Below are 326,590 nucleotides of genomic sequence, written 5' to 3' on the forward strand. Positions count from 1 at the left end.
CGAAGGCGGCCGCACCGTCGGCGCCGGCGTTGTGTCGAAAATCACTGAATAAGTCGCGCAAGCGAATGATCAGACGGAAAGGGCGTCCCTCGGGACGCCCTTTTTCGTTTGTCGCAGCTATGATCCGGATGTTTCTCAGGGCGTTGGAGATGTTGCCTTTTGGCCGCGACTCACTGCACTCGCTCACGAAAATATTGTTGAAATCAAAACCTTTTCTTACGGTCCTTGAAAACGTATTGCGCCTGATGACCAGCAGGGCGTGAAGAGGGAAGGGGACGGCAATGAAGATTTTCTGGGCACTTGTCTTCCTGTGTGTTCCGCAGTTTCTGCTCGCGCAATCCTTGTCTCCCACGCCCCAACCAACAGAGTCACCAAAGCGAGAGCTGATTGGGTTCGGCTGGATGTTCACGGATGATCTGATAGGTGATGATCATGACCGTTGGCAGACGTCGTCTCTGAACCTGTCCTGGATTCTTGCGCGCGGCTGGAGCGGCGATCTGCCCGAAACCTTTGGGGACGTGATCGAGATTCGGGCGTACACGCAGATGATATCTCCCGAGGACCTGGTTACGCCAAACCCGCAGGACAGACAGTATGCCGGGATCCTGTCGCTTGGTGCGTATACGCATTTTCAAAGACGTAGTGCGCAGTTCACTGTTGGCGCTGAATTGGTGGCCGTAGGGCCGCAAACGGGCGTGGACAGCCTGCAGACCGAATTTCACAAGCTGATCGGAAGCACGCCACCGTCGCGGGCGATCCTGGATGATCAGATTTCCAATGCTTTTTATCCCACCGTAGTCGCGGAAATCGGACGAGAGTGGGATTGGGGCCGAAACACGCGCCTCCGCCCGTTTGTCTCTGTGCGGGCCGGGGACGAAACTCTCGCCCGCGTTGGAATGGACGTGACTTTCGGACAGGTGGGGCGGTCAGAGCTACTGATCCGCGACAAGATCACTGGGCAGCGCTATCGCTCTATGCGGACAGGGCCAAAGGGTGTCAGCGGCGTGTTCGGGTTTGATGCAGCCTATGTAGCCGACAGCGCATATATCCCGAATTCCGGGGAGGTCAGCCTTAAGCACGAACGGTATCGTGCGCGCCTCGGTCTGAACTGGGAGGCCAAATACGGAACTCTGTTCTACGGCGCGACCTATCTAAGTGAAGAATTCAACCAACAACCTGAAGGGCAGGTTGTTGGATCACTGAGTTTCAAGATCTCGTTTTGACCTTTTGCGGCTGAGATACTGCGGCGGCCAGTAGCATTACTTCAATGCAGATTCCGCAGCCGCCCGAACCGAAGCGATATTCGCACCATAGACGTCAGGCTTGTCGACAGACCCGCCCTTGAACACGGCCGATCCGGCGACCAACACATCTGCACCTGCAGCTGCGACCAAAGGAGCGGTGTTCGGGTCAACGCCGCCGTCAATCTCGATATGAACCGGGCGGTCTCCGATCATCTGGCGGAGTTTGCGGACCTTGCCCGTCATGTCGATGAACTTTTGGCCTCCGAAGCCCGGGTTCACTGTCATGACGCAGACCAGATCGGTGAGGTCCAGCAGATGTTCGACCGCCTCGGCAGGGGTGCCAGGGTTCAGGGCAACACCGGCCTTCATGCCCGCGGCGCGGATGGCTTGCAGGGTGCGGTGTGTATGCGGACCGGCCTCGACATGGGCAGTCAGGATGTCCGCGCCGGCATCGGCATAGGCCTGGATATAGGGATCGACCGGCGTGATCATCAGATGCACATCCATCACCGTTTTCACATGGGGGCGGAACGCTTTGACCGCCGGAGGGCCGAAGGTCAGGTTTGGCACGAAATGGCCATCCATCACATCGACATGGACCCAATCGGCACCCTGGGCTTCGATGGCCTGAATTTCGGCTCCGAAATTGGCGAAATCGGCGGACAGGATCGACGGAGCGATCTTGATGGAACGGTCAAAGCTCATGGCGGGCCTCATGCAGGAAACTGGGTTGCGGGCGCGTATAGCCGGGAATGAGCCTGAAGGGTAGGCCCTATGGTACGGGCTGCGGTGTTTACAAAACTTTCACTGAACCGACACATATCCGTTGATTGCAATCCGTAGCTACCCGCCAACACGAATTGGGGGTGGCACGTGCTGCACATCAAAAAATTGACAAAACGCTTCGGCGAGAATGTGGCGGTGGATACCGCAACGCTGGACGTGGACAAGCCCTGCATGATCGGCATCATCGGTCGATCGGGTGCGGGTAAATCGACGCTGTTGCGCATGATCAACCGTCTGACGGATGCCAGCGATGGCGAGATCCTGTTTCAAGGCCGCGACGTGACTCAGTTGAAGGGTCGTGAAAAGCGCGCCTGGCAGGCCGATTGTGCGATGATCTTCCAGCAGTTCAACCTCGTGCCCCGTCTGGACGTGGTGTCGAACGTGTTGCACGGGACGCTGAACCGTCACTCGACACTGGGCACGATGTTCAACCTGTTCCCGATGGAAGAGGTTCACCGCGCTATCGACATCCTCGATCGTCTGGGCATCGCGGAACATGCGCCCAAGAGGGCTGAGGCGCTTTCGGGTGGTCAGCAGCAGCGCGTGGCCATTGCCCGCGCCCTGATGCAGGACCCCAAGATCATTCTTGCCGATGAACCGATTGCCTCGCTGGACCCGATGAACGCGCAGGTGGTGATGCAGACCCTGCGCCGCATCCACGAAGAGGACGGCCGCACCGTCATTGCCAACCTGCACACGCTGGATACTGCGCGCCGCTATTGCGACCGCGTGGTGGGCATGCGCGACGGACGTATCGTCTTTGACGGCCTGCCCGAGCAACTGACCACAGGTGTCGCCCGCGAGATTTACGGCGCCGATGCCAGCTTCTCGGAAGAGGCGACTTCGACCGAGATCGAAACGCTGGACGCCACACAAAAGGCCCTGATGGAAGCCGAAGCGACCGTCTGAGCCACCCCAAACCCTTTCATCGCCCGGCCCGATGAGAGGTCGGGAACATCAAACTGGAGAGAGACAGATGAAAAAACTAGTTGCTGCCCTTGTTGCGACCACTGCCATGGCCGCGCCTGCAATGGCTCAGGAGATTTCCGAGCTGCGTATCGGCATTCTGGGCGGTGAGAACGCTCAGGACCGTCTGAACAACAACGAGTGCCTGCGCGTCTACACCGAAGAGGCTCTGGGTGTTCCGGCCAAGCTGTTTGCCCCTGCCGACTATAACGGTGTGATCCAGGGTCTGCTGGGCGGCACCATTGACGTAGCCTGGCTGGGCGCGTCGGGTTACGCGAAAACCTACCTTTCCGACCCCGAAGCGGTTGAGCCGGTTTTGGTCAAGGTCAACACCGATGGCGGCTACGGCTATCACTCGATCGGGTTTGCCCGCAAAGACAGCGGCATCACCTCGCTGGAAGACATGAAGGGCAAGACCTTTGGCTTCGGCGATCCCAATTCGACCTCGGGCTACCTGATCCCGTCGATTGAAATCCCTGCCGCAACGGGCGCGACCATGGATTCGGGCGACTATTTCGGTGAAGTGAAGTTCACCGGCGGTCACGAGCAGACCATCGTTGCCGTGAACAACGGCGACGTTGATGGCGGTGTGACCTGGGCCGACGGTCTGGGCGAATGGGAAGACGGCTACCAGTCGGGTGCTCTGCGCCGCGCGGTGGACGCCGGTCTGATCGACATGAACGATCTGGTGCAAATCTGGAAATCCGAGCCGATCCCGGAAGGCCCGGTTGTTGTCCGCAAGGCCCTGCCTGCCGATGTCAAAGCCAAAGTGACCGAGCTGTGGGACACGCTGTCGGAGAAAGACCGCGATTGCTTCTACGGTGTGGCTGCGGGCGAAGCCAAGAGCTTTGATCCGATCACCCACGACGCCTACGAAATCATCATCGAAGCACGCAAGCTGAAGTCCAACTAAGCCTGTATCTTCTATGCGCGGGGTCCGGTTAAATGCCGGACCCCGTTTTCCACTCAGGAGCATTCCATGACTGACCTTTCGGCAGGGTCCTATAGCGTCGATCAGATCCGCGACGACTATACCGCGATGACGCGGCGCAAACGGGTCTATGGTGGTATCCTCCTGATCCTGTTCGTTGCCCTTATGGCAGCGGGCTTCCGCACGGCTGATGAGCGCAATGCAGGCAGTTTCATTGACGGTTGGCACCGGATTCTGGACTACCCGTCCGAGGTACTGTCCGAGGCGTGGGAAAAGATCGCCGAGATGCCGGCCAATCTGGTCGAGTTTTTCCCAGCCCTGATCGAAACGATCAACATTGCCGCCGCATCGACCTTGATTGGGACGATCGCGGGTACGTTTCTGGCCCTGATGGCGACACGGGGTATGGCGCTCTGGCCCGCATTGATCCCGCTGTTCCGTCGGATCTCAGACATCTGCCGCGCGATCCCGGAAATCGTGATTGCTCTGGTTTTGATCTTCATTCTCGGTGGAGGGCCAGTGCCCGCGATGATCGCCATTGCCATCCACACGGCTGGCGCTTTGGGCAAGCTGTTCTCTGAGGTGAATGAAAACGCCTCTCTGAAACCGGTTGAGGGGTTGCAGTCCGTCGGGGCCAACTGGTCACAGCGCATGTATCTGGGCGTGATTCCTCAGGTTGGCCCGAACTATGTCAGCTACGCTTTGCTGCGGTTCGAAATCAACATCCGCGCCTCGGCCATCCTTGGTTTTGTCGGTGCCGGTGGCCTGGGCTACGAGCTGCGCAACGCCATGTCCTGGGGGCAAGGCCGCTACGATGAGGCTGCGGCCATCTTCATCCTTCTCTTCGTTACTATTGTGGTCGTTGATCAGATCTCGGGCTATCTGCGCGACCGCCTGACCCACGGGTCGGAAAAAGGAGCCTCGGTATGAGTACCTTTGCCACCGATTTGTCGATTGACGACCTGAAGGCCGAAGCGGACCGCCTGTTCAGCCGCAAGCGCATCGTGAATTTTGGGCTGCCGGGGCTGGTTGCCCTCTACCTGATCTACGTCTTCTTCGCCTTCGACGTGCCGGGCCTGACCGAGCGGGCCAACTGGGAAAACGGCAAGACGTTGGTGGCGGACAGCTACAGCTACAAGACCCATATCGAACGCGATAACCGCACGGGTCAGGTCTCTGCCGCGATCGAGGGCGAGCGAAAAGGGCGCTATCCCGACGGTACCGCGCCCGATTGGGTCGCGCTGGGTGAGACCACTGTGATTGATCTGGAAGACGGCCATGTGGTGCGTTTCGGGCCCGAGACAGTCGAATATGACATCCCCGGCTATGGCACCGTGCGCGCGACCCCCAGCCGGTCAGCCGGTGTGCAGGCCGAACTTCCTGCCGGAGAGGTTCCGGACTGGATCAATGTCTCCAAGAACCGTCTGGCCATCAAAACCGATGCAGGCCGACTGACCGTCACCCGCAACCGGTCCGAGGTGTTCCGTTACTTCACCGGGTGGGAGCTGTTCTGGTTCACGCTCGACAGCCCCTACTACGGCAAGTCCTTCCCCGAGCTTGTGAGCCTTGCGGCATCTGGTGAGGCAGGTGCGATCCTGAATGACTTCTGGACCAACAAGATGTGGCGGCACCAGGACGCGGCTTGGGCGATTTTCGAGACGATCCTGATGGCGTTCCTCGGCACGCTGGGCGCGGGTATGATTGCTCTGCCCTTGGCCTTCCTGGCGACGCGGAACTTCAACCCGCTGCGCTCGGTCCGCTTTGCAACGCGGCGCGTGTTTGACTTTGTACGAGGCGTGGATGCGTTGATCTGGACCGTGGTGCTGGCGCGTGCTTTTGGCCCGGGACCGCTGACTGGGGCCCTGGCCATTCTGGTGACCGATACCGGAACCTTCGGCAAGATTTTCTCGGAGGCGCTGGAGAATGTCGACAGCAAGCAGATCGAAGGTGTCCAGTCGACCGGGGCCAATGCGCCGCAACGCTACCGCTTTGGGGTGATCCCGCAGATCACTCCGGTTCTGCTCAGCCAGCTTCTTTATTTCCTCGAATCCAACACCCGCAGCGCGACAGTGATTGGCGCGATCACCGGTGGCGGGATTGGTCTGTTGCTGACGCAGGCGATCATCACGCAGAAAGACTGGGAAGAAGTCGCCTATTACATCGTTCTCATCATTCTGATGGTGATGCTGATGGATTGGTTCTCGGGCTGGTTGCGCAAGCGTCTGATTCAGGGCGACGCCGATAAAAAGCGCAAGCCGCGCGGTGCGGCCAAGCTGCAGTCCTGAGCGTATGGGGAATACGATGACGCGCCTGCGCTCTGATCAGCCTTTCATTCATCCCGACTGCCAGATATCGGGCAGCAGCTTTGGCGCCTATGTCGAGATCGGCGCCGGGACGCGGGTCGCCAATGCGCGGTTCGGCGACTACTCCTATTGCGACCGAACCTGTGACATTGCCAATGCCGAGATCGGCAAATTCGCCAATATCGCCAGCTTCACCCGGATCGGCGCGACGGATCACCCGATGGAGAAAGCCTCCTTGCATCATTTCCTGTATCGCTCAGCGGATTATTGGGAGGGTGCGGAAGACGATGCAGAATGGTTTGCGCATCGCGCTGGGCGACAGGCGTCAATTGGCCATGACACGTGGATCGGTCACGCGGCGATCATCAAGCCCGAGGTGACGATTGGGCACGGGGCGGTTGTGGCGTCCGGTGCGATCGTCACCAAGGATGTCGCCCCCTACACGATCGTTGCCGGGGTGACCGCGCAACCGATCCGCCGCCGCTTTTCCGAACAGGTGTCGGAGAGACTGCTGGCCCTGGCGTGGTGGGATTGGAGCCACGACAGATTGCGCGACGTGCTGCCGGATTTCCGCGCATTGCACATTGACGCGTTTCTGGAGAAATACGAGTAACCCTCCCGCGCCCGCATGTGCATCGGCTACGCTGATACCCATTGGCGGCCTAGGGCACAGCGCCGCGCTTTGCGCGGCGCGACCCCCAACGGGATGAGGCCTCCGGCAGGAGGCTGAAGACGGGCGGGAGCACCCTGGGTCAGGCCTCATTCAACGTCAGGGTCACGCGCTCACCAGCGAAGACGGTTTTTCCATATTCGACCGGTTGCCCATCTGGGGCCGCATTGATCCCAAGTGAGTGCAGGATCGGCGCACCTTCGTTGAGGTTCAGGTGCAGCGCCTGCGTCGCTGTTGCTGTGCGGGCCGTCAACCGTGTGGACTTCCGTATGAAATCCTCGATCCCGCATAGCTGAAGCGCCTTTGTGACGGATTGGGTTTCGGTAAGGTGGGTGAGAATGTCGGGCAGTCTGAGCGCCGGAAAGACGCTTTGAAACAGCGCGATGGGTTGACCATCCGCCAAAGACAAGCCGTCATAAACATGAACTGGATCACCGGGCTGCAAAGCCAGTGCTTCGGCTTCGGCCTCATCCGCAGCGCGGGTGGTCAGAGACAGGATGCGCTTGCCCGGTATCTTGCCGCTGGCGGAAATGCTCTTGTGATATCGAACTCGTTTGCCAATCGGGTAATCCGTTGGTCGTGCGGTGACAAAGACACCCGCCCCGCGCCGAGGCTGAACCAAACCTTGCTCTGCCAGCTCGGCTAACGCGCGCCTGACTGTATGGCGATTGACTCCGTGGGTTGCCGCCAGCTGCGCCTCGGTCGGCAGCCGGTCTCCGGTGCCAAAGCGCCCCTCGGCGATATCCGAGGTCAGGCTGAGTGCGATGCTTTTCCAGATCGGTGTTTTGCTCATGTCATCAAAACTTCACGGTCTCATGGATTGCCTGGAAGGCGGATGCAGGTTAATATTTGTCTAGTTGTATAGGTCGAGTAGACAACCGCGACAAGGGCTTTCGATGACAGAACAGATGAAAAGCAACGGGATCACGCGTCAGGAGTGGATGGGCCTGCTGGCCCGCGCCCCCGAGGATGCGATGATGCCGCTTTGGGACAGGGTGGCGGATCGTCCATCGTTCAAATGGCTGCGCAGCCCCGAGATTGGCGGCGTGATGGTGCGCGGTCGAGCGGGCGCCATTGGCGCTCCGTTCAATCTGGGAGAAATGACGGTCACGCGCTGTTCACTGGCTTTGGAGGATGGCACCGTGGGCCATGGCTATGTCCAGGGCCGCTCCAAGCCCAAGGCCGAGGCTGCCGCACTGATTGATGCTCTGATGCAGACTGAGGCAGCGGCTCGTATGACCGAACTGGTGATCACTCCGCTCAAGACCCAGATGCAGGATACAAGCAAGTCGCGCGCGGCAAAAGCGGCGGCCACCAAGGTCGAGTTCTTCACGCTAGTCCGGGGAGAGGACTGATGAACGCACAAACGCACTTCTCAGGTGGATTTCAGGACGCCCCGCGCGATGCCGCGCACGCGTTTCGGACCGCGATGACCGTGATGGCGCGCCCCGGTGAGATCAGAACGCTGGTCGGGGCGGAACCTCCGGCACCGCTATCGGTCGCGGCAGGCACCCTACTGCTGACTCTGTGCGATGCAGATACAGGGGTTTATCTGGCGGGCGCGGCAGATACGCCGGACATGCGTCAATGGCTCGGGTTTCATACAGGTGCTCCAATCGTCGAGGCGTCGAAAGCGGATTTCGCCGTGGGCCGCTGGCCTGAACTGATGCCTCTGAGCGACTACAGGATCGGCACGTCCGAATATCCCGACCGCTCGGCCACTTTGATTGTTGAGAGTGATGCGCTCGCGCCGAACGGCGCGGTTCTGAGTGGACCGGGGATCAAGACCACGACACGTCTGTCGCTACCGGATATCGCGGCGCTGCAGGGCAACGCGATGCTCTATCCGTTGGGCTGTGACTTCTTCTTCACCTGCGGGGATCAGGTCGCAGCCTTGCCGCGCAGCACGCAGATTCAGGCCGAGGGATAACCAATGTATGTAGCCGTCAAAGGTGGTGAAAAGGCCATCGAAAACGCCCATGCCTGGCTGGCCGAAGAGCGTCGGGGCGATACCGACATCACCGATCTGAGTATCGCGCAAATCCGCGAACAGCTGAGCCTTGCCGTCAATCGGGTTATGGCCGAGGGTTCCCTGTACGACCCGGACCTCGCGGCGCTGGCGATCAAGCAGGCGCGCGGGGATCTGATTGAGGCGATCTTTTTGATCCGCGCCTATCGCACCACGTTGCCCCGGTTTGGCTATTCCAATCCGGTCAAGACGGGGGATATGGCTTGCGACCGTCGCGTCTCGGCCACGTTTAAGGACGCGCCGGGGGGGCAAGTACTGGGGCCGACATTCGACTACACCCACCGCCTGTTGGATTTCAAACTGGCCGCCGAAGGTGAAATTGCCCCCGCGCCCGAAGGCGACGCCCGACAAGAACCGACACCGCATATCACCAGCTTCCTCAAAGGCGAGGGCGTCATTCAGGACGAGCCGCTCAGCGACGAAACACCGGGCGACCTGACGCGGGAGCCGATGGAGTTTCCCTCGAACCGCCCTTTGCGTTTGCAGGCTCTGACCCGTGGGGATGAGGGGTTCGTTCTGGGCATGGCCTACTCAACCCAGCGCGGCTATGCCCGCAACCACGCTTTTGTGGGTGAATTGCGGATCGGTAAAGTCGCGGTCGAGATGGACATCCCCGAGCTTGGTTTCGCCATTGAGATCGGCGAGGTCGAACTGACGGAATGTGAAACTGTCAACCAGTTCCAGGGTTCCAAGACGGAACCGCCGCAGTTCACCCGCGGCTATGGTCTGGTCTTTGGGCAGTCCGAGCGCAAAGCGATCTCGGTGGCTTTGGTCGACCGGGCGTTGCGGTGGAAAGAGCTGGGCGAAGACAATCTGGGGGCCCCCGCGCAGGATGAGGAATTCGTCCTCAGCCATGCGGATAACATTCAGGCCACCGGGTTCCTCGAACACATCAAACTGCCGCATTACGTGGATTTCCAATCGGAACTGGAACTTGTGCGCAAGCTGCGCCGCGAGGCGGAAGAACGCATAGCACCCAAGGAGGCTGCAGAATGAAAGCGGTGGTTTTTGATATCGGTGGCGTGCTTGTCGATTGGCAACCGCATCTGGCCTGGGTCGAGGCGCTGGGGTCGGAAGACGCCGCACACGCCTTCATCAAAAGGACAGATTTCCTGACGCGCAACGCGCGCGGCGACAACGGAGAGCGCTTCGCCGATATGGCGCAGGAGCTTTCGGACCCGCGCGATCAGGAGCTGTTCGCAGCCTATGTCGACCTCTACGCCCGCACGGTCGAGACGCCGATCCACGGCACATGGGAGGTTCTGGACCGCCTGAAGACGCAAGGCACGCCGGTCCACGCCATCACCAATTGGTCGGCGGAAACCTGGCCAGAGGGGCTGAAGGTCCAGCCGCGTCTGGGTGAGGTCTTTGGCACTCTGGTCGTGTCGGGTCAGGAGGGTGTGATGAAGCCTGATGCCCGGATTTTCGAGATCCTGTGCGAACGTTCCGGCCACGCGCCCGATGACTGCGTGTTCATCGACGACGGCCTGCACAATGTCAAAGGTGCACAGGCAGTGGGCATGGACGCCATTCACTTCACGTCGCCGCAGGCTTTGGATGCCGCTTTGACTGAAAGAGGTTTGCTATGAACGAGTACAACTTCGCCTATCTGGATGAACAGACCAAGCGGATGATCCGCCGGGCCATCCTCAAAGGGTTGGCGGTTCCGGGATATCAGGTACCCTTTGCCAGCCGCGAGATGCCGATGCCCTATGGCTGGGGCACTGGCGGTGTTCAGGTCTCGGCAGCAACGCTGACGCCTGACGATACGTTCAAGGTGATTGATCAGGGGGCGGATGACACGACCAACGCGGTGTCGATCCGCAAGTTCTTTGAAAACACCGCAGGTGTTGCGACCACGGAAGAGACCGAGAAGGCGACCGTCATCCAGACCCGCCACCGCATCCCCGAGGCAAAGCTGACCGAGGATCAGATCCTTGTCTATCAGGTCCCGATCCCTGAGCCTCTGCGTTTTCTCGAACCGCGCGAGACCGAGACGCGAAAGATGCACAGCCTCGAGGAATACGGGCTGATGCATGTGAAGCTTTACGAAGATATCAGCCAACACGGCGCGATCTCGACCTCATATGCTTACCCGGTCAAAGTGTCGGACCGCTACGTGATGGACCCGTCACCGATCCCGAAATTCGACAATCCGAAGCTGGAAATGGACGCGATCCAACTGTTCGGTGCGGGGCGCGAACAGCGGATCTACGCGGTGCCACCACATACCAAGGTCGTCAGCCTCGATTTTGAGGACTACCCGTTTGAGGCCTCCAAAGCCGATCACCCCTGCGACCTTTGCGGGGCTGAGGACAGCTATCTGGACGAGGTGATCATGGATGACGCGGGCAATCGGATGTTTGTCTGCTCGGATACGGATTACTGCCGGTCGCGCCGCGAGGCGGGCCACCAAGGCCCCATGACCAGAGAGGACGCGGCATGACCCCGCTGTTGCAAGTCAAGGATATCGAAAAAAGCTACGGTGCCCGGATCGGATGTACGGATGTCAGTTTTGATCTCCATCCGGGTGAGGTGATGGGGATCGTTGGCGAAAGCGGGTCAGGCAAATCTACGTTGCTGAATTGTCTGGCAGGTCACCTAGAACCCGATGCGGGGCAGGTGATCTTTGACACCCGTGCAGACGGTCCGGTGGATACGGTCACCATGTCCGAGCCCGAGCGGCGGATGCTCGGCCGCACAGATTGGGCCTTTGTCCATCAACATGCTCGCGACGGCTTGCGCATGTCGGTTAGTGCTGGCGGCAATATCGGCGAGCGCCTGATGGCCGTCGGCGATCGTCACTACGGCGATATCCGTGACAAGGCGATCGACTGGTTGGGCCGCGTCGAGATCAGCGAGGCGCGGGTCGATGATCGCCCCACTGCTTTCTCGGGCGGAATGCAGCAGCGCCTGCAGATCGCGCGCAATCTGGTGACGGGGCCTCGACTGGTGTTCATGGATGAACCGACCGGAGGGCTGGATGTTTCGGTTCAGGCGCGGCTTCTGGACCTGTTGCGCAGTTTGGTGCGCGAGATGGGTTTGAGCGCGATCATCGTCACCCACGATCTGGCCGTTGTACGCCTGTTGGCGGATCGGTTGATGGTGATGAAAGACGGCCATGTGGTCGAAACCGGCCTGACCGATCAGGTGCTGGACGATCCGCAACATGCCTATACGCAGCTGCTTGTGTCCAGCGTTCTGCAGGTTTGAGTATTTGGGAAAAGATGAAGCGATGATTGAGCTTACAGACGTCAGCAAGAGCTTTACCCTGCACAATCAGGGCAGTGCGGTCATTCCGGTGATGGAGGGTGCTTCGCTGAAGGTGGCTCCCGGTGAATGCGTTGCCCTGACCGGGGCCTCGGGCGCGGGCAAATCCACCTTGATGCGGGTGATTTACGGAAACTACCTAGCGGCCTCCGGCACGGTGCTGGTCGGCGGGGTGGACGTGGCCAAAGCCCAACCGCGTGAGATTCTGGCGCTGCGGCGTGAGACGCTGGGCTATGTCAGTCAGTTCCTGCGGGTTGTCCCTCGGGTCCCGACGCTTGAGGTCGTGGCCGAGCCTCTATTGGCGTTGAGCTGTGACCGGCAAGTCGCTTTGGACAAGGCGGCGGGGTTGCTGGCGCAGTTGAACATTCCCGAACGGCTTTGGTCGCTCAGCCCGACCACGTTTTCCGGTGGCGAGCAGCAGCGTGTGAACATCGCACGCGGATTTGCGTATGACTACCCGGCGATGCTGTTGGACGAACCGACGGCCAGCCTGGACGCGCAGAACCGTGAAACGGTTCTGTCGCTGATCGAAGAGGCCAAGGTCCGCGGGGCCGCAGTTGTTGGGATTTTCCACGACGTCGAGGCGCGTGAGCGTGTGTGCGACCGTTCGGTGAATGTCTCGGAATTCACGCCCGGACAGGCGGCATGAGCCTTGCACCCGTCATAGCGGTTGTTGGCCCGTCAGGCGTGGGCAAGGACAGCGTCATGGCTGCGTTGGAGGCCCGCGCGTCGGGAATCCAGCGCCTGCGTCGGGTGATCACACGGCCCGAGGGGGAAGAGGGCGAGGATTTCGACCGGGTCTCGGTCGAAGTCTTTGAGCAGATGGTGCTGGATGGTGCCTTCTCGATGCACTGGCAGGCGCATGGGCTGCACTACGGTGTGCCGGTGCAGATCGCGGAGCAGCGCACGCAATGTCAGGCTGTTCTGGTCAATTTTTCTCGTGCGGTTCTGCTGCAAGCGCAGGAGGTGTTTAGGGACCTCATCGTGATTTCGCTGACCGCCGATGCAAAGGTTCTGGAACAACGCCTTGCAGCGCGCGGGCGCGAGACCACCGAAGAACAAGCCAAGCGCCTTGGACGCGCCAAAGCGCCGCTGCCCGAAGGGTTGTGCCGGGTGATCGAGATCGACAACTCGGGCGCACTAGACGATACCGTCAACGCGATCCTTGAGCGACTTCAGCCGGAAAGGGCGTAGCGATGGATCAGGTGAAAACGTCCATCCTCGGCCTCACCCATCAGGGCCAGATCGTCGATCCGGAAGGGCGCGGGCAGTTTTGGGGCCAGATGCGTAACCAAAGCCGCTTCAACCTCTGCCAGTACGGGTTTGGCCAGTTTTCCGCTCAGCGTGATGTGGAAGCGGAAGGCCTCCAACACGTAAGGGTAGCCCCATTGCACCAGATTGACGTCCTGTTCCGGGGTCAGGTTTGCCGCCCGACGGAGGGCCAGTTCGGCCTCGGACGCAGGCGCGCGGAACGCATCAAGCTCTTGCACACAGGCCGCGGCGAGGGCGTTCAGGGCATGGGTCTCTCTGATCGGACGCAAGGCCAGAAACCGGCCCAGTCGCGCGATTTCAAGCCCGTCCAGCGAGACCGGCGAATGGCGCGCGGCCAGCGTGGCACAGGCGTCGTAAAGCGCCCCAACTGTCTGCCCATCCCGCAGCCGGAACGGAGGTTTCATCGTCGCGTGCAACCCGTATTTGCGGGGCACTTCGGTGACGGATGCAACGTCGATGCCATCCACGGCGGGATGCGCCACCGATGCTCCGGTCTCCATGTCCCAGCCCAGCCAGCTGGTTGCAAATTGCGTCCACTCTGCATCGGCAGGGGGGGCATAGTAGATCGCGTATCGCGTGAATGTCACATTGGCCTCCTATTGCGTGGCCCGTTCAATAGCTCAAACTGTGTGAAGTTCAGATGACAGAAGAAATGATCCTTGCCAATGCCACGCTCGTGTTGCCGGACGAAACCGTTACGGGGCGTGTTCGAGTCGTAGGCGACTGCATTGCGGATATCGACACAGGCGCTTCGGTTCCTGCGGGTGCGGTTGATTGTGAAGGCGACTATATCAGCCCGGGTCTGGTCGAGCTGCACACGGACAACCTTGAGCGTCACATTCAGCCACGCCCCAAGGTCGACTGGCCCCACGCCGCCGCGATCCTCGCCCATGATGCCGAGCTGGCAAGCACCGGGATTACTACCGTGTTTGACGCGATGCGGATCGGGTCCATCCCCTCGGGCTCGGCCCGGTATCTGAAATACGCGCGCGGGCTGTCGCAGGAGCTCTGGGATCTGCGTGAACAGGATGCGCTGAAGATCAGCCACTTCCTACATCTCAGAGCCGAGGTGTGTTCTGAAACACTGGTCGAGGAGTTGGACGAGTTTGGCCCCGAGGACCGCGTTGGTCTTGTCTCGATCATGGATCACACGCCGGGTCAGAGGCAGTTTCGCGATCTCTCGAAGCTTGAGGCCTATATGAAAGGCAAATACGCCATGGACGATGATACGTTCATGCAACACGTGGCCCATCTGAAAGGGCTGCGCGACCGTAATGGTGAAAAGCATGAGGTTGAGACTGTTAAGGCTGCCAACCGCTTTGGCGCGGTTTTGGCAAGCCACGATGATACGACGGAAGAGCAGGTACAGGTGTCCGCAGGTCACGGCATTCGTCTGGCCGAGTTCCCGACTACGGTCGAAGCTGCTCGAGCCTGCCACACGCACGAGATCAAAGTCATGATGGGGGCACCGAACATCATCCGGGGCGGGTCGCATTCGGGCAATGTCGCGGCGCAGGAATTGGCCGAGCTGGGCCATCTGGACATTATCTCGTCTGACTACGTGCCCTCGGCGCTGTTGCTGTCGGCCGTGCGGCTGGGACAGATGTGGGACGACATGGCGCGTGGGCTGCGGACCGTGACCCAGACCCCGGCAAAGGCCGTGGGGCTAGACGACCGAGGCGTGTTGCGCACTGGTGCCCGTGCTGACCTGATCCGATTCCGCATGCGGGCAGGTGTTCCCGCCCTGAATGCGGTCTGGTCGCGGGGGCGGCGCGTCGCCTGATCAGGCCATGTAGAACAGGTAGCGGTCCGGAGCGATGGTTTCGGGCCCCTCGATCTGATCGAACCCGACCAGCGGCTGGCCCGAGATCAGCAACCCTCCGGGCTGCATCACCTGCGCGATCAGAGGGCTGAGCCGCGCCGCCTCGGCCACGTCATCCGCCTTGATCCCTCGGCCGAAATCATAGTGCGCCATCGCCATCTTGTGGCCTGCGCTGGCAAGCTTTTGCAGCATCGGTTCGGCCTCACCCTGCAGGAAATCCTGTTCCGGCGGAGTGCTGTCGGGATGGCATTGCAGAACGCGATCCATCACCCAGATGCGGCGCTCGGGCAGGATTTCACGCAGGTGGTCATAGGTGCGCCCATTGCCGAGCCCCATGTCCAGCACATCGCCTTTCTGATCAGCGATCTTCGCAGCGGCCCAGTTCAGCCCGTCGCGTTGCGCGGTCAGGCGGCGCAGCATGGAATCCAGTCGGCTCATTCGGGGTCTCCGTTTCCGTGTCTGGGGGCGGTCCAGAGGGTCGCCGGCCCGTCCAGCAGGTGTTTCAGAAAAGCTTCGGTGAAGGCCCAGATGTCTTGATCATGGACCAGATGATGGGTCAATACGCCAAGCGGTTCGCTGTTGTCGGCGCGCCCCTCCCGGCGATCCCGCAGCAACGCGGTGGTTTTCTGGATCAACGCGTCAGGCGACGCCAAACTCCGGCTGCCGCGCCAGTCGATTGGGTCGATATGGGTGTTCACCTGCTCCAACCCCGGCGCGGGCTGTGACGATGTCCGAGGGGTCGCAGTCGAGAGGATTTCATACCCGAGATCGGGCAGACGCGCGGCAATCTCCGGCGCGATACGGTTCCACGGGGGGACGAACATGGGACGCAAACTATCCGGAAATAGGGATTGCAGGCGCGTCATACCGGCCTCGGCGTCCTGCAAGATCGTCTCCATGGGACGGTGCAGCGGGAATTCGGATTTCTTTTCCTCTGGCGGGGCGTGGTTTTCATGCGCCCAGCCGTGGACAACCGGTATCAGGTTCGGCCGCTGCGCCATGTAAGAGGCCAGTTCGCTTGTCGCATCACGCGGGATGATCGCCAGGTGAACCGAAATCCCAAGCCGTTCAGACAAGGCGGAGAGTTGGTCCAACTGAGGCGTCGGAGCAATCGCATCGTCGTCCCGCCACCACAGCGGAAAAGACAGCCCTTGGTCGCGCCAAATGGCCAGTTCTTCGTCCAATATGTGCCAATCTACCATCATCTGCGCGCGTCCCAGAGCCTCTGAGCGATCTCAACGCTGCGCTGCGCTCCGTCGAAGCCAAAGCCCTGCGTCGAACGGGGTACGTCTGAAATGACCCTCTGCAGCGCCTCGGAAAGACGGGTCGCGTCAAGGTCTTTGCCGGGAAGAACCTCCATCGCCGAAAGCGCAGAGAGGCTTTGCCCGCGCAGGCTTTGTTCCACTTCATTCCCGTCATCAAACGGCACCATCACCGCCGGAGTCCCCGATTGCAGCAGGTCCATCGCGGTGTTGTAGCCGCACATGCTCACCGATGCCGCCGCATGAGGGAGCATTTGCCGAAAATCCGGGCGCACGGGTTCGATGACAACAGGCGCGCCTTCCGCCAATTGGGACAGTTCAGAAATGCGCGCCTTGGCATCACGCCCGCCCACCAACAGGCGCCAGCGCCTGTTGGGCATCTTTCGGGCGGCTTCGATGGCCGCGCGAAAGATCGGCTGCCCTACCGATCCACCGCCCGCGCTGACCAGAATCTCTCCCTCACCAACACCGTCCGGATGGGGCTGCGGCGCAACCGGCGCGACAAAGCCGGTATAGCGCAAATACCCGGCCAGCCGGTCTGAGACGGGCCAGCTGACAGTCAGCGGTGTGATACGCTCATCCGCGTGAACCAGAACACCGTCATAAAACGCGTCAATAATCTCATCGGCTCGTTCGGCCTTGGAGGGTTTGGACGGCGGCGCCAGAATATCGCGGATTGAGCTGAGGATGACGGGGCTGTGTGGCAGTGCCCGCGCGGCGGTCAGTGCAGCCTCGAATTCATCCGCCAATACGCGGCGGCCAAAGGGGAAAAGCTCGGTGATCAACACGTCCGGCTGGAACGCGCGGACGGCCTCAACCAACGCCACGGTCCGCGCGTTGCGATAGTTTTCATCAGCCTCTTCGCCGTCCTCACCCAACAGCCGGGTAAAGTTGGTCCCGTCCGAGCGCAGCGGCGGCAGGCCAAACAGCGTCAGGCCAGAGCTATCGAGTTGCGGCGCAGGCATGCCACCAGACACCACCATCACTTCATGGCCTGCACCCGAAAAGGCACGTCCCAGCGTCAAGGCTCGGCTCAGGTGCCCGGTTCCCAACAGGTGGGTGACGACAAGCATCACTTTCATGTCGTTGCCTCGCGCTTGATAAGGCGGGTCGGTTCTGCTTCGGGCGTCATCGTCTCCATGTCGATGACATAGAGCCTGTTGCGCTTGATTTTGAAAGGGGCGGGGCCTTCAAAATCCCATCCCCAGGCGCGCGCCAGAATGACCCGCATGATGCCGATGTGACATACGGCCAGGGCGTCTTGCCGGAGTTCCGCCAGCCAAGGCGCGAGGCGCTCTGCAACCTCAGCCGGGCTTTCGCCATTTGGCGGGCGGTAGTCCCAACCCCAGTCTTCGATATGCCGGTAGCCGCTGGACGGGTCTGCATTCAGGTCTACACCGCGCAGCCCCTCCCAATCGCCCCAATTCATCTCGATCAGCGCATCGCTGGTCATGGGGACGCGGCCCGAAACGATCTGCGCTGTCTCAAACGCGCGCTGCAACGGGCTGGCCCAGATCTGAGCATGCTCCCAAGACGCGGGCAGGGCGTATCCGGACAGTTCAGCACGCGCCTCAGGGTCGAGCGCAATGTCGCTGCGCCCCTGAATCTGTCCGGCGCGGTTCCACGGCGTATGACCGTGTCGCAGCAAGGCCAGTCTGGTCATGCGGAAACCTCCAGCAGGCGGCGGATTGTCTGCCAGAACCGGCGCGTCGCGCTCGGCATCAGGTGGCGGGCGGCGACGTACTTGCGAGCCTCGCCTCCTAAGCGTTGCCGCTCTTCGCCATTCTGCAACAGGGTCTGTATGCGCTGGGCCAAGCCTTGCGCCCCTTGATCGACAGTTGGATAACTAGAAGGCGCCAGCACGTCACGCACGCCGGGGCGGTCTTGCGCGACCACAGGCAAGCCTGCGGCCTGCGCCTCAAGATAGATCATGCCGTAGGCTTCGTTGACGCCGGGCCAGACCAGAAACCCCGAGCTCTGATAGAGGTGGCCCAGGCTCTCTTGGTCCAGTTGGCCCAGTAACGTGACCTTTTCGCCGAACGGGGCCATGAGTGCTTCAACTGCGCCTCGAGCCGGTCCGTCGCCTGCGATCTGCAACTGCCAATCGCCAGTGAGATATGTCAGAGCTTCTGCCAGCAGCTGATATGAGGCCAGCTTGTCCCCGTGCCGCATCATGCCGACGGCCAGCATCGGTCCTTCGGCCGCGGCCTGAGGGTGCAAATCAGTGATCGGCAGAAATGGTGGCAACTCGACCAGAGCCTGAGTGCCAAAACGGTCGCGCTCCAACGTGATCAGGTCAATTGCGGTATGGTAGAAAATCACCTTGGCCGCATCGCAGGCCTCATGGGCGGATTGCGCGAAACCGGCCCAAGGCCCCTTCAGGCGGCTGCTGGCCCGTGTGCTTTCCATTTGAACATAGGGGATCCGTCGTGCCGCGCAGACCTGCGGGCCAATCAGGTCCGGGGCTTTGTAGTAGTTGTGGTAGGTCACCCAAAGCTGAGTGTCTTGCGGCAACTCTGCGATCAGGCGTTGCGTTTCTGCCTCGGCCGCCGCGCGCAAGGCGTGTTGTTTGGCGGTATCTCCGTGCTTGTCATAGATCCGCAACTCGGAGACAAGGTCGACGTGATCCCCCTCAGCGGCAAGGGCGGTGATCAGGTTCCGCGCCATCTCGCGGTCGCCCGAAGGGGTCGGGCTATGTGGGGACTTCATGGGGGCGTAAAACGCCACGCGAGTCATCAGACCGTTTCCACGCACAAAGCGTTCAGCCGATCCGAAAGCCGCGCGATACCCGGGTCCATCCGAAACTCGGCCAGCAAACGGTCATAGGCGGCCCGGGCCATTTCGGCGGTGGCGGTGGGATCGCTCGCCAGTGCTAGCATCGCGTTGGCCAGCGCCTTTGGGTCGTCATCCGTCAAGATGCCGTGTGTGCCTGAGGTGATGAACTCAGGAATCGCGGACACCGGCGTCGATAGGATCGGCAGGAGTTGCGAGGCGGCCTCCATCAACACATTCGGCAACCCGTCCCGATCGCCATCCTCGGCAATGCGGCTGGGGAGGACGAAGAGATCGGCAGCGCGCATGGCCTCGATCACTTCAGGCTGATCGCAGGCGCCTTTCCAACTGATCCGGTCGGCAATGCCGGCTGCCGTGACGCGGTCGCGCAGTACGTCCCCCAAAGCGCCGCCGCCGATATGGGTCCAATGCCAGTCCAGCGTCTCGGGCAGCAAGGCCAAGGCATTAATCAGCCGATCGAAGCCCTTTTTCTCGACCAGGCGCCCGACCGAGATCATGTGAAACGGCCCGTCTGCTGTTCGTAGTTTCCGGTCGGGCGGGCTTGGGAAACGTGCTAGGTCCAACCCGTGGTAAATCAGGTCAACGCGTGCGGGGTCATCCGCCAGCTCCCGCAAATGGGCGGCCCCTATAGCGGTGCAGGTGGCGCCAAAGGCGGCCCCATGGGTCGCCGCTTGCAGCTTTTCGCGCTTTTCCCACTCGGGCGAAGTCCAGATATCCTTGGCGTGGGCCGAAAAGCTCCACGGTACACCGCGCATGATGGCGGCATAGCGCGCCACCGATGAGGGCGTGTGCATGAAATGGGCATAGAGCGCCTGCGTCGCTTCCGGTAGCTCAGCCGCCAAAACGCAGGCCTGTCCGAAGCGGCGAATGCGGTTGTGGGTCGGGTCGCGGCGTAGGTCTTGCCGCCACACGCGGTAGGCCTCGGCATAGCCGGGCAGGCGTTGGGCGATGGCCCGTGCGGCCCAGACGCGCTGTGGTTCCTGATAGAGGTATTCGGGCAGATAGTGCACCTGCCCCTTGAACCTGTCATGCAGGGGATGGCGCTTGGTGTCGGTCGGATGGCGCAGCGACCAGATGTCAAACTGATGCCCGGCCTCCTGCAAGGCGACCAGTTCCTGAGCGATAAACGTCTCGGACAGGCGCGGCCATCCTTTGACCAGCACCGCGAGTTTCGGGTATTGGGATGTCATCCGGTCGCTCGTTCCTGTTCCCGGTGCAGCAGCGCATCGATGCGGCCTGTTACATAGTCCAGCCCGTCCAGCAAGCCGTCGCTGATCGCCTGCGAGGGTAGTGGCTGGCGCGGTAGCTCGCGGATGGCGCGGATCATCGCGTCGGTCGTCAAGCCGTCGCGCTGTTCGTCCAGCATCCGGACAAGGCCAAGATTTTCAGCGCGCGAGGCGCGTATCCATTGTTCCAATCGAGGCGTGGTGCGCGGTACGATGACGGCGCGTTTGTCGAAGGACAGCACCTCGCAGAACGTGTTGTAGCCGCCCATGCAGACAACGCCCGCCGCCCCGGCAAAAAGCGTTTCGATCTGGGATTCGAACCCGACAGCCGTCACGCGCCCGTTCAGCGCGGCCACGCGGGTTTCGAATTCATCGCGCGACTCACCTGACAGGAAGGGCCCATAGACCAGCACCGCGCGGGGCGACAGGGTCGGGTCCTGTTCGTAGGCCGAGAGGACCAGGTTGACCATCGCCTTGCCGTCGCCGCCGCCGCCGGGCGTGATCAGGATATAGGGCTGTTCCGGGGGCTCTCCGACCGGGCCGAGGTCGCGGCGCAGATAGCCGGTCCAGTGTAGGCGTGATCGGGCCGCTGCGCTGAGGGGCAGACCCTCGGTCGGGTCGTAGATCGAATGCAATCCATAGACCCAGATTTCGTGATAGAACCGCTCGGTCGCAGCGATCGCGTCCTTGCGATCCCATTCGGCGGCCAGAACCTCAGGCTCGTCCAGAACATCGCGCAGGCCCAGAACCAGCTTTGTGTCGCAGGATTGTTCAAGGAATTCCAGCGTTGGCAGCAGCTCGCCGCGAAAGCCCGTGGGTTCCTTGTCGACGATCAGGACGTCGGGGTCGAATTGCTGAACGGCTGTCTTGATCAGGCTCGAGCGCAGCTCGGTCACCTCATCAATGCCCATGCCAATCGTGCGGGCCGCGTAAGATCCGTCCGAGCGTTTGGTTACCCCCGGCAGGCGCACATGGTCGACGCGGCGGGGAAAGGTGAAACGCCCGGCCACAGGCGATCCAGTCAGGATCAGGGCGGATGCGCTTGGGTCGGCTTCTGTCATCGCCGCAGCCAACGCGCGCGAACGGCGCAAGTGGCCCAACCCAAAGGTATCGTGGCTGTAAAATAGCAGGCGCGGCGCGCGGTCCGGATTGTCTTGTTTTTTGCCTAGGCTCATAGGGTCGCCCGTCTTATTGGTCTGGGTACTACATCCGCGCGTATGCAAGCGTTACCGTATATCCTTATGCTGCGCTTGCCAAAGGGGAAATCGCCCGCCTGCAAATGTGCCAAACATGGCGATTTGGCAACAGGATATTGAGGATATGGGTTCAATTTGCACCAGTCGTCGCCGTTTCGTTCAAAGCGCGAAAACAGGCGGCGGGAGGATTTGAACAGGTCCAACAGGTTCTGTACGGTGTGCGCCAGTGAAGAAATTGGATGCAAGACCCTATGAAACCGAACTTTCTGGCCGCGACGCTTTTGGCATTTTGGGCTCTGTTGTTGGCGTTTCCAGCCAGTGTGGCGGCGCAGACCTCGCTGATACCGGGCTATAGTTCAGGCTCCGCGACAGAAGAGACTGCAACCAACGACAGTGATCTCGCCGACGCGATCCGCACCGCCACCGAGGCTGGTGCCAGTGTGATCGTAATAGACAGTTCTGGCAATCTGGTCTCAGCCTCAGGCGAGCAGCCCGAAGCGGAATCGGCTGAGGCTGACCCCATGGCTGAGGCTTCGCAACTGATGCGCACGCAGGCGCGATTCACCAAGTTCCGTGAATCGGTCCAGTCACGCCTTGAGGCACTGCCCTATTCGGTGTTCGAAGTGGAGTATATCCTGCGTCAGACCAGCCCAGATGGCCGTATCCAGACCTATGTCGAGGTTCTGGGCTGGAACATCCTCTTCCTGCTGTTGGGGCGGTGGCTCTCAACCGAGATCTATGGAAAACGGATCGCCAAGCGCTGGGTCGTGGCGCGGATCAAGGAGAACCCGCAGGGCTATCGCGAGAAGATGCCGTTTCTCGTGTACCGCTTCGTGATGGGGATCGGCGGCACGATCTTTGCCATGTTGATGGCATTGATCGTGGGCTATCTGTTCTTTGGCGAGGCCGAAGATATCTCGATCCAGTTTACCGTGACCGCGATCTTCACGGCCTTTTTCCTGTCGCGCACGATCTCGGACCTGTGGCGAATGGTGCTGTCACCTTACCTGAGCCAGTATCGCTTGCCGCCCTTTTCCGACCGCCACGCCAAACGGCTGTATATCTGGGCATCGGCGGTGGCGACCTATGATGTATCGGTCGTTCTGTTTTCGACCTGGGTGGCGGATTTTGGTCTGAACTACAACGTCTACGCCTTGGTCTACGGGTGCTTGACCCTGTTCGGGGCCTTCTTGAATATTCTGATGATCCTGTTCAATGCCGGTGCCATTTCAAATGCGATCCGGGGCGGGCGGGCACCGTCTCAAGTTTCGTGGATTCTGCGCTTCATCTCATTTGCTTGGGCTCCGGTGCTGATCCTGTACATCGTGTTCAGCTGGTCGAAGCTGGCCGTGGATCTGGTGCTTGAGAATGAAAACTCGGTGCCAATTGTTGCCAGCAGCTACGCGATCTTCATGTCGGTTGTCGTAGCCTATGGCGCGATGAACTATCTGCTGGAGCGGTATTTCGATCGCAACCGCAAGATCGAACAGATCAACGCCGAGGCAGAGATCGAGGCAGAGGCACCCTCGCCCGAGGCAGTACAACGCAAACACGCCATTCTGACCTATGAGGATCTGGCCCGCCGGGTAGCTGGCATTCTGGCCTTTGTCGTTGGTAGCTACGCGCTGGTGGTGATCTGGAACCCAGATGCCAGCTGGAGCGAGGATCTGCCGATCGGGCGCGCGTTGGACGTGATGGTGATCCTGTTCATCGGTTACATCCTGTTCAACTTCTTCCGCATCTGGATCGACAGCAAAATCGCCGAGGAATCTGATGATGGCTCCGAGGCCGAGTTGGGCGATGAAGGCGGCGAAGGCGGTCAGAGCCGCTTGGCCACCTTGCTGCCTTTGTTCCGCGGGGCGATCTTGGCGGTCGTTGTCGTGACGATTGTGCTGATCGTACTGATGGAGCTGGGCATCAACGTCAGCCCTCTGTTCGCAGGTGCCGGTGTGGTTGGTCTGGCTGTCGGGTTCGGGTCGCAGACCTTGGTGCGCGACATCTTCTCGGGCGCCTTCTTCCTGTTGGATGATGCGTTCCGCAAAGGGGAATACATCGACATTGGGGATGTGAAGGGAACGGTCGAGAAAATCTCGGTCCGCTCGTTCCAACTGCGCCACCATCTGGGGGCGCTGAACACTATTCCCTTTGGGGAGATCAAGGTTCTGACCAACTATTCGCGTGACTGGGTGATCATGAAGCTGCCTCTGCGCGTGACCTATGACACGGATGTCGAGAAGGTGCGGAAACTGATCAAGAAACTGGGTCAGGAGTTGCTGAGCGATCCGGTGATCGGAGACAACTTCATCCAGCCCTTGAAGTCTCAGGGCGTGATCGAGATGCAGGATTCGGCGATGATCATCCGGGTCAAATTCATGACCAAGCCGGGCGATCAGTGGTTGGTGCGCAAGAAGGTGTATCAAGATATTCGAGAGCTGTTCGCCCGCGAAGGCATCAAGTTTGCCCATCGTGAAGTGACCGTTCGTCTTGCCGATGGCAAAGAGGCCGAAGATCTGACCCCGAAACAGCGCGAGGCAGTGACTGGCGCGGTACAAGCGGCGATTGATGAGGACTATCTGGACGATATCGGACCGGGCGGTGACGACCGCTAAGACGGTTCTCCCGCCCCTTTGGGCTGCGTCTCTGACGAGACGCCTTCCAAAGCGTTGGGCCGGGCCGCGCGTGCCGCGCGGCGGTTGGAGCGTCAGGGCCAGGTTGGCTCGGATGTGCCCAGTTGTGGGGCGGGAAGGTCCCACCTCATCAACGTCTGACCAATGGTCAGTGCGGGTTTTAGCCGGTGGCCAGGGCCCCATCCGGACTGTTCGGATTCTTCGCCATAGTCGGATTGGTTGGCCGTGATCGCGTCTTGCCCTGTATCGGTTTTGCCAAGAATGGCCAGCAACTCGGCGGTGCGCGCCAAAGATAGATGGGCGTGCATGATTGAATTTCCCGAGGCTGCCTCGGCCAGTGCAGAAAGAACTGCGGCTGCCATAAGGTATCCGGTCGCATGGTCCAGAGCCTGAAGTGGCAGCGGGGTGGGTTTGTCGGCGTTGGCCCATTCCATCCCCGCATGGGCAATACCCGCGCTCATCTGAACCAGACTGTCGAAACCTCGGCGTGTGGCCCAAGGGCCTTGCCAGCCATAGGCGTCCAGAGTGACCTCGACCCGGTTGGGGGCCAGTTCGTCACGCTTTGCTTTGCTAAGCCCCAGGGCGTCAAGCGCGCCGGGGCGGTACCCGTGAATAAATACATCTGCCTTTGACAGCAGGTCTTGCAGGTGATGCAGGCTCTCGGTCGACTTCAGGTCCAGATAGGCGCAGCGTTTGCCCAGCGAGATGTCGGGAATAACGCCCGGCTCATCCCAGCCCGGAGGGTCGATGCGCAGCACATCCGCGCCGAATCCGGCCAGTGTGCGGGTTGAGACGGGACCCGCCAGAACGCGGGTCAGGTCTAGGACGCGTAGGCCGGCAAGCGGGCGTTCGGCTGTTGCAGCCGGACGATCTCGTAGAGTGATCCGACGTGGATTCTGCCAACTGATCAAAGGATCACGGCTGACGGCACGGCCTTGGGGATGGTCCAACCATTCGGCGCGGCTGCGCATGGCGGCTGCGACGCCGCCCTCGGCCACAACAGCGCTTTCCAGGTCAACAATAGCCCAGCTGCGCAGGGCCTGTGAGACCGCGTCGCGGTCGGCTTGTGTGCCCAGAACTTTCAGGGCGGCAGCGCGGTGGTGGGGCAGGTTGGTGTGCAACCTGATCCAGCCGTCAGACGCGCGGTAGTCGCCTGCGATCGCGTCCCACAGGCTGGGCATCTCCCAGCCATCGGGCTTGAAGGAATAGCGATACCAGAGCGAAGCGAGGCGGTGATCCACCGTAACCTCTGGTGCAGTCGGTGACAGGTTTGCGGCGGCCATGTATCGGGCCAACTTCTGACCGACCGCTGCGAAGCTGGCGGTTGCCAGTTCGGAGACCGCAAAGGCGCTGGGCAAGGTTCCGTCGCCGGTGGTGCGATAGCTGTCGGCCGCCGGAAGAGAGGACAGCAGGCTCATTGCTGATAGGGGTCCAGACTGTCGCGCAACCCATCGCCGAGGAAGTTGAAGGCCAGAACGACGACGATGATCGGCAGCATGGGAATGGCCGTCCACGGGTATATCTCGATCGAGGCGAGGTTCTGCGCGTCGTTCAGCATCACACCCCAACTCACCGCAGGCGCACGCAGGCCAAGGCCGAGGAAGGACAGTGCGGTTTCACCCAGGATCATCGCCGGGATCGACAGGGTGGCCGACGCGATCAAGTGGGACATGAAGTTCGGCAACAGGTGCTTTCGGATCACTCGGCCTGAGCTTGCGCCCATCATCTCAGCCGCGCGGACGTATTCTTCCTCTCTCAGGGATAGGAATTTGGCGCGGACGGATCGGGCGAGGCCGGGCCAGTCGAGGATACCGAGGATGATCGAGATGATGAAGAAGACCGCGACGGGGCTCCAGTTCGAGGGTACGGCGGCGGACAAGGCAAGCCAGAGCGGCAGTTCGGGTAGGGATCGCAGGACTTCGATCACGCGGTTAATTGTCCAGTCGATGCGCCCTCCGAAATACCCGGCCATTGAACCGAACAGGATACCCAAGAAGAACGAAACTGAAATGCCGATCAGACCCACGGTCAGCGATAGCTGCGCGCCATAGAGGATGCGGCTGAAGATATCGCGGCCCAGCCGGTCCGAGCCCCACAGGAACAGCGTGGCGCCGTCAGGGGCACAGAACAGATGCGTTTCAGAGGGGATGAACCCGGCCAAACGATACTCGGACCCTTCACAGAAGAACTTGATCGGACGAGGATCCTCGGTGTCTGGAATGAACTTCCACTGGAAGGTCTCAAGATCCGCTTCAGCTGTGATGGGGTAGACATAGGGCCCGATGAATTCGCCCTCGTAGAACCAGTTGATCGACTGGGGTGGGGCGTAGAGGTGTTCTCCGTTCCGGTCATTGGGGCCGTAGGGGGCGATGAAGCCTGCAAAGGGCAGCATCAGGTAACACAGCAGCAGAAAGACGCCCGAGATCAGGCCCAGCTTGTGCGTGCGGAACTTTCGCCACACTAGCACCCAATTTGGAGCGTCCAGATCTGCGCGCTCGAGTTGCTGGACCGAGGCCTGCGGGTCGAACGGCGCGTCATCAACATAGCGGTCATCGGGTCGTTGGGTCATGCGTCTCGCCCCTCATACCGAATGCGCGGATCGAGCATGACCAGCAGGATGTCCGAGATCATGGTGCCGATCAGGGTCAGCAGGGCCACGAACATCAGGATGAATGCCGATAGGAACTGGTCCTGCGTTTTCAGTGCCGTCAGCAGGGTTGGCCCGATCGTCTGCAGGCCCAACACGACCGACACCAGAACCGAACCGGACACCATCGAGGGCAGCAGGTTCCCGATGTCGGCGACGAACGGGTTGAAGGCCACTCGCAACGGATACTTGGTAAGCATCCGCGATGGGGCCATGCCCTTGGCAACGGCTGTCTCAACATAGGGTTTGCCCAGCTCGTCCAGCATGTTCGCGCGCAGACGCTGCATCATGGCCGACGCGCCCGAAGTGCCGATGACAAAGGTCGGCACGATCAGGTGGACAAGGATGGATTTCAGCTTGTCCCAGCTCATCGGTTCGCCTTCGAATTTGGGGTCCATCAGGCCGCCGATGGGCAGGTTGAAATACTGATGCCCGTAGTAGAACAGGATCAGCGCCAGCAAAAAGTTCGGCGTGGCCAGACCCAGATAGCCGACAAACGCCGAGGTATAGTCGATCCACGTCCGCGACCGCGCAGCGGCGATCACGCCCAAGGGCAGGGCGACGGCGTAAACGAACAGGATCGCGGCCAGATTGACCACAACGGTGAGCCAAAGCGTATCACCCACGATATCCGAGACGGGACGATCGAACTCAAACGACCAGCCGTAATTGCCTTGCAGCAGACCTTCGAAGCCGTGGGGGCCGGGCCAGAAGCCCATCCAGATCAGGTATTGCTCCCACATGGGACGATCCAAGGCGTATTCTGCCCGCAGAAACTCGGCCTTGGCGACACCGGCGGATTGGCCTGAGGCCTGAAGCTCGGCGATCTGATTGCTCAGATAGTCGCCGGGTGGCAGGTTGATGATGACGAATATCAGAACCGAGACGACCAACAGTGTCAGCAGCATCGTGAAGAAGCGATAGACCGCATAGCGCAGCATGATCATTTAGCTGCTCCTGCTCAGTCGACCAAAAAGAACTCATCCGGGCGATGGACGCCGAAGTGCGCGCCGGGTTCCCACGCCCACATGGCCTGCTCGGGGACATTGCGCAAACGGTTCGAGACGACGATGGGCTGCGGTGCGCCGTTCAGAATGCCGATCGCGTATAGCTGGTCGGCGTGGATTTCCAACATCTCGGTCCAGACGGCAGCGCGCTGTTCATCCGTTGTGGCGGTCTCCCAGTCATGGACCAAAGTCATCAGGCGCTCAGCCTCGGGCATGTCGGGGGCCTCACCCACTTCGCCGCCGGTCTGATAGTACTGTCCCCATTTTGGCCAGGCGAGAAACACCTGATCCGTCGGCGCAAGATAGGCAGGCGAGGTGTGGATTTGGGGCAGCCCGTCATCCCAGCCGAACCAGACGGAAGCCATCGTGTTGCCCGCGAACACCCGGTTACGCAGGATATCGCGATCCAGCGGGCGCATCACAAGATCGACGCCAATCTCGCGCCATGTATCGGTGACGATTTGCAGGGCGTTTTCGACCTCTTGCCGCTCACCGGCGGTTTCGATGATCAACTCCATTGGGCGACCGTCGGGCAGCAGCCGAATGCCGTTCTTGTCGCGCTCAGACAGCCCAGCCTCGTCCAACAGGGCGTTCGCTAGATCGGGATCATACTGGGCCCAGGCTTGGGCGTTTTCCTCACTGTAGAAGGGTGAGGCTGGCAGAACCGCCATCGCGCCCGGTTTTGCCAGTTTGAAATAGAGCGCCTGGTTGATCGTCTTGCGATCAATTCCCAAAGACAGGGCGCGGCGCACGCGCACGTCTCGCATTACGTCCCGCCAAACCTCATCCGCGTAGTTCAGGTTCGGATAGATTGCGATCTGCGAGGCGACACCGGTTTTCCAGAGTAATGTCTTGTAGTTGCCAACCGCCTCGCCCTTTTTCAGGATCGAGGCATCCCGGAACGCCAGACCACGCCCCTGCAGGTCGGTCTCACCCGCATTGGTCTTTGCGGCCACCAGTCCCGGTGCCACAATCTCCATCTCGACCACGTCGATATAGGGCAGTTGCACCCCTTTGGAGTCGATACGGTGGTAGTACGGATTGCGGACGAAGTTGTGGCGGATTTTCTTGCCCGAGCTTGCGTTCAGCCAGGGCTGAAGCGTGGGCAGCTTGTGGTTGTCGAACTTGTAGAGGTTGTCGAGTTTGTTGTGCAGGGCCGCCCAGCTTTTGACGCGCGCATCATCGACCTGCGCGGCCAGATCCTCAGGATCGACGTAGTTTTCGTGATACTGTTTCAGAAAAGCGGATGGGCGGTATATGAAGGGCGGGCGGGCCTGTGCCAGCGTCTGCAGGAAATCCGGGTTCGGATCATCCCATTCGTAGATCACGGTCGTCTCATCCGGAAAAGAGACGGTTGGGGCCTTGCCCTCGACGATCAGAAAATCAGGTGGTCCGGAGGGGCTGAGCAATTCGTTGTTGGCGACATCTTCCCACCAGTACCGGAAATCTTCGGACGTAAACGGTGAGCCATCTGACCACTTATGTCCTTCGCGCAAGTGCAGAGTGAACTTGCGGTTTCCGTCATTTTCGAACGAGGCCAATATGTCGGGCACGATATTGTAATTTCCGTCAAACCCAACCAACCGGGCGTAACCGTAGACGACCATCTGTCGGATATCCTTGGACCGGGTCACCATGGTCCGCATTGTGCCGCCGGGGGTGCCGAATTCACGGCCCTTCGCGGCCAGATCCACTACCAGAGGGTCTTTGGGTAGGCGTTCCGAAACCGGCGGCAGATCGCCGGCATTCACCTCAGCCGACCAAAAGCTGCTCTCTTGCGGGACCGGCACATCGGCCAGCGCGGGCAGCGTCCAGCCAAAGGCCAGAGCGGCGGCCAGGATCAGAGGGGGAGTGGTCTTAAACATGGCAACGTACCTTATGGCCCGGTTCCAATTCCACCAGCGAAGGTATCACGGTGTCCGAGAAACGAAAGGCCTCATCCCAACTGTCCGGCGCGCCGGCACCCAGAGAAACCATTTGCAGGTCAATCGGGCGGTTGATGTCGGGTTCTGGTTGAGCGGCAATCAACGCCTTGGTGTATGGATGGCGCGGATTGTAGAAGAGTGTTTCGGGCGGGGCTTGTTCCACAATCAGCCCCCGACGCATCACGGCGACTTCGTCAGCGATACGGGCGACTACGGCAAGGTCGTGAGAGATGAAGAAATAGGACAGGTTCAGGCTGTCCTGCAGGTATTCCAACAATGTCAGGATTTGTTCCTGAACCGAGACATCCAGCGCCGAGGTCGGCTCGTCGCAGACAATCAACTGCGGGTCCAGCATCATGGCGCGGGCGATGGACAGGCGCTGTCTCTGCCCACCGGAAAACGCATGCGGATAGCGTTTCAGCATGTCCGAGTTCAGCCCCACGCGCTGCAGCATTTCGGCGGCTTTGTCGCGTTGTTCCGAGACGGAACCGATGCGGTGGATTTCCAGCGGCTCAGTCATCGCATCCTGTATGCGCATCCGTGGACTGAGTGAGCTGTAGGGATCCTGAAACACCATCTGCGCCTTCCGTTGAAACGCGGTACGCTGGGCGCGGGTCATCTGGTGGACTGGTATGGGGTCTTCGCCTTGGGCGGTGCAGAACAGGACCTCTCCGCCTGGGTCGGGCAGTTCGGCGCCAAGGGCAATCCGGGCGGCGGTGGTCTTGCCAGAGCCGCTTTCGCCGACAATCGCCAAAGTCTTGCCACGTGCAAGTTTCAGGTCGACGTTGCGACAGGCGTGAATCTGTTTGTTGGCTTGCCAACCCTTGCTTGACCGCATCGTGTAGGTCTTGGAGACCCCTTTCATATGCAGGATCAGGTCCTCATTCGGCATCGGAATGCCGACGGCGTCCTGATCCGGAATGGCCGGGGCCGCGTCGAACAGCTGTTTGGTATAGGGATGCGCTGGCGCGGTGAGGATGGGGGCGGCGGGGCCCGCCTCCATCACGCGACCCTTGTGCATGACAACGACCTGCTCGGCCATGTTTGCCACCACGCCCAGGTCGTGCGTAACAAGGATCAGCGCCATCCCGGTTTCGCGCTGAAGTTCCTTGATCAGCCCCAAAACCTGAGCCTGTGTGGTTACATCCAGCGCAGTAGTAGGCTCGTCTGCAATCAGCAGCTCGGGCTTGGAGACCATCGCCATGGCGATCATGGCGCGCTGGCGCATACCGCCCGACAGTTCAAACGGATAGGAGTCATAGGCCCTCTGGGGATCTGGAAAGCCCACGCGTTCAAACTGGGTCAGGACTTCCTTTCGGGCCTGCGCCTCGGACGCTCCGCGATGCAGCCAGAGGACCTCGCTGACCTGATTGCCGATCTTGTGCAGTGGCGATAAAGATCGCATCGGCTCCTGAAAGATCATCGAGACGCGGTTGCCGCGAATGCTGCGCATGTCCCGCTCGTTGATTCGCGTCAGGTCGGCCTTGCCTTTGGAATCGTTCAGAATAATCGATCCGCTGCGAATCTGGGCCACGCGGGGCAGGATACGCAACACGGCCCGGCAGGAGATTGTTTTGCCCGAGCCCGACTCACCCACCAATGCAAGTGTCTGTCCGGCCTCTACATCGAAATTCACGTCCCGCACGACTGAATCCGCCGCGCCGAAACCGATGCTGAGATCTCTGACAGACAACAACGCAGTCATTCGGGTTTTCCACCCGTTTGGCCGTAGATGAGCATCGGCTTTTATTCTCCCCGTTTTTTGACTTACTGTCGCGCGGTTTCACCCGACTCGTCAAACCCGTTCTTAGGCTGAAATGTCGCGGGAATGTGAAACTTTCGCCTCTACAACTACACAAACAGTTGAGTTTTTGCCATCAAGTTCGTGACCAGCACCATTTAAGCTGGCGTTGAGTATCAAAGAGAGAATCCCCTGTGCCCGAAAACCAAAGCCGACTGGATCTGTTTATTGACCGTATGGTGTCGCAACGCGCCTGCCTTGATTTTGCAATCGAGCAGACAAAAGGCATGTCCGGGCCGGTGTTCGAGCTGGGCCTAGGCAACGGTCGAACCTACCACCACATGATCCAGTACATTCAGAATCGCCCGGTTTTTGTGTTCGAACGCGCGGTGGCTTCACATCCCGATTCCACCCCGCCCGAGGATCGGGTGATTTTGGGCGATGTGCGGGACACTCTGCCAGCCTCGGTGGATAAGCTCGGCGCGACGGCCAGCCTGATTCATGCGGATCTGGGGGGGCACAATCGCGAAAAGAACGACGCGTTCGCGCGGTTTGTTTCGCCTTTGATTGAACCGCTTCTGGCGCGGGGTGGGCTGATGGTCTCCAGTGATCGGATGTATTTCGATGCGCTGACTGAATTGCCCTTGCCGGAGGGCGCGGTCGAAGGGCGCTGTTTTATCTACCGGCGGTGACGCCTTAGGCGCGTCCGGGTCCACCAAAAGGCTAAGCAAACCGGAGGAACGCAATGCAGGCCATCCTGACGCTGAACGCGGGAAGTTCGACCATCAAATTCGGAGTTTACCGCGCCGACGCTGAACCCGAATTGCTGTGGCACGGGCAAGTCGACAATCTGGGACCGGTCGCCCAATTGCAAATCAACGGCGACGGGTTTCGTGAGACACGTGAGATCGGGCCTGCTGACCACGCGGCCGGCGTCACGGCGATCTTGCAGAACATAGAGCCTCTGCTTAAATCGGATCTAATCGTCGGTGTAGGCCACCGTATTGTCCACGGCGGACAGACCTTCGAAGGGCCCACGGTTCTGGATGATCACGTGCTGGCCCAACTTGAAACGCTCTCGTCACTGGCCCCGCTGCATCAGCCCCATAATCTGGCGGCCGTCCGCGCTGCGCGAACGGCTTTCCCGGGTGCGCAACAGATTGGGTGTTTTGACACCTCTTTTCATGTCGGCCATCCGTTTGTAAACGATGCCTTCGCCATCCCGCGCCGCTTTTATGAAAAAGGCGTTCGGCGCTATGGATTCCATGGGCTGTCCTACGACTACATTACCGGCAAGATGGCTGAGGATTTCCCGGATCTGGCCGCAGGCCGGGTGGTTATCGCGCATCTGGGCAACGGGGCGTCTATGTGCGCTGTGGCCAATGGCAAGAGTATCGGCTCAACCATGGGTTTTTCCGCGCTTGATGGGCTGCCGATGGGGACCCGTTGTGGTCAGCTTGATCCCGGCGTGTTGCTTTATCTGATGGAGCAAGGTCACTCTGCGGAGGCGATCACGCATATCCTCTACAAGAAAAGTGGCCTGCTAGGCCTCAGCGGGATCAGCCACGATATGCGCACATTGCTGGAAAGCGATGATCCCCGCGCGCGTGAGGCGATAGACTATTATGTCTTCCGGATCAGGCGGGAGCTGGGTGCGATGGCGGCTGTTTTGGGTGGCGTGGATGCGGTGGTGTTCTGCGGCGGCATTGGTGAGAACGCTGCGCCTATTCGCCAGAGCGTGCTCGATGGGATGGGATTTCTCAACATCCATCTGGACGCCGAGGCCAACGCCCAAAATGCGACGGTGATATCAGATGGCGGTATACCCGTGCTCGTGATCCCGACCGACGAAGAACGGGTGATCGCGCGGGCGGTCGGCAAGGCTTTGAGCTAAACACGACAGAGGGAAAACGGATGATCTTTTACGACTGCGCCACCGCTCCGAACCCGCGCCGCGCGCGTATGTTCATTGCCGAAAAGGGGCTGGAGATCGAAACCCGGCAGATCTCGATTGCAGAGGGAGAGCAGTTGAGCGATGTGTTTCGCGCCGTTAACCCTCGGGCCACGATCCCTGTGCTGGTGACCGATGAAGGCACGGTTCTGACCGAGAACCTTGGGATTGCTGCGTATCTCGAGGCGCAGCGGCCCGAACCCCCATTGATGGGCAAGACGCCGGATGAAAAAGGCCGTGTTTTGATGTGGAACGCAATCGCCGAGCAGCAAGGCGGTATGCCTATCGCCGAAGCCCTACGCAACGGCCATCCTGCTTTCAAAGATCGTCCTATTCCGGGACCTGAGAACTATCCGCAGATCCCTGAACTTGCGCAACGGGGTCGCGACAGGGTGGGGGCGTTCTTCGACTTGCTCGAGGACCATTTGCAGGGCACCCCGTTTTTGGCGGGAGAGGACTTTACCCTCGCCGATATAACCGGGTTCGTCTTTGTCGATTTCGCCCGTGTGATCAAAATGCGTATCCCGGAAGCAAATACCGCGACTCAAGCCTGGTTCGACACAATTAAATCCCGGCCCAGCGCCAGCCTCTAAAACGCGCCTGATTTGGCCGGATTCAGCTTGCGCTCGACACTGTACAGAAATGTCTAGACAGAAGTGAACAGTGCCACTAGCGTTTCATCCGAGTCGTGCAGCGGAGGGCAGGATGAAATCTCAGTATCGCGTTGTGGTCATTGGGGGTGGTGTCGTTGGGGCCTCGGTCCTGTATCATCTGGCCAAGTTCGGCTGGTCGGACGTCGTCATGTTGGAGCGGCGGAGGCTGGCCTCGGGGTCATCCTGGCACGCAGCGGGTGGTATTCACGCGCTGAACGCGGACCCGAATATGGCGTCCTTGCAGGCCTACACCATCGACCTGCTCAGTGAGATCGAAAAGGAATCGGGCCAGAATATTGGATTGCATATGACCGGTGGTCTCACGCTGGCGGGCACCCCGGAACGCTGGGAATGGCTGCAGGCAAACTACCGCATCTTCCAATCCATTGGCATTGACGATTGCGAACTTCTGACCCCGGAAGAGGCGCAGAGACGTTGTCCGATCATGTCCACCGATGGCGTGCTGGGCGCGATGTGGGCGGATCGCGAAGGCTATATCGACACGACCGGCACGGTGCAGGCCTACGCGACGGCAGCAAAGAAGCGTGGCGCGGAATACTATGAGGAAACCAGGGTCGAAAGCCTGACGCAGACCGCCGATGGCTGGCAAGTCGAAACCGACAAGGGCACAATCACCTGCGAACATGTAGTGAACGCGGCAGGCCTTTGGGCCAAGCAGGTGGGCCGGATGGCCGGAGTGGAGCTGCCAGTCTCTCCGCTCAAACACCATTACCTGATCACCGACACGGTCCCCGAGGTTGCCGAAGCCGAGTTCGAGATGCCCATGACTGTCGACCTCGAAGGCTTCACCTATATGCGGCAGGATCAGAAGGGCGTTCTGGTCGGAATCTATGAGGTCGACCATGAACACTGGGCCATGGACGGGGCGCCCTGGAACTATGGTGAGGAACTGTTTCAGGAGCAACTCGACCGCATCGAGAATGAGCTGACGCTGGGTTTTGAGCGCTATCCTTCGATCCAGAATGTCGGCATCAAGACATGGGTCAATGGCGCGTTCACCTTCTCGCCCGACGGGAACCCTCTGGTCGGTCCGGTTCCGGGCAAGCGCGGCTATTGGTCGGCCTGCGCCGTGATGGCCGGGTTCTTGCAGGGCGGCGGCGTTGGCAAAACTCTGGCCGAGTGGATGATCCATGGCGAGCCCGAGGCCGACGCATGGCCAATGGACGTCGCTCGCTATGGCGATTTCGCGCAGAACAAACGTTACATTCGCGAAACGACCGGTCAGTTCTACTCGCGCCGTTTCGTGATGACCTATCCGAATGAGCAACTGCCAGCAGGACGTCCGCTGAAGATGGCCCCGGCGCATGATGCGATGACTGAGGCCGGGTGCAAATGGGGCGTCAGCTGGGATCTGGAGGTGCCGCTCTATTTCGCGCCCAAAGGGTTCGAGGAAACGCCGACCCTCAAGCGGTCGAATGCCCATGACATCGTGGCGGAAGAGTGCAAGACGCTCCGCGAAGGGGTTGGCCTGTTGGACATCTCGGGTTTCTCGCGGTTCGAGGTGACGGGTCCGAATGCGCAGGCCTGGCTGGACAAGGTCATGGCCTCGAAACTGCCAGGGCCGGGGCGCGCCAAACTGGCGCCGATGCTGAGTGAGACGGGGCGTCTCAAAGGCGACCTGACCGTGCTGAACTGGGGTGACGGAACATGGTGGATCATGGGCAGTTACTACCTTCGTGCGTGGCACATGCGCTGGTTCGACGATCACATGATGGACGGCGTGACTGTCCGTGATCTGGGCGAGGAATATTGCGGCTTTGCCGTGGTCGGCCCGAAATCTCAGGCGGTTGTCGAGAAGCTGGCGGAACAGGATATCTCGGGCCTGAAATTCATGGGTTGTGGAGATTTCGATATCGGTCTGGTCCGAGCCCGCGTCGCCCGCATGTCGGTAACCGGTGAGAAGGGCTATGAAATCAACTGCCGGTACGGCGATCACATCAAGCTGCGACGGATGCTGTTGGACGCCGGGGCTGACGAAGGCATCCGCGAATGCGGGTTCAATGCGATGCTCTCAACCCGGTTGGAGAAGAGTTTCGGCATCTGGTCCGCCGAGTTTACCCAAGCCTACACGCCGGGCATGACCGGAATGGATCGCTGGATCGACTGGGACAAGGATTTCGTCGGTAAACAGGCCGCCTTGGCCGAGCGTGACGGCAATGGCCCGGCACAGCTTCAGGTGACGCTTGAGGTCGATGCTGTGGACGCCGACGCCAGCGGGTATGAGCCGATCTGGTCCAATGGCGAACGCGTGGGTTTTGTCACCTCGGGCGGCTACGGCCACTACACGGGCAAGTCTCTGGCGATGGCACTGATCAATCGCGACAAGGCCGAACCGGGGACGGAGCTGACCGTGCATGTGGTTGGTGTGGAACGGCCCGCGCGGGTGGTTGCACCGTCTCCCTACGATCCGCAGGGCAAGGCGATGAGGGGCTGATGGTGATCTCGCAGACATCCGAGCGTGGTCGGCGACGGCGCGGGCGGGGTGCAGATGCCGCCCCACCGCCCTCGCGTGATGTGAACTACCGCCAGCTGCGCAACCCTTTCCCGCGGATGGAGGTGTTCCCCGAAGATCAGATCGCGGACATGCACGAGACGGCGCTACGTGTATTGCTGGAACTTGGGGTGAAAGTCCTGCTGCCCGAAGCCCGCCGCATCTTTGCCAAGGCAGGTGCGCGTGTGGACGAAGATACTCAGATGGTCTTTATCGGGCGCGATCTGGTTGAGGCCGCTGTGGCCTCGGCCCCCAAATCCATCGCGTGTCATGCAGGGGCGCGTGACCGTGATTTTACGCTGGAACTGGGTTCGCTCGTGTTTCAACCGGGTGCAGGTGCGCCGAACGCAACCGATCTGGAACGGGGCAGGCGACCGGCGTCGGGTCAGGATTATATTGAATTCCTGAAGCTGACGCATCACTTCGACGTCTTCCAGATGATTTCGCCTCAGGTCGAGCCGCAGGATGTGCCGACCCATCTTCGCCACTATTTCACAACGCAGGCGCAGATGGAGTTGACGGATAAATTCCCCTTCTTCTTCTCGCGCGGCACCCCACAGGTGTTGGACAGTTTTGAGATGCTGTCTATCGCGCGAGGGCTTTCGGATGATGAATTCCGGGGCAACGCGCATTGCTATACGATCATCAACACCAACAGCCCGCGCACGCTGGATATCCCGATGGCGCAAGGGCTGATCGACTTTGCCCGTCATGGCCAGATGTCGATCGTCACGCCGTTTACCCTGATGGGGGCGATGGCCCCGATAACGGTCGCAGGGGCTATCACGCTTTCCCATGCCGAGGCTCTGGCGGCTGTGACCCTGACGCAATTGACGAACCCTGGCGCGCCGGTCTGCTATGGAACCTTCACCAGCAACGTCGACATGAAATCCGGCGCTCCGGCCTTTGGGACGCCCTCGCATTTTCAAGCGTCTTTGGCGGCAGGCCAACTGGCACGGTTCCTGGGCCTGCCATGGCGGTCGGCGGCCGGGTCGGCTTCGAACACCAACGACGTGCAAGCCGCGAATGAAAACCAGTTTGGGCTCTGGGGCTGTTTGATGGCCGGGGCGACGGTGATCATCCATTCTGCAGGTTGGCTCGAAGGCGGATTGAGCGTGTCGTTTGAGAAGATGATCTGTGACGCCGAAGTGCTGAACATGGTTGCCGAGCTCTGTGCCGGTGCGCATGCCGGACAGGCCGAAATCGGCTTTGATACCGCCCTGAGTGAGGTTGATCCCAGCGGGCATTTCTTTGCCTCGTCCCAGACGATGGAGCGCTACAATACCGAATTCTACCAGCCGCATGTCCATGACTACGCCAATTTCGGCACCTGGACCGAGCGTGGATCTGTCGATGCCAATCAACGTGCAACAGGTGTTTGGAAAGGTATCCTGAACGATTTCAAACCGCCCGCAGGCGATAGCGATCGACTCGGGGCCTTGCACGATTTCATCGCGAAGCGAACTGCCGAAGGCGGCGCTCCGCCGGAGAGTTGAATGAGCACCAAACCGATCCTGCACCGCGATGACCCCAAGGCCGAGCCTTTGGTCGGAAATATCAAAGTCACGCGGGATGACTGGCTGAATGTGGCGATGGACGTGCTGATCTCGGACGGGGTGGATCAGATCAAGGTCATGAACCTGGCCGAGCGCATGGCCGTGTCCCGCTCGTCTTTCTACTGGTACTTCAAATCGCGGCAGGAGCTTCTGGATGCGTTGCTGGCGCGGTGGCAGGCGACCAATACGGCGGCGTTGATCGCGCAGGCTGAGGCCCCGGCCGAGACAATTACCAGCGCGGTCTGCAACGTGCAGCGGTGCGTGGTGAACACGGATTTGTTCGACACGGCACTTGATTTTGCCATTCGGGACTGGGCTCGCAAATCGGGCAAGGTGCGCAATGCCCTGGATCAATCCGATGCACGACGCCTCAAGGCGCTGCACGCGATGTTTGCGCGTTTTGGCTATTCGGACATAGAGGCCGAAACCCGGGCGCGCGTCTTATACTACATGCAGATCGGGTATGATTTGGCGCAGCTGAATGAGCCAATGGAAACGCGCCTATCGCTTGTGCCTCACTACCTGCATGCTTTCACAGGGGTTCAGCCTCGGGCCGAGGAAATTGAAGAATTTCGCGCTTATTCCAAGCGCTTTTGGGAAGGAAAGACAGAATGAGCCAACCAGATGCAATCATAATCGGGACAGGCGTCATTGGCGCGGCCATCGCGTTCGAGATGGCCAAGGCCGGATGGAAAACCCTTTCGCTGGACCGCAATACGCAGGTCGGCCATGGCTCGACCGCGGGGTCCTGCGCGATCATCCGCATGCACTATTCGACGTTTGACGGCACGGCTTTCGCGTGGGAGGGCTACCATTATTGGCGCGATTGGGCCGCGTATCTGGGCCTGCCCGCAGATGCCAATCTGGCGCAGTTCCGCGAGACCGGTTGCCTGGTCATGAAAACGGATGCCAACGGGATGCTGGAAAAGCATATGCAAAACAGTGCGGATCTGGACTGCCCGTTCGAGGAATGGTCGCCCGAGACTGTCACGGAACGCCTGCCGGTCTATTCTCTGGAAAGCTTCGCCCCTGCGCGCCGAATGGACGACCCGGAATTCGGGCAACCGAACGGGCGCAAAATGCAGGGTGGCGTGTTCTGGCCTCAGGCAGGCTATGTCACCGACCCGGCACTTTCGGCGCAGAACCTGATGGATGCGGCAATCCAGAACGGGGCCGAGTTGCGCACTGGGGCCGAGGTTGTTGAGATCCTGATTGAGGACGGGCGCGTGGCGGGTGTCAAACTGGCTACGGGCGAAGAAATTCGAGCCAAGGTCGTGGTAAACGTGGCCGGGCCGGGATCGGCCATTGTCAACGGCATGGCAGGCGTTCTGGACGACATGACCATCGAAACCCGCCCGCTGCGGCAGGAAGTGGTCCATGTTCCGGCGCCCGAGGGGTTCGATTTCGAAAACAACGGGACCATTGTCTCGGATAGTGACATCGCCTGCTACTGCCGCCCGGAGCATGGCAACCACATCCTCGTGGGGTCCGAGGACCCCGAATGCGATCCGCATCAATGGTGTGAGGATGATAAGACATATAACCGCGATTTCACCGACCAGTGGACGACGCAGGCGATGCGCTATGCGCAGCGGGTACCCAGCCTTGGTATTCCGTCCAAAACGCGGGGTGTTGTTGACCTCTACGATGCGTCGACCGATTGGATTCCGATCTACGATAAATCCAGCCTGCCAGGATTCTACATGGCCTGCGGCACCAGCGGGAACCAATACAAGAACGCGCCGATTGCGGGCAAGATGATGACGGCTCTGATCGACTATTGCGAAGGCGGTGCAGACCACGATGCTGAACCGCTGCGGTTCGAACTGCCTTACATCAAACGCGTGATTGATGTCGGTTTCTATTCACGCAATCGCCCGATCAACGAAGAAAGCAGTTTTTCCGTTCTGGGGTAGTCAGCCCGACAATTGGCCCTAACATCACTTAGACGCGAAAAGGAGCGGATACGTGATGCCTCAGACGCCAAACAAAGTCCTGATCCTTGGCAGTGCGCCGTCAGCGGTAGCCGCCCGGGATTGGGACCGGACACCGTTCACGCATATCGTGGCCATCAACAACGCATGGCGCATTCGCCCGGATTGGGACATTCTGATCCACCCCGAAGATTTTCCGCCGGAAAACCGACCAACAGAGCTAACAAAAGACCAAAGGATCGTGACAGCCGAAGACTACGTGCCTCGGCAGAACGCCTATGGCGGTTTTGTCTATGCGGGAGGCACCATGGCGTTTACCGCAGGCTATTGGGCGCTGTCCGCCCTTACGCCGTCGGTGATTGCCTATTTCGGCTGCGATATGGTCTATCCCGGGTCGGGGAAGACGCATTTCTACGGCAACGGAACCGCTGATCCGCTGCGTACCGACATCTCATTGCGGTCGCTTGAGGCAAAGTCGGCCAGATTGGGCGTGTTCGCCGCGGCTCAGGGTTGTCGTATGGTGCGCTTGTCGGAGGGTGAAAGCAGGCTGCTCTATCCATCGCTTCGCGCGTCACGGATGGAAGACGTACCGATGCCGTCGACCGGTGGCGCGCATGACGCTTTGGTGGCCGAAGCGCGCCTTGGCTACTATGTGCCATCCGGGCGGTATTGGGAATCCGAGCAGCAGTTTGATCCTGACGAGTTGGATGCAGTGGACCGCCTTTGGATGTCCGCCTACCAGATTGCTCGAATGGACCGCGTCGCCTAAGACCTCAGACGGCGAAAGTGATCCAGGCCCAAACCATCGCAATATAGGTCAGGCTGTGCATCAGCTGGTCCAGCCCAGTTGCCCGCCAGAACGCGGCCTGATTGGGCTGTAGCTTCTTCTTGTCGGAATAGCTGGCCTTGGCGAAATCAATGTTGAAATGGATGATCCATTCCAGGGCCGAGATGATCAGGATAAAGCTGAGCGGTGCGCCAAACAGCAAAAAAATAAGGGCTGAGCCCACAACATGCACCCCTGCATGTTGCGCGCGTCCCAAATGAAAATACTCGCCACGCCCGGTCAGCATCTTGGGCGTCTGTAGATAGAAGTCCGCGAACATATGTTTGATCTGCAACAAGCAGAGCAACAGCAACACGGCACCATAGCTTTCGGGCAAACGTATCCTCCCGATATCGTCCTAAAGGGAACTCTAGGCGCTAAAATGCGTGTAGGCAAATGAACTAGTTCACACATGCGCAAAGATTGGCACTTTGTCGGAAACTATTTGCCTAGCAAAGCAAGATTACTGTAAATTCAGACTGTTAATTTTCCGTGCATCGTTTCGAAACCGGATCATTGATCAAAAGCAGGGACAGGTTCCATAGAACGCACGATTTTCCGCTTCATCTGGAAATACTCCAAACGCGACCAGTTAATCCTGCTGGCCGTGACCTCGACGTTGTTTCCGCTGCTCTATCTCACGCTTGAGCTGCCCAAGCGCATTATTAATGACGCGATTGGTGCCTCGAGCAGCGTGGTTCAGGTTTGGGGCTACAGCCTGCAGCAGACGAATTTCCTGATCATTCTCTGCTTTGCCTTTCTGGCGGCGGTGCTGGCCCACGGCCTGATGAAAATGCGCATCAACACAATGAAAGGTGTCCTGAGCGAGCGTATGTTGCGCCGCTTTCGCTATCAGTTGATCAGCCGCGCCCTGCGTTTTCCCCAACCCTATTTCGAGCGGGTCAGCCAGGGTGAGATGGTCTCGATGATCACCGCTGAAAGCGAGCCGATGGGCGGGTTGATGGGGGATGCGATCAGCCAGCCGGTTTTACAAGCGGGGCAGATGATCACCATCCTGTCGTTTCTGTTTCTGCAAAGCGTTTGGTTTGGTCTGGCTGCGGTGGCGCTGATCCCCGTGCAGGCCTGGTTGATTCCCAAGCTGCAGCGCCAGATCAACCTTCTCAACAAAAAGCGCATCCAGGAGGTGCGTATCCTTGCCGCCCAGATCGGCGAGAACGCGGCTGGGGCCTCGACACTGCGCGCAAATGGGGGCTGGCGGTATCGCCGGGCGATGATCTCGGATCAACTGGGACGGCTATTCGGGATCCGGTTCGAGATCTACCAGAAGAAGTTCTTTATGAAGTTCATAAACAACTTCATCTCACAGCTGACACCGTTCATGTTTTATCTGGTGGGCGGCCTGCTGGTCCTCCAAGGCTCGGTCTCGCTGGGCGCGCTGGTGGCGGCGTTGGCTGCGTATAAAGATCTCAGCTCTCCGTGGAAGGAACTGCTGACCTACTACAACCAGACGCAGGATATGTCGTTGCGTTGGGATGTGGTGATCGAACGGTTTGCGCCGGCTGGAATGCAGGATGAGGCGCTGTTTGAGGGTGAGCCAAAGACCCGCCCGCATCTTGATGGCGACATCGCTCTGGATCGGGTGTCGGTGCGCGATATGGACGGAAACCAGATCCTGGACGATCTTAACCTGACCTTCCCGCATGGAAAGACAATCGGCATCGCCGCGCCTAGCGAAGAAGACCGCCGCGCCATTGCCGAGCTGCTGACCCGTGAAATCCTGCCGAGCGCTGGGCGTGTCCGCATTGGCGAGCAGAATCTGGCCGAACTGCATCAGGGCGTCGTCGCCGCGCGGATCGGCTATGCGTCATCGCGGCCGGTGATGTTTCAGGGAACGCTGGGCGATAATGTGATGATGCCGATGCGCTACAAGCCCCTGTCGGAGGGGGGCGACGATCCCGGATTTGCCGAAACCTTGCGGGCGGGCAACAGCGCCGACCCTTTCAAGGCTGAGTGGCTGGACCCGTCTCTCGCTGGGCTGGATTCGGCGGATGCCCTGCGAGATTGGTGGCTGCAACTGATTGATGGAATGGGGTCAGGCGCGGCCTTGTTCCAGCGCGGGGCCGAGCAGGTTTTCGACGCTGCACTGCATCCGGAACTGGCGCAGAAACTGGTCAAGCTGCGACCGTTGGTGCAGCAGGCGGTGAAGAAGGCAGGGCTTGAGCAGCAGGCGCTGATCTTCGACAAGTCCACCTATAACCCGGCCTTGCCCGTGGCCGAAAACCTTCTTTTTGCCACGCCCCGTGTACCGGTCACGCAAGCGCTGTTGGCACAGCAGAGAGTCTTTCTGGGTCAGTTGCGCGAACTGGGGTTGGACGAGACTCTGATCGCGCTGACCCGTGATGTGATCGACATGCTGCGCCAGATCTTTGGCCTGGATGGAACAGATCACCCGCTGTTCCGCAAGTTGGGACTTGAGGCACAGACCTATGAAACAGCCGTCGAACTGGTCGAGCGCACCCGCAAGGAAGGCGCTGAGGGGTTGGACGACGAACAACTGGCAACATTGCTGGCGGTGCCTCTGGTCGTCTCGGCTGAACAGATCGGCCCGGCCTTTTCGGATGAGTTAAAGGATCGTATTCTGGAGCTGCGCCACAGCCACTCGGAAAAGCTGATGCGGCCGTTGATGGACGTCTTCGTGCCGCTGGACCCTGAGGCCGTCGCGCCCGGCCTGACCGTGATGGAGAACGCGCTGTTCGGCAAGGTCAGCGAGATCGGCGGCGCGCGCTCGGACGAGGTGCGCAAGCTTATTGTTGATGTTCTGGCCGAACACGGCGCGCGTCCGTTGGTGGTTGAGCTGATCTATGATGTGCCGGTCGCGCTCGGTGGCCAGAACCTGCCCGCAGTCTTTGCCGAACCCCTGGCGTTCACCCGTGCGACGATCAAGAAACCCGACATCCTGATCCTGGAAAACGCGCTGGCCAGCTATGACATGCAGACGCAGGTCGCGGTCTACAAAAACCTGCGCGCGCTGTTGCCCGAGACCACGGTCATCTATCTGAACGACCAATTCCAAAACCCCGATGTCTTCGACATGTATGTCGAGATCCGGCAAGGTCGGGTTGTCACGGATGAAGGACCGGGGGATGTGGAAGAGGATAGTGCCGCCTCGGCCGACTTGGCCCGCAAGCTGCGCGCCCTAGAGCAGACGCCGCTGTTTTCTGGCCTTGATCGGCGACAGTTGCGCCTGCTGGCCTTTGGTGCGCGGTGGTTTGATGCCTCTGCCGGGCAGGTGATCTTCCTCAAAGATGACCAGCCCACGGATGGTGCCTACGTTGTTCTCGAAGGCGAGGCGGGGTTGTATCTGCCCAAATCAGGCACGCCGGATGAGCTTATCCTACGCGTCGGCCCCGGGGCATTGGTTGGGGAGCTGGGCCTGATCCGCAAAGAGCCCCGCGCATTGAGCATGGTGGCCGAAACCGACCTGTCCTGCTTGCGCATCGGGGAAGAGGAATTCCTGGCCGTGGTCGAAAACGACGCGGCGACGGCGTTCAAACTGCTGCAGGTGGTTGCGGGATATGTCTCGAACTAGAGCCGTTTCGGGATAAGCCTGAAACGCTCTACTGTGAGTCTTTCGGCTTGCAGAACAGTTGATAGAGCAACTCGATCACCTGTTTCGTGTTGCCATCCTCAAGCGAATAAAACACCGTTTTCCCCGCGCGCCGGGTCGAGACCAAACCATCCTCGCGCAGGCGGGCCAGCATCTGGCTGACGGCGGCCTGCCGGATTTGTAAAAGCGCCTCCAGCTCTCCCACCGACTTCTCACCGTCTCCGAGGTGGCACAGGATCATCAGGCGGCCCTCATGCGCGAGCGTTTTCAGAAACGCGGCGGCACGGGCTGCGTTGTCTTTCATTTCCGCCAATCCGTCTGATGCCGGGGCTTGAGTGGTGCTGTCTTTCAGTGTCACCGGTCAACCGTTCTTCAACTAAGTCTTCTGACATTATGCCCTAAGAAACGTTATAATGTCACCCCTCAGATGCGGGAGCCCCACCCTGAAAGGCGTTGCCATTGGCATAATCGCACGGTTCTTCCTGCATCTGAAGGTGAAGCCCGTCGCCTTTGTAAGGATGCGCGCGAGCCAGATTTTCGTCCACTTCAATCCCAAGCCCGGCGGTGGTTGGAGGGGTCACGAACCCTTGCTCAACCCGGATTGAGCCCTTGATCAACTGGTCATGGAATGGCGTTTCAATGGTTTCCAGTAGCAACAGGTTCGGGATAGAGGCCGCCAGATGGATATTCGCAGCCCACTCCACCGGCCCGGCATAAAGATGCGGGGCCATTTGCGCGTTGAACACTTCGGCCATCGCAGCGACTTTCTTCATTTCCCAAATGCCGCCTGCACGCCCCAAAGCCGGTTGCAAAATCTCCGCCGCGCCTGCGCGCAGAACCGCGCCAAATTCGGCTTTGGTGGTCATGCGCTCTCCGGTCGCGACAGGTATGCGGACGTTGCGGGCGACGCGGGCCATGTCCTCGATATTGTCGGGCGGAGTGGGTTCTTCGAACCAAAGCGGAGAGTATGGTTCTATCGCCTGACCCAGCCGGATGGCACCGGCGGTGTTGAATTGGCCATGGGTGCCAAACAGCAAATCAGCTTTGTCGCCCACCGCCTCGCGGATTGCTTTGCAAAACGCAACGGACAGAGAGATATCGGACATCGCAGGCATGTGCCCGCCCCGGATCGTATAGGGACCGGCGGGGTCGAACTTAACGGCGGTATAGCCGCGACGGATCGCATCTGCCGCAGCCTCAGCCGCCTGTTCGGGCGAGGTCCAAAAGTCGGTCAGGTTGTGCTGGGGCAGGGGGTAGAGGTAGGTATAGGCGCGAATACGGTCATTCATCTTGCCGCCCAGCAGCGCGTAGACCGGTCGGTCGCGGTCTTTGCCCAGAATGTCCCAGCATGCGATCTCAAGCCCCGAGAACGCGCCCATGACAGTCAGGTCCGGGCGCTGCGTAAAGCCCGAGGAATAGGCACGGCGGAACATCAACTCGATGTTTTCCGGATTCTCGCCCTGCATGTGGCGTTCAAATACATCGCGGATCACGTGGCGCATAGCGTCTGGTCCAACCGAGGAGGCGTAGCACTCGCCCCAGCCGGTGATGCCGGTATCCGTAGTCAGCTTGACCAAAATCCAATAGCGACCGCCCCAACCGGGGGCGGGCGGGGCCGTGACGATAATATCGAGGTCTTGCAGTTTCATCTTAGCCCTCTCGTGCTTGGTCAAAGGCAATAAGTTCGCGATCAATCTCGGCCACCACCTCGGCGCTGCCAAAGAACGCCATATCCGGGGCGTCGACATCGTCCATGAAGGCCTGAATTTCGATCAGCGCTGGTTTGCCGTCGAAACTGCCCTCGATCTGCCAACGGCTGCTTTGGTCCACGGGCAAATCCGACAGGTTCTCCGCGATCTGGGTGACCAGTGCTTCGGGCAGCCCAAACCGGGGATTGTTGGCGAGGCCTATCAGGAAAGGCGGTACCTCTGCCAGATCGAAATTCATCGACGTCTCCGAGGTGGACGGCGCAGGTTTCGCCGCCTCGGGTTTGAAGAGATCGGTCAGGAAACGCAACATCGGCCTACCTGTCGAACAGGATCACATTGCGCTTGGCGGAGCCGGTTTTGGTATCGGCAATCGCCTCATTGATCTGATCCAGAGACCAGCGGCCCGAGATCAGTTCATCCAGCTTCAGCCGCCCCTGCTCATAGAGGTCGATCATCCACGGGATATCGCGCTGGATGACCACGTCGCCCATCTTTGACCCTACCAAACCCTGTCCCAGCGCGGCGAGGATCACCGGCTCATAGCTGGCTTCGTCCCCGGAATGGGGCATGCCGATCATTACGGCTTTGCCGCCCAGACCCAGATACCGTGGGGCCTGATCATAGGCGGGGATCGCGCCGACGGTGATCAATACCGCATCCGCGCCGCGCCCGCCCAGTGCTTTGTAGGCTGCTTTCCAAGGTTCTTTCAGACTGGCGAGGACGCCGTGGGTGGCACCGAACTCCTTGGCGATCTCAAGCTTCTCTTCGGTCATGTCGACCGCAACGATACGGCGCGCGCCTGCGATCCGAGCGCCTTGGATGGCGTTAAGGCCCACGCCGCCCGCGCCGATCACCACTACATCCTGACCGGGGCGCAAGCCTGCGGCGTTCACCGCTGCGCCGACCCCGGTGATCACACCACAGGACAACAGGCTGGCGAGATCTTTGGGTAGCGTTTCCGGAATCCGAACGATCTGCCGGTGGCTGACGACGACTTTCTCGGCGAAGGCGCCGCAGGCCATCGCCTGTTCCAAAGGCCCTCCGTCGCCCGTGCGCAACGGACCTTGGACCGTGTCATAGGGGGTTTCGCAGATCGTAGGTTTGCCACCCGCACAGGACGGGCAAGAGCCGCAGGCCCGGATCAGTGTCACAACCACCGGGTCGCCCAGTTTGAAATCCCCTGCAGCCTCGCCCACTGCGCTGACCACCCCGGCGGCCTCATGCCCATAGACAGCGGGCAGGAATCCGCCCCATGCACCATCGGCATATGAGATGTCCGAATGGCAGATGGCCACCGCGTCCAGTGTAACCTCGACTTCGCCGGTGCCGGGGGCGGCCAGTTGGACCTCTTCTATGGTCAGAGGTTCCCCGAACGCCCGGCATACGGCGGCTTTGATGGTTTGCATGTCGTCCCTCGCTTCGTTTGGTTTACGGTGGCGCGGGAATTGGCATCTCGCAAGACGGAAACCGTCACGGATATGTCGGTATTACGCCACGGCAGGTCGAGCGCGCAGAAACAGCAAGAATCCGGCGGCCATAAGGACCAGTGCCAGGAGGAAAGGCGCTCCGGGAAGGTAGAGCGACGTGTCTGGCCGGATGAACCACGCAAACACGCTGGTCATCAACAGGGGCGAGATCACCATGGACAAGGCATGCAGAGAGGTCAGGACGCCCTGAAGTTCACCCTGTTGCGAGTCTGGCGTCGCGCGCGAGGTCAATGCCTGCAGCGCGGGCGTGATCACCGCGCCCAAGGCGGTGATCGGGATCAGCATCAGGGCGATTGTGCCATTGGTCAGGAAGGCTAGCAGAGCGAAGCTGATGACCTCAAAACCCATGCCGCAGATAATGGTCATGCGTTCCCCAAGATGACGGGTCGCGGGTCTGATCAAACCGCCCTGAACGGCGGCCATGCCAATGCCATAGACGCCGAGAGACAGCCCGATCATCTGTGGCGACCACCCGAAACGCTCGGTCGTGAAATAGGACCAGATCGCGGGGTAGACGTAGATTGACACTGAGTAGAGGAAATAGACCCACAGTAGGGGGCGAACTCCGGGCAGGGCGGCGATGGCCTTTAACGCGTTGACAGGGTTGGCGCGTCGCAAGCTGAAGGCACGGCGGGTTTTGTCTGTGACCGTTTCGGGCATGACCATCAGCCCGAGGCCGAACGAGAGAGCGGACAGTGCTGCGGCCGCCCAGAAAGGCGCACGCGTTCCGTATTCGGCAAGCAGGCCGCCCATTACGGGACCCAGAACAAATCCCATGCCAAAAGCCGCGCCCAGCAGGCCGAAATTGGCGGCTTTGTCTTCTGGTTTCGAGACATCTGCCATGAAGGCAGCCGCCGTCGCGTGGGTTGCGGCTGTAATCCCGCCCACAAGACGACCGATCAAAAGCAACCAGATGCTGCCCGCGATGGCCATGACCACATAATCCAAAGCCATCACAAACAACGAGACCAGCAAGACACGCCGACGGCCATAGGCGTCTGACAGGTTGCCCAGAATAGGCCCGAACACGAATTGCATGGCGGCAAAGGCAGTGCTGAGGACGCCTCCCCAAAGGGCGGCGTCGGCAAGCGTTCCGCCCTGCACCTCGACGATCAGTTGCGGCATGATCGGCATCACTAGACCGATACCCATCGCGTCAATCATGACGGTCAGAAGAACAAAGACAAATGGCAGACGCATGGAACCCGGCTATATGACCCATCGCTCACACTAGAGGGGCCAGCGGGATGAGGGAAGGGCGCTGTGTAGCCACCCAGGATGACGTCTCGTCAGTCAGTTACAGCTTGTCCGACAGCTCATCCAATATCTGCGCCAGATGGCGCGGGTGCGAGAAGAACGGAGAGTGGGAGCTGTCGATATCCCGCCGCAGATGTGCTGGAATTCGCTCGCTCATGTCTTTCTGATAGGCCGGAGGGATAGTGTGGTCTTCGGTGGTGCGGATATAGGCCTTTGGGACCTGGTCAAAGTGATCCCCCAATGAAAGCGGTGTGTCTTGCGGCTTGATGGCCTGCGGGCAGAGCCGGGCGAATGCATAGGGCAGGATCTCGGGCGTGCAATCATGATAGAACAGGTCCTGAACGCGGTCGGGATGCACGGTATAGGATAGCCCATCGGTGGATTTGTCGACCGCATCGCCAATGGTTTGCACCGGACCACGTCTTCGCATGTCGACCAGAGACAATCCGTCCTGCGGGACATAGGCGCAAAGATAGATCAGGGCACGCATGGCGTTCGGGTCGGCCTCGGCTGCGGCGCTGATCGGGTAGCCGCCCCAAGAATGCCCGACGAGAATCGCGTCTGGTGTTGAGGCCGCGAGCACGGCGTCTCGGCAGCTCTCCAGCGTGACATCGCAGATCGGCGTCGGGTCCGAGCCGTGGCTGGGCATGTCGATGGAACGGGCGGAGTGGCCGAACGCTTCAAGCTCGGGTATCAGGTCGCGCCAGCACCAGGCGCCGTGACAGGATCCATGGACCAATAAAAATTCGGCCAAGGGACGCTCCTTCAGATGTGACCGATCTCGGTCAGGAATTGCCGCAAAAGGGCAGCGTATTCAGCGGGTTTTTCGACGCAGGGCAGGTGGCCCACCCGGCGCATCAATTCGAACCGCGAGCCGGGGATTAGGTCCACCGTTTCGCGCACCAAATCCGGCGGGGTCGAGCCGTCTTCATTGCCCGCGATCCCGAGGGTGGGCAGGCGCAGGCCGCTGGTCGGCGTGAAAAAATCGGTGCCTGCAATGGCGGCACAACAGCCCAGATACCCTTCGGTTGGCTGACTGACCATCATCTCGCGCCATGCGAGGTGCTGGTTGGCGGCCCGAAAATCGCGCGAGAACCACCGCTCCATCGTCGCATCGGCCAGCGCTTCGATTCCACCGGTGCGGACGGCCTCCATCCGCTCCTGCCAGATTTTCGGCATCCCGATCTTGGCAGCGGTGTTTGACAGTACCAGCCCGCGGACCTGATCCATCCGTTTCACCGCCAGCCCTTGGCCTATCATACCACCAATCGACAAGCCGACGAAGACGCAATCCCGGATTTCGAGGTAATCCAGCAGCGCCTCGGCATCGCGGATCAGCGCGCCCATGGCGTAAGGCGCAGGCGGGACCGAGGATTGGCCGTGCCCTCGCTTGTCGTAGCGAATGATCCGCAGCCTGTCGGGCAGATGTGGCAGCGCATCGTCCCACAGGTGCAGATTGGTACCCAGCGAGTTTGCAAACACGATGGGCGCACCGTCCGGCGCGCCATCAATCCGGTAGTTTAGCTGAACGCCACCCAGATCAGCGATCGTCATGTTTTGGTTCCTTGCTCGGTCTGTGCGTGCAGATTGCACAAACCCGATATGGGTGTCAGGTCAGGAATTCCAACGCACGCGTAAAGACGCCGGGATCAACATTTCCGCCCGAGGCGACAACGATCACGTCATCCCCTTCGACTTGATCCTTTCGGAACAGGGCCGAGGCCAGCGATACCGCACCGCCCGGCTCTAGCACGATCTTGAGGCGCAAAAAGGCCAGTGCCATGGCGTGCAGCGCCTCGTCCTCGGTCACGGATAGGCCGGGGCCGCAGAGGCGGTTGAGGATCGGAAAGGTAATGTCACCCGGTTGCGGGGTAAGGATTGCGTCACAGATATTGCCTGCAGTTGCAGGATTGCCTTGGATCTGCCCCGCCTGGAGCGAGCGTTTGACGTCGTCGAACCCGTCCGGCTCACATGGGCGGGCACGCAGGCCGGGGGCGTGCGCCTCAAGCGCAAGCGCGATGCCCGAGGTCAGACCGCCGCCGCCGCAACAGACCAAAACGTCAGCATTTTTTACGTCTGCGGCTTTGGCTTGGTGCGCGATCTCAAGCCCGGCGGTGCCTTGCCCTGCGATGACTTGGGGTTCGTCGTAGGGGCGGATCAGGGTCAGTCCGCGCTCGGAGGCGAGCGCATTGCCAATCTCTTCGCGGCTTTCCTTGGCTCGGTCGTACAGAACAACTTCACCGCCCAAGGCACGCGTGTTGTCGATCTTCAGCTGCGGCGCGTCCGAAGGCATGATGATCACCGAAGAGATCCCGTGCTTCGCTGCCGCCAAGGCCACCCCCTGCGCATGATTGCCCGAGGAATAGGCGATCACGCCGCGCTGCCTTTCCGCCTCGCTCAGTGCCGAGATGGCCGACCATGCGCCGCGGAATTTGAAGCTGCCGGTGTACTGGAGGCATTCGGGTTTGACCCATACCCGGCGCCCGGCGATCTCGTCCAGAAAGGGTGAAGTCAGAAGGGGCGTCTCGCGAACATGCCCTTTCAGCCGATGGGCAGCGGCTTCGATCAGCTCTAGTGTACTCATGCTTGGTCCAGAATCTTGCGAATAACGGCGAGGGATTGCGGCTCGTCCAGAAAAGGCACATGTCCGCGATCCGGGACTTCAGCCGTGATCAGGCCCGGGTGGCGGGTCTGCATCTGTTTCAGTGTTTCTTGGCTCAGGATATCAGAGTTTGCGCCGCGCAGAACGCCCGTCGGAATGCCCTTTAGCGCCTCGAAGAAGGGCCATAGGTCCGGCACAGCGCCAACTGCGGCTTGCTCCACCAGGGCCGTGCGAAGGGCCGGATCATAGCGCAAGGCCAGCCCCTTGGTCGTCTCCTGATACTGGTTCTCGGCCTGTGAGCGCCAGATTGCCAATGGGACGCTCGGGAAATGAGGCTCCATCACCGCCTTCAGGACGGCGGCGGCCTCATCATAGGTCTTTGAGGTGGGTGCTGCGCCCACGTAGTCCATGATCCTAGAGATACCTGAGGGTTCAATCACCGGACCTACGTCATTGAGGATCACGCCCGCCAGCCGGTCCGGCTGCAGCGTCGCGAGCGTCATCGCAACCATCCCGCCGCGCGACGTGCCCAAAACCACCACTCGGTCAAGGTCCAGATGGTCCAGCAGCTCGACGACATCCTGAGTTTCGCGCAGGACGTTGTAGTTCGCGTGGTTCGGATCATGATCCGACTGCCCGCGCCCCCGCGCATCCAATGTGATCAGGCGGGTATCGTCCATATGCGGTGCGAGAAGCGAGAAATCGCGCCCGTTGCGCGTCAGTCCGGCCAGACAAAGAAGAGGAACGCCAGCGCCACTATCCTCATAGTGCAGCCGAATCCCGTCAGACGTTTTGAATTCACCCATTACAGCCCGGCCAGTTCGGGGATTGAGGTCAGGTCAGACAGAACATGCGCCGGTTTCCACGGCAGTCGATCCATCGGTTCGCCAGCGCGATTGACCCATGCGGTAACAAAGCCGTATCCGCTTGCCCCGGCAGCGTCCCAACCGTTGGAACTGACGAACAGAACCTCATCGCGGGCACATCCGAACCGGCCCTGCACAAGATCATAGACCTTGGCGTGGGGTTTGAAGATACCGACGCTTTCGACCGACAGCACATCGTCCAAAACATCGCCAATACCGGCCGATTGCACCGCGCCATCCAACATGGGAGGCGACCCGTTCGACAGAATCGCCGTCTGCAACCCGCCCTGTTTCAGGGCCTGCAGCATCTGGGGCACCTCGGGATAGGCGCGCAGCTCCCAATACAAATCCAGCAGCCGTTGGCGCAGTTTGCCGTCCCCTTGCAGCCCCGTCGCCTCGAGCGCCCAGTCCAACCCGTCTTGTGTGACATCCCAGAAATCGCAATGAGCGTCTGCGACGGCGCGCAGCCATGTGTATTGCAATTGCTTCAGCCGCCAGTGATTTGCCAAATCCGGCCATGTATCGCGGAGAGCCTCAAAGCCCGGCTCGGCAGCGGCTTGACGTGCCGCAGCGGCTACATCGAACAATGTGCCATAGGCGTCAAATACACAGGTCGTGATTGCCATCTACTCTCTCCACTTTTTCTGGCGCAAGGTGGCACAAGAGGGCGGTGCAGGAAAGAGCCAAGGTCCAACATCATTTTGTCAGGCGCGGGATAGTCAGGCGCAGTGCCAGTAGCAGTTTGCACTTTTGCCGATGCGAGAGGCCAGGCATTTCTTCCGGCAGTCTCAATGCTAACGAGACGTGCTCATCCCCTGTCGCTCAAGGAAGCAAAACCAATCCGACAATGATCTGAGATTTGGTGGAGCCTAGGGGAGTCGAACCCCTGACCTCTTGCATGCCATGCAAGCGCTCTCCCAACTGAGCTAAGGCCCCTTCCGGGTGCTGCCGAGGCAGTGGGCGGACGTTTATGAGACAGCGCGCACGAGTGCAAGAGCAAAATTCGAATTCTGCGAAAAACTAGGCGCCGCCTCGCAAACGAAAAAGGGCGGCCAGTGGCCGCCCCCGTATCGGATCAGTTTTCGTCTTCCGAGGACATGTCTTTGATGTCGTCCAGCGAAACATCATCATTGCCGTCGTCGTCATCGTCCAGCAGATCATCATCCAGGTCGACGTCGACATTGTCGTCATCATCCAGAACCAGATCATCCTCGGATGCGTTTTCGCGCGCTTTCTTGGTTGCCGCATCTTCGGCATCGGCGGCGATCATCCGGCTCTTGCCGGTTTCAAGTTCCACGATCTCGCCCGTGTAGGGGCTGACGATCGGGTCTTTGTTCAGGTCATAAAACCGCTTACCGGTGGTCGGACAAACGCGCTTTACGCCCCATTCTTCCTTGGGCATGTCAAATCCCCTTGATATCAGGTGAGTCGTCTAAAAGATTCAGTTCACCTGCCACAGGCGGCGGGTGCTGTCAAAGCCTTTGCGCGGAAGAGGACGGGATATGGGGGAACACGCTTTGCCGGGCAGGCCGCCGGTGCCGCTGACGCTGCGCAAATCCGCGCGGGCGCGGCGGATCAGCCTGCGGATTTCCCAATTGGATGGGCGGGTTACTCTGACCTACCCAAACGGCGTGCCCGAGGTTGAGGCGTTGAACTTCGCGCGTAGCAAGGAAGATTGGATCCGCCAGAATCTGGCGGGTCAGCCCGAGAGGGAGGACGTTCGCGTCGGCGGCCTGATTCCGGTCGAGGGCATTGAGCGCCGAATCGTCCCGGCAACCGGTCGGCGCGTGCAGTTGGGCGCGGACACGGTGGCTGTCCCGACAGGGGCTGAGGGGCGTCGTTTGGCCCGCTTCCTCAAGGAACTTGCGCGGGATCGTTTGAGCGAGGCCTGTGATGACTACGCCGCCATTCTGGGCCGGTCCTACACGACCCTGTCAATGCGGGACACGCGGTCGCGCTGGGGGTCGTGCAGTTCCCACGGCGGGTTGATGTTCTCGTGGCGCTTGATTTTGGCTCCGCCCGAAGTTCTGCACTATGTCGCTGCGCATGAGGTGGCGCATCTGGCGGAGATGAACCACTCGCCGGCTTTCTGGGCGCAGGTGGAGCGTATTTTCGGTCCCTATGATACACCGCGTCGCTGGTTGAGGGACAACGGAGCCGTGTTACATCGCTTCCGATTTGACGGGCCAGCGAGTTGACGTCACCGAATTTTGTGATCACATGAGGCCATGATAACGACACGGCCCACGGACTCGAGCATCGCAACGCATGATCGGGTCTATCGCACCCTGAGATCGCGCATCCTGCACGGAGAGATTGCGCCGGGCCAGGCTTTGACCCTCAGGGGCATTGGCAAGGAATTCGGTGTCTCGATGACGCCTGCACGCGAAGCGGTGCGCCGGTTGGCGGCTGAGGGGGCTTTAATTTTGTCGTCATCGGGGCGCGTCTCGACGCCCGAGCTGACAAATGACCGAATTGAAGAGCTGGCAGCCCTGAGGGCGCTGTTGGAGGTTGAACTGGCCAGCCGCGCTTTGCCCCGCGCGCATATGGCGCTGATCGACCGGTTGCAGAGCATCAATATGAACGTCGCCGAGATGGTGACCAAGCGCGATGCGGTGGGCTATATCCGGACGAACCTGGAATTTCACCGGACGCTCTACTTACGCGCGCAGGCGCCTGCGATGCTGGCCATGGCTGAAACTGTTTGGCTACAACTTGGCCCGACCATGCGCGCGCTTTATGGTCGTTTGCGGCGCACCGAGCCGCCGCATTACCACAAGCTGATCATTGCCGCGCTGAAGGCGGGGGACGAGCCGGGCCTGCGCCTCGCGGTCCGGTCAGACGTGACGCAGGGCTTGCGGTTGCTGGTGAGCTGAGCAACCAACCGCCGAGCGTCTCGATCAAATCCAATCTTGGCTTGTCATTCTGGTTTGCGGGCGCGGACTGCGCTATTCTGGGGCAAATCACAAACAAGAGCAGATTTTAGTCATGATCGATAGACGCAAATTCTCCGTCGGCCTTGGGGCGACCTTGCTGGCCGCATGTAGCGATGCCACGGCACCGGCGCGCGCGCCTGCATCCCGAATGCAGCCTGTTTCCAATGCGGGCTATGATGCCTGGGTGGCGGGTTTCAAATCCCGTGCCTCGGCGCAGGGTATCTCACAATCCACGCTGAACCGCGCGTTTCAGGGGGCAGGCTATCTGCCCGGCGTGATCGAACGGGACCGCAATCAGGTCGAGTTCAAACGCTCGCTTGAGGATTATCTGGCCATCGCTGCCTCGGATGAGCGGATCGGCACCGGCAAACAGATGCTGCAGCGCTATAACGGTGTTCTGTCGCAGATTGAGGCGCAATACGGCGTCGACAAAGAGGTCGTCGTGGCCGTTTGGGGGCTGGAGAGCCGCTATGGTGCGCGGCGCGGTGATGTGCCGGTGATCTCGGCAACCTCGACCCTGGCCTATGACGGGCGGCGTGGCGCGTTTTTCGAAAAGCAACTGATCGCGGCCTTACAGATTATTCAGGCGGGGGACACCTCGGCGGACAACATGACCGGCAGCTGGGCGGGCGCGATGGGGCATACGCAGTTCATTCCGACCTCGTATCTGGCCTATGCGGTCGATTTCACCGGTGACGGGCGTCGCGATATCTGGTCCGAGGATCCGTCGGACTCGCTGGCCTCAACCGCTGCCTATCTGTCGCGCGCGGGGTGGGTGCGTGGTCAGCCCTGGGGCGGTGAGGTCGGCACCGTTTCCGGCACCCCCGTCGCCGTTTTGCAGCCGCAGGTGCCGGGGCCAAAGATCGCCGTGTTCCGCAATTTCAACGTGATCAAACGCTACAACAATTCGGACAGCTACGCGATCGGCGTGGGCCATCTTTCCGACAGGATCGCCGGCGGCGCGCCGTTCAAGGCATCGTTCGGACCGGATGAAACAGGGCTCACACTGGAAGATCGCAAAGAGTTGCAACGCCGCCTGACTTCGGCCGGGTTCGATACAGAAGGCGCGGACGGCGTGATCGGCAAGAAATCCGAAGCCGCGATCAGCGGCTATCAGCGCGCAAACGGTCTGCCGGTCACCGGCAAGCCTTCGGTTGAGCTGTTGCGCCGGTTGGGCGGCTGACGGTTTACGCCGCCAGCCCTTTTGAGCCGATATCCAGGAACTTCTGACGGCGGTCCTTGATCAGGGCCGCCGCATCCTTACCGTCCAATTCCTTCAACATGGCGGCGATGGCGGCACGGACCGATTCAATTGCAGCCGGACGATCGCGATGGGCGCCGCCTTTTGGTTCGGTGATGATGCGATCGCAGACACCCAGCTTATAGAGGTCCTGCGCGGTCAGGCGCAGCGCTTCGGCGGCCTCGCGCATCTTCTCGGCGTCTTTCCAAAGGATCGAGGCGCAGCCTTCGGGAGAAATCACCGAATAGACCGAATGCTCCAGCATCGCGACGCGGTTCGCCGTTGCAAAGGCTACAGCCCCGCCAGAGCCACCTTCGCCGATGATGACAGAAACCAGAGGCACGCCGATTTTCAGGCACATCTCGGTCGACCGGGCAATCGCTTCGGATTGACCACGCTCCTCTGCGCCTTTGCCGGGATAGGCCCCGGCGGTGTCGATCAGGGTCACGACCGGCAGACCAAAGCGCCCGGCCATCTCCATCAGGCGGACGGCTTTGCGGTATCCTTCGGGACGGGCCATGCCGAAATTTCGTTCGATCCGCGATTTGGTGTCAGAGCCTTTCTCATGCCCGATCACCATCACCGGCTGATCGTTAAACCGGGCCAACCCGCCGATCACAGCCAGATCGTCGGCGAAGTTGCGATCCCCGGCCAGTGGAGTGAACTCGGTGAAAAGCTCTTTGACATAGTCCTGACAATGGGGGCGCTCGGGGTGACGCGCGACCTGACATTTCCGCCATGGGGTCAGATCGGCATAAAGCTCATCCAGCAGCTTGGCGGCTTTAGCATCCAGAGCTGAGGCTTCTTCGGCCACATCCATCTCTTCATTGGCGCGGGCCAGGGCGCGCAGCTCTTCTGCTTTGCCTTCGATCTCGGCCAGCGGTTTTTCGAAATCCAGATACTGGGTCATGACGCCTCTCAACGCGGAAGTTCCCTGCTATATGACGCGTGGTCGCTTGGGATGCAACTCAGCAAGATTTGTGAGAGCCGATTATGCGACCACGATTGGGCAGAGAGAAGGAAGGGATGCCAAATGGCAACCAGTTACGAGGATCGCATCCTGCGGGTGCTGGCCTATATCCACGATCACCCCGATGGAAATCTGTCGCTGGATGCGCTGGCCGATGTCGCCGCGATGTCGCGGTTTCATTGGCACCGCGTGTTCCGCGCGTTGACAGGCGAAACCTGCGCCCAAGCGGTACGTCGGATACGGCTGCACCGTGCGGCGGTCCAGCTGGTCCGGTCAGACAGCTCGGTTTCGCAGGTTGCGCATTCCGTTGGCTACCCCAACCCGAACTCTTTCATCCGGGCCTTTACCGAGGCCTATGGCAGCAGCCCTGCCGCTTTTCGCAAAGCCGGTCAGTTTCTGCCAGCCCATCCAAACTTCAAAACCGGAGGATATCCGATGCATCCCGTGACCACCCGAACCGAACCCGCCCGCCGTGTGATCGCCCTTCCGCACAAAGGCGCGTATTCCGAAATAGGCAAAAGTTTTGAAGCGTTCGGCGCACTGTGCGAATCTCGTCAGCTTTGGCCGCAGGTTGGCCCTGTGGTTGGTATTTACTTTGACAGCCCAGATGAGGTGCCAGAGGATCAGTTGCGCAGCTATGCCGGGGCCGAATTCCGTGGGAAAGGTACTCCCGATGGGATGGAGGACGTGCAGATCGCCGGGGGAAAGACAGCGGTGCTAACCTACAAAGGGCCCTATTCTGGCTTGGAGGCCGCCTACCACAGTCTTTTTGGAAACTGGTTGCCTGAATCAGGGGAAGAGCCAGCAGATCAACCCTGCTACGAGATCTACCTCAACGATCCGCGCGACACCGTGCCCGAGGATCTGTTGACCGAGATCTGCCTGCCGCTGAAGTGATCAGCTCGGCCACAATACCGGATAGAGCGAGGCCACTAGCAGGGCTGCCATTGTCCAGTTGAATACCACCAACCGGCGCGGATTCGTCAGGAGCCGCGCCATTTGCTGCCCCAGGACCGTCCAGGTGCTGACTGAGGGCAAGTTGACCGCTCCGAACACAAGCGCAACGATGATGATGACATTGAGAGTCTGACCCGGCGCATAAGCCGTTGTCGCGGTCAGCGCCATAGCCCAGGCCTTTGGGTTGACCCATTGAAAGGCGGCGGCCTGTAGAAAGCTCATCGGCGTGCCCACGTCAGCGCCTTTCTCGGCCGGTGCGGCATGCGCGATCTTCCACGCCAAATACAACAGATACGCGACCGAGGCTGCCTTCAGCACCGTGTAGCTGACCGGGTATTGGTTGAACACCTGCACCAGACCCGTGCCAACCAGCAGCACCATGAAGGTGAAGCCAAGCCCGATTCCCAGCATATGAGGAATCGTGCGCCGAAAGCCGAAATTGGCGCCAGATGCCATCAGCATCAGGTTGTTCGGTCCCGGCGTAATGGACGAGACGAAGGCAAAGGCGATCAGGGCCAAAAGGATATCGTAGGTCATGCGGGGGATATTTACCCCATATGGCGCAAATGAAATTGCGTTATTGTGCGTGAGTGATCTAGTTTAACAATTAATGACGAAAATGGATCGAATAAACCGCGAAATATTGCGTGAACTCTCAACGGATGGGCGCATCAGCAATCTTGAGCTTGCGGATCGTGTCGGGCTATCTCCGTCGGCCTGTTTGCGCCGCGTGCAAGAGTTGGAGAAGGCCGGAGTCATCACCGGTTACCGCGCTATTCTGGACCCGACCGCGCTTGGCAAGGGGTTTGTCGCCTATATCGGCGTTGGTCTGGGAGAGCATACAAAAGCCGCTCAGGAAGGGTTTGAACGGGCCTTGCAGCGCGCGCCCGAAGTGGTTGAATGCCACAATATCACCGGCACGATCGAATACCTTTTGCGCGTGGAATGCGCGGACCTTCCGTCGTACAAGGTTTTTCACACCGATGTGCTTGGAACACTGCCCCATGTCACGTCGATCACGTCATATGTGGTCATGGGTTCGCCGAAGGATTTGAGAGCGTAGCTTGCCTTTCGCGCTGGCATCACACCCTTGCGAGGTAAAAGCTCAGGTCTTAGGGTCTTTGGCAAAGACGCCCAAGACAAAATGGGCGCGTATACTGGGAGACCACTATGAACCATCTTCAAATTGGGTTGATCGCGTCCGCGCTAACCATTCTTGCTGGACACGTCGGGGCGGCGCCGCTCAAGCTGGAACCGGCTAACCCGCAACCTGGCAATGTGCAATCCGGCCTCAATGTGAAATATGCATGGAACGGAACGCAGCGCAAAATTCGCGATCTGAGCCACGCCAAGTCCTTACTGCCTAATGCCGAAGTCGGCACACCTCTGCTTGGATTAGACTACCGAGACACTAACAAGGGTGACCCTGTTCTGACTTTCGGGGAATCCGTCAACGTCGTGGCTGATATCAACGGATACATTCGCTTTGATTCCCCTGGCATTTATGAGCTTGAAACATGGTCCAATGATGGGCTCGAGGCATTTGTCGGAGGGCAACAAATCGGGTTTGTTAGGGGCATTCAGGGTTGCGAGGCCAACCAAAGAACCGAAGTCGAAGTTCCAAAAGCCGGATGGTATCCACTTCACATCGTCTACTTCCAGAAGCTCGGCACCTCTTGTTTGATGATGAAATGGGGCAAGCAGGGCGAAGACTTTACTTGGACGCCTGACAGCGCGTTCGGCCGCTGAAAGCAGGACCTGCAGTAGGAAGAGCGCCAAATTGGCGCTCTTTAATTTTTTGCTTTAGCCGTTCGCAGCGATCAGCTCGGATTGCGCTACGATGACTTCCGCCTGTTTGATCGACGCGATGTCGACCAGACGGCCTTTATATACTGTCGCACCTTCGCCGTTGGCCTTGGCCTGTTCCATTGCCGCCAAGATTTCGCGGGCCTCGGATACGGCCTCGTCCGACGGGGTGAAGACCTGATTGGCCAGTGCGATCTGTTTGGGGTGGATCGCCCATTTGCCGACCATACCCAAAGTGGCCGAACGTTTGGCCTGTGCGATATAGCCCTCATCGTCGCTGAAATCACCAAAGGGTCCATCGACCGGCAGAACGCCATGGGTGCGGCACGCGGCGACGATGGCCGCTTGCGCCCAATGCCACGGGTCTGACCAATGCTTCTCGCCTTCGCGCAGCATGTAGTAGTTCTCTTGCGTACCTCCGATTCCGGTGGTTTGCATGCCCATGGAAGCGGCGAAATCCGCAGCACCCAAGCTCATCGCCTGCATCCGGGGCGATGAGGCTGCAATTTCCTCGACATGGGCAATACCCGCAGCGGATTCGATGATCACTTCAAACGAGATCGGCTTGCTCCGACCCTGGGCGCGCTCAATCGCGGTGACCAGAGCGTCCACGGCGTAGACATCCGCCGCGCAGCCGACCTTGGGGATCATGATCTGATCAAGGCGGTCTCCGGCTTGTTCCAGTACGTCCACCACATCGCGGTACCAATAGGGTGTATCCAGCCCGTTGATCCGCACGGACATGTATTTGTTGCCCCAATCGACGGTGTTCAGCGCCTCGATGACATTGGCGCGGGCGACGTCCTTGTCAGAGGGTGCAACCGAATCCTCAAGATCCAGGTTGATCACATCCGCAGCAGAGGCCGCCATCTTCGGGAACAGCTTTGTGTTCGAGCCGGGGCCGAACAACTGGCAACGGTTTGGCCGCGCCGGAGCGGCGGGTTGGATGCGGAAACTCATCGGGACCTCGCAAGAGTAATGAAGTTACGTTTTGGTTCTCGTTCGGGATATTAAATTGCGCAATGCGGCGCAAGGGTCATTGTGCAGATGCGGCAATGCGTGCGCAGCATTTCTTGCGCAAGGCACAGTTTGCGAGTGCTTAAAGATTGTTCAGTTTAAAAACTTCGAAGAATTTTGCGATCAGGCGTCAAAATGCGCGAAAAAATATTGGTGAGGGGATGCATGTGGTGAAAATTCGCGAAACGCTCGTTCACGTGGTTCTTTAGTTTGGCGCGGAATCAAAGGAGTGCGACGCAATGATCGAGACACCGTATCTGTTGTTTTTGGGCGATGCGCCTGACCAGTTGGCTGCCAAAGTTGCCATCGGCATCCGTGACTGGCGTCCGGAAAACGCTGTAGGCCAGTACCGCATGGAGGGCTGCAAGGCCGATCTGGGTATGACGGACATGACTTTGGCCGAGGCGAAAGAGGCCGGCGCGAAGACGTTGGTGATCGGTGTTGCCAACCGTGGCGGCGTGATCAGCGAGGCCTGGAAAACCGTTCTGATCGAGGCGTTGGAAATGGGCTATGACATCGCGTCGGGCCTGCACAACTTGCTGCGGGACGAAGGCGATCTGGTCGCGGCCGCCCAGACCCACGGCTGCACCCTCCACGATGTGCGCGTGCCGACCGTTGGATACCCCATCGCAAACGGAAAAAAACGCAGCGGCAAGCGTTGCCTAGCTGTCGGCACCGATTGCTCGGCGGGGAAGATGTATACGGCGATGTCGATGGATGCCGAGATGCGCAAGCGCGGCATGAAATCCACTTTCCGTGCCACTGGCCAGACCGGTATTTTGATCACCGGTCAAGGTGTTCCACTCGACGCGGTTGTCGCGGATTTCATGGCGGGTGCGGTCGAATACCTGACGCCCGACAATGATGAAGATCATTGGGATCACATTGAGGGGCAGGGCTCTTTATATCACGTGTCCTATTCGGGCGTCACGATGGCGCTGGTCCATGGCGGTCAGCCCGATGCGTTGATCTTGTGCCATGAGCCGACCCGGACCCATATGCGCGGCCTGCCCGAGTATTCGCTGCCGACGCTGCAGCAGCTGCGCGACACCGCCCTGCCTCTGGCGCGGGTTGGCAATCCGGCCTGTCAGGTTGTTGGCGTTTCGGTCAACACCCAGCACCTCAGCGAGGATGAGGCCACGGCTTACCTGGCTAAGGTCGAGGAAGAGATGGGCCTGCCTACCACTGACCCTTACCGCTTTGGTGCTGGAAAACTGGTGGATGCTCTGTCCGCTCTGTGATCAAAGAAACCCGCCGGAGGATCGTCTTCGGCGGGCATATTTTTGAAAAGATGAAGGAACAGGCGCGTGCAGGTTGAGGTCGCTCGTGATGTGTTTCGGCTGGCGCAGGTGTTTACCATCTCGCGCGGGTCGCGGACCGAAGCAAAGGTTCTGACGGTTCGAATTTCGGACGGAACCCATCAGGGCTGGGGCGAATGCGTGCCTTATGCCCGCTATGACGAAACGCTCGAGTCGGTCGAAGCTGAAATCGCGGCGCTGCCTGCCGAGTTCACGCGGCAATCGCTGATGGACCTGCTGCCCGCCGGGGCCGCGCGGAACGCTGTGGACTGCGCTCTTTGGGATCTGGAGTGCAAGCGTGCGGGCAAGCGCGCTTGGGACTTGGCCGGTCTGCCAGCTCCGGGTCCTGAAATCACGGCCTATACCCTGTCTCTGGCGACGCCCGAGGCGATGCAGAAGCAGGCGGCAGAAAACGCGCATCGCCCGCTTTTGAAGATCAAGCTGGGCACCCCGGACGACATGCCCCGGTTGGAGGCCGTGCGCGCAGGTGCGCCAAAATCCAAGATCATCGTTGATGCCAACGAAGGTTGGTCGGCTGAGGTCTATGCGGATCTTGCACCTCATCTGGTGCGGCTGGGTGTAGAACTGGTCGAGCAACCCTTGCCCTCAGGTGAGGATGACGCGCTGATTGGCATGGAGCGTCCGGTGCCTGTCTGTGCAGATGAATCCTGCCATGACCGGACCAGCCTGCCCAAACTGAAGGGCAAATATGATGTCGTGAACATCAAGCTCGATAAGACCGGTGGTCTGACTGAGGCTTTGCTGCTGCGTGAAGCGGCGTTGGCTGAGGGCTACAAAGTCATGGTCGGTTGCATGGTCGGCAGCTCTCTGGCCATGGCCCCTGCGACATTGCTGGCGCAGGGTGCGATGGTGACAGACCTTGACGGCCCGCTTCTGTTGGCCGAAGACCGCACCAACCCGCTGATTTTTGACGACGCCGGAGTGCATCCGCCAAGTGCGGAACTTTGGGGCTGAGGAGAGTGACATGACCCGCACCGTTTACGTGAATGGCGAATACCTGCCCGAAACCGATGCCAAGGTATCCATCTTTGACCGTGGTTTCCTGATGGCAGATGCCGTCTATGAGGTGACAAGTGTTCTGGATGGCAAGCTGATCGACTTTGAAGGCCACGCGGTGCGCCTGAAACGTTCTTTGGACGAGCTGCAGATGGCTGAGCCTTGCACCAAGGATGAACTGCTGGAGATCCACCGCAAGCTGGTCGAGTTGAACCAGATTGACGAAGGTCTGGTCTATCTGCAGGTCTCGCGCGGCAGCGATGGGGACCGGGATTTTGTGTTCCCCTCCGCCGAAACCAAGCCGACGCTGGTTCTGTTCACGCAGAACAAGCCGGGTCTGGCGGATAGCCCTGCGGCGCAAAAGGGCGCCAAGATTATCTCGATCGAGGATATCCGCTGGGGACGTCGTGACATCAAGACCGTACAGCTGCTCTACCCGTCGATGGGCAAGATGATGGCCAAGGCTGCCGGGTGTGATGATGCGTGGATGATCGAAGACGGTCATGTCACCGAGGGCACCAGCAACAACGCCTATTTCGTGAAGAACGGCAAGATTGTCACCCGCCCGCTGTCGAATGAGATCCTACACGGTATCACTCGCAAGGCCGTTCTGCGCATGGCTGCCGAGGCGCAGATGGAGGTCGAGGAACGCCTGTTCACCATCGACGAAGCAAAAGAGGCAGATGAGGCCTTCACCACCTCGGCCAGCGCCTTTGTCATGCCGGTGGTTGAGATCGATGGCGTGGCGCTGGGCGATGGCACCCCTGGCCCAATCGCCAAACGTCTGCGCGAGATCTATCTGGACGAAAGCCGCAAGGCAGCCATTTAAGCGCGCTGGATCAGGGCCTTTTGGGAAAGGCTCTGAATAATGCACATTGGTTGGCCGTAGGTCGAGCCAACCAATCCGTGTAAGAGCTTTAGTTTCTCTGATTTCTGACCCGATCCGCGATTTTCCTGCATTCTGCAGCTATCCTGCGCGTATGAAGTGTCCAGCAGTCATGTAAGCCTTCGCGAATTGCGCGGTCAGCAAGGTCGGCTGGTCATTGCAGGGGTTTTTTCGCCGATCGCCTTCAAATCAGTGTTGGATATGTCCGCCTTGCATAGCGGCTAGACCGAAACTGGCGTTGTTGGCCGCGCGACCTCTTCCTATCTGCTCGCTGTATCCAAAAGGAACACAAAATTTGCCGGGGAATACGCCTCGGTCTGAAAGGAAAGAAAATGGCACATACTGCAACACTCACCCCCTCGACCTTCAATTTCGGCGCACGCGTTTCCGCACTTATTGAACGCATCAAAGTCGCGCGGGCTCGGGCTGCCGAATACCAGCGGACCTACGCCGAACTGCAGCGGCTCAGCAATCGCGAGCTGGACGATATCGGTGTCCGTCGCTGCGATATCGCTGATATTGCGCACAAGCACGCTTACTGCGCCTAAACTAACCCACCACTCACACGCGAAGAGGCGTCCTTCTGGGCGTCTCTTTTGCGTTTGATGGGCTGCACATCCACGCGTCACTTGCAACGAGGGCCACAAAGCTGTAGAGCGCCCCGGTGGCATTGCGTCCACGAGAATCAAAACCAAGAAACGCCGTGTTTGGCCCATCACGCTTCGGGGGTCACATCCGGCTTAGGAGAAGCGATATGAAACTGAACGAATTGCGCGATAACCCAGGCGCCGCACCGAAACGGACCCGCGTTGGCCGTGGTCCGGGCTCCGGCAAAGGTAAAATGGGTGGCCGTGGTATCAAAGGTCAGAAATCCCGTTCGGGTGTGGCCATCAACGGCTACGAAGGCGGCCAGATGCCGCTGTACCAGCGTCTTCCCAAGCGTGGCTTCAACAAGCCGAACCGCAAGGAATTCGCCGTTATCAACCTGGGCCTGATCCAGAAATTCGTCGACGCCGGCAAGCTGGACGCATCGGCTGCGATCACCGAGGACGCTCTGGTTGCCTCGGGTCTGGTTCGTCGCAAGCTGGACGGTATCCGCGTTCTGGCCAAAGGCGAGGTTAGCGCCAAACTGAACCTGGAAGTGACAGGTGCTTCGAAAGCTGCCGTTGAGGCAGTTGAAAAAGCGGGCGGCTCACTGACGGTCACAAAAGCTGCTGCGGCAGAGTAAGCGCTTGTGAGCGGGCGAAGACCCGCTTACATAGAGCACTAAGTTTTCCCAGACGCCGCCCGAGCCGGAAAACGGTTCTGGGCGGTGTTTTCATAAGAGAGACCGATTTATGGTATCAGCAGCAGAACAAATGGCAGCCAACACAAGCTGGTCTGCCCTTGGCAAAGCCACCGATCTGCGCAACCGCATCCTGTTTACACTGGGTTTGTTGATCGTTTATCGCCTGGGCACCTTCATTCCGGTGCCGGGAATCGACGGACAAGCTCTTCGTGAATTCATGGAGCAAGCGGGGCAAGGCATCGGCGGCATGGTTTCGATGTTCACCGGCGGGGCGCTGGGTCGAATGGGTATCTTTGCCCTCGGCATCATGCCCTATATCTCGGCCTCGATCATCGTGCAGCTGCTGACATCCATGGTTCCCGCGCTCGAGCAACTCAAGAAAGAGGGCGAGCAGGGGCGCAAGAAGATCAACCAGTACACTCGTTTCGGTACTGTGGCGTTGGCCACCGTGCAGGCCTATGGTCTGGCCGTTTCGCTGGAATCAGGTGATCTGGCGACCGATCCGGGCCTATTCTTCCGCATGTCGACCATGATCACTCTGGTCGGCGGTACCATGTTCCTGATGTGGCTGGGTGAGCAGATCACTGCGCGCGGCATCGGTAACGGTATCTCTCTGATCATCTTCGTCGGCATCATCGCCGAGGTTCCGGCCGCTCTGGCGCAGTTCTTTGCTTCGGGTCGTTCGGGCGCAATCAGCCCGGCCGTGATCGTCGGTGTGATCCTCATGGTCATCGTCGTGATCACCTTTGTGGTGTTCATGGAGCGGGCCTTGCGCAAGATCCACATTCAATACCCGCGCCGTCAGGCCGGTATGAAGGTTTACGAAGGCGGCTCCAGCCACCTGCCGGTCAAGGTCAACCCGTCGGGCGTTATCCCTGCGATCTTTGCAAGCTCGCTGCTGTTGCTGCCGGTGACGATTTCGACCTTCTCGTCGGGTGCGGCCAACGGTCCGGTCATGTCGTGGCTGCTGGCGAACTTTGGTCCGGGACAGCCGCTCTACCTGCTGTTCTTCGCGTCGATGATCGTGTTCTTCGCGTATTTCTACACGTTCAACGTATCTTTTAAGCCGGATGACGTTGCAGACAACCTGAAAAAGCAGAACGGTTTTGTGCCCGGCATCCGCCCCGGCAAGAAAACTGCCGAGTATCTGGAATACGTGGTCAACCGCGTTCTGGTTCTGGGTTCTGCCTATCTCGCGCTGGTCTGTCTGCTGCCCGAAATCGTTCGGAACCAGTTTGCCATCCCGTTCTACTTCGGCGGCACCTCGGTTCTGATTATCGTCTCTGTAACCATGGACACGATCCAACAGGTTCAGAGCCACCTGCTGGCGCACCAATATGAAGGGCTAATCGAAAAGTCCCAACTGCGCGGCAAAGGCAAGAAACGCGGCAGAAAGGGAGCTGCTCGTCGATGAATATCATTCTGCTTGGCCCCCCGGGTGCCGGTAAAGGTACCCAGGCGCGTCATCTGGTCGAAACACGCGGTATGGTGCAGCTTAGCACTGGTGATATGCTGCGCGAGGCCAAGGATAGCGGCACCGAGATGGGCAACCGTGTGGCCGAGGTTATGGCCAAAGGGCAGCTTGTGACCGATGAGATCGTGATCGGCCTGATCCGTGAAAAGCTGGACGCAGGCGCAGACGGTGGTTTCATCTTTGACGGCTTCCCGCGCACATTGGCACAGGCCGACGCGCTGGGTGACTTGCTGGACAGCACCGGCAATAGCTTGGATGCCGTGATCGAGATGGAAGTCGACGACGCCGCGCTGGTCGAACGGATTACCGCGCGTTCGACATGTGGCGGCTGTGGCGAGGTCTACAACGACATCACCAAGCCAATTCCAGCGGACGGCAAATGCTCCAATTGCGGTAAGGAGAATGACTTCAAGCGCCGCGCGGATGACAATGAGGAAAGCCTCAAGACCCGCTTGATGGAGTACTACAAGAAAACCTCGCCGCTGATCGGTTACTACTATGCCAAGGGTCAACTGACCAAGATCAACGGTCTGGGCGAAATCGAAGAGGTTCAGGGCGCGATCGAAGCTGCCCTTAGGTAACATATCTTGACAATTGAATGCGTGCGTTTGACGAGGTATCACTTCGGCCAACGCGCGCGTTTTTTGTTGGGAGATAGCAATGAGCCTATCGCTTAGAACGCTCGCGATGACATCCGCTCTGACCATGGCAGCAATCGGTGCTTGTGCAGAACCGACGCCGGTGACCATTGATAATTTTGTCCGCGCGGCGACAGATATCGAATTTCGGAAGTACCTAGCGGAGTCAGGCAGCGTCAACATGCTGTTTCATTTGCGCGAGCCTACACCGTTGGATATGCAACCGACGATCCGCATGAACCGGGATACGTTTTACAGCATGGCGGTGGTTGATATTTCGGACGGCGCTGTGCTGACCGTGCCGGACACCGGGGATCGCTATGTCTCCGTACAGGTGGTCAATCAGGATCACTACGTCAATGATGTGTTTCTAGGCGGTGGTACCTATGAGCTGACGATCGATCAGTTCGATACGCCTTATGTTGCGCTGTTGTTTCGGTACCTCGTCGACTCGGAAGACCCCGCAGACATAGCCGAAGTAACCGCGTTGCAGGATGGCGTTACGCTGCAGGCTAATTCGGCGCGTCCTTTCGACGAAGCTCACTATGACAAGGATGCGTTTGATGAGGTGTTGAGCGCCGTGTTGGAGCTGGCGCGTTTCTCGCCAGACAGTACTGGCACATTCGGTTCGAAAGAGGCGGTTGACCCTGTGCGCCACCTGCTGGGAACAGCGTTCGGTTGGGGTGGCTTGCCAGAGGCGCAGGCCTTCTATCTGAACGTCGAACCGGGGCTGGAGCTGGGGGCGTACAAACTAGAAGTTCCCGCCGAAGTTCCAGTTGGCGCGTTCTGGTCGGTCAGCCTGTATAACACGGCGGGGTTCTTTGAAGAGAACGATCTGGGTGTCTACGTGATCAACTCGGTGACGGGCGACAGCAACCCGGATGGCTCGATGACGGTGCATTTCGGTAGATGTGAAGACGGCCGTGTGAATTGCCTGCCGATCATGGAGGGATGGAACTATACTGTGCGTCTCTACCAGCCCGCGCTCGAAGTGTTCGACGGGACCTGGACCTTCCCTGAAATCGAGCTTGCGGAGTGAATTCGGGATCAATATGCGATCTGCGCTTGACGCGCGGGTCGCGCGACACTAATTGACGCTATCTCGGAAGAGAATCGAATTGTGCGCGGGTATTCCGTTCACATGATCATATCATAAAATGCTGAGCCCTCTGGCGACACTGCCACGGTAAGGCGTTGTGAAAAAAGGTTCTGGAGTTACGGAACCGCAACGAAAAGGAAAGTGACACGTGGCACGTATTGCCGGCGTAAACATCCCGACTGCAAAGCGGGTACCAATCGCCCTCACATATATCACCGGAATCGGCAACACCTCGGCCAAAGCGATCTGCGAAGCCGTGGGCATTGAGGCGACCCGTCGCGTCAACGAACTGTCCGACGCCGAAGTTCTGAAAATCCGCGAATTCATCGACGAAAACTTCACCGTCGAAGGCGACCTGCGTCGTGAAGTTCAAATGAACGTCAAGCGCCTGATGGATCTGGGCTGCTACCGCGGTCTGCGTCACCGCCGCAACCTGCCGGTTCGCGGTCAGCGCACCCACACCAACGCTCGTACCCGCAAAGGCCCCGCAAAGGCCATCGCTGGTAAGAAGAAATAAGGGAGGGTCTGACTGATGGCACGTGATAAGACTCGCGTTAAGCGCAAAGAGCGTAAGAACATCGCATCGGGTGTCGCCCATGTGAACTCGACCTTCAACAACACCAAGATCCTGATCTCGGACGTACAAGGCAACGCCATTTCGTGGTCGTCTGCCGGTACCATGGGCTTCAAAGGGTCGCGGAAATCGACACCCTACGCCGCTCAGATGGCTGCAGAAGATGCAGGCAAGAAGGCGCAGGAACATGGCGTCAAAACGCTGGAAGTCGAAGTTCAGGGCCCCGGTTCGGGTCGTGAATCAGCTCTGCGTGCACTGGCTGCCGTGGGCTTCAACATCACGTCGATCCGCGACGTGACTCCGATCGCTCACAACGGCTGCCGCCCGCCGAAGCGCCGCCGCGTCTAAGCGATTTCGAATTCAGCTGGGGCTGCGTTTTTGCGCGGCCCCAGCATGTCATTTTGAACCTCGGGCGTCTGCACCTTGTTGGTCATGGGGCGCGGACAGGAATGGAGGGATTACATGATCCACAAGAATTGGGCAGAATTGATCAAGCCGACCCAGCTGGACGGCAAGCCGGGCAACGACCCTGCGCGTCAGGCAACCCTGGTTGCTGAACCGCTGGAGCGTGGCTTTGGTCTGACACTGGGCAACGCTTTGCGCCGCGTCCTGATGAGCTCGCTGCAAGGCGCGGCCATCACCAGCGTTCAAATCGACAACGTCCTGCACGAGTTCTCGAGCGTGGCGGGCGTACGTGAAGACGTCACCGACATCATCCTGAACCTCAAAGGCGTATCGCTGCGCATGGAAGTCGAAGGCCCCAAGCGCCTGTCGATCAATGCCAAAGGCCCCGCAGTTGTCACCGCTGGTGACATCAGCGAAAGCGCGGGCATCGAGGTTCTGAACCGTGATCACGTCATCTGCCACCTGGATGATGGCGCCGACCTGTTCATGGAACTGACCGTAAACACCGGCAAGGGCTACGTCTCGGCTGAGAAGAACAAGCCTGAAGATGCACCCATCGGCCTGATCCCGATCGACGCGATCTACTCGCCGGTCAAGAAGGTTGCCTATGACGTTCAGCCGACCCGTGAAGGTCAGGTTCTGGACTATGACAAGCTGACCCTGAAGATCGAAACTGATGGCTCGATCACTCCGGAAGATGCACTGGCCTATGCGGCTCGTATCCTGCAGGATCAGCTGTCGATTTTCGTCAACTTCGACGAGCCGGAATCGGCTGGCCGCCAGGACGAAGACGATGGTCTGGAGTTCAACCCGCTGCTGCTGAAGAAAGTCGACGAGCTGGAGCTGTCGGTCCGTTCGGCAAACTGCCTGAAGAACGACAACATCGTTTACATCGGCGACCTGATCCAGAAGACCGAAGCCGAGATGCTCCGCACTCCGAACTTCGGCCGAAAGTCGCTGAACGAGATCAAAGAAGTGCTGTCCGGCATGGGTCTGCACCTCGGCATGGATGTCGAGGATTGGCCGCCCGACAACATCGAAGATCTGGCGAAGAAATTCGAAGACGCGTTTTAAGCGCGTCTTCCCAAATGCCCGGGATTTCCGGGGACAATACGGGCACTTCCGCCCCAAGGAGAGCCGGTGACACGCATCGCCGGCCAGACAAAGCAAAACGCAAGATAGGAACTGAAAAATGCGTCACGCACGTGGTTATCGCCGCCTGAACCGTACTCATGAGCATCGTAAGGCTCTGTTTGCAAACATGGCTGGCTCGCTCATCGAGCATGAGCAGATCAAAACAACTCTGCCCAAGGCAAAAGAACTGCGCCCGATCATCGAAAAGCTGGTCACTCTGGGCAAGCGCGGCGATCTGCACGCCCGTCGTCAGGCCGCAGCACAGCTGAAAGAAGACAAAGACGTCGCCAAGCTGTTCGAAGTTCTGGGCCCCCGCTATGCCGAGCGTCAGGGCGGTTACGTCCGCATCCTGAAAGCTGGCTTCCGTTATGGCGACATGGCCCCGATGGCGATCATCGAATTCGTTGATCGTGACGTCGACGCCAAAGGCGCAGCTGACAAGGCCCGCGTTGCAGCCGAAGAGGCCGCAGAAGAATAAGAAAGCATACGCTTTCAAAAAAGAACCCCGTGTCCTCGACGCGGGGTTTTTAGTATGCGCCGCTACAAACCGTTCCCCTCGGGGCGACCAAGATGGGCTTTCTTATACAGCGACCAGCTTGCCGTCTCGCAATTCCAGCCCGTCTGGGGCAAGCGCATCGCGAAATGCAGGAGAATGGCTGACCAGAAGGATAGCCTGAGGCAGAGATTGCAGGATTTCGAGCAACCGCGCCTCGTTCTTGGAGTCCAGCGCATTGGTCGGCTCATCCAGCAGCAGGGCCTGCGGCTCCATCGCCAGAACCGTCGCCAGCGTGATCAGACGCTTTTCGCCGCCTGACAGTTTATGCGTGGTCCGTTCCTTCAGATGCAGGAGGTCGAGATCGCCGAGAACGCGATCCACGATGGCAAGCGCCTCATCACGTGACTTCCCGAGGTTCAGCGGACCAAAGGCAATGTCTTCGGCCACTGTGGGGCAGAACAGCTGGTCGTCGGGGTCTTGAAAGACAAGGCCTATATGGCGGCGAACTTCGTGGAAATCGGCCTCCGCCCTTCTTGGTTTGCCAAAGACGGTCACCGCACCCGAAGACGGCCGCTGCAGCCCAAGTGTGATACGTAGAAGCGTGGATTTCCCGGCTCCATTCGGGCCGGTCAGTGACAGGCGTTGCCCGGCCTCCAGCCGCAGGTTAGCACCGTTCAGAACCGGTGCTTGTCCGGGATAGGCAAAGCAGATGTTGTCCAGCGCGATGAGGGTCATGCGAAGTCCACTAGGATCAGGGCTAGACAGAGGGCTCCAAGCCCGGCAGCAAAGACAATATCACGTCGGTTGATGCTATAGTCCTGCATCAACAGCATCTTGCCCGAAAACCCCCGGCATTTCATCGCACCGAGGATGCGCTCGGACCGTTCGATTGCCCGGACCAGCATCATGCCGACCAGATAGCCAAAGCTGCGGTAGGTGTGCCAGTTGGTGCCGGGGCGGAAGCCTCGGACTTTCATCGCGGCGCGCAGGCGTTGGTACTCCTCATGTAGGACATCGATGTAGCGGATTGTGAACATCAGAAGATTCACCAGTGTTTCCGGACAGCGCAGCCGGTGCAGGGCATGGCCCAAGGTTACAGGCTCCATTGTGCCGACCAGAACCATCACGGTCAGGATCACGGCATTGGCGGTCAGCGCGATTTCCACGGCTTTCCAGAACCCCTGCCAACTGGCTGGAAACCCCCAGATGGTAAACATCGGGTCGCCGGGCATGGTGAAGGGCAACAGGACAAGCATAAAGATGATGAAACTGTCCATCATCACCATCCGCTTGAGCGTCTTGCGCCAAGGCAGTCGGGACAGCACCAGCAGAGACAGCGCGATCATCAGCGCCGCTGCAAGGGCGGGCAGGGACGATAGGGAGACCACAACCACCGCAAACAAAACGGACATGATGATGCGCACACGTGGATCAAGCGCGGTGATCAACCCTTGTTGACCGATCGTGCCAGCCTCGGCCAGCGTCCGTTCCTGTGGTCCCAATACGTGTGCCATCAGCTTGCCAGTTTCCTCCGCGCCGCGAGGTAGAAACCCAGCCCGAACAGGCCAAAGATGTATCCGATGCCGCCCAGAATGGTCTGGAGGTCGTTGTGTTCGCGATAGGCGGCGATTTCCCGACGCAGAGGGCGTATTTCGTCACGCACGGCGGCCGCGATGGCCTGACGCTCCTCATCGCTGAGAGAGGCGACTGTGAGGCCCTCCGAGGCTGCCGTAAGCGTGGGCGACGCTGCGGGCGTGTTCTGGACGGCGACGCCCATGATCTTGGCGACGTCCTCGGCGGGCATGGTGACCTCGGCCACGTGACCGGCGCCAAGGTCGGCAAAGAAGGTATGGGCAACGGGTGCGGTGGGTGTGTAGATGAAGAACCCGTCGGCGTCGGTCGTGGCTCGACCCAGCTCGACCCCGTTTGGATCGGTCACGACGACCTCGGTATCGGTCGCCATGGTACCGTTGGAGAAGCCGATTTCCCCTTCGATCGCGTCACCGGACGCAAAGACCCCGGCAATCACCTTGTGGGCCAGCGCGGGCAGAGGGGCCGCGCACAGCGCCAGGATGAGGGCAAGCTGTCTCATGTGGCGGGCCTTGTCAGGAACAGTTCAGGTTTGACCTTTCGCGCCAGAAGGATGGCAAATCCTGTCAGGACGGCCTCGATGACCATCACGGGGACATGGGCAAAGAAGACCAGTTTGGCGGCGGGGAGGAATTCGTCCCCTGACAAGGCCAGTGAGATACCCACCATGACAGTGGTGGCTGCAATGGCAAAGGCGCCGCCAATGCCGCCCCAAATTGCGCCATGAACAGGCGAACCGCGTCCGATCAGAGGTCGAAACAGCAGCCCCGCTAGTACGGCCGGAAAAGCGATGTTGAGCGTGTTGATCCCCAGCACCGTCAGCCCGCCGAAGCCGAAAAAGACTGCCTGTAGCAGCAGACCCACAAACAGGGCCGGGAAGGCGGCCCAGCCGAGCAGAAGCCCGGCCAGACCATTGAGGATCAGATGCACCGACGACGGCCCAATCGGCACGTGGATCAGAGAAGCCACGAAGAAACTGGCCGCTAGCACCCCAGCTGTGGGGATGCGGTCCAGATCCAGCGACCTGAGGCCCATGGCAACCCCACCAGCGGCGGCAATAGCGCCGCCGATGACGACCGGGTTGGACAGGGCTCCGTCGACGATGTGCATCTGGGGTTACTCCATGTCCCAGGCGCGGATCCAGATCACCGCGTCCTGGCTCAGCTCTTTGCCTTCATGTTCGGTTTCCGGACCAGCGCCGAGGGCGGCAAAGCCCCAGTAGCCAGCTTTCGGGACACCGAAGGAGAAATAGCCGTTGGCGTCGGAAATAGCGACAACAGCGCCACCGGGCATCGGCGAAACGGTAGGCTCGGACGAGGCTTGGCTGTCGAAGCTGGGCTTGGCGGCCATGTACTCGATCTCAATCTCAGCACCGGCAACCGGTTCGCCATTCGCCAGAACCTGACCGGTGAAGGTCGAACCTGCGATGACGTTGTAGGGCTTGTTCAGCGGCACGATCTCGGTCGCCAGACCTGCGGGGTTCATCCAGTCGGTCGGCAGTTCGTTGCGGTTCAGGAACGCCTTGGTGATCTGCTGGATATAGATATCCTCGGCCTCTTCGTAATAGGGCTCAGGCACGGTGACCACTACGTAGTCGCCCGAACGTTTGACCGGAACAGATCCCTGGAAGGCCGCGCCTTCGTTTTCGGGGCTCGAAAACCGGATGGGCTCCAGCGTGTCCAGCAGGTCGGTCTTTTCGCCATTGTGGATCACATAGAATTCCTGCGGCTTGTCCAGATCCATGACATGGCCGTTTTCAAACGGGTGCCAGAAGATCAGCTTGACCGGCACGTCGCCCGGCGCCTCGATCAGCGTGTCGGTGGTGTATTCCAGCAGAAAATGCGCCTGCGCCATCGCTGGAATCGCCAGCGCAGCCGCAGCTGTGCAAAATAGTTTCTTCACAAGGTCTTTCCTTCGTCCTTCGTGCCAACCCCGGCACGTTTCTTGCTTGATATCGGGACGAACGGAGCCATGTACCCAAAATAAGGGCATCGGCCCAATGCACACCCCAGCATCGGTGACACACCCCTTCCGAGGGTGCATATCCGGCAGGTCTCCTGACTTGCGGGTCAAAGCATGGGGCTGGCCTTCCCGGGTGGAACCCAGTGGCGTGTCAGCCCTGCTCACCGCCTACAGTTGCGGGGGCAGTTGCGGCATTGGGTGGATCAGAATTCCCCGCACCGCATTCCCTTTTCTCCGGGCGAACCCGGAACCGGACATGAGGACGCTGATGGCAGAGATTCCCATCACCGGTCAATCTCTATTTAAGACTGCAGCGATAACATCTTGTCGATAGGATCGGATGTTCCTGTTCTGCACGCTTGGTATTGAAGGCGCGCGTGTAAGCGACGACAAGAGGACGCGCACGCCTTCACCGCAATCTGGACATCAGAATCAGATGCATGCATCCTGCGCTGAGTCAGACTCCGGCGTAGCGCGCTTGTGTTCGGCGCCCTATTCCCCACACGCCCCGGAGGCCCAATGTCTGAGATCAAGCAAGGCGACACAGTTCGCATCCACTATACCGGCACGCTGTTGGACGAGACTGTCTTTGACAGCTCAGACGGGCGCGATCCGTTAGAGTTTGTTGTCGGTTCGGGCCAGATCATACCCGGCCTGGACAGCGCGATGCCAGGATTGGCGGTTGGCGACAAGAAGCGGGTCGAGATTGCCTGTGTCGACGCCTATGGTCCGATCAACCCGGCGATGCGGCAGGACATTCCGCGTGAAGGTATTCCGGACGACATCCCGCTAGAGCCTGGAACCCAGTTGCAGATGCAGACCCCCGATGGTCAGGCGCTGCCGGTAACGGTTGTCGAGGCGAACGAGGCCACGGTGACGCTGGACGCCAATCACCCGCTGGCCGGGCAGGACCTGATCTTCGATATTGAGGTTGTCTCGGTGAACTGAAGGCTTGAGGTCTTAGCCCCAAAGCCCGTCAAGCGCTGCACGGACCTGCGGTTGCGTGAAGAACACGAACAACACCAGCAATGTGGTCAGCGTCAAAAGCAGAACACGGGCGCGGGGGCTTAGGAACCCCGTTTTCCGTCTGGTCTGGGTGCCACGCGTATTGCTGGCAAGGATCTGGTCGGTTTTGCTCATGCCCATATCCCTGACGCCGAAAGATGGTCAAATCTTGGCGGCGTCTGGGAAAGATATGGTCACATGAAATCCGGCTGTGGCATTCCAAGCACGTGGAAACCGCCATCCACCCGGATGATCTCGCCCGAGGTGCAAGCCCCCGCGTCTGAGGTCAGGTAAACCGCCGTGCCGCCAACGGCCTCCAGCGTAGCGTTCGAGCGCATGGGTGCATTTTGGTCGCAGAACTTGTAGGTCTTGCGCGCACCGCCGATTGCCGCCCCGGCCAGGGTCTTCATCGGGCCGGGCGAAATCGCGTTCACACGGATGCCTTCGGGGCCGAGGTCGTTGGCCAGATACCGTGTCGCCGATTCCAGCGCGGCTTTGGCAACGCCCATGACGTTGTAATTCGGAACTACACGATTCGAGCCTTGGTAGGTCAGCGTCAGCAGCGAGCCACCATTGTCCTTCATCAGCGGATAGGCGCGACGGGCGACCTCGATGAAAGAGTAGGCCGACACATCCATCGAGTGCTTGAAATTGGCCCTTGTGGTGTTCAGAAACCGGCCTGTCAGCTCGTTCTTGTCCGAATAGGCAATCGCGTGAACGACAAAGTCGATGGTTGGCCAGCGTTCGCCCAACTCGCCAAAGGCGCGGTCCAGCGAGGCGTCATCGGTGACATCCGCATCCACCATGAAGTCGCTGCCGAGGCTTTCGGCCAATGGCTGCAGACGCTTCCCGAACGCGTCGCCCTGATAGGTGAAAGCCAGCTCAGCCCCTGCTTCATGCATCGCTTTCGAGATACCCCAGGCAATCGACCGGTCATTGGCGACACCCATGATCAGGCCGCGTTTCCCTTTTAGAACTTCCGACATCTCGTTCACCCGTTATACTTTGACAGGATCATGGATCCGTTCGTGCCGCCAAAGCCGAAGCTGTTGGTCATGACCGAATCCAAACCTGCATTTTCAACCACTTGAGTTGCAATTTCACCGGGCTGGATGCCTTCGGCTAGTGTGTCGACATTGATCGACGGCGTTATGAAATCATTGTCCAGCATGAGCAGGCAGAAGATCGCCTCAAGCGCGCCAGCCGCGCCCTGTGCGTGCCCGGTCATCGACTTGGTGGACGAGATCGGAGGCACCTGACCTTCGCCGAAGATACGACGCACGGCTTCAACTTCGCCCACATCTCCGACCGGGGTCGAAGTGCCATGCGCGTTGATGTAACCAACCTTGCGGCCTTCGGGCAGGGTCGACAGAGCCAGACGCATCGCGCGCTCACCGCCTTCGCCGGACGGGGCTACCATGTCATGACCGTCCGAAGTCGCAGCATAGCCGGTCACCTCGGCGTAGATCTTGGCACCGCGCGCCAGCGCATGGTCCAGATCCTCAAGCACCACGATGCCTCCGCCACCCGAAATCACGAAGCCGTCGCGGTCCTGATCGAACGCGCGCGAGGCTTTCTGCGGAGTTTCGTTGTACTTCGACGACATCGCACCCATCGCGTCGAACAGGCAGGACAGGGTCCAGTCCAGCTCCTCGCCGCCGCCTGCGAACATCACGTCCTGCTTGCCCAGCATGATCTGTTCCGCCGCGTTGCCGATGCAATGCAGCGAGGTCGAGCACGCCGACGTGATCGAGTAGTTGATACCCTTGATCTTATAGGCGGTGGCAAGGTTCGCGGAAATCGTGGAACACATGCATTTCGGCACGGCAAAAGGCCCGATCCGCTTGGTGGCGCCGTTCTTCAGCACCGTCTGATGCGCGGTCAGCATCGCGCTGGTGGACGGTCCGCCGGACCCGGCAACCAGTCCGGTGCGCGGATTGACGACCTGTTCCTCGGTCAGCCCGGCATCGGCAATCGCCTGTCCCATCGCGATGTGTGCGTAGGCCGCGCCCGGTCCCATGAAGCGCAGGGTGCGTTTATCAACGTGTTCGGACACGTCGATCTTGAGCGACCCGGCGATTTGACTGCGAAAGCCATGTTCGACCATCTGCTCATTGGCCTCGATGCCGGATTTACCTGCTTTGAGCGAGGCGAGAACCTCTTCGGCATTGTTCCCGATCGAGGAGACGATCCCCAAACCGGTGACGACGACGCGACGCATATGCGTTCTCCTGTGTTCCGTTCCTGTTGGCGTAATGTCCGCTGGCGTCAGCTTTCGGACAGTGCAACCTTCATATCTTTGACTTGGTAAATTACTTCACCATCCGCTTCGACACGGCCATCCGCGACCCCCATGGTCAGACGGCGTGTTTGTACGGCTTTGGTAAAATCAACATAATAGGTCAGCATCTTACGGTCCGGGCGGACCATGCCGGTCAGTTTGACTTCGCCCACGCCCAACGCATAGCCGCGCCCCTGCCAGCCGCGCCAGCCCAGGTTGAAGCCCGTCAGCTGCCACAGGCCATCCAGACCCAAGCAGCCCGGCATGATCGGGTTGCCGGGGAAGTGGCAGTCAAAGAACCAAAGATCAGGCGTGATGTCGAATTCCGCGACAACATGGCCTTTGCCATGTGCGCCTCCGTCACCTGAAACATCGGTGATCCGGTCCATCATCAGCATCGGAGGGGCAGGCAACTGCGCATTGCCAGGGCCAAAAAGTTCGCCTCGCGCGCATTTCAGCAGATCCTCTTTGTCAAAACTGCTTGGGAATTGGGCCATTCTTGCCGCCTCTTCTGCCTTGGGTCTGTTCATTACATTTGGCCTCACCTAGCACCCGTATGCAAGGTCCTGCAAGAGCAGTGGCCGGATGATGTTGCGACCTAGCGGTCTTTGCGAATGAATTTCATTTGAAATTGGCATCCCTGCGCCCCTATATATATAAGCAGCAAAAATGGGTATCGGATTCATGACACCTCAGAGCCGTAAGATAGCTACAGACTGGTTGGAGAGCGCCGGATTGCGCCCGACGCGACAGCGTGTTGCGCTGGCCGAGTTGCTTGTGGGCGATGGTCGTCACCGGCATGTCACAGCGGAAAGCCTGTTTGACTCCGCCAAGACCAAGGGCGATGCCGTTTCGCTTGCGACCGTCTACAATACGCTGCGCGCGTTCTGCGATGCGGGCGTGCTGCAAGAGATCACGGTGGATGGGTCGAAAAGCTATTTTGACACCAACACCCATGATCACCCGCATTTCTATTGGGAAGACGAAAGCCGGCTGAGCGACGCTCCGTCCGAAGAGTTGGTGATCCAGCGCCTCCCGCAGGCGCCGGAAGGGGTCGAGATCGCCTCGGTCGACGTGGTTATCCGTCTTCGCAAGAAACCTCAGGTCTAGTTTCGGACAGCGCATCAAACAGGATACGTTCCGCTGAGGCCAATGTGGCTTCGACGGGGCCGGTTCCGTGGCGGGCCAAGACGACAGGCTCAGCAGCGTCCTTGTCTAGGATCGGCAGGCGTAAAAGCGTTCTATTGTCATAGCTCGTCGAATTGTTTGGGCTGGCGTAGCTGATTGCGATTCCTTCCCCATGGGCTGCGAGGCTGCGCTGAATCTCAAGTGTCGCGGCCCTGTGGGCGACTGTTGGGTTCAGGCCTTTACGTCGAAACAGGTTCAGGACGTGCTGCGCGGACAGCCCTTCTTTTGACAGGATCAGGGGTTCCAGTTCTAGATCGGCCAAAGTTACACTGCGGGCAGAAGCAAGCGGGTGATCAGGTGGGAGCAAGGCGTGCGGGACACTGTCGTACAGCTCTTGCCGGGTAAACCCTGCATCCATGCCAAGGTCATATGTGATCGCGATATCCGTCTGACCGTTGATGAGACCGTCCAGCAAGCCCTCGAAACTGTCCACCTGATAGGTGATGGTCACATCGGGCAGGGCAGTTTGCAGACTGCGCAAGGCTGAGGCCAGATGAAACGGCGCCAGGTCAATGAAACAGCCCAGCCGCAGGTGTAAAGACCCGTGCGGCGCATCTGTCGGATTTTCGATCTGCGCGGCAGAGTGCAACAGCTTTTCCGCCTGTTCGATGAAAAGGCGCCCCTGAGGGGTTGTGGTCATCGCCGCCCCTCGTCGACGCATGAACAGCGGATATCCCAGAAGCGACTCAACCCGCGTCAGGGCCGTGGATAGGGCAGGCTGTGACACGTTCAGCGCATGGGCTGCGGCAGACAAGCTGCCATGGCGGCCTATGGCGCAGACATATTCGTATTGGCGCAGTGAGATATATAACATCACGTTAATTATTACTTCGAAAGATATGATTTGAACAGAAGGCTTTGTTGTCCTTTAAACAGGGTTAAGCACAAGGAGACCGCCATGCCACACCCTCTTGTTTCTCAGGACATGATCGACACCTACCAGGAAGACGGGGTTGTCCTGATCAAAGGGCTTTTTGCCGATCACGTGGACGCGCTGCGCGACGGGGTTGCCGCCAATATGGCCGAACCGGGACCCTATGCCTCGGACAACAAGAAAGAGGGGCAGACCGGGCTGTTCTTTGATGATTACTGCAACTGGACCCGTATCCCGCAGTTCCGCGAAGTGATCGAGACCTCTTCGGCGGCTGAGGTCGCGGCGGATCTAATGCAGTCGAAAACCGTGCAGATGTTTCACGACCATGTTCTGGTGAAAGAGCCGGGCACCTCGATGGCGACGCCCTGGCATCAGGACGGGCCATATTACTTTGTCGAAGGGCAGCAGACGATCAGCTTTTGGTCGCCCTTGGATCCGGTGAAGCAAGCCACGCTGCGCTGTGTTGCGGGGTCACACAGGTGGGAGAAAGAGGTGTTGCCGACCCGCTGGGTCAGCGAAGAGGGGTTCTTTGCTGATGAAGGCCAGTACATTCCGGTCCCCGATCCGGACGCGGAAGGGATGAAAGTGGTCGAGTTCGAAATGGAACCCGGTGACGCGGTTGCGTTCAACTACCGCACCCTGCATGGGGCGCGGGGGAATCACTCGGACAGTCGTCGTCGGGCGTTTTCACTACGGCTGGTCGGGGATGATGCGCGCTATATCGAGCGTCCGGGCCGCACGTCGCCTCCGTTTCCAGGGCATGACATGACACCCGGTCAGCGTTTGCGGGAAGACTGGTTCCCGATGCTGCTGCAGCGATAGGGGGCTTTGCCCCCGCCGCCTGCGGCGCCTCCCCCGGGATATTTTCAGCCAGATGAAGAGCGGATCAGAACCATTGGCCTGGCTCGATCAATCCCAGATCAAGCAGTTGGCGCGATGTCCATTCGAACGAGACGGAATTGTGCCAACGGAAGCTGGATATGTCGAAGGCGGAACCTGCGTTGCTTTTCAGAGCTTTTGCCGCCCGGAATGAGCAGATCGCGGCCGTCAGGTTGTGATGCCACGGGCAGGCATAGGTGTTGTATTCGGCCTCGTTGAACGTGTGATCCGGCTGCAGGATCAGGTCTTTGCGGGTTTTGAACAGGGCGATTCTGTCAATACGGCGGCGTTCATAGGGGATGTGATCTTCGAACCGCCAGCGCAGGCCGCCGGACATGTCCAATTGGCGCTCGACCGGGCGGCCTGTGGGATCGTGGCGGGTGTGGGCATAGTATCCGGTGCCGTCCAACATGGCCTGGTCAGGGGCCACGCCGTTCGGGAACTGGGTCAGGTCGCCTGCGTAGAGGTCGATCACGTTGCACAACATTGCGTTGCGGCGTTCCTCGGCGTGGAAGGCCAGCAATTCCCCTATGCTGCGCGTTTCACAGAAAGGGTAGAACAGGTACTCGGCGTTGTAGCAGTAGTACATCCAGACGCTGGGCGCGACTTTTGTGATGCGGTTGATCGCGTCGAACACCACGGTCCGGGGCGCGCATCTGAGTGTCACGCGATGTATCCGCGCGGTCAGGTCCTCGCTGAGGGTGAACTCGGCGGGCATGAAAGCCACGACGGACTTGAACCCGAGGCTTAGATGGTGGTGCAGTGTGCTTTCGACCTCGGTCTCGTCTTCAGCGAAAATCAGGGCCACGGGGCCTTTGGACAGGGCGGATTGGCCTGAATTCAGAAAGTTGTCGAGGGATTCGTACTGCATCGCCGGTTTTCATTCGCGTCTTGCTGGAAAGTTTCGCCAAATTCGGGTAATTGCGCCGGCATTGCAAGCGGCGTTCGAAGCAGATAGATGACGCCGATCCAGCGACTGCAAAGGCCCGATCCATGTCTGAACCCAAAAAGCTGTTTATCAAGACCTATGGCTGTCAGATGAATGTCTATGACAGCGAGCGTATGGCCGAGGCCTTGGGTGGGCAGGGATATGTCGAGACCAAGTCGCCGGACGATGCGGATATGATCCTGCTAAACACCTGCCATATCCGCGAAAAAGCCGCCGAAAAGGTCTATTCCGAGCTTGGCCGGTTCAAGGGGTTGAAGGCGGAAAAGCCCGATCTCAAGATCGGTGTGGCGGGCTGTGTTGCGCAGGCCGAAGGCGAAGAGATCATGCGCCGTCAGCCTCTGGTCGATCTGGTGGTTGGACCGCAAAGCTATCACCGTTTGCCGGAGATGGAGGCCAAGACCCGTGAAGGGGCCAAAGCGCTGGACACCGATTTCCCCGAAGAAGACAAGTTCGAAAAGCTCAAGAACCGTCCCAAGGCCAAACGCGGCCCGACAGCGTTTTTGACAGTGCAGGAGGGTTGCGACAAGTTCTGCGCCTTCTGCGTTGTGCCCTATACCCGTGGGGCCGAGGTCAGCCGCCCTGCGGACCGTATCATTCGTGAGGCGCAGGATTTGGTTGAACGCGGCGTGCGCGAGATCACTCTGCTGGGCCAGAACGTCAACGCCTATCACGGTGCCGGTCCCAATGGGGACATGACGCTGGCCGGGCTGATCTGGGAATTGAACAAGGTCGACGGGCTGGAGCGTATCCGTTTTACCACCTCGCATCCCAATGATATGGCAGATGATTTGATTGAGGCGCATGGCACCTGTGATAAGTTGATGCCGTACTTGCATTTGCCTGTGCAGGCGGGATCGGATCGGATCCTCAAGCGGATGAACCGCAGCCATACGGCGGACAGCTATTTGCGGCTGATTGAACATATCCGCGCGGCGCGTCCGGATATCGTGATGTCGGGGGATTTCATCGTCGGCTTTCCGGAAGAGACCGAAGAGGATTTCCAGGCGACTTTGGACTTGGTCGGGCAGGTCAAATACGGCTATGCCTACTCGTTCAAGTACTCGACCCGCCCGGGGACTCCGGCGGCGGAACGCGCCCAGGTTGACCCGGCGGTGGCGGATGACCGCTTACAACGCTTGCAAGCTCTGATCACCAAGCATCAGCGCGAAATTCAGGATTCCATGGTCGGTCGCACTGTCGGCGTTCTGTTCGAGAAGCCCGGGCGGCTCGAAGGGCAAATGGTTGGAAAATCAGACTATCTGCACTCGGTTCACGTGGTAGGGCCTGACCTGAACGTGGGAGACTTGCGTAAGGTGCGTATCGTGAAGTCTGGCGCGAACTCTTTGGCCGGGGAACTGTTGCAATAAGGTGGTTCTTTGCGGGCACGTCGTGCCAGTACGAATATATCTAAAATTTACCCTTGATTTATGAATTGGAACTATGTTCCGAGAGGAGCCAAGTTTTCTGATGGGCCTCGACCGCGTGCGGAAGGTTTGTTTTTGCCGATCACGAAAGTGGCGTCGATGGAGGGTATTGAGTGGTGGTTCTGAAGTGCAAAGGTCTCTGGTCTGTGTCGGTCGCAACTTTAGTGGCTTTTGGGGCCAGCGCGACTTGGGCGAGCGATCAAACGGGGGACATATCTGATCCCGAAGTGATCAGCGACAAGCGCTTCAGCGACGATGTCAGTGCCTTCTATCTCGGTGTGACGGCAGGGTATGGCGGTGGGGGCGATGATCGGTTCGGTCTGACCACGCCAACCGATACTTTCGCAATCGGCGATCAGGACATCAGCGGAACCTATGGCGGTGTGCGTGGCGGCTGGCGGGGTGTCCTGCCGGCTCGGGGCGGTCGTGACTATGTTTATGGATTTGAGCTGGGATATGATTTCGGATCGCTGGACGACAGTGTTTCCACCGTAGTCGGCTCTGAGACGGTTCAAGGCGGGTCAGAAGTCTCGGATATTGTCACCTTGCGGTTTCGGAATGGCCTAACCAACCGCAGCGGGCGAATCCTTTATTTCGTCAGTGTCGGTTACCTTTGGGGTGACGTAGAGACCACAAACAGTATTTCGTCCACCACTGGCACACAGTCATTTGAAACTTCGGATCGCCGCAACGGGTTCTCGCTCAGCATTGGTGCGGAACATTATCTGACGGAAGACTGGTCGATCACAGGTGAGTTTGAATATGTCCAGTTCGATTCCAAGGATATTGAATTCTCTTCGGGTTTTTCGACAAAATCCACACCGAACTATCGCGGTCTGAGGTTCGGTTTGAACTACAAGTTCTAAACCGGGGCAAATCGCCCGATCGGCGCTTTTGTCATCGCCGTGCGAATTTTTGAAACTGTGGCTTGCACCCGGTCCGAGTTCTTGTCTACGCTCAAGGTGAAACGCCAAGACAGGAGAACGGATTGGCCATCGGTGCCCTGACCCCACCGCAAGATGAGATGCCCCAGCGCGAGGCATTTGTAGAATTCCCCGACAACCGCTTGTTGATTGATTTATGTGGCGAATATGACCGCAACCTGACCGAGATCGAACAGAAGCTCTCGGTCCAGATTGTGCGCCGCGGCAATCAGTTGGTGGTGATGGGCGAAGAGGATTCGCAGAAAAACGCCATAGAGGTTTTGCAGGCCCTCTACACCCGTCTGGAAGGCGGGCGCGAGGTTGAAGCCGCCGACGTGGACCGAGAGTTGCGCATGGGCGGCTCAGAACAGGGTACAGGCAGTCGGGACGGCGACCAGCTTGAGATGTTCAAGGGCGGTACCGTTGAGATCAAGACCCGCAAAAAGCTGGTCGAACCCCGCACGGATGCGCAAAAAGCCTATGTGCAGTCGCTTTTCCAGAATGAACTGGCCTTCGGAATCGGCCCGGCGGGTACCGGTAAAACCTATCTGGCCGTTGCCGTTGGCGTGTCGATGTTTATCGGCGGCCATGTGGACCGCATCATCCTCAGCCGTCCTGCGGTCGAGGCCGGGGAAAAGCTGGGTTATCTGCCGGGCGACATGAAGGACAAGGTCGATCCGTATATGCAGCCGCTCTATGACGCGCTGAACGACTTTTTGCCCGGAAAACAGCTCGCTAAACTGATCGAGGAAAAGCGAATCGAGATCGCTCCGTTGGCTTTTATGCGAGGGCGGACTTTGGCCAATGCGTTTGTGGTGCTGGACGAGGCGCAGAACGCGACGACCATGCAGATGAAAATGTTCCTGACCCGTCTGGGCGAAGGCAGCCGCATGGTCATCACGGGTGACCGGTCTCAGGTCGATTTGCCGCGTGGGGTTCAATCCGGACTGGCGGATGCTGAACGCCTGCTGAAAACGATCCCGAATATCAGCTTCAACTACTTTACTTCGAAAGATGTGGTGCGGCATCCGCTTGTCGCCGCAATCATCGAAGCGTATGAGGCCGATTCAGGGCGCGAGACAGGATAGCTCAAGGCCCGACATCAGGCTTTGAGGCGACAGCATGAACCTTGAACTCACCGTGGAAGACGACCGCTGGCAGGGGCTGGAGCCTCTGTCCTTCCGCGCGGTCGAGGCGGTTCTGCACCTTTGCGGGCTGGATCCGGATTTGTGTGAGGTCAGCCTGCTGGCCTGCGATGACACCAGAATTGCCGAACTGAACGCAGAGTTCCGGGAAAAGCCGACACCGACGAACGTTCTGAGCTGGCCCGCCGAAGACCTCGCAGCGGAAGTTGCGGGTGAAACGCCCGAACTGCCGGAACCCGATTTCACAGGCGAAATCGCGCTTGGGGATATCGCGATCTCATACGACACCTGCGCGCGCGAGGCTGCTGAGGCGGGCAAATCCATGTCTGATCACGTGACTCATCTGATCGTTCACGGAACGTTGCATTTGCTGGGGTATGATCACATTCGTGACCTCGATGCGACCTTGATGGAAGGGATTGAGGTCAAGATACTTGGCAAACTGGGTATCAATGACCCATATAATAGGTGAAGCGGGTTATTTCACCCGATCAATTGGAAGAGGACAATGGGCGATACAGACGGCAGTTCTAGGGCGGCGCAAAGCGCGCAGTCTGAGAATTTGGACATTGAAGAGAAAAGCGGTTTCTTTTCGCGGATTATGGATGCCATCTCGGGGACTGAAGAGGAGCAAAGCCCTCCGGTCAACGGGCATGAAATAACCGACAATCAACATCGCGGCATGGTAAACCTGCGTCGCAAGCGGGTTGAGGATGTCGCCATTCCGACCGTTGAAATCGTCTCAGTCCCCTCAACGATTTCCAAGGATGAGCTGGCTCAGGTCTTTCGCGAAAGCGGCCTGTCGCGGATACCCGTGTATGAAGGTACGCTGGATACGCCGCTCGGTTTTGTCCACCTCAAGGATTTTGCCTTGACCCATGGGTTCAATGGCGGCGGGGCCGAGTTCGACCTGACCTCGATGCTGCGCACGCTGCTGTTTGTGCCGCCCTCGATGCCGATCGGCGTCTTGCTGACCAAGATGCAGACAGAACGCCGTCACATGGCGTTGGTGATAGACGAATATGGCGGCGTTGACGGATTGTTGACCATCGAAGACCTGATTGAGCAGGTCGTCGGCGAAATCGCCGATGAGCATGACGCGCATGAAGATCAGCTTTGGCTGCAGGAAAAGCCGGGTTGCTACGTCGTGCAAGCCCGCGTTCCGCTTGAGGATTTCGAGGCTGAGATCGGGCGCTCTCTGACCAGCCACGAGGATGTGGACGAGGAAGAGATCGAAACTCTGGGCGGTCTGGTCTTCATGCTGTCGGGTCGTGTGCCGGCGCGGGGTGAGGTTGTACTGCATCCCGAAGGCCCGGAGTTTGAGGTGATCGATGCCGACCCGCGCCGCATCAAGCGTCTGCGCGTCATGTTGCCGGACGTCGCTGCATGATCCCTGTCCGGGGTTGGCCTTTCTGGCTTAGTTTGGGTGCTTCAGGGGCCTTAGGGGCGCTGGGCGCTTATGGCTTGGCGCCGTTCGGCTACTGGCCGCTGACTCTGATTGCGCTGATCCTGATCCCGGCGTTTTTTCTGGCCTGTGAAACCCGCGCCCGTGCCGCGTGGTTGGGCTGGGCCTTTGCCACCGGCTACTTCGCCCATGCGCTGAGTTGGATCATCGAGCCTTTCCAAGTGGACGCCGAGCGCCATGCGTGGATGGCTCCGTTTGCGCTGGTCTTCATGGCTGGCGGCCTGGCTTTGTTCTGGGCGGCGGCATTCTGGGCGGCGCGGCGGGTTGATGCTCCGGCTGTACGACAGGCTGCGTTGCTGGCACTGACATTGTCACTGGCCGAGTTTGGTCGCGGCTATCTTCTGACCGGCTTCCCTTGGGCCGGGGTTGCGCAGGTCTGGGTCGACACACCGTTTGCGCAACTTTTGTCTTTGGTTGGTCCGTATGGGCTGGCTGCGCTGACCTTCGCAGTGACGTTTCCGCTTGGGGCGGCGATGGTGCAACCTGTAGCTCTTCGCTCGCTTTTGGTTCCGTTCGTTGGGTTCGCCGGTGCCGCCGCTCTTGCCATGGTCTACGCCTCCAGCAGGCCGACCATAGAGTATGGTGAAAACACTGTCCGACTGATCCAGCCGAATGCGCCTCAGCATCAGAAATGGGATCCTGCATATGCGCCCCTTTTCTTCGCTCGGCAGATCGAATTCACCGCGGCAGAGCCACGTCCCGACCTGATCGTCTGGCCCGAGACTGCAATTCCGGCGTGGCTCAGCAGCGCCGATCCTTATCTTGAGGCCGCCACGGACGCGGCTCAGGGCGTTCCGGTTATTCTGGGCATTCAGCGAGGGGACGGCCCGCGCATCTACAACTCCATGATCTATCTCGATGAGAACGGGCAGCAGACGGGCCTTTATGACAAGCACCATCTGGCCCCGTTTGGCGAATATGTCCCGTTCGGAAACCTGATGGCCCGTTTTGGTATTCACGGCATGGCTACAACGGCTGGTCATGGGTTCAGCTCGGGGCCGGGGCCTGCAGTGTTGCAGGCGGGCAAGCTGGGTCAAGCCCTGCCGCTGATCTGCTACGAGGCCGTCTTTCCCCAGGACGTAAACGGCGCGCCGGAACGCGCCGATTTCATCTTGCAGATCACCAATGATGCGTGGTTCGGAACCCGTTCTGGCCCTTACCAGCATCTTGCCCAGGCCCAGATGCGGGCGATTGAGCAGGGGCTGCCACTTATGCGGTCCGCCAATACCGGCATTTCGGGGATGATCGACCCTTTGGGGCGGATTACCGCATCGCTTCCTTTGGGGCAGGCCGGGTTTGTGGACGCCGATCTGCCGTTGCCTCTTGCGCCGACGGTTTATTCCCGCACGGGGGACCTGCCCGTGTTCGCGGTCTTGCTCTTGTTGGCCGTGTTGCTGTGGCGCATGCTGCGGCCGCGCAGCGCCTAGTTTCCGATTGACGTCATTTCGCAAGGCGCGTATGCCCTTGTTGCCTGTCACAACGGCTTCCTGGCGTGGCAGAGGAACTTCAATGGAGCACATTTATGTCCCGACAGAACTACACTTTTACTTCGGAATCAGTTTCCGAAGGGCACCCCGATAAGGTCTGTGACCGGATTTCGGACGCCGTACTCGACGCATTTCTGAATGAAGAACCCGAAGCGCGCGTGGCGTGCGAAACCTTTGCTACGACCGATCGGGTTGTCATCGGTGGCGAAGTAGGTCTGTCTGATCAGGAAAAGCTGCACGACTATATGGGGCGCATCGACGAGATCGCGCGCGCCTGTATCAAGGATATCGGTTACGAGCAGGACAAGTTTCACCACGAAACAGTCGAAGTGACGAACCTGCTGCATGAACAGTCCGCTCACATCGCTCAGGGCGTTGACGCGTCTGGTGACAAGGATGAGGGCGCGGGCGATCAGGGCATCATGTTCGGCTACGCCACGACTGAAACCCCTGCGCTGATGCCGGCACCGATCCAGTATTCGCACGCGATCCTGCGTCGTCTGGCCGAAGTACGTAAAAACGGCACCGAGCCTGCTTTGGGCCCGGACGCGAAATCGCAGCTGTCCGTTGTTTACCGCGATGGCAAGCCGGTTGGCGTCAGCTCGATCGTTCTGTCCACGCAGCATCTGGATGAAGCGCTGACCTCGGACGACATCCGTGCGATCGTCGAGCCTTACATCTCTGAGACCCTGCCCGAAGGGTGGCTGAGCGCTGATACCGAATGGCACGTGAACCCGACCGGTAAGTTCGTGATCGGAGGCCCGGACGGAGATGCGGGCCTGACGGGTCGCAAGATCATCGTCGACACCTATGGTGGCGCAGCCCCTCATGGTGGCGGAGCGTTCTCGGGCAAAGACCCAACCAAGGTGGACCGCTCGGCAGCTTATGCCGCGCGCTACCTGGCCAAGAACGTGGTTGCCGCCGGCATGGCAGAACGCTGCACCATCCAGCTGAGCTATGCGATTGGCGTCTCCAAACCGCTGTCGATCTACGCCGACACCCATGGAACCGGCCAGATCGCAGACGCCGTGATCGAAAAAGCTGTTGGTCAGGTCATGGATCTGACGCCACGCGGCATTCGTGAGCATCTGCAACTGAACAAGCCGATCTATCAGCGCACCGCAGCTTACGGTCATTTCGGCCGTGAACCCGCTGCCGATGGCGGCTTCAGCTGGGAACGCACTGATCTCATCGACGCCCTAAAAGCGGCGGTCTGATCCAAGACAAAAGGGGCGCGTCTCGCAGGATGCGCCCTTTCTCTTTTTCGAGATGCTCCGAGGGTCAGCCCCTTGTCACAAGACGCGCGCCACAGTAAGGGCACCGCCATGAGCAACCAGACACCCCAACGCCCCCGCAGAAACTTCTATGGCCGCTTCAAGGGCAAAACCCTGAAGCAAAGCCAGAAGACGTATCTGAACGAAGACCTCGATGCCCTGTCGCCCGGTGCTGTCGATTGGGAAACGAACCCCGAACGCCACCCGCTCGACCTCGATGCGCTGTTTGGCGGCAAGGATGTCTGGCTTGAGGTCGGCTTTGGCGGTGGCGAACATCTGGTGCATCAGGCCGCGAACAACCCCGATATCGGAATCATCGGGGCCGAGCCTTACATCAACGGCGTCGCCATGTTGCTCGGCAAGATCCGTCAGGCTGGGGTCGAAAACCTCGCGGTGCATCCCGGTGACGCGCGCGACCTGTTCGATGTGCTGCCAGAAGCCAGCATTTCACGCGCCTTCCTGCTCTACCCAGATCCGTGGCCCAAAACGCGCCACCACCGCCGCCGCTTCGTGACGCCCGAACATCTGGAGCCTCTGGCGCGTGTCCTGAAGCCCGGCTCGATCTTCCGCGTGGCCACCGACATTCCTGACTACGTGCGCCAGACGCTTGAGGAAGTACCACGCGCTGGTTTCGAGTGGTTGGCTGAACGCCCTGTCGATTGGCGCGAGCCTTGGGACGACTGGATATCGACCCGCTATGAGCAAAAGGCCCTGCGGGAAGGGCGGACACCGCACTATCTGACCTTCCGCCGGACGGACGCCTGATCGGTTTCAAATTTTTGTAATCCTGCACGCTATGCTAGGCTGTGCGCGTTACGCGTTTTCAGCATAGCTTAATTCAAGGATTACCATGTCTGATATTCGGATTACCAACTGCCACACGCATCTGTTTCACTCGCGCCACGTGCCCGAGGACTATCCCTATCCGGCGCTCAAACCGTTCAAGAAGATGCCATGGTTGATCAAGGCTCTGGCTTTCGGTGCCAGACTGATCGGCCAGCCTGGCGTCGCCGAAAAATTGGATCGGCTCTATCGTTTTCAGCAGGAAACGGATGAGGGCAGCCAGCGCGAGATTCTGGACAACCTGCAGCGACACTACCCCAGCGACACCCGTTTTGTCGTTTTACCGATGGATCTGTCGGCCTTTGGCTTCGGCGCGCCCGAGGTGCCGCTGCGCGACCAGCATGACGAACTGGCACAGTTGTCCACTGACCCTGAGGTTGGCCCCTCGGTGATTCCCTTTGCAACGATTGACCCGCGGGCTGATCCCAATGCCACTGAACTGTGGCGTGCCATTGATGATCTGAGGTTTCGCGGGGTCAAACTCTATCCCCGTTTAGGGTTTGCACCGAATGACCCGGTTCTGATGCAGCATGTCTATCCGGGATTGCAGGACAAAAACCTGCCGGTGATGTCGCATTGTTCGCGTGGCGGGGTTCAGGGGCGGTATCTTTCCGACTATTGGGCCGACCGCTATACAGAGCCTGAGGCGTTTATCCCGGTGATGCGCGCTTTTCCCAACCTGCGGATCTGTCTGGCACATTTTGGTGGGCAGCGAGACTGGCATGCCTACGTCAATCCCGATCACAGCGACCCTTTGGACGATGCATTCAACCGGAATTGGCTGAGATCCATTCGCGACTTGATCGGCAGCGGAGACTTCGAAGGCCTGTGGACGGATATCTCCTACACCCTTTTCCAGTTCGAAGACTATGCGCCGTTCCTGCGTTTGTTCCTGATGGGCGAGGATGAGGAAAGCGAACGCCTGCGGTCGCGCGTTTTGTTCGGGTCGGATTACTACATGACCCGGCAAGAGGCGCTGTCGGAAAAGGCGGTCTGTATCCGGTTGCGCAACGTTCTGGGCGAAGAGATCTTTCGCCAAATCGCCGAGGAAAACCCGGCAAAATGGCTGGGAGAGACCTGAGAGGCACCCATACCCTCATTGCCGCTGGACCAACTGGTCCCAATTCGCTAATCGGCATGGACTGATAGCGAAAACAGGAGCCCCCATGTCCGGACACGGCACGCCCATCCCGATGACCTCGCATCCCTGCGGCCCGTTGAACGGAACGGCTGAGGTGCCCGGCGACAAGTCGATCTCGCACCGGTCACTGATCCTTGGCGCGATGGCGGTTGGGGAAACCAAGATCTCGGGCCTGCTTGAGGGCGAGGATGTTCTGGACACCGCCAAGGCCATGCGTGCCTTCGGGGCCGAGGTGACCGACCATGGCGGCGGTGAATGGACCGTGCATGGTGTCGGTGTCGGTGGCTTTGCCGAACCCGATCAGGTGATCGATTGTGGCAACTCGGGCACCGGCGTGCGGCTGATCATGGGTGCAATGGCGACGTCTCCGATCACGGCGACCTTCACGGGTGATGCTAGCTTGAACAAACGCCCGATGGCGCGGGTCACAGATCCGCTTGCGCTGTTCGGCGCGCAGTCGGTTGGCCGCTCGGGTGGACGCCTGCCGATGACCATCGTGGGCGCAGCGGAACCGACCCCGGTCCGCTATGAGGTTCCGGTTCCTTCGGCGCAGGTGAAATCGGCCGTTCTGCTGGCGGGCCTGAACGCCCCCGGCAAGACCGTTGTGGTCGAGAAAGAAGCCACTCGTGACCACTCAGAGCGGATGCTGTCTGGTTTCGGGGCCGAGATCACCGTTGAAGATACAGATGATGGCCGCGTGATCACGCTGACCGGTCGGCCCGAGCTGAAACCTCAGGTCATTGCCGTGCCGCGTGACCCGTCGAGCGCAGCTTTCCCGGTTTGCGCGGCGCTGATCACCCCCGGTTCGGACGTGCTGGTGCCCGGCATCGGTCTGAACCCGACCCGCGCGGGCCTGTTCACCACTCTGCGTGAGATGGGCGCGGACCTGACCTATGAAAACGAACGCGAAGAGGGCGGTGAGCCCGTTGCCGATCTGCGTGCCAAATACTCGCCCAACATGAAGGGGATCGAGGTCCCGGCCGAGCGCGCCGCCTCGATGATCGACGAATATCCGGTTCTGTCCGTGGTGGCGGCCAATGCGACCGGCAACACGATGATGGCTGGCGTGAAAGAGTTGCGCGTCAAGGAAAGCGATCGGATCGATGCGATGGCGCGCGGTCTGCGGGCCAATGGCTTGACCGTGAATGAAGGCGATGATTGGTGGTCGGTCGAAGGGCTGGGTATAGGCAACGTTCCCGGCGGCGGCACCTGCGAGAGCTTTCTGGACCACCGGATCGCGATGTCCTTCATGGTGATGGGCATGGGCGCAAAAACGCCCGTTTCAGTCGATGATGGCGGGCCGATCGCAACCTCGTTCCCGATCTTCGAGCCGCTGATGGCCTCGCTTGGCGCTAAGGTCGAACGGGTATGAGCTTTACCGTCGCTATTGATGGCCCAGCGGCGGCGGGCAAGGGGACGATCTCGAAAGGCGTTGCGGCGCATTTCGGGTTCGCTCATCTGGATACGGGGCTTCTGTATCGCGCGGTTGGGCGGCGCGTGTTGGATGGAGTCGAACCCGTCGCGGCGGCCCAAGCTCTGACCGCAGAAGAATTGGGGCAAGGCGATCTTCGCACAGCTGAAATCGCGCAGGCAGCCTCGAAGGTTGCGGTCATCCCCGAGGTAAGGGCCGCACTGGTTGATTTCCAGCGTACCTTTGCCCGGCGCGCGGGCGGTGCAGTATTGGATGGGCGCGATATCGGGACGGTGATCTGCCCCGAGGCTGAGGTAAAGTTGTTCGTCACTGCCAGCGCGGAGGTGCGGGCTGAACGCCGGTTTTTGGAACTTAGCGCCAAAGGGTCTGATGTAACGCGTGATCAGGTCCTGGCCGATGTGCGCGAACGGGATGCGCGCGATGCGGAGCGTAGCACCGCCCCCATGAAGCCCGCCGAAGACGCAGTTCTGCTGGACACGTCCGAACTGAGCATTGACGACGCTTTGGCAAAGGCCGTCGAAATCATCACACAGAAAAGACCCGCAGCGTAGCTGCGGGCCGTTGTCTGAGCGGATCAGAGTTCGCCGACGGCGATGCTCTTGATGTTTGCCCACTGGTCATCAGCGGTTTTGGCAGTGCCAACCACGTCTTTCAGGAAGGCGTCGCGGGTTTCTGCGTTCAGGAACAGGAACAATTTGCCGTCCGCGATCAGGTACTGATCCGGGTCCCCGTCGAACTTTTTGCCGACCGAAACACCGAACGAGCAGAAGCCGCCGTGCTGGGGCAGGTAGGCCGCTGGGTTGGCCTCGAACGCCTCGCGGTTTTCGGCGGTGGTGAAGTAGTAGGACGCGCCATCATAGGTGGCCGAGTGGGTTGCAAAACCCTCGACCGGGTTGCCGCTGTTGACCAGCGCGACCAGATCCACCCCATGCGCAGCAAGCGGCGCGCCAGCCGCGGAGATGCCTTTTGAGACGTTGATTTCATCCGCAGCAAAGGCCGGGGCTGACAGGGCAAGCGCAGCAACAAAAGCAGTGAAGACGAGCGATTTCATTTGGGTCATCCTTTCATTTTCAGATCCGGGCTGAGGTTTCCCTCCGCCGATGTGACAAAGTTAGGACAGGAGTTCTGTACGTGTAATCGCAGATAGGCCACGAAACTGTGCAGATCGTTCAAATATCCGGATTGCACGCAAAAACACATCACACAGCTTTGTTTGGCCAGTGACCCGGTTGCTTTCTAAGGTAGGGGGGCAACTATGGGAGCGGCCTCATGATCCGACTAGCTGTGATTTTGTTCCTCATCGCCGGCAGCGTGAGCGCGCAGCAGGCCGAACCGCCCGTGCCTGAGGGCGAACCTCCGATGACGTATGAGCGGTTGGGCAGGATTCTTTTTGCGCTTGATCCGGAAACGCAGCGCAGCGGGCCGGGGTTCCAGATCACCGTTGCGGATGTGCCGGTTCTGGTGATCACCGATGTAGTGGCCGATCGAATGCGCGCTATGGTGCCTATCAGCAGCACGGCAGATCTGTCTGTGGAGGATCTGCAACGGATGATGCAGGCCAATTTCGACAGCACGCTGGACGCGCGCTATGCGATTGCCAACGGAACCCTGTGGGCCGTGTTCATCCATCCTCTGTCGCCGCTGAAAAAGGATCAGCTGATCTCGGGTCTGGCGCAGACGGTGAACATCGCCAACACCTATGGCACGCTGTATTCCGGTGGGGCGGCTGAGTTCGGAGGGGGGGACAGTGGCGATATGCAACGTAAGCTGATCGATGAGCTTTTGAAAAAGGGCGAGGAAATCTGAAATCGGTATTTGACCGCGTTTCAATTTGACACAGCTCGGCGTTTCCGGATTTTTGGCGCTATCAATTTGGGGCTAAGAAAAACAGGTGAAACCTAGTAAGCCTCTGCTCAAGAAAGGTAAAACAGCCATATCGATAGGACCCTAGCCAGACGTAACAAAACTGTTATGCTCCCCTCACAAGCAATAAAGGGAAGGCCGCCGGAAACCTCCAAAAAAGGGGGAAGTAGCCACAAAATTCCCTAAGCCAACAGGGACAGACAAACATGACCAAACGTTTGCGCAAAATCACCATCGTGGGTGGTGGGACCGCGGGCTGGATGACCGCGTTGATTTTGGAGATGGTGCTGTCTCGCACCTCCGCGCCCAAGGATCGCCCACGTATCTGCCTGATCGAAAGCCCCAATATCTCGACCGTCGGTGTGGGTGAGGCAACGGTTCCGAGAATGCCGGTCACGCTGAGGCAAGCGGGCATTTCCGAACGGGACTTTTTTCGCGAAACCAATGCCTCATTCAAGCTGGGCGTGAAGTTCTGCAATTGGAACAAGGACGCCAAGGGCAATCGCATCGACTATGTGAACCCGTTTGCCCATGGTCAGATGCTGGAGGGGTTGGAGACGGCCGAGTATTTCCTGCGTTTTGGCAACGGGGATCGGGATTTCACCCAGTCCATTTCGCCGCATGATGATCTGGGTCGGATGTGCAAGGGCGCTCGGCCCTTGGGGGCACCGGAATTCGAGCAGCGCTTTGGTTACGCGTATCACCTGGACGCCGTGAAGTTCGCGGGCATGCTGACCAAGGTCTGCACCAAGCGCGGTGTTGAGCATATTCAGGATGAGGTGCAATCGGTCGAGCTGGATGAGCAGGGCAATGTCAGTCACCTGATGCTCGAGCGCAAAGGCCGTCATGACATTGAAATGGTCATTGACTGCACAGGGTTCCGTGGTCTGATCATCAATCAGGCTCTGGGTGAACCCTTCATGGATTACTCGGACTATCTGCCGAATGACCGGGCCATGGCGTTGCAGATTGAACATCCGGATCCGGAAAAGATTGAAAGCCTGACCCGCTCAACCGCGCTTGGGGCGGGGTGGACATGGCGCGTGCCACTCTTCAACCGAGTCGGCACGGGCTATGTGTTTTCGTCTGCGCACCGGACGGATGATCAGGCAGCAGATGAATATCTTGAGTGGCTGGGCGACAGCGGCAAGGGTCTGACGCCGCGCGTGATCCCGATGCGCGTTGGGCGCGTGCGAAACGCGTGGGTCAAGAACTGCGTGGCGATCGGCCTATCTGGCGGGTTCATCGAGCCGTTGGAAAGCACCGCGATTCACATGATCGACCATTCCGTGCGCTGGTTTGCCGAGCATCTGCCGACGCAGGACATCGAACCGGCCTTGCGGACGCGCTACAACCGGCAGATGGACAAGCTCTACAACGAAGTTTTGGAGTTTATCTGTTTGCACTACCGCCTTGGTAACCGCACCGATGACCAATACTGGATCGACGCGCGGACCGAAATGAAACTGCCTGACAGGTTGGCCGAGAACCTTGAACTCTGGCAGCATCGCTTGCCGATGGAGCATGATATCGAGTTCGTATCCCTATTCGATCACCGCGTCTATCAAACGGTTCTGCTGGGCAAACAGGTCTATGATACGGGCTATGGCGAAGGCATCCGTGATCGACTGCGTCCGTTGAAAAAACCGATCTGGTTCCACTGGTGGAAGGGCGCGCGCATGCATCTCAATGAGATTCTGCAAACAATGCCGGATCACAAAACGCTTCTGCGCGATATTCGGGGTGAGTTGAAGAAGCCAGCTTTTGGCAAGGCGGCTGCAGTGAAGCCTACTGTGGCCATGCCGGGCGCAAAGCCGACTCCTGTTGTGGTGCAGAACATGCCGAACCTGGCCGAAATCCAAAGCGGTGCGAAGGACCTGCAATTGTTCTAGGGCGCATAGGATTGGGCAAAGTAATCTTCGACACCCGTTGCGGTGCCGCGATTTAGGCTTTGCCCTTGCGTATCTGGCTGAAACAGCCTATACGCGCGCTGTCTGAACAAGGGCGGTTAACGTCCGGATGACGTATCTGAGCAGGGCCGGGTTACCTCGGCCCTTTGTGTTTGTGTAGTCAGATGCGCACCGGGTCACGCCCTAAGACATCATGAAACAAGACCGGCGGAAACAACCGCTCGGCCAGCAAAAACGTATGTAAAGGAAAACAACGCCACATGGCTAACGCATCCATGGAGGAATTCGAAGCCCTCCTGAATGAAAGCTTCGAAATGGACACACCCGAAGAGGGTTCTGTTGTCAAAGGTAAGGTTCTGGCGATCGAAGCCGGCCAAGCCATCATCGACGTAGGCTATAAAATGGAAGGCCGCGTTGATCTGAAAGAATTCGCAAATCCCGGCGAAGCCCCTGAAATCGCTGTTGGTGACGAGGTCGAAGTTTACCTGCGCGCCGCAGAAAACGCCCGTGGCGAAGCTGTCATCTCGCGTGAGATGGCCCGCCGTGAAGAGGCGTGGGACCGTCTGGAAAAAGCATATGCCGACGACCAGCGCGTCGAAGGTGCAATCTTCGGTCGCGTCAAAGGTGGCTTCACCGTCGATCTGGGTGGCGCAGTTGCGTTCCTTCCCGGCTCGCAGGTTGACGTTCGCCCCGTGCGCGACGCTGGCCCGCTGATGGGTCTGAAGCAGCCGTTCCAGATCCTGAAAATGGACCGTCGTCGTGGCAACATCGTTGTGTCGCGCCGCGCTATCCTGGAAGAATCGCGTGCCGAACAGCGTGCCGAAGTCATCGGCAACCTGTCCGAAGGTCAGACCGTCGAGGGTGTTGTCAAGAACATCACCGAATACGGTGCATTTGTTGACTTGGGTGGCGTTGACGGCCTGTTGCACGTCACCGACATGGCATGGCGCCGTGTGAACCACCCGTCCGAGATCCTGACGATCGGCGAAACCATCAAGGTTCAGGTCATCAAGATCAACAAAGAGACCCACCGCATCAGCCTGGGCATGAAGCAACTGCAGGAAGATCCGTGGGATCTGGTTGCTGCCAAGTATCCGCTGGGTTCGGTCCATCAGGGTCGCGTCACCAACATCACCGACTACGGCGCGTTCGTCGAGCTGGAAGCTGGTGTCGAAGGTCTGGTGCACGTCTCCGAGATGTCCTGGACCAAGAAAAACGTCCACCCCGGCAAGATCGTTTCGACCAGCCAGGAAGTCGACGTCATGGTCCTGGAAATCGACGGCGCCAAGCGTCGCGTGTCTCTGGGCCTGAAGCAGACTCAGCGCAACCCATGGGAAGTGTTTGCAGAAACTCACCCCGAGGGCACCGAGGTCGAAGGCGAAGTCAAGAACATCACCGAATTTGGTCTGTTCATTGGCCTCGAAGGCGACATCGACGGCATGGTTCACCTGTCGGACCTGTCCTGGGACGAGCGTGGCGAGGATGCGATCCAGAACTACCGCAAAGGCGATATGGTTTCGGCCGTTGTCTCGGAAGTTGACGTTGAGAAAGAGCGTATCTCGCTGTCGATCAAAGCCCTGGGCGGTGACAAGTTCGCCGAAGCCGTAGGCGGCGTGAAGCGTGGCTCGGTCATCACCGTTGAAGTCACCGCGATCGAAGATGGCGGCATCGAGGTCGAATACGAAGGCATGAAGTCGTTCATCCGTCGTTCGGACCTGTCGCGTGATCGTGCTGAGCAGCGCCCTGAGCGCTTCAACACCGGCGACAAGGTCGACGTCCGCGTTACCAACGTCGACAGCAAGACCCGCCGTCTGGGCCTGTCGATCAAGGCACGCGAGATCGCCGAAGAGAAAGAGGCCGTGGAACAGTACGGTTCCTCCGACTCAGGCGCATCGCTGGGCGATATCCTGGGTGCAGCGCTGAAATCCGGCGACTAAACCCGGTCTCTGACCCGATACAAATCAACGGCCCCGTACATGTGTGCGGGGCCGTTTTTGTTGCGAATCAACAAGTTCCCAAATTGGGCGCTAAAATGTACATACTATGTGCATGAACGGGATTTTGGGTGTTCAAGCTAAAAATCATGCGAGTTTGCCCGAAATAGCAGCTACAACACACAGAGTTTACGTTCCCCCGAACCGGGTTTTTTTCTATACTGTCCAGAACACTAGAGATGGTAAACCGGTCGCCTGGGAGGGTAGCGCGCATGATCCGTTCTGAATTGATTCAAAAAATTGCTGATGAAAACCCGCATTTGTATCAACGCGATGTCGAGCGGATTGTGAATACAGTTTTCGAGGAAGTCACAGACGCGATGTCGCGGGGCGACCGGGTTGAGCTGCGCGGATTTGGCGCGTTCTCGGTGAAAAAGCGCGACGCCCGCGTGGGTCGCAATCCGCGCACCGGCGAAACTGTGCAGGTCGAAGAAAAATGTGTGCCGTTTTTCAAGACGGGTAAGTTGCTTAGGGACCGATTGAACGGTAAAGCCTGACCTTATGATGCGCTACATTCGATATGCTTTTCTGGGGGCGCTGGGGATCATCCTGATCTCAGTCTCCCTTGCCAATGTGGAATCCGTTGAACTCAAGCTGATGCCCGACCCTCTGGCCGAGCTTCTAGGTTTCAACCTGTCTACCTCACTACCGCTGTTTCTGGTGGTGCTGGGCGGCGTTGTGGCCGGTCTGGTCATCGGGTTCCTGTGGGAATGGATGCGCGAGCATAAGCATCGTCGCGATGCGACCGTCAAAAAAGGCGAAGTGCGCAAGCTTGAGCGCGAGGTCAAGAAGCTCAAGAAGAAGCAGAATGAAGGCAAGGACGAGGTTCTCGCCATTCTGGATGAGGCAAGCTGAGCCAAAGCAATGCCTGATGTGTCTGTCAAAATCTGCGGTTTGACCGCCCCTGATCACGTGCGCGCTGCTGTTGATGCAGGCGCGCGGTATCTGGGGTTCAACTTCTTCGCCAAGTCCCCCCGCTATGTTTCGCCCCAGCAGGCCGCCGAGTTGGCGACCCATGTACCGGCGGGCGTGGCCAAGGTGGCCTTGGTGGTGAATGCCCCGGATGAGGTATTGGACGACATCACGCAGAACGCTCCGTTCGATATCCTGCAGCTGCATGGGGGCGAGTCGATCGAGCGCGTGCAACAGATCAAGGACCGGTATGGCTTGCCGGTGATGAAGGTGATCGGGGTAGCCGATGAGGCTGATCTGGCCGCCATTGATGCGTTCAGTGATGTGGCGGATCAGCTATTGATTGACGCCAAGCCGCCAAAGAATGCTGTTCTGCCGGGTGGTAATGGGTTGGCTTTTGACTGGCGTCTACTGGCGGGGCGCAAATACTGGCGCAAGCCGTGGATGCTGGCCGGTGGTTTGACCCCCGACAACGTGGCCGAGGCGATCCGCATGACCGGCGCGCGCCAGGTTGATGTCGCATCCGGCGTCGAAAGCGCTCCGGGGGTCAAAGATGCTGCCCTGATGAAGGCATTTATTGACGCGACGCGGTGATCTGATCTCGCTAACGCGCCGTATCTCTCGACGGAGGGGTACAAACATGCTGGCGGCAATAGGTGGCGTTTCCCTGAAACACTGGTACAACGCGCCAGAATTTTTCTGGCGAGCAGGGCAGGCTTTGCGTCAGGCGCGGGGCGATCCGCTATGCTTGTATGCGGCGACTTTCCGTCAAGACGGTCTCTATTTCTCGCTCAGCGTTTGGCACGATATCGAGGCGATGCTGACCTTCGCCCAATCAGGCCCACACCGTCGCCTGATGCTGGAGGCGAACCGCTTGGCGGATGTGAACCAGTTCCACCATTTCCCTTGCATAGGGATCCCAACGGCTGAGCAAGCGCTTGAGCTTTGGCGGCATCATACCTTGGCTGCCGAATGAGGCGTTTTGCCCATGGCAAAACCTGCCGCTACCTCCTATGAACAACGGATACGACGCGGGAGACTTCCATGGCCAACGATCTTTTCAATTCCTTCATGTCCGGCCCTGACGAACAGGGGCGTTTTGGCATTTTCGGCGGGCGTTTTGTCAGTGAGACGCTGATGCCGCTGATCCTGTCGCTGGAAGAGGAATATGACAAAGCCAAGGACGATCCGACGTTTTGGGCCGAGATGGACGACCTGTGGGCGAACTATGTCGGGCGCCCCTCGCCGCTTTATTACGCAGAACGGCTGACCCAGCATCTGGGTGGTGCCAAGATTTATCTGAAACGCGATGAGCTGAACCATACCGGTGCACACAAGATCAACAACGTGTTGGGCCAGATCATTCTGGCACGCCGTATGGGCAAGACCCGGATCATCGCGGAAACCGGGGCAGGGCAGCATGGTGTGGCCACGGCCACCGTCTGCGCCAAGTTCGGCCTGGAATGTATCGTCTATATGGGCGCGCATGACGTGCAGCGTCAGGCGCCGAACGTGTTCCGCATGCGTCTGCTGGGGGCTGAGGTGATTCCGGTGACTTCGGGCCGTGGAACGCTGAAGGACGCGATGAACGACGCGTTGCGCGACTGGGTGACCAATGTGCGCGACACGTTCTACTGCATCGGCACCGTGGCTGGTCCGCACCCGTACCCGGCTATGGTGCGCGACTTCCAGTCGATCATCGGTAAGGAAGCCAAAGAGCAGATGATGAAGGCCGAGGGCCGTCTGCCCGACACGATCATCGCTGCCATTGGCGGTGGCTCAAACGCGATGGGCTTGTTCTACCCGTTCCTCGACGACAAAGAGGTCAACATCGTCGGCGTCGAAGCGGGCGGCAAGGGCGTGAACGAGAAGATGGAGCATTGCGCTTCGCTGACCGGTGGTCGTCCGGGCGTGCTGCATGGCAACCGGACCTATCTGCTGCAGGACGATGACGGCCAGATATTGGAAGGCTATTCGATCTCGGCTGGTCTCGACTATCCGGGCATCGGGCCCGAGCATTCCTGGCTGAACGATATCGGTCGTGCGAACTATGTCGCCATCACTGACAAAGAGGCGCTTGAGGCTTTCCAACTGTGCTGTGCCACCGAAGGCATCATCCCGGCGCTGGAGCCCAGCCACGCGCTGGCCCATGTGATGAAGATCGCGCCTGATCTGCCCAAGGATCACCTGATCTGCATGAATATGTGCGGACGCGGTGACAAGGACGTGCAGACCGTCGCAAAATACCTGAACTTCGACATGTCGGACACCGAAGGCCGCACGGCGGACTAACATTCGGTCAAGCGGATGGAACCGGCCCCCGGAAAGGGCCGGTTTTTCTTTAGCCCTCTTGCAGGACGGTTTCGAATCCTTCGAACTGCGGTGGGCCCATAAGGGCGGTTTGGGTCTTGCTGTTGTCTGCATTCTTATGCGCGTCGCGGAACTGTTCCGACTTGGTCCAGGCTTCGAAATCTGCGCGGCTGTCCCAGATCACATGGCTGGAATACAGGCGATATCCGTCGCCTTCGGGCCCTTTGAGCAGGCGGAACTCCTGAAACCCTTTTACCTCGTTCAGACGGCTCTGACGTTCCTTCCAGACATTCTCAAAATCGGCTTCACTGCCGGGCCGGACCTTGAAACGGTTCATTGCGATAAAGCTCATGGTTTTCCCCATTCTGTCGTGATTCAGGCTGGCGAAACGAAATGTCGGCTGGCTTTTGGTATAGAGAGTATTCCGTGCCCGCCGTCAATTGGCGCGCGCTGCGTGTTGGCGCAGGATGTCCAGCGGCACGATCTCAAGCGCCCGCTGATGCGTGGCCTCAAGATGCACCTTGGGCGCACAGCCTTCGTCATGCGCCTGAAGGAAGCGACCAGCACAGAGACACCAACTGTCCCCGGGGTTGAGGCCCGGAAAGTTAAACTCGGGTCGAGGGGTGCTGAGGTCGTTGCCAACGTATTTCGAATAAGCCAGAAACTCAGCCGTCATGACGGCGCAGACAGTGTGGCTGCCCTGATCCTCGATGCAGGTGTTGCACGCCCCATCCCGGAAGAACCCGGTCAAAGGGTCTTTCGAGCAATCGGCCAGGACGCCGCCGAGAACATTGATGCTGTCTTCTTTCTGCATGAGGCTCACCCTACAGGCTTTGCGCAATACTGCGGAACATTTCGACATTCTGCTCGTTGACGCCCGGATCACGGAATTTGCGATCCGCACCGGTTGTCATGATCAGAACGCCACGAGGCTGGTCGAAATACATATATTGCCCATAGACCCCGCGGGCCAGAAATTCTCCTTCATGCGCACCAATGGGGATCCACCACTGATAGCCGTAGCCGATTTTTCCCGGCTCGGTCGGGGCGCTGGGCCAGGTTGATTCCTTGACCCATTCCGCGGGCACCAGCTGCTCGCCGTCATGCTCTCCGCCCTGCAGGATCACTTGGCCAAAGCGCGCGAAGTCGCGCGTGGTGAAGTTCAGACCACCCAGCACAAAAGCCACGCCAGCGCCGTCGGTGACATAGTAGCCGTCACGTTCCAGCCCTAAGGGCTGCACGATCTTCTCGGTCATCAGCTCCGTGACGCTGCGCCCGGTGGCGCCACGGATCACCATACCGATGACATGGGTGTCGATCGACACATATTGCCAGCTCTCCCCAGGTTCGATGAAGCTGTCCTGTAGCGCGATGGTGAAATCATCCAATTCGCCCCCGAGGGCCAAAACGCGACCCATCCGGTTGATGTCAGAGTTCGGGTCAAAATAGTCCTCGTCAAAGACCACCCCGCTGGCCATGTTCAGCACGTTGCGGATCGAGGCGGTCTCATAGGCGCTGCCGGTCAGGTTGGGCGCATATTTCACCACCGGATCATCAAGCGATGTGATCGCGCCTTCGTCTAGCAGAATCCCCAGAAGCGCCGAAAGATAGCTTTTGGCCACCGACCACGAGATGCGATGGTCGTCGGGACCTGTCCCCAGATAATACTCCTCGAACCTGATCTGACCGTCTTGCATCACCAGAAGCGAGGTCACGGCGCGATCCTCGATCCAGTCATCGGTCCCTTCGGGCAGGTCAAAACCGGGGCCGTAGGGCAGCTCCCATGTCGGACCGTTGCCTCGGGGCAGATTGGCGGTCAGGAAAGCCTCATCCATGTGAGAGAAATTCTGGACGATCTTCTCTTCGGAAAACAGAGAGTTCACGGCCAATAGACGTTGAATCTCTTCGCGTTTCCAGACGCTGACAACCACTGCGGCCAGGACCAATGCCAGACTGATCCGCAACACCCATTTGAACAGAGCTTTCATGAAATGCCTCCCTCTCGGTTGATATAGGAGCGCGAGACTACGCATTCCGCAATCAAGACCCTACGGCACCAAGGGCGCAGGCTATTTGAACTTGTCCAACAGCTTTTGCATGGCCGAGCGGTTGTCGTCTTCGGGGACAGGCTTCGCCTCGGGTTTTGGGGCCGATTTTTCGGGCTTTGACGAGGTGGAAGAGCGGGGCGGGGCGGTGCGCAAAGCCACCGCATTCATGAACTTGCCGCCGTCACCATCCGCAAGATGGCCCGCGCCGTCTGCAACGCCGCGCAGTACGTCCTCCAGCCAGTCCCCATCGGCTTTGGCAAAGTCACCCAGAACATAGGGCGAGACCATCTCTTTCCGTCCGGGATGTCCGATGCCCAAACGCACTCGATCATAGGCCGGGCTGATATGCTCATGAATGGATCGCAACCCATTGTGCCCGGCATGACCACCGCCCGCCTTGACCCGTACTTTGCCGGGCGCAAGGTCCAATTCGTCATGAAAAACGGTCACGTCGGTTGAGTCGAGCTTGTAGAACCGCATCGCCTCGCCCACGGATTGACCCGAGCGATTCATGAAAGTCTGCGGCTTGATCAGAAGCACCTTTTCGTGCCCAAGACGCCCTTCAGCAATCTCGGCCTGAAACTTGGATTTCCAAGGGGAGAAACCGTGATCTTCGGCAATCCGGTCCAGCGCCATGAAGCCGATATTGTGCCGGTTGCGGGCATATTTCGATCCCGGGTTCCCCAAGCCGACAAACAATTTCATGCCTCAATCCTCTTTCGCATGCCTTCAGCGCAGAGCGGTGATGGCATGAAATGGCATCCGTTTTCTAGCCCGGTGCCAAAAGAAAACGGGGCCCGATACTAGGCCCCGTTTCACAATCCGACAATTCGAGTTCGGATTTATTCTTCAGCTTCTTCCTGGCCGACGACTTCAACTTCGTCTGCGGCCACTTCTTCGCCTTCTTCGTCGTCGCTGGTCGACAGACCGGTCGGTGCCGAAACGTTGGCGATCACGAAGTCACGGTCGATGGTCGGCTTGGTGCCTGCGGGCAGGTCAACCGACGAGATAGTGACAACGTCGTTGATCTCCATGCCTGTTAGATCAACGGTGATCTTCTCAGGAATGTCGCCAGCGGTGCACATCAGTTCGACTTCTGGGCGAACAACGGTCAGAACGCCGCCCTTCTTGATGCCGGGGGCTGCTTCTTCGTTGACGAATTCAACCGGGATGAACAGCGCGATCTTGGTGGTCCGACGCAGGCGCATCAGATCCAGGTGGGTCGGCAGGTCTTTGACGACGTCACGCTGTACGTCGCGGCAGATGACGCGTACGTCTTCGTGGCCTTCAACCTTCAGGTTCCACAGGGTCGACTTGAAACGGCCTGCTTTCAGGCGCTTGAACAGTTCGTTGAACGGGATCTTGATTGCCAGCGGATCTTTGTCGCCACCAAAAACAACGCCCGGAACCATGCCTTCGCGGCGGGTCTGACGAGCGGCGCCCTTGCCTGTCCCCGTCCGTTCCAGAGCTACGAGATCAGGAATCTCTCCAGCCATGATATATTCTCCAATGTTAGGGCGGGCATCCTCCAAGGCTGTATGCCCGCGTGAAGCCGCGTCCTTAGCTTGTTTCTTACGGTTTGGAAAGCAGTAATTTGCGAGGCTCTGCCTCGCGCTCCGAGGTATTTTCAAACAGAAGAAGATGCGAAGCGCCCGTTGCTTCTTCTGTTCAACAATACCTCGGGGGAGTCGCCCCTTCAGGCGCGGCGAGGGCAGCGCCCCCTGTGCCGGCTCAGCTTTGCCAGCGCCCGCCGAAATCTTCGGGCACAAGCAGGTTGTGGCGGCCCAGATCTGCGACATTGCGCTCGCCGCACAGGGCCATCGTGGTATCAAGCTCCTTCTGAATGACGTCCAAGGCGGTCGTCACGCCAGATTGACCCATTGCGCCTAGCCCGTAGACGAAAGCGCGGCCAATATATGTGCCCTTTGCCCCCAGTGCCAAAGCCTTTAGGACGTCCTGACCCGAGCGGATGCCGCTGTCCAGATGCACTTCGACATCTCCGCCGACAGCGTCCATGATCTCGGGCAGCATGCGGATCGAACTCAGCGCACCGTCCAGTTGCCGGCCGCCGTGATTCGACACAATGATAGCGTCCGCGCCGAGTTTGGCCGCCATCTTGGCATCTTCGGCGTCGAGTATGCCTTTCAGGATCACTTTGCCGCCCCATTGCTCCATCAGCTTTTCGACCTTTGTCCAGTCGAGGCTGGGATCGAATTGCTCAGCCGTCCACGCGCCTAAGGATGAGGCGTCGGAGATACCTTCGACATGACCGACGATGTTGCCAAACTCGCGCCGCTTGGCTCGCAGCATCTCGATCCCCCACGACCATTTCGTCATCAGGTTGGCGATGGTTTTAGGTGTGAGTTTCGGTGGGGCAGAAAGGCCGTTCTTCAGGTCTTTGTGGCGTTGACCAAGAATCTGCAAATCCAGCGTAATCACCAGTGCGGAGCACTTGGCATCCTTGGCCCGCTGGATCAGGCGGCTGACATAGTCTTCATCCTTCATGGTGTAGAGCTGGAACCAGAACGGCTTGGTGGTGTATTCCGCCACATCTTCGATCGAGTTGATCGACATTGTGGAAAGAGTGAAGGGCACGCCGAATTCCTCGGCAGCTTTGGCTGCCTTCATTTCCCCGTCCGCGTGTTGCATGCCGGTCAGCCCGACAGGGGCAAGTGCGACCGGAAGCGTCACGTCCTCACCAATCATCTGCGATGCGGTCGACCGGCCTGCCATATCCACTGCCACCCTTTGGCGCAGGCGGATTTTCTCGAAATCCGAGCTGTTTTCGCGAAAGGTCTGCTCGGTCCAACTGCCGCTTTCCGCATAGTCGTAGAACATGCGCGGCACACGGCGTTCGTAGATCCGGCGCAGGTCTTCAATCGTCGTAATCACGGGCATGTTCGGGAACCTTCCTTGAGTTGACCCGAACTGTGTAACCGGCCAGAGGGCAGTTTCGCAACGCTATCGCGCAATCAAAAAACGCGGCTGTTCCAGGTCAGCCGCGTCTCAAAAGCAACCTGATCGTCGAGGCTTACGCAGAATGGGCACCATCCGCGAGGGACTTCACGAAATCCAGAACCTCGGCCACTGGCTTGCCCGCGCCGATCTGGCTGACGATGGCCGACCCAACAACCGCCCCATCCGCGACTGAGGCGATGGCCTGCGATTTCTCGGGTGTGTTGATGCCAAAGCCAACAATGACCGGAAGCTCGGTGGCGGATTTGATCCGGGCGACCTCGGGGCCGACATTGGTGGCCTGCGCCTCCGCCGCTCCTGTGATTCCGGTGATCGAGACGTAGTAAACAAAGCCCGAGGTGTTCTGCAGCACGCGGGGCAAGCGTTTGTCGTCGGTGGTTGGCGTCGCGAGGCGGATGAAGTTCAGACCCGCGGCTTGGGCGGGCAGGCAAAGCTCCTCGTCTTCTTCGGGCGGCAGGTCGACGACGATTAAGCCGTCGATGCCCGCAGCTTTGGCCTCTTCCAGAAACGCATCGACGCCACGGTTGTAGATCGGATTGTAGTAGCCCATCAGAACAATCGGGGTCGTGTCATCGGTTTCCCGAAACGCGCGCGCCAGATCCAGCGTGCGTTGCAGGGTCATGCCGCCATCCAAGGCACGCTGACCTGCAAGTTGGATCGTCGGCCCATCCGCCATCGGGTCGGTAAAGGGCAGGCCAAGCTCGATCACATCCACCCCCGCGCCGGGCAGCCCTTTGACGACCTCAAGCGAACTCTCATAGTCTGGGTCGCCTGCCATCACATAGGCGACAAAGGCCTTTTTCCCCTCGGCTTTCAGAGCGGCAAACTTGGCGTCGATACGGGTCATGGCATGTCCTTGCAGTCAGGTTCGGACCTGATGTGCAGAAAGTTTTGCCGAAAATCAATCCCGCCTGAGCTGCAAAGCCTCAGAACGCGAAGTGATAGCGGAAAAGCAGGGCGTTGACGCCCGGATTATCCTCTTGCGTGCTGGCGTTGGATTTGTGGGTGATCGCCAGCGACACCTTGTTGCCATTGTCCAGTGTGTAACCCACCCCAAGAAGACTGCGGATCTGAAAGCTGCCACCCAGATCGTTCAGCTCGTCGGCTTCGGAAAAGTAGCCTGGCAAAACGCTGCCTTCCAGAAACCAGCGGTCGTTTAGAGAATAGAGGCCAACCAGACCCGCGCCGATATGGGTATCGCCCGCTTCGTCGATCGAAAGGGCTGCGCCCCACCCAACGCTGAACCGGGTGGCCTGATGAAACGGACGGTGCTGGTATTCCAGAGCGATAAGCGCATGATCGTCCGAGTCGCTGTCCGAGAAATCTGCGAAACCAGCCCCTAGAATAATGGACTGGGCATGCGCCATGCCGGCGCTGATGGCCAGAACAGCCGAAAAAGCGAGGAGTTTCTTCATAGGAACATTTCCGTTTGGTCTTCGATGTTCCTTTTCACGTGCTTATTCCAATGGCCTCTTTTCAATGCGCCCGCGAACACAACAGGGGAACAAATCCGTGAATCCAGCGTGAGGGTGAAGGGCGCTCTCCGGCCACATTGGCTTGCGCATTCACGCTGACCCGCCTAGAAGCAGCCGCGAAAAGCATCAGGAGACCGTCATGGGCTTTAAAATGGGAATCGTGGGTTTGCCGAATGTGGGCAAGTCGACCCTCTTCAACGCGCTGACCAAAACCGCAGCCGCCCAGGCCGCGAATTTCCCGTTCTGCACCATCGAACCCAATGTGGGCGACGTGGCCGTTCCTGATGACAGGTTGGACAAGTTGGCGGCGATCGCTGCCTCAAAACAAATCATCCCGACGCGGATGACCTTTGTGGATATCGCTGGTCTGGTGAAGGGGGCCTCGAAAGGTGAAGGGCTGGGCAACCAGTTTCTGGCCAATATCCGTGAGACCGACGCTATCGCCCATGTGCTGCGCTGTTTCGAAGACGGGGATGTGACCCATGTGGATGGTCGCGTCGACCCAGTTGCCGATGCCGACACAATCGAGACCGAGCTGATGCTGGCCGATCTGGAAAGCATCGAAAAGCGCCGCGCCAATCTGGTGCGAAAGTTGAAAGGCAATGATAAAGAGGCGCTGCAGCAGGACCGCCTGCTGTCTGAGGCGCAGGAGATGCTTGAAAACGGCAAGCCCGCGCGTCTTTTTGAGGTCTCGGACGAAGACGCCAAAGCGTGGAAGATGCTACAGCTTCTGACAACAAAGCCTGTGCTCTACGTCTGCAACGTGTCCGAGGAAGAAGCGGCCGAGGGCAACGAGTACTCCGCCAAGGTCGCCCAAATGGCCGCCGCGCAGGGGAACGCGCACGTCATCATCAGCGCCAAGATCGAAGAAGAGATCAGCCTGCTGGAAGAGGACGAGGCTGAGATGTTCCTAAGCGAAATGGGTCTGGAAGAACCCGGTCTCGACCGTTTGATCCGCGCCGGTTACGACCTGCTCAAGCTGGAAACCTATTTCACCGTCGGCCCGAAGGAGGCTCGCGCCTGGACCATCCGCACTGGCACCGCCGCGCCTCAGGCCGCAGGCGTCATCCATGGGGACTTCGAGAAAGGCTTTATTCGCGCTGAGACCATCGCCTATGACGACTACATCGCCGCCAATGGCGAGCAAGGTGCTAAAGAAGCAGGTAAGATGCGGGCTGAGGGCAAAGGCTACATAGTCAAGGACGGCGATGTGATGCATTTCTTGTTTAATACTTGAACAGCGACAGCGTAGGCCTGATGCTTCGTACGCTCCATATAAGGCTACTGGATGTCTCGTTTTGGGATTGAGAGCAGGTGCTTGACGTGAGATGCACGGCGCATGGGCGCAAACGATACAATTCAGGCACAAAGAGGCCAACCGTCAAAACGACAACGCTGGCAAGTCGGAGCGCTGGTCGAGATACCCTTAGGTAGTAGCTGTTGGGCGTATGGGCAGTTGGGGGAAGAGTATTTCGTTGCGGTTTTCGAAGGTTGCTTTTCAGAACGACCCAAAATCGAAGAATTGATTGAACGACCGTTGCTGTTCAAGTCTTTTATCTATCGCGACGTGATTAGCCGAGGTTTTTGGCCGAAGATTGGACGGGTTGAACCTCGAAGTGATGTCATCAGGGAGGACCTTCGCTTCAAACAGGATGAAATTTCTGGGGCCCTTTCACTTTGGCATTCTGATTTTGCAGAGCAGGGGTGGGAGCGACCGGCATCTCTAAGCGAGTGTCTTGGATTGGAATGTGTTGCTGTTTGGGAAGCAAGCCACGTTGAAGATCGGATCATCGCCATTCGTGACGGCCTGGAGTGCAAATGGGTCAGGTCATTGGCGATAGACTTGAAAAAAGTTCCTGTGCACCAAAACGACGTTCACTAACGGTCGTTTTAGCATTAACCACGACTTTGATGCTGCGTAACATTCTGTCGCCGATTACTTTCTGCGACAGCATGCAGAGTGTTCGCATGACTTCGTAGTTCCGGTCAGTCAACACATTTCTACGCAGAGAAAACCTCGTTAGTATGGATTTTGATCCGCCAACCGAGAAGTCCCCAAATGATCGAAATCCGAGACCTCCAACTCCTCAGCGCCCTCGCACGGCATCGACATTTTGCCAAAGCGGCTGAGGAATGCGGGATTTCTCAGCCCGCCTTCTCGATGCGCATCCGCAATCTTGAAGACCGGCTGGGTGTCTCGATTGTCCGGCGTGCCAACCGGTTTCAGGGTCTGACCGAAGAGGGTGAGATGATCGTCCTGCGCGCGCGGCGCATTCTGGATGATGCCAAGGCGCTGGAGCAGCAGGTGCAGGCCGCAAAGGGTGAGATCACCGGAACGTTGATGCTGGGTGTGATCCCGACCGCCATCGCCTTTACCGGACGACTGACGAAACATTTGCGTAAAGCGCATCCGCGGATCGTAACCCGGATCGAGACCATGTCGGCCTCGGCCATTCAGCATCGGCTGGACGAAGGCAGCCTGGATGCGGGCGTGACTTACGGCGACAGTATCGGCACCGATTTGCGGCAGGTGCAGCCTCTTTACGAGGAAACCTATGTCCTACTGGCCCCTGAGCGTATGGTCGAGGACACCGGCCCGATCCCTTGGGCCAAGGTCGCTGATTTCCCCCTCAGCCTGCTGGTTCCGCAGATGCAGAACCGGCGTATTCTGGATCGGATCTTTCTGGATCAGGGGCTGCACCCGGATGTGGTGGCCGAAACCAGCGGCTTTACCGCCTCGATGGTGATGGCGCGCGAGGGGCTGGCGGCCACTGTGGTTCCGCGTGTTCTGCTGCGATCTCTGGGGGATTTGAAGGGGACCAAAGTGTTGCCGTTGATCGACCCGGTGGTCAGCAAACCGATCTGTCTGGCAACCCTGACCCGGGATCCGGAATTGCCAACGGTCGAGGCCCTGCGCGCGGTTGTGACGTCTTTGCGGTGATAAGGTGTCGTTATCGTGCGATTGCATAAGACGATTTGACGATATCCTCCTCTGATGAGACACGGAGCCTTAATCGGAGGGCATCATGGCACCATTAGATACCAAGCCATCAGGCGCACCCAAGGGCGTTTGGAAGTCAGGTAAAGGCAAAGGGCGGCACACGCCCAAAGGCCGTCAGTTTACAGATGAGGCACAGGCGGAGATTGCGCGCCTGCTAGGGGATCGCCCCCGTCGCCGCGATCTGCTGATCGAATTTCTACATTTGATTCAGGATGCGCACGGCCATATCAGCGCCGACCACATCGCCGCCTTGGCGGTCGAGATGCGCATCGGTCAGGCCGAGATCTATGAAACTGCGACCTTCTATGCCCATTTCGATGTGGTGAAAGAAGGCGAGACGCCTCCTCCGGTGTTGACGATCCGTGTCTGCGATTCCCTGTCCTGCGAGATGGCCGGTGCCCAGCAGCTGCAGAAGGCGCTGGAAGATGGCTTGGATCCGGCTGAGGTCCGCGTTGTCCGCGCGCCGTGCATGGGACGCTGTGACACCGCTCCGGTGCTTGAGATCGGTCACAACCATATCGACCACGCGACCCCCGAAAAGGTGCAGGCTGCAATTGCAGCGGGTGACACCCATGCGCATCTGCCTGACTACGAAACCTTCGCGGCCTATGAGGCCGAAGGCGGTTATGACAAGCTGAAAGAGCTGCGCGCCGGTGGCGATTGGGAAAAGGTGCAGGAAGACGTCCTATCCTCGGGCCTGCGTGGCCTGGGCGGTGCGGGCTTCCCGTCGGGCAAGAAATGGGGCTTTGTTCGCATGAATGAAGGCCAGCGCTATCTGGCCGTGAACGGCGATGAGGGCGAGCCCGGCACATTCAAAGATCGCTACTATCTTGAGCGCACGCCGCATGTCTTCCTGGAAGGCATGCTGATCGCCGCATGGGCGGTCGAGGCCGAGACCTGCTTTATCTACATGCGTGACGAATACCCAGCCGTGCTGGAAATCCTGCGCCGTGAAATCGTCGCGTTGGAGCAGGCAGGGATTGTCGAAGAAGGTTACATCGACCTGCGCCGGGGTGCTGGTGCCTATATCTGCGGCGAAGAATCCGCGATGATCGAGTCAATCGAAGGCAAGAAGGGCCTGCCGCGCCACCGTCCTCCGTTCGTGGCGCAGGTTGGGGTCTTTAACCGCCCAACCTTGGTTCACAACGTTGAGACGCTGTATTGGGTCTCGAAAATCTGCCGCGAAGGGCCGCAAATCCTGAGCTCGGTTGAAAAGAATGGCCGCAAGGGACTGCGCAGCTACTCGATCTCGGGTCGTGTGGCGAAGCCGGGTGTGTACCTGCTGCCCGCCGGCTCGACCATTCTGGACGTGATCGAAGCTGCTGGTGGTATGGCCGAAGGTCAGACATTCAAGGCGTACCAGCCGGGCGGTCCGTCCTCGGGCCTGCTGCCCGCGTCGATGGATGATATCCCGCTGGATTTCGACACGCTGCAACCGCATGGCACCTTTATCGGCTCGGCCGCCGTGGTGGTTCTGTCCGATCAGGACACCGCCCGCGATGCGGCGTTGAACATGCTGCGCTTCTTCGAAGACGAAAGCTGCGGCCAGTGTACGCCCTGTCGTGCTGGCTGCGAAAAGGCGGTGAAACTGATGCAAGCCGACAAGTGGGACACCGATTTGCTGGAAGATCTATGCCAGGTCATGGGCGACGCCTCGATCTGCGGTCTGGGGCAGGCGGCCCCGAACCCGATCCGCCTTGTCATGAAACATTTCGCTGACGAAATCTGAGGGGAGACAGAGCCATGCTAGACGCAAGCCCAACCAAGACCGTCACCTTCAACCTGAACGGCGAAGATGTCACCGTGCCCGAGGGCTGGACCATCTGGGAAGCCGCCAAGGGCCAGGGGTTCACCATCCCGCACCTGTGCCACAAGCCGCAGCCGGGTTATCGCCCGGACGGCAACTGCCGCGCCTGTATGGTCGAGGTGGAAGGCGAGCGCACGCTCGTCGCCTCGTGCATCCGCCCTGCCGCAGACGGTATGGTCGTCAAGACCGACAGCGACCGGGCTGAGAAATCGCGCGCCATGGTCATGGAACTGCTGGTTGCTGACCAACCCGAAGAGGCGCACGACACTTCAAGCCATTTCTGGGACATGGCAAAGCTGAACGATGTCAGCGACAGCCGTTTCCCGGCGAAAGAGGCTGAAAAGATTCCTCTGCTGGATGACAGCCACGTTGCGATGCGCGTCAATCTGGACGCCTGTATCAACTGTAACCTCTGCGTCCGTGCTTGCCGTGAAGTGCAGGTGAATGATGTGATCGGCATGGCCGGTCGTGGCCACACTGCGCAAGTTGTGTTCGACCAGAACGACCCAATGGGCGACTCGACCTGTGTGGCCTGTGGCGAGTGCGTTCAGGCTTGCCCCACCGGTGCGCTGATGCCCGCCACCGTGCTGGACGACCAGCAGAAGGGTGACAGCAAGGACTACGACTCTGAAACCGAAAGCGTCTGCCCGTTCTGCGGCGTGGGCTGCAAGGTCTCGCTGAAGGTCAAGGACGGTAAGGTCAAATATGTCGAGGGCATCAACGGTCCCGCCAACGAAGGCCGTTTGTGTGTCAAAGGCCGTTTTGGTTTCGACTATATCCACCACCCGCACCGCCTGACCACGCCGTTGATCCGTCGTGAGGACGCGCCCGAAAAGGGTCTGAACGTCGATCCGGGCAACCTGTCGACCCATTTCCGCGAAGCGACCTGGGAAGAGGCGATGGATCTGGCCGCCACCAAGCTGATGGCCCTGCGTGAAGAAGACCCGCGCAGCGTTGCAGGCTTTGGCTCGGCCAAATGCACCAACGAAGAAGCGTACCTGTTCCAGAAGTTCATCCGTCAGGGGTTCCGCCACAACAACGTCGATCACTGTACCCGTCTGTGCCACGCCTCGTCCGTTGCGGCCCTGATCGAGAACGTCGGCTCGGGCGCGGTGACCGCGACCTTCAACGAGATCGAAAACGCGGACGTGGCGATCATCATCGGCTCGAACCCGATCGAGAACCACCCCGTTGCGGCGACCTATTTCAAGCAGTTCGCCAAACGCGGCGGCAAGCTGATCGTGATGGACCCGCGCGGCGTCGGCATGCGCAAGTTTGCTGAAGAAATGCTGCAATTCCGTCCGGGGGCCGATGTCTCGATGCTCAACGCGATCATGAACGTGATCGTCGAGGAAGAGCTCTATGACAGCCAGTACATCCACCGCTGGACAGAGAACTGGGAAGCCGAGAAAGAGCATCTGCGCCAGTTCACGCCCGAGGCGATGTCGCCCATCTGTGGCATCGAACCCGAGCAGCTGCGCCGCGTCGCGCGCACTTTTGCACAGGCCAAGGCCGGTCTGATCTTCTGGGGTATGGGCGTTAGCCAGCACATCCACGGCACCGACAACTCTCGCTGCCTGATCAGCCTTGCGCTGATGACCGGCAATGTCGGCAAACCCGGTGCTGGTCTGCACCCTCTGCGGGGTCAGAACAACGTGCAGGGGGCCTCAGACGCCGGTCTGATCCCGATGTTCCTGCCGGATTACCAGTCGGTCATGGATGATGACATTCGCGCCAAGTTCAACAGTGTATGGAATGACGAGCGTGACTTCTCGAACGAGAAGGGCCTGACCGTCACCGAGATCATTGATCAAGCCTATGCGGGCAACATCAAGGGGATGTATATCCAGGGTGAAAACCCGGCCATGTCCGACCCCGATGTTGGTCACGCGCGCGACGCTCTGGCCAAGCTGGAGTTGATGATCGTGCAGGATATCTTCCTGACCGAAACGGCCAACTATGCCGATATCATCCTGCCTGCCTCGGCGCTCTATGAGAAGAACGGCACTGTGTCAAACACCAACCGTCAGGTGCAGCGTGTGCGTCCGGCTGTGACCCCTCCGGGCGAGGCGCGGGAGGATTGGAAGATCACCGTCGAGCTTGGGCAACGTATCGGGCTGAACTGGGACTACACCGATGTGTCGCAGGTGTTCAACGAGATGAAGTTGACGATGAACTCGCTCAACAACATCACGTGGGAGCGTCTGGAGACCGAGACCATCACCTATCCGTCCCTGTCCGAGACAGACCCGGGTCAGGCGATCGTGTTCGGTGACGGCTTCCCACGTGCGGACGGCAAGGCCCGGTTCACTCCGGCCAGCGTCATCCCGCCGGATGAGGCCCCGGATAACGAATACCCGATGATCGCCACCACCGGTCGTCAGCTGGAGCATTGGCACACTGGGTCGATGACTCGTCGCGCCAAGGTGTTGGACGCGGTTGAGCCTGAGGCAAACTGCTCAATGAACCCGCGGACGCTGAAACTGATGGGGATTGAACCGGGCGAGATGATCCGCTTGACCACGCGTCGTGGCTCCATCGAGATCATGGTTCGTGCCGACCGTGCGATTGCCGAAGATATGGTGTTCATCCCGTTCGCCTATGTCGAGGCAGCGGCGAATATCCTGACCAACTCGGCCATCGACCCCTATGGCAAAATCCCCGAGTTCAAGTTCTCGGCAATCCGGGTCGAAAAGATCGAAGACGCCATCGCGGCAGAGTAAACTCCATTCCAGACGCTCGGAAAAGGCGGCCCATTGGGTCGCCTTTTTCGCGTCTTGACAGCGGCTTACACGCGGCCAACCCTGTCACCGTCATTCATGATGGAGTTGCCGATGCCCCGCCGTTTCGTCGATTTGTCCGTTCCGCTGGAAACCGGGATCGTGTCGGACCCGCCGATCATGCTGCCTGAGATCGAGTACATGACCCATGACCAGACTGCAGAGCAGGTCATGTCGTTCTTTCCCGGCCTGCAAAAGGATGACCTACCTGGCGGAGAGGGTTGGGCTATCGAGCGATTGCAAATCGCGACCCATAACGGGACCCATCTAGACGCGCCCTATCATCATCATTCCACAATGGACAAAGGTGAGCGGGCGATCACCATCGATGAGGTGCCGCTGGAGTGGTGCATGAATCCCGGCGTTAAACTAGATTTTCGCGATTTCGAGGATGGTTACGTGGTCACAGCAGCGGATGTCGAGGCCGAGCTGAAACGGATCGGCCATACGCTGAAACCGTTGGATATCGTGGTCGTCAACACCTCTGCCGGGACGCAATATGGCCAGCCCGACTATCTGATGAAGGGCTGCGGTATGGGGCGCGAAGCAACCCTTTATCTGACAGAACGCGGCGTGCGCGTCACAGGCACGGATGCCTGGAGTTGGGACGCGCCCTTCCCGTTGACCGCACAGGAATATGCTGAAACCAAAGATGCCTCGATCATCTGGGAGGGGCACCGCGCCTCGATGGAGATCGGCTATTGCCACATGGAGAAGCTAACCAATCTCGAAACCCTGCCAGCGACGGGGTTTGAGATTTCTTGTTTTCCCTTCAAGATCAAAGGCGCGTCAGCCGGGTTCATCCGCGCCGTCGCGATCTTTGAGGACCCCGAGGAGTGAAAATCACAAACATGTCGCAAGATACACAACCCCTTGGCGGCCATGATGGCCCGTATGATGCACCGATCGAAATCCACGGCTTTGCCTTGCATCCGGACTGGATCGACTACAACGGGCATATGAATGTGGGCTACTATGGCGTTGCATTCGACATGGCCTTTGAACGTTTGCTGGTCGATCATCTGGGTCTCGGTGAGCCGCAGGTCGCCGCGATGGGGCAGGGGCCTTATGTGCTGCAGTCGCATATGCAGTTCCTGCGTGAGGTCACTTCGGACATGACGATCCACTTTCGGTTTCGGCTGCTGGATGCAGATCAGAAACGAGGGCATTATTTCGGGCAGATGGTCTCTATGCCGGATGAAAAGGTGTGTGCCACGCAAGAGGTGCTGTTCATGAATGTCAGCCACGAGACGGGGCGGTCTGCGCCTTATCCGGATTGGGCGGTCAGGCGGCTGGCGCGGATGGTCTCCGATCACAAGGCGCTTCCCGCGGCACCACAAATCGGCCAACCGATTGGTATTCGCCGAAAGTAGTCTGGTTAGTAGTCGCGCTCGAAAAACAGCCCGATCCCGGTTTCTCCGCGCCCGTCAACGGTGCCCCGGACAGTGAAGCTGTCCGTAACGTCCAGATTCAGGTTTACCTCGGTATCGCCGTCTGTGTTGACGGTGAAATCCGTGTAAAGATTGTCCCCAAGATATGCTCCTGCGCCAAAGCGGCCCGCGCCGCCTTCGGTCGCACCGATATCCACCGTGTCAACACCGGTCGAGTCCCGCAGGCCCTTGGTCGCATCGCCGCCGGCCCCGCTAAGTTGTGCCAGAGAAGCCGCCATCTGTGCGATGACAAAAGGTGAGAGTTCCGAGAACCGGTTGCCAAACAACAGCATGGCCAGCGCCTCTTCGGTCGGGCGTTCGGGGTCTGAGAAAACATTGACTTCGGGTGAATCCAGAGGTCCGGCGATCTCGATCGTGGCGGTTCCGTCTGATGTGCTGCTCGATGATTCGAACTCGATATAGGGCGTCAGGTCCCCTTGCAGCGTGACGATCCCTTTGGTCAGGGTTAGCCTGCGCCCCAGAATGTCCAGGTTGCCGCGCAGCAGTTCGATCTGACCCGAAGGGACAACCGATGTCGTTGTGCCGCCGATTGAGATGTTCCCGCCCAGTTCCGCATTCACGCCGCGCCCCCTTACAAAGACGGCTTTTGGGGCCAACAGGCTAATATCCAGCGCAATGCGCGAGTTGCTTTTGCTTTGCTCTTCCTTGGGGATCAGTTGCGCCCGTTCGCGAGTGACATAGCCCAGGCGGCTTTCGTTGATATGCTGTATTTCGGGGATCGGAGCTGCGCCGACGGCGCCCGATGCAGCGGCGAGGTTGATGTTGGTTTCGCCAAATGTGATCTGCCCCGCGAGGCTGCTATTGCCTGTCAGAGCGCCCGCCAGCACGATTTGACCGTTCAGCGTGGTCTCGTAGAGCAACTGGTCGGTCAGCACGAGGTTGTTCAACGTCGTTGTGATCTGAGCATTGAATGGCGGGGTCAGGTCGACGGGTCCGCTGACAGTGAATCCTCCTCCAGCACGCATGGCCCCGTTCATCGATATCGTGGCACGGCCTTGGGTCAGATCGACCGACCCGCCAATCCCTGTGATAGTTTGACCTGCAGTCGGGATCGCAAAGGACGTGCCCGAGGTTGTGATCGTCCCCGACAGAGCCTCCAGCCCGGGTTGGCCCTTGAGCGCCAGATTGTAACGGGCTGAGCCTTCGATCTTGTTGGGCGTGATGAATGCATTGGCGATACCCAGATTGATCCCACCTTGGGCAGTTACATCTGCCAGACCCGTACCCTCATCGAACGTTCCGGACAGCTCGGTGCTGAGATCCGCGGGGCCTGTCGCGTTTGACGAGATCGTCCAGACACCATTGTCGCGTTTCGCAGTACCTTCGGCCGTCACTGTGCCGGGGAAGTCGGGTACAAAGCGTTCGATCCGGTTGAACTTGGCCTCGTAGTCCAGATCTGCCGAGCCATCCGTCTCAACCGTTCCGACAACGTTTACATACGAGCTGTCAGGCCCTTGCAGGCGCGCGGTGCCTTCGAGCCCCGACTGAGTAGGCGCGACATTGCCATCCAGTTTCAAAGGACCGGACAACGTAGTGGAAAGGCGGCTGAGGTCATCCAGCATCGCCGAAAAGTTCAGCCCGCCTGCTTCGCGATCAAGCTGGCCCGAGGCATTTGCCGTCAGCGCCGTCCCGTTTAGCCGGAACGTGCGGATGTTCATACCGGCGTCAGTGTTTTCGGCATCCACGTTCAGAGTCGTGCGACCCGAAACCAGCGCGTCCAACTGGTCGATCCCAGTGCGGATGTCATTGGCCTCGACCGTGCCCTGCACATCGAACAGCTTGCTGCCCATAGCGCCTTTGCCCTGCATATCGGCCTTCACAGACCCGGCCAGATCACGCCCTGCAAGGCCTGAGAACAGCGATAGGTCGGGCACGTTCGCCTTGGCCTGCCCGTCGACGGCCAGATCGCTAGTGGGGTCGGTGATCGTCGCAGCGACTTCAGCCGTCAGAGCGCGCCCGTTGATCGTGGCCTGACGAATCTCGATCTGCTCTTGCGACAAGGCTCCGTCGAATTCGATTGAGGTCTGCCCGGCCAGAAGCGGATCCAGATCATCCATCCCGGTCTTAATATCCCGCGCGGTCACACTGGCCGTGCCGTCAAACTCCAGCGTTTGGACTGTGCCCTTGCCGTCCAGACTGGCCTGTACCGAACCGCCCAGATCACGCTTGGCGAGGCCTGAGAAAACCGACAAATCTCGGGCGCTGACCGTAGCTTGCCCGTCAATGGACAGGTTCCCATCGGGCGTGGTCACGGTTCCTGCAGCCTGAGCCCGGGCGGCATCTGCGATCAATGTGAAGTCCCGGATTGTCACACCGTCCGAGCCGCGTTTTGCATCCAGCGTGATCGTGGTCTCGCCCGTGATCACCGGATCGATGTCGTCTCGACCCGTGGAAAGATCGCTGCCTTTGACGGTGACTTTCCCGTCAAAACTGCGCTCTAGTGGCGACCCGCTGCCTTCGACGGTGGCCGAGACCTCTCCGCCGAGGTCAAGCTTGGCCAGATCCGAGAACCGCGAAAGGTCGGAGGCGTCAAGCTTCGCCGAACCGTCGATGTTCAGGCCGCTGGTCAGCCCGCTGATCAGCGCGTCGAGATCAAGTGTGTAGTCCGCCCCGATCAACTCAAACCCGGATAGGTTCAGCGTTTGGTCGCTGCCATATTCGAACACGCCGTCCAGCGTGATTCTGTCGCCTATCGCGGTGTTCAGGGCGGGGTCGGACAGATCTAAGCCGTCAAGCGCGGCTTGCAGGTCACCATCCACGCTGAGGGCATCCCCCTGTTCCAAGCTCCCCTGAGCCGCAATTTGCGCGCGCCGCAGGCTGATCTGGTCTGTGGTCAACCCATTGGCTGTCAGGCTCAGGTCCCACAGATTGCCGTTCTTCTGGTCGAACAGGGCCGAGATTTGCGCGGCTTCGATCGACGTCCCTCCGCCCGAGACGGGCAGGACCACCTTGTCGCCCTCAGGTGGGGTGATGCGGCCCTGCAGAGCGGCCAGTTGCAAGGTGCCGCCCGAGGCTAGCTCTAACTGGCCTTCCAGTTTCAGCGCCTGAGACGTAAATTCCAGATCACTGATGTTCAGCGCGCCTTCCGGCTGGGTCTGGCCATCGACAAAGAGGCGCGTGTCGGAGCCAAAGAACACATCCATATCGCTGGCGACAAAGGGCGTCAGGTCACCGCCCAGATCGGCGGTGAACGCGATCCCATCCGCTGCACCGCTTTCGGCGGCACGCAGACGCACCTGACCCGACACACGCGGCTGGTTGTCACTGCTCAGACTGATATCTGCGGTGAAGTCTGTAACTGGGCCAGAGCCTTTGGCCGTCAAACCAATGGGAGGGCTGTCGGGGATTTTCAGCGCGGTTGAGATGAGGCCGCCGGAGGCTTCGACAACGCTCAGGTCCAGGTCAATCTGGCTACTGGCGTTCTGGAAGCCGGCTTTGAGGCTGATTTCGTCTCCGGCGCGGTCAAGGCGGGTGATATCAAGGCTGGTATCCAATGTTCCATCGGCCAGCGACAAGTTGCCGGTGACGTTCAGGTCAGCGGCAACGCCGATCAAAGGCTCGCCCAAGGCCAGCTCATCAATCCGAAGCTCTCCGATTTCAATCGCGACGGGCAGTTCAGGCAGTTGGAACGGTGTGGTCTCAGCCGAAGGGGCCGGAGCCTCCTTGGTTGTGGTGCCAGGGGCACGGGCGATGTCGATTTCCTGTGCGGTCAACGCGTTGACCGAGAAGCGCCCCCGGATCAGTGCCAGGCGGTTCCAGTCAAGCTCGGCATCCTTGATGGTCAGCCAGACACCTTCATCATCGGCCACTGTGATCTCGGCAATGGTGGCGCGGGAACTCAGCGCGCCTTGCAGGCCTTTGACGGTGACGTTCTGATCATCACCTGACAGCGTGTCCTGCAAGAACCGCTCGATCATGCTGCCGCCTTCGTCCTCTTGGGCGTGCAGGGTTGGGGGCACACAGATCAGCGTGCCGATCAGCAGCAGATATGCGAGGTAGCGTTTCAAAATGCCTGTCCAATCCCGATATAGAATTGCAGCCCGTTGCCTGTATCGCCCTGAACCGGGTAGGCCAGATCAAAGCGTAGTGGTCCGAATCCGCCCAGATCATAGCGCACACCCAGACCGGCACCGGCGTGATTTTCGGCATCGCTGCCGATGAACGAAGATGTATCCACGGTACCGTAGTCGTAGAACCCGACCAGCGACAGGCTTTCGGTGATTTTGCCGCGTACCTCGCCGGAAAAGCCCAGAAACGATTTGCCACCTGCGATGCCGGTGCCTACCGGAATACCGAGGCTTTCAAACGGTTGCCCGCGAACAGTTCCCGCACCGCCCGAGAAGAACAGGAAGTCCGGCGTTACCCCATCTGCTGATGGGCCAATGACAGACCCGATTTGAACGCGCCCGGCCAGTACCAGTTTTCCGCCAGTGCCTAGGCTGGTGTATGCCCGTCCGTCTCCGAAGAGGCGAATGCCACTTTCGGTTCCGGAGAACCCGGCGAAGGGAGTGGCCTGCGCGTCCAGATAAAACCCGCGTGTCGCGCTGATCTTGCTATCGCGCTCGTCCCATTCTGACCGAAAGGGGATTATGAAGTATCGGAATTTTCGCCCATCTCCGTAGGCGTCATCGGCATCGGACCACTGAAAACCGACAGACGCTTCGGCATAGAGCCTGTCTGAAAACGTGCGCCGCGCACCATAGGCCAGTGAGGCGACGGTGACGTTGTAGTTTTCCGTGTTGCGTCGTTCCAGCAGAGCGTTCCAGAACGTGTTGTCGTCGGGTCCTAGTCGGTCAGGTTGGTCCAGCCTTAGACCGATCCGCCCGTCCAAGTCCTCGGCCCCGCCGATATTGCGCAGTGCGGCTTCAAATCGTAGCCGCTCGGCCCGGCGAAAAACGTTGCGGTGGGTCCATGTGGCCGTCACATCCAACCCATCGCGTGAGGCCAGTTCCACCCCGAAGGTCAGGCGGCGTTTGGGCAGGTCTTCGAAGGTGGCATCGAAATCCAGCGTTCCATCGGGGTTGGGGGTCTCGCGCTCTGTGATCGAGACAACGCTGAAGGTACCGGTCCGGCGCAGGCGCGTGCCGACTTTCTGGATTTTGGCCGGAGAGTAGACCTCGCCACTTGGGAAGCCCGCGATATCTTCGATTGAACGGTGTTTGACGTCAGTGTCGCCCTTGATGAACATTCTGCCAAAGGTCAGGCGACGCCCCGGATCCAGATCAATCTGTGCGTCCAGTTGGGCCTGTGCATGGCGGGCGATGATGGTTTGGTTCGCAAGTTGGGCCTTTGCGTGACCAGCGTCTCTCCACCCCTGCACCCCGGCAGAGGTTGCTTGTTGGATCGCCCCCGTAGTAGCCAGTTTGCCCGGCGCGAACTCTTCCGGCAGGACGGTGTCCGGGGCGACGGGCTGTACGATGGCTTTGCCGAACCGGAAGCTTGGGCCAGTTTCGACGGCGATCACGGCGCGGTTAATTTGTGCGGGAACGCTAAGGGTGCTGAGGTCTGCCGCCTCCTTGCCGTCGAGTTTGATGCTGACCACAGGGCTGAAATAACCTTCGTCGTACAGAATCTGAACAATGGTGCGGTAGTCGGACAGGGCGGCTGAGAGGATTTCCAGAGGTGTGTCCAGACCACGGGAGTCAGCGGTCGTGACGGACGAGGTTTCCTCGATGCGTTCTCTTAACTCTTTTGAGGCCCCTGGAGCGACGAGACTGGTTTCAAGGGCCATAAGGCCGGTTGGGGCCAAAGCTGTCATTGCGGCCAAAAGCCAACCCGTCAGACGGCGTTGCGGTCTGCTGCCCTGCATTAAATGGCTCCAACTGCCTCAACTCGAATACTATTCGACCGCGCTGTCGGATCGCGGTCGATTAAATTCATGTTAGAGCATTTGAGGCCGTTCAGGAAAAGGCTTTTGATGTGTGGCTAGTGAATAAGGTCCACAGTTGTGTTGCGTCGGGGTCGACGGCTTGGGGCGGCTCCCGCCCGGTTTGGTCGCATCGTAGATGCACCCAACCCGGTTGGGCCAGGCAGCGCGCGGGGCGCGCTGCGGTTGCGATGGGTCAGGCGGCGGTCATCAGGCGGGCGACGTCCAGCATACGCGCGGAGAAGCCCCATTCATTGTCGTACCAGCCAAAGACGCGGACCTGGTTCGCGCCGACCATGCGGGTCTCTGGTCCAGCGATGACCAGCGACTCGGGACGGGCGCGCAGATCAGAGGAGACAAGTGGCATGTCGGTCCATCCTAGAACCGGCGACGCGCTGACCTGATCGCGCAGAGCTTTGTCGAAGGTCTCTGCGTCAAGGTTGCGGTCCAGTGTGACAATCAGATCGATGGCCGAAACACTGGCCGTCGGCACCCGTACCGCCGCGCCTGAGATGCGTCCGGCCAAATGCGGTAGTACGACATCGATCAAGTGGATCGCGCTTGAAGTGGTTGGGACCATCGACAGCGCACCTGCGCGCGAGCGGGCAAGATCGCCGCGTGGGGCATCCACCATCGGTTGGCTGTTTGTGTAGCAATGGATGGTCGTCATGTGACCTGTGGAGATCCCGCCGATGCCATCCAGAACCCGGACCAGAGGCGCCAGCCCGTTGGTGGTGCAGGACGCGTTCGAGACGACATGCGCGCTGCCCAGTTGATCCTCATTGGCGCCAAGGACCACGGTCACCTCGGCGGCTGGAGAGGGGCCGGAGATCAGTACTTTGCCCGCCCCAGCGGCCAATCCACGCTGTGCCACGTCGGATGTCCGCGCGATACCGGTGCAATCCAGCAGGACATCGACGCCCGACAGGTCGATATTTGCAAGATCAGAGCTGTGGGTCATGGGGATGGACTGCCCATCCACGACCAGTGCGCTGTTTCCCTCAGAAACCTCTCCGGCATAGGGGCCGAAGGTGCTGTCGTATTTGAACAGGTAAGCGCAGGTTGCCAGCGGTGCGATGTCGTTGATCAGCACCAGCTCGATATCCGATCCTTGCGGCATGGCCAGAACCTGCCGCAGGATCGTGCGGCCAATTCGGCCGAATCCATTGATCGCGAGTTTCATGCGCAAGCTATGGCAGGCGTCTAAGGCGACCTCAATGAAAGTATTGTACCAATTTCAGTTGCAGCTGACCTGCGAGAAAAACTGACCTGAGATGTTCTGATACATGCTGGCCACGATGGGTCTGCAGCCGGTGGCCTGCTGAATTGCAGCAATGGCCTGCAGGGTGCGCAGGCGCGGTGGCGGGCCGAAAGGGTTGAGGTTGTTGTTGTCCCGCGTGGCGCGATAGATCACCGGCTCTTCAGCGACTTGGGTCACCGCCCATGTGCGGCTGAGGACCACGACGGACTTGGTCTCTTCCTTGGCGATGGCAGGGGCGCTTGGCGCGACGGTCAAAGTGGCAACCGCGGCCAGAGCCAGAAGGGGCAGGCGCAGGGTCATAATGCAAACTCCTACATTCAAATGAGAATTTCCCTGATTTCACCAGATTTAGGTGCTGCTGTGAACCCTTTCGGGTCAAATTCGCAGAACCTTTGCGCGTTTCAGGCGCTCAATTTTGATTTTCTGAAGGTGCAACCGCTCGGGGCTTGGCCCGGCCCGCGCTGGGGTATATCCTTGAGGACAAATTGATTTCAGTCATGTGAGGCACAGATGAAAGCCCGGATTTCTTTGGTTTTGGCAGCTGTAGTTCTGACGGTTGGGGCGGTTCAGGCCAAACCTCTGTCACGAATTATTGCGGAAATGGGCCTCAGCCCGCAGGATTTCGAAGTGCTGAGCGCGGCCTCGACCGCTTTGTTGACCAGCGGCGCTCCGTCCGTTGGGCAAGAGCGTGCATGGACCAATGACGCGACCGGTTCGAAAGGCACCGTGCGTATCGCTGCGGTACAGGGGAACTGTGTCTCGTTGCAGCATTCCGTTGAACCGGGCGGAGATGAGCAGAACCGACAGATTCGAACGCGCCGGTGCAAGGACGCCAGTGGGAACTGGTTGCTGACGCCCTGATTCGCTTCAATAGCCTCTGCCTCGGTCGATCTCGTGTAGCAGCGGCTGGTCCGAGGATAGCCGTTCGAAATTCCTGGCCACATCTGCAAGAGCGTCCCCCAGATGCCAGCCCGATACATGCGGCGTGATCGTCACGCCGGGATGCTGCCAAAGAGGACTGTCCTGCGGTAAAGGCTCCTGAGAGGTGACATCCAGAACGGCATGGCCGGGCGTGCCCGCGTCCAATGCAGCGATCAATGCGGTCTCGTCGATCAGATCGCCGCGCCCAGCGTTTAGCAGATGGCTGGCGGGCTTCATCGCCGCCAATATGTCGGCACCAAACAGTCCAACGGTTTGCGGGGTCGAGGGTAAGATGGCGCAGACGTAGTCACACTGACCTAGTAGCTCGGGAAGCGCGTCCTGACCGTGCAGACAGGTCACGCCGTCAATTTGCTTGGGTGACCGGCTCCATCCCATGACCTGAAAGCCAAGGCCATTTAGCATGAGGGCCGCGCGCGTGCCGATCGTGCCAAGCCCCAGTACACCGACCTTTGTGTCTGACGTGATGCGCGGCGCTTTGGGCGACCATTCGGACCGGCGCTGAGCGGCTTCGTAGTCTCCTAAATGGCGTTGGGCGCGCAGGATATGGGCCAGAAACCACTCGGCGATTTCTTGTGCCGGAGCGTCCGGCCTCAGGCGTGCGACGCGGATATGATCGGGCAATTTGGGGTTGCCTACGATGGTTTCCACGCCAGCGCCCAGTTTCTGCACCAGTTTGAGGTTGGGCAGGCGCTCAATATGCGCATCCTGCAGCGTGCTGACCGCCACCATGGTGATTTCAGTTGGATTCCCGATCGTGTCTGGGGTGCGGACATCAGCGTCGGGCGACTGGTGCAGGACCTCTTTGGCCAAATCCGCATCGCTGATCCAGTTGGACAGGCCGGTTTCGATCAAAAGTGCCATGGGTGCCTCATGTATTGGAAATAGATGGAGGTGACGTTCCGTCACGGAACTGGACAGGGTCCGGGCAGCTAAGCCATTCTTCAAGCGAAGGTAAAGCCCGAACCGATGGGCAACGGAGGAGCGTTCATGAACATGTCATTCGGTCTGCGCGAGGAAAACCGCGCCCTTTTGCAGCGCGTCGCAGATATGATCCGCAACGAGATCATGCCGCTGGAAGAGGAATATCAGGCCGAAATCGGCAAGGGTGACCGTTGGCAGTATACCGACCGTCAGGCGGAAATTCTTGAGGGGTTGAAAGCCAAGGCCAAAGCGGCCGGGCTTTGGAATTTTTGGCTGACCGACAGCGAAAAGGGCTTTGGTCTGACAACGGTTGAATACGCCTATTTCGCTGAAGAGATGGGCAAGACGCCTCTTGGGGCCGAGGTATTCAACTGCTCGGCCCCCGATACCGGAAACATGGAGGTGTTTGAGCGTTACGGCACCGAGAAGATGAAAGAGCAGTGGCTGACGCCTCTGCTCGAAGGTCAGATTCGCTCAGCCTATTTGATGACCGAGCCGGACGTGGCCTCATCCGACGCCACAAATGTGTCGATGTCCTGTGTGCGGGACGGGGATGACTATGTTCTGAACGGTGAGAAATGGTGGTCCTCGGGTGCGGGCGATCCACGCTGTAAGGTTTACATCGTGATGGTCAAAACAGGGGGCGAGGATCAGCCGAAGCATCAGCGCCAGTCCATGGTTGTGGTGCCAGCTGATGCACCGGGGATCGAGATCCTGCGGCCCATGGAGGTCTATGGCCACGACGATGCACCCCACGGACATATGCACATCCGGTTCACCAATGTTCGCGTCCCCGCGGAAAACATCTTGCTGGGTGAAGGTCGTGGGTTCGAAATCGCGCAAGGCCGGTTGGGACCGGGCCGCATTCACCACTGCATGCGCGCCATCGGGCAGGCCGAAAGCGCACTTGAGCAGATGTGCAAACGGTCGCTGCAGCGCGAGGCGTTCGGCAAGAAGCTGGCGCAGCTTGGGGCTAACTACGACATCATCGCGGAATGCCGGATGGAGATCGAAATGGCCCGTCTGCTGTGCCTTAAGGCAGCGTGGTACATGGATCAGGGTGACGCGCGGGCGGCGGCGCCGTGGATCAGCCAGATCAAGGTGATCGCGCCTCGGGTCGCGCTGAAAGTGATTGACGAAGCGGTACAGATGTTCGGGGCGCAGGGGATCAGTCAGGATACCCCGCTGGCCAATGCCTGGACCCATGTCCGCACATTGCGCCTCGCGGATGGGCCGGACGCGGTTCATCGCCGTCAGGTCGCGCGTGCGGAGCTTAGGAAATACACTCAAGAAAAGGTCTGACGCCCAGGATGGCTGCCTATGATTTCGAAGATCTCTCCTATTTTCGTCAGCGAGGGGACGGGGCTTTAGTTGGCAATGACCCGGCGCGCGGTCCTTGGTCGGCGGAGCATTGTCACGCAGGTCCGGTGAGCGGCCTGATCGTGCGCGCGGCTGAAACCGAGGTCGGGCCCGAGAAGATGCTGACTCGCTTGACCGTCGATTTGCTGCGTCCTTTGCCTCTTGCCGGGCTGCGCGTGGCGGCTGAGACCACGCGCCATACCAGAACGCTCGCGACCACACGGGTGACGGTGCATGATCTGGACGACACCCTCTGTGCAACGGCAACCACGATGCATTTGGTGCGTCGGGATTTGGGCGATGTGCCCAATGTCGAAACGCCGCCACTGCGCTTCGAAGATGCGGTCGAAGGCCCTTTCCCGATCGGAGAGCTGCGGCATGAACTGCCCGGATTCGCACATTATAGCGACATCAGATACGGGGCGGGGGACAGGCACGGAGTAGGGTCGAAAACCGTGTGGATGCGGACCCCGAACCTGTTGGAGGGCGAGGTGCAATCCCCCATCCAATCGCTCTGTGCCTTGGGGGATTGCGGCAATGGAATCTCATGGAATGCCCCAACGGCTGAGATGGGGTTCATGAACACCGATCTGACCATCAACATCCACCGGGAGCCCACCTCGGACTGGTTGGCCTCGCAATCAATTTCACATTGGCAGCCCTCAGGAATCGGGATGTCGCAGTCGGTGCTGCATGACAGGCAGGGGCCTGTCGGAACGGCCCTACAAACGATTGTTCTGTTCCCGCCCAAGTGATCGGTCGGCCAGTTTCTGCATCGAGACCGGAAATCGCATTGCCGATGCGTACTTCGACGCCTATCTTGCCCTTATGCGATGGTTGTTCCCATTCCTGACCTGCTGCCTGCCGATCCCGGCCTTGGCCCACCCGCATGTCTTCATTGACACGGGGTTGGAGTTCATCGTGGACGAGGCCGGACAGCTGACTCATGTCCGCGTGACCTGGGCCTATGACGAGCTGTTCTCGCTGCTGCAACTGGAGGACATGAGGTTGGATCAGGATGGTGACGGCGCGCTGACCGATAGTGAGCAGCAGTTCCTGACCGGTTTTGATGCGCAATGGATGGAAGGCTATAACGGTGATCTGGTTGTGACCGCCAGCGGTGCCCCGGTTGCCTTGTCTGGCCCGTTGGAGCCGCATGCCACGACCGAAGATGGTCGCATCGTCACCACCCATCTGCGCGCTGTCGAAGGCGGATCTGTCCCGGCCGAAGCGATTTCGGCAAAAGCCTTCGATGAAACCTATTACACCGCCTACGACGTCACCCGTCCGGTCACCGTGTCCGGCCCGGCGACTTGTCTGCTCGAACGGATTGATCCGGATATCGACGGCCAATTGGCGCAGATGCAGGCCTTTCTCCTGACCCTGGATGCAGAATACGACCTTGAGGAAAACGATATCCCGCTTGTCGGCGAAAGCTTTGCGACCGAGATTTTGATTTCATGTCCAAATACCTGATTGTTCCCGTCGCTATCGCCTGTGGCCTGCTTTTGTGGTTCTGGGGCAGCGGCGGGTTTGACAGCCTAGCTGCTTGGGCGGCTGGCGAACAACGCGAATTCCAGAACCAGATCGCGCGTGCCCTTCGGGCGGCCCGCGCCGAACAACCTCAGGCGGTGGCAACACTGCTAACCGTTTGTTTCGCCTACGGGTTCTTTCATGCCATCGGCCCAGGGCACGGTAAGGTCCTGATCGGAGGCTACGGTCTGGGCCGTCAGGTCGCCTTCTGGCGCTTGTCGGCGATCAGCGTGCTTTCGAGCCTCGGGCAGGCCGTAACAGCAGTTGTTCTGGTCTATGCCGGGGTTCTGATATTCCAGTTGTCACGTGAGACACTGGTGGGCACGACCGAGCAGGTTATGGCGCCAATCAGCTATGCGGCCATCGCGGCCATTGGTTCGTGGCTGGTTTTTCGCGGGATGCGCAGTTTCGCGCGACGGTCCCGCAGCGATGCCGCGCATGGGCATTCTCACGACCATGAGCATCACCACGACCACCACCATGAGGAACACGAGCACCACCATCATCATCACCATGATGAGGTCTGCTCGGATTGCGGCCATCGCCATGGCCCCAGCGCGGAAGAGGTCGCCAATGTCGGGTCACTGCGTGAGGCGCTCGTGCTGATCGCGGGCATCGCTGCGCGCCCCTGTACCGGGGCATTGTTCGTGCTGATCCTGACCTGGCAGATGGGAATCGCCATGGTCGGAATTGCCGGAGCTTTCGCGATGGCGCTGGGCACCGCGACTGTCACAACGCTGGTCGGCTGGACGTCCTTTGGCCTGCGGGGCGGTTTGCTTGCTTCGGCCTCGGCCACGCGATTTGCGTCGATACTGGCCCCGACCATCGAACTGGTGGCAGGGCTAGTGATTGTCGTGATCGCCAGCGGTCTCTTGTTGCGCGCGATTTAAAACGATCTAGAAAACCGGATCAGGGTAACCGACCCGCGCCAGATAGAGCCCTTGCGGCGGGCAAACCGGCCCGCAGGCGGCGCGATCTTCAGCCTCCAGCGCGTCGCGCACATCCTCGGGCGACCACGACCCCGCGCCAACACGCTCCAGCGTTCCCACAAAGCTGCGCACCTGATTGTGCAGGAATGACCGCGCGCGTACGTGAAAATGCACCTCGGGGCCGGAAAAGCCCTGCACCTGTTCTACCCTCAACTCATCCAGAGTTTTCACCGGACTGGCCGCCTGACATATCGAGGATCTGAAGGTGGTGAAATCATGCCGCCCGATCAACATATCCGCACCCGCCTGCATGGCCTCGACATCCAGCTGATGGTTGATCTGCCAAACCTGCCCTTTGTCGTGGGTCGCAGGCGCGCGGCGCATGAGAATGCGGAAAAGGTATTGACGTTCAACCGCCGTAAAGCGCGCGTGCCAGTCATCGTCGACCCGCGCTGCCTGAACGATCGCCACCGGCTGCGGCTTGAGGTGATAGTTCAACGCCTCGGAAAGACGGAAGGGGTCCCAGTCCTTGACCAGATCGCAGTGCGCCACTTGCCCCAGCGCATGCACACCCGCATCGGTGCGCCCGGCGGCAGCAATGGTGTGATCACCGGGCTGGATGCGGGACAGGGCGTGCTCAATGGCCCCTTGCACCGAGGGCAGCTCTTTCTGGCGTTGCCATCCGGCAAACGGCTCCCCTTGGTATTCGACTTTCAAAGCATATCTGGGCATGGGCCGCTGGTAGCGCGCGACGCGCAAACGGGCAAGGGGGCGAAAGCGCTGGCATGTCCGGCAGCGGCTACCTATCTTGGGCAAAACGATTATTGCGGGGCGACAATTTGGTCATCTCATCCCTGGCAGACAGTCTTGTGCGCGGCGTCGAATCCATCGGCGACAGCGTGTCCGAGACGTTTTTCGAGCCTGTCATCCGTCTGGGCGTCACCGGTCTGGCGCGCTCCGGCAAGACGGTTTTCATCACGTCGCTGGTGGCAAACCTGCTGGACCGGGGCCGCATGAGCGGCCTGGTTGCGCAGCAAGAGGGGCGCATCAACGCGGCCTACCTGCAACCGCAGCCAGACGATACGGTCCCGCGGTTCGACTACGAATCTCACCTCTCCGACCTCACAGGCCCACAACCGCACTGGCCCGAAAGCACCCGCGCCGTGTCCGAGCTGCGCCTGTCGTTCAAGGCGCGACCGGCCGGATTGCTGGCAGGGCTTCAGGGATCGCGCACCGTACATCTGGACATCGTGGACTATCCCGGCGAGTGGCTTCTGGACCTCGCGTTGCTGGACAAATCCTACGCGGACTGGTCGCAGGAGACGCTGTCGCGCATCGAAAACCGCCCCGAGGCAGCCGAGTTTCTGGCGCAGGCCCGTGGCACTGATCTGACAGCGACGCATGATGAGCCTACGGTGCAGGCTCTGGCTGCTGCGTTCACGACCTATCTGAACACGGCGCGGGATGCTGGTTTCTACGATTGCACGCCGGGTCGTTTTCTGTTGCCTGGCGATCTGGCAGGTTCTCCGGTTCTGACCTTTGCGCCTTTGCCGGTGACCGACTCTTCGCGCCGTCGCACCCTGCAGCGCGAGATGGAGCGGCGCTACGAGGCTTATAAATCCCAAGTGGTGAAGCCGTTTTTCCGCGATCATTTCTCACGCATCGACCGTCAGGTTGTGCTGGTCGATGCGTTGGGCGCAATCCACAAAGGCCCGCAAGCGGTCGAGGATATGCGCCGCGCCATGGGCGATATCCTCTCGGCCTTCCGTCCGGGGCGCAACGCGTGGCTCAGCCAGTTGTTGCTGGGCAAACGGGTTGAACGCATTCTGTTTGCAGCTACCAAAGCCGACCATCTGCACCACACGCAACACCCGCGCCTGACCGCGATCATGGAGGCCCTGACCCGTGAAGCACGGGATCGGGCGAGCTTCGCTGGTGCTGAAACGGCAGCCCTGTCGCTGGCCTCGCTGCGCGCCACGACCGAAGAAATGCGCAACCACAACGGAACGGAATTGCCCTGCGTTCGGGGAACACTATTGAACAGTGGCAAACAAGCTGCCTTCTACCCCGGAGAGCTGCCGAATGATCCATCCCATCTGCTCGGCCCGGCCCGAAACGGGGCCGAGGCGTGGCTTGGCGATGATTATGGTTTCATGGCTTTCGCCCCGGCCCAGTTGACGCTACGCCCGGGCGACGGCCCGCCGCATATCCGGTTGGACCGCGCCGCGCAGTTCCTGATCGGAGACCGGCTGTGACGGTTACCCTCCGCCCCGCCCGCAGCACCGATGCCGGTGCAACCGGGGAAATCTTGCACGGGTTTTCGCGTGAGAATGACTGGATTCCCGACCTCCACAGTTGCGCTGAGACCATCGCATTTTGCGGCCGTATGATTGATCAAAGCTGGGTTACAGTCGCTGAGGTCTCGGACACAGTGGTTGGATTTTTGGCCCTGAACGGAACGGATGTGCATTCCCTGTACTTGACGCCTGCTGCGCGCGGGCAGGGGATCGGCAAGCGGTTGCTCGATCATGCGAAGGCGCAGCACTCGCGGCTGACGCTGTTTGCATTCCAGGCCAACACCGGCGCTTGCAGGTTCTATGAACGCAACGGCTTTGCCGAGGTCGCCCGAAGCGACGGGGCGGACAACGATGAAAACCTGCCTGACATCAAATATGTCTGGCGTAGTGAAGGGGCAGCGAATGGCTAAAGGCCCGGTTCTGATCGATCTCGAAGCAGACGAACCCGCCGCTGACGTGGCCAAGGCCCCTCCGGTGCCCGATCTGGCGGTACCTCAAGGGCAGGCCATGCAAAGCGCGGCGCGATTTGCTGCCCGCAAACCCTCGATCTTGGCGCGATGGTTCTGGGGATTGGCGCTGGCAGTTGTCGGGGCTGCAATCTCGGTTGCCGCTTGGGATTTCGCGACCTCACTGATTTTGCGCGCACCCATTCTGGGATGGGTTGTCACCGGTTTGATCGCGGCTTTGGTCCTTGTTGCGCTGATCATCGCCGTCCGGGAACTGGCTGCAATTGGCCGCCTGTCCCGCGTTGACGGATTGCGCCGCGCAGCGGATGAGGCCTTGGCGGATGCTGATCTGACCAAGGCGCGCGATGTCACGACCCGCCTGATTGCCTTCTACAAAGGCCGGGATGAGACCAAATGGGGCTGTGATCGGCTGTCCGAACGTATGTCAGAACAATTCGACGCCTCTGGCCTGTTGGCTTTGGCCGAGGATGAGCTGTTGGCCCCCTTGGACGCCGCCGCCAGTCGCGAGGTTGAGGCGGCAGCCCGTCAGGTGGCCACGGTCACGGCCTTGGTGCCTCTGGCCCTTGCTGATGTGGCCACGGCCCTTGCGGCCTCGTTGCGGATGATCCGGCGAGTGGCCGAGATCTATGGCGGGCGGGCCGGGTTTCTGGGCAGCTGGCGCCTGACGCGCGCGGTTTTCGTGCATCTGGTGGCGACCGGTGCGGTGGCCGTCGGTGACGATCTGCTGGAGCCTGTTCTGGGCGGATCGGTCCTCAGTAAACTGTCGCGACGCTTTGGCGAAGGGTTGGTGAACGGTGCCCTTAGCGCCCGCGTGGGGGTGGCCGCGATGGAAGTGTGTCGACCCTTGCCCTTCTCAGATCGTCACAAACCGTCGGTCCGCACAATGATCAAAAGGGCGTTGCAGGGGCTGTTCAGTAAGACTTGATCTGACGCAAAGCGGTATGGCACGCCATTCGTCACAGTGAATGTGACAGAAAGCGAGCCATGACAGATCACGGTCACAGCCAGCAGGAAATCGAACAGAGAATTAGCGACCCGCCCGGGCGGGGCGTTTTGCGTGACATCGTGTATGGGGGCATAGACGGGTCGGTCACCACATTTGCGATCGTTGCGGGCGTTGCAGGTGCAGGGCTGTCGTCGTTCGTAATTGTCGCTCTGGGCTTGGCCAATGTGCTGGCCGACGGGTTTTCGATGGCCGTTGGCAACTATTCAGGCACCAAGGCTGAATTGGACAATATCAAACGCATTCGAGCCATCGAAAAGCGCCACATCGCGCTCTACCCAGATGGCGAACGTGATGAGGTGCGCGAGATCCTTGCGCAGAAAGGTTTGTCCGGGCAGGTGTTGGAGGATGCGACAGAGGCTATCACCGCGGACCGCGAAAACTGGATCAACCTGATGATCGAGGGCGAATACGGGCTTGGCAGCGTAGATCCTCATCCGGTGAAGGCTGCGATGGCCACGTTTCTGGCCTTTCTTGTGGCCGGAATGGTTCCTTTGCTGCCGTTTCTGCTGGCTCTGGACAACGCTTTCACTGTCTCCGTCTGCATGACCATGGGGGTGTTTTTCGCCATCGGAGCGCTGAAAAGCCGGTGGTCGCTGACCCCGTGGTGGCGCTCGGGGCTTGAGACGTTTGCCATCGGCGGTGCAGCGGCCATGATTGCCTATTTCGTGGGGTCGTTGTTTCACCCTTAGCCCGATGATGTAGCGCCATTCGTCGCATAGGGCGGAGCCTCTGGACCATCGGGCATGGGCGGCTTATAAGCGCCCCCATGCATGACCGTTTGGCCATCATTATTCGAATTATATCCCCGGCGCTCTGACCTCCTGAGACGCCGGGCAAAGGTGTTGGAGACTTCGCACCGACCGCTTCGATCCTAGTACGACCAGATCATCCAAAGGACGCCCCCAATGTGCGCCGACACGATCCAGACACCTGATTACAAAGACACGCTGAACCTGCCCAGAACCGAATTCCCCATGCGCGCCGGCCTGCCCAAGCGCGAACCCGCATGGCTGGAGCGGTGGGAAACCATCGGCGTCTATGACCGCCTGCGCGAAAAAGAGGGCCGTGCGCCCTTTACCCTGCACGATGGTCCTCCTTACGCGAACGGCCACCTGCATATCGGCCACGCGCTGAACAAGACCATCAAGGACATGATCGTGCGGTCGCACCAGATGATGGGTCATGACGCGCGCTACGTGCCCGGCTGGGACTGCCACGGTCTGCCGATCGAATGGAAGATCGAGGAACAGTACCGCAAGAAGGGCAAGAACAAGGACGAGGTGAACGTCGTCGATTTCCGTCAGGAATGCCGCAAGTTCGCCGAAGGCTGGATCGACATCCAGCGTGAAGAGTTCAAGCGTCTTGGCATCACCGGCAACTGGGCCGATCCCTACATCACAATGGACTATCACGCCGAGGCTGTGATCGCCGATGAGTTCATGAAGTTCCTGATGAACGGCACGCTCTATCAAGGCTCGAAGCCTGTGATGTGGTCGCCCATCGAAAAGACTGCTCTGGCCGAGGCCGAGGTCGAGTATCACGACAAGGAAAGCTTCACCATCTGGGTGAAGTTCAAGGTCGTGAACGCGGGTGATCTTGATGACGCGTTTGTCGTGATCTGGACAACGACTCCGTGGACCATGCCGTCGAACAAGGCCGTCGTGTACGGCAAGGACATCTCCTACGGCCTGTACGAAGTCACTGGCGCGCCCGAGGAATGCTGGGCCGCCGTGGGCGACAAGTTCCTGCTGGCTGACAATCTGGCCGCTGATGTGCTGGGCCGTGCGCGTCTGAACGACGACCAGTGGACCCGCGTCCGTGACGTGACCACGGATGAGTTGGCAGGTGTGCAACTGACCCACCCGCTGGCCGGGGCCGAGGGCGGCAATGGCGAATGGGACGATATCCGCGACTTCCGCGCCGCTGACTTCGTGACCGACACCGAAGGTACTGGTTTCGTCCACTGTGCGCCCTCGCACGGTATGGAGGAATTCGAACTCTACCGCGATCTGGGCATGCTTGAGCAGGTCATTACCTATAACGTGATGGATGACGGCTCGTTCCGCGCTGATCTGCCGTTCTTTGGCGGCAAATACATCCTGTCGCGCAAGGGCGGCGAGGGTGACGCAAACAAGGCCGTCATCGACAAGCTGGTCGAGGTCGGCGGCCTGTTGGCGCGCGGCAAGATCAAGCACAGCTATCCGCATTCGTGGCGCTCGAAGGCGCCGATCATCTACCGGAACACGCCGCAGTGGTTTGCGTCCGTTGATCGCAAGCTGGACGATGGCATGGGGGAGATGGGCGACACCATCCGCGAACGCGCCCTGCGGTCTATCGACGAACTGGTGAAGTGGACGCCGCAAACCGGTCGCAACCGCCTGTATTCGATGATCGAAGCACGCCCGGACTGGGTTCTGTCCCGCCAGCGCGCCTGGGGCGTGCCGCTGACCTGCTTCACCAAGAAGGGTGCTCTACCCACCGACGCGGACTATCTGCTGCGCAACGAAGACCTGAATGCGCGCATCAAAGCGGCGTTTGAGAAAGACGGCGCGGACATCTGGTACACCGACGGCTTCAAAGAGAAGATTCTCGACGGCATCGCCAACCCCGAGGACTACGATCAGGTGTTCGACGTGCTGGACGTGTGGTTCGACTCGGGCTCGACCCACGCCTTCGTTCTGCGTGACCGTGAGGACGGCACCGAAGACGGCATCGCCGATGTCTACATGGAAGGCACCGACCAGCACCGCGGGTGGTTCCATTCCTCAATGCTGCAAGCTTGCGGCACCAAGGGCCGTGCGCCGTACCGCAACGTGGTGACCCATGGCTTCACGCTGGATGCCAAGGGCAACAAGATGTCCAAATCTCTGGGCAACACCATTGTGCCGGAAGAGGTCGTCAAGCAATACGGTGCCGATATTCTGCGCCTTTGGGTGGCTCAGACCGACTACACGGCTGACCAGCGGATCGGGCCTGAGATCCTGAAAGGCACCGCCGACAGCTATCGCCGCCTGCGCAATACTATGCGGTTCATGTTGGGCTCGCTGGCCGACTTCACCGAAGCGGATCGCGTCGCGCCCGAGGAGATGCCGCGCCTGGAACGCTGGGTCCTCAGCCGTCTGGCCGATCTGGATGAGCAGGTCCGCAAGGGCTATGCGTCTTTCGACTTCCAAGGTGTGTTCAGTGCCGTGTTCACCTTTGCCACGGTCGATCTGTCGTCCTTCTACTTCGACGTCCGCAAGGACGCGCTCTATTGCGATGGCGACAGCCTGCGCCGTCGAGCGGCCCGTACCGTGCTGGACATCCTGTTCCACCGCCTGACCACCTGGCTGGCCCCGGTTCTGGTCTTCACGATGGAAGAGGTCTGGCTGGAGCGGTTCCCCGGCGACGACAGCTCGGTCCATCTGGTGGACTTCCCGGAGACACCGGCCGATTGGCGTGATGCCGCGTTGGAAGAGGCCGTTGCCAAGGTCCGTCGTGTACGCCGCGCGGTGACCGCCGCGCTGGAGGTTCAGCGTCAGGACAAGGTGATCGGATCGAGCCTCGAGGCTGCTCCGATCGTGCATGTCGAAGATCAGGACACTGTTGCGCTGTTGGCGACTTTTGATGTGGACGATCTGTGCATCACCTCGGGACTGACTGTCTCCAAGGACCCGGCCCCGGCCGAAGCCTTCCGCGTGCCCGAGATTGAGGGCGTTGGTGTGGTATTCGAAAAGGCGGAAGGCGACAAATGCCAACGCTGCTGGAAGATTCTGCCCGACGTTGGACGGCATAGTCATGCGGGCGTCTGTGGGCGCTGTGATGAAGCGCTGAGCTAAAGCACTTCTTGAGTGTTGTAAGCGGAGTCTTTTGCGAGGCTCTGCCTCGCGCTCCGAGGTATTTTTGAACAGAAGAAGAGGCGAGCGCGGCGCGTTATGGGTTGCGCTTTGCCTGCAAAGACTGGCAGCCTTCGGTCATGCCGATGATTGCTGTACAGACCCAGTTCGGGTGTCTTGGGGTTGAGGAACAGGACGGGGCGATCACGCGTCTTGTCTGGGATGGCGTGAGCGACGGGCCCGAGACGCCTTTGTTGCGTGAAGCAGCGGCACAGCTGACGGCCTATGACGAAGGGCGGCTTGAGCGGTTTGATCTACCTTATCATGTTTCAGGGTCCGAGTTTCAGCGGCAGGTCTGTGATTTGATGTACGCGATTCCGCTTGGCGAAACTCGCACCTATGGGGATATCGCCAAGGAGCTAGGTCAGCCGCCTCAGCCGGTGGGGCAGGCCTGTGGGGCGAACCCGATCCCTGTCATCATTCCGTGCCATCGTGTTCTGGCGGCCAATGGGTTGGGCGGGTTCTCAGGCGATGGCGGGGTTGAGACCAAAGTGGCCCTGTTGCTGCACGAAAAGGCGGCGGGTCTGTTGATCTGATCGGTGAAAACCTGTTGCATTCCAACGTCTCGAGCCTCACCTTGTTTCAAAAGGAGAGTTCGAAGGATCCCATTGAATGACCGACCAAGCAGAACGCGCCGCAGAAAAGAAAGCCATCATAGACCGACTGATGTCTCTGGAGGCGCAGGAACTGGCTACGGCCCAGGCGCATTACGACGCCTTTCTGAAAGATGCCCAACTGGATGATCGAGAGGGGCATGACAAGGATGATATCGCAGCCTCGCGCGAGAATGCGGACCTTGCAGCGGCGTTCGACGCGCCGGTACATGCGCATCATGCCAAGATCGACGTGATCGAAAACACCAATTTCGGTATCACTGATACGGTTCAGCCCGGCGCGGTCATCAAGTTCAACAATCGCCGTTTTGTTGTTTGCGTCTCGACCACTCGGTTTGATGTGGACGGCAAGACCTATATGGGTATCTCAACCCAGAGCCCGATTTACCTGGCCATGATTGGCCTGCAGGCTGGCGACGTCTTCACCCATAACGGGACTGAGTTTGCGGTTCAGGACGTTTTGTAATCCGCGCTTTTGCGTTGCGGAATGATCTGCTGCGCAATGCCTGCGAAGACCAGGTACAGGCTGGTCACAACCAGCCCCCAATGCGCCCAGCTTTCCGGGTGGAAATCAACCCAGGCCGCCCATCCTGCAAAGAAGGTCCAGGCCAGTGCCATGGGCAGGGTCACGTTGCGCCAACGCTCAGTGCGGACAGGGTGGACGAATTTCAGCGGCAGGAACATGGCTATAGCCAAAAGGGTTACCAGGACAAGGCTGACCCAGAAGTTCGGCTCGAGCGCGAAGATCACAATGACAAACATGTTCCAGCATCCGGGGAAGCCGGAGAACGAGTTGTCCTTGGTCTTCATCCGCGTGTCGGCAAAGTACATGGCGCTGGCGAATGTGATGACGATGATCGCAAACCATCCGGTCCAGCCATCCATCAAGCCGGATTTGAACAGCGCGTAGGCCGGTATGAACACATAGGTCAGGTAGTCGATGATCAGATCCAACAGGACACCATCAAATTCGGGCGCGTTCTTCTTGACGTGATAGTGGCGGGCCAAGGGGCCGTCGATGCCGTCGACGATGAAGGACACCACAAGCCACAGGTACATCAGGCTCCATTTTTCATCCACGGCCGCCAGCATGGCGAGCATGGCGAAAACGGCTCCGGTTGCGGTGAAAAGATGAACGGCAAGCGCTTTGAATCTAAGTGTCATGCCCGTGTCATGAAGGATGTGAGGGGCAGATGCAAAGCAAAAAGACAGTTTGGTTGCAAGGACATTGAGGATGCCGTGCTTTTGAACCTCAGGCCTTTGGGTGGGCGCGGTTGTACACCTCCATCAGGCGGGCAGTATCGACGGCCGTGTAGGTCTGGGTGGTGGATAGAGAGGCGTGGCCCAGAAGCTCTTGAATCGCGCGCAGGTCCCCACCGGCTGAGAGCAGATGCGTAGCAAAACTATGCCGCATGGCATGTGGCGTCGCGGTCGCGGGTAGGCCGAGCTGCATGCGGGCCTTCGACATAACCTCTTGTATCACGCGGGGATTTAGCGCTCCGCCCCGGACACCGCGAAACAGGGCAAGGTTGTCTGATTTCGGGTGCGGGCAGAGTTGGAGATAGTGGTCCACCGCTTCGCGCGCGGCTGGAAGAACCGGGACGATCCTTTCTTTGTCGCCTTTGCCTGTAATGCGCAGGGTTGCAGGCAGGGGGGCATCTGCGCCGGTCAGAGACAGCGCCTCGGAGATGCGCAATCCGCAGCCGTAGAGCAGCGTGACAACAGCCACATCACGGGCTGAGATCCAGTCATTGCTGGATTGCAGCTCGACCGTTTCGATCATGGCGCGAGCTGCGTCCTCGGCCAAAGGGCGGGGCAGCTTTTTGGTGAATTTCGGCGCGCGGGTTGAAAGAACGGCTGTCGGTTCAAAGCCTTCACGCTCGGCCAGCCAGCGGTAGAAGCTTTTGACGGCTGACAGCTTTCGGGCCAGAGAGCGCGCGCCCACACCGCTTTGGCGTTGATCGGCCATCCAAGCGCGCATGTCCGAGACAGAAATGCGTTCGAGCGCGGCGATGCCCTGGCGGTCCCCATGGTGAAGGGTCATGAACGACAGGAAATCAGTCACATCCCCGCGATAGGCGTTTTGGGTGTTCTGAGACCGCCCTGCCAGCGCGCCCAGGCTCTCCAACCAATGTTGGAGCGCATCTCGGCAAGCTGGCGAAATCAGGCTCACGACAGCCAGTGGCGCATCGAGCGTTCGAACACGCCAGCAAAGAACGACAGTAGATCGGTTCCAAGTTGCGGCGTGAAATGCCTAGGGTCCGAGGCCCCCATGACGATGAGACCGGGCAGACGACCGGATCCAAGATCTAGTTTCAGGCAGGCTTCGGACCTGAGTTGAGCGGCAAGAGTACCGAATACCCTTTGGTTGGGCCTATCGATTTCGCGCAAGATGACATCGCGCGCGGGACCGCCGCGATCATAGGTGAGGTATTGGTCGACAAAGCCTGGTTCGACAACGGTCAGAGTGCCGCCCAGCTTGTCGATCGCGGGATCGTCCATAAGGGCGGTGGTTTCCAAAACCAGTGTGATGCGTTGGACCCGCAGGATTTCGGCGACATCCTGGCCAAGCACGCGCAGGAAGTCTTCGAACTCAACCGGTTCTAGAAGACGCAGAATGGCGCGGTGGACCTGATTGGTCCCGGCCAGATTTTCATAGGCTGCAGCGATGACAGACCGGTGCGTGTCTTCCAAGCGGTCCAGTCTGGCTTCGAGCCGTTGCATAGCAATGCCGCGCAGGTCGATGACGTTGTCACCTCGGGCCTGTTCATTGGCATCCACTAATGCCTGCATCAGATCTTTGTCATCCAGCAAAGCATCAGGCTTGGCCAGAATCGCGGCTCGGAGGTTGTCCTCGAGTTTTGGGTTGCTGCTCATGTCCCGTCCGGTCGTTTTTTGTTTTGGCGGCTTATAGCACGGCCAACCGGAATTACCTTGGGAAAAATGCACGTCAGGGTGGATTTCGTTTTGCGCTGTGTCCGGAGTGCTCCTGCCTGTGTGGCGCTGATCTGAGATCAGCCCCGCACAGTTGGGCCGGGCGCGGTGCCTGTCGGCACCGCGCGGTCGTGCTAAGGATCAGAGGATTTTCTGACCGGTTTTGGCCCAGTCTGCCAGGAAGGTTTCCAGGCCTTTGTCAGTCAGCGGGTGGTCGGCCAGTTTCTTGATGACGGCGGGCGGTGCGGTGATCACGTCGGCACCAATGCGCGCGCTGTCGGTCACGTGGTTCACGGTACGGATCGAGGCGGCGAGGATTTCGGTCTCGAACCCGTAGTTGTCATAGACCTGACGGATATCGGCGATTAGATCCATGCCGTCGAGGTTGATGTCGTCGAGACGGCCAATGAAGGGCGAGATGAAGGTTGCGCCTGCCTTGGCTGCCAAAAGAGCCTGGTTCGTCGAGAAGCACAAGGTCACGTTGACCATCTGGCCTTCGTCGCTGAGGGTTTTACAGGTTTTCAGGCCGGCCCATGTTAGCGGTACTTTGACCGCGATGTTCGGGGCGATCTTGGCCAGCTTGCGGCCTTCGGCGATCATGTCGTCGGCCTCGGTGGCGACAACTTCGGCGGATACGGGGCCGTCGACCAGATCACAGATCTCTTTGGTCACTTCCAGAATGTCGCGGCCTGATTTCAGGATCAGCGAAGGGTTGGTGGTGACGCCGTCCACCATGCCCAGGTCGTTCAGTTCGGCAATGGCGTCGATCTCGGCAGTGTCTACGAAGAATTTCATGCGGGCAGTCCTTTGATGGGTTGGCCTTGGTCGCGGATGGCTTTACCTCAAAGAGACCCCTGCTGGAACCCCCTGCATAGGATATGCTGTGAGCGCTAACGGATTTTTCGACGAAGGAGAGCTGGTTGCGGTGTTGACCACGCAGCCTCTGGACCGGACGTTGGACTACAAAGCGCCCGAGGGCGGGTGCTTTCTGGGTGCGTTTGTCGAGGTGCCATTGGGGCCGCGCAAAGTGCTGGGCGTGGTGTGGGGGCCGGGGCAGGGCGGGTTCGATCTGGCCAAGGCGCGGTCCGTGATCCGGGTGTTAGAAGTAGCGCCCATGCGCGAAGAGATGCGGGTGTTTCTAGGGAAAGTGGCGGACTACACGCTGACACCGATGCCTGCGATGCTGCGCCTTGCGACTCGCGCGCCGGGCTTAGGGGATCCGCCCTCGATGCGCAAGGTCTACCGGTCGGGTACGTCTGAACCGGACCGGATGACCGATGCACGCACCCGGGTGATTGAGGTGTTGAAAGAATATGGCGGGCTGGCCTTCACCTTGAAGGAGCTGGCCGAGCAGGCCGGGGTAACGACCTCTGTCGTCAAAGGGTTGGTCAAACTGGGCGCGGTTCGGGAAGAGGACAGTCCACGCGATCTACCCTATCCTCATCTCGATCCCGAGTTGCCCGGTAAAGACCTGACCGAAGACCAGGCGGCAGCCGTGGCGCGTCTGCAGGCGGGCCAGCAGACCGGCAACTACGGTACAACGCTGTTGAAGGGTGTGACAGGTTCGGGCAAGACAGAGGTCTATCTTGAGGCCGTCGCCGAAGCACTGCGCATGGGGCGACAGGCGCTGGTTCTTCTGCCCGAAATTGCACTGACCGCAGAATTCCTGACCCGCGTCGAGGCCCGGTTTGGTGCCCGTCCGGCCGAGTGGCACTCAGGGGCCACGATGACCGAACGCCGCCGGGTCTGGCGGATGGTCGGGCAGGGTGATGCGCAACTGGTGGTGGGCGCGCGCTCGGCCCTGTTCCTGCCATTCCGTGATTTGGGCTTGGTTGTGGTCGATGAGGAACACGACACCTCATATAAACAGGAAGACGGCGTGCACTATAGCGCGCGAGACATGGCGGTTCTGCGCTCGGCCATTTGCGGCGGGCGAGTGATTCTGGCTAGCGCGACGCCCTCGTTGGAAAGCTGGGCCAATGCCGAGGCGGGCAAGTATGAGCGGCTGGATCTGGCCTCACGCTTCGGGGCGGCGGTGCTGCCCGAGATGAAACCGATCGATATGCGGGCCGAGCAAATGCAAACGGGGACGTGGATTTCCCCGTCCTTGCGGCAGGCAGTGCGGCAACGGAAGGAAAAGGGTGAACAATCACTGCTGTTCATCAACCGCCGGGGCTATGCGCCAGTGACCTTGTGCCGGGCTTGTGGGGAACAGATTGCCTGCGATCACTGCGACGCGCGGATGGTAGAGCACCGGTTCCTCAAGCGCCTGATGTGCCATCAATGCGGCGAGACCAAACCGATGCCAGATACTTGCCCGTCTTGCGGGGTCGAAGGGAAACTGGCCCCGGTCGGCCCGGGGATCGAACGGCTGGCGGAAGAGGCCGAGGCGACTTTCCCCGAGGCCAAGATCGCAATGCTCAGTTCCGACCTGTTCGGCTCGGCCCGCGCGTTGAAAGCCAAGATTGAAGAGATCGCCGAGGGCGACGCCGATATCGTCATCGGCACGCAGCTGGTGGCCAAGGGGCATAACTTTCCCAAGCTGACGCTGGTGGGGGTCATTGATGCCGATCTCAGCCTGCATGGAGCGGATTTGCGCGCGGCAGAGCGGACGTTTCAATTGATGCGGCAGGTGGCCGGACGTGCGGGGCGCGCAGACAAGCCGGGGCAGGCGCTGTTGCAAACGTTTCAGCCCGAGCATCCGGTCATCCGCGCCATTCTATCGGGTGATGAAGAAGGCTTCTGGAAAGCCGAGGCCGCTGGTCGACAGGCCGCTGGTGTGCCGCCCTATGGGCGCATGGCGGGGATCGTGCTGTCTGGCCCCGAGGTCGCTCCGGTCTTCGATATCGGCAATGCGATGGCGCGCAATGATGCGCCGCTGCGCGAGATTGGCGCTCAGGTCTTTGGTCCGGCCCCTGCGCCGATTGCCCGCATCCGGGGCAGGCATCGCGTACGCCTTTTGGTCAAGGCCCCCAAGGGCGCGCCCATTCAGGACGCCATCGCCCGCTGGATCGCGCCGCTGCGCCTGAAAGGGGATATCCGCCTGACCGTCGATATCGACCCGCAGAACTTTTACTGACCTCTGCACAGGCGCAGAGCGGATGTGCGCTGGGATCTCTCCTCTCGCCAAAGCGCAAAAATCGGCGTAGAGGGAGTCGCATGTTGAAACCCATGCCACTTTCCGAGGCGCAAAGCCTGCCGTTCTGGCAGCGCCCGATCACGCTGCTGTTCATGATGGCGTTGACCATGCCCATTGCCTTCAATGGGTGGAGCGCGCTGTTGAACAACTTCGTCATCGAAGTGGCGAATTTCGATGGCGCAGATATTGGCTTGTTGCACACTGTGCGGGAAATACCGGGTTTTCTGGCCGTCGGTGTGATCGCTGTGATCATCTTTGTGCGGGAGCAGGTGCTGGCCATGATCTCGCTGATGATGCTGGGCGTGGCGACGGCGGTGACTGCATGGTTCCCAAGCCTTGGTGGGCTGCTATTCGTAACGCTCTTTAGCTCGATCGGATTTCACTACTACGAGACGGTCAACCAGTCGTTGCAGTTGCAATGGCTACCAAAGGACCGTGCGCCACAGATTCTGGGATGGCTTGTGGCGATGGGCTCGGCGGCGACGGCAGTGGTCTATGGGTTGATCGTCCTGACCTGGGACCGGTTCGACCTGTCCTATAACTTCGTCTTCATGATGGCGGGCGGTGCGACGGCTCTGCTGGCTCTGTTTTGCCTGCTTGCCTATCCGCAATTCGACGCACCGACACCGCAGACCAAAAAGCTGATCCTGCGCAAACGCTATTGGCTTTATTACGCGCTGCAATTCATGGCAGGCGCGCGCCGTCAGATCTTTGTGGTTTTCGCGGGCTTCATGATGGTCGAGAAATTCGGGTTCGAGGTCCACGAACTCACCAGCCTCTACCTGATCAACCTCGTGATCAATATGGCGGCGGCTCCGATGTTGGGCAAAGCGGTGTCCAAATTTGGCGAGCGCCGGACATTGATCTTCGAATATGCCGGGCTTGCCATTGTCTTCGCAGCCTATGGTGGCATCTACTGGTTTGGGTGGGGTGTGGTTCTGGCGGCGACCCTCTATGTGATCGACCATGTCCTGTTTGCGCTGGCTTTGGCCTTGAAGACCTATTTCCAGAAAATCGCCGATCCGGCCGATATCGCACCGACGGCCGCTGTGGCGTTTACCATCAACCATATCGCCGCGGTGTTCCTGCCCGCGCTGCTTGGGCTGCTTTGGGTGGCCTCACCCGGTGCGGTGTTTGCGCTGGCGGCGGCAATGGCGATGATCTCGCTTGCTCTGTCTCTGTTGATCCCGCGCCATCCTGAGCCGGGCAATGAGACCATCCTGACCAAATACGCGCCGGCACCCGCCGAATAGGCGCAAGAGCTTGACCTTGGCGGGCCCACGCCCTACGCGCTGTCTTGACCCAGACAGGAGGCCCCCATGCCCACATTCACCGCTCTTACCACGCTGACCGGCAAGAAACCCGCCGAAGGTCTTGGCGAAGCGATGGAGCGTCTGGATCCCGAACCCACTGGCGTTGGCGTTTTTGAAGTCGAAGATGGCTCGGGCCTGTGGGAGGTTGGTGGGTATTTCACCGAAGCCCCCGATGAGACGGCGCTGGCTGTACTGGCCGCGGCCTTTGAGGCCAAGCCCTTTGTGGTATCCGAGCTGCCCGAAACCGATTGGGTTGCCCATGTGCGCCGTGAACTGGCCCCGGTCGAGGCGGGCCGTTTCTTTGTCTATGGCAGCCACGACGCCGACAAGCTGCCCGAAGGTCGGATCCCCCTGTTGATCGAGGCCGCGATGGCCTTTGGTACCGGCCACCACGGAACGACTCTGGGCTGTCTAAAGGCGCTTGATCAGTTGCTGGACGAAGGGTTCTCGGCCAGCAAGGTCGCCGATATCGGGTGTGGGACTGCCGTGCTGGCCATGGCAGCTGCGCGTGTTTGGGAAGGGGACATCATCGCCAGTGACATTGATCAGGTTGCCGTCGATGTGGCCGAAGCGAACCTGAAGGCCAATGGCATGTCCGGTCAGGTTCACTGTGTCGAGGCCGCTGGCTTCGATCACCCGGACCTGAACGCGCACGCGCCCTATGATTTGATTTTCGCCAACATCCTGAAGGGTCCGCTGGTCGCTCTGTCGCCGGAAATCTCGGCGAATCTGCGGGCGGAGGGCTATGCAATCCTGTCGGGAATCCTGAACGAACAGGCCGATGATGTGGTGAATGTTTATTCCCAGAATGGCTTCAATCTGCATCATCGAGATGAGATTGGTGAATGGACGACGCTAATCTTAAGTAAACAGGGCTAAATCAGGGCCATTTACAGGAGTTTTCTAGAGTCGCGCCACGTTTTTGTCGCAATCTATGCTTACCCTTTTTTAATCATTTTGATGGGGGGCGGTTTTGTGGAGGCTGCCATGGCGGGAAAACAACTGGAATTTGATCAGCGCGTTCAGCGCCTGAACAAGAAGCACTCGAAGCTCAGCAAAGGCTATCGCGCAACGATGCGCAAAGATGGCTTGGTGGTGATGAAGCCGCAAAGGGTCCGCTCTGCGGTTCCGGCCAAAGTTCTGCTGTTTACTCTGCTGGCAGTTTTCGCGTTTAAAGCGTTTCTTTTGTCCAACCTTGGCCCCTCAGGATATCAATACCGCATCGACAGCCTGAAAGAGGGCACACAGGTCGAACAGGCAGGCGCTTGGATCATGCAGATCGACCCGGTTTCACAGTTCCTCTCGGTTCAGCTCAACAAAGTTCTCTACTAAGCACCAGCTGAAACAGAAAACACCGCGGCCTTTCGACTCGCGGTGTTTCTTTGCGCCCCACAGGGAGGAGAAAGGGGCGTATAGCGAGGGGGTCGTCTTACCGGCGGCCTTCGGCGATGACGTCGATGTCGCCGCGGCACAGGCCGATATCATCCAGTTCGCGGTCGCTCAGACCTGTCAGCACGTTGCGTGTTACGCGGGCGTCATTCCAATCGACGGCGGCATGTGCAACCGATGTAAAAAATGCGCCGATACGGCCAACGAGGCCGAATGAGCCAGTGGTGGCGATGCGGGTCGAGTCCAGTGCAGCCATATCCTGTTTCCTTCTGGTTTGTGTGAACATTTGATCTTGCGATCTGAGCGGCATCTAGTGTCGAAGATTTGCCCGCGCAATAGCATTTTTTGCATGTGTCCTATGCAGTTTTTGCAACGCTTGCCGAATCTGTAAGCACCTTAAAAACATGATTAAAATGGGTTCATAAAAGTGTCGATTTCAGACTTTTCGAAGTCGCAAACCGTCCTTCGTGTCGCGCGTAGGATGGCGGTGTCGTTTTCAGGCTTAGGGTCAATTCGCTTGGAAAATGTTCACGCTTCGTGCTATCCGTTGAAAAAAGATCACAAAACCCGAGCGGGCTGAGGCGAAGCATGCGAATTCTGGGCATTGATCCGGGGCTTAGGACCCTGGGATGGGGCGTCATCGAATCAAATGGCAGCCGATTGAGTCACGTTTCGAACGGTTTGTGCAAATCTGACGGGGATGATCTGGGCGAGCGACTGCTGTCTCTGCACAATCAGATTGTCGAGGTCATCGCCGAATATAGGCCCGACCAAGCTGCGATCGAGCAAACTTTCGTCAACAAGGACGGTGCCGGGACGCTGAAACTGGGTCAGGCGCGTGGGGTGGCCTTGCTGACGTTGGCACAGGCCGGGCTGCCTGTGGGGGAATACGCTCCGAACCGGGTCAAGAAAACCGTCGTTGGCGTTGGGCATGCCGAGAAAGAGCAGGTCCTGCACATGGTCAAGCTGCAGTTGCCGGGGTGTCTGCCCAAGGGCGCGGATGCGGCGGATGCATTGGCGATCGCGATCTGTCATGCGTATTACGGCAAGACACAACAGCCGCGTGTGAAAGAGGTGAGGGCATGATCGGTAAACTGACAGGGCGTCTGGACTATCGCGCCGCAGATCACATCCTGATCGACGTGCGGGGCGTGGGTTACATCGTCTATTGCTCTGACCGGACCATGGCTGCGTTGCCGGGCGTGGGTGAGGCGGTCTCGATCTATACCGATATGGTCGTGCGTGAAGATCTGATGCAGCTTTACGGGTTTCTTTCCCTGATCGAGAAGGAATGGCATCGACTATTGTGTTCGGTTCAGGGCGTCGGGGCCAAGGTCTCGCTGGCCATTCTCAGCGCGTTGGGGCCGGATGGTGTAAGCCGCGCGATTGCTTTGGGCGATTGGGGTGCGGTGAAGGCTGCCAAGGGGGTCGGTCCGAAGACCGCTCAGCGCATTGTGTTAGACCTTAAGGACAAGGCCCCGGGGGTTATGGCGATGGGCGGCAATGTGACCGAGGCGATGAACGGCCCCGCGTTGGAGGTTGTTGAAACCGTCGAGCCGCAACCAGCACCCAAACGGACTGCGAAACCGACCTCGGGATCGGCGGCGGCCTCTGCGGGGGCGTTGTCGGCCTTGTCGAATTTGGGATATGGCCCATCCGATGCGGCCTCGGCCGTGGCGGAGGCGGCGGCCAATCTGCCCGACGCGGGTGAGGCTGAATTGATCCGCGCGGCGCTCAAGCTGCTGGCTCCGAAAGGGTGATTGAATGGTAGACGCCGATCCCACGCTGCGGCCTGACCCTCTGCCCGAGGACAATGACCGCGCCCTTCGTCCGCAGGGGCTGGATGAGTTCATCGGTCAGGCCGAGGCGCGTGCAAATCTGCGCATCTTCATCCAATCCGCCCGACAGCGCGGCGAGGCGATGGATCATACGCTGTTCCATGGTCCTCCGGGTTTGGGGAAAACCACGTTGGCGCAGATTATGGCGCGTGAGCTAGGGGTGAACTTCCGTATGACCTCTGGTCCGGTTCTGGCCAAGGCGGGCGATCTGGCGGCGATCCTGACCAATCTGGAAGCGCGGGACGTGTTGTTCATCGACGAAATCCATCGCTTGAACCCGGCGGTCGAGGAAGTTCTCTATCCTGCAATGGAAGATTTTGAGCTGGATTTGGTGATTGGCGAAGGCCCGGCTGCTCGTACCGTTCGGATCGAGTTGCAGCCGTTTACGCTGGTTGGAGCCACCACGCGGATGGGTCTGCTGACCACGCCGCTGCGCGACCGTTTTGGTATTCCGACCCGGTTGCAGTTCTACACGGTCGATGAATTGCACGAGATCGTCAGCCGCAACGCACGCAAACTGGGTGCACCAGCAGACGACGACGGCGCGCGTGAAATTGCGCGCAGGTCGCGTGGGACGCCTCGGATCGCAGGCCGTTTGCTGAGGCGCGTGGTGGACTTTGCAATCGTCGAAGGCGACGGGCGGATTACACGCGAATTGGCTGATGGCGCGCTGACACGTTTGGGCGTCGATCATCTCGGGTTGGACGGCGCGGACCGTCGGTATCTGAAACTGGTCGCTGAGAATTATGGCGGTGGTCCGGTTGGGATTGAGACAATGTCGGCGGCCTTATCGGAAAGTCGCGACTCGCTTGAGGAAGTGATCGAGCCCTATTTGCTGCAGCAGGGATTGATACAACGCACGCCACGCGGGCGGATGCTGGCGCAGAAGGCGTGGACGCATTTGGGCATGGCTGCACCAAAGGGTCAGAGCGATCTGTTTGGTTGAGGCTGGCGCTGAGGGATTTTATGCCTTCGGCGAGAGTATTTTTGAAAAGATGAAGGGCTGGGCGTGACACCGGACGAGATCGAGGCGCTGTTTACGCGCGAAAGCGGAGAGTTCCTGTTTGCGCGGTGGGGTCGCCCCATCGTACCGATCGTTTTCGGTGTCGAGGATGAGACGCTGGCAACAGTCAAGGGCGCTTTCGAGGCCGTGGTGACGCTGGCCGGTCACAAGATGGCCGAGACGGATCCAGAGCTGGGCGCCAATTGCATGGTCTTTTTCTTCCGCGACTGGCAGGAACTGCTGGAGGTCCCGGATCTGGACCGCCTTGTCCCCGATCTGGCACCTTTGGTTGAGCGTCTGGTCGCTGCGGATGCCAATCAGTACCGCATCTTCCGGTTCGAAGAAGACGGCGCGATCCGCGCGGCCTTCGTATTCCTGCGCATGGATAAAGAACTATCCAAAGTCCCTGCCGAGACTCTGGCGCTCAGTCAAGTAGTTCAAACCATTCTGCTCTGGTCGGATACGGCGTTTCGAACCCAGTCAGCTCTGGCTGTGGCGGGCGAGGCGACGATTCTGCGCCCGGATATTGCGGGTCTGATCCGGGCCGCTTACGATCCGATCTTGCCGGGGGCGGCGCATGATGCGTCGCACGCGCTGCGCCTGTTTGCCCGGTTGGAGCTGCCGCAATGAAGCACATCTTTCCGGTTCGCGTTTACTATGAAGACACCGACATGGGCGGAGTCGTCTATCACGCGAACTACCTGCGCTACATCGAACGCGCGCGTTCGGACTGGGTGCGTCGTTTGGGCAATGACCAGAACGCCATGCGGGATGAGGGGATCGTTTGGGTCGTACGGCGGGTCGAGGCTGACTACCTGTCGCCTGCCAAGTTTGATGACGAATTGATCGTCGAAACAGAAGTGACCGAGATTTCCGGCGTGCGCCTGACCATGGCGCAGCTTGTGAAACGGGGTGAGACCAATATTTTCCGCGCTTCGGTCACGGCGGTTTGCATCAATAAAGACGGCAAACCGATCCGCCTCCCGGCAGAGATTCGCGCATTGATGTAACATTTTCGCAGCCCGGGGTGGTTCTGTTGGCTTTTCAACCCCAACTGCGTTAGCGTTTGGCAAAACAAGGCCAAACAAACGGCCATCAGGCAAAAAAGAGCAGGTTCATGGAAGCTGAAACGCTGGCGCTGGCGCAGGAGATCGATTTCTCCATGTGGGGGCTGTATGCCCGCGCGACCTTTATCGTAAAACTGGTGATGCTGATGCTGATCGCGGCGTCGATTTGGTCCTGGGGCATCATCATTCAGAAACTCATCAACTATCGCGCGGCCCGGCGCGAAGCGCAGAAATTTGATGAGAGCTTCTGGTCTGGCAACCCGCTGGATGAGTTATTTGAGCAGATCGGCTCGCAGCCCGATGGCAGTTCCGAGAAGATATTTGCGGCCGGCATGATCGAGTGGCGCAGGTCGCATCGCACGGATGGAGGTTTGATCGCCGGGGCGACGGCTCGGATCGACCGGTCGATGGATGTGGCAATCGCAAAAGAGGCTGAGACACTGCAGAAGGGTCTGCCGATCTTGGCGACTGTTGGCTCAACTGCGCCGTTCATTGGTCTGTTCGGCACGGTCTGGGGCATCATGAATGCGTTTATCGAGATTGCCGAGCAGCAGAATACCAACCTCGCCGTTGTGGCGCCCGGCATTGCCGAGGCGTTGCTTGCCACCGGTCTGGGCCTGCTGGCCGCGATCCCGGCGGTGATTTTCTACAACAAGCTCAGCGCGGATAGTGACCGGATCGTTGGAGGCTATGAGGCCTTTGCCGATGAATTCGCCACCATCCTGTCGCGCCAGTTGGATAGCTGACCATGGGGGCAGCGGTTCAGCAAAGCTCGGGCGGGAACGGACGTAGGCGCGGACGCCGGCGCGGTCGCGCCCAGCCGATGGCTGAGATCAACGTCACGCCCTTTGTCGACGTCATGCTGGTGCTGTTGATCATCTTCATGGTCGCAGCGCCTCTGCTGACCGTTGGGGTGCCGGTCGATCTGCCCAAGACTGCCGCAAGCGCCTTGCCTGGCGATAGTGAGGAACCGCTGACCGTCACGCTGACCGCCGATGGTCGTATTCAGATACAGACCACGGATATCGCGCGCGACGAGCTGATTGGACGCTTGCGCGCCATCGCGGCAGAACGCAGCAGTGACCGTGTCTTCCTGCGGGCGGATGGGGCGATCCCCTACGCTCAGGTGATGCAGGTGATGGGCGCACTGAATGCGGGCGGGTTTTCAAATGTGGGTCTGGTGACGGATACCGGCGGGCCGACGCTGGACGATGGGTAAAGGTGGGGTCGCGCGGTGGATACCGGCACCAAGATTTCAGCGATTGCGCATGTCAGCCTGATCGGCTGGGCGTTGTTCGGCGGCACCTTCCGGTCCGAGCCGCTGCCGACACAAGTGCAGGATGTTTCCGTGATTTCGGCTGAGCAATTCGCAGCGCTCACGGCGCAGCGCGATGCGCCTGAGCTGCCGGAGTCTCCGGGTACTCTGGAACAACCCGACGCGCCGGAATCTGAGGTCAGCGCCCCTGAGGTGACACCGGAAGAACAGCCGCGCCCGGAGCCTGTGACGCCCGCAGAGCCGGAGCCTGAGACTGTTCCCGAAACGGTCGAGGTTCAGCCTGAGCCTGAGTTGCCCGAAGAACCTCCGACGTTGACGGAACCGGAAACGGCCGCCTTGCCGGTGCCGCCGGGACCTGAAGCGCAACCCAGCCCAGCCGAGCGTGTTGCCCCCGAGGCTATCGCGCCGCCTCCGCCCGAGGCAGAGCCGGATGAGGTGCAAACGCCCCCGGTTTCACTGGACGAAGGCGCTGAGACGCAACAAGAGCAACAGGATCAGACGGCCCCTGAAGAAGCCGCGCCCGAGATTGTGACCGAGGCCGAAGAGACCGACGAGCCAGCGCCTCTGACCTCTCCGCGCCCGCGTGTGCGGCCCAACCGTCCTGAACCCGCGCCTGAGGTTGCGGAAACTCCGGAACCGGCCCCGGAAACCCCAACGCCAACGCCTGCGCCGGACAATAGTGACGCCATCAATGACGCGTTGTCCGAAGCCTTGGCGGGTGGAACGGAACCCTCCGGCCCGCCGCTCACCAGCGGTGAAAAGGACGCGATGCGCGTTGCAGTGTCGCGGTGCTGGAATGTCGGATCACTGTCGACCGATGCGCTGAACGTGGTGGTGACGGTTGCGTTCTCGCTCAATCGAGATGGCACGATTATCAGCGAGAGCATTCGCTTGCTGAATAGCTCTGGCGGTGCTTCGGGTGCCGAAAATCAAGCCTATCAGGCGGCCCGACGCGCAATTTTGCGCTGTGGCGCGCGTGGATATGATCTGCCTGCTGACAAATACGATCACTGGCAGGATATTGAGATTACATTCAATCCCGAGAGGATGCGGATCAAATGATGAAACTTCTGACCAGCCTCTTTCTTGGGCTGACCTTGGTGTCAGCTCCGGTTTACGCTCAGAACAGCCCCCTGCGGTTGGAAATCGACGAAGGCATCATCGAGCCGATGCCCTTTGCGGTTCCCAACTTCGTACCCGACGGCCCGGCAGCGACGCAGTTCGCCAACGATATCTCGCGTGTCGTTGCGGCGGATCTGACCGGAACGGGGTTGTTCCGCGAAATCTCATCGGACGCGTTCATCAGCCGGGTCAGCAGCTTTGACGCGCCGGTCCAGTTTGCCGATTGGAAAGCGATCAACGCGCAGGCTTTGGTGACAGGGGCGGTGAATGTTTCGGGCAAGCGGCTGACGGTTCGGTTCCGGGTCTGGGATGTGTTTTCGGGGCAGGAGCTTGGGAACGGTCTGCAGTTGGCGGGCACCACGGATGGCTGGCGACGCATGGCGCACAAGGTTGCTGATCAGGTCTACAGCCGGATTACGGGCGAGGGCGCCTATTTCGATAGCCGCGTTGCTTTTGTGTCGGAAAGTGGCCCAAAGAACCAGCGCCTCAAGCGTCTAGCGATCATGGATTATGACGGGGCCAATGTTCAGTACATGACGGATAGCGCGGCCATCGTTCTGGCCCCGCGCTTTTCGCCGACTGGCGAGCAACTGCTCTATACCAGCTACGAAAGCGGCAGTCCGCGCATCTATATTCTGGATGTGGGCCGCGTGCAGCGGCGCGAACTGCAAACGCAGGACGGCACCATGAGCTTTTCTCCGCGTTTTTCACCGGACGGGCGGTCGATTGTGTATTCGCTGATTCAGGGCGGCAATACCGATCTGTGGCGGATGGATCTGGCCTCAGGCCAAAGCACCCGCCTGACCAACACGCCTGCGATCGAAACCGCGCCCAGCTATTCGCCGGATGGCAGCCAGATCGTGTTTGAAAGCGACCGTTCAGGCACGCCGCAGCTTTATGTGATGGCGGCAAACGGCGGCGAAGCGACGCGGATCAGCTTTGGTCAGGGGCGGTATGGTACGCCGGTCTGGTCGCCGCGTGGTGATCTGATTGCCTTCACCAAGCAGAACAAAGGCCGCTTCCATATCGGCGTGATGCGCACCGATGGCAGTGAGGAACGCCTGCTGACTTCGTCCTTTCTCGACGAAGGCCCGACCTGGTCGCCAAACGGCCGCGTCATCATGTTCACCCGCGAGACGCAGGGCGCAAGTGGACGGGCGACGCTCTATTCCGTGGATATCTCGGGTCGAAACCTGCGCCCCGTGCGCACGCCGGATGGCGGCAGCGACCCGTCCTGGGGGCCATTGCAGAATTGATCGCCGCCAATGCGAGGCAAAGTTCACAAGAAACAGTCGCTGTGATAGACAGGCGGCAACAAACAAAACAACGAGGCACTTGAGATGAACGTATTGGGCAAAATCCTGGCCTTGGGCGCGCTAAGCGTGGTCGCGGCCTGTACCAACAATGATCCTTCGGCTTTGGGTGGCAGCGGCGCTGGTGGTAGCGGCTCGATTGTCGCTGGCTCTCCTAGTGATCCGCGCTCGCCCGCCTATTTCCAGCAGACGGTCGGGGATCGTGTTCTGTTCGCGGTTGATCAGTCCACCCTGTCGCCGCAGGCGCAGACCGTTTTACAAGGGCAGGCGGAATGGCTGCTGGCCAACCCTGATTACGTGGCAACCATCGAAGGTCACGCGGATGAGCAGGGCACGCGGGAATACAACCTTGCGCTGGGCGCACGTCGGGCCAATGCGGCGCGTGAATACCTGATTTCGCGTGGGGTCGCAGGCAATCGTCTGACGACGGTCAGCTTCGGCAAAGAACGCCCGATCGAGATTTGCAGCACCGAGGACTGTTATTCCAAAAACCGCCGCGCGGTTACGGTGCTGACCGGTTCAACCTTGGGGTAAGACGATGAGAGTTGCAGGATGGGTTCTGGCCGCAGTTGTGGCAACAGCAGGCGTCGCGCAAGCGCAGGATCAGCAGACCCTGGCGGATATCCGGCAGGAGTTGACAGTGCTGTATGTCGAGATACAGCGCTTGAAACGTGAGTTTTCGACCACTGGCTCTCCTGCGCCCAACCTGTCTGGCAGCTCGATCCTTGAACGTGTGGATGCGATTGAGGCCGAGTTGCAGCGCCTGACCCGTCAGACTGAGCAGTTGAATCAGCGCGTCCAGAATATCGTGACCGACGGCACCAACCGGATCGGTGATCTTGAATTCCGCTTGGTCGAGCTGGAAGGCGGCGATTTGTCGGCACTGGGTGAGACCTCCACTTTGGGCGGCGAAGGGGAATCCACCGCTGCGGTAACACCCGCGCCGACGGAGCCGAACACTTCGGACCAGGGCGAGCTGGCCGTTGGCGAGCGAGCGGATTTCGACGATGCGTCTCAAGCGCTGGCGGATGGTGACTTCCAGACAGCCGCCACGATGTTCGCACAATTCGACACCTCATATCCCGGCAGCCCACTTGCACCCGAGGCGCATTTGAACCGCGGCAAAGCGCTCGAAGGGCTCGGGGATACGCGCGAGGCGGCGCGTGCATTCCTCGCCAGCTTTACTGGGGATTCCGAAGGAGCTGTGGCGCCCGAAGCTCTGTTCGAACTTGGCGCTGCTTTGGGTCGTTTGGGCCAGACCGATCAAGCCTGCATCACCTTGTCAGAGGTTGGCGTGCGTTTCCCTGCCTCGGGGCAAGCCACCAGTGCAGTGCAGGAAATGGCCTCTTTGGGGTGTTCTTGACCCCGCCACTCGACACACTGACATCCGACATGCGCGCCCGGCTGCCTGACCGGTTGCCAGAGCGTATGGGCATCGCGGTCTCGGGCGGAGGGGACTCTGTCGCCCTGATGCACCTTTTGCACCGTATTGCGTCTGACGAAGGTGTGGCGCTGTTCGCCGCCACGGTCGACCACGGTTTGCGCGCCGAGTCTGCGGATGAGGCCCGAATGGTTGCAAAACAGGCCGCCGCGTTGGGTATTCCTCACGAAATTTTGAGCTGGCAGGGTTGGGATGGCGCAGGCAACCTGCAGGATCAGGCCCGGCAGGCGCGATATGCGTTACTGACGGAGTGGGCGAAGCGCAACGATATCAGCGCGATTACGCTGGGCCATACGGCGGATGATCAGGCCGAAACACTTCTTATGCGACTGGCCCGTTCGGCCGGGGTGACGGGACTGTCGGGTATGCCAAGCAGTCGAACCCACGATGGGATCGACCTGTTGCGCCCTATGCTAGGGATCACTCGAGATAGGCTGCGGGCCTATTTGACCGAGATCGGCGCGCAGTGGGTCGAGGACCCCTCGAATCAGGATACACGCTTTGACCGGATCAAGGCGCGGCAAGCCGTGTCTGATCTGGAACCGCTAGGCATATCGGCCGAAACCCTGACGCGTGTCGCCGACAACCTCACACAAGCGCGTGAGGCGCTAGAACGCTATGCGCAGGACTCCGCCCAAGGGGTAGCTACGGTCGATGCTGGGTCCGTTGTGCTGGATCGCGAGGGCTTCGCCGCGCTGCCTGAAGAAATCCGGCGTAGGGTTCTGGTTGGCGCTGTTTCATGGATCGCGGGCCCCGGCTACCCGCCGCGCCAATCGACTGTGGATCAGGCGTTGCAGGCCATTCTGAACGGGGGTCCCGCCGCAATTGGGGGCTGTTTGCTGTTTTCAAAGGCAGAAAAACAGTGGATCTGCAGAGAATTCAACGCGGTTGACGGCCTGACCGCGAAAATCACGGCTACATGGGACGCGCGTTGGGTGCTGTCCGGCCCCGATATTCCAGGGACGGAGATTCGGGCTCTTGGTGAAAACGGCTTACAGATGCTGTCCGACTGGCGTGCCGCGGGGCGTCCACGGCTTGCTTTGCAAGCGTCCCCAGCGGTTTGGAGGGGCGACACTCTTGAGGCCGCGCCCCTGGCCGGATTCGCCAATGGCTGGAGCGCTGATCTGGCTCCTGATTGGCCTGAGTTTCACGCATCTTTTTTATCGCATTGAACCTCAGCCAATCCTCTCTATTTTAAGAAGCAACCCGGCAGGTCCTTGTCTGCCGAAATCTTTTAGGAGAATTTCCTTGGGCAACGCTCGTAATATCGCCTTCTGGGTCGTTCTGTTCCTGCTGATCCTTGCACTGTTCAACCTATTCAGCGGACCGGGCGGAACTCTTCAGGGCAATGAACGCACCTATTCCGACTTTGTCAGCGCCGTTCAAAGCGGTGAGGTCAAGAACGTCACGCTGGATGGTGAGCAAATTCGCTACACCACACAAAGCGGCGCGAATTACACCACGATCAAACCTGGTGACGCCGAGGTCACGAAGCTGCTGATCGACGAACAGATTCCGGTCGAAGCGGTCAAGCAGCAGCAATCGGGCTTCCAGTCGTTCCTGATCACTCTGCTGCCCTTCCTGCTGCTGATCGGCGTTTGGGTCTACTTCATGAACCGGATGCAGGGCGGCGGTAAAGGCGGCGCGATGGGCTTTGGCAAATCCAAAGCCAAGATGCTAACCGAAAAGCACGGCCGCGTGACCTTTGATGACGTTGCTGGCATCGACGAAGCCAAGGAAGAGCTGGAAGAGATCGTTGAGTTCCTGCGCAACCCGCAGAAATTCAGCCGTCTGGGTGGCAAGATCCCAAAAGGTGCGTTGCTGGTTGGTCCTCCGGGTACCGGTAAAACGCTCCTGGCCCGTGCGATTGCGGGTGAGGCGGGTGTGCCGTTCTTCACCATCTCGGGTTCTGACTTCGTTGAAATGTTCGTGGGTGTCGGTGCGAGCCGTGTCCGTGACATGTTCGAGCAGGCCAAGAAGAACGCGCCTTGTATTGTCTTCATCGACGAAATCGACGCCGTGGGTCGCCATCGTGGCGCTGGCTATGGCGGTGGTAACGATGAGCGTGAACAAACGCTTAACCAATTGCTGGTCGAGATGGACGGTTTTGAGGCCAACGAAGGTGTGATCATTCTGGCCGCGACCAACCGTAAAGACGTTCTGGACCCGGCGCTGCTGCGTCCGGGCCGCTTTGACAGGAACGTGACCGTCGGCAACCCCGACATCAAAGGCCGTGAGAAGATCTTGGGCGTGCATGCGCGCAAGACCCCTCTGGGTCCTGATGTTGACCTGCGCATCATTGCGCGCGGTACTCCGGGCTTCTCGGGTGCGGATCTGGCGAACCTTGTGAACGAGGCCGCGCTGATGGCTGCACGTGTAGGCCGTCGCTTTGTCACCATGGAGGATTTTGAGAACGCCAAGGACAAGGTGATGATGGGGGCTGAGCGCCGCTCGATGGTGCTGACCCAGGATCAGAAGGAAAAGACCGCGTATCACGAGGCCGGCCACGCCGTTGTTGGTCTGGAACTGCCGATGTGCGACCCGGTTTACAAGGCAACGATCATTCCGCGCGGTGGCGCGCTGGGTATGGTTGTCTCTCTACCGGAGATGGATCGCCTGAACTATCACCGTGATGAGTGTGAGCAAAAGCTGGCCATGACCATGGCGGGCAAGGCGGCTGAAGTCATCAAATACGGTGAAGACCATGTTTCGAACGGTCCGGCCGGTGACATCATGCAGGCCAGCCAGTTGGCGCGCGCCATGGTGATGCGCTGGGGTATGTCGGACAAGGTCGGCAATATCGACTATGCCGAAGCCCATGAGGGGTATTCGGGCAACACCGCTGGTTTCTCGGTCTCGGCTCATACCAAAGAGCTGATCGAGGAAGAGGTGAAGCGCCTGATCCAGCAGGGCTATGAGCGCGCCCACCAGATTCTAACCGACAAGAGTGAGGAATGGGAGCGTCTGGCGCAGGGGCTGTTGGAATACGAAACCCTCACCGGCGACGAGATCAAGCGGGTCATGAATGGGGATGCGCCGACCGAAGGCGATGACGAGGGCGACAGCCCGGATCAGGGTAGTGCGCCCAGCGTAACGGCCATTCCAAAGACCAAGCCCAAGAAGTCTCCACCCGAAGGTGGAATGGAGCCGGAGCCAACCGCATAAATACGAAAACCCGAGGTCCAGACCTCGGGTTTTTTCTTTTCTTCCGCCACCTGCTGGTCATTATGCGCGCAGATGGATGCAGAAGGAAAACCCCATGCCATTCCTGCGTGAAACCGAATTCTCTGCCGAGGTCGTCTGGTTGGGGCGCGTCCCGGCCGGTCAGTCGCTGCGCGCTCAGCCCGTTGAGGCGTTGGAGTTTGGCTTTGACGGGGTGCAAGGCGAACGGCACGAGGGTCTCAACCGTGCATCATGCGTGCGTGTCAGCAATGTCTATCCGAAAGGCACCGAGATTCGGAATGTCCGACAGGTGTCGATTCTGTCAGCAGAGGAGCTGTCGGAGATTGCCGCCGCGATGGAGCTGGACCATCTTGATCCGTCTTACCTGGGAGCGTCGATCGTGTTGAAGGGCATCCCTGATTTTTCCCATATCCCGCCGTCTTCGCGCCTTCGGTCCGAGGCGAATTTGACGATTACCGTCGATATGGAAAACGCACCTTGTGTCCTACCCGGACGTGAGATTGAGGCGGATCACAGCGGCTACGGTGCCGCCTTCAAACCGGCCGCGCAGGGGCGGCGGGGGATCACGGGATGGGTCGAACGGCCCGGAGCTCTGCATATCGGCGATCGTTTGAAGCTGTTTGTTCCCGATCAGCCGCTCTGGCAGCCATAGCGCTCATTCGTTTCCGATTGGAAACGCTTGAAATTGAGCGACGCCGTTTCGCGGCACGAATATGTCGGAATCCTTAGCCACTGCTTGGGTATGCAACTGTATGGGTTTGTCAGCACCGACGCGACGCGTCGGTTTTGCACGGCATTCAATCAGGGACCCTGTCCAATGAGCTACAAATCTGACATCGAAATCGCTCGCGAAGCGAACAAGAAGCCGATTCAGGAAATCGGCGCAAAAATCGGTATCGAATCTGCCGATCTGCTGCCTTACGGCCACGACAAAGCGAAGGTCAGCCAAGACTTCATCAACTCGGTCCAGGACCGCGAAGATGGCAAGCTGATCCTAGTCACCGCGATCAACCCGACCCCTGCGGGTGAAGGCAAGACCACCACCACCGTGGGTCTGGGCGATGGCCTGAACCGCATCGGCAAAAACGCGATGATCTGTATCCGTGAAGCTTCGCTTGGCCCGAACTTCGGCATGAAGGGCGGCGCTGCGGGTGGCGGTTACGCTCAGGTTGTTCCGATGGAAGAAATGAACCTGCACTTCACAGGTGACTTCCACGCGATCACTTCGGCGCACTCGCTGCTATCGGCGATGATCGACAACCACATCTACTGGGGCAATGAAGCTGAGATCGACGTCCGCCGCGTTGCATGGCGTCGTGTGGTCGACATGAACGACCGTGCTCTGCGTCAGATCACGGCGTCGTTGGGTGGCGTGTCGAACGGCTTCCCGCGTGAAGCAGGCTTTGACATCACCGTTGCGTCCGAGGTTATGGCGATCCTGTGCCTTGCAAACGACCTGAAAGACCTGGAAAAGCGTCTGGGCGACATCATCGTTGCTTACCGCCGTGACAAGACCCCGGTTTACTGCCGCGACATCAAGGCAGAAGGCGCAATGACCGTTCTGCTGAAGGACGCAATGCAGCCGAACCTGGTGCAGACGCTGGAAAACAACCCGGCCTTCGTCCATGGCGGCCCGTTTGCGAATATCGCGCACGGCTGTAACTCGGTCATCGCGACCAAAACCGCTCTGAAGGTTGCTGACTATGTCGTGACCGAAGCCGGTTTCGGTGCTGACCTGGGTGCCGAGAAGTTCATGAACATCAAGTGCCGCAAAGCCGGTATCGCACCGTCGGCCGTTGTTTTGGTCGCCACCGTGCGCGCGATGAAGATGAACGGCGGCGTTGCAAAAGCCGATCTGGGTGCCGAAAACGTCGACGCGGTTCAGTCTGGCTGTGCCAACCTCGGCCGTCACATCGAGAACGTGAAGTCCTTCGGTGTGCCGGTTGTTGTCGCCATCAACCACTTCGTCACCGACACAGATGCTGAAGTTGAAGCGGTCAAGAGCTACTGCGCCGAGCACGGTGTTGAAGCGGTACTGTCGCGTCACTGGGAGCTGGGCTCCGAAGGCTCGGCGCCTCTGGCTGAGAAAGTTGTTGAAATCGTTGAAGGTGGCACCGCGAACTTCGCGCCGATCTACCCCGACGACATGCCTCTGTTCGAGAAAGTCGAAACCATCGCCAAGCGCATCTACCGCGCGGACGAGGTTCTGGCAGACAACAAGATCCGCAACCAGCTGAAGGAATGGGAAGCAGCCGGATATGGCAACCTGCCGGTCTGCATGGCGAAAACCCAATACTCGTTCTCGACCGACCCGACCCTGCGTGGCGCACCCACCGGCCACTCGGTTCCGGTACGTGAAGTTCGTCTGTCCGCAGGTGCCGGCTTCATCGTGGTTGTCTGCGGTGAGATCATGACCATGCCGGGTCTGCCGCGCAAACCTGCCGCTGAGACAATCCGTCTCAACGAAGAAGGCCAGATTGAGGGCTTGTTCTAAGCCGATTTTTGAACCATCTCGTGGTCCGGGGATTACACCCCGGGCCATGAGGAGATCACGATGCCCACTCTGACACCGCCGCAAGACTGTGAGACGATGCAGGACTTGCGCGTTCAGATCGACAAGCTGGACCGCCAACTGATTGAGATGTTGGTGACGCGCGCGGAATACATCGATCGCGCCTCGCAGTTGAAGCCAGGCGAGGGCCTTCCGGCCCGAATCCCGGACCGTGTCGAAGAGGTGGTGCAACGTGTACGCGCAAGCTCGGATCAGTTGGGGATGGACCCGGATCTGGCCGAAAAGCTCTGGCGCATTTTGATTGACTGGTCGATTGCCCGCGAAGAGCGTGTGATTGGACCCGACTGAACACCCGGGCGCTCTGCGCCCGATCCGTTTTTGGAAAGAAGGGATCACAGGATGGTAGCCCAGGTTATCGACGGCAAAGCCTTTGCGGCCAAAGTGCGCGCGCAAGTGGCCGATCAGGTTGCAAAGCTGAAAGAAGAAAACGGCATCACGCCCGGTCTGGCAGTGGTTCTGGTGGGCGAAGACCCGGCAAGCCAGGTATATGTGCGCTCAAAGGGCAAGCAGACCGTTGAGGTCGGCATGAACTCGTACGAGCACAAGCTGGACGCCGACACCTCGGAAGATGACCTTCTGGCGCTGATCGACAAGCTGAACAACGATCCTGCGGTTCACGGTATTCTGGTGCAGCTGCCTCTGCCCAAGCACCTGAACGAAGATCTGGTGATCAACTCTATCGATCCGGCCAAGGATGTCGATGGCTTCCACATCTCGAATGTTGGCCTGCTGGGCACCGGCCAGAAATCGATGGTTCCCTGCACCCCTCTGGGCTGCCTGATGATGCTGCGCGACTACCACGGCTCACTGTCGGGTATGGATGCAGTTGTGATTGGCCGCTCGAATATCGTGGGCAAGCCGATGGCGCAACTGCTTCTGGGTGACAGCTGCACCGTAACCATCGCGCATTCGCGCACTAAGGACTTGCCGGACGTCGTGCGCCGCGCTGACATCGTTGTCGCAGCTGTAGGCCGCCCCGAGATGGTTCCGGGTGACTGGATCAAAGAAGGCGCGACCGTGATCGACGTGGGCATCAACCGCATCGAGCGCGACGGCAAGAACAAGCTGGTCGGAGACGTCGACTACGCCAGCGCCGCTGAGCGTGCGGGCGCGATCACTCCGGTTCCGGGTGGCGTGGGTCCGATGACCATCGCCTGCCTACTGGCCAACACTCTGACTGCGTGCTGCCGCGCCAACGGCCTGCCAGAGCCCGAAGGCCTTTCAGCCTGATCCACGACTTCGTCGGACCGCGCTGTGCGGTCCGACCCTGGCGAGACGCGGGCCGGATCAGCGGCCTGCGCCTTAACCTATGCATGAATTGTGTTTTACAGGACCTCAATTCATGATATCCGTTATTTCCCAGTCAGTTGCCGAGTAAACATCGTGACCGTCCAAGATGTCCTGACTGGGTCTTGGGCCGCTGTTCTGTAAGTATGAAGTTAAACCTCGCGCTATTGCGTTCTCATTGCACCCCACAGCGGGTGGTCGCAGGCGTTGTTTTCTTGCCTTTGCTGGCCTACGTATTTCCCCCTTTTTTGGCTGCGGATTTGCCTTTTTCCCTGCGTTTGCTGTTCTGGGTCGGCGTTATGGTGTTGGCTTTGGCCGCCATTTGGGCCGCGCGGAATGTGATTGAACGACATCAGATATTGGAGCAGCTGCCCGCGCGCGATCTGGCCTATGCGGTTGTGATTCTTGCGATGTTCACTCCGACCCTCTGGCTTTTGGCGTGGTTGCTGTTCACCTGGGGTGGTCATATGGCGCCTGAGATGGCTACTGTTGCCAGTTACGGCATATTGTTTGCCACAGGCCTGTTGCTGGTGCGTCGGGCCGAATGGCACGATGGCAAGGTCGAAGCCGAACCTGAGCTAAAGCCGATGCCACGGCTTGCGCGCCGTTTGCCCGAGAGTTTTCAGGGTGAGTTCTACCGCCTGACCGTGCGCGACCACAATGTGGACGTCGTAACGTCTGAGGGGACCTTTACGATCCGCTCACGCTTTACCGATGCCATAGACGAGATGGAGCCTGTTGCGGGCCATTGCTCGCACCGGTCGCATTGGGTGTGCGATGAGGCTGTAGCGGGTGTTGAACGGTCCGAGGGCAAGATCTTCCTGCGTCTCGTCAATGGCGATCTTGTTCCGGTCAGCCGCAAGTACCGGCCGATGCTGGAAGAGGACGGCCTGATCTGAGGCGCTGCACGACGTCCTTCCGTCTCAGCGAGGCATTGGGATCATCTGCGGTTTAGGGCCCGTTAGGATTGCCAATGCCTTCGGTCCCATCAGACCAGTCAAAACCTGATCCGAGCTGCGCAACCCGCCTGTGTAGGTGCCAAAGGCGGGCAGGATCAGACGATTTGAATCGAACAGAAAAGCCGGGCGTGTAATGCTGCGGCCACGCGCGCGCAGCGTGGCCTTTGGGTGATAGTGACCCGAAATCTCGCCTTTTGCCTCGGACTGCGCGATATGGCGAAAGGTGAGTGTGGCGCAGTTCCACTCGGCCAGATGCGTGCCGCCGAGCTCCACCGGGCCGGGATCGTGATTGCCTTCGATCCAGATCCAGCGACGCCCGGCTTGCAGGGTGGCAATGCGCAGCCTCTCGGCGCTGGGAAGCGACAGGGAGGCATCCAGATCATCAAAGCTGTCTCCCAGGCAGATTACGGTTGCGGCCCGCGTAAACTCCAGATCTTTGGCCAGCCTGTCCAACGTGTCCTGACTCTCATAAGGCGGCAGGATCGCACCACCGCGCCGGGCCATGCGTTCGGACTTGCCGAGATGCAGGTCGGAGACACACAGCAATTGCCGCTCAGGCCACCACAATGCGCCGGAGGGTAGGGCGCTCAGGTTCTGCTCTGCAAAGGAAAACTCAACCTTGTTCATGGAACGTTCTTCGCGCGTTTTACGCGCCCGCGCAAGGTTGATTAGAGCGTATCCAGCCCGGCCGCCTGCAGCAATCGCGCACTTTCTTCTGCCAGCAAGCGTTCTTCGGCGGCCCCTTTGACCGGGACTTTGCCAACTTCAAGGAACAAGGGTGCGGCGAGAGGTGACACACGTTCCAGTCGAACCAGATCAATCCGGTCGCCAATCCGTTCGACCATCGCCTCGATCCGGCCGAAATCGACAAGGCCGCGCATGGCCTCTTCGCGGGTGATCTGCATCAAAAGGTGGTCGGGGTCGTAGTTCAGCAGCGTGTCGTAGAGGATATCTGACGAAAAAGTAGCCTGCCGACCGCTTTTGCGTTGCCCGCCAGTGTTGCGCTCGATCAGGCCTGCGATGGTGGCCGAGGCGCGGAAGGTGCGCTTCATGACGGCATTGCCAGCCAGCCATGTGTCCAACCCGTCGCGCAGCGCATCGATCCGAAACAGAGGCGTCGGATCGGTCACTGCATCCAAGCCCCAGATCAGGGTCGCGTAGTCGGTCGCAACAAATCCGAGAGGGGCAAGGCCTGTTTCCTCCATGCGTTTGGTGAGGAGTAGGCCCAAGGTTTGTTGCGCATTGCGTCCGGCGAAGCCGTAGACACAAATATGCTCGCGCCCGTCGCTGGGAAAGCTCTCGACCAACAGGCGGTTGCGTTGGGGCAGGCGAGAGACATGCCGCTGTAGCTTCAGCCAGTCGGCTGTGTGTTGCGGCAGATGAGGCCAGTCGGTCTGCGCGAACATGCGCAGGATTCGGTCGCTCAGCCGCGTTGAGGTGGCGAACTTTGTCCCCGCAAAAGTGGCGATTTTGGGCTTCTTGTCGGCACGGCGGCTGACTTCGACCACAAGCTCGCGCAAGCCCTCGTAACGCACGATCTGACCGCCGATCAGGAAGGTATCGCCGGGGGTCAAAGTGGCTGCAAAAGCCTCCTCCACCTCGCCCAATGGCTTACCGCCCCGGTTGCGCTTCAGGCGGACTTTCAGGGTATCGCTGTCCTGAATTGTGCCGAGGTTCATCCGAATCCGGGCTGCAGCGCGGGGGTCCCTTAGCTGCCACAAACCGTCGGCGCGTTGCTGCAACCGTTGCCATCGGTCGTAGGCTCGGAGGGCATAGCCGCCGGTCGCGCAGAAATCGAGGCAGTCGTCAAACTCGGGCCGTGTCAATTGCGCGAACGGCCCGGCCGAGGTCATCTCGGTAAACAGTGCATCTGCATTGAATGGCCCCGCAGAGGCTGCGATCAGGATATGTTGGCACAGCACGTCTCGGGGGCCTGCGCCGCGCGGCTCTCCGTCCAGATCATGGGCTTTTGCGGCCTCAAGGGCGGCCACGCATTCGACCACTTCAAACCTGTTGGCAGGTACCAGCAAGGCTTTGGACGGCGCGTTGTAGCGGTGATTTGCCCTTCCGATTCGCTGCACCAGCCGCTTGACGTTCTTGGGCGCGCCGATCTGGATCACCAGATCAACATCGCCCCAGTCGATGCCTAAATCGAGAGAGCCGGTGCAGACGATGGCGCGCAGATCACCTCGGACCATGGCCGCCTCGACCCTTTCGCGCTGCTGGCGATCAAGACTGCCGTGATGGATTCCAATGGGCAGGCTGTCTTCGTTTGCAAGCCACAGATTGTGAAAGAAAATCTCGGCCTGCGCGCGGGTGTTGTGGAAGATCAGAGTCGTCTTGTGTTGGCGAATTTGGTCCAGCACCGCGGGTATCGCATAAGCTGCACCTCCGCCCGACCATGGCGGCATCTCGGCAGTTTCCAGCATCGCGATATCGGGATCGGGGCCGGGATCGGCTTGAATGATGTGACACGGATCGGGGTGACGGGCCAGAAAGCGGGCAATGGCCTGAGGGTCCTCGACCGTGGCCGACAAGCCCACACGGCGCATGTTCGGGCACAGAGTCTGAAGCCGCGCCAGCGCCAGCATAAGTTGATCCCCGCGCTTGCTTTCGGCCAAAGCGTGGATTTCATCGACGATCACGCGCTGCACCCCATCAAACATGCGCGGAGCGTCCTCATATGAGGTCAGCAGAGCCAGACTCTCAGGCGTGGTGAGTAGGATATGCGGCGGGTCGGCGCGTTGGCGTTTTTTCCGCGTGGCCGAGGTATCGCCGGTGCGGTCCTCGATGCGGATGGGCAAGCCAATCTCTTCCACGGGCGTGCGCAGGTTCCGTTTGATGTCTGCTGCAAGGGCCTTGAGGGGCGAGACGTATATAGTATGCAACCCGGCACGTGTACCGTCCGCCAACTCGGCCAATGAGGGCAGAAACCCCGCCATCGTTTTGCCGCCGCCCGTTGGCGCAATCAGTAAAGTGGCCGGGTCTTGCGCCCGATCGAACATGTCCTGCTGATGAGGGTGGATGGTCCAGCCCTTGGTGTTGAACCAAGTGCCGATCCGTGCGGGAATCTGCGTCATGTGCGCAGACTACCCCTGTCACTCCGGAAATGGCACGGCGTTATTTGACGATTTTCTCGTCTTTGACGAACATGTTGGCCCAGGCACGGTCGATCAGGTCGGGGCTCATCTGATAAGGAATGCCCTCGAACTCACAGATCGAGATCATCTGGTCGATCAGGAAGATTGGCTGGTAGTTCGCATAGATGTTGTCGATGGTCGGGTATTTCACCTTCAAAAGATGCACCAACGCGGCCTCATCCAGCGGCATGCCGCGTTTGCGGGCGACCATTGCGAAGATCTTCAGGAAGTTCTCTTGGTTCGGACCATCAATCTTGATCTTGAAGAAGATCCGGCGCAGGGCCGCTTGGTCGAAGATCTCATTCGGGTGGAAGTTGGTCGAGAAGATGACCAGCGTGTCGAAGGGAACCTCGAACTTTTCACCCGATTGCAGGCCGAGGATATCCTTGTTCTCTTCCAGTGGAACAATCCAGCGGTTGACGAGGGCTTGAGGGGGTTCGGCCTGTCGTCCAAGGTCGTCCACGATAAAGATACCGCCGGTCGATTTCAGCTGCAGTGGGGCCTGATAGGTCCGCGCGGTGGGGTTGTAGACCAAGTCCAGCATGCTCAGCGACAATTCACCACCAGTCACCACGGTTGGGCGCTCGCACTGAACATAGCGCGAATCGAACCGCTTGCGGCGGCGCAGGCTGTTGGGGTCGTCAGGCTCCTGCTCAATCGCGGTATGTACGATCGGGTCATAAACGGTGATCACCTGACCGGCATATTCGATAGCGTAGGGGACATAGACATTGTCACCCAATGCATCCCGAATACCGTTCGAGATCGAGGACTTACCATTCCCCGGAGGGCCATACATCAGGATCGAACGGCCTGCGCTGACCGCGGGGCCGAGGTGATCCAGCAGGCTGTCGGGCAAAACCAGATGGCCCATCGCATTGGTCAGTTGGTCTCGCGTGACCTGAATATTGCGGATCGACTGGCGTTTGACCTGCTCGCGATACACATCCAGTGGTACGGGCATCGCACCGAAATACTCCGACTGGCTGAGCGCGTCCAACGCACGGGCCTTGCCGGCGTCGGTCAGCTGATATCCCATCTCATTGCCGCTATTGGCGTTCAGGGTGCCTGTGGCTTCAAGCAATTTTTGGTCACGCGCAATGTCGATCAGTTCCTGCGTGACTGAGCCGGGCAGGCAGATAGCCTCGGCCACTTCGGTCACGGTGCTGGCATTCTTGCGAAAGATCGTCTTCAGCAAAATGTCCCGCATCATCACAAGCGGGAGCTGCATTTCACCCAGGCCCTTCGGGGCAGGGGGCGCCATAACTGCTGAGGTCTGCATATTCATGAGCGGGACTCGTCTGTTCTGATGTCACACCAAAAGCCCCAAAGCGGGCCAGTTGTGTGAAATCTGGCGCAGCTTTGTGGCGGGACCAAGGCAGCGACAAGGCGCGCAGATGATAGTTTACGATCCGAGAACAGTCCCAAGAATCAGATACATGGCAAGCGAACCGGACAGGGCCAGCCCCATCGGGAACTTTTTGCCTTTGTCCCAACTATCCCAATGTGGGGCAATTGTGCGCAGCCTTGTGTGCTTGGCCAAACGGTGGGTCGCTACTGCCCCCAAAGTACAGGCCATCAGAATAGCCATGAGCAGAATCAAATCCGCGAACCAGATGAACGGAGCGGCTGCGGCCAGAAACTTGGCATCGCCCGCGCCCATCGCTCCGGCGGCGTTCAGGATGATACCGGCAAGCAGAACCACGAAGATATGCAGGAATTGCCAGACATAGATAGGCAACGCGATATCAAGAGGGCCGATCTGCCCTCCCATCAGCCCCGTCGACCACGGAGGCAGCACAAACAGCCCAACGACGATATAGACCAGAACCAACGCCGCTACGGCGTGGTTCTTGATCTTCATTTCACGCATATCCGTGAACGCGACGTAAAAGCAGATCGGCAGCACAAAGGGCAGAAACCATGCTGCCGCATAGGCCGGTATCGCCATGTGTCAGCTTTCCTCGAGCGCGCGAAGCGAGCGGACGGCTTCATCGAAATGCTGGGGATGTGTCGCAATCGCTTCGCGGAGGAGGTTCTTGCCGGTCGCCGTATCCCCTTGTTTCACAGCGGAAATTGCCATCGTGTTCAACAGCCGGGCGCGCTCAACCTGTGTCATGGGCACCACTGGCAGGCTGTAATTCCCCTGCGCCGACCGGGCCAGAACCAGATTGTTCTTGGCTGTAAACAAGCTTTTGTCCTGGCGGACGGCTTCGGTGAACAGGCGTTCGGCCTCGGCATATTGCCCGCGCGTCAGCTTGGAATAGCCCCAGTTGTTCATCACCCCACCCGGGCGCGTGGTCAGGCCCACGGCCGTTTCATAGAAGTGATCGGCGCGTTTCCATTCCTTGCGGGAATCCGCGACGACGGCTTCAAGCCGGTAGCGCTTGAACGACTCATGAGTCGGGGGGACCGAGTTCAAAACGGTGTGGGCCGTGTTCCAATCCCCATTGCGCACCAGCGCATCCGCGTATTCGACCCGGTCGGCCGCATTGGCGCCGTTCATGGTCGTCACGCGTTTCCACGCGGCGGCCGCTTCGGTCGAGCGTTTGGCGCGACCCAGCGAAATCGCAAGCCCGCGCTGCAGGTCGATCCGGTCGGGGTTCTTGGCGGCTGCGTTATGGAAATAGGTGACCGCCTCATTGGGATCAGCGGCGGTCAGAAGCACGTCGTTCAGGTTGGTTTCGTCAATGACGTTCACCTCCTGAAATGTACGTTCGACCTTTTCCTCTTCGGTTTCTTTTGCACAGGCGGACAGGATCAACCCAGTGACCACGAGTGACGGAATCAAGAATTGTTGGCGCATTTTTGCGTCCTTTTACTGCTCTTGCCTCGGTTACTGGATTTTGCGTAGCGAAAATTGCCCGTCGCCTAGCTGCTCCAGCGTATATTCTTGTTCTTGGTCAGTATTATTAACAGGATTTTCCATTTTTGCGATAGCTAAGCGAAGATTGTCGCGGATTGCGTCACTTTCGCCATTGTCCAACGCAAAAGCCCGTCGAAACACCTGTTCTGCTTCCGGGTATTGTCGGGTTTCCATCAGCAGGACACCCAAATTGTTCCAAGCGATGGGCCAGTCCGTGTCATCCTCGACCGCGCGGCGTAGAAGGGTCTCGGCCTGCCCCAACCGACGCAGCCCCAGATTTGCGGTCCCCAATGAGGTCAGAACCTGCGGCGTCATCCCTTGTTCCAGCGCGGCGCGGGTAAAGCTGTCGAGGGCCAGCTCATATTCTCCGGCGGCCATCAGGCGGTTTCCTACGGTGATGTTGTCTTCGGCCTGTCCCGTCGGATCTATACCCGGTGCATCGAGGTCATCCGACAGGCTCCCTTCCGTGCAAGAGGCCACCATGGCGAAAACCATGATGGCCTGAAAACTTCGGCGAAGCCTACGCAAGGCACAGCCTTTTTCTGGTTGCATCGAAGCTACTTCACTTTCCGAATTCCGCAATAACACCTGCAGACGGTCCGACCAGAATAACTAGCAGCGGCGGTACCGTCAGCATCATTGTGACCAGAGTCATCTTGGTAGGCAACTTGTTAGCCGCTTCTTCGGCGCGCATCACGCGTTTGTCACGCATTTCACCGGCATAAACCCGCAGGGCTTCGGCGATGGAGGTACCGAATGTGGCGGATTGGATCATTACGGTCACAAACGCTCTGACATCTTGAACCCCGCAGCGGGTTCCGAAATCACGCAGAACTGTGTCTTTGTCTTTACCGGCTTTCATCTCATATGCCACAACCTCGAATTCCTGAGAAATCTCGGGGTAGGAGCTTTTCATTTCCGACGCCACTCGAACGATAGCCTGATCTAGGGATTGGCCAGCTTCGACACAGACCAGCATCAAGTCCAACGTGTCCGGAAAGGCTGCTGTGATGGCCTGTTTCCGCTCCTCCACGCGTCGGGTAATCCAATATTTGGGGATGTAGTAGCCAATCGCGCCGGGGATCAGAACGCGGATCAACAATTGAGTTCCGGTGAATTCCTGCCCGCCCGAGAACACCGTTACCCACAGCACTCCGAACAAAATGCCTAATATGCCAAGCGCGAACTGCGCAAAGTGATAGAAACGAACGGCATCTTTCGACTGGTAGCCAGCCTGCCGCATCGTCAATTGAACAGCGGAAAGTTCCTCTTCACTTTTGGGCTCAAGAAAGGTGGCGAATTTCTCGAGTTGCTCGTTTCGCCCGCCGTTTCGCAGTTGGTCTTTTTTGGGTTTTTTCTCTTTCCGCGGAGCCGTCGTACTGCGTTGCAGCTTTTTCAGGGGATCTTCGGGCTGATTCAGCATCAGAAGAACGGCTACGGCGATAAGAACAAAACCAAGAACACCAACGACGATCAGGGGACCGAACTCACCAAGGTGTTGCGTTAGGACATTGTTGATGGAGGTTAGGAATTCCATTGAACTGACCTCAAACCTTGATGTTGGTAATGATCTTCATGACGATCAGGTTCAGTGTAAGCATGATGCCGACAAAGAAACACAGCGGAATAAACCAAGGGTGATCCAGTACTTCGTCATAATAGCCGGGGTCTTTGACCAGAATGAAGACGAGGCACGCTACTGGGAACCCCGACAGGAACTTTCCGGACCATTGCGCCTCGGCGGTGATTGCTTTGACCCTGCGGAACAAGCGGAAACGGGCGCGGATCACCTGTGCCAAGCCGGCCAAAATTTCAGCCAGGTTACCACCTGACTGTTGCTGAATACCGACTGCGACCGCGAGAAAGCGCAAATCCTGCATGTCCAAACGCTCGGCCATGTCTTTGAGCGCCTCGCCCACATCTCGACCATAGGCGCATTCATCGGCGATGATGCCCAGTTCGGTCCCAAGGGGATCCTGAACCTCGTTCGCCGCGATCTGAACCGAAGATACGAAAGGGTTACCGACCCGCAGCGAGCGGACCATCAGCTCGACCGCATCGGGAAGTTGCTCTTCGATCATACTCATGCGTTTATTGGCTTTTCTGCTGACCCACATGAAAACAGCACCGACGCCGATGGCAATTGAAATCGCCGTACGCAAGACCGTGTCGGTTGCCGTACCAATGCTGAGAGCTACAAAAGCCGCGGCCGAAACAAGACCCATGATCATGATCAGTTGTCTTGGCGTAAACGCGATGGCAGCCTTTTGGGCCTTGTCAGCAAGTAGCGAATACAGAGGGATGCTCTGCGTTTTCATATGCTGCTGCATTTCCTTGCGCAGCTGTTCCAGAACTTGCTCGCGGCCCGCGCCCTTGTCGAGCATGTCCAGACGACGGTTGACCCGGCTGTTCAGGCTGATGGATTTGCCGAACGCCACAAGATAGATGCCTTCTACCAGGGCAAGGACACCCACGAAGATGGCGACATAGATGAGAGCCTCCATAGGCAATTGCATGTCGTAATCTCCTACATTGTGGTTGGGTCGTAGATGGACGAGGGCAGGTCAAAGCCCCACAGGCGGAAGCGCTCGGAATAGTGGCTGCGCACGCCAGTGGCGGTGAAATGACCAATGATTTTGTTATCGGGTGTCAAGCCAACGCGTTGGAAACGAAAGATTTCTTGCATCGAAATCACATCGCCTTCCATCCCGGTAATTTCGGTGATCGAGGTCATGCGACGCGAGCCATCCTGCAAACGACTGGCCTGCACGATCAGGTTCACAGCGCTTGAGATCTGGCTGCGAACCGCCTTGATCGGCATTTCGATCCCCGCCATCGCGATCATGTTCTCGAGACGCGAGATACCATCCCTTGCCGAGTTTGCGTGGATTGTGGTCATCGAGCCGTCGTGGCCGGTGTTCATGGCCTGCAGCATGTCGATCACCTCGGCGCCACGAGTCTCACCCACGATGATGCGGTCGGGACGCATCCGCAGGGCGTTTTTCAGACAGTCGCGGGGGCTGACCTCACCTTTTCCCTCAACGTTTGGCGGACGGCTTTCCATACGGCCAACGTGAGTCTGCTGCAGTTGAAGTTCCGCCGTATCCTCGATGGTCAAGATACGTTCAGCGTCGTCAATAAAGCTCGAAAGCGCGTTCAGAGTGGTGGTTTTACCGGAACCCGTACCGCCCGAGACGATGATATTCAGGCGTGTCGAAACGGCGGCTTGAAGATAGGCGGCCATTTCTTCGGTGAACGCACCGAAATTGACCAGATCATCGATACCTAGCTTGTCTTTTTTGAACTTACGAATCGAGACCAGCGAGCCATCAACAGCGATCGGAGGGACCATCGCGTTGAAACGCGAGCCATCGGCCAGACGGGCGTCAACATAAGGGTTGGATTCATCAACACGACGACCCACAGCGGACACGATTTTGTCGATGATCCGCATCAGGTGTTTTTCGTCTTTGAATGTAATGTCGCTGAGTTCCAGTTTACCCGCACGTTCGACAAAAATCTGTTGCGGGCCGTTCACTAGAATATCGTTGACCGTTTCGTCGCGCAGCAAGGTTTCAAGCGGGCCGAGGCCTGTGACCTCGTCATAAAGCTCTTTGTTCAGCTGAGTGCGATCGTCTCGGTTCAAAACGATGCTTTTGGCTTCCAGAACCTCGCTGGCGATAGCGCTGATCTCGGTGCGAAGCTCGGCCTCACCCGCGTTTTCAAGGGCGGCGAGGTTCAGGTTTTCAAGTAGCTCCCGGTGCAGTTCAATCTTGATCTCACTCAGGCGCTCTTTCCGTTTGCGGTCGCGGTCGGCGCTCGTAACCTCGCCAGCTTTCTTCTGAACGGGCTTGCGTGCAACAGCTGTTGCCGTTGGCGCTGCAGGGGCCGCTTCGGGCGCTTTGGCCGGAGTCTCGACCGGCTGCGCATCAGACGCTTTCTTATATCTGGAAAACATGGCGGCTCTTCCCTTGGGGTTGTGTTATGCGGCCTCGGCGTCGTTGCTGCCGAGGCTGTGGAGCGATTTTGCTAGCTTTGCAATTTCGCGGCGCAGCGGGTTTTTAGCGGCTGAACTGGCCAATGGCAGGCCATGATCGCCGCTTTGCATCACCGGCTTGCCCCCATCGGGCAATTGCAGGTCGATTGAAATTCCGAGGCTTTCGCCCATACGTTTGATGCGCCCCTTGCCGTTTAGATCGGTGAACTTGGGGGCCCGATTTAGGGCGAAGCGCAATTTGTTGAACGGCAGCTCTTCGGCCTGCAAGGCGCGTTTCAGACGCAATGCGTTCTGAGCCGAGCGCATGTCCAACTCGATCATGGCGAAATAGACATGTGCAGCTTGAAGAACGGTTTCTGACCACAAAACCAATGTCTTGGGCATGTCCACGATCACATAGTCGAAATGTTTGCGCGCCGTATCTATCACGCGCTGGATGTCTTCGGGCGTGATCAGATCCAACGGCACCATATCGGATGGAGCAGTCAAAACCTGCATTTTTTCTTCATAGCTTTGAAGGGCTTGCGAGAAGACCTCATCATCCATTGACGCTGTATCGGACAGCATCTCGAAAACGGTTTCACGGCGTGGCAGGTCCAGATAGGTCGAGACCGTGCCGTATTGCAGATCCAGGTCGATCAGACATACAGAAGGCGCGTCCTTGTCCGAGATCGTGGCAAGTTCCCAAGCCAGATTCACAGCCAGTGTCGTGGAACCAACGCCGCCCGCCAAACCTTGTACAACGAACAGAGCGCCTTCTTTTGATTCGCCACTGGTCAGAGAGGCAGCGGCTGCTTGTGCTGCAACGACAGGATCGGGCTTGTTCATACGCTCGATCGCTTCGCTCAGTTCGCCTTCGGGAAGCGGGTAGGGGACGAACTCATCCGCGCCTTTGCGCAGAAGCTGGTGTAGCGAGGCGGGGGTCACGTCCTCGGCAATAAGCACCACTTTGATCTTCTTGTCTTTTGCCTGGGTGATGATTTCGCCCATCAGCGAGAGGTTGTCTTCATCTTCACCATCAATGGCCAGGGCAACGAATTCCAGTGTTTCCGCTTCGGGTTGGCTGAAAAACGCGAGAGCTTCGGCAAAGCCAAGATCGCCCCAACGTTCACCCAGAATGGTTTCCATGTCTTCGATCAATAGATCAAAGTTCTGGACATCCCGGCTGATAGTGCAGGCCAGAATTCCCGAGTCGTTGTCTTGCGGCGTCGCGCTACTCATATACACAATCCTCGTAGAGAGGGCTTGGCATTTCATGCGAACGTGTACGCTCGGGTAGATTTGCTGTCGCCCCAATGCGGTCAATTTTGCCCGCAGGTCACCCTATTGTTCACAATGTTGCTTGGAAGTTGGGCGAGAATTTGGCGCAAAAGAACCAATTGTAGGGAAACGGGCGACGATGTCGCCCGTTCAGATGGGATTATCCACCACTGTCGCCGCCTGTGGCTTCGACCTCTTGGATAGCTGATATCGAAGTCGCGCTTTCGACGTATTCGCGGTAGATGATATCGGCGTACTTGCCATCCAGCGTCTGCGGTACGCGATCCACAAAGCCCGAAACCTCGGTCACCGTCCGGCGATTCCGGCGGTCGCGATTCGTTGTTGCAACCAGCGGACGCGTTTTGCCGAAAGAAACCACCGCCTCTAGTCGAGACCGCGAGATTCCCTGTTGGGCAAAGAAGGACACAACAGCCTGTGCCCGACGCAAGCCAAGGCTCTTGTTGTAGCTGGCGGAGCCAACTGCGTCCGTGTGGCCATAAACACGAAAACGTGCTTCGGGGAATTGTTTGATCCAATCCGCCTGCTGCAACAGAATTCGCTGGGCCGATGCATCCAGTTGTGAGCTGTTGAAGGCAAAGTTCACCTGGCTAGGCACTTCAGAGGCGAACCGACGGCTCAGAATCTGAGCGTATGTCAGTTCGCCGTTCATGACCTGTGAGTTATTCAGCGTCGCATTGCCAAAGGTACCCGCATCAATTTCATACCCGGCTTCGCGTGTACATGCGGTAACTGCGACCGAAAGACCTAAGGTGAGTATCAACGTTTTCATTGGTCCTAACCTCCTCATCAATCCAGAATATAGCCATAGGAGCTGCCAAAATCTTGCTTGGCCACTTCTGATGCGCCACCTGCGCCTGCGCGCTCGGTCCGAGCGACGCGACCGTTGATAAACAGGTCAAACTCGCTGGGGGGTTTTACTCGATCTGTCGGCAAAGCAAGTGTTTCCCCACGGGTTGGCGTGACCAGATGCGCAGTGATGATAATAACCAACTCACTCTGTTCACGCTGGTATTGAGCGCTCCGGAACAAGGTGCCCAGAACAGGAACGTCGCCCAACCATGGCACCTGATTGCTCAGATCTGCGAAGTCATCCTGAATGAGGCCCGCGATTGCAAAGCTTTCACCGTCGCGTAGTTCAATGGTTGTTGAGGTCTGGCGGGTAATGAAGCTTGGGACCGAATCGCCGTTGATCGTAAAGTCCGAAGACTCATCAATGCTCGATACTGCTGTACCAAGTTCCAAGTTGATAAGATCGCCGTCGACCACGCGCGGAATGAAATCGATTTCAACACCGAACGCACGGTATTCGATGGCGACAACACCGTCATCCTGAGGAACTGGAATCGGGACTTCACCGCCGGCGAGGAAGGTCGCCTGCTGACCCGAAAGGGCGGACAAGTTTGGTTCTGCCAGAGTACGTGCCAATCCCTTGGTTTCAAGGGCTTCAATCAGCAGTCGCACTTGCGTTGATCCGGCGCCAAAACCGAACAGAATTGCACCAGTATTGGATTGCGAAATCGGAATGTTGTTTGCCAGAGCATTACTCAACGCACCCTGAGTGTTGAGGGTGTTGAAACCCGCTGTAACGTCACCGCCGCCAAAGCCAAGCGATGTTGACAGGTTTTTCGCAACCGAGCGGTTCATTTCCGCAAAGCGCACCTTCAGCATGACTTGCTGAACGCCGCCAACCGACATCAGGTTTGACACCCGATCCGGGGCATAGCGTTCCGCCAGTTCCAGAGCACGCGCAAGTTTGGCTGAGCCCGAGACTGTCCCGGACAAAACGATTCCATCATTGGCTGTGCGCACTTCGATTTGCTCATTAGGCAGAATCTGCCGCAGGCGTTCTTTGAACTCTGTAATATCTGGGGCTACGCGCACCCTAACATTGGCCAGAAGCATGCCCGCGCCATCGAACAGAGTAAGCGTCGTCAGACCGGGCGCCTTGCCCAAAACATAAATCGTGCGATCTGAAAGCGACGAGATGTCAGCAATGCCGGCATTCGCGATACTCAGTTCGGCAAATGGCTCTTCACTTTCAACAACGATCGCGCGGTTTACAGGTACTTCCAGCGTTTCCACTGTGCCCTTCTTCACCACGCGAAGAGTTTCGGCCCAAGCGGCATCGCCGACTGGGCTTACAACGAGCGACAACCCCAGCAGGGTTGCGCTGATCCAGGAACGTATTTTCATGTGACCTGCCTCTCCGATCACGCCTCGTTTTTATGGGTCTTATGCCCTATAGGCGAAACTCTGCGCGAAAACGGAATTTATTGCAATAATCAAGGGTTTCCGGAAGTTTCCTTATGTGGGCAATTGGCAACATAAGAATGAAAAGAGCCGCGCTTAATGCGCGGCTCAGCAGGTGTAAGGTCCTGAATAGGCGTCAGTTTGTGCAGGCGATTACGTCATCTGCTATGTCACTGCCGCCGCGACGGATTCGAGTTTTACACACCGGTTGTTCTACGCGTTCTGGGACCGGGGCAGCTTCTTCCTCGACAACCCCGAGCAAAGCGCGTTGGTCGATCTCAATAACTTCGGATGACACGGTTTCGTCCTCGATTCCGACAAGGGCAAGCGTAAGGCGACCTGTGTTCTGCGCCTGAGTGAGCACAGCAACCTGTTCACGAGTGACCGCAACGGTGATCGTACGCGCGATGGTCGTTCCGGTTACATCTGTGCCTGCGATCTGGTCAATGGCGATCAGTTCAACTCGGGGCTGAATCAAGCGAGTGATCTCGCCGTTCGCTTCGGCAGTAGTCCCGCGACGCGAACCGGTCCAGTAGACGTCGACAAAGTCCCCAGGGCGCAAGAAGCCGGAAACGCCCGAAGCCACGTCAACCCGAATCGCGAAAGCGCGCATGCCTTTGTCCAATTGAGACGTTAGACCTGCCCCTTCGCCGGGTTGGGTGACTTTAACTTCCATTAGTGCTTCGTCTTTTTCCATCGCGCGAAGAACAAAACGGTCTTTACCAGCAGCCTCAGGGAACAGAACAGCCAGATCGGTGAAGCTGCCTTCTGGGATCGCGTTTTCTGGCCAATCAACGACGCGCACGTCGTCTTCTACAAGACGCTCTCCGTATTTCAGGGTTCGGTTTGATACAACGACACTTACGGTCGGAATCACTTCGATAGCCGCGTTTTCTGCTGCAGCTGCCTCTAACGCTGCTGCCGCAGCTTGTCGCTCACGGGCGAGTTCGTCCTGATAGGCAGCGATATAGTTCCGCGCCATGTAGACAGCGCCGCCAGCCAGAGCTAGCCCAACAATAAGGACAAGTCCGAATACCGCTCGCATACATCCACCTCATATTTCTGTCTGGCTTTTCTTCCAAAAGCCAGAGGATCAAATTTGTTCATTGTATGAGTAAAGGCTAATTGTGTCGAAATGTGGGACAAATCAGACTTTTCGTGCAGATTTTTGAGGTCGGGACGCGCCTGTATCTGTTTGCAAACAACCATCCCAACAAGCCATACAAAACTACGAAAATCGCCATCCATCGATGGCGATTGTCTGGCTTAGACGTCTTGCCGTGCTTGGTGCGGTCAGTTGCCGCCTGCGGTACCAGCAGTAGTAAAACCGCCGCTGCCACCTGCCGATGTGCCGGTGCTGACGACAGAACTACTAAGGGCCGTGTTCGTGTTCCCGCTCAGGCCGACGGTTGCGGTTGAAATTGCAAAATAAAGAAGCGTTGCCAGGCCTATGATTAACGCCGTCAAAACGACCCAGTCGACGGTGACCGCACCTTCTTCTGAGGTCTTAAATGTTCCAAGTATCTTTTTCATCATACACCTATTAAGGCCGTCGAGTCATGGCTTTGCCTTGCGAGAGAACATTCACAGGTGTCCCGATCGGCAACTTTCACTATTGTAGCTGCGCCGCAATGGCGTGAGTTGGGCGGAAAAGTGATTTTTATGCCGCATTTTCTGCTTGTTTTACATTAGCGTCGAAATAGGGAGGGCGCGTTTGTCGTGCGTAAGACACCTGAAGCGTCCTTTAGTGGTTTCCAGTGAAATGGAGTGTTGGAAAAAGAAAACGTCGCGACGAAGGACGTCGCGACGCTCGATTTCGAAGACTAAAAAGTCTTGAATTAGTTGCTTGTGCCTGCTGCGGTGATACCACCTGCGGTACCGCTGTTTGTACCGGTGCTGATGGTTGCGCCCGACAGAGCAGTGTTGACGTCTGTTGCCAGGCCAACTGCGCCACCCGAAATCTGGGTGTAAGCAACGGTGCCCAGGCCGATGACTGCTGCGGTCAGAACAACCCAGTCAACTGTTACTGCGCCGTCTTCGTCTTTGCGGAAGTTCTTGATGAACTTGATCATGTTACGTCCCTCCTAAAGGATCAAAAAAAGTGGTCTAAACCTCGGCGTCTTTCAGAGCTTTCTCTCTCAGTCCGCTCCCGATCGTCTCGGTATGCATCTATGTTTGCCTGTTGTGCGTGGCAGGAATTGGGCCAAACAGGGAAAATTTTGCTCGAGGCTTAACTTTTTAGTCATAAAAATGGTAAGTCATTGAAAGTAAATGTTTAAAAATGTGTTGGGTTTTTTGGTTCACCCCCAGAGCGATGCAATTTTGCGGCAAATGAGGCGAAACTGCCCCAATTTGCTTGGTTTTTCTGGCCTTACGCGAAGATTCGGGGTTCAAATCAATCAAAACGAAAACATGAGGCAGGCAAATGAATCTCCGGGACGCAGTTACATGCGCCGGCGTATTGGCGTTTCTGGTATGCACTCCAGACACCGTACGCGCCGATGTGGTCGAACCGCGTGGTGTCTATAAAAGGATCAAGGCGCCCCAGCCGGGTCAGCGGCCAAAGATCAACATCCAGATTTCTGCTGAAGAACATGCCTCCAGACCCTCGGCTCCCAGCACGGGATCTGAGCTTGTGGTCCCCGATATCATCAAACGTGCCAAAGTGCCGCCGTCGACCACGCCTAAAGTTGCGACTAAGGCGCCGCCGAAAGGTGCGTATAAAGCGTTTTGGGAGAAAATCTCGCCCGAACTGGCACAAGCCGGACCAGGTAGGCTAGATTCAGCGATCAACGCCCTGGCCGCTACAAGCGTCTCGACACCCCGTTTGCAGACCCTGCAGGGTATCGTGAACAACCAAGGGCGCGATATCCTACGCTCGACCATTGGCACCAATGTTTCACCTGCGCTCGTGCTGGCGGTCATCTCGGTGGAATCAGCTGGACGGGCCGACGCGGTCAGCTCAGCCGGGGCACAAGGATTGATGCAGCTGATGCCAGCTACGGCCGAGCGGTTTGGCGTGCAGGACAGCTTCCAGCCCTCTCAGAATATCTCGGGTGGGGTCAAATACCTGGATTGGCTGATGGGTGAGTTCGACAATGACCCGATATTGGCGCTTGCCGGGTACAACGCCGGTGAGGGGGCCGTTCGCAAACACAGCGGTGTGCCGCCCTATGCAGAGACGCGGGACTACGTGCCCAAGGTGCTCGCGGCTTTTCAGGTCGCGCGTGCTCTCTGCGCAACGCCGCCGGTCTATGCCTCGGATGGGTGCGTATTCCAGACGCTGAACTAGGGCCTGCCTGTCGCAGCAGGCCCTGATCTTTGTTTAGTTGACGATGTTCGCCTCAGTTGCGGCGCGGATCTCGTCTTCGGTGACGCCTTCTGCGATCTCGACGATCTTCAGACCGCCTTCGACCACATCCAGAACCCCGAGGTTGGTGATGATGCGATTCACCACCTTTTTTCCAGTCAGCGGGAGGGTGCATTTTTTCAGCAGCTTGGATTTGCCGTGTTTGTTGGTGTGATCCATCACCACGATCACGCGGCCGACACCCGCCACAAGATCCATCGCTCCGCCCATGCCCTTGACCAGAACACCGGGAATCATCCAGTTGGCAAGGTCACCTTCTTCATCCACTTCCATAGCGCCCAGAACCGCCGCAGCAATCTTGCCGCCCCGGATCATCGCGAACGAGGTCGCGCTGTCGAAATATGCGGTGCGCGACAGCTCAGTGATGGTTTGCTTGCCCGCGTTGATCAGGTCGGGGTCTTCTTCACCTTCGAACGGGAAAGGGCCCATGCCGAGCATGCCGTTCTCGGATTGTAGAGTGATGTCCTTGTCGCCCACATAGTTTGCCACCAGCGTCGGGATACCGATGCCGAGGTTCACATACATGCCGTCTTCAAGCTCTTGCGCCGCACGGGCGGCCATCTGGTTCCGATCCCAAGGCATTATGCTTCCTCCTTCTTACGGGTGGTGCGCTGTTCAATGCGCTTTTCGTGCTCGCCGTGAATGATCCGATGCACATAGATGCCCGGCAGGTGGATCGCATCCGGGTCCATTGAGCCTCGGGGCACAATCTCTTCGACTTCGGCGATGCAGATCTTGCCGCAGGTCGCCGCAGGCACGTTGAAGTTTCGGGCGGTCTTGCGGAAGATCAGGTTGCCGGTGTCATCGGCCTTCCAGGCTTTGACAATGGCCAGATCGGCAAAGATGCCTTCTTCCAGAATGTAGGTCTCGCCGTTGAAGTCTTTGTGCTCCTTGCCCTCGGCGATCACGGTGCCCACGCCGGTTTTGGTGTAGAAACCGGGGATGCCCGCGCCACCTGCGCGCATCCGTTCGGCCAGAGTGCCCTGCGGATTGAATTCCAGCTCAAGTTCTCCGGCCAGGTACTGACGCATGAATTCCGCGTTTTCGCCGACGTATGAGCTGATCATTTTCTTGACCTGCTTGGTCTGCAGCAGGATGCCGATGCCGAAATCATCGACGCCTGCGTTGTTCGACGCAAAGGTCAGGTTCTGAGCGCCCGAGTCTTTGATCGCCTCTAGCAGCAGTTCCGGGATGCCGCACAGGCCGAAACCGCCCGCCGCGATCATCATGCCATCCGACAGCACTCCGTCGAGCGCGTCAGAGGCATTGGCATAGATTTTCTTCATGGAAAACTCCCCCAATGACATGGTGATGGGCAGGTTGTGCCGCCGCGTCAGGGGGAAGTCAACGAATCCAAGGGGCTGGTGGTATTTCTACCTATCCAACCCTAGCTTGCCGTTTTCTTCGTTGTTTTCTTGGCAGCAGCCTTCTTCTTCGTGCCTTTCTTGGCGGCGCGTTCATTGACCAGTTCGATTGCCATTTCCTGCGTCACATCTTCGGGCTTGATGTCCTTGGGAATGGTGGCGTTGACCTTTTCCCACTTCACATAAGGCCCATAGCGCCCATCAAGAACCTGCATGGCACCACCATCAGGGTGTTCGCCCAACTCCTTAAGAGGGGCGGCCGCCGCGCGCCGACCACGTCCCGGATTGGCGCGTTTTTCTGCCAGCATCTCGACCGCGCGGTTCATGCCGATCTCGAACACGTCATTGGGGTCTTTGACATTGACGTAGACCGGTTTCGCCTCTTCCGGTAGTTGGTGCATGATATACGGCCCGAACCGCCCGAAGTTCGAGCTGATCATACCGCCTTCGGGGTGTTCACCGATCTGGCGGGGCAGGGACAGCAGGGTCAGGGCCTTCTCGAGGTCCATGTCATCCTTGCTCCACCCACGGGGCAGAGACGCGCGCGGGGGTTTTTTGTTCTCGGGCGTCGGCTCTCCGCGCTGGACATAGGGACCGAACCGGCCGGATTTCAGCCAGATCTCGTCGCCTGCGTCCTCACCGAGAAGACGTTCATCTCCTTCGGCCCCTTCGCCCGCGATGGGTCGGGTATAGGTGCATTCCGGATAGTTGCCGCAGCCCACGAACCCACCGGTACGCGAAGTTTTCAGGTGCAACTGCCCCACACCGCATTTCGGACAGATGCGCGGGTCCGAGCCATCTTCACGCGGCGGATACAGCTGCGGCGCCAGCGCTTCGTCCAGCTTGTCCAGCACTTCCGAGATACGCAGCTCGGACGTTTCACCAATTGCGGCTGAGAAATCGCGCCAGAACTTGCCCAGCAGATCCTTGTAGTCGCGATCGCCGGCGCTGACGTCGTCCAGCTCTTCTTCCAGATTCGCTGTGAACTCATAGCCCACGTATTGGCGGAAGAAGTTCAGCAGAAAGATCGTGACGATCCGGCCCTTTTCTTCGGGGATCAGGCGGTTCTTGTCCTTGCGCACATATTCGCGGTCCTGAATCGTGGTCACGATCGAGGCGTAGGTCGAAGGACGGCCGATCCCCAGTTCTTCCATCCGCTTGACCAATGTGGCCTCGGTATAGCGCGGAGGCGGCTGCGTGTGGTGTTGCAACGCCAGAACGGCTTCGTTTTCGGACAGGATCGCCTGTTTGGCAGTTTTGTCAGTGCTGTCGCTGGTCGCCTTGGTGAATTGATCGCGCAGTGAGGTTTTGGCAAACCGCGCCAGATCGCCCTGCATGATCTGAGGCAGGCGCTTTTCATCGTCATCAGCCACATCGTCGCGGCCTTCTTCGTAGACCCGCATGAAGCCGTCAAACAGCACGACCTGGCCGGTTGCACGCAGTCCGACCTGACCATCATCGCTGCCGATTTCAACGGTTGTACGTTCCAGACGCGCTGCGGCCATCTGGCAAGCAATGGTGCGCTTCCAGATCAGATCGTAGAGCTTGCGCTGATCTTCGTCGGTCACCTTCAGCTCTTTTGCATCGCGCGTCATATCCGTCGGGCGGATACATTCGTGCGCTTCCTGCGCGTTCTTGGCCTTGTTCTTGTAGATGCGCGGGCTGTCCGGCACATATTCGGCGCCAAAACGGTCCGAAATGGCGTCGCGGGTGGCGGCCACCGCTTCGGGGGCCATGTCAATGCCGTCGGTTCGCATATAAGTGATGTAGCCCGCCTCATAGAGGCGTTGCGCCACCTGCATCGCGTGCCGCGCACCCATACCGAACTTGCGGCTGGCCTCCTGTTGCAGGGTCGAGGTCATGAAGGGCGCGCTGGGGTTGCGTGCCGCAGGTTTCGCCTCGACCGAGGTCACGCTTAGCGCGCGGCTGGTGATGGCCTGAACAGCCAGCTCTGCCTGCGTCGCGTCCTTCAGATCGTGCTTGTCCAGCTTTTTGCCGGCATAAGTGACCAGGCGCGCCTCGTAGGTTTGGCCGCGCGGGGTTTCGAACAGCGCCTTGACTGACCAGTATTCCACCGGTTTGAAGGCCTCGATCTCCATCTCGCGTTCGACGATCAGTCGCAGGCAGACAGATTGGACCCGGCCTGCCGATTTCGCGCCGGGCAATTTACGCCACAGAACTGGCGACAGATTGAAGCCCACCAGATAGTCCAGCGCGCGGCGCGCCAAATAGGCCTCGACCAGTGGCATGTCGACCTCGCGCGGATTTTGCATCGCTTGGGTGACGGCCTCTTTGGTGATCGCGTTGAAGGTCACGCGGCTGACTGGGGTATCTTTCTTGATCGAGCGCCGCTTGGTCAGCGCTTCCTGCAAGTGCCAACTGATCGCTTCCCCCTCGCGATCGGGGTCGGTTGCGAGGATCAGGGCGTTGTCTTCTTTCAGCGCATCGGCAATCGCTTTGACGTGCTTTTTGCTGTCATTGCCGACCTCCCACTTCATCTCGAATTCATGGTCGGTATCGACTGATCCGTCCTTTGGCGGCAGGTCCCGCACATGGCCATAGGAGGCCAGCACCGTGTAGTCGGGGCCGAGATATTTATTGATTGTTTTTGCTTTGGCCGGAGATTCTACAACAACTACGGGCATTTAAGGGGAAACCTCGCTCGACGAATAGGGCGCCTGTTATGGTCGTGCAAAATGTGTGGGGCAAGGCCAGAATGTCAATGCGTTCCTTTTACAGTGTGAAAAAACCCAATATTTCAGCGTCCTATACGCCTTTGGGGCAGGCGAAGCCTCATAGGGGTGCAACGTGGCGGCACGCCCATTTCAGCTTGCGAGCGACAAAAGCCCACCGGGTTGGCGCTGGATTCGGCCCTCAAGTTCCAGATCCACCAAAGCGGGCCCAAGATCACCGGCCGAAGCTGCGATATCGCGCAGCAGTTGGTCTTCGGCGATGGGCGATGGGCCGAGTCGTTGCAGGATTTGATCGTGCAGCGCGACAGCGGGTGTCGGTATTGGCGTAACAGGAGGCTCACTGCGCACATGGAAGAGGTCTTCCCCCTTGGGCAGGGCTTCGATCACATCTTCCGCAGACCGGATCAAGGTCGCGCCGTCCCGAATCAACAAATTGCATCCAGAGGCCCGTGCATCGAACGGATGACCGGGCACGGCGAGGACCTCGCGCCCTTGGTCTAGCGCGTCCCTTGCAGTGATCAGGCTGCCTGATTTAGCTGCGGCCTCAACTACCACGACGGCTTGCGCCAGCCCCGATATAATCCGGTTGCGGCGCGGAAAGTGGCGGGCTTGTGGTGTCAGCCCCATAGGTTGCTCTGACAGGCGTAGACCGGCCTCACCGATCTTATACGCCAGTTCGCTGTTCTCGGCCGGGTAGATGACATCAATCCCTCCGGCCATCACGGCGATGGTGCCAGTGTCCAGCGCGGCCAGATGGGCCGAAGTGTCGATCCCTCGGGCAAGGCCAGAGACAATGACGTGACCGAGATCACCGAGTTCTTTCGCCAGACCACGAGCCATACGCGCGCCGAGCGAGGAACAATTCCGCGCGCCCACCATTGCGATTGCGGGTTTCTGCAGCATGGAAAGATCGCCAACGGCCCAAAGAAGCGGCGGCGCGTCAGATACATCCTGCAAAGCTTTTGGAAAATCGGCGGACCCAAGGCACACAAGCCGCGCTTTGGCGGCTTGTGCGGCCTTGAGTTCAGCCTCAATCACGCCGGGGGGGCAGATTTCATACCCGTTTATTCCGGCAGCGCGTGCCATTTCAGGCAGCGCGGCCAGCGCGTTCTGCGCTGAGCCATGTTCGCTTAGCAGCCGACGAAACGTCGCCGGACCAACCTTGCGTGAGCGCAACAGGCGGAGCCACGAAAACCGATCCTCTTCCGTGGTGGGTGGGAGTGGGGGGTGATTGGAAGAATGCTGCTCTTCGGTCATCCGATGCTCCGCCTGATTGCAGAACTGGTTTACGGGTGTCGGGGTTAACAGCCTGTAAATCGTTGAAAATTAGATGCAATTTTTTTAGGCGTGTTCTCCGGGGAATGCTGTTAAGCAATTGTAATATAAAAATAAAAATTCCGACGAGGTGAATGAGCTGTAATTCCAATTGACCTCAACCACTCTGTCGAAAAGGCGCAGGGTTAACCCTGCGCCTTTCTAAAGTCATGTGATTCTGACTCAGGCGGCTGAGCCTCCGACGGTTAGTCCGTCCATCAGAACCGTTGGCTGGCCGACGCCTACCGGCACCCATTGACCATCCTTGCCGCAGGTTCCCATTCCCGGATCCATCGCCATGTCGTTGCCCAAACCACGGATGCGGTTCAGCGCAGAGGGTCCGTCCCCGATCAGCGTCGCGCCCTTGACCGGCGCGCCGATCTTGCCGTTTTCGACCCGGTAGGCCTCGGTACAGGAAAAGACGAATTTGCCGTTGGTGATGTCGACCTGACCACCACCGAAACCCACGGCCCAGATCCCGTCCTTAATGTCAGCAACCAGAGCAGCCTGGTCTGCATCGCCGCCCAGCATCACCGTATTGGTCATGCGCGGCATCGGTTTGTGCGCGTAGCTCTGGCGTCGTCCATTGCCGGTGGGGGCGACGCCCATCAGGCGTGCGTTCTGGCGGTCCTGCATATAGCCGGTCAGGATACCGTCCTCGATCAATACAGTCCGAGAGCTTGGCGTTCCCTCGTCATCCACAGTGATCGAGCCGCGCCGGTCAGCAATCGTGCCGTCATCCACGACGGTCACGCCTTTGGAAGCAATTTGCTGCCCCATCAGACCTGCAAAGGCCGAGCTGCCCTTGCGATTGAAATCCCCTTCCAGCCCGTGCCCAATGGCCTCGTGCAGCAGGATGCCCGGCCAGCCGGGGCCCAAGGCGACCTCCATCACTCCGGCAGGGGCGGGGACGGCTTCGAGATTGACCAGCGCGATCCGCAGGGCCTCACGCGCCTTGTCCTGCCAGTCGGTGGGGTCGATCAGCCCGCTCAGGCCGACACGGCCACCACCGCCCGCCGAGCCGCTTTCACGGCGACCATTCTGCTCGACAATGACCGAGACATTCACCCGAGTCATCGGGCGCACGTCGCGCACCAGCACGCCGTCGGGGCGCAGGATCTCGACCTCTTGCACTGCGGCGGCGATGGTCGCGCTGACTTGCACGACGCGGGGGTCCAGATCGCGAGCGAAGGCGTCGATCTCTCGCAGGGTCTCAACCTTGACCGGGAAGCTGGCGGTTTCGATGGGGTCTTCATCGGTATAAAGGCGTTTGTTGGTCGCATTCGGGGCCTCGGCCAGGGTGCCCCCTCCGTCTCCAACGGCCAGCTGAGCCGTCTCGGACGCGCGCTTCAACGCGGGAATCGAAACGTCTGTCGAATGTGCATAGCCTGCGACCTCACCCTGTACGGCGCGCAGCCCGAATCCCTCGGACGCATCGTAGGAGGCGGTCTTCAACCGACCATCGTCAAAGACCAGAGACTCGGATTTCCGCCGTTCGACAAACAGTTCTCCGTCCTCGGCCCCGGCGGTCGCCGATTGCAAAATGGAGAGCGCTTCATCATGCGGAAGAGCGCTTTCAAAAGGGCGAAACGGGGCCTGAGTCATGGGTTGTAACCTTTCCGGTTTGATCCAGATCAAAAATAGCGTCTGTTTGACGCAAGCATTTTGCTTTATCTACCCGCAGGAATATGGTTTTTAACGCGGCCAAAGACAACGGGTGTGGTTTCACCGATTCATACCTTTTCGCCAGAGACGCAAAGATCAAACGATCAGGACAAGACATGAAGAATGCTTTGATGCTTTCCGGGCTTGCTACGGCCCTCTCCAGCCTTCCCGCCATGGCTCAGGAGCTTGAGATAATTGGCAAGCCGGTTGACGGTGGAATGGGCTTTCAACCCGCAGCGACCAGCCTTGCAGACGGGATTCACAGGCTGGACGCGATGATTCTGGTGATCATCACCGTGATCTGCCTGTTTGTTGCGGCCCTGCTGGTTTACTGCATCGTGCGCTACAATCAGCGCGCCAACCCGACACCGGCGCGGTTCTCGCACTACACCCCGGTTGAGATCGCCTGGACTTTGGGTCCGATCCTGATTCTGGTGTTCATCGGCGCCTTCTCTCTGCCGGTTCTGTTCAAGCAGCAGGAAATTCCCGAAGGTGACGTTGTCATCAAGGTGGTCGGCAACCAGTGGTACTGGACTTACGAATATGTTGATCACGATTTCGCGTTCGACAGCTACCTGCTAGGTCACCCGGCTACGCTGGATGAGGGTGCGCGCCCCGCAGATGCGGACGTAACCCCCTTCGTTCTCGATGACGCTATGCGCGCCAAACTGGCTGATGCGGGTTACAGCGACGATGAATGGCTACTAGCCACCGATACCGCCGTTGTGGTTCCGGTCGGCAAGGTCATCGTGATGCAGGTTACCGCATCTGACGTGATCCACTCGTGGACGATCCCGTCCTTCGGCGTTAAGCAGGACGGCGTTCCCGGTCGTCTGGCCGAGCTGTGGTTTGAAGCTGACAAAGAGGGCGTCTATTTCGGCCAGTGTTCCGAGCTTTGCGGCAAGGACCACGCTTATATGCCTATCACCGTCAAAGTGGTCAGCGAAGAGGCCTACGAACAGTGGCTGAACGGTGCGATCGAAGAATATGCGGGCACGCCGCAGAACTTCCAGATGGCCGCGAACTGAGCGTAGACTGGGCGTTCGCGCCTTAGAATACTCGTTGGCTGCGCGCTGAACCGCGCAGCTTGCGCCCCAAAAGGACCAGAGATGACCGACGCAAGCATCAATGCCAGCACATCGACCGCCAAGGCATACGCGGATGAGGCCAGCTTTGGCGATTATTTCGCCCTGCTGAAGCCGCGTGTGATGTCTCTGGTCGTGTTTACGGCTCTTGTCGGTTTGCTGGCCGCTCCGGTGTCGGTGCATCCGTTCGTGGGTTTCTGCGCCATTCTGTTTATCGCCATCGGTGGTGGCGCGTCTGGTGCGCTGAACATGTGGTGGGATGCGGATATCGACCGGGTGATGAAGCGGACCAAGGGCCGCCCGATTCCCGCTGGTAAGGTACAAGAAGGCGAGGCGCTTTCCTTGGGTCTGGCGCTGTCCGGCCTGTCGGTGATCATGCTGGGCCTTGCGACCAACTGGTTCGCCGGCGCGTTTCTGGGTTTCACCATTTTCTTCTACGTTGTGGTCTACACGATGTGGCTGAAACGCTCGACGCCGCAGAACATCGTGATCGGCGGCGCGGCAGGGGCGTTCCCTCCGGTGATCGGCTGGGTTGCCGCAACCGGGTCGATGACGCTTGAGCCGTGGCTGATGTTTGCTCTGACCTTTATGTGGACGCCTCCACATTTCTGGGCATTGGCGCTGTTCATGCGCTCGGACTATGACGATGCGGGCGTGCCCATGTTGACCGTGACCCATGGTCGTCGCGCGACCCGTAAGCATATTCTCGTTTACACCGGCCTTCTGGCTGTTCTGGCCGTTGGCACCGCGTTCTCAGACATCGGCGGGCCGATCTATCTGGCAGTTGCCATGGTGCTGAACGCCCTGTTCCTGCGTGGCGCATGGCAGATCTCGCGCCGCACCGAAGACGACGCGGAAGCGGACAATTTCAAGGTCGAGCGGAGTTTCTTCAAGCTGTCTCTGCTGTACCTGTTCCTGCATTTTGGCGCGATTCTGGTTGAGGCGCTGCTGAAACCCTACGGCTTGGGAGGGTGGTGATGAGCCTGCGCAAAAGCCATGAAATTCACCAACGTCGTTTCAGCCGAAACTTGGGTGTTGGCCTGACACTTGCGGCCTTCATCGTGATCATCTTCGGCCTCACAATCGTCAAGGTCTCGGGCACCAGCCTGGGGCAACCCGTGCAGGAGGTGCAAAACTGATGGCTCTGTCCGGTCCTCAGAAAACTGTTGTGCAAACCGTGGGTGTGGTTGTCCTGATGGGCAGCCTCGCCTGGGCGGCTGTGCCGTTTTACGACTGGTTCTGCCGTGTTACCGGATTCGGAGGCACCACTGGCGTCGCCGAAGCCGCGCCTGATGATATCCTCGACCGCAAAGTGACGGTCCGTTTCGACGCATCCAAAGCCAAGGACATGGCGTGGGAGTTCAAGCCCGTCGAACGCGAGATGGAGGTGCGCATCGGTGAAACCGGGCTGGCCTTCTATGAGGCCTACAACCCGACCGATCGCCCGATTGCGGGGCAGGCGTCTTACAACGTCGCGCCGTATTCGGCAGGTGGCTATTTCCAGAAAATCGCCTGCTTCTGCTTTGAAGAGCAGGTTTTGCAACCCGGTGAGCGGGTAGAGATGCCGGTCAGCTTCTTTGTTGATCCGGAAATGGTCGAAGACCTCGAAGCGAAATATGTGCATACGATTACTCTGTCGTATACATTCTACGAAATTGACCTGCCCGAGGGCTATGCCGCCCTTGAAACGCAGGAAGACACAAACACGAACTAACGCCTTTAGGTGAGGGACGCTGATGGCACACGCAAAAAACCATGATTATCACATTTTGGCCCCGTCGATCTGGCCGCTGATCGGCGCTGTCGGTGGCTTTGTGATGCTGTTCGGAGCCGTCCTTTGGATGCACGGTGTGACGCCGTGGCTGTTCTGGGCCGGTCTCGTTGCCGTGCTGTACACCATGTTCGCCTGGTGGTCCGAAGTTGTGGTGGAAAGCCGTCAGGGCGACCACACGCCGGTTGTGCGCATCGGACTGCGCTATGGCTTCATCCTGTTCGTGATGTCCGAGGTAATGTTCTTCTTCGCCTGGTTCTGGTCGTTCTTCAAACATCGCATGTACCCGATGTACGACTATGCGGGCACCGAATACATCCAGCCGGATATCCACGCGGTTGATCCGTTCCACCTGCCGCTGATCAACACCCTGGTCCTTCTGCTGTCGGGCTGTGCGATCACCTGGGCGCACCACGCTCTGGTACATGACAATGACCGCAAGGCGCTGATCAATGGTCTGGCGATCGGTATTGTGCTGGGAATCCTGTTTACTGCACTCCAGGCGTTTGAATATTACGAACTGCTGGCTCATGAGGACTGGCAGTTTGGCGGTGACCAGTTCTACTCGAACTTCTTCATGGCAACCGGTTTCCACGGCTTCCATGTGGTCATCGGCACGATCTTCCTGACGGTCTGCCTGATCCGTGCGCTGAAAGGGGACTTCACACCCGAGAAGCACGTCGGTTTCGAGGCCGCAGCCTGGTACTGGCACTTCGTTGACGTGGTCTGGCTGTTCCTGTTCTTCGCAGTCTACATCTGGGGACAGGCGCCGCTGTTCTAAGCGACACTAGTTTTGAACTGCAAAAGCCGCTCTTCGGGGCGGCTTTTTCGCATTTTCGAGGGCAAGATTGCGCCCCATACAATTGCGTGGTTGCATTCTCGTGCCTGCCCCCCTTAACAAGACGCCGGTTCCTGCAACGAGCGATAGTCCTTCCATGCGCCGCACTCTATTTCTGCTGATCTTCAGTCTCGCCGGTTTGGGCGTATTGCTGTGGCTTGGTACGTGGCAGGTCCAGCGTCTGGCGTGGAAACAAGAGATCCTGTCCGAGATTGACAGCCGCATCGCGGCTGAACCGGTTCCTCTGCCGCAACAAGTGTCAGAGGATGAAGACAAATATCTGCCCGTGACGATCTCGGGTGACATGGAGCCAGGCGAGATCCACGTTCTGGTCTCGGTCAAGCAGGTCGGTGCCGGGTATCGCATCATCCAGTCATTCAGCACCGAGGATCGCACCATTCTGGTGGACCGCGGTTTTGTGCCCACCACGGCCAAACAGACCGACCGTTCGACCGGCCCGATGGAGGTGACAGGCAACCTGCATTGGCCCGATGAGATCGACAGCTATACGCCTGAGGCCGATATCGACAGCAACATCTGGTTCGCCCGCGACGTGCCCAATCTGGCTGCCGCTCTGGGGGCTGAGCCGATTCTGCTGATCGCCCGGTCTCAGACCGATCCGGGCGTGACCCCGTTGCCGGTCGATACGGCGGGGATTCCCAATGATCACCTGCAATATGCAATCACATGGTTTGGACTGGCCCTCGTCTGGGCCGCGATGACCGGATACTTCCTGTGGCGCAATCGCGCCCCTTCTGAGAGTGACTCGCAATGAAATACATCTCGACCCGTGGCCAAGCGCCTGAACTGAGCTTTGAAGAGGCGATGCTGACTGGACTGGCCCGTGACGGTGGCTTGTACCTACCCGCCGAAATCCCAACGCTCAGCCATGATGAGATCGCCGCCATGGCCGGGCTTTCCTACGAGAAGATCGCGTTCCGCGTGATGTGGCCCTATGTCAGCAGTTCCTTCGCAGAGGATGAGTTCAAACAGATCATCGCCCGCGCCTATGAAGGCTTCGGCCACGACGCCCGAGCGCCGCTAAAGCAACTGAACGAAAACCACTTCCTTTTGGAGCTGTTCCACGGGCCCACTCTGGCCTTCAAGGATTTTGCCATGCAGCTGATTGGTCAGCTGTTCCAGGTGGCCCTGAAACGCCGCAACGACCGTGTGACCATCGTTGGCGCGACCAGTGGCGATACCGGCTCGGCCGCGATTGAGGCATTCCGGGGGCTGGATGCGGTGGATGTTTTCATCCTCTATCCGCATGGACGGGTGTCCGAGGTGCAGCGCCGCCAGATGACGACGCCATCAGATAGCAATGTCCACGCGCTGGCCGTGGATGGCGATTTTGACGATTGCCAGGCTGCACTGAAGGATATGTTCAACGATTTCGATTTCCGGGATGAGGTCAAACTGGCGGGCGTGAACTCGATCAACTTTGCACGCGTTCTGGCGCAGATCGTCTACTACTTCTCGGCTGCTGTCAGCCTTGGCGCGCCGCATCGCAAGGTCAGCTTCACCGTACCGACCGGCAATTTCGGGGACATCTTCGCAGGCTATCTGGCCAAACGCATGGGCCTGCCCATCGACCAACTGGTCGTGGCGACCAACCAGAATGACATTCTGCACCGCTGCCTGTCGGGTGAGGGCTATTTCAAGGGTGAGACCATCCCCTCGATCAGCCCGTCGATGGACATTCAGGTCAGCTCAAACTTCGAACGCGCCCTGTACTATGCCTATGGCGAGGATGGCAGCGCGGTCGCTCAGTTGATGGATGAGCTGAAATCCGGCGGCTTCAACGTCAGCCAAGGCGCGATGGAAGCCCTCCGCGAGAGCTTTGATTCGGGCCGCGTCTCCGAGGATGAGACGCTTGAGACGATCAAACATACTCTGGCCCATAGTGCCGAGCTGGTCTGCCCGCATTCGGCCATCGGCATCAAAGTGGCTGAGGACCACCGCGCAGCAGATGTGCCGATGATCACTCTGGCCACCGCGCACCCGGCGAAATTCCCGGCTGCGGTCGAGAAGGCGAGCGGGGAACATCCGCCTCTTCCATCCCGCATGTCTGATCTGTATGAACGTCCGGAACGGGTGACGCGGATTGCCAATGATCTGGGTGCCCTCGAGGATCATATCAGAAGGCATATCGCTGAGTGACAGTCAGACAAGACCAGCTGAAGAACGGCTTTCGTATCGTCAGTGAACATATGCCGGGGCTGCAATCGGCAGCCATCGGCATCTGGGTGACCGCCGGCGGGCGGCATGAGCGGATCGAACAGAACGGGATCGCGCATTTCCTTGAACATATGGCGTTCAAGGGAACCGAGCGGCGTTCTTCGCTGCAAATCGCAGAGGCGATTGAGGATGTAGGTGGCTATATCAACGCCTATACCTCGCGCGAAGTGACGGCCTATTACGCGCGCGTCCTGAAAGACGACGTGGCGCTGGCGATGGATGTGATCGGCGACATCGTTCTGAACCCGGTTTTCGATCCGCGTGAGATCGAAGTTGAACGTGGCGTGATCCTCCAGGAAATAGGTCAGGCCTATGACACGCCGGACGACGTGATTTTCGACTGGCTGCAGGAACAAAGCTATCACGACCAGCCGCTGGGTCGCACCATTCTTGGGCCGACCGAGCGGGTCAGCTCTTTCTCGCGAGAGGATCTTTCAGGATTCGTGGCCGAACATTATGGTCCCGAACAAATGATCCTGTCGGCAGCGGGCGCTGTCGATCACGAAGCCCTGATGAAAATGGCCGAAGAGATGTTCGGCCATCTGCAGCCGCGCAAAGGTCTGGTCCCCGAAGCTGCCCGCTTTACCGGCGGGGAGGCGCGGCAAGAAAAGGATCTGGAGCAGGCGCATTTTGCTCTGGCGCTGGAAAGCCCCGGCTATCGCGATGACGGGATCTATACCGCGCAGATCTATTCGACGGCATTGGGCGGTGGCATGTCCTCGCGCCTGTTCCAGGAAGTGCGCGAGTCGCGCGGGCTCTGCTACACGATCTTTGCGCAGACCGGGGCCTATGCGGATACCGGCACGACCACGATTTACGCGGGCACGTCTGCCGATCAGGTCGCCGAGCTTGCAACCATCACGATAGACGAGATGAAGCGCGCTGCCGATGACATGAGCGAAGAAGAGGTCGCTCGTGCCCGTGCGCAGATGAAAGCCGGGATGCTGATGGGTCTGGAAAGCCCCTCGAACCGGGCTGAGCGTCTGGCGCGTCTGGTGCAGATCTGGGGACGGGTGCCTTCGTTGGAAGATACCGTCGCCAAGATTGATGCGGTCAGTACCGAGGATGTCCGGGCCTTCGCCGAACGCATGGCCGTTCAGGCCCCGGCGGCCTTGGCGCTATACGGTCCGGTCTCGGGCGCGCCATCCTTGGCAGAACTGCAGGAGAGGCGTGCGGCGTGATGCTGTTGGGCAGGCGCAAGCTGAAACTTGAAACCGCGCGGCTCAGGCTGCGCCCGCCTGTGCATTCGGACTTCAACGAATGGGCCGCTCTGCGCCGCGCTTCAGAGGAGTACCTGACCCCCTGGGAGCCGATCTGGGCGCAGGACCATTTAAGCCGCAAGTCTTTCACCAACCGGGTCTATTGGGCGCAGCGCTCGGTCGCCAGCGGAACCGCGATACCGTTGTTTCTGTTCCGCCGCTCAGACGACGTGCTGGTGGGGGCGATCACACTGGACAACATCCGCCGCGGTCCTGCGCAGGCTGGAACGCTGGGCTATTGGACTGGGCAGAGTTTTGCGCGCAACGGCTACATGCGCGAGGCTATCGGAGCGGTCGTTCATCACGCCTTCACTCGTCTTGATCTGAGCCGGATTGAGGCGGCCTGCTTGCCGGAAAACAAGCCCTCTCGCGGGCTGCTGGAAAGCTCGGGTTTCAAATACGAGGGTGTCGCGCAGTCCTATCTGCAGATCAACGGGCGGTGGCGGACGCATGTTCTCTACGCCAGTTTGAGGTCGGACCGGCGGGGCAGGACGGACGCAGGCTAGGGGGCTCTGCCCCCGTCGCGGCAAGCCGCGCCTCCCCCGGGATATTTTGGGTCAGATGAACAAGGGGCATGACTTGGCGGAGGGATGCGCTACACTCCTCCTATGCGCTGGATTGTGGCTGTATTGGTATTTCTCTCGGGTGCGGCTGCGGCGCAGGAGCGGCGGCCGAGCCATTGCATAGCCATAGCCGACGCAGCACCTGGGATTGAATATCTGCACAAAGCCGCGTGGCAGGACCCGGTGCCGGAGTTTTCGGTGCGGATCAGCTATGTCGCGCATGCCTCCTTTCTGATCCAGACTGCGGGTGGGCTGAACGCGGTCACGGATTTCACCGGGTTCATCGGCAGTGCCGATCTGATCCCCGATGTCGTGACGATGAACCACGCGCACAGCACCCATTGGACGGCGCATCCCGACCCGGCCATTCCCCATGTGCTGCCGGGGTGGGGTGAGTTCGGGCAGGGGATAGACCATCATCTGGATCTGGGCGAGATGCTGGTGCGCAATGTCTCGACCGATATCCGGTTGTCCTATGGTGGGGTCGAGGAGAAGGGGAACTCGATTTTCGTGTTCGAGGTCGAAGGGCTATGCATCGGTCATTTGGGGCATTTGCATCACGTGCCCTCGGACGAACAGTTTGCTGCTTTGGGGCGTCTGGATGTTGTGATGGCGGCCGTGGATGGCGGGACAACCATGCCTCTGCCCGAGATGATCTCGGTCCTCAAGCGGCTGAAAAGCTCGGTGATTATTCCTATGCATTGGTTTTCCGGTTTCTCGCTGGATCGCTTTCTAGTCGATATTCGCAATGACTTCCCGGTTGTACGCGAAGGTGTGTCAGAGCTGACCGTCTCGCTGCGCAGTTTGCCGGACCGGCCCACAGTTGTCGTGCTAGAGCCGCAATATCTGATCGATCTGGAATAGGGCTTGCTGGTCGCGCGCATGTTGGGCAAGGAAGGCGAATGGATTTGAACCCCGCAGATGCCAAGCTTGCTGACGCCATTCGCGCTGAATTGGGCGATGATGTGTTGCGTCCGGTTTCTGAACGTTACCTGGAAGAGCCGCGCAACCGGTTTGCGGGCGAAATTGGATTGTTGGCCCTGCCGCGCAACGTGCAGGACGTGGCGGCGCTGGTACGGCTTGCCTCGGGTGCGCGCGTGCCGGTTGTGCCCTATGGCGGCGGCACGGGCTTGGTAGGTGGGCAGGTCATGACCTCTGGTCCGGCACCTTTGTTGATCTCACTGGAGCGTATGACCGCCATTCGCGCGGTTTATCCAACTGAAAACGTAATGATTGCCGAGGCTGGGGCCGTTCTTGAGGACGTGCAGGCCGCAGCAGAGGCGGCGGACAGGCTGTTTCCCCTGTCTCTGGCCGCGCAGGGATCGTGTCGGATCGGGGGCAACCTCGCGACCAACGCCGGGGGCGTCAATGTGCTGCGATATGGCAATGCGCGTGATCTGTGCCTTGGGCTTGAGGCGGTGTTGCCCAGCGGTGAAATTTGGCATGGCCTGAGCCGGTTGAGAAAAGACAACACGGGCTATGATCTGCGCAATCTGTTGATCGGGTCCGAGGGGACCCTTGGGATTATCACCGCAGCTTCGCTGAAGCTGTTTCCACGTCCGGCTGAGGTTGGAACGGCGATGTTTCAGGTGACCTCGCCCGAGGCCGCGATCGACCTGCTGGCCCTTACGCGCGATTTGGTGGGCGAGACGGTCAGTTCGTTTGAACTGATCCACCGGCAGGGGTTGGATTTCCTGACCGAGGTGTTGCCCGATGTGCGCCAGCCATTCGATACTCCGCCCGATTGGAGCGTACTGATCGAACTTGGATTGGCAGCCGGGCAGACCGCGTCTGAGCGTTTGGAGGCAATTTTCGCCGCTGCAGAGCCTCGGGGCCTTGTCCAAAATGGCGTGATTGCCCAGAGCGAGGCGCAGCGCCGCGCGCTGTGGGCTGTTCGTGAGCGTATCCCTGAGGCCAACCGCCTGATCGGGTCCGTCTCGAGCCATGATATATCTGTCCCGATCTCGACCATCCCCGAATTCATTCGGCAAGGTGCCGAGGTGATCGGCGCGTTGGGTCCGTTCCGTATCAACTGTTTCGGGCACTTGGGCGATGGCAACCTTCACTACAACGTATTCCCGCCAAAGGGTCAGAGCCGCGATGCCTTTGATGGCCACCGCAAAGCGGTGAAGAGCGCGGTTCACGATCTTGTTCACGCGTTTGACGGCTCGGTCAGCGCGGAACACGGGGTGGGACGGTTTAAGGTCGAGGACTTGGAGCGCTATGGCGATCCTGTCAAACTTCAGGCAATGCGAGGGATCAAGGCTACGTTGGACCCAAAAGGGATCATGAATACCGGAGCCATCCTGAAGGCGTAGACACGGCCCGGACGGTTCGGACCGTGTCTGACTGCTTTACGACGCGGGCAGAATGACCTTGTCGATCACATGGATCACGCCGTTCGATGTCTCGATATCGGCCTGAACGACGTTGGCGTCATTAACCATCACGCCCGAATCCAGGTCGATCGTGATATCGCCGCCTTGCACCGTGGCTGCGGTCATGTCATCGGACAGATCGCCCGACATCACTTTGCCCGGCACCACATGGTAGGTCAAAACTGCAACCAGCTGGTCTTTGTTTTCGGGCTTCAACAGATCGGCCACTGTGCCTTCGGGCAGAGCTGCGAAGGCTTCATCCGTCGGGGCGAACACGGTGAACGGACCTTCGCCTTTCAGCGTGTCAACCAGTTCGGCGGCCTGAACGGCGGCGACGAGAGTTTCAAAGCTACCGGCTGAGACGGCGGTATCGACGATGTCTTTGCCATGACCGTCTGCCATTGCGGATGTGCCCAACAGGATCGTTGCGACGCTAGCGACTGCAAGTTTGCGGAACATTTTGTGGTCTCCCAAATTAGAAATGCTTCAAGCAGCATCAATCGGGATACGGCGATCAGCGCATACGGATCACGCGTTTTGCGCAAAGAATTGCCTTGAACAGTCGCGAAACAGCGCTAAGCCAACTCTGTTTCAAATTTCAATACAATAATATGTGAGTTTTTTCGGCTCACAGACCTTCGAATTCACATAGGACATGAACATCCATGCCCATATCCTCAAGCACTTTGCGCCCGCCCAGTTCCGGGAGGTCCACAATAAACGCGCAAGAGATGATCTCGCCCCCCAACCGTTCGATCAGTTTGATGCCAGCGCCAGCGGTGCCGCCAGTTGCCAGCAGGTCATCGACGACTAAGACCTTTTCGCCGGCTTGGATGGCGTCATCGTGGATCTCGACGATCGCCTCGCCATATTCCAACTTGTAGTCTTGGCTGATCGTGGTGCCGGGCAGCTTGCCCTTTTTGCGGATGGGAACAAAACCGACGCTCAACTGGTGTGCAATAGCGCCGCCCAGAATAAAGCCGCGCGCTTCAAGCCCGACGACCTTATCGATCCGCTCGCCCGCATAGGGGTGCAGCATCTGGTCGATGGCCATGCGAAATCCGCGCGGATCGGCAAACAGGGTGGTGACGTCGCGAAACATGATCCCTTCATGAGGGAAATCGACGATGGTTCGGATGTAATCCTTGACCGAGTTGTTTCTGGACATGAGGCACCCCTTTGGCATCAGAACACGCGGGGTGTTTGGCCCATTGGCGTCAACCTTGCAAGGATAGAATGCCGCCTGCGCCTATCTGCGCCGGTTCGGAACGGCCTTTGCTAACCCGTAGTACCGGTACAGCGTGGCGGGCAGCCAAGACAGGTGAGGTTTGCGCCAATTGCGCTGGTCTCTCAAAAGAAATGCTTGAGCCGCATGAAGGTTCATTGCCAAAATCCTTTTTTTGTTGTTAGGTGCCCGATATCTACATCCTATATGCTATGTATATACATTGCATCTCGGAGAGAATCAAGTAGTTTGCGGGATTAAGGCGCGTGGCGAAGAAAGACGGTAAGGGTTCTACCAAGAAAAACAGTCAGTTGGTGTTGCGTCTGGACAAGGACGAACGTGATGCCTTTGTCGAATTGTGCAAAGAGCTGGACACGTCAGCTGCACGCGAAATCCGCCGCTTTATCCGCGGGTTCATGAAAGAAAACGCAGACGACTAGGCGGGCCGCCGCAGAACAGCCGTCGCAACGCCCATTCCGATCAGAGCCAGACCTCCGAACCGTGTCATCGCGTTGATCACGCCAGCGCGCCCGATCATGAGTCGCAGTCGATCGGCCAGAAGCGCGTAAGCCAGCGCGTTCAGCCAGGCGAGGCCCACGAAGGTCGCAATCAGGATCGCGAATTGAGGGCCCAAGGGTTCGGCTGGGCGCAGGAACTGCGGGACGAAGGCGATGAAAAATGCGATTGACTTTGGGTTTAGGGCGGTAACTGCTGCCGCATGTCCGAAAACCCCGCGCGCGGTAGCATCACGCCCTGTTTCAACCGGGTTCAACCCACCCGATGGCGCGCTGCGCAACAGTTTGATGCCCAACCAGACCAGATAGGCGGCCCCGATCCACTTCAACACAGAAAACAACGTGGCAGAGGCCAGAACTAAAGCGCCCAAACCCAGCAGAGACGCTGTCATCGCGACAAGATCACCAACGGCAACCCCGGTGGCCGAGGCAACCGCCACGCTGCGCCCTTTTGATAGCGCATAGCTGAGAACCAGCAGCACGGTCGGTCCGGGGATCAGCAGCAACGCGGTCGATGCGGCCACAAAGGCCAACCAGAGTTCTAAAGACATGGGTCATCCTGTTCCTGTTCGCCTCGCAGCAAGCCCTCACACGGAGCAGGCGTCAAGCGGTTTCAGCCTCGCCCAGAAATTCTAAAGGTCGGATTAAGCCTGATACATCTCTCTTGAATCCCGCGCATCGATGCCCAGACTGATAAGACGGTTGAACGGAGGCCCTTATGGAGCAGACTCAGAAAATGACGCAGGACCACACAGCGCGGCTGAGAAAAGGCGCGTTTGTCCTGATTGCGGTGATCGCGGCGCTCTATGTGTTGGCCGTGGTTTATATGTATGTGAATCAGCGCGATTTGCTGTTCAAACCATCCGGCGTGTTGCCTGAACCCAGCGCGGTCGGTTTGGCGGATGTCGAGGTCCTGTTGCTGCCCATGCCGGATGGCACCGACCTGGCGGTCTGGTCCGCGCCTGCAGTGGCTGAGGGTGCGCCGACCGTTCTGTTTTTCCATGGGCAAAGCGGCAATCTTGGGGACCGCGCCGACCGGCTGCGCGAAATACTGAACAGCGGCTTCGGTCTGCTCGCGCCAAGTTATCGCGGGTTCCCCGGCAGCGATGGCACCCCATCCGAGGCCGCTTTCGTCGCTGACGGTCTGGCCCTCTATGACCAACTAAGTGCGCAGGGCCAACCCGTTGTGCTCCACGGTCAGAGCCTTGGAACCGGCGTCGCAGCGGCTGTTGCCGCGCAGCGCCCCGACGCGGAGCTACTGGTTTTGGAGGCACCGTTTACCGCAACCGTTGATGTCGCGGCCGAGCGCTATCCTTGGCTGCCCGTCTCACTTCTCATGCACGACAAGTTCGCCACCCGCGACATAGTCGGTCAGATCGAGGTGCCGACACTGATCTTCCACGGCACCGAGGACGTCGTGGTCCCGCCGCATCACGCAACAGCGCTTTCCGCCGGAGGCGTGGCGCAGTTGTTCATGATTGACGGTGGCACCCACAATGATCTCTGGACGCATGGCTTGTGGCAGACGGTGCAAGACAATCTACCCCAACGGTAAGGCTACAGAACCCTGCCCGCCACCGCGTCCAATTTTGCCAGAACGGTCAGGTCACGATTTTCCGGGGCCGTCAGGATCGCGTGGTCCAGAGCCCGGTCACACCCATGCGGGCAGGGCGTGCGGATCGGGCCCAGCAAGCCTGGCAGCCCTTTGACCAAAGCCCGGCCTTTTTCGGCGTTCCCAGTCAGGGTTGCGATAATCGAGGTCACGTCGACCTCGCCATGATCGGGGTGCCAGCTGTCATAGTCGGTGACCATCGCGACCGAGGCATAGCAAAGCTCGGCCTCGCGGGCGAGTTTCGCCTCAGGCATATTGGTCATGCCGATCACATCGCAGCCCCACTGTTCGCGGTACATCTTGGACTCGGCCAGGGTCGAAAACTGCGGCCCCTCCATCGCCAGATATGTGCCGCCGTGATGCACGGTGATGCCAGCGGCTAATCCGGCCTCTTCGCAGGCATTCGACAGGCGCGGGCAGGTCGGATGCGCCACGCTGACATGGGCCACGCAGCCGGTTCCGAAAAAGCTTTTCTCGCGTGCAAATGTCCGGTCGATGAACTGATCTACAATCACGAAATCACCCGGTGCCATGTGCTCTCGGAACGACCCACAGGCCGAGACCGAGATCACGTCCGTCACCCCCAACCGCTTCAGAGCGTCGATATTGGCGCGATAGGGCACTTCGGTCGGTGAATGGATGTGTCCGCGCCCATGGCGGGGTAGGAAAACCATATCGACACCATCCAACGATCCGGTCAGAACCTGATCTGAGGGCGCCCCCCAAGGCGTATCAACCCGGACCCACTCCGCATTTTCCAGCCCGTCGATGTCGTAAATGCCTGATCCGCCGATGACGGCAATTTTTGTTTGGGTCACGTTGGGTCTCCGCTGCTCGATTCATGCGCGCAAACTCTGCGGGTCACAGGCGAAATTGGCAAGTGGTCTCAGCCATTTGCACCGTTTCGTCGCGAGTTGTGCTGTTAAGCTATGCGGTTGACGCATATCAGGGTCCCGCTGGTCGCGGTATCTCTTGGGTGCTTTGACAGGTAAAAGGCCCTCTTTCGCGCGAACATAAAGACCCACAGGACCGTCCCATGCCCCGAGCCATGCTGGCAAGCTTTGCCAACCGTATTGCCAAGCCCGATCTCCGTTGGGTGCCCGATGAGGGCCTGACCGTGTCGCGCCTGCGGATTGAGCTGCTGTCAGGTCTGACCGTCGCTCTGGCTCTGGTGCCCGAGGCCGTGGCCTTTGCCTTTGTCGCGGGCGTACATCCTCTGGTCGGTCTCTACGCGGCCTTCATGGTCGGCCTGATCACTGCGCTGATCGGAGGTCGCCCCGGCATGATTTCGGGCGCAACGGGCGCGTTGGCGGTCGTGATGGTGGCGCTGGTCGCGCAGCACGGGGTCGAGTACTTGTTCGCAACCGTGGTTTTGATGGGAATTTTGCAGGTGATTGCCGGTGCGATGCATTGGGGGCGTTTCATTCGCCTTGTGCCGCATCCGGTGATGCTGGGGTTTGTGAACGGACTGGCGATTGTTATCTTCCTGGCGCAGATGGGCCAGTTCAAAGTCCCCGGAACCATGGAAAACACCGGCCACGGGATGAGCGGGGGCGAGTGGCTCTCGGGCGTACAGCTCTATACCATGTTGGGCCTCGTCGCGCTGACCATGGCGGTTATTTGGGTCATGCCGCGGATCACGCGTATCATTCCGGCCCCTCTGGCGGGTATTCTGGTCGTTGCAGCGCTGGTGATCGGCTTTGGTCTGGATGTGCCGCGTGTCGGTGATCTGGCCTCGATCGAGGGCGGCTTGCCTGCGTTCCACATCCCGATGGTGCCGCTGAACTTCGAAACGCTTGAGATCATCTTGCCCTACGCGGTCATTCTGGCCGCCATTGGCCTGATTGAGTCCCTGCTGACTCTGAACCTCGTGGGTGAGATCACCAACAAACGCGGCGGAGCCTCGCAGGAATGCATCGCGCAGGGTGTCGCGAACGTCGCCACCGGCTTCTTCGGAGGCATGGGTGGCTGCGCCATGATCGGCCAGTCGATGATCAACGTGAAATCTGGCGGTCGTACCCGGATCGCGGGTATCGCGGCTGCCCTGTTCCTGCTGACCTTCATCCTGTTCGCCTCGCCGCTGATCGAGCAAATCCCGCTGGCTGCGCTGGTTGGCGTAATGTTCATGGTAGTGATCGGGACCTTCGCCTGGAACTCATTTAAGATCATGCGCAAGGTGCCTTTGATGGACGCCTTCGTGATTGTTCTGGTGACTGTCGTTACTGTGATGGAAGACCTTGCGGTTGCGGTTGTCGTCGGCGTGATCGTTTCGGCCCTGGCCTACGCCTGGAACAACGCCAAACGTATCCATGCTGTCACCCGCGACTCTGAGACGGAAAAGGGCGCGAAAGTCTATGAAATTCAGGGGCCGTTGTTCTTTGGCTCGTCAGACGGATTTGTCGAACTGTTCGACGTTCCGAACGATCCCGACGTGGTCATTGTGGATTTCGCCGAAAGCCGCGTGGTCGATCAATCCGCCCTGCAGGCCATCGAAAACGTCGCTGCAAAATACGAGGCTGCGGGCAAACGTGTGATGCTGCGCCATCTTAGCCACGACTGCCACAAGCTGCTGAACAAAGCGGGCCACTTGATGGTCGATAGCGACGATGACCCGGATTACGGCTTGGCTGTGGACTACTCGGTCCGTACCGGCATCCTGGGCGGCCACTGAATCATTTGCGAGGCTCTGCCTCGCGCTCCGAGGTATTCTTTGGCCAGATGAATGAAGGATCCCTCTGCTTCATCTGGCTAGAAATATCTCGGGGGAGTCGCCCGCAGGGCGGTGGGGGCAGCGCCCCCTAAGGACAGGCCTCAATCATCAGGCCTATTCAATGAGAACAACTCGGTGACAACTGCATAGTCTCGGTAGCCAAGCCGCGCCAAAGGCTGGAAGGTTGTCACGTCGAATTTGCCATCCTTCAGGCAATCGTCACGCAGATGGACCCCGGTCACTTCGCCAAAGACAACGCGGTTTGCCTCACCGGGTAGGGTCGTGATCTCGGTCAGCTTGCACTCCAGCGCAGCAGGCGCATCTGCAACGCGTGAGCAAGCGATGGTTTCGCACTCGACCGCCGTCAGGCCGGCATGGGCAAATTCGTCGGTTTCCTTTGGCAGTCCGGCTGAACTGGCGTTCATCGCATCCCGGTGGGCAAAGGCTACGATGTTCACGCAGAATACGCCCGTTGCCTCGATGTTTGCGATGCTGTCCTTGCCGCCGTCCTGGTCGTGCTTGGTTCCGGTTGTGGCAAACATCACCTGTGGCGGGGTGTAGGCAACCCCGTTGAAGAATGAGTAGGGGGCCAGGTTGTTGATCCCATTTGCGTCGCGCGACGAAATCCATCCGATGGGGCGCGGGGTGATGATGGCGTTGAACGGATTGTGCGGCAGGCCGTGGCCGTCTTCGGGGCGATAGAACATATGGTCTCCAAGCGTTTGCCCAAGGCGTAACGAAGTGCTAGGGCGATTGCCAGCTAGGAAAAGAGGGCAGGCGTGCAGCAATTCGCGATCAGGCCGGAAGAGCCGCAGGATTGGTGGGAGGTCGAAGCCCTCTATGATCTGTGCTTTGCGCCGGGGCGCGAGGCGCTTTCCTCTTACCGTTTGCGCGATGATGTACCTCCGGTGGCGGGTTTGTCTTTGGTTGCGCGTGACGGGCAAGGAATACTGGCCGGAGCGATCCGGTTCTGGCCTGTTCATGTTGGCGATCATGACGCCTTGCTATTGGGTCCTGTTGCAGTTCACCCCACGCATCAGGGCGAGGGGCTTGGCGGCTACCTCATCCATTCCGGCGTTGAAACGGGGCGGGAAAAGGGGTGGGACCGGGTCATGCTGGTCGGCGACGCGCCCTATTACGCCCGTTTTGGGTTCACGCCGTTGACGGAGGTTGAGATGCCGCCGCCAACCAACCCAGAGCGTGTTTTGGGCATGGCTCTGAGCCCCGGAAAGTGGGACAATATTACCGGAGCCGTAACCCGCTGGACGCGCTGAGCTATTGAAACACCGCGCCGAAATACCGATCTTTCAAGGAACGGAGGGTTCGGATGCAGGATGTTATACTGATCGACAGTGTCGACGCGGATGCGGAATTGGATCGCTTGGCGAAACACTACCGCTCGGCCGGTGGGGCGGGTGTCAAACTGCTCAACGCTTTGGGCGGGTCGGCGGAATCCCTGCTGGACCAACTGCCCGAACCCCTGCGCGACGGCTTGACCGGAGCGACCGAACAAGCCCTTTGGATGGCGACGCAGGCGGCACAAGGTTCGCGGCAGATCGTGCCCGATCAGGCCCCTTGGGTGAACACTGCCGTGACAACGGCGATGGGCGCTGCGGGCGGATTGGGTGGCCTGTCCACCGCCTTGGTTGAGCTGCCAGCGACCACGGCCATGCTGTTGCGCTCAATCCAGGGCGCGGCAGCGCGCGAAGGCTTTGATCCGGCTGAAGAAAACGTGAAATTCGACTGTGTTCGGGTGTTGGCGGCAGCGGGTCCGTTGTCACACGATGACGGAGCGGATTTGGGGTTCTTTTCCGTGCGACTGACGCTGACAGGCCCCGCGATGAAGAAATTGATTGCAGCTGTGGCTCCGAAGCTATCGGTTGTGTTGGGTCAGAAACTGGCGGCGCAATCCGTACCGGTTCTGGGGGCGCTTGCGGGGGGTGGGACGAATTACATCTACACCCGCTACTACCAGCAGATCGCCCATGTTCACTTTGGTTTGCGCCGGTTGGCGATGGACGCTGATATCTCGCACGATGTTCTGGTTCGCAGGCTCAGTGCGCGTATGTAGCGGTTAAATTTGGTCGCTGCCGCATCATGTGGTATACTAAGTTTAACAAGCCGCGATACAAAAGCTTAATAGAAAACGCGGTATACGGGCACTGATCTGATGCGAAAGTGAGTGTGGCGCGATGAAAGTTTCTCGGGCGTCCAGTCTAGACCTCAATGTGGGGCAGGTTCCGGTCCTGCCTCAGGCAGCCGCGTTGTGCTATCGGCTGTTGCGGGGTCGTCCTGAGGTTCTGTTGATAACCTCCCGCAAAGCGCAGCGCTGGATCATCCCGAAGGGTTGGTTGATTGATGGGTTAAGTGCCTCGGAAACCGCGGCTCAGGAGGCGTGGGAAGAGGCGGGCGTGATTGGCACATGTGTGCCGGTCAAGCTTGGCCAGTTCTCGATGGCCAAAACCTGTGCCAAGCGTGGACCGGTTCTTTGCGCGGTGGATGTCTACCCGCTGCATGTGGATCAGGTTCAGAGTCGTTTTCCTGAGACAGGGCAACGGAAACGCAAATGGTGTACGCTTCAAAAGGCCGCATCGAAAGTCAACTCGCCCGATCTTGCCGATATTTTGCGCAAATTTGCGCCCCGAATACACTAAACTTAATATTGAGAGACTTGATATTGGAGTTTCGGTCGGTATCTATTCGCCAACCGACATTTTGGACGGACCATGATTCAATACGCGTTGAAGTGCAGCAAGGGCCATAGTTTCGACAGCTGGTTCCAATCTGCCGAAGCATACGACAAGCTGGCAGCCTCGGGCATGGTGACATGCGCGGTATGTGGATGTGCGCATGTTGAAAAGGCGATCATGACTCCGCGTGTCCGGCCTGCGCGGGATGCCAAGAAGACGGCGCAAATGCCAAAACCGTCATCGGATGATATCAACGTGACCAGCACCCCTACTGAAGTTGAACGTGTCTTGGCCGAACTACGCCGCAAGGTCGAAGAAAACTCGGACTATGTGGGCCATGACTTCGCCTCGGAGGCGCGCAAGATGCATCTGGGCGAAGCACCCGAGCGCTCGATCTATGGCGAAGTGAAACCGGATGAGGCGAAATCCCTGATCGAAGACGGGGTACCGGTTGCGCCACTTCCCTTTATTCCCAGCAGAAAGACAAACTGACCCATGCATGTCGTGATTACCGGAGCCAATCGGGGAATTGGATGGGCTCTGGCAGAGCGGTATCGCGCGCAGGGTCATGGCGTCATGGGAACTGCGCGTGATGGCAGCGCCGAGGTTCAGTTGGACGTAGCCGATCCGGCGCAGCAGGCGGCGATGGCAGACCAGCTTAAAGGGCAGCCGGTCGACCTGTTGATTTGCAATGCGGGCGTTTATTTGGACAAAGGTCACAGCATTGATGACTACCCCGCCGAGATGTGGGCGCAGAGTTTTGCGGCCAATGTCACTGGCGTTTTCCTGACTGTGCAGTCATTGCTGCCCAATCTGCGCGCGGCTGGCGGACGGATTGCGATCATGTCGTCTCAGATGGCCTCGCACACCCGCGCGCCGGGCGGCAGCTATATCTACCGCGCCTCCAAGGCGGCGGCGTTGAATTTGGGGCGTAATCTGGCGGCCGACTTAAAGGCGGATGGGATTGCAGTGGGCATTTATCACCCCGGTTGGGTGAAGACCGACATGGGTGGCTCAGCGGCGGACATCCATGTGGATCAGGCCGTCGCTGGCCTGATGGAGCGTTTCGATGCGCTGTCGCTGGACAACACAGGTTGTTTCGAAACCTACGACGGGAAGCCTCACGCCTACTGAGTGTTCAGCGCGGCCTTGGGCAGTTCATATACTTCGCCGGGTTCGATGAAAATCACCATGATGTCGCCCCGAACTTCATGGTTGATCGGTGAGGGCGAGCTGCTGGAATCCGGAATGCCATCGGTGAAGTAAATTCTGCGAACATCACCACCGGGCAACATCACGGCCAATGTTGCGGTGCCATCATCACGGCGGCGCAGCTCGGCGTTGCAGCTTTGCAGCGGATCACCGGCTCTGCCGGCGCAGGGAACCGTACCCAGCGCGTTCTGTCCATCGGTGCCAGCCACGCTGGCCTGCTGGGACAGGGCTGGGGATGCGATCACGGCAAGGACGGTTGCGAAACGAAGCATGAATAACCTCTTGGAATTGCTTTGGCGCTAGGCTGACATTGCGTTTTCGGAAAGTAAAGCGGCCCCTTGACGCAATATCTGTTATGCAGCGCCCCTTGCTCTTGGTGTCCCCCTCGCATATGAGGCTCGGGACTTTAAATCCAAGGCGCGGAGACACTTGCCCCCATGCCCGTACTCGTGATGAAATTCGGTGGCACATCGGTTGCCAATCTTGACCGCATCCGCCGCGCGGCAAAGCGCATCGGCGTTGAGGTGGCAAAGGGCTATGACGTCATCGTCATCGTTTCGGCCATGTCCGGCAAAACCAACGAATTGGTGGGGTGGGTGAACGAGACCTCGCCACTGTTCGACGCCCGCGAATACGATGCTGTGGTGTCATCGGGCGAAAACGTCACCGCAGGTCTGATGGCGCTGACGTTGCAGGAGATGGAAATTCCGGCGCGCAGCTGGCAGGGCTGGCAAGTGCCTCTACTGACCAATGGTGCACATTCCTCGGCCCGGATCGAGGAAATTCCGACGGACAACCTGAACCAAAAGTTCGGCGAAGGCATGAGAGTGGCCGTGGTTGCCGGTTTCCAGGGCATCAGCCCCGAAGGCCGGATCACGACTCTGGGCCGTGGTGGCTCGGACACGACCGCTGTGGCCTTTGCTGCCGCGTTCGAGGCTGAGCGCTGCGACATCTACACGGATGTCGATGGCGTCTACACGACCGACCCGCGTATCTGCGAAAAGGCGCGCAAGCTGGACCGGATTTCGTTCGAGGAAATGCTCGAACTGGCGTCACTGGGCGCGAAAGTGCTGCAAACCCGCTCGGTTGAGCTGGCGATGCGCTATAAGGTGAAACTGCGCGTTCTTTCAAGTTTCGAAGAACAATCCGACGAGGCCGGTACGCTGGTCTGCGACGAGGAGGATATCATGGAATCCAATGTTGTGGCCGGTGTGGCCTATTCCCGTGACGAAGCCAAGATGACCGTCGTTTCCGTGGCCGACCGCCCCGGCATCGCCTCGATCATCTTCACCGCGCTCAGCGATGAGGGCGTGAATGTGGATATGATCGTCCAGAACATCTCGGATGAGGGGCGCACGGATATGACCTTCTCGTGCCCAACCGATCAGGTTGCGCGCGCCGAAAAAGCGCTGCTGGCGATCAAGGATGCGGGTGAGCTGAACTATGCCGAGCTGGTGGCCGACGAAGACGTCTGCAAGGTTTCGGTTGTGGGCATCGGCATGCGCTCGCAATCGGGTGTTGCGGCCAAGATGTTCAAGGTTCTCTCGGATGAGGGGATCAACATCAAGGTCATTACAACCTCCGAGATCAAAATTTCCGTCCTTGTCGACAGGAAATACATGGAACTTGCTGTTCAGGCACTGCATGATGCCTTTGAACTGGACAAGGCGGCCTAAGCTCATCGGCCAAAGGTTTCGCCTGACGCACTAATTGGGTTGGGCCATGGCGGACGGTACGGAAACAGAATCCCGCAAGCTGCTGGTTCGGCTGCGCGAGGAAATGGCGAGCGAGGCGGCCGGTCAGGAGCGTCTCGACCGCATCACGCAGTTGATTGCCGATAGCATTCGTTGCGAGGTCTGCTCGATCTACCTGTTCCGTGACGAAGAAACCCTTGAGCTTTGCGCGACCGAGGGCCTATCGCCCGAAGCCGTCCACCAGACACGGATGCGTCTGGGCGAAGGTCTCGTGGGCCGGGTGGCCAAATCCGGCAAGGTTGTGAACACGGCGGATGCGCCCGCGGCCAAAGGCTTCCGGTTCATGCCGGAAACGGGCGAGGAGCGCTTTTCCTCATTCCTCGGGGTGCCGGTACAGCGGCTCGGTCAGAAACTGGGCGTTCTGGTGGTGCAGTCCCGTGACGCGCGTGAATTCTCCGCGGATGAGATCTATGCGCTGGAAGTCGTCGCGATGGTTCTGGCTGAGATGGCCGAACTGGGCGCGTTCGTTGGCGAAGGCGCGGCCCTTTCTCCCTTGCACCAGCAATCGGTGCAATTGACTGGCGGTCCGGCGCAGGAAGGGTCTGCCGAAGGGCATGTCTGGCTGCATGAGCCGCGCGTCGTCGTGACCAACCCGATTGCCGAAGACCCGCACCGTGAAAGCGAGCGGTTGAATGAGGCGGTCGAGGAGCTGCGCGTCGGCGTCGACAAGATGCTCGAAATCTCGCAGAACGGCGACAAAGAGCAGCTGAAAGTTCTGGAAGCCTACCGCATGTTCGCCAATTCCAAGGGCTGGATGCGGCGGATGGAGGAAGACATCGCCCTCGGCCTCAGCGCGGAGGCCGCGGTCGAGAAAGAGCAATCGCAGGCCCGTGCCCGTATGGGGCAGGTGACCGATCCCTATTTGCGGGAACGGCTGGCGGATCTGGATGACCTCAGCAATCGCTTGCTGCGCATCCTGACGGGGCAGGGCAAGACTGACAGCGCCGATCTGCCGCCCGATCCGATCCTCATCGCCCGCAACATCGGCCCCGGAGACCTGTTGGAATATGGCCGGTCCCTGAAGGGGATCGTGCTCGAGGAAGGCTCGGTCGGTAGCCACGCCACGATTGTTGCCCGCGCATTGGCGATCCCCTTGGTCGTGCATGTCGGGCGGATCACGACCGAAGCTCTGAACGGCGACCACATTCTGGTCGATGGGGACAATGGCGTTGTCCATCTGCGTCCCGAAGACTCGGTGGTCAGCGCGTTTCGCGACAAGATCGCGATGCAGGCCAAGGCGCAGGAACGCTATGCCTCGATCCGGGAGACGCCGACGGTTACGCAGGATGGCGCGCGGATCAACATGGCGATGAACGCAGGCCTGATGGCCGATCTGCCCTCGCTCGGGAACTCGGGCGCGGAAGGGGTTGGCTTGTTCCGGACCGAGCTGCAATTCCTGATCCGCAACCAGATGCCGAAACGGTCTGAGCTGGTGACCCAATACCAGCGGGTTCTGGACGCGGCCGGAGAAAAGCGCGTTGTGTTCCGGACCCTCGATATCGGGTCTGACAAGGTTCTGCCCTACATGAAGCACGTGGCGGAACCGAACCCGGCGCTGGGCTGGCGTGCGATCCGCGTTGGTCTGGATAAGCGCGGCGTGATGCGGATGCAGTTGCAGGCCCTGTTGCGCGCCGCCAATGGCCGCCCACTGACCATCATGTTCCCCTTCGTTGCGCAGGCCGAGGAGTTCCGCGAGGCCCGATGGGAGGTCAACAAAACCATCGAGCGTGAAAAGCGTCTTGGCCATATCCTGCCGGAAACGCTCGAAGTGGGGGCGATGCTGGAAACGCCGTCGCTGGCGTTCTCACCGCAAAAGTTCTTTGACGAGGTGGATTTCATCTCGATCGGGGGCAACGACCTGAAACAGTTCTTCTTTGCCGCCGACCGTGAAAACGAGCTGGTGCGCCGTCGATATGACACGTTGAACGTCAGTTTCCTCAGCTTCATCGAACGGATCGTAGAGCGTTGCAACATCTCGGATACGCCGCTGAGTTTCTGTGGTGAGGATGCCGGTCGCCCAGTTGAGGCACTGTGTCTGGCTGCGATGGGTATCCGCACTTTGTCCATGCGTCCGGCTTCGATCGGGCCGGTCAAAAGCCTGTTGCTGAGATCGAACCTGCAGGACGTCCGCAAGATCATCGCGGATGCACGTCATCGTGGTGAGCAATCCGTGCGCCCGGCGGTCATGGAGTGGTTGCGGTCGCAATCGTGACCCATCAGTCGGCCTATTGGGGATTCCGGGCTTGATTTTTATTTCAAGGTTCCGTATCCAGCGGTTGAAATGTTAGCGATAACATTCAGGGCCGTGCCAGCGACCCACATCGCGACTGAGGTTCTGCTTCTTGAGGCAGGAAGCATAAAAGGAAGCTGATAATGGTTTCACGCGTCATCCCGGTAGACCCGTTCGACCTCGTGCTGTTTGGCGCGACGGGCGATCTGGCGCAGCGCAAGATCTTGCCAGGGCTGTATCACCGGTTTGAAATGGGCCAGATGCCGGAGGATGCGCGGATCATCGGGACCGCCCGGTCCGACATGGACAGTGATGGGTTTCGTGACCAGTTGCGCGCGTCGATGGATAAATTCGCGCCGAGTTACGACAAGAAAACTCTGGATCGCTTTCTGACCCATATTAACTATGTGCCGGTGGATGCGCTGGGCGATGCGGGTTGGTCCGATCTGGCTAAAGCCTTGCGCCCGGATGTGGTGCGGGCTTTCTATCTGTCTGTTGGGCCCAGCCTGTTCTCAGGCATTGCACAGCGTCTGAATGATCACGGGCTTGCCACGCCTGACAGCCGGATCGTGGTGGAGAAGCCCTTCGGTCATGATCTGGCCTCGGCTAAGGCTTTGAACGAGGGGCTGCGCGCCTGTTTCGAAGAACACCAAATCTACCGGATCGACCACTATCTGGGTAAGGAAACCGTGCAGAACCTGATGGCGCTGCGCTTTGCCAATTCGCTGTTCGAGCCGCTGTGGAACGCGACCCATGTCGATCACGTGCAGATCACTGTGGCCGAGACTGTCGGGGTCGAAGGGCGCGGTGCTTACTACGACCAATCCGGCGCGATGCGGGATATGATCCAGAACCATCTGGTGCAGCTTCTCTGTCTGACCGCGATGGAGCCGCCTTCGAAATTCGCGCCAAACGCGGTGCGCGATGAAAAGGTCAAGGTGATCGAAGCGCTCGAACCTGTCGAGCCGAAGGATATCGCGCGTGGTCAGTATCGCACAGATAAGGGCGGCGACGGTTATCTCGATCATGTCGGCGATCCCGCCAGCCGTACCGAAAGCTTCATTGCGCTCAAGGCTCATATAGGCAACTGGCGCTGGGCGGGGGTGCCGTTCTACCTACGCACCGGCAAACGCCTGAGGGCGCGCGAGTCAGAGATCGCCGTGTTTTTCCGCGACCCGCCGCATACGATTTTCCCCAATGTGGGGCCTCTGCACGGCAATGTTCTGGTGATCCGTCTGCAGCCGGACGAGGGCATCACTCTGCGCACCACGATAAAGGAACCGGGGCAGGGCGGGTTCCGTCTGTCCGACGTGGCGCTCGACATGAGCTTTGCCGATGCGCTGGGCGATGGCGCGCAATCGCCTGACGCCTATGAACGCCTGATCATGGACGTGATCCGCGGCGATCAAACCCTGTTCATGCGCGGGGATGAGGCCGAGGCCGCCTGGGCCTGGGTTGATCCCATCATTCGCGGTTGGGAAGAGCGTGGCGACAAGCCCGCAAAATACGATCAGGGCAGTTCAGGGCCCGAAGAAGCATTGATGCTGATGCATCGCGATGGACGCCGCTGGCGTCAGATCGGAGGGTAATCATGGTCAATACAGTTATTTCGGACGTCACCAAACGGATCATGGACCGCAGCGCCGACTTGCGTGGCCCGCATCTTGAGCGGATGGAACAGGCCAAATCCAAAGGCCCCGCCCGTGCGCATCTGTCCTGCAGCGGTCAGGCGCATGCTTATGCCGGCGCGGGTGAGGACCAAAACTCGATGGCAACCGGTACGGCTGGGAACCTTGGCATCGTCACCGCCTATAACGACATGCTCTCGGCCCACCAACCGTTCGAGCGGTATCCCGAGCTGATCCGTCAGGCGATCCGCGCGGCAGGCGGTACAGCGCAGGTCGCAGGCGGGGTTCCCGCCATGTGCGACGGCGTGACCCAAGGCGAGGCGGGGATGGAGCTGTCTCTGTTTTCGCGAGATGTGATCGCGCTGGCGACGGGCGTGGCGCTCAGCCACAACACCTATGACGCGGCGGTGTTTCTTGGGGTCTGCGACAAGATCGTGCCCGGCCTGATCATCGGCGCGCAGGCCTTTGGCCATCTTCCGGCCGTCTTCCTGCCGGCTGGTCCGATGACCAGCGGTCTGCCGAATGACGAAAAAGCCAAGGTGCGCCAGCAATTCGCTGCCGGAGAGGTTGGTCGCGACGCCCTGATGAAGGCTGAAATGGCAGCTTACCATGGCCCCGGCACCTGCACCTTCTACGGTACCGCCAACACCAACCAGATGCTGATGGAGTTCATGGGCCTGCACCTGCCGGGCTCAAGTTTCGTCAATCCCAACACGCCTCTGCGCGATGCGTTGACCGAGGAGGGTGCGCGCCGCGCCCTGTCTCTCAGCGCGTTGGGCAATCACTACACGCCGGTTTGTCAGATCCTTGATGAACGCGCCTTCGTCAATGGTATCGTTGGCCTGATGGCCACGGGCGGGTCGACCAACCTGCTGATCCACCTTATCGCCATGGCGCGCGCAGGCGGTATCGTTCTGGATTGGGAGGATTTTTCCGACATCTCCGCAGTGGTCCCTCTGGTCGCGCGGGTCTATCCCAACGGTCTGGCCGATGTGAACCACTTCCACGCCGCCGGGGGCTTGGGCTTTACCATAAGCACGCTGTTGGACGATGGGTTGTTGCACCCCGACACACTGACCGTCGCGGGGCAGGGGCTTCACAACTACACCAAAGAACCCAAGCTGAAAGACGACGAGTTGGTCTGGGAAGACGGCGCAGGCCATAGCCTGAATGAAAAGATCGTGCGCCCAGCAAAGGACCCGTTCCAGCCAACCGGTGGCCTGTCGCGCCTGACCGGAAATCTGGGCACCGGCGTCATGAAGGTCTCGGCTGTGGCACCCGAGCACCAAGTGGTCGAAGCACCTGTCCGTGTGTTCCACGACCAGAATGACGTCAAAGCCGCCTTCAAGGCCGGAGAGTTCACCGATGATGTCATCGTCGTTGTTCGGTTCCAGGGTCCAAAGGCCAACGGCATGCCCGAGCTGCACTCGCTGACGCCGATACTGTCGATCCTTCAGGGCAGAGGCCAAAAGGTCGCTCTGGTCACCGATGGCCGCATGTCTGGTGCGTCGGGCAAGGTTCCCGCCGCCATCCATGTCTGCCCCGAAGCGCTGGACGGTGGTGCCATCGGCTATCTGCAAGACGGTGATCTGCTGCGCGTCGATGCGGTCAAGGGTGAGCTGGAAATCCTCACACCCGGCGTCCTCGACCGCAGCCCAGCGACTGCTGATCTGTCTGCCAACCAGCACGGCGTTGGTCGCGACCTCTTCGGCGCGTTCCGCCAGAATGTCGGGTCCGCCGACACAGGTGCCAGCATTTTCGGAGTTTAACCCATGACCAAAACCCAACGCACCCGCGAGATCTGCGCGCTGGCCCCAATCGTTCCGGTGCTGGTTGTCGATGACGCCGCACACGCCCGCCCCTTGGCCGAGGCGCTGGTCGCAGGCGGTCTTCCCGCGCTAGAAGTCACCTTGCGCACCCCCGCCGCGCTGGACGTGATCCGCGCCATGGCCGCTGTGCCCGGAGGTGTCGTGGGCGCAGGCACGCTGGTCACTCCCGAAGACGTCCGCGCCGCCAAAGAGGCCGGCGCGCAGTTCGGCGTCTCGCCCGGCGCGACCGATGCCCTGATCGCGGCATGCGAGGCCGAAGGCCTGCCCCTTTTACCCGGCGCGGCCACTGCGAGTGAGGCGATGGCCCTGCTGGAAAAGGGCTATGACATGCTGAAATTCTTCCCCGCCGAGGCCTCGGGCGGTGCACCGGCGCTGAAAGCCATAGGGGCGCCCCTGCCTCAGATCACCTTCTGCCCCACAGGGGGAGTATCGCCCTCAAATGCCCGCGACTACCTTTCGCTGTCCAACGTAGTCTGCGCCGGTGGCAGCTGGGTCGCGCCAAAGCAGATGGTTGAAGAGGGCGACTGGTCCGGGATCGAAGCGCTTGCGCGTGAGGCGACCCACCTGACGGATTGACGCCGCAAGGCGAAACGCTAGGGTAGGCCACAAGTTAAGCAGGTTACCCTCATGACAAACCAAACCTCCCTCGTGCAAGGGCGCGAGTATCTGGCCATTCCGGGCCCTTCGGTGATGCCCGACGCGGTGTTGCAGGCCATGCACCGCCCGTCTCCCAACATCTACGATGGCGCGTTGATCGAGATGATGCCCGCGCTGACGCAAGACCTCAAGCGCGTGGCTGGTACCCAGCACGACGTCGCCATTTATATCGCCAACGGCCACGGCACGTGGGAGGCCGCGCTGTCGAATGTGATCGCCCCCGGAGAAACCGTTCTGGCCCCAGCCTCGGGTCGTTTCACCCATGGCTGGGCCGAGATGGCCGAGGGGATCGGTGCCAAGGTCGACCTGATAGACTTCGGCCTGACTTCGCACTGGATTCTTGACCGCATCGCTGAGGAGCTGAATGCCGACAAAGAACACAAAATCAAGGCCGTGCTTGCCGTCCATGTGGATACGTCCACCTCAATCCGAAATGACATTCCGGGTTTACGCGCTTTGCTTGATGACTTGAACCACCCCGCACTCCTGATGGCCGACTGTATCGCCTCGATGGGATGCGACCGGTTTGAGATGGACGCATGGGGAGTCGATGTCACCGTGACAGCCTGCCAGAAGGGCCTGATGACCCCGGCGGGCACCGGCTTTGTCTTCTTCAACGAAAAAGCGCAGGCGAAACGTGCTTCAATGCCGCGCGTTTCGCAATATTGGGATTGGCAACCGCGCGCAAACCCAGAGCTTTTCTATCAGTATTTCAATGGCACCGCGCCCACCCATCACCTCTACGGCCTGCGCGCCGCGCTGGACCTGATCCATGGCGAGGGTCTCGAAAACGTCTGGTCCCGCCATGAGCGCCTCGCCAAAGCCATCTGGGCCGCCTGCGATGTCTGGGCGCAAGGCGGAGCGCTTCATTTCAACGTCGCCGACCCAACCCATCGCAGCCATGCGGTCACCGCCCTACGCCTGACCGAGGGGCGCGGCACGCCGCTGCGCAACTACACCGAAAACCAGCTTGGTCTGACGCTGGGCATCGGCTTGGGAATGGAGGATTGGGATGGCTGTTTCCGCCTCGGTCATATGGGGCACGTCAACGCGCAGATGATCATGGCGATGCTGGGTGGCATGGAAACCGCCATGGCGGCACTTGATATCCCCCGCGGCCAAGGCGCGCTGGAAGCCGCCGCCGCGACACTGGCCACATAGCGCCGATCCGCCCCTTCATCTGGCCAAAATATCCTCGGGGGGACTCGCGCCTTGGCGCGATGGGGGCAGACAGCCCCCTAGACCGCCCGAGCTTGCGCCAAGGCCAAAGGCAAGGCCGCTTCAAAAGCCGCCATCTCTGCCTCTCCACCACAACTCACCCGGATACAGCGGTTCTGCGGGGCCGCAAATGGCATTCGCACAAACACTCCCTGTTCGACGAGAGAGTCCAGAACGGCCTTCGCAAACACCCCGTCACGCCCGCAGTCAATCGCAACGAAATTCGTGGCCGAAGGCAACGGGATCAAACCGTTGGCCTGCGCAATGCGTTCGATACGATCCCGAGCCTCAGTGATCCGGGCCTGCACTTCTGACAGCCAGTCGCCATCCTCAAGTGCCGCCAGCGCGCCGGCTTGCGCAGCCCGGTTCATGCCGAAATGGTTGCGTACCTTGTTGAACGCCGCAATCAATTCGGGGGCACTGATGGCATAGCCCACCCGCGCGCCTGCCATCCCGTACACCTTGGAGAACGTCCGCATCCGGATCACACGGGGATCATCGGCGACAACAGGCGCAGCAGTGCCGTCAGGCGCACATTCGACATAGGCCTCGTCCAGAACCAGCAGGCATCCTGAGGGCAGAGCCTCCATCGCGACCACGATATCGGCGCCCGAACGCCAGCTTCCCATCGGATTGTCGGGGTTTGCCAGATAGACCAGCTTGGCATCCACCTCTGCGGCCTTGGCAAACAAAGCGGCAGGGTCTTCGTGATCGTCGCGATAGGGAACCTTGTGCAAAACGCCTCCAAAGCCCGCCACATGGTAGTTGAATGTGGGATAGGCCCCGTCTGAAGTCACCACCGCGTCGCCCGGCCCGATCAATAGTCGCACCAAGTAGCCCAACAGCCCGTCAATGCCTTCGCCCACCACGATATTCTCGGGGGTAACTCTGTGATGCGCAGCCAACGCATGGCGCAGATCGTGATTCTCGGGATCACCATACATCCAGATCTCACTGGCGGCCCGTTGCATCGCTTCAATTGCTCGAGGCGAGGGGCCAAACACGCTTTCATTCGCACCAAGCCGTGCCTTGAAGGGGGCACCGCGTTGGCGCTCCTGCGTTTCCGGCCCCACAAACGGGACGGTTGCGGGCAGGGATTGGGCGAGCGATGTGTAGCGAGGTTTGGTCATAGGCGCAGATAAGCCCACCGTGCGGCTTGCTGCAAGCCCGAGCCTCGACATGCCTCAACGTCGCGGTGGAACTGCACTCACATTCGGGGCAGTCTTATCAAGACTGCAAAACAAGGAGGTCCGGAATGGCGCGCGTATCTGTCGAGTACAAGGATCACATCGCTCATGTCACGCTGACGCGCGGTGACAAGATGAATGCTCTGGACGAGGCGATGATCAAGGCGCTGCTGGCCGCCGGGCAAGAGGTTGCCGCCTCGGACGCCCGCGCTGTTGTCCTGTCGGGTGAAGGCAAAAGCTTCTGCGCCGGTCTCGACATGGCGAGTTTCGCGAAAATGGCCCATATGGACCCGACCGAATGGCTGATGACCCGCAGCCATGAAGACGCCAATGAGATGCAGGAACTGGCGCTGATCTGGCGGCGCATCCCCGTTCCTGTCATCTGCGCGATCCAAGGCGCGGCCTATGGGGGCGGCCTGCAGATCGCCCTGGGCGCGGATATCCGCATCGCTCACCCCGAGGCGAAGCTAGCGGTGATGGAGATGAAATGGGGTATCATTCCCGATATGGGGGGCATGGTTTTGCTTCCGAAATTGGTCCGCTCGGATGTTTTGCGGCTGCTGACCTATACCGCGCGTCCCATTGGGGCTGCACAGGCGGCCGAGTGGGGCCTGGTCACCAAGCTGTCCGATGATCCACAGACCGAAGCACTTGCATTGGCTGAAAACATCGCCTCGCAAAGCCCCTCAGCCATCCGCGCCGCTAAGCGCCTCATAGACTTTGCCGAAACCAATCCGCGCGCCGATGTGTTGCTGGCCGAGTCCTCGGAACAGGTGGATCTGATTGGAAAGCCTGACCAGATGGAGGTTGTGATGGCACAGATGCAGGGCCGAAAGCCCGAGTTCAAGTGATCACCGCATGAAGGCACGCCGCGCGTCTCGGGCCATGTAGTAGCGCATTTCCAGATCGGCGATCTTAGACATCGTGGCTTTGCGGGCCTCGGGATCGGTCAGTCCGGCATATTCCTTTCGGGCCTCGTCCAACTGTTTTTTGATGTCGAACTCCTCGGGCAGTACCCCGGCCTGCGCCATGATCCGATGACCGGCCGCAATGGCGGGATCGCTTTGCGCTTCGCCAGAGCGATCAGGCAGAGGCGCACCTTCGCCCTCAAGACCCTGTAATTGACCCTCGGCCTGAGCCTTCTTTATCTGGCGTTCCACCAGTTTTCCAAGTGATCCGAACATGGGCGCAGGATAACTTTTTCAGGCGTGGGGAGAAAGGGATCATCGCAGTTTGGTGGTCAAGATGTAGGCGACGCCCCCAGCCATCAAGCCCCAGACCGCAGCGCCCAGACCGAACACCGTGATCCCTGAAGCCGTGATAGCGAAGGTCAGGATTGCGGCTTCGCGCTCGGCGGGTATTTCGAGTGCTGCGAAGGTGGCGTTGGCCATCACTCCGATCAGGGCTACGCCGGTCAGCGTGCCCATCAGCAGCGGGTCGGCATGGGCGGCAAATCCGGTGATTGCCACGGCGAAGATACCGAAGACGCAGTAGAACACGCCTGCCATGATTGCTGACCAATAGCGCAAACTACGGTCCGGGTGGCTGTCTTCGTTTGAACACATCGCGGCGGTGATGGCCGCCAGACAGGTGGCGGGGGCTCCAAATGGGGCCGACAAAATGCTTGCCCCGCCGACGGAGGAGAACAGCGTGCCAGGTGCGGGTGTGTAGCCAAAGCTGCGCATCACGGCGATGCCGGGGATGTTTTGGGTTGCCATGGTGACGACGAATAGTGGCAGGCCGATGCCGATGGCTGACGCAAGCGAGAATGAGGGCATCGTCAAGACGGGCGCGGCAAGATAAGCCTCGGGCCGGACGGAAGCACCATCGGCGCTGAACACTACCACGAGAGCTGCGGCTACGACGGCTGCGGGAACGGCAAACAGCCGGTTGAGGCGTCCGGCGATGAACCATGTCAGGATCACGGGCAGTGCCTGCCAAGGTAGCTCAACAGCTGCTTTGAACGGGACAATGCAAAGGGGCAACAGAACACCGCCCAACATCGCCTGTGCCAGAGTGGTCGGGATCGCAGCGGCCAGACGCCCCAAGGGTTTCCAAAGTCCGGCCAGAATCGTTAATGCTCCTGCGCAGAGGAAGGCTCCGATTGCGCCTGAAAAGCCTGCGACAGGGGTGGCTGAAACCGCCAGCAGCGCCGCTCCGGGGGTGGACCAGGCCACGCTGATTGGTTGCTGGTAGCGCAGGCTGAGAACAATCGCGGCCAGCCCCATGGCAATTGCAGCACTCATCAGTCCCGAGGCTGCTTGGGCGGCTGATGCGCCCATTGCAGCCAGCCCTTGCAGCACGATGGGAAATGAGCTGAAGAACCCGACAATGGCGACTACCAGTCCGGTTGAGACGGTCTGCATCGGAGGGAAAGGTCGTGCCATAGGGGCCTCGGAGGGTTGTTGTTCCGAAGTGCTAACAAGCGCAGGCTGGCGCGAACAAGGGGAAAGCTCTGAGGACAAAGAAAAACCTCACCACCGGCTCGGGTGATGAGGTCGGGATTTCCCTATTTGGAACGAAAAGGAGATCAGGCGAGTTCGGCCAGACGAGCGAGAGCTTCGTTCAGCTTGGCCTCTTCTTCTTCGCGCGCAGCGAGGTTTGCTTTGGCTTCCTCAACCACCTCCTCCGGGGCCGAGGCCACGAATTTGGGGTTGTTCAGACGCCCCCGCAGACCGCCGAGTTCCTTGGCCAGTTTGCCTTTGGCTTTTTCTAACCGTTCCTTCTCGGCGCCGATGTCGATGATGTCGGCCAGCGGCAGGCCGAAGCTCGCGCCCGGGGCGGCAATCGAGATGGTGCCTTTGGGCAGCTCGTCGGCCTTGGTCAGATTGTCAATCCGCGCCAGGCGCTTTATCAACGCTTCATTACGGTCCCATGCGGCTTGGCCGTGATCGTCAATCTCGGTCACTAGCATCGGCACATAGAGGCCAGCAGGAACCCGCATTTGCGCACGGGCGGAGCGGGTGTTTTCGATCACCGAGATCACCCAGTTCATTTCGCGATCCGCGTCGGCGTCGATCAGGTCGGCAGCGGCGTAGGTCGGCCAGTCGGCGTGGACAACCATCTTGGGCCGCGTGCCAGTCAGCGCCCAAAGCTCTTCGGTGATGAAGGGCATGATCGGGTGCAGCAGAACCATGCACTGATCCAAAACCCAGCGCATGGTGGCGCGGGTCTCGGCCTGTGCCTTGGTGTCGTCGCCTTGCAGCAGTGGTTTTGACAGCTCCACATACCAATCGCAGACTTTGCCCCAGACAAAGGCATAAAGCCCATTCGCGGCATCGCTGAAACGATAGCTTTCTAGCGCAGCGTCGACCTCTTCCCGCACGCGGGCAGTTTCACCGATGATCCAGCGGTTCACGGCCGCCTTGGGCTTCAGGTCGGCCACGTCCAGTTGTGGGACGGCGTCGGTGAAGACCTCGTTCATCTCGGCAAAGCGGACGGCGTTCCACAGTTTTGTGCCGAAGTTCCGGTAACCGGTGATGCGCTCGCGGGACAGTTTCAGCACACCGCCAATCGCCGCCATCGATGCGTTGGTAAAGCGCAGCGCATCCGCACCGAATTCGTCCACGATCTCCAGTGGGTCGATCACGTTGCCGGTGGTCTTGGACATCTTCTTGCCCTTCTCGTCACGGACGAGCTGGTGCAGGTAGACGGTGTGGAACGGGATTTGATCGACCACGGCCAGTTGCATCATCATCATCCGGGCGACCCAGAAGAACAGAATGTCGAAACCGGTAACCAGAACGTCCGTCGGGAAGTAGCGCTCCAGTTCTTCGGTCTGTTCAGGCCAGCCCAGCGTGCCGATGGGCCAAAGGCCGGAGGAAAACCAAGTGTCGAGTACGTCCGGATCGCGCCAAACCGGGTAGACCAGCTTGGTCGGGTCTTGATCGACCGCGTATTGAGCAAGGCTTTCAGCGAACTGATGGATCGCTTCCTGCTTGTCGGCGACTTCGACAACCGTCGCATGGCTCAGCGGGCTGGGGATGTTTGCGTTGTCATCGAGGAATTTCTCGGTGACAGCTTCAAGGCTCGCAGCGCATTCCATGACATTGCCACGATGCAGCATGCCACCTTCGTTCAGCAAACGGCCCAATTCGACCAGATCAAGGTCACCGTCGTTTTCATCGTCATTGAAGTTCTCAGCCGAGAGATCGAGGCCATACCAAACCGGAATCTGATGCCCCCACCACAGCTGGCGCGAAATGCACCAGGGCTCGATGTTTTCCAACCAGTGGTAATAGGTTTTCTCGCCCGACTCGGGAATGATTTTGACCGTGCCGTCCTTTACCGCATCCAGCGCGGGGCCGACAACTTTTGCAGCGTCGACAAACCACTGGTCGGTGAACATCGGCTCGATGACCACTTTGGAGCGGTCGCCAAACGGCTGCATGATCGGTTTGCTCTCGACCAGCGGGACCAGCTTGTCCGCGCCCTCATGATCGGGCTTCAGAGCGGTTGAACCCAGACGCGGATCGTCCGCGCGGGTCATCACGGCTAGACCGTCGGCGGTGATCTCCTCAACGACCTTCGCGCGCGCCTCGAACCGATCTAGGCCGCGCAGGTGGTCAGGGATCAGGTTGATCGCGTCGATCTCGTTCTCGGTGAAATCCTTACCACGCGCGTATTCCTGCGCCTTGTCCGCTTCTTCCGCGTAAGGCGCACCATCGGCCCGCATCGCGCCTTTGGTGTCCATCAGGCGGTACATCGGAATGCCGCCGCGCTTGGCAACCATGTTGTCGTTGAAGTCATGCGCGCCGGTGATTTTCACCGCGCCCGAGCCGAAATCGGGGTCCGGATACTCATCGGTGATTATCGGAATCTGACGGCGATGCTCTTTCGGACCAACCGGGATTTCGCAGAGCTTGCCCACGATGGGCGCATACCGCTCATCCGAGGGATGAACCGCGACCGCGCCGTCGCCCAGCATGGTCTCAGGTCGGGTCGTGGCGATCGAGATATAGTCGCGCTCTTCCTCAAGCACGATATTCCCGTCCTCGTCTTTCTCGACATAGGTGTAGGTCTCGCCCCCGGCCAGCGGGTATTTGAAGTGCCACATGTGGCCCGCGACTTCGATATTCTCGACTTCGAGGTCCGAGATCGCAGTTTCGAAATGCGGGTCCCAGTTGACCAGACGCTTACCGCGATAGATCAGGCCCTTTTCGTACATGTCGACGAAAACCTTGATCACGGCATCGTGGAAATTGGCCGAGTTCTCATGCCCTGTGCGCGGATCACCTGCCGCTCCGGCCATTGTAAAGGCGTTGCGCGACCAGTCGCAGGAGGAGCCGAGACGCTTCAGCTGCTCGATGATCGTGCCGCCGTATTCGCCCTTCCATTCCCAGACTTTCTCAAGGAACTTTTCGCGGCCCAGCTCGCGCCGACCCGGCTGCTGCGTGGCGGCTAGCATCTTTTCGACCTGCATCTGCGTGGCGATGCCTGCGTGGTCTTGACCGGGCTGCCATAGGGTGTCGAAGCCACGCATCCGGTGCCAGCGGATCAGGATGTCCTGCAGCGTGTTGTTGAACGCGTGGCCCACGTGCAAAGCACCTGTCACGTTGGGCGGCGGGATCATAATGGTAAAGCTCTCGTCACGCGACTTATTCGCGCCTGCCTTGAAGGCTCCGGCCTGTTCCCAGGCCTCGTAGATGCGGGCCTCGGCCTCGGCCGCGTTGAATGTCTTTTCCATCGCCATGGGGTGCGTCCTGCGTCATCAATCTTGGTTAGTGCGTGCAATAGCGAAAGGATGGCAAAAGGGGAAGGCTTTGCGCTCAAATCCACAAGGCATTCGGCCCGCCGGGATAGTGAACGACGCCACATACAGGCACTGGGTCGTTCAGCTACACTTGCAACGTGCTGTCACGAGATGGGGCGACCCGATAAGATGCGGCTTCACTGCTCGTTTCGTGATCTGTCGTCAGACGGTTTCGGGAATTTTGCAATGCGTTTGAGCTTTCGTAATATATTCAGACATATGGTGGCTGTAACGATGAGGTCACGCATGCCGCACGCCTTAGTCATGATGATGCCCAATTGCCCGCTTAGGCTTGCAGCTATGCTTCAACGTCTCACGGTTTCGTTGGATCTCTTGTCCGGCATGCGGATGATACCCATCCTTGAGTGTACCTCGCCTCTACCGGCGCGTGGGCAAGTAATGGGTCGGCGGTTGAACCGAGGCGTGATATGGGCGCATAGGCCTCAGCTGCAGATGCCCCTTGAAGGTCAGGGAGGCGCAATGCTGAGGCGCGCGCGCTCCCTCGAAGAGTACAGGAGTGGCTGAGATATGATTCTGTCACGGTTAAGCAGAAAGGTTCTTGGATGGCTCGGGCGGCCCTTACGCTCTGTGCATTCCGCCGAAGCGCTGCACCGTGAGCCGATCAGCCATGTTGTCATTCTGGACGGAACAATGTCGACGCTGGAACCCGGCCTCGAAACCCATGCCGGGCAGACGTTTCGCCTGTGTCAGGAAATGGGGCCTCAGGTTTCAGTATTTTATGAGGCTGGAGTGCAGTGGGAAAGCTGGAAGTCTTCGCTCGATGTGATGATGGGGCGGGGGATCAATCGGCAGATCCGTCGGGCCTATGGCTATCTGGCCTCGCGCTACAAACCCGGAGACCGGATTTACTTTATAGGGTATTCGCGTGGGGCCTACGGTGTTCGTAGCCTTGCGGGTGTGATCGACATGATCGGCCTGCTGAAGGCGGAACACGCGACCGAGCGGAACATCAAGCAGGCCTACCGCCACTATGAATGCAATCCCAGCGGCACAGCCGCCCGCGATTTCCGCCGCAAATTTTGCCATGAGGATGTGGCGATCGAGATGGTCGGAGTATGGGACACGGTCAAAGCGCTGGGTCTGCGCCTGCCGCTGCTGTGGCGCTGGGCCGAGGAAAAGCACGCCTTCCACAATCATCAACTGGGCCGCGCGATCCGCCACGGATATCACGCGATGGCCCTGAATGAGACCCGCGAGGTCTATGAACCTGTCCTGTGGAGATGCACACCAGAGTTCAAAGGCCATGTTGAACAGGTCTGGTTCCGGGGCACCCATGGCGATGTGGGTGGTCAGTTGAACGGCTATGAAGAAGCACGCGCCCTCAGCAACATCTCTCTCATCTGGATGCTGGACAAGGCCGAGCGGCATGGGCTGCCGCTGCCGGAGGGATGGCGCGCTCGTTTTCCGACCAATGCTCAGGGGGCGTCGGTTGGAACGTGGCGCGGGTGGGGCAAGATTTTTCTTCTGCGCAAAAGACGGATAGTGGGCAAGGACCAGTCCGAACACCTCCACGCCTCGGTCGCGCCCGAGGATGTGCCTGGGTGGCAACCTGAACCAGACCTACCATCCCATCCGGCGCAGTAAAATGCCGATCATGTGCCCGCGGCTCCAAGATCACTGACACTTCAATGTCAGGTTCGAACCCTTTCTAGCTAATGCCACAATGCACGAAGGTTCGGTGTTCGACTCGGAAAGTAGACATGATGAGACTAACCTTGGTTTGCCCAAGGTTTGTAGCACAAGACTTTCCGACCGTTTTGACGATAAACATCACTTCGTCGTTTAGGTTGGACGCGGATGGCAGGGAATAGAGAAGCTGTCGTTACCCTACGCTACAAATATGGTACGAAGGTAGACAGACAAAAGTTATGGAGCAAGCAAGGTGTTTGCAGGATCGGTCTTGGGTTTCGTCTTTTCGATCTGCGCATTTTGTGAAATCGGGTACGGCCATCTTGTGGCGGAAGTTGAAAGAACACAGTCAACGCCGTTTTTAGATGACGTAATAATTTCTCAATTCTCTACTTCGAACGGCTACAAGCCCCAGGTGCCCAATTTATCCGGGAAATGGTATGCGACCCTTCGATGTAGTTTTGGGTCTGGTCGTTATATCTACTATTTTGAGCAAACGCGAAACGGTAGGCTTTCCGGTAAATCACGGGGTGTGAGCTTCGGCGTTAAAAACATAACGGGCTTTTTGGTAACCGGAAGCTTTTCCGCCACAAGTTTCGAGTTTTTTGAGCAAGTCAGCGAAGGTTATTTCTTAGAGGTGTCAGGTTCGACCCGGTTGGCGGGAGGGTACATTTTCGCCACTTACAAGAACACGAGGACTGACAATGAATGTAGTTTGCGAATGAAGAAGATGAGAGATCAAAGACTCATAGAACACTGATGCATGCCTACAATAGCTGTGTAATTCTAGCTGCGATCAGCCGACCTCTGCAGGCTGGGCCTGTTAAATCGACGCAACCATTTGCACCGCCGCAACGAACAGCAACTTCGTCCGCACATCCGACGTCCCGGTCTAAAACACCCTCGCAAAGAGCTGCGAGGGTGTTTTTCTCGTAAGCGCCCGTTACGCCTAGCGTTGTTTTGGCTTCGCAACACTTCCGAAAAGAGGCTCGGAGAAACCGCGCGCCCTTCCCTCATTCCAGAATAGAAATATGGTTCTGGCGTTCCCAATCACCGACGGCGGTCGCGGCGCGAGCTCATAGGTTGGAAGGCCACGCCCACATGCGCCTCGCAATAGGGCTTGCCTGCTTCAACCGGCAGGCCGCAGAACCAAAAATCCTCGGTTGCGGGGTCGCCTACGGGCCATTTGCAGGTCTTTTCGGTCAGCTCCATCAGCGTCAGCTTCTTGGCTTTCTTCTCAACCTCGTTGACCTTGGCCAGCGCCTCGGGGCTGATCTCATTCGCCGAAGGCTGCGGCGGCAGAGGTTGACCCGCGGGGATAATCTGGCGGCGGGCGGGAACCGCAGGTTTCGCCTCGGCTGCCGGGGCAGGGGCGGGACGCGCGGGTTCGGTCTTGGGGGCGGGCTTTGGTTTCGCCTCGGCCTTGGGCGCGGGTGCCGGTTTTTCCTTGGGCTCGGCCTTGGCGGGCGTTGCACCGGTTGCGCGGTTGGACAGGCCCAGACGGTGGACCTTGCCGATCACCGCGTTGCGGGTCACGCCGCCCAGCTCCTTGGCGATCTGGCTGGCCGACTGGCCCTCGCCCCACATTTTCTTCAGCAGTTCTACGCGCTCGTCAGTCCAGGACATCGGTTGCCTTTCAAAAGCGGAAAGCGGCCCCGGATTCGGGCCGCCTTGGGAATTCGTCTCAGCGCCCTATTCTAATCACTGCGGGCCGAGTTACAAGCGGTCTTCGAATCAGTTAAGAGGCACTCATGCAGAATCTTATGGATCAGGACGCGCGCCGGTTTGGCGCGGTCAATTGGATGGGCCTCTACACGCTGGCCAAACGCGAAACCCTGCGCTTTATGGCGGTGTGGACCCAGACCCTGCTGGCCCCGCTGGTGACGGCTGGATTGTTCCTGTTGATCTTCACCATTGCCATCGGTCCAAGCCGGCCTGACGTTATGGGTGTGCCGTTTCTGATCTTTCTGGCGCCCGGTATCATGATGATGACGGTGATCCAGAATGCTTTCGCCAATACCTCGTCCTCGATGGTGATCTCGAAAGTTCAGGGGAACATCGTGGATACCCTTATGCCGCCGCTGTCCCCGCTAGAGATCCTGCTTGGCTATTTGGCAGGCGGCATTGCGCGCGGCGTTCTGATCGCTTGTGTCGTGGCCCTCGCGTTTCTGGTGTTTCTGTCGATTGCGCCGCAGAACCTTTTCATCACCCTGATTTTCGTCATCTTGGGCGGGGCCTTCATGGGCGCGCTGGGCCTGTTTGCCGGGATTTTTGCTAATAAATTCGACCAGATGGCGGCGATCACCAACTTCATCGTCACGCCCTTGGCCTTCCTGTCGGGTACCTTCTACTCGGTCGAGGCGCTGCCTCCGATGCTGAACAAACTTAGCCATCTGAATCCGGTTTTCTATCTGATTGACGGTCTGCGCTATGGGATGATCGGAGTGTCCGACGGCTCTCCGTGGCTGGGAATGGCAGTTTGCACCGGGGCGACGCTGTTCGTCGGTGCGGTGACCTGGCAGATGTTACGAACGGGCTACCGGCTCAAGGCCTGACGGTGAATGGTTTCGCGCCAGACCAGAATCAACGCGCCTGTCAGGATTATGGATGAGCCGATGATACTGATCCGATCCGGGATCACGCTAAAGATCGCAAAGTCGTAGAACGCCGCGAAGATCAATGTGGCATAGCTGATGGGCGCAACGAACGAGGCATCGGCGCGGGCCATTCCGTTGACGAAACAGGCCTGCGCGCAGGCCATCAACCCCCCGATTCCGGCCAAAGCTGCCCATTGTGCAGGGGTCGGCGCCTGCCACACGGCAATCACCGCGACCGAGGCGATGGTCAGGCCCAATCCGTTGTTCACCAAAAGAATCTGGATCGGAATCTCGCGGCCCGAGAGTTTTTTGATGAAAATCAGCTCCATCCCGATCACCACGGCCGCCGTCAGGGCCAACAGGGCGGCCGGTTGGAAACTGGCAGGCGTCGGGCGCAAGAGAATCAGTGCCCCGGTTAAAGCCACCGCTGCGGCCAGCCAACGCCAAGGGCCGACACCTTCTTTCAGCAGCGGGATGGCCAGAACCATCGCAAAAACCGGGTTAAGGAAGGAAATCGCCGTGGCGTCCGCGATCGGGATATAAGCGACGGATGCAAACATTAGCGTGATCCCCAGCCATCCGAAACTTGTACGGCCGATATGCAGCCCCCAATGAGGGCGCCTCAGCGCCGGGCGCAGAACAGCTGTGGCGGTCACGATCACCACAAAAGCAAACAGAAACCGCCCGTGGCTGATCTGCATCGGATGCAACGCAGGGCCAAGCGTGTCTGTCCCCAACGCTTTGGCCAGCAATGTTGTCCCTGCCAGCAAGGCGCTGGCGGCAAAGATCAACAGGGCCGCAAGGGGCGGATTCTGAGGTGTAGGCGTCATGGCCAAGCGGTGCGCCACAGGAGTTGAAATAGCAAGCGTGAAATGGCGGCTTCTCATCTCACTATGAAAATTCTGGGCTTTCCAATTATTGGTCTTCCCAGACAGATCGAACCTCGCTATACGAGCCGCCATGATCAAAACCGCACATATCCTGCGCCTCCGACGCCGACGCCTGACCGCGTAACCGGCCCGTTTGATCTATTTGCGCTGTCCAAATCCGCGCATTCTCCACCAAATCAGTTGACGACCATGGCCCCGGTGTATCACTCACAGGGCTTAAGCTATCTTAAAAGGATGATCCGATGATCCCGTCCGTTCTGCCGACCTATAATCGTGCGCCCCTGACTTTCGTGAAGGGCGAAGGCGCCTGGCTGACCGAGTCGGATGGCCGACGTTTTCTGGACCTCGGAGCAGGTATTGCAGTGAACGCGCTGGGTCACGCGCATCCGGCGCTTGTGAACGCGCTGACCGAGCAGGCACACGCGCTGTGGCATGTCTCGAACCTCTACCACATTCCGCAGCAGCAGGCGCTGGCCGATAAGCTGGTCGAGCATACCTTTGCCGACACGGTGTTTTTCACCAACTCGGGCACCGAGTCATGCGAACTGGCCGTGAAAATGGCCCGCAAGTATTTCTATGACAAAGGCCAGCCCGTGAAGGTCGAGATCATCACCTTCGATGGCTCGTTCCACGGCCGGTCTTCGGCTGGTATCGCCGCCGCCGGGTCCGAGAAGATGACCAAAGGCTTCGGCCCCTTGCTGCCCGGCTTCGTGCATCTCACGTTCGGAGATCTCGATGGCGTCACCAACGCGATTACCGAAAAAACAGCGGCAATCATGATCGAGCCGGTGCAAGGCGAGGGCGGCATTCGCCCCGTTCCCGACGCCGAACTCAAGGCCTTGCGTCAGATATGCGACGAACACGGCTTGTTGTTGATCCTTGACGAGGTCCAGTGTGGCGTGGGCCGCACTGGTAAGCTGTTCGCCTATGAATGGGCGGGTATCACGCCGGATATCATGATGGTCGCCAAAGGCATCGGCGGAGGCTTCCCTCTGGGCGCGGTGCTGGCCACGGAAGAGGCCGCCAGCGGCATGACCGCAGGCACTCATGGCTCGACCTACGGGGGGAACCCGCTGGGCTGCGCCGTTGGCTGCGCCGTGATCGACCAAGTTGCCACGCCTGCCTTCCTCGAAGGTGTCAACCGTAAGGCTGGCTTACTGCGCCAGAAACTCGAAGGCCTAGTCGCCGATCACCCCGAGGTTTTCGAAGAGGTGCGCGGCGCCGGACTAATGCTGGGCCTGAAGTGCAAAGCAACCAATATCGACGTCGTCAACGCGGGCTATGATAACGAGGTCATCACGGTTCCCGCTGCCGACAACGTCATTCGCCTGCTGCCGCCACTGACCCTGACCGAAGACGATATCGCCCAGGCGATGATCCGCCTCGACAAGGCTGCAACGCAAATCGAAGCCAACCTCGCCACTGCCTGATCCTTCTTCTGTTCACAAATACCTCGGGGGCAGCGCCCCCGACCGTTGATAGCCAAGAGCAAAACGATATGAACCATTTCCTTGATATCCACAAAACCGGCGCAGCCGACCTGCGCAACATGATTGATCAAGCGGGCGCGATGAAACAGGCCCGCCTTGGACGGCCAAAAGCCGCGCTGGATGATGAACAGCCGCTCAAAGACCATATGGTTGCGCTGATCTTCGAAAAGCCCTCGACCCGGACGCGCGTGTCCTTTGATGTGGGTGTACGTCAGATGGGTGGTCAGACCATGGTCCTGTCCGGCAAGGACATGCAATTGGGGCATGGTGAAACCATCGCGGACACGGCCCGTGTTCTGTCGCGCTATGTGGACATGATCATGATCCGCACCTTTGACGAGACCGTTTTGACCGAGATGGCAGAATACTCGGACGTGCCAGTGATCAACGGCCTGACCGATCGCACCCATCCCTGTCAGATCATGGCCGATATTCTGACCTATGAAGAACATCGCGGCCCGATAGCGGGCAAAAAAGTGGTCTGGACCGGGGACGGCAACAATGTATGCGCCTCGTTCCTACACGCGGCAGGGCAGTTTGGTTTTGACCTGACCTTCACCGGCCCGGCACAATTCGACCCCGAGGAAGAATTCATGGGGTTTGCCCGTCAGAAGGGCTCGCAAATCGTCGTTGAACGTGATCCCTACAAGGCCGTTGAGGGCGCGGATTTAGTGGTTGCCGACACCTGGGTTTCGATGCATGACAGCCAATCCGCGAAAGAGCGTCGACACAACATGCTGCGCCCCTATCAGGTCAATTCGGAGCTGATGTCCCATGCCAAGCTGGACGCGCTGTTCATGCATTGCCTGCCCGCCCACCGCGAGGAAGAGGCGACATCTGAGGTGATGGACGGCCCGAACTCGGTTATCTTTGATGAGGCAGAAAACCGCCTTCACGCCCAGAAAGCAGTGATGCGGTGGTGTCTGGGCGTCTAAGCCCGCCTCCTCACGTCCCAAACACGCAGTTTGGCGAGCGCCCGCCCGCTCGCCAATAGCACCAAAACGCAGAGGGCGGTCTTGGTCATGATCTCCATCGTGCCCTCAATCAGCATGGCATGCACAACGCTTCCAATGATCGTCACAGAAGCCAGCGTCGTATGCGTTAGCCGCCAGACGCGAAACCGCAAGGTCAGGCGTTGACGGTAGATACCCAGAAAAGCCGCGACAAAAGCCGCCCACATGGCGATCACTCCCCACGCGGAAAACGGGGTCGCCGAGACGAAGAGCAACGCATCCACCACATCCGGAGGGCTGGTAATCCAAAGGCCGCCAACATGGATGATGATCGCCACGAACAACGCAATCCCAACCCACCTATGCGCGCGACGGCTGGTCATCGGGGCAAGCCCTGGCAAAATTCTGGCCGCCAGTAGTGGTTGCAACAATAGTAACCCAAGGCTCAGGACCCCGGCAAACCCTGCCAGGATGTAGATGGGGTCACGCCAAGCGAGATAAGGGCTGGTTGCAGCCGCGATCAACGGAACAAGCAGCGCCGCCCCAATCCCCAGCCAAATCAGAGCGCTGCGGATCACGTGGTTCAGGAAGGTTGCAGCACGAAATGTGCGGCAAGCGTTTTGTCTTTCGCGCTGGACATCACAGGCCGCAAGAACACCGTCTGAAACTCACCGCTGTCATAGGCCAGATGCCCATGCGGTTGCCCGAAGGCAGGCACGATCTGCGGCATCTCCAGTCGAAACTCGCCATTGGCGTCGGTCAAGGTCGCTCCGTGACTGTGAGGATCGCGCTCGTGCCCTTCGGTCGTGTGCGCCCAAATCTGGATGCGTTGACCGGGCAGGGGCGCTCCGTCTCCGGCGCGTCTCACGGTGCCCGTCATCCAGAACCCTCCGCTACCGATCCTGTCGACGATCGGCGCGCCGGGGCGATAGTTGTTGGACCCACCGCGCATCGAAGGGGTCGCAGCGAGCCCGCTGGCATGCGCTCCCCCGGATAAACCCGTCGCGAGGGTGCCAATGCCGGCAACTAGAAGAGACCGGCGGGTTATCTGAAGGCGCGTCATGGAAACTCTCCTGTCATGTGGCCCACATTCTAGCCCGACCTGACTGGCCGGGTTCGCCTATTCCAAAATATAGCACGCTTGTTTGGAAAACCGAGCGCGCGCGGTCCAAGCGTGGACGATTTAATGTTCACGGCTATGTGAGGGTGCATGGCCCACCGAGTTTCAACGAACCAGACGCCGCACCAAATGTGTGCACAGGTGCGCGATACATGTCGTGAACTCTGCGCTACAGTGCATTCAGGAACGTTAGAAAGTTAGCCCGTCCGACCAAAGGAGATCAGGCATGAGCTGGAACCCGACTCACACCCCCGACTGCGTCACGGAAAACCCGGCGCTTGAGACGTTGATCATTCCGCGTGCCCGCGATCTGGGTGGTTTCGAAGTGCGCCGGGCGCTGCCATCGGTCGAACGCCAACTGGTCGGGCCGTTCATCTTCTTCGATCAGATGGGTCCAGCCGAGTTCATCACCGAAGGCGGCATAGATGTCCGCCCGCATCCTCACATCGGGCTTGGGACGGTGACCTATCTGTATCAGGGCGAGTTCGAACATCGAGACAGTCTGGGTACGCACCAAATGATCTACCCCGGCGAGGTCAACTGGATGGTCGCCGGTCGCGGCGTGACCCACTCTGAGCGCACAAGTGCTGAGACACGCGCCCGCGAAAACAGGCTATTTGGGATCCAGACCTGGATCGCCTTGCCCGAAGCGCATGAGGACATGGCGCCGGATTTCGAACATCACAAACAAGGCGCGCTGCCCCATATTCAGGACAAAGGCGTCAGCGCCCGCCTGATCCTCGGCTCGGCTTATGGTGAGACAAGCCCGGTTACTATGCTGTCCGAGACATTCTATCTGGATGTCCAACTGGACCCTGGTGCCTCGTTCCCGCTGCCGGACGACCATGAGGATCGGGGCGTCTATGTCACTGAAGGCTCGGTCGAGATTGCGGGCGATAGGTTTGAGGCCGGTCGCATGATGGTCTTCCGTCCGGGCGACAAGCTCTCGGTCACGGCCGGGCCGATGGGCGCGCGGCTTATGTTGCTCGGCGGCGCGACCCTCAACGAAGAGAGATATATCTGGTGGAATTTTGTGTCCTCGTCGAAGGAAAAGATCGAACACGCAACACGCGAATGGAAGAACGCGGACTGGGCGAACGGAGCTTTCCACCTTCCCCCCGGCGATGATCAGGAGTTCATTCCAATCTCGCCGGAACTGGAGCGCACCAAACCCAGACTGGCCCGCTGAACGCCACGTTACCCCGCTATGGGCTTGCCCCGACACGCCAACCCGGTGATCCTTCCGGCAACGGAGGGAACACCATGAAGATCGTCATTGCAGGTGCGGGTAGTATCGGTTGCTATTGCGGTGCCTTGCTGGCTGATGCCGGGCATACGGTCACTCTGCTTGGCCGCGCTCGAGTCTTGGACCCGATCCGAGAGCAGGGGCTGACGGTCACCGATTTCTCGGGTCTCAACCTTATGGTTCCGGCCACATCGCTTTTGCTAAGTATTGATCCCACCTGTCTGGCCAAAGCCGATCTGATCATCGTCACCGTGAAATCCGGCGCGACCGAAGACATGGCGGCGCTGATCGCTGCGCATGCTTCGCAGTCGGCTCCGGTCCTTTCGTGGCAAAACGGGATGGAGAATGCGCGAACCCTGCGCGCCGCATTGCCCAACCACGATGTCCGCGCAGGGATGGTCCCCTTTAACGTAGTTCCAACCCGCCCAGCCGCCTATCACCGCGCCACATCCGGGGATATCGTCATACAAGCGGGCCCGGGGTCCTTGGCTGAACATCTGACCAGCACCCGACTTCCAATCGCCGAAAGCGGCGAGATAGAGGCCGTTCAGTGGGGCAAGCTCGTCATCAACCTCAACAACGCGCTGAATGCGCTATCTGGCCTTACGCTGGTCGAACAACTGACGGACCACAATTGGCGTCGCCTGATGGCCGATCAGATGGCCGAAGCGCTTGCGGTTCTGAAAGCCGCCGGTCACCCGGTCGCCTCGACCACACCGCTACCCGCGTGGATGACGCCGCATATCCTGCGCCTGCCGACACCTCTGTTCAAGCGCATCGCCTCTAAAATGCTAACCATCGACCCCAGCGCGCGAACCTCGATGGCTTATGACCTGAGCGCCGGCCGCTGTACGGAAATCGACAGCCTGCAAGGCGAAATCATCCGCCTTGGCCAGTCCCTGAACAGACCAACCCCAATCAACAGCCGGGTCGCCGAATTGATCCGTGCAACCCCCACAGAATCCATGCACCCGGCCCAGATCAGACCCTGATCCGCTCTTCATCTGGCTAAAAATATCCCGGAGCGCGAGGCAGAGCCTCGCAAAACCCCAGCTTACCCAAACGCGGTCAGCATCCAGAAAATCACCGCGGACAACACAGCCGCTGCCGGAACGGTCACAACCCAAGCGGCCACAATGGTCATGAAATGCGACCGGCGAACCAGCTTGCGTCGCTGATGCTCTTCCCGCGCCAGTCGCTGCTCGGGAGGGCGTTGGCGGTTGGAGTGTGCCCAGCGTCGGTCGGAATGCCATTCGCGGTAGAAGCCCACGCCAAAAACGGCACCCACAGTGATATGGGTCGAGCTCACCGGCAGGCCCAACCAACTGGCCAGGATAACGGTGATGGCAGCAGACAGCGCGACGCAGAAAGCGCGCATCGGGTTCAGCTTGGTGATCTGACTGCCCACCATTCGGATCAGTTTCGGCCCGAAAAGGAACAGACCGAAAGAAATCCCAAAGGCTCCGATAACCATGACCCATGTGGGAATGGTGACTTTGGCGGCGAAATCTCCGAACTCGGCTGCGTGCACGATAGCGGCCAGAGGGCCGACCGCATTCGCCACGTCATTGGCTCCATGCGCAAAGCTGAGGAAGGTCGCAGAAATCACCAGAGGCAACCCGAACAGGGTTTTCAGCGACCGCGTGCGGTTCTCCAGCCCTTGCGAGCGACGGCGCACCCAAGGCACCGTCACGGCCCATGCCAGCAGACCGGCGGCCAAACCGATCAGAACGGCAGTGTTTAGATCAATCGCAACGATTTTCTTTAGTCCCTTCACCGCCAGATAGGTAGCGAACGCACCGGCCATCAGCCCCACGAGGATGGGCACCCAGCGCTGCGCGGCTGCAATCTTGTCGTCCTGATACTGGATTTTGGCCTTGATCAGCGCCAGAAACACAGCTGCAATCACGCCGCCCAGAACCGGAGAGATCACCCAGCTGGCCGCGATGGCCCCCATGGTGCCCCAGCTGACCGCGCTCAGCCCTGCCGCAGCGACGCCAGCACCCATGACCCCGCCCACGACGGAATGGGTGGTCGAAACAGGCGCGCCCAGCCAAGTCGCAAGATTGACCCACATGGCCGAGGAGATCAGCGCCGCCATCATCGCCCAGATGAACACATTGCTGTTCTGAACTGAGGCCGGATCAATGATCCCCTTGGAGATGGTTGAGACCACATCTCCGCCTGCCAGCAACGCGCCTGCGCTTTCAGCAATGGCAGCAATAGCAATCGCGCCGCCCATGGTCAGGGCATTTGCACCCACGGCTGGGCCCATGTTGTTGGCCACGTCATTGGCGCCGATATTGATTGCCATATAGGCCCCGAACGCAGCCGCTGCGACGACGATCACGCCACCATCCGCCTGCCCGAACAGAACGGCCGCCGTCAGCCCGGCCAGTGCCATGAAGGCCAGAGCGATGCCCGGCGCCAGCAAGGGGCGGGCGACATGCGCATTTGCTGTCTCGACCCGCGAGATGCGATGCAGGTCGCTATCCAGCGCTTTCCAGCGCGGTTTGGAGTTCGTGTTCGACATGGGTGTGATAAGGTCCAAAAAGATTGACGCCGGTCCCTACAGGTTTAGCGACCTGAGGGCAACCATGACGCCACTTGACCTTTAAAGATGCCTTAGCAGGGCCTTGAGTTCGGGCTCATCAACTCGTTCAGCGGCAATCTTCGGCGTCACCCAGCTCCGCTGCCGCTGATCTGCTTCGGGGAAGTCATCCAGCAGTTTCGTCACGCGCAGATGGTAGACGCTGGTCAACACCGCCTCGACCGAGCCGTCTTTGAGGACCTTGTCATAGGTGAAGTGACCCACCGGCTCTTTTTTGGCGTTGGCCTCGCGAACGCCGGCCTCTTCCCAGGCCTCTTGTAGGGCAGTTCCGGCACCGTCCAGTCCGTCGATCGGCCAGCCTTTGGGAATGATCCAGCGCCCGGTATCGCGGCTGGTCACCAAAAGAACCTCGTGGCCTGATTTGGTCTGACGCGTACAGAGGGCGGCCACCTGCACGCGCTTGGGTCGCTGTATCATAGGTCGTCCGACCTCATCCCAGATTCTCTGCAACTGCGCTTTCATTCTTCTGCCGCTCGGAAAACATCTTACCTCAATGTATGTTCAGATAGTCTTCGGAATTGATGAATGCAACGTAACCTCGAAAAAACGGCTTTTCTTAGGGGCTTGGCGGCAATTTTGTCGCAATTTGGGGGGAATTCGGCAAAATTCGGTGCTTGGTGATGCCTCAGCCGAGCCTTCGTTTGGCCCGCAACGTCGGATCGGCCTGCGTTGGATCTTCGGGCCAAGGGTGTTTGGGGTATTGCGCGCGCATGTCCTTGCGGACATCCGCGTAAGAGCCAGCCCAGAACCCCGGCAGGTCGCGGGTGATCTGGATCGGGCGTTGCGCGGGAGACAGCAGGGTGATCTTCAGCGGTGTGCCTCCGACCACCGGATGGCGCGTGATACCGAACAGCTCTTGCAGACGCACCGAGATTTCAGGCGCGTCGCCGCCATAGTCGATGGGAACCTTGCGGCCCAGCGGGGTGACGAAGGATCCCGGAGCACGACGGTCCAGCTCTTGCGTCTGCGCCCAGTCCAAACGGGCCCGCAGCGCGGGCAGCAGGTCAAAGCGCTTCCAGTCCTCTGCACTGCGCACGCCCGAGAGCATCGGCAGCAGCCAATCTTCCACTGTTTCGATCAGCCCTTGGCCCGAGAAGTCGGGCAGGTCGACCCCATCGGCACGCACCAGTTCGACCCGTGCGGCCAGCCGGGCGGCTGCTCCCTCCAACCGCAGCCCCAGATCGCGAGCGCCGTCCAACATGGCACGTGCGATCGCGTCTTCGGGAACGTCTTTCCAGATCCGGTCCTCTAGCGTGATTGCGCCGAGGCGTTCTTGCCGTCGTGCAACGACCCGTCGGTCGCGTTTTGACCAGACGCAGCTGGTCTCCCATCCGATCTGATCTGCAAACAGGGCGCGAATTTCACTTTCGCTGATTTGTACAGCCATGCGCGCCTTTGCCTCGCGCGGATTGCCGTCCGTATCTATAACCACCAAATAGGGCGCGCCAACCAGCGTATCGCCATTGTCCAGAACAACGCCCTTGCCGCCGGACAGCACATAGCGCGGTGCCTCGCCCTTGCGCCTTTGGCCAATGCGGTCTGGGTAGGCCAGTGCCGCCATTGACGCGGGGCTTAGGTTTTCAGCCTCAGATCCGGCCTGTGCCCGCAGCCGTTTGGCCTCGGTCTTGACCCGGTCCAACACGCCCATATTGACCTGCCAGACGCGATTGCGCTGAAACGCACGGGCGTCGCGCAGTGCCTCAAGCCGCAAGGACAGGTCAACCGGAGCGCCATTCAGCGGATCACGTTCCGCCATCAGCGCGGCCAGAGGGGCTGCCTGCGCCCCCGCCGTAACCAGCATATGACCCAAGCGGGGATGTAGGGGCAGGGCAGCCAGCGCTCGCCCATGATCCGTAATCCGCACCTTGCCATCCAGCGCGCCCAGTAGGGTCAACAGCGCCTGCGCCTCAGCCAAAGCGCCCTCGGGCGGTGCTGTCAGAAATGCCAGATCACCGGCGTCGGCCCCCCATAGCGCCAGTTCCAGCGCAAGCCCGGTCAGGTCGGCGGCCTCGATCTCGGCAGGCGGGTATGCGGCCAATGCGCCCTCTTCGCCCTTCGACCACAGCCGATAGCACAGCCCGTCTGAAACCCGGCCCGCCCGGCCTGCGCGCTGGGTCGCTTCAGCCCGTGTCACCCGTTCCGTCACCAGCCGCGACATGCCCGAGCCGGGATCGAACCGCGCCCGCCGTGCCTGTCCCATATCAACTACGACGCGTATATCGGGGATCGTCAGCGAGGTTTCGGCAATAGATGTCGCCAGCACCACCTTCCGTCCGCTCTCAACCGGCGCGATCGCCGCGCGCTGGGCGGCAAAGGGCATGGCCCCAAAGAGAGAGCGCACAACACAATCCTGTGGTAATCGCCCGGACAGGGCGCTTTCTGCGCCGCGAATCTCACCCTCGCCCGGAAGGAACACGAGGATACCGCCGCCCGTGGCGCGGCTGTCCCGCTCGGCCTTCACGACGAGATCAATCAGCGCATCCAGCCTCCGGGCCTGCGCACCCAGTGGTTTCTCCAACCATCGCGTTTCAACCGGATAGCTGCGGCCTTCCGAGGTCACCAGCGGCGCCTCCATCAACCTCCCCAAAGGGTCTGCATCCAGCGTCGCCGACATGGCCAGCAGGATCAGGTCGTCCCGCAGGGCTCCGGTCACCTCAAGACACAGGGCTAGCCCCAGATCGGCGTTCAGCGAGCGTTCGTGGAACTCATCGAAAATAACCGCGCCGACGCCGGGCAGGTCGGGCTCAGATTGCAGCATGCGGGTCAGGATGCCTTCGGTGACCACCTCGATCCGGGTGGATTTCGACACTTTCGCATCGCCCCGGACGCGGTAGCCGACCGTTTGCCCGGCGCGTTCGCCCAGCGTCTCGGCCATCCGTTCGGCTGCGGCGCGGGCGGCCAACCGCCGGGGTTCGAGCATCACGATCCGACCGGCGCACAATCCGGCCTCTAGCATCGCCAGAGGCACCCGCGTCGTCTTGCCCGCCCCCGGCGGGGCCTGCAGCACGGCACGGCCATGGGCTCTCAGGGTCTCCAGGAGTTCCGGAAGGGCGTCATCTATCGGCAAACGGCTCATGCGGCCTTATCGCCAAAGCGAGACCCGACGTCCAGAAGCAGCGCAGTTAATCCCGCAGGGCCTCTGGACAAACCACGCGTCGCACATTCATCTAGGGCGGATTCTAAAGGGACCGGACGGATGGACATAGCTGACTTGGGCGACAGGATATTGCAGGGCGAGCGTCGGGCCTTGGCGCGTGCGATTACCTTGGTTGAAAGCCAGCGCGAAGATCACCGGGCGCAAGCGACCGAGTTGCTGGCCCATCTGGCGCACTCCGGGCGGCAATCCCTTCGGATCGGCCTGTCGGGTACGCCGGGTGTCGGCAAGTCCACCTTCATCGAAAGCTTTGGTATGATGCTGATCGGGCAGGGGCTGCGCGTTGCAGTTCTTGCCGTCGACCCCAGTTCGGCTCGTTCGGGCGGCTCCATTCTGGGCGACAAAACCCGGATGGAGCGTTTGAGCCGCGAGAAAAACGCTTTTATCCGGCCATCTCCCAGCCAGAGCCACCTTGGCGGCGTAGCCCGCCGCACCCGCGAGGCCATCGCCCTGTGCGAGGCAGCGGACTACGACGTCGTCCTGATCGAAACCGTGGGCGTCGGTCAGTCCGAAACCGTGGTTTCGGAGTTGTCGGACCTGTTCCTGCTGCTACTGGCCCCGGCAGGCGGGGATGAGTTGCAAGGCGTGAAGCGCGGTATCATGGAGATGGCCGACATCATCCTGATCAACAAGGCCGACGGAGACCTTAAGGCAACCGCAACCCGCACCTGTGCCGACTACGCCGGTGCCCTGCGCCTGTTGCGCAAGCGGCCTCAGGACCCCGAAGGTTTCCCGAAGGCCATGGCTGTCTCAGCGGTTGAGGAACATGGACTGGACACGGCATGGGCGGAAATCCAGAGCCTGACCGATTGGCGGCGCGAGGCAGGACACTGGCAATCCAACCGCGCCGCACAAGCCCGCTATTGGTTTGATCAAGAGGTGCGGCATTCTCTGCTTGCTCGCCTCGAAACAGCACAGGCCAAGGCGCAGATGGCGCAGCTTGATGCCGAGGTATCCCAAGGTCGCCTCAGCCCTGCTGCAGCCGCCGAGAAAATGCTGGCGAGTCTGGTCTAAAGGTGCTTTCACCTTTTCCAAAATACGCGCGCCGCAGGTGCGGCCCTGCGGGCCGTTCTGTTGCAAGAGGTTTCGGAAAAGAATCCGTCCTCTGTGTCTTGACCCTTCCAGCGATTCCCACTACACGCATCCAACCAGTTTTCGGGCGCGACTTCGGGTTGTGCCCCTTGTGATTTGGCCGCAGGCGTTTTGCCGGGCCTCCAGAAACAAAGGAAGAAACCATGTCGCGCCGTTGCGAACTGACCGGAAAAGGCCCGATGACTGGCAACAATGTCAGCCACGCCAAAAACAGAACTCGTCGTCGTTTTCTGCCGAACCTGAACGACGTTACCCTGCAGTCCGAGACCCTGGGTCGCGGCGTCAAGCTGCGCATCTCGGCAGCTGCCCTGCGCTCGGTCGACCACCGTGGTGGTCTGGACGCGTTCCTAGCGAAAGCCAAGGACGAAGAGCTGTCGGCAAACGCTCTGAAAGTGAAAAAGGAAATCGCCAAGGCACAAGCCGCGGCCTAAGTCCTTACACTTACTAAAATTTCAAAGCCTTGAACCTTAGTGGTTCGGGGCTTTTTTGTTTGGAAACGATTAGTGGGAACTGTGAAGATTTAGGAAACAAAATCCTCTTGAGTGATCTTGTTCACAGACCGGCCCGACCTATTTTTGACATTATTGGTTTATCAACAACGAGTGTTGTCCAATGTCATTTAAGAGTTTTTATTTCTTTCTTTTGCTGAGTAAGCTGGCAAGTAAGACAATTTCCGCATGTTCCCGGATGCAACGCCGGGTGAACCGGTCCCATACCAGCCTCACAAAGGGAACCGTAAAGCGGCGCGGCCTGGAATACTGAAGCGATTTCGGGCGCGACGGTTTGGCGCTTGAAGCCTGTTTGCTCAGCGGCCTATATCGAGGCCGAATGAAACGTTTCGTGCCTCGAATCCTGCCTGTTGTGATGTGCCTGTTGGTTGTTCTGACAGGGCAGGGATTGGCCGTTTCGCGCGGAGTTGACCGCGCCGTAGGCCAGATGGTGCTGTGTACGGGCAGAGGACCCGTTGTCGTCTATATGGATGCGGACGGGCAGCCGACAGCGCCTCCGCACTATTGTCCTGACTATGCTTTGGCTCTGCTGGGAGCGGTTCATCCGTATCCTCCGGTCGTGCCGGATGCTCCGCTGATGGGTGGTGTTCAGCCGCTCAGCCGCGATGAAAGCCTGATCGCGCTGCCGTTGCCGCGGAAACCGGCGCGGGCCCCTCCGGCAACGGTCTGATTTCCCTTCGATACAAATCAGACCAAATGAAATAGGAGAGGCGCGATGTCCCTCAAATCCACTCTGTTCGCAACACTGGCCGGTTGCGTATTGACCGTTCCAGCCCTTGCCGCCGATATCATCGTTGTAGATGACGCATATGCGAGGTCGTCTGGTAAGGCGGCCAAGGCGGGTGCGGCCTTTATGGTGATACAGAACACCAGTGATACCGATGATCGCCTGATCAGCGCGGCTTCGGACGTATCGGCCCGGGTCGAGCTGCACACCCATATGATTGACGATGCGGGCGTGGCCAAGATGGTTCATGTCGAGGAAGGCTTTGTGATTCCAGCGGGTGAGAGCTTTGCACTCAAGCGCGGGGGCGCCCATGTGATGTTCATGGGTCTGAAGGACCCTTTTGAACAAGGCGAGATGCTGCCTGTTACCTTGGTTTTTGAAAATGCAGGTGAGGTCGTGGTTGAGATTCCGGTTGATCTGGAACGCGAGGACAAGCATGGCCATGATAACCACGGGTCGCATTCGAACTAGGTGAACGCCTGTTTTCAGGCCGCGCTGCGGCCGTCATCCATGCGTAAGGCCGGGCAAGTAGCCCGGCCTTTTGCGTCCCTAGGTTAATGTTGGCGTTCTAACGATTGATGGTTTTCATGCCGACCCTGTCGCTGGCGCTGTGCAGGCGGGTAGCGAGCCAGAACATCACGGCTGCAATCGCAAGTGCTGAAAAGGCTATGGCCCATCCCAGTGCGATCAATGCAACGGCTGGCCATATCATCAGGACCAGGCCGATGATCAAAGCTGCGATCCCTGACACACGCATCGAGCCGCGTTGAGGGTCGCGTTCATTCATTTGTTGTGAAGCGGCCAGTGAGCCGATGCCAATGATCAATGCCCAAGCGCCCAGCAAGAAGAAGGCCAGCTTGACGGTGCCTTCCGGCCAAATAAGCAGGACCAGGCCGATAAGAACAGCGCCGATGGCCGCCCCGCCCAATAGCCCGCGACGACCAACCCCGAGCAGGGTCAACCCGCCGTCGATGATCAACAGCGCCCCAACCAGCCGTAGCAACAGCGCGATGCTGCTCGAGGGCCAGAACAGCGCAGCGATACCAACCGCACCCGCCAGCACTCCACGTATCAGGAACGTCCACCACAGGCTTGAGAGTTGCGCGCTCAGCCTGTCTCGCTCTGTCATGCTGTCACCGTCCAATATCTCGCCGGTTTGGGAGTTTTTATCGGTCATTTTTTGGCCTCTTGAAAAAACCTTTTTGAAATATAGCGGGATAGTCCCGCTATGTTGTTCGCTCTAGGTTTGGTTCTCTAGTAAGCGATCAACCCATTTTGGCACAGTTTCGGACGCTTTGCCCAGAAGATGGTCGTCGAAGCCTCCGCCCGTCGGCTCCAGATTGATCTCAATCGTTCGCGCCCCAACTGCTCCAGCTTCGTGGACAAAAGCCGCCGCCGGATAGACTTGGCCTGATGTGCCGATCGCAGCAAAGATCGTGGCGGAGGCAAGGTGATCGAAAATCTCCTCCGTATGATAGGGCATTTCCCCAAACCAGACCACGTCAGGGCGAGCGGTGGGGGCATTGCAGGCCGGGCAGGGCTCGCCCACCTCCATCTCCGGCGGTGCTGTCCAGCGGTGGCCACAGGATGCACAGAGCGCGCCGGATAGTTTCCCGTGCATGTGGATCACATCCTGCGCGCCGCCGGCCTCGTGCAGCCCGTCTACATTCTGCGTGACGATCACAACGTCCCCCGGAAAGTCCCGTTGCAGCTTGGCCAGCGCCTTATGCGCCGCGTTGGGTTCCACCTTGGCGGCCTGCACGCGGCGGGCGTTGTAGAACCCCTGAACCAAGGCGGGGTCGCGGGCGAAACCTTCGGGCGTTGCCACATCCTCGATCCGGTGTTGCGCCCATAGGCCGCCCTCATCGCGAAAGGTGCTGAGGCCGCTTTCGGCGGAAATCCCGGCCCCGGTCAGAATGACGATCTTTTCCATATGCCCCTCACGCGCTACAGATTGGCCCATGACACATCGTATCCTCTTTGTTTGCCTGGGCAATATCTGTCGGTCTCCTGCGGCCGAGGGCACTTTTCGCGCTCGCGCGCCCCACCATGAAATCGACAGCGCCGGGACGGCAGGCTGGCATATCGGCAAGCCGCCTTATGGCCCGATGCAATCCGCAGCGATAGCCCGGGATATCAAGCTGGACGATCTGCGGGCCCGGCAATTCGTGGTTGAGGATTTCGAGCGGTTCGATCTGATTGTTGGGATGGACGCAGAAAACATCGCGAATATCGAGGCCTTGCGCCCATTGGGCAATCAGACCCCGGTGCGTCTATTGACCGATTTCGCGCCACAGACCGGCGCGGATCACGTGCCCGACCCGTACTACACGCGGGATTTTGACGGTGCGCTGGATCTGATCGAGACCGCCGTCGAAGGGCTTGCCGCGCATCTTGAGGGCTAGCTGTCAATCACCTTCAACTGTCCGCTGAGCCAAGGCAGCTTGGCAATGGCCGGGTCGATCATCTGGCTTTGCATCAGCCGTCGCATCATGCCAGAGACTTCTTGCGGGACCTGATCGGACCAGTCGGTGCGGGTGAACAACGAAATCGTGCGTGAAAACGCCCCGAGGGGGCAAGGATGGGCCTGCAGGTCTTCATGGAACCGGGCCGCGCGCATGTATCCCAGCGGTGTGGTGATCGCCCAGCCCAAGCCCCGCGCCACCATCGCCATCAAGGCCAGGTGTGAGCCGATCTCGAACCGCTCTTCGAACTCGATCTGTTGTCGGGCGATATGACCCTCGATCTGGCGGCTGATCAGCTGCTCGCGCGCATATCTCAGGAAAGGGAGTTTCTCGACAGCCTCGGTTCCATTGCTGACGCTGCTCGGCGCGACCAGAATGAAGGGGTCCTGCACCAGAGGGTACTCGACGACCCCCTCCAGCACCTCGCCGCTATGGGCTGAGACGGCCATATGCAGGCGCTGTGCTTCAAGCTCGGAAAACAGATCAAGGCTGGGCAAGGTGATCAGCTTGAATTTCGAGCGCGTCAGGCTGTCGGCCAGAAGGGTCGCAAGCCGCGGTGTCAGGTCGTTGTCGAAATCGTCGATTAAGCCGATGGACAGCGTAGTGAGATGGCCAAGATCCATCACAGTCAGCTCGCTCTGGGCCATTTGCAGCTCGGACAGAACCGCCTGCGCGCGGGTGAGAAAGCTGCGCCCGGCCTGCGTCAGCCGCATCGGCCTGCGCCCGTGGTCCACCAGATCGGTGCCGATGGCCTTTTCCAGATTGCGCAATTGCTGAGAAACCGAGGGCTGGCTGAGCCCCGTGATCTCGGCCGCCTGCGCCACCGATCCTGTCCGGGCCAGCGCCTCAAACACCTCAAGGCCCCGCAGGGTCAGCCCTTTCATCACCATCGCACATACCTTTCGCTGCGCCTTTTGTGGGGCGCAGCGTGCATCAGGTCAAGGAGTGTGACCGGCCTAGCTGCAGATCGCCTGCGCCATCTGGCCAAAGTTCTGATACCGATCCCACAGTGCGTCATCGCGTGCCGTCTGAGACATCTTTAATTGCTGCGCCTGATGGGGGTCTGTGAACCATTTCGAGACGGTCTTCTGATCACTGCGCGTCAACGCTTGATCTGCCACGCGCTGGATACAAGAACACCGCGCCCGCGTCGCTGCCTGACGGTCCGACGCCAAACACGCCCGCTTGATCTGCGATGCGTCCGCAACCGGAGCCACCGCCGTCAGTGACGCCGCACAAAATGCGATTAAGAGGAACTGTTTCATGCTCATGCCTCGTTTTTGCCTGCTTGGAGGGATCTTGCGCCCCTCTCAATCTGCGCGGAAGTATGAATCAAACGGGGCTTGGGATCAATACGTAGGACTTCACAAAGCAAGACCGTGGCTTCACGACGTCTTAGTGGCATTCGCGCGATCTGAATCGGCCCGGTCGTTAGGGGGGTTATATTCTGAAAAAACAAAGCGTCTGGCTCTGTGTCCCGAGGTGCTTTCGCAACAAACATGCTTTCTGACTCAATCCCGTTAGCCTTTAGGATGCTATGTCGATCAAGCAAGATGTGATGATAGCAGACGGCGCGTGCATCGGAGAAGTGGGCAAGGCCAACATCAACAAGGCTGATTGCAGGAACAAATACGTCCGGCGCCCCAAACATTAGCTCAGCCGCAGGGTGCGTGATCAGCAGCCGATGTTGTTGTGAAACGCTGAGCGCAATTGGATTTTGCAATGGGCCGGAGGGGATTTCGACAGCTCTAAAACTCCCGCTCGCGATCACATCTTGTGATCCGACCCAAGTGATTGGCAGGTGCCCGTAATCTTTCGTCCAGACCAAGTCGCCCACCTGAAGCTTCTCAATCGGGGTATCACCCTCTGGGGTCTCTATGAGTGTTCCACGGCAATAGCAGATGGGGCTCACATAATCGGAGGATTCAAAGCTCGGACCCTCTTGCGTGCTAACGACGGTCAGCGGGATACCTGACGGAGGAAACTCGCCCGGGCCGCCGATGAAAGCTATCCCTTCAACTGTACCAAAGGCGGGGGAGGAGTTATTCACATTGAAGGCAACAGCTTGGTAGGTATTGGTTCCATCCGTCAGGGTAATTCCATACTCGGCCTCAACCCGCGTACCACTCGAAAACAGGGTTCCATCAATTGTTTGGTCGCCATCCAAACGCTGATTGCCATCATTGTCTGCAAAGCTCGTGTCTGAACCTGCGTCCGTAATGAAGACTTCTGTAACATCTAGAGAGTCGATCGTGATTGTTCCGCCAATCAGATGGATGCCAGTGCCCTGGGTGAGGCCGTCCAGCCCTTGCGCGACCGAAATCGTTAACTGGCTTTCGTCCAAAACGAAGATAGAATAATCGGCCACCGGACAGCTGCTTTCTGGTTCTTATTCGGATCAGTCGCTTTAAGCATTCTACCCATTGGCTAGAATCCGGTAAATGCTACTGCTCAGAAAGCTGCGAGAATGGCCTTTTTTGCAACGCTTCAGCGCTTGACGAGACCACAAACTCCGGACATATCCCAATCCATGACAGACCTCGCTCATATCCGCAATTTCTCCATCGTCGCGCATATCGACCATGGCAAATCCACCCTTGCTGACCGGCTCATACAAGAGACCGGAACGGTCAAAGATCGCGACATGAAGGAACAGCTGCTTGACAGTATGGATATCGAGCGTGAGCGCGGCATCACCATCAAGGCCAACACGGTCCGCATCGACTATACTGCCGATGATGGCGAGAAATATGTGCTGAACCTGATCGACACCCCCGGCCACGTGGACTTTGCATATGAGGTCAGTCGGTCGATGCGCGCGGTTGAGGGCTCGCTGCTGGTCGTGGACTCGACCCAAGGGGTCGAGGCGCAGACGCTTGCTAACGTGTATCAGGCCATCGACGCCGATCATGAGATCGTGCCGGTGCTGAACAAGATCGACCTGCCCGCGTCGGATTGTGACCGCGTGGCCGAGCAGATCGAGGACGTTATCGGCATCGACGCGACCGACGCCATTCAGGTCTCGGCCAAAACGGGGCAGGGCATCCATGAGACGCTTGAGGCCATCGTGAAGCAACTGCCTGCACCGCAGGGCAATCTGGACGCGCCGCTCAAGGCGATGCTGGTGGATTCGTGGTATGACGCCTATCTTGGCGTTATTGTTCTGGTCCGTATCATGGACGGCACGTTGAAAAAGGGCATGCGGGTCAAGTTCATGTCGAACGGCACCCTGCACCATGTCGACCGCGTCGGTGTCTTCCGGCCTGAGATGGAGATGGTCGACAGCCTCGGCCCCGGTGAAATCGGCTTTCTGACTGCGTCCATCAAACAGGTCCGCGACACCCGCGTCGGTGACACCATCACCAATGACCGCAACGGGACCGAAGTCGCACTGGACGGGTTCAAACCCGCGCAGCCGGTGGTGTTCTGCGGCCTCTTCCCCGTCGACAGTTCCGAATTCGAAGACCTGCGCGATGCGATCGACAAACTGGCCCTGAACGACGCCTCGTTCTCGTTCGAAATGGAAACCTCGGCAGCCCTTGGTTTTGGCTTCCGCTGCGGCTTCCTTGGCCTTCTGCACCTTGAGGTCATCCGCGACCGTATCGAACGCGAATACGATATCGAGCTCATCACCACCGCGCCGTCGGTGATCTATCACGTCTACATGAAAGACGGCGAGATGATCGAGCTGCACAACCCCGCCGACATGCCCGACCCCTCCAAGGTCGACCATATCGAGGAACCGCGCATCAAGGCGACCATTCTGGTGCCCGACGAATATCTCGGCGATGTGCTGAAACTCTGCCAGGACCGCCGCGGTATCCAGCTGGACCTGACCTATGCGGGCACCCGTGCCATGGTTGTCTATGACCTGCCGCTGAACGAGGTCGTCTTTGACTTTTACGACCGCCTAAAATCGGTGACCAAGGGCTATGCCTCGTTCGACTACCAGATGACCGGCTATACCGAGGACAATCTGGTCAAGATGTCGGTGCTGGTGAATGACGAACCGGTCGATGCGCTGTCAACCATGGTTCACCGCGACCGGGCCGAGATGCGGGGCCGGGCGATGTGCGAAAAGCTCAAGGATCTGATCCCGCGCCACATGTTCAAAATCCCGATCCAGGCCGCCATCGGAGGCAAGGTCATCGCCCGCGAGACCCTTTCGGCCCTGCGCAAGGACGTGACCGCGAAGTGCTACGGAGGCGACGCCACGCGGAAACGCAAATTGCTGGACAAGCAGAAGGCGGGGAAGAAGAAGATGCGCCAGTTCGGGAAGGTGGATATCCCGCAGGAGGCGTTTATCTCTGCGTTGAAGATGGATAGCTAACGGCGCGTATTATTGGAAACTCAGTCTTACTAAAATGTTAGAATAAGGATGCCTCTGGAGTTCCTCTTTATTCATTCCGTGGAAAGGCAGCTAAAAAAGTAACGATTTCGGGGTGTTGATTTGCGAGGACGTTGTGATGTATTTGTGTTGCAGCACTTTACTTGCACAGATTTTTTGGCGCGAATTGTGTAGAATGGAAAAATTTTAAGCTGAACAGGCAAGCTTTATGAGACGACCCATTTTTGGACTAACGGCCACCGAGGTGTTCACTCCTAGAAAACACGCGGTTAACAATCAAATGTATGTGCATCGCCCAAATCTAGAAAAACAACTTTTAAATGCTGCGAGAGGCGCGAAGCACTTTTGTGTTTTTGGCGAAAGTGGAAATGGAAAGTCTTGGTTGTACAAACATGTTTTTTCGGCGAACAAAATTGAGTACATAAACTTAAACCTCTCAAAGGCTTTAGTTTTGGGGTCTATTGTTGACGCGATAAAAAGCAAAGTATCCGATCCAGATAGCGGTATTGTTTCCTCAAAGTTGGTTACAAAAGATGCTAGTATTCAGCCGGGCCGTATTGGTGTGAAGGGCACGGTCGCGACGACCAAGCAATACTCAGAAAAAGATCCGATAAAAACTCTGTTTGAGAAAATCAAGGGTACAAGCCGATTTCCTTCAATTGTAGTATTTGACAATTTTGAAATGGTCCTCAAGAAACCAGAACTTATTGAGGAACTCTCAAACTTAATAGTTATGCTTGACGACGATGACTATGGAGATTTCAATGTTCGGTTCTGTTTTGTAGGAGTGCCGTCGGAAATTCGTGATTATCTTGCGCATCAAGATCGGCGTTCAACGATTATGACAAGAATAACCGAAATAGACGAAGTCGCGAGGATGCGACCAGAACAAGCTCGTATGATTTTGGATAACGGCTTCGAAAGACTTTTAAGGTTGAGTTTCTTGGAGCCAGAGCGCCGTGAATTGATTTACGACCGGCTAATACATGTGAGTGATAGAATTGCTACAGAATTACATGCTTTGGGATTGGAAGTTGCTCTAGCCGCTCAAGAAAATGATGGTTACATAGAAGACTTACTAGTTGATGATGCTATCAATAGTTGGCTTTCAAATTCTCATAGTTCTGTGAGGGAGACGATAACTGAAAGGCTCAACTCGGAAGGCAAGGGACGAAGAAGTCAAGTTCTTTTCTGTTTAGGGAAAGTTGACACAGAAGATTTTACGGCAAGTGAAGTCCAAAGCATTTTTTTAAAGGAATTCGGTTACAACGCGAATGGTCGGCCAGTTAGTGTTGGTAGGCTGCTTAATGAGTTAACCAGAGGACCCAACCCTCCGATTTGCAAAACAAAGTCAGGCGAAGCATTTAGATTTACCAACCCTAAATATAGAATGGCTGTAAGGGCCATGTTACGTAAGCAAGGTCAAATAGTTGGATTGCCAAAAAATAAGCTCTGACAAAATTGTCTATAGCGTACTCTCAACAGGTGTCTATTCTGAAACAATTCGATTTTGACCACCTTAACAGCCGCAACCCCACACTCCTGCTTCACTTGACCCTGCGGAACGCTAAGCAGAAGGCGCAGTTTTCAACATCCATGATCCCTATCATCGCCTCGGATCGGCGGGTCTCTATTCCTTGACCATTGTCTCGACGAAGTTCGGTTGGAAGCTCCCCGGTGCGGGTCTTTGCCCTCAATTCTGCAGGCCAACCGTTGCAAACGCTTGAACGCCTTGGGTCTCCGCCTGTTTGCGATTGAGTTCCTCCACCGGACGAAATCCGGGACGCCGCTTATCCACGCGGGTCGACCGTAGTTCTTCCCTTCTCCGTTCAGTTACTTAGCACGTTTCCTCGAACGGATACACACGGACCGATACAAGTGACCTTTGACCCCCAAACCTCTGACCCAGATCAAGGACCGAATTCGATCAACGTGCTAGTGATAGCGCACAGTTGAATACTTGAATGAGGTCGCAATGCTCCCCCTGATGTTGATCGTTCATATCTTCCTCAGCTCTACCCTCGCAGGCACAGCCGTGATTGCTGTTCTGGTGATGGGATACACCGCAGTCCTCCCAATCGTGCTGGCGGCGGTGGTAGGGTTTGTGGCGGCCTTTCCGGCCTCGTATCTGGTGGCGCGCAAGCTGGAGCGGTGACACTCGGCCATCGCCTGTGAGCTACAGGTTCCGTCACGCATATTCCGGAAACAAAAAACCTGCCAAGATCGGATCCTGGCAGGTTTGAATGGTTTCTGCAGTTGGGGAGAGGTTTACTCTCGGTTCCCCAGCAGTTGCAGCAGGAACATGAACATGTTGATGAAGTCCAGGTACAGGCTCAGCGCGCCCATGATGGCGGCTTTGCCCAGCCATTCCTGATCACCGGCATGTGCCATCTGCAGGTAGGTGTTCTTGATCTGCTGCGTGTCATAGGCGGTCAGGCCGGCGAAGATCAGAACGCCGATGACCGAGATCGCGAAGGCCATTGCCGACGAGGCCAGGAAGATGTTGACCACCATCGCGACGATCAGGCCGATAACGCCCATGATCAGGAAGGTGCCCATGCCCGACAGGTCTTTCTTGGTCGTGTAGCCGTAGAGCGACAGACCCGCGAAGGCGATCGAGGTGATCAGGAAGACCTGAATGATCGACTGACCGGTGAAGGCGATGAAGATCCAGCTGATCGACAAGCCCATCACGGCGGCGAACGAGTAGAACACCAGCTGCGCAGCCGCAGCTGACATGCGGTTGATCATGGCGCTGAAGCCGAACACAAAGGCCAGCGGTGCGAACATGATCACCCATTTCAGCGGCGAGACATAGATCGAATGACCCAGCGCGGTCAGGTAGGTGTTCGCGTTCAGCTGCGCCACGGCCGCCGACGGATCGGTGGTGATCGACAGACCCGAGATCGCCCAGGCTGCGAGGAAGGTGATGAACATACCCACGGACATCGTGCCGTAGACTTTGTTCATATGGGCGCGAAGGCCCTCATCAATCTCGGCGGCGCGTGCGCCTGCGGCCGTCCGAATCGTATCGAATTGTGCCATTTACAAAGGTCTCCCTAAACGTATCTGCGTGCGGCCCGTAAGTATTGGCCGCTTTCCTGCTGAATATCGGCAACTGCAGGCTGTGTTTCAAGAGTTTCTGCGGTATTTCCGCCTAAAATACGCAACAAAAACGGCGACCTGCTGCCGCAGATCGCCTATCGCTGAAAAAACATGAGTTTTAAAGGCAGCTTTTCCAGAACTGCGGGGCATCCCAGATGGGACGGCGGGCCTCGGCGTCGGCCTGGGCACGGGTGATGCCGATGTCGTTCAGGGCGCGGGTATCCAGCCGAGCCAGTTGTTGGCGTTGACGTCGTACGGACAGGACGGACCGTATACGCGCAAACAGGGATTGTTTGTGTTGAGGGCAGGGTCGGTTCAGGGCGATCGAGTTCATGGTCTATCCTTTCGTTTTTCAGATGGTTTGAATTGGTCTCATCAACTTCCTTGATTTATATGGCGAGTTAGGGCACATTTTAAAAACGAATATTTTTGATTGGATGCATAAGGATTCGTGAACATGAGAAATCTGGACATCACCACATTGCGATCCTTTGTGGCTGTGGCCGATCAGGGAGGTGTCACGCGGGCGGCAGGGTTTCTGCATCTGACGCAATCAGCCGTCTCCATGCAGCTGAAACGCCTGGAAGAGCTTTTGGACCTAGAGCTTCTGGACAGAAGTGGTCGGACCATCGCGCTGACCGCCTCGGGCGAGCAGTTACTGGCCTATGCCCGTCGCATGATCGCTTTGAATGATGAGGTGATCTCGAAACTCACGGATCAGGCCTTTGAGGGCGAGGTGGTTCTGGGTGTCCCTCATGACATTGTCTACCCGGCGATCCCGCGTGTTCTTCAGCGGTTCAACGCCGATTTCCCGCGTGTGCGGGTGCAGTTGATCTCGTCCTATTCGCTGCAGCTCAAGGATATGTTCAAGCGCGGGGAATGTGACCTGATCCTGACGACCGAGCCTTCCTCATCCGATGGTTCTGAAACCATAGCCGAGCTGCCACTGCGCTGGATCGGGGCGCCCGGTGGCTCGGCCTGGCGCAAGAACCCGGTGCCGATTGCGCTGGGGCGGCGCTGTATGTTCCGCCCGCAGGTTATCGCAGCGCTGGATGCCGCAGGTATCCCGTGGGAGCTTTCCGTCGAAACCGAGAATGACCGCACCATCGAAGCGACCGTCAGCGCTGATCTTGCGATTCACGCAATGCTAGATGGCACCGAGGCTGCACACCTTGAACAGATCGACTCGGGTGGTGTTTTGCCCGAGCTGCCAGCGCATATGATCAACCTCTACGGAGGAGAGCCGGGGCGCGATGCAATCATCGAAGCGTTGGCGCAACTGGTGCGACAGAATTTCCGCATGCTAGGCGGCACGCCCCTTCGGGCGGTGGCGGGCTAGGGCGTAATCACGATTTTGCCGGTGGATTTGCGCTCTTTTAACAGGCGCAGGCCGTGTTCGACCTCGTTCAACGGAAGGGTATGGCTGATATGAGGGGTGATCTTCCCTTCGGCATGCCATTGGAACAACGTCTGAAAACTGTTGCGCACGATGTCAGGGCGGAACCTCAGATAGCCGCCGATATAGAAGCCGATCACCGTCAGGTTCTTGACCAACAGGTGGTTGGCCGGGATTTGTGGAATATCGCCACCAGCAAAGCCGATGGGCAGCAGGCGACCTTCGGGGTTGGTGGCGCGGAAGGCGGCTTTGAATACGTCGCCCCCAATCGCATCATAGACCACATCAGCGCCTCCCAACTCTTTTACGCGGGCGCGAAGGTCTTCTGAGGCGTCGATCAAGTGATCTGCCCCGGCAGCCTGTGCAACTGCCAGCTTTTCAGCGTCGCGCGCCTGGGCGATGACGGTTGCCCCCATCAGTTTGCCGATCTCCACTGCGGTTAGCCCGACGCCACCGGCTGCTCCGGTCACAAGCAGGGTTTCACCCGGCTGCAACTGGGCGCGATAGTCCAGTGCCAGATGGCTGGTCCCGTAGGCGATCTGAATGGCGGCAGCCTCTTCAAAACTGGTATCATCCGGGATGGGGATGGCCCGATCCGCGTCGAACACTCCGTACTCGGCCAACCCGTCCTGGCCCGAGTACACGGCGACACGGTCACCAACCTTCAAGCCAGAGACTGCTGGCCCCAATTCTTCGACAACGCCGGCGATTTCCATGCCTAAAGTAAACGGAGGGTTTGGCGTATCCTGATATGTGCCCTTCTGCATCAGCAAATCGGCGAAATTCAGGCCGCATGCTTTGATGGCGATTCTGACCTGTCCCTCGGCAGGTGTTGGCGTGGGCAATTCGACAATTCGCGCGTCGGCGCCTTTGGATTCAATGCGATATGCAAGCATGATGGTTCATCTCGGTTTTCAGGGAATAGGTCGCAGTATGAGCGAAATTGTCAATGCGTTCAGCTAATTGTGCGCGCTAACGAAGACAGTTTGGTTAGACCGCGCCGCCAAAATCACAGAGATGCACAACCATAAACCAATGTACAGAGATTCCAATTCAACCAACTTGAAAAAAAAGTCAAAAGCGGCAATATTGGACGGCAGTGCTGTATCGGGGGATCGCACATGTCTGGTTGGGGGATGCTTATGGGGACTTCTCTAACTTCTGTTTATGTGAACGGCGCGAAGTCCCGCAACAGATGTGTGTGTAGTAGAGGAGAATACCAATGACTCATCACGTCGATGTCCATGTGGGCAAGCGTGTCCGACATCGCCGCTGGCTGATTGGCATGACCCAACAGCAGTTGGCGCAGCAAGTTGGTATCAAGTTTCAGCAAATTCAGAAATACGAAACCGGCGCGAACCGAATCAGTGCCTCCCGCCTGTGGGACATTGCAGATGCGCTGGACGTACCGGTCAGCTTTTTCTTTGAAGGTCTTGAAGAAGGCCAAAAAGAGAAATCCGACAAGAGCGCGCTTCCTGCTGACCTGATGGGGGACAAGGAAGCCCTGGATCTGGTGCGCTCTTACTACGCGATTCCGGAAAACCAGCGTCGCCGCTTGTTTGAACTGGCACGCGTTCTCAGCGACGTTGCCTGATCACTACGGCTTGACACCGGCCCGTGTTCGCAGCACCTGTGCTGCATGAGCCAGACCGACCTGACCGACCTTGAAGTTGCCGAAGAAATGGCTGACGCCGCGCGCGCAGCCATCCTTCCATATTTCAGGCAGACCAATCTCGAAACTGACAACAAGCTGGCTGGCGGGTATGACCCCGTTACCGTGGCTGATCGAGCGGCGGAGCAAGCCATGCGGGCGGTTCTGGCACAGCGTCGGCCAGATGACGGAATTCTGGGTGAAGAGTTCGGTCAGGTTGAGGGGTCTTCGGGCAGGACCTGGGTGCTTGATCCGATCGACGGCACTCGAGGGTTCGTCAGCGGTACGCCGACCTGGGGCGTTCTGATCGCCCTGTCTACGCAAGATGGTCCGATCATGGGCGTTGTGGATCAGCCCTATATCGGTGAGCGTTTTGTGGGCGGATCAGGCATAGCTCAACTGACTGGGCCTTTGGGCACAACTCCGTTGAAAACGCGTGGCACACAGGTGTTGGAGCAGGCAACCCTGTTCACGACCTTCCCTGAGGTTGGCACGTCAGAGGATCGTGCAGGTTTTCAGGCCGTCGCTGAGTTGGTTCAACTGACCCGCTATGGCATGGACTGCTATGCCTACGCCCTGCTTTCTGCCGGTCAGGCAGATCTGGTGATCGAAGCCGGGTTGAACGCCTATGACATTCAGGCGCCGATTGCAGTGATTGAAGCCGCAGGCGGTATCGTCACCGATTGGCAGGGTGGCTCGGCTCACAATGGCGGAAGGGCATTGGCAGCCGCCAACGCTGAAATTCACGCCGCGGCGTTGGAAATCCTGCGTAGCTATTGAATGTCATTGCCGCATTGGTCGCGCGTGAGTAGACTGTACTGAGCCGGTTCTTGCGCCCGTTTTCCGCTGGCTAATGCACTCCTTGCTTGAGACGGGCAGAAGCAGGAGCGTAAAATGCCCGAAATACTGATCAAAAACGCCGACACCATCCTGACAATGGATGATAATCGCCAAGAGCTGCACGGCGCGGATATCCTGATCCGGGGCGGCCAGATCGTCGAAATTGCCCAGGGTCTGACAACAACCGGAGAGATTCACGATGCCTCGGGCTGCGTCATCACACCTGGGTTGGTGAATACGCATCACCACCTTTACCAAACGCTGACACGGGCGGTTCCGGGCGGGCAGGACGCCTTGCTTTTCGGCTGGCTGCAGACGCTCTACCCGATCTGGGCGCGGTTCGGACCGGATGAGATGTTCACTTCGGCGCAGATCGGGCTGGCCGAATTGGCTCTGTCGGGATGCACGCTCAGTTCCGACCACTTGTACCTCTACCCGAACGGAGCGCGGCTCGAAGACACGATTGCCGCCGCCTCGGAATTGGGGATTCGCTTTCATCCCACGCGCGGGGCGATGAGTATCGGTGAAAGTGACGGAGGCCTGCCGCCCGACAGTCTGGTCGAGCGAGAGAAAGACATTCTCAATGATATGATCCGCGTGGTGGATGCGTTTCACGATCCTTCGGAGGGGTCTATGTGCCGTGTAGGCCTGGCCCCCTGTTCGCCCTTTTCCGTCAGCCGCGACCTGATGCGAGACGCAGCACTGCTGGCGCGCGACAAGGGGGTGATGCTGCATACCCATCTGGCCGAGAATGACGAAGATATCGCCTATTCCGAAGCCCAATTCGGCTGTCGTCCGGGCCAATATGCCGAGGAGCTGGGCTGGACCGGCGCGGATGTCTGGCATGCCCATTGCGTGAAACTGGATGGGGTCGAGATCGATCTGTTCGCAAGGACGGGAACCGGAGTGGCCCATTGCCCCTGCTCGAACTGTCGCCTCGGGTCTGGCATAGCGCCAGTAAGAACCATGAGGGATAAAGGCGTGAAGGTGGGGCTGGGCGCGGACGGGTCGGCCAGCAATGACAACGGCAACCTGATGCTCGAGGCGCGGCAAGCTATGTTGCTGCAACGCGTGGTGAATGGCGCAGACGCCATGTCCGCCCGCGAAGCGCTTGAGATCGCGACACGGGGCGGAGCCGACGTGCTTGGACGGCCCGATTGCGGCCGACTGATGCCGGGTAAACGGGCCGATATTGCCGTCTGGGATACCCGCACAAGCCTCGAAAGCGCGGGCAGTTGGGACCCGGCAGCCTTGCTTCTGGCGGGTCCAATGCAGGTCAAACATCTGTTCGTTGAAGGCCGCCAGATCGTGCGCGACGGTCAGATCACGACGATTGACCTGCCGCGCACCATCGAAACCCAAAAACGTCTGGCCCGCGCACTTGCCCAATAGCGGAATCCGCCCTTCATCTGGCTAAAAATATCCACGCCGGAGGCATGTGCCGAAGGCGCATTCAACGGGCGACCTGCGCCCCTCCGATCCAGACATCAGCAACAGCGCGGTCGTCTCCCATCATGATGGTGGGGAACACGGCCTCCCATAGATCATCCGCGTGGGCCTCGCGCTGGGCGATAGCTGGGGTCGAGGCTAGGTCGATCACCACCAAATCGGCCTCCATCCCCGTGGCAACATTCCCGATGCAGTCGTCCATCCGCAACGTTCGCGCCGACCCGACTGTACCTAGCCAAAGCAATTGCGCCGGGTGCAGGGGGCGACCGCGCAGCTGGCCGATCTCATAAGCGGCGGCCATCGTGCGCAGCATCGAAAAGCTGGACCCGCCACCGGTATCGGTGGCCAGGCCAACGCGGTGACCATCTCGGATCAACCCGTTCATGTCGAATAGGCCCGACCCGATGAAGGTGTTCGAGGTCGGGCAATGCACCAAGCCGGCGTCCACCTCGCGCAGCCGATCCCGCTCACGATCTTCTAGATGGATAACGTGACCATAGAGGCCGTTTTGACCCAGCAGGCCGAATTTTTCGTAGGTATCCAGATAATCGCGCGCATCCGGGAACAGGGACCGGACCCATTCGATCTCATCGGTTTGCTCGCTCAGGTGGGTTTGCATCAAGCAATGTGGGTGTTCCGCCCAGAGCGCGCCCAAAGCCTCAAGCTGTTCGGGCGTCGAGGTGGGCGAGAACCGAGGCGTGATTGCGTAAGACAGACGATCCACGCAGTGCCATTTCTCCAACAGGGCCTGAGACTGGTCATAGGCCGTTTGCGCGGTATCCCGGAGCCCTTCGGGTGCGTTGCGGTCCATGCAGGTTTTGCCTGCAACAACCCGTTGGCCGCGCTGTTGGGCGACCGAGAAAAAGGCATCGACGCTTTCAGGGTGAATCGTGCAGAAACTGCACATGGTCGTTGTTCCATGTGCGGTCGTCAGGTCGAGGTAACGGTTTGCGATCTCGGTGGCGTAGTCGATATCGCCGAACTTCATCTCTTCGGGGAAGGTATAGGTGTTCAGCCAGTCGATCAGCCGCTTGCCCCAGCTCGCGATCATGGCGGTCTGAGGGAAATGCACATGCGGGTCGACAAACCCGGCCATGATCAGATGAGAGCCGTAGTCCGTAATCTCGGCATCCGGATGCGCGGCGCGTAGGCTATCCAGCGCGCCGACTGCCCGCACGCGCCCATCCTCGATCACGACCGCTTCGTCGAGTTTGGAGCAATCTGTTGGCTCTCCCTCAAAAGGGGAGCCGTCAAAACTCAGAACGCGCCCTTTCAAAAGCGTCTTTTGCGCCATTCGCTTTGTTCCTTAGCTGATTGAGCCCGTTCATCAGCATATGCGTGCGAAAGATGAGGGTAAATCGGCGCATTGTCATTGTTTTCCGGTAGCTGCTTCTTCTAATTAGGGGCCAATGGCAGGGCTAAGAACGGGAGCAGCACATGACCACAGGCATTGATGATCCCGTAACCGACTCCGCTGACGAAGACGTCTACGCGCTGGACCGCCGTACCGTTGCGGCGATCCTGTTTGCCGTGGACGTGGATGATCGCGACAAGCTGGTCGAGTTGATGGAGCCGCTTCACGCAGCCGACATCGCCGACCTTCTGGAACAGATCAACCCCTACGACCGTGCGCGCCTGATCCGTCTCTATGACAAAGAGTTCGATGGCGACATCCTGTCGGAACTGGATGAGGCCGTCCGGGAAGAGGTCATTGGTGTCCTGAAACCCGACGTTCTGGCCGAAGCGGTTCGGGACATGGACAGCGATGATGTCGTTGACCTGCTGGAAGATCTGGAAGAGCCGCAACAGGAGACGATCCTGGACGCGCTCGAGGATTCCGAGCGGGTCGCGGCAGAGCAGGCGCTCTCGTATCCCGAAAACTCGGCCGGTCGTTTGATGCAGCGCGAGGTCGTCATGGCGCCCGAGCATTGGACGGTGGGGCAGGCCATTGATTTCATGCGCGCCAATGATGACCTGCCGGAACAGTTCTATCATGTCGTGCTGGTTGATCCGCGCCTGAAGCCCGTGGCGCAGATCACCTTGGGCAAGCTGATGGCGACGCGGCGCGAAGTGCCGCTGCGGGACCTGGCAGAAGAGGAATTCCACATCATCCCCGTCGATCAGGACGAAGAGGATGTGGCCTATGCCTTCAACCAGTATCACCTGATCTCGGCCCCCGTCGTCGATGCGGATGGCCGCCTGGTCGGTGTCATCACCATCGACGACGCCATGGTGGTGCTTGATGAAGAACATGAGGAAGACATTCTGCGCCTGGCGGGGGTTAGCGACGAAAGCTCGATCTCGGACAGTGTCGCCGCGACCAGTCGCCGCCGTTTGCCGTGGCTTGCTGTGAACTTGTGTACTGCGATCTGTGCTTCGTTGGTGATTTCGCAATTCGAGGCCGCGATTGATCAGCTGGTGGCACTTGCGATCCTGATGCCGATTGTCGCCTCGATGGGTGGCAATGCGGGGACGCAGTCGCTGACAGTTGCGGTGCGGGCGTTGGCCACGCGCGACCTGACCCCTTCGAACGTCATGCGCGTGATCCGACGCGAGCTGTTGGTCGGCATGCTGAACGGCCTGTGTTTTGCGATTGTTCTGGGCACGGTGGGGATGCTTTGGTTCGATTCGCCTCTGCTTGGGGTCGTGATCGGGTCTGCTTTGGTCGTGAACATGATCATCGCTGGCTTTGCAGGTACGGTAGTACCGGTCTTGCTGGACCGAATGGGCATTGACCCGGCGCTGGCATCGGGGACGTTTGTGACAACCACAACGGATGTCATGGGCTTCTTCATCTTCTTGGGACTGGCCAGCGTGGTGCTTCTGTGACCGATCTGACTGAAATCAAAGCGATGGCGCGCAAGGCCGCGTTTGTCCGTCGTAAAGCGGCGTTTGACGCGTTTGTGCCGGGTGCTGCGGGTCGTTTGTCCGAGATATTGGCAGGCCACCGGGGCGTGCCCATGTCCGGCTACATGCCAATCCGGACCGAGATCGACCCGCTGCCTGCAATGGCTGAAGCTACAGCCTATGGCCCCGTTGGTGTGCCGGTGATTCAGGCCGCAGGGCAGCCGCTGAAATTTTCGCGTTGGACGCCTGAGGGCGCTTTGAAGGATGGGCCTTTCGGGGCAAAAGTACCCGAGGTCGACGACTACTTCGACCCCGAAATCCTGATTGTTCCGTTGGTGGCTTTTGACGCCAAGGGCGGCCGTCTGGGCTATGGCGGCGGGTTCTACGACCGCACCCTGGAAGGGCTACGCGCCAAACGCCCAACCCTGGCGATCGGCTTTGCCTTCGATGCGCAAGAGGCCGAAGGGCTGCCTTTGGAGCCAACCGATCAGCCGTTGGATATGGTTGTCACGGAAAGCCGTGTTATGACGTTCTAAGGCTCCGTCCTTAGATCGAGTGGTTCTCACGGAAGTATTCCCAAGCGTCTACCTCGCGGCCGCTGGCCAATATGCAAATGCCGGTTTGCCCGTCGGCACCGTCGCGGATTTCATATTTGCCACCGCTTTCCACGCAGAATGTGGCTGCGGGGTTGGCAATCTGCGTGTTGGAATCGCTCGTTCCCGCCTGGTCACAAGCGGCTAGCGCAGTGAGGCCAAGGGCAGACAATAGGATACGCGACATCAAGTTTCTCCGATCTAAAGGGCTTTGACGGTTTATTACGGCAGCATAACCACTTGTGCTTCGCGTTGACCAGACTTACGACCAATGGGATGAGGATACTTTTTCTGGGTGACGTCATGGGCCGCGCGGGACGCACGGCCATCCAACAGCATCTGCCGCGTCTGCGCGACGAATGGCGTTTGGATTTTGTTGTGGTCAATGGCGAAAACGCCTCGAACGGGATGGGGCTGTCCGGGGATCATGCCAAACTGCTGCTTGATGCGGGCGCGGATTGCGTGACGCTGGGCGATCATGCCTTCGACCAGAAAGACATGCTGCAACACATCGAGAAAGAGTCGCGAATCTTGCGCCCGGTGAACTTTGCCAAAGGCGCGCCGGGGCGGGGTCATCGCCTGTTCAACGCACCCGGAGGGCGCAAGGTTCTGGTGGTTCAGGTTCTGGGCCAGGTTTTCATGAAGCGACCCTTTGATGATCCGTTCTCGGCGATCGAGCCGATCCTGAAGTCCCACCCGCGTGGCGGACAGGCCAATGCTATCATCGTGGATATGCATTGCGAGGCGACATCCGAGAAAATGGCGATGGGCCACTATTGTGACAAGCGTGCGAGCCTTGTTGTGGGCACGCATACGCACGTTCCTACGGCGGATTCGCAGATTCTGCCCGGCGGCACGGCCTATCTGACAGATGCGGGGATGTGCGGCGACTATGACTCGGTCATCGGTATGGACAAGGTCGAACCGATGCGCCGGTTCATCACCGGTATGCCTAAGGCGCGCTTTTCCCCGGCCAATGGTGAGGCAACCCTCAGCGGGGTGTTTGTCGAAACCAATGATCAGGATGGCAGCGCAAAATCAGTGCGCATGGTCCGCGTGGGCGGGCGACTAGAGCAGGCCGGGCCGTAAATGCTTGCCCTGATCCTCGCAATGCGGGAAACTGAAAGTCAGGCGCTTGGGCCTAGGGTTCGGACTGAAAACCACGAATGCAATTCCTCTCACTGACAGACACGGGCAGCGCGATACTGGCGCTTTTGGTGGTCGCAGGTATGTTCGTGATGTTCCTTCGCGAGGTCTACCCGACCGAGGTCGTGGCCATTGGTGGCGTCGCATTGATGCTAGTGACCGGCATTCTGCCCTATCAAAGCGCGCTGGCCGTGCTGTCGAACCCCGCGCCTTGGACGATTGCCGCGATGTTCATCATCATGGGAGCCTTGGTGCGGACCGGAGCGCTGGATGCGTTCACCTCAACGGCCCAAAAGCAGGCGCAAGTAAACCCGCGCATAGCGATTGCCTTGCTGATGGGGTTTGTGGTGGTGGCGTCCGCGGTGGTGTCGAACACGCCGGTGGTCGTCGTGATGATCCCGGTTTTTGTTCAGATCGCCCGCACGCTGAACGTACCTGCCTCTAAGCTGCTGATCCCGCTCAGCTATGCGGCCATTCTGGGCGGTACTCTGACCCTGATCGGGACCTCGACCAACTTGCTGGTGGACGGTGTGGCCCGGGCACAGGGCATGCAAGCGTTCACGATTTTCGAAGTCACGCCGCTGGGTATCGTGCTGGTGATCTATGGCATGGTCTACCTGCGCTTCATCGCGCCGCGCCTTTTGCCGGAGCGGGACAGCATGGCCTCGATGCTGAGCGACCGGTCCAAGATGAAGTTCTTTACCGAGGCCGTCATTCCCCCGGAAAGTAACCTGATTGGGCGTGAGGTCACCGGCGTACAGCTATTCAAGCGCCCGGGTGTGCGCCTGATCGACGTTCTGCGCGGAGACGATTCCTTGCGACGTAATCTCAAGGGTGTAACACTAAATGTCGGCGACCGGGTGGTTCTGCGCACGGAAATGACTGAGCTGCTGAGCCTGCAGAGCAACAAGGAGCTCAAGCGGGTTGATCAGCTTTCGGCCGTCGAGACCAAAACGGTCGAAGTTCTGATCACTCCGGGCTGTCGGATGGTGGGGCGAGCGCTGGGCACCATGCGTCTGCGCCGTCGTTATGGTGTCTACGTGCTGGCCGTGCATCGGCGGAACCAGAATATCGGTTTGCAGCTCGATGAGCTTGTCGTGCGGGTGGGGGATACTCTGCTGCTCGAAGGGTCTCCGGCTGACATCCAGAAGCTGGCCGCCGACATGGACATGGTCGATGTCACCCAACCCTCGGCGCGGGCCTTCCGCCGAAGCCATGCGCCAATTGCGATTGGCTCTCTGGTCGGGATCGTGGTTCTGGCGGCGCTGGGCGTTGCGCCGATCCTGCTACTGTCAATCCTTGCGGTTGCTGCCGTTCTTCTGACGCGCTGCATCGACGCGGATGAGGCGTTCTCCTTTGTCGAGGGTCGCCTGCTGGCGCTGATCTTTGCCATGCTGGCCATCGGGGCCGCCTTGGACGCGTCGGGCGCAGTGTCCCTGATTGTCGAAGCGATTGCACCGTCGCTGAGTGTTTTGCCGCCGTTCCTGATCATCTGGGCAGTGTACCTGCTGACCTCGGTTCTGACCGAGCTGGTTTCAAACAACGCGGTCGCCGTGGTTGTCACGCCGATTGCAATTGGTCTGGCGCAAGCCGTTGGGATGGACCCGCGTCCACTTGTGGTTGCTGTCATGGTCGCGGCTTCGGCTTCTTTCGCGACGCCGATCGGGTATCAGACAAACATGATGGTATACGGACCCGGCGGCTATCGGTTCACGGATTTCATGAAGGTGGGTATTCCGCTGAACCTGACCGTTGGGCTGTTGGCATCGCTTCTCATTCCGCTGTTCTGGCCTCTGTAAGATCGGCACTGACCCGCCGTCATTTTGCGGTGCCTCTTGCAAATCTTGGCCGATACACAAAGCTTTATGAATGTGTTTATGACAAGAGGATTGGACCATGCCTGCAAAAGGAACCGCAGTGGCCGCGATCGCCTGCGTAATGATGGCGAGCACTGGCTTTGCCGGAACAGTCGAAGGCTCGGCCAGCTATCGCGAAAGGATCGCCGTTCCGCCCGATGCAACCCTGTTTGTTGAGCTTCAGGATGTCTCGCTTGCCGATGCGCCAGCCGTGACGCTGGCGGCGCAACGCTACGCTCTGTCTGCCGTTCCGGCCTCGTTTCAGCTGAACTATGACGACGCCCTGATCAAGGACGGGCACCGCTATTCTGTAAGGGCGACGATTACTCAAGGGCAAAGGCTGTTGTTCACGACGGACACGGTCTATCCGGTAATCTCTGATGAGGCGGGCAATTCCATCGATCTGATGCTCGTGCAAGTTCAGGCGCAGGGGGCGACGATGCTGGAGAATTCAGAATGGATCGCTGCATCGCTAAACGGTGAGCCCATCGAAACGGAGAGACGGCCCGAGCTGATCTTTGGTCAAGGCGGCGCGTTCTCGGGCACAGGCGGGTGCAACCGTTTCACCGGTCAGGCCGAGATATCAGGCAACCGGATCGAGTTTCCCGACAATATGGCGGCCACCCTCATGGCTTGCCCACCACCCTTGGATGAGATCGAACGCGCCTTCCTGAAAACAATGCAGAGCGTCACCACCTTCGCCGTGCAGGGCGATGCATTGGCCCTTTTGGATGATGCGGGCGAGCCGGTCATCAAACTCGTCCGCAAGCAGTGACGCATCAGGCCACAGCGCGGGATCGCCCAGCGTTGCGGCCTGAGAAGATGCAGCCGCCGAGGAAGGTGCCTTCAAGCGCGTTGTAGCCATGATAGCCTCCGCCGCCGAAACCGGCGACCTCGCCGGCGGCAAAGAGGCCGGGCACCACTTGCCCATCCGCGCCAATCATCTGACTGTCCAGATTGGTCTGCAGCCCGCCAAGTGTCTTGCGGGTGAGCACGTGCAGCTTGACCGCAATCAGCGGGCTGTTTGAGGGATCGAGGAACTTGTGCGGCTTGGCCGTCCGGATCAGCTTGTCACCGCGATAGTTGCGTGCCGCCAGAATCGCCATCATCTGAGCGTCTTTTGAGAACGGATTGTCGACCTGAGAGTCTCGCGCCTCGATCTGCGCCCTCAGATGGGCCTCATCAATCAGACCTCCGCCCAACTGGTTCATGCCGCTGACCAACTCAGTCAGAGTGTTCGCGACGATGAAATCCTCGCCCTTTTCCTTGAAAGCCTCAACAGGGGCTGTGGCTTTGCTGCCCGACAGAATGCGCTGGCGGATCACCTCTTTCCAACTGCCCGAGGTGAAATCGGGGTTCTGTTCTGACCCCGACAGAGCGAATTCCTTTTTGATGATCTTCTGCGTCAGAACGAACCAGCTATACTCGTGTCCTGTTTTCAGAATTTCGCGCAGCGTTCCTAGCGTGTCGAACCCCGGCAGGCAGGGCGGTTGCAGCCGATTACCCTTGGCATCGAACCACATCGAGCTTGGACCGGGCAGAATGCGAATTCCGTGTGCGGGCCAGATCGGATCCCAGTTTCGAACGCCTTCCGTATAGTGCCACATGCGGTCGCCGTTGATCACATGGCCGCCCGCCTTTTCGCTGATCGGGATCATACGTCCGTCCACGTGAAACGGGACGCCTGCAACCATGTCTTGCGGAGGCTCGCCCAGACGGTCGCGGGGCCAGTTCTTTCGAACCATCTCAAAATTCCCGCCGATCCCGCCCGAGGTGACGATGACCGAAGGAGCGTAATATTCGAACTCGCCCAGCTCTTCGCGGTTGGTTTTGGCGCCGCGTTGGGCTGTATCCTCGGCCAGAACTTCGCCCGAGACACCCTTGGCGCAGCCGTTTTGCATGATGATGTGGCTGACCTGATGGCGGAACTTCAGCTGGACCAGCCCGGCGCTGACATGTTCCTTCACGCGGCGGATGAAGTGTTCCAGCACGCCGGGGCCGGTGCCCCAAGTGATGTGAAACCGCGGCACCGAGTTGCCATGCCCGTTCGCATAGGAGCCTCCACGCTCGGCCCAACCGACCACCGGGAACCAGCGCAGACCCATGTCATGCAGCCAAGGACGCATTTCCCCTGCGGCGAACTCGACATAGGTCTCGGCCCATTTCCGGGGCCACAGATCGTCGTCGCGATCAAACTGCGCACTGCCCATCCAGTCGCGTAGCGCAAGATCGTGGCTGTCTTTGATGCCCATCCGGCGCTGCTCGGGCGTGTCGACCATGAACAGGCCGCCGAGGCTCCAGAACGCTTGTCCGCCCAAGAAGCTCTCGGGTTCCTGATCCACAACGATCACCGTCTTGCCCCGGTCACCCAGCTCGGCCGCAGCCGCCAGCCCGGCCAGTCCGCCTCCGACGACGATCGCATCTGCCGTGTTATTGGCCATGTCAGGTCCTTTCAGCGTTTGCGAAACCAAAGGAGGAAGGGGAACACAACGACATACATAGTGACGCCATAAACCGCCGAGGGCAAAGCCAGAGTGCTGAACCCGGTCTCGGTTCCCGTGATCAATGCCGTCAAGGTCAGCCCGAGGGTCGAGTTCTGGATACCGGTGTCAATCGAGATGCTTTTACACTCGGCCCAGGACAGGTTCGCGGCGCGCGAGACACCCAGACCGATCAGAAGCAGCGCGATATTCAGAGACACCAGCCCGGTGCCCATGATGCCAAGGTTCTCAATAAAGAGCTGCCAGTTCCCGGCCACGGCGGCGATGACGATCAGCACGAACAGAGCGCCAGCCAGTTTGGACAACCCGCCCTCGATCCGTTTTGCAAACCCCGTTGCAAACCTGCGAACTGTGATGCCGATGGCGACGGGTAGGGTCGTGATCAGGAACATAGCAATCGCCAGCCCGGTGATCGACACGTCGGGCGCGTCCTCGCCCATGAAATGCGCGATGGTCCAGGCGGCCAGGATCGGCACAGTCAGGATCGACAGGATACTGATCACCGCTGTCAGGCTGACCGAAAGCGCCACATCACCCTTGGCAAATTTCGTCAGGATGTTGCTGGTTACACCACCCGGACAAAAGCTGAGGAGCATGAAACCGACCGCAATCTCTGGCGGCAGACCTAGCAGTTTGACGGTCACAAACGCCGCGATTGGCAGCAGCACAACCTGACATAGCGCACCGATTGCAAACGGGTATTTGCGGGTCAGGACGCGCCGGAAATCGGCGATCTCAAGCCCGATACCCAAAGACAGCATGATGATGGCGAGCGAAACAGGCAGGCCGACATTGATTAGAAAATCCAAGAACAACTCCTCCCAAAGTCGTTTGAATGCAGACTAAGCGAGGGGGAAACCGTCAGGCAACCGCGTCGTTAGGTCATCTATAGCGTTCGACGAACCGGCGCAGGATTTCGCCCGGCTGTGTGACGTCTGCTGCGTTGCAGATATCGATCAGGCGCTGGGCGTCCTCGGGCGGGAAATAGCCGTGGTGTTTGTAGATGTTGATGCGCTGCTCAAAGTCTTTGGCGTCAGCTTCCGGATGGAACTGAGTCGCATAGACGTTCTGCCGCCAGCGGATCATCTGAATCGGGCATGGGTCTGAGGCGACAAGATGCACGCATCCATCCGGCAGGGTCTGGACGGCCTCCTTGTGGCCAACGAAGGCGTCGAACTTGGGCGAAAGGCCCGCAGTCAAGGGATCAGCGGCGCCGTCATCTGTCAGACGGCATGCCGAAGGGCCAACCGGTTCGCCGAACTTGGCCTTGCTGACGTCGCCACCCAAATGCGCGGCCAGAACGCCTAACCCGTAGCAGCAACCCATGAAGGGATGATCCTGCGCGGTGATCTGCGGCATCAACCCCATGACCGCGTTTTCGATCTTTGTGTCCAACTCGGATTTCGTTGCTGGATCGTCGCTGACGCAACCCGGACCTCCGCCGACGATGACACCCGCGTAGTCGGTGACATTCAAGCCTTTGGGCAGGTCTTCGCAATCCAGCCGGATGCGGTGGGTTTGCTCGGGCGTCAGGCCGGTTTTGTCGAGGATCGAGGCATATTCGGCATCCGATGCATCAGCTTCAGGGCGCAATTGTAGGATCAGGAAGCGTTTCATAGTGGGGCTTTACCTGTCAAAGCGGCCAGAAGACAAGGATCGCGGGGATTGAGACCGCGATGATCAGGATTTCAAGCGGCAGACCCATGCGCCAATAGTCACCGAACCGATAGCCTCCGGGCCCCAGAACCAGCGTGTTGTTCTTGTGCCCGATCGGCGTGAGGAACGCGGCCGAGGCGGCAACGGCCACTGTCATCAGGAACGGATCGGGAGAGACCTCGAGCGTGCGGGCCATCTGGATGCCCACGGGGGCGGCGACAATGGCCGTGGCCGTGTTGTTCAGTACGTCCGACAGCGTCATCGTCACAACCATCAGAACGGTGAGGATGGCCCAGGCGGGCAGGCCATTTGTCAGCTGGATCAGGGCATTGGCGATCAATTCGGTGCCGCCTGAGGTCTCCAGCGCGCTGCCCAAAGGGATCATCGAGCCGAGCAGCACCACAACAGGCCATTCGATGTGATTATAGATGTCACTGATCGGCATGATTTTGGTCAGAACGTAGGCCACGACAACAAAACCCAGCGCGATGGGCAGGTAGATCAACCCTATGCTGGCCGCCAAAACCGCAGTGGCGAACAGGCCGATGGCGAGCCAGGCTTTTTCGTTGGCCGTCACGTTCAGGCCCCGCTGCGCCAGTGGCAGACAACCCAGCCATTCCGTCACGTCGGCACCCCGGTCGCGGGGGCAGAGCAGAAGCAGGATATCGCCGGCCTCGACCTCGGTCTTACGGACTTGTTCGGTGATGCGGCGACCCTGGCGCGAGATGCCCATAAGAACCGTGCTTTGCCGCCAAGCCAGACCCAGTCCCTGTGCGGTACGGCCGGTGATACGCGCGCTTTCCGTGGCAACCACTTCGATCACCTCAAGCCCGTCGCCTTCTGCAGTCAGCATCTCTTGCCGGCGAGTGTCCGAGAAATCCAGCTTTAGCGCTGCGCGGAATTCATCCAGCGCTTCGGGCCGCGCTTCCAGTACCAGCGCGTCGCCCTCTTTCAGAGTGGCGTGGGCAGATCGGCCATAGCGCCGTTTGCCGTCGCGGATCAGGCCAATGATTGCCACGTCGGATTTCTCGGCATCTTCGTACAGCTCGCTGACACGCTTGCCGATATGGGGCGACTCGGAGGGCAGGGTGAGTTCGGCGATGTATTCGGCCAGTGCCTCGGAGGCTTCTTCCTGCGCGCCTCGGTTTGGGATCAGCCGCCAGCCAATCAGCGACACGAACGCCAAGCCGGCGATGGCCGCGATCCCTCCGACGGGGGCAAAGTCGAACATCTTGAACGGCTCGCCCAAGGTCTCGGCCCGGATCGAGGCGATGATGATGTTTGGCGGTGTCCCGATCAGGGTCGCCATGCCACCCAGGATCGTCGCAAAGCTGAGCGGCATGAGCGTCAGCCCCACCGCGCGCCCCGCTTTGCGCGCGGTCTGTATGTCGACCGGCATCAGGAGGGCTAGTGCAGCGACGTTGTTCATAAACGCCGACAGAACCGCGCCGATTCCGCCCATCAGTGCGATATGGGCGCCAAGTCCACGCGAGGCATCCACAAGAGTGCGCGTGATCAGGAATACAGCCCCGGATCGGACCAGCCCAGCCGAAACTACCAGCACCAAGGCAACGATGATTGTTGCAGGATGCCCGAACCCGGCAAAGGCGTTGTCGACTGGCACAACACCCAGCGTGACCCCGATCATCAGGGCGTTGAAGGCCACAAGGTCATACCGGAAACGGCCCCAAAGGAGCATTCCAAAGACTGTAATGAAAAGCGCAAACAGAATGATTTGATCGGTCGTCATGCGGCCACCTTACCCTCAGATGGGCGTCTCGCAAGCCGCTCTCTTGATCCTTTGCCCCGCAAACGTCTATATGAGCGCCGAATACGCTAACATGATGACGAGGACGCACCATGGCAGGCCACTCCAAATGGGCCAATATCCAGCACCGCAAGGGACGTCAGGACGCCGCGCGGTCCAAACTGTTTTCCAAACTGTCGAAAGAGATCACCGTGGCCGCCAAGATGGGCGACCCCGATCCCGACAAGAACCCGCGCCTGCGTCTGGCGGTGAAAGAGGCCAAGTCAAACTCGGTCCCGAAGGACGTGATCGACCGCGCGATCAAGAAATCGGTTGCAGGAGAAGGCGACGAGTACGAAGAAATCCGGTACGAGGGTTACGGCCCCAACGGTGTGGCCGTGATCGTCGAGACCATGACGGATAACCGCAACCGGACGGCCTCGACCGTGCGCTCGACCTTTTCCAAGAACGGTGGAAACCTGGGCGAAACCGGCTCGGTCGGGTTCATGTTCGACCGCAAGGGTGAAGTGGTCTATCAGGCGGATGCAGGTGATGCGGATACCATCTTTGAAGCCGCGATCGAGGCGGGTGCCGAGGATGTCGAAAGCTCGGAAGATGGTCATATCATCTGGTGCGCCGATACCGATCTGAACGATGTATCGAATGCGCTGGAAGAGGCGTTGGGCGAGTCCGAATCCACCAAGCTGGTCTGGAAACCCACCACGACCACTGAGCTGGGTCTGGAAGACATGCAGAAGCTGATGAAGCTGGTCGATGCGCTGGAAGATGACGACGACGTTCAGCGCGTGACAACCAATTTCGAAGCGACCGATGAGGTTATGGCGCAGCTCTGATCGCACTCGACAACTGGCACCTGAAAGCCCGGCCGGTTTGGTCGGGCTTTTTTGCGTCGGAAGTGTTGCTTGGCTGATCAGGCTCAAGCGATTACTCTTTGAAATGTGGGCGAGAAAACAAAAAGGCTGGCTTTGACGCCAGAGTGATATATGGCGCGTGACCCGTCAGATCTGGCAAAACGCAATGTCCCGGTCCTGGCCGGGCAGAGCATTCTGTCTCAGGTCGCGTGGACCTTAGGCAGCCCGTCGGTGGTTTTGCCGTTTCTGGCGGTCTCGTTCGAGTTGCCGATGTTCATCGCCGGGGCGTTGGTCTCGGTTCGCATGGTCGGCAGCATGATCGCGGATTTCTTTCTGGCCCGTTCGATTGCCGCGCGGCCCGAGAAGAAACGCGGGATTGCGATGACCGAAATCGCAATTGGAACCTGCCTTTTGGTCGCCATGGGGGTAGCCGCCACAGGCATCGTGCCGCTGATCGCCATTGCCTTCATCGCAGTCTTTTTCCTGATCGGGCTTATCGATGAGGTGCAGAACCTCATGTTAACCGATCTACTGGGCGATCATGTGCATTCGAAATCCCGAATGATGATGCAATATTTGCAACTGGGGGCCGGAGGGCTGGGTGCCATAGGGTTGGCGCTTTTGTTGCATGAGTTGACCAAGGACAATCCGCCATTTTCGCGCCACTCGGTCGTCATCGCGGTGTCCGCCACGTTCTTTCTACTATCTGCCCTGTCGATCCTTGCGATGTTTGAGATCCGCAAGACCAACAGTTCAGAATCCAATGAAGCCAAACACTTGGGCCTGTCTTTGAAAGCCAATATCAAGTCCATCTTCAGCATGTTCGAACATGCTTGGTTTCGCCGCTACCTGGTCATGCGCATGCCGCTTGTCGTGGTGTCCTTGTCCGTGCCGTTTTTCGCTCTGATTGCGGCCGAGGCGCATCATAGCTCGGCCAAGGGACTGACCGCGATGATTGTGTCTTCGGCGTCTGGCTATCTTGTCTCGGCCCCGCTTTGGCAGCTGTTGAACATGAAATCCCATCGTACCGTCATGGTCGCAGGGACTTTGATGGTGGCGATCACTGGGATCGTCCTTTTGGCGTTTCACTATCTGGGTATCGACCACGAAGTGCACCTGCATGCGATTGCCCTGTTCATCGCAACGGTTGCCGTCACGGGGATCAGCAGCGCGCGCAAGCTCTACTTTTTGGACGTCGCCCCGAAAGAGCAGCGGGTTCAGGCCTCTGCCGCGATCAAAAGCATCGCACGCCTGACCGCCGTTGCCATGTCAGCCGCTTTGGCAGCGGTCGCGCATATGCATGAGGTTTCGCTGGCGGTTGCGTTTATCGTCCTGTGCAGTCTGGTCGCAGCCGCCGCCTGTTATCTGGTCGTCTTACCCAAGCCTGCGACACCTGATCTGCAGGGCGGCTAACGTCGTTAGAGTTCCAATCAGAAGAACGACGAAATCTCGTCCAGAGGTTTCTTCATCTTGGCAACGGAGGGGACAGTCGCGGCCTCTGATGGGTGGCCAACAGCGATGATCATCGTCGGCTTTTCCGATGCGGGGCGCCCCAGCGCGTCATTCAGGAATTTCATCGGGTTCGGCGTGTGCGTTAGTGTAGAAAGCCCGGCGTGATGCAGGGCAGCCAACAGAAAGCCCGTTGCGATATTGACGCTTTCCGGGACGTAGTAGTTTTTGTACCGCGTGCCATCCTCGAACTCACCCCAGCGCTGGGCGAATACCACGATCAGCCAGGGGGCAATGGTCAGGTGTTCTTTGACCGCGTTGGTCCCGATGGGCTCTAACGCTTTGATCCATTCATCCCCTGCGCCGCCAGCATAGAAACGACGTTCTTCTTCTTCGGCTTCTTCACGGATGCGCTGTTTCAAAGCCGGTTCAGCGATGGCGGCAAAATGCCATGGCTGGTGGTTGGCCCCGGATGGCGCGGTGCCTGCGGTCCGCAAGCAGGTCTCAATTACTTCGCGATCAACGGGGCGGTCGATGAAATCTCGAACGGTATGGCGCTGTCGCATCTTGTCGTAGAATGCCTGAGCGGCCTGCTGCATCTCGGCATCGTTCATCTCGCTTCGGTCGGGCAAAGGGATCGGATCATAGCTGAGCGCATCGCGTGAGAACATCGTCTTACTCCGGATTTTTGCCCTTTATCTGGTGGTCGGCATCCGGGATCAAGGCCTTTGCAGCGGCCTGCTTTACGGCTTTGGTCAAGGGGGTCAGGGCCGAGGCCAACACGCGACCAACCTGCCAATTGAGGGGCACGTCCAAAGGCGCATCGGGCGCGACTTCGCAAAGCCTGCCGTCCTGCAAAGCGTCGCGCACCAAGGGTTCGGGGTTCATGCCCCAACCCAATCCAGCAATAGCGGCATCGACAAACCCATGGGATGAGGGGACGAAATGCGAAGGCGGCGACAGTCGCTGCCCGGTTTGGGCCGACATCCAGACCCGCTGAAGGCTGTCCTTGCGATTGAATACAAGGCAGGGCGCTTGTGCCAGCGACCGCGCTGTCAATCCCTCACTGAACCAGTGCGTGGTGAACTCCGGGCTTGCCGTCGCGAGATACCGCATCGCGCCAAGGGCATGGGTATCACATCCGGTGACCGGTTGCCCTCCCACGGTGATTGCGGCGCTAACCTCGCCCCGGCGCAGCCAGTCTGCCGAATGCTCCTGATCGTCGATCACCAGATCGAACAACAGGTCCGGCACCTGCGTCATCACATCGATGAACCACGCAGCAAGAACATCTGCCGGAAGGGCGATGCGCACCCGTGCCGGACCGGGGCCGCTCCCCAAGGTCAATTCGCGTGCAAGTTGGGACTCCAGCAGTCCGATATCCTCGGCATGTTTGGCAATCCGCAGCCCGGCAGGCGTGGCGGTGCAGGGGGAGCCGCGATTGATCAGGCTGGTGCCGATGCGATCCTCCAACGCTTTGATCCGCTGGGATATCGCCGAGGGCGTGACGGACAGCTCAGAGGCCGCCGCGTCAAAGCTCCCGTGCCGCAGAATCGCGGCCAGCGCGTTCAGGTGATGTGGATCGATCAGCATTAATCAGACTTAATCTTGTTCAGTATCTTTAATTTGATAGGCCGAGGCGAAGCCGCTAGTCAAACCTTCAAACGACAGGAGGTTTCATGTCCGCTCCCCTCATCGCTGGCTTTGTCCTTAGCTTCAGTCTGATTCTGGCCATTGGTGCGCAGAATGCGTTCATCCTACGGCAGGGTCTGCGGCGCGAGCACGTGTTTGTCTTGTGCCTTACCTGCGCTGTTTCGGACGCGATCCTGATTGCCGCCGGGATCGCCGGGTTTGGCACGTTGGCACAGGCCGCGCCTTGGTTTGAGACGGCGATGCGCTATGGCGGCGCCGCGTTTCTGACATGGTACGGGCTGCGCAGCCTGTGGTCGGCCTGGCAGGGTGGCGCGGCGATGGAACTGGGGGAGAGCCAACGCACAAGTCTGAGATCGGCGATGCTGACTGTGCTGGCCTTCACCTGGCTGAATCCGCACGTTTATCTGGATACTGTGGTGCTGATCGGCTCGATCTCGGCCCAGTATGAGGACCGGTTCAGCTTTGCCATCGGGGCTGTGACCTCAAGCTTTGTTTTCTTCTTCGCGCTGGGCTACGGGGCCAGGATACTATCGCCGTTTTTCGCACGCCCACGCGCATGGCAGGTGCTGGACGCTTTGATCGGGATTGTAATGCTGGGAATTGCGTGGAAGTTACTTGTCATGTGAAGGGTTGTTCTGCGGGTGAATTCGGTGTTCAACCGGGACCATGACAACAGCTTCCGCCCCTTCGCGCCCCGTAGTGGGAATGTTCTGGATGTTCGCTGCGGGTCTGGCCTTTGTGGTGATGACGGCGCTGGTGAAATCACTCGGCTCGACCATGGACCCGATTCAGGCCGCGTTTTTGCGCTACGTTCTTGGGTTGGTGTTTCTGTTGCCTGCCTTGCGGTCGATCCTGGCAACACGGTTGAGCAAGCGCGATCTCTCTCTGTTTGGGCTAAGAGGGGTCATCCACGGGGTGGCGGTCATGCTGTGGTTCTACGCGATGACTCGCATTCCTTTGGCCGAAGTGACGGCCATGAACTACATGACCCCGGTCTATGTCACACTTGGCGCGGCCCTGTTTCTGGGTGAGAAGCTGGCCTTTCGCCGGTTGGCCGCCATTCTGGTCGCCCTAATCGGCGTACTGATCATTCTGCGCCCCGGATTTCGCGAGGTGTCCAGTGGGCATCTCGCCATGCTGGGAACGGCGCTAACGCTAGGTGGGTCCTACCTGCTCGCCAAACTGTTGGTGCGGGATATCCCGCCCTCGGTCGTGGTGGCCCATCTGTCGATCTGGGTGACGCTGGCTTTGATCCCCTTTGCAATTGCAGTCTGGTCGCCGCCTACTCTGCGGGACATCGGGGTACTGTTTCTGGTCGCAAGCTTTGCAACGGCAGGGCACTATTTCATGACGCTAGCGCTGCAGGCCGCGCCGGTTGCGGTGACCCAGCCGGTCACCTTCCTGCAGCTTATCTGGGCGACGACTGTCGGAGCCTTGGTGTTCCACGAAAGCGTTGACATCTGGGTCGTGGCTGGCGGTACGCTGATCCTGACCGCCGTCAGCTTCATTTCCTGGCGCGAAGCGGTGCTGAACAAACGCGATGTGACACCATCGGCTTTTGCACCCAAAGCATGAAAACATGCGTCCGAAAACGAGATTGATTGACGAGTCAATAAAAAGCGCCTAGCGTCGTCGGGAAATCCTGTTGCCCAGGGGGACGCGATGCCAAAAGTCGGAATGGAGCCTATACGCCGTGATGCGATCGTTCGTGCGACGATTGCCGAATTGGGCGTACAGAAATCTCTGGATGTGACCGTCAGCCAGATCGCCAAACGCGCGGGCATGTCCAGCGCGCTGGCGCACCATTATTTTGGCGGTAAGGATCAGATCTTTCTGGCCGCCATGCGGCAAATCCTGACGGATTTCGGCAAGGAAGCCCGGACCGAGCTGGCCGCCGCAGCCCCTGACCAACGGGCGCAAGCCATCATCCGCGCCTGTTTCGCCCATTCATGCTTCACCCCGGACGTGATTGCCGCGTGGATGACATTCTATGTCCTCGCGCAGACAAACGATGATGCTCTGCGGCTGTGGAAGGTCTATCAGGCGCGCATCCGCTCGAACCTGATCCATGCGCTGCGCCCCCAAATTGCCGAACCGATCAACGCGGCCGAGACCATGATTGCCTTGATCGACGGGCTGTATATCCACTCGGCGCTGAGCGCCCCGGAAGAACCTCAGCTGGCTGCCAATCACGCCTTGCGCGTCCTGAATACACTGCTCGAGGGCGAAAAATGACAAAACCAAACATTCTGATCCTGATGGTGGATCAGCTGAACGGCACCTTGTTTCCCGACGGTCCGGCCGACTGGTTGCATGCGCCGAACCTGAAGAAACTGGCCGAACGCTCCACCCGTTTTGCCAATGCCTATACGGCCTCGCCGCTTTGCGCACCGGGACGGGCGAGCTTCATGTCGGGCCAGTTGCCCTCACGCACGGGGGTTTACGACAACGCGGCCGAGTTCCGCAGCGACATCCCGACCTATGCCCACCATCTGCGCCGCGCGGGGTACTACACCTGTCTGTCGGGCAAGATGCATTTTGTTGGTCCCGACCAGTTGCACGGGTTCGAAGACCGCCTGACCACCGATATCTACCCCGCTGACTTTGGCTGGACTCCGGATTACCGCAAACCGGGTGAGCGGATCGACTGGTGGTATCACAACATGGGGTCCGTCACCGGCGCGGGTGTTGCTGAAATCTCGAACCAGATGGAATATGACGACGAGGTTGCCTACCACGCCAAGGCCAAGCTCTATGATCTGGCGCGCGGTAAGGACGACCGTCCGTGGGCTATGACCGTCAGCTTCACGCATCCTCATGACCCCTATGTCGCGCGCCGCAAATACTGGGATCTTTATGAGGATTGCGAACATCTGCTGCCCGAGATCGCTGATCTTGGCTATGACAATCAGGACCCGCATTCCAAGCGTATTTTCGACGCCAACGACTGGCGCAGCTTCGACATCACAGAAGAAGATATCCGCAAGTCCCGCCGCGCGTATTTCGCCAATATCTCGTACCTGGACGACAAGATCGGCGAGATCCTCGAAGTGCTGGAGACGACACGCCAAGAGGCGATCATCATGTTTGTCTCGGACCATGGCGACATGCTGGGCGAACGCGGGTTGTGGTTCAAGATGACGTTCTTCGAGGGCTCCTCGCGCGTGCCACTGATGATCTCCGCCCCGGATTTACCTGCGGGCCTGATCGAAACACCTGTGTCGACCATCGACGTGACCCCGACTCTGGGCTCTTTGGCCGGTGTTGATATGGCCGAGATTGCCCCATGGACGGATGGCGAGGACCTCGTGCCTCTGGCCAAAGGGCAGGAGCGGACAGCCCCCGTGGCGATGGAATACGCGGCCGAGGCCTCCTATGCGCCGCTGGTCTCGTTGCGCTATGGCAAGTGGAAATACAATCGTTGCGCGCTGGACCCCGATCAGCTGTTTGATCTTGAGGTCGACCCGCATGAACAGAACAACCTCGCCGATGACCCCGCGCATGCCGGAACCCTGCAAACCTTAGGCGCCAAGTCCGAGGCGCGCTGGGACCTGGACCGGTTTGATGCGGATGTCCGCGCCAGCCAGGCGCGCCGCTGGGTTGTCTACGAGGCGCTGCGGCAAGGTGGGTATTACCCGTGGGACTACCAGCCCCTGCAAAAGGCATCCGAGCGCTACATGCGCAACCACATGGACCTGAATATCGTCGAGGAAAGCCAGCGGTTCCCGCGCGGCGAGTGACCTCTTCTTCTTTTTGAAAATACGCCCGCCGGAGGCAGAGCAGGTTTCGAAACCTCTCACGGCGGATCTATGGAGACGTGAAATGGAAGCAGATTTTGTCATTGTGGGTGCTGGCTCTGCCGGCTGTGCGATGGCCTATCGCCTGAGTGAGGCCGGGGCCTCGGTTCTGGTGATCGAACATGGGGGCACGGATGCCGGGCCATTTATTCAGATGCCCGCGGCGCTGAGTTACCCGATGAACATGTCGCTTTATGACTGGGGATTCAGCTCGGAACCCGAACCCAACATGAACAACCGCCGGATGGCCTGTCCGCGTGGCAAGGTGATCGGTGGGTCTTCCTCGATCAATGGGATGGTTTATGTGCGCGGCCACGCGCGGGATTTTGACACTTGGGCGGATATGGGGGCGGATGGCTGGTCCTATGCGGATGTGCTGCCTTACTACAAACGCATGGAAAACTGGCATGATGGCGGCCATGGCGGTGACCCGGAATGGCGGGGCAAGGATGGTCCACTGCATGTGTCACGCGGTCCGCGCAAAAACCCGTTGTTCCAAGCCTTCGTCGATGCTGGTCAGCAAGCGGGCTATGAAGTCACGGGCGACTATAACGGCGAAAAGCAGGAAGGCTTCGGCCCGATGGAACAGACCGTCTGGAAAGGACGGCGCTGGTCGGCTGCAAATGCTTATCTGCGACCTGCTCTGAAACGTCCCAACTGCGACCTCGTCAAGGGTTTGGCATCGCGCGTTGTGATGGAAGAGGGTCGCGCAGTTGGTGTCGAACTGGTGCGTGGCGGCAAGAAAGAGGTCATTCGTGCCCGGCGTGAGGTTATTCTGGCTGCCTCGTCGATCAATTCGCCCAAACTGCTGATGCTCTCGGGTATCGGGTCGGCGTCGCATCTGGCAGAGCACGGCATTGACGTGATCGCCGACCGCCCTGGCGTGGGTGCGAACTTGCAGGACCATCTGGAGTTGTATATCCAGCAAGCCTCGTTGCAGCCGATCACGCTGTATAAGCACTGGAACCTGTTCAGCAAAGGTCTGATTGGTGCGCAGTGGCTGTTCACCAAAACTGGTCTTGGAGCGTCGAACCAGTTTGAGAGCGCAGCCTTCATCCGGTCGAACCCAGGTGTTGAATACCCCGACATCCAGTACCACTTCCTGCCGATTGCAGTGCGCTATGACGGTCAGGCCGCGGCAGAAGGGCATGGGTTCCAGGCGCATGTGGGGCCGATGCGGTCTCCGTCGCGTGGGGCTGTGACTTTGCGGTCGAACAAGGCTGAAGACGCGCCGGTGATCCGGTTCAACTACATGAGCCATGAAAAAGACTGGCAAGACTTCCGCAAGTGTATCCGCCTCACCCGTGAGATCTTTGGTCAGGACGCCTTCAAACCCTATGCGGGCAAAGAGATTCAGCCTGGCGCCTCAGTGCAGACGGATGAGGAACTGAATGCCTTCATCGCAGAGCACGCCGAAAGCGCCTATCACCCATGTGGCACCTGCCGGATGGGGCGCGCGGATGACAAGAACGCCGTGGTCGACCCCGAAGGTCGCGTCATCGGCGTAGATGGTTTGCGCGTGGCTGACAGCTCAATCTTCCCGCAGATCACCAATGGCAACCTCAACGCGCCGTCGATCATGGTGGGTGAGAAGATGTCAGATCACATACTGGGCAAGGATGCGCTGCCCAAAGCAAATGACCGCCCGTGGATTCACCCGCAATGGGAGGTCGCACAGCGCTGATTTGATCCGCGTCAAAGTGGGGTGGGGCGACATCCGATAAACCTGAATCGCAACGACATTTATTCAGGAGCGAACAGGAATGTCCCACACCCCGCATGAACTGGCCGAAGAGTTTCCGGACAAAGTTGAGGTGATGAGCCAGCTCAAGCAGACGGACGCTCATTTTGCGCGGCTGGCTGAAGAGTATCACGAAATCAACCGCCGCGTTCACCGCGCCGAAACCAATATCGAGCCGGTGGAAGAACTGGCCGAGGGCGAGATGCGAAAGAAACGCGCCGCGCTTAAAGATGAAATCTGGGCGATCGTGTCCAAGGCTTAACGCCAACAGCGGGGGCTCTGCCCCCGCACCCCCGGTATATTTTGGCCAGATGAAGATCAAGTGACCTCATAGGGCAGTGTGCCTCGGGTATGAGTGTCGATGGCCAAGCGCCGTTCCAGTGGCGGAACCGAGCGTTGGTGGCAATTTGCGCGCTCACAGATGCGGCAGGAAATACCGATCGGTTCATAGGCGCTGGCGTTGTTGATATCCAGATTGTCGGCGTAAACTAGTGCTTCGGCATGGCGGGTTTCGCAGCCCAATGCGATCGCATAGCGGCGCACCGGCGCACCGAATGAGCCGCCGGGCTTTGAAACATCCCTTGCTAGCGAAATATAGCGGACGCCATCGGGTGTTTCCGCCAGTTGCCGTAGGAAATGCCCCGGTGTTTCAAAGGCGCGGTGGACGTTCCACAACGGGCAGGCGCCGCCAAAGCGAGCAAATTGCAGCCGAGTGGCCGAGTGGCGCTTGGTAATCGTTCCGGCCTGATCCACGCGGACGAAGAAGAACGGAATGCCTTTTGCGCCTGGGCGCTGCAACGTGGACAAGCGGTGCGCGACCTGCTCGATTGAAGCGCCAAACCGGTTGCTCAGCATCTCCAGATCATGACGATCCTCTTGCGCGGCGGCCAGAAACGCGCTGTAGGGCATCAGGGACGCGCCGGCGAAGTAGTTGGCAAGGCCGATTTTGGCGATTGCGCGGGCCTCTTCGCTCTGGAATTTGGCGAAATCGAGCGTGGCCTCTAGCAGCTTGTCCTGGCTTATCAGAGCAACCTGAAGCAGTAACTGAAAGACCTGCGTTTGCGGCGCGGCGCGTGAGGACAGGCGCAGGGTTCTGCTTTCTTTGTCGTAGCTACGCAACGGGTTGATGTCTGAGAAGATCACTTGAATCCCGCGTTCTTCCAGGCTTTGCAGCGCGGCCTGACGGATGCCGCCCGGGCCGTCGGCGCGTTTGGCAAACAGTTCGGCGGCGCGGTCAACCGCGTCGATGTAGTTGTCGCAATAGTGGAAGAAGTCGCGAACTTCCTCCCATGGGCTGGCTTGGGTGCGGGAGTCTTCGCGGCCTAGCGCTTCGTCTAGTGAGGCGAGGCGTTCGTGGGTTTGGCGATAGCTTCGGTGCAACTCGATAAAGGCACGGGCAAGAGCTGGGGCGTTTGAGGCGGTTAGGCGCAGATCAGCTAGTGGGGGGATATCGTCGGCAAAGACCGGATCGGCCAGCGCCTCACGCATATCTGAGACCAGTCGCTCACTGTCGCCCGTGCTCAGCTCGGTCACGTCCATGCCGAACTCCTGCGCCAACGCCAGAACAACGGTGGTCGAGATCGGCCGGTTGTTGTTTTCCATCTGGTTCAGGTAGGGCAGGGAAACACCCAGTTTTGTGGCAAATTCCTTCTGGGTCAGCGTCAAGCGCGTGCGCATTTCGCGCAGTTTGGCGCCGGCATAGAGTTTTTGGGTGGCCATGGGCGTGCCTTTGCAACTTTTCTATTCCGGCACGTTAACTTTGCAAATCCTCTTGGGCAAGGCGTCTTAGAGGCCCAATTGCCGTTCGCGCCAAATGACCGAGCAGATCGCTGCGATGGCAAGGATCGCCGTGACCAGCATGAGCCAGAGCAGGGGCATTGCGCCTGTTTCGACGGTCAGTAGCGCCCCTGCCAGTGCGCTCAGGCCTGCTCCTCCGCCCAGCATGATTGCGCCGCTGAGGCCCGAGGCGGTGGCGGCCAGATGTGGTCGAACAGACAGGGCACCGGATGTTGCGTTTGGGATCGTCATCCCATTGCCCAATCCGACGAACGTCATGAAGCCGAAAAAGCTGAGCGCTGTTCCGAAGCCTGTCAGGAACAAAGCGGCAGACAGGGCGACGCCGGCGGCGTTCAGCCAGGTTCCCCAAAGTACCATGCGGTTGATGCCGAACCTTACCGAATACCGCCCGCTGAAGAAGTTGCCCAGAAAATAGCCCAATGCAGGCGCGCCAAAATAAATCCCGACTTCGGCGGCGCTCATCCCGAAGACTTCGGTTCCGATGAAGGGCGCTCCGCCCAGATAGGCAAAGAACGCGCCCGACGAGCAGGCCGAGGACAGCGAATAGCCCCAGAACCGAGGAGACATCAGCAGCTCGGGGTATTCCCGAAATTGCTGTAGCAGGGTTTTGCCGCTTTTGGCTGAAGTTTCCCCGAAATCGACATAGGTCAGGGCAAGGGTTAGGGCGCCCAAAGCGAAGGGCAGCCAGAAATTCGCTTTCCAGCCAAAGCTCTCTTCCAGCAACCCGCCTATGGCTGGGCCGATCATTGGTACAACGGCCATCCCCATGGTGACATAGCCGATCATTGAAGCCGCCTGATCCTGATCATACATGTCCCGAACCGCGGCCCGGCTCAGCACCATCCCGACCACAACGACCGCCTGACACATGCGAAAAAGTAGGAACACCTCGGCCGTCGGTGCGTAGATGCAGCCAAGTGTCGCCAGCAGAAAGAGTGCGAGTCCCCAAAGCAAAACCGGGCGTCGTCCCGCCTTGTCTGCAATTGGTCCGATGATGATCTGCAGGACCGCGTTTACCAGCAGGTAAAGGGCGATCGACAGTTGCATGACCTTGTAATGCGTGTCGAAATGCAGGGCCATGTTCGGCAGGCTTGGCAGGAATAGATTCATGCTCAGCGCCGATAGTCCCGAGAGAAGAACCAAAGTGCCGATTGTGGGTGGTGTGCGATAAGCCGACGACGTTCTGAACTGCATGGTTCGCTTGTATAGCTGTTGAGTAGGCAAAGGCCAGACGCTTGATGCTGTTGGTAAAAATTCGCAAATTTACAGTTTGAGCAAACGAGATTTTCAAAACTTTGCAAATTTGCCGAAAATATCTTTGGCTGAAGGGTTGCTCACTGTAGGGTCCGGTCAGATTTCACAGGGGACTATCGCCATGAAAGACATCCTTTCCGAGCTTGAAGAACGCCGCAACGCGGCCCGTCTGGGTGGTGGGCAAAAACGGATCGACGCGCAGCATGGGCGGGGCAAGCTGACCGCGCGCGAGCGAATCGAGCTGCTGCTGGACGAAGGCAGTTTTGAAGAATTCGACATGTTCGTCAGCCATCGTTGCACCGAATTCGGGATGGAAAAACAAAAGCCTGCCGGGGATGGTGTGGTCACCGGCTGGGGCACGATCAATGGCCGTATGGTCTATGTATTTAGCCAGGATTTCACTGTGTTTGGTGGCTCTCTGTCCGAGACCCATGCGCAGAAGATCTGCAAGATCATGGATATGGCCGTTCAGAACGGCGCGCCGATCATTGGGATCAACGACTCGGGTGGTGCGCGAATCCAGGAAGGCGTTGCCTCGCTTGCCGGATATGCCGAAGTGTTCCAACGCAACATCACCGCGTCCGGCGTGGTACCTCAGATCAGCGTGATCATGGGCCCCTGTGCGGGTGGCGCGGTATACAGCCCGGCGATGACGGACTTTATCTTCATGGTGAAGGACTCGTCCTACATGTTCGTCACCGGCCCAGACGTGGTGAAGACCGTCACGAATGAGGTCGTTACAGCTGAGGAACTGGGTGGGGCTTCAACGCATACCAAAAAGTCGTCGGTCGCGGATGGCGCTTTTGAAAACGATGTCGAAGCTTTGGCCGAGGTGCGCCGGCTGGTCGACTTCCTGCCGCTCAACAACCAGGAAAAACCTCCGGTTCGGCCTTTCTTTGACGATCCCAACCGTGTCGAAACCTCATTGGATACTCTGGTTCCGGACAATCCGAACACACCGTATGACATGAAGGAACTGATCACGAAGATCGCGGATGAAGGCGATTTTTACGAGATTCAGGAAGACTTCGCCAAGAACATCGTCACTGGCTTCATCCGTCTGGAAGGGCAGACTGTCGGTGTCGTGGCCAACCAGCCCATGGTTCTGGCTGGGTGTCTGGATATCGACAGCTCACGCAAAGCGGCGCGTTTCGTGCGCTTCTGCGACTGTTTCGAGATCCCGATTCTGACGCTGGTGGACGTGCCCGGCTTCTTGCCTGGGACGCAGCAAGAATATAGCGGCGTGATCAAGCATGGTGCCAAGCTGCTTTATGCGTACGGTGAGGCGACCGTACCGAAAGTGACCGTGATTACCCGTAAGGCCTATGGTGGTGCTTATGTTGTGATGGCCTCGAAACATCTGCGTGGCGATTTCAACTATGCGTGGCCCACGGCCGAGATCGCGGTGATGGGTGCGAAAGGCGCGACCGAGATCATTCACCGCGCTGACCTCGGCGACGCTGAGAAGACGGCGCAGCATGTTGCCGACTACGAAGACCGTTTCGCCAACCCATTTGTGGCGGCTGAACGCGGCTTTGTGGATGAGGTGATCATGCCGCAATCAACACGCCGTCGTGTATCACGGGCTTTTGCCAGCTTGCGCGGCAAGCAGTTGAAAAACCCGTGGAAAAAGCACGACAACATTCCTCTCTGAGAGTGCGGGGTGGGACGACCCACCCCAATCCGCCGAAAATTGCGGTACTCCTCCGCAATTTGCCCGAAATCAAGGCAGAATTGACAACGAGCGAAAAATCGTCGAATGATCCGGTCCATCAGACATAGAACCGCGCGGGCACATAGCACTGCGCGCGCGATCCCGGAAGGAGGAGCCTGCCATCGGCGGGTCCGGGGTCGCGCCTTGGGTCTGATGTTCAGCATCCTGTCTCTGCCAAACATTTCAGTGGCCGAAACCTCTCTGCCCGTGCCTTCAGGCCAACCCGTGCATCTGAGCGACGTTCTGTTGGACAACAATCCTGGTGAGCTGTGGGTGCGGTTCCGGTTCATCGCCCCGAAGATCGGCGCGACGGTTGGGCGGATCGGCTATGACGTGGCCTCGAACGATATGGAGCATCTGTGCCAGACGCTGGCGGTTGCCTATGTCGCCCAACATGATTTGGACCCGGCCCTGGTGGTGATTTCACTGTCCGACCGTCCGATCCAATTCGGCGATGCCGCCCCAGATGCAACTCAGTTTTTCGAAGCCTACCGGCTGGAGCAGTCCCGGTGTATCTGGGAGGGGCTCTGACCATGATCTGTCGTCATGAATTCAGGGTGCTTCAGACAACGGATGCGGCTTTGGAGGTGCGCGCTATGACTTTTACCCCTTACGGGTGCGAATTGTTGTTCCCGATTACAGCAGTCAACGAGGTGCCAGGATGTTGAAACATCGGGGCTTTCCGGGCCGTCTGCCGGGTACGGATTTTCAATTCACCATCCGCCGTGCCAACCCAAAGGGCGTGACGCCGATCACCCGGCGAGAGCGGTTCCGTGACCGCAAACCAGCGGACCGTCGTGCGGATGTCGCCTTTATGGAGGCGCTTTGGCAGAACTTCGGGGATCAGCCCTTTGAGCGCGGCAATCTGGATGCAGGACGTTTGAGCTGGCTATTTGAGCGTGAGGTCGTGCCAGCCGAAGACCCGTTCGACCCGGCTAGCTACGACGCGTTGTTGGTAATTGATCTGGACGCGGCACGTGCGTCTTTTCCCGAAATCTTCGGAGCGGGCTGAGCAGTGATCCACCCTGTGCCTCATATCCTTGCCCGCATGGGCAAAACCCTGCCCGAAGACGGGCAGGGCGGGTATGTGGCGTCAGAAGTTCAGTTGCGCGGCGACCTGAACGCGGCTACCGTCGAAGGTGTCACCGGTCGTGGCATCGTTGCGCTCCCCATATATGTACTCGGCGCTCAGCGTCAGGCTGTCGGTGGCCTCGTAGAAGGCGTTGACGTGGATAGTTTCCAACTCGGTGAAGTTGAGGGATCCGCTGCCGTCCGAGAAGCTGTTGGTCGCAAGATCATAGTCTTCCCGACCATAGGCGATGCCGACATTCCATTTCTCACCCAGATCCTGACGGAGCTCGATCGTGTAGCCGTCAACGTCATTGGCCTCACCGTTGACGATGGCATTGCCAAGGCCGATCAGGTAGGGGCCGATCGCCTGACCAGTCACGTAGTTGACTTGGAACAGACCACCCTCCCATGGGCGAACCGATCCCGACAAGGTCACGCCCCACTGGTCCACTTCGGTGGCGCCATCGCTGGTTTCGGCTTTACCGTAGAGGCCCGATATGCGCGCGACGTATGTACCGTCGTTGTATTCAGCTGCCGCGGTCAAAACCGGGTCGTTCGAGTTCGAGCCGCTGACGTTTTCCTCGAGCGAAACGCTGAAATCAGTGTTCGTGCCGAAGCTGTTGGTATAGCGGATTTGCGGCTGACGGGCGAAGGCGATGCCAACCGGGCCGTTGAATTCAACCGACGTAGGGTAGGTGTCCAGCGGCTGGAAGTTTGTCCAGTACTGACCGATCAGCCAATTGTCACCAATGGTGATGTTGGCATGACGCAGACGCAGTTCGGCCGTGCCGTTGGAGGCAAACAGGTCCAGCTCCAACTGACCGCCGATGTCACCCAGGGCACTGGGCGTGCTGGTGCGCAGGCCGATGCGCGACTGGCGTACGGTGCTGCCGAAGGTTCCGCTGGTTGCGGTCGAAGGCTCGCCGATGACGTTCACGAACGCGGTGTCGCCCTGGTCGAAGTCGAAATCATAAAAGAAGTCGGCTTTGATGTAGCCGTAAAGGTCCAGGCTGGTGTTCCCAAGGCGGAAATCGCCATTCGCCGGACCGGCGCTGGAAGCCTCGAGCGCTTCGACCCGAGCCCGCAGAGCATCAAGCTCGGCTTGGGTTTGAGCGTCCTGAGCAAAGGCAAGCGTGCTGGTCACACTAAACGCAGTGGCAGCAAGCAGGATTGCCTTTTTTCTCTTTGTAAACATGTGGGTGTTTCCTTGTTTGCGAGTGTGCGTGGCCAAAGTTCCACGCGCCCAGCGATCAGGGAAATCACGAAAGAGGGACGGAAAACGCGTCTTTGCTCAAGTATTTGTGCTGAAAACAAGCTCGTGATTCACAGCAGAGTGAACAGATCGGTTAACCCACGGCATGTGCGCAAAAATAATCTGCGAACAGGTGTGAATGCCCGTGATGTTGCAGGCGCAGAAATCAAGGTAGCGGCAGAGAAATGTAACGAAACTGTGACGGTTTGGGCGGCTTCAACCTGGCAAAACCATACAAGTCTTGTCGGCATGAATTTGCGCGGAGTTTCGCCTGTTGGGCAGATTCTGGCCGGAATCTTAGGCGGAAACAATAACTTGTTTGCAGGCAGGATTGTGCAGTGCATCTTGATCCAGCCGTGCGACACTACTTTGCCTGCGTCGCACATGCACCTACTATTCCGTACCCCTTCCTTGCGCGGGCAGGCTTGTGTTCCCCACATCGTCCTGTCCGCGTTTTTCTTTGCACAAAAAACTGGCCTGAATGGGCATAAACCTGCGCAAAATGCGGATTTTATTCCGTTGTTATTGAATAACGGTGCTGAGTTCCGGCATCTGCCTCTAAGAGCAATACAAAAAACTACGAGGCAGACATTATGCGTATCTCAAAAGTGTTCCTTGCACTGGCAACCTGTGCGGGCCTCTCGGCCTGCGGCGATACTCTCGGCGAACAGGCCATCCTGGGCGGCGGCGCGGGCGCTGTCGGGGCAGCCGTTCTCAGTGCCGATCCGTTGGTTGGTGCGGCCGTCGGGGCCGCAGGTAACGTGCTGTACTGCAAGACGCAGAACACCTGTAACTAACGCGAATTTTCGGGGCGCAAGCCGCCCCGTCCGTCGTCACGCATTGCGCCGACGTGGGGATGCTCTCCCTGCGGCGGCTTTTTGCGTTTCCAGAACACCAAGCCAAAGGACGTTCCATGTTCAATAAGATCCTGATCGCCAACCGGGGCGAGATTGCCTGCCGGGTTATCAAGACCGCCCGCAAAATGGGTATCGGCACCGTTGCCATCTATTCGGACGCGGACAAGAACGCTCTGCACGTGTCGATGGCGGATGAGGCTGTCCATATCGGCCCGCCGCCTGCCAACCAGTCCTATATCGTGATCGACAAGGTCATGGACGCCATCCGCCAGAGCGGCGCACAGGCTGTCCACCCCGGCTATGGCTTCCTGTCGGAGAACGCCAAATTCGCCGAGGCGCTGGACGCCGAAGGCGTGGCCTTTGTCGGCCCCCCGGTCGGTGCGATTGAAAGCATGGGGGACAAGATCACCTCGAAAAAGATCGCGCAGGAGGCCGGTGTTTCCACCGTTCCCGGCTATATGGGCCTGATCGAAGATGCCGATGAGGCGGTCAAGATCTCGAACGACATCGGCTACCCGGTGATGATCAAAGCCAGCGCCGGGGGCGGTGGCAAGGGCATGCGGATCGCCTGGAATGACGAAGAGGCCCGCGAGGGGTTCCAGTCCTCGAAGAACGAGGCTGCGAACTCGTTTGGCGATGACCGGATCTTTATCGAGAAATTTGTGACCCAACCACGCCACATCGAAATCCAGGTTCTGTGTGACAGCCATGGCAACGGAATCTATCTGGGCGAACGCGAATGCTCGATCCAGCGCCGGAACCAGAAAGTGGTGGAAGAGGCCCCGTCGCCCTTCCTGGATCCCGAGACCCGCAAAGCCATGGGCGAACAGGCCGTCGCACTGGCCAAGGCCGTGGGCTATTCCAGCGCGGGTACCGTGGAATTCATCGTCGATGGCGAAAAGAACTTCTACTTCCTTGAGATGAACACCCGTCTTCAGGTGGAACACCCGGTGACCGAACTGATCACCGGTGTTGATCTGGTGGAACAGATGATCCGCGTGGCAAATGGCGAAAAGCTGACCATCACGCAGGATGACGTGACGCTGACGGGCTGGGCGATCGAGAACCGCCTCTATGCCGAAGATCCCTATCGCAACTTCCTGCCCTCGATCGGTCGTCTGACCCGCTATCGCCCGCCGCAGGAAACCGCTGCCGGTCCGATGCTGGTCAATGGTAAATGGCAAGGCGACGCACCCGAGGGTGAGGCTGCCGTGCGCAATGATACTGGCGTCTATGAGGGCGGTGAGATCAGCATGTATTACGACCCGATGATCGCCAAGCTTTGCACATGGGCTCCGACCCGCGAAGCCGCGATTGAGGCGATGCGCGTGGCGCTGGACAGTTTCGAGGTTGAAGGGATTGGCCACAACTTGCCGTTCCTGTCGGCTGTAATGGATCACCCGAAATTCGTCAGCGGTGACATGACCACCGCGTTTATCGCCGAAGAATACCCGGACGGGTTCGAAGGCGTGACCCTGCCCGAAGAAGACCTGCGTCGGATCGCGGCCTCATGTGCGGCAATGCACCGGGTGGCAGAGATTCGCCGTACCCGTGTCTCGGGCCGGATGGACAACCACGAGCGCAAGGTCGGCAAGCGCTGGGTCGTTTCGCTGGAGGGCCACGAGCTGGCCGTTCAGGTAAACGCCGACAAGGAAGGCGCGACCGTCAAATTCGAAGACGGCTCGACCGTTCGCGTTGCATCCGAGTGGACACCGGGCGATCAGCTGGCAGTGCTGGATGTGGATGGAAGCCCTCTGGTTCTGAAGGTAGGTAAGGTTTCGGGCGGGTTCCGCATTCGCAACCGGGGCGCGGACCTGAAGGTCCATGTGCGCCGTCCGCGTCAGGCTGAGTTGGCCAAGCTGATGCCGGAGAAACTCCCGCCGGACACGTCGAAAATGCTGCTCTGCCCGATGCCGGGTCTGGTCGTGAAGATCGATGTGGAAGTCGGTCAGGAGGTCCAGGAAGGTCAGGCGCTATGCACCATTGAGGCGATGAAGATGGAAAACATCCTGCGCGCCGAGAAGAAGGGCACTGTTGCCAAGATCAACGCAGGCCCGGGCGATAGCCTCGCCGTAGACGAAGTGATCATCGAGTTCGAATGATCATGACCGCGCTTTTGACAAACCCTCAGGTCTCACCGGCGTTCTGCGCCGGTGGTTTGAGGCGTGGCAAAAGCCTTCAGCCGCCCTCGCGCCGTTCGCGGATTTCGCGTTCGCGCAAGGGGGTTTTGTCGATCGAGCGGCCGATCTCGCGCACGCTCCACGGGGAGGGTTTGCGCAGTTTAACCACGCCGTCCTTGTCGACAAAAACCATCTGGAACCCGCGCGGGCGCAGCTTGGACCGGATCGCGGATCGTGCGGACGGATCGGTATCCGTTAACACCACGACATCCCGATCCCGCATCGCGTCCTCACCTTCCAGCAACATGTCGATCTGCTGCTGGAACCGGGGATCTGCGGGTGTGTCGGCGAAGACGACAATGGGCCGGTGGGTCCACATGAAATCGCTCAACTCACTGTCGCCAACAGGGCGAACATATTCATCATCAGCAGGTGCTGTTCCGTCGGCGGCCATGGCAGCCAGCGGGATAAGTGCCGAGAAAACAAGGGCAAGCGTTTTGTTCATGGGGCCTCCTGTCCCGTTGAATATAGCCTCTGCGCGCGCGAATGCGACCGGCGATTTGCACAAGACGCTCAATTTGTCGCGCGCGGGCCATGCCCGGCATCTGCTGAACCACGATACGCACGGATTGCAGGCTGCTGCAGGCCGAACTGACAAGAGGACACCTCGATGACCGACAAGAACGACTGGCGCGCGCTGGCCGAGAAAGAATTGCGCGGACGGCCACTGGACGATCTGACCAAGGAAACGCTGGAAGGCATCAACGTCAAACCGCTTTATACGCAGGACGACACCGCCGATTTGCCGCATATGGGCACTCTGCCAGGGTTTGGCCCGTTCACGCGCGGTGTGAAGGCGACGATGTATGCCGGGCGGCCTTGGACCATCCGCCAATATGCCGGGTTCTCGACCGCCGAGGAATCGAACGCTTTCTACCGGCGGAATCTGGCTGCGGGTCAGCAGGGTGTCTCGGTCGCCTTCGATCTGGCGACGCACCGCGGTTATGACAGTGACCACCCGCGCGTTGTCGGCGATGTCGGTAAGGCCGGTGTGGCCATCGACTCGGTCGAGGATATGAAGATTCTGTTCGACGGTATCCCGCTCGACAAAGTCTCGGTCTCGATGACCATGAACGGCGCGGTGATCCCGGTTCTGGCCAGCTTCATCGTGGCGGGCGAAGAGCAGGGGCACGACAAATCGGTCCTGTCCGGCACCATTCAGAATGACATTCTGAAAGAGTTCATGGTGCGGAATACCTACATCTACCCGCCTGAGCCGTCGATGAAGATCATCTCGGACATTATCGAGTACACCTCGAACGAGATGCCCAAGTTCAACTCGATCTCGATCTCGGGCTATCACATGCAAGAGGCCGGCGCGAACCTTGTGCAGGAGCTGGCCTATACCATCGCAGACGGACGCGAATATGTGCGGGCTGCGCTGGATGCGGGCATGGATGTCGATAAATTCGCAGGCCGTTTGTCGTTCTTTTTTGCCATCGGCATGAATTTCTTCATGGAGATTGCGAAACTGCGCGCCGCACGGACCCTGTGGCATCGCGTGATGACCGAGTTCGGGGCGAAGTCCGAACGCTCCAAGATGCTGCGGACCCACTGCCAAACTTCGGGCGTGTCGCTGCAGGAGCAGGACCCTTATAACAATGTGATCCGCACCGCCTATGAGGCGATGAGCGCGGTTCTGGGCGGCACCCAGTCGCTGCACACCAACGCTCTGGACGAGGCGATTGCCCTGCCCACCGATTTCTCGGCCCGCATCGCGCGGAATACACAGTTGGTCTTGCAGGAAGAGACTGGCGTGACCGATGTGGTCGATCCGCTGGCTGGTTCCTATTACGTGGAAAGCCTGACCAATGATCTGATCGAGAAAGCCTGGGCCCTGATGGAAGAGGTCGAGGAAATGGGCGGCATGACCAAAGCCGTCGCCTCGGGCATGCCCAAGCTGCGGATCGAGGAAAGCGCCGCGCGTCGTCAGGCGATGATCGACCGGGGCGATGAGGTGATCGTTGGGGTCAATAAATACCGTAAGGAACAGGAAGACCCGATCGACATTCTGGACGTCGACAACGTGGCCGTGCGCGAATCTCAGGTCGCGCGGTTGGAAGAGATCCGCGCCACCCGCGACGAGGCCGCTTGTCAGGCCGCGTTGGACGCGCTGACCAAGGCCGCACAAGAAGGCGGAAACCTGCTGGCTGCTGCGGTTGAGGCCGCCCGCGCCCGCGCATCGGTAGGAGAGATCAGTATGGCAATGGAGAAAGAGTTCGGTCGCCACCGCGCCGAGGTGAAGACCCTGGCGGGCGTTTATGGCGCTGCGTACGAGGGTGACGAGGGCTTTGCTGCAATCCAAAAGTCCATCGAAGATTTTGCCGAGGTCGAGGGACGTCGCCCCCGTCTGTTGGTGGTCAAGATGGGGCAGGATGGTCATGATCGGGGTGCCAAGGTAATCGCAACCGCCTTTGCCGATATCGGGTTTGACGTGGACGTTGGCCCTCTGTTCCAGACCCCGGCCGAGGCCGCGCAGGACGCCGTCGACAATGACGTGCATGTGGTGGGTATCTCGTCTCAGGCGGCAGGCCACAAGACGCTTGCACCGCAGCTTGTTGAGGAACTCAAGAAAGCTGGGGCTGAGGACATCATCGTAATTTGCGGTGGGGTGATCCCTCAGCAGGATTATCAGTTCTTGTATGATAATGGGGTCAAAGCGATCTTTGGGCCGGGGACAAATATTCCCGATGCCGCACAGGACATCTTGCGCCTGATCCGCGACGCGCGGGACTGAGGCGGGGCAGGGGGCTGTCTGCCCCCTCTTTGCCTGACGGCAAATTCACCCCCGAAGGAATTTTCAAACAGAAGAAGGGCGCGGGTTTGGCTTGCGCCCTATTGTTCTTTGCGTAGGGTGTCATCGTGGAGGGCGCGATGGAGTTGGATCATATTGCGGTGGCGGGCGCCACGTTGGAAGAGGCCACGGCGCATGTGGAAGATGCGCTGGGTGTTCCTCTTCAGGCCGGTGGCAAGCATGAGGCATTTGGCACGCATAATCGGTTGCTTGGCCTGAAGGACGGGCTGTATCTGGAGGCGATTGCCATCGATCCGGATGCGCCTCGTCCCGACAGGACGCGTTGGTTCGATCTGGACCGGTTCGAGGGTGCGCCACGTCTGACCAACTGGATTTGCCGCGTACCCGATATCGAGGCCTCCCTGTCCGTGTTTCCCGATGGTGTGGGGTCGCCGATTGATTTGGCCCGGGGGGCTTTGCGGTGGCGGATGGCGGTTCCGCCAAATGGGCGTTTGCCTTTTGACAACTTGTTTCCGGCGCTGATCCAGTGGCAGGGGGATCTTCATCCCGCGCGTATGTTGGAGGATCACGGGTGTCGCCTGAAACGTCTGGTTGTCTACCACCCGGATGCGCTGCGCTTGGCAGAACAACTGGGTCCGCTTGATCCGGTTGTTTTTGACACGGGACCAGCGTCCATGCAGGCCGAGATCGAAACGCCTCATGGGGTACGTATTCTGCGATGAGGGTCAGTCAGGCCCAACCAGCGGATGCAGCAGAGATCGCTTTGATCACCAACGCGATTATTCGCGACACTTTGGTGACCTTCACTACCGATGAACGCAGCGCAGAGTCGATTGCCAGAGATATCCAGGCGCGCGGAGCGGCGTTTCTCGTGGCTGAGGATCAAGGGCGGGTCATTGGTTTCGCAACCTATGCCCCGTTCCGATCCGGGCCGGGCTATGCCAAGTGCCGTGAGCATTCGATTCAACTGGCAGACAAAGCGCGGGGCCGTGGCGTCGGGCGCGCCCTTATGGAGCAGTTGCAGCAAGTGGCCCGCAGCGAAGGGGTGCATGTTCTGGTCGCTGGGATTTCTTCGGCCAACTCGGGGGCGATCGCCTTTCATTCGGCGCTGGGGTTTTCTGAGGTGGGGCTCATGCCCGAGGTTGGGCACAAATGGGGTCAGTATCTGGACCTTGTGCTGATGCAGAAAATTCTTTCGCCCGAATGATCTATCGCACCTGACAGTCCAGCAATGGGACGCTAGTGTACGCCCATGTCGATCTGGACCCGCATATCCGACGCGCTGAGCGCTCTTGCCCAAGGTGAGAGCCTGACGGCTGTTTTCGAAAAGCTACGCTCGCCGCCTGAACGCTCGGTCGCGTTTACAATTGCCGTGATCGCGCTGGGGGCCAAGATGGCCAAGGCCGATGGGCAGGTGACGCGGGATGAGGTGACGGCCTTCCGCGACGTGTTCCAGATTGCGCGCGACGATGAAGAGGGCGCGGCCCGTGTCTTCAACATGGCTCGCACCGATGTGGCAGGCTATCAGGACTATGCCCGGAAGATCGCGCGGATGTTTTCGGAGGACAGCACCACCCTGTGCGATCTTATGGAGGGGCTGTTCCATATCGCCATGGCCGACGGGTTCTATCACCCGAACGAAAATGAATTTCTGGAAGAGGTCAGCCGCATTTTCGGACAGACGGATGCTCAATTTCTGGCCCTGCGCGCGCGGTTTGTGCCGGATGCGCCGAACGACCCTTATGTGGTTCTCGGCGTCTCGCGCGACATGTCGATCGCTGAGATCAGGAAGGTCTGGCGCAAGCTGGTGCGCGAAACCCATCCCGACGCGATGATGTCGCGTGGCGTCCCGGAGGAGGCGATCCGCCTGGCCGAGAAGAAGATGATCGACATCAACCGTGCCTGGGACGAGATCAACGGCGCGACGGTTTAGGCGATGCGTCTGGCGACCTACAATATCGAATGGTTTGCCAACCTGTTTGATCGCAACGACAGATTGATCGTCGACGACAGCTGGTCGGGTCGGCATGACGTGACCAAGGCCCAGCAGGTCGAGGCGATCGCCAAGATCCTTACTGCGATTGACGCGGATGCGGTTTTGGTCGTCGAAGCGCCGAATACGGGCAAACGGCAGAACACGGTGCGCGCATTGCAGGCGTTTGCCGAGGTTTTTGAACTTCGCACCTCGCAGGCGATCATGGGATTTACCAATGATACGCATCAGGAACTGGCGCTTCTCTACGATCCAGACGTTCTGTCGGTTCACCATGACCCAAGGGCGGCAGATGACGCCCCGCGCTTTGACACGGAGTTTCGCATAGATCTGGACGTGGATGCGACACAGGACGTGGTACAGTTCTCCAAGCCGCCAATGGAGCTGTCGGTCCAGACCAAAGCGGGCTTTGAGTTTCGCCTGATCGGCGCGCATCTGAAATCCAAAGCACCGCATGGGGCGGGATCACGGGATGAGGCAATCCGCATCTCGATCGCCAACCGCCGCAAGCAGTTGGCACAGGCGATCTGGTTGTCCCGTCGGGTCGCGCATCATTTGGCTAAGGATGATCCAGTGATCCTGTTGGGTGACTTAAATGACGGCCCCGGTCTGGATGAGTTTGAACATCTCTTTGGGCGCTCCTCGGTCGAGATTCTGTTGCAGGCGGGTCTCTTTGATCCCCATGCGGCTGCGGCATATGGGCCGCGTCCCGGATCTGTGCCTGCGACGGCGCGGTTTGCGCGACCCGAGAACGGCACGTTCCTTGAGGCGTTGCTGGACTATATCATGATCAGCTCGGACTTGCAGTCCAGGCGGCCCGTGTGGCGAATCTGGCATCCGTTTCGGGATGCGGCCTGCTGGTCCAAACCTGACCTGCGCGAGGCACTTTTGACCGCGTCGGATCACTTTCCGGTCACGTTGGATTTTGAGCTGTGACCTTTCAACCGGGCGCGGAAAGGCTTACATTCAACATATGAAACATATTCTGATGATCGGCGCGATGGCAGCCGCTTTTGCGCTGCCTGCAGCGGCCGAGGAAGAAGATGCCCCAACGCTGATGGAGCAGGGGGCCGAGTTGTTTTTCGAGGGCCTGCGCCGCGAGATGGAGCCGGCTTTGGATGAATTGCTTGGCCTTGCAGATCAATTTGGCCCCGCGATGCGATCTTTCATGCAGGAGATGGGACCCGCGCTGGCAGAGCTCGCCGCCGAGGTAAAGGATTGGAGCGTCTACGAGATGCCCGAAATCCTACCCAATGGCGACATCATCATCCGCAAGAAGCAGACCGAAGATGTGCCTGAAACACCAGAAGCTTTGCCAGAGGCCCTGGACGGCGCCACGGACATTTAAAGTTTTTCGAGTTTTCGTTGAAGCGCCCTGTATCGATTTTCGCGTTCGACCGAAGGGAGAGGCAGCGAAAAAGCGATCCAACATAAATTCGAAACGCCATAGGGCAGCTCAGCCCTTGATGACCACACGCACTTCGGATTTCAGAGCATTTGCAAGTGAATTCAGGCGGGACTCGGCCACTTCGTTGAACAGGGGCTGCACGGATTCGGGCAGCACGAGATCAAGCTCACGCTTTTTGGGATAAAAGCGTAGCTTGCCAACATGTGCGTCGCTGTCCATGCACAACATGGCCCCGAACCGCATCGCTTTACCCAGAATCTCGGCTTGTTTTTGGTCTTTTTCATCCAGCAACTCATAGAGTGGCGCAAATCGGTTGCCCTCGCGCTTGTTGCGATAGCGATGTTGCAACGCAAGGCCGATGAATACGCGTTCGGAGTGTTTCAGTCCTCCGAGATTGGCGCGGGTGACATAGTCGAAACAGACCTCGGCCCGGTAGTCGGGATGCGCGCGCCAACTAACATCGTGCAACAGGCAGGCGGCCTTGATCAGACGGACCTGCGTCGCAGGTGCGGATTTGAACAGAGGCATCACAAAATCGAACAGCGTGCGGCCCATACCGGGCAGGCGGGCGTCTTTCGCTTCGGAAAAACGACTGGCCTCGATCAGAGGGTCGCGGTCGCGCTGTTCCTGCGACATCTGCTCATACAGCAGGCCTTCGCGGATGCCATAGCTTGAGATCGCGATATCTTTGGGTTTGAACGTGCGGATCAGCCGCGCAAGCACGTCCATCGCATAAGGGATCAGCGCCATGCGCGAGCTTGAGACCCCGGCCTGACTGCGCAATTTGTCATGATCATTCGCGTCGATGAATTTGATCGTTTCGCGCACTTGTTTGGTCGTCATGCGGTATTCGTGTAGGACGTTCAGCGGATAGCCCCGCCGCAGCATGTCCAGCCGTGCAAAAGCTCGCCAGCTGCCTCCGACCAGAAAAAGCCGGTCGCGCTGCTGGCCCATCTGGCTGTGCAGTTCTTCCATGGTGGATTTGATAAGGGCCTTGCGCGCACGACGCCCGCCCTTGATATCGCGCAGCTTCAGCGGACCAAGGGCCGAGGTCACGCGGCGGCCCACATCGCCGCCTCCGATCTCTGCCAACTCCATGGACGAGCCGCCTATGTCGCAGATCAGGCCGTAGGCACCGGGCCAGCCCAGCATAACGCCCTGGGCTGACAGGCGCGCCTCTTCCTGACCGTCGATCACAGCCACGTGCAGCCCGGTTTTTGCTTTCACGTCCTGACAGAAATCGGGCCCGTCTTTCGCCTCACGCACGGCGGCGGTGGCTACGACATGCAGCCCCGGCAGACCGAGGTCCTCTGCGATCCGCTGAAAGCGCTGCAGGGCGGCCATCGCCCTCTCACGCCCGCGTGGATTCAGGTGGCCCGTCTCGGACAGTCCCGCGCCCAGCTCGCACATGACCTTTTCGTTGTAGAAATAGGCAGGCGACCGCGCCGCGCCATCAAAGACCACCATTCGGACCGAGTTCGATCCGACATCGACCACGCCCACACGTGACAGCGCCCTTGTGCCGGGGTCGTCGAACAGAGGTCTTCCGAAAGGCCCCCAATCAGGAATGTCGGTTTCGACGGTCTGGTCCATGTCTTACCCAGAAATTTCGCTGTCAGAATGCGCAATTGGCGCGCTTGGGTCAATCATTCGTATCGCCTTCGTCCGTGTCCATTTTCAAGACGCGGATCGCCAGAGCACGCGTAATATCCCGTTTCTCGGACAGCGCGAAATCGTCCAGCTGTGCGACCACGTCGGCGGCGGTCTCAAAGCGTCGATCCATGTGCTTGACCAGATAGGCAATCACCTCGGGGCCGGGGTTCAGCTGCCGGTCTACAAACAGTTTTGCAAGCACCGCGCAGAGCAGCGCATCGTCCGGTGGATCGAGTGTGACGTGATGCGCGCCCTCGACCCGGCTTTGCAGATCCGCCAGCGGCAATTGCCAGAATTTCGGCGCCAGACGACCCGTCATCAGCAGGGCGTGGCCCTCGGCCAGAACGAGGTTGTGCAGGTGAAACAGCACTTTCTGCTGCTCGATATCACCTGCGATCATCGGAACGTCTTCAACCGCAATCGGGCTGCGCGCCAGATCGGGCACGTCCTCGTACCGAAGTGCCTCGGCTTTGATTATGCGCCCGCCGGTTTCAGCCGCCCAGACATGGGCCAGGTGGGTCTTACCTGCTCCTGCCGGACCGCTCAGCACTAGTTTGTTGCCGGGCCATGAGGTGGCCGAAATCATCGCAACCGCAAGCGCGTTCGCCGGGGAGACAAAGAAATCCTCTCGCCCCAGCGCGGTTTTGGCGGGCAAATCGAAGCTTAATTGTCGGGCCATTTACGCGTTGTCCTGATCCTGGCTTTCGAGGCCGGTATAAAGGCGGCTATCCAGATAAACCGACGTGCCGAACCGCGCCAGCACACCCAGCGCTGCGGCAACCGGAACGGCGACCAGCATTCCTACAAAGCCGAAAAGTGCGCCAAAGACCGACAAGGCCAGCAACAGCCAGACCGGATGCAAGCCGACCGAGTCGCCGACCAGCTTGGGCGTAAGGAAGTTGCCCTCGGTCACTTGTCCCAATGCAAAGATGCCTGCGACCAGCCCGATATGCGCCCAATCCCCCCAGAACTGGAACAGCGCCAGCCCGATGGCCAAAGTACCGCCGATCAGCGCGCCCAGATAGGGGATGAAAGTCACCAGCCCAGCAATGAAGCCGACGATCAAGCCAAATTGCAGCCCGACCAGCATCAGGGCGACCGCATAGTAAGTGCCAAGGATAAGACAGACAGTGCCCATGCCCCGCACGAAAGAGGCCAGCACATTGTCAATCTCACCCGCGAGACGTTTGATCGTGGGGGCGTGGTCGCGGGGCAGCAGCTCTCCGATCCGGGCGACCATACGGTCCCAATCCAGCAGCAGGTAGACCGAGACGACAGGCACGATGACAAGCAGCACCACCACGTTGATTGCCGAGCCAAGCGAGGCCACAACGGATTCCAGCACATCCCCAGTCTTGGATTTTAGCGTTTCACCCAGCCCGACAAGGAACTGGTGCGAGCTGGATTCGCGGTCTAGAATCGACGGGAATTGCTTCTCGATGAAGGCGCGCAGCTCTTGGAACAGGCTGGGCACTATGTCGACCAGGTCGATCAACTGTGTGACCAGAGCTGGCACAACCATCAGAATCGCAAGCACAAATCCAAGGACGCCGACCACGGTGATGATCCCGGTGGCAGCCATCCGCGACAGCCCCAGCTTTTCCAGCCGATCGGCGACGGGGTCGAGGAAATAGGCGATTGCGCCGCCGATCACGAAGGGCAAAAGCACATCGCCCAAGGCCCACAGGATCACGACAAAGACAACCGTGGCGATGCCCCAGTATCTCAGCTGATCCTTAACCGGCAAAGCCATGGCGCATCCCTTTGTTGCACAGCGTTGCCATGTTCTTGGCCCATGACGCGCGGCGATGCAAGCGGTTCATGGGCCTTGGTTTCTGCGGGTCAGTCGGTCAGCGTGCCCAGTTCCGGAGTATCCCCTGTCGCGGTCTCATCCGGCCAGTTGGTGCGCCAGATTTCAGCGGACCAATGGCCGCAATGCACGGCGGGGCGGTCAAAGCCGGGCAGGGCGGGTAACAGAGGCTCGACAACCACATCGTGGCGCGGAACGGCGAAATAGGGGAATGAGTAGCGCTCGCGCCCCGATCGATTGACCACACGGTGCGGCGTGGATTTCAGTCGGCCGCCCGACCACAGTTCCAGCATGTCGCCGATATTGACGACGAAGCCACCGGGCGGGCAGTCGGGTGTGATCCAGTCACCGGTGCGGGTTTGCACCTCCAGCCCTCCGACGGGATCTGGTGCGATGATGGTCAGCGCGTCGGTGTCCTTGTGCGGGTGGATACCATAGCCGCCCTCATCCGGCTCCTGCGGAGGGTAGTGCAGAAGGGTCATGTTGGTCATCGGGTCTCGAAACGCGTCGCGCAATTGGCGTTCCGGCAACTCCAGCCCGGTTTCGAGCGCTGCGAGCAGAAGGTCTGCCACGTCATCCAGCATCGACCAGTAGGTCAGGATGACATCGCGCGCCCCCGGCACTTCGACCGGCCAGATGTTTGGGCCATACAGCCCGCAATCTTCACGGATTGCAGCCTCGGCGTCGACTTCGTGATGCAGCTTGTAGCCTTCATATTTGTCGGCTTTGCCCGAGCCGTCATTGGGCGTGAAGAACCCCATCGGGATAAACCCGCGATAGTTCTCGCGGGTGATGGCTTGTTGCCATTTAGAGGCCTCTTCGACCGAAAAAATCGCGCGCGCCATGTCGCGCACCTTATCAACAGTAGCCTCGGGAACGCCAGTGCCCGTGATCGATAGGAAACCGATCTCAGTGCAGGCTTCCATGATCTGCTGCACGGTTTGGTCCCGGTCGGGATGCGTGGCGTCGCGAAGTGGGTTGAGGTCGATTGTCGGAATGTAGTCCATCAGTGAATCCTGACGCCTTGACGGTCCAGTTCAGCGTGAACAGGGGTAAGGTTCATGCTGTGCAGCTCCTGGTTGCTTTTCAGTGACAAGGCTGCCGCGATGCCGGCCCCTTGTCCCATGACCGCGCAGCACGCCATGTTGCGCGTTGCCGCATGGGCCACTTTGTCGGCCCCGTGTGAGCGTCCGGCAACCAAAAGCCCCTTGATCCCTTTGGGAAGCATCGAGCGATAGGGCACTTGCATATAGCGGCCGGTGGTCGGCAGGATCAGGATGCCGTAGCCGTCGATGAACTCGGGATAGATGCCAATCGTATCCTCAAACCGGCCCTGATGGCGCGCGTCATTTTCGGTCATATTGTAGACTGCGTCGATCTTTCGAGTGTCGCGGATGCCGATGGTCATCCCGAAATTCCGCAGCCGAGCGTTTTCGCAACCGGGCATGAAGCGACGCAGCGCCTCGATGGCGAGCATGGATTGACGCCGGCCTTCGATCTCACCCTTTGTGAGGCTGTCGGGGTCGGTGCCGTCGATTTCAGCCAGATGGATGAGGTTCATATAGGTCAGCTCACCCGTGTCGTGCATCGCGCCCCAGGTGCCTGCGATGGTGTTCAGATGAGGCGGGATCAACCCCTCATCAATTGCCTGCTGGAAAGGCTTGTGAACGAAGGGAGAGAACATGTCGTCCTCTTTGCCCGAAGTTTCGATGTTCCATTCGCCACCACCGCCCCAGTCTTTATAGGTCTGGGGGTCGGCCTTGACGCCTTCCATAAAGGCGCGTTTGTCTACACCGGCGAGATGGAACATGACCGAAGCGGCCATCATATCCTCTCTCGCGGTTTTGTGTGTGGGGGCACCGGCGCGATGGGCGACATCTGCGTCGCCGGTCGCGTCGATCACGACCTTGGCCAGAACCGCCTCGCGCCCGGCTTTGGATTCGGTGATGATGCCGGTGATCCGGTCACCCTCCATGATGGGGGCGACGAACTGACGGTGCAGCATCGGATGCACACCCGCTTCTTCGACCAACTTGTCGGCCACCAGCTTGAACCCTTCGCTGTCCAGCTCATAGCTGAGCGACTGACTTTCCGGCACTGCGGCGCCCATGTCTTTGGCGCGGGTCTCGAACTCCATGCCGATACCACCAGCCTCGACCGTTTGTTCGTGGCGATACCAGGCGAATCCTTCGACCCCCACGGCGGTAATATTGCCGCCCATGCAGCCGAAACGATCGACCAGCGACACTTCGGCCCCGGCGCGCGCGGTGGCCAAGGCGGCGGCTAGCCCTGCGGGGCCGGAGCCGACGACCAGAACATCTGTCTGGTGAACAACAGGGATTTGACGGGCGGGTTCCGAGATTGTCTGCATCGGTGCCTCATGATTTTACATTTCCGTCACACTTTATGTTCCTGATTGGCGGGTCAATAAAAAATGCGACGGACCTGAGGTCGCAAAATCACCAATGGCCGATTGCCCCCGGCGGGGGTTTGGCATAATCACCTTGAAAAGCTCAAATCCACCTTTGAAGGTCACCCAATGCGCCTTAGCCGTTACTTTCTGCCCGTTCTCAAGGAAAACCCCTCCGAGGCCCAGATCGTCAGCCACCGGCTGATGCTGCGCGCCGGGATGATCAAGCAGGCTGCTGCCGGGATCTATTCCTGGCTGCCGTTGGGCTTCAAAGTCCTGCGCAAGCTTGAAAACATTGTACATGAGGAACAGGCGCGGGCAGGCCATATCGCGATCCAGATGCCAATCCTGCAATCGGCGGACCTGTGGCGCGAGTCCGGCCGCTATGATGACTACGGCCAAGAGATGCTGCGGATGCAGGACCGCCATGGTCGCGACATGCTGTATACGCCGACGGCTGAGGAGCTGGTGACCGACATCTTCCGTGGCCATGTCAGCAGCTACAAGGACCTGCCGCTGACCCTCTATCAAATCCAGTGGAAATTCCGCGATGAAATCCGCCCGCGTTTCGGCGTGATGCGGGGGCGCGAATTCTACATGAAGGATGGCTACAATTTCGACCTGACCAAGGAAGACGCGCTGCACGCATATAACCGCCATCTGGTGAGCTACCTGCGCACTTACGAACGCATGGGCCTGCAGGCGATCCCGATGCGTGCGGATTCTGGCCCGATTGGTGGCGATGACACCCACGAATTCCTCGTACTGGCCGAAACCGGCGAGTCCGAGGTCTTCTATGACAGCGCGGTCACCGACCTGACCTTCGGCGACCGTCAGATCGATTACGATGACCGCGCGCAATGTCAGGCGATCTTGGAGGAGTTCACCTCAAAATACGCGCGCACGGACGAAACCCACGATGAGGCGCTGTTCAACCAGATCCCTGAAGAGCGCCGCCGCGTGGCGCGCGGGATCGAAGTGGGTCAGATCTTCTACTTCGGCACCAAGTATTCGGAAGCCATGGGCGCGACCGTTCAAGGCCCCGATGGCAAGCCAGTTCCGGTTCACATGGGCAGCCATGGTATCGGCGTCAGCCGCCTGATCGGCGCGATCATCGAGGCCAGCCATGACGACAAGGGCATTATCTGGCCCGAGGGCGTGACGCCGTTCCACTGTGGCATCGTCAATCTGAAACAGGGCGATGAAGAGGCGGATGCGGCCTGTGACAAGCTCTATGGTGCTCTGACCGCTCTGGGTCTTGAGCCCCTCTACGACGACCGCAACGAGCGGGCAGGGGGCAAGTTCGCCACCATGGACCTGATCGGCTTGCCATGGCGTATCACTGTCGGACCGCGCGGCCTGAAAAACGGTGTGGTCGAACTGACCTGCCGCCGCACAGGTGAAAGCGAAGAACTGAGCCCCGAAGCCGCCGTCACCAAAATTGCCGGGATTTATGAGCAGATCGCCTGATCCGCTCATCTCGGTCATCACCGCGACCTACAACCTGCTGTCCCAAGGACGGCAGGACAGTTTCAAAGGCGTTGTCGATTGCATGCAGCGCCAAAATTGCGCGCGAGCCGAGCATATAATTCAAGACGGCGCCTCAACCGACGGCACCGTCGCTCTGTTGCACGAGTTGACCGAAGGGATGCCGCGCACGAGTGTGATCAGTGAACCGGATGGCGGTTTGTATGACGCGATGAACAAGGGCGCGCAGGCAGCAAAGGGTGAATACCTTTTGTTCCTGAACTCAGACGACTCGCTGGCCTCGGATGATATTCTCAACCAAGCCGCAGATCGGCTGGAGGCGACCAAGCCTGATTTCCTATATGGCTCAACGCTGCGCCGTTATGAGGATGGCGGTGAGACGATGGAAAAGCGCATGTCGCTGAAAGCTATCCTGCAGCGCATGCCGTTCTGCCATAACTCGGTCTTCATTCGTCGTGATGTGTTTCAGGCGCTGGGCGGGCACGATAGCCAGTTCCGTATTGCTGCCGACTATGACCTGATGCTGCGCCTGATTGGATCGGACTATCAGGGTGAGCGTATGGATGATCCGATCTCACTGTTCTGGGATCGTGGCGCGACCAGTGATCAGGACGCGACCGGCAAGGATTACGCTCGGGTCTGGATGAACTACTATGCGGGGTTCAAATCCGCGAAAGCCCTCAGTCTGGATGATTTCGCCGGGTTCTATCGACGCGGACACATGCCTGCTCGTCTGATCTGGGAACTGTTACGGCGACCCGACACACCCGAGCCGATCAAGACCGCCGCGCGCCAGAGTCTGGCAAAATCCCTGCGCCGATCCGTTCAGTTTTGGCGCAGCTACTAAGCCCGTACCACAGGACGCGCGGTCAGAATGTCGCCGTCTGCATCGTTCCCGCGGGCCACAACGATCGGACGCCCCATGCGGCGTACAAGTTCCCGAAGCTCAAAGCCCAGAAACCGGATCCCGCAGATGCGTGCGCCGGTGTCGCGATCAGTGACGCACAGGCGCCCTTCGCGAAAGGCAAGACGATAGCCCTTGTCCCTTAGGACCTCGGCCAAATTGTTCCAGCTAACTGCGCTTGCAAAGATCGGACGGATCGCTGCACGAAGCAGTGCTGCAGTCTCACAATCCAAATCTGATGAAGGTTTGTGGGCCAAAATCGGGCCCGTCCCAAGTGTTGTATTTTGAATATTCATGAGCGACCCCCGCTCTTTCAAATGTGTTCCCCCAAAGTCAGGGTGACAAAGTTTCTGATATTAAGCAAAAAGCGAAATAAAATTGCTCAATTGTTGTGGCATTTTGAGTTCAGTGCCTCACGCAATGCCGATATTGACTTCATAGCTGAAACAATAGCGGCCTGTCTGTGAAGGTCGTCACAACCTCTGGTGTAACCAATTGGCGGGCAAGACTACTTTTACCCTGCCAAAGGACCGGTAAGTGATTCGTTTCGATCTGGAGGCAGTGCAATTTGACCTCGGCAGATTTGCTGATAGACGAGGGCACGCCCCAGAGAAAGGCCGCAGGTTCGTGCTGAGTTTCGCCTCTATTGTCTATTCCAAGGATTATCCGCTGCTCAGGCTTCAGGCGATGTCTATGGCCAGGTTTGTTGCGCCGGATCAGCTGGCCTCGATCCATGTTATTCTGAACGATATAGATGAGGCCGGGCTAGCAGCGAAGATCGAACCGATCCTGCAACACTATGGCCCGCTGCGTCCTAAAGTGCGGATTCTGAAGGGCGAAGAGGTGTTGCTGGGCGAGGGGCACACTGCCAAGCGGCCGCTGAAAGATCGTATCCTCATCGAAGACCGCTATCGCCTGCCGCTGATCCGCAAAGGCGGATGGAGGGGCAACAATGGCTACCGAATGCAGCAGGTGCTGAAACTGGGCGCGGCGCGGGTGGCAGAGGCCGAGAACATCGTCATTCTCGACACCAAGAACCTGTTCCTGCGGTCGTTCGAAGAAGGCGAGTTTTTCTCCCCCCAAGGACCAGCTCGCATTCAGTTCATGCCAGTTCACAGCGACTATCACCGCAATTGGTTGCTCCAGAGCCTTGAGGCTTTGGGTGTTGAACAAACGCTATCGGACGATCTGCGCACCACGACGTTTTCCACGCCTTTCCCGGTGCGCCGGACGCTGATCCTTTCGCTGCTTGATGAGATCAATACACGCTACGGCTCGGTTCAGGCGCTTTTCGCGTCTAAACGGCGGCCATCGGAGTTCATGTTGATGAACGCCTTCTGTCTGAAGTCACCTCATGGCTATGCGCCCTGGTTCGAACCCGCTGACCCTGCGCATATTGGGATGTGGCCGACTTATTCCACGGATGAACTGGCTAAGCTGGTCGCGCGGCTGCAGGACGACAGATCGCTGACCCTGGGGCTGCACAACAGGGCGGTTGCAAACTTGCCAGAGGATTTGCGCGGGCAAGTCTATGCGGCCCTTGAAACGCGTGGCATATGCGATCGCCAGGTGACCGAAGAGGTTCTGCAGCAAACTTCCGCGCTTTCGAGCTGAGCCATAAGGACAAGCGGCTTGACCCTCGGGCGAAATGCCGAGAGGGTCGCGCCAAACCAGAAAACAACCCGGAGCAGGCATGGCCAAAACACCCCCGCCTTTCGCCCCTTTTGAATGGAAGATCGCCTGGCGCTACCTACGCGCGCGTCGGGCCGAGGGTGGCGTCAGCGTGATGACCTGGATCTCGCTGATCGGGATCACGCTGGCTGTTTTTGCCCTGATTGCGACCCTAGCGGTGCGCTCGGGGTTCCGGGCGGAATTCGTTGGCACCATTCTGGGGGCCAACGCGCATGTGACGGTCTATTCCTCGGGTGAGATCGACGCGCAGGGGCGGGTTGACCGGACCATTGCGGATTTTGAGGATCGTACGGCGCGTCTGGCGCAGGTTCCCAGCGTTGAGCGGGTCGCCCCCTTGGTCAAAGGGCAGGTGCTGATCACCAACCGCGACCGCAGCAGTGGGGTTCAGGTGTTCGGGATGCGACCGGACGATCTGCGCGACTTGCCGGGGATTGCGGAAAGCGAGGAAGCGGTTGGCGATCTGTCCGAGTTTCAGACGGGCAAAGACGTCATCGCCATCGGCTCCGGCGTAGCACGCAGCATTGGCGCCACGGTTGGCGACACCGTCAAACTGACTTCGCCCAACGGGGTCAAAACCGCCTTTGGAACATCGCCACGGGTGAATGCATATCGAGTGATCTATGTGTTCTCGGCCGGGCGTTACGATATCGACCGCACGCGGGTCTATATGCCGTTCTCGCAGGCGCAGAGTTTCTTCAACCGTGAGGGCGTCGCCGACGAGATCGAGGTCATGGTCGAACGCCCCGAAAACCTCAATCCAATCCTAATTCCGATCCTTGAGGCCGCAGGTGAGCGCAGCCAAATCTGGACGTGGCAGGATGCCTCGGGCGGGTTCTTGAGGGCACTGGAGGTTGAGGACAACGTGATGTTCATCATCCTGTCGATCCTTGTCCTCATTGCGGCAATGAACATCGTCTCGGGCCTGATTATGTTGGTTAAAAACAAAGGCCGAGACATCGGTATCCTGCGCACCATTGGTCTCAGCGAGGGCTCGGTCCTGCGGGTGTTTTTCATCTGCGGCGCCTTCACGGGCATCATAGGAACGGTCATGGGTGTGATCCTGGGTTGCCTGTTTGCGCTCTATATCGACCCGATCTTCTCGTTTGTGAACTACGCCATGGGCGGCGGTGTCTGGGATCCGTCGATCCGAGGGATCTACGCCTTGCCCGCCGAGCTTCACCTCAGCGATGTTCTGAAGGCGATTGGCTTGTCTCTGGGCCTGTCTTTTCTTGTCACCTATTTCCCCGCCCGCCGCGCCGCGCGGCTGAACCCGGTTGAGGCGCTGCGCTATGAATGATGCGAGCTTGCGGCTGAACGGCCTGACGAAAACCTACCTGCAGGGAACCCCCGGTGAGGTGCAGGTTTTGCGCGGGATTGATCTGGAGTTGCAGGCAGGGGAGGCCGTCGCGCTTGTTGCGCCGTCGGGTGCAGGCAAGTCGACCCTGTTGCATATCGCCGGGCTGCTGGACACGCCGGACAGCGGAAGCGTTGAGATTGCGGGGCAAAACCTCGCTGGCAAAGGCGACCGCACGCGCACCTCTGTGCGACGTCAGGATGTTGGGTTCGTCTATCAGTTCCACCACCTGCTGCCCGAATTCACAGCGCTGGAGAACGTCACCCTGCCACAACTCGCCAACGGTGTGTCCGAGCGGGACGCGCAGGGCAGGGCGATGTCTCTGTTGGACCGCGTCGGAGTCGCCCAACGCGCCGATCACCGACCGGCGGCGCTGTCCGGGGGTGAACAGCAGAGGGTCGCGTTCTGTCGCGCTCTGGCCAACGCGCCGCGCGTTTTGCTGGCGGATGAGCCGACGGGCAACCTTGATCCGGATACGTCGGATCAGGTGTTTGAGGCTCTGATGACCCTGGTTCGCGACCAGGGCCTTTCCGCTCTGATCGCCACGCACAATCTGGACTTGGCCGCACGGATGGACCGCGTCGTCAGGCTGGAAGGCGGAGTGCTCAAGCCAGTTGAGTGATCGCAACTCCGATTGCCATCACCGCAATCCCACCCGCGCGCATCAGGGTAAGTGGCGTGACCTGTGCGCCGAACAAGCCGAAATGGTCGATGGCGGCCGTGCTGATCAATTGTCCCAATAGGACAAAGAACACGGCATTGCCGACGCCGAAATGCGGCGCGACATGGGTGATCGACAGGACGTAGAAAGCAATCAGAACACCCGCCAGCAACAGGTGTTTTGGGGCCTGCGCCACTTTTGACAACGCCTCAAAACCGGGAAAGACCACCATCACCAGCGCGGAAGACCCGAAGGCGATGGCAAACAGGATCACAGCCGCTGTTGTCGGCGAGCCGATAAGCTTGCCGAGCGCCGCGTTCAAAGCTGCCAGGATAGGGACTCCGATCCCGGCGGCCAACATGATGGCTGCGTAGTGTGTCATGGCCCGAACCCTCTTTACCCGTATTCGTTGATCTGGATCATTGCGCCAAGCCGCGCAGCGGGCAAGCCTGTTGAGAGCAAATGTGGTAGGAGGATGCGATGATCACAAAGCTTTGTTTTGCAACGGCGTCAGCTCTGATTGCCATGTCTGTCCCCCTATGGGCGCAGGATGCAGAGAAAGGCGCTGAGCTTTACCAGCACTATTGCGCCACCTGTCACGGGATTGATGCAACCGGCCATGGGCCGATGGCGGGTGTGCTGGTCATTCAGCCAACCAACCTGAAGACACTGGCAAACGCGGACGGTGCCTTCCCAACGGCCCGTGTGGTGGCGCGGATTGACGGGCGTGATCCGTTGGTGAGCCACGGCAGTCCAATGCCAGTTTATGGCCCGTATTTCGAAGGGCAGGACACCGCGATCAAAACGCCCGATGGGCAACCTATTCTGACCAGCCAGCCCATCGTGGATCTGGTGGAGTATCTGAAAACCCTGCAGGACAGCTAAGCCTTAGCTGCAGATGCCTTCGATCTTTGCCTCGCTCCAAGGGATTGCGATGTCCCGCTCACGGCCGGTCTGTGGCAGCGGGGACAGATCGAAGTGCTCCCCCAGCATATCGTGCAACCTTTTGGTGCGCTGCGCCTGAGGGTCCAGTGCACGACAGCAGACATATTCCTCGACAATCGCGCCCTGCTGTTCAAACCCGTAGGACAGGAAATCGGGCGAGGTTTCCAGATCGAACAGATACGGATCCTTGCGCCCGCCATGTTCTGCTGCGGCCCGCAGCGGGTGATAGCCTGTGGTCTCGCGATTCTGCCATTGCCAGATATGGGTCAGTTCGTGCGCCAGCAGCATGGCGGCGATCAGGTTCATCTCTTCGGGGTAGTCGGACATATAGTCCTCAAGATACCAATCGCGCGCGAAATAGACCTTGTTGAACAGGGCAACGGCGGCCGGTTTTCCGGTGACTACCCCTGCCTCGACAGGGGGCAGGATGCGTTCCCGGCAGGCCTCACGCGGGCGCGCTTCGCGGAAATAGGTGACTGGCACGACGGGAGCCCCTTTTACCAGCCGGACGCTATCCAGATCCAAGGTCGTGCCTTGCACCGCGCTTGCAAAGCCACGCTCCTGCTCGGTCAGGGGACGCCCGCAGGAGGACAGAAGCAAAAGGAGCATAAACAGAATGCGCAAAGCCATGAGGTCAACCCTAGTGCGTCACTTGCGTTGCGCAAGGCGATTTCACGTAGACGTGGCCGCGCTGTAGCCGGTACTTGATCTGGCACAAGACCAAATCGGCACGATACCGCTACACGGGTCGAAACATCTATCGGAGAGTCCATGTCCAGTTGGGTGCCATTCATATCGGCTTTGACTGCGTTTTTCCTCAGCCACGCCATTCCCGCGCGGGCTCCGGTGCGGGCCAGATTGATCACGGTTCTGGGGCAAAAGGGGTATCTTCTGGCGTATTCGCTTTTGTCCCTAGTTGTCCTTGCATGGCTGATCGTGGCCGCGGCGAACGCGCCCTATGTCGAGGTGATCCCTCCGTGGCCGGTGCTGCGCTGGGCGCCGTTGGCCGTGATGCCGGTTGTATGCTGGCTCGCGGTGGCCGGACTGACCACCAGTAATCCGTTTTCCTTTGGTGGGCTGGGAAAGGCGGGTTTTGATCCGGACCGCCCCGGTATTTTGCGCACCACCCGCCATCCGCTTTTGGCGGCGCTGATGCTGTGGGCCGGGGCGCATCTTCTGGCGAATGGCAGTTTGTCTCATGTGATCCTGTTTGGCATGTTCGCCGGTTTTGCCGCGCTGGGCATGACGTTGATCGATCGCCGCACAGCTCGGTCATTGCGGGCGGATTGGCCGAGGCTGTCGCGCAATACGGCGCGGTTTTCGCTGCGCGCGCCCTCACCGTGGCCGCCCCTTCACGTGTGGCTTGCGTCGCTTGCCGTCTTTGCGTTTCTGATCAGTTTGCACGGTGCTGTGATCGGCGTCTCGCCACTTCCCTGACACAAGGAGTGGTCGACCAGTGTGTCCCGTGCTATCTGCTATGCCGAAGTCTGACTTACGAGGTCCAAAAATGCATCTGGCCTATGTTACCACCACTGATCGCGGCGCGACTGACCGCTTGTTAAGCGCAGTGGCCGCACACCTGCTGGCGCGTGGTGCCAAACTGGCGGGGGTCGTGCAGACCAACACGGAATGCACCGATAGCAGCAAATGCGATATGGATGTGCAGGTTCTGCCCGATGGCGAGACCATCCGTATCTCGCAATCCTTAGGCGAGCACTCGCGCGGCTGCCGTCTGGACCCTGCAGCGCTCGAGCAGGCTGTAGGACAGGTCATGGCAACGCTTGCCAATGACCCGCAGCTGATGATCATCAACAAGTTCGGCAAGCATGAGGCCGACGGGCGCGGTTTCCGCCCCGTCATTGCTGAGGCGCTGGCGCAGGACATCCCCGTTTTGCTGGGCGTCAACGGGTTGAATGATGAGAAGTTTCAGGCCTTCTCGGGCGGGGCGGCAGAACAGCTGACGCCGGATATTGAGGCGATTGTCAGCTGGTTCGAAAAGGTCTCAGCCCAGCGGGCGGATGCCGCATAAGGGCAGCCTCACGTAGCGTAATGCGCTGATATCCTGACTTGTTTGGCCGAGCATCGGCTGCAATCCTCTCTCTGGGAGGATTTTAGGCATGTGGGCAAACTGGGCCGGGAACGAAACCGCCACCGCTCCGATTGCGCGCCCTTTGGGGTTAGAACAGCTGCGGGCGATGGTGGCGGAACCTGCAAACCTGCGGGTCGTCGGGGCAGGGCATTCCTTTACCCCAATCGTAGGCGGGGCCGAGCGGATATTGGATCTGTCACAGTTGCATTTGCCTACGGTTGGACCTGTCGAAGATGGGCAGGTCTGGGCCAATGCCAATGCGCGTCTGCGTGATCTTTCGCCCGCCTTAGCTGAACAGGGTGTGGCGTTCCGCAATCTGGGCGACATCAACACGCAATCTCTGGCCGGGGCTGCATCCACGGCTACTCATGGCACTGGACGCACTTTGCCCTGCCTGGCGGCCGAGATTGCAGATGCCAAGTTCATTGGGGCGACTGGTGACATACTGACCACTTCGCAAATCCCGCTGGAGATGGCGCAGGTGACGCTGGGTCTATTGGGCATTCTGACCGAGGCGCGGATCAATGTCGTGCCGAAATACAATCTGCGCCGTCGGGTCACGCTGACCGATCTGCCGGATGTCTTGGCCAACATGCATCAGAATTGGGCCGAGAACCGGAATTTTGAGTTCTTCTACATCCCCTTCACCGGCAAAGCGGTCGAGCTGCGCCACGCCGTCACCGATGCCCCCGAAAGCAAGGCCCCTCGCGATCTGGATATGCTGGCGGTCAAGGTGCTGAAGCTCGCCCGAAACGCTGGGCGCTTCAGTCCCGGTCTGCGCAAGCTGCTGCTGAACCTGCTCACGTTGGCCCATTCGGATGAGGATTACGTCGGCGAAAGTTGGCGGGTGCTGTGCAGCGACAGACATATTCGGTTCAAGGAGATGGAGTATCATCTGCCAGTTGACGTTGCCGGTGATATTTTGGCCGAGGTCTTTCTCCGACTAGAGCGTGACCACAAGGACATCTATTTTCCGATCGAAGTGCGCCAGACGGCGGGTGACACGGCCTGCCTGTCGCCTTTTCAGGGCGGCCCACGGATCTCGATCGCGCTGCACACGGATGCGGGTGAAGATCACAGCCGCTATTTCAACGCTCTGGAACCGTTATTTCTCGAGGCTGGAGGGCGCCCGCATTGGGGCAAGATGCACAGTCTTTCCTACAAAGACTTGTCCGGCCTGTTTCCGGATTTCGACCGGTTCTGCGCCCTGCGTGAGGAATTGGACCCACAGGGCAAATTCATGACGCCCGCCTTGGCTCGGTTGTTCCGGCCATGAGCGATCCCTACCTCACCAGGTTGTCCGAGGCTTTGCGCACCCACGGGGTCGATCAGCCTGTCGTCGCAATAGACCTGGATCGGGTCGAGGCAAATTGCCGGGCAGCACAGGCCGCAGCTGACCCCGGACTGGACCGGCGCTTGGTCGCAAAATCTCTGCCTTGCCTGCCGTTGCTGGATCATATCCGCGGGCTGATCCCCAGCTCAGGCTTGATGAGCTTCTCCGAACCGATGCTAATGGAGCTACTGCAAGCGGAAAAAGATACGGACCATCTGATCGGAAAACCGCTGCCCGTTACTTCTGCGACGCGTGTGTTGCAGACCAGCCCGGACGCCACAGATCGGGTGCAATGGCTGATCGACACCCCAGAACGCCTGCGCGAGTATCTGGCTTTGGCGGAAACAAGCCAAACGGCCCTGCGTTTGTCGCTTGAGGTGGATATCGGCCTGCACCGTGGCGGGTTGAAAGTGGATCAGGTTGCCGAACTCGCACGGGTTATCTCTGCGCATCCAAACGCGCGCTTAAGCGGGCTTATGGGGTATGAGGCGCATCTGGCGAAGCTGCCCGGTCTCCTGAAGTCACGGGCAACGAAGGCCAGCGCCAAAGCGTTTGAACATGCCGTGGCTGCACTGCCTGAAGGCGCGGTTTATTGCCTGAACACCGGCGGCAGCCTGACCTTTCATAGCTATCACACACCCGGGCCAGCCACCGAGGTTGCGTTTGGCTCGATCCTCGTGAAGCCATCCGATTTCGACCACGCGACCACCACTGGCTTTCAACCGGCTGCGTTTCTGGCCACCCCTGTCCTCAAGTCCATGCCTTCAAACCCTCTGCCGGGTTTGGAGTTCCTGCCCCAGCGCAAAACTCATATCGCGATCTTCGGAGGACATTTTCTCGGCCAATCCGTACACCCCGGCGGGTTCACCTATTCCTCGGTCTTTGGGCGGTCCAGCAATCAGGAGGTTTGGACCGGCCGCTCTAGCCATGCCGTCAAACCCGGTGACATCGCGTTGATCCGCCCGAGCCAGAGCGAGGCTGTTCTGAACCAGTTCGGAACGGTTTTAGCGGTGCGAGAAGGGCAGGTGATCGCGGAATGGCCATGCTTGCCGAATTGACTCCGATAGCACAGCGATACTTGCGCGATTTTTCAGCCGTTTTTCACCGCGAAGCGCATTGAATTCGCAAAGCTATGGGCGTAGTTCTCAACGCGTGCCGACCTCGGGTCGACACAGGTTGCCCGCGTGGTGGAATGGTAGACACAAGAGACTTAAAATCTCTGGGCCGGAAGGCCGTGCCGGTTCGAGTCCGGCCGCGGGTACCACACACAGCTCCTTAGACCGGATAGTCGAGCCTTGTGATCAGCTGCCAGATATCTCGGTTCAGGGTGGATAGATCTTCGACAACCTGTTCGATCTCGCGCAGGGCTTCACCGTCCAGAGTATCCGTGCGACCCATTTTGATGTCTGTTTTCCGGTCCGCAATGCGCATCAGAATGGTCTTGGGGTTGCCGCTTTCTGGATCGAAAGAATAGATGCAATGATTGAACCGGTTGCGAATGCCGGACAGTTTTCCAAGCCGTTTTGTGTGCTCCAGGATCGGGTCTCGAATGCCCTCGGGGCGGCCATCCATTTTCGCGAGCCGCTCAACCAGATCAATCCGGGCGCGGGTCGTGTTCAGGGTCAGAAATATGATTACGGCAGAGTCTTTGCTGGTTCCCGCCAGACCCGCAATAAGGTGGATCAGCAGGCTTTCGGTGTTGGTCCACATATAGTTTAACCGCCCCACCAGCAGTATCAGCCGGTCAAACCGCTCTTCCACGAGATCAGCCAACACGGGGGCTTTGCGCATCAAAAGGCGCAACCTCGAAATAGAAATGAGCGGCGGCGGTCCGGTTGCTGACCCCGATTTTGCCGACCACATTGTGCATATGCAGTTTGACGGTGTGTTCCGTGATCCCCAACCCGGCAGCGATGACCTTGTTGCTCTGGCCTTGAGACACCAGCCTGAGGACCTCTTTTTCCCGTTTTGTCAGCCTGTCGAAGAGTTCAACCTGTTGTGTGTCGGCGGGCTTGGGCGTTACAGATGATGCCGGTGCCTTGCAGGGGTTCGCTTGGGGGCCCGCGATACAATCCGCGAGGAAGCTGGGCAGGTGAAGCTGCTCATGCATCAGCAGCCTCAAGATTGATCGCCACACGTCAGGGGCGACGTTCATAGGCAGAAAGCCGATCTCGCCGTACCGGCCTCGATCCCAGCGTTCAAACAGATGCCGTGCTGCGGCGTCCTTGCGATAAGAAAACGCGAGGCATCCAAACGGAACCTGTGACGCGTATTTACTTGGCCGTTCCAGCAGATCCTCCAGCATGACCTGATCTACGACGAGAACGCGGCTATCCTTTGCTTTGGTAGATGTTAGGTCGTCCAGTGAATCGAAACGAGATGCACGAACGTCAAACTCGTTCTGGACGCTTCTGAGGGTTTGATTGGAGAGAAAAAGCTCTCGACCAATGAAGTGAATTGAAAGGTCTTCGGTCTTGATATTCTGGTAGGCGTAGTCACGCTCAGACGAGTCAATCATTACTGTCCCCCCACTAAAAAACCGAACTGCAATTCGCAGTTTTTCGCACAAGTAATTCGGGCAGTTCGAAAGCCGAAATAGTCTTAAAAATATAGACTTATTGTAGATGAAATGTAGGGGGTCAGCAACCGGATATTCGGATTTGATACTTGGTCCTAGAACCATTGATTAGGGTTGTGTTCCGGTGATTTCGGGTAAGTAGAGGGAATTCAACGGCTTCTTTCGTCTAAGCCCAATTGGTAGGGTTTTAGGTCGGATTTTTTAGCGAAAACTCCGACCACTCCCGCAATATCCCCGGATTTCAACAGGCTAGACGTTCTAGAGCTTTTCGATAGCTTGGCAGCTTTGTCAAAGGCTGCGACGCTTCCTCTACTTCAGATTGCGAAGGTTTTTCCTTTAACGCCCGCTTTTCGCGCATTTTCGCGAATCTCTTTTCAGCGGGGACGTCGGCTTAGCCGGGAAAGGAGGTGCAGAAAGCTCGGAACCAACAGACCGCAGGGTTATGCGTTCAGGCATACCGTGCGGATTTTTGTTTCAACCGCACGAGTAACCACCTTTGAGATGAATGGTGGTCAGGTGCGCCAATAGAGTGGAAAGCAATATGTCTGACCGTAGAATTCTATCCCCAGTCACAACCGTCGAAGAAATTGATGTTGAAGACATGGACCCGGTCGTTGAAGACCCGGGTGTTGAAGATCCTGAATTGGAGATGGCTGAAAACGCCCAACAGCAGCAACAGCAACAACAACAGTCTGTCGACAACACAAACGGCGGTGACGACAGCAACACCAATGGTGGCAACGACAGTAACACCAATGGTGGAAACGACAGCAACACGAACGGTGGCAATGACAGCAACACCAATGGTGGCAATGACAGCAATACCGTTCGCGACAATGGCAACAGCACCAATGACAATGTGAACCGGGTCGATATCGACTTTGGTGAAGGCGAGTGGATTCCGCGCGACGATGACAAGGTCGACGTAGACATCGGCGACGATGCCTCGACCGGTGACGTGATCACGGCCGGAGACGACGTGAACTATGATCCCGGTGACGATCTGAATCTGGATATTTCGTTGAACGGCGAAGGCAATGACATGGCCTCGTTCAACAACCAGTATGCCAGCCTGACGGACAATGACACGCTGAACGGTGCGACCGTGTCCAACTCCGGTACCTTCGAACAGAATGGTGATGCCAATGGCGGCACCGCGACTGCAGAAGAGGGTATCGACACATCGTCCGATGGTGGAGCGTCTGGCAGCGGTGGCACCAGCCATGGCGGTGATGCGTGGGGTGATACCCATGGCAGCACTTCGATGGCCCTCGGTGGCCACTCCGGAGATGCGAACGGCGCGGCAACCGGTGGAGCGGGCGCAAGCTCGGGCGAAGCGAATAACGGCAGCATCGGTCTAGGCCTATCCGGGGCGCAGTCGGATGGTGACGGTACCGGCGCCGCTGGCGGCAACGCCAACAGCACCTCGAACGCGACGAACTCCGGAACGTCCAGTGCAAGCAGCTCTGGCGATGGTGGAGAAGGCGGCGCGGCTGGATCTCTGGGTCTTGGTGTTGGTCTTGGTCTGTCCGGCTCGAACGCGAGCGGTAACGCGGATGGCGGCGACAATACATCCGGTTCGATGGGAACTGGCCTTGGTCTGGCGGGCACTGATGCGTCTGCACAAGGCTCGAACGCTGGCGACGGCAATGCCCAATCCAGCGGTAGCGCCGACAACACAAGCTCTGGCAGCAACCAGGCCAACGGCGCGACCGCTGGCAGCAACAATGCTGCTGGGATCGCGGGTGCTGGCGCTATGGGGGCCAATGACGCAGATGGCGGCAATGGTCCGGGCGGTAGCGGCTCTGGCGGTACTGGGACCGGTGGCAATGGTCCGGGTGGTGACGGAACTGGCGGTAACGGGCCGGGCGGATCTGGCACTGGTGGCGACGGACCGGGCGGTTCGGGTACTGGTGGTAACGGACCGGGCGGCACAGGTTCCGGCGGTAATGGTCCGGGTGGTGCTGGCCCAGGTGGCACAGGCTCTGGCGGAGCCTCTGGAACAGCCGAGGGCGCACTGTCTGCGCTGAACCAGCAGAATCTTGGTCTTGGTCTGAATCTGGCCGATCCTGATCCGACAACGGGCGGTGGCGGCACAGCCGGAGATGCAACTGGAACCGGTGGCGCCGGATCTGGCGGAGCAGGCTCTGGCGGCAATGGCCCCGGTGGCGCAGGCTCTGGCGGTAACGGTCCGGGCGGTACAGGTGCCGGCGGCAATGGTCCTGGCGGTGCGGGTTCGGGCGGTAATGGTCCGGGCGGTGCAGGCACCGGTGGCATGGGTTCAGGCGGGAATGGTCCCGGCGGTGCAGGTGCCGGTGGCGCAGGCGGCGGCCGCGTTGACACAAGCTCGGACGCGCAAGGCGTTGGCGACCAGTCTGCGACAGGTCCTGACATCTCGCAAAGCCCGGGTGACGTGACAGGTGCAACCAACAACCTGCAAACCCCGGACGGATCGGGCGGCGGCGGCGGCAGCAATGCGACCGATGGCACGGCCGAAGCAACCGGAACTGGTGAATCGACTGCCGAAGGTACTGGCGGTGCAGGTGGCATGACCTCGCCGACGTCGAGCTCGGCCGGTAGTGGTGCTGGATCTGCGGATGCGACCAACACAGCAGGCGATGGTGGTGACAACGAAGTGTTTGCAGAAGCTGACACCGATGGAACCGCTGACAGTCTGGCCGAAGCGATTGCCGGATATGGCGGAGCAGGGTCGGCTGACAATGATGCGACCTCGACCGGAACCGGCAGCGCGACAGGTTCGGCCATGTCCGGTGACGGCGGCTATGGTGGAGCGGCCACAGCGGCCGGCGGCACCAGCGGCGCGGTCATGGGAAGCTCGACCGGCGGCATGACAAATGGTGCAACCAATACCGGTGGCGAGGCCTCGGGCGCCAATTCTGGCGCAGGTGGTGCAGGCGGAAACGCCGGTACTTGGGGCTCCGACAACGGTGGCGATGGCATCGTGAACGGCGAATCCTATGCCTCGGCTGCGGCTGTTGTCGATACGGCGGCGTTCAACCAGTCGATCGTCATGGGCGCAAACGTCCTTGGTAACTCGGTCGATACGACCATGGTGGGCGGCTCGATGACGTCGTCCTACGCCAGCGACGATACCGAGGTCTAAGACCCGTTTCGGGCTCTGCCATATTCAGAGCCCGAGCTTTCTTCAAAACCGCCGGGGGCGCGCCACGTGGCCCCGGCTTAGCAAACCCAAAGCGGAAATTTTCGGCCGTAGCGGGTGACAAGGAACCTTAATATGTCCCTCGACAGTATTACTGAAACGATTGCACATTTTGTTGGAACTTTTGAGCTGACAATCGAACAAGGACGATTGAGAGACCAGTATGAAGAGTTCACCGCGCTGCGGCGGAAAGTCGAACTTGAAGATCTGTCAGACCCCACAAGAATTGAGGTCAAGGCCACGTTGAAGGCCGATCCGGGTAACTATGCCCCGATCCCTTTCAAATTCAACACACCTCCGGCCGAGTTGCCGCCACCACCCCCGGCAAACGGCCCGAACTATGAGACAAACATTTTCCTCGACCCACCAGAGGGTCCTTCTGAGGCGGTACGCGAGGCGGCATTGGGTCCGTCGGAAGCACCGCCCTTGATGCTGTTCCAGTTTCAGAACGAACTGATTGGATCAGCAGTCACCTACACGTTCCAGACACTGTTCCTGCGCGACAATGACGTCGTCGGAGAAGGGGAGTTCCGCGATGTCGACGCTCTGATCAGTGCAGGGCAGGACATGCTCGAGACCGCCCTGACATTCCATGCGGTGGCGGCGCCGTCCTTTGCGTTGGCCGACTATGCTTCGCTTGAACTGCTCTCTGAGATTGCCGAGCAGATTGTGAACCCGATGAACTCCGAGATCGAAGGTGTCACGGTTCACCAATTCCACGGCGAAGACGCCGTTGGTGTGATCATAAACGGCGAAAAGGTTGAAGAGGCTTTGGAATGGGACGACCTGCTTCCGGCCTATCACCAACCAGATGAGGAAACCGAAACGCCGGATATGCTGCCCACAGAATGGGATCGCTCGGAAGATGAAGAATTTGCCGACGGCCATATGGTCATCGCGGGCGGAAATCTTGCGGTCAACGAAGTGGCGGCAACGATTGCCTGGATTGATGCGCCCTACATAGCCGTAGGCGGCAAGGCGATGGATTTGACTGTGATCAGCCAGGTCGCTGTGATTTCCGATTGGGACCAGATCGAACAAGGCGGGAGCAGCGGAACCAAGGTGGTGCAGTCAGCCTCGGTCGGCGTTGAGGCGAAAGCCGCCTATTGGCTGAACCAGGCTGAGGGGGCCGAAGGACAACCCGCCTTTGCCTCGGTCGATTGGATCAGTGGCGATCTGGTCGTTGCGAATTTCATCAAGCAAGAGATCGACGCCACGGATATCGACCACATCCAGGTCGAAATCTCGGCCAGCACGACGCTTTATGCGATGGGCGACAATCAGATGGTCAATGTCACCGATATTGTCCAGCTGGGCAGCTACTATGATGTGATCATGATCGGCGGCAACATGATATCCGTCGATATGCTTTTCCAGACCAACGTGTTAATGGATGACGATATCGTATCGGGCGGCTTGATCTCGGCGCAGGGTGATGAAAACCTTGTCATGAACGAGGCCTCCGTTTCGAAAACGGGCGAGGACAGCCACAAGGTGCTGCACCAGGATATGGCCAATGCCATGGCGCTGGGTGAAGCAGACATGGACGCGCTTGAAGACGCATTGCTTAACGATCCCATGTTCGCTGGGATGGAGCAGATACGTGCCCTGAAAATTGAGGGCGATCTGCTACAGGTCAACATCATGGAACAGGTTACCATGCTGCTGGATCAGGACGATGTGCACGTGTCTGGGCCCAAGGCGGCCGAGACGGAAATCATCGCGGGCAGCAATGCCCTGTTGAATGCGGCAAATGTTGCCAAGGCTGGGATCGACTCGGTGGTGATGGCGGCTGAGGAAACCTATTCCGATCTGCTCCTGCATCAGGCCAGCCTGTATGATATGCCAGATCAGGAGGGCGTCTCTGAGCTGACAAATGATGCCATCGCCGTGTTGATGGAAGAGGCCAATAGCGAGCTGGCCAAGATCCACGAAACCGTCGCCAAACAAACAGCCCCGACCGAGATGGCGGGCGCTGACGACGGCCTGCAGTCCATGCTGGCCTGATTTCCTGTAATTTTAGCGAGTGACCGGAAGGTTAGTTTATGTCGATTGTGTTTTCGTCGCGCCGCTCCATCTGTTCCAGCCCTTTGGATCGAAATGGCGGCGTTGCTGTGTCCGAGGCGCCGCGTACCGAAAAGGGATCGAATGCGCCGCAAGAACCCAAAGATTCAGCCCTGCTTCTGCTACATGATGCGCTGCGCGTCGATACGCCTGAAGCCTTGAAACACAAGGAGAAAGTAGCAGCTGAAAACTGTACTGCAGAACCGAAGAACACTCACCGCGCCGATTCTCCCCTTCGGCGCGAACAGCCGCAACCTTCGCAAGATACGACTCCTGAAGGTGGCGGCGCTGGGGTGGCCGAAGCCGAGGCCTCTGATCCTGTTGACACCAACATACCCAAAGCGCGTAAGACCCCCTCTGCGCGCACAGATGGTGGGGATCGCATAGGCACTACGATTGAGGCCAAGGCAAACGAGCCGTTGCCGCCGACCAAATCTGGCGGTGGTGACGGCAATGGGCCACCCCACACCTTTCACAAGCGAACCCCGCCCGAGGATTTCCGGCGCACGTTGCGGGTCTCGATGCGCGCGATCTACCGCAATCTGGTGTTCGTTCTGGTGCTGACCTGCGCCACCAATATTCTGATCCTCGCCATTCCTATCTACCTGTTTCAGATCAGCGACCGAGTCCTGACCAGCCGATCATTGGATACGCTGATCATGCTGACCACGATCGTTGCCGGAGCGGTGATTTTTCAGGCGGCCTTTGATGCGGTCCGTCGGTTCATGCTGATGCGCACGGCGGTCGAAGTGGCCGCGCGGCTGGGCGCCCCTGTGCTGAGTGCTGCGGCCCATGCCTCATTGCACGGCAACGGTCGCGAGTATCAGACCCTTGGGGATCTGCAGCAGGTGCGCGGGTTTTTGGTCTCGGGCACGCTGATCTCATTTCTGGATGTGCCTTTTGCGCCGCTTTTCATTCTGATGATCTTTCTGGTGCATCCGCAGCTTGGCATGATCGTTGTCGTAACGGCCCTGCTGTTGATGACGATTGCCCTGATCAACCAGAAAACGACCGCGAAACCGTTTGCGGAGGCGAACAAAGCCCAGTCCATGGCGAACCAGCATCTGGATTCGATGTCGCGCAACAGCCAGATCATCAACGCGCTGGCGATGATCCCCGAGGCAGTTCGGATCTGGGGCCGCGATACCGCGCAATCTCTGACATGGCAGGTGCGCGCGCAGGATCGCAACGTGATCTTCGCTGCTATTTCGCGGGCCGTGCGTCTGCTGACCCAGATCGCCATCTTGGGGTGGGGGGCGTTTCTGGCCCTGCAAGGTGAGATCACCGGCGGCATGGTCATCGCAGCCTCGATCATCGCCGGGCGTGCCTTTGCGCCCATCGAAGGCTCGATTGAAGGTTGGAACGGCTTCCTGTTGACCCGGGGGGCCTATGGCCGGATCAACGCGCTTTTGTCCAATTCCGCGCTTCAGTTCGAAAAACTGCGCCTGCCGCGTCCCGAGGGACGGCTCGATGTTGAACGCCTTCTCTATGTGCCGGGCGGGACCAAACGCGTCGTGCTGAACGGGATCACCTTCGCGCTCAATCCCGGTGAGACGCTGGCGATCATCGGTAATTCCGGCGCGGGCAAGACGACGCTGGGCAAGACGCTTGTGGGGTCGATCCTGCCGACTTCGGGCAGCGTGCGACTGGACCTAATGGACATCCGCAACTGGGACCCGCGCCAGTTTGGCGAAAGCATCGGCTACCTGCCGCAGGACGTTCAGCTGTTCCCCGGCACCATCAAAGACAATATCGGTCGGATGCGAGAAGACGCGACCGACGAACAAATCCACGATGCTGCCGTTCTGGCCGATGTCCACAACATGATCGCAACCCTGCCGCAGGGCTATGAAACCGTTGTCGCCGCTGATGGATCGCCCCTGTCAGGTGGGCAGAAACAACGCATTGCTCTGGCGCGCGCCTTCTTTGGCAACCCACGTCTGGTGGTGTTGGATGAGCCGAACTCGAACCTTGACGTGGCGGGGGATCAGGCCCTGGCGCGGGCGATAGCGCAGGCCAAGGACAGCAAGATCACAGTCGTTGTGATTACGCAAAAGCCGACACTTCTGAATGTGGTGGACAAGATCATGCTGCTGACCGACGGGCGCGTCGCCTTGTTCGGCCAGCGTGAACAGGTGCTGCAGCAACTGAATGCGCCACGAAAACAACCCGGCATTGAAGGCCAGCAGGGGGGCTGATCATGAACGATATCGTACCCGTCAACACGTCTCCGTCCGAGCCGACCGTCTGGTATGCCGAGGTTCCACGCTCGATCAACCGCCTGATCGTGGTGGGGTTCGTGATGCTGGTCGTGTGTTTCGGCGGCTTCGGCGTCTGGGCCTTCAGCGCGCCACTGGCGGCGGCCGTCATCGCGCAGGGCAGTTTTGTTGCCACCGGTCGGAACAAGATCGTTCAGCACCTTGAGGGGGGGATTATCGAGGATATCAAGGTCTCGGAAGGTGAGGCCGTGCAAGCCGGTCAGGTACTGATGACGCTGGACCAGACCTCGGCTGAGGCCAATGAGAGAGAGCTGTTTATCCGCAAGATCCGCCTGCAAGCCATGACCGAACGGTTGCTGGCAGAATATGGCGAGCGCGAAAAGCTCAACTTCTCCCCCGACCTGATCGAGGCATCAAATGATGTTGAGGTGATGACGATCCTCGATGGCCAACGGCTCAGCTTTGATGTCTCGCGCAAAACGCTGTTGAACGATGTCGCGCTTTTGGCGCGCAACATGGAGGCTTTAAGGATCCGCGCCAGCGGGTTTGAGGCACAGTTGAAAAGCATGCAGAGACGCTCGGAAATCCTGCAAGAGGAATTCGAGACCAAGGAAGCCTTGTTCGAAAAAGGATTGGTGCGCAAAGGCGATCTCAATACGATCCGCCGCGTTCAGGCCGAGGCCGATGGCCAGCAAGCCCGCCTGCAGGCCGAAGCCGCTGAGATCAACCAGATGCTGTTGAAATACGAAGAACAGATATCACGCACCCGTTCAGCCTATCGCGAGGCTGCGCTGGATGAGTTGGGTGTGATCGAAGCCGACCTTGAAAGTGTGCGCGAGAAATCCCGACAGGCCCGCAGCGTTCTGGCTCGCGCGGTCGTGCGTGCGCCCGTCACCGGAACCGTCGTGCGCCTGCACTACCACACGCCCGGTGGGGTGATCGAAACCGGCGAACCCATCGCCGAGATCCTGCCCGCAGACGCCCCGCTGATAATCGAGGCCCAGATTCCCCGCACCGAGATTGACAGCGTTGTTACCGGGCAGGACGCGACGGTGCGCCTGATCGCGCTCAATCAGCGCACAACCCCGGTTCTGAGCGGTCAGGTCTTCTATGTCTCAGCCGACGCGCTGGTCGAGGACTCCCAGGGCGTCCCGCAAGAGGTCTATTTGGCGCGCATCTCTCTAACACCTGAAGAGCTAAAACGTGTCAGGGGGTTTGTACCCACTCCGGGCATGCCGGCCGAGATCATGATCCAGACCGAAGAACGCACTTTTGCCGCCTATATCGCCAAACCAGTCTCAGACAGCATGTCTCGGGCATTTCGCGAGCAATAGTTTGATTTGGCTACACCAACCCGTCGTCGCATGCTAATCCTCGCATGTGTAGGCAAAATGGGGGGCGGTGTAAATGCCACTAACAGTGAAGGACATGATGGAGGCGGCCAATGCGGTGGTCGCGCGCATCGAAGTGGATCAGGCCAAGGCGCTGATCGAGGGCGGAGCGCTTCTGCTGGATGTCCGCGACATGGTCGAGCTTCAGCAGTCGGGTCGCGCAACCGGCGCGCATCACATCCCACGCGGCATGCTTGAGTTCCGTGCCGATGACACGCTGAAATCCCATGACCCCGAGCTGCGCAAAGACCGGGCTGTGATCCTCTACTGCGCTGCCGGAGGGCGCGCGGCGCTGGCAGGGAAGCTCCTTAGGGATATGGGCTATGACGAGGTCTATAACCTTGGCGGCCTGGCGGATTGGGTCAATGGCGGCGGCGACACCGAGTCCGCCTGAAGGCGCAGGTTATGCGTTCAGGAACGCCCGGACGGCGGCCTCAAATTCACGGGGCTTTTCGGCATGCAGCCAATGCCCGGCCCCGGGGATTTTGGCAAAACGCGCGGCGGGAAACAGAGTTTTGATCTTGTCGCGGTGTTCGGGCAGAACATAATCGGAATTGGCCCCGGCCAGAAACAGCGCTGGGCCGTCCCACTGGGCGTCCACCTCAGGGAACCCCATGATCTTGGGCATCTCGGACGCTAGGGCATCAAGGTTCAAAAGCCAGCGTTTCCCCTCGATATCCAGCGATTGGGTAAAGAAGCTCTGCAACGCCGGATCAACCCCTTGCTCTGCCAGCTGCTCCGCCGCGTCCGACCGGCGCGTAACCCGCGAGAAATCGACTGCGCGCATCGCCTCGATGAACTGGATCTGGCTATGGCTGTAGGTCACCGGCGCAATATCAGCGACCACCAGTTTGCGGACCAGACCTCCATGCTGCAAAGCCAGCATCATGGCCGCCTTGCCCCCCATCGAATGCCCCACCACATCGGCTGATCGACCAAGGCTATCGATCACTTCCGCCAGATCGGACGCGAGATCGGGATAGTCGTGCTGGTCGCTCCACAGGCTCTGCGAGTGGTTGCGCATGTCGACGGCAATCACCTGCCGCTCGTCGGAAAGACGCCGCGCGATGACGCCCCAGTTGCGAGCCGAGCCATAGAGCCCGTGCGCAATCAACAGAGGAGGGGTGTCCGTCGGGTCGCCATGGATGATCGTATTCAGCATAGTCTTGTGATACGCGCGACGGCACCGAACAACCAGCCCCATTGTCGCCCCAGTGCAGGGCGGTTAAGTTGTCCCGTCAGGAGGCGCAGATGACGCAGGAAACAGATATCCAGACCCAGATCGCGCAGACCATTCAGTTGCTGCGCAAGAAACTGGGGGTCAAGGACAAGACGCTGATCGCCTCGGTGCGCCGCGCCAAGCGGCGTTTGCCACGCAAAGTCTACAAGCAGGCCATGGTGTTGGCGCAAGCCGAACCGATGGCTGAACATCCGAAACTGCGTCTGGTCCTGGACGGGCCGAAGCTTGAGAAAGCCTCGGATGAGGTGCAGAACCATCTGAATGCCATCAATTTGGCGGACCGTCGATTGGGATGGTTTCTGAGCTTTCTTGGCTCAGTCGGGTTGGGCCTGATCGCTTTGGCGGCAGTGACGATGATTGTGTTGCGCTGGCGCGGGTTCATCTGACCCAAACGTTGTTGCAACGAAAAACGGCGCCATTTCTGGCGCCGTTTTCTTTTTCGGTTTCCGGTAAGAATTACAGGTTCGGATAGATAGGGAAGCGGGCGCAGAGGTCGGCGACTTCTGCTTTGACCTTGGCCTCGACCTCGGCGTTGCCGTCTTCGCCATTGGCGGCGAGACCGTCGACCACTTCGATGATCCAATCCGCGATCTGGCGGAACTCGACCTCGCCAAAGCCGCGTGTGGTTCCGGCGGGCGAGCCCAGACGGATGCCCGAAGTGATGGTCGGCTTCTCCGGGTCAAACGG

Annotated in this window: 321 protein-coding genes, 2 tRNA genes, 1 pseudogene and 2 riboswitches; of the genes and pseudogenes, 192 read left to right on the top strand and 132 right to left on the bottom strand. The window is 59.2% G+C overall.

What is annotated here, in order from left to right:
* The coding region (locus tag ACR0I8_RS11230) for a hypothetical protein (RefSeq protein ID WP_480703232.1) at positions 1-409 on the bottom strand (409 nt) is incomplete at its 3' end.
* On the opposite strand from ACR0I8_RS11230, the gene ACR0I8_RS11235 reads away from it, so the two are divergent.
* Positions 342-1,223 carry a lipid A-modifier LpxR family protein gene (locus ACR0I8_RS11235; RefSeq protein ID WP_480703228.1) on the top strand — a complete coding sequence of 294 codons (882 nt, stop codon included), beginning with the start codon at positions 342-344 and terminating at the stop codon, positions 1,221-1,223. The two genes, ACR0I8_RS11230 and ACR0I8_RS11235, sit on opposite strands and share 68 nt — an antisense overlap.
* Before the next feature lie 36 nt (positions 1,224-1,259).
* On the opposite strand, the gene rpe is transcribed toward ACR0I8_RS11235, so the two are convergent.
* The gene (rpe, locus tag ACR0I8_RS11240; protein WP_170690963.1) at positions 1,260-1,949 is read right to left on the bottom strand and encodes a ribulose-phosphate 3-epimerase; all 690 of its coding nucleotides are present in this window, start codon (positions 1,947-1,949) and stop codon (positions 1,260-1,262) included.
* 168 nt (positions 1,950-2,117) lie between these two features.
* On the opposite strand from rpe, the gene phnC reads away from it, so the two are divergent.
* The 5 genes from phnC (at position 2,118) to ACR0I8_RS11265 (ending at position 6,843) form a co-directional block, all read left to right on the top strand.
* Entirely contained in the window at positions 2,118-2,939 is an 822-nt protein-coding gene (phnC, locus tag ACR0I8_RS11245; RefSeq protein ID WP_170690964.1) for a phosphonate ABC transporter ATP-binding protein, read from the top strand.
* Positions 2,940-3,006: 67 nt separating this feature from the next.
* Positions 3,007-3,909 (top strand): phosphonate ABC transporter substrate-binding protein, encoded by a 903-nt coding sequence (phnD, locus tag ACR0I8_RS11250; protein WP_170527473.1) that lies wholly within the window; start codon positions 3,007-3,009, stop codon positions 3,907-3,909.
* A 66-nt stretch (positions 3,910-3,975) separates the two neighbouring features.
* Positions 3,976-4,857, top strand: a complete 882-nt coding sequence (gene phnE, locus ACR0I8_RS11255) for a phosphonate ABC transporter, permease protein PhnE (RefSeq protein WP_170690966.1) — start codon at positions 3,976-3,978, stop codon at positions 4,855-4,857.
* The gene (gene phnE, locus ACR0I8_RS11260; protein ID WP_480703174.1) at positions 4,854-6,212 is read left to right on the top strand and encodes a phosphonate ABC transporter, permease protein PhnE; all 1,359 of its coding nucleotides are present in this window, start codon (positions 4,854-4,856) and stop codon (positions 6,210-6,212) included. Before phnE (ACR0I8_RS11255) ends, phnE (ACR0I8_RS11260) begins: the two co-directional genes overlap by 4 nt.
* Positions 6,213-6,228: 16 nt before the next feature.
* Entirely contained in the window at positions 6,229-6,843 is a 615-nt protein-coding gene (locus ACR0I8_RS11265; protein WP_170472252.1) for an LbetaH domain-containing protein, read from the top strand.
* A gap of 139 nt (positions 6,844-6,982) precedes the next feature.
* Here ACR0I8_RS11265 and phnF read toward each other — a convergent pair whose 3' ends face one another.
* Complete coding sequence (gene phnF / locus ACR0I8_RS11270) at positions 6,983-7,693, bottom strand: phosphonate metabolism transcriptional regulator PhnF (protein WP_170690969.1); 711 nt, start codon at positions 7,691-7,693, stop codon at positions 6,983-6,985.
* A gap of 103 nt (positions 7,694-7,796) precedes the next feature.
* Between phnF and phnG the strand changes: the two genes are divergently transcribed.
* Genes phnG through phnN form a run of 8 tightly spaced genes read left to right on the top strand, consistent with a single transcriptional unit; the run spans position 7,797 to position 13,393 of the window.
* The gene (gene phnG, locus ACR0I8_RS11275) at positions 7,797-8,255 is read left to right on the top strand and encodes a phosphonate C-P lyase system protein PhnG (RefSeq protein ID WP_480703176.1); all 459 of its coding nucleotides are present in this window, start codon (positions 7,797-7,799) and stop codon (positions 8,253-8,255) included.
* The gene (phnH, locus tag ACR0I8_RS11280; protein WP_170690970.1) at positions 8,255-8,830 is read left to right on the top strand and encodes a phosphonate C-P lyase system protein PhnH; all 576 of its coding nucleotides are present in this window, start codon (positions 8,255-8,257) and stop codon (positions 8,828-8,830) included. The genes phnG and phnH overlap by 1 nt, the downstream gene beginning before the upstream one ends.
* Positions 8,831-8,833: 3 nt before the next feature.
* On the top strand, positions 8,834-9,925 hold the full coding sequence (locus tag ACR0I8_RS11285) for a carbon-phosphorus lyase complex subunit PhnI (RefSeq protein ID WP_170690971.1): 1,092 nt from the start codon (positions 8,834-8,836) through the stop codon (positions 9,923-9,925).
* Positions 9,922-10,518, top strand: a complete 597-nt coding sequence (locus tag ACR0I8_RS11290) for an HAD family hydrolase (protein ID WP_170690972.1) — start codon at positions 9,922-9,924, stop codon at positions 10,516-10,518. The genes ACR0I8_RS11285 and ACR0I8_RS11290 overlap by 4 nt, the downstream gene beginning before the upstream one ends.
* Positions 10,515-11,375: an alpha-D-ribose 1-methylphosphonate 5-phosphate C-P-lyase PhnJ gene (locus tag ACR0I8_RS11295; RefSeq protein ID WP_170690974.1), complete on the top strand. Its 861-nt coding sequence runs from the start codon at positions 10,515-10,517 to the stop codon at positions 11,373-11,375. The genes ACR0I8_RS11290 and ACR0I8_RS11295 overlap by 4 nt, the downstream gene beginning before the upstream one ends.
* Complete coding sequence (gene phnK / locus ACR0I8_RS11300; RefSeq protein ID WP_170690976.1) at positions 11,372-12,142, top strand: phosphonate C-P lyase system protein PhnK; 771 nt, start codon at positions 11,372-11,374, stop codon at positions 12,140-12,142. The genes ACR0I8_RS11295 and phnK overlap by 4 nt, the downstream gene beginning before the upstream one ends.
* Before the next feature lie 22 nt (positions 12,143-12,164).
* Complete coding sequence (gene phnL / locus ACR0I8_RS11305) at positions 12,165-12,848, top strand: phosphonate C-P lyase system protein PhnL (protein WP_480703179.1); 684 nt, start codon at positions 12,165-12,167, stop codon at positions 12,846-12,848.
* The gene (gene phnN, locus ACR0I8_RS11310) at positions 12,845-13,393 is read left to right on the top strand and encodes a phosphonate metabolism protein/1,5-bisphosphokinase (PRPP-forming) PhnN (RefSeq protein ID WP_170690979.1); all 549 of its coding nucleotides are present in this window, start codon (positions 12,845-12,847) and stop codon (positions 13,391-13,393) included. The genes phnL and phnN overlap by 4 nt, the downstream gene beginning before the upstream one ends.
* Here phnN and ACR0I8_RS11315 read toward each other — a convergent pair.
* Entirely contained in the window at positions 13,375-14,058 is a 684-nt protein-coding gene (locus ACR0I8_RS11315) for a DUF1045 domain-containing protein (RefSeq protein WP_170690981.1), read from the bottom strand. The genes phnN and ACR0I8_RS11315 overlap by 19 nt on opposite strands.
* Before the next feature lie 53 nt (positions 14,059-14,111).
* Here ACR0I8_RS11315 and ACR0I8_RS11320 point away from each other — a divergent pair, with 53 nt between their 5' ends.
* Positions 14,112-15,254: an alpha-D-ribose 1-methylphosphonate 5-triphosphate diphosphatase gene (locus ACR0I8_RS11320; protein WP_170690983.1), complete on the top strand. Its 1,143-nt coding sequence runs from the start codon at positions 14,112-14,114 to the stop codon at positions 15,252-15,254.
* Here ACR0I8_RS11320 and ACR0I8_RS11325 read toward each other — a convergent pair whose 3' ends face one another.
* The 7 genes from ACR0I8_RS11325 to ACR0I8_RS11355 are packed head-to-tail and all read right to left on the bottom strand — an operon-like array spanning position 15,255 to position 21,749.
* Positions 15,255-15,731 (bottom strand): class I SAM-dependent methyltransferase, encoded by a 477-nt coding sequence (locus ACR0I8_RS11325; RefSeq protein WP_170377542.1) that lies wholly within the window; start codon positions 15,729-15,731, stop codon positions 15,255-15,257. It abuts the gene before it with no gap.
* Positions 15,728-16,498: a polysaccharide deacetylase family protein gene (locus tag ACR0I8_RS11330; RefSeq protein WP_170690985.1), complete on the bottom strand. Its 771-nt coding sequence runs from the start codon at positions 16,496-16,498 to the stop codon at positions 15,728-15,730. Before ACR0I8_RS11330 ends, ACR0I8_RS11325 begins: the two co-directional genes overlap by 4 nt.
* On the bottom strand, positions 16,495-17,637 hold the full coding sequence (locus ACR0I8_RS11335; protein ID WP_170690987.1) for a glycosyltransferase: 1,143 nt from the start codon (positions 17,635-17,637) through the stop codon (positions 16,495-16,497). The genes ACR0I8_RS11330 and ACR0I8_RS11335 overlap by 4 nt, the downstream gene beginning before the upstream one ends.
* Positions 17,634-18,218 carry a histidine phosphatase family protein gene (locus ACR0I8_RS11340; RefSeq protein WP_170690989.1) on the bottom strand — a complete coding sequence of 195 codons (585 nt, stop codon included), beginning with the start codon at positions 18,216-18,218 and terminating at the stop codon, positions 17,634-17,636. Before ACR0I8_RS11340 ends, ACR0I8_RS11335 begins: the two co-directional genes overlap by 4 nt.
* Positions 18,215-19,291 (bottom strand): glycosyltransferase family 4 protein, encoded by a 1,077-nt coding sequence (locus ACR0I8_RS11345; RefSeq protein WP_170690990.1) that lies wholly within the window; start codon positions 19,289-19,291, stop codon positions 18,215-18,217. Before ACR0I8_RS11345 ends, ACR0I8_RS11340 begins: the two co-directional genes overlap by 4 nt.
* Complete coding sequence (locus ACR0I8_RS11350; RefSeq protein ID WP_170690992.1) at positions 19,291-20,538, bottom strand: glycosyltransferase; 1,248 nt, start codon at positions 20,536-20,538, stop codon at positions 19,291-19,293. The genes ACR0I8_RS11345 and ACR0I8_RS11350 overlap by 1 nt, the downstream gene beginning before the upstream one ends.
* Positions 20,535-21,749: a glycosyltransferase gene (locus tag ACR0I8_RS11355; RefSeq protein ID WP_170377555.1), complete on the bottom strand. Its 1,215-nt coding sequence runs from the start codon at positions 21,747-21,749 to the stop codon at positions 20,535-20,537. The genes ACR0I8_RS11350 and ACR0I8_RS11355 overlap by 4 nt, the downstream gene beginning before the upstream one ends.
* A gap of 272 nt (positions 21,750-22,021) precedes the next feature.
* Here ACR0I8_RS11355 and ACR0I8_RS11360 point away from each other — a divergent pair, with 272 nt between their 5' ends.
* Complete coding sequence (locus tag ACR0I8_RS11360) at positions 22,022-24,379, top strand: mechanosensitive ion channel family protein (RefSeq protein WP_170691310.1); 2,358 nt, start codon at positions 22,022-22,024, stop codon at positions 24,377-24,379.
* Between the two features lie 92 nt (positions 24,380-24,471).
* Here ACR0I8_RS11360 and ACR0I8_RS11365 read toward each other — a convergent pair whose 3' ends face one another.
* From ACR0I8_RS11365 to ACR0I8_RS11385, 5 genes are read right to left on the bottom strand one after another with little or no spacing between them, the layout of a single operon-like run.
* The gene (locus ACR0I8_RS11365; protein ID WP_170690994.1) at positions 24,472-25,815 is read right to left on the bottom strand and encodes a CoA transferase; all 1,344 of its coding nucleotides are present in this window, start codon (positions 25,813-25,815) and stop codon (positions 24,472-24,474) included.
* Positions 25,812-26,966 (bottom strand): ABC transporter permease, encoded by a 1,155-nt coding sequence (locus ACR0I8_RS11370; protein ID WP_170690996.1) that lies wholly within the window; start codon positions 26,964-26,966, stop codon positions 25,812-25,814. The genes ACR0I8_RS11365 and ACR0I8_RS11370 overlap by 4 nt, the downstream gene beginning before the upstream one ends.
* The gene (locus ACR0I8_RS11375) at positions 26,963-27,991 is read right to left on the bottom strand and encodes an ABC transporter permease (protein WP_170377562.1); all 1,029 of its coding nucleotides are present in this window, start codon (positions 27,989-27,991) and stop codon (positions 26,963-26,965) included. The genes ACR0I8_RS11370 and ACR0I8_RS11375 overlap by 4 nt, the downstream gene beginning before the upstream one ends.
* Before the next feature lie 14 nt (positions 27,992-28,005).
* Entirely contained in the window at positions 28,006-29,916 is a 1,911-nt protein-coding gene (locus ACR0I8_RS11380; protein WP_170690997.1) for an ABC transporter substrate-binding protein, read from the bottom strand.
* Positions 29,909-31,681, bottom strand: coding sequence for an ABC transporter ATP-binding protein (locus ACR0I8_RS11385; RefSeq protein ID WP_170690999.1), 1,773 nt, complete (start codon positions 31,679-31,681; stop codon positions 29,909-29,911). The genes ACR0I8_RS11380 and ACR0I8_RS11385 overlap by 8 nt, the downstream gene beginning before the upstream one ends.
* Before the next feature lie 230 nt (positions 31,682-31,911).
* On the opposite strand from ACR0I8_RS11385, the gene ACR0I8_RS11390 reads away from it, so the two are divergent.
* The 8 genes from ACR0I8_RS11390 (at position 31,912) to ACR0I8_RS11425 (ending at position 41,092) form a co-directional block, all read left to right on the top strand.
* The gene (locus ACR0I8_RS11390; protein WP_170691001.1) at positions 31,912-32,409 is read left to right on the top strand and encodes a class I SAM-dependent methyltransferase; all 498 of its coding nucleotides are present in this window, start codon (positions 31,912-31,914) and stop codon (positions 32,407-32,409) included.
* A 53-nt stretch (positions 32,410-32,462) separates the two neighbouring features.
* Positions 32,463-33,611, top strand: a complete 1,149-nt coding sequence (locus ACR0I8_RS11395) for an acetate/propionate family kinase (RefSeq protein WP_170691002.1) — start codon at positions 32,463-32,465, stop codon at positions 33,609-33,611.
* Between the two features lie 20 nt (positions 33,612-33,631).
* Positions 33,632-34,261: a glutathione S-transferase gene (locus ACR0I8_RS11400; protein ID WP_170691004.1), complete on the top strand. Its 630-nt coding sequence runs from the start codon at positions 33,632-33,634 to the stop codon at positions 34,259-34,261.
* 112 nt (positions 34,262-34,373) lie between these two features.
* Complete coding sequence (locus tag ACR0I8_RS11405; protein ID WP_170691006.1) at positions 34,374-36,776, top strand: GcvT family protein; 2,403 nt, start codon at positions 34,374-34,376, stop codon at positions 36,774-36,776.
* Complete coding sequence (locus ACR0I8_RS11410) at positions 36,776-38,329, top strand: trimethylamine methyltransferase family protein (protein WP_170691008.1); 1,554 nt, start codon at positions 36,776-36,778, stop codon at positions 38,327-38,329. The genes ACR0I8_RS11405 and ACR0I8_RS11410 overlap by 1 nt, the downstream gene beginning before the upstream one ends.
* Entirely contained in the window at positions 38,330-39,004 is a 675-nt protein-coding gene (locus ACR0I8_RS11415) for a TetR/AcrR family transcriptional regulator (RefSeq protein ID WP_170377578.1), read from the top strand.
* Entirely contained in the window at positions 39,001-40,305 is a 1,305-nt protein-coding gene (locus tag ACR0I8_RS11420) for an FAD-dependent oxidoreductase (RefSeq protein ID WP_170691010.1), read from the top strand. The genes ACR0I8_RS11415 and ACR0I8_RS11420 overlap by 4 nt, the downstream gene beginning before the upstream one ends.
* A gap of 55 nt (positions 40,306-40,360) precedes the next feature.
* A complete protein-coding gene (locus tag ACR0I8_RS11425; RefSeq protein ID WP_170691012.1) occupies positions 40,361-41,092 on the top strand; it encodes a hypothetical protein in 732 nt (243 codons plus the stop codon).
* 4 nt (positions 41,093-41,096) lie between these two features.
* Here the strand turns inward: ACR0I8_RS11425 and ACR0I8_RS11430 are convergent, their stop codons facing one another.
* A complete protein-coding gene (locus ACR0I8_RS11430) occupies positions 41,097-41,486 on the bottom strand; it encodes a DUF3307 domain-containing protein (protein ID WP_170691013.1) in 390 nt (129 codons plus the stop codon).
* 216 nt (positions 41,487-41,702) lie between these two features.
* Between ACR0I8_RS11430 and ACR0I8_RS11435 the strand changes: the two genes are divergently transcribed.
* Positions 41,703-44,699 (top strand): ABC transporter transmembrane domain-containing protein, encoded by a 2,997-nt coding sequence (locus tag ACR0I8_RS11435; RefSeq protein WP_170691312.1) that lies wholly within the window; start codon positions 41,703-41,705, stop codon positions 44,697-44,699.
* 28 nt (positions 44,700-44,727) lie between these two features.
* Here ACR0I8_RS11435 and ACR0I8_RS11440 read toward each other — a convergent pair whose 3' ends face one another.
* From ACR0I8_RS11440 to ACR0I8_RS11495, 12 genes are all read right to left on the bottom strand, one after another.
* Complete coding sequence (locus ACR0I8_RS11440; RefSeq protein ID WP_170691313.1) at positions 44,728-45,021, bottom strand: metalloregulator ArsR/SmtB family transcription factor; 294 nt, start codon at positions 45,019-45,021, stop codon at positions 44,728-44,730.
* Positions 45,022-45,133: 112 nt separating this feature from the next.
* On the bottom strand, positions 45,134-46,366 hold the full coding sequence (locus tag ACR0I8_RS11445) for a mandelate racemase/muconate lactonizing enzyme family protein (RefSeq protein ID WP_170691015.1): 1,233 nt from the start codon (positions 46,364-46,366) through the stop codon (positions 45,134-45,136).
* A gap of 1 nt (position 46,367) precedes the next feature.
* A complete protein-coding gene (locus ACR0I8_RS11450) occupies positions 46,368-46,736 on the bottom strand; it encodes a hypothetical protein (RefSeq protein ID WP_170377590.1) in 369 nt (122 codons plus the stop codon).
* Between the two features lie 4 nt (positions 46,737-46,740).
* Positions 46,741-47,832: a Zn-dependent alcohol dehydrogenase gene (locus ACR0I8_RS11455; RefSeq protein ID WP_170377592.1), complete on the bottom strand. Its 1,092-nt coding sequence runs from the start codon at positions 47,830-47,832 to the stop codon at positions 46,741-46,743.
* A gap of 81 nt (positions 47,833-47,913) precedes the next feature.
* On the bottom strand, positions 47,914-49,113 hold the full coding sequence (locus ACR0I8_RS11460) for a TCR/Tet family MFS transporter (protein WP_170691016.1): 1,200 nt from the start codon (positions 49,111-49,113) through the stop codon (positions 47,914-47,916).
* A gap of 97 nt (positions 49,114-49,210) precedes the next feature.
* Positions 49,211-49,924, bottom strand: coding sequence for an alpha/beta fold hydrolase (locus ACR0I8_RS11465; RefSeq protein WP_170691018.1), 714 nt, complete (start codon positions 49,922-49,924; stop codon positions 49,211-49,213).
* A gap of 11 nt (positions 49,925-49,935) precedes the next feature.
* The gene (gene pcaD / locus ACR0I8_RS11470) at positions 49,936-50,724 is read right to left on the bottom strand and encodes a 3-oxoadipate enol-lactonase (RefSeq protein ID WP_170691020.1); all 789 of its coding nucleotides are present in this window, start codon (positions 50,722-50,724) and stop codon (positions 49,936-49,938) included.
* A gap of 55 nt (positions 50,725-50,779) precedes the next feature.
* A complete protein-coding gene (locus tag ACR0I8_RS11475) occupies positions 50,780-51,754 on the bottom strand; it encodes a threonine/serine dehydratase family protein (RefSeq protein ID WP_170377600.1) in 975 nt (324 codons plus the stop codon).
* Entirely contained in the window at positions 51,751-52,578 is an 828-nt protein-coding gene (locus tag ACR0I8_RS11480) for an alpha/beta fold hydrolase (protein WP_170377602.1), read from the bottom strand. Before ACR0I8_RS11480 ends, ACR0I8_RS11475 begins: the two co-directional genes overlap by 4 nt.
* A complete protein-coding gene (locus tag ACR0I8_RS11485; protein ID WP_170377604.1) occupies positions 52,578-53,264 on the bottom strand; it encodes a haloacid dehalogenase type II in 687 nt (228 codons plus the stop codon). The genes ACR0I8_RS11480 and ACR0I8_RS11485 overlap by 1 nt, the downstream gene beginning before the upstream one ends.
* A 234-nt stretch (positions 53,265-53,498) precedes the next feature.
* A tRNA-Ala gene (locus ACR0I8_RS11490) sits at positions 53,499-53,574 on the bottom strand.
* A gap of 139 nt (positions 53,575-53,713) precedes the next feature.
* Positions 53,714-54,040 (bottom strand): TIGR02300 family protein, encoded by a 327-nt coding sequence (locus ACR0I8_RS11495; protein WP_170377607.1) that lies wholly within the window; start codon positions 54,038-54,040, stop codon positions 53,714-53,716.
* 100 nt (positions 54,041-54,140) lie between these two features.
* Here ACR0I8_RS11495 and ACR0I8_RS11500 point away from each other — a divergent pair, with 100 nt between their 5' ends.
* The 3 genes from ACR0I8_RS11500 (at position 54,141) to ACR0I8_RS11510 (ending at position 56,757) form a co-directional block, all read left to right on the top strand.
* Positions 54,141-54,836 carry a YgjP family zinc-dependent metalloprotease gene (locus ACR0I8_RS11500; protein ID WP_170691021.1) on the top strand — a complete coding sequence of 232 codons (696 nt, stop codon included), beginning with the start codon at positions 54,141-54,143 and terminating at the stop codon, positions 54,834-54,836.
* A gap of 30 nt (positions 54,837-54,866) precedes the next feature.
* The gene (locus tag ACR0I8_RS11505; protein ID WP_170691023.1) at positions 54,867-55,514 is read left to right on the top strand and encodes a GntR family transcriptional regulator; all 648 of its coding nucleotides are present in this window, start codon (positions 54,867-54,869) and stop codon (positions 55,512-55,514) included.
* A gap of 112 nt (positions 55,515-55,626) precedes the next feature.
* Positions 55,627-56,757 carry a lytic murein transglycosylase gene (locus ACR0I8_RS11510; protein ID WP_170691025.1) on the top strand — a complete coding sequence of 377 codons (1,131 nt, stop codon included), beginning with the start codon at positions 55,627-55,629 and terminating at the stop codon, positions 56,755-56,757.
* A gap of 4 nt (positions 56,758-56,761) precedes the next feature.
* Here the strand turns inward: ACR0I8_RS11510 and ACR0I8_RS11515 are convergent, their stop codons facing one another.
* Positions 56,762-57,724, bottom strand: coding sequence for an acetyl-CoA carboxylase carboxyltransferase subunit alpha (locus tag ACR0I8_RS11515; RefSeq protein WP_170639227.1), 963 nt, complete (start codon positions 57,722-57,724; stop codon positions 56,762-56,764).
* Positions 57,725-57,847: 123 nt separating this feature from the next.
* Between ACR0I8_RS11515 and ACR0I8_RS11520 the strand changes: the two genes are divergently transcribed.
* Positions 57,848-58,681: an AraC family transcriptional regulator gene (locus tag ACR0I8_RS11520; RefSeq protein WP_170377616.1), complete on the top strand. Its 834-nt coding sequence runs from the start codon at positions 57,848-57,850 to the stop codon at positions 58,679-58,681.
* On the opposite strand, the gene ACR0I8_RS11525 is transcribed toward ACR0I8_RS11520, so the two are convergent.
* Complete coding sequence (locus tag ACR0I8_RS11525) at positions 58,682-59,278, bottom strand: LysE family translocator (RefSeq protein ID WP_170691027.1); 597 nt, start codon at positions 59,276-59,278, stop codon at positions 58,682-58,684. It abuts the gene before it with no gap.
* Between the two features lie 73 nt (positions 59,279-59,351).
* On the opposite strand from ACR0I8_RS11525, the gene ACR0I8_RS11530 reads away from it, so the two are divergent.
* Both ACR0I8_RS11530 and ACR0I8_RS11535 read left to right on the top strand, forming a co-directional pair.
* Positions 59,352-59,804 carry an Lrp/AsnC family transcriptional regulator gene (locus ACR0I8_RS11530; RefSeq protein ID WP_170691029.1) on the top strand — a complete coding sequence of 151 codons (453 nt, stop codon included), beginning with the start codon at positions 59,352-59,354 and terminating at the stop codon, positions 59,802-59,804.
* A gap of 107 nt (positions 59,805-59,911) precedes the next feature.
* The gene (locus ACR0I8_RS11535) at positions 59,912-60,490 is read left to right on the top strand and encodes a PA14 domain-containing protein (RefSeq protein ID WP_170377622.1); all 579 of its coding nucleotides are present in this window, start codon (positions 59,912-59,914) and stop codon (positions 60,488-60,490) included.
* Positions 60,491-60,544: 54 nt separating this feature from the next.
* Here the strand turns inward: ACR0I8_RS11535 and ACR0I8_RS11540 are convergent, their stop codons facing one another.
* Positions 60,545-61,507 (bottom strand): L-malyl-CoA/beta-methylmalyl-CoA lyase, encoded by a 963-nt coding sequence (locus ACR0I8_RS11540; protein ID WP_170691031.1) that lies wholly within the window; start codon positions 61,505-61,507, stop codon positions 60,545-60,547.
* A 296-nt stretch (positions 61,508-61,803) separates the two neighbouring features.
* Between ACR0I8_RS11540 and dgcN the strand changes: the two genes are divergently transcribed.
* The 12 genes from dgcN (at position 61,804) to rplQ (ending at position 71,855) form a co-directional block, all read left to right on the top strand.
* The gene (gene dgcN, locus ACR0I8_RS11545) at positions 61,804-62,805 is read left to right on the top strand and encodes an N-acetyltransferase DgcN (RefSeq protein ID WP_170691032.1); all 1,002 of its coding nucleotides are present in this window, start codon (positions 61,804-61,806) and stop codon (positions 62,803-62,805) included.
* Positions 62,806-62,871: 66 nt separating this feature from the next.
* Positions 62,872-63,837 (top strand): N-acetyl-D-Glu racemase DgcA, encoded by a 966-nt coding sequence (dgcA, locus tag ACR0I8_RS11550; protein ID WP_170691034.1) that lies wholly within the window; start codon positions 62,872-62,874, stop codon positions 63,835-63,837.
* A 10-nt stretch (positions 63,838-63,847) separates the two neighbouring features.
* Complete coding sequence (locus ACR0I8_RS11555; protein WP_170691035.1) at positions 63,848-64,708, top strand: D-amino-acid transaminase; 861 nt, start codon at positions 63,848-63,850, stop codon at positions 64,706-64,708.
* A 389-nt stretch (positions 64,709-65,097) separates the two neighbouring features.
* On the top strand, positions 65,098-65,313 hold the full coding sequence (locus tag ACR0I8_RS11560; RefSeq protein ID WP_170639237.1) for a DUF1127 domain-containing protein: 216 nt from the start codon (positions 65,098-65,100) through the stop codon (positions 65,311-65,313).
* Positions 65,314-65,519: 206 nt separating this feature from the next.
* On the top strand, positions 65,520-65,993 hold the full coding sequence (gene rplO / locus ACR0I8_RS11565) for a 50S ribosomal protein L15 (protein ID WP_170691037.1): 474 nt from the start codon (positions 65,520-65,522) through the stop codon (positions 65,991-65,993).
* Positions 65,994-66,102: 109 nt separating this feature from the next.
* Positions 66,103-67,467: a preprotein translocase subunit SecY gene (gene secY / locus ACR0I8_RS11570; protein WP_170555668.1), complete on the top strand. Its 1,365-nt coding sequence runs from the start codon at positions 66,103-66,105 to the stop codon at positions 67,465-67,467.
* Positions 67,464-68,108 carry an adenylate kinase gene (locus tag ACR0I8_RS11575; RefSeq protein WP_170691038.1) on the top strand — a complete coding sequence of 215 codons (645 nt, stop codon included), beginning with the start codon at positions 67,464-67,466 and terminating at the stop codon, positions 68,106-68,108. Before secY ends, ACR0I8_RS11575 begins: the two co-directional genes overlap by 4 nt.
* Positions 68,109-68,187: 79 nt before the next feature.
* Positions 68,188-69,204, top strand: coding sequence for a DUF1214 domain-containing protein (locus tag ACR0I8_RS11580; RefSeq protein ID WP_480703189.1), 1,017 nt, complete (start codon positions 68,188-68,190; stop codon positions 69,202-69,204).
* 208 nt (positions 69,205-69,412) lie between these two features.
* Complete coding sequence (gene rpsM, locus ACR0I8_RS11585) at positions 69,413-69,781, top strand: 30S ribosomal protein S13 (RefSeq protein WP_170377641.1); 369 nt, start codon at positions 69,413-69,415, stop codon at positions 69,779-69,781.
* A gap of 15 nt (positions 69,782-69,796) precedes the next feature.
* Positions 69,797-70,186 carry a 30S ribosomal protein S11 gene (gene rpsK, locus ACR0I8_RS11590; protein ID WP_008757289.1) on the top strand — a complete coding sequence of 130 codons (390 nt, stop codon included), beginning with the start codon at positions 69,797-69,799 and terminating at the stop codon, positions 70,184-70,186.
* A gap of 114 nt (positions 70,187-70,300) precedes the next feature.
* Positions 70,301-71,317: a DNA-directed RNA polymerase subunit alpha gene (locus ACR0I8_RS11595; protein WP_170377644.1), complete on the top strand. Its 1,017-nt coding sequence runs from the start codon at positions 70,301-70,303 to the stop codon at positions 71,315-71,317.
* A gap of 118 nt (positions 71,318-71,435) precedes the next feature.
* Positions 71,436-71,855 carry a 50S ribosomal protein L17 gene (gene rplQ, locus ACR0I8_RS11600; RefSeq protein ID WP_170334079.1) on the top strand — a complete coding sequence of 140 codons (420 nt, stop codon included), beginning with the start codon at positions 71,436-71,438 and terminating at the stop codon, positions 71,853-71,855.
* Positions 71,856-71,957: 102 nt separating this feature from the next.
* Here rplQ and ACR0I8_RS11605 read toward each other — a convergent pair whose 3' ends face one another.
* The 5 genes from ACR0I8_RS11605 to ACR0I8_RS11625 are packed head-to-tail and all read right to left on the bottom strand — an operon-like array spanning position 71,958 to position 75,365.
* The gene (locus ACR0I8_RS11605) at positions 71,958-72,608 is read right to left on the bottom strand and encodes an ABC transporter ATP-binding protein (protein WP_170691040.1); all 651 of its coding nucleotides are present in this window, start codon (positions 72,606-72,608) and stop codon (positions 71,958-71,960) included.
* On the bottom strand, positions 72,605-73,387 hold the full coding sequence (gene cbiQ / locus ACR0I8_RS11610) for a cobalt ECF transporter T component CbiQ (protein ID WP_170691042.1): 783 nt from the start codon (positions 73,385-73,387) through the stop codon (positions 72,605-72,607). Before cbiQ ends, ACR0I8_RS11605 begins: the two co-directional genes overlap by 4 nt.
* Positions 73,387-73,965 carry a cobalt ABC transporter permease gene (locus tag ACR0I8_RS11615; protein ID WP_170377652.1) on the bottom strand — a complete coding sequence of 193 codons (579 nt, stop codon included), beginning with the start codon at positions 73,963-73,965 and terminating at the stop codon, positions 73,387-73,389. The genes cbiQ and ACR0I8_RS11615 overlap by 1 nt, the downstream gene beginning before the upstream one ends.
* On the bottom strand, positions 73,962-74,573 hold the full coding sequence (gene cbiM, locus ACR0I8_RS11620; RefSeq protein ID WP_170377654.1) for a cobalt transporter CbiM: 612 nt from the start codon (positions 74,571-74,573) through the stop codon (positions 73,962-73,964). Before cbiM ends, ACR0I8_RS11615 begins: the two co-directional genes overlap by 4 nt.
* A gap of 6 nt (positions 74,574-74,579) precedes the next feature.
* Positions 74,580-75,365, bottom strand: coding sequence for a DUF4198 domain-containing protein (locus ACR0I8_RS11625; RefSeq protein WP_480525406.1), 786 nt, complete (start codon positions 75,363-75,365; stop codon positions 74,580-74,582).
* 128 nt (positions 75,366-75,493) lie between these two features.
* Positions 75,494-75,695, bottom strand: a riboswitch (cobalamin riboswitch).
* 249 nt (positions 75,696-75,944) lie between these two features.
* On the opposite strand from ACR0I8_RS11625, the gene ACR0I8_RS11630 reads away from it, so the two are divergent.
* Complete coding sequence (locus ACR0I8_RS11630) at positions 75,945-76,373, top strand: FKBP-type peptidyl-prolyl cis-trans isomerase (RefSeq protein ID WP_170377657.1); 429 nt, start codon at positions 75,945-75,947, stop codon at positions 76,371-76,373.
* Positions 76,374-76,385: 12 nt separating this feature from the next.
* Here ACR0I8_RS11630 and ACR0I8_RS11635 read toward each other — a convergent pair whose 3' ends face one another.
* From ACR0I8_RS11635 to fabA, 4 genes are read right to left on the bottom strand one after another with little or no spacing between them, the layout of a single operon-like run.
* Positions 76,386-76,565 carry a hypothetical protein gene (locus tag ACR0I8_RS11635; protein ID WP_170377659.1) on the bottom strand — a complete coding sequence of 60 codons (180 nt, stop codon included), beginning with the start codon at positions 76,563-76,565 and terminating at the stop codon, positions 76,386-76,388.
* Positions 76,566-76,624: 59 nt separating this feature from the next.
* Positions 76,625-77,416, bottom strand: coding sequence for an enoyl-ACP reductase FabI (locus tag ACR0I8_RS11640; RefSeq protein ID WP_170377661.1), 792 nt, complete (start codon positions 77,414-77,416; stop codon positions 76,625-76,627).
* Positions 77,417-77,421: 5 nt separating this feature from the next.
* On the bottom strand, positions 77,422-78,651 hold the full coding sequence (gene fabB, locus ACR0I8_RS11645; RefSeq protein ID WP_170691044.1) for a beta-ketoacyl-ACP synthase I: 1,230 nt from the start codon (positions 78,649-78,651) through the stop codon (positions 77,422-77,424).
* Between the two features lie 47 nt (positions 78,652-78,698).
* The gene (fabA, locus tag ACR0I8_RS11650) at positions 78,699-79,208 is read right to left on the bottom strand and encodes a bifunctional 3-hydroxydecanoyl-ACP dehydratase/trans-2-decenoyl-ACP isomerase (RefSeq protein WP_170378117.1); all 510 of its coding nucleotides are present in this window, start codon (positions 79,206-79,208) and stop codon (positions 78,699-78,701) included.
* A gap of 187 nt (positions 79,209-79,395) precedes the next feature.
* On the opposite strand from fabA, the gene irrA reads away from it, so the two are divergent.
* Positions 79,396-79,821: an iron response transcriptional regulator IrrA gene (irrA, locus tag ACR0I8_RS11655; RefSeq protein WP_170378119.1), complete on the top strand. Its 426-nt coding sequence runs from the start codon at positions 79,396-79,398 to the stop codon at positions 79,819-79,821.
* Here irrA and ACR0I8_RS11660 read toward each other — a convergent pair.
* Entirely contained in the window at positions 79,790-80,713 is a 924-nt protein-coding gene (locus tag ACR0I8_RS11660; RefSeq protein WP_170691045.1) for a LysR family transcriptional regulator, read from the bottom strand. The genes irrA and ACR0I8_RS11660 overlap by 32 nt on opposite strands.
* Positions 80,714-80,797: 84 nt before the next feature.
* Between ACR0I8_RS11660 and ACR0I8_RS11665 the strand changes: the two genes are divergently transcribed.
* On the top strand, positions 80,798-81,595 hold the full coding sequence (locus ACR0I8_RS11665) for a phytanoyl-CoA dioxygenase family protein (protein WP_170691047.1): 798 nt from the start codon (positions 80,798-80,800) through the stop codon (positions 81,593-81,595).
* A gap of 64 nt (positions 81,596-81,659) precedes the next feature.
* On the opposite strand, the gene ACR0I8_RS11670 is transcribed toward ACR0I8_RS11665, so the two are convergent.
* Positions 81,660-82,523 (bottom strand): hypothetical protein, encoded by an 864-nt coding sequence (locus ACR0I8_RS11670; protein WP_170691048.1) that lies wholly within the window; start codon positions 82,521-82,523, stop codon positions 81,660-81,662.
* A 122-nt stretch (positions 82,524-82,645) separates the two neighbouring features.
* On the opposite strand from ACR0I8_RS11670, the gene miaB reads away from it, so the two are divergent.
* The 11 genes from miaB (at position 82,646) to cmk (ending at position 94,286) form a co-directional block, all read left to right on the top strand.
* Positions 82,646-83,968, top strand: a complete 1,323-nt coding sequence (gene miaB / locus ACR0I8_RS11675) for a tRNA (N6-isopentenyl adenosine(37)-C2)-methylthiotransferase MiaB (protein ID WP_170691050.1) — start codon at positions 82,646-82,648, stop codon at positions 83,966-83,968.
* A 170-nt stretch (positions 83,969-84,138) separates the two neighbouring features.
* Positions 84,139-84,891, top strand: a complete 753-nt coding sequence (locus tag ACR0I8_RS11680; protein WP_170377673.1) for an outer membrane protein — start codon at positions 84,139-84,141, stop codon at positions 84,889-84,891.
* Between the two features lie 122 nt (positions 84,892-85,013).
* Positions 85,014-86,036, top strand: a complete 1,023-nt coding sequence (locus tag ACR0I8_RS11685; protein ID WP_170691052.1) for a PhoH family protein — start codon at positions 85,014-85,016, stop codon at positions 86,034-86,036.
* A 34-nt stretch (positions 86,037-86,070) separates the two neighbouring features.
* Positions 86,071-86,565 (top strand): rRNA maturation RNase YbeY, encoded by a 495-nt coding sequence (ybeY, locus tag ACR0I8_RS11690; protein WP_170691053.1) that lies wholly within the window; start codon positions 86,071-86,073, stop codon positions 86,563-86,565.
* 36 nt (positions 86,566-86,601) lie between these two features.
* Positions 86,602-87,483 carry a hemolysin family protein gene (locus tag ACR0I8_RS11695; RefSeq protein WP_170691055.1) on the top strand — a complete coding sequence of 294 codons (882 nt, stop codon included), beginning with the start codon at positions 86,602-86,604 and terminating at the stop codon, positions 87,481-87,483.
* Positions 87,480-88,985, top strand: a complete 1,506-nt coding sequence (gene lnt, locus ACR0I8_RS11700; protein WP_170691057.1) for an apolipoprotein N-acyltransferase — start codon at positions 87,480-87,482, stop codon at positions 88,983-88,985. The genes ACR0I8_RS11695 and lnt overlap by 4 nt, the downstream gene beginning before the upstream one ends.
* Before the next feature lie 41 nt (positions 88,986-89,026).
* Positions 89,027-89,075: riboswitch (SAM-SAH riboswitch) on the top strand.
* Positions 89,076-89,080: 5 nt separating this feature from the next.
* Positions 89,081-90,262: a methionine adenosyltransferase gene (gene metK, locus ACR0I8_RS11705; RefSeq protein ID WP_170691058.1), complete on the top strand. Its 1,182-nt coding sequence runs from the start codon at positions 89,081-89,083 to the stop codon at positions 90,260-90,262.
* A 108-nt stretch (positions 90,263-90,370) separates the two neighbouring features.
* On the top strand, positions 90,371-91,084 hold the full coding sequence (trmB, locus tag ACR0I8_RS11710; RefSeq protein WP_170377694.1) for a tRNA (guanine(46)-N(7))-methyltransferase TrmB: 714 nt from the start codon (positions 90,371-90,373) through the stop codon (positions 91,082-91,084).
* Between the two features lie 85 nt (positions 91,085-91,169).
* A complete protein-coding gene (locus ACR0I8_RS11715) occupies positions 91,170-92,243 on the top strand; it encodes an amidohydrolase family protein (RefSeq protein ID WP_170691060.1) in 1,074 nt (357 codons plus the stop codon).
* Positions 92,244-92,328: 85 nt separating this feature from the next.
* Positions 92,329-93,675, top strand: coding sequence for a 3-phosphoshikimate 1-carboxyvinyltransferase (gene aroA, locus ACR0I8_RS11720; RefSeq protein WP_170691062.1), 1,347 nt, complete (start codon positions 92,329-92,331; stop codon positions 93,673-93,675).
* Positions 93,672-94,286: a (d)CMP kinase gene (cmk, locus tag ACR0I8_RS11725; RefSeq protein WP_170691064.1), complete on the top strand. Its 615-nt coding sequence runs from the start codon at positions 93,672-93,674 to the stop codon at positions 94,284-94,286. The genes aroA and cmk overlap by 4 nt, the downstream gene beginning before the upstream one ends.
* A 23-nt stretch (positions 94,287-94,309) precedes the next feature.
* Here the strand turns inward: cmk and ACR0I8_RS11730 are convergent, their stop codons facing one another.
* A complete protein-coding gene (locus ACR0I8_RS11730; RefSeq protein ID WP_170691065.1) occupies positions 94,310-94,786 on the bottom strand; it encodes a YHS domain-containing (seleno)protein in 477 nt (158 codons plus the stop codon).
* A gap of 218 nt (positions 94,787-95,004) precedes the next feature.
* On the opposite strand from ACR0I8_RS11730, the gene ACR0I8_RS11735 reads away from it, so the two are divergent.
* From ACR0I8_RS11735 to trpB, 8 genes are all read left to right on the top strand, one after another.
* Complete coding sequence (locus ACR0I8_RS11735) at positions 95,005-95,541, top strand: hypothetical protein (RefSeq protein WP_170691067.1); 537 nt, start codon at positions 95,005-95,007, stop codon at positions 95,539-95,541.
* 263 nt (positions 95,542-95,804) lie between these two features.
* Positions 95,805-97,490 (top strand): tryptophan halogenase family protein, encoded by a 1,686-nt coding sequence (locus ACR0I8_RS11740; protein ID WP_170691069.1) that lies wholly within the window; start codon positions 95,805-95,807, stop codon positions 97,488-97,490.
* 278 nt (positions 97,491-97,768) lie between these two features.
* Entirely contained in the window at positions 97,769-99,445 is a 1,677-nt protein-coding gene (rpsA, locus tag ACR0I8_RS11745) for a 30S ribosomal protein S1 (RefSeq protein WP_170377709.1), read from the top strand.
* A 269-nt stretch (positions 99,446-99,714) separates the two neighbouring features.
* Positions 99,715-99,999 (top strand): integration host factor subunit beta, encoded by a 285-nt coding sequence (gene ihfB / locus ACR0I8_RS11750; protein WP_008758048.1) that lies wholly within the window; start codon positions 99,715-99,717, stop codon positions 99,997-99,999.
* A gap of 7 nt (positions 100,000-100,006) precedes the next feature.
* Positions 100,007-100,357 (top strand): lipopolysaccharide assembly protein LapA domain-containing protein, encoded by a 351-nt coding sequence (locus ACR0I8_RS11755; RefSeq protein ID WP_170489348.1) that lies wholly within the window; start codon positions 100,007-100,009, stop codon positions 100,355-100,357.
* 9 nt (positions 100,358-100,366) lie between these two features.
* Positions 100,367-101,008 (top strand): phosphoribosylanthranilate isomerase, encoded by a 642-nt coding sequence (locus ACR0I8_RS11760; protein ID WP_170691070.1) that lies wholly within the window; start codon positions 100,367-100,369, stop codon positions 101,006-101,008.
* 46 nt (positions 101,009-101,054) lie between these two features.
* Positions 101,055-101,390, top strand: coding sequence for a hypothetical protein (locus ACR0I8_RS11765; protein WP_170691072.1), 336 nt, complete (start codon positions 101,055-101,057; stop codon positions 101,388-101,390).
* Positions 101,391-101,458: 68 nt separating this feature from the next.
* Entirely contained in the window at positions 101,459-102,706 is a 1,248-nt protein-coding gene (gene trpB / locus ACR0I8_RS11770) for a tryptophan synthase subunit beta (RefSeq protein ID WP_170640473.1), read from the top strand.
* A 49-nt stretch (positions 102,707-102,755) separates the two neighbouring features.
* Here trpB and hmuQ read toward each other — a convergent pair whose 3' ends face one another.
* The 8 genes from hmuQ to ACR0I8_RS11810 form a co-directional block, all read right to left on the bottom strand.
* Positions 102,756-103,076, bottom strand: a complete 321-nt coding sequence (gene hmuQ, locus ACR0I8_RS11775) for a heme-degrading protein HmuQ (RefSeq protein WP_170691074.1) — start codon at positions 103,074-103,076, stop codon at positions 102,756-102,758.
* A gap of 84 nt (positions 103,077-103,160) precedes the next feature.
* Complete coding sequence (locus ACR0I8_RS11780) at positions 103,161-103,538, bottom strand: DUF2237 domain-containing protein (RefSeq protein WP_170377719.1); 378 nt, start codon at positions 103,536-103,538, stop codon at positions 103,161-103,163.
* A gap of 10 nt (positions 103,539-103,548) precedes the next feature.
* Entirely contained in the window at positions 103,549-104,712 is a 1,164-nt protein-coding gene (locus tag ACR0I8_RS11785) for a serine hydrolase domain-containing protein (protein WP_170691076.1), read from the bottom strand.
* An 81-nt stretch (positions 104,713-104,793) separates the two neighbouring features.
* Positions 104,794-105,477: an aminoacyl-tRNA hydrolase gene (gene pth, locus ACR0I8_RS11790; protein WP_170691078.1), complete on the bottom strand. Its 684-nt coding sequence runs from the start codon at positions 105,475-105,477 to the stop codon at positions 104,794-104,796.
* Between the two features lie 137 nt (positions 105,478-105,614).
* Entirely contained in the window at positions 105,615-106,268 is a 654-nt protein-coding gene (locus ACR0I8_RS11795; RefSeq protein WP_170472082.1) for a 50S ribosomal protein L25/general stress protein Ctc, read from the bottom strand.
* Positions 106,269-106,503: 235 nt separating this feature from the next.
* Positions 106,504-107,670: an alpha-hydroxy acid oxidase gene (locus ACR0I8_RS11800; RefSeq protein WP_170377726.1), complete on the bottom strand. Its 1,167-nt coding sequence runs from the start codon at positions 107,668-107,670 to the stop codon at positions 106,504-106,506.
* A gap of 133 nt (positions 107,671-107,803) precedes the next feature.
* Complete coding sequence (gene trpA, locus ACR0I8_RS11805; RefSeq protein WP_170691080.1) at positions 107,804-108,595, bottom strand: tryptophan synthase subunit alpha; 792 nt, start codon at positions 108,593-108,595, stop codon at positions 107,804-107,806.
* Positions 108,596-108,674: 79 nt separating this feature from the next.
* The gene (locus ACR0I8_RS11810) at positions 108,675-109,163 is read right to left on the bottom strand and encodes an acyloxyacyl hydrolase (RefSeq protein ID WP_170691081.1); all 489 of its coding nucleotides are present in this window, start codon (positions 109,161-109,163) and stop codon (positions 108,675-108,677) included.
* A gap of 199 nt (positions 109,164-109,362) precedes the next feature.
* Here ACR0I8_RS11810 and ychF point away from each other — a divergent pair, with 199 nt between their 5' ends.
* The 7 genes from ychF (at position 109,363) to ACR0I8_RS11845 (ending at position 118,184) form a co-directional block, all read left to right on the top strand.
* Entirely contained in the window at positions 109,363-110,460 is a 1,098-nt protein-coding gene (gene ychF, locus ACR0I8_RS11815; protein ID WP_170691083.1) for a redox-regulated ATPase YchF, read from the top strand.
* Between the two features lie 102 nt (positions 110,461-110,562).
* On the top strand, positions 110,563-111,105 hold the full coding sequence (locus ACR0I8_RS11820) for an Imm26 family immunity protein (RefSeq protein WP_170691085.1): 543 nt from the start codon (positions 110,563-110,565) through the stop codon (positions 111,103-111,105).
* Between the two features lie 177 nt (positions 111,106-111,282).
* On the top strand, positions 111,283-112,164 hold the full coding sequence (locus tag ACR0I8_RS11825; protein ID WP_170691086.1) for a LysR family transcriptional regulator: 882 nt from the start codon (positions 111,283-111,285) through the stop codon (positions 112,162-112,164).
* Positions 112,165-112,249: 85 nt separating this feature from the next.
* Positions 112,250-113,953, top strand: a complete 1,704-nt coding sequence (locus tag ACR0I8_RS11830; RefSeq protein WP_170691088.1) for an NAD(P)H-dependent oxidoreductase subunit E — start codon at positions 112,250-112,252, stop codon at positions 113,951-113,953.
* 14 nt (positions 113,954-113,967) lie between these two features.
* Complete coding sequence (gene fdhF / locus ACR0I8_RS11835; protein WP_170691090.1) at positions 113,968-116,754, top strand: formate dehydrogenase subunit alpha; 2,787 nt, start codon at positions 113,968-113,970, stop codon at positions 116,752-116,754.
* A gap of 111 nt (positions 116,755-116,865) precedes the next feature.
* Entirely contained in the window at positions 116,866-117,651 is a 786-nt protein-coding gene (locus tag ACR0I8_RS11840) for a cyclase family protein (RefSeq protein ID WP_170691092.1), read from the top strand.
* Between the two features lie 11 nt (positions 117,652-117,662).
* Positions 117,663-118,184: a thioesterase family protein gene (locus tag ACR0I8_RS11845; protein ID WP_170691093.1), complete on the top strand. Its 522-nt coding sequence runs from the start codon at positions 117,663-117,665 to the stop codon at positions 118,182-118,184.
* A 5-nt stretch (positions 118,185-118,189) separates the two neighbouring features.
* Here the strand turns inward: ACR0I8_RS11845 and ACR0I8_RS11850 are convergent, their stop codons facing one another.
* From ACR0I8_RS11850 to ACR0I8_RS11865, 4 genes are all read right to left on the bottom strand, one after another.
* A complete protein-coding gene (locus ACR0I8_RS11850) occupies positions 118,190-122,269 on the bottom strand; it encodes a translocation/assembly module TamB domain-containing protein (protein ID WP_480703197.1) in 4,080 nt (1,359 codons plus the stop codon).
* Complete coding sequence (locus tag ACR0I8_RS11855; RefSeq protein ID WP_170691095.1) at positions 122,266-124,071, bottom strand: BamA/TamA family outer membrane protein; 1,806 nt, start codon at positions 124,069-124,071, stop codon at positions 122,266-122,268. The genes ACR0I8_RS11850 and ACR0I8_RS11855 overlap by 4 nt, the downstream gene beginning before the upstream one ends.
* A gap of 253 nt (positions 124,072-124,324) precedes the next feature.
* Entirely contained in the window at positions 124,325-125,311 is a 987-nt protein-coding gene (locus tag ACR0I8_RS11860; protein ID WP_170691096.1) for a glyceraldehyde 3-phosphate dehydrogenase NAD-binding domain-containing protein, read from the bottom strand.
* Between the two features lie 54 nt (positions 125,312-125,365).
* Positions 125,366-125,689 carry a hypothetical protein gene (locus ACR0I8_RS11865; protein ID WP_170472050.1) on the bottom strand — a complete coding sequence of 108 codons (324 nt, stop codon included), beginning with the start codon at positions 125,687-125,689 and terminating at the stop codon, positions 125,366-125,368.
* Positions 125,690-125,899: 210 nt separating this feature from the next.
* Here ACR0I8_RS11865 and ACR0I8_RS11870 point away from each other — a divergent pair, with 210 nt between their 5' ends.
* The gene (locus tag ACR0I8_RS11870) at positions 125,900-126,250 is read left to right on the top strand and encodes a hypothetical protein (RefSeq protein ID WP_170377750.1); all 351 of its coding nucleotides are present in this window, start codon (positions 125,900-125,902) and stop codon (positions 126,248-126,250) included.
* Between the two features lie 6 nt (positions 126,251-126,256).
* Here ACR0I8_RS11870 and ACR0I8_RS11875 read toward each other — a convergent pair whose 3' ends face one another.
* Positions 126,257-127,192 carry a 2-hydroxyacid dehydrogenase gene (locus tag ACR0I8_RS11875; protein ID WP_170691097.1) on the bottom strand — a complete coding sequence of 312 codons (936 nt, stop codon included), beginning with the start codon at positions 127,190-127,192 and terminating at the stop codon, positions 126,257-126,259.
* 126 nt (positions 127,193-127,318) lie between these two features.
* Here ACR0I8_RS11875 and ACR0I8_RS11880 point away from each other — a divergent pair, with 126 nt between their 5' ends.
* Genes ACR0I8_RS11880 through ACR0I8_RS11895 form a run of 4 tightly spaced genes read left to right on the top strand, consistent with a single transcriptional unit; the run spans position 127,319 to position 131,034 of the window.
* Entirely contained in the window at positions 127,319-128,554 is a 1,236-nt protein-coding gene (locus ACR0I8_RS11880) for an acyl-CoA dehydrogenase family protein (RefSeq protein ID WP_170691099.1), read from the top strand.
* 8 nt (positions 128,555-128,562) lie between these two features.
* Positions 128,563-129,366 (top strand): thioesterase family protein, encoded by an 804-nt coding sequence (locus tag ACR0I8_RS11885; RefSeq protein WP_170691101.1) that lies wholly within the window; start codon positions 128,563-128,565, stop codon positions 129,364-129,366.
* The gene (locus ACR0I8_RS11890; RefSeq protein ID WP_480693444.1) at positions 129,305-130,087 is read left to right on the top strand and encodes a DUF1007 family protein; all 783 of its coding nucleotides are present in this window, start codon (positions 129,305-129,307) and stop codon (positions 130,085-130,087) included. Before ACR0I8_RS11885 ends, ACR0I8_RS11890 begins: the two co-directional genes overlap by 62 nt.
* On the top strand, positions 130,072-131,034 hold the full coding sequence (locus tag ACR0I8_RS11895; protein WP_170377758.1) for a HoxN/HupN/NixA family nickel/cobalt transporter: 963 nt from the start codon (positions 130,072-130,074) through the stop codon (positions 131,032-131,034). Before ACR0I8_RS11890 ends, ACR0I8_RS11895 begins: the two co-directional genes overlap by 16 nt.
* A 6-nt stretch (positions 131,035-131,040) precedes the next feature.
* On the opposite strand, the gene truA is transcribed toward ACR0I8_RS11895, so the two are convergent.
* Entirely contained in the window at positions 131,041-131,805 is a 765-nt protein-coding gene (gene truA / locus ACR0I8_RS11900) for a tRNA pseudouridine(38-40) synthase TruA (protein ID WP_170691102.1), read from the bottom strand.
* Between the two features lie 107 nt (positions 131,806-131,912).
* Between truA and ACR0I8_RS11905 the strand changes: the two genes are divergently transcribed.
* From ACR0I8_RS11905 to ACR0I8_RS11935, 7 genes are all read left to right on the top strand, one after another.
* Positions 131,913-133,328, top strand: a complete 1,416-nt coding sequence (locus ACR0I8_RS11905) for a YcjX family GTP-binding protein (RefSeq protein ID WP_170691104.1) — start codon at positions 131,913-131,915, stop codon at positions 133,326-133,328.
* Positions 133,325-133,780 (top strand): GNAT family N-acetyltransferase, encoded by a 456-nt coding sequence (locus tag ACR0I8_RS11910; protein WP_170691105.1) that lies wholly within the window; start codon positions 133,325-133,327, stop codon positions 133,778-133,780. Before ACR0I8_RS11905 ends, ACR0I8_RS11910 begins: the two co-directional genes overlap by 4 nt.
* A complete protein-coding gene (locus ACR0I8_RS11915; RefSeq protein WP_170691108.1) occupies positions 133,773-134,762 on the top strand; it encodes a TIGR01620 family protein in 990 nt (329 codons plus the stop codon). Before ACR0I8_RS11910 ends, ACR0I8_RS11915 begins: the two co-directional genes overlap by 8 nt.
* A gap of 59 nt (positions 134,763-134,821) precedes the next feature.
* A complete protein-coding gene (locus ACR0I8_RS11920; RefSeq protein ID WP_170554729.1) occupies positions 134,822-135,532 on the top strand; it encodes a VIT1/CCC1 transporter family protein in 711 nt (236 codons plus the stop codon).
* Between the two features lie 216 nt (positions 135,533-135,748).
* Positions 135,749-138,661 carry an isoleucine--tRNA ligase gene (ileS, locus tag ACR0I8_RS11925; RefSeq protein WP_170691109.1) on the top strand — a complete coding sequence of 971 codons (2,913 nt, stop codon included), beginning with the start codon at positions 135,749-135,751 and terminating at the stop codon, positions 138,659-138,661.
* 137 nt (positions 138,662-138,798) lie between these two features.
* Entirely contained in the window at positions 138,799-139,254 is a 456-nt protein-coding gene (locus ACR0I8_RS11930; protein WP_170691111.1) for a methylated-DNA--[protein]-cysteine S-methyltransferase, read from the top strand.
* Positions 139,255-139,330: 76 nt separating this feature from the next.
* Positions 139,331-139,798 (top strand): hypothetical protein, encoded by a 468-nt coding sequence (locus ACR0I8_RS11935; protein WP_170691113.1) that lies wholly within the window; start codon positions 139,331-139,333, stop codon positions 139,796-139,798.
* On the opposite strand, the gene ACR0I8_RS11940 is transcribed toward ACR0I8_RS11935, so the two are convergent.
* The 4 genes from ACR0I8_RS11940 to fsa form a co-directional block, all read right to left on the bottom strand.
* Complete coding sequence (locus ACR0I8_RS11940; protein ID WP_170691115.1) at positions 139,783-140,496, bottom strand: CDP-alcohol phosphatidyltransferase family protein; 714 nt, start codon at positions 140,494-140,496, stop codon at positions 139,783-139,785. The two genes, ACR0I8_RS11935 and ACR0I8_RS11940, sit on opposite strands and share 16 nt — an antisense overlap.
* A gap of 88 nt (positions 140,497-140,584) precedes the next feature.
* On the bottom strand, positions 140,585-141,505 hold the full coding sequence (locus tag ACR0I8_RS11945) for a tyrosine recombinase XerC (RefSeq protein ID WP_170691117.1): 921 nt from the start codon (positions 141,503-141,505) through the stop codon (positions 140,585-140,587).
* Complete coding sequence (locus ACR0I8_RS11950; protein WP_170377781.1) at positions 141,502-142,209, bottom strand: DUF484 family protein; 708 nt, start codon at positions 142,207-142,209, stop codon at positions 141,502-141,504. The genes ACR0I8_RS11945 and ACR0I8_RS11950 overlap by 4 nt, the downstream gene beginning before the upstream one ends.
* Before the next feature lie 198 nt (positions 142,210-142,407).
* Entirely contained in the window at positions 142,408-143,061 is a 654-nt protein-coding gene (fsa, locus tag ACR0I8_RS11955; protein ID WP_050603155.1) for a fructose-6-phosphate aldolase, read from the bottom strand.
* 88 nt (positions 143,062-143,149) lie between these two features.
* Between fsa and ACR0I8_RS11960 the strand changes: the two genes are divergently transcribed.
* From ACR0I8_RS11960 to ACR0I8_RS11975, 4 genes are all read left to right on the top strand, one after another.
* Positions 143,150-145,345: a primosomal protein N' gene (locus ACR0I8_RS11960; RefSeq protein ID WP_170691119.1), complete on the top strand. Its 2,196-nt coding sequence runs from the start codon at positions 143,150-143,152 to the stop codon at positions 145,343-145,345.
* Positions 145,346-145,425: 80 nt separating this feature from the next.
* The gene (locus ACR0I8_RS11965; protein WP_170691120.1) at positions 145,426-146,658 is read left to right on the top strand and encodes an MFS transporter; all 1,233 of its coding nucleotides are present in this window, start codon (positions 145,426-145,428) and stop codon (positions 146,656-146,658) included.
* A 66-nt stretch (positions 146,659-146,724) separates the two neighbouring features.
* Positions 146,725-147,597 carry a 50S ribosomal protein L11 methyltransferase gene (locus ACR0I8_RS11970; protein ID WP_170691122.1) on the top strand — a complete coding sequence of 291 codons (873 nt, stop codon included), beginning with the start codon at positions 146,725-146,727 and terminating at the stop codon, positions 147,595-147,597.
* Between the two features lie 108 nt (positions 147,598-147,705).
* Positions 147,706-148,050 (top strand): hypothetical protein, encoded by a 345-nt coding sequence (locus ACR0I8_RS11975; protein WP_170691124.1) that lies wholly within the window; start codon positions 147,706-147,708, stop codon positions 148,048-148,050.
* A gap of 97 nt (positions 148,051-148,147) precedes the next feature.
* On the opposite strand, the gene ACR0I8_RS11980 is transcribed toward ACR0I8_RS11975, so the two are convergent.
* On the bottom strand, positions 148,148-148,363 hold the full coding sequence (locus tag ACR0I8_RS11980; RefSeq protein WP_170472013.1) for a DUF1127 domain-containing protein: 216 nt from the start codon (positions 148,361-148,363) through the stop codon (positions 148,148-148,150).
* Positions 148,364-148,695: 332 nt separating this feature from the next.
* Between ACR0I8_RS11980 and ruvC the strand changes: the two genes are divergently transcribed.
* The 18 genes from ruvC to ACR0I8_RS12070 all read left to right on the top strand — a co-directional run bounded on the left by ruvC (position 148,696) and on the right by ACR0I8_RS12070 (position 165,108).
* Positions 148,696-149,193: a crossover junction endodeoxyribonuclease RuvC gene (gene ruvC / locus ACR0I8_RS11985; protein ID WP_170377793.1), complete on the top strand. Its 498-nt coding sequence runs from the start codon at positions 148,696-148,698 to the stop codon at positions 149,191-149,193.
* Complete coding sequence (gene ruvA / locus ACR0I8_RS11990) at positions 149,190-149,867, top strand: Holliday junction branch migration protein RuvA (protein ID WP_170691126.1); 678 nt, start codon at positions 149,190-149,192, stop codon at positions 149,865-149,867. Before ruvC ends, ruvA begins: the two co-directional genes overlap by 4 nt.
* Positions 149,868-149,871: 4 nt before the next feature.
* Entirely contained in the window at positions 149,872-150,891 is a 1,020-nt protein-coding gene (gene ruvB, locus ACR0I8_RS11995; protein WP_170377797.1) for a Holliday junction branch migration DNA helicase RuvB, read from the top strand.
* 63 nt (positions 150,892-150,954) lie between these two features.
* Positions 150,955-151,578 (top strand): hypothetical protein, encoded by a 624-nt coding sequence (locus tag ACR0I8_RS12000; protein ID WP_170377799.1) that lies wholly within the window; start codon positions 150,955-150,957, stop codon positions 151,576-151,578.
* On the top strand, positions 151,575-151,958 hold the full coding sequence (ybgC, locus tag ACR0I8_RS12005; RefSeq protein ID WP_170377801.1) for a tol-pal system-associated acyl-CoA thioesterase: 384 nt from the start codon (positions 151,575-151,577) through the stop codon (positions 151,956-151,958). The genes ACR0I8_RS12000 and ybgC overlap by 4 nt, the downstream gene beginning before the upstream one ends.
* Positions 151,959-152,065: 107 nt before the next feature.
* Positions 152,066-152,761 carry a protein TolQ gene (tolQ, locus tag ACR0I8_RS12010; protein WP_170377803.1) on the top strand — a complete coding sequence of 232 codons (696 nt, stop codon included), beginning with the start codon at positions 152,066-152,068 and terminating at the stop codon, positions 152,759-152,761.
* 2 nt (positions 152,762-152,763) lie between these two features.
* Positions 152,764-153,234 (top strand): protein TolR, encoded by a 471-nt coding sequence (gene tolR / locus ACR0I8_RS12015; RefSeq protein WP_170462265.1) that lies wholly within the window; start codon positions 152,764-152,766, stop codon positions 153,232-153,234.
* A 15-nt stretch (positions 153,235-153,249) separates the two neighbouring features.
* Positions 153,250-154,353 (top strand): energy transducer TonB, encoded by a 1,104-nt coding sequence (locus ACR0I8_RS12020; RefSeq protein WP_170691128.1) that lies wholly within the window; start codon positions 153,250-153,252, stop codon positions 154,351-154,353.
* Positions 154,350-155,669, top strand: coding sequence for a Tol-Pal system beta propeller repeat protein TolB (gene tolB, locus ACR0I8_RS12025; RefSeq protein ID WP_170377809.1), 1,320 nt, complete (start codon positions 154,350-154,352; stop codon positions 155,667-155,669). Before ACR0I8_RS12020 ends, tolB begins: the two co-directional genes overlap by 4 nt.
* Positions 155,670-155,753: 84 nt before the next feature.
* Positions 155,754-156,260: a peptidoglycan-associated lipoprotein Pal gene (pal, locus tag ACR0I8_RS12030; protein ID WP_170462258.1), complete on the top strand. Its 507-nt coding sequence runs from the start codon at positions 155,754-155,756 to the stop codon at positions 156,258-156,260.
* A 4-nt stretch (positions 156,261-156,264) separates the two neighbouring features.
* A complete protein-coding gene (gene ybgF, locus ACR0I8_RS12035) occupies positions 156,265-157,089 on the top strand; it encodes a tol-pal system protein YbgF (protein ID WP_170691129.1) in 825 nt (274 codons plus the stop codon).
* Positions 157,080-158,339, top strand: coding sequence for a tRNA lysidine(34) synthetase TilS (gene tilS / locus ACR0I8_RS12040; protein ID WP_480703203.1), 1,260 nt, complete (start codon positions 157,080-157,082; stop codon positions 158,337-158,339). The genes ybgF and tilS overlap by 10 nt, the downstream gene beginning before the upstream one ends.
* A gap of 76 nt (positions 158,340-158,415) precedes the next feature.
* Complete coding sequence (ftsH, locus tag ACR0I8_RS12045; RefSeq protein WP_170639309.1) at positions 158,416-160,332, top strand: ATP-dependent zinc metalloprotease FtsH; 1,917 nt, start codon at positions 158,416-158,418, stop codon at positions 160,330-160,332.
* A 94-nt stretch (positions 160,333-160,426) separates the two neighbouring features.
* Complete coding sequence (locus ACR0I8_RS12050) at positions 160,427-161,002, top strand: MOSC domain-containing protein (protein WP_170691131.1); 576 nt, start codon at positions 160,427-160,429, stop codon at positions 161,000-161,002.
* A gap of 165 nt (positions 161,003-161,167) precedes the next feature.
* Complete coding sequence (locus tag ACR0I8_RS12055; RefSeq protein WP_170377819.1) at positions 161,168-162,844, top strand: formate--tetrahydrofolate ligase; 1,677 nt, start codon at positions 161,168-161,170, stop codon at positions 162,842-162,844.
* Between the two features lie 60 nt (positions 162,845-162,904).
* Positions 162,905-163,210: a chorismate mutase gene (locus tag ACR0I8_RS12060; RefSeq protein WP_170377821.1), complete on the top strand. Its 306-nt coding sequence runs from the start codon at positions 162,905-162,907 to the stop codon at positions 163,208-163,210.
* Positions 163,211-163,261: 51 nt separating this feature from the next.
* Entirely contained in the window at positions 163,262-164,152 is an 891-nt protein-coding gene (folD, locus tag ACR0I8_RS12065; RefSeq protein ID WP_170377823.1) for a bifunctional methylenetetrahydrofolate dehydrogenase/methenyltetrahydrofolate cyclohydrolase FolD, read from the top strand.
* Between the two features lie 317 nt (positions 164,153-164,469).
* Positions 164,470-165,108 (top strand): LytTR family DNA-binding domain-containing protein, encoded by a 639-nt coding sequence (locus tag ACR0I8_RS12070; RefSeq protein WP_425083875.1) that lies wholly within the window; start codon positions 164,470-164,472, stop codon positions 165,106-165,108.
* A 24-nt stretch (positions 165,109-165,132) separates the two neighbouring features.
* Here ACR0I8_RS12070 and pdeM read toward each other — a convergent pair whose 3' ends face one another.
* The 15 genes from pdeM to ACR0I8_RS12145 all read right to left on the bottom strand — a co-directional run bounded on the left by pdeM (position 165,133) and on the right by ACR0I8_RS12145 (position 180,774).
* The gene (gene pdeM / locus ACR0I8_RS12075) at positions 165,133-165,795 is read right to left on the bottom strand and encodes a ligase-associated DNA damage response endonuclease PdeM (RefSeq protein WP_170377827.1); all 663 of its coding nucleotides are present in this window, start codon (positions 165,793-165,795) and stop codon (positions 165,133-165,135) included.
* 41 nt (positions 165,796-165,836) lie between these two features.
* Positions 165,837-168,248, bottom strand: a complete 2,412-nt coding sequence (locus ACR0I8_RS12080) for a ligase-associated DNA damage response DEXH box helicase (protein ID WP_170377829.1) — start codon at positions 168,246-168,248, stop codon at positions 165,837-165,839.
* 40 nt (positions 168,249-168,288) lie between these two features.
* Positions 168,289-169,596 (bottom strand): ATPase, encoded by a 1,308-nt coding sequence (locus ACR0I8_RS12085; RefSeq protein WP_170377831.1) that lies wholly within the window; start codon positions 169,594-169,596, stop codon positions 168,289-168,291.
* 117 nt (positions 169,597-169,713) lie between these two features.
* Positions 169,714-170,259 carry a prepilin peptidase gene (locus tag ACR0I8_RS12090; RefSeq protein ID WP_170691133.1) on the bottom strand — a complete coding sequence of 182 codons (546 nt, stop codon included), beginning with the start codon at positions 170,257-170,259 and terminating at the stop codon, positions 169,714-169,716.
* Between the two features lie 3 nt (positions 170,260-170,262).
* The gene (locus ACR0I8_RS12095) at positions 170,263-171,114 is read right to left on the bottom strand and encodes a tetratricopeptide repeat protein (protein ID WP_170471977.1); all 852 of its coding nucleotides are present in this window, start codon (positions 171,112-171,114) and stop codon (positions 170,263-170,265) included.
* A gap of 30 nt (positions 171,115-171,144) precedes the next feature.
* Complete coding sequence (locus tag ACR0I8_RS12100; RefSeq protein ID WP_480703206.1) at positions 171,145-171,726, bottom strand: tetratricopeptide repeat protein; 582 nt, start codon at positions 171,724-171,726, stop codon at positions 171,145-171,147.
* A gap of 10 nt (positions 171,727-171,736) precedes the next feature.
* Positions 171,737-172,711 carry a type II secretion system F family protein gene (locus tag ACR0I8_RS12105; RefSeq protein ID WP_170691135.1) on the bottom strand — a complete coding sequence of 325 codons (975 nt, stop codon included), beginning with the start codon at positions 172,709-172,711 and terminating at the stop codon, positions 171,737-171,739.
* Positions 172,712-172,721: 10 nt separating this feature from the next.
* On the bottom strand, positions 172,722-173,690 hold the full coding sequence (locus tag ACR0I8_RS12110; RefSeq protein WP_170377839.1) for a type II secretion system F family protein: 969 nt from the start codon (positions 173,688-173,690) through the stop codon (positions 172,722-172,724).
* 11 nt (positions 173,691-173,701) lie between these two features.
* Positions 173,702-175,132, bottom strand: coding sequence for a TadA family conjugal transfer-associated ATPase (locus ACR0I8_RS12115; protein ID WP_170377841.1), 1,431 nt, complete (start codon positions 175,130-175,132; stop codon positions 173,702-173,704).
* A 24-nt stretch (positions 175,133-175,156) separates the two neighbouring features.
* Positions 175,157-176,392 (bottom strand): AAA family ATPase, encoded by a 1,236-nt coding sequence (locus tag ACR0I8_RS12120; RefSeq protein ID WP_170691136.1) that lies wholly within the window; start codon positions 176,390-176,392, stop codon positions 175,157-175,159.
* 199 nt (positions 176,393-176,591) lie between these two features.
* Positions 176,592-177,221 carry an OmpA family protein gene (locus tag ACR0I8_RS12125; RefSeq protein WP_170377845.1) on the bottom strand — a complete coding sequence of 210 codons (630 nt, stop codon included), beginning with the start codon at positions 177,219-177,221 and terminating at the stop codon, positions 176,592-176,594.
* A 17-nt stretch (positions 177,222-177,238) separates the two neighbouring features.
* On the bottom strand, positions 177,239-178,645 hold the full coding sequence (locus tag ACR0I8_RS12130; protein ID WP_170691138.1) for a type II and III secretion system protein family protein: 1,407 nt from the start codon (positions 178,643-178,645) through the stop codon (positions 177,239-177,241).
* Between the two features lie 193 nt (positions 178,646-178,838).
* Positions 178,839-179,747, bottom strand: a complete 909-nt coding sequence (gene cpaB / locus ACR0I8_RS12135; protein ID WP_170691140.1) for a Flp pilus assembly protein CpaB — start codon at positions 179,745-179,747, stop codon at positions 178,839-178,841.
* A 248-nt stretch (positions 179,748-179,995) separates the two neighbouring features.
* The gene (locus ACR0I8_RS12140; RefSeq protein ID WP_170378134.1) at positions 179,996-180,235 is read right to left on the bottom strand and encodes a pilus assembly protein; all 240 of its coding nucleotides are present in this window, start codon (positions 180,233-180,235) and stop codon (positions 179,996-179,998) included.
* A 305-nt stretch (positions 180,236-180,540) separates the two neighbouring features.
* Positions 180,541-180,774 (bottom strand): hypothetical protein, encoded by a 234-nt coding sequence (locus ACR0I8_RS12145; protein ID WP_170377851.1) that lies wholly within the window; start codon positions 180,772-180,774, stop codon positions 180,541-180,543.
* 353 nt (positions 180,775-181,127) lie between these two features.
* Here ACR0I8_RS12145 and ACR0I8_RS12150 point away from each other — a divergent pair, with 353 nt between their 5' ends.
* On the top strand, positions 181,128-181,994 hold the full coding sequence (locus ACR0I8_RS12150) for a lytic transglycosylase domain-containing protein (RefSeq protein WP_170691142.1): 867 nt from the start codon (positions 181,128-181,130) through the stop codon (positions 181,992-181,994).
* A 33-nt stretch (positions 181,995-182,027) separates the two neighbouring features.
* Here ACR0I8_RS12150 and ACR0I8_RS12155 read toward each other — a convergent pair whose 3' ends face one another.
* From ACR0I8_RS12155 to tldD, 5 genes are all read right to left on the bottom strand, one after another.
* Positions 182,028-182,654: a CoA transferase subunit B gene (locus ACR0I8_RS12155; protein ID WP_170554670.1), complete on the bottom strand. Its 627-nt coding sequence runs from the start codon at positions 182,652-182,654 to the stop codon at positions 182,028-182,030.
* Positions 182,654-183,358, bottom strand: coding sequence for a CoA transferase subunit A (locus ACR0I8_RS12160; protein WP_170691144.1), 705 nt, complete (start codon positions 183,356-183,358; stop codon positions 182,654-182,656). The genes ACR0I8_RS12155 and ACR0I8_RS12160 overlap by 1 nt, the downstream gene beginning before the upstream one ends.
* 101 nt (positions 183,359-183,459) lie before the next feature.
* The gene (topA, locus tag ACR0I8_RS12165) at positions 183,460-186,081 is read right to left on the bottom strand and encodes a type I DNA topoisomerase (protein WP_170691146.1); all 2,622 of its coding nucleotides are present in this window, start codon (positions 186,079-186,081) and stop codon (positions 183,460-183,462) included.
* A gap of 180 nt (positions 186,082-186,261) precedes the next feature.
* Entirely contained in the window at positions 186,262-187,386 is a 1,125-nt protein-coding gene (gene dprA, locus ACR0I8_RS12170) for a DNA-processing protein DprA (RefSeq protein WP_170691148.1), read from the bottom strand.
* A gap of 240 nt (positions 187,387-187,626) precedes the next feature.
* The gene (gene tldD, locus ACR0I8_RS12175) at positions 187,627-189,048 is read right to left on the bottom strand and encodes a metalloprotease TldD (RefSeq protein ID WP_170691150.1); all 1,422 of its coding nucleotides are present in this window, start codon (positions 189,046-189,048) and stop codon (positions 187,627-187,629) included.
* Positions 189,049-189,224: 176 nt separating this feature from the next.
* Here tldD and coxB point away from each other — a divergent pair, with 176 nt between their 5' ends.
* From coxB to ACR0I8_RS12230, 11 genes are all read left to right on the top strand, one after another.
* Positions 189,225-190,136 carry a cytochrome c oxidase subunit II gene (gene coxB / locus ACR0I8_RS12180; RefSeq protein ID WP_170691151.1) on the top strand — a complete coding sequence of 304 codons (912 nt, stop codon included), beginning with the start codon at positions 189,225-189,227 and terminating at the stop codon, positions 190,134-190,136.
* Positions 190,137-190,217: 81 nt separating this feature from the next.
* On the top strand, positions 190,218-191,171 hold the full coding sequence (gene cyoE / locus ACR0I8_RS12185; RefSeq protein WP_170691153.1) for a heme o synthase: 954 nt from the start codon (positions 190,218-190,220) through the stop codon (positions 191,169-191,171).
* Positions 191,171-191,332 carry a hypothetical protein gene (locus ACR0I8_RS12190; protein ID WP_170462197.1) on the top strand — a complete coding sequence of 54 codons (162 nt, stop codon included), beginning with the start codon at positions 191,171-191,173 and terminating at the stop codon, positions 191,330-191,332. Before cyoE ends, ACR0I8_RS12190 begins: the two co-directional genes overlap by 1 nt.
* Complete coding sequence (locus tag ACR0I8_RS12195) at positions 191,332-191,907, top strand: cytochrome c oxidase assembly protein (RefSeq protein ID WP_170377874.1); 576 nt, start codon at positions 191,332-191,334, stop codon at positions 191,905-191,907. The genes ACR0I8_RS12190 and ACR0I8_RS12195 overlap by 1 nt, the downstream gene beginning before the upstream one ends.
* A 22-nt stretch (positions 191,908-191,929) precedes the next feature.
* Positions 191,930-192,745, top strand: a complete 816-nt coding sequence (locus ACR0I8_RS12200) for a cytochrome c oxidase subunit 3 (protein WP_170377876.1) — start codon at positions 191,930-191,932, stop codon at positions 192,743-192,745.
* A 154-nt stretch (positions 192,746-192,899) separates the two neighbouring features.
* A complete protein-coding gene (locus ACR0I8_RS12205) occupies positions 192,900-193,577 on the top strand; it encodes an SURF1 family protein (protein ID WP_170691155.1) in 678 nt (225 codons plus the stop codon).
* The gene (gene thrC / locus ACR0I8_RS12210) at positions 193,574-194,962 is read left to right on the top strand and encodes a threonine synthase (RefSeq protein WP_170691156.1); all 1,389 of its coding nucleotides are present in this window, start codon (positions 193,574-193,576) and stop codon (positions 194,960-194,962) included. Before ACR0I8_RS12205 ends, thrC begins: the two co-directional genes overlap by 4 nt.
* Positions 194,959-196,221: a M16 family metallopeptidase gene (locus ACR0I8_RS12215; protein WP_170691158.1), complete on the top strand. Its 1,263-nt coding sequence runs from the start codon at positions 194,959-194,961 to the stop codon at positions 196,219-196,221. The genes thrC and ACR0I8_RS12215 overlap by 4 nt, the downstream gene beginning before the upstream one ends.
* The gene (locus ACR0I8_RS12220; protein WP_170378135.1) at positions 196,221-196,805 is read left to right on the top strand and encodes a GNAT family N-acetyltransferase; all 585 of its coding nucleotides are present in this window, start codon (positions 196,221-196,223) and stop codon (positions 196,803-196,805) included. The genes ACR0I8_RS12215 and ACR0I8_RS12220 overlap by 1 nt, the downstream gene beginning before the upstream one ends.
* An 84-nt stretch (positions 196,806-196,889) precedes the next feature.
* Positions 196,890-197,726 carry an MBL fold metallo-hydrolase gene (locus tag ACR0I8_RS12225; protein WP_480703210.1) on the top strand — a complete coding sequence of 279 codons (837 nt, stop codon included), beginning with the start codon at positions 196,890-196,892 and terminating at the stop codon, positions 197,724-197,726.
* Positions 197,727-197,764: 38 nt separating this feature from the next.
* Positions 197,765-199,180 carry an FAD-binding oxidoreductase gene (locus ACR0I8_RS12230; protein WP_170691160.1) on the top strand — a complete coding sequence of 472 codons (1,416 nt, stop codon included), beginning with the start codon at positions 197,765-197,767 and terminating at the stop codon, positions 199,178-199,180.
* Positions 199,181-199,216: 36 nt separating this feature from the next.
* On the opposite strand, the gene ACR0I8_RS12235 is transcribed toward ACR0I8_RS12230, so the two are convergent.
* Together ACR0I8_RS12235 and ACR0I8_RS12240 are read right to left on the bottom strand one after the other, a co-directional pair.
* Positions 199,217-199,699 (bottom strand): fasciclin domain-containing protein, encoded by a 483-nt coding sequence (locus tag ACR0I8_RS12235; RefSeq protein ID WP_170377886.1) that lies wholly within the window; start codon positions 199,697-199,699, stop codon positions 199,217-199,219.
* Between the two features lie 169 nt (positions 199,700-199,868).
* The gene (locus tag ACR0I8_RS12240) at positions 199,869-200,408 is read right to left on the bottom strand and encodes an adenine phosphoribosyltransferase (protein ID WP_170477435.1); all 540 of its coding nucleotides are present in this window, start codon (positions 200,406-200,408) and stop codon (positions 199,869-199,871) included.
* 323 nt (positions 200,409-200,731) lie between these two features.
* On the opposite strand from ACR0I8_RS12240, the gene ACR0I8_RS12245 reads away from it, so the two are divergent.
* Positions 200,732-200,905: a hypothetical protein gene (locus ACR0I8_RS12245; RefSeq protein ID WP_170659968.1), complete on the top strand. Its 174-nt coding sequence runs from the start codon at positions 200,732-200,734 to the stop codon at positions 200,903-200,905.
* Here the strand turns inward: ACR0I8_RS12245 and ACR0I8_RS12250 are convergent.
* On the bottom strand, positions 200,902-201,531 hold the full coding sequence (locus ACR0I8_RS12250) for a LysE family translocator (RefSeq protein WP_170691162.1): 630 nt from the start codon (positions 201,529-201,531) through the stop codon (positions 200,902-200,904). The two genes, ACR0I8_RS12245 and ACR0I8_RS12250, sit on opposite strands and share 4 nt — an antisense overlap.
* A gap of 167 nt (positions 201,532-201,698) precedes the next feature.
* Here ACR0I8_RS12250 and ACR0I8_RS12255 point away from each other — a divergent pair, with 167 nt between their 5' ends.
* Positions 201,699-202,535 carry an alpha/beta fold hydrolase gene (locus ACR0I8_RS12255; protein WP_170691164.1) on the top strand — a complete coding sequence of 279 codons (837 nt, stop codon included), beginning with the start codon at positions 201,699-201,701 and terminating at the stop codon, positions 202,533-202,535.
* Between the two features lie 2 nt (positions 202,536-202,537).
* Here ACR0I8_RS12255 and ACR0I8_RS12260 read toward each other — a convergent pair whose 3' ends face one another.
* On the bottom strand, positions 202,538-203,410 hold the full coding sequence (locus ACR0I8_RS12260) for an S-methyl-5'-thioadenosine phosphorylase (RefSeq protein ID WP_170377896.1): 873 nt from the start codon (positions 203,408-203,410) through the stop codon (positions 202,538-202,540).
* Positions 203,411-203,628: 218 nt separating this feature from the next.
* On the opposite strand from ACR0I8_RS12260, the gene ACR0I8_RS12265 reads away from it, so the two are divergent.
* Positions 203,629-205,263 (top strand): SulP family inorganic anion transporter, encoded by a 1,635-nt coding sequence (locus tag ACR0I8_RS12265; RefSeq protein WP_170691166.1) that lies wholly within the window; start codon positions 203,629-203,631, stop codon positions 205,261-205,263.
* A 140-nt stretch (positions 205,264-205,403) separates the two neighbouring features.
* On the opposite strand, the gene ACR0I8_RS12270 is transcribed toward ACR0I8_RS12265, so the two are convergent.
* The gene (locus ACR0I8_RS12270; protein ID WP_170377900.1) at positions 205,404-206,009 is read right to left on the bottom strand and encodes a flavin reductase family protein; all 606 of its coding nucleotides are present in this window, start codon (positions 206,007-206,009) and stop codon (positions 205,404-205,406) included.
* A 72-nt stretch (positions 206,010-206,081) separates the two neighbouring features.
* On the opposite strand from ACR0I8_RS12270, the gene ACR0I8_RS12275 reads away from it, so the two are divergent.
* The 5 genes from ACR0I8_RS12275 to ACR0I8_RS12295 all read left to right on the top strand — a co-directional run bounded on the left by ACR0I8_RS12275 (position 206,082) and on the right by ACR0I8_RS12295 (position 209,126).
* Positions 206,082-206,576, top strand: a complete 495-nt coding sequence (locus ACR0I8_RS12275) for a GNAT family N-acetyltransferase (protein ID WP_170691168.1) — start codon at positions 206,082-206,084, stop codon at positions 206,574-206,576.
* Positions 206,577-206,629: 53 nt separating this feature from the next.
* The gene (locus tag ACR0I8_RS12280) at positions 206,630-207,373 is read left to right on the top strand and encodes an EcsC family protein (RefSeq protein ID WP_170691169.1); all 744 of its coding nucleotides are present in this window, start codon (positions 206,630-206,632) and stop codon (positions 207,371-207,373) included.
* 121 nt (positions 207,374-207,494) lie between these two features.
* Positions 207,495-207,956, top strand: a complete 462-nt coding sequence (locus ACR0I8_RS12285) for an NUDIX hydrolase (RefSeq protein ID WP_170377904.1) — start codon at positions 207,495-207,497, stop codon at positions 207,954-207,956.
* Positions 207,957-208,028: 72 nt separating this feature from the next.
* Complete coding sequence (locus ACR0I8_RS12290; RefSeq protein ID WP_170377905.1) at positions 208,029-208,484, top strand: DUF1178 family protein; 456 nt, start codon at positions 208,029-208,031, stop codon at positions 208,482-208,484.
* Between the two features lie 3 nt (positions 208,485-208,487).
* Entirely contained in the window at positions 208,488-209,126 is a 639-nt protein-coding gene (locus tag ACR0I8_RS12295; RefSeq protein ID WP_170691171.1) for an SDR family oxidoreductase, read from the top strand.
* Here ACR0I8_RS12295 and ACR0I8_RS12300 read toward each other — a convergent pair.
* Complete coding sequence (locus tag ACR0I8_RS12300) at positions 209,120-209,476, bottom strand: hypothetical protein (protein WP_170377907.1); 357 nt, start codon at positions 209,474-209,476, stop codon at positions 209,120-209,122. The genes ACR0I8_RS12295 and ACR0I8_RS12300 overlap by 7 nt on opposite strands.
* Before the next feature lie 165 nt (positions 209,477-209,641).
* Here ACR0I8_RS12300 and ACR0I8_RS12305 point away from each other — a divergent pair, with 165 nt between their 5' ends.
* The 6 genes from ACR0I8_RS12305 to ACR0I8_RS12330 all read left to right on the top strand — a co-directional run bounded on the left by ACR0I8_RS12305 (position 209,642) and on the right by ACR0I8_RS12330 (position 218,463).
* On the top strand, positions 209,642-210,880 hold the full coding sequence (locus ACR0I8_RS12305; RefSeq protein WP_170377908.1) for an aspartate kinase: 1,239 nt from the start codon (positions 209,642-209,644) through the stop codon (positions 210,878-210,880).
* A 46-nt stretch (positions 210,881-210,926) separates the two neighbouring features.
* Complete coding sequence (ptsP, locus tag ACR0I8_RS12310) at positions 210,927-213,170, top strand: phosphoenolpyruvate--protein phosphotransferase (protein WP_170377909.1); 2,244 nt, start codon at positions 210,927-210,929, stop codon at positions 213,168-213,170.
* A gap of 161 nt (positions 213,171-213,331) precedes the next feature.
* Positions 213,332-214,777, top strand: coding sequence for a glucose-6-phosphate dehydrogenase (gene zwf / locus ACR0I8_RS12315; RefSeq protein ID WP_170691173.1), 1,446 nt, complete (start codon positions 213,332-213,334; stop codon positions 214,775-214,777).
* 2 nt (positions 214,778-214,779) lie between these two features.
* The gene (edd, locus tag ACR0I8_RS12320) at positions 214,780-216,585 is read left to right on the top strand and encodes a phosphogluconate dehydratase (RefSeq protein ID WP_480703213.1); all 1,806 of its coding nucleotides are present in this window, start codon (positions 214,780-214,782) and stop codon (positions 216,583-216,585) included.
* A 3-nt stretch (positions 216,586-216,588) separates the two neighbouring features.
* Positions 216,589-217,221: a bifunctional 4-hydroxy-2-oxoglutarate aldolase/2-dehydro-3-deoxy-phosphogluconate aldolase gene (locus ACR0I8_RS12325; RefSeq protein ID WP_170691175.1), complete on the top strand. Its 633-nt coding sequence runs from the start codon at positions 216,589-216,591 to the stop codon at positions 217,219-217,221.
* Between the two features lie 51 nt (positions 217,222-217,272).
* Entirely contained in the window at positions 217,273-218,463 is a 1,191-nt protein-coding gene (locus ACR0I8_RS12330) for an aminotransferase class V-fold PLP-dependent enzyme (protein WP_170691187.1), read from the top strand.
* Positions 218,464-218,540: 77 nt separating this feature from the next.
* On the opposite strand, the gene ACR0I8_RS12335 is transcribed toward ACR0I8_RS12330, so the two are convergent.
* Entirely contained in the window at positions 218,541-219,650 is a 1,110-nt protein-coding gene (locus ACR0I8_RS12335; RefSeq protein ID WP_170691189.1) for a pyridoxal phosphate-dependent aminotransferase, read from the bottom strand.
* A gap of 125 nt (positions 219,651-219,775) precedes the next feature.
* On the opposite strand from ACR0I8_RS12335, the gene ACR0I8_RS12340 reads away from it, so the two are divergent.
* Positions 219,776-220,558 carry a crotonase/enoyl-CoA hydratase family protein gene (locus ACR0I8_RS12340; RefSeq protein WP_170377914.1) on the top strand — a complete coding sequence of 261 codons (783 nt, stop codon included), beginning with the start codon at positions 219,776-219,778 and terminating at the stop codon, positions 220,556-220,558.
* Here the strand turns inward: ACR0I8_RS12340 and ACR0I8_RS12345 are convergent, their stop codons facing one another.
* From ACR0I8_RS12345 to ACR0I8_RS12355, 3 genes are all read right to left on the bottom strand, one after another.
* Positions 220,559-220,891 carry a DnaJ family domain-containing protein gene (locus tag ACR0I8_RS12345; protein WP_170691190.1) on the bottom strand — a complete coding sequence of 111 codons (333 nt, stop codon included), beginning with the start codon at positions 220,889-220,891 and terminating at the stop codon, positions 220,559-220,561.
* 39 nt (positions 220,892-220,930) lie between these two features.
* Positions 220,931-222,094 carry a benzoate/H(+) symporter BenE family transporter gene (locus tag ACR0I8_RS12350; RefSeq protein ID WP_480703215.1) on the bottom strand — a complete coding sequence of 388 codons (1,164 nt, stop codon included), beginning with the start codon at positions 222,092-222,094 and terminating at the stop codon, positions 220,931-220,933.
* Positions 222,095-222,237: 143 nt separating this feature from the next.
* Positions 222,238-225,399, bottom strand: coding sequence for a valine--tRNA ligase (locus ACR0I8_RS12355; protein WP_170691197.1), 3,162 nt, complete (start codon positions 225,397-225,399; stop codon positions 222,238-222,240).
* A 588-nt stretch (positions 225,400-225,987) separates the two neighbouring features.
* Between ACR0I8_RS12355 and ACR0I8_RS12360 the strand changes: the two genes are divergently transcribed.
* Positions 225,988-227,064 (top strand): T6SS phospholipase effector Tle1-like catalytic domain-containing protein, encoded by a 1,077-nt coding sequence (locus tag ACR0I8_RS12360; protein WP_170691198.1) that lies wholly within the window; start codon positions 225,988-225,990, stop codon positions 227,062-227,064.
* A gap of 1,095 nt (positions 227,065-228,159) precedes the next feature.
* Here the strand turns inward: ACR0I8_RS12360 and ACR0I8_RS12365 are convergent.
* The gene (locus ACR0I8_RS12365; protein ID WP_170377923.1) at positions 228,160-228,735 is read right to left on the bottom strand and encodes a GcrA family cell cycle regulator; all 576 of its coding nucleotides are present in this window, start codon (positions 228,733-228,735) and stop codon (positions 228,160-228,162) included.
* Positions 228,736-228,860: 125 nt separating this feature from the next.
* On the opposite strand from ACR0I8_RS12365, the gene ACR0I8_RS12370 reads away from it, so the two are divergent.
* A complete protein-coding gene (locus ACR0I8_RS12370; protein WP_170471887.1) occupies positions 228,861-229,664 on the top strand; it encodes an ABC transporter permease in 804 nt (267 codons plus the stop codon).
* On the opposite strand, the gene ACR0I8_RS12375 is transcribed toward ACR0I8_RS12370, so the two are convergent.
* Entirely contained in the window at positions 229,646-230,536 is an 891-nt protein-coding gene (locus ACR0I8_RS12375) for a DMT family transporter (RefSeq protein ID WP_170677099.1), read from the bottom strand. The two genes, ACR0I8_RS12370 and ACR0I8_RS12375, sit on opposite strands and share 19 nt — an antisense overlap.
* Positions 230,537-230,838: 302 nt before the next feature.
* Between ACR0I8_RS12375 and ACR0I8_RS12380 the strand changes: the two genes are divergently transcribed.
* Both ACR0I8_RS12380 and argF read left to right on the top strand, forming a co-directional pair.
* Positions 230,839-232,026 carry an aspartate aminotransferase family protein gene (locus ACR0I8_RS12380; RefSeq protein ID WP_170691200.1) on the top strand — a complete coding sequence of 396 codons (1,188 nt, stop codon included), beginning with the start codon at positions 230,839-230,841 and terminating at the stop codon, positions 232,024-232,026.
* A 68-nt stretch (positions 232,027-232,094) separates the two neighbouring features.
* Positions 232,095-233,021, top strand: coding sequence for an ornithine carbamoyltransferase (argF, locus tag ACR0I8_RS12385; protein WP_170377931.1), 927 nt, complete (start codon positions 232,095-232,097; stop codon positions 233,019-233,021).
* On the opposite strand, the gene ACR0I8_RS12390 is transcribed toward argF, so the two are convergent.
* A complete protein-coding gene (locus tag ACR0I8_RS12390) occupies positions 233,018-233,614 on the bottom strand; it encodes a ferric reductase-like transmembrane domain-containing protein (protein WP_480525487.1) in 597 nt (198 codons plus the stop codon). The two genes, argF and ACR0I8_RS12390, sit on opposite strands and share 4 nt — an antisense overlap.
* A gap of 8 nt (positions 233,615-233,622) precedes the next feature.
* Positions 233,623-234,102, bottom strand: coding sequence for a peptidase associated/transthyretin-like domain-containing protein (locus ACR0I8_RS12395; RefSeq protein ID WP_170691202.1), 480 nt, complete (start codon positions 234,100-234,102; stop codon positions 233,623-233,625).
* 283 nt (positions 234,103-234,385) lie between these two features.
* Here ACR0I8_RS12395 and ACR0I8_RS12400 point away from each other — a divergent pair, with 283 nt between their 5' ends.
* Both ACR0I8_RS12400 and ACR0I8_RS12405 read left to right on the top strand, forming a co-directional pair.
* The gene (locus tag ACR0I8_RS12400) at positions 234,386-235,348 is read left to right on the top strand and encodes a pirin family protein (protein WP_170691205.1); all 963 of its coding nucleotides are present in this window, start codon (positions 234,386-234,388) and stop codon (positions 235,346-235,348) included.
* Positions 235,349-235,422: 74 nt separating this feature from the next.
* The gene (locus ACR0I8_RS12405) at positions 235,423-236,397 is read left to right on the top strand and encodes a 2-dehydropantoate 2-reductase (RefSeq protein WP_170691206.1); all 975 of its coding nucleotides are present in this window, start codon (positions 235,423-235,425) and stop codon (positions 236,395-236,397) included.
* Positions 236,398-236,459: 62 nt separating this feature from the next.
* On the opposite strand, the gene ACR0I8_RS12410 is transcribed toward ACR0I8_RS12405, so the two are convergent.
* The 3 genes from ACR0I8_RS12410 to hrpB form a co-directional block, all read right to left on the bottom strand.
* Positions 236,460-237,938 carry an inorganic phosphate transporter gene (locus tag ACR0I8_RS12410; protein WP_170691207.1) on the bottom strand — a complete coding sequence of 493 codons (1,479 nt, stop codon included), beginning with the start codon at positions 237,936-237,938 and terminating at the stop codon, positions 236,460-236,462.
* An 81-nt stretch (positions 237,939-238,019) separates the two neighbouring features.
* Positions 238,020-238,478, bottom strand: a complete 459-nt coding sequence (locus ACR0I8_RS12415) for an NUDIX hydrolase (protein WP_170691209.1) — start codon at positions 238,476-238,478, stop codon at positions 238,020-238,022.
* Between the two features lie 163 nt (positions 238,479-238,641).
* On the bottom strand, positions 238,642-241,092 hold the full coding sequence (gene hrpB / locus ACR0I8_RS12420; RefSeq protein ID WP_170691210.1) for an ATP-dependent helicase HrpB: 2,451 nt from the start codon (positions 241,090-241,092) through the stop codon (positions 238,642-238,644).
* A 120-nt stretch (positions 241,093-241,212) separates the two neighbouring features.
* Here hrpB and meaB point away from each other — a divergent pair, with 120 nt between their 5' ends.
* The 4 genes from meaB to ACR0I8_RS12440 all read left to right on the top strand — a co-directional run bounded on the left by meaB (position 241,213) and on the right by ACR0I8_RS12440 (position 243,969).
* Complete coding sequence (gene meaB, locus ACR0I8_RS12425) at positions 241,213-242,184, top strand: methylmalonyl Co-A mutase-associated GTPase MeaB (RefSeq protein ID WP_170691212.1); 972 nt, start codon at positions 241,213-241,215, stop codon at positions 242,182-242,184.
* 221 nt (positions 242,185-242,405) lie between these two features.
* The gene (gene rpmB, locus ACR0I8_RS12430; protein ID WP_085794823.1) at positions 242,406-242,693 is read left to right on the top strand and encodes a 50S ribosomal protein L28; all 288 of its coding nucleotides are present in this window, start codon (positions 242,406-242,408) and stop codon (positions 242,691-242,693) included.
* A gap of 397 nt (positions 242,694-243,090) precedes the next feature.
* Positions 243,091-243,441 (top strand): glycosyltransferase family protein, encoded by a 351-nt coding sequence (locus tag ACR0I8_RS12435; protein WP_170691213.1) that lies wholly within the window; start codon positions 243,091-243,093, stop codon positions 243,439-243,441.
* Between the two features lie 45 nt (positions 243,442-243,486).
* Complete coding sequence (locus ACR0I8_RS12440; protein ID WP_170691215.1) at positions 243,487-243,969, top strand: copper chaperone PCu(A)C; 483 nt, start codon at positions 243,487-243,489, stop codon at positions 243,967-243,969.
* A gap of 97 nt (positions 243,970-244,066) precedes the next feature.
* On the opposite strand, the gene ACR0I8_RS12445 is transcribed toward ACR0I8_RS12440, so the two are convergent.
* Both ACR0I8_RS12445 and ACR0I8_RS12450 read right to left on the bottom strand, forming a co-directional pair.
* On the bottom strand, positions 244,067-244,675 hold the full coding sequence (locus tag ACR0I8_RS12445; protein ID WP_170691217.1) for a DUF308 domain-containing protein: 609 nt from the start codon (positions 244,673-244,675) through the stop codon (positions 244,067-244,069).
* Between the two features lie 63 nt (positions 244,676-244,738).
* Positions 244,739-245,431: an NAD-dependent deacylase gene (locus ACR0I8_RS12450; RefSeq protein WP_170691326.1), complete on the bottom strand. Its 693-nt coding sequence runs from the start codon at positions 245,429-245,431 to the stop codon at positions 244,739-244,741.
* A 28-nt stretch (positions 245,432-245,459) separates the two neighbouring features.
* Here ACR0I8_RS12450 and ACR0I8_RS12455 point away from each other — a divergent pair, with 28 nt between their 5' ends.
* Positions 245,460-245,903, top strand: a complete 444-nt coding sequence (locus ACR0I8_RS12455) for a low molecular weight protein-tyrosine-phosphatase (protein ID WP_170691218.1) — start codon at positions 245,460-245,462, stop codon at positions 245,901-245,903.
* On the opposite strand, the gene ACR0I8_RS12460 is transcribed toward ACR0I8_RS12455, so the two are convergent.
* From ACR0I8_RS12460 to ACR0I8_RS12470, 3 genes are all read right to left on the bottom strand, one after another.
* Complete coding sequence (locus tag ACR0I8_RS12460; RefSeq protein ID WP_170660003.1) at positions 245,900-246,853, bottom strand: LysR family transcriptional regulator; 954 nt, start codon at positions 246,851-246,853, stop codon at positions 245,900-245,902. The two genes, ACR0I8_RS12455 and ACR0I8_RS12460, sit on opposite strands and share 4 nt — an antisense overlap.
* A 66-nt stretch (positions 246,854-246,919) precedes the next feature.
* Positions 246,920-247,228, bottom strand: coding sequence for a hypothetical protein (locus ACR0I8_RS12465; RefSeq protein WP_170691220.1), 309 nt, complete (start codon positions 247,226-247,228; stop codon positions 246,920-246,922).
* 2 nt (positions 247,229-247,230) lie between these two features.
* Positions 247,231-248,331 (bottom strand): Hint domain-containing protein, encoded by a 1,101-nt coding sequence (locus ACR0I8_RS12470; RefSeq protein ID WP_170691222.1) that lies wholly within the window; start codon positions 248,329-248,331, stop codon positions 247,231-247,233.
* Between the two features lie 162 nt (positions 248,332-248,493).
* On the opposite strand from ACR0I8_RS12470, the gene lepA reads away from it, so the two are divergent.
* The 3 genes from lepA (at position 248,494) to ACR0I8_RS12485 (ending at position 252,466) form a co-directional block, all read left to right on the top strand.
* Entirely contained in the window at positions 248,494-250,293 is a 1,800-nt protein-coding gene (gene lepA / locus ACR0I8_RS12475) for a translation elongation factor 4 (protein WP_170691223.1), read from the top strand.
* A gap of 226 nt (positions 250,294-250,519) precedes the next feature.
* A complete protein-coding gene (locus ACR0I8_RS12480) occupies positions 250,520-251,767 on the top strand; it encodes an AAA family ATPase (protein ID WP_170691226.1) in 1,248 nt (415 codons plus the stop codon).
* Between the two features lie 519 nt (positions 251,768-252,286).
* A complete protein-coding gene (locus ACR0I8_RS12485; protein WP_170691227.1) occupies positions 252,287-252,466 on the top strand; it encodes a CTP synthetase in 180 nt (59 codons plus the stop codon).
* 113 nt (positions 252,467-252,579) lie between these two features.
* On the opposite strand, the gene ACR0I8_RS12490 is transcribed toward ACR0I8_RS12485, so the two are convergent.
* The gene (locus ACR0I8_RS12490; protein WP_170377970.1) at positions 252,580-253,356 is read right to left on the bottom strand and encodes a Bax inhibitor-1/YccA family protein; all 777 of its coding nucleotides are present in this window, start codon (positions 253,354-253,356) and stop codon (positions 252,580-252,582) included.
* Positions 253,357-253,534: 178 nt separating this feature from the next.
* The gene (locus ACR0I8_RS12495) at positions 253,535-253,750 is read right to left on the bottom strand and encodes a DUF1127 domain-containing protein (protein ID WP_170471843.1); all 216 of its coding nucleotides are present in this window, start codon (positions 253,748-253,750) and stop codon (positions 253,535-253,537) included.
* A gap of 123 nt (positions 253,751-253,873) precedes the next feature.
* Here ACR0I8_RS12495 and ACR0I8_RS12500 point away from each other — a divergent pair, with 123 nt between their 5' ends.
* A complete protein-coding gene (locus tag ACR0I8_RS12500; protein WP_170691229.1) occupies positions 253,874-254,755 on the top strand; it encodes a LysR family transcriptional regulator in 882 nt (293 codons plus the stop codon).
* Here ACR0I8_RS12500 and ACR0I8_RS12505 read toward each other — a convergent pair.
* Positions 254,752-255,708 (bottom strand): NADPH:quinone oxidoreductase family protein, encoded by a 957-nt coding sequence (locus ACR0I8_RS12505; RefSeq protein WP_170691231.1) that lies wholly within the window; start codon positions 255,706-255,708, stop codon positions 254,752-254,754. The genes ACR0I8_RS12500 and ACR0I8_RS12505 overlap by 4 nt on opposite strands.
* 326 nt (positions 255,709-256,034) lie before the next feature.
* Here ACR0I8_RS12505 and ACR0I8_RS12510 point away from each other — a divergent pair, with 326 nt between their 5' ends.
* From ACR0I8_RS12510 to ACR0I8_RS12520, 3 genes are all read left to right on the top strand, one after another.
* Positions 256,035-256,406, top strand: a complete 372-nt coding sequence (locus tag ACR0I8_RS12510; protein ID WP_170377978.1) for a helix-turn-helix domain-containing protein — start codon at positions 256,035-256,037, stop codon at positions 256,404-256,406.
* A gap of 45 nt (positions 256,407-256,451) precedes the next feature.
* Positions 256,452-257,243 carry a histidinol-phosphatase gene (hisN, locus tag ACR0I8_RS12515; protein WP_170691232.1) on the top strand — a complete coding sequence of 264 codons (792 nt, stop codon included), beginning with the start codon at positions 256,452-256,454 and terminating at the stop codon, positions 257,241-257,243.
* Between the two features lie 114 nt (positions 257,244-257,357).
* A complete protein-coding gene (locus ACR0I8_RS12520; protein WP_170691234.1) occupies positions 257,358-258,695 on the top strand; it encodes an 8-oxoguanine deaminase in 1,338 nt (445 codons plus the stop codon).
* Between the two features lie 61 nt (positions 258,696-258,756).
* Here the strand turns inward: ACR0I8_RS12520 and guaD are convergent, their stop codons facing one another.
* Positions 258,757-260,046, bottom strand: a complete 1,290-nt coding sequence (guaD, locus tag ACR0I8_RS12525; RefSeq protein ID WP_170691236.1) for a guanine deaminase — start codon at positions 260,044-260,046, stop codon at positions 258,757-258,759.
* Between the two features lie 143 nt (positions 260,047-260,189).
* On the opposite strand from guaD, the gene mgtE reads away from it, so the two are divergent.
* Both mgtE and ACR0I8_RS12535 read left to right on the top strand, forming a co-directional pair.
* Positions 260,190-261,581, top strand: coding sequence for a magnesium transporter (gene mgtE / locus ACR0I8_RS12530; RefSeq protein WP_170691237.1), 1,392 nt, complete (start codon positions 260,190-260,192; stop codon positions 261,579-261,581).
* Entirely contained in the window at positions 261,578-262,135 is a 558-nt protein-coding gene (locus ACR0I8_RS12535) for a 5-formyltetrahydrofolate cyclo-ligase (RefSeq protein WP_170691239.1), read from the top strand. Before mgtE ends, ACR0I8_RS12535 begins: the two co-directional genes overlap by 4 nt.
* Before the next feature lie 10 nt (positions 262,136-262,145).
* On the opposite strand, the gene ACR0I8_RS12540 is transcribed toward ACR0I8_RS12535, so the two are convergent.
* Positions 262,146-262,379, bottom strand: a complete 234-nt coding sequence (locus tag ACR0I8_RS12540) for a DUF333 domain-containing protein (protein WP_170691241.1) — start codon at positions 262,377-262,379, stop codon at positions 262,146-262,148.
* Between the two features lie 89 nt (positions 262,380-262,468).
* Here ACR0I8_RS12540 and ACR0I8_RS12545 point away from each other — a divergent pair, with 89 nt between their 5' ends.
* The 3 genes from ACR0I8_RS12545 to ACR0I8_RS12555 all read left to right on the top strand — a co-directional run bounded on the left by ACR0I8_RS12545 (position 262,469) and on the right by ACR0I8_RS12555 (position 265,969).
* Positions 262,469-263,281, top strand: coding sequence for a TIGR00282 family metallophosphoesterase (locus ACR0I8_RS12545; RefSeq protein WP_170471827.1), 813 nt, complete (start codon positions 262,469-262,471; stop codon positions 263,279-263,281).
* Between the two features lie 77 nt (positions 263,282-263,358).
* A complete protein-coding gene (locus ACR0I8_RS12550; protein ID WP_170660019.1) occupies positions 263,359-265,137 on the top strand; it encodes an SLC13 family permease in 1,779 nt (592 codons plus the stop codon).
* A 97-nt stretch (positions 265,138-265,234) separates the two neighbouring features.
* Positions 265,235-265,969: a YbaY family lipoprotein gene (locus tag ACR0I8_RS12555; RefSeq protein ID WP_170691242.1), complete on the top strand. Its 735-nt coding sequence runs from the start codon at positions 265,235-265,237 to the stop codon at positions 265,967-265,969.
* A gap of 4 nt (positions 265,970-265,973) precedes the next feature.
* Here ACR0I8_RS12555 and ACR0I8_RS12560 read toward each other — a convergent pair whose 3' ends face one another.
* From ACR0I8_RS12560 to ACR0I8_RS12575, 4 genes are all read right to left on the bottom strand, one after another.
* The gene (locus tag ACR0I8_RS12560) at positions 265,974-267,635 is read right to left on the bottom strand and encodes an FAD-binding dehydrogenase (RefSeq protein WP_170691244.1); all 1,662 of its coding nucleotides are present in this window, start codon (positions 267,633-267,635) and stop codon (positions 265,974-265,976) included.
* Positions 267,636-267,646: 11 nt separating this feature from the next.
* Positions 267,647-268,504, bottom strand: coding sequence for a bile acid:sodium symporter family protein (locus tag ACR0I8_RS12565; protein WP_170691246.1), 858 nt, complete (start codon positions 268,502-268,504; stop codon positions 267,647-267,649).
* Positions 268,505-268,577: 73 nt separating this feature from the next.
* On the bottom strand, positions 268,578-269,312 hold the full coding sequence (locus tag ACR0I8_RS12570; RefSeq protein ID WP_170691247.1) for a glutamine amidotransferase: 735 nt from the start codon (positions 269,310-269,312) through the stop codon (positions 268,578-268,580).
* Positions 269,313-269,328: 16 nt separating this feature from the next.
* Entirely contained in the window at positions 269,329-271,101 is a 1,773-nt protein-coding gene (locus ACR0I8_RS12575) for an SLC13 family permease (RefSeq protein ID WP_170691249.1), read from the bottom strand.
* A 110-nt stretch (positions 271,102-271,211) separates the two neighbouring features.
* Between ACR0I8_RS12575 and ACR0I8_RS12580 the strand changes: the two genes are divergently transcribed.
* Both ACR0I8_RS12580 and ACR0I8_RS12585 read left to right on the top strand, forming a co-directional pair.
* Positions 271,212-271,952, top strand: a complete 741-nt coding sequence (locus ACR0I8_RS12580; RefSeq protein WP_170352472.1) for a YebC/PmpR family DNA-binding transcriptional regulator — start codon at positions 271,212-271,214, stop codon at positions 271,950-271,952.
* Positions 271,953-272,102: 150 nt separating this feature from the next.
* Complete coding sequence (locus tag ACR0I8_RS12585) at positions 272,103-273,383, top strand: MFS transporter (RefSeq protein WP_170691250.1); 1,281 nt, start codon at positions 272,103-272,105, stop codon at positions 273,381-273,383.
* Positions 273,384-273,400: 17 nt separating this feature from the next.
* Here ACR0I8_RS12585 and ACR0I8_RS12590 read toward each other — a convergent pair whose 3' ends face one another.
* A complete protein-coding gene (locus ACR0I8_RS12590; RefSeq protein ID WP_170660027.1) occupies positions 273,401-274,090 on the bottom strand; it encodes a nitroreductase family protein in 690 nt (229 codons plus the stop codon).
* A 4-nt stretch (positions 274,091-274,094) separates the two neighbouring features.
* A complete protein-coding gene (locus tag ACR0I8_RS12595) occupies positions 274,095-275,012 on the bottom strand; it encodes a LysR family transcriptional regulator ArgP (protein WP_170660028.1) in 918 nt (305 codons plus the stop codon).
* Between the two features lie 86 nt (positions 275,013-275,098).
* On the opposite strand from ACR0I8_RS12595, the gene ACR0I8_RS12600 reads away from it, so the two are divergent.
* The 6 genes from ACR0I8_RS12600 (at position 275,099) to ACR0I8_RS12625 (ending at position 280,872) form a co-directional block, all read left to right on the top strand.
* Complete coding sequence (locus ACR0I8_RS12600) at positions 275,099-275,698, top strand: LysE/ArgO family amino acid transporter (protein ID WP_170691252.1); 600 nt, start codon at positions 275,099-275,101, stop codon at positions 275,696-275,698.
* A gap of 40 nt (positions 275,699-275,738) precedes the next feature.
* Positions 275,739-276,647 (top strand): DMT family transporter, encoded by a 909-nt coding sequence (locus tag ACR0I8_RS12605; protein ID WP_170691254.1) that lies wholly within the window; start codon positions 275,739-275,741, stop codon positions 276,645-276,647.
* 87 nt (positions 276,648-276,734) lie between these two features.
* Positions 276,735-277,307, top strand: coding sequence for a choline-binding transcriptional repressor BetI (gene betI / locus ACR0I8_RS12610; protein ID WP_170378015.1), 573 nt, complete (start codon positions 276,735-276,737; stop codon positions 277,305-277,307).
* On the top strand, positions 277,304-278,812 hold the full coding sequence (gene betC, locus ACR0I8_RS12615) for a choline-sulfatase (RefSeq protein WP_170691255.1): 1,509 nt from the start codon (positions 277,304-277,306) through the stop codon (positions 278,810-278,812). The genes betI and betC overlap by 4 nt, the downstream gene beginning before the upstream one ends.
* 82 nt (positions 278,813-278,894) lie before the next feature.
* On the top strand, positions 278,895-280,553 hold the full coding sequence (gene betA / locus ACR0I8_RS12620) for a choline dehydrogenase (protein ID WP_170691257.1): 1,659 nt from the start codon (positions 278,895-278,897) through the stop codon (positions 280,551-280,553).
* Between the two features lie 79 nt (positions 280,554-280,632).
* Positions 280,633-280,872 carry an HP1242/YdcH family protein gene (locus ACR0I8_RS12625; protein WP_170471799.1) on the top strand — a complete coding sequence of 80 codons (240 nt, stop codon included), beginning with the start codon at positions 280,633-280,635 and terminating at the stop codon, positions 280,870-280,872.
* 56 nt (positions 280,873-280,928) lie between these two features.
* Here the strand turns inward: ACR0I8_RS12625 and ACR0I8_RS12630 are convergent, their stop codons facing one another.
* Positions 280,929-282,329 carry a helix-turn-helix domain-containing protein gene (locus tag ACR0I8_RS12630; protein WP_170378023.1) on the bottom strand — a complete coding sequence of 467 codons (1,401 nt, stop codon included), beginning with the start codon at positions 282,327-282,329 and terminating at the stop codon, positions 280,929-280,931.
* Between the two features lie 66 nt (positions 282,330-282,395).
* Positions 282,396-283,601 carry a multidrug effflux MFS transporter gene (locus ACR0I8_RS12635; RefSeq protein ID WP_170677198.1) on the bottom strand — a complete coding sequence of 402 codons (1,206 nt, stop codon included), beginning with the start codon at positions 283,599-283,601 and terminating at the stop codon, positions 282,396-282,398.
* 181 nt (positions 283,602-283,782) lie between these two features.
* On the opposite strand from ACR0I8_RS12635, the gene ACR0I8_RS12640 reads away from it, so the two are divergent.
* The 3 genes from ACR0I8_RS12640 (at position 283,783) to ACR0I8_RS12650 (ending at position 286,387) form a co-directional block, all read left to right on the top strand.
* Positions 283,783-285,315: an acyl-CoA carboxylase subunit beta gene (locus ACR0I8_RS12640; protein WP_170665572.1), complete on the top strand. Its 1,533-nt coding sequence runs from the start codon at positions 283,783-283,785 to the stop codon at positions 285,313-285,315.
* Positions 285,316-285,420: 105 nt separating this feature from the next.
* Positions 285,421-285,906, top strand: a complete 486-nt coding sequence (locus tag ACR0I8_RS12645) for a DUF6497 family protein (RefSeq protein WP_170691258.1) — start codon at positions 285,421-285,423, stop codon at positions 285,904-285,906.
* Between the two features lie 130 nt (positions 285,907-286,036).
* Positions 286,037-286,387, top strand: coding sequence for a hypothetical protein (locus tag ACR0I8_RS12650; RefSeq protein ID WP_170378032.1), 351 nt, complete (start codon positions 286,037-286,039; stop codon positions 286,385-286,387).
* A gap of 81 nt (positions 286,388-286,468) precedes the next feature.
* Here ACR0I8_RS12650 and ACR0I8_RS12655 read toward each other — a convergent pair whose 3' ends face one another.
* Positions 286,469-287,641, bottom strand: coding sequence for a DcaP family trimeric outer membrane transporter (locus tag ACR0I8_RS12655; protein ID WP_170691260.1), 1,173 nt, complete (start codon positions 287,639-287,641; stop codon positions 286,469-286,471).
* Between the two features lie 650 nt (positions 287,642-288,291).
* Between ACR0I8_RS12655 and ACR0I8_RS12660 the strand changes: the two genes are divergently transcribed.
* A complete protein-coding gene (locus ACR0I8_RS12660) occupies positions 288,292-288,495 on the top strand; it encodes a hypothetical protein (protein WP_170554505.1) in 204 nt (67 codons plus the stop codon).
* Positions 288,496-288,611: 116 nt separating this feature from the next.
* The gene (locus ACR0I8_RS12665; RefSeq protein ID WP_170691262.1) at positions 288,612-290,657 is read left to right on the top strand and encodes an acetyl-CoA carboxylase biotin carboxylase subunit; all 2,046 of its coding nucleotides are present in this window, start codon (positions 288,612-288,614) and stop codon (positions 290,655-290,657) included.
* 76 nt (positions 290,658-290,733) lie between these two features.
* On the opposite strand, the gene ACR0I8_RS12670 is transcribed toward ACR0I8_RS12665, so the two are convergent.
* Complete coding sequence (locus tag ACR0I8_RS12670) at positions 290,734-291,180, bottom strand: DUF4174 domain-containing protein (RefSeq protein WP_170378042.1); 447 nt, start codon at positions 291,178-291,180, stop codon at positions 290,734-290,736.
* Between the two features lie 165 nt (positions 291,181-291,345).
* Here ACR0I8_RS12670 and scpA point away from each other — a divergent pair, with 165 nt between their 5' ends.
* From scpA to ACR0I8_RS12700, 6 genes are all read left to right on the top strand, one after another.
* Positions 291,346-293,472: a methylmalonyl-CoA mutase gene (scpA, locus tag ACR0I8_RS12675; protein WP_170691264.1), complete on the top strand. Its 2,127-nt coding sequence runs from the start codon at positions 291,346-291,348 to the stop codon at positions 293,470-293,472.
* 137 nt (positions 293,473-293,609) lie between these two features.
* Entirely contained in the window at positions 293,610-294,212 is a 603-nt protein-coding gene (locus ACR0I8_RS12680) for a VOC family protein (RefSeq protein ID WP_170691265.1), read from the top strand.
* Positions 294,209-294,697: a GNAT family N-acetyltransferase gene (locus tag ACR0I8_RS12685; RefSeq protein ID WP_170691267.1), complete on the top strand. Its 489-nt coding sequence runs from the start codon at positions 294,209-294,211 to the stop codon at positions 294,695-294,697. Before ACR0I8_RS12680 ends, ACR0I8_RS12685 begins: the two co-directional genes overlap by 4 nt.
* A 45-nt stretch (positions 294,698-294,742) precedes the next feature.
* Complete coding sequence (locus tag ACR0I8_RS12690; RefSeq protein WP_170691269.1) at positions 294,743-295,423, top strand: TerB family tellurite resistance protein; 681 nt, start codon at positions 294,743-294,745, stop codon at positions 295,421-295,423.
* 3 nt (positions 295,424-295,426) lie between these two features.
* The gene (locus tag ACR0I8_RS12695; RefSeq protein ID WP_170691270.1) at positions 295,427-296,419 is read left to right on the top strand and encodes an endonuclease/exonuclease/phosphatase family protein; all 993 of its coding nucleotides are present in this window, start codon (positions 295,427-295,429) and stop codon (positions 296,417-296,419) included.
* 37 nt (positions 296,420-296,456) lie between these two features.
* The gene (locus ACR0I8_RS12700; RefSeq protein WP_170691272.1) at positions 296,457-296,831 is read left to right on the top strand and encodes a hypothetical protein; all 375 of its coding nucleotides are present in this window, start codon (positions 296,457-296,459) and stop codon (positions 296,829-296,831) included.
* 108 nt (positions 296,832-296,939) lie between these two features.
* Here ACR0I8_RS12700 and ACR0I8_RS12705 read toward each other — a convergent pair whose 3' ends face one another.
* The 5 genes from ACR0I8_RS12705 to ACR0I8_RS12725 all read right to left on the bottom strand — a co-directional run bounded on the left by ACR0I8_RS12705 (position 296,940) and on the right by ACR0I8_RS12725 (position 302,725).
* A complete protein-coding gene (locus ACR0I8_RS12705) occupies positions 296,940-298,484 on the bottom strand; it encodes a Ppx/GppA family phosphatase (RefSeq protein ID WP_170691274.1) in 1,545 nt (514 codons plus the stop codon).
* A gap of 49 nt (positions 298,485-298,533) precedes the next feature.
* Positions 298,534-299,223: a GTPase domain-containing protein gene (locus tag ACR0I8_RS12710; protein ID WP_170691276.1), complete on the bottom strand. Its 690-nt coding sequence runs from the start codon at positions 299,221-299,223 to the stop codon at positions 298,534-298,536.
* Positions 299,224-300,297: an AI-2E family transporter gene (locus ACR0I8_RS12715; RefSeq protein ID WP_170378059.1), complete on the bottom strand. Its 1,074-nt coding sequence runs from the start codon at positions 300,295-300,297 to the stop codon at positions 299,224-299,226.
* Between the two features lie 89 nt (positions 300,298-300,386).
* Complete coding sequence (locus ACR0I8_RS12720; RefSeq protein ID WP_170691277.1) at positions 300,387-301,361, bottom strand: isopenicillin N synthase family oxygenase; 975 nt, start codon at positions 301,359-301,361, stop codon at positions 300,387-300,389.
* Positions 301,361-302,725: an FAD-dependent oxidoreductase gene (locus tag ACR0I8_RS12725; RefSeq protein ID WP_170691279.1), complete on the bottom strand. Its 1,365-nt coding sequence runs from the start codon at positions 302,723-302,725 to the stop codon at positions 301,361-301,363. Before ACR0I8_RS12725 ends, ACR0I8_RS12720 begins: the two co-directional genes overlap by 1 nt.
* 168 nt (positions 302,726-302,893) lie before the next feature.
* Between ACR0I8_RS12725 and proS the strand changes: the two genes are divergently transcribed.
* Together proS and ACR0I8_RS12735 are read left to right on the top strand one after the other, a co-directional pair.
* Positions 302,894-304,234: a proline--tRNA ligase gene (gene proS, locus ACR0I8_RS12730; protein WP_170378065.1), complete on the top strand. Its 1,341-nt coding sequence runs from the start codon at positions 302,894-302,896 to the stop codon at positions 304,232-304,234.
* Positions 304,218-305,099 (top strand): glycosyltransferase family 2 protein, encoded by an 882-nt coding sequence (locus tag ACR0I8_RS12735; RefSeq protein ID WP_170691281.1) that lies wholly within the window; start codon positions 304,218-304,220, stop codon positions 305,097-305,099. The genes proS and ACR0I8_RS12735 overlap by 17 nt, the downstream gene beginning before the upstream one ends.
* Here ACR0I8_RS12735 and ACR0I8_RS12740 read toward each other — a convergent pair.
* Complete coding sequence (locus ACR0I8_RS12740) at positions 305,096-305,452, bottom strand: hypothetical protein (protein ID WP_170378069.1); 357 nt, start codon at positions 305,450-305,452, stop codon at positions 305,096-305,098. The genes ACR0I8_RS12735 and ACR0I8_RS12740 overlap by 4 nt on opposite strands.
* A gap of 331 nt (positions 305,453-305,783) precedes the next feature.
* Between ACR0I8_RS12740 and ACR0I8_RS12745 the strand changes: the two genes are divergently transcribed.
* The 3 genes from ACR0I8_RS12745 to ACR0I8_RS12755 all read left to right on the top strand — a co-directional run bounded on the left by ACR0I8_RS12745 (position 305,784) and on the right by ACR0I8_RS12755 (position 308,824).
* Positions 305,784-306,770 (top strand): DUF6492 family protein, encoded by a 987-nt coding sequence (locus ACR0I8_RS12745; RefSeq protein ID WP_480703230.1) that lies wholly within the window; start codon positions 305,784-305,786, stop codon positions 306,768-306,770.
* 79 nt (positions 306,771-306,849) lie between these two features.
* Entirely contained in the window at positions 306,850-308,145 is a 1,296-nt protein-coding gene (locus ACR0I8_RS12750) for a lipoprotein-releasing ABC transporter permease subunit (RefSeq protein WP_170691284.1), read from the top strand.
* On the top strand, positions 308,138-308,824 hold the full coding sequence (locus ACR0I8_RS12755; protein WP_170691286.1) for an ABC transporter ATP-binding protein: 687 nt from the start codon (positions 308,138-308,140) through the stop codon (positions 308,822-308,824). The genes ACR0I8_RS12750 and ACR0I8_RS12755 overlap by 8 nt, the downstream gene beginning before the upstream one ends.
* Here ACR0I8_RS12755 and ACR0I8_RS12760 read toward each other — a convergent pair.
* Complete coding sequence (locus ACR0I8_RS12760; RefSeq protein ID WP_170471758.1) at positions 308,808-309,245, bottom strand: DMT family transporter; 438 nt, start codon at positions 309,243-309,245, stop codon at positions 308,808-308,810. The two genes, ACR0I8_RS12755 and ACR0I8_RS12760, sit on opposite strands and share 17 nt — an antisense overlap.
* A 98-nt stretch (positions 309,246-309,343) precedes the next feature.
* Between ACR0I8_RS12760 and ACR0I8_RS12765 the strand changes: the two genes are divergently transcribed.
* Complete coding sequence (locus tag ACR0I8_RS12765) at positions 309,344-309,748, top strand: c-type cytochrome (protein WP_170471756.1); 405 nt, start codon at positions 309,344-309,346, stop codon at positions 309,746-309,748.
* 3 nt (positions 309,749-309,751) lie between these two features.
* On the opposite strand, the gene ACR0I8_RS12770 is transcribed toward ACR0I8_RS12765, so the two are convergent.
* Positions 309,752-310,438 (bottom strand): hypothetical protein, encoded by a 687-nt coding sequence (locus tag ACR0I8_RS12770; RefSeq protein WP_170477161.1) that lies wholly within the window; start codon positions 310,436-310,438, stop codon positions 309,752-309,754.
* A gap of 141 nt (positions 310,439-310,579) precedes the next feature.
* On the opposite strand from ACR0I8_RS12770, the gene ACR0I8_RS12775 reads away from it, so the two are divergent.
* The 5 genes from ACR0I8_RS12775 (at position 310,580) to ACR0I8_RS12795 (ending at position 314,494) form a co-directional block, all read left to right on the top strand.
* A complete protein-coding gene (locus ACR0I8_RS12775; RefSeq protein ID WP_480703225.1) occupies positions 310,580-311,245 on the top strand; it encodes an NnrU family protein in 666 nt (221 codons plus the stop codon).
* 70 nt (positions 311,246-311,315) lie between these two features.
* The gene (locus ACR0I8_RS12780; protein ID WP_170691289.1) at positions 311,316-311,837 is read left to right on the top strand and encodes a DUF2478 domain-containing protein; all 522 of its coding nucleotides are present in this window, start codon (positions 311,316-311,318) and stop codon (positions 311,835-311,837) included.
* An 88-nt stretch (positions 311,838-311,925) separates the two neighbouring features.
* Positions 311,926-313,173, top strand: a complete 1,248-nt coding sequence (locus ACR0I8_RS12785) for a D-arabinono-1,4-lactone oxidase (protein WP_170691291.1) — start codon at positions 311,926-311,928, stop codon at positions 313,171-313,173.
* On the top strand, positions 313,170-314,288 hold the full coding sequence (locus ACR0I8_RS12790) for an alanine racemase (RefSeq protein ID WP_170691293.1): 1,119 nt from the start codon (positions 313,170-313,172) through the stop codon (positions 314,286-314,288). The genes ACR0I8_RS12785 and ACR0I8_RS12790 overlap by 4 nt, the downstream gene beginning before the upstream one ends.
* Before the next feature lie 120 nt (positions 314,289-314,408).
* Positions 314,409-314,494, top strand: a tRNA-Leu gene (locus tag ACR0I8_RS12795).
* 11 nt (positions 314,495-314,505) lie between these two features.
* On the opposite strand, the gene ACR0I8_RS12800 is transcribed toward ACR0I8_RS12795, so the two are convergent.
* Entirely contained in the window at positions 314,506-315,021 is a 516-nt protein-coding gene (locus tag ACR0I8_RS12800; protein WP_170691295.1) for a hypothetical protein, read from the bottom strand.
* The gene (locus ACR0I8_RS12805; protein WP_170691297.1) at positions 314,996-315,748 is read right to left on the bottom strand and encodes a response regulator transcription factor; all 753 of its coding nucleotides are present in this window, start codon (positions 315,746-315,748) and stop codon (positions 314,996-314,998) included. Before ACR0I8_RS12805 ends, ACR0I8_RS12800 begins: the two co-directional genes overlap by 26 nt.
* Positions 315,749-316,349: 601 nt before the next feature.
* Here ACR0I8_RS12805 and ACR0I8_RS12810 point away from each other — a divergent pair.
* The 5 genes from ACR0I8_RS12810 to ACR0I8_RS12830 all read left to right on the top strand — a co-directional run bounded on the left by ACR0I8_RS12810 (position 316,350) and on the right by ACR0I8_RS12830 (position 325,057).
* Complete coding sequence (locus tag ACR0I8_RS12810; protein WP_170691299.1) at positions 316,350-318,932, top strand: hypothetical protein; 2,583 nt, start codon at positions 316,350-316,352, stop codon at positions 318,930-318,932.
* Positions 318,933-319,064: 132 nt separating this feature from the next.
* Positions 319,065-320,996, top strand: coding sequence for a type I secretion protein (locus tag ACR0I8_RS12815; RefSeq protein WP_170691300.1), 1,932 nt, complete (start codon positions 319,065-319,067; stop codon positions 320,994-320,996).
* Positions 320,997-321,034: 38 nt separating this feature from the next.
* Positions 321,035-323,251 carry a type I secretion system permease/ATPase gene (locus ACR0I8_RS12820; protein ID WP_170691302.1) on the top strand — a complete coding sequence of 739 codons (2,217 nt, stop codon included), beginning with the start codon at positions 321,035-321,037 and terminating at the stop codon, positions 323,249-323,251.
* A gap of 2 nt (positions 323,252-323,253) precedes the next feature.
* Positions 323,254-324,606 (top strand): HlyD family type I secretion periplasmic adaptor subunit, encoded by a 1,353-nt coding sequence (locus ACR0I8_RS12825; RefSeq protein WP_170665526.1) that lies wholly within the window; start codon positions 323,254-323,256, stop codon positions 324,604-324,606.
* A 73-nt stretch (positions 324,607-324,679) separates the two neighbouring features.
* On the top strand, positions 324,680-325,057 hold the full coding sequence (locus tag ACR0I8_RS12830; RefSeq protein ID WP_170691304.1) for a rhodanese-like domain-containing protein: 378 nt from the start codon (positions 324,680-324,682) through the stop codon (positions 325,055-325,057).
* Between the two features lie 9 nt (positions 325,058-325,066).
* Here ACR0I8_RS12830 and ACR0I8_RS12835 read toward each other — a convergent pair whose 3' ends face one another.
* Entirely contained in the window at positions 325,067-325,825 is a 759-nt protein-coding gene (locus tag ACR0I8_RS12835) for an alpha/beta fold hydrolase (RefSeq protein ID WP_170691305.1), read from the bottom strand.
* 89 nt (positions 325,826-325,914) lie between these two features.
* On the opposite strand from ACR0I8_RS12835, the gene ACR0I8_RS12840 reads away from it, so the two are divergent.
* The gene (locus ACR0I8_RS12840) at positions 325,915-326,289 is read left to right on the top strand and encodes a hypothetical protein (RefSeq protein ID WP_170691307.1); all 375 of its coding nucleotides are present in this window, start codon (positions 325,915-325,917) and stop codon (positions 326,287-326,289) included.
* A 70-nt stretch (positions 326,290-326,359) separates the two neighbouring features.
* On the opposite strand, the pseudogene glyA reads toward ACR0I8_RS12840, so the two are convergent.
* Positions 326,360-326,590, bottom strand: a pseudogene (glyA, locus tag ACR0I8_RS12845) (serine hydroxymethyltransferase); the annotation flags it as partial.

The organism is Ruegeria sp. BG9, from assembly GCF_056538305.1.

Coding starts and splice junctions, on each gene's coding strand:
- rpe (WP_170690963.1), bottom strand. CDS start 1,949: ATGAGCTTTGACCGTTCCATCAAGATCGCTCCGTCGATCCTGTCCGCC.
- phnD (WP_170527473.1), top strand. CDS start 3,007: ATGAAAAAACTAGTTGCTGCCCTTGTTGCGACCACTGCCATGGCCGCG.
- phnE (WP_170690966.1), top strand. CDS start 3,976: ATGACTGACCTTTCGGCAGGGTCCTATAGCGTCGATCAGATCCGCGAC.
- phnE (WP_480703174.1), top strand. CDS start 4,854: ATGAGTACCTTTGCCACCGATTTGTCGATTGACGACCTGAAGGCCGAA.
- ACR0I8_RS11265 (WP_170472252.1), top strand. CDS start 6,229: ATGACGCGCCTGCGCTCTGATCAGCCTTTCATTCATCCCGACTGCCAG.
- phnF (WP_170690969.1), bottom strand. CDS start 7,693: ATGAGCAAAACACCGATCTGGAAAAGCATCGCACTCAGCCTGACCTCG.
- phnG (WP_480703176.1), top strand. CDS start 7,797: ATGACAGAACAGATGAAAAGCAACGGGATCACGCGTCAGGAGTGGATG.
- phnH (WP_170690970.1), top strand. CDS start 8,255: ATGAACGCACAAACGCACTTCTCAGGTGGATTTCAGGACGCCCCGCGC.
- ACR0I8_RS11285 (WP_170690971.1), top strand. CDS start 8,834: ATGTATGTAGCCGTCAAAGGTGGTGAAAAGGCCATCGAAAACGCCCAT.
- ACR0I8_RS11290 (WP_170690972.1), top strand. CDS start 9,922: ATGAAAGCGGTGGTTTTTGATATCGGTGGCGTGCTTGTCGATTGGCAA.
- ACR0I8_RS11295 (WP_170690974.1), top strand. CDS start 10,515: ATGAACGAGTACAACTTCGCCTATCTGGATGAACAGACCAAGCGGATG.
- phnK (WP_170690976.1), top strand. CDS start 11,372: ATGACCCCGCTGTTGCAAGTCAAGGATATCGAAAAAAGCTACGGTGCC.
- phnL (WP_480703179.1), top strand. CDS start 12,165: ATGATTGAGCTTACAGACGTCAGCAAGAGCTTTACCCTGCACAATCAG.
- phnN (WP_170690979.1), top strand. CDS start 12,845: ATGAGCCTTGCACCCGTCATAGCGGTTGTTGGCCCGTCAGGCGTGGGC.
- ACR0I8_RS11320 (WP_170690983.1), top strand. CDS start 14,112: ATGACAGAAGAAATGATCCTTGCCAATGCCACGCTCGTGTTGCCGGAC.
- ACR0I8_RS11325 (WP_170377542.1), bottom strand. CDS start 15,731: ATGAGCCGACTGGATTCCATGCTGCGCCGCCTGACCGCGCAACGCGAC.
- ACR0I8_RS11330 (WP_170690985.1), bottom strand. CDS start 16,498: ATGATGGTAGATTGGCACATATTGGACGAAGAACTGGCCATTTGGCGC.
- ACR0I8_RS11335 (WP_170690987.1), bottom strand. CDS start 17,637: ATGAAAGTGATGCTTGTCGTCACCCACCTGTTGGGAACCGGGCACCTG.
- ACR0I8_RS11340 (WP_170690989.1), bottom strand. CDS start 18,218: ATGACCAGACTGGCCTTGCTGCGACACGGTCATACGCCGTGGAACCGC.
- ACR0I8_RS11345 (WP_170690990.1), bottom strand. CDS start 19,291: ATGACTCGCGTGGCGTTTTACGCCCCCATGAAGTCCCCACATAGCCCG.
- ACR0I8_RS11350 (WP_170690992.1), bottom strand. CDS start 20,538: ATGACATCCCAATACCCGAAACTCGCGGTGCTGGTCAAAGGATGGCCG.
- ACR0I8_RS11355 (WP_170377555.1), bottom strand. CDS start 21,749: ATGAGCCTAGGCAAAAAACAAGACAATCCGGACCGCGCGCCGCGCCTG.
- ACR0I8_RS11360 (WP_170691310.1), top strand. CDS start 22,022: ATGAAACCGAACTTTCTGGCCGCGACGCTTTTGGCATTTTGGGCTCTG.
- ACR0I8_RS11365 (WP_170690994.1), bottom strand. CDS start 25,815: ATGAGCCTGCTGTCCTCTCTTCCGGCGGCCGACAGCTATCGCACCACC.
- ACR0I8_RS11370 (WP_170690996.1), bottom strand. CDS start 26,966: ATGACCCAACGACCCGATGACCGCTATGTTGATGACGCGCCGTTCGAC.
- ACR0I8_RS11375 (WP_170377562.1), bottom strand. CDS start 27,991: ATGATCATGCTGCGCTATGCGGTCTATCGCTTCTTCACGATGCTGCTG.
- ACR0I8_RS11380 (WP_170690997.1), bottom strand. CDS start 29,916: ATGTTTAAGACCACTCCCCCTCTGATCCTGGCCGCCGCTCTGGCCTTT.
- ACR0I8_RS11385 (WP_170690999.1), bottom strand. CDS start 31,681: ATGACTGCGTTGTTGTCTGTCAGAGATCTCAGCATCGGTTTCGGCGCG.
- ACR0I8_RS11395 (WP_170691002.1), top strand. CDS start 32,463: ATGCAGGCCATCCTGACGCTGAACGCGGGAAGTTCGACCATCAAATTC.
- ACR0I8_RS11400 (WP_170691004.1), top strand. CDS start 33,632: ATGATCTTTTACGACTGCGCCACCGCTCCGAACCCGCGCCGCGCGCGT.
- ACR0I8_RS11405 (WP_170691006.1), top strand. CDS start 34,374: ATGAAATCTCAGTATCGCGTTGTGGTCATTGGGGGTGGTGTCGTTGGG.
- ACR0I8_RS11410 (WP_170691008.1), top strand. CDS start 36,776: ATGGTGATCTCGCAGACATCCGAGCGTGGTCGGCGACGGCGCGGGCGG.
- ACR0I8_RS11415 (WP_170377578.1), top strand. CDS start 38,330: ATGAGCACCAAACCGATCCTGCACCGCGATGACCCCAAGGCCGAGCCT.
- ACR0I8_RS11420 (WP_170691010.1), top strand. CDS start 39,001: ATGAGCCAACCAGATGCAATCATAATCGGGACAGGCGTCATTGGCGCG.
- ACR0I8_RS11425 (WP_170691012.1), top strand. CDS start 40,361: ATGCCTCAGACGCCAAACAAAGTCCTGATCCTTGGCAGTGCGCCGTCA.
- ACR0I8_RS11440 (WP_170691313.1), bottom strand. CDS start 45,021: ATGAAAGACAACGCAGCCCGTGCCGCCGCGTTTCTGAAAACGCTCGCG.
- ACR0I8_RS11445 (WP_170691015.1), bottom strand. CDS start 46,366: ATGAAACTGCAAGACCTCGATATTATCGTCACGGCCCCGCCCGCCCCC.
- ACR0I8_RS11450 (WP_170377590.1), bottom strand. CDS start 46,736: ATGTTGCGTTTCCTGACCGATCTCTTCAAACCCGAGGCGGCGAAACCT.
- ACR0I8_RS11455 (WP_170377592.1), bottom strand. CDS start 47,832: ATGCAAACCATCAAAGCCGCCGTATGCCGGGCGTTCGGGGAACCTCTG.
- ACR0I8_RS11460 (WP_170691016.1), bottom strand. CDS start 49,113: ATGCGTCTGCCATTTGTCTTTGTTCTTCTGACCGTCATGATTGACGCG.
- pcaD (WP_170691020.1), bottom strand. CDS start 50,724: ATGACGATCGCTGATCTGGGTGGCGTTCAGCTAAACTACCGGATTGAT.
- ACR0I8_RS11475 (WP_170377600.1), bottom strand. CDS start 51,754: ATGAGTACACTAGAGCTGATCGAAGCCGCTGCCCATCGGCTGAAAGGG.
- ACR0I8_RS11480 (WP_170377602.1), bottom strand. CDS start 52,578: ATGGGTGAATTCAAAACGTCTGACGGGATTCGGCTGCACTATGAGGAT.
- ACR0I8_RS11485 (WP_170377604.1), bottom strand. CDS start 53,264: ATGGCAATCACGACCTGTGTATTTGACGCCTATGGCACATTGTTCGAT.
- ACR0I8_RS11495 (WP_170377607.1), bottom strand. CDS start 54,040: ATGCCCAAGGAAGAATGGGGCGTAAAGCGCGTTTGTCCGACCACCGGT.
- ACR0I8_RS11500 (WP_170691021.1), top strand. CDS start 54,141: ATGGGGGAACACGCTTTGCCGGGCAGGCCGCCGGTGCCGCTGACGCTG.
- ACR0I8_RS11505 (WP_170691023.1), top strand. CDS start 54,867: ATGATAACGACACGGCCCACGGACTCGAGCATCGCAACGCATGATCGG.
- ACR0I8_RS11510 (WP_170691025.1), top strand. CDS start 55,627: ATGATCGATAGACGCAAATTCTCCGTCGGCCTTGGGGCGACCTTGCTG.
- ACR0I8_RS11515 (WP_170639227.1), bottom strand. CDS start 57,724: ATGACCCAGTATCTGGATTTCGAAAAACCGCTGGCCGAGATCGAAGGC.
- ACR0I8_RS11520 (WP_170377616.1), top strand. CDS start 57,848: ATGGCAACCAGTTACGAGGATCGCATCCTGCGGGTGCTGGCCTATATC.
- ACR0I8_RS11525 (WP_170691027.1), bottom strand. CDS start 59,278: ATGACCTACGATATCCTTTTGGCCCTGATCGCCTTTGCCTTCGTCTCG.
- ACR0I8_RS11530 (WP_170691029.1), top strand. CDS start 59,352: ATGACGAAAATGGATCGAATAAACCGCGAAATATTGCGTGAACTCTCA.
- ACR0I8_RS11535 (WP_170377622.1), top strand. CDS start 59,912: ATGAACCATCTTCAAATTGGGTTGATCGCGTCCGCGCTAACCATTCTT.
- ACR0I8_RS11540 (WP_170691031.1), bottom strand. CDS start 61,507: ATGAGTTTCCGCATCCAACCCGCCGCTCCGGCGCGGCCAAACCGTTGC.
- dgcN (WP_170691032.1), top strand. CDS start 61,804: ATGATCGAGACACCGTATCTGTTGTTTTTGGGCGATGCGCCTGACCAG.
- ACR0I8_RS11555 (WP_170691035.1), top strand. CDS start 63,848: ATGACCCGCACCGTTTACGTGAATGGCGAATACCTGCCCGAAACCGAT.
- ACR0I8_RS11560 (WP_170639237.1), top strand. CDS start 65,098: ATGGCACATACTGCAACACTCACCCCCTCGACCTTCAATTTCGGCGCA.
- rplO (WP_170691037.1), top strand. CDS start 65,520: ATGAAACTGAACGAATTGCGCGATAACCCAGGCGCCGCACCGAAACGG.
- secY (WP_170555668.1), top strand. CDS start 66,103: ATGGTATCAGCAGCAGAACAAATGGCAGCCAACACAAGCTGGTCTGCC.
- ACR0I8_RS11575 (WP_170691038.1), top strand. CDS start 67,464: ATGAATATCATTCTGCTTGGCCCCCCGGGTGCCGGTAAAGGTACCCAG.
- ACR0I8_RS11580 (WP_480703189.1), top strand. CDS start 68,188: ATGAGCCTATCGCTTAGAACGCTCGCGATGACATCCGCTCTGACCATG.
- rpsK (WP_008757289.1), top strand. CDS start 69,797: ATGGCACGTGATAAGACTCGCGTTAAGCGCAAAGAGCGTAAGAACATC.
- ACR0I8_RS11595 (WP_170377644.1), top strand. CDS start 70,301: ATGATCCACAAGAATTGGGCAGAATTGATCAAGCCGACCCAGCTGGAC.
- rplQ (WP_170334079.1), top strand. CDS start 71,436: ATGCGTCACGCACGTGGTTATCGCCGCCTGAACCGTACTCATGAGCAT.
- ACR0I8_RS11605 (WP_170691040.1), bottom strand. CDS start 72,608: ATGACCCTCATCGCGCTGGACAACATCTGCTTTGCCTATCCCGGACAA.
- cbiQ (WP_170691042.1), bottom strand. CDS start 73,387: ATGGCACACGTATTGGGACCACAGGAACGGACGCTGGCCGAGGCTGGC.
- ACR0I8_RS11615 (WP_170377652.1), bottom strand. CDS start 73,965: ATGAGACAGCTTGCCCTCATCCTGGCGCTGTGCGCGGCCCCTCTGCCC.
- cbiM (WP_170377654.1), bottom strand. CDS start 74,573: ATGCACATCGTCGACGGAGCCCTGTCCAACCCGGTCGTCATCGGCGGC.
- ACR0I8_RS11630 (WP_170377657.1), top strand. CDS start 75,945: ATGTCTGAGATCAAGCAAGGCGACACAGTTCGCATCCACTATACCGGC.
- ACR0I8_RS11635 (WP_170377659.1), bottom strand. CDS start 76,565: ATGAGCAAAACCGACCAGATCCTTGCCAGCAATACGCGTGGCACCCAG.
- ACR0I8_RS11640 (WP_170377661.1), bottom strand. CDS start 77,416: ATGTCGGAAGTTCTAAAAGGGAAACGCGGCCTGATCATGGGTGTCGCC.
- fabB (WP_170691044.1), bottom strand. CDS start 78,651: ATGCGTCGCGTCGTCGTCACCGGTTTGGGGATCGTCTCCTCGATCGGG.
- fabA (WP_170378117.1), bottom strand. CDS start 79,208: ATGGCCCAATTCCCAAGCAGTTTTGACAAAGAGGATCTGCTGAAATGC.
- irrA (WP_170378119.1), top strand. CDS start 79,396: ATGACACCTCAGAGCCGTAAGATAGCTACAGACTGGTTGGAGAGCGCC.
- ACR0I8_RS11660 (WP_170691045.1), bottom strand. CDS start 80,713: ATGTTATATATCTCACTGCGCCAATACGAATATGTCTGCGCCATAGGC.
- ACR0I8_RS11665 (WP_170691047.1), top strand. CDS start 80,798: ATGCCACACCCTCTTGTTTCTCAGGACATGATCGACACCTACCAGGAA.
- ACR0I8_RS11670 (WP_170691048.1), bottom strand. CDS start 82,523: ATGCAGTACGAATCCCTCGACAACTTTCTGAATTCAGGCCAATCCGCC.
- miaB (WP_170691050.1), top strand. CDS start 82,646: ATGTCTGAACCCAAAAAGCTGTTTATCAAGACCTATGGCTGTCAGATG.
- ybeY (WP_170691053.1), top strand. CDS start 86,071: ATGAACCTTGAACTCACCGTGGAAGACGACCGCTGGCAGGGGCTGGAG.
- ACR0I8_RS11695 (WP_170691055.1), top strand. CDS start 86,602: ATGGGCGATACAGACGGCAGTTCTAGGGCGGCGCAAAGCGCGCAGTCT.
- lnt (WP_170691057.1), top strand. CDS start 87,480: ATGATCCCTGTCCGGGGTTGGCCTTTCTGGCTTAGTTTGGGTGCTTCA.
- metK (WP_170691058.1), top strand. CDS start 89,081: ATGTCCCGACAGAACTACACTTTTACTTCGGAATCAGTTTCCGAAGGG.
- trmB (WP_170377694.1), top strand. CDS start 90,371: ATGAGCAACCAGACACCCCAACGCCCCCGCAGAAACTTCTATGGCCGC.
- ACR0I8_RS11715 (WP_170691060.1), top strand. CDS start 91,170: ATGTCTGATATTCGGATTACCAACTGCCACACGCATCTGTTTCACTCG.
- aroA (WP_170691062.1), top strand. CDS start 92,329: ATGTCCGGACACGGCACGCCCATCCCGATGACCTCGCATCCCTGCGGC.
- cmk (WP_170691064.1), top strand. CDS start 93,672: ATGAGCTTTACCGTCGCTATTGATGGCCCAGCGGCGGCGGGCAAGGGG.
- ACR0I8_RS11730 (WP_170691065.1), bottom strand. CDS start 94,786: ATGAAATCGCTCGTCTTCACTGCTTTTGTTGCTGCGCTTGCCCTGTCA.
- ACR0I8_RS11735 (WP_170691067.1), top strand. CDS start 95,005: ATGATCCGACTAGCTGTGATTTTGTTCCTCATCGCCGGCAGCGTGAGC.
- ACR0I8_RS11740 (WP_170691069.1), top strand. CDS start 95,805: ATGACCAAACGTTTGCGCAAAATCACCATCGTGGGTGGTGGGACCGCG.
- rpsA (WP_170377709.1), top strand. CDS start 97,769: ATGGCTAACGCATCCATGGAGGAATTCGAAGCCCTCCTGAATGAAAGC.
- ihfB (WP_008758048.1), top strand. CDS start 99,715: ATGATCCGTTCTGAATTGATTCAAAAAATTGCTGATGAAAACCCGCAT.
- ACR0I8_RS11755 (WP_170489348.1), top strand. CDS start 100,007: ATGCGCTACATTCGATATGCTTTTCTGGGGGCGCTGGGGATCATCCTG.
- ACR0I8_RS11760 (WP_170691070.1), top strand. CDS start 100,367: ATGCCTGATGTGTCTGTCAAAATCTGCGGTTTGACCGCCCCTGATCAC.
- ACR0I8_RS11765 (WP_170691072.1), top strand. CDS start 101,055: ATGCTGGCGGCAATAGGTGGCGTTTCCCTGAAACACTGGTACAACGCG.
- trpB (WP_170640473.1), top strand. CDS start 101,459: ATGGCCAACGATCTTTTCAATTCCTTCATGTCCGGCCCTGACGAACAG.
- hmuQ (WP_170691074.1), bottom strand. CDS start 103,076: ATGAGCTTTATCGCAATGAACCGTTTCAAGGTCCGGCCCGGCAGTGAA.
- ACR0I8_RS11780 (WP_170377719.1), bottom strand. CDS start 103,538: ATGCAGAAAGAAGACAGCATCAATGTTCTCGGCGGCGTCCTGGCCGAT.
- ACR0I8_RS11785 (WP_170691076.1), bottom strand. CDS start 104,712: ATGAAAGCTCTGTTCAAATGGGTGTTGCGGATCAGTCTGGCATTGGTC.
- pth (WP_170691078.1), bottom strand. CDS start 105,477: ATGAAATTGTTTGTCGGCTTGGGGAACCCGGGATCGAAATATGCCCGC.
- ACR0I8_RS11795 (WP_170472082.1), bottom strand. CDS start 106,268: ATGGCTGGAGAGATTCCTGATCTCGTAGCTCTGGAACGGACGGGGACA.
- ACR0I8_RS11800 (WP_170377726.1), bottom strand. CDS start 107,670: ATGCCCGTGATTACGACGATTGAAGACCTGCGCCGGATCTACGAACGC.
- trpA (WP_170691080.1), bottom strand. CDS start 108,595: ATGACCCGTATCGACGCCAAGTTTGCCGCTCTGAAAGCCGAGGGGAAA.
- ACR0I8_RS11810 (WP_170691081.1), bottom strand. CDS start 109,163: ATGAAGAAACTCCTCGCTTTTTCGGCTGTTCTGGCCATCAGCGCCGGC.
- ychF (WP_170691083.1), top strand. CDS start 109,363: ATGGGCTTTAAAATGGGAATCGTGGGTTTGCCGAATGTGGGCAAGTCG.
- ACR0I8_RS11820 (WP_170691085.1), top strand. CDS start 110,563: ATGGGCGCAAACGATACAATTCAGGCACAAAGAGGCCAACCGTCAAAA.
- ACR0I8_RS11825 (WP_170691086.1), top strand. CDS start 111,283: ATGATCGAAATCCGAGACCTCCAACTCCTCAGCGCCCTCGCACGGCAT.
- ACR0I8_RS11830 (WP_170691088.1), top strand. CDS start 112,250: ATGGCACCATTAGATACCAAGCCATCAGGCGCACCCAAGGGCGTTTGG.
- fdhF (WP_170691090.1), top strand. CDS start 113,968: ATGCTAGACGCAAGCCCAACCAAGACCGTCACCTTCAACCTGAACGGC.
- ACR0I8_RS11840 (WP_170691092.1), top strand. CDS start 116,866: ATGCCCCGCCGTTTCGTCGATTTGTCCGTTCCGCTGGAAACCGGGATC.
- ACR0I8_RS11845 (WP_170691093.1), top strand. CDS start 117,663: ATGTCGCAAGATACACAACCCCTTGGCGGCCATGATGGCCCGTATGAT.
- ACR0I8_RS11855 (WP_170691095.1), bottom strand. CDS start 124,071: ATGCAGGGCAGCAGACCGCAACGCCGTCTGACGGGTTGGCTTTTGGCC.
- ACR0I8_RS11860 (WP_170691096.1), bottom strand. CDS start 125,311: ATGAAACTCGCGATCAATGGATTCGGCCGAATTGGCCGCACGATCCTG.
- ACR0I8_RS11865 (WP_170472050.1), bottom strand. CDS start 125,689: ATGACCCTGCGCCTGCCCCTTCTGGCTCTGGCCGCGGTTGCCACTTTG.
- ACR0I8_RS11870 (WP_170377750.1), top strand. CDS start 125,900: ATGAAAGCCCGGATTTCTTTGGTTTTGGCAGCTGTAGTTCTGACGGTT.
- ACR0I8_RS11875 (WP_170691097.1), bottom strand. CDS start 127,192: ATGGCACTTTTGATCGAAACCGGCCTGTCCAACTGGATCAGCGATGCG.
- ACR0I8_RS11880 (WP_170691099.1), top strand. CDS start 127,319: ATGAACATGTCATTCGGTCTGCGCGAGGAAAACCGCGCCCTTTTGCAG.
- ACR0I8_RS11885 (WP_170691101.1), top strand. CDS start 128,563: ATGGCTGCCTATGATTTCGAAGATCTCTCCTATTTTCGTCAGCGAGGG.
- ACR0I8_RS11890 (WP_480693444.1), top strand. CDS start 129,305: ATGACAGGCAGGGGCCTGTCGGAACGGCCCTACAAACGATTGTTCTGT.
- ACR0I8_RS11895 (WP_170377758.1), top strand. CDS start 130,072: ATGTCCAAATACCTGATTGTTCCCGTCGCTATCGCCTGTGGCCTGCTT.
- truA (WP_170691102.1), bottom strand. CDS start 131,805: ATGCCCAGATATGCTTTGAAAGTCGAATACCAAGGGGAGCCGTTTGCC.
- ACR0I8_RS11915 (WP_170691108.1), top strand. CDS start 133,773: ATGGCTAAAGGCCCGGTTCTGATCGATCTCGAAGCAGACGAACCCGCC.
- ACR0I8_RS11920 (WP_170554729.1), top strand. CDS start 134,822: ATGACAGATCACGGTCACAGCCAGCAGGAAATCGAACAGAGAATTAGC.
- ileS (WP_170691109.1), top strand. CDS start 135,749: ATGTGCGCCGACACGATCCAGACACCTGATTACAAAGACACGCTGAAC.
- ACR0I8_RS11930 (WP_170691111.1), top strand. CDS start 138,799: ATGCCGATGATTGCTGTACAGACCCAGTTCGGGTGTCTTGGGGTTGAG.
- ACR0I8_RS11935 (WP_170691113.1), top strand. CDS start 139,331: ATGACCGACCAAGCAGAACGCGCCGCAGAAAAGAAAGCCATCATAGAC.
- ACR0I8_RS11940 (WP_170691115.1), bottom strand. CDS start 140,496: ATGACACTTAGATTCAAAGCGCTTGCCGTTCATCTTTTCACCGCAACC.
- ACR0I8_RS11950 (WP_170377781.1), bottom strand. CDS start 142,209: ATGAGCAGCAACCCAAAACTCGAGGACAACCTCCGAGCCGCGATTCTG.
- fsa (WP_050603155.1), bottom strand. CDS start 143,061: ATGAAATTCTTCGTAGACACTGCCGAGATCGACGCCATTGCCGAACTG.
- ACR0I8_RS11965 (WP_170691120.1), top strand. CDS start 145,426: ATGTTGAAACCCATGCCACTTTCCGAGGCGCAAAGCCTGCCGTTCTGG.
- ACR0I8_RS11970 (WP_170691122.1), top strand. CDS start 146,725: ATGCCCACATTCACCGCTCTTACCACGCTGACCGGCAAGAAACCCGCC.
- ACR0I8_RS11975 (WP_170691124.1), top strand. CDS start 147,706: ATGGCGGGAAAACAACTGGAATTTGATCAGCGCGTTCAGCGCCTGAAC.
- ACR0I8_RS11980 (WP_170472013.1), bottom strand. CDS start 148,363: ATGGCTGCACTGGACTCGACCCGCATCGCCACCACTGGCTCATTCGGC.
- ruvC (WP_170377793.1), top strand. CDS start 148,696: ATGCGAATTCTGGGCATTGATCCGGGGCTTAGGACCCTGGGATGGGGC.
- ruvA (WP_170691126.1), top strand. CDS start 149,190: ATGATCGGTAAACTGACAGGGCGTCTGGACTATCGCGCCGCAGATCAC.
- ruvB (WP_170377797.1), top strand. CDS start 149,872: ATGGTAGACGCCGATCCCACGCTGCGGCCTGACCCTCTGCCCGAGGAC.
- ybgC (WP_170377801.1), top strand. CDS start 151,575: ATGAAGCACATCTTTCCGGTTCGCGTTTACTATGAAGACACCGACATG.
- tolQ (WP_170377803.1), top strand. CDS start 152,066: ATGGAAGCTGAAACGCTGGCGCTGGCGCAGGAGATCGATTTCTCCATG.
- tolR (WP_170462265.1), top strand. CDS start 152,764: ATGGGGGCAGCGGTTCAGCAAAGCTCGGGCGGGAACGGACGTAGGCGC.
- tolB (WP_170377809.1), top strand. CDS start 154,350: ATGATGAAACTTCTGACCAGCCTCTTTCTTGGGCTGACCTTGGTGTCA.
- pal (WP_170462258.1), top strand. CDS start 155,754: ATGAACGTATTGGGCAAAATCCTGGCCTTGGGCGCGCTAAGCGTGGTC.
- ybgF (WP_170691129.1), top strand. CDS start 156,265: ATGAGAGTTGCAGGATGGGTTCTGGCCGCAGTTGTGGCAACAGCAGGC.
- ACR0I8_RS12050 (WP_170691131.1), top strand. CDS start 160,427: ATGCCATTCCTGCGTGAAACCGAATTCTCTGCCGAGGTCGTCTGGTTG.
- ACR0I8_RS12055 (WP_170377819.1), top strand. CDS start 161,168: ATGAGCTACAAATCTGACATCGAAATCGCTCGCGAAGCGAACAAGAAG.
- ACR0I8_RS12060 (WP_170377821.1), top strand. CDS start 162,905: ATGCCCACTCTGACACCGCCGCAAGACTGTGAGACGATGCAGGACTTG.
- folD (WP_170377823.1), top strand. CDS start 163,262: ATGGTAGCCCAGGTTATCGACGGCAAAGCCTTTGCGGCCAAAGTGCGC.
- pdeM (WP_170377827.1), bottom strand. CDS start 165,795: ATGAACAAGGTTGAGTTTTCCTTTGCAGAGCAGAACCTGAGCGCCCTA.
- ACR0I8_RS12080 (WP_170377829.1), bottom strand. CDS start 168,248: ATGACGCAGATTCCCGCACGGATCGGCACTTGGTTCAACACCAAGGGC.
- ACR0I8_RS12085 (WP_170377831.1), bottom strand. CDS start 169,596: ATGAATATGCAGACCTCAGCAGTTATGGCGCCCCCTGCCCCGAAGGGC.
- ACR0I8_RS12090 (WP_170691133.1), bottom strand. CDS start 170,259: ATGGCGATACCGGCCTATGCGGCAGCATGGTTTCTGCCCTTTGTGCTG.
- ACR0I8_RS12095 (WP_170471977.1), bottom strand. CDS start 171,114: ATGCGCCAACAATTCTTGATTCCGTCACTCGTGGTCACTGGGTTGATC.
- ACR0I8_RS12100 (WP_480703206.1), bottom strand. CDS start 171,726: ATGCAACCAGAAAAAGGCTGTGCCTTGCGTAGGCTTCGCCGAAGTTTT.
- ACR0I8_RS12105 (WP_170691135.1), bottom strand. CDS start 172,711: ATGGAATTCCTAACCTCCATCAACAATGTCCTAACGCAACACCTTGGT.
- ACR0I8_RS12110 (WP_170377839.1), bottom strand. CDS start 173,690: ATGCAATTGCCTATGGAGGCTCTCATCTATGTCGCCATCTTCGTGGGT.
- ACR0I8_RS12115 (WP_170377841.1), bottom strand. CDS start 175,132: ATGTTTTCCAGATATAAGAAAGCGTCTGATGCGCAGCCGGTCGAGACT.
- ACR0I8_RS12120 (WP_170691136.1), bottom strand. CDS start 176,392: ATGAGTAGCGCGACGCCGCAAGACAACGACTCGGGAATTCTGGCCTGC.
- ACR0I8_RS12125 (WP_170377845.1), bottom strand. CDS start 177,221: ATGAAAACGTTGATACTCACCTTAGGTCTTTCGGTCGCAGTTACCGCA.
- ACR0I8_RS12130 (WP_170691138.1), bottom strand. CDS start 178,645: ATGAAAATACGTTCCTGGATCAGCGCAACCCTGCTGGGGTTGTCGCTC.
- cpaB (WP_170691140.1), bottom strand. CDS start 179,747: ATGCGAGCGGTATTCGGACTTGTCCTTATTGTTGGGCTAGCTCTGGCT.
- ACR0I8_RS12140 (WP_170378134.1), bottom strand. CDS start 180,235: ATGAAAAAGATACTTGGAACATTTAAGACCTCAGAAGAAGGTGCGGTC.
- ACR0I8_RS12145 (WP_170377851.1), bottom strand. CDS start 180,774: ATGATCAAGTTCATCAAGAACTTCCGCAAAGACGAAGACGGCGCAGTA.
- ACR0I8_RS12150 (WP_170691142.1), top strand. CDS start 181,128: ATGAATCTCCGGGACGCAGTTACATGCGCCGGCGTATTGGCGTTTCTG.
- ACR0I8_RS12155 (WP_170554670.1), bottom strand. CDS start 182,654: ATGCCTTGGGATCGGAACCAGATGGCCGCCCGTGCGGCGCAAGAGCTT.
- ACR0I8_RS12160 (WP_170691144.1), bottom strand. CDS start 183,358: ATGAAGAAAATCTATGCCAATGCCTCTGACGCGCTCGACGGAGTGCTG.
- topA (WP_170691146.1), bottom strand. CDS start 186,081: ATGCCCGTAGTTGTTGTAGAATCTCCGGCCAAAGCAAAAACAATCAAT.
- dprA (WP_170691148.1), bottom strand. CDS start 187,386: ATGACCGAAGAGCAGCATTCTTCCAATCACCCCCCACTCCCACCCACC.
- tldD (WP_170691150.1), bottom strand. CDS start 189,048: ATGACTCAGGCCCCGTTTCGCCCTTTTGAAAGCGCTCTTCCGCATGAT.
- coxB (WP_170691151.1), top strand. CDS start 189,225: ATGAAGAATGCTTTGATGCTTTCCGGGCTTGCTACGGCCCTCTCCAGC.
- cyoE (WP_170691153.1), top strand. CDS start 190,218: ATGACCGACGCAAGCATCAATGCCAGCACATCGACCGCCAAGGCATAC.
- ACR0I8_RS12190 (WP_170462197.1), top strand. CDS start 191,171: ATGAGCCTGCGCAAAAGCCATGAAATTCACCAACGTCGTTTCAGCCGA.
- ACR0I8_RS12195 (WP_170377874.1), top strand. CDS start 191,332: ATGGCTCTGTCCGGTCCTCAGAAAACTGTTGTGCAAACCGTGGGTGTG.
- ACR0I8_RS12200 (WP_170377876.1), top strand. CDS start 191,930: ATGGCACACGCAAAAAACCATGATTATCACATTTTGGCCCCGTCGATC.
- ACR0I8_RS12205 (WP_170691155.1), top strand. CDS start 192,900: ATGCGCCGCACTCTATTTCTGCTGATCTTCAGTCTCGCCGGTTTGGGC.
- thrC (WP_170691156.1), top strand. CDS start 193,574: ATGAAATACATCTCGACCCGTGGCCAAGCGCCTGAACTGAGCTTTGAA.
- ACR0I8_RS12220 (WP_170378135.1), top strand. CDS start 196,221: ATGCTGTTGGGCAGGCGCAAGCTGAAACTTGAAACCGCGCGGCTCAGG.
- ACR0I8_RS12225 (WP_480703210.1), top strand. CDS start 196,890: ATGCGCTACACTCCTCCTATGCGCTGGATTGTGGCTGTATTGGTATTT.
- ACR0I8_RS12230 (WP_170691160.1), top strand. CDS start 197,765: ATGGATTTGAACCCCGCAGATGCCAAGCTTGCTGACGCCATTCGCGCT.
- ACR0I8_RS12235 (WP_170377886.1), bottom strand. CDS start 199,699: ATGTTCCGCAAACTTGCAGTCGCTAGCGTCGCAACGATCCTGTTGGGC.
- ACR0I8_RS12240 (WP_170477435.1), bottom strand. CDS start 200,408: ATGTCCAGAAACAACTCGGTCAAGGATTACATCCGAACCATCGTCGAT.
- ACR0I8_RS12250 (WP_170691162.1), bottom strand. CDS start 201,531: ATGTCTTTAGAACTCTGGTTGGCCTTTGTGGCCGCATCGACCGCGTTG.
- ACR0I8_RS12255 (WP_170691164.1), top strand. CDS start 201,699: ATGGAGCAGACTCAGAAAATGACGCAGGACCACACAGCGCGGCTGAGA.
- ACR0I8_RS12265 (WP_170691166.1), top strand. CDS start 203,629: ATGCCCCGAGCCATGCTGGCAAGCTTTGCCAACCGTATTGCCAAGCCC.
- ACR0I8_RS12270 (WP_170377900.1), bottom strand. CDS start 206,009: ATGTTCTATCGCCCCGAAGACGGCCACGGCCTGCCGCACAATCCGTTC.
- ACR0I8_RS12280 (WP_170691169.1), top strand. CDS start 206,630: ATGCAGGATGTTATACTGATCGACAGTGTCGACGCGGATGCGGAATTG.
- ACR0I8_RS12285 (WP_170377904.1), top strand. CDS start 207,495: ATGAAAGTTTCTCGGGCGTCCAGTCTAGACCTCAATGTGGGGCAGGTT.
- ACR0I8_RS12290 (WP_170377905.1), top strand. CDS start 208,029: ATGATTCAATACGCGTTGAAGTGCAGCAAGGGCCATAGTTTCGACAGC.
- ACR0I8_RS12295 (WP_170691171.1), top strand. CDS start 208,488: ATGCATGTCGTGATTACCGGAGCCAATCGGGGAATTGGATGGGCTCTG.
- ACR0I8_RS12300 (WP_170377907.1), bottom strand. CDS start 209,476: ATGCTTCGTTTCGCAACCGTCCTTGCCGTGATCGCATCCCCAGCCCTG.
- ACR0I8_RS12305 (WP_170377908.1), top strand. CDS start 209,642: ATGCCCGTACTCGTGATGAAATTCGGTGGCACATCGGTTGCCAATCTT.
- ptsP (WP_170377909.1), top strand. CDS start 210,927: ATGGCGGACGGTACGGAAACAGAATCCCGCAAGCTGCTGGTTCGGCTG.
- zwf (WP_170691173.1), top strand. CDS start 213,332: ATGGTTTCACGCGTCATCCCGGTAGACCCGTTCGACCTCGTGCTGTTT.
- edd (WP_480703213.1), top strand. CDS start 214,780: ATGGTCAATACAGTTATTTCGGACGTCACCAAACGGATCATGGACCGC.
- ACR0I8_RS12325 (WP_170691175.1), top strand. CDS start 216,589: ATGACCAAAACCCAACGCACCCGCGAGATCTGCGCGCTGGCCCCAATC.
- ACR0I8_RS12330 (WP_170691187.1), top strand. CDS start 217,273: ATGACAAACCAAACCTCCCTCGTGCAAGGGCGCGAGTATCTGGCCATT.
- ACR0I8_RS12335 (WP_170691189.1), bottom strand. CDS start 219,650: ATGACCAAACCTCGCTACACATCGCTCGCCCAATCCCTGCCCGCAACC.
- ACR0I8_RS12340 (WP_170377914.1), top strand. CDS start 219,776: ATGGCGCGCGTATCTGTCGAGTACAAGGATCACATCGCTCATGTCACG.
- ACR0I8_RS12345 (WP_170691190.1), bottom strand. CDS start 220,891: ATGTTCGGATCACTTGGAAAACTGGTGGAACGCCAGATAAAGAAGGCT.
- ACR0I8_RS12350 (WP_480703215.1), bottom strand. CDS start 222,094: ATGGCACGACCTTTCCCTCCGATGCAGACCGTCTCAACCGGACTGGTA.
- ACR0I8_RS12355 (WP_170691197.1), bottom strand. CDS start 225,399: ATGGCGATGGAAAAGACATTCAACGCGGCCGAGGCCGAGGCCCGCATC.
- ACR0I8_RS12360 (WP_170691198.1), top strand. CDS start 225,988: ATGATTCTGTCACGGTTAAGCAGAAAGGTTCTTGGATGGCTCGGGCGG.
- ACR0I8_RS12365 (WP_170377923.1), bottom strand. CDS start 228,735: ATGTCCTGGACTGACGAGCGCGTAGAACTGCTGAAGAAAATGTGGGGC.
- ACR0I8_RS12370 (WP_170471887.1), top strand. CDS start 228,861: ATGCAGAATCTTATGGATCAGGACGCGCGCCGGTTTGGCGCGGTCAAT.
- ACR0I8_RS12375 (WP_170677099.1), bottom strand. CDS start 230,536: ATGACGCCTACACCTCAGAATCCGCCCCTTGCGGCCCTGTTGATCTTT.
- ACR0I8_RS12380 (WP_170691200.1), top strand. CDS start 230,839: ATGATCCCGTCCGTTCTGCCGACCTATAATCGTGCGCCCCTGACTTTC.
- argF (WP_170377931.1), top strand. CDS start 232,095: ATGAACCATTTCCTTGATATCCACAAAACCGGCGCAGCCGACCTGCGC.
- ACR0I8_RS12395 (WP_170691202.1), bottom strand. CDS start 234,102: ATGACGCGCCTTCAGATAACCCGCCGGTCTCTTCTAGTTGCCGGCATT.
- ACR0I8_RS12400 (WP_170691205.1), top strand. CDS start 234,386: ATGAGCTGGAACCCGACTCACACCCCCGACTGCGTCACGGAAAACCCG.
- ACR0I8_RS12405 (WP_170691206.1), top strand. CDS start 235,423: ATGAAGATCGTCATTGCAGGTGCGGGTAGTATCGGTTGCTATTGCGGT.
- ACR0I8_RS12410 (WP_170691207.1), bottom strand. CDS start 237,938: ATGTCGAACACGAACTCCAAACCGCGCTGGAAAGCGCTGGATAGCGAC.
- ACR0I8_RS12415 (WP_170691209.1), bottom strand. CDS start 238,478: ATGAAAGCGCAGTTGCAGAGAATCTGGGATGAGGTCGGACGACCTATG.
- hrpB (WP_170691210.1), bottom strand. CDS start 241,092: ATGAGCCGTTTGCCGATAGATGACGCCCTTCCGGAACTCCTGGAGACC.
- meaB (WP_170691212.1), top strand. CDS start 241,213: ATGGACATAGCTGACTTGGGCGACAGGATATTGCAGGGCGAGCGTCGG.
- rpmB (WP_085794823.1), top strand. CDS start 242,406: ATGTCGCGCCGTTGCGAACTGACCGGAAAAGGCCCGATGACTGGCAAC.
- ACR0I8_RS12435 (WP_170691213.1), top strand. CDS start 243,091: ATGAAACGTTTCGTGCCTCGAATCCTGCCTGTTGTGATGTGCCTGTTG.
- ACR0I8_RS12440 (WP_170691215.1), top strand. CDS start 243,487: ATGTCCCTCAAATCCACTCTGTTCGCAACACTGGCCGGTTGCGTATTG.
- ACR0I8_RS12445 (WP_170691217.1), bottom strand. CDS start 244,675: ATGACCGATAAAAACTCCCAAACCGGCGAGATATTGGACGGTGACAGC.
- ACR0I8_RS12450 (WP_170691326.1), bottom strand. CDS start 245,431: ATGGAAAAGATCGTCATTCTGACCGGGGCCGGGATTTCCGCCGAAAGC.
- ACR0I8_RS12455 (WP_170691218.1), top strand. CDS start 245,460: ATGACACATCGTATCCTCTTTGTTTGCCTGGGCAATATCTGTCGGTCT.
- ACR0I8_RS12460 (WP_170660003.1), bottom strand. CDS start 246,853: ATGGTGATGAAAGGGCTGACCCTGCGGGGCCTTGAGGTGTTTGAGGCG.
- ACR0I8_RS12465 (WP_170691220.1), bottom strand. CDS start 247,228: ATGAAACAGTTCCTCTTAATCGCATTTTGTGCGGCGTCACTGACGGCG.
- lepA (WP_170691223.1), top strand. CDS start 248,494: ATGACAGACCTCGCTCATATCCGCAATTTCTCCATCGTCGCGCATATC.
- ACR0I8_RS12480 (WP_170691226.1), top strand. CDS start 250,520: ATGAGACGACCCATTTTTGGACTAACGGCCACCGAGGTGTTCACTCCT.
- ACR0I8_RS12485 (WP_170691227.1), top strand. CDS start 252,287: ATGCTCCCCCTGATGTTGATCGTTCATATCTTCCTCAGCTCTACCCTC.
- ACR0I8_RS12490 (WP_170377970.1), bottom strand. CDS start 253,356: ATGGCACAATTCGATACGATTCGGACGGCCGCAGGCGCACGCGCCGCC.
- ACR0I8_RS12495 (WP_170471843.1), bottom strand. CDS start 253,750: ATGAACTCGATCGCCCTGAACCGACCCTGCCCTCAACACAAACAATCC.
- ACR0I8_RS12500 (WP_170691229.1), top strand. CDS start 253,874: ATGAGAAATCTGGACATCACCACATTGCGATCCTTTGTGGCTGTGGCC.
- ACR0I8_RS12505 (WP_170691231.1), bottom strand. CDS start 255,708: ATGCTTGCATATCGCATTGAATCCAAAGGCGCCGACGCGCGAATTGTC.
- ACR0I8_RS12510 (WP_170377978.1), top strand. CDS start 256,035: ATGACTCATCACGTCGATGTCCATGTGGGCAAGCGTGTCCGACATCGC.
- hisN (WP_170691232.1), top strand. CDS start 256,452: ATGAGCCAGACCGACCTGACCGACCTTGAAGTTGCCGAAGAAATGGCT.
- ACR0I8_RS12520 (WP_170691234.1), top strand. CDS start 257,358: ATGCCCGAAATACTGATCAAAAACGCCGACACCATCCTGACAATGGAT.
- guaD (WP_170691236.1), bottom strand. CDS start 260,046: ATGGCGCAAAAGACGCTTTTGAAAGGGCGCGTTCTGAGTTTTGACGGC.
- mgtE (WP_170691237.1), top strand. CDS start 260,190: ATGACCACAGGCATTGATGATCCCGTAACCGACTCCGCTGACGAAGAC.
- ACR0I8_RS12540 (WP_170691241.1), bottom strand. CDS start 262,379: ATGTCGCGTATCCTATTGTCTGCCCTTGGCCTCACTGCGCTAGCCGCT.
- ACR0I8_RS12545 (WP_170471827.1), top strand. CDS start 262,469: ATGAGGATACTTTTTCTGGGTGACGTCATGGGCCGCGCGGGACGCACG.
- ACR0I8_RS12550 (WP_170660019.1), top strand. CDS start 263,359: ATGCAATTCCTCTCACTGACAGACACGGGCAGCGCGATACTGGCGCTT.
- ACR0I8_RS12555 (WP_170691242.1), top strand. CDS start 265,235: ATGCCTGCAAAAGGAACCGCAGTGGCCGCGATCGCCTGCGTAATGATG.
- ACR0I8_RS12560 (WP_170691244.1), bottom strand. CDS start 267,635: ATGGCCAATAACACGGCAGATGCGATCGTCGTCGGAGGCGGACTGGCC.
- ACR0I8_RS12570 (WP_170691247.1), bottom strand. CDS start 269,312: ATGAAACGCTTCCTGATCCTACAATTGCGCCCTGAAGCTGATGCATCG.
- ACR0I8_RS12575 (WP_170691249.1), bottom strand. CDS start 271,101: ATGACGACCGATCAAATCATTCTGTTTGCGCTTTTCATTACAGTCTTT.
- ACR0I8_RS12580 (WP_170352472.1), top strand. CDS start 271,212: ATGGCAGGCCACTCCAAATGGGCCAATATCCAGCACCGCAAGGGACGT.
- ACR0I8_RS12585 (WP_170691250.1), top strand. CDS start 272,103: ATGGCGCGTGACCCGTCAGATCTGGCAAAACGCAATGTCCCGGTCCTG.
- ACR0I8_RS12590 (WP_170660027.1), bottom strand. CDS start 274,090: ATGTTCTCACGCGATGCGCTCAGCTATGATCCGATCCCTTTGCCCGAC.
- ACR0I8_RS12595 (WP_170660028.1), bottom strand. CDS start 275,012: ATGCTGATCGATCCACATCACCTGAACGCGCTGGCCGCGATTCTGCGG.
- ACR0I8_RS12600 (WP_170691252.1), top strand. CDS start 275,099: ATGTCCGCTCCCCTCATCGCTGGCTTTGTCCTTAGCTTCAGTCTGATT.
- ACR0I8_RS12605 (WP_170691254.1), top strand. CDS start 275,739: ATGACAACAGCTTCCGCCCCTTCGCGCCCCGTAGTGGGAATGTTCTGG.
- betI (WP_170378015.1), top strand. CDS start 276,735: ATGCCAAAAGTCGGAATGGAGCCTATACGCCGTGATGCGATCGTTCGT.
- betC (WP_170691255.1), top strand. CDS start 277,304: ATGACAAAACCAAACATTCTGATCCTGATGGTGGATCAGCTGAACGGC.
- betA (WP_170691257.1), top strand. CDS start 278,895: ATGGAAGCAGATTTTGTCATTGTGGGTGCTGGCTCTGCCGGCTGTGCG.
- ACR0I8_RS12625 (WP_170471799.1), top strand. CDS start 280,633: ATGTCCCACACCCCGCATGAACTGGCCGAAGAGTTTCCGGACAAAGTT.
- ACR0I8_RS12630 (WP_170378023.1), bottom strand. CDS start 282,329: ATGGCCACCCAAAAACTCTATGCCGGCGCCAAACTGCGCGAAATGCGC.
- ACR0I8_RS12635 (WP_170677198.1), bottom strand. CDS start 283,601: ATGCAGTTCAGAACGTCGTCGGCTTATCGCACACCACCCACAATCGGC.
- ACR0I8_RS12640 (WP_170665572.1), top strand. CDS start 283,783: ATGAAAGACATCCTTTCCGAGCTTGAAGAACGCCGCAACGCGGCCCGT.
- ACR0I8_RS12645 (WP_170691258.1), top strand. CDS start 285,421: ATGATCCGGTCCATCAGACATAGAACCGCGCGGGCACATAGCACTGCG.
- ACR0I8_RS12650 (WP_170378032.1), top strand. CDS start 286,037: ATGTTGAAACATCGGGGCTTTCCGGGCCGTCTGCCGGGTACGGATTTT.
- ACR0I8_RS12655 (WP_170691260.1), bottom strand. CDS start 287,641: ATGTTTACAAAGAGAAAAAAGGCAATCCTGCTTGCTGCCACTGCGTTT.
- ACR0I8_RS12660 (WP_170554505.1), top strand. CDS start 288,292: ATGCGTATCTCAAAAGTGTTCCTTGCACTGGCAACCTGTGCGGGCCTC.
- ACR0I8_RS12665 (WP_170691262.1), top strand. CDS start 288,612: ATGTTCAATAAGATCCTGATCGCCAACCGGGGCGAGATTGCCTGCCGG.
- ACR0I8_RS12670 (WP_170378042.1), bottom strand. CDS start 291,180: ATGAACAAAACGCTTGCCCTTGTTTTCTCGGCACTTATCCCGCTGGCT.
- scpA (WP_170691264.1), top strand. CDS start 291,346: ATGACCGACAAGAACGACTGGCGCGCGCTGGCCGAGAAAGAATTGCGC.
- ACR0I8_RS12680 (WP_170691265.1), top strand. CDS start 293,610: ATGGAGTTGGATCATATTGCGGTGGCGGGCGCCACGTTGGAAGAGGCC.
- ACR0I8_RS12685 (WP_170691267.1), top strand. CDS start 294,209: ATGAGGGTCAGTCAGGCCCAACCAGCGGATGCAGCAGAGATCGCTTTG.
- ACR0I8_RS12690 (WP_170691269.1), top strand. CDS start 294,743: ATGTCGATCTGGACCCGCATATCCGACGCGCTGAGCGCTCTTGCCCAA.
- ACR0I8_RS12695 (WP_170691270.1), top strand. CDS start 295,427: ATGCGTCTGGCGACCTACAATATCGAATGGTTTGCCAACCTGTTTGAT.
- ACR0I8_RS12700 (WP_170691272.1), top strand. CDS start 296,457: ATGAAACATATTCTGATGATCGGCGCGATGGCAGCCGCTTTTGCGCTG.
- ACR0I8_RS12705 (WP_170691274.1), bottom strand. CDS start 298,484: ATGGACCAGACCGTCGAAACCGACATTCCTGATTGGGGGCCTTTCGGA.
- ACR0I8_RS12710 (WP_170691276.1), bottom strand. CDS start 299,223: ATGGCCCGACAATTAAGCTTCGATTTGCCCGCCAAAACCGCGCTGGGG.
- ACR0I8_RS12715 (WP_170378059.1), bottom strand. CDS start 300,297: ATGGCTTTGCCGGTTAAGGATCAGCTGAGATACTGGGGCATCGCCACG.
- ACR0I8_RS12720 (WP_170691277.1), bottom strand. CDS start 301,361: ATGGACTACATTCCGACAATCGACCTCAACCCACTTCGCGACGCCACG.
- ACR0I8_RS12725 (WP_170691279.1), bottom strand. CDS start 302,725: ATGCAGACAATCTCGGAACCCGCCCGTCAAATCCCTGTTGTTCACCAG.
- proS (WP_170378065.1), top strand. CDS start 302,894: ATGCGCCTTAGCCGTTACTTTCTGCCCGTTCTCAAGGAAAACCCCTCC.
- ACR0I8_RS12735 (WP_170691281.1), top strand. CDS start 304,218: ATGAGCAGATCGCCTGATCCGCTCATCTCGGTCATCACCGCGACCTAC.
- ACR0I8_RS12740 (WP_170378069.1), bottom strand. CDS start 305,452: ATGAATATTCAAAATACAACACTTGGGACGGGCCCGATTTTGGCCCAC.
- ACR0I8_RS12750 (WP_170691284.1), top strand. CDS start 306,850: ATGGCCAAAACACCCCCGCCTTTCGCCCCTTTTGAATGGAAGATCGCC.
- ACR0I8_RS12755 (WP_170691286.1), top strand. CDS start 308,138: ATGAATGATGCGAGCTTGCGGCTGAACGGCCTGACGAAAACCTACCTG.
- ACR0I8_RS12760 (WP_170471758.1), bottom strand. CDS start 309,245: ATGACACACTACGCAGCCATCATGTTGGCCGCCGGGATCGGAGTCCCT.
- ACR0I8_RS12765 (WP_170471756.1), top strand. CDS start 309,344: ATGATCACAAAGCTTTGTTTTGCAACGGCGTCAGCTCTGATTGCCATG.
- ACR0I8_RS12770 (WP_170477161.1), bottom strand. CDS start 310,438: ATGGCTTTGCGCATTCTGTTTATGCTCCTTTTGCTTCTGTCCTCCTGC.
- ACR0I8_RS12775 (WP_480703225.1), top strand. CDS start 310,580: ATGTCCAGTTGGGTGCCATTCATATCGGCTTTGACTGCGTTTTTCCTC.
- ACR0I8_RS12780 (WP_170691289.1), top strand. CDS start 311,316: ATGCATCTGGCCTATGTTACCACCACTGATCGCGGCGCGACTGACCGC.
- ACR0I8_RS12785 (WP_170691291.1), top strand. CDS start 311,926: ATGTGGGCAAACTGGGCCGGGAACGAAACCGCCACCGCTCCGATTGCG.
- ACR0I8_RS12790 (WP_170691293.1), top strand. CDS start 313,170: ATGAGCGATCCCTACCTCACCAGGTTGTCCGAGGCTTTGCGCACCCAC.
- ACR0I8_RS12800 (WP_170691295.1), bottom strand. CDS start 315,021: ATGCGCAAAGCCCCCGTGTTGGCTGATCTCGTGGAAGAGCGGTTTGAC.
- ACR0I8_RS12805 (WP_170691297.1), bottom strand. CDS start 315,748: ATGATTGACTCGTCTGAGCGTGACTACGCCTACCAGAATATCAAGACC.
- ACR0I8_RS12810 (WP_170691299.1), top strand. CDS start 316,350: ATGTCTGACCGTAGAATTCTATCCCCAGTCACAACCGTCGAAGAAATT.
- ACR0I8_RS12815 (WP_170691300.1), top strand. CDS start 319,065: ATGTCCCTCGACAGTATTACTGAAACGATTGCACATTTTGTTGGAACT.
- ACR0I8_RS12820 (WP_170691302.1), top strand. CDS start 321,035: ATGTCGATTGTGTTTTCGTCGCGCCGCTCCATCTGTTCCAGCCCTTTG.
- ACR0I8_RS12825 (WP_170665526.1), top strand. CDS start 323,254: ATGAACGATATCGTACCCGTCAACACGTCTCCGTCCGAGCCGACCGTC.
- ACR0I8_RS12830 (WP_170691304.1), top strand. CDS start 324,680: ATGCCACTAACAGTGAAGGACATGATGGAGGCGGCCAATGCGGTGGTC.
- ACR0I8_RS12835 (WP_170691305.1), bottom strand. CDS start 325,825: ATGCTGAATACGATCATCCATGGCGACCCGACGGACACCCCTCCTCTG.
- ACR0I8_RS12840 (WP_170691307.1), top strand. CDS start 325,915: ATGACGCAGGAAACAGATATCCAGACCCAGATCGCGCAGACCATTCAG.